The organism is Frigoribacterium sp. CFBP 13712 (assembly GCF_014842255.1).
Taxonomy (GTDB): Bacteria; Actinomycetota; Actinomycetes; order Actinomycetales; family Microbacteriaceae; genus Frigoribacterium.
Genome location: NZ_JACYVH010000001.1, coordinates 115,343 through 576,715, shown reverse-complemented (window position 1 = coordinate 576,715; position 461,373 = coordinate 115,343). Strand labels below are relative to the sequence as shown.

Genomic DNA, 461,373 nt, shown 5'->3' with positions numbered 1-461,373 from the left:
CGCGAGCACGAGCAGCCCCGCGCCCGTGACGGCGGTCGGGGCGCCGCCGAGCAGCTCGAAGGCCACCACCCCCGACACGACCGCGGCGACGACGAGGCCGAGCCCGACGACGTCGAGACGGGCGCGCGGGGCACGAGGCACGGCCGGGATCACGCGCCACGCGGCGACCAGCAGCGCCGCCCCGACGGGCACGTTCACGAGGAACACCCACTGCCAGCCGAGGTGCTCGGTGAGCAGGCCGCCGACGAGCGGCGCGATGACCGGTGCCACCAGGGCGGGCCAGGTGAGGTACGCGATGGCGCGGATCAGCTCCGACTTCTCGGTGCTGCGCAGCACGATCAGGCGCCCGATCGGCACCATCATGCTGCCGGCGAGACCCTGGACGGCACGCGAGGCCGTCAGCGAGACGAGGTCGCCGCTGAGCGCGCAGGCGAGCGAGGCGACCGTGAACAGCACGATCGCGGCCAGGAACACCCGACGTGCGCCCCACCGCTCGGCGAGCCAGGCCCCGAGCGGGATGAACGCCGCCACCGCGACGAGATAGCTCGTCACCGCGATCCCCACCTCGGCGGGCACGACCTCGAAGTCGCGGGCGATGGAGGCGGTCGCCGTCGACAGGATCGTGGCGTCGAGGTTCTCCATGAAGAACGCCGCGGCCACCACCAGCGCCACCGGTCGCGACCACGACCCGGGTGCGGACTCCGCGTCGAGCCGGCCGGGCCCCGCGGGATCCCGAGGAGGCGCGGGTGGCGTCACTGCGCGAACGCCCCGACCACGGGCTGGAACTTCATGCGGGTCTCGGCGACCTCGCGATCCGGCACGGAGTCGGCGACGATGCCGGCCCCGGCGAAGGCCCGGACGGTGCCGTCGGGGGAGACCTGGGCGCAGCGGAGAGCGATGGCCCACTCGCCGTCGCCGTCGGCGCCGACCCAGCCGACCGGGCCGGCGTAGCGACCGCGGTCGAACGGTTCGAGCTCTCGGATCAGAGCCAGCGCCTCCTGGGTGGGGGTGCCGGCGACGGCGGCCGTGGGGTGGAGGGACGCGATCAGGTCGAGAGAGCTCGACCCGTCGGTGAGGCGGCCTCGCACGTCGCTCGCGAGGTGCCACAGATTCGGGAGCTTGAGGGTGAACGGCTGCTCGGCCGTGACGATGCCGTCGGCATGCCGACCCAGCGAGAGCAGGAGACTGCGGAGCGCGTACGAGTGCTCGTCCAGGTCCTTCGGCGAGGTCGCCAGAGCGTGGGCCGCGCGCTCGTCGCTGGCCGCGTCGACGCCCCGGGCAGCGCTGCCGGCCAGCACGCGCGCCGTCACCTCGCCTCGCTCGGTGCGGACGAGCGTCTCGGGGCTCGCGCCGATCAGCCCGTCGACCGCGAAGGTGTAGCAGTCGGGGTAGGCCGTCAGCAGGGTCGCCGCGACGAGGCGCAGATCGGCCTCGGCGGGGATCCGCCCGACGAGGTCGCGGGCCAGCACGACCTTGCTGACGTCGCGGTGCTCGATCGCCTCGACGGCGCGGGCGACGGCGTCGGCGTAACCCGCGGCCGACAGGTCGCCGTCGGTCAGTCGCAGTCGGACGGAGGCGCCCACCGGCATGGCCGCGGGCGTCGCGGCACCGTCGACCCTCGTGATCCAGGCGACGCCGTCGCGACGACCCAGCACGATCCGAGGCACGATCAGGACGCTCGTGTCGGTCGACTCGTCGTCGAAGGCGAACGAGCCGAAGGCGATCAGACCACTGCCGGCGACGCCGACCTCGTCAACGACGGTGGCCCGGGCGGCGACCTCGCGCCAGGCGTCGGCCGCGTCGGTCATGCGGGTCGGACCGGTGAACTCGAGCCGGAGGGCCTCGCCGATGCCGGCCATCCCGGCACCGCCCCGGACGAAGATCAGGGGGTCGCGTCGATCGACGACGTCGAGGAGGGGGCTGATGTGGTCGATCCGCGTGCTGCGCACGGACAACGACGGGGCTCGGAACGACGGGAGGTCCACCGCGACAGACTACTCGCGGAGCGTGCTTCACACTCGGGCTATGCACCGGAGGTGCCGGTAGGATCGCTCCTCGTGACCAAGGCCGACATGAACAAGCAACCCGCAGAGGTCGCGTCGATGTTCGACGGCGTCGCCGCGAACTACGACCGCACCAACGACGTGCTGTCGGCCGGCAACGCCGTCCTCTGGCGCGTGGCCACCGTGAAGGCCATCGGGGCGGGCCCCGCCGACAGGGTCCTCGACATAGCAGCGGGCACGGGCACCAGCTCCGCGGCCATCGCCAAGCGCGGTGCCGAGGTCGTCGCCCTCGACTTCAGCCACGGCATGGTCGAGGTGGGGCGGAAGCGCCACCCCGAGATCGAGTTCATCGAGGGCGACGCCGAGAAGCTGCCCTTCGACGATGCCACGTTCGACGCCGTCACCATCTCGTTCGGCCTCCGCAACGTCAACCGCCCCCAGGTGGCGCTCGCCGAGATGAACCGGGTCCTCAAGCCCGGCGGTCGTCTCGTCGTCTGCGAGTTCTCGACACCGCCCTTCGGTCTGCTGCGCGCCGCCTACCGCGCCTACCTCCGCTTCGGCATGCCGTTCATCGCGCGCTTCGCCAGCAGCAACGGCCCGGCCTACACCTACCTCGCCGATTCGATCGCCCAGTGGCCCGACCAGCAGGTGCTCAGCCAGTGGCTGCGCGGTGCGGGATTCAGCCGCGTCGCCTACCGCAACCTGTCGTTCGGCATCGTCGCGCTGCACCGCGGTCGCAAGCCGTCCGCTCCGTCGACCCGCGCCTCCTCGAAGAAGCGGGCGACCTCGTGAGCGCGGGTGGGCCGACGACCCACCGCAACAGCCTCGGCACCTCGCTCGGGCTCGGCGAGAAGCTCTTCGCGACACCGGCCGAGCGGCGCTTCGTCGCGGCCGTCGACAGCGGGCTCGAGCTCGTCGAAGAGGGCCTGCTCCGCGAGATCGCCTTCGCCGACGAGATCGCCGACGCGACCACCCGCTACCTGCTCGCCGCGGGCGGCAAGCGGGTGCGTCCGACCCTGACCCTCCTCATCGCCCAGCTGGGCGACGGCGCGACGCCGGGCATCGTCGCCTCGGCCCAGGCCACCGAGATCACTCATCTCGCGTCGCTGTACCACGACGACGTCATGGACGAGGCGCAGATGCGCCGCGGGGTGCCGAGCGCGCAGGCCGTATGGGGCAACAACGTCGCCATCCTCAGCGGAGACCTGCTCTTCGCCCGGGCCAGCACCATCGTCTCCGGTCTCGGCCAGGAGGCGATCCTGCTGCAGGCCGAGACGTTCGAGCGGCTCTGCCTCGGTCAGCTGCACGAGACGATCGGGCCGCGCGAAGGCGACGATCCGATCGCCCACTACATCGACGTGCTCGCCGACAAGACCGGCTCGCTCATCTCGACGGCGGCCCGCGCCGGCGTCATGTTCAGCGGCGCACCGCGCGAGTACCTCGCGCCCGTCGCCGAGTTCGGCGAGAAGATCGGCATCGCCTTCCAGCTGATCGACGACGTCATCGACCTCTCCGACCAGCCCGCCGAGACGGGCAAGAAGGCCGGCACCGACCTGCGCGCCGGTGTCGTCACGCTCCCCGTGCTCTATCTGCGCGAGCTCGCCCGCACCGACCTCGAGGCCTCGGCGCTGCTCTCCGAGATCGACCGCATCGTCGAGGCGACCCACGGCGACGTCGACGGGGCCGAGATCGACGAGTCCGCGCGCAACGCCGCCGAGACCACCCTCGACGACGAGTTCGCCGACGTGGTCCGGCGTCTGCGCGAGCACGACGTCACCGAGCGCACCCGCCTCGAGGCCCACCGGTGGGCGCGCGAGGCGCTCGACGCCCTCGCCCCGCTGCCCTCCGGCCCGGTGAAGAAGGCCCTGACCCGCTTCGCCGATCGAGTGGTCGAGCGGTCCGCCTGACCGGCACCGCCCCTCCTCGTCCCCGAATCACGCATCACCGTCAACCCGCTCGCATCGCCGAGCCCCTCAGCGAGAGAGAGAACACCGTGACCACCTTGCGACTGGCCATCGTCGGAGCCGGACCAGCCGGCATCTACGCAGCCGACATCCTGCTCAAGGCGCCCAAGGGCTTCGACGTCCAGATCGACCTGTTCGAGCAGCTGCCCGCGCCCTACGGCCTCGTCCGGTACGGGGTCGCACCCGACCACCCGCGCATCAAGGGCATCGTCAACGCCCTGCGCGACGTGCTCGACAGCGGCGACATCCGCGTCTTCGGCAACGTGCGCTACGGCGTCGACATCACCCTCGACGACCTGAAGAAGCACTACAACGCCGTCGTCTTCTCGACCGGTGCGATCCGCGACGCCGATCTCGACGTGCCCGGCATCGAGCTCGAGGGCAGCTACGGCGCCGCCGACTTCGTCAGCTGGTTCGACGGTCACCCCGACGTGCCCCGCACCTGGCCGCTCGACGCCTCCTCCGTCGCGGTCGTGGGCGTCGGCAACGTCGCGCTCGACGTCTCGCGCATCCTCGCGAAGCACGCCGACGACCTCCTGCCGACGGAGATCCCCGACAACGTCTACGAGGTGCTCAAGGCCTCGCCCGTCACCGACGTGCACGTCTTCGGGCGGCGCGGCCCTGCGCAGGTCAAGTTCACGCCGCTCGAGCTGCGCGAGCTCGGCGAGCTCCGCGACGTCGACATGATCGTCTACGACGAGGACTTCGACCACGACGAGGCGTCGAAGACGGCCATCGCGACCAACAAGCAGGTCTTCGTGATGGACAAGGTGCTGAACCAGTGGCGTCAGCGCGAGGTCGGCGAGGCCTCGCGTCGTCTGCACCTGCACTTCTACGCCAAGCCCGTCGAGATCGTCGGCGACGAGCAGGGGCGCGTCTCGGCGTTCCGCTACGAGCGGACCCGGCCCGACGGCCAGGGTGGCGTCGAGGGCACCGGCGAGGTGCGCGACGTCCCCGTGCAGGCGGTCTACCGGGCCGTGGGCTACTTCGGCTCGCCGCTCGACGGCATCCCGTTCGACGAGCGCCGCGGCGTCATCCCGAACCATGAGGGCCAGGTGATGGACGACGACAACCAGATCGTCCCCGGCGTCTACGCCACCGGCTGGATCAAGCGCGGCCCCGTCGGCCTCATCGGTCACACGAAGAGCGACGCGATGGAGACCGTCTCGCACGTCATCAACGACCAGGCCAGCTGGTGGCAGCCCGCCGAGACCGACCCCGAGGCCGTCCCCGCGCTGCTCGCCGAGCGCGGCGTCGCCTACACCGACCTCGAGGGCTGGCACCGCCTCGACGAGCACGAGCAGGCGCTCGGGGCCGCCCACGAGCACGAGCGGGTCCGCGTCAAGGTCGTCCCCCGCGACGAGATGGTGCGCGTCTCGCGCGCCGAGGCCGGGCAGACCGCCTGACCCCCGCCTCCTGAGTCCGGACGTCCGGGCCGCCCTGCGACCGTGCTGGCCGTGGGCGGCCCGTGGTGCGTCCGGCGGGACCACCGTCGGAGGGTGTCGCTAGGCTGTCCGGCATGGCAGATAGTTCTTTCGACGTGGTCAGCAAGGTCGACAAGATGGAGGTCGACAACGCCCTCCATCAGGCGCAGAAGGAGATCGAGCAGCGCTACGACTTCAAGGGCGTGGGCGCGTCCGTCGATTACAGCGGCGAGAAGCTGCTGCTGAAGGCGAACACCGAAGAGCGGGTCAAGGCCGTGCTCGACGTGCTCGAGTCGAAGTTCATCAAGCGCAGCATCAGCCTCAAGCACCTCGACGCGGGCGAGCCGTTCGCCAGCGGCAAGGAGTACCGCATCGAGGCCGCGCTCAAAGAGGGCATCGAGCAGGACCAGGCGAAGAAGATCGGCAAGATCATCCGCGACGAGGCGCCGAAGAGCGTCAAGAGCCAGATCCAGGGCGACGAGCTGCGCGTGCAGTCGAAGAGCCGCGACGATCTGCAGGCCACCATGGCTCTGCTGAAGAAGGCCGACCTCGAGGTCGATCTGCAGTTCGTCAACTTCAGGTAGTCGATGGAGATACCCACGTGGGTGGCCCCCACCCTCGCCGTGATCGGCATCGTCGTCGACATCGCCATCCGCGTCTTCGCGATCGTCTACGTGCCGATCAACCGGAGGCCGCAGACGGCCACCGCGTGGCTCCTCGCGATCTTCCTGATCCCGTACGTCGGGTTCGTCCTCTTCCTCCTCATCGGCAGCAGGCGTCTGCCGCGGCGTCGCCGTGAGAAGCAGGCGGAGATCAACAAGTACATCGTCGAGACCACCGAGGGCATCGAGCGGGTCAAGCGAGACCACCCCTGGCCCGCCTGGCTCGACACCATCGTCGAGCTGAACCGCACGCTCGGCGCGATGCCCCTCGTCGGCGGCAACACGGCCGAGCTGCACTCCGACTACCAGGCCTCGATCGACGCGATGGTGGCCGCCGTCGACGACGCCCAGCGCTGGGTGCACGCCGAGTTCTACATCACGAGTCTGGACGCGACGACCGAGCCGTTCTTCGTCGCCCTCGAGAACGCTCGGCGTCGCGGTGTCACCGTGCGGCTGCTGATGGATCACATCGCCAGTCGCGGGTACCCGGGCTACCGCAAGACGCGTCGACGCCTCGACCGCATCGGGGTCGAGTGGCGACTGATGCTGCCCGTGCAGCCGTTCAAGGGCAGGTACCAGCGGCCCGATCTCCGCAACCACCGCAAGCTGCTCGTGATCGACGGCACGGTCGCCTTCACCGGCTCGCAGAACATGATCGAGCGCGGCTACCAGCGGCGGAAGAACCGCCGTCGCGGCCTCACCTGGAAAGACTTCATGGTGCGGTTCGACGGGCCGATCGTCGCCGGCATCAACGCCCTCTTCGTCACCGACTGGTACAGCGAGACCGACGAGCTGCTGCTGCGTGAGACCGACCCGGTGCACGTCGCCGACTCGGTCGAGACGATCGACTGCCAGGTCGTGCCGAGCGGCCCCGGCTTCGAGGGCGAGAACAACCTGCGGCTGTTCAACTCGCTGCTCTACAGCGCGCAAGACCGCATCATCCTCACGAGCCCGTACTTCGTGCCCGACGAGTCGATGCTCTACGCGGTCACGACGGCTGCGCAGCGCGGGCTCGACGTGCAGCTCTTCGTCAGCGAGATCGGCGACCAGCCGGTCGTCTACCACGCGCAGCGCTCGTACTACGAGGCGCTGCTGCGTGCCGGGGTGCGAATCTTCCTCTACCGCTCGCCGACGGTGCTGCACGCGAAGCACGTCACGATCGACGACGAGGTGGCGGTGGTCGGCTCGAGCAACATGGACATGCGCTCGTTCAGTCTCAACCTCGAGATCTCGGTCATGATCCGAGGGAGGCGCTTCGTGCGCCAGCTGCGCGAGGTCGAGCAGGAGTACCGCGAGGCGAGCCACGAGCTCCTCCTCGACGAATGGCTGGCCCGGCCGTTCCGGTCGAAGGTGCTCGACAACGTCGCCCGTCTCACCTCCGCCGTGCAGTAGCCCACGCCCCCGCGCCGGCGCGGGGGAGCGGCGGGTGGTCCACGGGAGGGTCGAAAGGCTGTATATTTGTCTGGCGCCTCCGGTCGGTGAACACACGGGCTGGGTGTGCATGGCAAGTTACCCAAGCGGCCAAAGGGATCTGACTGTAAATCAGACTGCTCAGCATTCGGGGGTTCGAATCCCTCACTTGCCACACACGGAACACCGAGCAACACCTCGAACGGACTCGATCACTCGAGTCCGTTCGTGTTTCACGACTCGACCCCCCTCAGGAGGCACCGTGCCCGAGAATCCCGAGCGCGACATGCCCGACTCCGAGCGGCCAGGGCTCGGGGAGTCCGGGTTCGACGGTCGGGCCGTGTCCGCGCTCCTCGACGTGGCCCGCTCGGTCGCCACCGACGCCGCGGCGCTCGCCGCCCGACGCCGCTCCGAGGGTGTCGAGGTCGCCGCGACGAAGAGCAGCCTCGTCGACGTGGTCACGCACACCGACCGCGAGGTCGAGGAGTTCATCCGTGCGCGGCTCGCGCGCGAGCGCCCGGGTGACGGGTTCTTCGGCGAGGAGGGCGAGCCCGACGACTCCCGCACCGGGCTGACCTGGGTGGTGGACCCGATCGACGGCACGGTGAACTTCCTCTACGGGATCCCGCAGTGGGCGGTCAGCGTCGCGGTCGTCGAGCACGGCCCCGATCCGAGCTCGTGGCGTGCCCTCGCCGCCTGCGTCGTGAATCCGCTCGCCGGTGAGACCTTCGAGGCGTCGAGTGGAGGAGGCGCGTGGTCGTCGGGTCGTCGCCTCACGGTCTCGACCCCCGCCTCCTTGTCCCAGTCGCTCGTGGGGACCGGCTTCTCGTACGACGCCGACAGGCGGGTCGAGCAGGCCGCCGTGCTCGGCCGGTTCATCGGGAGCGTCCGCGACATCCGTCGCATGGGGGCGGCATCGCTCGATCTCTGCGCGGTCGCCGACGGACGTCTCGACGCCTACGCCGAACGAGGATTGAAGCCGTGGGATCACGCGGCGGGCGCGCTCGTCGCGGCCGAGGCGGGGGCCGTCGTGGGCGGCGAGGGCGACGCCCCGGCCGATGAGCGGCTGACGGTCGCGGCGGCGCCCAGCATCTCCGACGCGTTCCGCGACGCCCTCGCCGACGCCGGTTTCTGATCGTCGGACACCGGGCGCGGCTAGCCATTCGTTCACCGTTCGGCTACCCTGGACTGGTTCGTTACTTTTCCGTGACATGTTCTACGGGGTAGCGGCCGAGAAGAAGAGGGAGCACCCGCCTCTCCGTCCCGACAACCCCGAGGATCCATCAGACGTGTCGAAATACCAGAACATCTCCGAGCCCGCCGGCGACGGAACCCCGTCGCTTCGAGCAGAGAACGATCTTCTGGTCACCGTCTCGGACGCCCCGACGGCGAGCATCACCATCCCGACCTTCGCGACGCGCCGTGAGCTCCGCGAGGCCGAGCGTGCCGCCGCGGCCCTCGCCGCACCGACCATCGCCGACGAGTCCGAGACGGCCCGCCTCGCATCGTCCGCGGCCGCCGTCGGCGTCGAACGGGGCACCGCCGCTGCAACCGGCATCTCGTCGCCCGTCGTCGCAGCGCCTGACGTCGCACCCGTCGTTCTCGAGGGCGAGTCGGCGTCCATCGTCACGAACGACGCCGCCACCGTCCCGGCCCCCGACTCGCGTCGGGCCCGTCGCGCTGCCGAGGCCGCAGCCGCCGCCTCGGCTCGCAAGCGCTCGCCTCGCACCGTCTCGTCCACCGCAGCGACTCCCGCCGTCGGCGCGGCAGCCACCGGGCGTCGCACCGGCCCCGCCCGCAGCTCCGGCAGCGCAGCAGGTCGCAGCGGCGCCGCCCGCAGCACCGCAGCGCGCAGCACGTCCTCGAGCCGCGCCTCCTCGGCCCGCACCTCGGCAGCATCCGCGACCACCGCCTCCCGCGGCTCGTCGTTCTCGCGCACCTCGCAGCGCGTGACCGTCGTCGGCGCCATGCTGTTCGCGAGCGCGATGCTCGTGGCGACCTCGGTGCCGGCCAACGCCTTCTTCGTCGACACCCCCGAGCTGACCGCGGCCAAGAAGGCCGCAGGTGCTCAGAGCTTCGTCGCCGCCGGCGCCGCCCCCGAGGCCAGCGTCTCGCGCGACGGCTACTCGGTCAGCACGATCGTGGTCAACGAGTACGCCTCGACCAGCTCGAGCACGTTCACGAACGATGTCGCCGGCACCGTCCAGTGGCCCTTCCAGACCGGTGTGCCGATCAGCAGCGGCTTCGGCGCGCGTCAGGTCAGCAACTGCAGCTTCTGCTCCACCTTCCACCAGGGTCTCGACTTCATCCCGGGTGCGGGCTCGCCGATCCAGGCGATCGCCGACGGCACCGTCAGCGCCGTCACCGGTCCGTCGGGCGCCTTCGGCAACCACGTCGAGATCGAGCACGTGGTCGACGGCCAGAAGGTCACGTCGACGTACTCGCACATGCAGTCCGGCTCGGTCGAGGTCTCGGTCGGAGACACGGTCACCGTCGGTCAGATCATCGGCGCCGTCGGCAGCACCGGCAACAGCACCGGCGCCCACCTGCACTTCGAGATCCACCTCAACGGCGTGCCCGTCGACCCGTACCCCTGGCTGACCGCCAACACGAACTGATCCGACCGGCACGAGCCGAAGCAGGTCGGTAGGTCGGCACGAGCCGACCCAGGCCGGTCGAGCGGCGCGGCGAGGAACGGCACCACGAGAAGACCCCCGGGCAGTCCGCCCGGGGGTCTCGTCGTTCAGCGCGTCAGGTTCACACGTCGGTCTCGCGCAGCCACACCGCGGCGTTCGGCGGCAGGGCCGGTCCGTCGAGGCTCATCGTCGACAGCAGCACGTCGCCGAGGGGCAGCTCGACGGCCACCTCGCCCAGGTTGGCGAGAACCGTCACGCCCGCGCTGCGGAACGCCACGACCTCGTCGGAGTAGTCGTCGAGCCAGACGAGGTCCGACGTGCCGAGGCCGATCTCCGAGCGCAGCCGGAGCGCCAGGCGGTACAGCTCGAGGGTCGAGCCCGTCACGCCGGTCTGCTCGTCGCGGGCGTAGGTCGACCAGTCGCTCGGCTGGGGCAACCAGGAGGCGCCGGTCGAGTTGAACCCGAAGGCCGGCGCCGCGGACTCCCAGGGCAGCGGCACGCGGCATCCGTCTCGCCCGTATCGTTCTCCGCCCGTGCGGAACCAGGTCGGATCCTGTCGGCTCTCGTCGGGGAGGTCGATGGCCTCGGGGAGGCCCAGCTCCTCACCCTGGTAGAGGTACGCGCTGCCCGGCAGGGCCAGCATGACGGCCGTCGCGGCCCGGGCCCTGGCGAGACCGAGCTCGGGGATCGGGAGCCCGGCGCTGCGCGGGCCGATGCCGTGGCCCTGGGGGTTCTCGGCGGTGAGGGCGAGGCGACTCGCGTGCCGGACGACGTCGTGGTTGCTCAGCACCCAGGTGCTCGGGGCCCCCACGCTCGAGAACACCTCGATCGAGGAGTCGACGACGCGCCGGATCTCGCTCGCCGACCAGCCGGTCTCGAGATACGAGAAGTTGAAGGCCTGGTGCATCTCGTCGGGGCGGACCCACTCGGCCAGTCGCGAGAGAGGCTCGACCCAGGCCTCGGCCACGAGCACGCGATCGCCCTCGTACTCGTCGAGCACCTTCCGCCACGAGCGGTAGATCTCGTGCACGCCGTCCTGACCCCAGTAGGGCGGGGGATCGGACTCGCCCTGACCGCCGCCCATGCTGCCCGAGTCGGCGGGGGGCGTGTAGTCGGGCAGGCCCTCGGCCTTGATCATGCCGTGGGCGACATCGACCCGGAATCCGTCGACGCCGCGGTCGAGCCAGAAGCGCAGCACGTCGACGAACTGCTCGCGCACCCAGGGGTCGGTCCAGTCGAGGTCGGGTTGCGACGAGTCGAAGAGGTGGAGGTACCACTGACCGGCCGTGCCGTCGGCCTCGGTGATCCGCGTCCAGGCCGGCCCGCCGAAGATCGACTCCCAGTTGTTCGGGGGGAGCTCGCCGTCGACGCCGCGGCCGTCGCGGAACAGGTAGTGCCCTCGCTCGACCGAGCCCGGCTCGGCCGCCAGCGCCGCCTGGAACCAGGCGTGCTCGGACGAGGTGTGGTTGGGCACGACGTCGACGATCACCCGGAGGCCGAGGTCGGTGGCGCGTGCGCGCAGGGCGTCGAAGTCGGCGAGCGTGCCGAACAGGGGGTCGACGTCGCGGTAGTCGGCCACGTCGTAACCGGCGTCGCGCTGGGGCGACCGGTAGAACGGCGACAGCCAGACGGCGTCGACCCCGAGGTCGGCGAGGTCGCCGAGTCGCGAGGTGATGCCGGGCAGATCGCCGACGCCGTCGCCGTCGGAGTCGGCGAACGATCGGGGGTAGACCTGGTAGATGACGGCGGAGCGCCACCATTCGCCGCCCTTCTCGGACGAGGCGGCGGGGGCCTCGTCGAGTGCGGTCGGCGTGTCGGTCTCGGAGTCTGCGGGGGCGTCGAGTGTGTCGCCCGTGGGCTCTGCTGAGGACATGAGGCCACGATACGGCAGGGCCTCCACCCGCCATCCGCTAGCGTGCAATCACCACCCGACCACGATTGGCGCCGACCGTGACCCCTCAGAGTGTCCCTCCGACCGTCGAGCCGTCGCCCGCGGCCTCGCAGCCCGACGAGACGCCCTTCCCGCTCGCCCTCGGTACGAACGTCTTCGGCTGGACGGTGGGCGCACCCACCGCGTTCGAGGTCCTCGACGTGTTCGTCGGAGACGGCGGACGCATCATCGACACGGCCGACGTCTACTCCGCCTGGCTGCCCGGCAACGTCGGCGGCGAGTCCGAGACGATCATCGGGCGGTGGATCGCCCGACCCGGCAACCGCGAGCGGGTCGTGCTGAGCACCAAGTGCGGCCAGCATCCCGAGGCTCCGGGTCTGACGCGCACGAGCATCCGGATGGCCGTCGACGCCTCGCTCCGTCGTCTGCGCACCGACTACATCGACTACTACTTCACCCACTTCGACGACGACGAGACCCCCCTCGACGAGACCGTCGGCGCCCTCAGCGAGCTCGTCGACGAGGGCAAGATCCGCCACCCCGCCGCGTCGAACTACACCGGCGCGCGCCTCCGCCAGGCGCTCGCGATCGCCGATCGGGACGGCCTGCATCCGTTCGCGGCGGTCCAGGCCGCCTACAACCTCGTCCGCCGGGCGGACTACGAGAGCGACGTCCAGCCGCTCGTCGACCACTTCGGTCTCGCCGTCCTCCCGCACTCCTCGTTGGCCAGCGGGTTCCTCACCGGCAAGTACCGCGGCGACGCCGGTCGAGGCGACTCGCCGAGGGGCAATCGCGCGCTCAGCTACGTGACCCCCCAGAACCTCGCCATCGTGGAGGTTCTGGCCGACATCGCCGAGCGGCAGCGGGTCGTGCCCGGCGCCGTCGCCATCGCGTGGCTGGCCACGCGGCAGAACGTCATCGGAGCCCTGGCGAGCGCCCGGACGACGATCCAGCTCGAAGGTCTGCTCGACGCGGCCCACGTGGAGTTCTCCGACCACGACCTCGAGACGCTCGAGGCCGCGTCGACGCCGATCCCCTCGACCTGAGACCGGTTCCCGGGTCAGAGCCCGACGACGACCTTCGCGTCGGAGTCCCATCGCCGCATCGACACGAGACGGCTGGTGGAGACCCGCCCGGCGTCCGTCGCCTCCTCCGCCTCCTCCGCCTCGGAGAGGACCTCGATGGCCCGCGCGAGCTGGTCGGGGGACAGCCGCGAGGCGAGCGTGAGGTGAGGCATCCAGCGACCGGGGGCGGCGTGGTCGACCGGCGCCGCGCCTCCTACGCTCTCGTGCACGTCGCGGTGCAGATCGAGCAGGTCGGCGGTCGGCACGAGGGCCCGGGCGAGCACCAGCCCCCGCGGGGGTCGGCCGAAGACGATCAGGCCGGCGAACGCGACCGGCAGGGGCAGTGCCGATGCGATGCGCCGGAGGCGCGGGTCGGCCCGGTCGTCGAACCCGGCCGCCACCGAGACGGAGACGTGCGGTGCGTTGGTCGCCCCCGAGTGGTGCGCGAGCGAGGGCAGACCGGCGTCGGCCAGCACCTGCCACGAGTCGCGGACGGCGCGGTCGGTCGTCTCGTTGAGGAGCAGTTCGATGCTGTGCACCCTCCGAGTCTGCTCCGTCGCCGCACCCGCAGTCGCACTCGTGCGAGGTGGCATCAGCACCCCTCCGGCTCTGCTAACATTGCCTGGTGCCAATCGGCCGCGAGCAGTTCGCGACCTGGTGGTCACGCCCCGATAGCTCAGTGGTAGAGCACTTCCATGGTAAGGAAGGGGTCGTCAGTTCAAACCTGACTCGGGGCTCCGGCTGTCACCATCCCGTCGCTGAGCGATCCGACGGGGTTCACAGCCTGCGGCGGGGTAGCTCAGTTGGTTAGAGCACACGGCTCATAATCGTGGTGTCGCGGGTTCGAGTCCCGCCCTCGCTACCGCAAGGCCCTCTTCGGAGGGCCTTCTCCCATCATGCGGTGTCGACCCGCCCGGCCTTCACCGGTCGTGTGCCAGCGGCGGCGGCATAGCATGACGTATGTCCGCTCTCGCCGACCCCGTCAGCATCCGCAGCATCGGCACCGCCGTTCCCGACACCGTCATCCGTCAAGACCACATCCGCGACGTCTTCCGCTCGCAACCCGGGTTGAGCCGGCTGGCGACCCGGCTGGTGGGCTCCGTCTTCGACGCCGCCGCCATCGACACGCGGCACACGGTCATCGACGAGCTCGGCGTGGCCGTGCCCGACGCGACCGCGACCGCGACCGCGCCCGACGCGACCGCGACCGCGCCCGACGTGACCGCGACCGGTCCCGACGCGGCCGCGACCGCGACCGACGCGATAGACGCCGAAGGCACCGCGACCCCGCCCGTCTTCCTCGACCCCGAGACCGGCCTGATCCTCGACCCCGGCACCGGGGCCCGCAACGACGTCTACGTCGAGCGCAGCCCGGCCCTCTTCGAGGCGGCCGCGCGCGATGCGCTCGATCGCGCCGACGGGATCACCGCCGCCGACGTCACGCACGTCGTCACGGTCTCGTGCACCGGGTTCTTCGCCCCGGGGCCGGACTACCTGCTCGTCCGGGCGCTCGGGCTCGCGCCGTCGACCCGGCGGCTGCACGTCGGCTTCATGGGCTGCTACGGGGCGTTCCCCGCGATCCGCTCGGCCCGTGACACCTGCCTGGCCGACCCCGACGCCGTCGTGCTGGTCGTCTGCGCCGAGCTCTGCACGCTGCACCTCCGCAGCTCGTCCGACCCCGACGCGATCGTCGCGTCGTCCGTCTTCGCCGACGGAGCCGCCGCCGTGATCGTGACGGCCCGACCCGCACCGGCCGGCAGCCGGGTGCTCGACGTCGAGGCCCTCGAGACGGTGCTGACGCCGGTCGGCGAGGGCGACATGGCCTGGAGCATCGGCGACAGCGGCTTCGACATGGTGCTGAGCAGCTACGTCCCGCACATCGTCGAGGAGCACGTCGACGAGGCCCTCGCCGCACTCTGGGTCGACGGCCTGAGTGCCGCCGACGTCGATCTCTGGGCCGTGCATCCCGGCGGCCGCAGCATCGTCGACCGGGTGCAGAGCCGACTCGGCCTCGACGACGCCCAGATCGCGGCGTCGCGCCGGGTGCTGCGCGACTCGGGCAACATGTCGAGCGCGACGGTGCTCTTCGTGCTGCGCGAAGCCCTCGAGAGCGGAGGAGGCGCGTGGTCGTCCACCGCGCCTCCTCGGCCCCAGAGGATCGTCGCGATGGCGTTCGGACCCGGGCTGACGGTCGAGACGGGTTCGTTCCGCAGCCGGGTCGCGTCGTGAGCCGAGCGGCGGAGGCGGTCCGGAACGACCGGCGCGTCGACTTGAGCCGCCGGGACGTCGGGCTCGTCGAGCTGATGGACGACCCCGCGTGCGACCTCGACCGCCTCGAGCGCACGTACGCGGCGTTCCCGCTCGTCAACGGCGTCGTCGCGGGGTGGGGGCGGGTCTACCGCGAGCTGCTGCGTCCCCTGCTGTCGGCGGAGCGGACGCTGCGGGTGCTCGATGTCGGCTCGGGCGGCGGAGACGTCGCACGGTGGCTGGTCCGACGCGCCCGACGCGACGGTCTGCGGCTGCAGGTCGTGGCGGTCGACCCCGACGAGCGGGCCCACGCATGGGCGTCCCGTCGACCCGAGCCCGGCGTCGAGTACCGCTGCGTGTCGAGCGGCGAGCTCGTGGCTGCGGGCGAGACGTTCGACGTGGTGATCTCCAATCACGTGCTGCATCACCTCGACGACGAGGCTCGCGAGTCCGTGCTCGCCGACAGCGAGCGCCTGGCCGAACGGCTCGTCGTGCACAGCGACATCCGGCGGGCCCGCCTCGCGTACCTGGGCTACTGGCTCGGCAGCCTGGTGCTCGACCGCCGGTCGTTCGTCCGGATCGACGGCCTGCGATCGATCCGGCGGAGCTTCCGGGTCGACGAGCTGCGCGCCGTGGCCCCTCCCGGGTGGCGGGTCGTCGGGCGCGAGCCGTTCCGCCTGTGGCTCCTGCACGAGACGCCCGCCCCGGGCCGAGGAGGCGCGGTGTCGGAGTCGACGGCGGCCGGGGCCCCGCAGGCGGTTCGCCTCCCGGGAGGAGGCCGCGCATGATGCGGATGCACGACGTCGTCGTGGTGGGCGGCGGCTCGGTGGGGGTCTTCGCCGCGCTGCTGCTGGCCCGGCAGGGGGTCGACGTGGCGGTCTGGGAGCGCCGCACCGCGCCTCCTGAGCTGTCTCGGGCGATCGGCATACATCCGCCGTCGCTCCGGGCGTTCGAGGCCGTCGATCTGGCGGACGAGATCGTCGCCGGCGCGGTCCGCATCACCGATGCCGAGGCGCGGGGTTCGGGCCGCACCCTCGGCCGGCTGGGTTTCGGGAAGGCCGACAGCCGGTACCCGTTCGTCGCGGCGAGACCGCAGTCCGAGACCGAGCGGCTGCTGAGGGCCCGGCTCGAATCGGCGGCGCCGGGGTCGCTCCGGCGCGGCGTCGAGCTGCGATCGCTCGAGCAGAGCTCCGAGCACGTCGTGCTGCACGGGGTCGGCCCCGACGGTCCGGTCGAGATCGCGGCTCGATTCGTGCTGGCGGCCGACGGCGCCCGCAGCACCGTCCGGCGCCTCCTGGGCATCTCCGCCCCCGTCGTCGAGCGCGGCGACCACTACGCGATGGCGGACGTCCGAGACGACACGGGCGACGGCGATCGGGCCGTCGTCTCGGTCGAGCGCGCCGGGGTCGTCGAGTCGTTCCCGCTGCCGGGAGGCGTGCGCCGGTTCGTCGTCGCCACGGACGCTCCGGCCGAGAACGTGACGGCCGAGACCGTCGTGCGACTCGTGACGGAGCGGACCGGTCTCCCGCTCGACGCGGCGACCAGCACGATGACCAGCGCGTTCTCGGTGCGGACCCGGCTGGCGACCTCGACCGTGGCCGGGCGCGTCGTCCTGCTCGGCGACGCGGCCCATCAGATCAGCCCGATCGGCGGTCAGGGGATGAACCTCGGCTGGCTCGACGCGCAGGCGGTCGTCCCGGTGGTCCGACAGGCCCTCCGTCGGGCCGGTGGGCGTCGCCTCGACCCTCAGGCGTTCGCCCGATACGAGGAGGCGCGGGGTCGGTCGGCCCGGCGTGCAGCCCGTCAGGCGCAGCTGAACACCGTGCTCGGCCGCCCGTGCGGACCGGTCGCCTCGGCGGTCCGTCAGAACGGGCTCCGTGTCGCCCTCGCTCTGCCGACCGCGAGGCTGCTGGCCGCCACCTACTCGATGCGGTTCGCCTGACCCGGGGATCCGTCGACGTCGGGTCGGCCGTGACTCCGTGGCGCCTGTGTCAGCCGGCGGTGAGAGCCGCGCCGCTCGTGGCGAGCTGGGCGACGAGCACGAGCGCCGCGAGCATGATCAGTCGGAACAGCAGTCGCGACGAGCGCCCTCGCACGACCGCGATCGCACCGACGACGGCCAGGGCGACGACGACCGCGGCCCCGGCCACCGCGAAGATCCCGGACTGCCGCTCGGCCGTGCCGCCGGTCGTGAGCTGACCGACGACCGCGAGACCCGCCGCCGTGCCGAGCGCGCAGAACGCCACGAGCCCCGCGCGGAGCCGACCCAGTCGGTGCGGCAACCCCACGACGCCGGTGCGGGCGTCGTCGCCGAGATCGGGCAGGACGTTCGTGAAGTGGATGGCGACGCCGAACACGGCACCGACGCCGAGGGCCCAGGCGGCAGGCGGTGTCGGCGGCGCCGCGGCGAGTGTGACGACCGCGGGCAGTACGCCGAAGCTGACGACGAAGGGGACGACCGATGCCACGGTGGACTTGAGCCCGGCGTTGTAGGCGAGACCGGAGGCGACCAGGACGGCGTGGGCCACGCCCGTGCCGACGCCGAGGGTGAAGGGCAGCACGAACCCGACGACGGCGCACGCCACGGCGACTGTCGTGACCGCACGAGCGGAGACGAGCCCCTGGGCGATCGGCTTGTCGAGCCGCCCGACGGCACGATCGCGCTCGGCGTCGAGGAGGTCGTTCGACAGCCCGATCGTCAGTTGGCCGGCCAGCACCGCGAGGGCGACGACGGCGAGTCTGACGGGCGGGAGACCGACGGCGATGCCGAGCACGACGGTCAGCACGGTGACCATCAGGGTCGGCCCGGGGTGCGACGAGCGCCAGACGGCGCCGAGGAGCGTCACCTGCCGGCTCCCGTCGCTGTGGGCAGTAAGCGGACGAGACGGAAAAGCGTGCCCGGACCGTGGAAGGCCCGGGCACGTGATCCGGTGCCCACCGGCCGCGGGAGCGAGCGGATCAGAACCAGCTCCAGACCGAGAGAGGACACCTGCGCCGAGTTACCATCCCAGACGTGGGTCGAGCATACGTCGACCCGGTCGCCGTGAACAGACCCGGACCGCGCCGACTCAGGCGCCGCGCCCCGTCTTCTGCTGCAGACGGTCGATGTGCTCGCTCGCCTCGGCCTTCGTCATGTCGGCGGGCAGCTCTTCTCCGGCCTCGCGGGCGAGGGTGTCGAGGTAGCTCTTCTGCGGGCCGGTGATCGGCTCGTCGCCCGTGACCCACTGCTCGGGGTCTTTCGAGGCGGTGTTCGAGGCGTCGGGGCGCTCGCCGCCCAGGGTCTCGCCGGCGGGGGCGCCGCCGCTCGGGGCCTGACCGCCGAGGGTCTCGCCGCCGGGGGTCGTCGTGGTGCTGTCGGCCGTGGTCTCGTCGCCCTCGGGCGCAGCGGGATCGACGGGGGTGATGTCGGGATCGATGTTGGAGTCGCTCATGACGCGACCGTACGCCGTGCCACCGACACCGGCCCGCTCGCGTACCCCGCTCGCTAGACTCGTCGGCGTGTCTGTGAATCCCGAGTTGTCAGGGCGGGTCTTCCCGCCGGCGCCGCCGTACCTGGTGGGCCGAGAGAAAGTGCGCGAATTCGCCCGGGCCACCGGCTCGACGAGTCCGCTGTCGCTCGACGTCGAGGCCGCCCGCGCCGCCGGTCACGCCGACGTCGTGGCACCGCCCACCTTCGCCGTCGTCGTCCAAGAGGCCACGCTGGCCCAGCTGCTCGCCGAGCCCGACGCGGGCATCGACTTCTCGCGGGTGGTGCACGGCGAGCAGAGCTTCTCGCTCTCCCGGCCGATCGTCGCCGGCGACGAGCTGACGGCGACCCTCACGGTCACCGGCGTGAAGACGCTGGGTGGCAACTCGATGGTCACCGCGTCGTCCGACATGGTCGACGCCGACGGCGCTCACGTCGTCACCGCCGTGTCGACGCTCGTCGTCCGCCCCGAAGACGACGGGTCCGACTCGTGAGCGGGCTCGCGGTCGGCCAGGTCGTCGCCGACAAGAGGTACCTCGTCACCCGCGACACCCTGGTGCGGTACGCCGGGGCGTCGGGTGACTTCAACCCGATCCACTACCGCGACGACGTCGCCGCGTCGGTCGGGCTGCCGGGCGTGCTCGCCCACGGCATGCTCACCATGGGCACCGCCGTCCAACCCGTCGTCGAGTGGCTCGAGGGCTCGGGCGACGACGCCGGGGTGCTCGGCTGGGTCAGCGGGTACCAGGTGCGCTTCACGCGACCCGTCGTCGTCGACCCGGTCGTCGGCGCCGAGATCGCCGTCACCGCGATCATCGCCCGCCTCGACGAGGCGGAGGGCACCGCGCGCGTCGACCTCACCGTGACCTACGCCGACAAGACCGTCCTGGGCAAGGCCCAGGTCGTGGTGACGCTGGCGTGACGACCCTCGCCGAGCTCACCACGATGCAGGTGGGCGGCACGCCCGCTCGCCTGGTCGAGGCCACCACCACCGACGAGCTCCTCGCCGCCGTGCGAGACGCGTCGGCCGACGGCGAGCCGTGGTTCGTGCTCGGCGGTGGGTCGAACACCGTCGCCTCCGACCAGCCGTTCGACGGCACGATCGTCCGTGTCGCGACGCGGGGCGTCGACCGGGTGGCCTCCGACGACGGCCTCGTGCACCTCCGCGTGGCCGCCGGCGAACCGTGGGACGATCTCGTCGCCGCCACCGTCGACCAGGGGCTGTCGGGTCTCGAGGCCCTGAGCGGCATCCCCGGCTCGACCGGGGCGTCGCCGATCCAGAACATCGGCGCCTACGGCCAGGAGGTCGCATCGACCCTGGTCGCCGTCGACTTCCTCGACGACGGATCCGGCGAGTTCGTGCGCATCCCGGCCGCCAATCTCGAGCTCGGCTACCGCACGAGCGTCTTCAAGAAGGGGCGACGCGGTGTCGTCACCGCCGTCGAGTTCGCCCTCGTCGATGAGGGCGGCGTCAGCGAGCAGGTCGCCTACCCGCAGCTCGCCAAGGCCCTCGGGGTCGAGCTCGGCGCCCGGGTGTCCGTCGCCGACGTACGGGCCAGCGTCCTGGCGCTGCGTGCCGCCAAGGGCATGGTGCTCGACGCGACCGACCGCGACACCGCCTCGAGCGGCTCCTTCTTCACGAACCCGATCGTCTCGCGGGCCGTCGCGGCCGAGCTGCCTGCCGACGCTCCGCGATGGCGACTCGAACCCGACGCCGAGCCCCGCGTCGTTCCCCTCGGTGAAGAGCCGGCCGCGCCGCCGCCGGCACGCACGGGGGCGGTCAAGCTCAGCGCCGCCTGGCTGATCGAGAACGCCGGCATCGGTCGCGGCTTCCGCCTCCCGGGCTCCGGAGCCGCCATCTCGTCGAAGCACACGCTGGCGATCACGAACCGGGGCGCGGCGACGGGCGACGAGGTCGTCGAGCTCGCACGGTTCGTCCAGCAGCGGGTGACGGCCGAGTTCGGAGTCGTGCTGCACCCCGAGCCCGTGCTCCTCGGCCTCGCGATCTAGCCCCGCCGGTCGCTCGGCAGGTAGCCCCGCTCGATCGCCAGGGTCACGGCGCGGGTGCGATCGCCGACGCCGAGCTTGCCGAAGACGTGCACCAGGTGCGTCTTGACGGTGGGCTCGCCGATGAACAGCCGTCGGGCGATCTCGGGGTTCGAGCAGCCCGCCGCGACCAGGGTCAGCACCTCGGTCTCGCGGGGGCTGAGCGGGTTGTCGTCTCGGGCGCCCGGGGTGGGCCCTCGGCGGGCCGAACCCACGAGACGCGCGGCCAGCGCCGGCGCCAGGGCGACCTGACCCGCGACGACGGCACGCAGCCCGGCGAGCAGCTCGTCCTCCGGAGACGCCTTCAGCAGATAGCCGCTCGCACCCGCCTCGATCGCCGAGAGCAGGTGGTCGTCGGTCTCGTAGGTGGTCAGCACGACCACGCGCGTGGTCGGTCTCGCCGCCAGCACGGCCTCCGTCGCGGCGACGCCGTCGAGGCCCGGCATGCGGAGGTCCATGACGACCAGATCGGGCTGCAGAGCGGCGGCGAGGGCCACGGCCTCGAGCCCGTCGCTCGCCTGTCCGACGACGTCGAAGTCGTCGGTCGCCCCCAGCAGGGCCGCGACGCCCTGGCGGACGATCGGATGGTCGTCGGCGACCAGCGTCCGGAACACCGTCACGACGGGACCTCCCCGGCGAAGGCGGGCCGAGCGTCGACCGCCGGGGGCGACGCCGGGGCGGCCGCGGCCCCCTCGACCGGCAGCCCGCACGTGATGGTCGTGCCCGAGGGGCTGCTGGCGATCGAGAACGATCCGCCGGCGAGTGCGATGCGCTCGCGCAGACCGGGCAGCCCGAAGCCGGTGGAGGGCGACTCGGGGTCGAAGCCGCGCCCGTCGTCGGCGACGCTCAGCTCCGCCGTGCCGCGCCGGGCGGAGAGCACGACCCGAGCCGTGGGCGACGCACTGTGCTTGCGGATGTTGGCCAGCGCCTCCTGCACGACCCTGATCAGCACGACCTGCAGGTCGCGCGGCAGGTCGACCGCCTCGACCCGCACCGAGACGTCGACGCCGCTCTCGCGGCGGAATCTCTCGGCGACGCGTTCGACGGCTGCGGCGACGTCGTGACCGGTCAGTCCCGAGGAGGCGGTGGCCGCGACGAGCGTGCGCGCCTCGGTGAGCGCCTCCCGCGCCGCCGACTCGATCGTGGTCAGCCGGTCGAGCGCCCCGTCGACATCGCCCTCGGCGAGCGTGCGACGCGTGCGCTGAGTCAGCATGACGACGCCGGTGAGACTCTGCGCGATGGTGTCGTGGATCTCGCGGGCGAGCCGCTCGCGCTCCGTGCTGCCGCCGATGTCGCGGTTGCGCGCCGCCAGCTCGGCCTGGGCCTCGCGCAGCTCGTCGAGCAGGCGGCCGCGCTCGATCCCGACCCGGGCGATGGTGGTGATCCAGAGGCCGAGCGCGATGCTGAAGACGAGCGAGAGGGCCTCGCTGGTCACCACGGTCGCCAGCGTCTCGGGCGACCAGCCGAGACTGATCACGAAGCCGGTCGAGATCGCCAGGCAGAGTGCGACGTTCGCCGTGATCGCCGAACGGATCGTCGGCATGAGGGTCCACAGGGTCGGCATGAGGAACGCCTGCACGGCGGCGAACCCGGGCGTGGTGGCGACGGCCGCTCCGCCGACCGCGACGACGGCCGAGGCCGCGACGACCGCCGATCGCGACAGCAGCCCGTCGTCGCGGCGGATCACCGGGCGGACGACGGCGACCCAGACGACCACGAGCCCCGCCACGACCGCGAGGGACGCCCCCGTCGGCCGGTCCGACGACGAGCCGAGCACGGCCAGGACGACCACGGTGAGACCCAGGCCCGCGTCCCACCACCGCATCGAGATCGCGGTGCCCGCCGGGGCGGCCTGCTCGGCGTCGCTGCGGCCTCTGTCCATGCCCGTCACGCTAGCGCCCGCCACGCCGGCCCGGTCACCCCGGCACCCGTCACGTGTCCTTCCTGATCCAGCGGAAGGTCAGCACCGAGGCCGCGGCGCCGGCCACGAGCCAGACGGCCAGCCAGAGCGCGACCCCCGGGAGGTCCCACGAGCCGCCGGCCTCGGCCGCCGCGAACGTGTCGGGCAGGAACACGCTGCGCATGCCCTGGGCCAGCCATTTCAGCGGGAACACCGACGCCACGCTCTGCAGCCACTCGGGCAGCTGGGTGAAGGGCAGGTACACGCCCGAGATGAACTGCAGCACGAGGGTGATCGGCACGATCACCGCCGTGGCGCTCTTGCCGCTGCGGGGCACCCGCGACAGAGCGATGCCGACGAGCGCCGACGTGGCGATGCCCAGCAGGTACACCCAGGCGAAGGTCGCCCACGACGAGGCGTCGGCGGGCAGCGGCACACCGAACAGCAGGCGGGCGACGAGCACGAGCAGGGCGACCTGCAGCAGGCTCGTGACGAGCACCTGGCCCAGCTTGCCGACGAAGTACGAGGCGACCGGCAGAGGCGTGCCCGCGAGGCGCTTGAGGGTGCCGTCGCCGCGTTCGAGAGCGATGTCGACCGCGAGATTCTGCACGCCCGACAGCAGGATGCCCGCCGCGATCATGCCGGGCAGGTAGAACGCCGCGGCGCCGACCTCGCTGCCGTCGGCCCGGGTGCCGAACGACCCCGACGCGCTGAAGGCCGTCGAGAAGATCGCCAGCATCACGATCGGGAACAGGAACGTGAAGAACACGGTGTCGCCGGCTCGGAAGTAGGCGCGCACCTCGTAGCGCGTGCGGCTCGCGCCGAGCGCGAGGGTCCTCACGACGTCACCCCCGCCGAGGAGGCGCGGTGTCCGTCGGTCGCGCCCCGCGCCTCCTCGACGCCCCCGGCCTCCTGCTCCGCTCGCGCCACCAGGTCGAGATAGACGTCCTCCAACGACGGCCGGATCACCTCGAGCGACCGCGGCTCGCCGCCGTCGGCGTGCAGACGGGCGACCAGAGCGCCCGGCTCGGTCGTGCGGACCTCGTGCCGTCCGTCGGCGTCGAGCCAGCTCACCCGGGGCGTGCGCGCCTCCTCGTCGCCGAGCTCGTCCGGTCGCCCGAGGGCGACCAGCCGGCCGCCGGTCACCACGGCGACCCGGTCGCTCAGCTGGGCCGCCTCGTCGAGGTAGTGGGTCGTCAGGACGATGCTCGTGCCGTCGGAGGACAGCGAGCGGATGAGCTGCCAGAACTGACGCCGGGCCTCGGGGTCGAAACCGGTGGTCGGCTCGTCGAGGAACAGCAGCTCGGGTCGGCCGACGACCCCGAGGGCGACGTCGACGCGTCGACGCTGCCCGCCCGACAGCGAGCGGATGCGGGCGTCGGCCTTGTGCTCCAACCCGACGGCCACGAGCACCTCGTCGACGTCGCGGGGCCGGGGGTAGAAGCCCGCGAAGTGCGCGATCTGCTCGCGGACGGTCGCGGTGCCCTGGTCGCCCGAGCTCTGGAGCACGATGCCGAGCCGGGCCTTCCAGTCGAGCCCCCCGTGGCGCGGGTCGACGCCGAGTACCGAGACGTCGCCGCCGGTGCGGTCCCGGTAGCCCTCGAGGATCTCGATGGTGGTCGATTTGCCGGCGCCGTTCGGGCCGAGCAGCCCGAGGGTCTCGCCCGGTTCGACGTCGAACGAGACGCCCTGCAGGGCCCTGGTCGCGCCGTAGCTCTTCGTGAGGTCGCGCACACGCACGACGGGTTCTGAGGTCATGTCACCAGAGTGCGCCGTCGACGACCGGCGTACCAGGGTGGATCGGACGACGAGGGGTCGTCCGATCGGACGACCCCTCGTCGCTCGGCGCCGTGCTAGGCGAAGAGGCGCTGCAGGCGTCGGACGCCCTCGAGCAGCTCGTCGTCGCCGAGCGCGTACGACAGCCGCAGGTAGCCGCTCGGCCCGAACGCCTCGCCGGGCACCACGGCGACGTCGGCCTGCTCGAGGATGAGGTCCGCGAGCTCGAGCGAGGTGGTGGGCGTGACGCCGTTCCACTCGCGGCCGAGCAGACCGGTGACGTCGGGATAGACGTAGAAGGCGCCCTCGGGGGTCGGGGTGACGACACCCTCGATGGCGTTCAGCTCGCGCACGATCGTCGCGCGACGGGCGTCGAAGGAGGCGCGCATCGCCTCGACCGCGCTCTGCGAGCCGGTCAGTGCGGCGATCGCGGCGCGCTGAGACACGTTCGACACGTTCGAGGTCAGGTGCGACTGCAGATTCGCGGCACCGGCGATCACGTCGGTCGGGCCGATCATCCAGCCCACCCGCCAGCCGGTCATGGCATAGGTCTTCGCGACGCCGTTGACGAGGATCGTCTGGTCGGCCAGCTCGGGGACGGCCTGCGTGATCGAGGTCGCGACGACCCCGTCGTAGGTGAGGTTCTGGTAGATCTCGTCGGTGACGACCCAGACGCCGTGCTCGAGGGCCCAGCGGCCGACGGCCTCGACCTCGGCGGGGGAGTAGACGGCCCCCGTGGGGTTCGACGGCGAGCAGAACAGCAGCACCTTGGTCTGCTCGGTGCGGGCGGCCTCGAGCTGGTCGACGGTCACCTTGTAACCCTGGTCGGCCCCCGCGAAGACCTCGACCGGCACCCCGCCGGCGAGGGCGATGGCCTCGGGGTAGGTCGTCCAGTACGGGGCCGGCAGCAGGACCTCGTCGCCGTCGTCGAGAAGCGCCTGGAACGCCTGGTAGACGGCCTGCTTGCCGCCGTTGGTGACGATCACCTGCGAGGTCGTGACCGTCGTGCCGCTGTCGCGGAGCGTCTTGGCGACGATGGCCTCGCGCAGCTCGGGCAGACCGGCGGCCGCCGAGTACCGGTGGTTGCGGGGGTCGCGAACCGCCGCCGCCGCCGCCTCGACGATGTGGTCGGGGGTGGCGAAGTCGGGCTCGCCCGGGCCGTAGCTGATGATCGGACGCCCTGCGGCGACGAGGGACTTCGCCTTGGCGTCGACCTTCAGGGTCGCGGACTCGGCGATGGAGGCGATGCGGGACGAGAGGCGGCGCGCTGGCGTGGTCACGCCCGCCAGCCTAGCCCGCGGCCTCGGCTTTACACCGGCCCGGGCGGTCGCCTACACTTGTCGAGGCGGTCGATGATCGCCAAGCTTTTGCGCGCCTCACGGCGTCGCTCATCGCCGTTGTTCAGGTGGTGGGGGCTTGGCATCGACACCGAAGGGCGGTGGCTCAATTGGTAGAGCAGCGGTCTCCAAAACCGCAGGTTGCAGGTTCGAGTCCTGTCCGCCCTGCAGCCCGGTCGGGCCGTCGCGACTGATCCAGCAGGTTTCAGCGCGACGGTCCGAATCACGGACACAGGCCTGCGGGCCGAGCTCGGAAGGTACCCACAGTGGCGAGAAAAGACGTTGACGTTCCCAGCGAGGACGTCGTCGACAAGGCGAAGAAAGACACCGCGGCACGTCGCGGTCCCTTCGCCCGGATCGCCCTGTTCATCCGGCAGGTGATCAACGAGCTCAAGAAGGTCGTCACCCCGACCCGCAAAGAGCTGTTCAGCTACACGGGCGTCGTGCTCGTCTTCGTCGTCATCATGATGGCGCTGGTCAGCGGTCTCGACACGGTGTTCGGCATCGTCGTCGGCTACGTCTTCGGCAACGGCCCCACCGGCAGCTGAGTCCGGCGTCGCTCCTGACGCCACACGCGATCCGGCCCCGCCCGACGGCCAGCCGATCCGAACCCCACGAACGGAAGTAGAACCCTTTGCCTGACAACGAGCGCGACGACATCGATCTCGCCACCGCTGCGGAGCAGTCCTCCGAGGTCGAAGAGGCCCAAGAGGGCGGCACGCTGGCCGCCGACGAGGACTCCGTCGAGCCCGCCGAGAGCGAGGCCATCACGGTCGTCGACGACGGCGAGGCCGGCACCGACAGCACCGACGACCTCGATGGTCTGCTCGACACGCTGGCCGAGGCCCGCGACCCCGAGGCCGACGCCATCGTCGACGACGCTCTCGACATCGACGACGCCGCCGAGGCGGAGGCCGCCGTCGAGGCGACCGACGATGAGGCCGAGACCGAGGCCGAAGACGCCGCGGTCGAGTCCGACACCGTGGTCACCGCCGACGCCGACGTCGAGATCGACCCCTCGTCCGACGACGTGGTCGTCGCCGAGGCCGAGCAGTCCGTCCAGGACGCCGACGCGCAGGCCGCGTTCGGCGACGAGGTGCTCGACGGCGACGACGTCGCCACCGACGACGAGGCCGAGCCCGTCGAGGTCGACCCCTATGAGGAGTTCCGCTCCGAGCTGCGCGGCAAGCCCGGCAAGTGGTACGTCATCCACAGCTACGCCGGCTTCGAGCGCCGCGTGAAGCAGAACATCGAGAACCGCATGGTCTCCATGACCATGGAGGACTACATCTACCAGGTCGAGGTCCCCATGGAGGACGTCGTCGAGATCAAGAACGGGCAGCGCAAGCTGGTCACCCGTGTGCGGATCCCCGGCTACGTGCTGGTGCGCATCGATCTCAACGAAGACAGCTGGTCGGTCGTCCGCCACACACCCGGTGTCACCGGCTTCGTGGGCAACGCCCACAACCCGACGCCGCTGCGCTTCGAGGAGGCCTTCAACATGCTGAAGAGCCTCGTGCAGATCGACACGACCCCGGCACCCGTCAAGGGCGGCGCCAAGGGCGGCAAGCAGGCCCAGCGCGTCATCCCCGCCGAGGTCGATTTCGAGATCGGCGAGACGATCACGATCAAAGAGGGGTCGTTCGCCGGTCTTCCCGGTACGATCAACGAGATCAAACCCGAGAGCGGCAAGCTCACGGTGCTCGTCTCGCTCTTCGAGCGTGAGACACCGGTCGAGCTGAGCTTCGACCAGGTCACCAAGCTCTAACACCTCCGTGACGTGGTGCGCCTCCGGGCGGACCACCCCACGCCGACAGATCACCGGAGTCCGCCAGCGGGCCACCGGGAGAGCGGACTGCGACCGCAGCCGGCTCGACACCCACAAGAAGGAAAAGAAGAATGGCACCGAAAAAGAAGGTCACGGGTCTGATCAAGCTTCAGATCAACGCCGGCGCCGCGAACCCCGCCCCGCCCATCGGCCCGGCCCTGGGTCAGCACGGCGTGAACATCATGGAGTTCTGCAAGGCATACAACGCCGCGACCGAGTCGCAGCGCGGCAACGTCGTCCCGGTCGAGATCACCGTGTACGAAGACCGTTCGTTCACGTTCATCCTGAAGACCCCGCCCGCGGCGGAGCTCATCAAGAAGGCGGCCGGCGTCGCCAAGGGATCCGGCACCCCGCACACCGACAAGGTCGGCAAGCTGACCATGGACCAGGTCCGCGAGATCGCCACCACCAAGCAGGCCGACCTGAACGCCAACGACATCGACGCCGCGGCGAAGATCATCGCCGGCACCGCCCGTTCCATGGGCATCACGGTGGACGCGTAAGCACTCGCCCCCGGGCACCCCACCACCCCAGACATCCGTGGGAGAGCCGGCCAGGCTCGTAACCACACTCTCGAAATCAGGAGATTTCCGCATGGCTCAGAAGTCCAAGGCGTACCGCGCCGCTGCCGAGAAGATCGAGGCAGGCAAGTTCTACAGCACCAGCGAGGCCGTCGCCGTCGCTCGCGAGACCGGTTCGAAGAAGTTCGACTCGACCGTCGAGGTCGCGCTCAAGCTCGGCGTCGACCCCCGCAAGGCGGACCAGATGGTCCGTGGCACGGTCATCCTGCCGCACGGCACGGGTAAGACCGCCCGCGTCATCGTCTTCGCGACCGGTGCGGCAGCCGAGGCGGCTCTCGCCGCCGGCGCCGACGAGGTCGGTGGCGACGAGCTCATCGAGAAGGTCGCCGGCGGTTACACGTCGTTCGACTCCGCGGTCTCGACCCCCGAGCTCATGGGCAAGGTCGGTCGTCTCGGTAAGGTCCTCGGCCCGCGCGGTCTGATGCCCAACCCGAAGACCGGCACCGTGACGCCGAACGTGGCCCAGGCCGTGAACGACATCAAGGGCGGAAAGATCGAGTTCCGTGTCGACAAGCACTCCAACGTGCACTTCGTCATCGGCAAGGCCGGCTTCTCGGAAGAGCAGCTGAACACCAACCTCGACGCCGCGCTCGACGAGGTCGTCCGCCTCAAGCCGTCGTCCTCGAAGGGCCGTTACATCACCAAGGGCACGCTGTCGACCACCTTCGGTCCCGGCATCCCCCTCGACATCAACGTCTTCTAGGCTTCAGCCTCGATCACACCGATCGTCACGACAGGCCGTCCCGCTCTCGAGCGGGGCGGCCTTCGTCGTCCCCTGGCACGATGGCCGGGTGACCGTCTCCATCCGCCTCGCCGCCGCTCCCGACGTCCGACCGCTCGCGCACGTCGCAGCCGTCACGTTCCCTCTCGCCTGCCCTCCCGGCACGCCCCTCGTCGAGATCGCCCGGTTCGTCACCACGACCCTCAGCGCCGAGCGGTTCGCCGAGTACCTGGACGACCCCGCGCGGACCCTCCTCGTCGCCGTCGACGAGGAGATCGACGATGTCGTCGGTTACGCGATGCTGATCGAGGGCGAGCCGTCCGACGCCGACGTCGCGTCAGCCGTGACGGCCCGGCCCACGGTCGAGCTGAGCAAGTTCTACGTGATGCCCGACCGGCACGGGCAGGGCGTGGCGGCGCGCATGATGGCCGCGGTCTTCGAGGCCGCCGCCACCGATGGCGCCGAGTCCGTCTGGCTCGGCGTCAACGGCGAGAACGCGCGCGCTCAGGCGTTCTACGCCGGGCGGGGCTTCGAGACCGTGGGTGCGAGGCGCTTCGTCGTGGGCGGTCGCGAGCACGACGACCTCGTGCTCGAGTGCGCCGTCTGACACACGGCCGGCAGCAGGGTCACTCGTCGCCGACGCGCAGCACCAGCTTGCCGCGGGTGTGCCCCTGGGCGAGCCTCCGCTGGGCGTCCGCCGCGTCAGCGAGGTCGTAGACGTCGTCGATGTACACCCGGACGTCGCCCGAGTCGAGGAGGCGCGTGACGACGGCCAGGGTCGCCGCGTCGGGGGTCACCGCGAAGCCCGTCGAGCGGACGCCCGCCTCGGTCGCCAGCTCGGCGACGGCGGGCCAGGTCGACGGCGACGCGTGCACGAGCAGCCCGCCGGGTCGGAGAACCGGGAGCGATCGTCTGGCGACGTCGACGTCGTCGAGGAGGTCGACCACGACGTCGATGTCCCGCACCGTGCGGTCGAACTCCGAGACGGAGTAGTCGACGACCTCGGCCGCTCCGAGTTCGCGGAGCCAGCCCGAGTTCCGACTCGAACCCGTCGCCACGACGTGCGCCCCGAAGTACGAGGCGAACTGCACGGCGAAGTGCCCGACCCCGCCCGCGCCCGCGTGGACGAGGATGCGCTGGCCGTCGTGGGCCTTGGCGAGGTCGACGACGAGGCCCCAGGCGGTCAGGGCCGCGAGCGGCACACCCGCCGCCTCGACATGCGAGAGCGCGGGGGGTTTGCGGGTGACCGACTGCGCGGGCACGCTGACGTAGGGGGCGTAGCTGCCGCCTCCTCGGGGGAACGCGGTCATGCCGTAGACGGCGTCGCCGACCCGGAGGGGATGGGCCGCGTACGGCGTCTCGACGACGACCCCGCTGAAGTCGCGCCCGGGTACGACGGGGAACGCGGTGGGGGCGACGCCGTCCCCGAGACCCTCGCGCGCCTCCTCGTCGCAGCGGTTGACCCCGGCCGCCACGACCTCGATCAGCACCTCGCTGCCGATCCGTCGGGGCCGGGGGACGTCTCGGGCGATGATCCGATCGGCACCGCCCGTCTCGTCGATCACCATCGCGCGCATCGTCGTCGCCATCGTCGTCGTCATCGCTCTCCCTCGGACCCCTGGGCGCGGTGCACGTCAGGTGCACGGCCGGCCTTCGCGGGTCCTCCCCAGTAAAGGGCGACCGTGAGTCGGACGTGTTTCGACGGTGTCACTGCTCGGAGAAGTCTCGACGGGGCGAGCGGAGCAGCAACGCGCGGCCCGGCCGCGGAGTCAGCGCAGCGGGTCGTACGGCGGGGGCTCGTACGCGCGGCGACCGAGCGCGAAGGGGTCGACGGGCGCCTGCCGCGCGAGGGTGTCGAGCACGTGGTCGGCGAGCGTGACGAGGCGGTGGATCTCGTCGTCGTCGCGGTCGACCCAGCGGCTGAGGGGCACCTCGTCGACGGGCACGAAGTCGAGGTGCTGCTCCCAGACGACGAGGGTGCGCTCGGCGCCGAGCACGTACTGCTGCCAGAACACCTGACGCAGGTACGTGCGCGGGATGCTCGTCCACGCCTTCTTGGTCGTCTTGATCTCGCAGAGCTCGACCCGGCCGTCGGGCCGGACGGCGACACCGTCGGGGGTCGCGAGGTGACGGCGCTGGTCGGCGGCGTGGAACAGCTTCGAGCTGGGCTCGATGCCGTGCTCGCGCAGCACCCAGCGGGCGATCTCGGGCTCGCGCGCACGACCGTGATCGGTGTAGGCGTTGCCGCCGAAGCCGTTGCCGTACATCTTGTCGAGCACGACCGCCTGCACGGCCTTCGCGCTCGACAGGCGGGCCACGTCCGTGGCCGTGATGCCCTGGCTGCGGGCCCGGAGCCAGGCGATGCGGTCGGTCGAGTCGGCCAGCACGCGGGTCTCGTGGGCGGGGAGGCGGAGTCGCCGAGGAGGCGCGGGCTCGGTCTCGTCGTCGTCCCACAGGGAGAGCATGGGCTGGACGACGGTCATGCCTCCATTGTCGCTCGTCGAGGCGGCTCGATCGAACCGGCGGAGACCGTGTCGGCCGGAGTCGGCCGGAGTCGGGGCGTGTCGCTCGGAGCGGGCGCCTGCCTCGTGCGGTCAGACCGCGGCGGCGAGCTCGTCGATGGCGGCGGGGGAGAGGGCGTGGTGGATCGCGAGCATGCTCGCCCCGATCATCGCCGCCCGGTCGCCCGATCGGGACTGCACGATGCTGAGGTGCTCGGTGGCGAGGGGCATCGACCGCGTGTACACGATCTCGCGCACCCCGGCGATGAGGTGCTCGCCCGCCTGGGCCACCGAGCCGCCGATGGCGATGACCGACGGGTTGATGACGTTGACGCAGGCGGTCAGGACCTCGCCGAGATCGCGACCGGCCTGCCGGACGGCCTGGATCGCCTCGATGTCGCCGCGACGGACGAGATCGATGACCTCGCGACCGCCGGCCACGTCGCGGCCCGAGGCGCGCAGCGCGCGGGCGATGGCGGGCCCCGAGGCGACGGCCTCGAGGCAGCCCACGTTGCCGCAGTGGCAGGCGATGCCCGCGCCGCGGGGGATCTGCACGTGCCCGATGTCACCGGCGATCCCCTGCGCGCCGCGCTGCAGGCGACCGCCCGAGATGATGCCCGAGCCGATGCCGGTGGCGACCTTGACGAAGAGGAAGTGGTCGGTGTCGGGGAACGCGTGACCGCGCTCGCCGAGGGCCATGATGTTGACGTCGTTGTCGACGAGCACGGGCACGTCGAGGTGACGCCGCATCCAGCCGGGCACGTCGAAGCCGTCCCAGCCGGGCATGATCGGCGGGTTCACGGGGCGGCCCGTGCCGAACTGGACGGGGCCGGGCAGGCCGATGCCCACGCCGATCAGGTCGTCCCGACTGCGGCTGAAGCCCGAGAGGAGCGTGTCGGCCGCGGTGAGGAGGGCCGTCAACCCCGCCACCGGGCCGTCGGCGATGTCGATCTCGGTGCGCAGCACGGCGAGCTCGTCGCCCATCAGATCCGTCAGGGCGACGTTCAGATGCCCCGCCCCGAAGTCGGCGCCGAGCACCACCCTGGCCGACGGGACGAGGGCGACCCGCGACGGCGGGCGACCCCCCGTGGAGACCGCGTCGGCGAAGGGGCCGACGAGACCGAGCTCGATGAGCGCGTCGAGTCGCAGGCCGATCGTCGAGCGGGCCAGCCCCGTCATGGTCGCGAGCTCGGCGCGAGTCCGCGGCCGACCGTCGCGGAGCAGCTGGAAGAGCTCGCTCGCGCCGGCGCTCCCCAGCGCCGACGACCGGGTCGTGTCGGACATGTGAGCAGTAAAGCACAGGCGGAGATGACGATCGAGACAAGCTCGTCGATTCACGACGACTTTTGCTTGCGCGTCGACAGAAGCGGTCCTATGGTGAGTCTCGATCACCGGCGATCGACTCCCGAACGGGGGTGGTTCCGTCGGTGCCGCCACCACTCGAAGAGGAGTCCATCAGGTGACATCACCGATCTCGGTCCAGCTCTACACCGTCAGGGACGCCATCGCGGCGGACCTGCCCGGCACCCTCCAGCGCCTCGCCGACATCGGCTACACGCAGGTCGAGCCGTGGGGGTTCGTCGAACGGGTCGACGAGTACGCGGAAGCCCTCCCGGCCGCCGGCCTCACCGCGCCGAGCGCCCACGCCAAGCTCGTCGGACAGGACCTCCAGCCGATCTTCGAGGCTGCGGTGCGCCTGGGCGTCTCGACGGTCATCGACCCGCACATCGACGAGACGCGCTGGATCACCCGCGAAGACGTCGAGGCCGTCGCTGCCGAGCTGGGCGAGGTCGCCGAGGCGGCGCGTGCGCACGGTCTCACCGTGGGGTATCACAACCACGCGTTCGAGCTCGAGAACCTCATCGACGGCACCCCGGCCCTCGAGGTCTTCGCGGCGGCGCTGCCCGCCGACGTCGTGCTCGAGATCGACACCTACTGGGTGGAGGTCGGGGGCGTGGACGCTGCCGAGCTGCTCGCCCGCCTGGGCGACCGCGTGCGGTTCCTGCACATCAAGGACGGTCCGAAGACGAAGGACGACACCGAGCAGGTCGCCGTCGGCCGGGGCACGATGCCCGTCCGCGACATCCTGCGCGCCGCACCGCAGGCGCTCGCCGTCGTCGAGCTCGACGACCACAACGGCGACGTCTTCACGGCGCTCGAGCAGAGCCACTCGTTCCTGGACGGGGTGCGCGCATGACCGACACGACCACGGCCTCCGCGACCACCGCCTCCTCGGGGGCCCCCTTCGCCGCGGCGAAGACCGGGCCCGTCGGAGTCGGCGTCATCGGCGCCGGCGTCATCAGCGACCAGTACCTCGGCAACCTGACGCGGTTCCCCGATCTGAAGGTGCTGTTCATCGCCGACATCGACGAGGCGCGCGCCGCGGCGCAGGCCGAGAAGTGGGGCGTCCCGGCCAGCGGATCGGTCGACGACCTGCTCGCCGTCGACGACGTCGAGATCGTCGTCAACCTGACCATCCCGGCCGCTCACGTGGAGGTGGCCCTCAAGGCCGTCGCCGCCGGCAAGCACGTCTGGGGCGAGAAGCCCTACGCGCTCGACCGCGAGAGCGGGGCGCGACTGCTCGCCGCGGCGAAGGACGCCGGCGTGCGGGTGGCCGTGGCCCCCGACACGTTCCTCGGCGCCGGGCTCCAGACGGGTCTCCGCGTCGTCCGCCGCGGCGACATCGGCACGCCTCTCACCGGGCTGGCGCTGTTCCAGGTGCCCGGCCCCGAGTCGTGGCACCCGAGCCCCGAGTTCCTGTTCGCCTACGGCGCCGGGCCGATGTTCGACGTCGGGCCGTACTACCTCACGACGCTCGTGCAGGTCTTCGGCCCGGTCGCGAAGGTCACGGCGACGTCGTCGAAGGCGCGCGACACCCGCACGATCGGCTCGGGACCCAAGGCGGGGACGGTGTTCCCCGTCGAGGTGCCGACGCACATCAGCGCGCTGCTCGAGTTCGAGAGCGGCGCGAGCGCGCAGGCGGTCTTCAGCTTCGACTCGAAGCTGGCCCGTGCGGGCTTCGTCGAGATCGCCGGCACCGAGGGCACGGCCGTGTTCCCCGACCCGAACGAGTTCGAGGGCGACACGCTCGTGCACACCGGCGCCGACGAGCCGACGGTCGTGCCGTCGAGCGGATCGACCTTCACCCGCGGCACCGGCGTCGCCGAGCTGGCGCAGGCCATCCGCGGCGGTCGGCGCGAGCGGGTGCCCGGCGAGCTCGCGTTCCACGTGCTCGACGTCATGGTCTCGCTCGCCGAGTCGGCCGATCGCCACGAGGGCGTCGTCGTCGACTCGACCCTCGAACCGACACCCGAGCTGCCGGAGGACTGGGACCCTTCGGTCGCGACCCTCGGCTGAACCGCCACCGACGCCCGGCCCCGGGCGCCCCTCGACGACGAGACCGGCACCCGGGGCCCCGGGCCGCAGCACCCCCGCCCCACCCCACAGACCGCACCACCGACGCACAGCACCAGAGACACAGCACCAGAGACACAGCACCAGAGACACAGCACCACCAGCACCTTCCCTACTCGAAGAAGAGAAATCTCGAAGATGAGACACCAGGAGAAGTCATGACGAACAAGACCCGTTGGATCGCAGCACTGGCCGTAGGAGTCGTGGCCGCAGGGTCGATGACCGCCTGCTCCGCCTCAGGCGGCGACGGCGACAGCAAGACGATCACGTACTGGGCCAGCAACCAGGCCCCCACGGTCGAGAAGGACGCGGAGATCCTCCAGGAGTCCATCGACCGCTACACGGAGGAGACCGGGGTCGAGGTCGAGCTCGAGGTCATCCCGTGGTCCGACCTCTACAACCGCATCCTCACCGCCGTGTCGAGCGGCGAGGGCCCCGACGTGCTGAACATCGGCAACACGTGGGCGGTGTCGCTGCAGTCGAGCGGCGCGTTCGTCCCGTGGGAGGGCGACCCGCTCGAGGCCGTCGGCGGGCAGGACCGCTTCGTGCAGTCCAGCTTCGCGACCGGTGGCGCCGAGGGGCAGGCTCCGACGTCGGTGCCGCTCTACGGTCTCTCGTACTCGCTGTACTACAACACGGCCATGTTCGAGGCGGCCGGCATCACCGACCCGCCCGCCACGTGGGACGAGTTCGTCGAGGACGCCAAGAAGCTGACGATCGACACCGACGGCGACGGCGAGATCGACCAGTGGGGCGTGACCATGGCGGGCTCGAGCATCTCGAACAACTCGCACCAGGCGTTCGTCCGGGGTCTGCAGAACGGCGGGGCCCTCTACGACGACAGCGGCGAGCCCGACTTCGCGAACGACGGCGTCGTCGCGGGCGTCAAGCAGTGGGTCGACCTCATGGCCGTCGACAAGGTCGTCTCGCCCTCCGACGCCGAGAGCGTCAACGGCTCCGACATGGCGGCGACCTTCGCCGACGGTCAGGCCGCGATGTTCTTCGACCAGGCGCCCGACGCGAACCTCGCCGCCCGTGACTTCACGGACTACGCCGCCGCACCGGTGCCGATGGAGAGCGCCGACGCGACAGGCCTGCTCGGCACGCAGAGCCACGTCGCCGGCATCAACGTCAGCGTCTTCGACAACTCGGACAACAAGGATGCGGCGATCGACTTCGTCAAGCACCTCACGAGCGACGAGGAGCAGGTCTACCTGAACCAGTCGTTCAGCTCGCTGCCCGTCGTCACCAGCGCGTACGACGACCCGGCGTTCCAGTCGGAGACCATCAAGCTGAAGCAGGTCACGCTCGCCGACCACGCCCAGCCGATGCCCCTCTTCCCCTCGGAGGGACAGATGGAGACCCTGGTCGGCACCGCCGTCAAGGGACTCCTCGCCACCGCTGCCCAGGGCGGTTCCGTCAGCGAGGACGACGTGAAGTCGGCCCTCGAGGACGCGAACAGCCAGATGAGCTCGGGTCAGTAGCCCGTCCCACCGCTGCAGGTCGGGGCGGCCGGTCGATCGACGACCGGCCGCCCCGGCCGAGGCCCCGAGAGGACCCTCATGACCGTCAACGTCCTGCCCCCCGCGACGTCCGAGAAGGACACGCCGCCCGATCCGCATCAGCTGGCTCCGATCGAGCCCGCGAAACGCAAGAGGCACCGCTCACCCCTGGCGTACCTCCTGGTCACGCCGGCCGCCCTGGCCGAACTGCTCGTCCACATCGTCCCGATGGTGCTCGGCATCTGGATCGCCTTCATCACCCTCAACCAGCTGAGCATCGCGAACTGGGTCAACGCCCCCTTCGTGGGGCTGCAGAACTTCGTCACCGCGCTCGACCCGAGCTCGCCGATCGCCACGCAGCTCTACGGAGCGCTCGGACGGACGCTGCTCTTCACCGTGATCGTCGTCGCGATCGCCTGGAGCATGGGCATGCTCGGAGCGGTGCTGCTGACCAGCTCGTTCAAGGGCCGCGGCGTGCTCCGCACGCTCTTCCTGGTGCCCTACGCGCTGCCCTCGTACGTCGGCACGATCGCCTGGGCGTTCATGTTCAACCAGCGCGACGGCGCCATCAACCGGTTCCTGGTCGACGACCTCGGGATCCTGCAGGACCGCCCCTTCTGGCTGCTCGGCGGCAACTCGTTCTGGGCCATCGTCATCGTCACCGCGTGGCAGTTCTGGCCGTTCGCGTTCCTGATGCTGCTGGCCGCGCTGCAGAACATCCCGGGCGACGTCTACGAGGCCGCCAGCCTCGACGGCGCGAGCCTCTGGAAGCAGTTCACGCAGATCACGCTGCCGATGGTCAAGCCCGCGAACGCGGTGCTGCTGCTGATCATGAGCCTCTGGATCTTCAACCAGTTCAACGTGCCGTACGTGCTCTTCGGCCCGGCGTCGCCCGAGCAGGCGACGTTGATCTCGCCGCTGATCTACCAGCAGTCGTTCAACAACTGGAACTTCGGTCTCGGCGGTGCCATGAGCGTCATGCTCCTGGTGGTCCTGCTGATCGCCTCGGCGTTCTACATCCGCATGGTGCTCCCGAAGGGACAGAACGACAATGATTGAGACCCGCGGCTTCAAGATCTTCCGCTTCTTCGGGCTGGCCTTCCTGTCGCTGGTCGTGGTCATCCCGCTCTACGTGGTGCTCACGACCTCGATCAAGCCGCTCGCCGACGTGCAGGGGCTGTTCACCTGGATCCCCTCGCGGGTGACGCTCGAGCCGTACGTGCAGATCTGGCAGACGGTGCCCCTGGCGACGTACTTCAAGAACAGCCTGATCGTCACGGTGTCGGCGACGATCCTGTCGGTGTCGATGGCCGTGCTGGCCGCCTACGCCCTGGCCCGCATGAGGTTCCGCGGCCAGCGCAGCTTCAGCCTGGTCGTCCTGTCGACGCAGATGTTCCCCGGCATCCTGTTCCTCCTGCCGCTGTTCCTCATCTTCGTGCAGATCCAGCGCACGGTCGGGGTGCAGCTGACGGGCAGCTACCTCGGGCTGATCATCACGTACATGACCTTCTCGCTGCCGTTCTCGATCTGGATGCTGACGGGGTACTTCGCGTCCATCCCGAAAGAGCTGGAGGAGGCCTCGATGATCGACGGCACGGGTCGCCTCGGCGCCCTGTTCCGTGTGATCATCCCGGTCGCGAAGCCCGGCATCATCGCCGTCGCCGTGTACGCCTTCATCACCGCCTGGGGCGAGGTGCTCTTCGCCTCGGTGCTGACCAGCAAGGACACCCGCACCCTGTCGATCGGACTCCGGGCCTACGCGTCGCAGCAGGACGTCTACTGGAACCAGCTCATGGCCGCCTCGGTCGTGGTGTCGCTGCCGGTTCTCATAGGCTTCATGCTCGTGCAGAGACACTTGATCACCGGGCTCTCGTCGGGGGCCGTGAAGTGACCCCTCCGGGCGAGGTCGCGGCGGTCGGTCTCGCCCTCCAGGGGGAGACCGCCGGAGGCGCGGCTCCGGTCGAACCGCTCCGTGTCGGCATCGTGGGCGGGGGCTTCATGGCCCGCGTCCACGCCGGCGCGGCACGGGCGGCCGGTGCCCAAGTGGTCGCCCTCGCCTCGTCCAGCGCCTCGAGCGCCGGCCGCGCGGCCGGCGTTCTCGGCGTGGACACCGCGCACGAGACGGTCGACGACCTCGTGCGCGACCCGCGGGTCGACGTGGTCCACGTCTGCTCGCCGAACGCGACGCACGCCCCGGTGGCGCTCGCCGCGCTCGCGGCGGGCAAGCACGTCATCTGCGAGAAGCCGTTGGCGACCTCGGCCGCCGAGGCGACGGCTCTGGTCGAGGCCGCCGCCGCGGGCGGACTCGTCGGCGCCGTCCCGTTCGTCTACCGCTACCACCCGATGGTGCGCGAGGCCAGGGCCCGGGTCGCGGCGGGCGAGGCCGGTCGGGTGCTCAGCGTGCGGGGCTCGTACCTCCAGGACTGGCTGCTCGACAGCGGCGACGTCGACTGGCGGGTCGACTCGGCGGCCGGCGGGCCGTCGCGTGCGTTCGCCGACATCGGCAGCCACCTGGTCGATCTGCTCGAGTTCGTGATCGGCGATCGGCTGGCGCGGCTGACGTCGACCACCAACCGCGCGCACGACAGCCGGGGCGGCACCCGCGTCGACACGGAGGACGAGGCCGCGGTGGTCTTCGAGACCCTCGGCGGTGCGATAGGGACCCTCTTCGTGTCGCAGGTCGCCCCGGGTCGGAAGAACCGCCTCCTGCTCGACGTGTCGGGCACCGCCGAGAGCCTCGAGTTCTCGCAGGAGGAGCCCGAGACCCTCTGGGTCGGCCGCCGCTCGGGCGCACGCCTGGTGCCGCGCGACGCGTCGATCCTCTCGCCCGACGCCGCACGGCTCTCGACCGTGCCGGCCGGCCACCCGATGGGGTACGTCGACGCCTTCGCGGCGTTCGTCCGCGACGCCCACGACGCCGTCCGCGGCGGCGCGCCCGAGGGGCTGCCCACCTTCGCCGACGGCCTGCGGGCCGCACGGGTCACCGAGGCCGTGCTCGACTCGGCGGCCGGCCGCACCTGGGTCGACGTGCCCTGAGCAGGGCGACCGCACCCGCGCCGAGACCGACGACCGCCCCGAACGAGAAGGACCCATGACCGAGAGCTCCCGCCCCGTCACCCTGTTCACCGGCCAGTGGGCCGACCTGCCCTTCGAGGAGGTCGCCGCGCTCGCGGCCGGCTGGGGGTACGACGGGCTCGAGATCGCCGCATCGGGCGACCACCTCGACCTCGAGCGAGCGGACGTCGACGACGCGTACCTGCGGTCGCGGCTGGAGGTGCTCGACCGTCACGGGCTGAAGGTCTGGGCGATCTCGAACCACCTCACCGGGCAGGCCGTGTGCGACGATCCGATCGACTTCCGACACCAGGCCATCGTCCGCCCCTCGACCTGGGGCGACGGCGACCCCGAGGGCGTGCGGCAGCGCGCCGCCGAAGACATGAAGCGCGCCGCGCGCGTCGCCCGCAAGATGGGGGTCGACACCGTCGTCGGCTTCACCGGCTCGAAGATCTGGCCCTACGTGGCGATGTTCCCCCCGGTGCCCGCCTCGGTGATCGACGCCGGCTACCAGGACTTCGCCGACCGCTGGAACCCCATCCTCGACGTCTTCGACGCCGAGGGGGTCCGGTTCGCGCACGAGGTGCACCCCAGCGAGATCGCCTACGACCACTGGACGAGCGTCCGCACCCTCGAGGCCATCGAGCACCGTCAGGCGTTCGGCTTCAACTGGGACCCTTCGCACATGCTCTGGCAGGGCGTCGACACCGTGGGCTTCATCACCGACTTCGCCGACCGGATCTACCACGTCGACTGCAAGGACACCCGGATCAAGCCGCCGTCGGGTCGATCGGGCGTGCTCGGCTCGCACCTGCCCTGGGGCGACCCCCGGCGCGGCTGGGACTTCGTCTCCACCGGTCACGGCGACATGAACTGGGAGGACGCCTTCCGCGCCCTCGACTCCATCGGCTACGACGGCCCCATCTCGATCGAGTGGGAGGACGCGGGCATGGACCGCCTGCACGGCGCTCCCGAGGCGCTCGCGCACATCCGCTCGCTCCTCTGGAAGCGGCCCACCGCCTCCTTCGACTCCGCCTTCTCGAACCAGTAGCCCGAGAGACCCCGACATGCCCCGCACCCTGCTCCCCGGCCAGCGCTGCCGTGTGCTGATCGTCGACCCCGCGACGGGGGAGACCGAGACCGTCTTCGAGAGCCGCACCCTGCTGGTCGAGGCACCCAACTGGAGCCCGGACGGCCGCTGGCTGGTCGTCAACGGCGACGGTCTGCTCTGGCGCCTGCCGGTCGACGCCCGCGCCGTCGACGAGACCGCGCTCGAGGCCGTGCCGATGGGCGACGTGCCCGAGATCAACAACGACCACGTGATCGCGCCCGACGGGTCGGTCGTCTTCGTCAGCGCCCGTGACGGGCACGTCTACGAGATCCCGTGGGAGGGCGTGCCCGCGGGGGAGTCGGCCCGCCGCGTCACGCGTCCGCACCCCGAGGGGCGCAACCACAAGAACTACCTGCACGGGGTCTCGCCCGACGGCGGCACGCTCAGCGTGATCGTGGGCGCCCTGCCGGCGCCGGTCGCCGACCCCGGAGCCGAGGAGGCGCGGGTCGGCTGGCGCACGAACGTCGCCCTGGTCGCGGTGTCCGACGGCGCGGCCACCCCGGTCACGGACGACGAGCACCCCGACGACGGGGCCGAGTTCGCTCCCGACGGCGCCCGGCTGTGGTTCAACTCGGAGCGCGCCTCCGGGGGAGTCGCCGGTCACGCTCAGCTGTTCCGCACGGGTCTCGACGGCGCGGGGGCGGTGCAGGTGACGCACGACGAGCGGGTGAACTGGTTCCCGCACGTGTCGCCTGACGGCCGGACGCTGCTCTACGTCTCGTTCGAGCCGGGGACGCTCGGTCACCCCGAGAACCGCGACGTCGTGCTGCGCGCCCTCCCCCTCGGCGGCGGCGACGGCCTGCCCGAGCCGGGGGCGACGCCGCACGACGTCCTCGCGCTGTTCGGCGGCCAGGGCACGGTCAACGTGCCCGGCTGGTCGCCCGACTCGTCCCGGTTCGCCTGCGCCGACTACCCCCTCGCCTGAGTGGAGTCACGGCTCGTCCATCGGCGCTGCACAGTCGGCTCATAGGAATCTCCCGATACTGGAGAGCGTGACCACGACGCCCCCCGCCACCGCAGCCGCCCCGAGACTCACCCGGGCCGACGGATCGCCTCTCCGAGTCCTCGTCGTCGACGACGAGAACAGCCTCACCGACCTGCTCTCGATGGCGCTCCGGTACGAGGGCTGGGACGTCAAGGCCGCCTCCGACGGGCAGAGCGCGCTGACGCTCGCCCGCGAGTTCAAGCCCGACGCGATGGTGCTCGACTGGATGCTGCCCGACATCGACGGTCTCCAGGTGCTCGGCCGCCTCCGTCAGGGCGGCGACGACACCCCGATCCTGTTCCTCACCGCGAAGGACGCCGTCGAGGACCGCGTGCAGGGGCTCACCGCCGGGGGCGACGACTACGTCACCAAGCCGTTCTCCCTCGAGGAGGTCGTGGCTCGACTCCGCGGGCTGATCCGTCGTTCGGCGTCCGCCCTCAGTGAGAGCGCCGACTCGCGCATCACGGTGGGCGACCTCGTGCTCGACGAGGAGAGCTACGAGGTGCACCGAGGCGATCGCGAGATCGAGCTGACGGCGACCGAGTTCGAGCTGCTCCGGTTCCTGATGCGGAACCCGCGTCGGGTGCTGAGCAAGGCGCAGATCCTCGACCGGGTCTGGAGCTACGACTTCGGCGGCAAGTCGAGCGTCGTCGAGATCTACATCTCGTACCTCCGCAAGAAGATCGACGCCGGCGAGGAGGCGATGATCCACACCGTGCGCGGCGTGGGTTACGTGATCAAGCCCGTCTCGTGAGTCGGCCCCTGCCCTCTCCGACCGGGTCGCGCCTCCGGAATTCCTGGCGGAGCCTGGGGCGGAGCATGCCCGGTGTCGCCGGCCCCCTCACCCTCCGGCAGCGTCTGATCCTCAGCATCGTGGCGCTCGTCGTGCTGCTGACCGTGGTGATCGGCTCGCTCAGCGTGCTCGTGCTGCGCGTGTCGCTGATGGACCAGCTCGACGGCGAGCTCGCCGGGGCCACCACGCGGGCGGCTTCTCAGGGCGGCGCGTCCGAACCCTCCCTCTCGCCCGACGGCGACGAGCTCAACGGACCGCGTCAGGCTCCCGGCACGGTGACCGCCGTGGTCGTCGACGGAGTGGTGCGGGCCGCCTACCGCATCACCGACGGGGGCGACCTCGAGACCGTCGACCTCGGAGGATCCGGCGACTCGCTGGCCGCCGTCGTCGAGAGCCCCGTCGACGGCGACGGGCGGACGCCGGCGATGACGGTCGACCTCGGCGGCGATCTCGGGTCGTACCGGGTCGAGGCCCTGCGGGGCACCCTGCTGTCGAGCTCGACGCCGGCCTATCTCGTCGTCGGTCTGCCCACCAGCAGCGTCGACCGCACCATCACCGTCATGGTCGTCGCCATCGCCGCCGTGACGATCGTCGGTCTCGCGGTCGCGATCGCCATCGCGTTCGCCGTGGTCCGATCGGCGCTGCGGCCGCTGCAGCGGATGTCCGACACGGCCCTCCGGGTCGCCGAGCTGCCGCTGGACCGCGGCGAGGTGGCGCTCGCCGAGCGCGTCGACGAGCAGGACACCGACACCCGCACCGAGGTCGGTCGCGTCGGCGCGTCGTTGAACCGCATGCTCGGCCACGTCGCCGGAGCGCTGGAGGCGCGGCAGCAGTCCGAGAACAAGGTGCGGCAGTTCGTCGCCGACGCCTCGCACGAGCTCCGCACCCCGCTCGCGTCCGTGCGCGGCTACGCCGAGCTCACCCGTCGCATGAACACCGATCTGCCCGACGACGTCGTCTACGCCATGGGGCGGATCGAGTCCGAGGCGCTGCGGATGACCTCGCTCGTGGAGGACCTCCTGCTGCTGGCCCGACTCGACGAGGGGCGCGACCTCGTGCTCGCCGACGTCGACCTGACCCGCATCGTGCTCGACGCCGTGAACGACGCGCACGTGGCCGGACCGTCGCACGACGTCGACGTCGACGTGCCCGACGAACCCGTGGTCGTCTCGGGCGACGGCATGCGGCTGCACCAGATCGTCGCCAACCTGCTGACGAACGCCCGCACCCACACGCCCGACGGCACCCGCGTGCACGTGACGCTCTCGGTCGAGCCGGGCGCCGCCGTCGTCCGGGTCGCCGACGAGGGCCCGGGCATCGACCCCGGGGTGCTGCCCGTGCTGTTCGAGCGGTTCGCCCGGGCCGACAGCTCGCGGTCGCGCAAAGCCGGCTCGACCGGTCTCGGCCTGGCGATCGTGCAGGCCGTGGTGCAGGCGCACGGCGGTCGGGTCGACGTCGACAGCTCGCCGGCCGGGGCCGCCTTCACCATCCGACTGCCGTTCCCCGCGACGGCCGCCGCTCGGCCCGACGCGAGCTGACGCCGGCGCAGGAGGCGCGACTTGCGTGATCGCGCCTCCTGCGTCTACTCTGTTCACAGCCCAAGACCGCCGGTCGTGTTCGCCTGCTCGCAGACGGATGCCGAAGGTTCTCGAGAGAGAGCGACCAGCGCAGGTGTGTGAAGTCGTTCCTCTTCTCGAAGAGATCCAGCTCCGTGCGCTTGCGCCGGAGCTTTTTTCTTTGTGCTGAACACCTCAGACCCGAGATCAGTCCTCTGATCTCAGACCTGAGGCGTGCAGCGTTCGAGGCCGGGGGGCTACCGGCACACCCACGTTTTAGGAGAGCCATGGCGAACAAGGAAGCATCGGTCGCCGAGCTCACGGAGAACTTCCGTGACTCGACCGCCGTTCTGCTCACCGAGTACCGCGGTCTCACTGTTGCCGAGCTGAAAGAGCTCCGCAAGTCCATCAGTGCAGACGCGACGTACGCCGTGGTGAAGAACACGCTCAGCAAGATCGCGGCGAACAACGCCGGAATCAGCTCGTTCGACGACGAACTCGTCGGACCTTCTGCGATCGCCTTCGTGCACGGAGACCCTGTCGCCGTCGCCAAGAGCCTGCGTGACTTCGCCAAGGCACACCCCGCTCTGATCGTGAAGAACGGTTACTTCGACGGTAACCCGCTCACGGCAGACGAGGTCAAGCAGCTCGCCGATCTCGAATCCCGAGAGGTGCTGCTGGGCAAACTGGCCGGCGCCTTCAAGGCTTCGCTGTTCGGTGCTGCCTACCTGTTCCAGGCACCGCTGTCGCAGGCCGTTCGCACGGTCGAGGCGCTGCGTGCCAAGCAGGAAAGCGACAGCTGAACAGCTGTCGTACCAACCCACACTTTAGAAAACCCATAAGGAGAACACCATGGCGAAGCTCACGCAGGACGAACTGATCGAGGCCTTCAAGGAGCTCACGCTCATCGAGCTCAGCGACTTCGTGAAGAAGTTCGAAGAGGTCTTCGAGGTCACCGCTGCTGCCCCCGTGGCCGCCGCCGGTGCCGCCGGCCCCGCCGCCGCCGCTGAAGAGGTCGAAGAGCAGAGCGCCTTCGACGTCGTGCTCGAGGCTGCTGGCGACAAGAAGATCCAGGTCATCAAGGAGGTCCGTGCGCTCACGAGCCTCGGTCTCGGCGAGGCCAAGGCCGTCGTCGACGGTGCCCCCAGCACCGTCCTCGAGGGTGCTTCGAAGGAAGCCGCCGAGAAGGCCAAGGGCCAGCTCGAGGCTGCCGGCGCCACCGTCACCCTCAAGTAATTCCGCTTCACCGCTTCACCGCTTCACACGAAAGGCGTCACCCTCCGGGGTGGCGCCTTTCGCCGTCGCGCCCCNGTCAGCGCTGACCCGCCGCCGATGACGGCGACCCGCCGAACCGGACCGTGCCCTCGGAAAACGCACGCGAGCACCGAGTGACAGGAACCCGCCGAACCGGATCGTGCCCTCGAAAAGCGCACGCGAGCACCGAGTGACGGCGACCCTCCGAACCGGAACGGGCCGTCAGGAGGCGCGGGCGAGCACCGAGTGCCGGCGACCGTACCCGAGGTACACCGCCGCGCCGACGAGCATCCAGACGCCGAACGCGAGCCAGGTGATCCAGCCGAGCGTCACCATCAGCAGCACGCAGAAGGCGCAGCCGAGCACCGGGACGACGGGGTAGAGCGGCACGCGGAAGGTCCGGTCGAGCTCGGGCCGGTTGCGGCGCAGCCAGATCACCGAGACGTTGACGAGGGCGAAGGCGAACAGGGTGCCGATGCTCGTGGCGTCGGCGAGGGCGCCGAGGGGCACCAGCGCCGCCGCGAGGGCGACCGCGCCGCCGACGATCAGCGTGCCGGCGACGGGCGTCTGCGTGCGGGGCGAGATGCGACCGAGCACCCTCGGCACGAGTCCGTCGCGCGACATCGACACGAAGATGCGGGTCTGGCCGTAGAGCACGGTGAGGACGACGCTCGCGATGGCCAGCACGGCGGCGACGGCGAACACGAACGCGACCCACGGCTGACCGGTGATCTCGGCCACGATCGCGACGAGCGACGCCTCGCCGTCGGTGAAGGTCTCCCACGGGCGGGCGCCGATGGCGGCCACCGCGACGAGGATGTACAGCACGGTGATGATCACGATCGAGGCGATGATCGCCCGCGGGAGGTCCCTCTTCGGGTCGCGCGCCTCCTCGCCGGCCGTCGACGCCGCGTCGAAGCCGATGTACGAGAAGAACAACCGCGACGCCGCGGCCGAGACGCCTGCGGCGCCCATCGGGGCGAGGGGTTCGAAGTTGCCCGCGCTGAAGGCCGTGAAGGCGACCGCCACGAAGAACACCAGCAGCCCGATCTTGACGACCACGAGCACGGTGTTGACCCAGGCCCCCTCGCGGGCGCCCGGCACGAGCACGAGCATCGCGACGATGACGAGCAGGGCCGCGGGCAGGTTGACGACCCCGCCGGCGCCCGGGGGCTCGGCGATCGCGTCGGGGAGTGCGAGGCCGAACACGCCGAGGGCCTCGTTCACGTACTGACCGGCGCCGACCGCCACCGCGGCGACCGACACGGCGTACTCGAGCACGAGGCACCAGCCGCAGACCCAGGCGAGGCCCTCGCCGAGCGTCGCGTAGGCGTAGCTGTAGCTCGACCCCGAGACGGGCACGCTGCCGGCCATCTCGGCGTACGACAGCGCCGACAGCAGGGCCGCGACGCCCGCGAGCACGAAGGCGATCCAGACGGCGGGCCCGGCGAGGGGCACGGCCGTGCCGAGCACGACGAGGATCCCGGTGCCGAGCGTCGCCCCGATGCTGATCGCGGTCAGGTGCCACACGCCGAGCGACCTCCGGAGACGCGTACGACCTGCGGAGTCCGTGGCCGCCGCGGCGCTCGCGTCGCTCTCGGCGGCGAACGCCTCGAGGGGCTTGCGCTGCCGCAGCTGGGCGGCGAGCGAGAGGCGGGCGGAGGGCGAGGCGGTGTCTCTGGGCACCGCGAGAGGCTACCAGGCACCCGCAGCGCCCTCGGCGTCGCATCACGCCCTCCGCGCCCTCCGAGGGGGAAGGTCAGTCGTCGATGTGCAGACCGAGCTCGCGGACCCTCGTCATCGCCTCGCGACGGGACGACGCCTGGAGCTTCCGGTAGATGCTCCGCACATGGCTCTTGACGGTGTTGACCGAGATGAACAGCTGACTGCCGATCTGGCCGAGCGTCTGCCCGGTGGCCAGGTGGCGCACGATCACGAGCTCGCGGTCGCTGAGGGGCTCGTCGAGGCGAGGTGTCGCGTCGACCGACGAGCCGAGGAGGCGCTCCAGGCTCGCCCGGATCGGCTGCGACTGCTCGCGGTGCGAGGCCCGCTCGAGCAGGTGCCGCAGCACGTCGTCCCCGAGGGTCGAGAACATCCACACCGACTCGTTGCGCCCGGCGGCCAGGAGCGACCGGTCGAACGCGATGTCGGCCCGGGCCGTCTCGCCGAGGGCCAGGTGCGCGGCGGCGACGATGGCGTGCACGTGCGGCATCGTGCGGTCGCTGTGGAGGTCGCCGAGCACCAGACAGGGCTCGAGGGCGTCGAGCGCGGCCTCCGGTTCGCCGGCCGCGAGGTGCACGAGCGCGAGCACGCGGGCCGGGCACTGGATGTGTCTCGGGGTCGGGACGAGCGGGGCCGCGAGACGCCGCGCCTCCTGCGGTTGACCGAGGCAGCGCATCGTCTCCGACCGCAGCGACGCGATGGCGGCCGGCAGCGTCGACGTGCCGGTGAAGGCGTCGACCAGCCGGGTGATCCGGGCCAGCAGGTCCAGCACCTCGATGTAGCGGCGCTCGACGAGGCAGGCGTGGGCCTCGGCGAACCAGCCGTGCGCCTCCCAGTCGCTGCCGCGGGTGGCGAGCCGGACGGACTCGACGGGGGCGGCGACGCCGGGCTCACCGCGTTCGAGCGCGAGCTGCAGCCGGGTGATCTGCGCGAGCGCGGCGAAGACGCTCGACATCAGCTCTGTGCCCTCGGCCAGCGCCTCGGCCGCCTCGAGGTGCTCGTCGGCGAGGCGGAAGTCGCCCAGCAGCATCGCGACGTACGCCAGGGCCGAGAGGCACTCGACGCGCGCGGCGAGGCTCAGGTGCTCGACGGCGAGGCCGCCGGCGAGGCCGAGGGCGAACTGGGCCTGGTCGTACTCGCCGTAGTGGACGCGGATCAGTCCGAGCTGCAGCGAGAACGAGGCGCTGAGCGAGATGCGCGTGCTGATGGACTCGGTCGTGTCGTTCTCGATCAGGGTGCGAGCCACCTCGAGGTGCTCGTGGGCGACGACGAGGTTGCCGAGCGACCGCAGCGCGGCGGCGAGATGGATGTGGTAGCCGGCCCGCACCTCCAGCGACATCGTCGGATCGGCGTCGATGGCCTTGGCGACCCCTCGGAACCAGGGCAGCGCGGCGCTGCGCGAGCGCGAGCCGACGGAGCGGTGGCTGGCGGCGAGGGCCAGCAGGATGCGCGGGCGGCCCCGCCACTCGTCTTCGGGCGTCGAACGGATGGCTTCGCGCAGTCGGGCCCCCTGCAGGGGCGCGATGCTCGTCCAGGCGCGTTCGATCGCGTCGAGGGCAGCCCGGTGGTCGGCGGGCTGCATCTCGGCGCTCGGGTAGTCGGCGGCCGTATCGTCAGGCGTGTTCACGGGTCCTAACCTCTGCCGTATCGGGGTTCCTCGGTCGGGTACGAGGACTACGGCGTCGGGATGGTGGTCGTCCATCCGTCGCGCTCATACTAAGGTGACATCTCCGCTCCATCGATCAATTGGTCGTAAGCGCCCTGAAATGGGGGCCGAACGTGTACCCCGATGGTCTTCGGCGTACCGTTGGCGGATGAGCAGGATGGACTCCGTCGCCTCGGGCGGCGGGATGCGCGGCGGCGGGACGCGCCCCGGTCGCGTCTCGAGCGGCGACGCCCGGGCGCAGAAGGCGGCCAACGCCGAGGCCCCCCGGGTGCCGCATCTGCTGCGACGCATCCGCGGGCTGTTCGGGCCGCACAAGCGGGCTCTGGTCGTCACCGTCGTGCTCGTGTTCATCGGGGCCGCGATCAGCGTGCTGCCGCCCTTGCTCACGAAGCAGGCCTTCGACCGCGGGCTGTTCCCGAGCGGTGGCCCGGACGTGCCGGTGCTGCTCGAGCTCGTCGGGGCGATGATCGGACTCTGGGTGCTGTCGGCGGGCATCGGCGTCTGGCAGACCTTCCTGACCGCGACGGTCGGCAACAAGGTGATGGGGGCGCTGCGGATCCGGCTGTTCGGTCACCTGCAGAACATGGAGCTGGCGTTCTTCACCCGCACCAAGACCGGTGTCATCCAGTCGCGGCTGCAGAACGACGTCGGCGGAGTCGCGAACGTCCTCAGCAACACGATCTCGAGCGTGCTCGGCAACACCGTCACCGTCATCGCGGCCTTCGTCTCGATGCTCGTGCTCAGCTGGCAGATGACCGTCGTGACGGTGATCCTGCTCCCTCTGCTGGTGGTCGCCCAGCGCCGGGTCGGCCAGGTGCGGGCGCGCATCGCCACGCAGACGCAGGAGTCGCTGAGCGACATGACCGCCATCACGCAGGAGGCGCTCAGCGTCAGCGGGATCCTGCTGGCGAAGAGCTTCAACCAGCAGAGGGCCGAGATCGAGCGCTACTCGGCCGAGAACCGGACCCAGATCGGTCTGCAGGTGCGCCAGCAGATGAGCGGGCAGTGGTTCTTCGCGGTCGTGCAGATCTTCCTGTCGGTGATCCCCGCGGTCATCTACCTCGTGGCGGCCTGGCTGATCCTCCGCGACGTGCCGGTGACGGCGGGCACGATCGTCGCCTTCACGACGGTGCAGGCGCGGTTGACGTTCCCCCTCATGGGGCTGCTGCGGGTCGCCCTCGACCTGCAGACGTCCGGCGCGCTCTTCGCGCGCATCTTCGAGTACCTCGACCTGCACCCGGCGATCGACGACGACCCCTCGGCGCGCACCGTCGACGAGTCGCGTCTCGGCCGGGTCGAGTTCGACGACGTGTCGTTCTCGTACCCCGACGCCGAGCCCGGCCAGCGGACCCTCGACGGGGTCTCGTTCGACATCGCGCCGGGTCAGTTCGCCGCGTTCGTCGGACCGAGCGGGGCCGGCAAGACGACGGTGTCGTATCTGATCCCGCGGTTCTACGAGGTCTCCGGAGGCGCGGTGCGGTTCGCCGGGACGGACGTCCGCGAGCTGCGCCAGGAGTCCCTCGTCGAGCACATCGGCATCGTCAGCCAGGAGACGTACCTCTTCCACGCGACCATCGCCGACAACCTCCGGTACGCCCGGCCCGACGCCACCGACGAGCAGATCGTCGACGCGGCCCGGCGGGCGAACATCCACGACACCGTGGCGTCGTTCCCCGAGGGCTACGACACGGTCGTCGGCGAGCGCGGCTATCGGCTGTCGGGCGGCGAGAAGCAGCGCATCGCAATCGCCCGGGTGCTCTTGAAGGACCCTGCGGTGCTCGTGCTCGACGAGGCCACCAGCGCGCTCGACACGGTCTCGGAGCGCGTCGTGCAGGAGGCGCTCGACACCGCCGCCCGCGGCCGCACCACGATCGCCATCGCGCATCGGCTCTCGACCGTGCGGGCCGCCGACGTGATCTTCGTCGTCGACGCCGGGCGCGTGGTCGAGCGGGGCACGCACGACGAACTGGTCGCCCTGGGCGGCGTGTACGCGGAGCTCTACGGGCAGCAGGTCACGACCGGCTGAGCTCTGCGGCGGCCCCGTCGCGGAGCGCCCCTCGGCTGGGCGCCGGCCTACTCGCGTTCGGCGAGCATGTCCTCCATCGCGTCGATCTCGCTCTCCTGGCTCTGCACCATGCCGGTGGCGAAGACCCGCACCTGACGGTTCTCACTGCGGGCGAGCACGGCGTCGGCCATCTCGACCCCGCCGCGGTGGTGGGCGATCATCAGGGTCAGGAACATGCGCTCGGCCTCGACGCCGCTGGCCGCCTCGAGCGCGGCGAGCTGCTCGTCGGTGGCGAGCCCCGGCATCGGACCGCCGGGTTCGTGGGTGGCGACCGGCGTGGCCGAGCCGCCCGCGCCTCCGGACGGGGTGTGCTCGTGGTCGCCGTACGAACCGTCGAGGGTCGGCCGCGACATCCAGGTCATGGTCGGTTCGGAGGGGGCCTGCGGCACCCCCCAGAGCTCGAGCCAGGCGAACATCTGCCCGGCCTGCTGCGACTGCGTCAGCGCCATGTCGTAGGCCATCGAGCGGGTCGCCGGGTCGTCGGTGCGGTCGCGGACGATCATGGCCATCCGCACGGCCTGCTCGTGGTGCACCTGCATGTCGCGCGAGAAGCCCGCTTCGACGCTCTCGGTGCCGGGCGTGACCGGGTTCGGCGAGCTGAGCCGACCGACGGCGATGCCGATCAGCAGCACGAGGGCGATGCTGAGGGCCGCGGCGACCACGAACCGGATGCGGCGACCCCGGGAGGCACGGGTCGGGTCGACGACGCCGGCCCCGGTACCGCCACGGTCGGCGTCGGTCACGCGATCTTGCCTGCTCCGTCGACACCGCCGGTGCAGGGGGCGCCGGGCTCGGGGGCGTCGCCGGACTTCCAGTACTTGGTGACGAAGTCGGAGACGGCCTCCTCGTCGTCGGTCACGTTGGCGAACGGCAGCTGCGCGCCCCACGCGGAGACGTACATGGGGGAGTCGAGGCCCTCGTAGGGCGAGACGACGGCGTAGGTGCTGGGGGCGAAGTCGCGGAGCTCCTCGATCTCGGCCTCGCTCACCTGAGCGGGGTCGTAGGTGAACCAGACGGCGCCGTGCTCGAGGTCGTGGACGGCGTTCTCGTTGGGCACCGGCTCGGTGTAGACGCCGCAGTTCAGCCAGATCTGGTTGTGGTCGCCGCCCGCCGGAGGGGTCTGGGCGTAGTCGACCGGGCCGGTGACGTGGTTCGCGGTGAGGTCGGAGAAGGTCTGGGCCCCCTCGACGACGATGTCGCGCGGGTTCTCGCGCGGCTGCCCGCTGGTGACGACGAAGGCGACGACGATGCCGATCACGGCCAGACCGGCGACGGAGCCGGTCACGATGCCGATCAGGCGGTTGCGCTTCGCCCTCTCCTGCTGCTTCTTGAGCGCGGCGACCTTCTCCTGACGCCGCGCGTCGCGCTGCTGCTTGACCGAGGGCTTGTCGTTGTTGCCGTTGGCCATGTGAGGTCCTGTCGTGAGAAGGGGCCGATGTGACATCGGCGTAGCCGTCCCATTCTCGGACACCCGACGCTGAAAGGAAGGTCACAGCGTGCAGTGTCTGCACCGTCCGTGCGTCCGACACCCGTCGCCCGAGACCCGGCGGGTCTCGCCCCGTAACAGTCGCAGGGCGCCTCGATAGACTCGACGCCTGGTCGCCACCGGCGCGACCCGAGCCCGTCACCTCGAATCCGCACCCCACGACGGAGGCGGAGAACCGGAGCCTTCGTGAAGTACGCCGAGACCGTCCTCGACCTGGTGGGCGACACCCCGCTCGTCAAGCTCAACAAGGTGACCGAGGGCATCACGGCGACCGTGCTGGTCAAGGTCGAGTACCTGAACCCCGGCGGCTCGTCGAAGGACCGCATCGCCACCCGCATCATCGACGCCGCCGAGCGCGAGGGTCTGCTGAAGCCCGGCGGCACCATCGTCGAGCCCACGAGCGGGAACACGGGCGTCGGGCTCGCCCTCGTCGCGCAGCAGCGGGGCTACCGCTGCGTCTTCGTGCTGCCCGACAAGGTCGGCGAAGACAAGCGGAACGTGCTCAAGGCCTACGGCGCCGAGATCGTCGTCACCCCGACCGCCGTCGAGCCCACCAGCCCCGAGTCGTACTACAGCGTCTCCGACCGCCTCGCCCGGGAGATCCCCGGGGCCTTCAAGCCGAACCAGTACGCCAACCCGAACGGCCCGCTCAGCCACTACGAGACGACCGGGCCCGAGATCTGGCGCGACACCGACGGGCGCATCACGCACTTCGTCGCCGGCGTCGGCACCGGCGGCACCATCAGCGGCACCGGGCGCTACCTCAAGGAGATCTCAGGAGGCGCGGTGCAGATCGTCGGGGCCGATCCCGAGGGCAGCGTCTACAGCGGCGGCACCGGGCGTCCCTACCTGCTCGAGGGCGTCGGCGAGGACTTCTGGCCGAGCGCGTACGATCCGAGCGTCGTCGACCGCATCATCGCCGCCTCCGACGCACGGTCGTTCGAGCTGACCCGGCGCCTCGCCCGCGAGGAGGGGCTGCTCGTCGGCGGTTCGTCCGGGTTGGCCGTGGCCGCAGCCCTCGACGTCGCCCGCGAGCTCGGACCGGACGACGTCGTCGTCGTGCTGCTGCCCGACAGCGGCCGCGGCTACCTGGGCAAGATCTTCAACGACGCGTGGATGCGCTCGTACGGCTTCTCGGACAGCACCGACGAGCGCACGGTGCGCGACCTGCTCGCGTCGAAGACCGGTTCGCTGCCCGAGCTGGTCCACGCCCACCCGAGCGACACCGTCCACGACGTGATCGGCATCATGACCACCTACGGCGTCTCGCAGATGCCGGTGCTCTCGGCCGAGCCCCCCGTCGTGATCGGCGAGGTGGTGGGCGCGATCGAAGGGAAGTCCCTGCTCGAGGCGCTCTTCGCCGGGGGAGCGACGATGGGCGACGCCCTCGCGCCGTTCGTCGGCGAGCCCCTGCCGCTGATCGGCATCAACGAGTCGGTCACCGCCGCGCGCACCGCCCTCGAGTCGACCGACGCGCTGCTCGTCACCGACGACGGCAAGCCGGTGGGCGTCATCACCCGCCACGACGTGCTCGCCTTCGTCTCCGCCTGATCCAGGCACCTCCGCATCGCAGTCCCCTTCGAAAGGACACCCGCATGACCCACGGCTTCTCCACCCGCGCCATCCACAGCGGTCAGGACTTCGACCCCACCACCGGTGCCGTCGTCCCGCCCATCTACCAGTCGTCGACGTTCGTGCAAGACGGCATCGGCGGGTTCCGGGGCGGGTACGAGTACGCCCGGTCGGCCAACCCGACCCGCGACTCGCTGCAGACCCTGCTCGCCGACCTCGAGGGCGGCAGCCACGCGTTCAGCTTCGCCTCGGGTCTCGCGGCTGAGGACGCGCTGCTGCGGTCCGTCCTGCGCCCCGGTTCGCGCATCGTCATGGGCAACGACGTCTACGGCGGCACCCACCGCCTGGTGAACCGGCTGCACGTGCCGTGGGGTGTCGTGCTCGAGACCGTCGAGATGACCGACCTCGACGCCGTGCGCGCCGCGGTGCGCCCCGGCGAGACCGCCGTGCTCTGGGTCGAGACCCCCAGCAACCCGCTGATGAAGATCAGCGACGTCACGGCGCTCGCCGAGATCGGCCACGCGGCGGGCGCCCTCGTCGTCGTCGACAACACCTTCGCGTCGCCCTACCTGCAGCAGCCCCTGTCGCTCGGGGCCGACGCCGTCGTGCACTCGACGACGAAGTACATCGGCGGTCACTCCGACGTCGTCGGGGGAGCGGTCGTCGTCGACGACGAGGCGCTCGCCGACAAGATCGGTTTCCTGCAGTTCGGCGCGGGCGCGGTGTCGGCTCCGATGGAGGCCTGGCTGACCGTCCGCGGCATCAAGACCCTCGGAGTCCGCGTCGACCGTCACTCGTCGAACGCCGCGACCATCGCGGACGCGCTCGAGGGGCACGCCGCCGTCGACCGCGTCTACTACCCGGGTCTCGCCTCGCACCCCGGGCACGACATCGCGGCACGCCAGATGAGGGCCTTCGGCGGCATGATCTCCGTCTCGCTGGCCGCCGGGCCGTCCGTCGCACGTCGCTTCGCCGAGTCGACCGAGCTCTTCCAGCTGGCGGAGTCCCTCGGCGGCGTCGAGTCGCTGATCGGCTACCCGACCGAGATGACGCACGCGTCGGTGCGCGGCACCGAGCTCGAGGTCCCCGAGACCGTCGTCCGTCTCTCGGTCGGCATCGAGGACGTCGACGACCTGCTCGCCGACGTGCTGCAGGCGCTCGACCGGGCCACGTCCGACTAGTCGACCTGCGCCTCCTCGACTCCGCGCTTCCTCCTCCTCCGTCTCTCCGTCGAAGAGTCGCGACATGCCGCGCCGTTCTCCCGCGCCACGGCGAGTCGTGACTCCTCGACGCGGAGGGGCGGAGAGCGAGGGAGGCGCGGCCTAGGGTGGGGGGATGTCCGACGTCGCACTGAGCACCCGCCCCGAGGGGGTCCTCAGCCGGCGGTATCTGCTGGCGACGCTCGGCATGTGCGCGCTGATCGGAATCGCCGCGTTCGAGTCGCTCGCCGTCACGACGATCATGCCGATCGTCAGCGCCGACCTCGACGGCGAGAGCCTGTACTCGCTCAGCTTCGCGGCACCGCTCGCGACCGGTCTGGTCGGCATGGTGGTCGCCGGCAACTGGGCCGACCGGAGCGGCCCCCGTGTCGTCGTCATCGCGTCGATGCTGCTCTTCGCGGTCGGTCTGCTCGTCGTGGGCGCGGCCCCCGACATGACGGTCTTCCTGTTCGGGCGACTCGTGCAGGGGCTCGGGTCGGGCGCGGTGATCGTCGGCCTCTACGTCATGGTCGCGCGGCTCTACCCGCCGGCTCTGCACCCGTCGATCTTCGCGGGGTTCGCCGCCGCCTGGGTCGTCCCGGCGCTCGTGGGCCCGCTGATCGCCGGTCTCGTCGCCGAGAGCCTCAGCTGGCACTGGGTCTTCGTCGGGGCGGTCGTGCTGGCCGTGCCCGCCTTCGTGATGATCCTGCCGAGCCTCCGACGGGTCCCGCCGCCCGACCGCGCCGACGGCGGGGGCGCCGTGCCCTGGAGTCCGCGACGGATCCTCTGGGCGGCGGGCGCCGCACTCGGGGTCCTGGCGCTGAACCTCGTCGACGAGTTCGAGCCGGCCGTCGCGGTGGCCGTGGTCGTCGCCGCCGTGGCCGCCCTCGCGATCGCCCTGCGTCCGCTGCTGCCACCCGGCACCCTGCGTGCTCGCGCCGGTCTCCCGACCCTGGTGCTCCTCCGCGGTCTCGTCGGGGCGGCGTTCCTCGCCAGCGAGGTCTACATCCCCTACCTCCTCCAGGATCGCTACGGCTTCAGCTCGTCCGCGTCGGGCACCGCTCTGACGGCGGGGGCGCTCGGCTGGGCCCTCGCGAGCTGGAGTCAGGGGCGCCTCGGCGAGCGGGTCCCGCAGCGGACGGGCATCCGCATCGGCATCGTGCTCGTGCTCGGCGGACTCGTGGTCGCCACGCTCACCCCGCTCCTCGGTCTCGCGCCGGGTGCGCTCATCGCCACCTGGACCCTCGCCGGGTTCGGCATGGGCTTCATGTACCCGCGGTTCTCGGTGCTGACGCTGGCGCTGTCGACCGGGTCCGACCGGGGCTTCAACAGCTCCGCCCTGACGATCTCCGACTCGGCGGGCTCGGCCGTGGCGCTCGCCGTGGCCGGCGGCGCTTTCGGCCTGCTCGGCGGGGCGTCGAGCCCGTACGCGTTCGCCGCCTGCTTCGCGATCGGCTCGACCGTGGCGCTGCTGGCGCTGGTGCTCAGCGGGCGCGCGGTGCCTCGACGGACGTGAACCGCGCCTCCTGCCGTCGTCGTCCCGTGGTCGAGACGCGGCCCGCAGAACTGCATAATGGTCTGCAGACAGCGATGTGTACGGTCACACCGCTCGTGACAGAGCGACGGAGCCACGGTGAAGCCTGACATCGACAAGGTGCGTGCTCCCAACATCCGCGACGTCGCCGCTCTGGCCGGCGTCTCGTATCAGACCGTCTCCCGAGTCCTCAACGACAGTCCGAGCATCCGGCCGGCGACACGGCAGCGCGTCCTCGACGTGATCGAACAGGTCGGCTACCGCCCTAACCAGGCGGCCCGGGCCCTCGTGACCAGCCGTTCGCGCGCGATCGGCGTGCTCACCCTGCAGAACGTCCACTTCGGCCCGCAGACGATGGTCAACGCGATCGAGGCGGAGGCGAGGGCGGCCGGCTACCGGCTGAGCATCGCCAGCACGACGCGAGCCGACGACGACGTCCGCGCGAGCCTCGACCTGCTGACCAGTCAGGCGGTCGAGGCGATCATCGTCATCGCTCCGCAGCGCAAGTTCTTCGACGTCATCGACGAGCTCGACCTCGACGTGCCGATCGTCGCCCTCGACTCGACGCAGCGCAACCGGGCGCACAGTCTGTCGGTCGACCAGTTCGCCGGCGCCCGCCTGGCCACCCGGCACCTCATCGACCTCGGTCACCGCCACATCGTCCACGTCGCCGGCCCGCAGGACTGGATCGAGGCGGACGAGCGCATGCAGGGGTTCCTGTTCGAGATGGGCGAGGCGGAGCTCTCGATCGAGCCGCCCATCCTCGGCGACCTGACGGCGGACTTCGGCTACCTCGCCGGCAAGGAGCTGCTGCGCCGCCGCGACTTCACGGCCGTGTTCGCGGCGAACGACCTGATGGCCGTCGGGCTGCTGCACGCCTTCCGCGAGGCGGACGTGGACGTCCCCCGCGAGGTCAGCGTCGTCGGCTTCGACGACGCGCCCACGGCGGCGCACCTGTGGCCCCCGCTCACGACCGTCCGGCAGGACTTCGACCTGATCGGGCGTCGCGCGGTCGAGCTCGTCATCGGCGAACTCGAGGGGCACGAGGTGATCGACCGCACCCTGCTGGCCGCCGAGCTGATCGTCCGCGCCTCGACCGACCGGCCGTGGTTCCTGTGACGCGAGGGGCGCGGGGAGCGTCGTCGCGCCTCCTCGGCGGCCTCTCCGCGGCCCGACCGTCGACCGGCTCGGCACCGCTTCATAACAGATCGGCCACGGCGTTTGACACGGGGCTTTCTCAGGATTAGCTTTGCTCCAGTCGCGGTGTGAACGGTCACATTCAGTCACCGCAACGATCCGGAGCCTCTGGTGCGGATCGCCGCCCGACGCCGAACAGACAGTGCCCGCCACGCCCTCAGGGAGCGGCGGACCGACAGAGAAGTCGAAACGTGGAGGTCAGCGTGCCCGGTGCACACATCACGACGAGCGGAACCCGCGGGGGTGGCGCGCGTGGCTGAGTCCCCGATCATCCTCGAGATGCGCGGCATCACGAAGGAGTTCCCCGGCGTCAAGGCCCTCGACGCCGTGTCGATGCAGGTCCGGGCCGGCGAGGTCCACGCGATCTGCGGCGAGAACGGCGCTGGCAAGTCGACCCTGATGAAGGTCCTCTCGGGCGTCTACCCGTACGGCACCTACACCGGCGACATCGTCTACCAGGGCGACGAGATGCGCTTCCGCGACATCAAGTCGAGCGAGTCGGCCGGCATCGTGATCATCCATCAGGAGCTGGCGCTGATCCCCGAGCTCTCGATCACCGAGAACATCTTCCTCGGCAACGAGCCCACGCGCTTCGGCGCCATCGACTGGTCGACCGCCAAGCTGCGCGCCATCGACCTGCTCGCCCGGGTCGGCCTGAAGGACGAACCTGACACCGCCATCAAGAACCTCGGCGTCGGCAAGCAGCAGCTCGTCGAGATCGCCAAGGCGCTGAACAAGAACGTCAAGCTGCTCATCCTCGACGAGCCGACGGCCGCGCTGAACGAGGCGGACTCCCAGCACCTGCTCGACCTCATCCGCGGGCTCAAGGGCCGCGGCATCGCGTCGATCATGATCAGCCACAAGCTCAACGAGATCGAGGCCATCGCCGACTCGATCACGATCATCCGAGACGGCAAGACGATCGAGACCCTCGACGTCAAGGCCGACGGCGTCAACGAGGACCGCATCATCCGCGGCATGGTCGGCCGCAACCTGGCGAGCCGGTTCCCCGACCGCACCCCCAAGATCGGCGACGTGCTCTTCGAGGTCAAGGACTGGTGGGTGCGTCACCCGCAGACCGCCGAGCGCTTCGTCTGCAAGGGGTCGAACATCACGGTGCGTCGCGGCGAGATCGTCGGTCTCGCCGGGCTGATGGGCGCCGGTCGCACCGAGCTCGCGATGAGCGTCTTCGGACGCTCGTACGGGCAGTTCGTCTCGGGCATGATCGTGAAAGACGGTCGCGAGATCGAGATCAAGAACGTGCGCGACGCGATCGACAACGGGCTCGCCTACGTCTCCGAAGACCGCAAGGTGCTCGGGCTCAACCTGCTCGACGACATCAAGCGCTCGACGGTGTCGGCGAAGCTGTCGAAGATCTCGCGGGGCTCGGTCGTCGACCGGTACCAGGAGCACACGATCGCGGAGGACTACCGCAAGAGCCTCCGCGTGAAGACGCCGACCGTCGACGAGGGCGTCGCGAAGCTCTCGGGCGGCAACCAGCAGAAGGTCGTGCTGGCGAAGTGGATGTTCACCGACCCCGACATCCTCATCCTCGACGAACCGACCCGCGGCATCGACGTGGGCGCGAAGTTCGAGATCTACAACATCATCAACCAGCTCGCGGCCCAGGGTAAGGGCGTCATCGTGATCTCGTCCGAGCTGCCCGAGCTGCTCGGTCTCTCGGATCGGATCTACACGATCTTCGAGGGCACCGTCACGAACGAGATCGACGCGTCCGAGGCCGACGCCGAGACGCTGATGAGAACAATGACGTCCAAGAAGAAGGAGAACGCCGCATGAGTGGCATCAAAGACCTGAAGAAGGTGTTCGGCGGCAACCAGTCGAACGCCCGCCAGTTCGGGATGATCGCGACCCTGGTGGTCGCCATCCTGATCTTCCAGGTCCTCACGGGCGGACTCACCCTCGACCCGCCCAACCTGATCGCCCTGGTCAGCCAGTACTCGTACATCCTGATCCTCGCGATCGGCATGGTCATGGTCATCGTCGCCGGCCACATCGACCTCTCGGTCGGCTCGGTCGCCGCGTTCGTCGGAATCATGGTCGCGACCTCGATGACCACCTGGAACTTCCCGTGGCCCGTCGCCATCGTCTTCGGCCTGGTGGTCGGCGCGGCGATCGGCGCCTGGCAGGGCTTCTGGGTCGCCTACGTCGGGGTGCCCGCGTTCATCGTGACGCTGGCGGGCATGCTGCTCTTCCGCGGTGCGAACCAGTTCGTCGGCAACGCGGTCACGCTGCCCGTCCCCGAGGGCTACACGGTCATCGGCGCCGGTTACCTGCCCGAGTTCGGCCCGAACACCGGGTACAACAACGCGACCCTGCTGCTCGGTCTCGTCCTCGCAGCCGTCGTCGTCTGGCGCGAGTTCCGCCTGCGTCGCAAGCAGCAGGCCATGGGCTCCGACATGGCGCCGATGTGGGTCAGCCTCGTCAAGGTCGCCGTGCTCGTCGCGATCATCCTGTACGCGGCCACGCTCTTCGGCGGCGGCCGGGTCGGAACGTCCTTCCCGATCTCGGGCATCATCCTCGGCGTGCTCGTGCTGGTCTACGGCTTCATCACCCAGAACACGATCTTCGGTCGTCACATCTACGCGGTCGGCGGCAACTCGCACGCCGCCGAGCTGTCGGGCGTCAACGCCCGCCGGGTGAACTTCCTGGTCATGATGAACATGTCGGTGCTCGCCGCCGTGGCGGGCATGATCTACGTCGCCCGTGCCGGGGCCTCCGGCCCGCAGGACGGCCTGAACTGGGAGCTCGACGCCATCGCGTCGGTCTTCATCGGCGGCGCCGCCGTCGCCGGCGGGATCGGCACCGTGACCGGATCGATCGTCGGTGGCTTCGTCATCGCCGTGCTGAACAACGGTCTCCAGCTGCTCGGCGTCGGCTCCGACAAGGTGCAGATGATCAAGGGCCTCGTGCTGCTGATCGCCGTGGCCGTCGACGTCTACAACAAGAGCCAGGGCCGCCCGTCCATCACGGGCTTCCTGACCCGGGGGCTGAACCGCGACAAGAACGGCGTCGCGGCACCGGCCGCCACCCAGTCCGCGGCCGGCACGCAGAACGGCGTCGGACCCTCGACGGACTCCGCGAGCCCCGTCCTCACCCCCAACGGCGACGTGACCGACGTGCAGCGTCCGAACTCGACGACCCCCAACTAGACCCGCTTCCCAGCGCGACCGTCCATCGACGGCCGGTCGCGCCTCCCTCGGACCGCCGCTCGGCGGCCCACCCGCACCACCTCACTCACGAGAAAGAGACACAGCATGCGCAAAATCGCGCTGGCGACCATGGCGGTCGCCGCAGCAACGACGCTGATCCTGAGCGGCTGCTCGAACTCCGCCCGCACCGACGCCGGTTCCGGCGACGCCGCCTCCGGCTTCGAGCAGGGCTCGATCGTCGGCGTCGCCCTGCCTGCCAAGACCAGTGAGAACTGGGTCCTGGCCGGCGACCTCTTCAACGAGGACCTCGAGGCGGCGGGCTTCGAGCCCGACGTGCAGTACGCAGCGGCCAGCGGCACCGTGGCGAACCAGCAGGAGCAGATCCAGTCGATGGTCACCAAGGGTGCGAAGGTCATCGTCATCGGCGCGGCCGACGGCGGTCAGCTCGGCACGCAGGTCAAGGCGGCGCACGACGCCGGCGCGATCGTGATCGCCTACGACCGTCTGATCCTCAACACCGAAGACGTCGACTACTACGTCGCGTACGACAACTTCAAGGTCGGCGAGCTCCAGGGCCAGGCCCTGCTCGACGGCATGGCCGCCAAGAAGGCCGAGGGCCCGTACAACATCGAGCTGTTCTCCGGCTCGTCCGACGACGCCAACTCGGCCGTGTTCTTCGACGGCGCCATGAGCGTGCTGCAGCCGGCCATCGACGACGGCACCGTCGTCGTCGGCTCGGGTCAGACCGAGATCAAGCAGACCGCGACCGACGGCTGGAAGGCCGAGAACGCCCAGCGCCGCATGGACTCGCTGCTGACCAGCACCTACACCGACACCGAGCTCGACGGCGTGCTGAGCCCGAACGACACCCTCGCCCGCGCCATCATCACCTCGGTGAAGCAGGCCGGCAAGGACGTCCCCGTCGTCACCGGTCAGGACTCCGAGGTCGAGTCCGTCAAGTCGATCATGGCCGGCGAGCAGTACTCGACGATCAACAAGGACACCCGCAACCTGGTCAAGCAGGCCGTCGCCATGGTCACCTCGGTCTCCGAGGGCGACACCGCCGAGACGAACGACGACGAGTCGTACGACAACGGCTCGAAGGTCGTCCCCGCGTACCTCCTGCCCCCGCAGATCGTCACCAAGGACAACGCCGCCGAGGCCTACGCCAACGACCCCACGCTGGGCCCGTTGACCAAGTAGTCGCAGCACCGCACCACCGCACCACCGCACCACCGCACCACCGCACCACCCGAGAGCCGATCGTCCGTCAGGGCGGTCGGCTCTCGCCGTACCCGGACTCGCTATCGTGATCGGATGCACGAGGAGGCGCGGGTCGGCACGGTCACGAGCGTGACGGTCGAGCTGCTGCTCGCGTCGCCCCGCTCCCGCTACGTCGGGCGACCGTCCGACGGACCCGAGCCGGCGACCGGGGTCGAGACGCACGACCGGCTCGAGCTGCGGGCCGGCCTCGGCGTGGTCGGCGACCGCTACTTCGCGAGACCCGCCCATCGGGCGGCGTCGGTGACCGTGTTCGCGGCGGAGTCCCTCGAGACCGTCGCGCGCCTCCTCGGCTCCGGGCCCTTGGACGCCGCGGCGACACGGCGGAACATCGTGCTGCGCGGCGTCGACGTCGATGCGCTGACCGGTCTCACGTTCTCGCTCGACTCGGGGGATGGGCCGGTGCTGCTGCGGGCGAACCGCCCCGCCAACCCCTGCGCATGGATGGACGTCGTGCTGGCGCCGGGGGCGTTCCGGGCCCTGCGCGGTCGGGGCGGCATCCGCTGCGAGCCTCTGACGAGCGGGGCGCTGCGTCTCGGGCCGGCGACGCTCGCCGTGCTGGGGGAAGGCGACGGGGCGGTCAGTGCCACCAGGCCGGGATCATCGACGTGATGGTGTCGAGCAGCGTCCGGCGGCTCGTGCGGCGGCCGCCGAGCCACGCCTCGATGGCGCCGACGAGGGCGTGCGCGAAGAAGCCCGAGGCGATGTGCGGCGCGATGCCGTCGGGCGCCGTGCCCGCGGGCAGTGCCTCGATGTGGGCGAGCGACGTCGTGGCGAAGTGCTCGGCGAGGGTCTGGTGGATCGACGCGTCGAGCCGGTCGGGCAGTGCGAGACGGTACACGTCGCGGTAGCGCACGACGTGGTCGACGACCCTCTCGACGGCGAGCCTCGTCACGGCCTCGGGGTCGGCGCCCGGCCGCGCGCGCAGCTCGGCGTCGTCGCGGCGGATGGCGTCGAGCTCGGGGGTCAGCACGGAGGCGAGAAGACTGCCCGGCGAGGTGGCGTGGCTGTAGAAGGTGGCCCGGTTGATGCCTGCGGCCCGGGTCACGTCGGCGACGGTGATGCCCGAGACGGGCTGGTTCGACGCGAGCTCGACGATCGCCGTGTGCAGCGATCGGGTCGTCTGGACGATTCGGGCGTCGACCATGGGGGCCTCCTGTGGCGCGGTGCGGGGCCCGGCCGCGCCGGACTGACCCGAGCCTAGACCTTGGCGTCCTCCCGGCGGACCCGGTGGCGGGCGCCGTGGCGGCACCGCTCGCGCATCGTCCCGCCCCGGGGTCGTCGCGGTACGCTTGTGAGCGACGGCGTCCGTGGATCGGCATCGACCGTCACCCTCCCGTGATCTCCCGCCCCTGCCGTCGCGCGGTGCGCTCGAAACGATTCGATGCACCGTGGCGCGGCCGGGCACCGGGCTCGCCCGCCCCTCCTCGTCCTCATGTTTCGGAGCCCCGTGACCACCGTCGTCCACCCCGGTGACTCGCTCACCCGCCGTCAGCGCCTCGTCTACGTCATCGTGCTCGGCGCGCTGACCGCCCTCGGTCCGTTCACGATCGACCTGTACCTGCCGGCCTTCCCGCAGCTGCGCGAGGAGTTCGCGGTCGACAGCGGCGTGATCCAGCTGACCCTCACGGCGACCACCATCGGCTTCGGAGTCGGTCAGCTGCTGGTCGGCCCGTGGAGCGACAAGGTCGGTCGCCGCCTGCCCCTGATCGTCGCGACGGCCGTGCACATCCTCGCGAGCATCGGGGTCGCCGCGGCCCCGTCGATCGAGCTGCTCGGGCTGTTCCGCGTGCTGCAGGGCATGGGGGCCGCGGCCGGCGGGGTCGTGGCGATGGCCACCGTCCGCGACCTGTTCGGCGGACTGCCGCTCATCAGGATGCTGTCGCGTCTCGCGCTGGTCAACGGGCTCGCCCCGATCGTCGCCCCCGTGCTCGGATCGCAGCTGCTGCGGTTCACCAGCTGGCGCGGCATCTTCGTGTTCCTCGTGGCGTACGGCGCGTTCGTCATCATCGCCGCGATCTTCCTCATCGTCGAGACGCTGCCGCCGGCCCGCCGGCTCGAGGCCGGGCACACGACGCTGGGGCAGCGGTACAAGGCGCTGTTCAGCGATCGCATCTTCGTGGGGGTGGCCCTGATCGGGGCGATGACGTTCTCGGGGCTGTTCTCGTATCTGTCGGCCTCGTCGTTCCTCTTCCAGAACGTCTACGGGCTCGACCCGCAGCAGTACGGCTATCTCTTCGCGGTCAACTCGCTCGGCATCGTCGCCGGGGTGCAGATCAGCTCGCGGCTCGCCCGCCGCGTCGGGCCGCAGTGGATCCTCGCCTGCTCGACGATCGTGCTGCTGGTGTCGGCCACCGCCATCGTCGTGCTCGACTCGGCGGGGGCCGGGCTCGTCGGGATCCTCGTGCCGCTCTGGTTCTTCATCGCGGCCTGCGGGTTCTCGTTCCCGCAGGTCCAGGTGCTCGGTCTGGCCAACCACGGCAAGGAGGCGGGCACGGCGGCGTCGCTGCTCGGCGCCTTGAACTTCGGCCTGGCCGGTCTCATCTCGCCGGTGGTCGGGTTCCTCGGGATCGGCTCGGCGGTGCCGATGGGCAGCGTGATGATCGCGACGTCGTGCGTCGCCATCGCGAGCCTCTGGCTGCTGGTGCGGCCGCGGACGGTGCCGGCGCTCGGCCACTGACCCCCGCGGTGCGGGTGCCTCCTCGGCCACCGACCCCCGCGGTGCGGGTACCTTCTGGGGATGCGCACCGACCCCCTGGCCCCGAGACCCGCGTCACCGTCCGAAGAACGTGTGGCCCGGCGCGTCCAGCGACGCTGGTGGGTCTTCAGCGCGTTGGGCGCCATCGGCGTCGTGCTGCTGCTCGGAGTCGTCATCACGGCTCGCTCGGGCGCCATCGCGATCGACGAGGAGTTCATGGGCGAGCTCGTCGAGCACCGCCACCCGTTCTGGGACGTCCCCTCGCTCGTCTTCAACGTGATCGGCGCCGGGGTGATCGGCGTCTTCGTCGTGCCCCTGGGCGTCATGGCCGTGCTGCTGCTGCGTCGACGCCCCTGGGCGGCCGTCTACTGGATCGCGGCGTGCGCGCTCAGCGCCGGCGTCGTGCAGATCGTCAAGCACGCCTTCGGTCGGGCGCGGCCGGCCGAGATCATGGTCGTCAGCGACTACGGCTCGTTCCCCTCGGGGCACACCGCGAACGCCGCGACGCTCGCCGTCGTGCTCGGCGTGGTCCTCCGCCGCGTGTGGGTCTGGGTGGCCGGCGTGCTGTACACGATCGCGATGCTGCTGAGCCGCACGTACCTCGGCGCGCACTGGCTGACCGACACCATCGGCGGGCTGCTGATCGGGGCGGGGGTGGCAGTCGTCCTCTGGGCGCCCGTCGCGCACCGGCTGCTCGACGAGCAGGAGCGCGTGCGGGGGCTGGGCTGGGTCTGGCAGCACCGCGCCTGAGCCCGTTCCGGGCGGGTCCGGCCGAGGCGGGCGTGCAGGTGCGACCGCAGTGGACGCACTCGCCCGGACTCCGCGCCTCCGCGTGCCTAGGCTGACGCCATGACGGACGCACTCGAGCAGGCCAGGGCGGAGGCCGCCGCCGCGGTCGCCGCCGCCGAGAAGGCGAAGCAGGACGCGGAGGCGGCGCTCGCGCGGGCGGAACGGCTGGCGGCCGACGCCGAGGCCCGGGCGGCCGAGGAGGCGCGGGTCGAGCCGCCTGCGGACGCGACGGCCGACGGGACGGCCCCGACGACGGCCTCGACCGGGCCCCTGTCCCCGTCGGCGGTCGACGCCGTCCGTGCCGGGTACGCCTTCGACGGCCCCGCGCTCGAGCTCGGCGCCCTGGTGAACGGCGACGCCCTGCCCGACGTGCCCGTGCGCATCCCGCTCGGCATGCTCGCCCGGCACGGACTCGTCGCCGGGGCGACCGGCACCGGCAAGACGAAGACGCTGCAGGTGATGGCCGAGCAGCTCTCGGCCGCGGGCGTGCCGGTCTTCGCCGCCGACGTCAAGGGCGACCTCTCGGGGATCGCGACCCCGGGCGAGCCCTCCGAGAAGCTCTCGGCGCGCACCCGGGGCATCGGTCAGGACTGGTCGCCCGAGGGCACGCCGACCGAGTACTTCGCGCTCGGCGGCATCGGCACGGGCGTCCCCGTCCGTGCCACGGTCAGCGGGTTCGGCTCGCTGCTGCTCGGCAAGGTGCTCGGCCTCAACGACACGCAGGAGTCCAGCCTCGGGCTCGTCTTCCACTACGCCGACCAGGAGGGGCTGCCGCTGCTCGACCTCGCCGATCTGCGGGCGGTGCTCACCTGGTTGACCAGCGACGAGGGCGAGGGAGAGCTCGAGGGCCTCGGCGGTCTGAGCAAGCAGACCGTCGGGGTCATCCTCCGCGAGCTGATCACGTTCGCCGACCGCGGGGCCGACGCGTTCTTCGGCGAGCCCGAGATCGACACGGCGGAGTTCCTGCGGACGACCGCCGACGGCCGAGGCGTGGTGAGCCTGCTCGAGCTGCCCGGGGTGCACGACCGGCCGGCCCTGTTCTCGACCTTCCTGATGTGGCTGCTGGCCGACCTCTACAACGACCTGCCCGAGGTCGGCGACCTCGACGTGCCCAAGCTCGTCTTCTTCTTCGACGAGGCCCACCTGCTCTTCGCCGACGCGTCGAAGGACTTCACGGCGCAGATCGTCCAGACCGTCCGGCTGATCCGGTCGAAGGGCGTCGGCATCGTCTTCGTCACCCAGACCCCGAAGGACGTCCCCGCCGACGTGCTCGCCCAGCTCGGCTCGCGGGTGCAGCACCAGCTGCGCGCGTTCACGCCCGACGACGCGAAGGCCCTCCGCGCCACGGTCTCGACCTACCCGACGAGCGAGTACGACCTCGCCGAGGTGCTGACGACCCTGGCCACCGGGGAGGCGGTGGTCACCGTGATGAACGAGCGCGGGGCACCCAGCCCGGTCGCCTGGACCCGCCTCCGGGCGCCGCGCGGATCGATGTCGCCCACACCGGCCGACACGATGCGGGCGTCGGTGGCGGCCTCGCCGCTGCAGCCGGTCTACGGCGCCGGGATCGACCGCGACTCGGCCCGCGAGATGCTGGCCCGCCGGCTCGAGGCCGCCGCGCTCGACGCCCGCGAACGCACCGACGCCGCGGCTCGTCAGACGACGATCGACGCCCAGCTGAAGGAGGCCGCCGCGCGCGAGCGCTCCGACGCGAAGGCCGCGGCCTCCGCCGAACGGGAGCGGAAGGCGGCCCAGGCCGAGTACGAACGTCAGCAGAAGGAGTTCGAGCGGGCCGAGCGCGCGGCGGCCGGGCGACGGGCGGGGCGCGGATCGGCGACCCGCACCTCCTCGGGGACCCGGTCGTCGTCGCGGGAGGGCGGCGGGGGAGTGCTCGGCGACGTGCTGGGATCGAGCGCCGGGAGGGCCATCGTGCGCGAGGTCGTCAAGGGGATATTCGGCACCCTGCGCCGCCGCTGAGCACAGGTGGCGCGGCGGTGCGTCAGGCGAGAGTGCCGTAGACGAGCACGAGCGCACCCGAGGCCAGCGCGAAGAGGCCGACGATCACCGGCACGGTGAGCCCGGGGCGGCCCTCGTACCAGTAGCGGGCGTGCGGGTACCGCCGGAAGAACTGGCGGAGCGACATCGGCTTGTCGATGAGGGTGGAGGCGACGTCGAGCGCGTCGCGCACGGCGACGATCGCCTCGTCGGGCCAGTAGTGGCCGCGCATGCGGAACAGCCGGACCCCGACGGCGTCGAAGGCCACCAGCTGCAGCACCGTGTCGGTGCTGTTGGGGAGGTAGGTGCTGACCACCACGACCTCGGAGACCCGATCGCGGCGGACCCGCACCGAGCCGGGGAGCCATCCGCGCTTGACGAAGTGCTCGGCGTCGAGGGCGGCGAACGACAGGCGGTAGCGCCGGTAGGCGGCGAGACCGAGGGCGATCACGACGACGCCGAGAGCCACGACCACCGGCCAGAGACCGGACGGCCAGGTGAGCCAGAGGAGGGCGGCCCCGACGGGGACGATCGCCGCGAGGCCCGTGAGCGTGGCGCTGACGGCCACCGAGCGTCGAGGCTCGACGAACAGGGCGTAGTCGTCTCTCGCGACGATCGGCATCAACTCACCCCTCGGTCGACGACGCCGTTCCGTGCGACCGCGAGGGCCTCACAGCGACTTCTGCCCGCCCCCAAGCGGGCGTCGTCGGAATCTCGATCATAGAGGGAGATGCCCGGCCGTACCGACCGATCCGTGCGGATCCGAGCCGATCACCGCCGATCGGCAGGAGGCGGTCAGCGGTCGCGCAGCTTCTCCAGCTCGCGTCGCTCGCGTTTCGTCGGTCGACCGGCGCCGCGATCGCGCACGGCGACCGTGGCGACCTCCTCGCGAGGGGGCGGCGGGGGAGTCAGATCGTCGAGCGCCAGGGCCGCGACCGGCGCGCCGACCCGCTTCACGAGGCACTGGCGCACGACGAGGATGCGCTCGAACCCGCCGAGACGCACTCGCACCTCGTCGCCCGGTCGCACCGTCTGGGCGGCCTTGACGCGTTCGCCGCCCACCCGGACGTGACCGGCGCGGCAGGCCGCCGTCGCCGCGGATCGCGTCTTGACGATGCGGACGGCCCACAGCCACGCGTCGACGCGGCACGAGGCGAGGGAGTCCATGCGTCGATGCTACGTCGGCGCGGGCGTGCGGGCGTGCGGGCGCCCCGGGCGACGGCTCGCGGGCGTCGCAGCCGCCCCGTCGTCACGGAGTCGGGCGCGCATCCGGTAGAGTGATCGAGGTCGCGCGCCGGTATCCGCCGCGCCTCCTGGAGGATTCGCCTAGTGGCCTATGGCGCACGCTTGGAAAGCGTGTTGGGTGCAAGCCCTCAGGGGTTCGAATCCCCTATCCTCCGCCGCACGACCACGAGAGCCCCCGGCATCCGTCTCAGGATGCCGGGGGTTCTCGTCGTCGCCCCGACGAGGAGGCGCGCTACGGTTGTCGCACGAGCGTCACCGATCCGGGGGGAACACCATGACCGACGAGCAGCCGCAGCCGTACCAGCCGAAGCCCTACGAGCCGCAGCCCGACCAGCCGCCGGCCTATCAGGCCCCTCAGCCCGGTGAGCACGAGTCGGCGATGCAGGGTCCGCCGCCGCTCTGGGCCCCCTACTACGACGCCCCGCTCACCGCGGCCGTGTCGCGGTTCTTCCGCAAGTTCTTCGACTACTCGGGTCGGGCCAGTCGCAGCGAGTACTGGTGGTTCGCGCTCGTCCAGGGTGTCGTGTCGTTCGTCCTCATCATGATCACCGGTCTCGTCGCCTCGATCGGCAGCACGGTCGACGCCTCGGGCCAGGCGGTCTCCGACCCGCCGCTGGCGATCTTCGTCCCGCTCGTCATCCTCAACTTCGTGCTGTGGCTGGTGCTGCTCGTCGGCACGCTCTCGCTGACCGCACGGCGGCTGCACGACGTCGGGCTCAGCGGCTTCTTCCAGTTCCTGTACCTCGTGCCGTTCGGCTCGATCGCCGTCTTCGTCATGACGCTGCTCGCGCCGAAGCCCGAGGGTGCCCGGTTCGACAAGCCCCGCGACTGATGCCGCGCCGGAGGCCCTCCGTCGCCCTCGCAGCTCAGGAGGCGCGGGTCAGCTGAGCGCGCGGGTCATGTAGCGCAGATCGAGCCAGCGGCCGAACTTCGTGCCCACCTCGCGCAGCACGCCGGCGTCGACGAAGCCGAGTGAGCGGTGCAGCCCGACCGACGCCTCGTTCTCGGCCTCGATCAGGGCGACCATGACGTGCAGGTCGTCTGCGGTCGCCTCGATGATGAGCGTCTCGAGCAGGCTGCGCCCGATGCCCGACCCCTGATGGCCCGGGCGGACGTACACGCTGTTCTCGCAGGTGTGCCGGTAGCCCTCCTTCGCGTGGAACGGGCCGTAGCTGCCGTAGCCCACGACGAGGTCGCCGTCGACGGCGACGAGCGCGGCGCGGCCCGCCTCGGAGTGGTTCGTCAGCCACTCGCGTCGCCCCTCGAGGGTCGGGGGCTCGTCCGTCCAGATGGCGGTCGAGTTCGCCACGGCGTCCGCGTGGATCTCGAGCACGCCGGGCAGGTCGGATTCGGTCGCAGGTCGTATCTCCATGGCGAGAGCCTAGGGGTGCGGCCGGCGGGCGTTCACCCCCGTTCACCGCGGCCTCCGAGCCGACCGCCCTAGTGTGGTCGTCGTGTCGACTCGCATCTACATCACGTCCGCAGAAGGCCACACCGGCAAGTCCACCATCGCGCTGGGGGTGCTCGACACCCTCAGTCACGAGCTGGGTCGCGTGGGGGTGTTCCGACCGGTCGCGCGGTCGACGGCCGAGCGCGACTACGTGCTCGAACTGCTGCTCGCGCACGACGGGGTCGACCTCGACTACGACGAGTGCGTCGGCGTCACCTACGACGACGTGCACGCCGACCCCGATGCCGCGCTCGCGACCATCGTCAGCCGGTTCGCCGCCGTCGAGCGCCAGTGCGATGCCGTCGTCGTGATCGGCTCCGACTACACCGACGTCGGCAGCCCGACCGAGCTGTCGTTCAACGCCCGGGTGGCCGCGAACCTCGGTGCGCCGGTGCTGCTCGTGCTCGGCGGGCGCAGCTCCGACGGGGGCACCGCTCGCAACGGCGCCGAGATGCGTCAGGTCGCGGAGGTCACGACGGCCGAGCTGCGCAGCGAGCACGCGAGTCTGCTCGGGGTCGTGGCGAACCGCGTCGGGCCCGATCGCCTCGACGAGGTCGTGGCGGGCGTGGGCGAGGCCCTTGCGGGTACGCCGTCCGCCGACGTGCCCGTCTGGGCCCTGCCGGAGGACCGCCTCCTCGTGGCCCCGACCGTCCGCGCCGTCCTCGCCGCGACGGGCGCGACGATGATCCGCGGCGACGAGGCCCTTCTCGACCGTGAGGCGGTCGGCGTCGTCGTGGCCGCCATGTCGATGGAGAACGTGCTGCCGCGGCTCACCGAGGGCGCCATCGTCGTCGTGCCCGGCGACCGGTCCGACGTGCTCGTCGCGACGGTGCTCGCCCACGCCTCCGAGACGTTCCCCTCGCTCGCCGGCATCGTGCTGAACGGCGGATTCGAGATGGCCCCGCAGGTCGACCGGCTCATCGCCGGTCTCGACAGCCCCCTCCCCATCGCCCACAACGACATGGGCACCTACGACACCGCGCTCGCGATCACGCAGACCCGAGGCCGGCTCGCGGCCGACTCGTCGGGCAAGTACGACCTCGCGCTCGCCCTCTTCGAGAAGCACGTCGACGGGGCGCAGCTGCTGCGCCTCCTGCAGGTCAGCCCCTCGGGCGTGGTCACGCCGCTGATGTTCGAGTACCAGCTGCTCGAGCGGGCGCGCGGCGCCGCGAAGCACATCGTCATGCCCGAGGGCGACGACGACCGCATCCTCCGCGCCGCGTCGACGCTGCTGCAGCGGGGTGTGGCGCGGATCACGCTGCTCGGCGACGAGACGGCCATCAGGGCGCGCGGTGCCGAGCTGGGGCTCGACCTCGCCGACGCCCGGGTGCTCGATCCCTTCGACCCGAGCCTGCAGGTGCGCTTCGCCGCCGAGTACGCCAAGCTGCGCGCCCACAAGGGCATCTCCGCCTCGATGGCGATGGACACCGTCACCGACGTCTCGTACTTCGGCACGATGATGGTCAAGCTCGGACTCGCCGACGGGATGGTCTCGGGCGCGAAGCACACCACGGCTCACACGATCCGACCCGCGTTCGAGGTCATCAAGACCCTGCCCGACGTGGGCGTCGTCTCGAGCGTGTTCCTCATGGCGCTCGCCGACCGGGTGCTGGTCTACGGCGACTGCGCCGTCATCCCCGACCCCACGGCGGAGCAGCTGGCCGACATCGCCATCTCGTCGGCGCAGACCGCCGAGCAGTTCGGCATCGAACCGCGGGTCGCGATGCTCAGCTACAGCACCGGCGACAGCGGCTCCGGCGCCGACGTCGAGAAGGTGCGGGCGGCCACGGCGCTCGTGCGCGAACGCCGACCCGACCTGCTGGTCGAGGGGCCCATCCAGTACGACGCGGCCGCCGATCCGACCGTCGCGGCGGCGAAGATGCCCGACTCCGAGGTGGCGGGCCGCGCGACGGTGTTCATCTTCCCCGACCTGAACACCGGCAACAACACCTACAAGGCGGTGCAGCGCAGCGCCGGGGCCGTCGCCATCGGGCCGATCCTGCAGGGCCTCCGCAAGCCGATCAACGACCTCTCCCGCGGCGCGCTGGTCGGCGACATCGTCAACACCGTCGCCATCACGGCCATCCAGGCCGGGACGCAGAGCGCCCAGGCCGCAGCCCCCACCCCCGCATCCACCCCCGAAGGGAACCCCTCGTGAGCGCAGTCCTCGTCGTCAACTCCGGTTCGTCGTCGTTCAAGTACCAGCTGATCGAGCTCGACGGCGAGCGGACCCTCGCGAGCGGTCTCGTCGAGCGGATCGGCGACAGCGTCGGGTCGACGAGGCACCGCAACGAGGTCACGGGCGACGAGACGCGCAACGACTCGCAGCCGATCGCCGACCACGCCGCGGGCTTCGCCGCGATGCTCAGCGCGTTCGAGGCCGACGGGCCGTCGTTCGACGAGTACCCGCCGGTGGTCGTCGGGCACCGCGTCGTCCACGGCGGCGAGGAGTTCGACCGGGCGACCATCGTGACCGACGACGTCGAGAAGGCGATCGATCGGCTCTCCACCCTCGCGCCCCTCCACAACCCCGCCAACCTGCAGGGCATCCGGGCGGCGAAGAAGGCCTTCGCCGACGTACCGCACGTCGCCATCTTCGACACCGCGTTCCACCAGACGCTGGCCCCCGCGGCGTACACCTACGCCATCGACGCCGACCTGGCCAAGCGACACCACGTGCGCCGGTTCGGGTTCCACGGCACGTCGCACAAGTACGTCAGCGAGAAGACGGCCGAGTTCCTCGGGCGGCCCCTCGCCGAGCTGAAGACCATCGTGCTGCACCTCGGCAACGGGGCGTCGGCGGCCGCCATCGACGGCGGGCGCTCGATCGACACGAGCATGGGCATGACCCCGCTCGAGGGTCTCGTGATGGGCACGCGTTCGGGCGACATCGACCCCGCCGCCGTCTTCCACCTGCACCGCGAGGCCGGCCTCGACGTCGCCGAGCTCGACACGCTGCTCAACAAGAGGTCCGGGCTGCTGGGTCTCACCGGCAGCGGCGACATGCGCGACGTGCAAGACAGCGCCTCTCGCGGCGACGCCGTGGCCGAGGCCGCGCTCGCCGTGTACCGCCACCGCCTGCGGCACTACATCGGCGCGTACGTCGCCCAGCTGGGCGGGCTCGACGCGGTGGTCTTCACCGCCGGAGTGGGCGAGAACAACGCTCTGCTGCGCCGACGCACCCTGGCGGGGCTCGAGTTCTTCGGCATCCACGTCGACGACGACCGCAACGAGCTGGCGTCCCGCGAGGCGCGCCTCATCTCGCCCGACGGGTCGGCCGTGAAGGTGCTCGTCGTGCCGACGAACGAGGAGCTCGAGATCGCACGGCAGTCCGCGGCGCTCGTCTGAACCATCTGAGACGCGAGAGGGCCCCGGGAGCGCGAGCTGCGCCTCCGGGGCCCTTCGTGGTCTCCCCGACGACCGAGGAGGCGCGGGTCAGTACTTGATGGTCGCCAGAGCGTCCGAGACGGTCGCGTCACCCGAGACGACCTCGAACTGGGTCTTCACGGCCGTGCCCTCGATCAGCGCCGTGGCGATGATCTCCGCCACGTCGGCACGGGGGATGGTGCCGCGGTCGACGGTGGTGCCCACGGTGACGAGACCGGTGCCGGCGTCGTCGGTGAGACCGCCGGGGCGGACGATCGTCCAGTCGAGGTCGCGACCGCGGAGGTCCGCGTCGGCCTCGCTCTTGGCGCGCATGTACACCTGGTACACGTCGTCGTCGTTCTCGGCGGGCAGTTCGGCGCGGGCCGGGTCGAAGTCGTCGGTGCCGATGGCCGAGACCATGACGTAGCGACCGACTCCGGCCTTCTCGGCGGCGTCGGCCAGCAGCACGGCGCCGTCGCGATCGATGGTGAGCTTGCGCTCGGCACCGCTGCCGCCCCCGCCACCGGCGGCGAACACGACGGCGTCGGCCCCGTCGAGGTGGCCGGCGAGCGTGTCGACGTCGGTCTTCTCCAGATCGAGCACGAGCGCACGGGCGCCGGCTGTCTCGAGGTCGGCGGTGTGGTCTGCGTTGCGGACGATGCCCACGGGGTCGTGCCCGGCGTCGGCGAGTCGGCGTTCGAGGAGCAGGGCAATCTTGCCGTGTCCTCCGGCGATGACGATTCTCATGCCACCAGGCAACACCCCGGGTCGCGGCGGGCACTCAGATGCCGCTAAACTTCTCGAGGCTCCTCACGTGGCGCCATCCAGGCCAACTCCCCCAGGGCAGAAATGCAGCAAGGGTAACCGGGCTCTGGCGGGTGCGTGAGGGGTCTTTTCTCGTCTCGGGGCGCCGTCCGTCGAGGTCCCCCCTGTTCGCGGGGTGCGGATCGGCGGCTCCTCCGCATAGGATGACGGCACGTCGACGCCAACCACGTCGACCACGCGCCGCTCACCACGACGCGATCCGGCCCCTCACCAAGGCCGGTTGTCCCGCCCCTCACCACGGCGGAACGAGATCGATCGACCCGAGAGGACCGCGACCGTGACGTCGCACAGGATCAGAAACGCCTCGTCGACCCCTACCCCGGGCGACCTCGCGCCGACCATCGTCGTCGGCTCACCGTCTCCGCTCTCGGGCGGGTCCGACTCGTCCACCCGTGGGGGAGCGCGCCGCAGCAGGCGGAGAGACAGTCGTCGCCCCGTGGCGCCGCGCATCGCCCTCGGCCTCGTGGTCGTGCTGCTCGTCGGCCACCTGGGTGCGACGCTGCTGTGGTCGTCGGCCGCGAACCCGGTCCGGGCGGCCGTCGGGGAGGAGACCCTGCGCGGGTACATGCTGCCGTTCTTCCAGCAGAGCTGGTCCGTCTTCGCCCCCGATCCGGTCTCGAGCGACATCTCGCTCGACGTCCGCGCCGTCCCGACCGGCGAGAGCGCGGCCACCGAGTGGTTCACGATCACCGATCGCGACATCGCCAACGGGGTGACGCACCACCTCGTGCCGTCGCGCACCTACCTGACCAACTTCTCGCTGGCCCGCGGGTACTTCCGGGCCTATCAGGCGCTCGGCGACGAGGCCGGCCCCGCGGTGGGGCAGACCCTCACCGACGGCGACTGGCGGCAGGAGCTCGTCGACGACCTCGCCGCGACGTCCTCCGCCGGCGACGGCGCCGTCCGGTCGTACGTCGATTACGAGGACGCCCTGAACCGCATCGCATCCGCGGTGGCCACGGCCCAGTGGGGCGAGGTCGACGACGTCCAGGTCCGGGTCCGCATCACTCCCGTCACCCCGTTCGAGCAGCGCGCCGACCCCGCCCCGAACCCCGAGTTCCGTTTCGTGACGGGCGGATGGCGCTCGCCGCTGCCCGACTCGACGCTCGACCAGGGCGCCATCGACGTGCTGTACGGCCCCGGGGGTCGGTCGTGAGCGCCGTGGTGGACGTCGCCCGCGCCTCCTGGGCCCGGCTCGCCGGGCGTCTCGAGTGGTGGTTCCTCGACGGCCGGAAGGCGCTCTACGGCGTCGCCGCAGCGCGGATCGTCACCGGTCTGGGCATCCTCCTCTTCGTGCTCGCGAACGCGAGCACGGCGTCGTACACCTGGGGAGGCGCGTCAGGCTGGTCCGAGCCGCTCAACCGGTCGTCGACCTGGGGGTTCCCGTTCGTGATCTTCGACGCGGCGCAGGTGGGCGGCCCGGCGTTCTGGATCGGCTACGTCGCGCTGGGGCTGTCGGCCCTCGCGCTCCTCCTCGGCTGGCACGCCCGCGTCGCCGCGATCGCGACGCTCTGGCTGTACGCCAGCCTCGCGGCCTCGAACGTGCTCGCCGTCGACCAGACGGACAACGCCGTCCGGCTGTTCCTCTTCTACTTCTGCTTCACCGACCTCTCGCGCGTCTGGTCGCTCGACGCGCGTCGGAGGAGCCGGCAGGAGGCGCGGGGTCGTGCCGCGGTCGCCTCGCGTCCCCGATGGGTCGCCCGGGCCCGTGAGGAGGCGGGCTGGGTGTCGACGCTGCTGCACAACGGGGCTCTCGTGGCCGTTGCGGGTCAGCTCTTCGTCGTCTACGTCGTGGCGGGCTTGTCGAAGGTGCAGGGCGAGCTCTGGCGAGACGGCACGGCGATCTACTACCCGCTGCACGTCGACCGATTCGCGCCGTGGCCGGCTCTCAGCGGTCTGCTGACCGCCAGCGGCGTGCTCGTCGCGTTCGCGACCTGGTTCGCCGTCGCGGTGCAGCTGTTCTTCCCGTTCCTGCTGCTACGGCGCTGGACCAGGGTCGTCGGCCTGCTCGGCGTGACCGGCATGCACATCGGGATCGGCCTCTTCATGGGCCTGCCGTTGTTCTCGCTCGCGATGCTCGCGGCGGACATGATCTTCATCCGGACGGTCACCTTCCAGCGCGCCGCGGTGTTCGTCGCGGAACGCGCCCGGACCGCCCGGGCCAGGATCTCGAGATCGAGGGGAGGGATCGGCGAGCTGCCCGAAGGCGCGCCGAGCGATCGGACGTCGCCCGCCGTCACCTAGCGGCACGACCACGAGACACCACCACCTGCACCACAGCACACCCTCGGCCAACCACCGGGGGAGTCGGATCAGCCGGCGGGCCCGAGGCCCGCCAGAAAGAGGCACCCGTGCGACAACTCACTCACCGCGGCCCCCTGGGCACGCTAGGACTCTGGGGGGCGGCCGTCGCCGTGGGGACGCTCGTCGTCACCGCGACGGTGGTTCCCGCCCAGGCGGCACCACCGGACGTCTCCGAGGCGGAAGGGCTCTTCCTCAGCGGGAGCGGCATCGTCGACGTCGACGAGATCGCCGAGCTCGGGGGCGCCTACTCGTCGTACTCGGGCACGACGTCCGCCCCGGTCGTCGACCCGCTCGACCTGACCGCGCTCCAGACGCTCCGCATCCAGGGCGGCGTGCAGCTGCTCGGCGACAACGGCATCCTCGACCTGGGCGCCGTGTCCCAGTACGGCTCGGCGACACCGAGCGGATCGGTGGCGGCCTCGGGGCTCATCACCGAGGGCGGTCTCGTGCAGGCCGGTGACGGCACGCCGGCCCAGCAGGCGTCCCTCGACCTCACCGGGTTCCTGACCCAGGCCCAGATCGCCGGTCTCGCCGACGAGCTCGCGCTCGAGATCGGCGCGATCTCGTCTCGCGCCGAGGCCACCCGCACGAGCACCGGATACACCGTCGACAGCGAGTACCAGGTCGACGGAGCGACGATCGCCCTGCACAGCCCGGCGGTGGAGGCGCTCACCGGCGATCTGACGACCACCATCGACGACCTGAACGACTCGGCCAACGGCGCGACCGCAGATCTCCCCGACACGATCGAGACGGGTGTCCTCGCACCCGTCCGCGGTGCGCTGTCGGTGCTGGGGAGCACCCTCACCCTGGCCGACACGCAGGCCGCCGTCACGGCGAGCGTCGATCTGCCCGCCGCGACCGCTCCCGTCCTCTCGGCGCCGTTGACCAGCGGACCCGTCACCGTCGACCTGTCGACCGGTGAGGTCACGGTCGACGTCGCCGAGCTGCAGTCGCTGAACGACCTGCCGGCGAACACGGAGCTGCTCACGGGAGCCGCCGTCGAGGCGGAGCTCCAGACGGCGCTGTCGACCATCTTCGACACGACCCTGCCCGACTCGCTGAGCACCGCCATCACCGGGGCGATCGACACGACTCGGGTCCAGGCGGTCGTCACGACGACTCCGACCGTGTCGGTGACCCCGCTGTTCGGGGCCGCCACCACGGCGCCCCTCGCCACGCTCACCATCAGGGTCGACACGACGCTCGGCGCCCTGCTCGGGACGGACCCGACCCGGCCGGTCGCGACGTCGACGCTGACGCCGCTGCCGAACTCGGATCCCGCGGTCGAGCTGCTCCTGGTGCCGCTCCGGGCCCTCCTGAACGGCGTCGTGCTCACAGCCGTCTCCGACGCCGTCGAGGTCGCGCTGCCCGGCATAACGCGGCCGGTGCTCGCGCCCGCGCTCGACGGGACCGCGCTCGACGCGGTGGGGGATGTCCTCTCCGCGGCGACGAGCGGAGTCGGCGACGTCCTCAGTCCCGTGCTCGACGTCGTGAACAGCCTCGTCTCGGTGACGGTGAACTCGCAGACCGGTCCCGGTTTCCGCGACCCGGACGGCACCGACACCGGTGCCTCGACCGTCCGTGCACTGCGTCTGGCGATCCTGCCCGACGGTGCGGGCTCCGGCGCGGTGGTCGACCTGGCCAGCGCCACGGTCAATGCGCAGGCGCTCGACGCCCTGACGATCAACACCCCCGACGCCGGTGACGAGTTCGTCGTCCTCGGCCCGGCCACGCAGACCGCGGTGACGGTGGGCGGTCTGTCCGCACCGGACGCCGTGATCGCCGTGACGATCGGCTCCGCGATCGCTCGGACGACGGCCACCGCCACGGGAACGTGGAGCGTCGTGGTCCCGGGCGTCGCCGTCGGACCGGACCAGACCGTCTCGGCCACCCAGACCGTCGGCACCGGGGCTCCTTCGGCCGCCGTCACCACCGTGATCGACGTGCGGCTCGCCGCACCGGTCGTCATCACGAGCCCCGACGGCTCGGCACCCGTCGTCGTGGCCACGTCCACGAGCACGACGAACGTCACCGTCACCGGGACGGCGGAGCCCGGCGCGACCGTGCGGGTCTCGCTCGGAGCAGGGGCCCCTCAGGCCGCGGTGAACACGGACGGACGGTGGACGACGACCTTCACCGGCGTCGGCGTCGGGACGTACGACATCACGCCCGAGCAGTCGCTCGATGGGACGGTGTTCGTCGAAGGCGAAGCGGTCACGATCGAGGTCGAGACCGCCGACGTCGGCACCGACGTCCTCGGCACCGATGCGACCGGTACCGTCGCGACGGACAGCGCCGGCACGGACGCCGTCGGGACGATCGCCACGGACAGCGCGGGGACCGATGTGATCGGAACCATCGCGACGGACACCGCTGGTGCGGACGTGATCGGCACGGTCGCGACGGACAGCGCGGGGACGGATGTGATCGGCACCATCGCGACGGACAGCGCCGGCACGGACATCGTCGGCACGGTCGCGACGGATTCGGCCGGATCGGACATCGTCGGCACGGCGACCGACTCGATCGGCAGCGACATCGCCGGTACGGCGACGGATTCGACGGGCACCGACGTGCTCGGCACGGATGTCGTGGGCACCGACGTGACGGGCACGGACGTGCTCGGTACGGCGGTCGACACGCTCGGCACGGACTCGGTGGCCACGATCGGCACCGACGTCGTGGCGTCGATCGGCACCGACGTGGTCGGCACGGTCGCGACGGACACCGCCGGCACGGACGTGATCGGCACCATCGCGACGGACAGCGCGGGGACGGATGTCATCGGCACCATCGCGACGGACAGTGCGGGTTCCGACGTGATCGGCACGGTCGCGACGGACAGCGCCGGCACGGACGTCGTCGGCACCATCGCGACGGATTCGGCCGGATCGGACATCGTCGGCACGGCGACCGATTCGATCGGTACGGACATCGCCGGCACGGCGACGGATTCGACGGGCACCGACGTGCTCGGCACCGATGTCGTGGGCACCGACGTGACGGGCACGGACGTGCTCGGGACGGCGGTCGACACGCTCGGCACGGACTCGGTGGCCACGATCGGCACCGACGTGGTGGCCTCGGTCGGCACCGACGTGATCGGCACGGTCGCGACGGACACCGCCGGGACGGATGTGATCGGCACGGTCGCGACGGACACCGCCGGGACGGACGTCGTCGGCACCATCGCGACGGACAGCGCGGGCACGGACGTGGTCGGCACCATCGCGACGGACTCGGCCGGGTCGGACATCGTCGGGACGGCGACCGACTCGATCGGCACCGACGTGATCGGCACCGCCACGGACACGGCGGGGACGGACGTGCTCGGCACCGATGTGCTGGGTACTGATGTCATCGGCACGGACGTGCTCGGTACGGCGGTCGACACGCTCGGCACGGACGCGGTGGCCACGATCGGCACCGACGTGGTCGGCACGGTCGCGACGGACACCGCCGGGACGGACGTGATCGGCACGGTCGCGACGGACAGTGCGGGTTCCGACGTGATCGGCACCATCGCGACGGACAGCGCCGGAACGGACGTCGTCGGCACCATCGCGACGGACAGCGCCGGAACGGACGTCGTCGGCACCATCGCGACGGACAGCGCAGGTACGGACGTCGTCGGCACCATCGCGACGGACTCGGCCGGATCGGACATCGTCGGGACGGCGACCGACTCGATCGGCACCGACGTGATCGGCACCGCCACGGACACGGCGGGGACGGACGTGCTCGGCACCGATGTGCTGGGTACTGACGTCATCGGCACGGACGTGCTCGGTACGGCCGTCGACACGCTCGGCACGGATGTGCTGGCGACCGACGTGACCGGCACGCTCGGCACCGACGTCGTGGCCTCGGTCGGCACCGACGTGGTCGGCACGGTCGCGACGGACACCGCCGGCACGGACGTGGTCGGCACGGTCGCGACGGACAGCGCGGGAACGGACGTCGTCGGCACGGTCGCGACGGACAGTGCGGGAACGGACGTCGTGGGCACGGTCGCGACGGACAGTGCGGGCACCGACGTCATCGGCACCATCGCGACGGACAGCGCCGGCACGGACATCGTCGGCACCATCGCGACGGACTCGGCCGGATCGGACATCGTCGGGACGGCGACCGACTCGATCGGCACCGACGTGATCGGCACCGCCACGGACACGGCGGGGACGGACGTGCTCGGCACCGATGTGCTGGGGACTGACGTCATCGGCACGGACGTGCTCGGTACGGCCGTCGACACGCTCGGCACGGATGTGCTGGCGACCGACGTGACCGGCACGCTCGGCACCGACGTCGTGGCCTCGGTCGGCACCGACGTGGTCGGCACGGTCGCGACGGACACCGCCGGCACGGACGTGGTCGGCACGGTCGCGACGGACAGCGCCGGCACGGACGTCGTCGGCACCATCGCGACCGACAGCGCCGGAACGGATGTGGTCGGCACGGTCGGCACGGACGTGGTGGCCTCGGTCGGCACCGACGTGGTCGGCACGGTCGCGACGGACACCGCGGGCACCGACGTCGTCGGCACGGCGACCGACACGGCCGGCACCGACACCGCCGGTACCGACACGGCCGGCACCGACACCGCCGGTACCGACACCACTGGCACCGACTCCGCCGGCACGGACACCGCCGGCACCGGCACCACGCCCGACGCGCTCTCTGGCGACCACTCCTCCACGGTCCAGATCAAGCGCATCGTCCGCGGCACCGGAGTCGTCCAGACCGTCTACGGCACCGACTTCGTCCCCGGTGAGACGGTGAGCGCGGTCGTCCGATCGACGCCGATCCCCCTCGGTTCGCAGGTCGCCGACGAGAACGGGACGGTCACGTTCCGGTTCGCCGTCGGCGCCGACTTCGAGCTGGGACTGCACCGCGTCGAACTGACCGGCAGCGACTCATCGCTGGTCGAGCCGGAGAACGACAGCACGCAGTTCGTGGTCGTCGACGCGGCCGTCGGAGCGGGTGCGGTCGGAACAGAAGGAGGCGCGGGCATCGTCGTCGGGGCGGGCGGACGCCCGAGCACCGGAGGCAGCACCCTCGCCTACACGGGACTGGACGCCCTGCCCTGGGCGGCCACCGGCACGGGCATCCTCGTGCTCGGCCTCGGGATGCTGCTGGCCTCCCGTCGCCGCAGCAGGATCGGGACGACGATGCGCTAGAGCCGGGGTCGGTGACGACGGGGGACTCACCCACCTCGTCGTCGTCGCCCATCGAGAGAGGGCCTCGTCCGCAGTCGCGGGCGAGGCCCTCTCGCGAGTAGTCCGCTGTCGGTGGCCCCGGCTACTCTGGTCCCGTGGTCACCGCCTTGTATCGCCGTTACCGGCCAGAGAACTTCTCCGAGCTCATCGGGCAGACGCAGGTGACCGATCCTCTGCGCACGGCCCTCCGCACCAACCGCGTCAACCACGCCTATCTCTTCAGCGGTCCCCGCGGGTGCGGCAAGACCACGTCGGCCCGCATCCTCGCCCGCTGCCTCAACTGCGCCGAGGGGCCCACCGACACCCCGTGCGGCGTCTGCCCGTCCTGCGTCGAGCTGGCCCGAGACGGCGGCGGCTCGCTCGACGTCATCGAGATCGACGCGGCCAGTCACAACGGCGTCGACGACGCCCGAGACATCCGAGACCGCGCCATCTTCGCGCCGGCTCGCGACCGCTTCAAGATCTTCATCCTCGACGAGGCCCACATGGTCACGCCGCAGGGCTTCAACGCCCTGCTCAAGGTGGTCGAAGAGCCGCCGGAGCACGTCAAGTTCATCTTCGCGACCACCGAGCCCGACAAGGTCATCGGCACGATCAGGTCGCGCACGCACCACTACCCCTTCCGTCTCGTCCCCCCGGCGCAGATGCTCGACTACGTGCAGCAGCTCAGCGCGACCGAGAAGGTCGACGCCGCACCCGGCGTGCTGCCCCTCGTGGTCCGCGCCGGCGGCGGCTCCGTCCGCGACACCCTGTCGCTGCTCGACCAGCTCATGGCGGGCAGCGAAGACAGCGGTATCGAATACGAACGTGCCGTGGCCCTCCTCGGCTACACGCACGCCTCCCTCCTCGACGAGGTCGTCGAGGCCCTGGGCGCGCACGACGGCGCCGCAGCCTTCGCGGCCGTCGACCGGGTCGTGCAGACCGGGCAAGACCCCCGTCGCTTCGTCGAAGACCTCCTCGAGAGACTGCGCGACCTCATCGTCGTCGGCGCGACGGCCGACGGGGCCTCCGCCGTGCTCCGCGGCATCACCGCAGACGAGCTCGACCGCCTGCTGCATCAGGCCCGGTCCTTCGGCGCCGCCGAGCTCTCCCGCTCCGCCGACGTCGTCAACCGCGCCCTCACCGACATGACGGGGGCGACGTCGCCGCGTCTGCACCTCGAGCTCATGATCGCCCGGGTGCTCGTCCCCGAGGCCGACGAGACCGAACGCGGGGCACTGGCCAGGGTCGAGCGCCTCGAGCGTCGCGTCGGCGTCGAGGGCGTCGAGGCGTCGGTCGCGGGTGCGCCTCCCACCGCTCGCACCTCGTCGCCCGCCGCCGCCGCACGCACCGAGTCCCGTGCGACTCAGCCCTCCGCGGCGGCTCGCACGCCGGCACCCGCGGTCGAGTCGACCCCGGTCGCCGGGCCGGTACCCGGTGCCGTCGCCGCCACGGCTTCGGCCGCCTGGGGTGCCAAGACCCCAGACCCGAGTCCAGACACACAGCCGGCGCAGGCGGCACAGCCCAGGCAGGCAGAACAGACGACACCGTCGGCTCCGGCCGCGCCGACGGCGGCCCACTCGGCAGCGTGGGCACAGACGCCGCCCGTGGTCGACGGCGTCCCCGCCGACCCCGCCGAACGCGCATCGTCGACGGCCCCGGTCACACTGCAGCAGATGCGCGACAGCTGGCCCGAGATCGTCGAGGTCGTCGAGAAGGCCAAGCGCACCGCATGGATGGTCGTCGTCACCGCGACGGTGCAGGCCTACGCCGACGACGTCCTCACCCTGACCTTTCCGAGCGCCAGCGACGTCGAGAACTTCAAGAAGCCGCAAGGCGCGGGCGAAGGCGTCAGCGAGCACCTCCGACGCGCCATCCAGAGCGTCCTCGGCGTGACCGTCAAGTACATCGCGCGGGTCGAGGGTGCGCCGTCACGCCCAGCCCCGGCCCCGGCGCCGACGGAGACCCCGGCGACGTCGAACCCCGTGTCGCCGGCCGACGCACCGGCGCCCTCGGCCGCCGAGCCGTCCGCCGCCGAGCCCCCTGCAGACGAACCCGCGGTCACGGAGCCCCCGGCGCCGAGCCGAGCGCCCGCAGCGCCGGCGCCCGCGGCCGCACGACCGGCAGCCCGTCAGGCCGCCTCGCCCGTCACCGGGTGGGACGTCGCGGCGATCCCGCAGACGGCGCCGCCCGAACCCGACGAGCCCGAGCACATCACCGAAGAACCCGACGGCGGAGCCCCGCGGATCGACGCCGATCCGGCACCCGTCGCGGCACCACCCGCGACCGGTCGTCCGTCGGATGGTCCGACGTCGTCGTCGGCATCGAGCAGGGTCTCGACGTCCGGTGCGGGCGCACCGAGCGAACCGTCACGGTCCGGCGCCTCCGCGCCCGAGCGCCGGGCGGCCGCCGGCGACCCCCGACGGGGCATCCCCGCCAACTCGAGGTACGGCGAGGCCGTCGTCCGTGAGATCCTCAACGCCCAGTTCATCGAAGAAGAGACGATCGCTCCCCGCGTCACGCCTCAGAGAAGCGAGTAGTCGTGTACGAGGGCATCGTCCAAGAGCTCATCGACGAGTTCGGCAGACTGCCGGGCATCGGTCCGAAGTCGGCGCAGCGCATCGCCTTCCACATCCTCCAGAGCGAGAACTTCGACACCACCCGGCTCTCCGAGCTGCTCGTCGACGTCAAGACCAAGGTGCGCTTCTGCGAGATCTGCGGCAACGTCACCGAACAGGAGACCTGCGGCATCTGCCGCGACCCCCGACGCTCGCCGGCCACCATCTGCGTGGTCGAAGAGGCCAAAGACGTCCAGGCGATCGAGAGGACGCGCGAGTTCCGTGGGCTGTACCACGTGCTCGGCGGGGCCATCAGCCCCATCGACGGCATCGGACCGGACGATCTGCGCATCCGGCAGCTCGTCCAGCGTCTCGCCGACGACACCGTCCAGGAGGTCATCATCGCCACCGACCCGAACCTCGAAGGAGAGGCCACCGCCACGTACCTGTCGCGAATGCTCTCGCCGTTCGGTCTCCGGGTGACCCGACTCGCGTCCGGCCTGCCGGTGGGCGGCGACCTCGAGTACGCCGACGAGGTCACCCTCGGCCGGGCCTTCGAAGGGCGCCGGCTCGTCACCGAGTGAGGCCCGATCAGAGTCGTGCGCGACGCGCCCGCACGAAGCTGTACAGACCGAAGGCGATGAGTCCGAACGCCACGGCAGTCAGCACGATCGTCCCGAACGGCAGCTCGGCGAGGGCCTTCAGGGCACCGTCGAGACCGGACGCCTCGTCGGGATCCGCCTGCACGGCAGCCACCCCGAAGAGGACGCCGACGACGACGAGCGCGATCCCCTTGGCGACGTAGCCCACGATGCCGAGGGCGATCGTGACCCGACCCGACGGGCCCGACGGCACGACGAGGTCCTCCCGGAACTTCTGCCGGATCCCCTTCACGACCATGTACCCGCCGATGCCGACCACGATCAGGGCCACCACGACGAGCAGCACGACGCCGCCCGGAGTCGCCAGCAGTCGGGCGCTCAGCGACTCCGTCTGATCCGAGCTGTCGCTCGATCCGCCCCGGGCGAACGTGAACGCCGTGAAGCCGACCGCGAGGTAGGCGACGCCCTTGCCACCCTCCTTGACCCGAGCGGCCCAGTCCTCCTTGTCCGTCCCCCGGACGAGAGCGGCCTCCAGGACCTGGAAGAGACCGAGAGCCCACAGCCCGACGACGATCACCCAGAGCAGGGCCATGCCCGCCGGGCGCGATGCGAGCTCCCCGAGCGCGCCTCCCTGGTCGGCCTCGCCACCGCCCCCGAAGGCGATCCGCAGGGCGATCACCCCGATGAGGATGTGCAGCACGCCGTTCATGCCGAAGCCGACCCTCGCGAGGGTCTTCAGGGGGCGGCTGTTCTGCACCCTGCTGGTGGTCTGGCGGGCTTCTGCTGAGGCGTCGGGCATGCGTCAACCGTAGGGGAGCGGAGGTCGGCCCGCCCGGTCCGTTCCGACCCCGGGTCCACCGTGCGTCACACGCCCGCGGCACCGAATAGAATCGGCGGACGCAGGCGCGACGTCGATGCGACGCGCCGTTCCCTCTTCTGGAGTCACCGTGAGCTTGATCGTGCAGAAATTCGGCGGGTCGTCCGTCGCCGACGCCGAGAGCATCAAGCGCGTCGCGAAACGCATCGTCGAGACCCGCAAGGCCGGCAACGACGTCGTCGTGGCGGTCAGCGCGATGGGCGACACGACCGACGAGCTGCTCGACCTGGCCAACGAGGTCAGCCCGATCCCCGGGGGGCGCGAACTCGACATGCTGCTCACCGCGGGCGAGCGCATCAGCATGGCGCTGCTCGCCATGGCGATCCGCAGCCTCGGCGTCGAGGCGCGCTCGTACACGGGCAGCCAGGCCGGCATGATCACCGACGCCCAGCACGGCAAGGCCCGCATCGTCGACGTGACCCCGAAGCGGATCCGCGACGCCCTCGACGCCGGCTACATCGCCATCGTGGCCGGGTTCCAGGGCTTCAACCGCAGCACGGGCGACATCACCACCCTCGGCCGCGGCGGGTCCGACACCACCGCGGTGGCGCTGGCCGCCGCGCTCGACGCCGACGTCTGCGAGATCTACACCGACGTCGACGGCATCTTCACGGCCGACCCCCGTGTCGTGCCCAAGGCGCGCAAGCTCGACCGGGTCACGAGCGAGGAGATGCTCGAACTCGCCGCGGCGGGGTCGAAGGTGCTCTACATCCGTGCCGTCGAGTACGCCAGGCGCCACGGCGTCACCCTGCACGTCCGCTCGTCGTTCAACAACAACGAGGGAACCCTGGTCGTCAACCCGAAAGAGGGAGAGAACGTGGAAGAGCCCATCATCAGCGGTGTCGCCGGTGACCTCAGCGAGGGCAAGATCACCGTCGTCGGAGTCCCCGACGTGCCCGGCAAGGCGGCGCAGATCTTCCGCACCGTCGCCAAGACCGGTGCGAACATCGACATGATCGTGCAGAACATCTCGGCCGCCTCGACGAGTCGCACCGATATCTCCTTCACGCTCCCGAAGTCCGAGGGCGCCGTCGTGCTCCAGGCGCTCGAGTCCGAGCGCGCCGAGAGCGGCTTCGAGTCGCTGCAGTACGACGATCAGATCGGCAAGCTCGCCCTCGTCGGCGCCGGCATGCGCACCAACGCCGGTGTCTCGGCGCAGCTGTTCACCGCGCTGTTCGAGGCGGGCATCAACATCGAGATGATCTCGACCAGCGAGATCCGCATCTCGGTGGTCACCCGGGCCGACACCCTCAACGACGCCCTCCGCGTCGTGCACACGGCGTTCGGACTCGACGGCGACGTCGAGGCCGTGGTCCACGCCGGCACCGGCCGCTGACGCGACCAGCAGAACACCGAGGAGGCGCGGCGCGGCCCGCACCGCGCCTCCTGCCCCGTGAACACCCACCGCACCACCGAGACACCCCAGGAGAAGACGATGGCTGAAGGTCTGCGCGTCGGCGTGGTCGGCGCGACCGGTCAGGTCGGCAAGGTCATGCGACGACTGCTCGACGAGCGCGACTTCCCGCTCGCCGAGATCCGGTTCTTCGCGACGGCGCGCTCCGCCGGCACCACACTGCCGTTCCGCGGTGCCGACATCGTCGTCGAGGACATCGAGACCGCCGACCCGACCGGTCTCGACATCGCCCTCTTCTCGGCCGGCGCCACCGGCTCGCGGGCGCACGCACCGCGTTTCGCCGCGGCCGGCGCCCTGGTCATCGACAACTCGAGCGCCTGGCGGATGGACCCCGAGGTGCCGCTCGTCGTCAGCGAGGTCAACCCGCACGCGATCGGCCAGGCCGTCAAGGGCATCGTCGCGAACCCGAACTGCACCACCATGGCCGCCATGCCCGTGCTCAAGGTGCTCGACACCGAGGCCGGTCTCGAGCGACTGATCGTCAGCACCTACCAGGCGGTCTCGGGCAGTGGGCTCAAGGGCGCCGACGAGCTCCTCGGTCAGGCGCGGGCCGCTCTCGAGCAGGACGCCGCGGGGCTCGTGCACGACGGCTCGGCCGTGACGATGCCCGCCCCCGAGGTGTACGTCCGACCGATCGCCTTCGACGTGATCCCCCTCGCGGGCAGCATCGTCGACGACGGTCTCGACGAGACCGACGAGGAGAAGAAGCTGCGCAACGAGAGTCGCAAGATCCTCGAGCGACCCGATCTGCGAGTCAGCGGCACCTGCGTGCGCGTGCCCGTCCTGACCGGGCACTCGCTGTCGATCAACGCCGAGTTCTCGTCCGCGCTGACCGCCGCCCGCGCCAAGGAGCTGCTCGCCGACGCGCCCGGGGTCGTGCTGACCGACGTCCCGACGCCGCTCGAGGCGGCCGGCACCGACCCGAGCTACGTCGGGCGGATCCGTCAGGACGAGGGCGTGCCCGGCGACCGCGGGCTGGCGCTCTTCATCAGCAACGACAACCTCCGGAAGGGCGCGGCGCTCAACGCGGTTCAGATCGCCGAGATCGTCGCGGCCGAGCGCACCACCTCCGTCGGAGTCTGACCGGGCGGGTCGCTGTCTCGACATCGAGACACCCCGCCCGGGCGCCCGGCGGGCCCGCGAGGCCCGGGGCCTAGACTGGCGCTCGTGAACGATGCGAAGAAGCCCGTCGACGTAGCCCTCATCGGTGGTGGCGTCATGAGCGCCACCCTCGGCGCCATGATCAAGCAGCTCGAGCCCGACTGGTCCATCCAGATCATCGAGGCACTCGACGACGTCGCCCTCGAATCGAGCAACCCCTGGAACAACGCGGGCACCGGGCACTCCGCCCTGTGCGAGCTGAACTACACGCCCGAGCGGGCCGACGGGTCCATCGAGACCAGCAGCGCCGTCAAGGTCAACGAGCAGTTCCAGGTCTCGCGGCAGTTCTGGTCGTTCCTCGTCGCCGAGGGCGCCCTGCCCGAGCCCGAGGCGTTCATCAACTCGAGTCCGCACATGAGCTTCGTCTGGGGCGAGAAGAACGTCGAGTACCTCCGCAAGCGCTTCGAGGCTCTCCGCGACCACCCGCTGTTCCAGGGGCTCGAGTTCAGCACCGATCGCGAGCGCATCGCCGAATGGGCGCCGCTGCTCGCCTCCGGGCGGCCACTCGGCCAGCCGATCGCGGCGACCCGGATCGCCGCGGGGACGGACGTCGACTTCGGGAGCCTCACGCGCCTCCTCGTCTCCGACCTGCAGTCCTCCGGTGCCCGGCTCCGCCTGGGGCACCGGGTGACCGGTCTGAAGCGCCGCGCCGGCGGCGGGTGGACGATCTCGGTCCGCCCGAAGTCGGGTGCCGCGTTCGAGATCGAGGCGGCGTTCGTCTTCGTCGGAGCCGGCGGGGGAGCCCTCAACCTCCTGCAGAAGTCGGGCATCCGCGAGATCGAGGGGTTCGGCGGGTTCCCGGTCAGCGGGGAGTTCCTGCGCACGGACGACCCGGCGATCGTGGCCAGGCACCAGGCGAAGGTCTACGGCAAGGCCGCCGTGGGCTCGCCGCCGATGTCCGTCCCGCACCTCGACACCCGGGTCGTCGACGGGCAGGCCAGCCTCATGTTCGGCCCGTACGCCGGGTTCAGCCCCAAGTTCCTGAAGAGCGGGTCGTGGTTCGATCTCTTCGCCTCGATCCGGCCGCACAATCTCTACCCGATGATCCGTGCCGGGCTCGCGAACCTCTCGCTGGTGAAGTACCTGGTCGGTCAGCTGGCCGCGAGCAAGAGCACGAAGTTCGAGGCGCTCCGCGAGTTCGTGCCCGACGCCGACCCGAAGGACTGGTACCGCATCACCGCCGGTCAGCGCGTCCAGGTCATCAAGAGGGATGCGAAGAAGGGTGGGGTGCTCCAGTTCGGCACCGAGGTCGTCTCGGCGGCCGACGGCTCGATCGCAGGGCTGCTCGGCGCCTCGCCCGGGGCCTCGACGGCCGTGCCCATCATGCTCGACGTCCTCGAACGCTGCTTCCCGTCGCGGATGTCGGCGTGGCAGCCGACCCTCCGTCGCATGGTGCCCACCTACGGCACGCCGCTCGCGACCGACGAGGCGAAGGCGGCGGCGACCCTGGGCGCCACCGCCGAGGCGTTGAACATCCACGCCTGATCGGGTCGACGGGGTCGGCTTGACTCCTGTTCGAACATGTGTTCGACTGAGCGCATGCGGTGGAGCGGTCAGGGTGTCGACGTCGAGAGAGACGACGCGTCGCCGCCGCTCGTGCGACTGTCGTCGGTCGTCCGTTCGCTCACGACGCCCGAGTTCGACGGCATCACGTTCCACGAGATCCTGGCGAAGAGCGCGCTGAACCGGGTGCCGGGCGGCGATTCGACTCTGCCCTTCGGCTGGACGATCAACCCCTACCGCGGGTGCAGTCACGCCTGCGTCTACTGCTTCGCCCGACCGACGCACGAGTACCTCGATCTCGACGGCGGCGACGACTTCGACCGCCAGATCGTGGTGAAGGTCAACGTCGCCGAGGTGCTGTCCAGAGAGCTCAGGCGGCCGTCGTGGCAGCACGCCCCCGTCGCCCTGGGCACGAACACCGATCCGTACCAGCGAGCCGAGGGTCGGTACCGCCTGATGCCCGGCATCATCGCGGCCCTGGCCGAGTCGGGCACGCCGTTCAGCATCCTGACGAAGGGCACGCTCCTGCGTCGCGACCTCCCGTTGCTGGCCGAGGCGGCGCAGCAGGTGCCCGTCGACATCTCGATGTCCATCGCGATCTACGACGACGAGCTCCAGCAGTCCCTCGAACCCGGCACCCCCACGACGGCCGCGCGCCTCACCACCGTCCGCGCGGCACGCGACCTCGGCCTCGACGTGTCGGTCTTCATGATGCCCGTGCTGCCGCATCTGACCGACGGCGTCGACCATCTGCGCGCAGCTCTGTCGGCGGTCCGCGACTCGGGGGCCACCAGCGTCATGTACAGCGCCCTCCACCTGAAGCCCGGTGTCAAAGAGTGGTTCTTCGCCTGGCTCGGCCGCGAGCATCCCGAGGTGCTCGACCGCTACACCGACCTCTACTCGCGGGGCACCTATGCGCCGACGGGGTACCGCAAGTGGCTGGCCGCACGGCTGCGGCCCCTGCTGGCCGAGTACGGCCTCGAACGCGGGCGCACCGACCCGTCGACCGGGTCGACCCGCTCCCGCGTGCACGACGCCCTGGGCGACCGGGCGGAGGCGATCGCGGGGTCGCGCGCCCTCCTCGCGGCCGAGCTGCCGGGCGGAGCTCGCACCGCGCATCCTCGGCTGTTCTGACATCCGTGCCCGGTCGGGGCACAAAACAGGCGTGTTCCGGGCGATACCCGGGGACACCCCTCGATAACGGGGTACAGAAGAAGTCCATGTTCAGGCATACTTCTTCAGTCAGCCCGTCGACGAGAAGGAGGCCGCATGCTGCTCGGCCTCCCGGCTCACCTGGCTCCGCAGAGCACCGGTCGCGCAGTCGCCCGAGCCTGTTACGTCATGGCCTGCGTGGTGCTCGCCAGCGCGTCGCTCGTGCTCGTCATCAGTCAGGCGACCGGCCCCGGGTACATCCTCTGGCCCGCCCTGGTCGCGATCTGCACCCTCGTCGCGATGAGCGTCGTCCTCCAGCGTCGACGCACGGCGTCGGCCATGGCCGCCTTCCTCGCCATCGGCTCGGCGGCGACGTACTGGTACGCCGTCACGATCCTGGCCCAGATACCGGCCGTGCGGACGTCCGACGCCTTCTCGCTCTCGCTGCCCAAGATCGCCCTCATCCTGGTGGCGGGCAGCGGCCGCCAGCCGCGGCTCGGTCTCGTCTGGGCCACGATCGCGGTCGTCCTCGGCGAGGTGGCGACCCTGGCCGCCACGTGGCAGACGGGTGAGACCTCGCAGTTCGACGTCGCGACGGCCCTGACCTATCTGCTGGTCGTCGTCACCGTCGGCTGGGGTGTGATCGCCCGAGACCGTGCCCGGCGCGCGCAGCCCAGTCTGCACCGGGCCGCTCTCGACCAGCAGCTGCAGGGCATCCGCCACGACATCGAGCAGCAGGCCGCCGCCCTGCTGCACGACACCGTCCTGAGTCATCTCGCGGCCGTCGCCTCCGCCCCTCCCGGGCCGCTCGCTCCGCGGATCGCGAAATCGATGTCCGCCGACATCGAGACGCTCGTCGGGCAGGAGTGGCTGGCCGGTCGGGCGTCCGACGGCATGCCCCGGGACTGGCACCGGAGCGAGCTCGCCCTCGCCGTCGAGTCCGCCCGCGAGGCCGGGCTCGAGATCGGCGTGACCGGCGACGTGACCGCCGTGGCCCGGCTGAGCGTCGATCAGGCGCAGGCCCTCGGGCTCGCCGTCGCGCAGTGCCTGGCGAACGTCGAGAAGCACAGCGGGACGACCCGGGCCGAGGTCGTGGTTTACGGCGACGCGGACGACGTCTCCGTCATGGTGATCGACGACGGTGTCGGCTTCGACGTCGAGGGCACCGGCGCCGACCGTCTCGGGCTCAAGAACTCCGTGCAGGCGCGGATGGAGCGGGTCGGCGGCGAGGTGCAGATCTGGTCGTCCGTGGGCAGTGGCACGAGCGTCGTCATCCGGGTGCCGATAGGCACGTCCGCCGCCACCGGTGCCGTGTCGGCAACCGACGCGCGCGGTCATGCCGGTGACGGCCCGGTCGATGGCGGCCCGGTCGACGGCGCTCCCGGCGCCGGGCGGACCACAGGCGGAGGGGCGGCGTGAGCCGCCGGGAGCGGACGCCGCAGCAGGTCGACCCGCTCGGTGCGCTCAGCGCCGGCCCCCTCACCGTCATCGCGGGGCTGGCCGCCGTCCTCTACGCCGTCGTGGTGACGGTCGTCGTCCGTGCCGACGTCGCCTCGTGGCCCGCAGCCATCGCCGCGCTCGGCGCTCTGGCGGCGGCCGCGACGGTGCTGGTGCTCGGGTCCCGGCCCGCGCGTGCGCCGTTCCGGAGACCTCACGTCGTGGTGATGGTCGTGCTGCTCGCGGCGGTGGTCGTGCTCTCGGTCGTCTCGACGGCGGGCCACAACGAGATGGTCCGAGACGACTGGACGTCCGTCTCGGTCGGCGTGCTGATCCTCGGCCTGGCGCCGTACCGGCCCGGACGCGAGATCGGGATCGCGGGCCTGATCCTGGCGTCGGTGATCGGCGTCGTGGTGGTCGTCGAGAGCCCCTCGTTCGCCGCGGGTCTCCCGGCGGTCCTCTACGTCGTCGTGGCGGTGACGCCCGTGCTCGCGCTCACGTCGGCCGGGGCGACGTTCTCGGCCACCTTCGTGACGCTGGTCGACCACTGGGTCGAGCGCGCCTCCTCGTATCGTCGGGCTGGCACCGCCGATCTGCGGGCCGGCATCGCCCGGTCGGTGCAGCAGGACCGCGTGACCATCCTCAACCGCGACGTCGTGCCGTTCTTCACGGGGTTGATCGAGGCCGGCGAGGTGACCGCTGACGACAGCCGGCGCGCTCGCGCCATCGCCGAGACGCTGCGCGGGACGATGGTGGCCGAAGCGGACCGCAGCTGGCTCGAGCAGCTCCTCACGGCGCCGGCGGTCGCGGTGGGGGGAGTCATCGACGACCCCGAGCACCTGGCCGGCGAGATGGCCGACGACCACCGGACCGCCCTCCGCGCCCTCCTCGTGGCGTTCGCCGACACCGGTGTCGTCGACGCGTCCGATGTGCGCATCGCGGTGCGAGCCGAGGAGGCGCGGGTCGACATCCGTCTGACCGTCGCCACCCGGGCGCCCGACCTCGCCGTCCGCAACCGGCTCGCCCCCTACTTCGCCGTCGTCCGCGTCGTCTACGACGACCTCGTGGTCGATCTGAGCCCTGCCCTCCTGACACTAAGGTTTTCTTATGACCAGCACTGAGTCGAGCGACCGCTCGTCGCACCGCCCCGGCTACTCGCGACCCGCGGCGGCCCCGTCGTGGAACACCGTCGGCCCCGCGGGCGGCGACCCGTCGACGTGGCGGGTCCGCCTCGCGATCCTCGACGACCACGAGGTGCTGCTCGACAGCCTCTCGAGCTGGATCAACGTCAACGCATTCGACTTCGACCTCGTGCTGACGGCGCACACGTGGCTGCAGCTGGTCCACAGCGACAACTTCCCCACCGATCTCGTCTTCCTCGACTTCCAGCTGAAAGAGCCCGTGTCGATCGAGGCCCGGGTGCGCACCTGCCGTGCCGCGGGTGCGAAGGTCATCGTGCTGTCGAGTCTCGACACCCGCGAGTCGCGTGAGCGCGCGCTCGAGGCAGGGGCCTCGGCGTTCCTCTCGAAGTCGTTGCCGATGCGCGAGGTGATGGACGCCGCTCGGCAGGTCATGGGCGTCGCCCGCGACGCCTCGCCGCAGCGCGACTGGCGGCCGCTGCCCGTCGGGGCCACGAACCAGAGTCGACCGAAGCTCAGCGCCGGCGAGTCCGAGGCGTTCCGCCTCTACGTGTCGGGGTTCAGCACGAACGAGGTCGCGCAGCAGATGAACGTCCAGTACGAGACGGCGAAGACCTATCTGCGCCGGGTCCGCGAGAAGTACGCGAAGGCGAACCGACCGGCGAGCAAGAAGTCCGAGCTGATCCGACGCGCCGCCGAAGACGGCTACCTGCAGTAGTGGCGAAGCTCTACTTCCGCTACGGGGCGATGAACAGCGGCAAGAGCACCGCCCTGCTGCAGGCCGCGTACAACTACGAAGAGCGCGGGCAGCGGGTCGTGCTCGCCAAACCGCGCGTCGACACCAAGGGCGACGATCAGATCGTCTCGCGACTCGGGGTCAGCCGCACGGCGGACGTCGCGTTCGCGCCCGGCGACGACGTCCTCGACGTCTTCTGCGCCGAGCGGGCGCGGGTCCGCGAGGCGACCGGCAGCGACATCGCCTGTCTGCTGGTCGACGAGGTCCAGTTCCTGGAGCCGGCTCAGGTCGACGACCTGCTCCGCATCGCCATCCTCGAGGGCGTGCCGGTGCTGGCCTATGGCATCCGGACGGACTTCCGCACGACGGCGTTCCCGGGCAGTCGTCGTCTGCTCGAGGTGGCGCACTCGCTCGAAGAGCTGAAGACCATCTGCCGGTGCGGTCGCAAGGCGGTCTTCAACGCCCGGACGATCGACGGACGCTTCGTCTTCGACGGCGACCAGGTGGCCATCGACGGCCACGAGGTCACCTACGAGTCGCTCTGCGGCGCGTGCTACCTCGCCGAGAGCGGCGGTCGACTGAGCGCCTGAGCGGCTCTGAGCGGCTCAGAGCGGCTCTCAGCGGCGCAGAGGGCGGCGGGTGAGGCGACGCCACCATCGGGCTGCGCCCCAGCGTGTCACCTTGGCCATGGCCTCGGTCACGATGTCGCCGTTCATCTTCGAGACACCCGCCTCGCGTTCACGGAAGACGATGGGCACCTCGGCGATGGGGTGACCGGCGTCGATGGTGCGGAGGGTCATGTCCACCTGGAAGAAGTAGCCCCGTGACTCGACCTCTTCGAGCCGCATGCCGGCCAGCACGGGAGTGCTGTACGCCCGGAATCCCGCCGTGGCGTCGTGGACCCGGATTCCGAGCGCGATGCGCGAGTAGAGGTTGCCGCCGCGGCTCAGGAGCTCGCGACGCAGCGGCCAGTTGACGACCGACCCGCCCTTGATCCATCGTGAGCCGATGACGAGCCCGGGGGCCGGCAGCCGTCGCAGCGCGTCGAGCATCTCCGGCAGGGTCTCGGCGGGGTGGCTTCCGTCGGCGTCGAACTCGACGAGGACGTCGTACCCGCGGGCCATGCCCCAACCGAACGCCTCGATGTAGGCGGCCCCGAGGCCGTCCTTCGACCGACGGTGGAGGACGTGCACGTTGCCGTCGGACGCGGCGATGCCGTCGGCGATGTCGCCCGTCCCGTCGGGGCTGGCATCGTCGGCGATCAGGATGTGCGCAGCGGGCACCGCCTCGCGCAGCTTCGCGACCGCGCGACCGATGTTCTCGGCCTCGTCGTACGTCGGGATGATGACCAGGACGGCGGGAGCGGCCCCGGTTCCGTCGGCGGCGGTCATCGTCGACCTGCCGTCGACACGACCGCCGTAGGCGACGTGGGGGAGATCACGTCCGCCAGCTCGGCGCTCTTCGGGAACACCCACTTGTTCATGGCCCAGTAGCGGAACACCATGGCGATGAGCGTGCCGATGATCGGGCCGCTGATGAAGTCCGCCACCTCCTGCGTGGCGAACGACACGTTGGGGACCTCGAGACCGAGGCCGTAGCGGGAGAGGTAGAGCGGGGCCGAGTTGAGGCCGACGCCGATGACGCTGACGACGACGAACAGCAGCATCTCGTGCGCGGTGTGGCGGTCGCCGCGGTCGTCGAACGACCACTTCTTGTTCATCCAGTACGACACGACGGTCGCGACGATGATGCCCAGTGCGAGGGCCGTCACGGGGTGCTGGGGGATGACGAAGAGCTTCAGGCCGTAGTTGATCACCATGGTGATGACGAACCCGATGCCGCCGACCACGAGGAATCGAAGGGCTGAGGGGTTGGCTCGGGCCAACCGGATCACTGCATTCACCGGATCACCCTAGCGCCCGTCGTCGGCGAGATCGTCGAGCGGCACGGCACGGCACGGCACGTGGCCGGGTCGACGGCCCGCGCCACTGGGGAGACGAGAAGACGCCCGCCTCTCTGTCGTGACAGAGCGGCGGGCGTCTTCGAGGTGGAACTGATCACATCGTCGGGGTAGCGGGATTCGAACCCACGACCTCCTCGTCCCGAACGAGGCGCGCTACCAAGCTGCGCCACACCCCGATATGACTGGCCGCGATGTTCTGCGACCGGAGCAACCTGACCATGGTAGCAAACGAATCGCGTGGGTCATGACCGACGATGCCGTCGACACCGGCGGCCCGCATGTCAGGCCGTGAGGGTGACGACGACAGCCTCCGGACGGCAGTCGAACCGGACGGGGGCGTAGATAGAGGTCCCGAGACCGGCGGAGATCTCGAGGTGAGCCGTCCGTCGTGCGTGGCTCCACGTGCTGAGGCCGCTGACCTTGCTGCGGGGGATGTCGCAATTCGTGACGAGCGCACCGTAGCCGGGCACACGGACCTGGCCGCCGTGGGTGTGCCCGCCGAAGACGACGTCGGCCCCGTTGGTGACGAACGAGTTCAGCACCCGCTGATAGGGCGCATGGGTCAGCGCGATGCTCACCGGCTCGGGCCCGCCGCGGTCGTCCTGCCAGCCGACGTTCTCTCGCAGATCGTCCAGGGCGCCAGGGAGGCGATCGAGACGATCCCACCCTCGGTGCGCGTCGTTGACGCCGAAGAACTCGAGTCTCGACCCACGGACCTCGATCGCTCTGGCCGTGTTGTTGAGGTCGAGCCAGCCGAGACCGGTGAAGAACGACTCCATGCGGGCGATGTCGAGCGGCGTGGGGGTGCGGTGGGCCTTGCTGGGTCCGCCGAAGTACGCGAGGGGGTTCTTCGGTGTGGGGGCGAAGTAGTCGTTCGACCCGTGGACGAAGACGCCCGCGACGTCCCGGAACGGCTCGAGCGTGTACTCGAGGGCCTCGTGGGCGTCCACATGCCCGATGTTGTCGCCTGTGTTGACGATGAGATCGGGCTCGTAGACCGAGAGACCCCGCACCCACTCCTGCTTCTCGGTCTGCCAGGGCGCGAGGTGGAGATCGCTGAGGTGCAGGATCGTGAGACTGCGCGAACCGGCCTCGAGGATGGGCAGCACCTCGTGCCGCACCGTGAACCGGTTGCGTTCGACGAGCGAACCCCAGGCGAAGGCGCCCAGGCCGACGGCCGCGCCCACCATCGCGGTCGCGGCCGTCGTCCGTGCAGGACTCAGTGGACTCATGTGCAGTTCCCGGGGTCCTTGCCCTCGGCATCGCCGTAGAGCTGCAGACGCACCGGGCCGGTCCGGTCGACGGTGGAGCCGGCGGCCGGGTCGGAGGCGACCACCTGGCAGACGTTGTCGGCCGAGCCCTTCACGTACCCGGCCACCGAGACGTTGGCCGCCTCGAAGCCCGTGCCCGCGAGCGCGGACACCGCGTCGTCGAACGAGTCGCCGACCACGTCGGGGACCGTGACCGCGTTGCCGCCGTCGCTCGTGTAGACCGTCACGGAGGTGCCGGACGAGACGCGCGAACCGGCGCTCGGGCTGGTCGTCGTCACGGTGCCCAGGGGCTGTTCGGACTTCTGGCGACCACCGTCGACGTACGAGAGTCCGAGAGCCCGCAGGCTGGTGGCGGCCTCCTCGGCCGTCTTCCCCGTCACGTCGGGGACGCTGAGGGAGGAGGTGCCGCGGACGACCGAGGGATCCGCCACCGGGAACGCGGTGCCTGGGTAGACGGTGTTGTTGACCGTCTGCACGTCACGGAAGAAACCGGCACGCGCGTTGGCGTAGGTCGTCCCGGTCGCAGGCGAGTAGGCCGACCGGAGACTGACCTTGCCCTTGACGTTGCCCATCCACACGGCCGTGGCGAGCTTGCTCGTCGAGCCGATCAACCAGATCTGGTCCTTCTCGGTCGTGGTGCCCGTCTTGCCGATCTCGGGGTAGCCGTCGTAGGGGAGTCCTCCGACGCCGGTGCCGCCGTTCGACCAGAGCTGCGACATGCCCTGGATGGTGGCCGCGGCGATCTCGGGGTCGAGCGCCTGGTTGCACTCCTGCGGCTGACCGCCGATCTTCTGGCCGTCGGCGTCGACGATCTGGTCGACGATGATCGGCTTGCAGTACTTGCCGCCGGCGGCGATGCCGGCGTAGGCGGCCGCCATCGTGAGCGGAGCGATCTCGTTCGTCCCGAGGAACGACGAGGGGTTCTGGTACTGGAGCTCCGTGCCATCGGCACGGTGCACACCGAGCGAGGTGGCCACGTCCCGGATGTCGCGCAGGTCGAGCTTCTGGGCCATCGCGGCGTACGCGGTGTTGATCGACAGCGCGGTGGCGCGCTGTGCGGTCACGTAGCCCGGATTGCGCCCGTCGTCGTTCTTCGGTGCGAACCCCTGCGGGAAGTCCGAGCTGACAGTGCTGAGCGATTCTCCCCCGAAGGTCATGGGGGTGAACGGACGCGGCCTGCCGTTGACCGACTCGCTCAGGCCGTGGCCGTTCTGCAGCCAGTCGATGAGCGTGAACGGCTTGTAGGTCGAACCGGTCTGGAACCCGCCCGAGCCGCCGTACGGCTTGTCGGTGCTGTAGTTGATGGCCGTGACGTTCGGGTCGGTCACCTCGGGGTCCTCGTTGAGGTTGCGGTTCTGGGCCATGACGATGACCCGACCGGTGCCGGCCTCGACCGAGTTGACGGCGCTGCCGAGGATGAGCGCGGACTCGGTCGGAGGTGCGTAGCGGTCGATCTGGGCGCGGGCGCTCGCGGTCAGGTCGAGATTGATGGTCGTGTAGACCTTGTAGCCGCCGGTGCTCCAGTTGGCCTCGCGCTCTTCCGCGTCGGCACCGAGGGAGGGGATGTCCTTGATGCTCTTCTTGACGTAGTCGCAGAACTGCTGCGCACCTGCTGCGGTGACCGCGGTGCAGCCCTGCGACGGGGTGGTCAGCTTGACGTAATCGGCGGGGTTCGCCACGACCGCTGCGTCGTAGGTCTCCTGATCGATGTACTTCTCGCCGAGCATGCTGGCGAGGATGACGTTGCGGCGATCGACGTTGCCCTGGTAGTTGTCGGGCGTGCCGAGGTTGCGCTTCTCGGGGTACTGCACCATGGCGATGAGGCTGGCCGCCTCGGTCGCCGTCAGGTCGGACGCCGCCTTGTTGTAGTAGTGCTGCGAGGCCGCCTGGACGCCGTACGCCTGGTCGCCGAAGTACGCGATGTTCAGGTACGCGAGGAGGATGTCGTCCTTGCTGTACTTCTTCTCGAGCCCGATGGCGAACTTCATCTCCTGCAGCTTGCGGTCGATGCTGACCTCTTTGGCCTCCTTGATGGCCTTGGCCTGCTCGTCGCCGGTGAGACCCTGCGCCTCGGCCAGGCGGATGTTCCGCACCAGCTGCATCGTCAGGGTCGAGCCGCCACCGCTCTCTCCGAGCCCGCCGGCGAGTGAGCCGACTCCGGCTCGGACCAACGACGTCAGGTCGACACCGCCGTGCTCGTAGAAGCGGCGGTCCTCACCGGCGACGACGGCGTTCTTGAGATTGGGGGAGACCTCTTCCCACTTCAGAGCGACGCGGTTCTGCGCGTAGAGCGTCGCGAAGGGGACGTCTTGACCGTTCTGCTTGCCGTACAGCACGTTGCGCTGCTGCAGCTTTCCGATCTCGATGTACTCGGGGATCGACTCGAAGACGCCGATGGAGCTGGATGCGGTCATGCCGGCGACGGCGATGGCGGGTGTCACACCGATGGTGACGAGCAGACCGGCCAGGACGCTGAAGCCGACGAAGCCGAAGAGCGCGCCGACGACGGACGTCGGCTTCGATTTTGGGTCAGACATAAGATCAGGGTAAGTGACAACCCGGAAAACCAAGCTGAACGGAACGACAAATGGTCCTTTGGGAGTACATGACGACGCCGCTGATGGTGCACAACAGCACCGCGATCCTGAACAACTGGGGGAGTGACGGCTGGGAGCTCGTGCAGGTGACGCAGGGGCCCGAGGGCGGCCCGGTCGCCTGGTTCAAGCGTCAGAAGCAGGACGACTGATGGCCGACGTCGCCGCCCGTCTGGCCGAGTTGGGGCTCGCTCTCCCCGCGGTCGCGACGCCCGCAGGCGCCTACGTCCCCGCCGTGCGCACCGGCTCGTACGTCTACACGGCGGGTCAGCTGCCCTTCGTCGACGGCGCTCTGCCCGCGACGGGCAAGGTCGGTGAGGGCGATGGTCTGGTCGACCCCGCCGCGGCCACGGAGTACGCGGCCACGTCGGCACTGAACGCCCTCGCGGCGGCCGCCTCCGTGCTCGATTCGCTCGACGACGTCGTGCGCGTCGTCAAGGTGACGGGCTTCGTCGCCTCCGACCCGGCGTTCAGCGGTCAGCCCGGTGTGATCAACGGCGCGTCCGAGCTCCTCGGCCGGGTGTTCGGCGACGCGGGCATCCACGCCCGCAGCGCGGTCGGCGTGGCCGTCCTCCCTCTCGACTCGCCCGTCGAGGTCGAGATCGTCCTCGAGGTCCGCCCCCTGGCCTGACCCTGCGGCTCAGCGCATCTCGGCGGTGATGACCCCCATCACCGCCGAGTCCGCGAGCGTCGTGGTGTCGCCGACCTCGCGTCCTTCGGCGACGTCGCGCAGGAGTCGTCGCATGATCTTGCCCGAGCGGGTCTTCGGCAGTTCGTCGACCAGCACGATCGTGCGCGGGCGGGCGATGGCGCCGATGCGGTCGGCGACGTGCGCTCGCAACCGGGCCACCGCCTCCTCGGGGGTCACGCTCCGCCTCTTCTTGTCGCGGAGAACTACGAACGCGACGACGGCCTGACCCGTGGTCTCGTCGGCGGCTCCGACGACGGCGGATTCGGCGACGAGCGGATTCGACACCAGCGCCGACTCGATCTCGGCGGTCGACAGGCGATGCCCCGAGACGTTCATGACATCGTCGACGCGGCCGAGCAGCCAGATGTCGCCGTCGTCGTCGCGTCGGGCGCCGTCTCCGGCGAAGTAGCGGTCGCCGAAGCGGCCCCAGTAGGTCTCGACGTACCGGTCGCGGTCGCCCCAGATGCCGCGGAGCATCGACGGCCAGGGCTCCGTGACCACGAGGAGGCCGCTCTCGCCGTCCGCCACCGGCACGCCCTGGTCGTCGACGACGTCGACGACGATGCCGGGCACGGGGGTCTGGGCGGCGCCGGGCTTCGTCGTCGTCACTCCGGGCAGGGGCGAGATCATCATCGCGCCCGTCTCGGTCTGCCACCAGGTGTCGACGATGGGCGTCGTCCCCGACCCGATCACCTCGCGGTACCAGAGCCACGCCTCGGGGTTGATGGGCTCGCCGACGGATCCGAGGAGGCGCAGCGACGTCAGATCGCGAGCCTGTGGGATCTCGCGCCCCGCCTTCATGAACCCGCGGATGGCCGTGGGCGCCGTGTAGAGGATGGTCACCCCGTACTTCTCGACGAGATCCCACCAGCGCCCGGGGCCGGGGGAGTCGGGTGTGCCCTCGTAGAGCACCTGGGTCGCCCCGTTGGCGAGCGGCCCGTAGACGACGTAGCTGTGCCCGGTGATCCAGCCCACGTCGGCGGTGCACCAGTAGACGTCGGTCTCGGGGCGGAGGTCGAACACGTTCCTGTGCGTGTAGGCGACCTGGGTCAGGTAACCGCCCGACGTGTGGAGGATGCCCTTCGGTCTGCCCGTCGTGCCGCTGGTGTAGAGGATGAACAGCGGATGCTCCGCCTCGAACATCTCGGCGGTGTGCTCCGCTTCGACGCCCTCGAGGGCCTCGTGCCACCAGAGGTCACGCCCCTCCACCCAGTCGACGGCGTTCTCGCCCCGCCTGATCACCAGCACGTTCTCGACCGTCGACCGCCCGCCGAGCGCCAGTGCCGCGTCGACCGCTGGTTTGAGGGGCGAGACGCTGCCCTTCCGCCACCCGCCGTCGGCGGTGATCACCAGCGTGGCCTCGGCGTCGTCGATCCGTGCGCGGAGGCTCTCGGCGCTGAAGCCGCCGAACACGACCGAGTGCACCGCGCCCAACCGGGCGACCGCGAGCATGGCGACCACCGCCTCCGGGATCTGCGGCAGGTAGACGACCACCCGGTCGCCCGGCCCGACGCCCAGCGACGACAGCAGGTTGGCGGCCCGCTTCACGTCGGCCGTCAGCTCGGCGTAGGTGACCGCGCGTGCGTCACCGGGCTCGCCTTCCCAGAGGAGGGCGACGCGCTCACCGTGGCCGGCCTCGACGTGCCGGTCGAGGCAGTTGTAGGCGACGTTCAGCGTGCCGTCGGCGAACCACCGTGCGAACGGGGGATCGGACCAGTCGAGGGTCTCGGTCGGTCGGCGACCCCACGTCACGCACGCGTCGGCCTGCTCGGCCCAGAAGGCCGACCGGTCCGCGTGCGCGCGATCGGCCAGATCGCGGGTGGCGACGGCGTTCGAGGCGAACACCGGGTCGGGGGCGAACGTGGACGCCTCTCTCGGAGGGGTCGGGGTTCCGTCGGCCATGTCGGACCTTTCGCGTCGTTGCGGGAGGCGCGGGCTGACCCGCACAGGAAGCGAGACTACCCCCGGGGTCTTTCCGGGTAGGCCTGTCCGATCACGGAAGATCGACGTGTCGCGCGTGGCGAGGCGGGCCCATCCTGGGGTACAGTTAACGCAGTCGGATTCAGTTCCGACTCGCAATGCGTTGATTCCCCCCAATCGCGTGTTGCGGTGGCGGCGCCGGTTCCCCCCAATCGGCGCCGCCCCTCTTCGTTTAACCCGGAGATCACCCTCCGCGGGTGAGGGCGATCACCCCTCCACATCGTCGGCATGGCGTCGTCGTCCCCAGGCGATGCACCGAACCGTCTGCTCCGGTGGCGTGTCCTCTAGCGTCCGGCTATGACTCCGATCCAGACCTCGACCACCCTCTCGGCCGCCCCTGCCGCCCCCTCGCCGCGTCCCGTCGATCACCCGTCGGTCACCCGCGGAGTCGACCTGGGGCGCTTCGTCCCCGCGGCGTCGCGCGGCCGTCTCGATCATCGGGGTACAACGGGCGTGAACGGGGTACAGAGCCTGCCCGGCTCGTCTCGCGGGGCTCCCTTCGGCCCGTTGCGCGAGATCATCGACGAGCCGGGCGTGACCGACGTCTTCGTGAACGGCGGAGGGGGCACCTGGGTGGATCGCGGCCACGGCCTCCTGCCCGACGGTCGCATCCACCTGTCCGACGACATCGCACGGCATCTCGCGGTACGACTCGTGGCGGCGGGCGGTCGACACGTCGACGAGGCCAGCCCCTGCGTCGACGTGCGCCTCGACGCCGGCATCAGGGTCCATGTCGTCCTGCCGCCCGTGTCGACGGCGGGCACCCTCCTCTCCATCCGCCTGCCGCGCCGGACGCCCCTCACGCTCGACGGGCTCTCCGCGCAGGGGTTCTTCGACGACGTCGACGAGAGCGAGGTCAGGAGGTGCGTGGGCCGGCGCGCGAACATCCTCATCACAGGGGCGGGCGGGGCGGGGAAGACCACTTTCCTGTCGAGTCTCCTCGCCGAAGCGGATCCGACCGATCGGATCGTGACCATCGAGGACGTGGCCGAGCTCCGGATCGATCATCCGCACGTCGTCTCGCTCGAGACGCGTCAGCCCAACCTCGAGGGCGTCGGTGGAGTCGATCTCGCCCGTCTGCTGCGCGAGGCGCTGCGCATGCGCCCGGACCGACTCGTGGTGGGGGAGTGCCGCGGAGTGGAGGTGCGCGATCTGCTGTCGGCCCTGAACACCGGGCACGACGGAGGTGCCGGCACTCTGCACGCGAACGGTCTGGCCGACGTCCCCGCCCGTCTCGAGGCGCTGGGCGCGGTCGCCGGGCTCAGCCCCGCGGCGCTGGCGCGACAGGCCGTCAGCGCGTTCGACGCCGTGTTCCATCTGGAGCGGACCGCCGAGGGTCGGCGTCTCGCCCAGATCGGGCACCTCGTGCTCGATGCGGACGGCGCCTTGACGGCTCGGGCGGGGCTCGCTCGTCGTGCCGCCTGAGCGGCGGCGCCGTCTCGTCACCGTCACCCCCGCCTCGACGGTCGTCGAGCGCGTCGCCGTGCTGCTGTCCGCCGGCGTCGTCCCGGCCTCGGCCTGGCGGCATGTCGCCGAGTCGGAGCCTCCGGGGCCCGTCCGCGAGGTGACGTTCGCCGTCGCGACCGAGGCCGTGACCGGCATGCCGATCTCGGAGGCGCTCGCGGCGGTTCTGGGCGGACGACCCTTCGCACGCGCGCCCGACGGCCCGCGTCACGAGCTCGACTGGAGGCAGGTCGCCTGTGCGTGGTTCGTCGCGGAGCGCAGCGGTGCGCCCCTGGCCGACTGCCTGCGGACGTTCGTGGCGGGCCTTCGCGCAGCCGAGGCGGCGCGGCGCGACGTCGAGGTGGCCTTGAGCGGGCCTCGCTCGACGGGGCGCATCGTGCTGGCGCTGCCGCCGGTGGGTCTGCTGTTCTCCATGGGCATGGGCTTCGACACGGCGGGCGTGCTGGTCGGCACGCCCGTCGGCTGGGGCTGCCTCGCGGTCGGCGCGGGCCTCGTGGCCCTCGCTCGGGCCTGGAACGCACGACTCGTCCGCGGTGCCACGCCCGAGGGGCCCGTCCCCGGTCTGCGCCTGGAACTGCTGGCCGTCGCGGTCTCGGGCGGTGCGTCGTGGGACTCGGGGCTCGCGCTCGTGCGGTCCGCCCTCGAGCTGCTCCCGTCGGCTGATGCGGACGGGTCCGGGGTCGCAGTGGAGGACGACGCCGAGCGCGATTGCCTCGAGGTGCTCGATCTCTCGCGCCGGGCCGGTGCCCCCGCCGGTGAGCTGCTCCGGGCGACCGCCCGTGAACGGCGACTCCGCAGTGCCGCGGACTCCCAGTCGGCCGCCGCACGACTCGGGTCGACCCTCATGCTGCCGCTCGGCCTCTGCGTCCTGCCGGCGTTCCTGGTCGTCGCCGTCGTGCCGCTCGTCGTCTCGCTCGTCTCCTCCACAACGGCGAGCTGGTGAGACCGATCCCCAGCGTCGCCGGTGCCGACGCCGGTCGGTCGCGGCGACGCCGGAGACTCGGACCACGCCACACCGAGTGGTCCTGCAGAGAGTAAGGAACCCCATGACACCGCATCCCGCCCTCGACACCCGGAACACGACCGTCCTCACCGGCCGGGACGGCAGTCGCCGCGCCGGCCCGCTCCGTCGCCTGCTCGCGGCCGACGACGGCGCGGCGACCGCCGAATACGCGATCGTCATCATGGCCGCGGTGGGGTTCGCCGGTCTCCTGGTCGTCATCATGCGTTCGGACGAGGTGCGGGGCACCCTGTCCGATCTCGTCCGGTCCGCCCTGACGGTGGGCTGACATGGCCTGCGTCGCACCGGGGCGCAGCCGGTTCCCGTCCGACGTCGGCAGCGTCACGGCCGAGTTCGCCGTGGTGGTGCCAGCGCTCCTGTCCGTCGTCGGTCTCGCCCTCGTGGGCGCCGGCGCGGGGATGCAGGCCATCCGCCTGTCGGACGCCGCGGCTGTGGTCGCGCGGCAGACGGCCCGAGGCGGCAGCGACGCCGTGCCGGCGACGCTCGCGGCTCTCGCACCGGGCGCGAGCGTCTCCACGTCGTCGGAGGGCGATCTGGTCTGCATCCGGCTCACGCGGGTGGTGGCACTCGGGCCCGTCGAGGGTCTCGAGCTGACCGGTCGGAGCTGCGCCCCGAGGGCCGGCGGATGACCTCGACACCGCACCCGCGCCTCCTGCCCGGCGACGACGGGGGATCGGCGTCCGTCGTCGCCGTGGGACTGCTGCTGATGATCGTCGCGCTGGTGCTCGCCGTGACGGGCACGGCGCGGGTCCTGGTCGAGCGCAGTCGGGTGGCAGGGGCCGCCGACGCCTCGGCCCTGGCGGGCGCCGACGTGGCCTCAGGGTTGACGGCCGGGGTCGTCTGCGATGCCGCGAGCCGGGCGGCCGAGGCCAACCGGGCCGCCCTCGTGGCCTGCGAGACGGACGGATCCATCGTCACCGTCAGGGTGTCGAGCACACTCGGTCTCCTGCCCGTGGCGGCGTCCGCGACGGCGGGTCCGCCACCCGCCGAGGCGGTCGGGTCACCGGCGACGCCGTGAGCGAGTCGCGCGTGCGGTGTGTGTATGGTGTGCCTGTCGGCAGCCACCACGTCACCCTCGCCGGAGGGGACGTCGTCCCCGACGGCCTCGCCGATCGGTCTCGATCGGCCGTCTACGTTCCACAATCCAAGGAGTCCCGTGCCAGGCACGAAGAAACTGGTCATCGTCGAGTCGCCCGCGAAGGCCAAGACGATCGCCCAGTACCTCGGCAGCGGATACGAGGTCCTCGCATCCGTCGGCCACATCCGCGACCTCATCGAGCCGAAGAACCTGCCGCCCGAGCTGAAGAAGGGCTCGCTGGGCAAGTTCTCCGTCGACGTCGAGAACGGCTTCGAGCCCTACTACGTCGTGTCCGACGCCAAGAAGAAGACCGTCTCCGATCTGAAACGCGCCTTGAAGACGGCCGACGAGCTCTACCTCGCGACTGATGAGGACCGCGAGGGCGAGGCCATCGCGTGGCACCTGCTGCAGGAGCTCAAGCCCAAGGTCCCCGTCAAGCGGATGGTCTTCCACGAGATCACGAAGGACGCCATCCAGAAGGCGCAGGAGAACACCCGTGAGCTCGACACGGCGCTCGTCGACGCCCAGGAGACCCGCCGCATCCTCGACCGTCTCTACGGGTTCGAGGTGTCGCCCGTCCTCTGGCGGAAGGTCGGCCCCGGTCTCTCCGCCGGTCGCGTCCAGTCGGCTGCGACACGACTCGTGGTCGATCGCGAACGAGAGCGTCTCGCCTTCGTCTCCGCCACCTACTGGGACCTCACCGCGACCTTCGAGCCCTCGACCGAGTCGGTCCCGTTCTCGTCGAAGCTGGTGCGGATCAACGGCTCACGCGTCGCGAGCGGTCGCGACTACGACGACCGCGGGCAGCTGAAGAACGAGTCCGTCTCACTCGACGAGTCGACCGCGCTCGCCCTCTCACGGGCCCTCGAGTCCGCCGGCGTCACGATCGAGGTCACCTCCGTCGAGTCGAAGCCCTACACGCGTCGTCCGGCAGCGCCGTTCACGACGTCGACCCTGCAGCAGGAGGCGGCGCGGAAACTGCGTTTCTCGGCTCGTCAGACCATGAGCGTCGCGCAGTCGCTCTACGAGAACGGCCACATCACCTACATGCGCACCGACTCGCCGTCGCTCTCGCAGCAGGCGATCGATGCGGCCCGCAACCAGGCGTCGAAGCTCTACGGTGCCGAGACCGTTCCGGCCAAACCCCGCCTCTACACGGGCAAGAGCAAGAACGCCCAGGAGGCGCACGAGGCGATTCGCCCGTCGGGCGACACCTTCCGCACGCCGTCCGAGATGTCGACCACCCTCCGCGGCAACGACTGGAAGCTCTACGACCTCATCTGGAAGCGCACGGTCGCCTCGCAGATGGCCGATGCCAAGGGATCCACGGCGTCCGTCGTCGTGGCGGCCACGACCCCCGATGCGGTCGAGGGGATCACCCCGCGCAGCGGCGCGGGCACCCTGGCGGAGTTCACCGCATCGGGAACCGTCATCACGTTCCGCGGGTTCCTCAACGCGTATGAAGAGGGACGCGACGAGGACCGCCACGGCTCGGCCGAGCCGGCCGACGCCAAGCTCCCGCCCCTGACGGTCGGGCAGAACCTCGCCCTCGACGCGGTCGAGGCCAAGGGCCACGACACGAGCGCTCCTCCCCGCTACACGGAGGCGAGCCTCGTCAAGACGCTCGAAGAGCTGGGCATCGGTCGCCCGTCGACCTACGCCGCGATCATGTCGACCATCGTCGACCGCGGTTACGTGACCCCTCGGGGCACGGCGCTCGTGCCGAACTGGATCGCCTTCTCGGTCGTGAGACTGCTCGAGGACTACTTCGGCGACCTCGTCCAGTACGACTTCACCGCGAGCATGGAAGACGACCTGGACCTGATCGCCGGGGGCGGCGCCGATCGGGTCGACTGGCTCAACGGCTTCTACTTCGGCAACGAGCAGCACCGTGGTCTCCGCAAGGTGGTGGACAACCTCGGCGACATCGACGCACGGGACATCAACTCCATACCGCTCGGCGAGGGGCTCACCCTCCGCATCGGACGGTACGGCCCCTACCTCGAGGCGCCGGGCTCGGACCCCGAGACTCCGCGTCGGGTGAACGTGCCGGAGGACCTCGCTCCCGACGAGTTGACCGCGGCGAAGGCTCGTGAGCTGATCGACGCGCCCGTCATCGGCGATCGCGTGCTCGGCGTCAATCCCGAGAGCGGCAAGGAGGTCATCGCGAAAGACGGCCGTTTCGGCCCCTACTTGACCGAGCGGACTCCCGAGGAGGTCGATGCGGATCCCGCCACCGGCGAGGTCGTCGAGGCCCCCGCGCCCGCTGCGACGGAAGGCACCGGGGCGAAGCCGAAGAAGGCGCCGGCGAAGAAGGCCGCTCCGAAGGAGCGGACCTCGTCGCTGTTCAAGAGCATGGACGTCGACACCGTCGATCTCGAGACCGCCCTCCGGCTTCTCGACCTGCCCCGTGTCGTGGGTGTCGACCCCGAGAGCGGCGAGGAGATCCAGGCGCAGAACGGCCGCTACGGCCCGTACCTGAAGAAGGGCGCCGACACGCGGTCGCTCACCAGCGAGGATCAGATCTTCGACATCGACCTGGCCGGTGCGATCGAGCTCTACGCTCAGCCGAAGTACGGTGCCAAGCGCGCCAGCAGCGCCCTGAAGGAGTTCGAGGCCGATCCGGTCAGCGGCAAGCCCATCAAGGTCAAAGACGGTCGCTTCGGGCCCTATGTCACCGACGGCGAGACCAATGCGACCATCCCCCGCGGTGAGACCGTCGAGGAGGTCGACTTCGAGCGCGCTGTGCAGCTGATCGCCGACAAACGCGCCAAGGGGCCTGCGAAGAAGCCGGCGGCCAAGAAGCCCGCTGCCAAGAAGCCGGCTGCCAAGAAGCCGGCCGCGAAGAAGCCCGCGGCCGCCACCAAGGCGACCACGACCAAGGCCGCCACGACCAAGGCGACCGCGACCAAGGCCGCTGCTGCGAAGAAGCCCTCTGCGGCGAAGCCCGCTGCGGCGAAGCCCGCTGCGGCCGAGAAGCCGGCAGCTGCGAAGAAGCCCGAGTAGTGGCGGGCCTCTTCATCACGCTCGAGGGCGGCGACGGATCGGGGAAGACCACGCAGGCCGGTCTGCTCGAGGCCTGGCTCGTCGAGAGCGGCAGGTCCGTCGTGCGGACGCGCGAGCCCGGGGGGACCGACCTCGGGCTCGAGCTCCGCGAGATCGTCCTGCATCGTCGCGGTCACATCGCCCCGCGTGCCGAGGCCCTGCTGTACGCCGCCGATAGGGCGCACCACGTCGAGACGCTGGTCCGGCCCGCCCTCGACCGGGGCGACGTCGTCTTGCAAGACCGGTACATCGACTCATCGGTGGCCTACCAGGGTGCCGGCCGGGTCCTCGGCGGAGACGAGATCCGATCGCTGTCCGAATGGGCGGTCGACGGGTTGGCCCCCGACCTCACCGTCCTGCTCGACCTCGACGAGGCCGAGGGGCGACGTCGGCTCGACAGCGCCCGCACCGAATACGACCGGCTCGAGTCCGAGAAGTCCGACTTCCACGCGCGCGTCCGTGCCGCGTACCTGGCTGTGGCCGAGTCCGAACCCGAGCGGTTCGTGGTCGTCGACGCGTCTCTGCCGCAGGCGGAGATCGCGTCGCTCATCCGCGACCGAGTCGCCGGCCTCCTGGAGTGACCGTGTCGACACCGTCGTTCTGGGACGGCCTGACCGGTCAGGCCGACGCCATCGAGTCGCTGCGTGCGGCGGCCTCGACCGAACCGGGCAACTCGTCGATGACCCACTCCTGGCTGATCACGGGCCCGCCCGGCTCGGGGCGGTCGAATCTCGCCTACGCGTTCGCTGCGGCGCTCCTGGCCCGCAGCGACGAGGATGCCGAGGCGACCATCCGTCAGGTCGGGGCCCGCTCGCACCCGGACCTCGCGGTGCTGAGCACCGAGCGCATCATCATCACCATCGACGAGGTCCGCACCCTGGTCGCGGCTTCCCAGTTCTCCCCGTCGGTGGGGCGCTACCGGGTGGTCGTCATCGAGGACGCCGACCGCATGACCGAGCGCACGTCGAACCTCCTGCTGAAGGCGCTGGAGGAGCCGCCGCCTCGCACGGTCTGGATCCTCTGCGTGCCCAGCGAGGCCGATCTCATCCCGACCATCCGGTCGAGGGTCCGTGGCGTGCGGTTGCGCGTCCCCTCGGTGGCCGACGTCGCGGCCCTCATCGAGCGTCGCGACGGAGTCGATCACGAGACGGCCGTCGTCGCGGCCCGCGAGGCTCAGAGTCACATCGGCATGGCGCACCGACTCGCCACCAACCCGGAGGCGCGCGACCGTCGCCGACGGACGCTCGAGACCGCGCTCGCCATCCGCTCTGTGTCCGACGCCGTGCAGGCGGCGGCGACGCTGCTCGCGGTGGCCGGCGACGACGCCAAGGCCATCACGACCGAACGCGACGCCGACGAGCGGGCCAGTGCGCTGCGTTCCCTCGGGGTCGAGCCGGGCGGGACGGTGCCTCCGGCGCTCCGCAGTCAGCTGCGGGCGCTCGACGACGACCAGAAGCGCCGTGCCACGCGCAGCCTCCGCGACGGCATCGACCGCATCATGGTCGACCTGCTCTCGCTCTACCGCGACGTCCTGCTCCTGCACCTCGGCGTCGGTGACGACCCCGTCAACCAGAGCATGCGCGGGCGTCTCGACGAGGCGACCCGCGCCTCCTCGCCGGCCAGCACCCTCGCCGTGATGGACGCGATCGCGGTCGCCCGCCGTCGCATCGAGTCGAACGTGTCGCCTGTCCTCGCACTCGAGGCCATGCTCGTCGCCATCAGCAGACACGCGGTCAGGTGAGGCAAGATGGCCGGATGAGCGACCCGACCGCCGCCCCTGGCCTCCGCGAGCGAAAGCGCCTGGCCACGCGGCGGGCGATCCAGGTCGCGGTGCTCGATCTCATCAACGAGCACGGCCTCGACGCCGTCACGGTCGACATGATCAGCCGACGCGCCGACGTGTCGCCCCGCACGTTCTTCAACTACTTCACCTCCAAGGAGGAGGCCGTGGTCGGAGATCCGCCGCAGCTCTCCGACGGGGCCGAGCTCGAGGCGTTCGTCTCCGATCACGACGGGTCGCTCCTCGACGGTCTGGTGCACCTCCTCGACCACGCCGCGACGACGGCGACCGGCGACCGAGAGCTCGTGCAGCGGCGCCGCGCCGTGCTGCGCGCGTACCCCGAGCTGTTCGCACGGCGGATGGCGTCGGTCCGCGTGTTCGAAGAACGGGTGACCGAGGTCGTCGCCCAGCGGCTCGCAGCCGACGCCGGCCTGGCGTCCACCATCGACGGCTCCGACGGGGTCGACGGTGCGGCGGCCGTAGCGAGCCGCGCCCACCTCGTCGCGCTCGTGGTCATCGCCACGCTGCGGCATGCCTGGGCCGAATGGATCGAAGACGACGACGTCGAGCACCTCGGCGACTACCGGTTCAGCCTCCGCGCCCGGATGGACGACAGCTTCGCCGACCTGCGGCGCCTCGTGTCACGCGAACTCTGAGAATCCGGTACAGTATCTATTCGTGCCGACAGGCACTGGTTGTCGGCCATGGCCGGTATCCGCCGCTTTAGCTCAGTCGGTAGAGCGTCTCACTCGTAATGAGAAGGTCTGGGGTTCGATTCCCCAAAGCGGCTCCGCAGAAGCCCCGGTCGTCACCGACCGGGGCTTCCGTCGTCTGAGCCCGTGACGAGCGTCGTCGTCAATGCTCCGCCGGTCGCGTGTTCCGATCGGTCGGGCGAGGCACCGATCCGAGTCCGATCCGCATGAGCCAGCTGTTGACCGCCGGCACCGCCATCACCCGGGTGATCGCTCCCGCGACCGCTGTGGTGGTCGCGGCGAACCCGACGAGCCACCCGTAGAGCGCCGACGACACGGGCAGCCCCAATGCCTCGATGACCAGCGGCAGGACCAGGGCGAAGCTCAGGAAGACGGGTATGCCCACCGCGACGATGGTCCGCAGCACGCGCTGGGTCGTGAACCAGATGGCATGCACGGAGGGCGGCTGCGCCTCGGAGTCGGTCGCCGTCCGCTCGTCGGCCGGGGTCATGATCCGTCCTCCGGCGGCCTCCGAGTCGTGGCCATCCGGAAGACCTTCTGGCGGACGTCGCCCACGGCGACCTTGATCTTGACAACTGCGTCGACGATCACCACCTGGCGGCGTTCGACGCGTCCGACCGCGCTCTTCGTCGTGGTGACCGCGTCCAGGACGGCGGCGAGCTGCTTCTTCTCTTCTGGTGTCATGTCGACCTCCTCGGGATCGATGGGGTTGAGGGAGGCGGGATATCCGCCCGTGAAATGCCAGGATTCGGGCGTCGGTCGGAAGTCCCTTCCCGTATGGCGGATGCCTCGGAGGCGTCCGCGTGCGACGACCCACGCGTGGGCCGCCTCGTCGTCCTCGAGCGCCCGGTTCCGCCCGTCGGGCAGTGTGATGCCGAAGTCGAGGCCGGCGCCCTGCGCCTGGTCGTGCGACGACGTGTAGGGCACCGCCGCGAGCGGGGCCCAGGGGCCGCCGTCGACGAACGCCTCCCATGCGGCCCGCTTGATCTCCTGGTCGCGTCGTGAGCGGAGCCCCTCGTTCACCGACAGGATGCCGCCGTCCGCGAAGACGCCTGCGGACTCGGCGATGAGCGAATTGACCTGCGCTGCGACGGTCTCGTCCGTCACGTACTGGACGACACCCCGGAGCGAGCCGTAGCTCGAGGGGCCGACGGGGTGGAGGGTCACGGCTCCTCCCCGGAGAGGGAGGGGAGGCCCCTGCCGAAGCGGAGGCCTCCCTCGTCGTCGTCCGTCAGGCGCCGACCTTGGTCCGGATCGCTCCGACACCCGACTTCACGGCCTCGAGGTTGCTCGAGACGGTGTACTGGATGTTCGGGGTGGGGGAGTCCGCGTTCAGCGCGAGGCTGATGTTGCGGTAGCGGTCGAAGTCGTTGATCGACACGCTGCCCGAATCGGGGATGCTGTGCAGCGCGAGCACGCGACCCATCTCCGATGTCGTGACCTCGATGCCGTCCGAGAGCGCCAGGCCGACGAGGGCCAGATCGGCGGTCGACACGAGCCGGCTGCGTCCGTTCGAGATGAGGAACTTGCTGCCGGGAGCCCAGCGGCTCGTGGTTCCCTGAGTGATGATGTAGAGCTTGTCCATGTCTTCTTCTTTCGTATCTGTCGGAGGTGCGGTGATGGGCTCGTAGGCCCGGATGTAGTCGAAGTGCCACGGCTCCCGGGAGGGGAAGCCGTTGCCGGTCGGTGACCAGCCGAAGGTGGGCGCGTTGGCGTCCATCCAGGCCTTCTGAGGTGTGCCGTAACTGGCTACGCCGGCGCCGAAGTCGCAGGCGGTCGCCCACCCGTGATTCGACGTTCCGGGTTCTGCTGCGTAGTTGAAGCCCGGCTGACCGTTGAGCCAGCCGTCGTAGAGGTACTTCTGACGCTCGTAGCTCCGGTAGCCCTCGGTGATGACGAGGTCTGCCCCGAACTGAGCCTGGAATGCACTGTTCAGTGCGGTGTACTGCCTGGCGGCGTCGCTTCGCAGATAGCCGGAACCGGTGAGGGTCGCCGGCACGGGTACGAGTGCCGAGGCGGGTATCTGGCCATTCGTGTGGCCTCCCCATTCAGGAATGTGAATCTCCGTTTCTTCTCTTTCTTCGGCTCAGCGGTCGCTGAGCCGCTCCCCGTGTGGGGAAGCAGGTGCTCGGTTGTCGTGGCGAGCGTGCACGGGACTCAGCGGTGGCGGAGTCCGAGTGGTGCCGACCCGACCTGATGGCGGGTGGCGAGCAGTCGTTCGACGACGAAGAGCCGGTCGAGCGGTGCCGAGGGGAAGAGCAGCTTGGTCCGGGCCATGAAGCCGTTGGACGGCGGACCGCCTGCTGCGACCCGGGCGAGGGTCGTCCGGTCGACGCCGATCATCCGGGCCAGCTCGGCGTCGGACTCGATCTGGTGAGTCCTTCGCAGCTCGTGCAGAGCGACGACGTCCAGAACCAGACGGTCGACCCTGGTCGGTGTTGCATGTGCGGATGGTTTGTTCATACGAGGAACACTACGGCGCATCTCCACGTGTGCAACAGCGTCCCGTGGGCGGAACGCGGCGTGTCGCGACAGGATGCCCACAGGACTGCTGCTCCGTATATGGAAATGTGTTGCACGTATGCAGCGAGACCTGTAGCGTCTCCTCGTGATCACCCAGACCTGGTCGGCCTTCCTCACTGCGATCGCCGGCCCCGAAGCCGGAGTACCCAACCAATCCGAGATCGCCCGTGTCGCGGGCGTCTCGACGGCCACCGTGAGTCGATGGGTCTCGGGCGAGGTGCAGCCCAAGGCGGAACAGGTCATCGGAGTGGCACGGGCCTACGGGGTCAGCCCCTTCCTGGCCCTCGTCGCCGCCGGCTACCTCCGGCCAGGCGACATCGAGGGCACGCTGAGCGTTCCGCGAGCCCTGCAGATCACGGACTTCACCGATCTCGAGATCGCCCGCGAGATGCTCCGCAGGGTCAGCTCGGCGGCGGACGCCTCCGCGACCTCCGCGCCCCCGGTCGATCACCCTGCGTGGGCCGTTGTCAGTGGCTCCAGTCAAGATGACATCGAGTCGCTGCCGAGTGCGGCCAAGAGCGACGCCCACGAAGTCGAGGAGGACGACCACACACCGTGACTCAGTACGTACCGCGGGAGCACGCGGCGGATCTGGGGGTCCCGATCATCGAGTACCCGCTTCGAGCGGACTTCGGCAGGTACGTACCCCAGCTCGGCGCCATCCTCATCAAGCCCCGGATGCGAGGCGCGCTCGAGCGGTCCGTCCTCGCGCACGAGCTCGTCCACGCCGAGCGAGACGAGTACGAGACGGGCGTCCCGCTCATCGACCTGCGGATGGAGCGCAATGCCGACAGGGTCGCCTCCCTCCGACTCATCGACGAGGACGAGCTGCTCGATCTGATGAGGTGGTCGTCCGACCCGGGGCGTTGGGCGGTCGAGCTGGCCGTCACGGCCGACCTGCTGGAGGCGCGCATCGCGCAGCTGAGGGTGTCGGAGTCCGACCGGGCGGCTGGTAGACAGGTGTCATGACGATTCGATGGGGAATACTCGGCGCGGGCGGCATCGCCCAGGCCTTCACCTCCGACCTGCTGGGGGCCGGCCTGGCCGTCTCGGCCGTCGGTTCGCGCGACCAGGCCAAGGCGGACGAGTTCGCCGGCCGGTTCGGCATCGACCACGCGCACGGCAGCTACGAAGACCTCGTGGCCGACCCGACCGTCGACGCCGTCTACGTCGCGACTCCGCACGTCTTCCACGCCGAGCAGGCCCTGCTCGCGATCGCCGCCGGCAAGCACGTGCTCGTCGAGAAGGCCTTCACCGTCAACGCCGCCGAGGCGCAGACGGTCCTCGACGCCGCGTCCGCCGCCGGCGTGGTCGCGATGGAGGCGATGTGGACCCGCTACCTCCCGCAGAGCGCGCGACTGCGGGCGATCGTGCGATCCGGCACCATCGGCGAGGTGCGCCTCCTGACGGCCGTGCACCTGCAGTCCCTGCCGACCGACCCGCGCCACCGCCTCAACGACCCGGCGCTCGGCGGCGGCGCGCTGCTCGACCTCGGCGTCTACCCGGTGTCGTTCGCCCACGATCTGCTCGGCGCCCCGACCGACATCGCGACCGTCGGGGTCCTCAGCGACCAGGGCGTCGACGCCCGCCATTCGGTGACCCTCGGCTATGCGAGCGGCGCTTCGGCGCAGCTGTACTCGGCGCTCGACTCGACGGGGCACAACGTCGCCGTCGTGCACGGCACGGCCGGTCGCGTCGAGATCGACGCGACCTGGTACACCCCCGTCGGCTTCACCGTGTACGACAGCGACGACGCCGTCATCGAGCGCTTCGACTCCGACGAGGGGTCCCTCCGCGGCATGCACCACCAGGCCATCGAACTCGAGCGCGTCGTCTCGGCGGGCGAGACCGAGAGCCCCCTGCTCACGGCCGAGGGCATCGTCGACGTCATGCGCACCATGGACGAGATGCGGAAGCAGATCGGGGTCCGCTATCCCGGCGAGTAACAGGCACGGGTAGGAGGCGCGGCGACGGTTTCGTACACTGGCTGCGATGGACGACCACGCACCCCGAGAACGTCCGCGTGACCGACGCGGCGGTCCGCGGAGAACCCTCGCGCGCCTCCTCGACGAGCACCCCCGAGGGGTGCGCGTGACCGCGGTCGTGACCGCGATCGCCCTGCTGGCGGGGGGAGCGGTCGCGGCCGGGGCCATCACGACGCCGGGCGAGCCGACCGTCTCGACCTCGTCGCCGACCGACTCGCCCCGTGCGACACCTGAGCCCACCGCGGACGACACCCCGACGGCGGCACCCGACGTGGCCCCGACGACCCCGACGCCGACCGCGACTCCGACGGCGGCCCCGGTGCGCTCCTGCTCGGTCGCCGCCGCGGCCGCCGACCCCCGCCTCGCGCAGTTCGAGGGCACCGTCGTCGACGCCGCGACCGGCGAGGTGCTGTTCGACCGAGACGGATCGACGCCCGCCCGCACGGGCAGCGTCCTCAAGACCCTGACGAGCGCGGTCGCCCTCGCGGTGCTCGGGCCCGACCATCGTCTGACCACCAGGGTGACGGGCGACGTCGGCAGCGGCGCGATCGCCCTCGTCGGCGGTGGCGACGCCACGCTCAGCGCCGTCCCCTCCGGCGGCAGCGTGTACGCCGGGGCGCCGACGCTCGCCGACCTCGCCGCGCAGGTGAAGACCCGGCTGGGCGACGCCCCCGTCTCGCGGATCACTCTCGACGCCACCTACTGGAGTCAGGCCGACGAGTGGGACCCCTCCTGGAAGCGCTCCGAGCAGACCATCGGCTACCACTCCGAGGTGACGGCGCTGATGGTCGACGGCGACCGGGCCGACCCCGCCGCGCAGACCAGCCCGCGCAGCACCGACCCCGTCGCTCGCGCCGGCGACGCCTTCCGGGCCGCGCTGGTCTCCGCGGGGGTCGCGGGGGCCGACACCGCGGCGATGTCGCAGGGCGCCTCGAGCAGCGCCACCGTGCTGGGCGAGGTCGCGTCGCAGCCCGTCTCCACCCTGATCTCGCAGCTGCTGCCCACCTCCGACAACACGCTCGCCGAGATGCTCGCACGGACCTCGTCGCGGGCGTCGGGCGCCGACGGGTCGTCCGCCTCGCTGACGCCCCTCTACCGTTCGGTGCTGTCGTCGACGTACGGGCTCGACACCTCGACCACGACGATCATCGACGGATCGGGGCTGAGCGAGAACGACGCGGTCCCCTCGACGGTCGTGGCGAGGCTGATGATCGCCGTGGCCGACCGCCGCGACGGCCTCGGCGTCGTCTACGACTCGCTGCCGATCTCGGGGCGCACGGGCACCCTCGCGAGTCGCTTCACCGGCGACAACGCGGTCGCGGCCGGCTCCGTGCACGCGAAGACGGGCTGGATCGACACGGCCTACACGCTGGCGGGCAGCATCGACTCCGCCGACGGCACCCGACTCGCCTTCGCGTTCTACGCGATCGGCGACGTGCGCGACGACGCCCGCGCCGCACTCGACACGCTGACGGCGGCCGTGTACCGCTGCGGCGCCGATCTGTCAGGAGAATGAGCGCATGGTCAGAGCACTCCTCGTCATCGACGTCCAGAACGACTTCACCGAAGGAGGCGCGCTCGGCGTGGCAGGCGGCACCCGCGTCGCCGAGGGGGTCGCCGAGCACCTGGCGCTCGCGGCAGGCGACTACGCCCTCGTGCTGGCCAGCCGCGACTGGCACGAGGCCGAGAGCGACAACGGCGGGCACTTCTCCGAGCAGCCCGACTACGTCGACTCGTGGCCGGTGCACTGCGTCCGCGGCACGACCGGCGCCGACTACCATCCGGCGCTCGACGCGTCGTCGATCGACGTGCATCTCACGAAGGGCACGGGCAGCCCGTCGTATTCGGCGTTCGAGGGCGTGACGGCCGACGGCGAGAGCGCCGCCGAGGTGCTCCGGGCTCGGGGCGTCGACTCGCTCGACGTCGTCGGGCTGGCCACCGACCACTGCGTGCGGGCGTCGGTGCTCGACGCCGTGGCCGCCGGGCTCGCCGTCCGGGTCGTGACCGATCTCGTCGCCGGTGTCGCCCCCGTCTCGAGCGAAGCCGCACTGGCCGAGATGTCGGAGGCGGGCGCGACGCTCGTCACCCGCTCCGATCTCGGGGTCGAGTCGTGAGCGGGGCGCCGATCCGGGTCGGCATCGTCGGTTTCGGGCTCGCCGGGCGGGTGTTCCACGGCGCCCTCCTCGCCGCCGACCCCGACTACGACGTGGCGGCCGTCGTCACGCGAGACGCCGATCGCGCGGCCGACGCTGCGCATCGGCACCCCGCCGCAGCGGTCGTGGCCTCCAGCGCGGACCTCGCGGGCATGGGGCTCGACCTCGTCGTCGTCGCGACCCCGAACGCGACGCACGCCGACGTGGCCGCCGAGGCGCTCCGTGCCGGGTCGGCCGTCGTGGTCGACAAGCCGGTGGCGACCTCCGCCGCCGAGGCTCGCGCGCTGATCGCGCAGGCCGAGAGCTCCGACCGACTGCTCACCGTCTACCAGAACCGCCGATGGGACGGCGACTACCTGACGGCGTCGCGGCTGATCGCCGACGGGGCGCTCGGCGACGTGCACACCTTCGAGTCCCGCTTCGAGCCGTGGAAGACCGCGAACCGCGCGGGCTGGAAGTCCTCCGCCACGGTCGCCGACGGCGGCGGCATCCTCTTCGACCTCGGCCCGCATCTCGTCGACCAGGCGCTGCGGCTCTTCGGCCCGGTCTCCGACGTGCACGCCGAGATCGCGACGCGTCGGCCCACCGCGACGGCCGACGACGACGTCCTGCTGTCGCTGCGCCACGAGAGCGGCGTCCGTTCGCGTCTCTGGATGAGTCACGTCGCCGCGCAGCCCGGCCCGCGCCTCCGGGTGCTCGGATCGGAGGGCGCCTACGTCGTCTCGGGTCTCGACCCGCAGGAGGCGCAGCTCGCGGACGGTCTGTCGCCCGCGGACGACGCCTACGGACTCGTCGACCCGGCACGGCACGGCACGATCGGCATCGGAGACGACGCCCGGGTGGTGCCCACCGAGCGGGGCCGCTACCCGCTGTTCTACGGCCGCCTCGCCGCAGCGCTGCGGGGCGAGGCCGAGGTGCCCGTCGACCCGCGAGACGCGGTCGCAGCGCTCGAGGTCATCGAGGAGGCACGGCGCGGCACCCGCTGACCCTCGAGCCCCAGCGGCCCCAGCGGCCCCGGCTCGCCGCTAGACGAGCAGCTGGTGCTTCGCGAGGTCGCGGTAGAGCGGCGTGCTGACCACCAGCTCGGAGTGCGTGCCGACCCCGACGACCCGCCCGCCGTCGACGACGACGATCTGGTCGCTGTCGACGACGGTCGACAGTCGGTGGGCGATGACGATCAGCGTGCGGTCCTCCGCCACGGCGTCGATCGCGCCACGCAGACGCTGCTCGTTGACGCCGTCGAGGCTCGACGTCGACTCGTCGAGCAGGAGGATGGGCGGGGCGGAGAGCAGGGTGCGGGCGATCGCGAGACGCTGGCGCTCGCCGCCCGAGAGCATGACGCCGTCTTCGCCGACCTGCGCGTCGAGGCCCTCGTCGCCGCGATCGAGCACCGCGGTGAGGTTCACGGCCTCGAGCACCCGTCGGCAGTCGTCGTCGGTGGCGCCCGGCGAGCCGAGGGTCAGGTTGTCGCGGATGGTGCCGGCGAGCACGGGGGCGTCCTGTTCGACGTACCCGATGCGCGAGCGCAGCTCGTCGCGGTCGAGGGCGCGCAGGTCGACCCCGTCGATCCGAACGACTCCCGCCGTCGGGTCGTAGAAGCGCTCGATGAGCGCCAGCATGGTGCTCTTGCCCGCGCCCGACGGCCCGACCAGAGCGGTGCGCCCGCCGGCGGGGACGGAGAAGCTGACCCCGCGGAGCACAGTGAGGTCGTCGTCCGGCACGACGCCGTCGACCCCGCCGGCCGCTGCGTCCGGTGCCGCGGGGTAGCGGAAGTGCACGTCGTCGAAGGTCACGGCGTCGGTGGTCTCGACGCGGGCGACACCGGCGAGGTCGGCGGCCGTGCGGCGGTCATCGTGGTCCTCCGACGGGAGGTCGAGGATCTCCTGGATGCGACCGAGGGCGCCCAGCGCCTGGTTCACGCTGAGGACGGCGCCGAGCGCCTGGCCGAGCGGCATGATCATCAGGAAGAGGAAGAGCACGAACGACACCAGCGACGCGATCTCGATGGCGCCGCTGGCGACACGGAAGCCCCCGACTCCGAGCACGACCAGGAACGAGGCCTGCAGCGCGATCGACGAGATGGGCACGACGAGCGCCGAGATCCGGGCGACCTGCAGCCCCCGCTCGTAGGCCCCGACGGCGTCGAGCTCGACCGCGGCGACCTCGCGCTCGGTGGCCCCCGACGCCCGGATGGTGCGGACCGAGCTGATGGCCCGTTCGACGGCCGCCGTGAGGTCTCCGACCTTCTCCTGCGCCTGTCGGCTCGCGACCCGGATGCGCCCCGAGAGCAGCACGACGACGAGCACCGAGACGGCGACGACCAGCACGGTGAGTCCGAGCAGCACGGGGTCGATCAGGAACATGCCGACCAGGGCGCCGATGAAGGTGAGGCTGCCGCCGATCGCCTCGACGAGGCCCTGCGTCAGGACGGCGCGCAGCAGCGTGGTGTCCGAACCGACCCGCGAGACGAGGTCGCCCGTGCGGCGGGAGTCGAACTCGCTGACCGGCAGTCGCAGCATGCGCCCGACGAGGCGGCGCCGGCTGGAGAGCACGACGCCCTCGCCGGTGCGCTGCAGCAGGTAGTGCTGGAACCCGCTCAGCAGACCGGCCACGACCACGAGGCCCACGAGGGCCCAGACGAGCGAGCCCAGGGCCCCGCCCTGCTCGACGACGGCGATCACCCGTTGTACGAGCAGCGGCTGACCGAGCGAGGCCGCGGCGCCCAGCACGCTGAGCACGATGATCACCGTCATGACCTTCTTGTGCTCGAAGAGGTACGGCAGCAGCTGACGGAACGTGGCACGGGGCCCCTCGGGAGGGCGACGGCGTCCGAGACCGCGGCGCGCCCTCGGGGGGTCGACCCGCGCCTCCTCGGCAGGGGTCGTCGGGGTGCGCGCGCTCGTGTCGGAGCTCATGGTGCCTCTCGTGCCTGGAGGCCGCGCGGCGCGCGGCGGGTGACCGGGGCGGCCGACGGACCGCCTGAGACGACCGTACTTCGTCGGCGGCCCCGGCACCTGTCAGTCGACGGCCTCGTAGTCGACGTCGCGGGTCTCGCGGCTGAGGATCAACGCGACGAGCGTCAGAGCGGCCATCGACGAGAGGTAGAGCCCGACGAGCCAGGTGCTGCCGCCTGCAGCCGTCCAGAGCCACACGGCGATGAACGGGGCCACGGCCGCGCCGAGGATGCTCGCGACGTTGTAGCTGATCGCCGAGCCGGTGTACCGGACGCTGGTCGGGAACAGCTCGGGCAGCACCGCGCCCATGGGGCCGAAGGTGAGCCCCATCAGCACGAAGCCGATGATCAGCAGTGCCTGCGCGCCGAGCACGCCGCCGGCGAACAGCGGGGCGAACAGGAACCCGAACACCAGGATGCCGGCCGTGACGCAGATGAGCATCGCCCGTCGTCCGTACCTCTCGGCGAGCGGCCCGGAGACGAGGGTGAAGACGCCGAAGAAGACGACCCCGAGGATGAGCATCCACAGGAACTGCGTGCGGGGGATGCCGAGACCCGCCGGGTCGCCGGCGGCATCGGCCGTGCCGAAGGTCAGGGTGAAGGTCGTCATCAGGTAGAACAGCGTGTACGTGGCCAGCATGATGAACGTGCCGAGGATCAGCGGGCGCCAGCTCGTCGTGAAGACGCGGGCCAGGGGCAGCTTCGCGACCGAACCCGAGTCGACGACCTTCTGGAACGCCGGGGTCTCGATCAGCTTGAAGCGGACGTAGAGCCCGATGATCACCAGCAGGGCGCTCGCCAGGAACGGCAGCCGCCAGCCCCAGGCCATGAACTGCTCTTCGGTCAGGGTGGTGTTCAGCAGCACGAACAGCAGGTTGGCGATGATGAAGCCGATCGGCGCGCCCAGCTGGGGGAACGTGCCGTAGATCGCCCGTCGGTTCTTCGGGGCGTTCTCGGTCGCCAGCAGCGCCGCGCCGCTCCACTCGCCGCCGAGGCCGAGACCCTGGCAGAAGCGCAGCACGACGAGGCACGCGGGGCCCGCGACGGCCCAGCCGGGCGTCGTGCCGGCGGGGATGCAGCCGATCAGCACCGTCGCGATGCCCATCGTGAGGAGGGAGGCGACGAGGGTGCCCTTGCGGCCGATGCGGTCGCCGAAGTGGCCGAACACGATCGAGCCGACGGGTCGGGCGATGAAGGCGACGCCGAAGACGGCGAACGAGGCGAGGCGCGCGACGGCGGGGTCGTCGTTCGCGAAGAAGACGGTCGGGAAGACGAGGACGGCGGCCGTCGCGTAGACGTAGAAGTCGTAGAACTCGATGGACGTGCCGACGAGGCTCGCGATGATGACGCGCGAGCGCTTGTTGGCAGGAGGTGCGGGCTGCGTCGACGAGGCGACGGCTGATGACGACATGGGGGGACTCCGGAGCGGCGGGGAGGACGATGCCGGCGACGACGGCGGAGCGGGGCCGGGTGGGGCACTCAACGGCTCGGTCGTGGACGTGCGTCGGCCGGGGATCAGCAGGGGCGCACGACGCCGGTGGGGTGTGGCCGCTCGTGACAGCCGTCGTTCAGTTTAGCGCCTTCGTGAGTGGTGCTCAGCCGTCGGTGGGGAGGTGCCCGGGCAGCTGGTGGCCCATGCGGTCGCGTTTCGTGTCGAGGTAGCCCTCGTTGAACGTGCCGACGCCGACCACGAGGGGCACGAGCTCGGAGACGGCGATGCCGTGCTCGACGAGCTGGCGGCTCTTCTCCGGGTTGTTGCTGAGCAGCCGGATCTCGTGGATGCCGAGGTCGCGCAGCACATCCGCCGCCGCGCCGTACTGCCGGGAGTCGGCCGGCAGCCCGAGGGCGAGGTTCGCGTCGAGGGTGTCGAGACCGTCTTCCTGCAGCCGGTAGGCGCGGAGCTTGTCGATCAGACCGATGCCGCGGCCCTCGTGGCCCCGCAGATAGACGACCACGCCGCCGTGCTCGTGGATCGTGTCGAGGGCGGCGTCGAGCTGCGGACCGCACTCGCACTTCAGCGACCCGAAGGCCTCGCCGGTCAGGCACTCGGAGTGCACCCGCACGAGCGCACCGTCGCCGGGAGCACGACCGTCGGGGCCGGTCGCGACGACGGCGACGTGATCGGCCCCCGTGACGAGGTCGCGGTACGCGCGGAAGGCGAACGTGCCGTGCCGGGTCGGCACGGTGGTCTCGACCTCGAAGGTGATCTGGGGCGAGGCGGCGGGCGAGGCGGTCATGGTGTTCTCCGGGGCTGGGCACGGGCGACGATCAGGACGTCGTCGCCGAGGGGGGTCACGCGGGTCGTCACGAGACGGACCTGACCGTCGATGCTCGCCACACCGAGATCGCCGAGGGCCGTGCGCGGTCCGCCGAGGAGCGTCGGGGCGAGGTAGACGAGGTAGTCGTCGACGAGGCCTCGTCGCACGAACTCGCTGGCGACGGTCGGGCCGCCCTCGACGAACACGCTGCGGACGCCGCGCCCGTAGAGGTCGGCGAGCACGGCCTCGAGGTCTCGGCTGCCGGTCTCGACGAGAGCCCTCGGGTGTCTCCGGAGTTCGGCGTCGGCCGGGACGGGCCGGTGGCCGACCACGACGGGCAGCGGCTGGTCGGCGAGCAGCTCGCCGCCGTCGCCGCGCGCGGTGAGCCCGGGGTCGTCGGCCAGGACGGTGCCGGTGCCGACGAGGATGGCGTCGTGCGCGGCCCGCTGCTCGTGCACGTGCTGTCGGGCGGCCGTGCCCGTGATCCACCGGCTGGTGCCGTCGGCCGCGGCGGCGCGTCCGTCGAGACTGGAGGCCCACTTGAGGGTGACGAACGGGCGACCCGCACGGGTCGCCACGAGCCAGGGGCGGATGGTCTCCTCGGCGTCGTCGCGGAGGACGCCCGCCACGACCTCGACCCCGGCCCGCCGGAGGCGCTCGGCACCACCCGAGGACGACTCGCCGGGATCGGAGACGGCGTAGACGACCCTCGACACCCCGGCGCCGATCAGGGCCTCGCTGCAGGGGCCCGTCCGGCCGGTGTGATCGCAGGGCTCGAGACTGACGACGGCCGTGAGGCCGACGGCGGACTCGCCCGGCGCGAGCCTCGAGAGCGCGTCGACCTCGGCGTGCGGTGTCCCGGCGCCGCGGTGCCATCCCTCGGCCGCCACCGTCAGGTCGGGGCGGAGGAGGACGCACCCGACCTGGGGGTTGGGGCCGAGGGACGTGCCACGGAGAGCCAGCTCGAGCGCTCGCCGCATGGCGGCGTCGTACGCGCTCGAGGGGGTGGTCATGGTCTCTCCGGTTCGGTCTCGCCGATCGGTTCGTCGAGGCCACGGATGTCAACCGCAGGGTCGCGCGAGTATTCCGAGGGGGAGACGCCGACGGGCCACCCGGGCTTCACCGACCGGTCGTCGCTCGAACGGAGTCGAGCCGTCCGGCAGAGCGGATGGGAGCCGTCGCGTGCCGGATGCAGACCCGGGGCGTCGCCGGTGTACCGGAACCCCGTCGATCGGGCTACGCCGGCGCTGCCGTCGTTGTCGACGAACCCCTCCCAGTAGAGCTCGTCGACCCCGCCGTGAGCGAACGCCCAGTCGGCCACGAGAGCGACCGCGGCCGTCATGAGACCTCGACCCCGATGGGCGGGTGACGTCCAGAAGCCGATGTCGTCGTCCGCGAAGCGCAGGCTGATCATGCCGACGAGCAGCGACGACCCGGGAGACCGGAGCCCCCAGGTGAACTCGCGCCCGGTCGACCAGCCGTGATCGACGATCCGTCGGAGGAAGAACTCGGCGTCGGACTCGTCGTAGGGCACGGGGACGGTCGTGAACCTCTGCAGCTCGGGGTCGCGGCACGCGTCGACGATGGCGGCGACGTCCGCCCGCTCGGGCACCGCCAGACGCACGGCGTCGGACTCGAGGACGAAGGGCTGCACGATCAGGCCTTGCGGAGGAAGCCGATGCGGTCGTACACCGTGTCGAGGGTGGACTGGGCGAGCTCGTTCGCGCGATCGGCGTTGCCGGCCAGCACGCGGTCGAGCTCGGCGGGGTCGTCGAGCAGCTCGAGCGCGCGCGCCCGGATCGGCGCGAACGTCTCGACGACCACCTCGGCGACGTCCTTCTTGAGGTCGCCGTAGCCGCGGCCGGTGTAGTCGTGCTCGAGATCGGCGATGGCGCGCCCGGTGAACGCCGACTGGATGGTCAGCAGGTTCGACACCCCGGGCTTGGCGCCCCGATCGAAGCGGATCTCGCGCTCCGTGTCGGTGACGGCCGACTTGATCTTCTTCGCCGTGCGCGACGGCTCGTCGAGCATCCAGACCACACCCGACTCGGTGGCCGCCGACTTGCTCATCTTCGATTCGGGGTTCTGCAGGTCGTAGACCCGCGCCGACTCCTTCTGGATGGTGGCCTCGGGCACCACGAACGTCGTGCCGAACCGGGAGTTGAAGCGGGTGGCGAGGTCTCGTGTCAGCTCGACGTGCTGACGCTGGTCGTCGCCGACGGGCACCACCTCGGCGCCGTAGAGCAGGATGTCGGCCGCCATGAGCGTGGGGTAGGCGAACAGGCCGAGCGAGGCCGAGTCGGCGCCCTGCTTGGCCGCCTTGTCTTTGAACTGCGTCATGCGGCTGGCCTCGCCGAAGCCGGTGAGGGTGTTCAGCACCCAGGCGAGCTGCGCGTGCGCCGGCACGTGCGACTGGATGAAGAGCGTCGACAGCGACGGGTCGATGCCCGCTGCGATGTACTGGGCGGCCGTCCGCCGGGTGGACTCGCGGAGCGTCGCGGGATCCTGGGCGACGGTGATGGCGTGCTGGTCGACGACGCAGAAGAGGGCGTCGTGGGTCGACTGCTGCTCGCGCCACTGCAGCAGGGCCCCGACGTAGTTGCCGATGTGCAGCGAATCGGCGGAGGGCTGCATGCCGGAGAAGAGCCGGGGGCGGCCGGCGCCGCGAGGGGGCTCGACCGTCTCGGAGGCGGCGGATGCGGGGGAGGGGGTGGTGCCGGTCATGACGTCCTCAGGGGGTCGGAGAGATCAGATGTCGTAGTCGACGACGACGGGTGCGTGGTCGGACCAGCGCTCGGCGTACGACGGCGCTCGATCGATGGTGTGGTTCTCGGCCTTGGCCGCGAGAGCGGGCGTCGCCAGGTGGTAGTCGATGCGCCAACCGGTGTCGTTGTCGAAGGCCTGGCCGCGCCACGACCACCACGAGTACGGCCCCTCGACCTCGCCCGCGAGCCGGCGCCCGACGTCGACCCAGCCGAGTCCGCTGCCGCCGGTGCCGTCCACCGTCTCGATCTCGGTCCCGGCCTCGCCGAGGAACCGGTCGAAGTACGAGCGCTCGCGCGGGAGGAAGCCGGCCCGCTTGACGTTGCCCTTCCAGTTCTTGATGTCGAGCTCGCGATGACCGACGTTCAGGTCGCCCGTCACGACCGCGAGCCCGTTGTGCGCCGCCAGCTGCGGCAGCCGGGCGGTCATCGCGTCGAGGAATCTCCACTTCTCGTCCTGCTTGGGGGTGTCGACCTCGCCCGAGTGCACGTAGGTGCTGACGACCGTGACGATCGTGCCGGCGACGTCGTAATCGGCCTCGATCCACCGCCCGGCGCTGTCGAAGTCGTCGTCGCCGAGCTCGACGCGGTGCACGGAGGCCGCCCCGCGGGAGGCGATGGCCACACCCGCGCGGCCCTTCGCCGTCGCGGGGTGGTGGACGACGTTCCACTCGGGGCCGAGCAGGCCCTCGAGGTCGTCGGTCGAGGCGCGCACCTCTTGGAGCGTGAGGATGTCGACGTCGCGCTCGGCGAGCCAGTCGCCCATGCCTCTGCGGTACGCGGCCCGGATGCCGTTGACGTTGACGGAGGCGAGGCGGAGACGTGTTCCCATGCGCAGAACACTACCGGCGGCCACCGTCGCCGTCGCCGCGCGGTCGGGAGGGACGGGGCAGGCGGGAGACGAGGCCCCGCACGGCCGCGACGGCACGCCGGGAGCGGGTGGCGACCCGCGCCTCCTGGGCCAGCCGCTCCTCCTCGAGCAGGCGCAGGCGCTCGGCCTCCTGGTGCGGGTCGGCGAGCACCCCGATGTCGTCCATGCCGACCGCGATCCAGGCCGCGGCGAGCAGCAGCACCTGGCAGAGCAGATCGATGACGATCAGCAGACCGATGACCGCCGCGAACGACGCCAGGAGGGGGTTGGCGCCCGTCGCGCGGAGCAGGGTCCCGCCGACGACCGTCAGACCGACGAAGCCCGCGGCGCCGAGGGCGGACCCCACGAGGAGGCGCGGGCCGGGGATGTGCAGACCCGCCAGCACCCGGAACAGCGCGGCGAGCACGAGAGCGTCGAAGACGAAGACGAGCAGGAGCGCCGTGACACGGAGCAGCAGGACGGACGCGGCCGACGTGGTCGACAGATCGAGCAGGTGCAGGGCCCAGCGCACCGCCGTGGTGCTGAGCAGCGAGACCGTGGCCGAGACGACCACGGCGGCGCCGAAGGCGAGGGCGAGGGCCAGGTCGCGCAGCACCAGCCGGAGGAACGGGGTGGCCGGCGACGGCGCACGGAAGATCGTGCGGACGGAGTCGCGCATCCCGCCGAAGAGGGTGATGGCGGAGAAGAGCAGACCCACGAACGCGATCGCGCCGGTCCAGCCGAAGACGGTGGCGTCGAGGAGGGCGTCGGGGTCGACCACGCCCGCCCCCGAGTCGTCCTGGATCAGGCCGGGGACGGCCGAGCGGATGAAGACGACCAGCTGGTCGCGGAGGGCCTCGTCGCCCGAGACGACGAAGCCCGCGACGGAGAAGCCCACCCAGAGGCCCGCGAACAGGGCGAAGAGGGCCTGGTACGTGAGACCGGCGGCGAGCAGCGGGCCCTTCGCTCCGACGTAGCGGCCGACCACCCGCACGGGCCGCGCCGTCGTGACGCGGCCGACCCTCGACCGGGCGTCGGCGTCGTCTCCGGCCACGGGGTCGTCGATCGACCGCTCGTCGTCCGGTCGTCGTCGCATCGCACCAGGGTAGGGGTGCGCGACGCTCGCGTCCGGACCACGCACCCGTGCGCCTCGCGTACGATGGCACGCGACCGCGCGGCACAGGGTCACCGCCCGTGCCCGGCATCCGAACTCACCGAAACGAAGAGGTCTCACAGTGGCACTACAGGGCGTTGGCGTCGGACGCGGAGTGGCCGTCGGCCCGATCCTCCGGATGCCGGATCCGCTGCCCGAGCCGAGCAGCGACAAGCGGACCGCCGAGGCGGACGCCGAGTTCGCCGACGTCACCCGGGCGCTCCGCTCGGTCGCCGCCGATCTGTCGGCACGGGGAGAGAAGGCCGGCGGCGAGGCGAAGGACGTCCTCGACGCCCAGGCGCTCATGGCCGAAGACCCCACGCTCTCCGACGACGTCCAGCAGCGCATCGCCGACGGCGCGACGGGCGAACGGGCCGTATTCGAGGCCTTCGCGGCCTTCCAGGAGATGCTCGTCGGCATGGGCGGCTACATGGCCGAGCGCGCCACCGACCTCGGCGACGTCGCCCAGCGCGTCATCGCATCCCTCCGCGGAGTCGCGGCGCCCGGCGTCCCCGAGAGCGACACCCCCTTCGTGCTCGTCGCGCCCGACCTCGCGCCCGCCGACACCGCCCTCCTCGACCTCGACAAGGTGCTCGCACTGATCACCCGCGACGGCGGACCGACCTCGCACACGGCCATCCTGGCCCGCTCGAAGTCGATCCCCGCCATCGTCGGCGTCACCGGAGCCCTCGACCTCGTCGACGGCACCGTGGTGGTCGCCGACGCGGCCACGGGCGTCGTGACCGTCGACCCCGCAGCCGACGAGATCGCCGCGGCGGAGCAGCGCATCGCCGACCGCCGCGCCGCGGCAGCCGCCCCGCTGACGGACGGCGCCCTCGCCGACGGCCACGCCGTGCCCCTGCTGGCCAACCTCGGCTCGCCCGACGAGGCCGCCGGCGCCGTCGAGCTCGGGGCCGAGGGCGTCGGCCTGTTCCGCACCGAGTTCCTCTTCCTCGGGTCGTCCACCGCCCCGACCGTCGAGAGCCAGACCGCCAGCTACACGGCGCTGCTCGAGGCGTTCCCCGGCAAGAAGGTCGTCGTCCGCGCGCTCGACGCCGGTGCCGACAAGCCGCTGAGCTTCTTGAACGACGCCCACGAGGAGAACCCCGCCCTCGGGCTCCGGGGGCTCCGCGCCCTCCGCGTGAAGGAGCAGATCCTCCGCGATCAGCTCACCGCGCTCGCCGAGGCCCAGGCGGCCACGACGGCCGACCTCTGGGTCATGGCGCCGATGGTGAGCGACGCCGAGGAGACCGAGTACTTCGTCTCCCTCGGTCGCGAGCTCGGACTCAAGACCGTCGGGGTCATGGCCGAGGTGCCCTCGCTCGCGGTGCTGGCCGACCAGGTGCTCCGCACCGCCGACTTCGTCAGCATCGGGACCAACGACCTGACGCAGTACACGCTCGCAGCCGACCGCATGCTCGGCTCGGTCGCGTCGTATCAGGACCCGTGGCACCCCGCCGTGCTCCGCCTGGTCCGGGCTCTCGGCGACGCCGGGGCGACCGCGGGCAAGCCCGTGGGCATCTGCGGCGAGGCGGCGGCCGACCCGCTGCTCGCCGTCGTGCTCGTCGGACTGGGGGCCACGACGCTGTCGATGACCCCGGCCGCCCTGGCCGACGTCCGCCTCGAGCTGTCGAAGTACACGATCGAGCAGGCGAGCGCCCTTGCGGCGGCTGCGATCGATGCGACGACGGCGCCGGGAGCGCGCGAGGCCGCCGAGGCGGTCGCCGCAGGCCTGTAGTCGATCGGGCCGGTCGGGCCGGGGTCCGATCGGCTCACGGCCCGTCCGGCTGCCGTCCGACCCGATCGGCTCACGGCTCGTCCGGTTGCCGTCCGACGGACTGCGCACCGCCCCGCCGCGAACTCACCGGCCGCGTGCCGAGGTCGTCCGCTCAGCTGCCTGCGACGGCGGGTGCCCACGTCGGGCGGTACTTCGCGCTCCGGGGGAAGCGCTCGAGGTCGGCCGCGTAGTCGGCGTCGGTCGGCACCTCGCCGGCCGGACCCGGCTCGAACGGGGACGCCGGGTTGTCGTAGACGCGACGGTCGAGGGTGAAGCGCGCCGTGAACGACCCGTCGCTGGTCAGCGTCAGGGCGAAGGAGAACCATGCGCCCTTCTCGGGGTCGGCCATCACCTCGCGGAGGCGCGAGCCCGCGGCGGCGACGTCGGGGATGCTCAGGCCCTGCTTCGCGCCGCCGGCGGCGTCGAGCGCGTCGACCCACACGCGCGACGTCGAGCCGACCTCGAGCAGGAACAACGTCGCCTCCGCCCAGTCGTGACCGGCGAGCGACTCGGCGAATGTCGCGGCGATGTCGTTCTGCAACTGCTGCTGGCGGGTGACGTCCATGGGTCGCGGCCTCTCGTTCGGGGTCGTGGTCGGCGCCGACGCGGGAGTCGACGACGTCCCGTGAGGAGCTCTCACCAGCTTAGGTGCCCACCGTCGCCGCGAGGCCCCTCGCACGGGGGACTTCCCGTCCGCTGCATGGACGCCGCCTGCGAGTCCGGGTCCGAACGGACCCGACCGGCGCCCGCGGAGCACACTGGATGGGTGGGCACCCCTATTCGACATCCGCTCGTCGACGCCGTCACGGCGCGCGTCGTCCGAGTCGACGGTCGGGGCCGGGTCCTCCGCCTCAGCCCTCCCATGGCCGATCTGCTCCGGCGTCGCAGGCACCGACGGCGGGTCGTGCTCGTATCGAGCGAGCGCTCCCGTCTGACGGTCGGTCTCCGGTCGGCCCTCGTCGAGGCGGGTGCCGCCTGGGTCGTCCACGACGACCGAGGAGATCTGCGGGACGGCCTGACCGGTCGTCCGTACGACGCCGTCGACGACGCCGGCATCCCCGTGGAGGAGCTCGGCGTCGAGAAGGTGGAGTTCCCCGAGATCGGTCCGGCCGTCGACACGAGGGTGCAGCTGACGATCGATCTCACCGTCCTCCACCTCCCCGCCCACGACATGAGCCTGGGAGGCGCGCTCGAGACCATCTCGCAGGCTGTGTCCGGTTCGCTCCCCGTCTCGTGGGGCGTCACCGAGCCCATGCTGTCCGCCTGGGATCGATGGGCTCTCACCCAGCACGCCCGCCATGCCGCGCCGGAGCCCCTCCGCATGCTCGTCGAGGGCCCGCATCTGTCGGCCACCGTCACCGCCCGGGTCACCGAGCACGGGACGGAGGAGACGATGTCGATCACGGTCGACGTCGTCCACCCCGCCGACGGAGAATCCCTCGACGCGGGCATCGACCGGCTGACCGGCGCCCTCGCCGACATCGCCCGGGACAGCCTGCCGACCTTCGCCCTCGTGGTCGCACGGGAGGGCGAGGTGGATCGCTGCGTCTGCGCCGTCACCTACCCGCCGCCCAACCCGGTCGCACTGCTCATCGGAGCGCCGTCCGTCAAGCGTCTCGGGCTCGACCTGACCGCGTTGCCGACCGGCGAGACGGTCCGGGTCGTAGGCCGCCCGAGCCTGCCGGCCTTCGTGGTGCCGCTCGGTGACGCCAGCACGCCCGGGTGGGACGCACTGCATCAGACCCTCGAGGCCGTGGGGCCGGAGCGTCTCGCCACCCTGGTCTCGCCGCCCCTCCTGCAGGCGTGGGAGGAGGACCTCGACGAGTTCGACTTCCTCGACGAGAGCAGGGTGCAGGGCGACGCGAGCGGTTCCGAAGCTGGCGACATGGAGGAGGGGCGTGACGACAGTGCCTCGTGAGATCACCATCCTGAGTCCTCAGGCTCCCGACGGGCTCGATCTCGCGAGCGCCGCGCACGCGGTCGACGAGTCGTACGGGGTCCGCCCCATCGACGGCGCGACCGCCCATCAGGTCTTCGCCCGCGGAGGCCGCGCTCTGCTGACCGTCTACGGCGCCCAGGAGCTGAACACGTCGGGTGAGATCGAGCGCCTGCTGACCGATCCGCCGGAGGTGCGCCTCCCGGTGTTCTGGGTCGATGCCATCGCGCCGCTCGGTGAGGACGGCGAAGCCGGTGTGTCGGTCGCGCTCCGGCTGGCTCTCGCTCTGGACGCCGTCTGCATCGTCGAAGACGACTGAACGGCCCCGCACCGTGCGCCCGCCGACCGACGGCGCTTCTCGGATGCACGAGAGGCGCCGGGCTCGACAGCCCGGCGCCTCTCTTCCGCGTGTCTTCCGCGACTAGGCGCGACCTCGCAGCACGGCCTGCTTGACCTCGGCGATGGCCTGGGTCACCTGGATGCCGCGGGGGCACGCCTCGGTGCAGTTGAAGGTCGTGCGGCACCGCCACACGCCCTCCTTGTCGTTGAGGATGTCGAGGCGGACCTGAGCGCCCTCGTCGCGGGAGTCGAAGATGAACCGGTGCGCGTTCACGATCGCGGCCGGGCCGAAGTACTGCCCGTCCGTCCAGAAGACGGGGCAGCTCGACGTGCAGGCGGCGCAGAGGATGCACTTGGTGGTGTCGTCGAACCGCGCACGCTGGGTGGCGCTCTGGATGCGCTCCTTCTCGGGCTTCGACGAGGCCATCAGGAACGGCTGGATCTCGCGGTACGACTGGAAGAACGGCTCCATGTCGACGACGAGGTCCTTCTCGAGGGGCAGGCCCTTGATGGCCTCGACGTAGATCGGCTGCGTCACGTCGAGGTCTTTGATCAGGGTCTTGCAGGCGAGACGGTTGCGGCCGTTGATCCGCATGGCGTCCGAGCCGCAGATGCCGTGGGCGCACGATCGGCGGAAGGTCAGCGAGCCGTCCTGCTCCCACTTGATCTGGTGCAGGGCGTCGAGCACCCGGTCGGTCGGCAGCACCTCGACGTCGAAGTCCTGCCAGCGCGGCTCGGAGTCGACCTCGGGGTCGAAGCGTCGGATGATGAGCGTGGCGGTGAACGTCGGGATCGCGTCGGCCCCTGCGGGGGAGTTCTCGAGGACTGCGGTGCTCATGTCAGTACTTCCGTTCCATCGGCTGGTAGTTCGTGATCACGACGGGCTTCGTGTCGAGGCGGATGTGGTCGCCGGCGAGCGACGAGTGGGGGTCGCCCGTCAGATAGGCCATGGTGTGCACGAGCCAGTTCTCGTCGTCGCGCGTCGGGTAGTCCTCTCGGAAGTGCCCGCCGCGGCTCTCCTGTCGCGACCGGGCCGAGTAGACGACGACCTCGGCGAGGTCGAGCAGGAACCCGAGCTCGATCGCCTCGAGCAGGTCCGTGTTGAACCGCTTGCCCTTGTCTTGCACGCTGATGTTCTTGAACCGCTCACGCAGATCGGCGATGACGTGGGTCACCTCGTCGAGGGTCTCTTCGGTGCGGAACACCTGGGCGTTGCGGTCCATGCTGTCTTGCAGCTCTTTCCGCAGCGTGGCGATGCGCTCGGTGCCGGTCGCGGCGCGGACGTCGGCGACGAGCCCGCGGACGAAGCCCGCCGGGTCGTCGGGGAGCGGCACGAACGGCGCGTCCTTCACGAACTCGACGGCGTTGTTCCCGGCGCGCTTGCCGAAGACGTTGATGTCGAGCAGGGAGTTGGTGCCGAGTCGGTTCGAGCCGTGGACGCTGACGCAGGCGCATTCGCCCGCGGCGTAGAGACCGGGCACGACGGTGGTGTTGTCGCGCAGCACCTCCGCCTTGACGTTGGTGGGGATGCCGCCCATCGCGTAGTGCGCCGTGGGCAGCACGGGCACGGGCTCGGTGTACGGCTCGACACCGAGGTAGGTGCGGGCGAACTCGGTGATGTCGGGCAGCTTCGCATCGATCACCGCGGGGTCGAGGTGGGTGATGTCGAGGTAGACGTAGTCCTTGTGCGGGCCGCCGCCGCGTCCTTCGCGGATCTCGGTGGCCATGCACCGGGCGACGATGTCGCGCGGTGCGAGGTCTTTGATCGTCGGTGCGTAGCGCTCCATGAAGCGCTCGCCCTCGCTGTTGCGGAGGATGGCGCCCTCGCCTCGGGCCGCCTCGCTGAGCAGGATGCCGAGCCCGGCGAGACCGGTCGGGTGGAACTGGAAGAACTCCATGTCCTCCAGGGGGAGGCCCTTGCGCCAGATGATGCCGACGCCGTCGCCGGTGAGAGTGTGGGCGTTCGACGTCGTCTTGTAGATCTTGCCGAAGCCGCCGGTCGCGAAGATGACGGCCTTGCCCTGGAACACGTGCAGGTCACCCGTCGCCAGCTCGTAGGCGATGACGCCGGCGGGGCGCTCCTCGCCGTCGATCTCGCCCATGATCAGGTCGAGCACGTAGAACTCGTTGAAGAAGTTGATGCCGTGCTTGACGCAGTTCTGGTACAGCGTCTGGAGGATCATGTGACCCGTGCGGTCGGCGGCGTAGCAGGCCCGACGGACGGGATTCTTGCCGTGCTCGGCCGTGTGGCCGCCGAAACGACGCTGGTCGATCTTGCCCTCGGGGGTCCGGTTGAAGGGCAGACCCATGTTCTCGAGGTCGAGGACGGCGTCGATGGCCTCCTTCGCCAGGATCTCCGCGGCGTCCTGGTCGACGAGGTAGTCGCCGCCCTTGACGGTGTCGAAGGTGTGCCACTCCCAGTTGTCGTCCTCGACGTTGGCGAGGGCCGCGGCCATTCCGCCCTGAGCGGCGCCCGTGTGCGACCGCGTCGGGTAGAGCTTCGAGATGACGGCGGTGCTGGCGTTCGGACCCGCCTCGATGGCCGCTCGCATCCCCGCGCCTCCTGCTCCGACGATGACGATGTCGTGCTGGTGGTAGTGGATGCCGTCGACGACGGTGCTCTCAGGAGCGGGAGAAGGTGTGGTCACGGTGCTTTCCGTCGGTATGTGGTGCGGGCGTGGGGCTGAGGAGGCGCGGGTCGGGCCGGTCGCCTACGAGCAGATCGAGGGCAGCAGGTCGGCGGGGGCGCCGGCCGGGCACGGATCGAACGTGTAGATGACGAGGGTGCCGAGGGTCAGCAGCACCACGGCCGAGACGAGCAAGGCGCCGAGCAGCACCTTGCGGACGGCGGGTTTCGACACGTAGTCGTTGACGATCGTCCGCATGCCGTTCGAGCCGTGGATCAGGGCCAGCCAGAGCAGGAGGGTGTCGTAGACCTGCCAGAACGGCGACGCCCACTTGCCGGCGACGAAGGCGAAGTCGATGGCCTTGATGCCGCCCTCCGCCGCCAGCAGGTTGATGAAGAGGTGGCCGAAGATGAGGACGACGAGGACGACGCCGCTCGCCCGCATGTAGATCCAGCCCCACTTCTCGAGGTTGCTGCTGCGCGAGGCGGGTCGGGCCGAGCGGGGGGCCTCGATGGTTTCGGTGGTCATCGTGCTACTCCGAGAAGACGTTCATGAGGTGGCGGGGGGCGAAGCCCGCGAAGAGGACGACGGCCACGCCGATGACGATCCAGAAGAGGAGTCGCTGGTGCTTGGTGCCGGGTCCCCAGAAGTCGATGAGGATGATGCGGAGGCCGTTGAGCGCGTGGAACAGGATCGCCGCCACGAGCGCCGTCTCGCCGAGCCCCATGATCGGGTTCTTGTACGTGCCGATGACGGCGTTGTACGCCTCGGGGCTGATCCGCACGAGGGCCGTGTCGAGGATGTGCACCAGCAGGAAGAAGTAGATGCTGACACCGGTGATGCGGTGAAGGACCCACGACCACATGCCCTCGCGACCACGGTAGAGCGTGCCCGCCAGCCGGTTCTTGCCGCGTGGCGCGCCGATCTCGGGTGCTCCCCGTCGGCCTGCCGGTGGGGGCAGGGTCTCCGTCGACTGCTCGGCCATGAGCGGCCCTCCTCGCGGACTGGGGCGGGTCGGGCTGTCATCGGGAGAGGACAGCCGTGTCCGCCGTGTGTGTTCTCAGAACGCCCTCAGTCTATGTTCGAGGCCCGTCGCGGCGCCGCCAAGGCCCGCCTAACTAGTTCGATGTCGAGACACCGCGATCACGGTCGGGAGCGGCGCGTCGGAGGGCCGCGGGCAGGGGCGTGTGCACCGATCGGCGGGCGTCGGCGTAGTGCTCCAGCAGCTCGTCGCCGAGGCGCTCCCAGGTGCGGCCGACGACAGCGCGCCTCCCCGCCTCGCCGAATCGGGCGCGCAGCTCGGGCTCCTCGACGAGGCGGCGCACGGCTCGGCGGAGCGAGTGGTCGTGTCGGGGGTCGACGAGGTAGCCGTCCACACCGTGCCGCACCAGGTCGAGGGGCCCGCCCGCGGCCGGTGCGACGACCGGCAGTCCGCTGGCGTGCGCCTCCTGCACCGTCTGACCGAAGGTCTCGGTCGTGCCCGTGTGCACGAAGACGTCGAGCGCGGCGTAGGCCGTGGCGAGCTCGGAGCCGTGCAGCGGTCCCGTGAAGACCGGGTCGAGGTGGCGGAGGCGACGGCGCAGCCCGGGGAGGCTCGGGCCTCCGCCGATGACGGCCAGACGCATTCCGTCGACGCCGCGCAGGGCGGCGAGCCGGTCGAGCTCCTTCTCGGCCGCGAGGCGCCCGACGTAGCCGACGACGACCTCGTCGGGGCGGGCCAGCCCGGCCCGGAACGCCGCGGCCTCGGGCGAGTGCCGGTTGTTGGGGTGGTACCGGACCGAGTCGACGCCTCGTCCCCAGGTCGCCAGGCGGCGGACGCCCACGGCCTCGAGGTCTCGCCGGGAGGCGGTCGACGGCACGAGGGTCAGCGTCGCCTGCTCGTGGATCCGTCGGACGAGACGCCAGGCCAAGGAGGCGGCGGTCGCCCCGAGCCCGGAGGTCGAGGCGTACCGCGCCACGTCGGTCTGGAAGACGGCGACGCTGGGGACGCCGAGACGCGCTGCCGCGGAGATGGCCTGGGCCCCGAGGAGGAACGGCGACGCAGCGTGCACCACGTCGGGTGCGAAGGCCGCGATGGCGCCGGCGACGAGGGGGTTGGGCAGCCCCACCGGGAACTGCCGGTAGGCCACCGACGGCACCCGGTGGACGGGGAACCCGGCGTACGAGTCGTGCCCGCGACCGGCGGGGGCGATGATCAGGGCCTCGTGACCCCGGGCGGCGAGATGGTCGAGCACGCGGAGCACGCTGGTCGTGACCCCGTTCACGGTCGGGAGGAAGCTCTCGGTCACGACGACGACTCTCAAACGGTGCTCCTCGGCTCGCGGTGAGCCCAGGCTGACGCCGCGACGTGTCGTCCTCGTCTCGACGCCGTGGCCGACGGATGGCGGCTGCGTGAACGCCCGGGTGAGCGGACGGGTGGCCGCGTCGTCCACCGGCGGCCGACGGCGCGGCCCGGCGCGGTGCCCTCAGTAGGGTGGGGGGATGACGACCCAGAGCAGCCTCGACCGGTTCTACAGCATCATTCCGGCCGGCGGGATCGGCTCACGGCTCTGGCCCCTGAGCCGCGCCGACGCGCCGAAGTTCCTGCACGACCTCACCGGCAGCGGCTCGACCCTGCTGCGCGGCACCTGGGACCGCCTCGCGCCGCTCAACGGCGAGCAGCGCATCATGGTCGTCACCGGCCGGGCGCACCGCGCCGCGGTCGAGCGCCAGCTGCCCGACCTCGAAGACCACAACGTCGTGCTCGAGAGCGAGCCGAAAGACAGCACGGCCGCCATCGGACTCGCGGCCGCCATCCTCCGACGCCGCGAGCCCGACGTGATCGTCGGCTCGTTCGCCGCCGATCACGTGATCGCCGACACCCGCGGCTTCGCGCGCGCCGTCCGCGAGGCCATCGTCGTCGCCGACGACGGGTACATCGCCACGATCGGCATCACGCCGACCGAGCCGGCCATCGGCTTCGGCTACATCCACGTCGGCGGGCCGCTCGCCGTCGAGGGCGCGCCGTCCGCGCGCATGGTCGAGTCGTTCGTCGAGAAGCCCGACCTCGAGACCGCCGAGGCGTACGTCGCCGGGGGCGACTACCTCTGGAACGGGGGCATGTTCATCGCACGCGCCGACCGCCTCCTCGAGCAGCTCGGTCAGACGGATCCCGCTCTGCTCGCCGGCATCGAAGAGCTCGCCGAGGCCTGGGACACCCCGCGGCGCGGCGCCGTCGTCGACGCCGTCTGGCCCGCCCTCGAGAAGATCGCGATCGACTACACGGTGGCCGAGCCCGCCGCGGCGGCCGGGCGGCTGGCGGTCGTGCCCGGCGACTTCGACTGGGACGACGTGGGCGACTTCGCCTCGATCGCCAAGCTGCACTCCGGCGGGCGCAAGAGCGACCTGGCGATCCTGGGCGAGAACGCCCGGGTGCTCGCCGACGCGTCGAGCGGCATCGTCGTCGCCGGCAGCGATCGGCTGATCTCGCTGATCGGCGTGAACGACATCATCGTCGTCGACACCCCCGACGCCCTGCTCGTCACGACGACGGCCAACGCCCAGCGGGTCAAGTCCGTCGTCGACGCCCTGAAGCTCAGCGGTCGCAGCGACGTCCTCTGACCCATCGCGGCGTCGCTTCGTTTCGTCTTCGTTTCGCGCCGGTCCCGCTTGTGTAACGGGACGGCATCACTCCACCGGGACGGCCGTGAGCGCTCGTCGCAATGAGTAACCTGACAGCCATACGTGCCCGGCTCAGCTGCCGGGCTGCATCTTGGAGGACAACTTGACTACAACTGCGCGCAAGGCCGTGCTCAGCGGTATCGCCCTGTTCGGCACCGCGGCGATCCTGGCCGGCTGTGCCTCGGCTCCCGAAGAGTCCGAGGGCGGCTCGTCGAACGGCGCCTCGAGCGACTTCGTCCCCTGCATGGTGTCCGACGCCGGCGGGTTCGACGACAAGTCGTTCAACCAGCTCGGCTTCGAGGGCCTGACCGAAGCCGCGGAGGAGATCGGTGCGACCCCGAAGACCGTCGAGTCCGCCGACGAGACCGTCTACGACGCCAACCTCACCAACCTCGCCTCGCAGGGCTGCAACCTGATCGTCACGGTCGGCTTCGCGCTCTCCGACGCGACCGGCACGGCGGCGGCGGCGAACCCCGACATCGACTACGCGACGATCGACGACGCGGCGAACGACGCCGAGAACGTCCGTCCCATCACCTTCAACACCTCGGAGGCGGCGTTCCTCGCGGGCTACGCGGCGGCCAGCTTCACGAAGACCGGCACCGTCGGCACCTTCGGCGGCATGCAGTTCCCGACCGTCACCATCTTCATGGACGGCTTCGCGGACGGCGTCGAGTACTACAACGAGCAGAAGGACGCCGACGTCAAGACGGTCGGCTGGGACGTCGCGAGCCAGACCGGCACCTTCACGGGCGGGTTCGAGGCCGGCACGGTCGCGAAGCAGAGCGCCCAGACGCTGATCGAGCAGGGCGCCGATGTGATCCTGCCCGTCGGCGGACCGATCTACCAGAGCGCCGCCGAGGCGATCCGCGATTCGGGCGACGAGATCGTGCTGATCGGCGCCGACAGCGACACCTACGAGACGGACAGCGCCAACAGCGACCTGTTCCTGACCTCCGTGCTCAAGGGCATCAAGCAGGCGACCGACGACGTCACCAGCCAGGCCGCCTCCGGCGACTTCACGAACGAGCCCTACGTCGGCACGCTCGAGAACGACGGCGTCGGCATCGCGCCGTTCCACGACTACGAGGACCAGGTCGACTCCGGCCTGCAGGACGAGCTGGACGACATCGAGGCCGGCATCATCGACGGTTCGATCGAGGTCGAGTCGCCTTCCGCCCTCACCGAGTAACGACGCACCACCCGTCATCGATTAGCATCGACTGACCCAGGGCCGGGAGCGACGGTCACCCCGTCGCTCCCGGCCCTCGCAACGCCTCCGGCCGCACGCCGACCCGACGTGCACCGGCGCCCTACCCATCACCCGACCCGAGGTAGACACCTGAGATGAAGCTCGAACTGCGGGGCATCACGAAGCGCTTCGGCGCACTCACCGCCAACGACCACATCAGCCTGACGGTCGAGCCGGGTGAGATCCACTGCCTGCTCGGCGAGAACGGCGCCGGCAAGTCGACTCTGATGAACGTCCTCTACGGCCTGTACCAGGCCGACGAGGGCGACATCCTCCTGGACGACGTCGTCCAGGACTTCGCAGGCCCCGGCGACGCGATGGCCGCGGGCATCGGCATGGTCCACCAGCACTTCATGCTCGTCCCCGTGTTCACCGTGGCCGAGAACGTCATGCTCGGCCACGAGCAGACGAAGGCCGGCGGTCTGCTCGACCTGGCAGCCGCCCGGGCGAAGGTCCGCGAGATCAGCAGCCGCTTCGGCTTCGACGTCGACCCCGACGCCCTCGTCGAGGAGCTGCCCGTCGGCGTGCAGCAGCGGGTCGAGATCATCAAGGCCCTGTCGCGCGACGCCAAGGTGCTCGTCTTCGACGAGCCGACCGCAGTGCTCACCCCGCAGGAGACCGACGAGCTCATGGTCATCATGCGTCAGCTGCGCGACGCGGGCACGGCCATCGTCTTCATCACCCACAAGCTGCGCGAGGTCCGCGAGGTCGCGACCCGCATCACGGTCATCCGTCTCGGCCAGGTCGTCGGCGAGGCCGAACCGAGCGCCTCGAACGCCGAGCTGGCCTCGCTCATGGTCGGTCGCGCCGTCGAGCTGACCGTGCAGAAGTCCCCGGCCGAGCCCGGCGACGCGGCTCTCGTGGTCGAGAACCTCCGTGTCGTCGACCCCATCGGGCAGGTCGTCGTCGACGACGTCTCGTTCGAGGTCCGCCGCGGCGAGATCCTCGCGATCGCCGGCGTGCAGGGCAACGGCCAGACCGAGCTGACCGAGGCCATCCTCGGTCTGCAGCCCCGTGTCGAGGGCCGCGTGTCGCTCGACGGCAACGACATCACGGGGCGCAGCGTCCGCCAGGTGCTCGACGCCGGCGTCGGCTTCGTCCCGGAGGATCGCAACCAGGACGGACTCGTCGGCGAGTTCACCGTCGCCGAGAACCTCATGCTCGACCGCTCGCAGTCCGGTCCGTTCGTGAAGCGCGGCTCGCTGAAGCTCGCGCAGCTCGCCGCCTTCGCGGTCGAGAAGGTGCGCGAGTTCGACATCCGCACCCAGGGCATCGCGACTCCCGCGGGTCGCCTCTCGGGCGGCAACCAGCAGAAGGTCGTCCTGGCACGCGAGCTCAGCCGCGATCTGCGACTGTTCGTCGCCGCGCAGCCCACCCGGGGGATCGACGTCGGTTCGATCGAGTTCGTCCACAAGCGCATCGTCGAGACGCGCGATCGCGGCGTCCCCGTGATCGTCGTCTCGACCGAGCTCGACGAGGTCGCCGCTCTGGCCGACCGCATCGCGGTGATGTACCGCGGAACGATCGTCGGCATCGTGCCGGCGAACACGCCCCGCGAGGTGCTGGGGCTCATGATGGCCGGCGAGATGCCGCACGGAACGGAGCAGGCAGCGTGAGCGACGCCACCACCACGACGTCGGGCACGACGCCCCCGAGCACGCCTGGCGCCACGCCCGGTGCCGGCGCCGAGGGCGGCGACTCGCGCGGGTCGCGCCTCCTGAGGGAGCTCACGACCGGCAACGCCGCGATCTCGGTGCTCGCCGTCGTGCTCGCCCTGATCGTCTCGGGTCTCCTGATCGGCTTCACCGATCAGGACGTCCAGAGCACGATGGGCTACTTCTTCTCGCGCCCGACGGACTTCCTCCAGGCCTTCGGGTCGGCGGTCGGCGGGTCGTACTCGTCGCTGTTCCAGGGTGCGGTGTACAACTTCCGGGTCGACGGCTTCGCCAACGGGATCCGGCCGCTGACCGAGACCCTGAACTACGCCGTGCCCCTGATCGCCGCCGGGCTCGGGGTCGCCGTCGCGTTCCGGGTCGGGCTGTTCAACATCGGCGCCCGCGGTCAGATGCTGATGGCGTCCGCCGCGGCCGGCTGGGTGGGCTTCTCGTTCCACCTCCCGCTCGCTCTGCACCTGCCCCTGGCCCTGGCGGCGGGCATCGCCGCCGGTGCGCTGTGGGGCGGCATCGTCGGTCTCCTCAAGGCCCGCACCGGCGCCCACGAGGTGATCCTGACGATCATGCTGAACTACATCGCCTTCTACCTGCTGGCGTTCATGCTCCGCACGCAGGGTCTGCTCCAGGCCCCCGGCAGCAACAACCCGAAGTCGCCCGCGACCCTCGAGACGGCGATCCTGCCCGATCTGTTCGGTCCGAGCTACGGGCTGAACTGGGGCTTCATCCTGGTGATCGCGATCACCGCCGCCGTCTGGTGGCTGATCAACCGGTCGACGCTCGGCTTCCGGTTCCGGGCGGTGGGCGAGAACCCGCACGCGGCCCGCACCGCCGGCATGAACGTCAAGAACATCTACCTCTACGCGATGCTCATCTCGGGTGCGCTGGCCGGTGTCGCCGGGTCGACGCAGGTGCTCGGCACGCTCACCTCGGGCTTCACGTCGGGCATCGACGCCGGGATCGGCTTCGACGCCATCACCGTCGCGCTCCTCGGTCGTTCGCGCCCCTGGGGCGTCTTCGCGGCCGGCATCCTGTTCGGCGCCCTCAAAGCGGGCGGCTACTCGATGCAGGCGGCCAACGGCGTGCCGATCGACATCGTGCTCGTCGTGCAGTCCCTCATCGTGCTGTTCGTGGCGGCCCCGCCGCTCGTCCGCAGCATCTTCCGTCTGCCGGCCCCGGGCGCCCGTCCCGTGCGCAAGGCCTCGACCAAGGAGGCGGTGGTCACCAAGTGAGCACCCTCAGTCCCGACACCGCGGCACCCGCCGCCGCGTCGCCCGATCTGGCCCGTGCGGTGAGCCGCAGCTACAAGGCCCCCATCGCGTTCGCCATCTTCACGGTGATCGCCTTCGTCCTCTTCGTCGGCTTCGGACGCGACGGTTCGAGCACTTTCCGACTCGCCACGGCGCGCGACTTCTTCGCCCTGCCCGACGCGGTTCTGCCCTCGGCCGCCACGGGTCTCGTGCTCTCGATCGTGCTCGCGCTCCTCACGGCGGCGTCGGTCGCCCTGGTCGTCCGGGCGCAGCGCGTGCCGATCTGGCTGGTCGCCGTCTTCGGCGTGCTCTTCCTGGTCGCCTTCCTCACCTGGACGAGCGCCGGCGCGACGATCCCCGTGCCCGGCCTGCTGCTCGGCGCACTGGCGCTCAGCACCCCGCTCATCTTCGGAGCCCTCGGCGGAGTCATCTCCGAGCGGGTGGGCGTCGTGAACGTCGCCATCGAGGGCCAGCTGCTGGCCGGCGCCTTCGTGTCGGCCCTCGTCGCCTCGGCGACCGGATCGGCGTACGTCGGTCTCGTCGGCGCCATGGTCGCCGGCGTGCTCGTCTCGATGGTGCTGGCCGTCTTCAGCATCCGCTACATCGTCGATCAGGTCATCGTCGGCGTCGTGCTGAACGTCCTGGTGACGGGTCTGACCAGCTTCCTGTACTCGCAGGTGCTGGCGCGCTCCGAGTCGCTGAGCCGCGGCGTGCGGTTCCCGCAGCTGGACATCCCGGTGCTCAGCCAGATCCCGATCGTCGGGCCGGTGTTCTTCCGCCAGACGATCATCGTGTACCTGATGTACATCGCCATCGCGCTGGTGTTCTACGGTCTGTTCCGCACCCGCTGGGGTCTCCGCCTCCGCTCGGTCGGCGAGCACCCGCAGGCCGCCGACACCGTCGGCATCAAGGTCAACGCGACGCGGTTCTGGAACGTCTCGCTGGCAGGGGCCATCGCGGGGCTCGGCGGCGCGTACTTCACGCTCGGCTCGCTGGGCAACTTCCAGAAGGAGATGACGGCGGGCGCCGGCTTCATCGCGCTGGCCGCGGTCATCTTCGGTCGCTGGGATCCGATCCGGGCCACTCTCGCCGCCCTCCTCTTCGGCTTCGCGAGCAATCTGCAGAACGTGCTCGGCGCCATCGGCTCGCCGGTCCCGAGCGAGTTCATGCTGATGCTGCCGTACATCGTGACCATCTTCGCCGTCGCCGGTCTCGTGGGGCAGTCCAGGGGTCCGGCGGCGTCCGGCAAGCCCTACATCAAGTCGTGAGCGTCGTCGAGAGCACCGACTGGGCCGCGCTCCGCGACGCCGCCCGTTCGGCGATGGCCAAGGCGTACGTCCCGTACTCGAAGTTCCCGGTGGGTGCGGCCGCGCTGACCACCGACGGGCGACTCGTGTCGGGGTGCAACGTCGAGAACGCCTCGTACGGCATCACGCTCTGCGCCGAGTGCTCGCTGGTCAGCGATCTGATCATGTCGGGCGGCGGGCGCCTCGTGGCCTTCGCCTGCGTCGACGGGAACGGCGACGTGCTCATGCCGTGCGGCAGATGCCGTCAGCTGCTCTACGAGCACTCCGACGCCTCGATGGTGCTCGACACCGTCTCGGGCTTCAAGACCATCGACGAGGTCATCCCCGACGCGTTCGGGCCCCGCCAGCTCGACGAGTTCAGGGACTCGCGACCGTAACCAGACCGCGCGGGGCGACCCGCGCCTCCTCGGTGCCCTGCTCCTCCCGTCGTTCTGACATCATTCCGGAGGCGCGCCACCGGATCCGGGGAGCCGCCAGCACCGAAGGAGAATCATGGCCAGCATCGTCGAACCGTTCGACACCGTCGACCTCATCCGCGTCAAGCGCGGGTCGGGCGAGCTCAGCACCGCCCAGATCGACTGGCTGATCGACGCGTACACCCGGGGCTACGTCGGCGACGAGCAGATGGCCGCGATGACGATGGCGATCTTCCTGAACGGGATGGAGCGCCGCGAGATCCGCGACATGACCCTCGCCATGATCCGCAGCGGCGAGACCATGGACTTCGCGGGTCTGGGCAAGACCACCGTCGACAAGCACTCGACCGGGGGAGTGGGCGACAAGATCACGCTGCCGCTCGCTCCGCTCGTGGCCTCGTTCGGCGTCGCCGTGCCGCAGCTCTCGGGTCGCGGTCTCGGTCACACGGGTGGCACCCTGGACAAGCTCGAGTCGATCCCCGGCTGGCAGGCGTCGATCTCGAACGACCGGATGCGCGAGATCATGGCCGACAGCGGCGCGGTCGTCTGCGCGGCCGGTTCGGGGCTCGCGCCCGCCGACGGAAAGCTCTACGCCCTGCGCGACATCACGGGCACGGTCGAGGCCATCCCGCTGATCGCGTCGTCGATCATGAGCAAGAAGATCGCCGAGGGCACCGCGGCGCTCGTGCTCGACGTGAAGTTCGGCTCGGGAGCGTTCATCCAGGACATCGACCAGTCGCGTCTGCTCGCCCGCACCATGGTCGACCTCGGGACGGACGCCGGCGTGGCCACGACCGCGCTGCTCACCGACATGAACGTCCCGCTCGGTCTCACCATCGGGAACGCGCTCGAGGTGCGCGAATCGGTCGAGACCCTCGCCGGCGGGGGACCCGCCGACATCCGCGAGCTGACGGTCGCCCTCGCTCGCGAGATGCTCGCGTCGGCGGGTCTCCCCGACGCCGACGTCGAGGCCGCCCTCGACGACGGGCGCGCCATGGACGCCTGGAACCGCATGATCCGAGCACAGGGCGGCGACCCCGACGCCGACCTGCCGACCGCCCGCGAGACCCAGGTCGTGACCGCCGAGCGCTCCGGGTTCCTCACCGAGCAGCACGCCCTGCCGTTCGGCATCGCGGCCTGGCGGCTCGGTGCGGGGCGGGCGCGCAAGCAGGACCCGGTGCAGGCCGCGGCCGGCATCGAGCTGCACGCCAAGCCCGGCGACGCCGTCGTGGCGGGGCAGCCGCTCTTCACCCTGCACACCGACGAGCCGGAGCGGTTCGACCGCGCCCTCGAGGCCGTCCAGGGCGGCTGGGCGATCGGCGACGAGGCGCCGGCTGCGCGCCGCATCGTCGCGGAGCGCATCGCGTAGCAGGCGGCGTCCAGATCCGCGGTCGCGGGCGCGAGTAGATTGAGCCGTATGAGCGCACCGGACAAGGACTACCGCATGCCCGACGGGGGGCCGAGGCTCGCCTCGTTGCCGAAGGTGTCGTTGCACGACCACCTCGACGGCGGCCTCCGCCCCGAGACCGTCGTCGAGCTGGCCGCCGAGGCGGGTCTCGATCTGCCGGTGCAGGGCGGGGCGCAGGCTCTCGGACGCTGGTTCGTCGAGTCGGCGTCGGCCGGCAACCTGCCCGACTACCTCGCCACGTTCGACGTGACCGTCGGGGTCATGCAGACCGCCGCCGCGCTCGAGCGCGTGGCCCGCGAGTTCGTGCTCGACCTCGGGGCCGACGGCGTCGTCCACGCCGAGATCCGCTGGGCGCCCGAGCAGCACCTCCGCGGTGGTCTCTCCCTCGACGACGCCGTCGCCGCCGTCCAGTCGGGGATCGACGATGCGGTCGACGAACTCGCCGACGGCGGGCACGAGCTGTCGGTCGGTCAGATCCTGACCGCCCTGCGGCACGGCGACCGCTCGCTCGAGATCGCCACGCTGGCGGTCCGTCACCGCGAGACGGGGGTCGTCGGCTTCGACATCGCCGGGCCCGAAGAGGGGCACCCGGCCGGGGCGCATCGAGCCGCGTTCGACCTCCTGGCCCGTGAGTTCTTCCCCGTCACCGTGCACGCCGGCGAGGCCGACGGCCTCGACAGCATCCGCGGGGCCCTCCTCGACGGCCGGGCGCTGCGTCTCGGTCACGGGGTCCGCCTCGCAGAGGACATCCGGGTCGTCCGCAACCGCGGCGACCAGACGACCGTCGAGCTGGGGCCGATCGCGGCGTGGGTCCGCGACCGCGAGATCGCGCTCGAGCTGTCGCCGCAGTCGAACCTCCAGACCGGGGCGATCTCGGCCTGGGGCGCCGACCTCGACGACCACCCGTTCGATCTGCTCTACCAGCTGGGCTACCGGGTGACGGTCAACACCGACAACCGCCTCATGAGCGGCACGAGCCTCAGTCGCGAGCTCGCCCTGCTGACGCAGGCGTTCGACTATTCGCTGTCCGACCTGCAGGCGTTCCAGCTGAACGCCGCCGCGGCGTCGTTCCTGCCGTTGGAGGACCGCGACGACCTCGCCGACCGCATCGTGCGCGGCTTCGAGGCGGTCTGACGTGGCGCTCCCACCGCTGCCCGACAGCGCCATCGTCATCGCGACCCGGGTCGACGACTGGCGTGAGGCCGTCCACGTCGCCGGAGCGGCGCTCGTCGCCTCGGGCGCGGCCCTCGAGGGTTACGGCGACGAGATGGAGCGGATGATCGACGAGCACGGCCCGTACGTCGTCATCGCTCCGGGGCTCGCCCTGGCCCACGCGCGACCGGGTGACAGCGTCGTCCGCGACGGCCTCGCCGTCGTCACCCTCGCCGAGCCGGTGCCCTTCGGGCATCCGCACAACGACCCCGTCTCGGTCGTGCTGGGTCTCGCTCTGCCGACCGTCGGCGCTCACCTCGAGTCCGTCGCCGATCTCGCGAACGTCTTCAACGACGAGACGGTGATCCCCGCTCTGGCCGCGGCCACGACCGCGGACGAGATCAGACGCCTGATGGGCGTCCCGGCCTGAGCGCCGGCCCCTACCCCCGCTGCACCGAGACGGAAGCCATGTCATGAAGATCGTCACCATCTGCGGGGCCGGCATCGGCAGCAGCGGAATCCTCAAGGTCAACGCCGAGCGCGTGCTCGCCCGTCTCGACATCGAGGCCGACGTGGTGGCCGCCGACATCGGCTCCATCTCGACGGTCGCCGACGACGCGCAGGTCATCCTGACCTCGGCCGAGTTCGTGGAGGCGATCGGCAGCACGTTCGCCGACGTGATCGTCATCCAGAACCACTTCGACCAGCAGGAGCTCACCGAGAAGCTGCAGAAGTCGCTCGGCTGAGCGACGGGGCTGCGCGCCCCTGACCCTCAGGCCAGGAGCGCGCGCATCCCCGCCTCCAGGTCGGCGACCGCAGCCTCGGCGGCTGCGCGTCGGGAGATCGCATCGCCGTCGGTGCTCGAGGCGTCGATGTAGACCTTGAGCTTCGGCTCGGTGCCGCTCGGGCGCACGATGACCCTCGAGCCGTCGGTCAGCCAGTACCGCAGGATGTCGCCGGCGGGGAACGCGCCGAACCCGTCGCGGAAGTCGTCGACGCGGTCGACGCGTCGTGAGCCGATCGTCGACGGCGGTGACTGCCGGAGGCGCGACGTGAGGGCGCCGATCGTCGCGAGGTCGTCGACGCGGAGGGAGACCTGCGCCGAGGCGTAGGCCCCGAACCGCTCGTCGAACGCGACGAGGTGCTCGGCCAGGCTGGAGCCCGCCGTGTGCAGCTCGGTGGCGAGGGCGAGCAGGTCGACGGCTGCCGAGATGCCGTCCTTGTCGCGCACGACCTCGGGGTCGACGAGGTAGCCGAGCGCCTCCTCGTAGCCGTAGAGGAGCCCGCCGACCCGCGACACCCACTTGAAGCCGGTGAGGGTGTCGACGTAGTCGAGGTCGTAGACCCGGGCGATCTCGCGGAGCGCCGGCGACGAGACGATGCTCGCCGCGAGCGTGCCGTCGGCGTCGGCGCGCCGCGCGCGTTCCGCAGCTCGCCAGCCGAGGATCGCTCCGACCTCGTTGCCGCTCAGTCGACGCCAGCCGCCCTCGGACGGCACGGCGACGGCGAGACGGTCGGCGTCGGGGTCGTTCGCGATGATCAGGTCGGCGCCGACCCGGTCGGCCGTGGCGAAGGAGAGGTCCATCGCGCCGGGCTCCTCCGGGTTGGGGAACGCGACCGTGGGGAACGCCGCGTCGGGGGCGCTCTGCTCGCTGACGGGGATCGGCTCGGCGAACCCGGCGGTCGCGAACACCCGGCGCGCGACCTCCCATCCGACGCCGTGCAGGGCCGTGTAGACCACCCTCGGCTGGCGGCCCGTCGACGAGGTGCCGGCGACGGCGGCAGTCCGTCGGACGTACTCCATGACGAGGTCGTCACCCGCCGCGCTGTAGTCGTCGGATCGGGCGATGTCGGCGACCGACGATCGCGCGGCCTCGTCGATGCGGGCGGCGATCTCGCCGTCGACGGGCGACACGATCTGCGATCCGTCGTCGACGCCGCCGAGGTAGACCTTGTAGCCGTTGTCCTGCGGCGGGTTGTGACTCGCCGTGACCATCACGCCGGCGCTGACGTCGAGCTGACGGACGGCGAAGGCGAGCACGGGGGTGGGGAGCGCCCGCGGGAGGATCGTGGCGCGGACGCCCGCCGCGGCCATGATCTCGGCGGTGTCGCGGGCGAACACGTCGGAGTTCTTGCGCCCGTCGTAGCCGATGACGATCGACGGCTCGCTCTCGCGCCCGGTCAGGAACGCCGCGAAACCGGCGGCGGCCTGGGCGACGAGCACGCGGTTCATGCGCTGCGGACCGGCCCCGAGGGCCCCGCGCAGCCCGGCCGTGCCGAACTGGAGGCGCCCGGTGAAGCGGTCGCCGAGGTCGTCGGCCGCGTCGGCGTCGCCGTCGCGGGCCCGCGTGATCAGGGCGTCGAGCTCGTCGCGGGTCTCGACGTCGGGGTCCTGGTCGCGCCAGGCGACGGCGAGGGCGAGCAGTGCGTCGCCGCCGGTCTGCGCGGTACGGCTCACAGCGCGGCCACGATGCGGGCGAGGAGGTCGCTGATCACGGGCTCGGCCTCGCGGCCGGCCTCGAGCACCTCCTGATGGCTGAGCGGCGTGGTCTGGATGCCCGCCGCGAGGTTGGTGATGAGCGACATGCCGAGGATCTCCATGCCGGCCTGACGGGCCGCGATCGCCTCGAGCGCCGTCGACATGCCGACGATGTGACCGCCGATGGCCTTGGCCATCTGCACCTCTGCGGGGGTCTCGTAGTGCGGCCCGCGGAACTGCGTGTACACGCCCTCGTCGAGCGTGGGGTCGATCGACCGGGCGACGTCGCGCAGCCGCTTCGAGTAGAGATCGGTCAGATCGATGAACGTCGCGCCCTCGAGGGGCGAGTCGGCCGTGAGGTTGATGTGATCGCTGATCAGGACGGGAGTGCCGGGCTTCCAGGTCTCGCGGATGCCGCCGGCGCCGTTCGTGAGGATCATCGTGGTGGCCCCCGTCGCTGCGGCGGTGCGGACGCTGTGCACCACCCGGCGGACGCCGTGGTTCTCGTAGTAGTGCGTGCGGGCGCCGATCACGAGAGCGTGCTTGCCCGACGGCAGCAGGATGCTGCGGATCGAACCCGTGTGACCCACGACCGCGGACGCGCTGAAGCCGGTGATCTCGGTGGCGGGGACCTCGGCGACGGTCTCGCCGATCAGGTCGGCGGCCTTGGCCCAGCCGCTGCCCAGGGTCAGGGCGATGTCGTGGTGGGCGACGCCGGTCTTGTCGGCGATCTCGGCGGCGGCGGTGCGGGCGACCTCGAAGGGGTCTGCGGCGCGGTCGTCGAGCGGGTGCATGGTGGTCTCGGACATGCCCACCACTCTAGAGTCTGCGGCCGTCCCGACCTGCTCGACCCGCGCCTCCTCGGCGCTCCTCCCCGAGTCGGGATGGGCTGCACCGGATCGGGGGGAGGAGGGCGCCGGGGGCGATCAGTCGATGCTGAGCAGCACGTGACCCGACGAGACGGTCTGGCCGACCGTGGCGTCGATGCCCGAGACGACGCCGTCGCGGTGTGCGGCGACGGGCTGCTCCATCTTCATGGCCTCGAGCACGAGCACGAGGTCGCCCTTGACGACCTGCTGACCCTCGGTCACGGCGAGCTTCACGACGGTGGCCTGCATCGGCGACGTGACGGACGAGCCGGTCGCCGTCACGACACCCGAGCGGGAGGCCCCGCGGCGCTTCGGGGCGACCGAAGGAGGCGCGGTGCGGGCACCGAGACCGGCCGGCAGCGAGACCTCGACCCGCTTGCCACCCACCTCGACGACGACGGTCGTGCGCTCGTCGTCGGGTCGGGGGGCCTCGGCCTCGCCGCTCCAGGCGGGGATGGTGTTGTCGAACTCGGTCTCGATCCAGCGGGTGTAGATCGAGAACGGGGCGCCGTCGGCCGGCGCGAAGGCCGGGTCGTCGACGATGGCACGGTGGAACGGGAGGACGGTGGGGAGCCCGGCGACCTCGAACTCGGCCAGGGCCCGGCGCGAACGCTCGAGCGCGACCTCACGCGTGGGGCCGGTGACGATCAGCTTGGCGAGCAGCGAGTCGAACGAGCCGCTGATCTCGTCGCCGGCCTGAACGCCGCTGTCGACGCGCACGCCCGGCCCGCCCGGGGCCTTGAAGACGTGGACCGGGCCGGGGGCGGGCATGAAGCCGCGACCGGCGTCCTCGCCGTTCACCCGGAACTCGAACGAGTGCCCGCGGGCGATGGGGTCGTCGTAGTCGAGCACGCCGCCCTCGGCCAGACGGAACTGCTCGCGGACGAGGTCGATGCCGGTGACCTCCTCGGAGACGGGGTGCTCGACCTGCAGGCGCGTGTTCACCTCGAGGAACGACACCGTGCCGTCCTTGCCGATGAGGAACTCGCAGGTGCCGGCGCCGACGTAGCCCACCTCGCGGAGGATGGCCTTCGAGGACTCGTACAGCGCGGCGGTCTGCTCGTCCGTCAGGAACGGCGCGGGGGCCTCCTCGACGAGCTTCTGGTGCCGACGCTGCAGCGAGCAGTCGCGCGTCGAGACGACGACGACGTTGCCGTGCTCGTCGGCGAGGCACTGGGTCTCGACGTGTCGCGGCTGGTCGAGGTACTTCTCGACGAAGCACTCGCCCCGGCCGAACGCCGCGACGGCCTCGCGGGTCGCCGAGTCGAACATCTCGGGGACCTCGTCGCGGGTCCGGGCGACCTTGAGGCCGCGACCGCCGCCGCCGAAGGCCGCCTTGATGGCGACGGGGAGTCCGTGCTGGTCGACGAACGCGAGCACCTCGTCGGCACCCGAGACGGGGTTGAGCGTGCCGGGGGCGAGGGGTGCGCCCACGCGCTCGGCGATGTGCCTCGCGGAGACCTTGTCGCCGAGCTGCTCGATGGCCTCGGGCGACGGCCCGATCCAGACGAGGCCGGCCGCCTGGACGGCGCGGGCGAAGTCGGCGTTCTCTGCCAGGAAGCCGTAGCCGGGGTGCACGGCGTCGGCGCCCGAACGACGGGCCACCGAGAGGATCTTCTCGATGACGAGGTAGGTCTCGGCGCTCGTCGAGCCGTCGAGCGCGTAGGCCTCGTCGGCGAGGCGGGCGTGCTGGGCGTCGCGATCCTGGTCGGCGTAGACGGCGACGGAGCCGATGCCGCTGTCACGCGCGGCCCGGATCACCCGGACGGCGATCTCTCCACGGTTGGCGATGAGGACCTTGCTGATACGCGGCATAGTCCCTCAGCCTATTGGGCACCTCTCACCGGTCTTTGGCTGACGTGCACAAAAAGGCGCCGGAGGCGCGTGACGAGTCCTACAAGAGACCTGCGGTCGACGAGTTCCAGAGCTCGTGCCACGGCACGCCGAACCCGCGCACCATGGCTCGGAGCTCCGGCAGCGACAGGCCGACGACGGCACTCGGCGTCCCGTCGATGCGGGTGATGAAGGCGGCCGCTCGCCCGTCGATGGTGAAGGCCCCGGCCACCTCGAGGGGCTCGCCCGTGGCGACGTAGGCGGCGAGCTCGTCGGGGTCGAGATCGTCGGCGAAGGTGAGCGTCGCGCTCGCGACCCGACCCGCGCCTCCTTCGGGGTGCTCGCGGCTCCGACGGGGCGCCCCGCCCCGATGGTCGATCAGCCAGTGACCCGACCAGAGGGTGCCGTGACCGATCTCGGCCATCCGCCGCCAGCGCTCGAGGGCGATCTCGGGCTCGTGGGGCTTGCCGTGCACCTCGCCGTCGAACTCGAAGGCGGAGTCGCCGCCGAGGACGAGCCCGTCGAGGGGGAGGCCGTCGCGCCGGGTGTCGAGCACCGCCTCGGCCTTCGCCCTCGCCAGCAGCGCCACCGTCTCGGCCGCGGTCAGCGCCCGACCCGCGGCCGCTTCGGCGACGGCGACCGCCGCCTCCTCGTCGACCCCGGGGCTGATCAGGACGGGTTCGACGCCAGCCGACCGGAGCAGCGACAGACGGGCCGGGGAGGTGCTCGCCAGGAAGAGGGGAACGGTCATGTCGACCAGCCTGTCAGACTCGTCGTATGGGAGACATGCAGGGCCGAGAGGTCGAACTGGACGTGACGGGCATCGCACACGGGGGGATCTCGGTGGCGCGACTGGACGGCCGCGTCGTCTTCGTCTCGGACACGCTGCCGGGCGAGCGGGTCGTGGCGCGCATCACGGAAGACCGCAAGAAGTCGTTCTGGCGTGCCGAGACCGTGTCGGTCGTCGAGGCGAGCGAGCACCGCAGGCCTCACGTCTGGTCGGCCGCCGCGGTCGAGGTCGACCCCTCGGCGCGGGCCGGCGGCGCCGAGTTCGGACACATCGACCTGGCCCATCAGCGCGAGCTCAAGAGGCAGGTTCTCCGCGATGCGCTGACCCGCACCGGCGGTCTCGACGCCGAGCGGTCCGACGTCGAGGTCGCGGCCCTGCCGGGTGACGACGAGCGCGGCGGCACCGGCTGGCGCACGCGCGTGCGACTGCACGTCGACGCCGACGGACGCACGGGGCCGTACGCGGCACGGTCGCACACGGTCGTGCAGGTCGACGACCTCCCGCTCGCGACTCCCGAGCTCGTCGAGGCGGCGCCGCTCGGCGACGTCTTCCCGGGTGAGGCCCACATCGACGTGCTGGCCCCGAGCGTCGGCGGCGCCCGTCTCGTCATCGGCGACCAGTCGCGCACCACGATCTACGAGACGGTCGGCGACCGCGAGTTCCGACTCGACGACCGGGGCTTCTGGCAGGTGCACCGCGAGGCCGCCACGACGCTGACGGAGGCCGTCCAGCAGTCGATCCGACCCGACCTGTTCGACCCGAAGGCCGCGAACCTCGACCTCTACGGCGGCGTCGGCCTGCTCGCCGCGGCCGTCGGCGACGCCTTCGGCGCGGGGACCCGCATCACCAGCGTGGAGAGCGACGAACGCGCCACCGAGCACGCGTCCGAGAACCTCGCCGACTGGCTCGGCGCCTCGGCGGTGACCGGGCGGGTCGAGCGCTGGATCCGCCAGACCGCCGCCCAGGCGGGATCCCTCGACCGTGGTCGCTACGCCGCCTCGACCGTGGTGCTCGACCCGCCGCGGTCGGGCGCCGGTCGAGACGTCGTCACGGAGATCGCCGGGCTCGCACCGGCCCAGATCGTGTACGTCGCGTGCGACCCGGTCGCCCTGGCCCGCGACATCGCCCTGTTCCGCGACCTCGGGTACGACGTCGACGCGCTCGCCGCGTACGACCTCTTCCCCAACACCCACCACGTCGAGACGGTCGCGCGGCTCGTCCGGGCCTGACCCGTCGACGCGGACCCCGAGCCCCGGACCCCGAGCCCCGACCGATATGCCGATACGATGGGGCCCGTGCACGCCCGGGGTTTCCAGGGGCCCGGACGCACGCCGAGCGAAGGAACACCGTGTCTGAGACATCGACTGATCCGAACAAGCCCGCCCCGACGACCGCGCCCGTGCGCGTCGCGATCGTCGACGATCACGAGTCGGTGCGGTTGGGCATCCAGGCGGCGTGCCAGAACGAGGGCTTCGAGGTCGTGCTGACGGCCGCCGGCGTGCAGGAGCTCGTCGAGAACCTCTCGGGCCGTGAGGTCGACGTCGTCGTGCTCGATCTGTCGCTCGGCGACGGCTCGACCGTGACGGAGAACGTCAAGCGCGTCCAGGCGACCGGCTCGGCCGTCCTGGTGCACAGCATCGCCGACCGCGTCGCGTCCGTCCGCGAGGCGCTCGCCGCCGGCGCGGCCGGCGTGATCCCGAAGTCGTCCGCCACGAAGACGGTCATGGCCGCGGTCGCGACGGTGGCCCGCGGCGACGTGCTGAACAACCTCGAGTGGGCGAGCGCGATCGACGCCGACCGCGACTTCGCCAAGGCGCAGCTCGGACGGCGCGAGCGCGAGATCCTGCACCTCTACGCCTCGGGGCTGCCGCTCAAGCTCGCCGCGCAGCAGCTCGGCATCGGGTACTCGACCGCGCGCGAGTACCTCGACCGCATCCGCGTCAAGTACGTCGAGGTGGGTCGTCCCGCTCCGACCAAGGTCGACCTCCTGCGCCGTGCCGTCGAGGACGGAATCCTCCCCGGGCTCGACGCGGACGGCGGGGATGGTCGCTGACCAGGCCTCCGTGGGGCCGACGGCGCCACCGCGTCCGTCACGGAACCCGATCAGTCGGGCGCTCCTCGAGAAGGTCGTGGGCAGGGTCGTCGGGGCCGGCGGCATCGTCTTCGGCGTGCAGACCATCCCGTCGATGGTCGACCAGATCGGGTCCATGCAAGAGGCGTGGGCGTGGTTCATCGGCATCTCGATCTTCGGCGGGTTCGTCGCCGTCGCCGTCGCGAGCATCGTCGTCCGCGGTGCCGAGACCGCTGCGGCCTTCGTCGCCATCTCCTATCTGATCGCGCTGATCACCTGGCCGCTGGCGGTGAACGACCCCAGCGCGGTGCAGACGTCGGTGCCGTGGCTCTGGTACCTCTGCACCGTCGCGACGGCTGCGGCCGCGTACGCGTTCACGGCGTGGATCGCGGTCGGGTACCTGTTCGTCGCCCCGCTGGTCTACGGGCTCATCCGTCTGACCCCCTCAGGAGGCGCGGTGTCGCTGGCGCACGCCGCCCTCGACTCGATCTACGCCGTGCTGCTCGGTGGCGCCGTGCTCATCCTGGTCGTGATCCTGCGGCAGGCGGCCGCCAACGTCGATGCGGCGCAGGCTCTCGCCGTCGCGCGCTACTCGAACGCCATCCGCGAGCACGCCACGGAGCTCGAGCGGGTGCAGGTGGACGCGATCGTGCACGACAGCGTCCTCACGACGTTCATCCAGGCCGCGCGGGCCTACTCGCCCGACGAGCGCGTCCTGGCGACCAACATGGCTCGGAACGCCGTGGCGCACCTCGCCTCCGCTGCGGCCGCGACGCCGTTCGACGAATCGACGACGACCCTCGAGTCCCTGCGTGAGCGGCTCGCCGTCGTGAGCTCCGAGATGGGGGTGTCGGTCGATCTCAAGGCCGGCGACCTCGAGGAGTGCAGCATCCCGTCCGCGGCGGCCGAAGCCCTGTACAGCGCCGCCGTGCAGGCCCTCGTCAACAGCTCGCAGCACGCCGGCCACGGGGTCGAGGTCCGACGATGGGTCGGCATCGACGCGGGTCCGGACGGCGGGGCGCTCATCGAGGTCGGCGACACCGGGCACGGCTTCGATCCCGCCGTCGTCCCCGGGGAGCGCCTCGGCGTCCGGGTCTCCATCGTCGAGCGCCTGCGGAACGCCGGCGGACGTGCCTGCATCGACTCGCGGCCGGGCGACGGCACGGTCGTCCGTCTGCTGTGGCCGAGCGGCGACATCACCCCGCCGATGCCGGGGCGGCTCTCGTGAGGGTCTCCGTGCCGCGGTGGCTCATCGTGCTGCTCGCCGCCGTCTTCTCCTGCTACCACCTCGTGCTGGCCTCGGTCTCGCTCGACCGCTTCGACGATCCCTGGCCCGTCGTGGCCTGCATGGTCGCGTACGCGGCGGCGACCGTCGCGGCGCTCTGGCCGGGCAGGGGGCCGGCGATGCCCGTCTGGATCGCGGCCTTCGCGCTGGCGGTCAGCATCGTCATCCCGTTGCAGATCACGTCGCAGCTCGACTCGGCGGGGAGGAACGGCTACGCCACCTGGTACGTGGCCGCGATCGGCACCTTGATGGTCATCGTCGCCACGCGTCGCCGGCAGGCGTTCGCCTGGCTCGGGGTGGGCTTCATGGCGCTGCACGGTGCTGCCTGGAGCGGAGCCGACACCCTCGCCGATCTCGGCGTGATCGGCAGCGTGACCTGGGTCGCGTTCGCCACCGCCATGTCGTCGTCGTTGACGAGGGCGAGTCGCGAGACGCGCGAGTTCATCCTCGCCGAGCACGAGGCGGCCGACTGGCAGGCGGCGCAAGAGGCCCATGTCAACGAGCGTCAGTACCGTCTGCTGCAGACCGGACGGACGGCCCGTCCGATGCTGCTCGCCATCGTGTCTCAGGACGGCGATCTGAGCGCCGAGCAGCGGCGCGAGTGCTTGAACCTCGAGGGCGCCATCCGAGACGAGATCCGCGGTCGACGTCTGCTCGACGACGACGTGCGGCGCGAGGTGATGGCGGCTCGTCGGCGCGGGGCGGTCGTGAGCCTGCTCGACGAGGGCGGCCTCGATGACGTCGACGGTGCGGATCTGGCGCGCATCCATCGGACTCTGGCCGATGCGCTGCACGGTTCGGTCGCCGATCGCATCGTCATCAGGACGGTGCCGGGCGGGGGCGACCACGCCGTGACCGTGGTCGGGCTCGGATCGCCGGATCCGAGTTCGAGCGCCCTGGGGCGCGGCTTCTCGAGCACGTCGGACGACGACGAGGGCGACGACGACGAGGTCCAGCTCTGGCTGCAGATCCCGAGGACCCTCTCGGCCTGAACGCCCGAAAAGAAGAAGGGCCGGACGATGTCCGGCCCTTCTGGAAGATTTCGGATCAGGGCGGCAACCCGAATGCCGCCCTGACCCGCCCCCGATTGAGAACCCGCTTACCCTAGTTGATTCTCAAACGGTGGTGCGACTCGAAGAGTTACACCTAGCAAGAACAATGATGCCCGTCGTCGCACCGAGTGCAAAGTCGACATTTAGGGGGACAACCAGGGGACGATAACCTCGTCTACCCCTGTTCGGGTGGCCGGAACGGTGCCGATGTGCCGGGTTGTCGACCGGAGCCGCACGATCGCGCGGGGGACAACGGCGCCGAGGAGGCGCGGGTCGGGTCGATCAGCCCGAGAACGAGCGCCAGTGGCCCGGTCCGACGGTCAACGGCCCTCGGGGGCGACGTCTCGACCGCGTCCACGCCGATTCGGGCTGCGGCACGAGGAGGGTGGCCTGCTCCGCGGCCGCCGCGGCCTCGCCGGCCGCCAGGACGGCCGTGATGGCCGCGAGCTCGTCGTCGGTGGGACGCCCCGAGACGATGGTCAGCATGACGGGCAGGGCGGGCGCGGGATCGGCGAGGACCTCCCGCGGGTCTCCGTCGACCGGGAGCGCGGCGTGCCGTCCGCTCACAGGGGGATGTTCCCGTGCTTCTTCGCGGGCTGTGCGGCCCGCTTCGTGCGGAGGGCCCGCAGGGCCTTGATGACGGCGACGCGGGTGGCGGACGGCTCGATGACCCCGTCGAGCTCGCCGCGCTCGGCTGCGAGGAACGGACTCGCGACGTTGTAGGTGTACTCCTTCGCCAGGCGGCTGCGCACGGCCGCGACGTCCTCGCCCGCGGCCTCCGCGGCCTTGATCTCGTTGCGGTAGAGGATGTTCACGGCGCCCTGGCCGCCCATCACGGCGATCTCGGCCGTCGGCCAGGCGAGGTTGATGTCGGCGCCCAGCTGCTTCGAACCCATCACGATGTAGGCCCCGCCGTACGCCTTGCGGGTGATCACGGTCACCAGGGGCACCGTCGCCTCGGCGTAGGCGTAGAGCAGCTTCGCCCCGCGGCGGATCACGCCGGTCCACTCCTGATCGGTGCCCGGCAGGTAGCCGGGGACGTCGACCAGCGTGAGGATGGGGATGCCGAAGGCGTCGCAGAACCGCACGAAGCGGCTGGCCTTCTCGCCGGCCTCGATGTTGAGGGTGCCGGCCATCGCCGAGGGCTGGTTCGCGATGATGCCGACCGAGCGACCCTCGACGCGGCCGAAGCCGATCACGATGTTCGGCGCGAACAGCGGCTGGACCTCGAGGAACTCGCCGTCGTCGACGACGTGCTCGATGACGGTCATCACGTCGTAGGGCTGGTTCGGGCTGTCGGGGATGATCGTGTCGAGCGCACGGTCGTGGTCGGTGGTCTCGAGTTCGACGGCCCGGTCGAAGACCTGCGGTTCGGACAGGTTGTTGTCGGGCAGGTACGACAGCAGCGAGCGCGCGTAGTCGAGCGCGTCGTCCTCGTCGCTGGCGAGGTAGTGCGACACCCCGCTGATCTTGTTGTGCGTCAGCGCGCCGCCGAGCTCCTCGAAGCCGACGTCCTCTCCGGTGACCGTCTTGATGACGTCGGGGCCGGTGACGAACATGTGGCTCGTCTTGTCGACCATGATGACGAAGTCGGTCAACGCGGGGGAGTACACCGCGCCTCCGGCGGCCGGGCCCATGATCAGCGAGATCTGCGGGATGACACCCGACGCGGCCGTGTTCAGACGGAAGATCTCGCCGTACTTGCCGAGGGCGACGACCCCCTCCTGGATGCGGGCGCCGCCCGAGTCGAGGATGCCGAGGATCGGGACGCCGGTCTTCAGAGCGAGCTCCATCACCTTGATGATCTTCTCGCCGGCGACCTCGCCGAGGGACCCGCCGAAGATGGTGAAGTCCTGGCTGTAGACGGCCACCTGACGACCGTGGATCGTGCCGGTGCCGGTCACCACGGCGTCACCGTAGGGGCGCTTCGCCTCCATGCCGAAGGCGTGCGTGCGGTGGCGGACGAACTCGTCGAGCTCGACGAAGGAGCCGGGGTCGAGCAGCTGGTCGATGCGCTCGCGAGCGGTCTTCTTGCCCTTGGCGTGCTGCTTGGCGACGGCCGCCTCGCCGCTGGCCGTCACGGCCTCGTGGTACCTCGCCCGGAGGTCGGCCAGCTTGCCCGCGGTGGTGTGCAGGTCGGGCTCGGTGCCGGCGGTGGTCTCGGGGGAGGGCGTCGTGTCGGAGGTCACCCGCCTCACTCTACTGACCACGTCGTCCGACACCGTTGGAGGTTTCCACGCGTGGGGAGCATCGTCCGTGGTGGGTTCCGTGAACACCCGGGGCCGTCCGGCCTAGGCTGACGCGATGACCTTCCCACTCAGCTCGGCACGGAGCCCGTTCTTCGAGCATGTCGGGACGACGGGTTCCACCAACGCCGACCTGGTCGCCCGAACGGACTCCCGTCACGGCGGCGTGGTGGCCACCCTGCGTCAGACCGCGGGCCGTGGGCGACTCGACCGCTCGTGGTCGGCACCGCCCGACGAGACCCTCGCGGCGAGCGTGCTGCTCGACGCGAAGGGGCTCGACGGGTCGTCCCTCGGCTGGCTGCCGTTGCTGGCCGGGGTGGCGATGCGCGCCTCCCTCGCCTCCCTGGTGGCGCCCGGTCGGGGCGAGGTCGGTCTCAAGTGGCCCAACGACGTGCAGGTGGACGGCCGGAAGATCTGCGGTGTGCTGGCCGAGGCCCGACCGGACGGCGCAGTCGTGATCGGCGTGGGCGTCAACCTCACCGTGCCGGCGGAACGCCTGCCGACTCCGACCTCCACCTCTCTGTCGCTGCACGGGGTCGACGGCGCCGCCTCCGACCTCGCCGATCGGGTGCTGGCCGCGTTCCTCGACGAGACCCTCGGTCTCTTCGGCACCCTCGTCGAGCACGGGGGCGACGCGATGGCGTCCGGACTCCACGCCCGCGCCTCGACGGACTGCTCGACCCTGCGGCGCGACGTCCGCGTCGAGCTGCCCGACGGGACGGATCTGCACGGCGTCGCCGTCGCGATCGACCCGACCGGACGCCTGGTGGTCCGACCCCGCACAGGGGCCGATGCGGCGGTGTCCAGCGGCGACGTCACCCATCTGCGCTATGAATGACCCCATGAGCACCGCCGACCAGCAGGCCCCCGAGGCCGTCGTCGCGCGCCTCCGGCCGCACTCCCGCGTCATGTTCTGGCCGTCGGTCGCGCTCGTCGCGGTGTGCGCCGCGACGGGGTACCTCGGCGGGCGCTTCGACGCCGACTGGCAGAACACGCTGGTCTTCGCCGCCGCCGGGGTGCTCATCGTGCTGGTCTGGCTCGTCCCCCTGCTGGTGTGGCTCGGTCGGCACTACGTCATCACGACGCGTCGGATCATCCTGCGGCGGGGACTGCTCGTCCGGACCCGCCAGGAGCTCCTCCACAGCCGCGGCTACGATTTGACGGTCAGGAAGAACGGCGTGCAGAGTCTGTTCCGCAGCGGCGATGTCCTGATCAACAGCGGTCTCGATCGGCCCGTCGTGCTGTGGGACGTGCCGGGGGCCGACCTCGTGCAGTCCACTCTTCACGACATGATGGAATCGAACACGAACTTCGTCGCACAGCGGCGGCAGCACGACCAATCGGCCCCGGTGGACGGGGCGCCCCTCTGGAACGGCGACTAGACCCGTTCCGACCCTCGAACGACAAAAGGTGTCTCCATGCGTATTTCTGTGATCGGTTGCGGCTACCTCGGCGCCGTGCACGCGGCCTGCATGGCCGAGCTCGGGCACGAGGTCGTCGGCATCGACGTCGACGAGCGCAAGGTCGCCGAGCTGTCGGCGGGGCGCGCCCCCTTCTTCGAGCCGGGCCTCCCCGAGGTCCTCGGCCGGGCGCTCGACTCGGGTCGGCTCCGATTCTCGACGGATCTCGCCGACGCCGCTGGCGCCGAGGTCCACTTCGTCGCCGTCGGCACACCGCAGACGAAGGGCAGCCACGCGGCCGACCTCACCTACGTCGACGCGGCCGTCGAGGGGCTCCTCCCGTACCTGTCCGACGGCGACCTCGTCGTGGGCAAGTCGACCGTCCCGGTCGGGACGGCGAGTCGCCTCTCCGAGCTGGTGCGCGCCTCCTCGGGGGCCGATCTGGCCTGGAACCCCGAGTTCCTCCGCGAGGGCTTCGCCGTCAAAGACACCCTCACCCCCGATCGCTTCGTCTACGGCGTCGCACGAGGCGAGACCGGCGAGCGGGCCGCCGCCCAGCTCGACGCCGTCTACGCGACCGCGCTCGCGGCCGAGACGCCGCGTCTGGTCACCGACTACGCCACGGCCGAGCTCGTCAAGGTCTCGGCCAACGCGTTCCTCGCCACGAAGATCTCGTTCATCAACGCCATGGCCGAGGTCGCCGAGGCGACCGGCGCCGACGTCACCCAGCTCGCCGACGCCATCGGCTACGACGCGCGCATCGGTCGCAAGTTCCTCAACGCCGGCATCGGCTTCGGCGGTGGCTGCCTCCCGAAGGACATCCGGGCGTTCCAGGCCCGAGCCGACGAGCTCGGTCTCGACTCGCTCGCCTTCCTGGCCGACGTCGACGCCATCAACCTCCGTCGTCGCGATCGCGTCGTCGCGCTCGCCGGCGAGCTCGTCGGCGACCTCGCCGGGGCGCGCGTCGCGGTGCTGGGACTGGCCTTCAAGCCGAACAGCGACGACGTCCGCGATTCGCCCGCGCTCGACGTGGCGCGCCGCCTCCGGGCGAGCGGCGCGATCGTCACCGCGTTCGATCCCGAGGCGAACGCCACGGCCGGTCGCGTGGCGCCCGAGCTCGAGTACGCGACGGACGTCGAGTCGGCGCTCCGCGACGCCGACGTCGTCCTCGTCCTCACCGAGTGGACCGAGTTCCGTGAGCTCGACCCGGCCGTCGTCGCCGGACTCGTGTCGCACGCTCGCGTCGTCGACGGCCGCAACACGCTCGACTCCGTCGCCTGGCGTGCGGCCGGCTTCGACTACAGGGGACTCGGCCGCCCCTGAGCCTCGATCCCGGTCCGCGCGGGGTGGAACACCCAGAGCTTGTAGAGCGTGAACCGGAAGACCGAGCCCAGGGCGAGGCCGACGACGTTGCTCGAGACGTTGTCGGCCGCTGCCGATCGGAATCCCAGCACGTAGTGGGACACCCCGAGGCAGGCCAGCCCGATCAGGAGGCCTCCGAGCGCCACGCCGAAGAACTCCACGGCCTCGCGGAGGGCGCGGCTGCGTCGCGTCGTGCGGAACGTCCAGTACCGGTTGCCCAGCCAGACGACGACGATCGCGATGACTCCCGAGGCGACCTTGGCGAGGAGCGGCCCGGCCGCGATGCGCTCCGGGTCGAAGACCGTCGCCCGGAAGACGTTGAACAGACCCAGGTCGACGACGACCCCGAGGGCGCCGACGGTGCCGTAGCGGACGAGCTGCAGGGCGAGCCGGCGCATGCGCCTCCTCGGGGTATCGGCCAAGATGGGGAGGGCTCGACGAGCCCGGAAGATTCTACCGCGCCCCTCTCGGACCGGCCCCGCGCCGGGTCCGGGACGGACGCCCGCATCGAGGAGACACCATGGCCTACCGGATCGGCGTGATCGGAGGCGGGCAGCTGGCCCGCATGATGGTCCCCCCGGCCATCCATCTCGGACTCGACATCCGCGTCCTGGCCGAGACGGAGGGCAGCTCGGCGCGCCTCGCCGCGACGCAGGTGGGTGACTACCACGAGGTCGAGACGGTCCTCGCCTTCGCCCGCGACGTCGATGCGGTGACCTTCGACCACGAGCACGTCCCGCAGGACGTCCTCCGGGCGCTCGTCGACGCCGGCGTCGACGTCCACCCGTCGCCCGAGGCGCTGGCCGTCGCGCAGGACAAGATCGTCATGCGCCGTCGGCTCAGCGAGCTGGGTCTGCCCGTGCCCGACTGGGCGGCCGTGCGCGACGCCGAGGCGCTCGGCCGGTTCCTCGCGGAGCACGGCGGCAGCGCGGTCGTCAAGACTGCCCGCGGCGGCTACGACGGCAAGGGCGTGCGGGTCGTCCGCGAGGCCGACGGTGCTGACGACTGGTTCGCCGACCTGGCCGACGGAGAGGCACTGCTCGTGGAGGAGCTGGTCGACTTCCGCCGCGAGCTCGCTCAGTCGGTGGCCCGCCGCCCGAGCGGTCAGATCGTCGCCTGGCCCCTCGTCGAGAGCGTGCAGAGCGACGGCGTCTGCGCGGAGGTCATCGCGCCGGCGCCGAAGAGCGCGGGTCGTCTGGCGGAGGCCGCGGAGGCCATCGCGCGCACGGTTGCCGAGCGGCTCGGGGTGACGGGCGTGCTGGCCGTCGAGCTGTTCGAGACCGACGACGACCGCCTGCTGATCAACGAGCTGGCGATGCGCCCGCACAACACGGGGCACTGGACGATCGACGGATCGACGACGAGTCAGTTCGAGCAGCACCTCCGTGCCGTCCTCGACCTCCCTCTGGGCGACACGAGACCGCATGACGCCTGGAGCGTCATGGTGAACGTGCTCGGAGGGCCCGAGGCGGGCACCCTGGCCGAGCGGCTCCCCGCGCTCATGGCGGATCACCCGTCGGTCAAGGTGCACGACTACGGCAAGGACCCGCGCCCCGGTCGGAAGGTCGGGCACGTGACGGCGACCGGCGACGACCTCGACGAGGCGACCTACCGGGCGCGCGCCGGTGCGGCGTTCTTCGAGGGCTGACGCTATCCTCTAGCTCGTGTCCGACCCGAACCGCGCCTCCTTCGCCCCCTCCGTCGCGAACGATCCCGGCACGCCGCCGCGGGTCGCGATCGTCATGGGGTCCGACAGCGACTGGCCGACGATGCGGAGCGCGTCCGAGATCCTCTCCGAGTTCGGCATCGCGCACGAGGTCGAGGTCGTCTCGGCGCACCGCACGCCCGACAAGATGATCCGGTTCGGGCGCGAGGCCGCCGGGCGCGGTCTCGGCGTCATCATCGCGGGTGCAGGAGGCGCGGCGCACCTCCCGGGGATGCTCGCCTCGGTCACCACCCTGCCCGTCGTCGGCGTGCCCGTCGCCCTGGCGAAGCTCGACGGTCTCGACTCCCTGCTGTCGATCGTGCAGATGCCGGCCGGCATCCCGGTCGCGACGGTCTCCATCGGCGGGGCGGCCAACGCCGGCCTCCTCGCCGCGCGCATCCTCGGGGTCTCCGACCCGGGCCTCGCCGCCCGGCTGACGGACTACGCGACCAGCCTCGGCGAGCTCGTCGAGGAGAAGAACACGGCCCTGCAGCGGTCGCTGTGAGCACGGCTCTGCCGGTCCGCAACCCCGACCTCGGGTCGGAGCCGTTCATGACCCGGCGGGCCTGGGTGCTGGTCGTGCTGAACGTGCTCGTGCCGGGCTCCGCCCAGGTCCTGGCCGGCAACCGGCGACTGGGTCGGATCGGGCTCGCCTCGACCCTCGTCTTCTGGGCCGTGCTGGTCGTCGTGCTGCTCTCGGCGCTGTTCTTCCGCCGCCCCCTGATCGAGATGGCGACGAGCGTCGTGGCCCTGACCATCGTGCAGGTCTACCTGGTCTACTTCGCGGTGCTGTGGGTCGTGCTGACCCTCGACACCCTCAGACTCCTCCGCATCGTCCGCACGAATCCGACGTCGCGCGGCTTCCTGGCGGGCGTGATGGCCCTGCTGCTCTTCGTCACCGTCGGCCCGGCCGCCTGGGGCGCCTATCTCTCGGGTGTGCAGCACGGGCTGCTCAACGACCTCTTCACCTCTCAGGCCCAGGCGGCCGACCCCGTCGACGGCCGGTACAACATCCTGCTGCTCGGCGGCGATGCGGGGGCCGATCGCACGGGGCTGCGTCCGGACAGCATCTCGGTCGCGAGCATCGACGCCGAGACCGGGGCGGCCACGCTCATCGGGATCCCCCGCAATCTGTACAACTCGCCCTTCTCCGAGGGATCGCCGCTCTGGGGCGTCTACCCGGACGGGTACTCCTGCGGTGACGACTGCCTGATCAGCTACCTCTACACCTACGGTGAAGAGCACCCCGAGCTCTATCCCGATGCCGAACAGAACGGCTCGAACGCCGGGGTCGAGGCTATGCGCGACGCCGTGTCCGGCGTCACCGGTCTGACCCTGCAGTACTACGTGCTGATCGACATGGAGGGCTTCGCGCAGTTGATCGACGCTCTCGGCGGCATCGAGGTCGACAACACCGAGGGTCGTCTCCCGATCAACGGCGGCGTCGACGCGGCCGGTGAGCCCATCAACGTCGACGGGTGGATCGAGCCCGGCCGACAGACCCTCGACGGCTACCACGCCCTCTGGTACGCCCGAGCGCGGCACGGATCGGACGACTACCACCGGATGGTCAGACAGCGTGAGGTGCAGCAGGCCCTGCTGACCCAGTTCCAGCCGACGACCGTCCTGGCGAAGTTCCAGGCGGTCGCGAGCGCGGGCGTGCAGACCGTCGACACCGACATCCCTCGGGGAGCGCTGAGCGCGTTCGTCGAGCTGGCGCTGAAGACGAAGGGGCAGAAGATCGGCGACCTCGAGATCGTGCCTCCGACCTACGACAACGTCTACCCCGACTACACGATCATCCGCGCCGACGTCGCCGCCGCGACCGCGTCCGCCGCGGGCTGACCGGCCTCGCGCTGCTCGCTCGCGGGCGGACGGGCCTCGCGCTGCTCGCTCGTGGCCTGACGGGCCTCCGCCCGTCCGGACTCGACCCCGTCGGCCGAGCCCCGACGGATCGGATCGACGGGTCTAGAGGTCGGCGTGCAGCTGCCAGACCTTGTCCGCCGAGTCCGACCAGCTGAAGGCGTGCGAGCGGTCGATGCCGACCACTCCCAGCCGCGTGCTGAGCTCGACGTCGTTGACGATCTGGTACATGGCCTGAGCGAGGCGCTCGGGGTAGTGCTCGGGGTCGTCTCGCGCCACGACGGCCGCGGCGTCGGCCGCGACCTCGACGAGGGCCGGAGTGTCCGAGATGATCGTCGGGGTGCCCAGGCTCAGGGCTTCGACCACCGGCAGGCCGAAGCCCTCGGCGAGGCTCGGGAAGACGAAGACCGTCGCGCGCTGCAGCAGCACGGCCAACTGCTGGTCGCTGACGAAGCCGAGCGACCGCACCCGGTCCTCCGGCAGGTTCTCGCGGGCGACGATGTCCGCGATGCTGACGTCGCCCCAACCGGCCGGCCCCACGATGAGGAGCGGGATGTCGGGGGCGTCAGGGTGTCCCATGGCCTGGATGAGGGGCTCGATGCCCTTCCGTGGTTCGAGCGTGCCGATGCTGAGGGCGTAGGCCTCGGGCAGACCCAGTTCGTCGGCGACGGCGTTTGCATCGGCGGGCACGGTGAGGTCCCGGCTGACGGCGCCGCCGATTACGCGGAGGCGATCGCCGAAGTCGAAGCGCTCGGAGAGCTCGTCGGCCACCGCATGGGTCGGGACGACGACGGCGTCGGCGAACCGGTGCGCGCGCCGGGCCATCGCCTTGTGCCAGCGGACACCGCGAGGGGTGAGCGTGTGCGGGTGGGTCCACGGGACCGTGTCGTGGATGGTCGCGACGGTCTGCGTCGCGGGCTCGAGCGCACGGTCGTGCCGGAACAGCGGTGCGAGCAGGCTCGTCGAGTGCACCATGCCCCGCCCGGGGAGCCCGGCGAGTCCGGTCTGCCAGGCGAGCGAGAGCTCCCGCCGACCGAGCGGCGCCTTGGCCAGCCCGGAGAGACCGGGGATCAGATCGGTGAGCCGGTCGTACTCCGCCTGCGGGTGGGCCGCCACGACGCCTTCGACGTCGCACCCTCGCGGGGCGTTCGCGATGAGACTGCGCGTGAGCTCTACGGTGTAGCGGCCGATGCCGCCGGGAACGGGTGCGAGGACCTGGTCAACGACCACTCGGAGTGTCGTCATCGGACGAGAAGACCCCCTTCGCGGCGGCGTCGTGGAGTGCTTCGTCCCACGGACGCAGCGAAGCGAGGCCGGCAGCGGTCCACGCGTCGTGGCCGAGGACGCTGAACGCCGGGCGGGGGGCGGGGCGGACGAAGCTCGAGCTGTCGGTCGCCTTCACGCGGTCGGCATCCAGACCGGCGGTCTCGAAGACCGCACGGGCGAAGTCGAACCAGCTCGCGCGACCGCCGTTCGTGCCGTGGTAGACACCGGCCGGTGCGTCGGAGTCGACGAGTCGGACGATCTGCTCGGCGAGGTCGAGAGTCCAGGTCGGCTGACCGATCTGGTCGTCGACGACGCTCACCGTGTCGTGGGTGGATGCCAGACGGAGCATGGTCTTCGCGAAGTTCGGACCGTGCTGCCCGTAGAGCCAGGCCGTCCGGACGATGTAGGTGCCGTCGGGGTTGGCCTCACGGGCCAGGCGCTCGCCCTCGGCCTTGGTGCGGCCGTAGGCACTGACCGGAGCCAGGGGAGTGGACTCCGCGTAGGGCTCCGTGGCGGTGCCGTCGAAGACGTAGTCGGTCGAGACCTGGACGAGTCTCGCCCCCGAGGAGGCGGTGGCCTCGCCGAGCAGACCGGCTGCGGTCCCGTTGACGGCTCGGGCCGCCTCCTCGTCGGTCTCCGCCGCATCGACCGCCGTGTAGGCCGCGGCGTTGATCACGACGTCGTGCCCGGCCACCGCGGAGAAGACCGCGTCGCGGTCCGTGACGTCGAGGTCGGCGCGACCGAGCACGGTCACCTCGCGGCCGAAGAGAGCCTCGAGGAGGTCGGACCCGAGCATGCCGCGGGCGCCGGTGACGAGGTAACGGAGGTTCTGCGGAGTGCTCATCAGAGGGCCGCGCGCTCTTTCAGGGGCTCCCACCACTGACGGTTGTCGCGGTACCACTGCACGACCTCCGCGAGTCCGTCGGCGAACGGGACGCGAGGCTCGTAGCCGAGTTCGTCGCGGATCTTGGAGATGTCGACGGAGTACCGGAGGTCGTGGCCGAGGCGGTCCGCGACGCGGTCGACGTAGGACCAGTCCTTGCCGGTGGACTCGAGCAGCATCTCGGTCAGCTCGCGGTTGGTGAGCTCGGTGCCACCGCCGATGTTGTAGATCTCGCCCGCGCGGCCGTCGACGAGCACCATGGCGATCCCGCGCGTGTGGTCGTCGACGTGCAGCCAGTCGCGGATGTTGTTGCCCTCGCCGTAGAGGGGGACGTGCTTGTCGTCGATGAGGTTCGTGACGAAGAGGGGGATGACCTTCTCGGGGAAGTGGAACGGGCCGTAGTTGTTGCTGCAGCGCGTGATCGAGACGTTGAGGCCGTGGGTGCGGTGGTAGCTGCGGGCCAGGAGGTCGCTGCCCGCCTTCGAGGCGGAGTACGGCGAATTGGGCTCGAGCGGGCGGTCTTCTGCCCACGACCCCTCGGCGATCGAGCCGTACACCTCGTCGGTCGAGACGTGGACGAAGCGCTTCAGGTCGTTGCGCAGGGCGGCGTCGAGGAGCTGCTGGGTGCCCAGGACGTTCGTCTCGACGAAGATCGACGCGTCGCGGACGGAACGGTCGACGTGCGACTCCGCAGCGAAGTGGACGACGGCGTCCACCCCGGGGAAGAGCGTGTCGAGGAGTGCGCCGTCGCGGATGTCGCCCTTGACGAAGGAGTACCGGGGCGAGTCGGCCACGGAGGCGAGATTGGCCTCGTTGCCCGAGTAGGTGAGGGCGTCGAGGACGACGACCTCGGCGCCTTCGAGACCCGGGTAGGCGTCTTCGAGAGTGCGGCGGACGAAGTTGGAGCCGATGAAGCCGGCTCCGCCGGTGACGAGGATTTTCACACTGATTCCTTGGTGTTGAGGCGCGGACGTGTCGGTCGATGCTACCGGAGGCCGCTCGTGTCCCCCTTTCTGCCGATGCCCGATAGGGGGGTGGACGATCCACTTCCCGCATGAGAGGTTTGACCAATGGTCTGCTCTCCAGACGACCCCACGCGGTCTGCTTCCTCTCTCGGGCGCCGACGGGTGCTGGCCTACGCCGCGGCCGCGACGACCCTCGGCACGGCGGCCGTGCTCGCCGGCGAGTCGGACCGCGCATCGGCGGCGGTCAGTCTGGGCGAGACCTCCGGCTCCGTCGAGACCGTCGCGGACGCCCAGGCGCTCGCGGCGCTGTCGGCCTGGGGCGGGCACTCGAACGGCAAGATCCCCGCCGGTGCGCTGACCCGGGTCGTCTCCGACGTCGCCGGGTCGGGGTTCCTCCGCGACGACGCCGCCCGGCAGTACCTCAGGATGAGCCTCGCCTTCGCCCAGGCCATCGGCACATCCCTGCTCATCACCGAGGGATACCGCAGCTTCGCGCGTCAGACCGACTACTGGAACAAGTACCAGAACGGAACGGGCAACCTGGCGGCCTACCCCGGCACGTCGAACCACGGCTGGGGGATCGCCTGCGACTTCGGTGCGGGTGTTCAGACGGCCGGGTCCGCGGCGAAGCGGTGGATGGACGCCAACTCGATGTCGTACGGCTGGAAGCCCACGGGCAACGCCTTCTCCCAGCCCGAGCCGTGGCACTTCGACTACGTGGCCACCTACGCGGCGACCACCGGTGGCGGTGCGATGACGCCTGCCGACGCCGGGATGATGATCCTCCGAGCCGTCGAGCCGCTCACCGAGGTCGCGTCGATCTACACCGCCGTCGTCGGCGTCCGGAGCCTCCGGCACGTCCCCGTCATCACCCGGATCAACGCCCTGCGCGTCGCAGGCGTCCCCTACTTCGAGGTCACGCGCAAGGCCTTCTACGAGATCACCAACGGTCTCTCCATACCCCGCAAGGCCATCCGGGTCGACGCCGACTACTGGCGCCCCTGACGGCGGTCCCCTCCCCGGGGACCCGTTCCGCACCGAATCCCCGAGCCCAGAAAGATCACCACATGCTGCTCCTCCGATGCACCGACTCGCTCTCCGGCGTGGGCAGGGGGTACACCTGCGTGGTCGACACCCGTTCGCTCCGGCACATCGCCTCCGCTTCTCAGATGAACAACCTCGTCGCCGTCGGCATCCCCGCCCGCAACCTCAACGCCGTGGCCTTCTACGAAGTGCTGAACGGCCTCGGTATCCCGCGGGCCGCGGTCAAGAAGAACGCCGACTGGACGCGCGGCTGAGTCGAGGGCTCGTCCTCCCCGCCTCGGCGGAGGCCCTTGCTAGGCTCGCCGGGTGCAGATTCGCGAACTGAAGATCCCAGACAGCTACGAGATCACACCGAAGCAGTTCGGTGACGACCGGGGAGTCTTCCTCGAGTGGTACCGGTTCGACCGGTTGTCCGAGGCCGTCGGGCACTCCATCGACCTCCGGCAGGCCAACACCTCGGTCTCGAAGCGGGGTGTGGTCCGCGGCATCCACTTCGCCGATGTGCCGGTCGGTCAGGCCAAGTACGTCACGGCGACCCACGGCGCCGTCCTCGACTTCGTCATAGACATCCGGGTCGGATCGCCGACCTTCGGCGAATGGGACTCCGTCCTCCTCGACGGCGTGGACCGCCGGGCCATCTACCTGGCCGAGGGCCTCGGGCACGCCTTCGTCGCTCTGACGGACGACGCGACGGTCAGCTATCTGGTGACCGACACCTTCAACGCCGCCCGCGAGCACGGCATCAACCCGCTCGACGAGCGCATCGGTCTGGTCTTCCCCGACGAGGCGGGCGAACCCCTCCTGTCGCCGAAGGACACCGACGCTCCTGGTCTCGACGAGGCCGCCGCGCAGGGTCTGCTCCCCACCTACGACGCTATGCGCGAGTTCTACGCCACCCTCGATTCGAAGGAGAACCGGTCATGAAGGGCATCATCCTCGCCGGCGGGTCCGGCACCCGCCTCTGGCCCATCACCAAGGGCATCTCGAAGCAGCTCATGCCCATCTACGACAAGCCGATGGTCTACTACCCCCTGTCGACGCTGATGATGGCGGGCATCAACGAGGTGCTCGTGATCACGACCCCCGAGTACAACGATCAGTTCCGTGCGCTCCTCGGAGACGGTTCGCACCTCGGCATGCGCATCGAGTACGCCGTGCAGCCGTCGCCCGACGGTCTCGCCCAGGCGTTCATCATCGGTGAGGAGTTCATCGGCGACGACAGCGTCGCCCTCGTCCTCGGCGACAACATCTTCCACGGGGTGGGTCTCGGCTCGAGCCTCTCGAAGAACGCCACGGTCGACGGAGCCACCATCTTCGCTTACCACGTGGCCGATCCGACCGCATACGGAGTCGTCGCCTTCGACGACTCGTTCCGTGCGACGTCCATCGAGGAGAAGCCCGTCGCGCCGAAGAGCAACTACGCCGTCCCCGGTCTGTACTTCTACGACAACAGCGTCGTCGCCATCGCGAAGACCATCGAGCCCAGCGCTCGCGGTGAGCTCGAGATCAGCACGGTCAACGAGCGCTACCTCCGTGAGGGGCGCCTCCAGGTGCAGGTCCTCGATCGCGGCACCGCCTGGCTCGACACCGGCACCTTCGGCTCGATGATGCAGGCCTCCGAGTACGTCCGGGTCATCGAAGACCGTCAGGGCCACAAGATCGGCTGCATCGAGGAGATCGCCTGGCGGAACGGCTGGATCTCCGACGACGATCTCCGCGAGCTCGCATCGCCCTTGGCCAAGAGCGGCTACGGGGTCTACCTGAGCAACCTGCTGGGCTGAGCACCGCCGTGGGGTCGATCGTGCGACCGAAGGTCGCCCTGGTCGTCCACGGCGCGGACGGCAGGCACCCCGGGTCGGCGTTCGTTCGTGTGGTCCTGCGGGCACGCTGGGCCGGACGTCTCGGCCTGGCGGACTTCAGCTTCGTCACGCCTGAGGCGCTGGCGGCGGGGCGGCACCTCGACGGGGTCGACGCCGTGATCGTCCAGCGCGACGCCCTGCTGGACAGCGTGCTCGCCACCGCCGCGGTCGGCGAGATCTCCCGACGCGGGATCCGGATGGTGCATGACGTCGACGACGACTTCTGGTCGGACGAGTCCCGAGCGCGCCTCCTCGGTCAGGACTACGCGCCTGCGCGACTGGCGGCCTTCGACATCGCTTCGACGGCGGCCGACATCACGCTGACGAGCACGGCGGTGCTCGCCACGAGGCGGCCGGACTCCACGGGAGCCGTCGTCGTCGTCCGGAACGCACTCGACCCCGAGCTCTGGTTCGGCGGGGTGCCGGCCGACCCGGGCGGGCATCCCCGGGGCGAGTCGGCGGTGACGGCCCTCGACCGGGACGACGTGCGCGGATCGTGGTACCTGTACTCGGGCAGTCACACGCACGGCGACGATCTCGAGCTCCTCCGTCGCGTGCCGTCGGCGCAGCGCCGTCTCGAGGTCGTGGGCGTCACCCCGGAGAGCGCCTCGTGGTACTCGCTCTCGCATCTCGCATCGACCCCGATGCCGTATCCCGAGTACGTGCGTCTTCTCCGTGCGTCCTCCGCACGATGGAGCGTGGGCCTGGCTCCGCTCGTCTCGAACGGTTTCAACCGTGGGAAGAGCGACCTGAAGTTCCTCGAGTACTCGGCGCTCGGCATCCCCACCATCGCATCGCAGGGCACCGCGTACGACGAGGCGGGCCCGCACGGAGCGGTCCTGGTCGGCAACGACCCCGACGAGTGGCGCGAGGCCGCCGATGCTCTGTCCGACGACCCGCACGGACGCCGACGTCACGCCCATCAGTCCCGCAGCCACGTCGAGGAGGAGCGGGTCTTCAGGGCCGACGACGGATGGTGGGAGGCGGTCGTCGGCCTGGGCGGTCGACCGTCGTCGTGAGGCGGCTCGGTCTCGGACCGCCGCTCACGCCTGGACGGGGCGTCCCGTCTTGGGTCGCGCCGAGCGGTTCCGTCGGCGTCGAGGGCTGGTCTTCAGCGACAGGAAGGCGCCCGACGGGCGGACCGTCACACGAGCCGCCTGCTCGCTGTTGTCCGCGCCGAGGGTCAACGGGAGGTCCAGGACACCGGGGACGTCGAGCCGGGCGAAGACGTCGTAGTTGCCGGGACGGGTGATGACGGCCCGGGGCACGGGGACGCCGTCGGCCTGCCCGGGTGACGACTGCACCACGTTCTCGACCAGCGTGCTGCGGTTGAGGAAGACCGTCGAGACGGCCGGGGTCGATTCGTACGCGGCCTCCGGAACGATGAGGAACTTGCCCCGTCGTTCTTGCACCAGCGAGAAACGACCGGTCTCGCCGAGGCGCACCACCGCCCGGGCCGCCTCGACCGAGTGCGCCAGTGCCGCGGTCAGGGAGCCCGCCCAGGGCCAGAAGTCGGCGTGCAGCACGTACGGACGCAGACGGTCCGCGAAGCGACCCGTGATGGCGGCGAGCTCGGCGAACTCCGCGTCGTCCGCCGAATCGACGACGGCGATCAGGTGACGCAGCAGGTGCGCCTCGTAGATGGTCGTGACGAGTCGTTCGGGGGCCGAGCTGCGGACGATCTGCTGTGCCAGGTCGAAGCCTCGCTGGAGGTCGTCCGCCCCGATCCGCCGGCCCTTGAGGTAGGTGCCCCCGGGCACGTCGGGGAGCATCGACGCGAGGTCGGATCGATCGGCCGACAGGAGCTGGTAGATGCGTCGCTGCTTCGGCTCGAGGCCGGCGACGACCTCGGGACGCGCGCCCAGTACGGCGGCGAGCGGGCCGGCGAGCGTCTCGCCCGATGTCGCGCTGCGGGTCAGCGTCCCCTCGGTGAGCGCGCGCATGGTGGGTGTCCACCAGGTGTGGCGGAGGAGGCGATCCAGTTCGGGCTTGGGGACGTCGCCCGCCCGGCCTGCGACCTCGGCGATCTCGGCCGCCAGCTCGACGACGTCCTGCTCGTCGGTGCCGAGTCCGGTGGCGGTGCCGGCTTCGGCTGCTGGGCGGTGAGTGTTCTCGGGTTGCACCTTGTCCTGCCTTCCATCCGCCACGACGGCGACGACGACGATCTTACGGCAAGGGTGCAGGCCGACCTCGGGGGATGCCCCAGTAGGCTCGAACAATGAGAGAAACGCCAGATTCGGGCCTCGGTCACCTCACGAACCGCCTCCGCTCGGTGGCCAGGAACCCCCGATCGGTGCTCGCCGCCGTGGCACGGCGTCTCGATCCGCCGACCGTTCAGGCCCCCTCGCTGGTGGCGACACGGGTGCGTGACATCACTCGCTCAGGGCCCGGTCGACCGGGCGTGACCGTGGTCCTCACCGTCCGGCACGACCAGGGCGCCTTCGTGCCCCACCGCCTCGCCGAGCTCGACGCCGCCCTGCCGCAGATCTCCGCGGAGCACGAGGTGATCGTCGCGGCCTATCAGGGTGCGGGCCTCCCGGCGGCGACCGCTCTGCCGACGGCGGCGCCCGCGCGCGCCTCCCTAGCCGACCTCCACGACGATTGGACCTCGGCCTTCGCCGCCGGTGCGAGCAGGGCCGCCTTCTCGCGTGTGCTCGTGCTCGACGCGGCCGTCGAGATCGACTCGTCGGTCATCGTCCGACTGGTCGGGCTGCATGACGGCGGCGTCACGACCCCCGTCGTGCGGGGGACCGACGACGTCGTCCTGTCGGCCGGGGCGTTCCGTCCGCATCGCTCGCTGGCCCCCGCGGACCTCCTCGAGGGGCATCCCTACGAAGACGCGGAGATCATGGGGGCGGCCGAGGTCTTCGGCGCCGCGCAGCCGGTCTTCGTCACCGACCTCGTCGATCTGCCCGAGCGACTGCCCGAGACATCGGACGAGGTCCTCGCGATCACCGCCCTGACCCGCGACGCGGGGCTGTCCGGCGGCCGAGGCGTGACGTCGACGCCCGTCGGTCGTGTGTACCGGGTGTCCGGTGCCGCGCCCCGCAGGCTCGACGCGCCCGCGGCCGAGCTCGTCGCGGCATGGAGCGACATCCCCGCGGACTCGTCGGCCCTGGGTCAGGCGGGGCTCTCCCTCGATGCCGTCGCGGGCGCCCGGGTGCCGGTCCGTCATCTCGTCAGGCCGGCCCGCCCGGTCGTCGGGGGCGGTCGAGTCGATCCGGCCTTCGACGGCGTCGACGGTCTCCCGCGTCTCCGCTGGTCGATCAAGATCGCGGCCCACCCCGGTGCGCGGGGCGACGACTGGGGAGACCTCTTCTTCGCACGCGACCTCGCCAACGCCCTCCGTCGTCTGGGCCAGCGGGTGGTCATCGATCACCGGCAGGCGCACAGCCGCCCCTGGTCCGAGCACCTGGACGACGTCAGCCTGACGCTCCGCGGGCTGGACGTCACCACGCCCTCGTCGGCCCGGACGAACATCCTCTGGGTCATCAGCCACCCCGAACTCGTCTCACGAGACGAGCTGTCGCTGTTCGATCTGAGGTACTCGGCCGGCGCCGCCTGGGCTGAGAGGACGACCGCATCGACGGGTCTGCCCGTCGAGACGCTGCTGCAGGCCACGGATCCGAACCGGTTCGCGGCCGGGGCGCAGGCATCCGACGTCGCGTCCGACGTCCTGTTCATCGGCAAGACGCGTCTCGTCTTCCGCCCCATCGTGCGAGACGCCCTCCAGGCCGGCGCGGACCTCACCCTCTACGGCGAGGGGTGGGCGGAGTTCGTCGACGCCGACTCGGTGGCGGGGGAGTTCGTCTCGAACGACGACCTGCCGGGTCACTACCGGGGTGCCCGCATCGTGCTGAACGACCACTGGGCCGACATGCGGGACTTCGGCTTCTTCTCGAACCGGCTGTTCGACGCGGCCAGCGCGGGGGCGCGCATCGTGTCGGACGACATCGCCGGCATCACGGACGTCTTCGGTCCGTCCGTGCAGGCGTACTCGAGCCCGGACGACCTCCGCAGACTCCTGAGCGACGATCAGGCATGGGCCCCCGACTCGGAGATCCAGGCGAACGCCCGCCGAATCGGTGCCGAGCACTCCTTCGACGCCCGAGCACGGCGCCTCATGACGGACGTCGTGCGTCACCGATCCTGATCGTCCCGCCGACGGCCCGGCCATCGGGCGGACCCTGAAGGAGGTGCGCGGCACCTCCTTCAGGGCCTACCGACGGCGGAGCCGGTTCAGCTGCTCGGCGGCCTTGACGATGCGGCGGTTGCGGAATCCCTCGAGCTCGCGATCGCGACGGTCGATCTCGGCGACGAGCTGACGGCGCTCTTCGGCCCACATCTCCTCGGCGAGCTCGAGGACCGCGGCACCGTCGGCCTCGACGAGCATGTACGTCTGCGCCAGCTCACGCTGCTCGGCGACGAACTCGGCCTCCATGAGGCTCTCGGGCGCCGTAGCCAGCTCGTGACGAGGGGCGGGGAGGAGCTCGAGTGATCGGGCGAGGGAGTCGTCGAACCGGAAGGGGCCGTGGTCGGCGCCCGGCAGCAGGTCGGCGGGATCAGGTTGGCGGAGCAGGTAGATCGGCAGGAGTCGGTCCTGCTGGAGCCGTGCGTAGTCGCGCATGCCGTGGTGACGAGGGCTCGGCTTCAGTCTCGGGTTGTCGCGGTACGCGCGACCCGCGATCTCGACCTTGTGCTCGAACTGGCGCCACGAGCGCCACGGCAGGTGCAGCACCTCGAGCTCGAGACCGGCCGGCGGCTGGCCGGCCGAGGGGATCGACACGTGGTGGTTGCCCTGCTTGACGATGACACCCGCGTCTCCGACGTGGATCGCGTTCGGGGTCGGCTGGGCGTGGACTCCGCCGAGGCGCAGCTGCTCTTCGGAGCGGCCGTCGCGCCAGACGAGACGGCCGACGCCCGAGCCCGACCACGCCGGAGGGCCGACGAGGTTGACCACCGGAGCGGTGAAGGCCCCGAGCGAGGTCGGCATCTCACGGAAGACGTCGCGCAGCGTCTTCGAGGGGTCGACGGGACGCAGGAACTCGTCGGCGTCGGCGTTGATGACCCAGTCCGCCCCGAACTCCGTGTGGGCGCGGCGTGCCATGTTGGTGACCAGCTGACCCTGCTGCTTCTTCTGGACCGGTTCGTGGAACAGCCGGATGCGCCCCGCGGCCGCGTACTCCTCGAGGATCTCCGTCGTGCCGTCGGCCGACCCGTTGTCGGTGACGAGGATCTCGTCGACGCCCTGGGCGAGGTGGAACTCGAGCATCGTCTCGATGATGTCCGCCTCGTCGCGCACCATCATGGTCAAAGCCAGCGTCACGTCGGCGCTCCCGGTTCTCGTGGTCTTGTCGTCGGCGGTCATCAGGCGACGGGGCCTCTGCGGCTCGAGACGATCTCGATGGCCTTGTCGAGCATCACCGTGACGTCGTCGGCGACCGAGCCCGTCCGGGTCAGCACGGACTGCGTCGCGGGGACCGCTGCGGTCCGGCTGACGTCGCCGTCCGCCACGACGAGGTCGTAGGAGTGCGCTTCGTCGGGGGAGATCCGGACGGGGTCGCCGACCGTCCAGAGGAAGCTCGTCGCGCCGGGCTGCGGCGAGACGGCGACCGAGCCCTGGATGGTCACGGTCGCATCGTCGAGGTAGTCCGAGGTGCGGTAATGCGTGCCGCGCTGGTCGACGACGACCTCCTGTCCGTGCTGCTGCAGGACGCTGCGGATCTCGTCGACGAGCGGGTCGGTGGACTCGACTCCCCAGGTGGTCTCGTCGAACACGCTGTCGACCTTGATGGCCCAGCGGAGGCTCGGACGGCCAGCCGACGGCCCGTCGGGGACCATGCGGGGCGGGCGCACCACGACGGGGTGGCTGGTCCGCAGCAGGCGGAAGGCCTGGGGGGTGCCGGCGGTGGTGTGCAGCGCCTGGAGACCGGCGGCGGTGTAGCGGGGGAGGTCCGATGCGGGATAGCGCCCACGCCACCGCAGGTCGAACAGACCGCGGTTCAGCACGCTGGAGTTCATCCGGCCGACGCTCTTGGACTCGTGGTGGAAGACGGTCGACTCGAGGACCGTCTCGAAGTGGGCGTCGTCGCGGAGCAGGTTGCCGCGCAGGCACAGGTCGACGTCCTCGAGACCGTTCTGGAACTCCGGATCGAACCCGCGCAGCTGGACCACGTCCGACGCGCGCATCATCAGCGCTGCGGCCGTGACGGCGGAGAACCGTCGCACCCCGGCGGCGTACGCGTCGCTGCGCGGGTGGCTCGCCAGGAAGTGCCACGGCATGATCCGCTCGCCGTTGAAGAAGGTGCCGGCGGTCTGCACGGTGCCATCGGGATAGAGGAGGAGCGGCTGCACGCCGACGACATCGGGCGCCTCGCTGAGTCGATCGCGCAGCGCAGCCAACGACCCGGGTGCGACCACGGTGTCGTTGTTGAGGAAGATCGCGAACTCGCCCGAGCTCTGCGCGAAGGCCAGGTTGGAGCCCGTCGAGAAGTTGTGGTTGCGGGGCGAGCGGACGACGCGCACCCGGTCTTCGTCCTCGTAGAGGGCCGTCAGGATCGACGACACGGAGCGACGCGAGCCGTTGTCGACGATGACCACCTCGACGTCGCCGTCGGGCGACGAGTCGAGCACCGCGGCGACCGCGCGGCGGGTCATCGACCAGTCCTCGTAGGTGGGCATGCAGACGGAGATGCGCCCGGCGACCCGCTTCGGGAGTCCGACCTCGAGGGCTTCCCAGTCGATCAGATGCTTGCTGACGACGACCTTCTCCCAGACCCGGGGGTCTGCGGTGGAACGCGGCCTCACCGGTCGCTCGGGGAAGGTGTGTCGGACACCGCGCCCGGCGCGCACGCCGCGGCCCGACGAGAGCAGGCGGATGAGGAGATCGAAGTCCTCCGCGCCTCCCAGGTCGGTGTCCATGCCGCCGATCTCGGCGACGAGCTCGGCCTCGACGACGACGGCGGCCAGAGAGGTGTCGATGCCGCGTTCGCGGAGGGCGACGGGACCGAGGTCGTTGGCACTCCAGGCGACGAGATCGGAGTTGTGCTCGGAGACGCCGGCCGAGAACCAGGCGAACGACGTTCCGCTGCAGCGGGTGACCCCGTCTAGCAGCACACTCGGAGCCCAGCGGGACCCCGCGACCAGGAAGGCGACGGGGCCCGAGGCCACCTGCGCCAGGGCGGCCGCGAGGATGCGGCTCGGGTCGCCGTCGGCGGCCACGAACGTGAAGCGGTCGACGGCGAGACCCGACCCGGCGACGACGTCGCGGGCGGAGTCGACGTCGCCGACGACCACGGCCTTCCAGTCGCCGTGCGTCTGGGCCGCGAGGTCGCTCAGACGCTCGGTCAGGTCGGAGGCCTCGAGGGAGGTCGGGATGACGACCGTCACGGCGCGCGGACCGGCGATGGCCGGATCGGTGGCGGTCGAGCGCTTGGCGCCGACCGGTGCGAGCCAGGCGCGCTCTTCGGCGAAACGGCGCGCGTTCTCGACGACGGCGGCGCGGATCGCGGCGGTGGAGTCGTCGGTCTGGAGCGACCGGAGCTGCGACAGCGGCCCCTCCGCCCCGACGGGGAAGCGGTCGTCGACGGGCCCGCAGGAGGTGCCCGCCGCATCGTCGAGGAGGTACGCGACGCCGAGCTTCTCCGCCGGCGTCGACAGCCCAGCCAGCAGCCATTCGGGCTCGAAGAGGGGGTTGAGAGAGAAGTCCTCACCGCGTGTCCGGCTCATCAGATGACGCGCCGCCGCCTCGTCGGACGAGAACGTCTGCCCCGTCTGGATCTCGTAGTAGCGGCGATCCACGACGCCGGCCCGGGCGATGCGTCTCGCCCAGAGCTCGCGCCGGACGGGGGCCGCCTTGGGCGTCTGAGCGAGACTCCGCAGACCGGCGGTGGCACGGTCTCGAAGAGCGGGTAGGGGGCTCGTGCGTTCGTTGATGATTGCTCCGTCTGTGAATGTCGAGGGCCGCGACGTCGACTCGATCTTACCCAGGGGTCGTCGTGCAGCCCGTCGGGTCAGGGGGCCCCGTGTCTCGCGAGCAGCGCCGCCCGCACACGCAGGCCGACGTGGACCACGAGCCGGAGCGGGGCGGCGAGAGGACCGGGATAGAGGGTGTCGACGAACCGCCCGGCCGAGACGTGATGCGCCTTGACCATGGCCGCCCGCCGACCCGACGTCGAGTGCGCGCCGACGTGGACGATCGAGGCCGACGGGACGAAGCGCCTGAGCCAGCCCGCCCGGTGGAGCCGGAGCGAGAGGTCGACGTCTTCGAAGTACATGAAGTAGCCCTCGTCGAAGCCCGAGACGTCGACGTACGCCTCGCGGCGGACGAGCAGGCACGCGCCGCTCAGCCAGTCGACGTCGCGCGAGCCGCCCTCGACCCCCGCCATCAGGTAGGCGGTGCTCCAGGGGTTGTTCTTCCAGATGCGGGCGAAGAGCGCGTGGCCTGTTCCCGAGACGATCGAGGGGAACCGTCGGGCCGACGGGTAGGGCACGCCCGCCTCGTCGGTGATCGCCGGGCCGAGCGCGCCGATGCGGGCGTCCCGCATGCCCTCCTCGACGAGTGCGTCCACCGAGCCGGGTGCCAGCTCGGTGTCCGGGTTCGCGATCAGGATCCAGTCGACGTCGGCGTCGAGATCCCGGGCAGCGGCGTTGATGGCGCTGCCGTAGCCGACGTTCTCGTCGAGCTCGAGCAACGAGAGGTCGGGGTCGGCGAGGGCCGCGGCGCGGGGGGCGCCGTCGGACGAGCCGTTGTCGACGACGACGACCGTGTACGCCCGCGTCGTGGCCGCGGGCACGGAGGCCAGGAACTTCTCGAGATGCCCGCCCGAGTCGTAGGTGACCGTGACGATGAGGATGCGTCCGTCGGGGCTCATCGGTGTCCTCTCGTCGCCGCACCCGTCCAGGCGCGCTCGTGGGCTTCGGCGCAGGACGCCCAGTCGAAGGTCTCGGCACGCTCTCGGGCACGAGGGCGCAGGTCGTCGCTCGCGGGGGACAGGGCCGTGACGAGTGTAGCGGCGAGCGACGCGTCGTCGACGTCGCTGTACAGGACGCAGTCGCCGCCCACCTCGGGCAGCGACAGGCGCGTCGTGGTCACGACCACCGCGGCGCACGACATCGCCTCGAGCACCGGCAGACCGAAGCCCTCGCCGAGGCTGGGGTAGGCCACGCAGTCGGCGTCGCCGAGGAACGCGGCGAGGGCTTCGAGGGGCAGGTAGCCGAGGAGGCGCACGTCGAGATCGTCCGCCGCGTCGCGTACCGCGTCGTCGACCGTGGCATCCCACCCCGGTGCGCCCGCCAGCAGCAGGGCGGGCGCGCTCAGACCGGCGGCCCGGCGCTCTCGGGCGACCCGTCTCGCCGCGCGGATCAGCGCCGCCGTGTTCTTGCGGGGCTCGAGTGTCCCGAGGAAGGCGATCCAGGTCGCAGGGAGGTCGGGCACGGCGTCTGCCAGGGCCTGGCGGTCGGCGGCGGTGGGGGGATGGAAGATCCCCCCGTCGACTCCGAGAGGAGCGACGACGACACGGCGGAGCGGGCGCCCCAGGGCCTCGCGCACCCCCTCGGCGGTGGCCCGACTGGGTGTCACGACCGTGTCGGCGAGACGCGCCGTCAGTCGTGTCCATGCTCGGAAGAACCGCGCCTTCGACGGGATGTGCCACTCGGGTGAGCTGAAGAACGTCGCGTCGTGCAATGTGACGACGCGGGCCCGACGTGTGGCCAGAGGCATCGTGTAGTGCGGCGAGTGGATGACGTCGGCGCCCAGTCTGTCGGCCAGGCGGGGGAGGCCCGTCTGCTCCCAGACGAAGCGACCGAGGGTCGACGATGTGAGGGCGGGTGCCGCGACGATGCGCGCACCCGGGGCCGCACGGAGCAGCTCGGCCTCCGCACCGGGGCTGACGACGACGATCAGCTCGACGACGCCCCGCGAGGCGACCTCACGGACGAGCGAGACGATGTAGCGGCCGACGCCGCCGAGCGAATCGGGCATCGACGTCGCATCGAGGAGGACCCTCGGTGTGCTGGTCGAGTGCCGAGAGGCGTTCGAGTATGATGACGTGTCGATCTTTCGAGTCTAGACCAGGAGCATCGGCGACGAGTCTCTGTCGCCACCTGGCAGAAAGCTGTTGCATGACGTACTTCCGAGAACTCTGGGCGTCCCGGGAACTCCTGCTGAATCTCACCATGAGAGAGATCACGGGACGATACAAGCGCACTGTTCTCGGACAGCTCTGGTCGCTTCTCAACCCGCTCGCCTCCATGCTCGTCTACACGATCGTCTTCGGCATCATCTTCCGAAGCGACCCGGGCCCCGGTGATCCCAGCGGACTCGACGTCTTCGCGCTCTGGCTGCTCTGCGGGCTGCTGCCCTTCCAGTTCTTCCAGAACGCGGTGAACGGCGGCATGGGCGCCATCTGGGCCAACACGGCTCTCGTGAAGAAGGTCTACTTCCCGCGGACGAACCTCGTGCTCGCCGCCTCGTTCTCGGCGGCGTTCAACTGGTCGATCGAGATGCTGATCCTCGCCGCGGCCGTCCTGGTGGCCGGCGCCTTCGTGCTGCCGTTCCTGCCCCTCGTCGTCGTCTTCATGGTGCTGCTGGTGATCATGTCGACGGGCATCGGGCTCATCCTCGCCGTGGTCAACGTCTACTTCCAGGACATGCAGCACATCATCGGCATCGCGCTCCGACTGCTGATGTACCTGAGCCCCGTCGTCTACCCGGTGAGCTACGTCGCCGACCGGTCCGCCAACTTCGGGCCGATCGTCGGCGACATCACGCTGCTGCAGATCTACGAGCTGAACCCGCTCGAACGCTTCATCAGCGTCTTCCGGCAGCTGCTGTACGACAACCGTCTGCCCGACATGAGCGACACGCTCTGGTGCCTCGCCTGGACCATCGTGTTCGCGGTCGTGGGAATCCTGGTCTTCAAGGCCAACGAGAAGAAGCTGGCGGAAATGCTGTGACCGAACCCGCAGTGGTCGTCGACCACGTCTCGAAGAAGTTCCGCCTGTTCAAAGAGAGCAACCGCTCGCTCAAGTCCGTCGCCATGCGGGGTCGTTCCGTCCATGAGGACTTCTGGGCAGTGCGCGACGTCAGCTTCACCGTCCCCCAGGGGTCGACCTTCGGCTTGATCGGTCGCAACGGCTCGGGCAAGTCCACGCTGCTCAAGACCCTGGCGAAGATCCTCTACCCCGACCGCGGCACGATCTCCTCGACGGGGCGTCTCGCCGCGATGCTCGAGGTCGGCAGCGGCTTCCACCCCGAGCTGTCGGGGCGCGAGAACATCTACCTCAACGGGTCGATCCTCGGGCTGAGCCGCAAGCAGATCTCCGCACGGCTCGACGAGATCATCGATTTCTCCGAGGTGGGCGACTTCATCGACCAGCCGGTCAAGAACTACTCGTCGGGCATGTACGTCCGGCTCGGGTTCTCGATCGCGATCACCGTCCGTCCCGACATCCTCGTCGTCGACGAGGTGCTCGCGGTCGGCGACTCGGCCTTCCAGCGCAAGAGCGCGAAGAAGTTCGAAGAGCTCCGCGACGGTGGTCGCACGGTCATCCTCGTCACCCACTCGATGGCCAACATCCGCAACATGTGCGACCACGTCGCCTGGCTCGACCGCGGCAAGCTCGTCAGGGTCGGCGAGGCCAAGCCCGTCTCCGCCGAGTACGAGGAGTTCATGCGCTCGCAGTGATGCTCCGGCGTCTCCGTCAGCGTGTGATCAGCGCGCGGATCTCGGCGGAGGTCAGCGTCGTCGTACGACGCAGTCGTCGGCGCGTCGCCAGATCGCGGGGGAGCGCCCGTAGCGCGCCGAGCGTGCCTCGAGCGACCGGCCCCAGCGTGCGCCGTCCCGCAGGGTTCGTCGCGAGACGGGCCATCCTCACCAGGGCGGACGCCCAGGCTGCGGAGGCCACCCGGGCCGGAGCGTGGCGGGTGGCGACGACCAGCCGGTTGCGCGTGTTGTAGAACGTGAAGACGGGGCTGTCGAGCCCGCTGCTGAAGGCGTGTCGATGCGTCACGACCGCGTCATGGGCGTAGCCGACGTCGTATCCGTGTCGTCGCAGGCGCCAGCTCAACTCGGTGTCCTCGTAATACAGGAACAGCGTGGGGTCGAAGTTCCCGACCTCGTCGAGAGCACTCCGACGGAGGGCGGCGGCGCCGCCGCAGAAGCCGAACACCTCAGGAGGTGCAGGAGGCGCGTCGTCCCTCTCGAGGTAGCCCCGGTCGCGCCCGTTGCCGGTGGGCCCGACCTCGGAGCCCGTGGAGTTGACGAGCGGCACGCCGCGGTCGTCCTCGCTTCCGGCGAGCACGATGTGCCCGGTCACGGCGCCGCGCCGCGGACCGCCGCGGTCGAGGGCGTCGACGATCCGCTCGATGAAGTCGGGGTCGACCGTGGCGTCGTTGTTCACGAGGACGATCGCCTCGCCGGTCGTGGAGTCGATCCCGAGCGCCACGCCGCCCGCGAAGCCGAGATTGACCTGCGAACGCACGATCGCCGCCGTCGGAGCGACAGCGCGGGCGAGCACCACGGAGTCGTCGACCGAGCCGTTGTCGACGACCGTGATCGTCACGGCGCGGCTCGAGCGGTCGGCCGAGACCAGCAGGGACCGGAGGCAGTCGCCCAGGACGGCCGAGCCGTTCCAGTTCACGACGACGACATCGACGGAGATCATGCGTCGCCTTTCACCGAACTTATGGGTCGCGACCCGACGACGGTCGAGGTTATGATCGCTGCACAACACATGACGTCTGGACCAGCATCCGGCCCGAGAATATCAGAGCGATCAGGCGCTCGGACCTCAGGGGCACTCCCGCGCTGGGTCCGGCGGCGTCGACCGATCAGGGGATACGCCTATGTTCACCGATTCCAGGCGGGCACGACCGCGACGAGCGCTGACCAGGGTCGTGGCGGTCGTCGCGGCGTCGATGCTGCTGGCGACGGTCGCCGTCGTGGCCGACGGGACGACGGCCCCTCGGGCGGAGGCCGCCACGGGCTCGGACTTCAACCCCGGCTTCATCATCAGCGATCAGAACTTCTACGATGCGTCGTCGATGACCGGCGATCAGGTGCAGACCTTCCTCCAGGCACGGGGCAGCGCGTCGTGCACGGGGGCCACCTGTCTGAAGCACGTCAGGGTCGATTCGCAGAACCGTGTGGCCGACAACGTGTGCCGTGCCTACACGGGTGGCAGGTCCGTGCGGTTCGCGGACGTCCTCTCGCGGGTCGCCGCGGCATGCGGCATCAACCCCAAGGTGCTCCTGGTGACCCTCGAGAAGGAGCAGTCGCTCATCACGACGTCGAGGTCGCCGAGCCGGTCGACCCTCGACCGGGCGCTCGGCTACGGCTGCCCCGACACGGCCGCGTGCGACCCCGCCTTCGCGGGTCTCGACCGGCAGATCTACTCGGCTGCGCGTCAGTTCAAGAACTACTCCGTGGCCTCGGACTTCTTCACGTGGTTCCCCGTCGGGGGCACGGTGTCGGTCTCGTACCAGGCCAACGCCCCCTCCTGCGGCAGCTCCCGGGTGACGATCCAGAACAAGGCGACAGCGGCTCTTTACTACTACACGCCCTATCAGCCCAACGCGGCGGCTCTGAAGAACCTGTACGGCACGGGCGACTCGTGCTCCGCCTACGGCAACCGCAACTTCTGGCGACTCTTCAGCGACTGGTTCGGCAGCCCCATCGGCAGGGTCGACCCGCGCGGCGCCCTCGACGCGGCCTCCCTCGACGGGCTCGGGGTGGCTCGAGTGTCCGGCTGGGCGGCCGACCCGGACACCGCTGCGCCGATCTCCGTCCACCTGTACGTCGACGGGCGGGCGACGACGAGCGTCCGCGCCGATCGCAATCGACCGGACATCGCCCGCGCCTACCCCGAGTGGGGTGCCCGACACGGGTACGCCGCCACGCTCACGGGGCTCTCCGCGGGCACCCACCAGGTGTGCGCCTACGGGATCAACGTGTCGGTCGGGAAGAACAGTCTCCTCGGCTGCCGCTCCGTCACGACGCCGACGCAGCCGCGGGGCAGCGTCGACTCGGTGCGCGCGACGGGCCCCGGCACCGTCTCGTTGGCCGGCTGGGCGATCGACCCGAACACGACGGCGCCCATCCGCGTCCACGCCTACGTCGACGGTCGGGCGGTGACGTCGGTCCCGGCGAACGGCGCGCGCGCGGACATCGTGTCCTCGGTCCCCGGCTACGGGGCCGCACACGGCTACTCGACCACGCTGACGGGCCTGAAGCCCGGTGATCGTCGCGTCTGCGTCTACGGGATCAACGTCGGTCGGGGCAGCAACGCCCTCCTCGGCTGCAAGACGGTCAGCGTGCCGTCGGGCTCTCCCGTCGGCCGGCTCGACTCGACCACGAGTCCGCAGAAGGGCGTCGTGAAGGCATCCGGGTGGGCGCTCGACCCCGACACGGCCTCCTCCATCACCGTGCATCTCTACATCGACGGCAAGCCGGTCCTCGCGACACCCGCCACTGGTTCGCGCCCCGACGTCGCCGGCGCCTACCCGGGCTACGGGGCAGCTCACGGCTACTCGGCGAGCATCTCCGGCGTCGCGCCCGGCACGCGCCAGGTGTGCGCCTACGGGATCAACGTGGGCGTCGGGAAGAACATCGCCATCGGCTCGTGCAAGACCGTGGTCGTCTCGTGAGGAGACCACGACTGGTGGCTGCCATCGCAGGAGGCGCGGTGATCGTCGTCGCCGCAGGAGTCGCCCTGTACGTGCTGCGTCCGACCACGGACGATGCGGCGGGGCCTGTGCCCACGTCGGAGGCACCCAGCCCGACGGCGACGGCGACGGCGACACCCGCACCGTCGCGCACGGCGACGGCTCCGGCTCCGTCGGCTTCGGCTCCGCAGCCGGAGACGCCTCCTGCGCAGTCCGACGACGATGCGACGTCGCCGGGTTCCGCGCCCGTGGTCCCCGAACCCCAGGCGGCGCCCTCGGCCCGTCCGACCGCCGCGCCCGACGACTCGGTGGACGATCAGGATCTCACCACCGTCACGGTGACCGTGCCGACGGCCCGATGGGACGCTGCGACCGAGACGCTGACCGCGGCGGGGATCGTCGACGGCGTCGTCGAGACCGGAGGGGTGTGCACCCTCGAGGCCAGATCGGGTGGTGAGGTCGTGCGGGCGACGTCGACGGCTCGAGGCGATGCGACGGCGACGTACTGCGGTTCGGTCTCGGTCAGCACCGCGGACCGCGCGGCCGGAGACTGGTCGGTGACGATGTCGTACCGCTCGTCCACGTCGACCGGCACGTCGGCGGTCGTCCCGGTCGGCGTCCGTCGATCCTGACCGGAAACCGGACGGGCCTGCCCGCCCCCGAGGGGCTGGCGGGCCCGTCGTCTTCTCAGCGGGGCTTGATCAGACGGCGTCGCACCCGGGTGTAGACCGCGTTGACGCCGCCGTGGCGGAGGTAGAACAGCGCCCGCTCGGCGTCGTGCGCGAGACCGTGACGACGAGGCGGTCGCACGGTGATCAGGCTGCGAGCCGATCGCCGGCCAGGGCCGGGGGCCCCCGGCATGGGCGCGCTCGATCGCGGCGTCTTGTCGGCGGCACGTACGGGCTGACGGCAGAACTCGAGGAGGGGCGCGAGAGCGTTCTCCCACACGAACTGCTTCCGCACGGCGGCGATCTCGCGCTTGGCCGACGCTCTCGCCTCGTCGTCGTAGAGCATCGACTCGAGAGCGGCCGACAGGGCGTCGACGTCGAGCTCGGGGACGGCGACGCCGAGCCCGCTGCTCTCCACGAGGTCGCCGAAGCTGTCGCCGCGCGTGCTGACGATGGGCAGACCCGTCCAGAGGTAGTCCAGGATCCGCGTGCGGAACGAGAAGGTGGTCTCGACGTGCGTGAAGTGCGTCGAGACCCCGGCGTCCGCTTCGAGCAGGTAGTTCTGGCGGTCCTCGTAGTCGACCCACGAGTCGTTCAGGAAGACGTTCTTGTCGAGCACGCCCAGCTGGCGGGCGAGATCTCGGGTCTCGGCGACGATGGCCATCTCGGGGACGTCGGGGTTGGGATGCTTCGTCCCCATGAAGAACAGCCGGACGTCGTCGCGTCGCGTCGCGAGATCGGCGACCGCTCGCACCAGGGTCTTCGGGTCGAACCAGTTGTAGAGACCACCGGCCCAGACGACGATCTTGTCGTCCTCGCCGATGCCGGGGACGACGCCCCGGAGAGCGCGTCGCGTGTGCACGGGCTCGCTGTCGGGCAGACCGAACGGCGCGATGGCGAGCAGCGAGTTGAGCGACTCGTCACGGCTGTAGTTGTGGGCGTTGATGCGGCCCATGGCGGCCATCTGCCCGAGCCAGAAGAGCCTCTGGCGCTCGGACGCGCAGAGGAAGAAGTCGCCGAGGCCGATCTGCTTGTTCAGCGAGTCGGCGGCACCCAGGATCTGGTCGTCCCACTCGTCGAGGTCCTTCTCCCGTCCCTGTTCGAGCTGCTCGAGGTGCATCGGGTCGTAGATGTCGACGACGAGCACCTTCTGCGTGCTCTCGAGCACCTCGAACTGCTGGAGCGCGTAGCCCTGGACGACGATGACGTCCGCCCAGTCCTCGTGACGGGCCATGGCGGCCGGGAAGTGCGGCGACACGACCTCGATGTCGAAGGGAGCCTCCATCGTCTCGGCCGTGGTGAGGCTGACGACGCGGACGTCGTGCTCCTTCGAGAGCAGCAGAGCCATGTTCCAGACCCGGATCGCCGGCCCGGCCATCTTCTTGCCGAAGGAGTCGCCGGTGACGATGAGGATGCGTCGTCGGTTCGAGGCCGTGGCGGAGGGGTCGTCCGTCGACGCCTCGAGGGAGGACGGTCGCCCGGCCATGACGGCGAACGCGTCGACCACGGCGTCGTAGCCGTCGAGGTAGCGGGGCATGTCGGCCAGCGGGGTGTCGGTGACCCCGAACAGTCGCGAGAGCTCGCGGTCGGTTCGACGTCGACCGGCCTGCAGCTCACGGCGGGTCTCGGTCAGCGAGGGGAGGTCGTCGACGAAGGCGTCGATGGCGAAGGCGCCGGCGGCACTCGTCTTGGGGATGGACATGTCGGGATCGCTGTCGTCGCCGGGCACCCGCAGGTCGAGCACGCCGGAGTCGACTCCGCCCCGGGCGAGAGAGCGACGGATGATGAGCGACATCGCGGCCGGGAGGGCCCTGTTGAGCGACTCCTCGTCGAGGTTCTTGTAGATCGTGTAGAGGGCGTTGCGCTCGAGCAGGTACATCTCTCGGAAGTCGCCGTAGTCCTTCATCGAGGCGTGGTGCTTGTGGTACGCCAAGGACGCCGGCTGGTAGCGGACGCGCCACCCCAGCAGGTTCAGCCGCCAGCCGAGGTCGACGTCGTCGTAGAACATGAAGAGGCGCTCGTCGAAGCCGCCCACCTGCTCGAAGACCTCGGCCCGGACGAACAGGGCGGCACCGGTGCCGAAGAGGATGTCTCGGGCCTCGTCGTGGCTGCCGTCGTCGGGCTCGAGGTAGTGCGGCTTGTGACCCATGCCGAACCACGAGACGGCGGAGTCGACGAAGTCGATCTTCCGGCCCTCCCAGTCGAGCACCTTCGAGGCCACCGCGGCGATGTCCCGACCCTGGTGGAAGGTCTGCACGGCCGCGCGGACCCAGGCCGCGTCGGGGCGCGCGTCGTTGTTCAGGAAGGCGACGAACTCGCCGCTCGACTTCGCCACGCCGAGGTTGCTCCCGCCCGTGAACCCGAGGTTCTTCTTGGACTTGACGAGCATGATGTCGCGGTGCGCCTCGCGGATGCGGGCCGCGCTGTCGTCGCCCGAGCCGTTCTCGACGACGATGATCTCGAGGCGCTCCTTCGGCCAGTCGACCTTCTTGAGCTCGGAGATGCAGGCGATGGTGTCGTCCGCACCGCGGAAGTTCACGAGGACGACGGAGACGACTCCGGGGCGGCGTTCAGTCACGAAGGGCCTTTCACAGGGGGCGGAACGGCGAGTCTAGCAACCGGCCGACACGCCGGATGGGGCTCGGTGCCCCGGCAGCATGCCACGATGGATGCTCATCTGCTCGGTCGCCCAGGGGGAATCCATGTCGTCAACTGCTCCTCCGGCGATGGTCGCCGACGATGGCACCTCGGCCGGTCCGGTCGCGCGCAGGATCGCGGGGATCGCCGTGCCCCTGCTGCTCGTCGTCGTCGGCACGGTGGTGTCGTGGCTGCGTCTCCCTCCCGCGGCGCGCTCCACCCTCTGGGCCGAGGACGGTCGCAACTTCATCGGGGACCGCATCGCGGACGGCCCGATCGCCGGCCTGCTGACCGTCTACGAGGGGTACTTCCACGTCGTGCCGCGGATCATCGCCGATCTCGTGGTCTCGCTGCTGCCGGTCGACCGGTACGCCGTCGCGATGTCGGCCGCCTCCTGCGTCGTGGTCGGTCTCGTGACCGCCCTCGTCTACGTCACCTCGCGCTCGGTCGTGCCCGGGGTCGTGGCCCGGGTCGTCGTCGCGTCCATCACCTTCCTGGTGCCGAGCGCCTCGATCGAGGTGCTCGGCAACACCGCGAACCTGCACTGGTACTTCATCTGGGCCGCACCGTGGATGCTCCTGTCCCAACCGCGGACGAGACGGAGCGGCGTCCTGCTCGGCGTCGTGATGCTCGCGGCCGGCCTGACCGAGATCCAGCTGATCCTCTTCGTGCCGCTCGTGCTGCTGGCCTGGCGCCGACCGTTCGCACGCCCGATGTGCGTCGCGCTCGTCTTGAGCGTCGGTGCCCAGGTCGCCGCGACCCTGCTGTCTCCTCGAACCGAGAACACCAACGCGATCAGCGGCCTCGACTCGATCGCCATCGGGTATCTGCTCAACGCGGTGGGCGGAACGATCGCGGCGACGACGGACGGCGTGAAGAACCTGGTCGCGGACGCAGGACTCCTGCCGCTCGTCCTCACTCTGCTCGTGGCGGTCGCCGCCGCCGTCTACCTCGTGGTCCGCGGAGATCTGCGCGAGCGCGTCTTCGCCGTGACAGCGGCCGCCGCCTCCGCAGGGATCTGGGTGGCCGCGGTGACGCTGAACCCCCAAGAGCAGTTCGAGTACGCGCAGACGATCGACGAAGGGCTCCCGACGTTCGTCCTGCTGCGCTACGCGGTCGTCCCCTCGATGTTCCTCCTGGCGGTGACGGTGGTGGCCGCGTCACGACTCTGGCGCGAGCGTGGCCCCGTCCGTCTCATCGCCCCGCTGCTGGCGGTGCTCGTCGTCGCCGTCCAGTTGAGCGGCGTCGTCACGACGGAGAACCGCCGACACAAAGGCCCCATCTGGTCGGTGCAGGTGGACCAGGCCGAGACGGCCTGCCTCTCGATCGATCCGTCCGCCGTCGAGACCATCCGGACGGCGCCGGAGCGGCGTTCGCCCCCCAGTCCCTGGAACGTCATGATCGAATGCGACGATCTCCTCGGCGGCCGCGTGGAGTGACCCGCGCTCGAGCAGACCGGGTCGTCAGTTCGGCAGGCGGGAGCGCCACGACCGCTTGCGGGCGGCGACGGTGGCCACCGTCACGAAGAGCATCAGCGAGCCCTCGAACAGCACGTAGCTCTCCGCCAGGGCCGTGACCCCGATCAGCACGAGCACGAGGGCCGGCCAGACGTAGGCGACGATCGGGTGGCCGGAGGCGGTGGTCCAGCTCCGGACGAACGCGAGGGTCCCGGCGACGACGAAGAGCAGGACGCCGGCGAGGCCGAGCTGCAGCCCCATGTCGTAGAAGGCGTTCAGGCCCGTCGCGTGCGGGCGGCCGCTCGGCGAGATGATGGTCGAGAACGGGAAGATCTCGCCGGGCCACTGCCCCACGAAGCCCCACCCCGTCACGTCGTGGACGCTCGTCAGCTCGCGGATCCGCGCCCAGAGGGCCGTGCGGACCGACAGGTCGGCCGTGGCGTCGACGGAGTCGAGGAGGCGCGAACGGCCCGCGTAGGCGAGTGTCCCGCCGATCACGACGAGCGTCGCCAGCGCTCCCTGCAGCAGAGGACGACGCCGTTCGGGCGCCCGACGCAGCGCGTTGAGCGCCAGCCCGGCCACCACGAGAGCGAGCACCGCCACGGCCGTGACCGGCGAGCGGGCGAGCAGCAGGGTCGTCATGGCGACCAGCCCGGAGGCGACCGCCTGCGGACGGGGCACCGACCGGGTGAGGAACTCGACGGCGAAGGTGATGAGGGCCAGTGCGGCGAGGTAGCCGATGTAGTTGCGCGTGCCGGCGATGCCCTGGATGGGCCCGCCGTAGGCCAGGTTGCCCTGGATGCCGAGGAAGGGGATGGGCTGGTCGATGAGCAGCCCGCTGAACACCTCGAGAGCCAGCGAGGTCACCAGCACGATCCGCAGTGCGTCGCCGACGGCGCGCACCACCTGGACGAGATCCCGTCCGAGCGCGAGGTAGATGCCGAGGGCGCCGAACGCGGCCGCGTACGCCGCGCCTCCTACGGTCACCCAGGTGTACTCGCTCCAGAACACGCTGAGGCCCATGAACCCGAACAGGGCGATGAGCGACACGGGCAGGATGCCGCGCCACTCGATGTGGTGCCGCTGGCCGAAGAGCGAGACGCCGGCCAGGACGACCAGGGCCGCCAGGATCGCCACGGAGCCCGGCCAGCCCATCAGCGTGCGGACCGACTCGGTCGTGAAGGCGTAGAGCACGATGGCGACCGCGAGGGCCTGGCTGAAGTGACCGCCCGCCGAGAACCCGATCCAGGCCGACACGTAGCGGCGGATCGGGTCGCGCTCGTCTCGGGTCTGCCTCACGCGACCATTGTGGCAGGGCGGCCTCTGGGCGCCGTCGTCACGGACGGAGGGCGTCGGTGGGCTCGGCGACCCGGTCGTGGTCGCTCCAGCCGTGGGCGTCGCGCCGGGTCGCGACCACGACCACGACCAGCAGCGCGAAACCCCACTCGACGATCAGGCGTGACTCGGCGATGCCGTGCACGAGCAGCGCGACGACGAGCAGCAGCGGCAGCAGGTCGAGCGTCGCCCACGGGGCCTCGCGCCCGACGCCGAGGACACGGCGGTCGGTGGCCCACCACCACGAGCGCGCCAGCACGCCGAGGCACACGAGGCCGAAGAGCACGAGCCCGATCCAGCCGAGCTGGAACCAGACGTCGAGGTAGGCGTCGTGCGCCTGCAGGTAGACGACGCCGTTCCGCTCGGCGAGGTCGGTGAACGGGGCGGCCCAGGGAACCCAGTAGCCGACCCAGCCCCAGCCGACGACCGGGTGCTGCGCGCCCAGGTCGAGCACCGCGGCCCAGATGTCGGTGCGGCCGGTGAGGTCGCTGCTGCGACCCAGCGCGCCGAGCAGAGGCGTGCGGGCGAGCACGGCGACGACGGCCACGACCACGACGGCGGCCATGGCGGCCAGGTACAGACGCGGACGCCGAGGAGGCGCCGTGCGGCGGACCAGCAGCACGAGCGCCAGCACGGCCACCACGGCGAGGCCGCTCGCCGCGGTGGTCGCCGATCGCGTGAGCAGCAGGGCGGCGATCGCGAGGGCGACCCCGATCGTGCCCGCACGCGAGCTGATGGTGCGGGCAGACCACTGCGACGCGGTGACGACGAGCGCCAGGAGGGCCAGGATGCCCAGGATGTTGCTGTTGCCCTGCAGCCCCTGGATGCGACCGCCCTCGAGCAGCACGTCGCGCGACCAGAAGAAGGCGTCGGGCACCCCGCCGGTGCAGTCGAGGTAGACGGGGCAGACGGGGCGTCGGACGAGGGTCGCGACGATCAGCTCGAAGAGCAGCGACAGACCGACGTGGATGCGGAGGGCCCGACCGAGCGCCGCGACGATGAGCGGCCAGGGGAGCGACCAGGCGACCGCCAGGGCGCCGAGCATGGTGGCCAGGGTCGCGACGATGCCGAGCGCCGACGCGCCGGGGTACTGCGACCAGGTGATCGAGACGACCGCCCAGATCGTGAAGAGCACGAGCAGTCGGGGGAGTCGCCGGGGGTCGGGCCGGTTGCGGGCGACGACGACCGCGGAGGCGACGACCATCGCCCCGCAGGCGACGCCCCAGCCCCAGAAGGAGGTGCCGTTGCGGAGCACGTCGCCGCCGAACAGGACGAGGAACGCCAGCGTCGCGAAGACCGTGCCCTGTCGACGCGGTGCCAGGACCGCGGGCGGGGAGGTGGTCGTCGACGTCATGGGCACCAGGCTAGACGACGGGCCGCCCCGGCCGGGGCGGCCCGTCGTGGACCTGTGGAGGAGCGGGGTCAGACGAAGGCCGCCTGGCCGGTGATCGCCCGACCGACGATCAGCGTGTTCATCTCGCGCGTGCCCTCGTAGCTGTAGAGGGCCTCGGCGTCCGCGAAGAACCGGGCGACGTCGTAGTCGAGCACGATGCCGTTGCCCCCGAGCACCTCCCGCGCGTAACCGACGGTCTCGCGCATCCTCGCCGTCGTGAACGCCTTGGCGAGGGACGCGTGCTCGTCGCGCTGGACCCCCTCGTCGAGCATCTGCGAGCAGCGCGCCACCAGGGCGATCGAGGCGGTGATGTTGCCGATGCTCTTGACCAGCAGATCCTGGACGAGCTGGTGCTTGGCGATCGGCTTGCCGAACTGGACGCGCTCGTTGGCGTAGGCGAGCGCCGCCTCGTAGGCGCCGATCGAGTTGCCGACGGCGGCCCAGGCCACGTCGGCGCGGGTGAGGCGGAGGACGGCAGCGGTGTCGCGGAACGACGTCGCCTGCTGGAGGCGCAGGCGGTCGGGGACGCGCACGTCGGTGAGCGTGATGTCGGCGTTCTGGACGATGCGGAGGCTCTGCTTGTCCTCGATCTTGGTGGCCGAGTAACCCGGGGTCGAGGTCGGGACGATGAAGCCCTTCACCTGGCCGTCCTCCGCGCTCTTCGCCCAGATGATCGTGATGTCGCTGAAGGTCGCGTTGCCGATCCAGCGCTTCGAGCCGTTCAGGACCCAGTCGTCGCCGTCGCGGGTGGCCACGGTGCGCAGGCCCTGAGCCGAGTCGCTGCCCGAGAGGGGCTCGGTCAGCCCGAACGCGCCCACGACCTCGCCGCTGGCCATCTTCGGCAGCCACTCGGCACGTTGCTCAGGGGATCCGCCGACGCTGATCGATCCCATGGCCAACCCGTTCTGCACCCCGCAGAAGGTCGCGACGGAGGCGTCGACCCGGGCGAGCTCGAGGGCGACCCAGCCGCGGAACACGGCGGAGTTCTCGAACGGCCGGGTCTCGTCCCACGGCATGCCGAACAGGCCGAGACCCGCCAGGCCCTTGACGACCTCGTGCGGGAAGGTGGCGTCGGCCCAGTGCCGGTTGATGATCGGCTTGACCTCGGTCTCGAGATACGAGCGCAGCTCGGACAGCACGCCCTTCTCGCGATCCGAGAGCTGGTCTTCGAATCCGAAGAAGTCGCTGGCCAGCGTGCTGAACGAGGTGAGGGTCGTCGATGACATCCGTGCTCCATTGCTCTGTGTCGGGGCCCTGCGCGGCCTGGCCGCCGGGACCCGGCGAGCCTAGGCACGCCGCCCGCGCGCGGCAACGGACTTGGTAGTTTTGGCCAACGTCTCCCGGTTGAGGCCCCGATGTCTTTGTAGAGGGGCCCTAAGCCCTCCACTCGACAAGCAGGTAGAGCATGTTCCTGGCCATCACCAACACGCCCCGCGACTACGCATGGGGCTCGACGACCGCGATCTCGACGCTGCTCGGGCGCCGACCGTCCGGGCGACCCGAGGCGGAGCTGTGGCTGGGGGCCCACGCCGGCTCGCCGAGCGTCGTCGTCAACCCGGCCGTCGTGGGCGGGGCCGACACGCTGGCCGACTGGTTCGCCGCCGAGCCGGATCGCGCCCTCGGCCGTGGCCGGTCCGAGCTGCCGTTCCTCTTGAAGGTCCTCGCCGCCGATTCCCCGTTGTCGATCCAGGCGCACCCGACCCCCGAGCAGGCGAGGGCCGGCTTCGCCGCCGAGAACGAGGCGGGCGTGCCCCTCGACTCGCCGTCGCGCAACTACAAGGACCCGTTCCCGAAGCCCGAGATCATCGTCGCTCTCAGCGACGCGTTCGAGGCGCTCTGCGGCTTCCGGACCCTGGCCGAGACCGTCGCCGACGTCGATGCCCTCGACGGCGGCACCGGCCGGCTGTCGACGCTCCGCGGCATGATCGAGACGTCGCTCGAGACGACTCTGACGCGGCTGTTCGACGGCTCCGACGACTCTGCTCGGATCGTCGCGGACGTCTCCGAGCTCGCGCAGGGCGTGGCCGACCCGTCGCCCTCGATCGCGACCGTCGCCGACCTCTCCGGTCGCTACCCCGGCGATCCCGGCGTCGTCGTCTCGCTGCTGCTCAACCACGTGACCCTCTCCCGTGGCGAGGCGCTCTTCCTCCCGGCGGGCAACGTGCACGCGTACCTCGGGGGTCTCGGGGTCGAGCTGATGGCGCCGTCCGACAACGTCCTCCGCGGCGGCCTCACCCCGAAGCACGTCGACGTCCCCGAGCTGCTCGAGGTGCTCGACTTCGACCCGCTGCCGGTCCCGTACCTCCGTCCGGTCGAGACCGCGCGCGGGGTCGAGCGGTTCGACCCGACGGGCGTCGGCTTCGCCCTCCTCCGGGTGGACGCCGGAGGCGCGGGCGCGGTCGTGCAGATCGGCGGACCGAGCATCATGCTCGTCACCGAGGGCGAGGTGCAGGTGAAGGGTCAGGACGGCAGCATCCGCCTCGCGACCGGCGAGTCCGCGTTCGTCACACCCGACGAGGTCCGGCTGGCCGTCACCGGCGGAGGGACCCTCTACGTGGCGACCCCCGCCTGAGCCGTCGACCCGCGCCTCCTCGGTGCGAGCGAGCCGCCGCGGCGGCGCCCCCGTCGCTGACTAGAGTTGCCCCATGTCTTGGTTGGTCACCGGCGGCGCCGGCTACATCGGATCCCATGTCGTCCGCGAGTTCCGGTCGGCGGGGATCGACGCGGTCGTGCTCGACGACCTCTCGTCGGGCATCGAGTCGTTCGTGCCCGAGGGGGTGCCGTTCGTCCGGGGGTCGATCCTCGATGGCGACCTCGTCTCCGAGACGATCGCCCGCCACGGCGTCACCGGCGTCGTCCACGTCGCGGGCTACAAGTACGCCGGTGTGTCCGTCCAGCGTCCGCTGCACACCTACGACCAGAACGTGACGGGCACGCAGCGCCTGCTCGAGGCGATGACCGGGAACGGCGTCGATCGCATCGTGTTCTCGTCGAGCGCCGCCGTCTACGGCACCCCGCCCACCGAGCTCGTCACGGAGGACACCCCCAAGGCCCCCGCCTCGCCGTACGGCGAGAGCAAGCTGATCGGCGAGTGGCTGCTGCGCGACCAGGCGGTGGCGACCGGACTCCGTCACACGAGCCTCCGCTACTTCAACGTGGTCGGCTCCGGACACCCCGAGCTGTACGACGCCAGCCCGCACAATCTCTTCCCCCTCGTGTTCGACGCGCTCGCCGCGGGTCGCACGCCGCGCATCAACGGCGACGACTACGCCACGCCCGACGGCACCTGCGTGCGCGATTACGTGCACGTCGCCGACCTCGCCGTGTCGCACGTGGCCGCCGCTCGACGCCTCGACGCGGGCGAGCCGGTCGAGCCCGCCTACAACCTCGGTTCGGGAGGCGGGGTGTCGGTCCGGGAGATCATGGACGCCATGCGCGAGGGCACCGGCATCGACTTCACGCCCGAGGTCGCCCCTCGGCGCGCAGGCGATCCGGATCGCATCGTCGCCGACGGCGCACTCGCGGCCCGCGACCTCGACTGGACGATGCGACACAGTCTGCTCGACATGGTCTCGAGCGCCTGGGCCGCCGCCCCGCGCGCCTGAGCCGGCGCGACGAGCCGAACCGTACCCCGACACGCCGGGGCCCGCTTGACCCTCGATGAGGGGTTCAGGGTTTATTGGGCCCTGACTTGACGTGGCCGAATTACACCGGTGTAATTGACCCCATCGCAGCCGTTCAGGGGGCGACGACGACGAGGGGAGATGTGCTGTGACGATGAACGACACCCGTGTCGGAGTACCCGACGACTGGCACGTCGACCCGGTCCTGCTCGGCGTCCCCGGCGTGCGCAAGAACCAGGTCGACGACGAAGAGAACCAGCTCGCCTGGCAGGCCGACTCGCTCTGCGCGCAGACCGATCCCGAGGCGTTCTTCCCCGAGAAGGGCGGAAGCACCCGCGACGCCAAGAAGATCTGCGCCTCGTGCGACGTCAAGGCCCAGTGCCTCGAGTACGCCCTCCAGAACGACGAGCGCTTCGGCATCTGGGGTGGTCTGTCGGAGCGCGAACGGCGGAAGCTCCGCAAGCAGGCCTGACCCGCGCCTCCTCGACATCACGGCGTGCTCCCCGAACGGGCGGCACGCCGTCGTCGTACCCGGTCATGGGTGGTTCACAGGTGCGCCGGGACCGGCGCGCCGGTCGACGGAGGTGCGAGGCTCGACCTAGGCTGCACAGGTCATGCAGCCGAGAGTCACAGCGATCCTCGTCGCCCCCGGTGGGGCGACCTACCTCGACCGAACCCTCGAGGGTCTGTCGCGTCAGACGCGACCGCCCGAGGCCCTCGTGGTCGTCGACACCGGTGGACCGGACTCGGCGGCGGGCCGCCTGTCATTGAGCGGCGCCGCCCAGCTGACCAGCGTCCCCGCGGCCCGGACGTTCGGCGAGGCCCTCGCTCACGGTGTCCGCGTGTCGGGCCCGACGTCGGACGCCCCGCACGACTCCCACGACGAATGGCTGTGGTTCCTCGGGCACGACAACGCGCCGGAGCACGACGCGCTCGAGCGTCTGATGGCGACGGTCGAGGTGGCTCCCTCCGTCGCGGTCGCCGGTCCGAAGCTGATGCGCTGGGACGAGCCGGGCACGATCGCCGAGTTCGGCGAGACCATGACGCGCTACGGGGCGTCGATGCCGCTCGTCGAGAACGAGCTCGATCAGGGGCAGCACGACTTCCACGACGACGTCCTCGGCGTCGCCGCGGGCGGCATGCTCGTGCGGCGGAGCGTCTGGGACGCTCTCGGCGGGTTCGACCCGGGTCTGCCGCACGTCGACGCGTCGCTCGACTTCTCGGTGCGCGCCAGACTCGCCGGGCACCGGGTGGTCGCCGTCCCCGCCGCGCACGTCAGCAGCGCGGGCAATCCGGAGGACTTCGGGCAGTCGCACGGCGGGCAGGCTCGTCGGGCCCGGCTGCGTCGGGCGGCGCAGCTCCACCGACGCCTCGTCTACGCACCTCTCGCCGCACTGCCCCTGCACTGGCTCAGCCTCGTCCCGTTGGCCGTCGTCCGCAGCGTCTGGCACCTCCTCACCAAGAACCCCGGTGCGGTCCTCGGCGAGTTCTCGACCGCTCTGCGCGTGGCCTTCGGGGGAGGGCGCGTGCCCGCCGCACGCCGGGCGCTGCACCGGACCAGGACGGTGTCGTGGTCGGCCGTCGAACCCCTGCGGGCCAGCTACAACCAGGTGCGCGAGCGTCGGGTGAACGAGCGCGACGCCCTGGTCGCCCGGGGCGAGGACTCCGCCGACCCGAGGGCCAGCTTCATCGGATCGGGCGGACTGTGGGTCGTCGTCGCCACGGCCGTCGTCAGCGTGGTCGCGTTCCTCCGGCTGGTGCGCGAGCCCGCGATGACCGGCGGCGGACTCCTGCCGCTGAGCACCACCGTCGGAGAGCTCTGGAAGTCCGTCGGCTGGGGCTGGCGCGAGATCGGCGCCGGCTTCGTCGGCCCGTCCGACCCGTTCGCCCTCGTCGTGGCGCTCCTCGGGACGGCCACCTTCTGGTCTCCGTCGACGTCGGTGCTCGCCGTCTACCTCGTCGCTGCGCCCGTCTCCGCGATCGGCACCTTCTTCGTCGCCCGGCGCATCACGACGCGTTCGTGGGTCCCCGCCGTCGCGGCCGCGCTCTACGCCGTGTCGTCGCCCCTGTTCTCGTCACTCCAGACCGGGCACCTCGGAGCGGTCGTCGCGCACATGGCGCTGCCGTTCTTCATCTGGGCGCTCATCGGAGCGGCGCGCTCGTGGGCCTCGGGGGCGGCCGCGTCGCTGCTCTTCGCGCTCGTCGCGGCCGGTGCACCCGTCCTCCTGCCGGCGCTGCTCCTCCTCTGGATCGGATCGCTCGCCACCCGGCCGAGGGGGATCCACCGCATGCTGGCGATCCCCCTGCCGGCCGTGGTGCTGTTCGCCCCGCTGGCGATCGTCCAGACGATGCGCGGCACGTGGTGGGCCCTCCTCGCCGACCCCGGAGTCCCCACCCGGACGGATCCCGCGTCGCCCCTCCAGCTCCTGCTCGGCTCTCCCGAGACCGGTCTGAACGGATGGACCGCCCTCCTCGGTGGGTCGGGCGTCCAGGGCGGGACGCTCGCGATCATCGTGGCAGTGGGTCTCGTGCCCCTCGCGCTCCTCGCGCTCGCCTCGCCCTTCGTCGGCTCGCGCACCCGTGCCGTGCCCGCGCTCGTCATCGCCCTGGCCGGCTACCTCACGGCCGTGGTGGCGACGCAGCTGTCGATCATCGGCGTCGGCAGCGAGAGCACGACGATCTGGGCCGGAGGCGCGCTCAGCCTCTACCTGCTCGGTCTGATCGGCGCGGCCTCGGTCACGCTCGATCGACTGCCCCGGATCGCGCCGGCGTCGGGTGTCGTCGTGGCGGTGTTCGCGGTCGCCGCGGCCGTGCCCGTGGTGATCGGCTCGCTCTCGGGCGCGGCGGACATCCGCTCGAGCACCGGTCGGATCCTGTCCGCCTACGTGACGGCGGAGGCCGAGGCGTCACCGGAGATCGGAACCCTGGTGCTGACGCCGCAGCCCGACGGCTCGCTGGCGGTCTCGCTCGAGCACGGGCAGGGGTCGACCCTCGACGACCAGTCGTCCCTCGACTCGACGGCGCAGAGTCTCACCTCGACCACCGACGACCTCACCGTCCTCGCCGGCAACCTGGTGAGCCGGAGCGGATTCGACCCCTCCGACGACCTCGCGCGCCAGGGCATCGGCTTCGTGCTGCTGACCGAGGGCGCGGACGACCCGGACTCCTCGGCTCTGGCCCAGCGATCGAGCGAGGCCCTCGACGCCGACGCGGCGTTCCTGCCGGTCGGCGACACCAGCAACGGTCTGCTCTGGCGCTACATCGACTCGACCGACCAGCGCGAGCCGCACCCCGACGGCGGTCCGCTCGGCGTGATCGTCCTGGTCACCTGGGCCCTCGTGCTCGGCTCGGCCCTCCTGCTGGCGCTTCCGACGACTCCGCGTCGTCGCCGCAGCCGTGCCGGGACGCCCGAAGCCGAGCAGCCCGCCACCACCTTCGACGAGGAGAGAGATGACTGAGCGATCCGTCGCCTCGACCACCGGACGCATCATCGTGGGGGTGGTGGGGATCGCCGTCGGCGTGGCCGTCGTGACCGCCGCGACCGTCCTGCCCCTGCCGAGTCTCGAGGCGACTCCGGCCGGTCAGGTCGTCACGCCCGTGCCCCTCGACCCGCAGCGGGTCTGCGGCGGCAGCGTGCTCAGGCTCTCCGACGCCGAGGGGCAGCAGGCGACGACCGCGAGCGCCGTCGACAGTGCGCAGGTCGTGACGTCCTCGAGCGCCGACGACGAATCGACGACGACGCTCGCCGGCGCGGACGGCAGCAGCTCCGACCCTCTGCTCGTGACCGCGCCTCTGGCAGGAGACGACCTCCCCCTCGTCGCGGCGGCGCAGAGCCAGGCGGTCGCCTCCGACGATCTCGTCGGATTCGCCAGTGCCCCGTGCACCGAGCCGAGCAGCTCGACGTGGCTGGTCGGCGGGTCGACCGAGACCGGTCGCGTCTCGCTGATCACCCTAGTCAACCCGAGCGACGTCAACTCCACGATCGACCTCGAGATCTCCGCCGAGAACGGCCCCGTCCAGGGCCCCGGCATCGAGGGCATCGTGGTGGGCCCGCGCAGTCAGCGGGTCATCCCGCTCTCCGGCTTCTCGACGGGACTCCTCTCCCCGGTCGTGCACGTCACCAGCCGCGGCGGCCAGATCGTCGCGTCGATGCAGGAGTCGATCGTCCGGACGCTCGATCCGGGCGGGGTGGACATCATCAGCGGGGCGGCGGGCCCCAGCACGACCTCGGTCGTCCCCGGGATCATCGTCCGCGGGGGCGAGACCCTCGAGGCGGCGTTGGCGGACCCGGCCGCCGGCGATCTGCAGAGCGCCCTGCGTCTCTTCGCGCCGGGCGATTCGGCGGCGCTGGTATCCGTGCGCATCGCCTCGGACGACGGCACCGGCACGTCCTTCGACACGCGAGTCGAGTCCGGTCTCGTGACGGACGTGCCGATCGACGGCCTCGCGGACGGCCGTTACACGGCGACCATCACGTCGGACGTCCCGGTCGTGAGCGCCGTCCGCACCTCGGCGCTGTCCGCCGACGGCGCCGTCGACGTGTCATGGGCGGCCTCGGCGCCGGCCCTGTCCGGCAGCACCCTCCTGTCGGTGCCGGAGGGCGAGGGCGCGGGTCTCACCCTGGCGAACCCGACGGACGACGCCGTCTCGGCGACGGTGAGCGTCGACGGCGAGGATCGGGTCGTGGAGGTGCCGGCGACCGGCAGCGCGACCCTCGCGGTGTCAGCGGGGCAGTCGGTTCTGCTGACGGGCGCCGACGGGCTCCGTGCGGGCATGAGCTTCTCAGCGGACGGAGCGGTCGCGGCGTGGCCCGTCGTCTCGCCGCTGCCTGCGTCGTCGCCGGTCACCGTCTACCCCTGAGGTCGACGCGGGGCGGGGTCGCTCACTGGTCGCGCCAGCGGTCCGGCGCGAGCTCCCACGGGTCCTTGCCGAGCAGTTCGGCCACGGCGCGGAACACGTGGCCTTCGACGAGCACCCGGTGGTCCCAGTCGCCGTCGGGCGAGGACCGGTGCTCGTGCGCGGGCGCGAGTCGTTCGATCGGCAGACGGTAGAGGAGGACCCGGCGGGCCTGGCGGTCGACGAGCCAGCGCTCGACGCGGGTCCGATCGGGCTCGGCCGGAAGACCGGCCACCTCGAAGGTCACGCCCTCGAGCTCGTCGGGCCAGAGCTCGCGCAGGTAGTCGGCGGTCGAGGCGACGATGTCGTCGAACAGGTCCACCCGCGTGCGGAGGAACGGCAGATGCGGACCGGCCGCCGACGAACGGAGCCCCCGTCCGTGACGGTCGCGGTGACGCGAGCGATCGGTGACGCGGACGTGATGTGGCCTGGCCATCCCGTCATGCTAGCCCGCGGCGCGGACCTGCCCCCGGCGGTACGCACTAGTCTCGTGTCCGATGAACGCGCGTCCCTGCAGCAAGGTCACCTGCCACCGCGAGGCGGCGGCGACCCTGACATACGTGTACTCCGACCAGATGGTGGTCGTCGGCCCGCTGAGCGGCGTCGTCGAACCCCACGGATACGACCTCTGCGAGCGACACGCATCGACGTTGTCGGTTCCGCAGGGGTGGGAGGTCCTGCGCCGGGTAGTTTTGGGGAATGACATCTGAGAGCCCCGACCTCACCGCCTTCGTGAAGACCTACGACGTCAGGGGGCTCGTCGGCAGCCAGCTGACCGACGAGGTCGTCGAGGCCTTCGGTGCGGCCTTCGCCGACGAGATCGAGGCCGCCGGCTCCGAGCTCGTCGTCGGCCACGACATGCGCGACTCCTCGCCCGCCTTCGCCGCCGCCTTCGCCCGGGGGGCTCGCGCCCGTGGCGCGGACGTCGTCGCGCTCGGGCTCTGCTCGACCGACGAGTCGTACTTCGCCTCGGGTTCGCTGTCGGCTCCGGCCGCGATGTTCACGGCCAGCCACAACCCGGCCAGCTACAACGGCATCAAGATGAGCCGTGCGGGTGCCCAGGGCATCAGTCTCGACACCGGGCTGGCGTCGATCCGCGACCGCGCCTCCTCGTATCTCGACGGCGGCATCGAGGCCGTCGCCGAGCCGGGCGGGATCCGCGAGTACGACGCGCTGGGCGACTACGCCGCGTACCTCCGTCGACTCGTCGACCTGTCGACCATCCGGCCGATCAAGGTCGTCGTCGACGCGGGCAACGGCATGGGCGGGCTGACCGTCCCGGCCGTGCTCGGCACCGCCGCGGGGCTCGCCGAGCTGCCGATCGAGATCGTGCCGATGTACTTCGAGCTCGACGGCACGTTCCCCAACCACGAGGCGAACCCGCTCGAGCCCGCGAACCTCGTCGACCTGCAGAAGGCCGTCGTCGAGCACGGCGCCGACCTGGGGCTCGCCTTCGACGGCGACGCCGACCGCTGCTTCGTCGTCGACGAGAACGGCGACGCGGTCACCCCGTCGGCTGTGGCGGCCATCGTCGCGGTGCGCGAGATCGCGCGCGTACGGGCCCTCGAGCCCGACGCCGACATCGCCGTCATCCACAACCTCATCACCTCGCGGGCCGTGCCCGAGGCCATCGAGGCAGCGGGCGCGACGCCGGTCCGCACCCGGGTGGGGCATTCGCTGATCAAAGACGAGATGCGCGAGACCGGCGCGATCTTCGGCGGCGAGCACTCGGCGCACTACTACTTCCGCGACTTCTGGGGTGCCGACAACGGCATGCTCGCCGCCATGCACGTGCTGGCCGAGTTCGGTTCGCAGGGCGAGCCGCTGTCGACGCTCACGGACCGCTACACGCCGTACTCGGCGAGCGGCGAGATCAACTCGACGGTCACCGACGTGCCCGCCGCCTACGCGCGCATCGTCGACGCCTACGCGGGGGTCGGCGACTTCGACGAGCTCGACGGTCTCACGGTGAACGGCGCGTCCGACGAGGGCGGCTTCTGGTGGTTCAACGTGCGCCCCTCGAACACCGAGCCGTTGCTGCGTCTCAACGCCGAGGCGGCCACCGAGCCCGAGATGATCCGCGTCCGCGACGACGTGCTGCGCCTCATCCGCGGTTAGTCTGTACCCCCAGGGGGTATCCGCCGGTCGGGTGCGGCGGGCCCGCCGGCCCGCTCGCCCCACCCGGTGATCGATGGACGAGGAGGCGCGGTGACGGACCACGAGACCGCCAGCCCGGCACAGCACGTCGGCTACAGCGGCGACAAGGAGCAGATCCTCAAGCGCCTGCGTCGCGCCGAGGGGCAGGTCAGGGGCATCCAGCGGATGGTCGACGACGACACCTACTGCATCGACGTGCTGACCCAGGTCAGCGCGGCGACCAAGGCGCTCGAGACGGTCGCCCTGCAGCTCCTCGACGACCATCTCGCGCACTGCGTGGCCGAGGCGGCCCGAGAGGGCGGCGAGATCGCCGATCAGCGCATCCGCGAGGCCTCGGCGGCCATCGCGCGTCTCGTCCGCTCGTAGGTCAGCGCCGGGGGAACCCGGGGACGGTGCCGGTCAGGGCCGGTTCGAGACGGGCCAGCGTCGCGGCCTCGCGGGCGAGGGCGGTCGACTCACGTTCGCGGCGGAGCACCGCGACTGCGGTCAACCAGAGCTGGGGATCCACGTCGGGCACCGGCGAGACGTGGGCCCGGACCTCGTCGGCGAGCTCGGCGGCCACCCGGAGCCGACTCGACGGGATGAGGCGCGAGCCCTGCTGCACGAACGCGGCGACCCGTCGGGCCGTGCCCTCGGGCAGCCGGGCGACGTCGGCGATCGAGGCCCAGCCGGCGAGCTCGGGCGGCATCACGGCGATGACGCGGCTGTCTCTGGCCAGTCTCTCGTTGCGGCTGTACGTGCCCGCCATCAGATCGCCGAGACGTCGGGACGAGCCGTTGAGCAGGCCGACCACGACCGCGAGCCCCCCGGTCGTGAGGACGATCTCGAGCAGCCCGACGAGCGACCGGGTGAGGGCGTGCCGGAAGCCGATCGCGCCTCCGTCGACTCGGACGATCCGGGCGCCGACGACCAGGCGCCCGAGCGAGCGACCGTGCGACACCGTCTCGACGACGGCGGGGACGATGATGAGGCCGAAAGCGACGGAGCCGATAACGAAGGCCTGCGAGAGCGCGTCGTCGAGCACGCCCGCCTCGTTCAGCAGCCCCACCAGGACGATCAGCCCGACGACCGAGGTCGCGTACACGAGGTAGTCGATGATCACGCCCGCACCCCGCAGGACGATGCTCGTGGGGCGGAGGTCGAGGGCCACGGCCTCGCCGGTCACGAGCTCGTCGCCGCCCGCCGTGAACGTCTCGACCTGGTCGGCGCGCAGGGCCACCGGGGAGGCGCGTGGTGGCGTGCGGCGAGGCATGCCTAGTATCTAATCAGAATGGACATCGACGCCTACGCCGCAGCCCACGGTCACGACTGGGCCGAGCTCGACCGTCTGGCGCGCCGTCGGCGACTCACGGGCGACGAGGCGGACCGGCTCGTCGCGCTGTACCAGTCCGGTGCCGGCGAGCTGTCTGCGCTCACGACGGCCACCGGCGACTCGCCGGCCGCCGACCGGCTGTCGATGACCCTGTCGCATGCCCGGCTGCGATTCACCGGCGCGGGTCGGAACGTCCTCCGGCAGCTGCCGACCTTCTTCTGGGCGCAGCTGCCCGCGGCCCTCTACCGGGTCCGCTGGGCGTCGATCGCGGTGGCGCTGGCGACCGCGATCGTGGCGACCGTGTTCGCCGTCTGGGCGGCGCAGAACCCGGCCGTCCTGGCGTCGTTCGGGTCGGAGGAGTTCCGGCGCCAGTTCGCCGAGCAGGACTTCGTGCAGTACTACTCCGAGAGCGCCTCCACCTCGTTCACGGGGCAGGTGTGGACGAACAACGCCTACATCGCCGCCCAGTGCGTGGCCTTCGGCATCACCGGCGTCTGGGTGCCCTACGTCGTGTTCGGCAACGCCGTGAACCTGGGGGTCTCGGCCGGCATCATGGCCGATCAGGGTCGGCTCGACTACTTCTTCCTGTACATCGCCCCCCACGGCCAGCTCGAGCTCTACAGCATCTTCGTCGCCGCCGCGGCCGGGCTCATGATCTTCTGGTCCTGGGTCGCCCCGGGCGCCCGCACCAGGGGTCAGGCGCTGGCCGAAGACGGTCGGGCCCTCATCACGATCGCCGTCGGGCTGGTGCTCGCCCTGCTCGTGTCCGGGGTCATCGAGGGGTTCGTGACCCGTCAGGCCTGGCCCTGGCCGGTGAAGATCGGCATCGGGACGATCGCCCTGCTGGCGTTCCTGGCCTACCAGTGGGTGCTGGGCGGTCGTGCCCACCGGGCGGGCGAGACCGGCGACCTCGACGAGTTCGAGGCCGGCGCGACCCGCCTCGTCTCGGCCTAGAGCCGCCCCGCGGCCTTCAGGGCGAGGTACCGGTCGGCCAGAGCGGGCGGCAGGTCGGCCGGGGCGGCCATCACGACGTCGGCGCCCGACTGGAGCAGAGCCGTCCGGACTCTCGCGCCGTCGAGGCGGGCGCGCTCGGCGGCGGCCGCGTGGTAGACGGCGTCGCGGGAGCTCCGATCGACGCTCAGCGCCTCGAGCGCGGGATCGGCCACGGAGGCCACCACGACGAGGTGCTGCCGGGTCAGCTGGGGGAGGGCGGCGAGCAGCGCCCGCGCGGAGCCGGGGCTGTCGACCGTCGTCGCGATCACGACGAGCGCGCGCTGCGTGGTGACCGATCGCACGATGCCGGGCAGGGCGGCCCAGTCGGTCTCGACCAGTTCGGGGTCGAGGGGGGCCATGGCGGTCACCATGGACGACAGCAGGGCGGGCCCGGTGGTGCCCTGCACCCTGGCCCGGACCCGGCGGTCCACGACCACGAGATCGACCCGGTCGCCCGCTCGGGAGGCCAGGGCGCCGAGCAGCAGCGCCGACTCGAACGCGGTGTCCAGGCGGGGCTCGTCGTCGATCCGGGCGGCGGAGGTGCGGCCGCTGTCGACGATCACGACGACCCGACGGTCGCGCTCGGGTCGCCAGGTGCGGACGACGGCCTCGTCGCGCCGGGCCGTCGCGCGCCAGTCGATCGACCGCACGTCGTCGCCGCGCACGTACTCGCGGAGACTGTCGAACTCGGTGCCCTGCCCGCGGATCATCACGCTCGTGCGACCGTCGAGCTCGCGGAGACGGGCCAGCCTCGACGGCAGGTGCTTGCGCGACGAGAAGCGCGGCAGCACCTGCACCGAGCCGGGCACGGCGTGAGTCGCCTGGCGGCCCGCGAGCCGGAGGGGGCCGACGGTGCGGAGGGTCACGGAGTCGGCGAGCCGCTCGCCGCGGCGGAACGGGGTCAGCGTCGTCGTGAACGTCGTGGCCGCCCCCGGTCGGAGGTGGAGACGACGTCGGGTCGGCGAGGCGCCCGCCGACGGCTGCCAGGCGTCGCGCAGCTGCCCGCGGATAGTTCGACGTCCGTCGTTCGAGATCGTCAGGCGGGCCGTCGTGCTCTCGCCCAGCCGGATCGGCCCGGGTAGCCCCCGATGGAGGCCCAGGGCTCGCGCGGACCCCGCGAGGGCGACGTCGAGCCCGGTCAGGGCGCCGACGACGACGAGCCAGACGACGAGCGCCCAGGGGCTCTCCGTCGCGATGACGGGAACGACCCCGAGGGCGACGAGCGCGACGAACCATCCGGTGACGGCCATGGCTAGATCGGCACCCTGACCTGCTGGAGGACCGATCGGACGACGCTGTCGGCGTCGACGCCCTCCAGCTCGGCCTCGGGGCGCAGCTTCAGCCGGTGCCTGAGCACCGGCAGCGCCATGGCCTGCACGTGGTCGGGGGTGATGCGGTCGAACCCCGTCAGCCAGGCCCAGGCCTTCGCCGCCGCGAGCAGTGCGGTCGAGCCGCGCGGGCTCACGCCGACGACGACCGACGGGCTCTCACGGGTCGCGCGGGCCAGGTCGACGATGTAGGCGAGCACGTCGGGGGAGGCTCCGACCCGGCCGACCTCGGCCTGGGCCCGCGCGAGGTCGTCGGGGCCGAGGACGGGCGTGACCCCCGCCGCCCGCAGGTCGCGGGGCGAGAAGCCCGCCGCGTGTCGACCGAGCACCTCGACCTCGGCGTCGCGCGGGGGCAGATCGAGGGTCAGCTTCATCAGGAAGCGGTCGAGCTGCGCCTCGGGCAGCGTGTACGTGCCCTCGTATTCGATCGGGTTCATCGTCGCCGCCACGATGAAGGGGGTCGGGAGGGGACGGCTGACCCCGTCGACCGAGACCTGGCGCTCCTCCATCGCCTCCAGCAGTGCGGACTGGGTCTTCGGCGGCGTCCGGTTGATCTCGTCCGCCAGGAGCACGTTCGTGAAGACGGGCCCCGGTCGGAACTCGAACTCGCCGGCCTTCGCGTCGTAGACGAGCGAGCCCGTGATGTCGCCGGGCATCAGATCGGGGGTGAACTGCACGCGCGAGGTGTCGAGCGACATCGAGTGGCCGAGGGCGCGCACGAGCAGGGTCTTCGCGACGCCGGGCACGCCCTCGAGCAGCACGTGCCCCTGGGCGAGCAGCGTGACGATGAGACCGGTCACGGCGCCGTCCTGGGCGACGACGGCCTTGCCGACTTCGACGCGGACTCGCGAGAAGGTCTGCTGGAGGTCTGAGGTCATGTCGTGCTCTTCTCCGGGTGGTGGTGGTCGTCTGCGGATGGGGGAGGCGCGGGGGGAAGCCGAGGAGGCGCGGCGCCGGTCACGAGGGAGCCACCGCCGCCCGCACGGCCCGCTCCAGATCGAGGAGCGCGTCGCTGAGCGAGAGCAGCTCGCGGTCGTCGGCCGGGTCAGCGTCGAGGAGGACGTGGCGGAGCGCCGCCGGCGGGGCCGAGACCAGCGGTGCGACCCGGTCGACGATCTCGTCGACCGACGCGCCGGCGGCCAGCCCGGTGAGGCGTGAGAGGCGACCCAGCGTCCCGATGCGCAGCTGGTCGAGGGCGTGCCGTCGGTCGCCGGATCTCTCGTACAGCCGTGCCCGCCCCTCGGTGGTCTCGGCGGCCTTCACCGTGACCGGCAGCCGCTCGACGACGAGGGGGCCGAGGCGGCGGCCCCGCCAGACCATGGCGGCGACGCCGGTCAGCAGCAGGACGACGAGCGCCGGGGTGACCCACGACGGGGTGAGCGTGGCGAGCGTGCCCTCGCCCTCGGGCAGATCGGTCGCACTCGGCAGGTACCAGACGAGCTCGGGCGAGCCGCCGAGCAGCGCGAGGGCGTAGGCGGCGTTGTCGTCCGAGCCGACCTCCTCGTTGGTGAGCGCCGTGGTCGCGCCGACGACCGTGACCGTCGAGTCGGGCCCGGCGAGCTCGACGAGGCCGAGGCCGGCATCGGTCGGGAGGCACGCGGCCGTGTCGGAGTCGCGGGAGCCGGAGTCGTCGATCGCGTAGGCGACCCCGCCGGCGTCGACCCGGTCGACGCGCGACAGGATCTCGACGTCGCAACGGGGCGCCACGACGTCGTCGTCGGACGGACCGGCCTCCGTCACCCCGGGCGCGATGGAGTCGAGCGCGGTCTGCGAGGGGGCGAGCAGCACGAGCGGGGCCCCGGTGCCGGCGAGTCGGGCCCACTGCGAGTCGGTGACGAATCCGTCGGCGTCGTCGACGACGATCGCGGTGCGTGTCGGGTCGGTCGATCTCGACAGGGTGTCGGCGAGCGACGTCGTCACCGTCACGCCGACGCCCTCGTCCCGGAGCACCTCGACGACGGCCTTCGCCCCGGCCGGAGCGGCGTTCTCGGGCCCGAGCGGTCGTCCGCCCGTGCCGCCGCCGACCCCGAGCAGGGTGACGACGATCGCACCCGCGAGCCCCACCGCCGCCAGGGCGATCCAGACCCGCGCCGAACGCAGTCGGGCCCCGAGCGTGGGGGTGACGACGCTCATGCGTCCGCCCGTACCGTGTCGCGGCCGGCAGACCGTGCAGGGGGCTGCTCGCTCGACAGGATCCGGTCGAGCTCGGCGACGGCCCGGTAGTCGTCTTCGGAGCCGGTGCGACCCAGATAGCGGACCTCGTCGAAGGCCCGGGCCGCGGCCCTGGAGGCCCGCTCGTGCTCGGGGAACACCGCCGAGGCGCGCGCACCCACGCCGTTCGCCGTGGTGCCGGGGGACGTCTCGATCAGCCCTCGATCGACGAGTGCGCGCGTCAGACCGCGGAACGCCTCGGCGATCGCGGTCGCGTGATCGCCTCGGGCGGCGGCCGCCCGGGCCGCGCGGCGCAGGGTGTCGGCGTCGCGCTCGTCGTCGACGCCGAACACGGAACCCGAAGAGGCCGACCGGCGGTCGAGCCGGGGTCTGCCGTAGACGACGAAGACCACGACCACGACGCCCACCAGGACGATCAGGGCGACGAGGAGCCCGGCCGCCGGTGCGCCGTCGACCCCGCCGAACCGGATGCCCTCGATCCAGTCCCAGACGGACTGCGCCGCGCGGTCGAGCCAGGTCGGTCGGGCGGCGACGTAGTCGGCGCCGGTCAGTTCGCGGAGCAGCGCGCGTCGGGCGTCGTCCGGCTCGGGCAGCAGCGGGGCGGCGGCCGACACCGTCGTCGTGATCACCGAGGGGACGCCCCCGCGTGGTCGTGCGCGTCGCTCGGAGTGCGGAACGGGTCGAGGCCGGTCGGGTCGGAGGCGTGCTCGTCCATGCTCCGTGCCAGCTCGAGATCGAGGCCCTCGAGACGCATGCGGCGGTCGACGTAGACGAGACCGACCGAAGCGGCCTGGACGACCGAGCCGATCGCCGTCACCACGGAGGTCACGAGGATGGTCAGCAGGTAGCCGATGCCCGTGACGACGAGCGAGGTCGGGTCGAGGGTGTCGCCCGTGGGCGCGAGGGTGCCGCCGAGCAGGGCGAACAGGATCGAGAACGGGGTCGCGACCACCTGCGCGGCGACCTGGATCATGACGAAGACGAGAGCGACGATGCCGAAGGTCCGCCAGAAGTCGCCGCGCACGAGCGACCACGATCGGGCCACGGCGGTGCGCAGCGTGGTGCGCTCGAGCATCAGCGTGCTCGGCACGAGGCACAGCCGCACCGTGAGCCAGACACCGAGGGCCGTGGCTCCGAGCCCCGCGAGCAGACCGGCGCCGATGCCGATTCCGATGCTGGGGCCCGTCCCGATGACGACGCCGAGGGTGACGATCGCGGCGACGACCGCCAGGGCGACGATCGTCGCCAGGGCGACGAGGGCCGACCAGCCGATCAGGGCGCCGATGCGCCCCCTGGCCAGGGCGAGCAGACCGCCCAGCCGGAGACGCTCGCCCCGGATCTGCCGCGAGGTCTCGAGCACGAAGAGCCCCTGGAGGACCGAGCTCACGACGAGCGACAGGGCAGCCGGGACGAGCGCCGAGAGCAGGATGAGGGCGATGGCGCCCGAGGTCACCGTCTCGAGGTCGGAGGGACGGGCCGATTCGATCCGGTCGAAGGCGGCGAACGTGGCGGCGCCGACGGCCCCCGCCGTGACGATCGCGACGACGACCTGGGCGAGCAGCGCCGTGCCGAACGTCGTCCGGGGGTTGCGTCGGAAGACCTGGAACGACGCCCCGAGGATCTCGCCGAAGGTGAGCGGGCGCAGCGGCACGAGACCGGGCTTGGCCGGAGGGGTCCAGCCCGCCTGCGGGGGGAGCGGTGCGGATTCGGGGGCGACGCGTTCGCCCCAGCGAGGGCCGTCGTCGGCGCCGCCGGGGGCCGCCCAGTCGTTCGGATCGGTCATTCGTCCCCCCGGGTCGTCCACCGCCGAGGTCGTCCTCGCGTCTCCCGCCATGTTTCCATAGCGGAGGCGAGGGTGCCAGCCGATGCGCGCCTCCTGCAGTAATCTGATCCGACGTGCCGCCTTCCGAGCGGCCCATCCCGAAGACGGAGACCATGACCCCGCGCATCCTCGTGGTCGACGACGACCCCGCTCTGGCCGAGATGATCGGCATCGTCCTCCGGGCCGACGAGTTCGAGCCCCACTTCTGCAGCGACGGCAGCGCGGCGCTCGACGCCTTCCACAACTCGAGCCCGGACCTCGTGCTGCTCGACCTGATGCTGCCGGGCATGGACGGCCTCGAGGTCTGCCGCGCGATCCGCGCCGAGAGCGGCGTCCCGATCATCATGCTGACCGCCAAGGGCGACACGGTCGACGTGGTCAAGGGCCTCGAGAGCGGCGCCGACGACTACGTGGTCAAGCCGTTCAACCCGAAAGAGCTCGTCGCCCGCATCCGCACCCGCCTGCGCCCGGCGACCGAGCCCACCAACGACGTCCTCACCGTCGGCGACCTGCGTGTCGACGTCGCCGCCCACGAGGTGCGACGCGGCGAGACGGCGATCCCGTTGACGCCGCTCGAGTTCGAGCTGCTGCTCGCACTCGCGTCGAAGCCCCAGCAGGTGTTCACGCGCGAGATGCTGCTCGAGCAGGTCTGGGGCTACCACTACAAGGCCGACACGCGTCTGGTGAACGTCCACGTTCAGCGCCTCCGGGCCAAGGTCGAGCACGATCCCGACAACCCGCGCATCGTCACGACCGTGCGCGGCGTGGGGTACCGGGCCGGTTCGAGCACGTGACGGCGTGCACGGGTCGCGGTCGCCCGTGAGCTCCACGAGCTCGGCGGGCTCACCCGGCGCGACGGGCCCCCGGGTCCCCGTGGGCGCAGCCGGGCGATGACGTCGCCGCGCCTGGCCCTCCCCGGGGCGACGGTCCGACGGCTCGCCGTCGTGGGTCGCCGGCTCAGCCACGTCTGGCGCTCGTCGCTCGAGCTCCGCACCGTCGCCCTCACCGTGGTGCTCGCGGGGGTGGGCGCGTCGATCATCGCGGCGTCGATCTCGGTCAGCATCGGCGCGAACCTGTTCGATCAGCGTCGCGACCAGGTGCAGTCCGAGTCGCTGCGGGCGACCCTGCTGGCGCAGAGCATCTTCGACTCGGCGACGGCCACCGAAGACGCCGACCAGGTCGAGCTCGACTCGTTGCAGAACGAGGCCCAGAGCGCGATCCTCGGCTCGACGTCGAGCCCGGGCGGCACCCGCATCGCCATCCTCCGCACGCCGGGTCAGACCACCGCCCGCACCATCCAGAACATCGCCAGCCCCGACTTCCCTGCCGACGTCATCACATCCGACCTCCGTCGCCAGGTGGCCGCCGACACCGGGTCGCTGGCCCTGCAGTCGGTGTCGCTGGCGTCGACCTCAGGAGGCGCGGCGCCGGGCATCGCCGTCGGTTCGACCCTGCAGGTGCCCACCGCGGGCCAGTACGAGCTCTACCTCGTGTACGACCTCGGCGACGCCGAGGCCACCCTCGCCCTGATGCAGAGGACCCTCGCCATCGGCTCGATCGCCCTCGTCGCGCTGATCGCCCTCATCACGTACGCCGTCGTCCGGCTCGTCGTCGCACCCGTGCGGGTGGCGGCCGAGACGAGCCAGAAGATCGCCGCCGGTCATCTCGAGGAGCGCATCCCCGAGAAGGGCGAGGACGTCGTGGCGACGCTCGGGCGGTCGTTCAACGGCATGGCCGACGCCATGCAGAGGCAGATCTCGCAGCTCGCCGAACTGTCGAGGGTGCAGCAGCGCTTCGTCAGCGACGTGTCGCACGAGCTGCGGACTCCGCTCACCACCATCCGTCTCGCCGGCGACGTGCTCTACGACCAGCGCGAGGGCTTCAGCCCGTCGGCCGCGCGCACCACCGAGCTGCTGCACACCCAGGTGGACCGCTTCGAACTGCTCCTCGCCGACCTCCTCGAGATCTCCCGGTTCGACGCGGGCGCCGTCGAGCTCGAGCTCGAGCGCATCACCCTCGTGCGACTCGTCGAGGACGGCGTCGCCGAGTACGAGCCCCTGGCGGCCGAGACGGGCAGCGAGATCGAGATCGTCGCCCGGGGCGGCTACTTCGAGACGGAGGTCGACGCCCGTCGCGTCCGCCGCATCTTCCGCAACCTGCTCGGCAACGCGATCGAGCACGGTGAGGGGCGCCCGATCACCGTCGAGGTCGACTCCGACCCGGACTCCGTCGCGATCGCCGTCCACGACCACGGGGTGGGCATGACCGAGGCCGACGCCGAGCGCGTCTTCGACCGCTTCTGGCGGGCCGACCCGTCACGCCGTCGGACGATCGGGGGCACGGGTCTCGGGCTGGCGATCAGCCTGGAGGACGCCGTGCTGCACGGCGGGCGCATCGACGTGTGGTCGAGACCCGGCGAGGGCAGCCGCTTCGTCATGACGCTGCCCCGCGTCGTCGGGCGGCCGGTCGCCTCGTGGCCCCTGCCCATCCGCCCGGAAGGACTCTCATGACCGGTCGGATCTCCCGACGCCCCGCGGCCCTCGCCGTGGCCGCCTCGGTCGTCGCCGTGCTCGTCGGCTGCGCGGGGATCCCCGACAGCGGCTCCGTGCAGCAGGGCGAGCCCATCACGAGCGACGTGGTCGACAGCGACGTCGTCTACACGCCGAACGGCCCCTCCGTCGGCAGCTCGCAGGAGCAGCTCCTCAACGGCTTCCTCGCCGCGGGCACGGGGCCGCAGAACGACTACGCCGTCGCGCGGCAGTTCCTCTCGACGGGGTTCGCCGACGGTTGGGACCCTCGGGCGAGCGTCACCGTCCGCCCGGGGACGGGCACCACGACCCGGGTCTCGGACACCGAGCTCGACTACACGTTCGTCGACTCGGCGACGGTCGACGACGACGGGCGCTACGCCCCCGCGACGTCGTCCGTCCCGACGACCCTCGGCTACCGGTTCGTGCAGGAGGACGGCCAGTGGCGCATCAGCGACGCGCCCGACGGGATCGTGCTCACCCCGGCGACCTTCCAGTCGGTCTTCCGCGCCCATTCGGTCTACTTCTACGACCCGACCTTCACCTACCTGGTCCCCGACGAACGGTGGTTCCTGGCGCGCTCCTCGACGGGCACGCGCATCGCCAGCGCGCTGCTCTCCGGTCCGTCGCCGTGGCTGCAGGGCGCCGTCGTCTCGGCGTTCCCCGACGGCACGAGGCTGTCGCTCACCGCCATCACCGTGGAGGACGGCACGGCACGGGTCGACCTCACGGCCGACGCCCTCGGGGCCGCGGCGGACGCCCGGGCCCGCATGCAGGCGCAGCTGCTGGCGAGCTTCTCCAGCGTCGCGGCGATCACCAGGGTCGAGCTGAGCGTCGAGTCGACGGTGCTCGAGGTGCCCGACCTGGGCTCCGACTCGCCCCTCAGAGATCCGACCGTCGACGCGCGACCCCTCGTCGTCGCCGACGGGATCCTCGGCTTCGCGTCGCGGAGCTCGGTGAGCGAGCTCGACGGGCTGTCGTCCGCCGTGGCCGATCTCGGCGCGACGTCCGTCGAGCTGTCCGGAGACCAGTCCTCCGCCGCCGTCGCGACCCCGGAGGGGGCAGTGCTCGCGAGGGCCGACGGCAGCACGCGCCTCCTCGACGCGCGCCCCGGTCTCGTGCCGCCGACCCTCGACGACCGGGGCTTCGTCTGGAGCGTCCCCGAGAGCGACCCCGAGGGTCTCCGCGCCATCGGCGCCGACGGCGTGTCGCACCGGGTCGTCTCGTCGCTGCCGGGCGGCGCCGACGTGGTCGCCCTCCGCGTCTCGCGCGACGGCACCCGCGTCCTCGCCCTCCTCGACGACGACGGCGACGCGCGGATCCTCGTCGCCGCCGTCGTCCGAGACGCGGACGGCATCCCCACGGCCCTCGGCGAGGCGCTCGAGCTGGCGGCCCCCACGGGGGTGCCCGTCGATGCGACCTGGGCCGATCAGTCGTCGGTCGCCGTCCTCACCCGAGCGGGCGACGAACCGCAGGTCACCGTCTCCGAGGTCGGCGGACCGGCCACCTCGCGGGGCAGGCCGCCCGGCGACCCCGACACGATCGTCGGCGGCAACGGTCTGGCCCGTCTGCAGGTCCGCACCTCCGACGGGACCGTTCTCGAGCCCCGCGGCAGCAGCTGGCAGGACAGCGGCGTCCGAGCCGATCTGCTCGGCACCCAGCGCTGATCCCGACCCGGCGCCTCTCCTCCCCGGCGGGCCGAGGTCCGCGCCTGCTGTGGACGACTCCCGTCGCGGCGCGGACCCCGCCGGCGGGCCGGGCACGCTGGGGGCATGACGACTCGAACCGCCCTCCGCGAGGCCCTGTCCGTCGTGTCCCCGGTGGCCTGCGCGGGGTGCGCTGCGCCCGACGTCGAACTCTGCACCGACTGCCGCGTGCGACTGGAGCCGGCGGTCCGATCGCGCACCCTCGTCACCGGGCTCCGGGTGGTGTCGGGACTCGACTACGAGTTCGAGGTGCGCCGCGCGGTCATCGCCTTCAAGCAGCAGGGCAGGCTCCGGCTCGCGCGATGGCTGGCCCCCGCTCTGCGGGCGGCGCTCGCCGAGGCCTGCCCGCCGGGTGCGCCGCCGCTGCTCATCGCCGTGCCCGCCTCGAGGGCGGGCCTCCGGAGGCGCGGGTTCGATCCCGTGGGTCTGCTCGCCCGCGAGGCGGGGCTGGTCCTCGCACCGCGCCTCCTGAAGTCCGTCGTCGGTGCGGGCGGTTCGCAGAAGCACCGCGACCGGGTGCAGCGGCACCGCGATCGATTGGGCAGCCTCCGGGCTGCCGCCGATCTGACAGGACGTCGAGTGCTGCTCGTGGACGACGTCGTCACGACCGGATCGACGCTGCTCGAGGCGGAACGTGCGCTCGTGACGAACGGGGCGACCGTCGTCGGGGCCGCCTGTCTGGCGTCCACGCCGCTCACCGGGAGACGGCTGTGACCGATCGACAGAGGGCATTCGAATCCGCTGGAGAACGGGCGACTCGGTGGACACGGGGTGACGGGCGGGGGCCGTCACGGTTACGGTGGGGCAAACGGCGTGAAAGAACACTCGCCTGGCTGACAGGCGGCACGTCTTAGCCAAAGGAGGTCGTCATGGAAATTTCCGTCACGGGTCGAAACGTCGGGATCACCGATCGTTTCCGCGACTACGCCACTGACAAGGCCGACAAGGTGGCGCAACTCGCCACCAAAGCCCTGGCACTCGAGATCAAGGTCTCGAGGCACCACGAGAAGTCGAGCGGTCAGGCGGGAGACGACCGCGTCGAGCTCACCCTCATCGGACCGGGTCCGCTCGTGCGCGCCGAGTCGACGGCCGGCGACAAGTACGTCGCGTTCGACCTCGCCATCGCGCGTCTGCTCGAACGGGTCCGCCGGGCCAAAGACCGCAAGAAGGTGCACCGGGGCCAGCACCGACCCACGTCGCTGCACGAGGCGGCGACGTCCGACTTCAGCACGCACGGTGTGACGCCGGCCGCCGCCGAGACCCTCGACGCCGTCCGCACGGGCGCCGTCGCGGTCGTCACCGACGACGACGCGGCGACCGCGGCCGCCGAGGCGGAGGAGGACTACTGCCCCGTCGTCATCCGCTCGAAGGTGTTCGCCTCGACGCCCATGACGGTCGACGACGCGCTCTACTACATGGAGCTCGTCGGGCACGACTTCTATCTCTTCATCGACTCCGAGACCGATCGGCCGAGCGTGGTCTACCGCCGGAAGGGCTGGGACTACGGCGTCATCGGCCTCGACCAGTCGGCCCCCGAGCTGCAGGAGGTCGCCACGGCGCTCCGGGCGGGTCTGGCCGGCTGACCCGACCCACGGGGGCCCGTGAAGCGGGCCCCGACGCGGCCGCGGCTCTGCGGAGACGACGAGGCTCTCGCCTTGCCGGCTCCCAGGGCCGCGGCCGCTAGTCTTGTTACCATTCTGTGCTCGTCCGTCCGCGGGTCGAGCCGATCCCGGCGAGGCCCTCGGGCCCGCCTCACGGGGTGCGCGGGTCTCTTCGCGTGCTCGACCGAAACACAGGGAGTAACCGGTGGCCAACGTTCTCGAGAAGGTCCTTCGCGTCGGCGAGGGCCGTACCCTCCGCAGGCTCAAGGCGTACGCCAAAGCCGTCAACGAACTCGAAGACGACTTCACCACGCTCACCGACGACGAGTTGAAGAACGAGACCGTCGAGCTGCGCGAGCGCTACGCGGGCGGCGAGTCGCTCGACGATCTGCTCCCCGAGGCGTTCGCCGCCGTCCGCGAGGCCTCGAAGCGGACGCTGGGCCTCCGGCACTTCGACGTCCAGCTGATGGGCGGCGCCGCCCTGCACCTGGGCAACATCGCCGAGATGAAGACCGGTGAGGGCAAGACCCTCGTCGCGACGACCGCGGCCTACCTGAACGCGATCGCCTCGCGCGGCGTGCACGTGATCACCGTCAACGACTTCCTCGCCAGCTACCAGTCCGAGCTGATGGGCCGGGTGTTCCGTGCGCTCGGCATGACCACGGGCTGCATCCTCGCCGGTCAGACCCCGGCGCAGCGTCGCGAGCAGTACGCGGCCGACATCACGTACGGCACGAACAACGAGTTCGGCTTCGACTACCTGCGCGACAACATGGCGTGGCAGTCGCAGGACATGGTCCAGCGCGGCCACTTCTTCGCCGTGGTCGACGAGGTCGACTCCATCCTCATCGACGAGGCCCGGACGCCGCTCATCATCTCCGGTCCGGCCAGCGGCGAGGCGAACCGCTGGTTCGCCGAGTTCGCGACCATCGCCCGCCGCCTCGTGTCGGGTGTCGACTTCGAGGTGGACGAGAAGAAGCGCACCGTCGGCGTGCTCGAGCCCGGCATCGAGAAGGTCGAGGACTACCTCGGCATCGACAACCTGTACGAGTCGGCCAACACGCCGCTCATCTCGTTCCTCAACAACGCGATCAAGGCCGACGCGCTGTTCAAGCGCGACAAGGACTACGTCGTCATCAACGGCGAGGTCCTGATCGTCGACGAGCACACCGGTCGCATCCTGAGCGGGCGCCGCTACAACGAGGGCATCCACCAGGCGATCGAGGCGAAGGAGGGGGTCGAGGTCAAGGCCGAGAACCAGACGCTCGCCACGGTCACCCTGCAGAACTACTTCCGCCTCTACAAGAAGCTCTCCGGCATGACGGGCACGGCCGAGACCGAGGCCGCCGAGTTCATGAGCACCTACAAGCTCGGCGTCGTCCCCATCCCGACGAACCGTCCGATGCAGCGCATCGACCAGACCGACCTCGTCTACAAGAACGAGACGGCGAAGTTCGACCAGGTCGTCGAAGACATCGTCGAGCGTCACGCGAAGAACCAGCCCGTGCTGGTCGGCACGACGAGCGTCGAGAAGAGCGAGTACCTCTCTCGTCTCCTCGCCAAGAAGGGCGTCAAGCACGAGGTCCTGAACGCCAAGAACCACGCCCGCGAAGCCGCTATCGTCGCCCAGGCGGGGCGGGCCGGGGCCGTCACCGTGGCCACCAACATGGCCGGTCGCGGTACCGACATCATGCTCGGTGGCAACGCTGAGTTCCTCGCGGTGGCGGAGATGAACGCCAAGGGTCTCAGCCCGGTCGACACCCCCGACGAGTACGAGGCCGCATGGGACGCCGTCTTCGCGTCGCACAAAGAGGCCGTGGCCGAAGAGGCCGCGAAGGTCATCGAGGCCGGCGGGCTGTACGTCCTCGGGACGGAGCGCCACGAGTCCCGCCGCATCGACAACCAGCTGCGCGGGCGCAGCGGACGTCAGGGCGACCCGGGAGAGAGCCGCTTCTACCTGTCGCTGACCGACGACCTCATGCGTCTGTTCAACTCGGGCGCCGCCGAGTCGCTGATGGGCCGGGGCAATGTGCCCGACGACCTCGCCATCGAGAACAAGATCGTCGGACGCGCCATCCGGTCGGCGCAGTCGCAGGTGGAGTCGCGCAACGCCGAGATCCGCAAGAACGTCCTCAAATACGACGACGTCCTCAACCGTCAGCGCGAGGCCATCTACGGCGACCGCCGGCACATCCTCGAGGGAGACGACCTCCAGGACCGTGCCTCGAAGTTCCTGGACGACGTGGTCAACGAGGTCATCGACCAGCACACCGGCGAGGGCAGCCCCGACGACTGGGACCTCGACGCGCTGTGGACGGAGCTCCGCACGCTGTACCCGATCTCGATCACGATCGACGAGGTCATCACGGAGGCCGGCTCGAAGGGCAAGGCCACCCGTGACTTCCTCGGCCAGGAGATCCTCTCCGACGCCAAGGTGGCGTACAAGACCCGTGAGGAGTCGCTCGGCGAGGCGGCGATGCGCGAACTGGAGCGTCGTGTCGTCCTGTCGGTCATCGACCGCAGATGGCGCGACCACCTGTACGAGATGGACTACCTGAAAGACGGCATCGGTCTGCGTGCCATGGCGCAGCGCGACCCGCTGGTCGAGTACCAGCGCGAGGGCTACGCGCTCTTCCAGAGCATGATGGGCCAGATCCGCGAGGAGTCCGTGGGCTTCCTGTTCAACCTCGAGGTCGAGGTGCAGGGGCAGGTCGACTCCGAGAAGGCCCCCGTCATCGCCGCGAAGGGTCTCGGCAACGAGCAGGCCCCGCCCGCGCTCGAGTACTCGGCCCCGAACATCGACGGCGAGGTCGAGGTGCGCGACCAGAAGGGTCGTCTCGAGAAGGCGGCGACGGCGCGGGCCCAGCGACAGCAGGACACCGCCGAGCGCACGACCGCCCCCGAGGTCGCCGCGGCACGCGCCGCGAGCGGTCCGGCGCCGGCCGCGGCGGGCAAGGGCGCCTTCGGTCAGAAGACCGGTGGCGACGAGCCCGCGCCCGTGAACCGGGCCGAGCGCCGCGCCGCAGGCAAGAAGGCCTCCGACTAGACGTCAGGTCGAGCAGCAGAAGGAGGCGCACCCGCTCAGGCGGGTGCGCCTCCTTCTCTCGTCCGCTCTGGCGGATGTCGCTCTGTCGCTCAGAGGATGTGCAGGGCGCTGGCGCGCCAACGACCTCGGACGGTCTCGAGTCGCACGGCGACGCCACGGCTGCGGCCGCGACCGTGGACGACGACGACCGCCTCGACGATGCCGGGGGAGGGCTCGGCGATGTGGACGCGCCCGAATCGCAGGATCGGTCGATGTCTGCGGACGCCGTGGGCCAGTCGGGCCTGCGTCGAGACCCTTACCCGGTTGCGCAGCGTGGCGAAGACGTCGGCGGTGACCCATCGCGCCAGCTGGTCGATGTCGCGGGCGCCCGCCATGACCTCCAGCACCGATCTGGCCAGCGCCTCGACGGCGGCTTCGGCGGTGATGGGTCGGACATTCGACGACAGGGAGTCTGGCGACACTGCGGCGAGTGCCCCGCACCCCTCGACGGCGCTGAGATGGCGCACGGGTGCGATCGTCGCCGTCGGCGTGTCGCCGCCCCCGGACTCGGGCTCGACGCGGGGCGGAGGGGTGGCTGGTGAGGAACGTGGCATGGTGCTCGAACTTTCGTGAAAGCGGCTCGGACGAACACAACATATGACATTCGGTATTGATTTGCTAGGGACAGGCCGATCTGTGGAGAACTCGTGTCGCACCGATTTTCCGTGATCGCGGCTCGACTTAGACTGGGGCGGTGTCGACGCTCAGTGATCTCGTACTCGCCCAGGGCCGCTCCAGCGAAGCGGACATCGAGTGGCTGCACCTGCTCGTCGGCGACTGGCAGCTGCTGGCCGACCTGGCGTTCGCCGACATGGTCCTGTGGGTGCCGACCCAGACCGGCAGTTTCGTGGCCGTCGCCCACGCGCGGCCGTCGAGCAGTGCGACGCTCTTCTACCGCGACTTCGTGGGGCAGGAGGTCCGGCCCGAGTGGCGGGTGCAGATCGACTCGGCCTTCTCGTCGACCCGCATCGTCGACTCGGCGGCCCCCGACTGGTACGAGGAGACCCCGACCCGAGTCCGGGCCGTCCCCGTGCTGCGTCGTCTCGGCGCCAGCCGCCCCGACGTGACCGAGGCTCCGATCGCCGTCATCACACGGCATACGAACCTCAGCGAGGCCCGCACCCCGAGTCGTCAAGAGCTCACCTTCAATCAGTGCGCCAACGACCTCTTCGCCATGATCGCCGCGGGCGACTTCCCCGATCTCGGTGCGCCCACCGGGCCTCGTCGGGGCGCCCCCCGCGCCTCCGACGGGCTGCTCCGGCTCGACGTCGACGGCACGGTCACCTTCGCGAGTCCCAACGGCCTGTCGGCCTTCAACCGGATGGGCTTCGACGGCGAGCTCGAGGGCGAGTCGTTGGCGGAGGTCACCACGAACCTGCTGCAGGGCAAGCTCGTCATCGACGAGTCGCTGCCTCTGGTCGTCACCGGGCGCGCCCCGTGGCGGACGGACATCGAGGCGCGCGGCGTGACGGTCTCGCTGAGGGCCATCCCGCTGCGCGACCGTGGTGACCGGATGGGCGCGATCGTCCTCTGCCGCGACGTCACGGAGCTGCGGCACCAGGAGCGCGAGCTCATCACCAAAGACGCGACGATCCGTGAGATCCACCACCGTGTGAAGAACAACCTGCAGACGGTGGCGTCGCTGCTCCGCATCCAGGCCCGACGGACGCACACCGATGTCGCCCGCGAGGCTCTGACCCAGGCCATGCGCCGGGTGGCCTCCATCGCCGTGGTGCATGACACGCTGTCCGAGGGGCTGAGCCAGAACGTCGACTTCGACACCGTCTTCGATCGCGTCCTGATGCTCATCGCCGAGGTCGCCTCGAGTCACAACACGACGGTCCGGCCCGCGCTGGTGGGCAGTTTCGGTGCGCTGCCGAGCGAGTACGCCACCCCGCTGGCGCTGGCGCTGACCGAGCTCGTCACGAACGCCGTCGAGCACGGTCTCGACGGTCGCGACGGCGAGGTGCAGATCGTCGCCGAACGCGACGACGAGCAGTTGACCGTCAAGGTGCGCGACAACGGCGTGGGTCTCCCCGAGGGCAAGGTCGGCTCCGGGCTCGGCACCCAGATCGTCCGCACTCTCATCCAGGGCGAGCTCGGGGGCACCATCGACTGGCACACGCTCGTCGGCAGCGGCACCGAGGTCACCATCGAGATCCCGTTCCGCTGGCTCACGCAGCCCTGAGCGGCTGTCAGCGCCTTCTGCGACGACGAAGAGAGGCCGGCTCCCCATGGGGGAGCCGGCCTCTCTTCGCCGTCCGGATGGCCGAGGCCACCCGACGACGGGTTCGTCTAGCTGGCGCGGCGGGCGCGGGCGGCGCGGCGCTTGAGCGCGCGGCGCTCGTCTTCGCTGAGGCCGCCCCAGACGCCGGAGTCCTGGCTGGTCTCGAGCGCGTACTGCAGGCACGTCTCGGTGACGGTGCACCGGCCGCAGACGGTCTTCGCCTTGTCGATCTGGTCGACGGCGGGGCCGGTGTTGCCCACGGGGAAGAACAGCTCCGGGTCTGCGGTCAGGCAGGCGGCCTTGTCACGCCAATCCATCGATGGGTACTCCTTTAAATGCTGAACCGGCGCAACGAAGCACCGGTTCCGGATGGGGGAAAGAGAAAGAATTCGGGAGGCGCGCACGGCCGTGTGCACGTCACTTCGACCTCGAATATGGTCGCATACTGGTACGGCCAAATCAAGGATTTTGTGGAGGGCGACGCATGAGCGGAGCGGCTGAGAACGACCCGGCGACGCCGACAGATCCGTCTGCCGACCGGCGGCGCCCCGCCCTGCTGTGGCTGCTGATCGTGCTCCTCGTCGGCGAGCTCGCCGTCGTGGCGTCCGCCGCCGGCTACCTGCTCGTCGAACTCGTCGTCGAGACGCCGTCGTCGTACGCGTCGGCCGTCGCCGTGCTCGTGCTGACCCTGATGGCGACCGCCTGGATCGGCTCCATCGTGGTCGGCGCCTTCCGTGGTCGAGCCTGGATCCGCGGTGCGGCCATCGTGTGGCAGGTGCTGCAGATCGCGGTCGGCGTCGGCAGCCTGCAGGGCACGTTCGCCAACCCGACCATCGGCCTCTGGCTCATCGTGCCGGCCGTGCTCGTCGTCGTGCTGCTGCTCACCCCGTCGGTGGTCGCGGCCACGTCCCGCCGCGACGACGTGCCGCCCCGCACCTACTGACCGGACGGTGCAGGAGGCGCGGGGCGGCGACAGGGGGGGGTCAGTCGAGCGCGAGCTTCTTCCGCAGCGACGCCACGTGCCCCGTCGCCTTCACGTTGTAGAGCGGCAGCACGACGGCACCCTCACCGTCGACGACGAACGTCGAGCGGATGGTGCCGGTGACGATGCGTCCGTAGCTGTTCTTCTCGCCGTAGGCGCCGTACGCCTCGTGCACCGCGAGGCCGGGGTCGCTCAGCAGCGGGAAGTTCAAGCCCTGCTCGTCCTTGAATCGACGGAGCGCCTCCGGGGCGTCCTTCGACACGCCGAGCACCTGGTAGCCGGCCGACTTCAGCGAATTGATGTTGTCGCGGAAGTCGCACGCCTCGGTCGTGCAGCCGGGCGTCGATGCCGCCGGGTAGAAGTACACGATGACGTTCTGCCCCGCGAAGTCCGACAGCGAGACAGGCGAACCGCTCTCGTCGTCCAGGGTGAAGGTCGGCGCCGGGGCGCCCTTCTCGAGTCTCGTGGCCATGATGCTCCGATCTGAGGGCGCGCGAGGCGCCCGGGTGTTCAAGTGGGGTCAGAACTCATGCTAATGTTGGTCCTCGTTGCGGGGCATACCGCGGCGCGCACCTCTAGCTCAATTGGCAGAGCAACTGACTCTTAATCAGTGGGTTCTCGGTTCAAGTCCGAGGGGGTGCACGAAAAATGGGTCCCCCGTGTTCATCAGTCGATGAAGCGGGGGATTTTTCGTCGTGCCGGTCTGGTCGGCTCCGCCGACGTGCGGCCTGGGGCCGCGCGGGGTGGGGGTGCTTTGCCGCCAGGTGCGTGTTGCTCGGGGGCGACGTCGCTTCGCTCGTCGCGGTGCGGCTTCGCTTCGCTGGCCGCGGGGTGGGGGCGGGGCGACGTCGCTTCGCTCGTCGCGGGGGCTGGGGGCGCGGGAGCGGGACGGAGGAGGGCGGAGTCCGTCCCGCTCGCGGCGGGGGAGTGGGGCTACGCGCGGTCGTCGCCCGGGCGGGGATGCTGCGCCGCGGCGTCGCGGCCCGTGACGGGATACGGGCCGGTCATGCCCTCGCGGAGGCGTGCTGCGGCGAGGATGCGATCGCGCTGCAGGTGCCAGCCGAGCATCAGCAGCGGGATGATCACCACGAGCGACATCACCGTCAACGAGCCGATCGGCCAGTCGATCGCCATCAGCACGACCACGGCGAGCAGGAACGCCAACGTCAGGTAGCTCGTGACCGGGGCGCCCGGCAGGCGGAACGAGGGCTCCTTCGCCTTGCCCTCCTTCGCCCAACGGCGGAGGCGCATCTGGCAGAGGATGATCGTGCCCCATGCGGTCAAGATGCCGAGCGACGCGATGTTCAGCACGATCTCGAACGCGGCGCTCGCGCCGACGATCGCGTTCAGACCGACGCCGAGCAGCGTGATCGACGCCGTCAGCAGGATCCCGCCGAACGGCACCCCGCCCTTCGACATCTTCGTCGTGAACTTCGGGGCCGAACCGTTCATCCCCATCGAGTGGAGCACGCGGCCCGTCGAGTACAGCCCGGCGTTCAGGCTCGACAGCGCGGCCGTCACGACCACGAAATTCATGATCGACCCGGCGATGCGACCCACCTCGGGGCTGCCGATGCTGCTGAAGAACGTCACGAACGGGCTCTCGCCCTCGGCGTACGCGGTGTAGGGCAGCAGCAGCGACAGGAGCACCAGCGAGCCGACGTAGAAGACCGCGATCCGGATGATCACCGTGTTGATCGCCCGCGGCACCACCTTCTCCGGGTTCTCGGTCTCGCCCGACGCCGTTCCGACCAGCTCGATCGCGGCGTACGCGAAGACGACGCCCTGAACGACGAGCACCGCCGGCAGCAGACCGCTCGGCAGGATCCCGCTCGCGGCGACCACCGACCAGCCGGTGTCGACGGCCGCGCCGTCGTGCGTCACCGGGAACGCCGCGGCGAGCCAGACGACCCCGACCACCAGGAAGATCACGAGCGCGGCGACCTTGACGATCGCGAACCAGAACTCCATCTCGCCGAACACCTTCACGGCCAGCAGGTTCACCGACAACACGACGGCCAGGGCCACGAGGGCCAGCAGCCACTCCGGGGCGGCCGTGAAGGCCTTCCAGTACTGCAGGTACAGGGCCACCGCGGTGACGTCGACGATCGCCGTCATCGCCCAGTTCAGGAAGTACATCCAGCCCGCCGCGTAGGCGAACTTCTCGCCGTAGAACTCGCGGGCGTACGAGACGAAGGATCCCGAGGAGGGGCGGTGCAGCACCAGCTCGCCCAGCGCGCGCAGGATGAAGAACGCGAACACGCCGCAGATGGCGAACACGATCGCGAGAGAGGGCCCCGCCGTGGCGAGTCGACCGCCGGCGCCGAGGAACAACCCCGTGCCGATGGCGCCGCCGATGGCGATCATCTGCAGCTGCCGGGGCTTCAGACCGTGCTGGAACCCCTCCTGCTCGTGGCTGAAGTCCTGGGGGACGGTGTCCGGGTGCGCGGCCGAGCCGCGGTCTCCGTCTGATGCGCTCATGCCGAGAGGGTAGGCCCGAGTCTGCAGTTCGCGCACATCGACAGGTCGGCATGTCGGGGGACCCGCGCTCTGCGGACGGCGACCCTCGGAGGTGCGGAGCGTGTAACGAAACGGCCACGATGTCGATGCCCATGAACACGGCGATCGGAGGGGATCGGGGTACACGTCCGGTCCCTCCGGAGGGGGGTGCGGATTGGGATGAGCGACACATGTTCGCTACGGTCATCGAGGCCCGCTCCGGTGGGCCCGTCATCATCAGGACGCGATGATCGGCGGTCCGGCAGTCTCGGATCCCGGTCGCCGTACGGTCTGGTGGCGCCGGTGCCGGTCCCATGACCGCACCAGCGGGGTACAGGTTCGCATCTCGGATCACGATGCTTGAGCCGGACCATCCCGCATGCGCCGTCGACCCGTCCGCCCGACCAGAACGCCGCCGACGGCGCGCCTGCCCGAGCGGAAGGTGCGCCCCGGCGTGCCCGCGGAGAGCCCATGACAACGACACCACCCGCCGTGCGTGCGAAGAACCTCTACAAGGTCTTCGGACGCCGCCCCCGAGAAGCGGTCACCCGCCTCGAGTCCGGCGCCAGCCGCGCCGACGCCTCGGCCTTCGGCACGGCAGCCGTCATCGACGCGTCGTTCGACGTGCAGCCCGGCGAGATCTTCGTCGTCATGGGGCTGTCGGGCAGCGGCAAGTCGACGCTCATCCGCATGCTGAACGGCCTGCTCGAGCCGACCTCGGGCTCCGTGGAGGTGTCGGGGTCGAACATCTCCGACGTCCCCGCGAAGGAGCTGCGCGCCGTCCGACGGAAGCACGTCTCGATGGTGTTCCAGCACTTCGCGCTCCTCCCGCACCGCACCGTGATCGACAACGTCGCCTACGGCCTCGAGGTGCAGGGAGTCGCCAAGGCGAAGCGCCTGGCCAAGGCCCGCGAGGTGACCGAGATCGTCGGTCTCGCCGGCTGGGAGGACAAGCTCCCGAGCGAGCTCTCCGGCGGCATGCAGCAGCGAGTGGGCCTGGCCCGTGCGCTCGCAGCCGAGACCGACATCCTGCTGATGGACGAGGCGTTCAGCGCCCTCGACCCGCTGATCCGCCGCGAGATGCAGGAGCAGCTGCTCGAGCTGCAGGCGAAGCTCGGCAAGACCATCGTCTTCATCACGCACGACCTGAACGAGGCCATGTTCCTCGGCGACCGCATCGCGGTCATGCGAGACGGCCGCATCGTCCAGATCGGCAGCCCCGAGGACATCCTCACCGATCCGGCCAACGACTACGTCGCCCAGTTCGTGCAGGACGTCGACCGGGCACGGGTCCTCACCGCGTCGAGCGTCATGGAGCCGGCCAGGGCCGTCGTGCAGCTGACCGCCGGCCCCCGGGGCGCGCTCCGCACCCTCCGCGATCTGCAGACGGCGGCCCTGTTCGTCCTCGGCCGCGACCGCAAGCTCCTCGGCTGGGTCCGCGACCGCCACGTCATGCGTCAGGTGAAGACGAACGACACCGACCTCGAGGCGATCGTGAACACCGAGTTCGCCAAGGTCGGCCCCGACGCCGCCCTCGTCGACCTCTTCGAACTCGCCGTCGAGAGTCCGCTGCCCATCGCCGTGGTCGACGACCGCGATCGACTGATCGGCGTCATCCCGCGGGTCACGCTGCTCGCCGCCCTCGGCAACGTCGACACGACGACCTCGCCCATCCCCGTGCTCGAACCCGTCACGCGGTTCTCCGAGAGCGAGCTCGACGCCACCCTCGCGACGGAGGAGACCCCCGTCGCGGTCACCGAAGGAGCCACCCGATGAACGACATCCTCCGCATCCCCTTCGGCAGCTGGGTGTCGTCGGTCGTCGACTGGATCACCGACAACCTCGGCGGCTTCTTCGACGTCGTGCGCGCCGTCTTCCTCTTCTTCTACGAGTGGATGGAGTACATCCTCAGCGCGCCTCCGTTCTGGGCCGTCGTGATCGTCGTCGCGGCTCTGGCGTTCTTCGCCCGCGGCTGGAAGTTCGCCGTCGGCTCGGCCGTCGGCCTGCTGCTGATCAGCTCGGTCAACCAGTGGGAGAACGCCATGGCGACCCTCGCCCTGGTGCTCGTCGCCGGTGCCATCGCGATCGCGATCAGCATCCCCCTCGGCGTGCTCGCGGCCAAGTCGACGATCGCGTCGCAGATCATCCGCCCCGTCCTCGACTTCATGCAGACGACCCCGGCGTTCGTGTACCTCATCCCGGCTCTGCTGCTGTTCCGGGTCGGCGTCGTGCCGGGCATCGTGGCCACCATCGTGTTCGCCATGGCACCCGGCGTGCGACTGACCGAGCTGGGCATCCGCGGGGTGGACACCGAGGTGGTCGAGGCCGGCCAGGCGTTCGGCTCGTCGCCGTGGCGGATCCTGCGACAGATCCAGCTGCCCCTCGCGAAGCCGAGCATCATGGCCGGCGTCAACCAGGTCATCATGCTGTCGCTCTCGATGGTCGTCATCGCGGGCATGGTCGGGGCCGGCGGACTCGGCGGCGACATCGTCGCGAGCCTCAACCGCATCGACGTCGCCCTGGGGGCCGAGGCCGGCGTCTCGGTCGTCATCCTCGCGATCATCCTCGACCGCATGACCGCGGCCCTCGGCGCCGACCGTCGTCGTCGCCCGTCGCGCTCCCCGCGCGCCGTCGGCAGCGCTTCCGCCGCCTCCGGCGGTGGCGAGACCGAGGTCGACGCCACCCCGCTCCCCGACGCACCGGCGCCCGAGCGCGCCACCGCGTCGGTCTAGAACCCCGGCGGGTCGGCCGGCGTCATCGGCCGACCCGCACCTCCTGCACCACCCGAAAGGATCACATGCACAAGCGCACCACCATCGCAGCCTCGGTCGCCCTGGGCACCTCCGCAGTCCTCGGCCTCGCCGCCTGCTCGCCCCCCGGCAGTTCGTCGTCGACCGAGACCCTCGAGAACGGCGACCAGAGCGTCGTCGACATCGCCGTCTTCAACGGCTGGGACGAGGGCATCGCCGCATCCTGGCTGTGGAAGTCCGTGCTCGAAGAGCAGGGCTACACGGTCAACCTCGAGATGGCCGACGTCGCACCGGTCTACCAGGGCCTCACGACCGACGACTACGACGTCGTCCTCGACACCTGGCTGCCCGTCACGCACAAGGAGTACATCGACAAGTTCGGCGACGACCTCACCGACCTCGGCGCCTGGAACGACGGCGCCAAGCTGGCCATCGCGGTCAACGCCGACGCCCCGATCGACTCGATCGACGAGCTGAACGAGAACGCCGACCTCTTCGGCGGCACCATCGTCGGCATCGAGCCGGCCGCAGGTCTGACCTCTGCCGTCGAGAACGCGACGATCCCCGAGTACGGCATCGACGACCTGACCCTGCAGACCTCGTCGACGGCCGCCATGCTCACCGAGCTGAAGAGCGCCACCGACGCGGGCGAGAACATCGCCGTCACGCTGTGGAGCCCGCACTGGGCCTACGACGCGTTCCCGATCAAGGACCTCGAAGACCCCAAGGGCACCCTGGGCGACGCCGAGGGGATCCACTCGTTCGGCGGCAAGAGCTTCACGGACAGCCACCCGCAGTTCGCCGAGTGGCTCGAGGGCTTCGAGATGGACAACGACCGTCTGTCGTCGCTCGAGAACGCCATGTTCAACAGCGGTGTCGACGGCAGCGACTACACCGAGGTCGTCGACGCCTGGATCGACGACAACCAGGAGTACGTCGACGGCCTGACCAGCTGATCCGACCGCATCACCTGTGCGAGGGCCCCGGGCGACGACATCGCCCGGGGCCCTCGTCGTGCGCCGCCCCGGCGGACACCGGGATCACGCAGCCCGGCCGGGGGTTACGCACAGCGAACCGTCAGGGCCTTGCCGAGGAGGCGCGACTACCGTCTGTCTCGTCGCGATCGCAGCATGCGTCAGCACCATCACCCCGGACATCCCGGGGATCAGCACGAGAGGCACCACCCGTGAGCATCACCAGCATCGACGCCGTCCGCCGCAACGCCCGGGTCAGCACCCGGTCGATCGCCGCAGACCTCGTGCAGGTGTCGACGCCCGACCGCGTGCTCGGCCACATCCGCGTCGAGAACGGCTCGCACGTCGCGCTGCGGGGTGCGAACCCGCACTGGGGCGACGAGGTGGGCCGCTACGCCACGCAGGGCATGGCGCTCGAGGCTCTGCGCCTGCGGAAGCGCTCCGTCTGAGGCGCCAGGCGCTGAGGCGCTGAGGCGTCCGCCCTACGGGCCGATCGTCGCGAAGAACGACCGCAGCTCGCGGTCGATCCGGCTGCGCGCCTCCTCGTCCGACAGGGTCGCCGTGCCGTCGCCCGACTGCTCGCCGTAGTCGCCGAACTGCGCGTGGTTCGAGCCCTCGATCTGCACCATCGTGGCGTCGTCGGGCAGCTGCGCACGGTAGCGCTCGATGTCCTCCGGCGTGCTCAGGCCGTCCTCGCTGCCGCCGAGGCTGACCACGGGCAGCTCGGAGTCGTCCGAGAGGTCGTTGGTCGCGCAGTACGACCCGAGCAGCACGAGACCGTCGACCCGGGGGTCGCTCTCGGCGTAGCCGCAGGCCCGGACCCCGCCGAGCGAGTGCCCGCCGACGGCCCAGTGCGAGATCTCGGGGGCGACCGCGGTGAAGTCGCTGAGGGCCCGCCAGTCGAAGATCGCGAAGCCGAGCACGGGACGCACGATCACGACCGTCACACCGGTGCGGACGACGCCCGAGAGCACCTGCTCGTAGGCCTGCGGGTCGACCCGCGCGCCGGCGACGAAGACGAGGCCCTGGTCGCGGGGACGCGTCTCGGCCGGTCGCATGACCACGGTGTCGGGTCGATCGGTGACGGTCACCGCCGGGTCGGCCGCGACGGCGGCGATCGAGGAGGCGGTGGCCGACATGGGCAGTTTGGCCCAGGTGAAGAAGCCGGTCGCGCCCAGGACGACGACGGCGAAGAGCACCGACGCCACGATCTTGACGAGGCGTCGCGAGCGTGACCCCCGATGGAATGCGGGGACGCGGTCGGCGGGCTCGTCACGGGTGTCGGCGCGTTGTCTCACGCCTGACATTCTGGCCGCTTCCTGGTCGCGCCGCTCGCCGGCGTCGACCAAGCTGGTGCGATGCCATGGATCGAACTCGCCGTCGCGGTGCTCGTCGCCGTCGTCCTCACCTTCGTCGTCTCCGCCCTCGTGGCCTGGGTCTTCTCGCTCGTCGCCCGCCGGAAGGACTGGGCCAAGGCATTCGTGACGCGGATGCGCCGCCCCTTCCGCTGGTCGCTGCTGGTGGTGCTGCTCACGATCGCGCTCTCGACGACGCTCCCGCGCCTCCTCGGGGCCGACTACCCGGGGCAGGAGGCCGTCTCGCAGCTGTTCCGCTGCACGGTGATCGTGGTCGTCGCGTGGTTCGTCGGCGCCCTCGCCCTGTTCTTCGAGGACCTGGGTCTGTCGCGGTACCGGGTCGACACGCCCGACAACCGGGTCGCGCGGCGGGTGCGGACCCAGGTGCTGATCCTCCGCCGGCTGACGGTCGCCCTGATCGTGATCGTCGCGGCCGGTGCCCTCCTGCTGGGGTTCCCGGGGGTCGAGGCCGTCGGAGCGAGCGTGCTGGCGAGCGCCGGGCTCGTCTCGGTGGTCGCCGGTCTCGCGGCGCAGTCCACCCTCGCGAACGTGTTCGCGGGGATCCAGCTCGCGTTCAGCGACGCCATCCGCATCGACGACGTCGTGGTGGTCGAGGGACAGTGGGGCCTGATCGAGGAGATCACGCTGTCGTACGTCGTGGTGCACATCTGGGACGACCGACGGCTCGTGCTCCCGTCGACGTACTTCACGACCACCCCGTTCGAGAACTGGACGCGACGCAACAGCGAGCTGCTCGGCGCCGTCGAGTTCGACCTCGACTGGCGCGTGCAGCCCGGCGACATGCGCGACGAGCTCGACCGGGTGCTGGCCGGCACCGACCTCTGGGACGGCCGGGTGAAGGTGCTGCAGGTCACCGATGCGACGGGCGGCTACGTGCGGGTGCGGGTGCTCGTCACCGCGAAGGACGCCCCGACCCTGTTCGACCTCCGCTGCCTGGTGCGCGAGGACCTCATCGCCTGGCTGCACGCCTCGAGCCCCGTGTCGATCCCGCGCGCGCGGGTGCAGATGGTCGGCGACGAGCCGACCGCCCCCGCGCGGCCGCAGCGGTCGACGTCCGAGGCCGGCGGCCTCTTCAGCGGCGAGAACGCGGACACCGAACGCACCGCGCTGTTCACATCGGCGATCCCGGTCCAGCACCCGGACGACGACGGCCACGGCCGACCCGACGGGCGCCCGGTCGGACGACCCGACAGCTGACCCCACGAGGACGACGAAGGAGGCGCGCCCCGGTCACCCGAGGCGCGCCTCCTTCTCGAATCGATCGCTCGGATCGGTCCGCTCGACCTAGTCGTCGTTCGCGGCGTCGACCACGTTGCCGATGGCGATGGCCGTCGTCGCGGCCCAGGCGACCGCCGTGAGGAGCAGTCGCCAGTCGCGGGGACCGGCGGTGATGCTCTTCAGCAGGCTGAAGCCCGAGAAGGTCGCACTGAGGATGGCTCCGTTGAAAAGGAATTTGCGCAAGGTTCGCTCCCGTGTTCGTTGTGATCACGCTATCCGGTGCGGCCCGTCGTGTCCGGCGGTTGTAGGTTGAGCTGTCCGACGCCCGGTTCGGACGGATCGCCGGTCCCGTCCCCTCCGAAGGAGTCCCCGTGCGCACTGCCGTGCTCGGCGCCGTGTTCCTCGCCCTGGGTCTCGTGGCGTTCCTGGCGGGCGTCCTCACCGGCGCCGAGCTGGTCGCCCTCGTCGAGCGGGTCGCACCCGTGCTGGGGTTCGTCGTCGCGCTGACCGTCGTCGCCGAACTCGCCGCCGAGGCGGGGCTCTTCTCCTGGCTGGCGCGCACCTGCTCGCGGCTCGCCGGCGGGCGTGTCGTCGTGCTGTGGCTGTACGTCGTCGTCCTCGCCGTGGCATGCACGGTGTTCCTGTCGCTCGACACGACGGCCGTGCTGCTGACGCCCGTCGTCGTCCTCGTGGCGCGTCACGTCGGTCTGCCGGCGATGCCGTTCGCCCTGACGACGGTGTGGCTGGCCAACTGCGCGTCGATGCTCCTGCCCGTGTCGAACCTCACCAACCTGCTGGCGCTCGGGCAGCTCGGCTCACCCGCCCCCCTGACCTTCGCGGCGCTCGTGGCACCCGCGGCGGCCGTCGGAGTCGTCGTACCGGTGGCGGCGATCGGCCTGCGGTACCGCCGCCAGCTGACCGGGCGGTTCGCGCCTCCCGAATCGGAGGAGCCGGCCGACCGGGTGCTGTTCCGCGTGGCGGCGATCGTGACCGCCCTGCTCGTGCCGGCGCTGGTGTCGGGGATCGAGGTCTGGATCCCCGCCGCCGGCGCGGCGCTCGTGCTCGTCGTCGCGTTCGCCGTCCGCCGTCGCGCGGTGCTCCGACCGGGCATCGTCCCGTGGAGTACGATCCTCTTCGCGGGCGGGCTGTTCGTGGTCGTCGAGGCCGCGCATTCGCTGGGGCTGGCCGACCTGCTGGGGTCGGTCGTCGGGGGAGGGGACTCGCTGCCCGATCTGCTGCGGCTCGCCGGCGGGAGCGCCGCCGCCGCGAACGTCGCCAACAACCTGCCGGCCTACCTGGCGCTCGAACCCGTGGCCGGGTCTCCGCTCCGTCTCGTGGCGGTGCTCATCGGCGTCAACATCGGCTGCCTCGTCACGCCGTGGGCGTCGCTCGCCACGCTGCTCTGGCACTCGCGGCTCTCGTCGATGGGCGTCGAGGTGTCCTGGGGTCGCTTCATGCTGGCCGGCCTCGGGATCGCCGTCGTCGCGGTGCCGCTCGCCGTCGTGGCGACCGTGCTCGTGCTCTGACCCGACGCGGGCGACGGCGCGGGGGCCGCGGATCCGAGGTGCCGACGCGCGAAGGCGACGGTCCGCCGCAGCTGCTCGACCCGCGCCTCCTCGGCTCGGCCGCCGGTGTCGGCGTGCACCTCGGCGACGATCGAGCCCGACCATCCCGATCGGGCCAGATGCGTGAGCACCTCGGCGACCGGCTGGGTGCCCTCGCCCGGCACGAGATGCGCGTCGTGCAGTCCGCCCGGGCGCTGCGAGACGCGGCCGTCGGTCAGATGGACGTGCCGGAGGCGCGACCCCAGCGCCAGCGCGAGGTCGAGTGCGTCGCGCCCGGCCACCGCGGCGTGCGAGAAGTCGAGGGTCGCCGCGTCGACGTCGATGCCCGCGGGGTCGTGGCCGGGTCGGTGCACGTCGATCCCCAGCGGCCCGATGCGCAGCGGGAACATGTTCTCGACCGCGAGGGTCACCCCGGTCGCCCCCGCGATCTCGCGGACGATCTCGACGAACCCGGCCGAGTACCGCCGCTGCCAGAGGAACGGGGGATGCACGACGACCGTCGAGGCCCCCAGCTCTGCGGCCAGCTCGGCCGAGCGGAGCAGCTTGTCGCGCTGATCGCGACCGAACGCGAAGTGGGCGATCGGCAGCACCGGGGCGTGCACCGAGAGCACCGGCAGACCCCATCGGGCCGAGGAGGCGCGGAGCAGGTCGGCGCGACGGGTGCCGCGATCCGCGGTCACCATCACCTCGACGCCGTCGAAGCCGGTGAGCCGGGCGAGCCGGAAGGCTTCGTCGGTCGACATCGGGAAGACGCAGGACGTGCTCATTCCGACCGTGATCACGCGGCAAGGCTACGACCGACGCGCCCGGGCCCCGGGGCGGGCCGGGTGAACAGTTCGCGAACGACCGGTCACAGCCAGTCGCGGCGTCTGAACTGCCACCAGAGCACGCCGCCGATGGCGACGATGAGCACGCACGAGGTGATGAACCCGGTCGTCGACTGGAACCCCGGGTACGGCACGTTCTGGCCGTAGAAGCCGGTGATGGCCGTCGGCACCGCGATGATGGCGGCCCAGCTCGTCACCTTCTTCATGATCAGGTTCATCCGGTTCGACTGCAGGTTGAGGTTCGTGTCGAGGATCGTCGAGACCAGGTCGCGCAGCGAGTCGTTCTGCTCGGAGACCCGCAGCACATGGTCGTAGACGTCCTGGAAGTACGGCTGCATCTCGGCGTCCACCTCCTTCAGATCGCGACGCAGCAGCGTGTTCAGCACCTCGCGCATCGGCGACGACACCCGGCGGAGCTGCACCAGGCTCTTGCGCAGGGCGAACGAGCGCTTCTGGACGTCGAGGGTCCGCGGCTTCGGGTCGAAGAGATCGTCGGCGATCCCCTCGATCTCGTCGTCGAGCGCGTCGGTCGCGTCGAAGTGCCGGTCGACGACGCTGTCGAGCAGACCCCAGAGCAGGTAGGTCACGCCGTGCGTCGTGAGGTCGACGTTGTCGTCGTAGGTCCGCTCGAGCCGCGACACGTCGAACTCGGGGTGGTGGATCGTGACGAGCGCTCGGGCCGTGACGAACGCCTTGACCTCGCTCGTGCTGAGCACACCGGAGTCCCGGTCGAAGTCCACGTCGTACAGCGCGGTGAAGAGATGGCCGTCGTACCGGTCGATCTTCGGACGCTGTCCGTCGTGCAGGGCGTCCTCGACCGCCAGCTCGTGCAGGCCCAGTTCGTCTTCGAGCTCCGCGAGATCGGCCGGGGAGGGGTCGGTGAAGTCGACCCAGACGATGCAGTCGGCGTCCTCGAGGTGGTCGCTCACCTCCGCGAGCGGGAACCCGTGCGCGATGAGCTCGCCGCCGCGGTAGGCCCTCGTGACGGTCGCGGTGCTGCTGCTGCTGGTGCGGGCGGGTCGCGTGTCGGTCATGAGGCGAATGCTATTCCCGTGGGCTCGGACACCGAGAGGAACCCCGGCGCCCCCACGACCCCCGCTGATAATCTGGCCGTCCCGCGTCCGTGCGGGTGATCCGACAGGAGCTGACCCACCTCATGCCCGACTCTTCCGAACGTTACGGCTTCGTCGTCGTCTCCAACCGCCTCCCCGTCGACCGGGTGATCGCCGACGACGGCAGCGCCTCGTGGCAGCACTCGCCCGGCGGCCTGGTCACGGCCCTCGAGCCGGTCATGAAGGCCAACGACGGCGCCTGGGTCGGCTGGGCCGGTCAGCCGGACCTCGAGTTCGAGCCGTTCGACGACCAGGGCATCTCGATCGTCCCGGTGCCGCTCAGCGCCGAAGAGGTGCAGCGGTACTACGAGGGGTTCAGCAACGACACCCTGTGGCCGCTCTACCACGACGTCATCGCCGCCCCGACCTACCACCGCGTCTGGTGGGAGGCCTACGTGCAGGTCAACCAGCGCTTCGCCGATCGCGCCGCCGAGATCACGGAGGAGGGCGGCACCATCTGGGTCCAGGACTACCAGCTGCAGCTCGTGCCGCGGATGCTCCGCGAGGCCCGCCCCGACCTCACCATCGGCTTCTTCAACCACATCCCGTTCCCGCCGCTCGGCATCTTCTCGCAGCTGCCGTGGCGCAAGCAGATCCTCGAGGGGCTGCTCGGCGCCGACGTGATCGGGTTCCAGCGCGCCGACGACGCGTCGAACTTCTCTCGCGCCGTCCGGCATCTGCTCGGCTACGGCACCACCCGCCCGTACGTCGAGGTGCCCGTCGACGACGAGTCGGCTCCCGTGTCGAAGCGCGGCAAGAAGGTCCGCCGGGTGCTCGCGAAGCACTTCCCGATCTCGATCGACGCCGCCAGCTACGAGGAGCTCGCCGCGCGGCCCGACATCCAGGCCAGGGCGCGAGAGATCCGCGAGGGGCTCGGCAACCCCAAGACCGTGATGCTCGGGGTCGACCGACTCGACTACACGAAGGGCATCCGGCACCGCATGAAGGCGTTCGGCGAGCTGCTCGCCGACGGCCGCCTCAGCGTCGAGGACGCCACGCTGGTGCAGGTCGCGAGCCCGAGCCGCGAGCGGGTCGAGACCTACAAGCAGCTGCGCGACGAGATCGAGCTGACCGTCGGCCGCGTCAACGGCGACTACGCCACGATGAGCCACACCGCCATCAGCTACCACCACCACGGCTATCCGCGCGAAGAGATGGTCGCCCTCTACCTAGCGGCCGACGTCATGCTCGTCACGGCCCTCCGGGACGGCATGAACCTCGTCGCGAAAGAGTACGTCGCCGTCCGCCGCGACAACGACGGCGTGCTCGTGCTCAGCGAGTTCGCCGGCGCCGCCGACGAGCTCAAGACCGCGCTGCTGATCAACCCGCACGACATCGGCGGGTTGAAGAACACCATCATGCGGGCGATCGAGATGCCGCGCCGCGACCGCACGACCCGCATGCGGGCCCTGCGTCGCCGGGTGCTCGACAACGACGTGGCCAAGTGGTCGGCGTCGTTCCTGCAGGCGCTCGAGAACGTGCGCCCCGGCCAGCAGATCACCCCGGCGGACGCCGGGGCGACTAATACGACCGAAGAGAGCACCGCCGAATGACCTCCGAAGACCCCCGCGCCCTGTCCGACGCGCTCGGTCGTCTCGCGACGACCCCGCGCCTCCTCGTCGCCCTCGACTTCGACGGCACGCTCGCGCCCGAGGTCGACGCGCCCCTCGAGGCCAGGGCGCTGCCCGAGGCGCTCGCCGCGATCTCACGACTCGCGGCGGCCGAGTCGACCACGGTGGCCCTCGTCTCGGGGCGCGACCTCGCCTCGTTGAGCGCGATCAGCGAGACGCCCGACGAGGTGCTGCTGGTGGGCTCGCACGGCATCGAGCTGCGGATGGACGGCCACGAGACCTCGCTCACCCCCGACGAGGTCGCGGCGCGCGCCCGCCTCTCGGACGCCGTGCACGCGGCGGCCGCGGGGCACGAGGGCGTCTTCGTGGAAGAGAAGCCCGCCGGTCTCGCCCTCCACACGCGCCTCGCCGACGACGAGACCACCGAGACGGTCCTGGCGGAGGCGCGGCGCACGGTCGGCGCGCTCGACGGCATCCATGCGCGGACGGGCAAGAACGTGCTAGAGTACGCCGTCCGCTCGACGGGCAAGAACGACGGCATCGATCGGCTGCGCGACATCGTGGGCGCGACCGGGGTGCTCTACGCCGGCGACGACGTCACCGACGAGGACGGCTTCGCGGCCCTCGGCGATGGCGATCTGGCCGTCAAGGTCGGACCGGGGGAGTCGCGAGCGGGGCACCGGGTGGCCGACCCGCAGGCCGTCGCGCGACTGCTGGCCGAGCTGGCGGATCTCCGGGCGCACCTCGGGCACTCCTGAGGCCTCCGGGGTCGGCCCGGGTCGGCCCCGGGGCGAACGCGACCGGGCGTTCCCAGGTGCCTGCAAGGTAGTCTGGACTCTCCGCCCGACTCCCCGCGCCCGTTCATCCCGATCGGTAGACGAGGTCGCCAGCCGACGGAGGTCGTCGTGATCGTAGCCCTGACAGCCTTCGCGGTGGCCGCCGTGGTCGTCGCGGCCATCGGTCGCCGTCTCGGCACGTCGCTGTTCCTGTGGGCCTCGCTCGTCCCGTTCGCGGTCTTCGTCTTCACGGCCCTGCAGGGGCCCGCGGTCCTGTCGGGGGACGTCCCCGAAGAGACCGTGCCGTGGATCCCGCAGCTGGCGATCTCGCTCACCCTGCGGATGGACGTCCTGGCCTGGGTCCTCGCCCTGGTCGTGACCGGCATCGGCGGGCTCGTGCTCGTCTACTGCGCCCGCTACTTCCACAGCGACGAGGCAGGGCTCGCGCGATTCGCGGCCGTCCTGGTCGCGTTCGCCGGGGCCATGTACGGCCTCGTCACGAGCGACGACGTCTTCGTGCTCTTCGTCTTCTGGGAGGCCACGAGCGTCTTCTCGTACCTGCTGATCGGGCACTACACGTCGAAGCAGGCCAGCCGCGGCGCCGCTCTGCAGGCCCTGATCGTCACCACCGCGGGCGGCCTCGCCATGCTGGTGGGTCTCGTCATCCTCGCCGTGCAGGGCGGCACGAGCTCCCTCTCCGCGCTCGTCGCCGAGCCCCCGTCGGGCACGGCCGTCACGGTGGCCGTCGTGCTGGTGCTCGTCGGCGCCCTGTCGAAATCCGCCCTCGTGCCGTTCCACTTCTGGCTGCCGGCCGCCATGGCCGCCCCGACACCGGTCAGCGCGTACCTGCACGCCGCCGCCATGGTCAAGGCGGGCATCTACCTCGTCGCCCGACTGGCGCCCGGCTACCACGACTCGCCCGGCTGGCAGGAGATCATCGTCACCGTCGGCGTGGTGACGATGGTGCTCGGCGGCTATCGCGCTCTGCGGCAGCACGACCTGAAGCTCGTCCTCGCGTACGGCACGGTCAGCCAGCTCGGGTTCCTCACGATCGTCGTCGGCTACGGCACCCGCGACGCCGCCCTCGCCGGCTTGGCGCTGCTCGTCGCCCACGCGCTGTTCAAGTCGACGCTCTTCCTCGTCGTGGGCGTCATCGATCACCGCACGGGCACCCGGGATCTCCGCAAGCTCAGCGGTCTCGGTCGTCAGACGCCGGTGCTCCTGGTCGTGACGGTGCTCGCGCTCGCCTCCATGGCGGGCGTCCCGCCGACCTTCGGATTCGTCGCGAAGGAGGCCGTGCTGACCGCCCTGCTGCACGACGCCGAGTCCGGTGCCGTCTGGGGCGTCATCGCCCTGGTGGGCGTCGTGGTCGGATCGATCCTCACCACGGCCTACAGCCTGCGGTTCCTCTGGGGGGCCTTCGCCCGCAAGAAGGGCGTCGAACCGGTCGACTTCGTCCGCGAGCACATCGACTTCCTGTTCGCCCCCGTCGTCCTCGCCGTCGCGGGTCTCGTGCTCGGTCTCCTCTCGCACCCCGTCGACCCGGTGTTCGCCCGCTACGCCGACACCCTCCCGGCGGGCGGCGGCGACCACGAGCCGTACTACCTGGCGCTGTGGCACGGTCTCGAGCCCGCGCTGGGGCTGACCGCCATCTCGCTGGCGGTCGGCGCCCTGATGTTCTGGCAGCGCGACCGGGTGTCCGCGTTCCAGAAGGCGGTCTCGTTCCTGCCCCGCGCCTCCGACGGGTACGTCCGCATCATGGCGGGCATCGACCGCACGGCCTCGCGCACGACCGCGACGACCCAGCGCGGTTCGCTGCCGTTCTACCTGGCGACGATCCTCGTGGTGTTCATCGCCTCGTCCATCGTGACGCTGTCGCTGAACCGCACCTGGCCGAGCACGGCCGTGCTCTTCGACTATCCCGCTCAGCTCGCGATAGGCGTCCTGATGATCGTCGGTGCGATCGCCGCGGCGCTGTCGAACAAGCGCTTCCAGGCCGTGGTGCTCGTCGGGGTGACGGGTTACGGCATGGCCGCCCTGTTCGCCCTCCATGGGGCGCCCGACCTCGCCCTGACGCAGGCGCTCATCGAGACGATCACCCTCATCGCCTTCGTGCTGGTGCTGCGGCGCCTGCCCGCCCGTCTCGGCGACCGCAACGGCCGGACGCACCGGGTCGCGCGCGCCGTCATCGGCGTGGCCGTCGGCTCCGTCATGGCGGCCATCGCCGTGGTCGCGCTCGGCGCCCGGCCCGGTGCGACGATCTCGGGGGCGTTCCCGTCGCTCGCCGTCGACGGCGGTCACGGCAAGAACGTCGTGAACGTCACCCTCGTCGACATCCGCGGCTGGGACACCATGGGCGAGATCGCCGTGCTCATCGTCGCGGCCACGGGTGTCGCCAGCCTGGTCTTCATCACCTCGCGAGCCGACATCCTGCCGCGACCCGCACGTCGCACACGGGCGCAGCGCTTCCTCGCCCGTGTCCGCCCCCTGCGCGAGCCGGCACCCGTCGTGCCCGACGGCGGATCGACCGTGCAGATCGGCGACAGCACGGAGGGCGACCGTCGCGCCTGGCTCCTCGCCGGTCGCAAGCTGGCGCCGCAGAACAGGTCGATCCTGCTCGAAGTCGTCGTCCGACTCATCTTCCACGCCATCATCGTGGTCTCGATCTACCTGCTCTTCGCGGGGCACAACACGCCGGGCGGCGGTTTCGCCGGCGGGCTGGTCGCGGGCTTCGCGTTCGTCGCCCGCTACCTCGCCGGTGGTCGGTACGAGCTCGGTGCGGCCGCACCGCTCGACGCCGGCAAGCTGCTCGGCGCGGGTCTGCTCACGGTCAGCGCGACGGCGCTCGTCCCCCTCTTCTTCGGGGCCGACGCGCTCACGTCCACCTGGGTCGAAGGCGAGGTCCCGCTGCTCGGTCACCTCGAGTTCGTCACCTCGACCTTCTTCGACATCGGCGTGTACCTCGTCGTCGTCGGGCTCGTGCTCGACGTCCTCCGCAGCCTCGGCGCCGAGGTCGATCGACAAGAAGAGGAAGACGACACCGGTTCGCCGGTGCCGCAGCCCGACGACGCCGGCGAGACGCTCCCCGTCTCGGTCTCCGGCCCGACCTCGACCGACGGAGGCCGCGCATGAGCGTCTCGCTCGTCCTGATCGTCGTCATGGCGGCGCTCTACGCCTGCGGCGTCTACCTGCTGCTGGAGCGCAGCATGACCCGGGTGCTGCTCGGATTCCTGCTCGTCGGCAACGCGACGAACATCCTGATCCTCATCATGTCGGGTCGCCGCGGGGCTGCTCCCATCGTCGACGGCCAGGCCGCGCCGGTCGACTTCGCCGATCCGCTGCCGCAGGCGTTCGTGCTGACGGCGATCGTCATCACCTTCGGCATCTCGGCCTTCATGCTCGCGCTCATCTACCGGTCGTGGCGCCTGGCCCAGGTCGACACGGTGGTCGACGACGTCGAGGACCTCGAGATCGGGCGCCGCGGCGTCCCCGCCGAAGAGGAGGACTCGCAGAGCGACGGCGACGACGTGGCCGGCGGAGACACCGAGTTCGGTGATCGCGCCGAGGCGGCGGTGCCGACCGAGGCGCTCCGCCGGACGGCGCCCGGCGACACAGCCGGGCGCCGCGCCGACCCGGCCGGTTCCAGCCGCACCGGCCGCAGCCGCACCGACCGCACCGACCAGCCCGACGAGAGCGAGAACGCATGAGCTTCCTCGTCCCCCTCGTCGTCCTCGTCCCGCTCCTGGGCGCGGCCGCCGCATTGATCACGGGTCGCCGCCCGCGGCTCCAGTCGATCCTCTCGATCGTCGCCCTCGGCATCGTGGTGGTCATCAGCCTCGTGCTGCTCGTGGTCGTCGACACGCAGGGCGCCATCGCCGTGCAGGTCGGCGGCTGGGAGGCCCCGTACGGCATCACCCTCGTGGTCGACCGCCTCGCCGCCCTGATGCTCAGCATCTCGTCGATCGTGCTGCTGGCCGTGTTCGTCTTCTCGGTCGGGCAGGGGCAGGCCGACGGCGACGGCGAGGCTCCGGTCTCGATCTACAACCCCACGTACCTCATCCTCGCGACGGGGGTCTTCAACGCCTTCATCGCGGGCGACCTCTTCAACCTCTACGTCGGCTTCGAGATCCTGCTGGTGGCCAGCTACGTGCTGATCACCCTCGGCGGCACCGAGCAGCGCATCCGCGCCGGCGTGGTCTACATCGTCGTCAGCCTCGTCTCGTCGGTGCTCTTCCTCGCGTCGATCGCGATGATCTACGGCGCGCTCGGCACGGTGAACATCGCCGACATCGCCCAGCGGATGGACACCATCCCGGCCGACGTGCAGACGATCATCCACGTCATGCTGCTGACCGCGTTCGGTATCAAGGCCGCGATCTTCCCGCTGTCGTTCTGGCTGCCCGACTCGTATCCGACGGCGCCCGCGCCGGTGACGGCGGTGTTCGCGGGTCTGCTGACGAAGGTCGGCGTCTATGCGATCATCCGCACCGAGACCGTGCTCTTCGTCGAGAGCAACGTCAACGTCTACCTGCTGATCATCGCGCTGCTGACGATGGTGGTCGGCATCCTCGGCGCGGTCGCGCAGGCCGACATCAAGCGGCTGCTCTCGTTCACGCTGGTCAGTCACATCGGCTACATGATCTTCGGCATCGCCCTCGGCACGGTCGAGGGGCTGGCGGCCACCATCTACTACGTGGTGCACCACATCACCGTTCAGACGACGCTCTTCCTCGGGGCGGGGCTGATCGAGCGCCGAGGAGGCACGGCCTCCATCACGAGACTGGGCGGGCTCCTCAAGGCGGCCCCGATCATCGCGGTGCTGTTCTTCATCCCGGCGCTCAATCTCGGCGGCATCCCGCCGTTCTCGGGCTTCATCGGCAAGGTGGCGCTCTTCGAGGCCGGCGCGCGACTGGACGATCCGCTCGTCTACGTGCTGATCGGCGCCGGCGCCCTCACCTCGCTGCTGACCCTCTACGCGCTCATGAGGGCCTGGAACCTCGCATTCTGGCGTCCGAAGGCCGACGTCGACGACCACGAGTCGCCGTTCACCGAGCACCTCGAGGAGGCGCCGGGTCGCGTGGCCGTGCAGCAGAAGCGCACCAACCCCCGCACGATGGTCGGCGCGACGGCCGGGATGGTCCTCGTGTCGCTCGTGCTCACCTTCGCAGCCGGGCCGCTCTACGGCGTGGCCGAGCGGGCGGCAGGTCGCGTGTACGGGTCGAACGAGTACGTGCAGCTCGTCTTCCCCTCCGGAGAGGGCGAGACCCGGGGCGACGACTCGTCGCCGGCACCGACACCCGCCGGGGGACCGGTCGACGAGGGGAGCACGCCATGACCGGTCGCCCGTCACGCCGCGAGGTGGGTCGCAGCCTCGCCCGTCAGATGCCGTTGCTGATCGGCCTCGTCGTGCTGTGGATGTGCCTGTGGAGCCAGTTCACGGTGCTCGCCTTCGTCACGGGTGTCGCGGTGGCCCTCCTGGTCACCCGGGTGTTCTTCCTGCCCCCGGTCGAGCTGAGCGGCCGGTTCAACATCTGGTACGCGCTCGTGTTCCTGGCGCACTTCGTCGTCGATCTCGTGCGCGCGTCGGTGCAGGTGGCCTGGCAGGCCGTGGGCCCCCGGGGGGTCCACTCGAACGCCATCGTCGCCGTCCAGCTGCACACGCGGTCGGACTTCATCATGACGCTGGTGGCCGAGGCCATCTCGCTCGTCCCCGGTTCGCTCGTCGTCGAGGCCGATCGTGAGCGGTCGATCCTCTACCTGCACGCTCTCGGCGTCTCCGACGCCGACGAGGTCGAGGCGGTCCGGTCGGGCGTGCTGGTCGTCGAGAAGAGGATCGCCCGCGTGCTGGGCAGCACCGACGATCTCCGGCGGATCGCCGACGGCACGCCGGCCGCCGCCGAGGTGCACGACCCGGTGTCCCCGTCCTCGTCCTCCGAAGGGGGTCCCTCATGATCGTCGTCGAATACGTCGTGGGCGCGCTGTTCGCCTTCGCCGGTCTCGCCTCGGTGATCCGCATCGTCCGGGGTCCGTCGATCCTGGACCGCATGATCGCCTCCGACATGCTGCTGACGACGCTCATCTGCGTGCTCGCGGCCGACATGGTCTTCTCGGGGCACACCCGCACGATCCCCGTGATCATCGTGCTCGCGCTGTCGGCGGTGTTCGGATCGATCACGGTGGCCCGGTACGTCTCCAGGCAGGACCCGTCATGATCCCCCAGCCCGTCTACGACATCGCGTCGTCCGTCCTGCTCATCGCCGGTGCGCTGCTCTCGCTCGCCGCGGGCATCGGTCTGCTCCGGTTCCCCGACGCGCTCTCGCGGATGCACGCCGCGACCAAGCCGCAGATCTTCGGGCTCATCCTCGTGCTCGCCGCCATCGCGCTCGACCAGCACACCGTCGGCACCATCGCGTCCCTCCTCGTGGTGCTCGTGTTCCAGATGCTGACGGCGCCCATCTCGGCTCACATGATCGGGCGCGCCGGCTACCGGAACGGCGACCTCCGGCGCGATCAGCTCGTCGTCGACGAGCTCGACGAGGCCGTGGCCCGTGCGGCGGGCGAGCTCGCCGAGACGGTCGAGAGCGACGACGCCGACATCGACGTCACCGACCTCCCGGTCGGATCCGCCGACGCCCTGGCCGTCGAGATGGACCGCGTCGAGGGCGTGGGCGACCACTCCACGGCCGACGGCGACGGTCCCGTCGAACGCGACTCGGAGGGCCTGCCGCGGCAGGCCGGCGACGACCGACGAGGCGGTTCCGACGGGCTCTGACCGCCCCCGGCCCGGGTGGACGGAGCACACGTCGTCACGCCCTAAACTCGACCCATGCCAGAGAAGGACACCCCGGTAGGGATCGACATCAAACCGCGGAGCCGAGTCGTCACCGACGGCGTCGAAGCCACGACCTCCCGGGGCATGCTCCGTGCCGTCGGGATGGGCGACGCCGACTGGGACAAACCCCAGATCGGCATCGCCAGCAGCTGGAACGAGATCACCCCCTGCAACCTGTCGCTCGATCGTCTCGCGCAGGGTGCCAAGGAGGGCGTGCACTCGGGCGGCGGCTACCCGTTGCAGTTCGGCACGGTGTCCGTCTCGGACGGCATCTCTATGGGGCACGAGGGCATGCACTTCTCGCTCGTGTCGCGCGAGGTCATCGCGGACAGCGTCGAGGTCGTCATGAACGCCGAGCGCCTCGACGGCTCGGTCCTCCTCGCCGGCTGCGACAAGTCGCTGCCGGGCATGCTGATGGCCGCCGCGCGCCTCGACCTGGCCAGCGTGTTCCTCTACGCGGGCAGCGTCGCCCCCGGCTGGGTCAAGCTCAGCGACGGCACCGAGAAGAACGTGACGATCATCGACTCGTTCGAGGCCGTCGGCGCCTACAAGGCCGGCACGATCGGCGAAGAGGACCTCAAGGCCATCGAGTGCGCGATCGTCCCGGGCGAAGGCGCCTGCGGCGGCATGTACACCGCCAACACCATGGCGAGCGTCGCCGAGGCCCTCGGCATGAGCCTCCCCGGCTCCGCCGCCCCGCCCTCGGCCGACCGTCGTCGCGACTACTTCGCCCACCGCTCGGGCGAGGCGGTCGTCGAGATGCTCCGGCTCGGCATCACGACGCGCGACATCCTCACGAAGAAGGCCTTCGAGAACGCCATCGCGGTCGCCATGGCCTTCGGCGGCTCGACGAACGTCGTGCTGCACCTGCTCGCCATCGCCTACGAGGCCGAGGTCGACCTCACCATCGACGACTTCAACCGCATCGGCGACAAGGTGCCGCACATCGGCGACCTCAAGCCCTTCGGCAAGTACGTCATGAACGACGTCGACCGGATGGGCGGTGTGCCCGTCGTCATGAAGGCCCTGCTCGACGCCGGGCTGCTGCACGGCGACTGCCTCACGGTCACCGGCAAGACGGTCGCCGAGAACCTCGAGGCGATCAAGCCGAAGCCCCTCGACGGCGAGGTGCTCCGCACCCTCGACAACCCGATCCACGCGACCGGCGGGCTGACGGTGCTGAGCGGCACCTTCGCCCCCGAGGGCGCCGTCGTCAAGACCGCCGGCTTCGACGCCGAGGTCTTCCAGGGCCCGGCCAAGGTCTTCGAGCGCGAGCGCGGGGCCATGGACGCCCTGACGGAGGGCCGCATCGAGGCCGGCGACGTCGTCGTCATCCGGTACGAGGGCCCCAAGGGCGGGCCGGGCATGCGCGAGATGCTCGCCATCACGGCCGCCATCAAGGGCGCAGGGCTCGGAAAAGATGTACTACTCTTGACGGACGGACGATTCTCAGGCGGCACAACCGGCCTGTGCATCGGCCACATAGCACCCGAAGCGGTCGACGCAGGTCCGATCGCCTTCGTGCGCGATGGTGATCTGATTCGGGTCGATATCGCCGCTCGCTCGATCGACCTACTCGTCGATCCGGCTGAGCTCGTCTCCCGCCGCGACGGCTGGGAGCCCCTCCCGCCGCGATACACCCGCGGTGTCCTCGCCAAGTACGCACGCCAGGTCCGCTCCGCAGCGGAAGGCGCCGTCACCTACTAGGCCGCGCCTCCCGGGCGGTCCTCGGTGGGGGTCGGCCCACCGAGACCGCCGGCACGGCGGCCAGGGCTCGACCGTCAGCGGCGACACCCCGTCATCACCGTCACATCATCACGAAGAGGAACCCGGCTCCGATGCCTCCAGAAGCGACGCCCCTCCCCGGCGGCACGACCCGTGCCTCCGGCCGCGGCACCAGTCCCGACGCGACCACCGCGCCTCCCGTCCTGACCGGCTCGGGCGCGATCCTCAAGTCGCTCGAGTACCTCGGCGTGACCGACGTCTTCGGTCTGCCGGGCGGCGCGATCATCCCGTTCTACGACGAGCTGATGGCCTCGACGGCGATCCGTCACATCCTGGTCCGGCACGAGCAGGGCGCCGGTCACGCCGCCGAGGGCTACGCGGCCTCGTCTGGTCGGGTCGGCGTCGCCATCGCCACCTCCGGCCCCGGCGCCACCAACCTCGTCACGGCCATCGCCGACGCCTACATGGACTCCGTGCCGCTGCTGGCCATCACCGGTCAGGTGTTCTCGACCCTGATGGGCACGGACGCCTTCCAGGAGGCCGACATCGTCGGCATCACCATGCCGATCACGAAGCACTCGTTCCTCGTGACGAAGCCCGAAGACGTCCCCGCCACCCTCGCGGCGGCCTACCAGATCGCCAGCACGGGTCGACCCGGCCCGGTGCTCGTCGACATCACCAAAGACGCCCAGCAGAACAGCGCGCCCTTCATCTGGCCGCCCGTCGTCGACCTGCCCGGCTACCGTCCGGTGACCAAGGCGCACGGCAAGCAGATCACGGCAGCCGCCCAGATGATCGCCGACGCGAAGCAGCCCGTCTTCTACGTCGGCGGCGGAGTCATCCGCGCCGGCGCGTCCGCCGAGCTCAAGACCCTGGTCGAGGCCACCGGCGCCCCCGTGGTGACGACCCTGATGGCCCGTGGCGCGTTCCCCGACTCGCACCAGCAGCACCTCGGCATGCCGGGCATGCACGGCACCGTCCCGGCCGTGCTCGGTCTTCAAGAGAGCGATCTGATCATCGCGCTCGGCGCCCGCTTCGACGACCGCGTCACGGGAAAGGCCGATCTCTTCGCGCCGAACGCCAAGGTCGTCCACGTCGACATCGACCCCGCCGAGATCTCGAAGATCCGCATCGCCGACGTCCCCATCGTGGGCGACGCGAAGGTCGTCATCCCCGACCTCACGAGCGCCTTCCTCGAGGTCACCGGCGGCACCCGCCCCGACATCTCGGCCTGGTGGGAGCACCTCGACGGGCTGCGCGAGCAGTTCCCCCTCGGCTACACCGAACCCGACGACGGCCTCCTCTCGCCCCAGGGCGTCATCCAGCGGATCGGCGAGCTCTCGGGCCCCGAGGCGGTCTACGCGTCGGGCGTCGGTCAGCACCAGATGTGGTCGGCGCAGTTCATCCAGTACGAGCGTCCGAACGCCTGGCTCAACTCCGGAGGCGCGGGGACGATGGGCTACTCCGTCCCGGCCGCCATGGGAGCCAAGGTCGCGCAGCCCGATCGCGTGGTCTGGGCCATCGACGGCGACGGCTGCTTCCAGATGACCAATCAGGAGCTCGCGACCTGCGTCATCAACGACATCCCGATCAAGGTCGCGATCATCAACAACTCGTCGCTCGGAATGGTGCGGCAGTGGCAGACCCTGTTCTACGAGGGCCGCCACTCGTTCACCGACCTGAACACGGGGCACGAGACGCGAATGGTGCCCGACTTCGTGAAGCTCGCCGACGCGTACGGGGCCCTGGGCATCCGCGTGCGTCGTGAAGACGAGGTGGACGCCGCCATCAAGCTGGCGCTCGAGACGAACGACCGCCCGGTCGTCATCGACTTCGTCGTCAGCCGCGACGCCATGGTGTGGCCGATGGTGCCCCAGGGCGTCTCGAACTCCGAGATCCAGCACGCCCGGGCCCTCGCTCCCGAGTGGGACGACGAGGCGCCCGGCACGAGCGCCTCCGACACCACGCGCGACGGCGACATGACAGGAGAGCACGCATGAGCCACGTCCTGAGCCTCCTGGTCGAAGACAAGCCGGGCCTGCTGACGCGGGTCGCCGGCCTCTTCGCCCGCCGTGGCTTCAACATCGAGAGCCTCGCCGTCGGCAAGAGCGAGCTCGAGGGCTTCAGCCGCATCACGGTCGTCGTCGACGTGGAGGAGCTCCCGCTCGAGCAGGTCACGAAGCAGCTGAACAAGCTCGTCAACGTGATCAAGATCGTCGAGCTCGACTACTCGCAGTCGGTGCAGCGCGAGCACATGCTGATCAAGGTGCGGGTCGACAACACGACCCGATCGCAGGTGCTCGAGGCCGTGACGCTCTTCCGCGCCTCGGTCGTCGACGTCTCGACCGACGCTCTCGTCATCGAGGTGACCGGCGACACGGGCAAGACCAACGCCCTGCTCCGCGTGCTCGAGCCCTACGGCGTGAAGGAGATCTCGCAGTCGGGGCTGCTGGCCATCGGCCGCGGCGCGAAGTCGATCACCGACCGCGTCTTCAAGAACTAGACCGGCGGGGCGCGGTCGACCCGCGCCTCCTCGGCCCCCATCAACCGACATCCACCGACACCCGTCGACAACCGAGGAGTATCACCACTGTGACTGAAATCGTCTACGACAACGACGCCGATCTGTCGATCATCCAGGGCAAGAAGGTCGCCGTCATCGGCTACGGATCGCAGGGTCACGCGCACGCGCTCAACCTGCGCGACTCGGGCGTCGAGGTCGTCGTCGGCCTGAAGGAGGGCTCGAAGAGCCGCGCCAAGGCCGAAGAGGCCGGGTTCACCGTGCAGACGCCCGCCGAGGCCTCGGCCTGGGGCGACGTCATCGTCATCCTCGCGCCCGACCAGGTGCAGCGCCACGTCTACGCCGACGACATCGCCCCGAACCTCGCCGACGGCAAGGCGCTCGTCTTCGGCCACGGCTTCAACATCCGCTTCGGCTACATCGAGGCGCCCGCGGGCGTCGACGTCGTGCTCGTCGCACCCAAGGGCCCGGGCCACACGGTCCGCCGCGAGTTCGAGGCCGGCCGCGGCGTCCCCGTGATCGTCGCCGTCGAGCAGGACTCCTCGGGCTCCGCCTGGGACCTCGCCTGGTCGTACTCGAAGGGCATCGGCGGTCTGCGTGCCGGCGGCATCAAGACCACCTTCACCGAAGAGACCGAGACCGACCTCTTCGGCGAGCAGGCCGTGCTCTGCGGCGGCACCTCGCAGCTGATCCAGTACGGCTTCGAGACCCTCACCGAGGCCGGCTACCAGCCGCAGATCGCCTACTTCGAGGTGCTGCACGAGCTCAAGCTGATCGTCGACCTCATCTGGGAGGGCGGCCTGGCCAAGCAGCGCTGGAGCGTCTCCGACACGGCCGAGTACGGCGACTACGTCTCGGGCCCGCGCGTCATCACCCCCGACGTGAAGGACAACATGAAGGCCGTGCTCGCCGACATCCAGTCCGGCGCGTTCGCCAAGCGGTTCATCGACGACCAGGACGCCGGCGCCCCCGAGTTCAAGGAGCTGCGCAAGAAGGGCGAGGAGCACCCCATCGAGGCCACCGGCCAGGAGCTCCGCGCGCTCTTCGCCTGGAAGCAGCAGGACGCCGACTACGTCGACGGCAGCGCCGCCCGCTAGTCGCCCGTCTCGTCACCGAGTCACCCCACGAGGGCCTCGCACCGCCCGGTGCGGGGCCCTCGCGGCGTCCGCCCGGTCGGCCTCGCCGTGGCATGATCTAAGGCATGGCAGATCGCAAGACAGCAGTCCACTTCGGCGCCGGCAACATCGGCCGCGGCTTCGTGGCCCAGTTCCTCCATGCGAGCGGATACGAGGTCGTGTTCGCCGACGTGAACGACGACCTCATCGGCTCGTTGCAGTCGCAGTCGTCGTTCGAGGTGCACGAGGTCGGCGAAGACAGCCGCACCACCGTCGTCGACGGCTACCGGGCGATCAACAGCCGCTCCGACGAGGAGGCGCTGGTCGCCGAGATCGCGGCCGCCGACATCGTCACGACCGCGGTGGGCGCGCGCATCCTGCCGTTCGTCGCCCCGGTCATCGCGAAGGGCCTCGCCGCCCGAGACGCCGACCGCCCGGCCCTCGCGGTCATCGCCTGCGAGAACGCCATCAACGCGACCGACTCGCTGGCCGCCGCCGTGCGCGAGCACGACCCCGCCGAGAACGCCGTCTTCGCCAACTGCGCCATCGACCGCATCGTCCCCGAGCAGGCCGGCGGCACGCTCGACGTCACCATCGAGTCGTTCTTCGAGTGGGTCGTCGAGAGCACGCCGTTCGGCGCCGACCGACCCGAGATCGAGGGCGTCACCTGGGTCGACGACCTCGAGCCGTTCATCGAGCGCAAGCTCTTCACCGTCAACACCGCCCACGCCGCGGCGGCGTACCACGGGTTCCGTCGCGGTCTCACGAGCATCCGCGAGGCCCTCGACGACGCCGAGGTCATGGCCGAGGTGCGGGGCGTGCTCGCCGAGACCAAGTCCCTCCTCGTCGCCAAGCACGGGCTCGAGGCCGACGCGCAGCAGGCCTACATCGAGAAGAACCTGGTGCGCATCGCGAACCCGCACCTTCCCGACACGACCGAGCGGGTGGGGCGCAACCCGCTCCGCAAGCTCAGCCGGCACGAGCGGTTCGTGGGTCCCGCGGCCCAGCTCGCCGAGCGCGGGCTGCCCTCCGAGGCGCTCGTCCGCGCCGTCGGTGCCGCCCTCGACTTCTCCGTGGCCGACGACGTCGAGAGCGTCGAGCTGCAGGCGCTGCTCGTCTCGGGTCTCGGCGTCGACGAGCTGACGACGACGCTCACGGGGGTCCTCGCCGACCACCCGCTCTTCCCGGCTCTGCGCGACGCGGTGGCCGCCAAGACGTCGGCATGACGCCGAGCGGCCCCGGCGCACTCGACCACGGAGACGACGACGCGCTGAGCTGGGGCGACGAGCTCGACGCCAGCCACATCGACGGGCCCTCTCGCGACGCCTCGACGATCGGATCCGAGGGCGACCTCGACGACGATCCGGACGCCGTCCGGCCGATGAGCTCGGCGTCGCTGATCGCCCACGGGGTGCTCGGCGGGGTCTTCCTGCTCTGCTCCGTCGGCTGGGTCGCGCTCGTCGGGCGCTTCGGGTACACCTTCGCCACCCCCGTCGCGACGGGCCTGTGGCGGTTCGGCGTGCTCCTGGCGGTGGCGGCGCCGGCGCTCTGGTTCGTCTCGTCGATCGTGCTCGTGCCCGCCACGGCCACGCGCCGACGCATCCTCGCCATGATCGTCGGCGCCCTGGTCGTCGCCCCCTGGCCCCTCCTGATCGGCGCGGGCGCATGAGCCGGGCCTCCGCCGGGGCGACGGTCGGCACCCGACGCGACCGCGCCTCCTCGGTGGTGTTCGTCGCCCTCGTCGTGCTGTTCGGTCTGCTGTTCGCCTACGACCTGTTCGAGGCCGTCACGAACCTGGTCTCCGTGCCGGGGCAGGCGCGATACGCCAACAACGACTTCTACGCCGAGAACGGGCTCGACGGTCTCGTGGCGTCGCCGCCGTGGTTCGCCCTGATCGCGAACGTGGCGCTGCCGCCCGCGGCCTTCGTCGCCGCGCTCGTCGTGGTCCGCCGTCGGCCGCTGCCCGTCGTGGCGCTGGTCCTGCTCGCTGGTCTCGCGGCGGTGGCCGCCCTCAGCCTGACGATCACGGCGTACGTCCAGAGCGTCTGACGCCGCCGGGCCGACCCGGGGCGTCACACGTCGGCGGAGTCGATAGAGTGACGACAGCCGCGCCCACGGCGCGTCGCGGCCGTCCCCCCGACTCTCTCTTTAAGGACATCGTCTCCGTGGCAAAGCCCGTCGTGTTGATCGCAGAAGAACTCTCACCCGCAACCGTCGAGGCCCTCGGCCCCGACTTCGACGTGCGATCGGTCGACGGCACCGATCGTCCGGCCCTCCTCACGGCGCTGGCCGACGCCGATGCGGTGCTCGTCCGATCGGCCACCCAGGTCGACGCCGAGGCCATCGCCGCGGCGCCGAACCTCAAGGTCGTCGCCCGTGCCGGGGTCGGCCTCGACAACGTCGACATCAAGGCGGCCACGACCGCCGGTGTGATGGTCGTCAACGCCCCCACGTCGAACATCATCTCGGCGGCCGAGCTGACGGTCGGGCACATCCTGAGTCTCGCCCGGCACATCCCCGCCGCTCACGCGGCCCTCGCCCAGGGTCAGTGGAAGCGCTCGAAGTACACCGGGGTCGAGCTGTTCGAGAAGACCGTCGGCATCGTCGGTCTGGGTCGGATCGGCGCCCTGATCACGGCCCGTCTGCAGGCGTTCGGCGTGAACGTCGTCGCCTACGACCCCTACGTCACCCCGGCGCGAGCCCAGCAGCTCGGGGTCACGCTGCTCTCGCTCGACGATCTGCTGGCCACGGCCGACTTCGTCACGATCCACATGCCGAAGACCCCCGAGACCACCGGCATGATCGGTCTCGAGCAGATGAAGGCGATGAAGAAGAGCGCGTTCGTCGTGAACGTCGCGCGCGGCGGTCTCATCGACGAGGACGCCCTGTACGAGGCGCTCACGACGGGCGAGATCGCCGGTGCGGGCCTCGACGTGTTCGTGTCCGAGCCCCCCGTCGACCAGAAGCTGCTCGGTCTCGAGAACGTCGTGGTCACGCCGCACCTCGGCGCGTCGACGTCCGAGGCGCAGGAGAAGGCCGGCGTCTCGGTCGCGCGGTCGGTGCGTCAGGCACTGGGCGGCGAGCTCGTCCCCGACGCCGTCAACGTCGCCGGGGGAGTCATCGACCCCTACGTCCGACCGGGCATCGGCCTCGTCGAGAAGATCGGGCAGGTCTTCTCCGGCCTCGCCGACAGCCCCCTCACGAGCGTCGACGTCGAGGTGCGCGGCGACCTCGTCGAGTACGACGTCAGCGTTCTCAAGCTCGCCGCGCTCAAGGGCATCTTCACCAACATCGTCAGCGAGTCGGTCAGCTACGTGAACGCGCCGCTGCTCGCCGAGCAGCGCGGCATCACGGTCCGTCTGCTCACCGACCCGGCGAGCGACGAGTACCGCAACGTCATCACCCTGCGCGGCTCGCTCAGCGACGGCTCGCAGATCTCGGTGTCGGGCACGCTGACCGGCACGAAGCAGGTCGAGAAGATCGTCGAGATCAACGGCTACGACGTCGAGGTGCCGCTCGCGAAGCACCACCTCGTCATGGTCTACGGCGACCGCCCCGGCATCGTGGCGGTCTACGGGCGCGAGTTCGGCGAGGCGGGCATCAACATCGCCGGCATGCAGATCGCGCGTCGCAGCGCCGGCGGCCAGGCGCTCAGCGTGCTGACCATCGACAGCCCCGCGCCCGACGAGCTCGTCGAGAAGGTCCGCGTCACGATCGACGCCGAGCTGCTGCGCGAGATCGACATCACGCTCTAGTCCGACCACACCCCCCTGACCGCCCGCCCCCGTATCCGGGGGCGGGCGGTCCGTCGTCCGGCGGTGGAGCGGCTGAGACCTCGCCGAGGAGGCGCGGCGTCAGATCTCGAGGGATTCGTGATCCGCCAGCAGCACGGCCCGCCCGCCTGCCGCTTCGGCGCTCGACCGGAGCCGGTCGAAGTGCATGGCGAGCCCGGCGTCGCTGAGGGTGCGTTCGTGCGTGGGGAACACGGTGGTCGCTCCGACGGCGGTGACGTAGTCCATGGCCTCCGAGATCTTCAACCACGGGGCGCCCACGGGCGCGGCGAGTATCTCGACGGGAACGGGCGGGACGGTGAACGCGTCGCCGGGGTAGAAGAGCCGACCGTCGACGAGCACGCCCACGTTGTCGATGACGGGGATCGACTCGTGGATGACGGCGTGACGCGAACCGTGGAACGCGAGGTCGAACGGGCCGACCTCGATCGTGTCGCCGTCCGCGACGACGTGGACGTCGAAGTCGGCCGCCGCGGAGGCGACGCCGGCCGGACCGTAGATCGTCATGCCGGGGTTCGTCGCGAGCAGGTGGGCGAGCTGGTCGGGCGTCCAGTGGTCGGGGTGCTCGTGCGTCACGACGACGGCGTCGACGTCGGCCACGTCGATCATCGGCGAGCCGAACGACCCGGGGTCGACGACCAGGCGCCGCCCCTCGATCTCGATGATCAGGCAGGCGTGTTCGAGTTTGGTGAGGCGCATGGGCGCGACTCTACGCGCGGATCCAGGCGGCGCCGTCGAGTCATCCCGAGGGCGTGGGGTCGAGGAGGCGCCCGGTCCAGTCGCGCAGAGCGGTGACGGCCCGGCGCGACAGGATCGCCTCCGGCATCATGCTCGTGGACCCGTGGAACGCCCCCGGCCACACGTGCAGCTCCGCCTGCACTCCCGCCGCCCAGAGCGCGCCGGCGTACGCGACGGTCTCGTCGCGGAACACCTCGGTGCTGCCGCAGTCGACGTAGGCCGGCGGCAGGCCGGTCAGGTCGTTCGCGCGGCCGGGGGCGGCGTAGATCGACACGTCGTCACCTCCGCGACGGTCGCCGAGGTAGGCGTCCCAGCCGAACCGGGTCATCTCGCGGTCGGCGACACCCACCCCGTCGAACTGCCGGGCGGAGAGCGTCGCGTCACGGTCGTCGAGCATGGGGCTGACGAGCACCTGCCCGACGACGGCCGGCCCCCGCCGATCCCGGGCGAGCAGCGCCGTGCCCGCCGCCAGCCCGGCTCCGGCGCTCTGGCCGACCAGGACGATCCGCTCGGCGTCGACGCCGAGCTCATCGGCGTGCTCGGCGACCCAGACCAGGCCGGCGTAGCAGTCCTCTACCGGGTACGGGTCGGGATGCTCCGGGGCGAGACGGTAGTCGGGGCTGATCAGGACGACGTCGTGCACCAACAGCCAGTCGTCGTACGAGTCGAGATTGCCGAGGTGGTGGCCGAACATCATCCCGCCGCCGTGGATGGCGTAGGCGCAGGCCGCCGTCCCGGTGCGGCCGATGCGTTGGACGACCGCGAGGGCGATCGGCTCGCCGAGGTGCCCGGGAACGGTGAAGCTGCGCCTCTCGAGACCGCGGGCCCGCAGCCCTTCGTCGAGCTGCGCCTCCTTCATGTCCAGCTGTCGCATCTGCGGCAGCATCGCGGTCTCGAGGCGGAAGCGGCCGCGGGCTTCCATCGCCTCCAGGAAGGGCGCGAACTCGGGGTCGAACGGCGGGCGGGGCAGGGCTGTTTTGTCAGACACGAGAGGACTCCTGGGCGGTGGGGGTGAGAGCGGACGAGGGGGTGGGTGCAGTGGTGCCGAGGGCGGGGTCGGCGGCCCGGGCCCGGACCATCCCGATCGCGACGAGCACGGCGGCGACCGCGGCGAGACCGAGCCCGGCGACGGTGAGGGCGTTCTCGAAGGACGCGAGCCGCGAGGCCGTCCACGGGGCGGTCGTGATGCTGCCGGTGACGAACGCGGCGACGATCGTGCCCGCGGCGGCGACGGCGGCTCCTCCGGCGAGCTCGCTCGAGGTGTCGACGAGGGCCGCGCCGACCGAGGTGCGGTCGGCCGGGAGGCCCGTGAGCACGGAGACTCCGGCCACGACGCCGACGACGCGCATGCCGACGGCGACGAGCACGAGCGCGACGAGCACCCAGACGTACCCCTGACGACTCAGGGCGCCGAAGACCGCGAGGCCCGAGACGACAGCGGCGGCGCTGACCCCGGCGGCCCGGCTCAGGCCGACCCGCTGCACGAAGGGCCCGACGAGGCGGCCCCCGGCCAGGAGCACGACGACCTGCGGCAGCGTGCCGACGGCAGCGAGGGCCGGCGGCCAGCCCCAGGCGAACTGCAGCTGCAGCGTGACGAGGTACGACAGTCCGGCGACGGCGAGGCCCGACGCGGCCTTGAACGCCAGGCCGCTCGACACCAGGGGGCGGGCGAGCAGGTGCAGATCCACCACCGGGCCACGCCGCAACCCCGCCGCGTCGTCGCGAGCGACGCCGACGAGGATGCCGATGAACGCGAGCGCGGCGATCGGCACGTCGGCCAGCAGCAGCACCTGCCATGGGGCGACGGCGAGCACGAACCCGCCGACGGTCGGGCCGACGGCGAGGCCCACCAGCCCCGCGGTCGAGATCACCGTGAGAGCCCGGACGCGGAGGCCCTCGTCGTCGAACAGCCGGAACGCCAGCGCCATCGACCCGGGGGTGGTCATCGCCGCGGCGATGCCCGTCAGCACCCGGACGGCGATCAGCTGCTCGGTGGTCGTGACCGCCACGGTGGCGAGGCTCGCCACGGCCAGCAGCGCGAGGCCCGCGAGCATGATACGGCGGCGCCCCACCCGGTCGGCGACGGCGCCGAAGAGGAGCATGAGCCCGCCGAAGGCGACCGCGTAGGCGCCGGACACCCACTGCAGCCCCGTCGTCGACGAGCCCAGCTCACGGCCGATCGTCGGCAGGGCGACGTTCAGCACCGAGGTGTCGAGCATCTCGAAGAGGAACACCGCGGAGAGCCCGGCCAGGGCGATCCACGAGTCGGAGAGCCGGGGAGGCGCGTCGCCGGCAGGCAGCCGACCGCGGGTGGGAGAGGGACTGGGGGACACGGGGGCGCACTCCTTCTGGGAAGAAGTGGCGACTCGTTCGATGCCGCGTGCGGGTGCGCCGCAGAGCGCGACGCCTTTTACCTCAGTGCTGTGCACGATACACCGGCTGCTGCAGAAGGAGAACTCCCGCTGCTCTGGCGCAGTACGGCAGAGCCTGCGACTCGGCTCCGAACCGCGCAACCGGGCCGATTTGTGCGGCGCTCGACAGCTGTGGCATACTCGACGAGTTGCAAATACGGCCCCATCGTATAGCGGCCTAGTACGTCGCCCTCTCACGGCGGTAACACGGGTTCGAATCCCGTTGGGGTCACCACCACGAAACCCGCTCAGCTCAGGCTGAGCGGGTTTCGTCGTCTCCCGGCACTTGGCGCCGGTCGAGGTCGAGGCCCAGCCTCACCGGCCGCTCGACACGTCACGGCGTGGCGACGACGTTCCGGGTAGTCCCCTCGAGCAGACGGGCCACCCCGTCCACGTCGACCTCGACGAAGCGCCCGGCCCAGGTGCCGATCTGCAGCTGACCCGCGAACGACCACAGCGTCTCGCCGGTCGCGAGGTCGAACCCGACGAGGGTCGAGCGCCCGCCCGAGCTGCCGAAGGCGAGGGCGTACCCGACGGTGCGCGATGCGGCGACGAGCACGGCGCCGTCGGGGAGGGCGATGGTCGCGCGTGCGGCCCCGGTCTCGCCGTCGAGGGCGACGACCGACTGCGGGCCGGCGCCGGGCGCGGTGACGGTGGCGTACACCGTGTCGTCGGTCTGACCGGGCAGCCCGTCGGCGCTCGAGGCCCCGTCCGCCGGTCTTGACCACCGCACCTCCCCGGTGGTCCAGTCGACGCAGCTGAGCTGGTCGTCGCTCAGATCGGTGACGGTGAGGCACGTCCGCGACGTCGAGTACGAGCCCGACGCCTCCGGGGTGGAGGTCCACAGCGGCCGTCCGTCGAGGTCGACGGCGGCGAAGCCCCGGTCGACGCCGCGGACGGGCCCCACGATCGAGTCCGGGCGGGCGACGTAGCCGCCGAGCGCGGCGAGATCCCCCCGCCACGGGGTCTCGCGACCGTCGAGACCGACCTGCACCGTGCCTCCCGGGCGGGCGACCACGAGGCGGTCCGGCAGGGCGAGGGCCTGGCCCTCGAGACTCCCGGGGCCGGCCCAGAGCACGAGGTCGAGATCGCGGACGTCGCGCAGCTGGAATGCATACGTCGCGCCCTCCGCCGTCTGCCCGCCGGTCATCACCGTGCGGCCCGCCGTCTGGAACTGCTCCGAGTCGACCGTCGTCACCGGGGCCGTCTGCTGCCTCGGCTCACCGGTGGTCGCGTCGAGGGTGACGAGGACCGTCTGGCCGTCCGCCCGGGCCCGCACCACGACGATGCGGGCGTCGTCGACGACCGTGGCCGACGCGAGCTCCACCGGGCCCCGCAGCCCGAGCGCCAGGATGTCGTCGGCCACGTCGTGGACCCACAGCACGCGCCCGAGGTCGGTGTCGAACGACGCCAGTCGAGTGCCCACGCCCGCCGTGGCCCCGCCGCAGTCGCCGTCGTTGGCGAAGCCGTAGGTCCACGCGCCGGCCGCGCGCAGCAGCACCCGACGATCGTCGATCGGCTCGTCCCGGAACCGCAGGCACTCCGCCGGCGTCCCGGGCGCGAGCGCGGCACCGAGGTCGACCGACCAGCCGGTGGCCGTCGGCGCCTCCCGCAGGTCGTCGACCGCGACGCCGCGCCATGGCCGGTCCGCCCCGTACCGCGGCTGCCCGGGCACGAGCGCGACGATCACGACGACGGTGACGATCACGCCGACGAGGTAGGCAGTGGCGATGCGGCGGGCCGAGGAGGCGCGGTGCCAGCCCGAACGGACGCGACGGCCCCGTCGACGGGAGGTCCGTCGGGTGCCGGCCCGCGCCTCCTCGGCCTGTCGGTCGGATGGCCGGGTCACGAGGTCGCCCCGATCCGCTGACCGCCGCCGAGTCGTCGCGCCACGCCCACGCCGTCGACCTCGACGAGCGCTCCGCCCCAGAACGAGACGCTGCCCGCCGAACGGAGGGTCCAGAGCGGGCGTCCCGAGGCGGCGTCGTGGGCGGCCACGGCCCTGCTCTGCGGCGACGCGCCCTTCGCCAGGTAGACGACGGTGCGCGAAGCCGCAACGACCGTCTCGAGATCGCCCGCGGGGACGTCGAACACCGACCGCCCGGTGGGGCCGTCGAGGGCCGTGAGTCGGGGTCGACCGTCGCGGCGGGCGATGCCGTAGACGTCGTCGGAGACCTGCCCGGGCACTCCGCGCGCCGTCGCGGCCGCACCGTCGACGGACCAGCGCGTCGTGCCGTCTGCGGGCCGCAGGCACGTCGTCGTGTCGTCGTCGGACGTCACGAGCAGGCAGCCGGGCGTCGACGCGATCGAGCGGGCGTCGAGGGGGCGCGCCCATCGGGCGGCGCCGTCGGGGTCGAGGGCCGAGACGACGCGGCCGCCGGGACCGGAGCGCACGGCGAACAGGTCGTCGTCGCCCGGCCCCGGTGAGCCGACCGCGACCAGATCGGGGTCCGACCGGTACGGCGTCATCTCGCCGGTGCGCCCGTCGATCCTGACCGTGCGCCCCTCGATGCGCACGATGAGGGCGCCGGGCACCAGCAGGGGAGCGGCGCCCCGATCCGCGGATCCGCGCCAGACCGGCACGGTCAGCGCGGCGGCGTCGACGAGGGCGTACGCGTCGGGGTCGCCGACCGCGGCCGCCGCCGAGCGCAGCTGGAGGCGACCGAGCGTGGCCACGCTGATGCTCGGCAGGTCGCGGCGCTCGCGGGCCGTCTCGAGATGCCGTCCGTCGTCGAGGGCAAGCGCCGCCTGCACGAGCCCGCGCTCGGACTGCGTCTGCACGAGCACGCGGCCCGCCGCCGGCACCACCTGGGCCGACGGGATGCTCGTGGGGTCGGCGTCGGGGACGTCGTCGACGAGGTCGTGCACCCAGACCGCGGCTCCGGTGCGGACGTCGACGAGGGCGACGCGGCTCGTGTCGTGGGCGAACGCCGCGGTGCGGCACTCGGCGGCCTGCGCGAGGTCGTCGGCGCGGAGGTCCACGTCGGCCTCGAGGTCGAGGTCGATCGAGGTGGTGACGGCGACCAGACCGGACTCGGCGGCCGACGGCCAGAGATGCACGCAGTGCGCGGGCGCCTCGGGGGCCAGCAGCGCCGCGAGGTCGAGCGACCAGAGGGTCTCGCCGGGGGCCGAGCGGAGGTCGTCGACGACGAGTCCGCGCCACGGCGGCTCCGTGCCGTAGTCGGGGTCGGCCGCCCACCCCGCGACCAGCACGATCGCCGTCGCCACGAGCAGCGCCAGGTAGCCCCCGAGGAGGCGCGGCGCACGTCGACCGCGGACGGCGCGCAGTCGTCGCCACGGGTCTCGCGCGGGGCCGGGCAGGGGGTCGGGCACGGGCGGATCGACCTCCTCGTCGAGCGGCGCCGCCGGTGCGTCCGACGACTGCCGTCATGGTATTCGGAGCCGTCCGCGTCGGTGCTCGCCCGGTCGGCGGGAATGGGCGGACCGGCCCCGCGCGTTGCCCCCTCGACCGAGGACTCGCGCACGACCCTGGCGTAGACTTCGACGATCATCCGAGCAGCAGACATCGAGAGAGGCGGGCCCGTGGGTAGAACGCTGGCCGAGAAAGTATGGGACGACCATGTGGTCGTCAAGGGCGAAGACGGCGCCCCCGACCTTCTCTACATCGATCTCCACCTCGTCCACGAGGTCACGAGCCCGCAGGCCTTCGACGGCCTCCGTCAGGCCGGGCGGCCGCTGCGTCGCACCGATCTGACGATCGCGACCGAAGACCACAACACGCCCACGCTGGCGATCGACCGGCCGATCGCCGATCTGACCAGCCGCACGCAGATCGAGACCCTTCGTCGCAACACGGCCGAGTTCGGCGTGCGCCTGCACCCCCTCGGCGACGCCGAGCAGGGCATCGTCCACGTCGTCGGCCCGCAGCTGGGGCTCACGATGCCCGGCATCACCGTGGTCTGCGGCGACTCGCACACTTCGACCCACGGGGCCTTCGGGGCCATGGCGTTCGGCATCGGCACCAGCGAGGTCGAGCACGTGATGGCGACGCAGACCCTGCCTCTCAAGCCGTTCAAGACGATGGCGGTCACGGTCGAGGGCACCCTCCGGCCCGGTGTCACCGCGAAGGACATCATCCTGGCCGTCATCGCCCAGATCGGCACCGGCGGCGGGCAGGGCTACGTGCTCGAGTACCGCGGCAGCGCGATCCGCTCCCTCTCGATGGAGGGGCGCATGACGATCTGCAACATGTCGATCGAGGCCGGTGCCCGGGCCGGCATGGTCGCCCCAGACGAGACCACCTACGACTACCTCCGCGGTCGTCAGCACGCCCCCGAGGGCTCCGACTGGGACGACGCGGTCGCCTACTGGCAGACCCTGCCGACCGACGACGACGCCGTGTTCGACGCCGAGATCTTCCTCGACGCCGACGAGCTCGAGCCGTTCGTCACCTGGGGCACGAACCCGGGTCAGGGCGTCTCGCTCAGCGAGTCCGTGCCCGACCCCGAGGCGATCGTCGACCCGAACGAGCGCGCCGCCGCGTCGCGTGCCCTCGAGTACATGGCGCTCGAGGCCGGCACGGCCATGAAAGACATCGCGGTCGACGCCGTCTTCATGGGCTCGTGCACGAACAGCCGGATCGAAGACCTCCGCGCCTTCGCGTCGATCATCCGGGGTCGCACGAAGGCCGAGGGCGTCCGCGTGATGGTCGTGCCCGGCTCCGCACGGGTGCGCCTCGAGGCCGAGGCCGAGGGTCTCGACAAGGTGTTCACCGACTTCGGCGCCGAATGGCGCTTCGCCGGCTGCTCGATGTGCCTCGGCATGAACCCCGACCAGCTCGCACCGGGCGAACGCTGCGCGTCGACCTCGAACCGCAACTTCGAGGGCCGTCAGGGCAAGGGCGGTCGCACCCACCTCGTCTCGCCCCTCGTCGCGGCGGCGACCGCCGTCCGCGGCACGCTGTCGTCCCCCTGGGATCTCACCTCCGACACCCCGATCGGCGACGCCCTCGCCGAGCGCCTGACCGGCACCCCCTCAGGAGGCGCGCTCTGATGGAGAAGTTCACCACCGTCACCGGGGTGGCGGCGCCGCTGAAGCGGTCGAACGTCGACACCGACCAGATCATCCCGGCCGAGTTCCTCAAGCGGGTCACGAAGACGGGTTTCGAAGACGCCCTGTTCTTCTCCGCCCGCCAGGACCCGGACTTCGTCCTCAACCGACCCGAGTACCAGGGCGCCCGCGTCCTGATCGCCGGGCCGGACTTCGGCACGGGGTCGAGCCGCGAGCACGCCGTCTGGGCACTCCGCGACTTCGGCTTCGACGTCGTCTTGAGCGCCCGGTTCGGTGACATCTTCCGCGGCAACTCGGGCAAGCAGGGTCTCCTCGCCGCCATGGTCGCCGAAGACGACATCGAGCGCCTGTGGGCCGCCGTCGAGGCCGCCCCCGGTGTCGAGATCACCGTCGACCTCGAGTCGCAACGCGCCACGATCGGCGACCTGTCGGTCCCGTTCGAAGTCGATGCTTACACTAAGTGGCGACTCCTCGAAGGCCTCGACGACATCGGCCTGACCCTCCGCGACGAAGCGGCCATCACAGAATTCGAAACCCGCCGCGCCGCATGGCGCCCGAAGACATTGCCGGTGAAGTAAGTGAACTCGCTCATCCAAGACGCAGCAGCAGCAGGGGCCCGTGTGGGGCTCAAGTCCGACGAGATCGTGATCCGCGGCGGCAAGCCGCTGATCGGTCGCATCGAGGTGCGCGGCGCCAAGAACCTCGCCACCAAGGCGATGGTCGCGTCGCTGCTGGGCGACACCCCGAGCATCCTGCGCGACGTGCCCGACATCAGCGACGTCAACGTCGTCCGCGGTCTGCTGTCGGTGCACGGCGTCCGCATCACCGACCCGGCCCGCGGCGAGATGATCCTCGACCCGTCGAACGTCGAGTCGGCCCACTTCGCCGAGATCGACGCGCACGCCGGCTCCAGCCGCATCCCGATCCTTTTCTGCGGCCCGCTGCTGCACCGCCTCGGCGAGGCGTTCATCCCCGACCTCGGCGGCTGCCGCATCGGCGACCGCCCCATCGACTTCCACCTCGACGCCCTCCGTGCGTTCGGAGCCGTCGTCGACAAGTCGTACAACGGCATCCACCTGACCGCCCCGAACGGTCTCGCGGGCGCCAACATCGAGCTGCCCTACCCGAGCGTCGGCGCCACCGAGCAGGTGCTGCTGACCGCCGTGCTCGCCACGGGTGTCACCGAGCTGCGCAACGCGGCCATCGAACCCGAGATCATGGATCTCATCGCGATCCTCCAGAAGATGGGCGCCATCGTCTCGGTCGAGCCGAACCGCGTCATCTTCATCGAGGGCGTCGAGAAGCTCCGCGGCTACACGCACCGGGCCATCAACGACCGCAACGAGGCCGCGAGCTGGGCCGCGGCCGCTCTCGCCACCAAGGGCGACATCTTCGTCGAGGGCGCCGACCAGAAAGACCTGATGACGTTCCTCAACGTCTTCCGCAAGGTCGGCGGCGACTTCGACGTGCACGAAGACGGCATCCGGTTCTTCCACCCGGGCGGCGAGCTCAAGCCCGTCGTCGTCGAGACCGACGTGCACCCCGGCTTCATGACCGACTGGCAGCAGCCGCTGATCGTGGCCCTCACGCAGGCGCAGGGCACTTCGATCGTCCACGAGACCGTCTACGAGAACCGCTTCCAGTTCACCGAGGCCCTCAACGACATGGGTGCCGACATCACGGTGCACAAAGAGGGTCTGCCCGGTCACGACCGTCGCGTGGCGCGTCGCGAGTTCGAGCAGGCGGCGGTCATCAACGGCCCGACCGCGCTGCACGGCGCCGACATCCGCGTCCCCGACCTGCGCGGCGGCTTCAGCCACCTCATCGCGGCCCTGACGGCCGAGGGCGAGTCGAAGATCAGCAACGTCGGCATCATCAGCCGCGGGTACGAGCACTTCATCGCGAAGCTCCGCAAGCTGGGCGCCGACTTCGACTTCAAGGGCTGATCGGAGCGTGGCACCCCCCGGTGACCCGGACGCCCCCGTCGTCCCGGTCGCGACGCGTGGGCGCCGCATGGACAAGGGCGCGATCTTCCGGGCCCTGGCCATCCCTGCGGCGCCGTTGTTCGATCTGATGGCGAAGATCGAGGTCGTCGACGGGCAGAAGCTGCCCGCCTCCGGCTCGTTCGTGCTGACGCCCAATCACATCACCAACATCGATCCCGTCGTGGTCGGGCGCGTGATGTACGGGCTCGGGCGTCTGCCGAGGTTCATGGCGAAGGCGTCGCTCTTCCGCGTGCCCGTCTTCGGCCGGCTGATGCACGCGATGGGGCACATCCCCGTCGAGCGCGCCGGTCGCACCCACGACAGCGATCCGCTGGCCGCGGCGCGTCGGCTCACCTCGGTGGGCGGCGGGGTCATCGTCTACCCCGAGGGCACGCTCACCCGCGATCCCGACCTCTGGCCCATGAAGGGCAAGAGCGGGGCCGTCCGGTTGGCCCTCGCCGCCGGTGTGCCTCTCGTGCCCGTCGCCCATTGGGGCAGTCAGGAGCTCATGGGGCGTTACTCGTCGAAGCTCCGTCCGTTCCCCCGGAAGCGGATCCGCGTGATCGTCGGCGATCCCATCGATCTCTCGGCCTACCGCGACCGGCCCCTCGACCAGGCCTCCATGACCGAGGCGACCGCCCTCGTCATGGCGGCGATCACCGGACTCCTCGAGCGCCTCCGAGACGAGCAGGCACCCGTCGAGCGCTGGAACCCCGCCAAGAACGACCAGAAGGAGACCGGCCGCTTTGAGTAGTCCTGCGTCGCGCGAAGGCGCGATCGAATCACTCGGCGAGGGCGCCGTCACCACCGAGGCGATCTCGATCGTCATGCGGGACTCCGTGCCGCGTCGAGTCGCGGTGCTCGGCTCGGGCAGCTGGGGCACGACGTTCGCCAAGGTCCTCGCCGAGGGCGGCGCCGACGTCACGCTCTGGGCCCGTCGCCCCGAGGTCGCCCGCGAGATCACCGAGAGCAAGCGCAACACCGACTACCTGCCGGGCATCAACCTCCCGCGCACCCTGGTGGCCTCGTCGAGCGTCGAGACCGCGCTGGCGGGTGCCGAGCAGGTCTACCTGTCGGTGCCCAGTCAGACCCTCCGCGACAACCTCTCGGCGATCCGCTCGCTCGTGCCGCGCGGCGTGCCCGTGGTCAGCCTGATGAAGGGCGTCGAGAAGGCCACCGGCCTCCGCATGAGCGAGGTCATCGAGAGCGAGCTCGACATCGACAGGTCGCTCATCGCCGTGGCCTCGGGCCCGAACCTCGCGCTCGAGATCGCGAAGCGGCAGCCGACCGCTGCGGTCGTGTCGTCGCACAGCCTCGAGACGGCGACGCTCGTCGCCGCGACCGCCACCAACCCGTACTTCCGCTCGTTCGTCAACACCGACGTCATCGGCACCGAGTTCGGGGGCGTGCTGAAGAACCTCATCGCGGTCGCCATCGGCATCGTCGACGGCGTCGGCTACGGCGAGAACACCAAGGCGTCGATCATCACGCGCGGTCTGGCCGAGATGACGGCGTTCGCGGTGTCGTTCGGGGCCAAGGCCGAGACGCTCGCCGGTCTCGCCGGGCTCGGCGACCTCATCGCGACGTGCGAGTCGCCCCTGTCGCGCAACAACACCGCGGGGCGCCTCCTCGGTCAGGGGTACGCCTTCGGCGACGTCGTGCGGCAGATGAACCAGACCGCCGAGGGTCTCGCGTCGGTCGCGCCGATCCTCGAGCTGGCCCGCGGTCGCGGCGTCGACATGCCCATCGTGCAGCAGGTCGCCGAAGTGCTCGCCGGTACGCTTGACCCGCGGAACATCGCTCCGCACCTCACCGAGACCAGCGAGCCCCAGGGCGAGTGACCGGGGGTCGACGGCGCGCGCCGGTGCGACGCCGCCCCGAGTCGCCTGCCCGCCGACCACCCCGAGAGTGACCCCGATGAGCATCGATCAGGCCAGCCCCGCTCCCACCCCCCTCGCGGGCGCCAAGCAGACGGTCGTCGTGCTGTTCGGCGGCCGGTCGAGCGAGCACGCGATCAGCTGCGCCACCGCCGGGGGAGTCCTCTCGGCCATCGACCGCAGTCGCTACGACGTCATCCCGGTCGGCATCACCCGCGACGGCGCCTTCACCCTGCAGGCGGACGACGCGTCGAGCTTCTCGCTGACCGGCGAGACGCTGCCCGCCGTCGTCGACAACGGCACGAGGGTGCACTGGCCCGAGTCCGCCGCGACTCGCGAGCTCTCGGTCGTCGAGCCGGACGGCTCGGTCCGCCTGCTCGGGGCCGTCGACGTCGTCTTCCCCATCCTGCACGGTCGCTTCGGAGAAGACGGCACCGTCCAGGGGCTCCTCGAACTCGTCGGCCTCCCGTACGTCGGGGCGGGTCTGCTGGCGTCGTCCGTCGGGATGGACAAGCACTTCACGAAGACCGTGCTGCAAGAGGCCGGCATCGCGGTGGCCCCGTGGCGGACCGTCCGCCGTCGCACCTGGCTGAGCGACCCCGACCAGGTGATCGCCGACGTCGCGCCCCTGGGGTTCCCCGTCTTCGTCAAGCCGGCCCGCGCGGGGTCGAGCGTCGGCGTCTCGCGGGTCGACTCCGAGGCGGAGTTCGCAGCCGCGATGGAGATCGGGCTCGCCGAAGACGGCAAGGTGCTCGTCGAGGCCGCCGTCTCGGGGCGTGAGATCGAATGCGCCGTGCTCGGCGGGCGCGACGGCGGGTCGCCCCGCACCTCCGTCGGCGGTGAGATCGTGCTCGGCAGCGACACCTTCTACGACTTCGAGTCGAAGTACCTGGGTGCGCCCGGCGCCGATCTCGTCTGCCCGGCCGACCTCACGGACGACCAGCTGGCCGAGATGCAGCGACTCGCCGCGCTCGCGTTCGAGTCCGTCGACGGCACCGGGCTGTCGCGGGTCGACTTCTTCCTCACCGACAACGGCTGGGTGATCAACGAGATCAACACCATGCCCGGCTTCACGCCGATCTCGATGTTCCCGGCCTGCTGGCTGGCCAGCGGACTCAGCTACCCCGAGCTCATCACCGAGCTGATCGAGCTCGGGCTGCAGACCGAGCGCTGACCGGCCAGGGCCTCCTGCGGAAGTCGACCCGCGCCTCCTCGGGGGAGGGGCGGCCGAGGAGGCGCGGGTCGGCTCAGGAGGACGGGGTCGCCTCGGTGCCGGGCAGGTCGTCGACGCCGACGCAGCCGCGACCGTCGTTCGGCAGGTAGCCGACCGCGTCGGCCAGGTCGAAGAGCGCGGTGCTGCCCGCCTCGGCGGAGACGATCACCTGGACGGCGGGCGTGCGACCGTAGGTCGTGAAGACGAAGGTGTCGGGGTCGTCGGCATCTTGATCGGCGAGCCAGTCGACGCCGCTGACGGGGTAGCACGGCAGATCGGAGACGGCGGGGGCCTCGACGCCGCAGCGCAGGAGGACCTGCGTCGGCGTGCCCCAGGCGCCGGTGGCCTGCGCGTCGGTCTCGCGGCGCTCGAAGGGGGAGTTGTCGGGGCCGACCGTCTCGGGGAGGTGCACGGTCACCTGCGCGCAGGCCGCGTCGTTCGCATCGGCCGCCGCCGTCATCGGCACGGCCGCCGTGCAGCCGGCGAGCGCCGGGGCGATCACGGCGCCGGCGGCGAGCAGACGGAGGAGGCGGCGACGAGGTCGCCTGGTCGGGCTGGGCACGGCAACCAGGCTACCGTCGTCACATGGAACGCCCCGCCACGTCGGTCGACGTCGAACCACCCGCCACGGTGCAGGGGGTGGGCGAGCTCGCCACCCTCGCGCGCATCCTGCCCCGACTGCCCCGCGGGGCCCGCACCGATCTGGGGCCGGGCGACGACGCGGCGGTGGTCTCGGCACCCGACGGGCGATTCGTGGTGACGACCGATCTGATGGTGCACGGCCCCGACTTCCGTCTCGCCTGGTCGACCCCGTACGACCTCGGCTGGAAGGCCGCCGCCTCGAACCTGGCCGACGTGGCCGCCATGGGGGCGGTGCCGACCGCTCTCGTGGTGGCCCTCGCGGTGCCGGGCGACACCCCGGTGTCCGATCTGGAGGCCCTCGCCGACGGGCTGCGCGACGCCTGCGCCGTGATGGCCCCGGGCTGCGGCGTCGTCGGCGGTGATCTGTCCGTCTCGGCGACGATGACGATCGCCGTCACGGCCTTCGGCGATCTCGAGGGGCGGCCGCCGGTCACCCGCGACGGCGCCCGCGAGGGGGACGTCGTCGCCGTGTCGGGCGCGCTCGGCCGGTCGGCCCGCGGGCTCGAGCTGCTCTTCCGTCTCGGCGTCGACCACGACGGGGTCCCCGACCGTGCCGCCGCGACGGCTCTGCGCGAGCGCGACCCCGACGTGGGCTGGCAGCTCGCCCCCACGCCGCCGATCGTCGACGGGCCGATCGCGGCCCGGGCCGGTGCGACGGCGATGCTCGACCTCTCGGATGGTCTGGCCCTCGACGCGGGTCGGGTCGCGCGGGCGAGCGGTCTGGTGGTCGACCTCGACTCGTCGGCGCTGGGCGGCGATCCCGCGGCGGCCCTCGCCGGGGGAGAGGACCATTCGCTGCTCGCGACGTTCCCGCCGGGTGCGGCGCTGCCGGGCGGGTTCCGGGCGATCGGCGTCATGCGCGCCGTCGGGTCCGGTGAGCCGCGGGTCGTCGTCGACGGCGGCGACGCCGGCCCGGAGGGCGGCTGGGACCCGTATCGCCTGTGGTCGGGCGAACGGGGCTGACGACGGGTCGCGCGAGCGGGGACTGACGGCGGTTCAGTCGCGGAGGGCGAACCAGACCGTCGTGTCGCCGTACTGCTTCTTCACGTCGAGGGTGAGCCCCGCGGGCCAGCTCGGCTCGCCGTCGCGGCTGGCGCGTTCGACGACGACCAGCGCCTGGGCGTCGAGCAGGGGCAGCAGCGCTGCGAGGTCGGCCGCGAGCTCGTCCTTCGACAGCTCGTAGGGCGGGTCGAAGAAGACCAGGTCGACGAGCCCGCCCGAGCCCGTGAGGTACGACCGCACGGTCTGCGCCACGATGTCGACGCGCGGGGGTGCGCCGCGCGGGGGCTTGGGGGCCCGTGCCAGCACGGCGTCGGCGTTCCGCCGCAGCACCTTCGCCGCCGCCGGGGCCTTCTCGACCAGGGTGACCGAGGCCGCGCCGCGCGATGCCGCCTCGAGGCCGAGGCCCCCGGTGCCCGCGTAGAGGTCGAGAACGCGTCGACCGCGGATCTCGTCGCGGGCGTCGAGCGACGAGAAGAGCGCCTCACGGACTCGGTCGCTGGTCGGCCGGGTGCCGACCTTGGGGACGACGAGCGTCAGGTTGTCGGCGAAGCCGGAGATGATGCGGGACATGAGGTCAACCATGCCAGGCCGCGGTGGCCCGCCCGTCTCGTTGGCCCGCCTCCGGGTCTGCGTCGGTCCGCCTCCGGGTCTGCGTCGGTCCCGCCTCCCGGTCTCCGGGGGCGGCGCCGCTTCGAGCATCCCGACAACGCGTCCGCGCCCGGCCCGGTCGTGCTTCGTCGATGAGGCACAACGGACTTGGCAGGGCGTCGCGCTTTCGGAAGCATCTCGCAGCATGACCAGCGTTGATCGTACTGTCCGGCCCTCGTTCACCAAGTCCCTGTTCGCGGGGCGGATCGCCTCCGAGCTGGTGCTGCCGTTCCCGCACATGTCGGCGGCCGAGAAGGCGCGGGTCGAGACGGTGTCGGCGTCGGCGCGCGAGGTGCTGGCCGGCTACGACCCGCTGAAGGCCGAGCGCGAGGGCTGGATCGGCGACGACCTGGTCCGCGAGCTGGGCGAGCGCGGTCTGATGGGGCTCTTCGTGTCGGAGGAGTACGGCGGTCTCGGTCTCGGTCAGAGCGCCTACTGCCGCGTCTACGAGGAGTTCGGCCGGGTCGACGGCACCCTCGCCACCGTCATGGGCGTGCACCAGTCGATCGGCACCAAGCCGCTGCACCTCTACGGCACCGACGATCAGAAGGCCCGCTGGCTGCCCGACCTGGCGAGCGGCCGGAAGCTCGCGGCCTTCGTGCTCACCGAGCCCAACGTGGGCAGCGACGCCTACGCGCTCGAGACCCGGGCCGAGCGGCAGAGCGACGGCAGCTGGCTGCTGAACGGCGAGAAGCGCTGGATCGGCAACGGCGACAAGGACGTCCTGACGGTCTTCGCGCAGAGCGACCTCGGGCACGTCGCGCTGATCGTCGAGAAGGGCATGGACGGGCTGAGCACCGGCCCGCGGTTCGAGACGCACGGCCTGAAGGCCAACCACCTGCAGCGGGTGCGCTTCAACGACGTCCGGGTGCCCGCCGAGAACCTGCTCGGCGAACCCGGCGACGGCTTCCGCATCGCGGTGAACACGCTCAACAACGGTCGCATGTCGATGGGCACGGCGATCGCGGGCGGCATGAAGAGGTTCCTCCAGCTGAGTCTCGAGCACACGGAGGCGCGTCACCAGTTCGGCAGACCGCTCGCGGACTTCGAGATGGTCGGCGACAAGCTCGCCTGGATGACGCAGCAGATCTACGGCATCGAGTCGATGTCCTATCTGACCACCGGTCTCGTCGACCGCGGCGACACCGACTTCGCGCTCGAGTCGGCGATGACGAAGGTCGCCGCGAGCGACACGGGCTGGTACGCGCTCAACCGGGCCGTGCAGCTGCACGGCGGGGAGGCGTACATGGAGGGGCACCCGCTGTCGAAGGCGCTGCGCGACTTCCGCATCTTCCCGATCTTCGAGGGGGCCAACGACGTCCTGCGCGCCTTCGTCGCCCTGAACGGCCTCAAGACGCTCAGCGAGGAGCTGCCCGACGTCGCGTCGCTCAGCATCGGCGCCCCCGGTCGCGCGCTGGGCGTGCTGGCGCCGTACGTCGCGGGTCGCGTGCAGCGTCGGCTCCGACCCGATCGCCCGGTCGGAGTGCACCCCGAGCTCGCCAAGCAGGCAGCGGAGCTCGGCGACCAGGTGTCGCGGCTGCGCGAGCGCACCGAGGGGGCGCTCCGCAAGCACGGCAGGAAGGTGCAGGAGAGACAGCTCGTGCAGAAGCGCCTCGCCGACGCCGCGAGCGGCATCTACGCGCAGACGGCCGTGCTGTCGCGGGCGTCGACGGCCCTGCAGGAGGCGCGGGTCGACTCCGACGCCGAACGTCGCCTCGCCGTCGGGTTCTGCAAGCAGTCGGCACGCGGGGTGTCACGGCAGCTGCGGGCCCTCGAGGTGAACGACGACCGGCACGCGACCGAGCTCGCGGCGTCGACCCGCGCCTCCGGCGGGTACGACTTCACCCTCTGAGGCCGCCCGCCCGTGGCGCGCGTGAGCCCGGGCACCGGTGTCGGAGGCGGGCAGTAGCGTGGGGTCGTGCCCGACTCACCCCTCGACGCCTCCCTCGCCGGTGCCCTGGGCGGCCGCACGGCCACGGCCCTGCAGAAGGCCTTCGGCCTCCGCACCGTCGGCGATCTGCTGACGCACTTCCCGAGGCGGTACGCCCGGCGGGGTGAGCTGACGGCGCTCGATCAGCTGCCGCTCGGCGAATCGGTCACGATCGTGGCCCAGGTGCTCGACGTGCGCGAGCGCACGATGCGCGCTCGCCGCGGGTCGATCCTCGAGGTCCGCATCGGCGACGGCCAGGGCATCCTGACCCTCACCTTCTTCAACCAGGCGTGGCGCGCGAAAGACCTCGTGCCGGGCGCCCGGGGCATCTTCGCCGGCAAGGTGGGCGACTACCGCGGGCTGCGGCAGCTGGCGCACCCCGACTACGAGCTCTTCGACGCCTCGCACGAGGCGGTCGCGGGCGTGGGCGACGCCGAGGCGCAGAAGTGGGCGAAGCAGCCGATCCCGATCTACCCCGCGAGCGCCTCCGTGGCGTCGTGGCAGGTGCAGAAGTCGGTCGAGGTGCTGCTCGACTCGCTGCCGCCGATCGACGACGCCGTGCCGGCCGCGGTCCGTGCCGAGCTCGATCTGATGCCCCTGGCCGAGGCGTACGAGCGCATCCACCGACCCGAGACCGACCGTGACCACCTCACGGCCCGCGACAGCCTGCGCTTCGACGAGGCGTTCGTGCTGCAGAGCGCTCTGCTGCAGCAGCGCGCCCTCGTCCGCCGGTCGGCGGCGACACCCCGTCGTGCCCTCGCGGGGGGCATGCTCGACCTGTTCGACGCGGCCCTGCCCTTCGAGCGCACGGGCGATCAGCGTCTCGTCGGCGACGAGATCACCCGCGACCTCGAGGCCGAGGTCCCCATGAACCGGCTCGTCCAGGGCGAGGTCGGCTCGGGCAAGACGCTCGTCGCGCTGCGGGCGATGCTCGCGGTCGCCGAGAGCGGGGGGCAGTCGGCGCTGCTCGCCCCGACCGAGGTGCTGGCCGCACAGCACCTCCGCTCGATCACGGCGACCCTCGGCCCCGACCTGTCCGCCCGGCTGCGGCCGACCCTGCTCACGGGGCAGATGACCACGGCCCAGCGCAAGAAGGCGCTCCTCTCGATCGTCAGCGGTCAGGCGCACATCGTCGTCGGCACGCACGCGTTGATCAGCGAGACGGTCGGGTTCTTCGACCTCGGGCTCGTCGTCGTCGACGAGCAGCACCGCTTCGGCGTCGATCAGCGGGAGGCGCTCCGCAAGAAGGGCGCCACCCCGCCGCACGTGCTGGTGCTGACGGCGACGCCCATTCCCCGCACCGTCGCGATGACGGTGTTCGGCGACCTCGACATCTCGACCATCGCCGAGCTGCCGAAGGGGCGTCAGCCGATCGAGTCGTTCGTCGTGCCGCTCGCCGAGCACCCGGGCTGGGTCGACCGCGTCTGGCAGCGCTCCGCGGAGGAGATCGCGGCGGGGCGCCAGGTCTTCGTGGTCTGCCCTGCCATCGACGCCGTCACGACGGAGCCCGGCGACGACGCGGGGCCCGGCGACGACACGGGGCCGGGCGGCGACTCCGAGCCCGGCGGCGGCGCTCGATCGGCGGGCGCCGACGGGCAGAACGGGGGCGACCAGCCGCCTGCGCCCCCGCCCCGGGCGAGCGTCGAGGGCATCGTCGCGCTGACGGCCTCGCTGCCGGTGCTCGACGGTCTCGTCATCGAGCCGCTGCACGGTCGCATGTCGTCCGACGAGAAGGACGACGTCATGCGCCGGTTCGCCGCCGGCGACATCGACATGATCATCGCGACGACGGTGATCGAGGTCGGTGTCGACGTGCCCAACGCCTCGACCATGGTCGTGCTCGACGCCGACCGGTTCGGCGTCTCGCAGCTGCACCAGCTGCGGGGGCGCGTCGGTCGAGGCGGTCACGCGGGTCTGTGCCTGCTCGTGACGTCCGCGCCGGCCGACTCCGTCGCCCGCGAGAGGGTCGACGCCGTGGCGTCGACCCTCGACGGCTTCGAGCTAGCCCAGGTCGACCTCGACCTGCGCCGCGAGGGCGACGTGCTCGGCAACCTGCAGTCCGGCGGCCGGTCGTCGCTCCGACTGCTGAGGGTCGCCCGCGACGGCGACCTGATCGGCCTCGCGCGAGAGCACGCGGCCGAGGTGCTCGACGACGACCCGCGCCTGGCCGACCACCCCGCCCTGGCCGCGGCCATCGCGAGACGGCTCGACGATCGCGGACGCGAGGCGATGGGCAAGAACTGACATCTCCGCCTGCGCTCCCGACGTCCGGTGGATGCTCGGCCAACCTCCCGGGCCGGGCCGCTACTGTGTCCGCATGAGCAGGATCGCCGTCGTCCCCGGGTCGTTCGACCCCGTCACCCTCGGCCACATCGACGTGATCGCCCGGGCCGCCAACATCTTCGACCAGGTGCATGTGCTCGTGGTGCACAACCCCGACAAGTCGGCTCTGCTCCCGCTCACCCAGCGGGTCTCGCTGCTCACGGCCGCTCTGCGTGAGGCCGGGCTGCCCGAGACCGTCAGCGTGCACAGCTGGAGCATGGGTCTGCTCGTCGACTACTGCACCGACGTCGGCGCCAGCGTGCTGGTGAAGGGCATCCGCTCGCAGGTCGACGTCGCCTACGAGACGCCGATGGCGATCATGAACCGCAGCCTCGCCGGCGTCGAGACCGTCTTCCTCCTGCCCGACCCCGCCCACGCGCACGTCTCGAGCTCGCTCGTCCGGCAGGTCGCGGGGCTCGGCGGCGACGTGTCGCCGTACGTGCCGAGGGTCGTCGCGGAGTACCTCGAGACCACCTGAGACGCACCGGGTGATCGCGACGACCGCCTCCTCGAGGGGGTCCGTTCCGAACACCGTGTGACGCTCCTCCCGCCGAACCGCTCGATCACTCCTCAGAAAGCGATCCGATGACAACGACCAGCCGTCCCGCCGACCGGCCGAGCGCCTCCGCCGACGAGGGCCTCATGCCGCTGGTCGAGGTGCAGCGACGCGCTCGGGGGATCCTCGAGGCCATCGGCACCGTCATCGACGGCAAGGACGGCGCCATCGGCACGGCCCTGACCGTGCTGCTCGCCGAGGGGCACCTCCTGATCGAGGACGTCCCGGGGGTCGGCAAGACCCAGTTGGCGCGCGCGCTCGCCAAGGCCGTGGACGCCACCGTCACGCGCATCCAGTTCACCCCCGACCTGCTGCCCAGCGACATCACCGGCGTCTCGGTCTTCGACCGGCCCTCCGGGGGGTTCGAGTTCAAGCCCGGCCCGGTCTTCGCCAACGTCGTCATCGGCGACGAGATCAACCGCGCGTCCCCGAAGACGCAGTCCGCCCTGCTCGAGAGCCTCGAGGAGCGCCAGGTGACGGTCGACGGCATCACGCACCCCCTGCCCGATCCGTTCCTCGTCGTCGCGACGCAGAACCCGGTCGAGATGGAGGGCACGTACTCGCTTCCCGAGGCGCAGCGCGACCGGTTCATGGCGCGCATCTCGCTCGGCTACCCCGACGCCGAGAGCGAGCTCCGCATGGTGCAGCAGCGTGAACGGGTCAGCCCGCTCGACGTCTTGAAGCCCCTCGTGTCGCTGACCGACCTCCGCCGCATGATCGCCGCCGTCCGCGCCGTCTACACGGCCGAGGCCGTCGAGCGCTACGCCGTCGCCGTCGTCCAGGCCACGCGCGTGCACCCCGACGTCCGACTCGGCGCGAGCCCGCGGGCCACCCTGCAGCTGATGCGCGCGTCGAAGTCGTGGGCGGCGCTCAACGGTCGCGAGTTCGTCGTGCCCGACGACATCGACGCCATGAGCGGGCCGGTGCTCGGTCACCGCATCATCCTCGCCGGGCGAGCCGGTGCCGGGGCGGTCTCGGCCGCCTACGACGTCGTGGCGGACGTCGTCGCGGCGACTCCCGTCCCCCTCGGCGACGCGCGCTGACCGTGACCGATCGGGTCGCGGCGCCGCCGACGCCGCACGGCGACGTGCCGGCGCGGCCGGGCGTGCGTGCGCAGACGGGCATCACCCGCGGGGGAGCGCCCCGGCCGACCCTGCGCGGCGGCGCGGTCGTCGGCGTCGGCGTCGCCCTCGTCGCGACGGGAGCCGTCGTCCCGTCTCCGGCGCTCGTCTTCGCCGGCACGACCCTGGTCGTCCTGGTGGTGGCCGTGCTCGTCTCGCTGCTGTTCCGACGCCCCCTGATCACGGTCGCCCGGCGCTTCTCGCCCGATCGCGGCATGGCCGGCTGGTCCGTCGACGAGACCGTGACCCTGACCGCCCCCGGCGGCGCGGGGGGCCGCATCGGCCTCCGCGACGACGTCGGCTGGCGCCGCACCAGGGCATCCGAGGCGGTGGGGATCACGCTCGTGCCGGGCCGCGCCTCCTCGGCCGTGTTCCGTCACGAGGGCCTGCCGCGCGGGCGACACCGCGTCGGGCCTCTGCACGTCGATCTGATCGAGTCGTTCGGCGTCGCCCGGCGTCGGGTCGTCGCCCCCGGCAGTACCGAGCTGCTCGTCGTGCCCGAGGTCCACGACCTGGGGCTCGGTGCCGAGTCCCGCGCCCTCGGGGACGGCGCCCGCCGTCAGCGGGAGCACAGCCTGGCCGGTGGAGACGACGACCCCGTCACCCGCGAGTACCGACGCGGAGATCCCATGCGGCGCGTCCACTGGAAGGCCTCGGCCCGTCATGACGAGCTCATGGTGCGGCAGGAGGAGCAGCACGGCCTGCCGAGCGCCCGCCTCGTGCTCTCGACGGGGGTCGACGGCTGGTCCGACGCCCGGACGGGCTCCGACGGGTCGGCCGTCAGCGACGCCTTCGAGTGGGCCGTCTCGGTCGTCGCGACCCTGGGTGTCGAGTTCGGGCGCAGCGGCTCCGTGGCCCAGGCGACGACTCCCGAGGGCGACGTCGTCGCCCGCAACGACCCCGACTCGACCGCCGCGTACCTCGAGTCGCTCGCGGACCTCCGGCTGGGCGACGCCGGCCACCGCTCGGCCGCGCCCGCCGCGCCGCGTGAGCCCGTCGTCGCCGTCGTGTCGGGTCTCCGGCCGCGAGAGCTCGAGTCGCTCGGGCGCTCGCGGGGCGTCGGCTCGTCCGCCGTCGCACTCGTCGTCTCGCCGCCCCTCGGCTTCAGCGAGACGACCGCATCGCGGGGCGGCGTCACCGGTGCGGAGACCCTCGGCCCCGATCGGGTGGCGGCCGCCCTCCGCGACGCCGGCTGGCGCGTGGTGGAGGTCTCGTCCGGCGATCCCGTCGCCGACGTCGTGCTCGGGGCGAGGCCGCTCGATGACTGACGCCCCGCTCCGGCGCCCGGTGGTGCGCGTCGCCGCCGCCTCGTGGCTGCCCACCCTCTTCGCCTGGCTCGTGTTCGTCGCGTCGCTGGCGAGCCTCCATCCGCTGTTCGTCGGGACGGGCTGGTGGTTCGCCGCCGCATTCGTCTCCGCCGTGGTGCTCGGCGTCTCGCTGGCCGTCCGGGGCCTCCGGGCGCCGGCCTGGGTCGGCTGGATCGTGGGCGCCGTCGCGGGCTCGGCCGTGACCTGCGCCTTCGTCTCGGGCGGCACGGCCGTCCTCGGCGTGATCCCCACGTCGGCGACGCTGCAGCGGATGCGCGACCTCGCCGATCAGGCCGAGGCGGCCATCGTCGGCGAGGCGGCGCCCCTCGACGTCACCGACGGCGTGCTCGCGACGGTGCTCGTGTCGGTCCTGGCGGCGGCCGTGCTGATCGACCTCGTCTCGTCCGTCGGGCAGCTGCCCGCGTTCACGGGGGTGGTGCCGGTCGTCGTCCTCGCCGTGCCGGCGTTCGTGCCAGGGGTCGAGACGAGCTGGCCGTTCGTCGTGGCGACCGTGCTGCTCTTCCTCGTGCTCCTGGCGCTGGCCACGGGCCGGCACCCCACGCGCGGCGGTCTCGTCGGGGGTCTGGCCGCGCTCGGCGTCGCCGGCCTGCTGACGGCCACCGTGCCCCTCGGCGGCCTCGCGCCCCTCGCCGGCACGGGCGGCTCCGGTCTCGGGCTGGCCACCGGCGTCAATCCGATCATCGACCTGGGCGACGACCTGCGTCGCGGCGCCCCGGTCACGGTGCTGACCTACCGGTCCTCCGACGCCGACGGCGAGTACCTGAAGCTCGTCGACCTCGTCGACTTCTCGGGTCGCTCGTGGAGCCCCGCCGAGGGCGAGTCCGACCCGGAGGCGACCCTCGACCGGCTCCCGGCCGCTCCCGGCGTCGCCGAGGCCACCGACCGCCGGGCCGTGACCACCGAGATCGACGTCGGCTCGCTCCGCAGCCCCTACCTGCCGGTGCCGGTGCCGGCCACCCGGATCGAGGGCCTCGGCGACGAGTGGGAGGTCGTGGACGAGTCGGGGGTGACCGTCCGCAGCACGACGACCGGCACGCAGGGCCTCGACTACACGGTCGAGAGCGCTCCGGTCGACCCCACCCGCGACCAGGTCGTCGCGTCGTCGGCCGGCGACGACACCGCGATGGCCGACTACCTCTCGATCGACGGGGTGCCCCAGAGCGTGATCGCGCTGGCCTCCGAGGTGACGGCCGACGCCCCCAACGACTTCGACGCCGCCGTGGCCCTCCAGGACTTCTTCCGAGACGGCGACTTCACCTACTCCGAGGAGACCCCCGTCGATCAGGGCTACGACGGCAGCGGTCTCGAGGCCGTGCAGACCTTCCTCGAGGTCCGCAGCGGATACTGCGTGCACTTCGCCTCGTCGATGGCCGTCATGGCGCGGACGCTCGGCATCCCCTCGCGGGTCGCGGTCGGGTTCCTGCCCGGCGAGTCGACGGGCTTCGGGGCCGAGGCCGAGCGTCGCGTGAGCAGCGACGACCTGCACACCTGGCCCGAGCTGTACTTCGAGGGGCTCGGCTGGGTGCCCTTCGAGCCGACCGTGGGCCTGGGCAGCCCGCAGGCGTACCTCCAGCCCACGGGTGTCGAGCCGAGCGCCGCGCCGACGGCCGACGACGCCGCGACCCCCACGCCCTCCGCCGACGACGCGCCGGCCCAGACCCCCTCCGCGACGCCGTCCGCCGACGCGTCCGATCCGACCGCCGCGGGCTCCGCCTCGGGCACGGGCGGCCCCGGCCTCGGCTCGGCCGGTCTGATCGCCCTCGTGCTGCTCGCGGTCGTGCTGATCGTGCCCTCGGTGCTCCGTGCCGGGCGCCGCCGACGTCGATGGGTCACCCCGCCGCCCGACGTCGCGCTCGCCGTCTGGAACGAGGTCGTCGACACGGCCGCCGATCTGGGGCTGCACGTCCCATCGGGGGCGACGCCCACCGCGGCCGCGGCGCTCCTCCGCACGAGACTCTCGTCACGACCGGAGACCGAGGAGGCGCGGGTCGCCCTCGACCGCCTGGTCGCCGCCCTGCAGAGCGAGCGGTACGGCGGGGTCGCCGCCCCCGACGGCACGAGGGCGGACGCCCGGCTCGTGGTCGACGGCCTCCGTTCGGCGTCGAGTGCGCGTGACCGCCTCGCCGCGCGGTTCGCGCCGCGATCGCTGTTCGCGACCTCCCCTGCGAAGACCGGGTCGACGGCGTAAACTCGTCTCCCGTGCCTCATTTCAACCTGACCCCCTACACGCTCCCGGTGTACGACCTCATGCACCGCCCGGGCGAGATGCGCGAGCGCACGCTCGACGTCGTGGTCCCCGAGCGGCTCGGCGAGGGCCAGATCTCGGTCGCGGCGGGCGATCCGCTCCGCCTCGACGTGCGGCTCGAGGGTCTGCACGACGGCATCCTGGTCTCGACGCACGTGTCGGGCACGGCGACCGGCGAGTGCAGCCGATGCCTGAAACCGCTCTCCGAGCCGGTGGAAGTCGATTTCGCCGAGCTTTTCGCGTACGCTGTCGACGAAGCTTTTGACTATCAGGTTCACGACGACCACGTGGATCTTGAACCTGTGGTCAGAGACGCAGTGGTTCTGTCACTGCCCTTCCAGCCGGTCTGTCGGCCGGATTGTCCTGGACTCGACCCCGCCACGGGTGAACGGATCGAAGACATCCACGACTACCAGCCCGAAGAGGACATCGACCCCCGCTGGTCGGCACTCACCGGGTTCCAGGCTGAATCGGCACCTGCCGAGGGCTCGCCCGACACCGACTCGCGTCGGTAGGGGTGGCCGGCGGCCTCCCCGGGCCGCATCACACCACCGCGTCACCCACCAGTCAGACCAGGCCCCCTGCGGGGGAGCCGCAAGAGAGAAGAGATGCTCATGGCCGTTCCGAAGCGGAAGCAGTCACGCTCGAACACGCACGCCCGTCGCTCGCAGTGGAAGGCGACGCCGGTCCAGCTCGTCAAGACCATCGAGAACGGCAAGGTCACCTACAGCCTCCCGCACCGCGCGAAGGTCGTCGAGGACAGCGCCGGCACAGCCCTGTACATGGAGTACAAGGGCCGCAAGGTCGCCGACGTCTGAGCACTCCCGTCGTGATCACGTCTCCCTCGGCGGTGTCGAGATGACGTCGACTTCTGATCAGCCCGAGTCGCGCCTCCGCGCCGACCGGGCTGATCTGCTGTCACGCCTCGACATCGACATCCGACCCGAACTGCTCGATCTCGCGCTGACCCACCGCTCGTACGCGTACGAGAACGGCGGCATCGCCAACAACGAGCGTCTCGAGTTCCTCGGTGACTCCATCCTCGGGCAGGCCGTCACGGTCATGCTCTTCACGGCGAACCCCGATCTCGACGAGGGCGACCTCGCCAAGCGACGCGCCAGTCTCGTCAGCACGGTGGCGCTGGCCGAGGCCGCCCGGGTCATCGGTCTCGGCGACCACCTCCGACTCGGTCGGGGAGAAGAGCTGACCGGCGGGCGCGACAAGCCCTCGATCCTCGCCGACACGGTCGAGGCGATCATCGGCGCGACCTATCTCGACGCCGGCGGAGACACGGCGACCGCTCTCGTCCTCCGCTTGATCGCACCTCTGCTCGACGATCCCGACCGCTTCGGCGCCGCGATGGATCCGAAGACGAGTCTGCAAGAGCTCGCGGCCTCGCTCGGGCGCGGCATGCCGACCTATCACGTCAGCGACAGCGGCCCGGATCACGACAAGAGGTTCCACGCCAGCGTCCGCCTGGGCGGCGACGACGTCGCGACCGGCATCGGCAGCAGCAAGAAGCAGGCCGAGATGTCCGCGGCCCTCGAGGCGTGGACGCGACTCAGCACACCGGTCGACGGTCTCTGAGCGGTGCCCGAGCTCCCCGAGGTCGAGGTCGTCCGCGCCGGGCTGCAGCCCGTCGTCGCGGGCGCCGTCGTGACCGGTGTCGACGTGCTCGACCACCGGTCGCTCAAGCGTCATCGCGGTCCGTCCGACGACTTCGTCGACCGGCTCGTGGGCGGCACGATCGACGCGGCGGTCCGTCGCGGCAAGTTCCTCTGGTTCCCCTTCGAGCCCGCGGCGCCGCACAAGCAGCCCCTCGCCCTCGTCGCCCACCTCGGCATGAGCGGTCAGGTGCTGCTCCGCAGTCGCGACGCCGAGCCCGACCGCCTGATGCGCATCCGGCTCGACGTCGAGAGCCCCGCGCACGGGCCGGTCCGGCTCGCCTTCGTCGACCAGCGCATCTTCGGCTCGATGGCTCTCGACGACACGGTGCCCACCCTCGACGGGCGACCTGCGGGGTTCTCCGGAGCGCGCCTCCTCGGCTCTCCGGCCCCCGCAGGCGGCGCCACCTCCGACGGCGAGTCCGCAGCCGACGAGACCGCCGCAGCCTGGGTCCGACGGGTGCCGCAGCAGGTCTCGCACATCGCCCGAGACCCTCTCGACCCCGCGTTCGACGAGAACCGGGTGCTGACGCGGCTGCTCGCGCGGCGCACCGGCGTCAAGCGGGCGCTGCTCGATCAGGGGCTGCTCAGCGGCGTCGGCAACATCTACGCCGACGAGAGCCTCTGGGCGGCTCGGGTGCACCCCGATCAGCCCACCGAGTCGTTCGCGCGGGCCCGCGCACGGGTGCTGCTCGCCGAGGTCCGCGTCGTGCTGCTCAAAGCGCTCGGCGAGGGCGGCACGAGCTTCGACGCCCAGTACGTCAACGTGAACGGCCAGTCCGGCTACTTCAGTCACAGCCTCAACGCGTACGGGCAGCAGGGCAGGCCGTGCCCCCGGTGCGGAGCCGAGATCGTGCGCGAGGCCTTCATGAACCGCTCGTCGCACTTCTGCCCGAGGTGCCAGCGCGTCCGCTGACCCATCCGCACCTATTCTTGAGCGACGGTCACCCCGCAGACAGGACCCGAGGAGGCGCGGCGCATGTACCTGAAGAGCCTCACCCTCAAGGGCTTCAAGTCGTTCGCCTCGCCCACGACGTTCGCGTTCGAGCCGGGGGTCACCTGCGTGGTCGGCCCGAACGGATCGGGCAAGAGCAACGTCGTCGACGCTCTCGCCTGGGTGATGGGCGAGCAGGGTGTCAAGAACCTCCGCGGCGGCAAGATGGAGGACGTCATCTTCGCGGGCACGTCGACCCGGGGCCCCCTCGGCCGGGCGCAGGTCGTGCTGACGATCGACAACAGCGACGGCGCGCTGCCGATCGACTACACCGAGGTCACGATCAGTCGCACGCTGTTCCGCAACGGCGGCAGCGAGTACGCGATCAACGGCGAGGGCTGTCGGCTGCTCGACGTGCAGGAGCTGCTGAGCGACTCCGGTCTGGGGCGCGAGATGCACGTCATCGTCGGTCAGGGGCAGCTCGACGCGGTGCTGCGGGCGACTCCGGAGGAGCGGCGCGGCTTCATCGAAGAGGCGGCGGGCATCCTGAAGCACCGCCGCCGCAAGGAGAAGACCCTCCGCAAGCTCGACGCCATGCAGGCGAACCTGACGCGGTTGAGCGACCTGGCGGGCGAGATCAGGCGGCAGCTGAAGCCGCTCGGGCGCCAGGCCGAGATCGCCCGCGAGGCGCAGACGATCGCCGCCGTGGTGCGCGACGCCCGGGCGCGACTCCTCGCCGACGAGGTCGTCGGGCTGAAGCGGTCCCTCGACGCCCGGTCGAGCAGCGAGGCCGAGCAGAGGGCCGAACGCGAGCTGCTCGCCGGCCGTCTCGGCGAGATCGCCGCAGACGAGCAGCGCCTCGAGCAGTCGATGGCGGGCGACGACGTCGACCGGGCGCGACGGGTCGCGTTCGAGCTCGAGTCCGTGCACGAGCGCCTCCGCAGCCTGTCGAGCCTCGCCCGCCAGCGCCTGCAGCTGCTCGCCCAGCAGGCCGAGCAGCCCGTCGCCGTGACCACGGTGTCGGCGGGCATGGTCGCCGACGCCCGAGACGAGGCCGAGCGCCTGCAGGGCGACGTCGCGGCCGCCGCCGAGGCCGTCGAGGAGGCCCGCGGCGGGCTGGCCTCCGCCCGTCGGGCGCTCGACGCCCTCGACGACGAGATCTCCGCCCAGAGCGCTCTCGTCTCGAAGCACGATCTCGAGGCCGGGCGCCTCCGCACGGCGCTCGACCTGGCCCGGTCGCGACTCGCGGCGGTGCGGGGGGAGCGCCTCCGGCACGAGACGGCCCTGCAGTCCGCCGAGACCCGCCGTGACGCCGCGCACGCCGAGCTCGAGGCCCTCGACCACGAGGCGCCCGAGGGCGACGGGGTCGACCACGTCGCGGCCCAGGCGGCCGCCGAGAGCGAGGCGGCGGCCCTGGGCGAGCGCGTCGACGAGCTCCGCGACCGCCTGCACGCGGCCGAGCGCGAGCGCGACGCCCTGGCCGCCCGGCGCGGGGCCCTGTCGTTGGCGCTCGACCGCGCCGACGGGTCGAGCGCGCTCCTGGCGGCCGGGCGACCGGGCGTGCGTGGCCGGGTGGCCGATCACGTGCAGGTGCGCCCCGGGTTCGAGGCGGCCGTCGCCGCGGCCCTCGGCAGCGTGGTCGACTCCGTCCTGGCCGACGACTCGGCGTCGGCCTTCGACGCCATCGAGCACGCGACCGTCGGCGAGCTCGGCCGGGTCGAGGTCGTCGTCGCCGAGCCCGAACGCCGTCTGACCCTGCTCGACGTGGCCCTGCCGCCCGGGGCCGTGAGCGCCGTCTCGGTCGTCACCGCGCCTCCTGGTGTCCTCGGTCTGCTGGCGAGCACCGTCGTCGCCGACGACCTCGACGTCGCCCGGGCGACCCGAGCGGCCCTCGCCGCGCACCCCGTGCCGGTGACCGTCATCACGCGGTCGGGCGAGGTGCTCACCGACTACGTGCTGCGGGGCGGTTCGGGCGCCGAGCGTTCCCGGCTCGAGCTGGTCGCCGAGCGCGACGCCGCGGCCGAGCGGCTCACCGCCGTCGAGGCGACGCTCGCCGACCTCGCGCCCGACCATGACGAGGCGAGGCGCCGACTCGTCGAGGCGCGCGCACTGGCCGCAGCGTCGGCTGCGCAGGCGAAGGCGCAGGAGGCGCGGGTCGTCGACCACGAGCAGCGCCTCGGTCGTCTGCGCGCCCGGGTCGACGCCGCCGAGGCCGAGGTCGAGCGCCTGCGGTCGGCACTGGTCGTCGCGAGCAGGTCCGCCGACGAGGCGGCCGTGATCGTCGACGAGGCGGCCGCCGCCGACGAGGTGCACCGCGCGAGGCCCCGACCGCTGCTCGACGTGTCGGCCCGCCAGGGTCTCCTCGACGAGGTCGAGGCCGCCCGTGCCGCCGAGCTCGAACGACGCGTCGTGCTCGAGACGGTGCGCGAGCGCGTGCGGGCCGAGGCCGCCCGCGCGGTCACGCTGCAGCGGCAGCTCGACGAGCAGCGCGAGGCGGCCGAACGGCAGGCGCGCCGCACGGTGATCCGTCAGCGGCAGATGGCGTCGACCTCGTCGGTGCTCACCGCGCTGCCGCCGACCATCGACGCCGTGGCCCGGTCGCTCGACGAGGCGCGTCGCGAGCTGGCCGAGGCCGAACGCGCCCGCGCCGGCCGCAACGACGAGCTCGCCGCCCTGCGCCGTGACGCCCGGTCGGTCCGAGAGCGTCTCGACGCCGTCACCGAGAGCGTGCACGGCCTCGAGATGGAGCTGCACAAGAAGCGCCTGCACCTGTCGGGGCTGCTCGACCGGGCCGCCTCGGGGCTCGGTCTCGTCGAGGACGTCCTGATCGCCGAGTACGGCCCCGACGTGCCCGTGCCGGCCGAGGCGGCTCGCGCCGACGAGGCGCCCGCCGACGCGGCGCCCTCGGACGCGGCGCCCTCGGAGGGCGGCGTCGACGACGGGCCCGGGTCCGAGGGCAGCCCGTTCGACCGTGCCGAGCAGGAGGCGCGGCTGGCGAAGGCCGAGAAGAAGCTCGCCCGACTCGGTCGCGTCAACCCCCTGGCCCTCGAGGAGTTCGCGGCGCTCGAGCAGCGGCACGCGTTCCTGTCCGAGCAGCTGACCGATCTCACCCGCACCCGCGCCGATCTCCTCACGATCATCGACGACATCGACTCGACGATGCAGACGATCTTCGGCAGCGCCTTCGCCGACACGCAGGCGGCCTTCGACCGGGTGTTCCCGATCCTGTTCCCGGGAGGCACGGGGTCGCTGCAGCTCACCGACCCCGACGACCTCCTCGCGACGGGCATCGAGGTGACCGTGCGACCCGCCGGCAAGAAGATCGAGCGTCTGTCGCTGCTCTCGGGCGGCGAGCGGTCGCTGGCCGCTGTCGCCCTGCTGATCGCCATCTTCAAGGCCCGACCGAGCCCGTTCTACATCATGGACGAGGTCGAGGCGGCCCTCGACGACGCGAACCTCGGCCGTCTGCTCGCCATCTTCGAGGACCTCCGCGAGAACAGCCAGCTCATCGTCATCACGCACCAGAAGCGCACGATGGAGATCGCGGACGCCCTCTACGGCGTCTCGATGCGGCAGGACGGCGTCAGCGCCGTCGTCGGTCAGCGCGTCGTGGCGGAGCTCTCGGCCGGCTCGTGACGGTCCGGTGGCTGCCCGCATCGACATGACGCATCCGGGGCGCTCCGGGCCTCAGGCGGCCCCCGACGGGTCGCATCGACGAGCCGAGGAGGCGCGACCGACCTGATCGCGCCTCCTCGGCTCGTGCTCTCGACTCGGCGTCGTCAGTCGATGTCGGTGTCGACGACCCCGCCGTTGATGCTCAGCACGTGCCAGGCGGTGCCATCCCACTCGACCGTGTTCGCGGCCGCGTTCTCGATGTGCCCGACCTCGCGGCCGAGGATCTCGGACAGCACGAAGCGGATGATCGTCCCGTGGCAGACGACGACGATGTGGGCGTCGTCGCCGTCGAGCGGGAGGCGCGTGTCGCGGATCGTCTCGAGGGCGCCGATGCCGCGGCGGGCGACCGACTCGCGGGGCTCGATGTCGGGGTAGTCGGCGTTGGGCTCGTCGGGGATGGGCGACTCGGGGGTGCGGCCCTCGTGAGACGCGTAGTCGCGTTCGATCAGCTCGTCGTACGCGTCGCCGAGCTCGATGCCCAGCTCGGAGGCGATGATGCGAGCGGTCTCTCGAGCACGACCGAGCGGCGACGACACGATGGCGCTCCACTCGACGCCGGCGAGCAGCCGCGCCGCCTCGTGCGCCTGCCCTCGTCCGGTCTCGTTCAGCGGGATGTCCGACGAACCCTGCAGCTTGTCGTTGAGGTTCCAGTCGGTCTGACCGTGGCGGATGAGTTCGAGGCGCATGGGGGAGTTCCGTTCCTGTGGATCCGTGTCGTGCGGCCGCGAGGCGCGACCGCACGACGGGTGGGGCTAGTGGTCGTCGTCGGTGCTGCTCGCGACGCCGGGGCGGTCGGCCGAGGCCGCCGCCGTGCGGGCGTCACGTCGCGTCTTCGCGAGGCTCAGCACCGTGGCGACGGCGATCGTCAGCAGGATGAAGCCGAGCGAGAACCAGATGGGGATCTCGGGGATCCAGTCGATCGGCTCGCCGCCGTTGATGAACGGCACCTCGTTGACGTGCAGGGCGTGGAACAGCAGCTTGACGCCGATGAACGCGAGGATGACCGCGAGCCCCTGAGCGAGGTAGACGAGGCGCTCGAGCAGACCCGAGATCAGGAAGTACAGCTGACGGAGCCCCAGCAGCGAGAAGGCGTTCGCCGTGAAGACGATGTACGCCTCTTGTGTCAGACCGAAGATGGCCGGGATGGAGTCGAGCGCGAAGAGCACGTCGGTCAGGCCGATGGCGACCATCACCAGGAAGAGCGGGGTGAAGAGACGCTTGCCGTCGACCTTCGTGGTCAGCTTCTGACCGTCGTAGTCCTTCGAGGTGGGGATGATGCGGCGGAGCGTGCGGATCAGCTTGCTGTCGGCCTCGTCCTTGTCGTCGTGACCGCCGCGCACCTGGCTGTAGGCGAGCCAGAAGAGCAGCAGACCGAACAGGTAGAAGACCCACGAGAAGTTCTCGATGATGACGACGCCGGCGGCGATGAAGAGACCTCGCGAGAGCAGGGCGATCGCGATGCCGACGAGCAGGACCTTCTGCTGGTAGATCCGCGGCACGGCGAAGCTCGTCATGATGATCAGGAAGACGAAGAGGTTGTCGACCGAGAGGGCCTTCTCGGTGACGTAGCCGGCGAAGTACTCGCCGCCGAAGGTCCAGTTCGAGAAGACGCCGACGCCGACGCCGAACAGGATCGCGATGCCGATGTAGACACCCGACCAGATGGCCGACTCCTTGATGGTCGGCTCGTGGGGGGTCCGCACGTGACTGAAGAAGTCGAAGAAGAGCAGGCCGATGATGCCGGCGATGGTGATCGCCCAGGTGATGAAATGGACGTCCATGTTCGTACCTCCAGTACGCAGCGGGTACCGAAGGTCTCCTCCACTCGCGGGGCGTCCTCTCGAACGCTTGCGAACCGGTGCACCGGGTCGAGATCGGTCTCTTCCGTATTGACGACGCCACCGCGCGGGAGTACTCCCCTTCAACTCGCCGAGCTTACAGCCTCTGCACGGTCTGCACGTCCGCCGATGGCCGAATAAGCTGGCGCACATGGCTTCCCCCTGGTCCCTCTCCGGTGCACTCCGTGGCATGTTCGCGAAGAAGACGATCGACGAGACCACCTGGGACGACCTCGAGGAGGCCCTGATCGGGGCCGACTTCGGCCCCGACGTCACCGAGCAGGTCGTCGACGACCTCCGCGCGAAGGTGCAGCGCTACAGCACGACCGATCCGGCCGACCTGAAGCGCATGCTCCGCGAGGTGCTCGAAGAGCGTCTGTCGAAGCTCGACTCCACCCTCAAGCTGAGCAACCGACCGGCGGTCGTGCTGATGGTCGGGGTGAACGGGGTCGGCAAGACGACGACGATCGGCAAGTTCGCGAAGTTCCTCCGCAACTACGACCGGTCGGTGGTCGTCGGGGCGGCCGACACCTTCCGTGCGGCGGCCGTCGAGCAGGTCGCGACCTGGGCCGACCGGGCCGGGGCGCGCATCGTGCGCCCGCAGCAGCCCGGCCAGGACCCTGCCTCGGTGGCCTACCAGACGGTCGAGCTGGCCATGCGCGAGGGCATCGAGATCGTGCTGATCGACACCGCGGGGCGACTGCAGACGAAGTCCGGCCTGATGGACGAGCTTGGCAAGATCAAGCGCGTCGTCGAGAAGCAGACCGAGATCGCCGAGGTGCTGCTCGTGCTCGACGCGACGACCGGCCAGAACGGTCTCGCGCAGGCTCAGGCGTTCATCGAGCACGCGGGGGTGACCGGTCTCGTGCTGACGAAGCTCGACGGCTCGGCCCGCGGCGGGTTCGTCCTGGCCGTGCAAGAGCAGACCGGCATCCCCATCAAGCTGGTCGGTCAGGGCGAGGGCATCGGCGATCTGACCGGCTTCACCCCGCACGTCTTCGTCCAGAACCTCATCGCGTAGTCGCGGCCCGCCCCGCCCGGGCAGGGCGACTCGATCGCAGGAGGCGCGGCGTCGGTTAAGCTGTCGTCACCATGGCCACATTTGGAACGCTCTCCGACCGCCTCGCGGACACCTTCAAGAACCTCCGCAACAAGGGCAAGCTCAGCCCTGCCGACGTCGACAGCACCGTCCGGGAGATCCGGCGCGCACTGCTCGACGCCGACGTCGCCTTCGAGGTCGTCAAGGCGTTCACGACGACGGTGCGCGAGCGCGCCCTGGGCGACGAGGTCAGCAAGGCGCTGAACCCCGCCCAGCAGGTCGTGCAGATCGTCAACGAAGAGCTGGTCGAGATCCTCGGCGGCAAGCAGCGTCGTCTCGAGTTCGCGAAGAACCCGCCCACCGTGATCATGCTCGCCGGTCTCCAGGGCGCGGGCAAGACGACCCTCGCCGGCAAGCTGGCGAAGTGGCTCGCCAAAGACGGTCACACGCCGCTGCTCGTCGCGGCCGACCTCCAGCGACCCAACGCGGTGCAGCAGCTGCAGGTGGTCGGCGAGCAGGCCGGCGCCGCCGTCTTCGCCCCCGAGCCGGGCAACGGCGTGGGCGACCCCGTGAAGGTCGCCAAGCAGGCCATCAAGTTCGCGCGCGACAAGGTCTACGACACGGTCATCGTCGACACCGCCGGTCGACTCGGCGTCGACGCCGACATGATGAAGCAGGCCGCGAACATCCGGAAGGCCGTCGACCCCGACGAGGTGCTCTTCGTCATCGACGCGATGATCGGTCAAGACGCCGTGGCGACGGCGAAGGCCTTCCAGGAGGGGGTCGACTTCACCGGCGTCGTGCTGTCGAAGCTCGACGGCGACGCGCGCGGCGGTGCGGCGCTGAGCGTCGCGTCCGTCACCGGTCGGCCTATCATGTTCGCCTCGACCGGCGAGTCGCTCGACGACTTCGAGCCGTTCCACCCCGACCGCATGGCCAGCCGCATCCTCGACCTCGGCGACATCCTCTCGCTCATCGAGCAGGCTCAGCAGGCGTTCGACGAAGACGAGGCGATGGCGGTCGCGCAGAAGATCGCGACCGACTCGTTCACCCTCGACGACTTCCTCAAGCAGATGCAGCAGCTGCGCAAGATGGGGTCGATCAAGGGCATGCTCGGCATGCTGCCGGGTGCCAAGGGCATGCGCGAGCAGCTCGAGAACTTCGACGAGCGCGAGATCGTCCGCACCGAGGCGATCATCCAGTCGATGACCCCTCAAGAGCGGCAGCTCCCGAAGCTGCTGAACGGTTCGCGTCGTCTGCGCATCGCCAAGGGCTGCGGCATGACCGTGACCGACGTCAACCAGCTCGTGCAGCGCTTCGAGCAGGCGTCGAAGATGATGAAGACCGTGGCCAAGGGCGGCGTGCCCCAGGTCCCCGGCATGGGGCCGATCCCCGGCGCCTCGTACGCCGGCAAGCGGCCGGCGGCGAAGAAGAAGGGCTCGAAGGCGGGCAACCCGGCCAAGCGCGCCGCTCAGAACGCCGCTCTGGCCACCGGCAAGCCCGCGGCCTCGCCCGGTGCGGCCGGCTCGGGCTTCGGGCTCGGCGGCGGCAAGGGCGACAAGGCGCCGACCCCCGAAGAGCTCGCATCGCTGCAGAAGATGCTCGGCCGCAGCTAGCCCGGCTGCAGCCAGCCCGATCGCAGCCGGCTCGGCCGCAGCCGGCTCGGTCGCAGCCGGCTCGGTCGACCGTGTGCGATCGCACCGGGGGAGTCGCGGCAGGGGTCACGTCCTCGGCGACCGGCACCGCGCCTCCTCGGCTCAGACCCGCGGGGTGACGCCCTCACGGAGCTCGCGCACCAACGACGACACGACCGGGCGGAGGTCGCCGCCGTGGCGGGCCGACACCGACAGCTGGCGCTGGTAGCTCGCACCGTGCTCGACGATCGTGTCGAGCGACCGCAGCTCGGCCAGGCAGCCGAGCCGTTCGGCCGTGGGCTCGAGCCGCACGACGAGGTCGCGGAGGTCGTCTGTGACGAGCCGCTCGTCGCCGTCCGAGTTCTGGATGACGATGGCGTCCATCCCGTACCGGGCCGCCCGCCACTTGTTCTCACGGACGAACCACGGCTGCATCTGCGGCGGTTCGTCGCCGTCGTCGAGCGACTGCGACATGTCGTCGACGAGGCACTGGACGAGCGCCGCGACCGCGCCGACCTCCTCGAAGGTGGCGATGCCGTCGAAGACCCGCGTCTCGAGGGTGCCCCACTTCGGTGACGGCCGGATGTCCCAGCGGAGCTCGCTGTGGTGGTCGATGACGCCGGTGTGCGTCATGTCGGCGACCATCTCCTCGTAGTTCGCCCAGGCGCCGAACTGCGGGGGCAGCCCGGCGGTCGGCAGCTGCTGGAACATGAGGGCGCGGTTCGAGGCGTACCCGGTCTCCTCGCCGACCCAGAACGGGCTCGACGCCGTCAGCGCCTGGAAGTGCGGGAGATACGTCAGGAGGCCGTTCAGGATCGGCAGGGCCTTGTCGCGGGAGTCGATGCCGACGTGGACGTGCACCCCCCAGATCATCATCTGGCGTCCCCACCAGCGGGTCCGGTCGATGAGGGTCGCGTAGCGCTCGTTGCCGGGCGTGACCTCCTGGTCGGAGTAGCGGCCGAAGGGGTGCGTCCCGGCGCACAGCAGGTCGGCGCCCAGGGTCTCGGCGGGGCGGTGGACGGCGTCGATGGTGGACCGGAGGTCGTCGACCGCGTCGGGCACCCGGTGGTGGACCCCGCTCACGACCTCGACGGTGTTGGTCAGCAGCTCGTGGGTCAATCGCACGGGGCCGCCGTCGTTCAGGTTCTCGAGGTCGGCGAGGATCGCGGGCGCGTGCGGGGCCAGATCGCCGGTCTCGCGGTCGACGAGGGCGAGCTCCCATTCGATGCCGAGCGTCGACCGCTCCGAGGTCGTGAAGTCGATCCGCATGCTCGAGGCCCTCCGTCGGTCCGCCGCGGGCGTCCGGTGTCGCGCGCGGCGTCCATCCTGCCAGCCGAGCCGGTCGGGAGACCGCAGGAGGCGCTCCGCCGTCACGCAGGGACGCGCCGTGAAACCCGATCACCGAGAATTGGTGGATCGCGTCGTTCTTCTGCAACAATGGTGGGTCGAGTCTCCGTCCGCCCGACCCTCTAATCAGGCGGCCGATCAGACCCCATCAGAGCTTTCGAGCCGAGTGTGCCCCCACGCTCACGGCTAGCAACTCGCCCACATCACATCACACAGGAGAATTGTGGCTGTCAAGATCCGTCTCAAGCGTATGGGCAAGATCCGTGCCCCCTACTACCGCATCGTCGTCGCCGACTCGCGCACCAAGCGCGACGGTCGCGTGATCGAGGAGATCGGCAAGTACCACCCCACCGAAGAGCCCTCGTTCATCGAGGTCGAGTCGGACCGCGCGCAGTACTGGCTCGGCGTCGGCGCGCAGCCGACCGAGCAGGTCGCCGCGCTGCTGAAGCTCACGGGCGACTGGGGCAAGTTCCAGGGCGACGCCGACGCCGTCAGCACCGTCAAGACCAAGGCTCCGAAAGAGGCCTTCGTCGCCGACGAGAAGAAGAAGCCGGTCCTCGTCCCCAAGTCGGAGAAGCCCGCCAAGGCCGAGGCTCCGGCCGAGGCCCCTGCCGACGACGCCGAGACCACCGAGGCGTAGTCAGTGCTCGCACCTGCACTCGAACACCTCGTCCGGGGGATCGTCGATCACCCGGGCGAGGTGCAGGTCGTGGCCTCGACCTCGCCTCGCGGCGAGGTGCTCGAGGTGCACGTGCATCCCGACGACCTCGGTCGCGTGATCGGTCGCGCCGGTCGAACCGCGAAGGCTCTGCGCACGCTCGTCACGGCTCTGGCCGACGGCAAGCGCGTCCGGGTGGACGTCGTCGACGGTGACGTCTGAGCCGTGAGCACCGAAGAGACCACCCAGCTGAGGGTCGGGCGACTGACCAAGCCGCACGGCTTGAAGGGCGCCCTCAAGCTCGAGCTGTTCACCGACACCCCTGAGACGCGATTCGTGCCGGGTGCCGAGTTCACCCTCCAGGTCCCCGAGACCAGCGAATGGCACGGCAAGACCCTGACCCTCGCCGAACTGCGCTGGTACAACGGCCACCCCGTCGGGTTCTTCGAGGGTGTCGCCGACCGCACCGGCGCCGAGTCGCTGGTCAAGGCGATCCTCTGGGTCGACCAGGATCTCGCCCAGCTCCCCGAAGAAGACGATGCCTGGTACCACCACCAGCTGATCGGTCTCCGGGTCGAGCGCGACGGCGTCCAGGTCGGCACCGTGGCCCGCATCGACCACCTCCCCGCCCAAGACCTCCTGGCCGTCGCCACTCCGACGGGCGAGGTGCTCGTGCCGTTCGTCTCCGCTCTGGTGCCGTCGGTCGACATCGACGCCGGGGTCGTCGTCGTGACGCCTCCTGCGGGGCTCTTCGAAGAACTCGTCGACACCGACGGCGACACGCAGCCGACCGACGAGGTCTGACCGTGCGCATCGACATCGTGTCGATCTTCCCCGAGTTCTTCGGGGTGCTCGACATCTCGTTGCTCGGCAAGGCCCGTCAGCAGAAGCTGCTCGACGTGTCGGTGCACGATCTGCGCGATTTCGCGCACGATCGGCACCGCACCGTCGACGACACCCCCTACGGCGGGGGCGCCGGGATGGTCATGCGTCCCGAGCCCTGGGGCGAGGCGCTCGACCACGTCTTCGGCGACGACTCCGCTCCCGAGACGACGACCATGATCGTCCCCTCCCCGGCGGGCACCCCGTTCACGCAGGCGGTGGCGAGAGAGCTGGCGCTCGAGCAGCACCTCGTCTTCACGTGCGGTCGCTACGAGGGCATCGACCAGCGGGTCGTCGACCACGCGGCGACCCGCGTCACCGTCCGCGAGATCAGTCTCGGCGACTACGTGCTGAACGGCGGCGAGGTCGCCGTCGTCGCGATGATCGAGGCCATCGGCCGTCTCGTCCCGGGCATGGTCGGCAACCCCGCCAGCCTGACGGAGGAGAGCCACGAGAACGGACTCCTCGAGTACCCCAGCTACACGAAGCCGTCGTCGTGGCGGGGTCTCGACGTGCCTCCGGTGCTCCTCAGCGGCAACCACGGGGCGATCGCCTCCTGGCGGCATGAGCAGCAGATCGAGCGGACCCGACGGGTCCGCCCCGATCTGATCGACTGACGCACGTCGGAGCGACTCGCGGGCGTCCATCCGCCGACGCGATGCAGGAGTTGCCCACCCTGCTTCCGTACTCTGTCTGCATGACGGCACGCCGCGTCCTCTTCCGCCTCCTCTGGCCTCTGGTGTTCGCCCTGCCCCTCTGGGTCATGTTCGGTCGCGCCTTCTTCGGCGTGCCTCTCGGGCTCCAGTTCGTCGGCCAGGTCTTCCTGGTGCCCCTGCTCTTCGTGGGTCAGGTGGTCGCCGCTGGTCTCGTCGTGGCCCGGCGCAGCGTGCGGACCGGCCGTGCCGTCTCGTGGCTCGACGCCGGTCTGCTCGGCACCGCCTGGGTCGCACAGCTCGCGCTGGGGTTCTTCCTGGTCGACAGCTCGGCAGGGTCGCGGGCCGCGTCGGCGTTCACCGCGGTGGCGGGCAGCGGTCTCGATCTGTCGACCGCGCTCTTCGCTCTCTCGGCCGTCGTCACGATCGCGTCGGTGATCGGTCTCGTGGCATCTGGGGTGTGGCAGCTCCTGCGCGAGACCGGTGAGCGGGTGGCCGCGTCGATGGCCGACCTCGACCGCGTCGCCGGTCTCGGGGTCGCGCAGGCCGGGGCGGCCGGTAATCGCCCGTCGGCCACCAGCGGGATGCGCGGTCCGGCCCGCGGCGACGGCCCGGTGATCCGCATCGAACCCCGGGGCGAAGGCGACGCTCGCCGCTCCGACGCATGACCCGGCGGTAGCGGCTGGGCTTCGGCCTGTGGCACACTTGATCTTTGTGCCTGCGCACGACTCTGCCACAGGGGAGTCTGCCATCTCAGCGCACATCCTCTTCATCACGAATCGGTGGTCTCCCACCACGAACGGCAGTCGACCTGTGGCGGTTGCAGAGAGCGAACGACTATGCACATCCTCGACGCGGTTGACTCCGCCAGCCTCCGTACGGACGTCCCCGACTTCCGTGCCGGCGACACCGTCAAGGTGCACGTGAACATCATCGAAGGCACGCGCTCGCGTGTCCAGGTCTTCCAGGGTGTCGTCATCGGCAAGCAGAACGAGGGCGTCCGCGAGACCTTCACGGTCCGCAAGGTCAGCTTCCAGGTCGGTGTCGAGCGCACGTTCCCCGTCCACTCGCCGGTCATCGACCACATCGAGATCGTCAGCCGTGGCGACGTCCGCCGCGCCAAGCTCTACTACCTGCGCGAGCTGCGCGGCAAGAAGGCCAAGATCAAGGAGAAGCGCGACCGCTGATCGCCTCCTAGATCCCTCCCGAGCTCCCCGCCGTATACGATGGCGGGGAGCTCGGGCGGTTAAATGACAAACAAGACATCTTCACATCGGCACCGTCTGCGACCCACGCGAGACGACGACCGCCCTCGGGGCTTCGGCGTGTTCCTCCGCGACATCCTCGTGATCTTCCTCGCGGCGCTGCTGATCTCGTTCCTGGTCAAGACGTTCCTGATCCGCTCGTTCTACATCCCCTCCGGGTCGATGGAGAACACGCTGCAGATCGACGATCGCATCATCGTCAACGAGCTCGTCCCCGACGTCGTCGACGTCCAGCGCGGCGACGTCGTGGTGTTCACCGATCCGGGTGGCTGGCTCGACGGCACCGCCCCGGTCACGACGGGTTCGGGCAATCCGGTCGCCGACGGTCTCGCGTGGTTCCTCACCCAGGTCGGTCTCGGCACGCGAGACAGCAACGACCACCTGATCAAGCGGGTCATCGGGCTGCCGGGCGACACCGTCGCCTGCTGCAACGACTTCGGCCAGATGACCGTCAACGGCGTCCCGCTCACCGAGCCGTACGTCCTCCTCCCGCCCGGCGAGACGCGGGTATCGGGCGACGACTTCTCGGTGACGGTGCCGGCCGACTCGCTCTGGGTGATGGGCGACAACCGCTACAACTCGAAAGACAGCCGCTACAACGGCTCGACGCCGAGCGAGGGCTTCGTCCCGATGAGCGACGTCGTGGGGCGGGCCTTCGTCGTCAGCTGGCCGTACACCCGCTGGCAGTGGCTCGACGACCACCCCGAGGTGTTCCGCGGCATCGAGCGCGAGGGCGAGGGCGACTGATGGTCGTCGTCGATCCGACCCTCGACGTCGAGCGCGAGCTGCACGCCGCCGGCGCGGAGTGGGTCATCGGCTGCGACGAGGTGGGTCGGGGCGCGATCGCGGGGCCGGTGGCCGTCGGCCTGGGCGCCGTGCCCGTCGGGTGCATCGAGATGCCGACCGGCCTCCGCGACTCGAAGCTGCTCTCAGAGAAGCGCCGCGAAGCGCTCTACCCCGTGGCGACGGCCTGGGTGTCGCATCACGCGGTCGGGTTCGCCGAGGCCCACGAGGTCGACGAGATCGGCATCGTCGCCGCACTCGGCCTGGCGGGCCGGCGTGCCCTCACGGCCCTGCATCACCAGGGGGTGGGCATCATGCGCTCCGTGGTCGTCCTCGACGGCAACCACGACTACCTCTCGCCGCAGCTGGCGACCCCGCCGCGCATCACCACGCGCGTCAAGGCCGATCGGGACTGCGCTTCCGTGGCCGCCGCGTCGGTCATCGCGAAGGTCGAACGCGACCGCCTGATGATCGAGGCCGACGTCCAGCACCCCGGTTACGGCTGGTCGGGCAACAAGGGGTACGGGTCGTCTTCGCACTTCGGCGCGCTGGCCGAGCTGGGGCCGTCGCCCCTGCATCGCCTGACCTGGCTGCACTGACGCTCGGGCGTCCGTCGTGCCCGACACCCTCTCGCGCTCCGCGTAGGATGTCTTCTCGATGGACGAAGACGAGTTCGAAGACTACGACCGCGAGGTCGAGCTCGCGCTGTACCGCGAGTACCGCGACGTGGTGTCGCAGTTCCGCTACGTCGTCGAGACGGAGCGACGGTTCTACCTGGCGAACGAGGTCGAACTCGTCCGCCGCGACACCGAGCACGACTTCTACTTCGAGCTGAGCATGACCGACGTCTGGGTATGGGACGTCTACCGGTCCGATCGCTTCGTGAAGTCGGTGCGTGTGCTGACCTTCAAAGACGTCAACGTCGAAGAGCTGACGGCCCGCGATCTCGAGCTGCCGAAAGAGCTCGCGCTCGACGAGTGAGACCCGTCAGCTGATCCCTCCCCGGTCGGTCGGGGCGCGCATCGCTCCACACTCCGCTCCGCACGGCGCCTGAGCCGAGCCGGCCTCCGCGACGCTTCTCGTCGAGGAGGCCGATATGGCGAAGAAGGATGATCTGGGGCGGCGCGGCGAAGACGTGGCCGCCGAGTGGGTCGAGGCGCAGGGCATGCGCGTCGTCGACAAGAACTGGCGGTGCCGCGAGGGCGAGATCGATCTCGTGGCCCTCGACGGCGACGACGTGGTGGTGATCGAGGTGAAGACCCGGTCGGGCACGGGCTACGGCCACGCCCTCGAGTCGGTCACGGCGTCGAAGCTGGCACGGCTCCGGCGGTTGGCCGCGGCGTGGACGCGAGCGAATCCCGGGCGGGGCCGCGGCCTGCGGATCGACGTCGTCGGCATCACGATCGAGAGGTGCCAGGGCCACGAGCGCATCGACCACGTGCGTGGGGCGGGCGCATGAGCATCGGTCGCACGCGGGCGGTCTCGCTGCTGGGGCTCGAGGGCGCTCTGGTCGAGGTCGAGGCAGACATGGGGCAGGGGCTGCCGGCCTTCATGATCATCGGGTTGCCCGACACGTCGCTCGGCGAGGCGCGCGACCGGGTGCGGGCCGCCGCCACGAACACGGGCTGCGCTCTGCCGACCCGCAAGCTGACGGTCAACCTCTCGCCGGCGTCGCTGCCCAAACAGGGCTCGTCGTTCGATCTGGCGATCGCGATGGCGGCCCTCGCTGCGGCCGACCTCGTCTCGGCGGTGTCGGTCGGGCGCATCGTCCATCTCGGTGAGCTCGGTCTCGACGGCAGACTCCGACCCGTCGACGGCGTCCTGCCGGCGGTGCTGGCGGCGCGTCGGGCAGGGGCCGAGACGGTCATGGTGCCGAGCGACAACGCCGCCGAGGCCGGGCTCGTCCCGGGGATCCGCATCGTCCCGGCGGCGAGTCTCCGCGAGGCGGCCATCTGGCACGGCGCCGATCTGACCCCCGAGCCGGTGGAGGCGATCGTGCGACCGCGTCCGATCGGACTCGCGTCGGCCGTCGACGGCCCGCGACCCGACCTCGCCGACGTCGTCGGCAACTCCGACGCGGTGCAGGCGCTGATCGTGGCGGCGGCCGGTGGGCACCACCTCCTGATGGTGGGTCCGCCGGGGGCGGGCAAGACGATGCTGGCGGCGCGGCTGCCCGGCATCCTGCCCGATCTCGACCTCGACGCCGCGCTCGAGGTCGGCAGTGTGCGGTCGCTGGCCGGACGGCCCGTCGACGGCGCGCTCGACCGTCGTCCGCCCTTCGAGAGCCCGCATCACACCTGCAGCGCGGCGTCCCTCATCGGGGGCGGCAGCGGCATCATCCGCCCAGGCGCCGCCTCCCGTGCGACACGGGGCGTGCTGTTCCTCGACGAGGCACCCGAATTCTCGCGGACGGTGCTCGACTGCCTGCGTCAACCGCTCGAGTCCGGCGAGGCGGTGATCCACCGTGCTCGAGCCGTCGCGCGGTTCCCCGCGCGGTTCCAGCTGGTCGCGGCGGCCAATCCCTGCCCGTGCGGGCAGTACGGAGCACGAGACGGCCGCTGCGAGTGCTCGCCGCATCACCGTCGCAGGTATCTGGCGAAGCTGTCCGGTCCTCTCGTGGATCGCATCGATCTCCAGCTGAGGGTCGCCCGGATCGGCTCGGCGGCCTTCCGACTGTCCGAGCAGTCCGTCCGACCGTCGACGGCCGAAGCGAGGCGACGAGTCGAGGAGGCGCGGGCGCGGACGGCCGACCGTCTCGCGTCGACCCCGTGGCGGCTGAACTCCGAGGTGCCCGGCGTCTGGCTGCGCGAGCGCGACAACCGCCTGCCGGTCGCCGTGAGTCTGCCCGCCGACCACGCCCTCGAGACCGGGGCGCTCACCATGCGCGGCTACGACCGGGTGCTCCGCGTGTCGTGGACCCTCGCCGACCTCGACGGCGTCGACCGGCCCGAACGGTCGCACGTGCTGGGCGCCCTCGCGCTCCGGAGATCGTCGTGAACGAGCTGCTGACGGCCTCGAGCTCGGATCTCGCCGCCGTCGTGGGGCCTCTCCGCCGTGACGGCGCACGGGCGGTGGAGGCCTTCGCCCTCGGCGCATGGTCGGCAGTCGTCGAGCCGGGCGATGCCGTGGGAGGTCTCGCTCGGCGCGTCCTCGGGGCGGCCGTCGCCCTGCGTGTCGTCCTCGAGTCGGTCGACCGACGCGTCTCCGAAGGCGATCCGTCCTTGCTCGGGCAGGCGCTTCGGCAGGCCGGAGTCGACCCGGAGGAGATCTCCGATCGGCGGATCGCCCGGGCGCTGTCGCGGTGGGAACCGCGCACCGACGACGTCCGCATCCGGTCGTCGTTCCGGGCGGCGACGGCCATCGGGCTACGACTCGTCGTCCCCGGCGACGACGAATGGCCCGTGGTGCTCGACGATCTGGGCGACCATGCGCCGGCCGCGCTCTGGCTCCGAGGCTCGGCCGACCTGCCGACCGTGGCGTCGACGATCGCCGTCGTGGGGTGTCGGGCGTCGACCGCCTACGGCGAGCAGGTCGCGGCCGATCTCAGCAGCGCGCTCTGCGACCGGGGCTTCACGATCGTCTCCGGTGGCGCGTACGGCATCGACGGGATGGCGCACCGCGCGGCGCTGGTGTCGGAGGGGCCCACCGTCGCCGTCATGGCCGGGGGAGTGGACCGCTTCTATCCGAGCGGCCACGACACGCTGTTGAGGTCGGTGGTCGAGAAGGGGCTCCTCGTCTCCGAGTCGCCCTGCGGCAGCACGCCGAGCAAATGGCGGTTCCTGCAGCGGAACAGGCTGATCGCGACGCTGTCGGCCGTGTCCGTCGTGGTCGAGGCCGGTCGGCGGTCTGGTGCGCTGAACACCGCCGCACACGCCCAGGCCATCGGACGGCCGGTGGGGGCCGTGCCCGGTCCGATCACCTCGCCGTCGTCGGTGGGGTGCCACGCGCTGATCCGCTCGGGGCTCGGCGCCTGCATCACCTCCGTCGACGACGTCCTCGAGCTCGTGCCCGGGCGCGCCGTTCCGACGGGCGCCGCCCCCGGTCCACGCGAGCACCCCGAGCGACTCCGCGTCCGTGACGCCTTGAGCACCCGCGTCGATCGCAGCACCGACGAGGTCGCGGTCGCGAGCGGCTTGTCGACGGATCGCGCACGCGAGGTCCTCGCCGAGCTCGAGCTCGACGGTCTCGTGGAGCGCGAGGCGGGAGGGTGGCGGCGACGGCGCCCGGGGTGAGCGAGGGCTGGGCGCAGGGTCGCCGCTCTCGACCGGGTGACTACTCTGGCGTGATGATCGACGTCGAGGCCTTCGTGGAGCACCTGCGGCACGGCCGCGGGCTCAGCGAGCACACGATCAGGTCGTATCGCTCCGATCTCGCCGACCTCGTCGCCTTCGCCGCCGTCCACCTCGGTCGCGACCCGCGCGTCGCCGATCTCGACCTCGATCTGCTCCGGGAGTGGCTCTATCGGGCGACCCGCTCCGGTCTGGCACGGGCGACGCTCGCCCGTCGATCGGCCACCGCCCGCGCCTTCACCCGCTGGTTGGAGGAGACCGGCCGCACGGCCGTCGACGTGGGGGTCCGGCTCCGGGCGCCGAAGGCCGAGAGCCGCCTGCCTCGGGTGCTCACCGAGCCCCAGATCGACGGCGTCCTGCGCTCGCTCGAGCTCCGCGCCGACACCGACGACCCCGGTGCCCGCCGCGACCTCGCGGTCGTCGAGCTGCTCTACGGGTCGGGTCTCCGGGTCTCCGAGCTCGTCGGCGCCGACCTCGCCGACGTCGACCTCGGTCGGCTCATGGTGCGGGTGACGGGCAAGGGGGCGAAGCAGCGCGTGGTGCCCTTCGGGGTGCCAGCGGCCGAGGCGCTCGGTCGGTACCTCGATCGGGCACGGCCCTCGCTCGTCGCGGCCGGCGGCGAGCCGGGCACGACCGCGTTCTTCGTCGGAGCGGAGGGGGGCCGCCTCGGCACGCGAGCCGTCCACCGACTGGTCGCGCGCCTCCTCGGCGACATCCCGGGTGCCGGCCCCGCCGGTCCGCACGCGCTGCGGCACACGGCGGCGACGCATCTGCTCGACGGGGGCGCCGACCTCCGGGCCGTGCAGGAGCTGCTCGGCCACGCCAGTCTCGGCACGACCCAGATCTACACGCACGTCTCGACGGAACGGCTCCGCGAGAGCTACCGCTCGGCGCACCCCCGGGCCTGACCGCCGGGCGCGCCTCACCCCACGGGGCGGGTCGGCAGCAGCACCGACGGGCGTCCGCCGCCGAGCAGCAGCAGCGGGGAGACGTACTCGCCGTCGCGACGGGCGCCGAGGTGCACGGCGTCGACGTCGGGGGAGTGGCCGGCGACGACGAGACCGACGACGTCGCCGCCGGTGACGGCGTCGCCGGCGGTCAGCTCCGTCGTGACCGGCTCGAAGCTGCTCAGCAGACCGTCGGAGTGCGTGATGGAGAGGACCGGCCGGTCGACCACCGTGCCCGCGAAGCGCACGACGCCGTCGTCGGGTGCCAGCACGGGTTCGCCGACGGCGGCCCCGATGTCGATGCCGCGGTGACCGGGTGACCACGCGTGCTCGGGTGCGACGAACGGGCGGACGACCGGGTGCGGTGGCGCCACCGGCCACGACCAGAGCACCGACCCGACGGTCACGACGGGTGCGCCGCCCACCGGGTCGCCCGCCGCGCCCGCCGTCCCGTCCGCACCCCCGGCCATCACGACGAGCAGCACCAGCAGCGACGCGCCCCCGAGCCTCGGACGCCACCCGACGACCAGGGACCCGACCCCGGCCCCCATCGAGGAGGCGCGGGCACGGTGACGAGACGAGGCACGGTCGACGAGGCGCATCCGCAAATTCTGCCGAGCGTGCACCTCGCTCCGCCGAGGCGTATCGTTCATCGGTGCACGGACACCCGGTGCACGACGTTGTGGAGGAGTCGAGGCGCGCCCTCCTCCTCCGAGCAAGAAGGAGAACCGTGTCGAACTCGGCAGCAGATCCAGCGGAAGCCAAGAAGCTGAACAGGCGGGTGACGGCGCTCGCGGTGGCCGCGGCCGTCGGAGGCTTCCTCTTCGGATTCGACTCGTCCGTCATCAACGGCGCGGTGTCGTCGATCACCGACGAGTTCGGTCTGACCGAGTTCGCGTCAGGCTTCGCCGTCGCCTCGGCCCTGATCGGCTGCGCGATCGGCGCCTACGTCGCCGGTCGTCTCGCCGACAAGATGGGCCGCATCAAGGTCATGCTGATCGGCGCCGCGCTGTTCCTCGTCAGCTCGATCGGCGCGGCTGCCGCCTTCGCCGTCTGGGACCTCGTTCTCTGGCGCGTCATCGGCGGACTCGGCATCGGCATCGCCTCGGTCATCGCACCGGCCTACATCAGCGAGGTCTCGCCCAAGGCCATCCGCGGGCGACTCGCGTCGTTCCAGCAGCTGGCCATCACGCTCGGCATCTTCGTCGCCCTCCTCTCCGACCAGCTGTTCGCGGTCACCGCGGGCGGCGCGTCCGAGCCGTCGCTCTTCGGTCTCGCCGCCTGGCGCTGGATGTTCCTCGTCGGCGTCGTGCCGTCGGTCGTCTACGGCGTGCTGGCATGGCGTCTGCCCGAGTCGCCCCGTTACCTCGCGGGCGAAGGCCGGGAGGGCGAGGCCCGCAAGGTGCTCGAGAGCATCGTCCCGACCGAGACGGTCGACACGAGCCTGAAGGAGATCACCGATTCGATCAAGACCGAGGCGGACCTCGACACGAAGTCGTCCATCCGGGGCAAGCGCTTCGGCCTGCAGCCGATCGTCTGGGTCGGCATCATCCTCGCCGTCCTGCAGCAGTTCGTCGGCATCAACGTGATCTTCTACTACTCGACCACCCTCTGGCAGGCCGTCGGATTCCAGGAGGAGGACTCCTTCCTCATCTCCACGATCACCGCCGTCGTCAACGTGGCCGTGACCTTCGTGGCCATCGGCCTGGTCGACAAGGTCGGTCGTCGCCCGCTGCTGCTCACCGGCTCCGTCGGGATGTTCCTGAGCCTCGCCGTCACCGCGCTCGCATTCAGCCAGGCGACGACCACCGCCTCCGGCGACCCGTCGCTGCCGGGTGCCTGGGGCCCTGTCGCGCTCGTCGCGGCGAACCTCTTCGTGGTCTCGTTCGGTGCGACCTGGGGTCCGCTGATGTGGGTCCTCCTCGGCGAGATGTTCCCCAACAGCATCCGTGCCACAGCGCTCGGCGTCGGCAGCATGGCGAACTGGATCGCCAACTTCATCGTCACGGTGTCGTTCCCGAGCCTCGCCGCCCTCAGCCTCACGCTGTCGTACGGCATCTTCGCCTTCTTCGCCCTCGTCTCGTTCTTCTTCGTCTTCGCGAAGATCCCCGAGACCAAGGGCCGTTCCCTTGAAGAGATGGGCGTCTCGGCGCTCGACGGATCCATCGACGCCAAGCGCTCCAGGGCCTGACGTCCGACACGCCCCAGAACGCCCCGACCGGCTGCCGGTCGGGGCGTTCTCGCGTGGTGCTAACATGATCGATGCAGCCTGCTCAGCAGGCTGACTTCGCGTGCCCAGTGCGTCTTCGGACGCACCGATCGCGAGCCGGTCCGTCCGGTTCCGTTCGTCACCGGCCTCCATCTCCATTCGGTCCGACCGCATCCCAGGGTGCGAGCGGCGGAGGTGCGCCCGGGCACCAGGCAGCGACGACCGACCGGTCGTCCGACAACCGACAATCCGGTGCACCAGCGTGTGCGCCCAGAAACAGGAGAACGACCATGGCCGTCGTCACCATCCGCCAGCTGCTCGACAGCGGCGTCCACTTCGGACACCAGACCCGCCGCTGGAACCCGAAGGTGAAGCGATTCATCCTCGCCGAGCGCTCCGGCATCCACATCATCGACCTGCAGCAGTCGCTCGGCTACATCGACAGCGCGTACGACTTCGTCAAGGAGACCGTCGCCCACGGCGGCACCATCCTCTTCGTCGGCACCAAGAAGCAGGCTCAGGGTTCCATCGCCGAGCAGGCCAACCGTGTCGGCCAGCCCTTCGTGAACCAGCGCTGGCTGGGTGGTCTGCTGACCAACTTCCAGACCGTGTCGAAGCGCCTCGCCCGCATGAAGGAGCTCGAGGACATCGACTTCGACGACACCACCCAGGGCTTCACCAAGAAAGAGCTCCTGATCAAGAAGCGCGAGCTCGACAAGCTGCACAAGACGCTCGGTGGTATCCGCAACCTCACCAAGACGCCGTCGGCGCTCTGGATCGTCGACACCAAGAAAGAGCACCTCGCGATCGACGAGGCCAAGAAGCTCGGCATCCCGGTCATCGGCATCCTCGACACCAACTGCGACCCCGACGAGATCAACTTCCCGATCCCCGGCAACGACGACGCGATCCGCTCCGTCGGTCTGCTGACGCGCATCGTCGCCGACGCCGCCGCCGAGGGCCTCGTCCAGCGTCACCAGAAGCCCGAAGACGCCGACCAGCCCGTCGAGCCCCTCGCCGAGTGGGAGGCCGAGCTGCTCGCCCAGGGCGAGGCCAAGGCCGCCGACGCCGCGACCGAGGCGCCCGCCGCCGAGCCGCTCCCCACGGAGGAGAACGACGCCGACGCTCAGGTCGCCGCGAAGCCCCTGGGCGAGCCGGTCGCCGAGCCCGTCGCCGAGGCGACCGTCGAGACCGCTGCGGAGCCGGCCGACGCCGACGCCGCGGCCGACTCGAAGTAACGCACCTCCTCACTCCGACTCCACGAAAGGAAGTCAGACATGGCAAACTTCACCGCCGCTGACGTCAAGACCCTCCGTGACCGCCTCGGTGCGGGCATGATGGACAGCAAGAACGCTCTCGTCGAGGCCGACGGCGACATCGAGAAGGCCGTCGAGATCCTCCGCGTCAAGGGACTGAAGGGCGTCGCCAAGCGCGAGGGCCGTCAGACCACCGCGGGTCTCGTGGCCGCCAAGGCCTCCGCCGGCTACGCCACGATCATCGAGCTCGCCAGCGAGACCGACTTCGTCGCGAAGAACGAGAAGTTCATCGCCCTGGCCGACTCCGTGCTCGAGGCCGTCTCGGCCGCGGGTGCGGCGACCGCCGCAGAGGGCAACGCGGCCGCCATCGGCGGCCAGACCGTCGAGGCGTTCGTCAACGACGAGGCGGCTCTCATGGGCGAGAAGGTCGAGCTCCGCTCGGTCGCTCGCGTCGAGGGCTCCGAGTTCGCGATCTACCTGCACAAGACCTCCAAGGACCTGCCCCCGCAGGTCGGCGTGGTCGTGGGCTACACCGGTTCGGATGCTGAGACCGCCCGCTCGATCGCCCAGCACGTCGCCTTCGCTGCGCCGACGTACCTGTCGCGCGACGAGGTCCCCGCCGACGACGTCGCGAAAGAGCGCGCCATCGTCGAAGAGACCGCGAAGAACGAGGGCAAGCCCGAGGCAGCCCTGCCGAAGATCATCGAGGGTCGCCTGACCGGCTTCTTCAAGGAGATCGCACTGCTCGACCAGGCCTACGCGAAGGACAGCAAGCTGTCGGTCGCCAAGGTCGTCGAGCAGGCCGGCATCGAGATCCAGGGCTTCTCCCGGATCAAGGTCGGCGCCTAGCCACATACGCGATGGGGTCTGAGACGGTCATACGTCTCAGGCCCCATTTCCGTGTCCGCCGCCGATCCCGGTCCGGCGGACAGCGTCCAGCGCCGAGTCGCTAACCTGGCTACGGCCATGAACGAAGGAGACCCCACATGACATCAGACATCACCGGACGCCGACGGGTCCTCCTCAAACTCTCCGGCGAGGCCTTCGGCGGCGGCCAGCTGGGCGTCAACCCCGACGTGGTGGGCGCCATCGCCCGAGAGATCGCCGACGCCGCCCAGGACGTCGAGATCGCCGTGGTGGTCGGCGGCGGCAACTTCTTCCGTGGCGCCGAGCTGAGCCAGCGGGGCATGGACCGCGGCCGGGCCGACTACATGGGCATGCTGGGCACCGTGATGAACGCCCTCGCCCTGCAGGACTTCCTCGAGCAGGCGGGCGCGGCGACGCGCGTGCAGTCCGCCATCTCGATGACCCAGGTAGCCGAGCCGTACATCCCGCGTCGCGCCGAGCGCCACCTCGAGAAGGGCCGGGTCGTCATCTTCGGCGCCGGTGCGGGTCTGCCCTACTTCTCGACCGACACCGTCTCGGCCCAACGCGCCCTCGAGATCGGCGCCGACGAGGTGCTCGTCGCCAAGAACGGGGTCGACGGCGTCTACTCGGCCGACCCCCGCCACGACCCCTCGGCGGTCAAGCTCGAGACGCTGACCTACCAGGAGGCGCTGGTCAAGGGGCTCAAGGTCGTCGACTCGACCGCCTTCAGCCTCTGCATGGACAACGGCATGCCCATGCACGTGTTCGGCATGGAGGGCGGCGGCAACATCGCCCGGGCCATCCGTGGCGAGCGCATCGGAACCCTCGTCAGCAACTGACGACTAAGCTCGACAACGAATCAAGGGAGCATTGTGGCGATCAACGACGTACAGAACGAGACGCGCGAGAAGATGGAGCGGGCACTCGAGTCCGCCAAGACCGACTTCGGTCAGGTCCGCACCGGGCGCATCAACCCGGCGCTCTTCCAGAAGATCCCCGTCGACTACTACGGCACCCCGACCCCTCTGGCGCAGCTGGCATCCCTCCAGGTGCCGGAGGCGCGGACGATGATCGTGACCCCGTACGACAAGACGGCGCTCAAGGAGATCGAGAAGGCGATCGCGACCTTCCCGAACCTCGGCGCGAGCCCGACCAACGACGGCACGCTCGTCCGCGTCACGATCCCCGAGCTGACGCAGGAGCGCCGCAAGGAGTTCGTCAAGATCGTGCGCAGCAAGGGCGAGGACGCCAAGGTGCAGATCCGCAACATCCGACGCAAGTCGAAGGACGACCTCGACGCCCTCAAGTCCGAGGTCGGCGACGACGAGGTCGCTCGTGCCGAGAAAGACCTCGAGGCTCTGACCAAGGGGTACATCGACTCGATCGACGAGGCGTTGAAGAAGAAGGAAGCCGAGCTGCTCGAGGTCTAGATGAGCGACGCTCCTGACGGCCCTCGTCCTGACGATTCGGGGCCGACCCCCAAGACCACCCTCGGTAGCCGTCGGGCCGACTTCGACGCCAGGGCGCAGGCCGCTCGTCACGACCTCGAGAACCAGCTCCGCACGCGCCGCGCCGCGCTCGGTGCCCGCAACGAGAAGCTGACCGCCCGCACGGGGCGCAACCTCCCCGCGGCCATCGGCGTCGGCGTCGGTCTCGGCGGCGCCGTGCTCGTCAGCCTGATCTTCGAGCCGGCGTTCTTCATGATCGTGGCGGCGGCCCTCATCGGCTCGCTGTGCTTCGAGCTCGCGAGCGCACTCCGCTTCGCGGGTCGCGACGTACCGCGACTGCCGAGCGTCCTCGCCGGTGTCGCCATCGTCCCCGCCGCCTTCTACTTCGGTGCACAGGGGCAGTGGCTGGCTCTGGTGGGCGGCATCCTCGTGGTGTCGGCGTGGCGGCTCGTCGAACTGGTGCGTCCTTCACACCGGACCACCGCCTCCTCGGTGGCCCGCGACATCGGCGCCGGCGCGTTCGTGCAGATCTACTGCGCGTTCCTGGGCAGCTTCATGGCGCTGATGGCCGCTCAGCCGAACGGCGCCAACTGGACTCTCGCCGCGCTGATCATCGTGATCGCCGTCGACACGGGGGCCTACGCGACGGGCCTGTCGTTCGGCAAGCACCCGATGGCTCCGCGGATCAGCCCGAAGAAGACCTGGGAGGGCTTCGCCGGGTCGGTCGCCGCGAGTCTCATCGCGGCGGTCCTGCTGTCGTGGCTGATGCTCGACGAGGCCTGGTGGTTCGGTCTCATCCTCGGTGGCGTGATCATCGTGACGGCGACCATCGGCGATCTCTCCGAGTCGCTCATCAAGCGCGACCTGGGGATCAAAGACATCTCGACCTGGCTGCCGGGCCACGGCGGATTCCTCGACAGGCTCGACAGCACGCTGCCCTCGGCGGCCGCGGCTTACGCCCTGTACCTCATCGTCACCTGACGCACGGGGCATCCGCTCAGGCGGCCCCAGGGCGCCGGTGCGGCATGATGGTCTGGTGAAGACGACATTCCCGATGGCTCAGCACGGTCGACTCGGCTACGACGTGACCGAGGTCGAGTCGTTCCTGGAGAAGGCCCGCGCGGCGTACTCGGGCGCGGCGCCCACGCGCGCCACGCGGTCCACGTCGATCGACTCCGAGCAGATCCGTCGCACGGCCTTCACGATGGCCAAGGGCGGCTACTCCACGTCGCACGTCGATGCGGCCCTCGAACGCCTGGAAGACGCCTTCGCGAGTCGCGAGCGCGAACGATCGCTCGCCGGCGAGGGCGACGCCGCCTGGTTCGCGGGTGCGCGTTCGGCGGCGGAGGAGATCGTGGCGCGTCTCGATCGGCCGACGGGCCACCGGTTCGACCGGGTCGGCATCGTCACGCAGGGCTACCACCCCGCCGACGTCGACCGCTTCGTCCGCAGGCTGAAGGGGTACTTCGGCGACGGCGAGGCCCTGAGCATCGACGACGTCCGCGCCGTGGTCTTCCGTGCGAAGCGGGGCGGGTACCGAGAGGTCCAGGTCGACGTGCTGCTCGACGCCGTCGTCGACGTGATGCTCGCCGTCCGCTGAATCCACCCGTCGAACCTCCCTGTGCGCAGGCCTGCGCACGACGATCCGTCTTCCCCGTGCCCGCCGAGGGGATCGCCTCCCGCTGAGACACGCACGACGTCGTCCTGGCCAGTTCCCGGGACTTCGGTTATTCTTAGTCCACTTATGGGTAGGCACGCTGCAACTCCGACGACCGGCATCACTCCTCGAGAGCACCCGGCGCTCGTCGCGAGACCCATCGCGGCACGCCGTATGGTCCCCGCGTCGAGTCTGGCCGTGGCCGCTCCGACCCCTGCGCCTCGGCGCCGTCGGGGGCGGTACATCCTCCCGGCATGCGGCTTCGTCGCGTCGTTCGCATTCGTCTCGGCTTCGCTCGTGAACCCGATCTCCGGTGCCGAGGCGACCACCCGCGTCGTCGGCGGCGCCAGCGTGCTGGTCGCGCCCGGGCAGTCGTACTCCGTCATCGGCGCGTCGGCCTCCACGGCCGATCGAGACGGCTACGACGTCACCCTGCCGCCCCCTCCGCCCCCGCCCGAGCCCGAGCCGGTCGTGACCGAAGAGGCTGACGACTCCGTCGCCGCCGACGCCTCCACCGCGTCGACGTCGAAGTCCGCGAGTCCGGCTCCGGCCCCCGCTGCCGGTACCCCCGATCCCGGCAGCGCGAAGGCCATCGCCGCCGGCATGGTGTCCGCCCGTGGTTGGGGCACCGGCGAGTACGACTGCCTCGTCTCGTTGTGGAACAAAGAGTCGGGCTGGAACGTCTACGCCTCCAACGGCTCCAGCGGCGCCTACGGCATCCCGCAGTCGCTGCCCGGCAGCAAGATGGCGACGGCCGGCGCCGACTGGCAGACGAACCCCGCGACGCAGATCACCTGGGGTCTCAACTACATCTCGGGCGTCTACGGATCGCCCTGCGGCGCCTGGTCGCACTCGCAGGCCGTCAACTGGTACTGATCCCGTCCCCGTGCACCGGACGGGTCGTCCGGGGCACCAGGGCGGCACCGGCAGCGGCTCAGCCGCCGGAACCCGCAGCCGGACTCTGACGATGTCGACGGCGCCGCCGCGATACGGTGGTGGTCATGCCCCGAAGCAATCGACCGCGACGCCCTCGCGACACACGTCGACCTGACGAGCCCGCGAACGACATCACCAGGGCGATCCGGGGCGGCGCGGTGGTCGAGACCCGACACGGCAGGTCGTTCACCGTCCAGTCCATCGGTGCGTCGTCGTCCGTCAAAGAGTACGTCTGCCCCGGCTGCTCGCTGATCGTCGCCCCCGGCACGGCGCACGTCGTCGTCTGGCGTGCCGACGGGCTCTTCGGCGACGCCGACGACCTGGCGTCCCGTCGTCATTGGCACACCCACTGCTGGAGGATCTCGTGACCGACCCGACCCGTTCGACCGACGCGCCCGACCCGACCGGGTCCGTCGAGGTGCGGGGCGGCGTCCTGCTGCCCGCGCGCCGTCGCGACGTCGAACTCCGCACCGACGACGGTCTCCGCCTCGTCGGCGAGCTGTCCGTCCCCACCGACCGCCCACCGGTCGGCACGCTGATCGCCCTGCATCCGCTGCCGACGGCGGGCGGGTTCATGGACTCGCACGTGATCCGCAAGGCCGCCGCGCGCCTCCCCGCCCTGGCCGACCTCGCGGTGCTGCGCTTCAACTTCCGTGGCGTGTCATCGCCGAGGGGGCGGTCCGAGGGCGAGTTCGGCGAGGGGATCGCCGAGGCCGCCGATCTCGCGGCCGCAGTCGCGTTCGTGCACGACGAGGGTCTGCCCACGCCGTGGCTGGTCGGCTGGTCGTTCGGCACCGAGGTCGCCCTGAAGCACGGGCGCGGCGTCGAGACGGCGGGTCTGCTGCTGCTGTCACCGCCCCTCCATCGCACCACCGACGCCGAGCTCGCCGCCTGGAACGACGTCGCGACCCCGATCGTCGCCGTCGTGCCCGAGTTCGACGACTACCTCCGACCCGAGGAGGCGCGGCGCCGCTTCGCCGTCGTGCCCCGCGCCGAGGTCGTCGCCGTCGAGGGCGGCAAGCACCTCTGGGTCGGCGAGAAGCAGACCACACGCGTGCTGTCGGAGATCGTGCAACGGGTCGCCCCGCAGGCGCTGCCGCTGCCCGCCACCTGGCCCTGAGCCGCTGCCCGAGCGGACGTGACCGCAGAGCGCGTGCGACCGCACGGCGCCTGGAGCGGCAGTGGCAGCGGCAGCGGCTTCGCCAGGGTCAGAGCGTGTTCTGCCGGGGCACGAGCACCTCGCGGATGATCAGCAGCACCGACGCGGCGAAGGGGATCGCGATCAGGGCCCCGAGGACTCCGAGCAGCGTGCCGCCGACGAGCGCCGCGATGACCACGATCACCCCGGGCACCCTGACGGCCCGGCGCATGATGCGCGGGCTGAGCAGGTACGCCTCGATCTGCATGTAGACGAGGTAGTAGACGGCGGCGGTGATCCACGTCGAGGGCGACTCGGGCAGCAGGGCGACCTGGGCCAGCACGATGATCGCCGAGCCGCTGATGGTGCCGACCAGGGGGATGACCGACCCCACGAAGGCGATGGCCGCGAAGACCGCGGGCTGCTCGGCGCCGATGATGCTCAGGAAGATGAAGCTCAAGATGCCGTTGATCGCGGCGAGGGTGAACTGGCCGATCACGTAGCGACCGACGGAGTCGCCGATCTGCTCGGCGATGACGATGAACTTCGGGCGCTTCGAAGCCGGCACGAGCTGGTAGACCGCGCGCTTGACGCTGTTGATCGACGACGTGAAGTACAGCGTGAGGATCAGGACGACGATGGTCGCGAAGAGCCCGTTGCCGATCGCGACGCCGACCGCCAGGACCCCGCCGCCGATCGTGACCACGTTGTCGGGGTCGCCGAGGAACGCCACGACCGAGTCGAGGCCCTGCTGCACGTCGAAGACGTTCTGGGGCACCAGCTCTTGCAGGTTGTCGACGAACTGCTGCGTCGTGACGCTCTGCAGGTAGGTCACGAGGTTCGTGATCAGCGCCGTGGCCTGACTGACGATCACCGGGACGATGGCGAAGACGACGCCGACGACGGCGCCCAGCAGGGCGACCATGACGAGGGTGATCGCGAGGGTCCGAGGGACGCGCCGCTTCTCGAGCCACGACACGATCGGGTCGAGACCGAGGGCGATGAACAGCGCGGCGCCCACGTACGTGATGATCGTGGACAGCTCGCTGACGGCACCGCCGATCACCAGGGCGACGAGCACGCCGAGCCCGGCCAGGAGGCCCAGCCGGAACGGATTGTGGATCTTCACGCGGGCTTACTCCTCTTGGGCGGCGGAGTCGTTCAGCACGGGACCGCCGCGTGACTACTCTGGCGCAACCTTCGCGGCTTCGCTCAACATGGCGCGGAGGTTCTCGAGGTACGAGGCGACCGCGTCGCGCTCCTCCCGCAACTCCGAGAGCCGGCGCTCGGCGTCGGAGACGAGGTCGCGGGCCCTGTTCTCGGCCTCCGTCACGATGTCGCGACTGCGCACCTCGGCGTTGGTCAGCACCTCGTGAGCCGTCGAGTCGGCCTCGCTGCGCACCGTCTTGGCGTGGTCGTGAGACGAGCGCTCGAGCTCGTCGGCCTCGCGTCGCACGTCGACGGCGCGCTGCCGGGCCTCGTCGAGCTGCGCGTGAGCGTCGTCCAGGTAGTTCTGCGTCTCGGCGACGGCCGCCTGGTGTCGGGCGACGAGGTCGCGCTCGAGCTCGTCGAGTCGGGTCGTCCGTTCGAGCGCGAGAGCCGTCCGGGCCTCGTCCGTCTCGCGGGCGACGAGCGCCTCGGCGCGGTCGCGTTCGGCGGCGAGCCGGGCGCGGGTCGTCTCCGCTTCGTTCTCGAGTCGTGCGCGCTGCGCCTCCTCGTCGTCGAACAGCCGCGCCTGGCTCTCGGCCACCTCGGCGTCGAGGTCGGCACGGGCGTTCGCCGTCTCGGCCTCGACCTGCGCCCGGTGCTCGGCGGCGTCGCGCTCGAGGCGTTCGGCCTGCTGCTGGACGTCGCGGGCCAGGCGCTCACGGGTCTCGACGGTGGTGCGCTCGATCTCGTCGCGGGTCGTGGTGCGGTCGAGCTCGATCTCGTCGCGGGCGGCTCGGGCCTCGCGCTCGAGCTCCGCACGGGCGGTCTCGATCTCGAGCTGGAGCCCGGCTCGCATCTCGAGGGCCTCGGTCGCCAAGGAGGCGCGGGTCGTCTCGACCTCGCGGCTCAGGTCGTCGCGGCCGGCGTCCACCTCGCGCTCGAGCGCCGCGCGCGTCTCGGAGACGTGGCGGGCCAGCTCGGCACGCTGCTCGGCGATGTCCCGGTCGAGGTCGGCGCGACGGTTCGCGACGTCGTCGTCGAGGTCGGCGCGAGCGCCCGTGATCTCGCGCTCGAGATCGGCGCGACGGGTGGTCACCTCGACCTCGAGCTCGGCGCGGGTGGTCTCGTCGAGGCGGGCGAGCTCGGCACGGAGCGTGTCGCCCTCGCGGTCGAGGTCGGCGCGCTGGCGTTCGCTGTCGCTGATGAAGAGGGCGCGGGTCTCGGCCGTGGTGCGGGCCAGCTCGGCGGCGTCGGCACGGGCCTCGGCGACCTCGCGGCCGACGACGTCGCGCTGCTCGGCGACGTCCCGTTCGGCATCGGCGCGGAGGGCGGCGGCCTCGTGGCGGGCGGTCGAGACGTTCTCGGCGGCCTCGGTCGCCGCGGCGCCGCGCATGGCGGACGAGTCGCGCTGCGCCTCCTGGAGGAGCGAGCGGGCCTCGTTGCGAGCTCGGGCGACCATGCGGTCGGCGTCGGCACGGGACTCGTCGATCTGGGCGGCGGCGCGACCCCTGGCGTCGCCCAGCACGGCGTCGGCGCGCTCGGTGGCGTCGGCGACGAGTCGTTCGGCCTCGGTCGTCGACGAGCGTCGCAGCTCTTCGGCGTCGATGTCGGCCTGGCTGACGAGGCGGGTGGCCTGCTGCTCGGCGAGGCGGAGGGTCTGCTCGAGCTTGCTGCCGAGACCGGCGTAGGTCGGGGTGCCGGCCTCGTCGAGCTCGGACTGCAGCTCGTCGAGGCGACTCTGCAGACGCTTGAGGTCGTCGACCGTCTCGGCGCGGTCGGTGTTCGACTTGATCAGCTCGCGCCGCAGGTCGCCCAACGCGCGGTCGACCTCTTCTTTGCGGTACCCGCGGAGTTCCGTCCCGAATTCCGATTCGTCAGCGGCCACGGTGTCTCCTCTTGCTCGGCGGCGGGAACGAGATCGCTCGGCCCGGACCCGACGATTTTAGCGGGCGAGGGAGTGGTCGCCACCCGGCCTGAGAGGACTTCTCGTCGGTCACGCGCCTCCCAGGTCTTTTCGGATACGCTGAGCCGTCTTAAAATCTGCTGCCGCGCCCGGCCATCCGGCCAGGCCCGCGCCGGCGTGGCCGTCCCGAGCGGTTCGTCGCGACCCGACCGGGATGGTGGCACGGAGGGAGAGAAACGTGCGTTTCATCGTCGCAGTGTTCGTCGTCGTCCTGGCGGCGCTCATGGTGGCCCTGGGCTTCGCTCAGCGGACCGTCTTCGCGCCACCTCCCAGCGTCTCGTCGACGGTCTCGACCTCCGACTCCGAGGCCCGCATCACCGTCGTGCCCTCCGAGGCGCTGCACGGTCACGACGGCCGCCAGACGGTGAGCATCTCGGGTGCCGACACGGCCTTCGCCGCCACGGGCCGCACCTCCGACGTCCTCGGCTGGGTCGGCGACTCGGCCTACAACGAGGTGTCGTTCGACGAGACGAGCGGCGAACTCGTCAGCACGGTGGTCGACGGCGACACCGCCGACGTCCCGAGCCCCGCCGACTCCGACCTCTGGAACGCCGAGTACGCCGGGGCCGACCCGACCTTCTCCCTCGACGCCCCCGACGACGTCTCCCTCGTCGTCGTGTCCGACGGCGCCGCGCCGGCACCCGACACGATCCGGGTGACCTGGCCGCTCTCGACGGCGACGCCCATGGCCGGTCCGCTGATCGCCGGTGGTCTCCTCGTGCTGCTGATCGGCGTGCTGCTCTACATCTGGGCGATCGCCCACCACCGCCGCAACCGCGGTCCGCGCCGGCGCTCCGGTCAGGGCAAGCCCCTCCGTCCGACCCGTCGGACGCGGCGCGAACCGTCGAGCATCGGCGACGGCGGCGCGGGCGACCGTCGAGCGATCCGTCGTTCCGTGGCGATCGTGCCGGTCGTGCTGGTGGGGGCGTTGGCGCTCTCCGGCTGCACCCCCGACTACTGGCCGAGCGCCGTCGGGGGCACCGGGTCGGGTCCGTCCGCGACGCCCACCCCGACGAGCACCGGGGCCGCGTCCGACGACGAGCAGGACGACCTGCAGCCCCCGGTCGTCAGCGTGGCGCAGGCCGAGCGCATCGTGCAGCGCATCTCCGCCGTGGCCTCGCAGGCCGACGGGACCCTCGACGCCGAGCTCGCCGCCACCCGCTTCACCGGGCCGGCCCTGGCCCAGCGCGAGGCCAACTACGCCCTGCGCGACAAAGACGCGGCCGCCGCCGAGCCCATCGCCATCCCCGAGGGCGACGTCACCCTGACCCTGCCCCAGCAGGCCGACACCTGGCCCCGCAGCGTCTTCGCCATCGTCCAGTCCGACGACACGGCCGTGGCGCCCATCGCGCTCACCCTCGTGCAAGAGGAGGCGCGGGCCAACTACCAGGTCGAGTACCTGACCAGCCTCGAGGCCGGGGCCACGCCTCCCACGGTCGCGCCCGCCAGCATCGGCGCCGCCCGGCTCTCGCCCGACGTCAAGCTCCTGACCCTGCAGCCGGACCAGCTCGCCACCGCCTACGGCGACATCCTCGCCAACGGCGACGAGAGCGAGTACGCGCCGCTCTTCGAGCCGGAGGGCGACACCCTGCGCGAGAAGATCGGCAAGCCCTACAAAGACGCCAAACGTGAGGCCCTGCCCGAGACCGCGTCGATCGACTTCGCTTCGAACCCCGACGACGACCCGGCCGTCGCGTTCGCGACGAACGACGCCGGTGCCATCGTGTCCGTCGCCCTGAACGAGGTCGAGACCGTCAAGCCCACAGCCGAGGGGGCCGAGGTCAACCCGGCCGGTGCGGTCAAGACCCTCACCGGCATCGAGAAGACGACGAAGGGCATCGAGGCGACCTACGGCGTCGAGCTGCTCTTCTCGGTGCCCGCCGTGGGCAGCGACCAGAAGATCGTCCTCCTCGGATTCAGCCAGGCCCTCATCAGCGCTAAGGAGCTGCCATGACCAACGTCCCCCCTCTGCCCGCCGGTCTCCGCGGAGCCGTCGACCTGTCGTCGCTCGTCGAGCGGCCCTCCGCGGGCGGTGCCGGCCGACCGGCGCCCGCGACCGGGGGAGCACCCGGCACCCCCGACGGCGGGGCCGCTGCCACCGTGGGCGTCCCGTCGCTCGTGATCGACGCGACCGACGAGACCTTCGCGCAGTTCCTCGAGCTGAGCAACACGGTGCCCGTCATCGTCGACCTCTGGGCCGAGTGGTGCGGGCCGTGCAAGCAGCTCTCGCCGGTGCTCGACAAGCTGGTGACCGAGTACGCCGGTCGTCTCGTGCTCGCCAAGGTCGACGTCGATGCGAACCCCCAGCTGACCCAGGCGTTCCAGGCGCAGTCCATCCCCGCGGTCGCCGCGGTGGTCGGCGGTCGACCCGTGCAGCTGTTCGTCGGGGCCCTCCCCGAGGCGCAGGTGCGCGACGCGTTCGAGCAGGTGCTCGAGCTCGCCGCTCAGAACGGCGTGACCGGCCGGGCGGTCGTCGACGGCGCCCCCGACGTGGAGGGCGAGGCGCCCGAGCCCGAGCCCGAGCCGCTGCCCCCGCACCACCAGGACGCCTACGACGCCATCGACCGCGGCGACTACGACGCGGCGATCGCGGCCTACAAGACGGCCATCGCGCAAGACCCCCGCGACCAGCTGGCCGTCGCCGGTCTCGCGCAGGTGTCGCTGATCGCCCGTCTGCAGGGGGTCACTCTGGCCGAGGTCCGCGAGGCGGCGGCGGCCGACCCGGCGGATCTCGACGCGCAGCTCGCCGTGGCCGACCTCGACGTGAGCGGCGGACATGTCGACGACGCGTTCGACCGGGTGCTCACCGTGTTCCCGACGCAGGACGCCGCGGGGCGTGATCGCGCCCGCGCGCGCCTCCTCGAGTACTTCGAGATCATCGGGGCCGACGACGCCCGGGTCGTCGCCGCACGCCGTCGTCTGACGATGCTGCTCTACTGAGCCGACCCCCAGACGCAACGCCCCCGACGCCGACCCGGGCGCCGGCGCCCTGCGAACGACGAAGGCCCCCGTCCGAGAACCGGACGGGGGCCTTCCGCTGTCGCGAGCGGCTCCTAGGAGGCGCGGGTCGTCACGACCCCGCCGCCTCGGGACTCAGGGGCGGCGCTTGAGCCAGAGCACCCCGAGCGGCGGCAGCAGGACGTCCGCCGAGGCGGGTCGCCCGGCCCAGGGGCTGTCCGTCGCCACGACCGAGCCGTAGTTGCCGACCCCCGAGCCGCCGAACTCGACGGCGTCGGTGTTGAGCACCTCGTGCCAGGTGCCGGCCTCGGGGAACCCGAAGCGCATCTGCACGGGCTGACCCGACCAGTTGGCGAGCACGGCCACGCTCTCGCCGTCGCCCGACTTCCGCATGAAGGCGACGACGCTCTGCTGCGCCGCGCCTCCGTCGATCCACTCGAAGCCCTCGGTGTCGAAGTCGTGCGCCCAGAGCGCCTTCTCGGCGCGGTACACGCTGTTCAGCTTCGAGACGAGGTCGAAGATCTGCTGGTGCTCGTGGCGGTCGAGCACCGACCAGTCGAGACCGGCCTCCTGGCTCCACTCGGTGGGCTGGCCGTACTCGGAGCCCATGAAGAGCAGCTGCTTGCCGGGGTGGCCCCACATGTACGCGAGGTAGGCGCGCAGGTTGGCGCGCTTCTGCCAGTCGTCGCCGGGCATCTTCTCGATGAGCGAGCCCTTGCCGTAGACGACCTCGTCGTGCGAGATCGGCAGCATGAAGTTCTCGCTCCAGGCGTAGTGGAACGAGAAGGTGATCTCGCCGTGGTGGTACGAGCGGTGGATCGGGTCCTTCTCGACGTAGTCGAGGGTGTCGTGCATCCAGCCCATGTTCCACTTCAGACCGAAGCCGAGGCCGCCCTCGCTGGTCGGACGCGAGACGCCGGGCCAGCTGGTGCTCTCCTCCGCGATCATCACGATGCCGGGGTGGCGCTTGTAGGCGGTGGCGTTCGCCTCCTGCAGGAACGAGATCGCCTCGGTGGCCTCGCGGCCGCCGTGCTCGTTGGGCAGCCACTCGCCGTCGTTGCGGCTGTAGTCGAGGTACAGCATCGAGGCGACGGCGTCGACGCGCAGTCCGTCGATGTGGAACTCCTCGAGCCAGTACAGGGCGTTCGCGACCAGGAAGTTGCGCACCTGCGAGTCGCCGAAGTTGAAGACGAGGGTGCCCCAGTCGGGCTGCTCGCCGCGACGCGGGTCGGAGTGCTCGTAGACGGCGCGCCCGTCGAAGTTGCCGAGGGCCCATTCGTCTTTCGGGAAGTGCCCGGGCACCCAGTCCATGATCACGCCGATGCCCGCCTGGTGCAGGCGGTCGATCAGGTAGCGCAGGTCGTCGGGCGAGCCGTAGGTGCTCTGCGCCGCGTAGTAACCGGTCACCTGGTAGCCCCACGAGCCGCCGAACGGGTGCTGCGCGAGCGGCATGAACTCGACGTGCGTGAAGCCGAGGGCCGTGACGTAGTCGACCAGCGGGTCGGCCAGCTCGCGGTAGCCGAGCCCCGGGCGCCACGAGCCGACGTGCATCTCGTAGACGCTCATCGGGCCGGCGTGCTGGTCGCTCGCGGCGCGCTTCTCGAGCCACGCGTCGTCCGACCAGGTGTGCTCCGAGCGGGTGATGAGGGAGGCGGTGGCCGGGGGGACCTCCGACCGGCGCGCCATCGGGTCGGCGCGTTCGACCCAGACGCCGTCGGGCGTGAGGATCTCGTACTTGTACGCGCCCTCGGTCACACCGGGCACGAAGATCTCCCACACGCCGTTGCCGTCGAGGCGACGCAGAGCGTGCAGCGCGCCGTACCAGCCGTTGAGCTCGCCGATCACACGGACGGCGTGCGCGTGCGGGGCCCAGACGGCGAACGAGGTGCCGGTGACGCCGTCGTGCTCGCGGACGTGCGAGCCGAGCACGTTCCAGAGCTGCTCGTGGCGGCCCTCGCCGAACAGGTAGAGGTCGAGCTCGGAGACCGTGGGGGAGAAGCGGTACGGATCGTCGGCGACCCAGGGCGCGCCTCCTTCGTAGCTCGCCTCGATCTCGTAGCCGCCGAGCGGCGCGTCGGCGACGCCCTGCCAGAGTCCGTGGCCCACGTGCTCGAGGGTCACGACCTCCGAGGAGGCGCCGGTCACCGTGACCGTGGCGGCCAGCGGTCGGACTACGCGAACGACGGTCACCCCGTCGCGGGTGTGCTCGCCGAGCAGCGCGTGCGGGTGGCCGTGACGACCCTCCGCGGCGGCCGCGACCTCGGCGTCGTCGAGGTCGGGTGCGGTCGGCGCCACGGTGGGCTGCTCGACGGGCTCCTGCGCGGCGGGCTCCTGCGCGGCGGGCGTCTGCTGCGACGGCGTCTGCTCGACGGTCAGGTCGACCGGGACGTCGGCGGGCGTCGGGTCCTCCGCGGGCGCGGGGGTGAAGGGGGAGGTCATCTCGGGTGCTCCTACGGTGCGCGGTTGAGGTCGACGGTCAAGACGTGCACGGGCTCGACGAAGGCGTCGAGGCGGACGTAGTTGTCGTCGCCCCACGTCCACGACTGGCCGGTGATCAGGTCTCGGACCGTGTACGTGCCGCCGGGGGTCAGGCCGAACTTCGTCACGTCGAGGTGCACGGTGGTCTCGCGGGCCGAGTGCGGGTCGACGTTGGCGACGACGATCACGGCGTCGGCGCGACCGCTTCGGGTGTGGGCCCGCGACAGGTACTTCGAGTAGACGAGCACGGCGTCGTCGTCGCTCGAGTGGACCTCGAGGTTGCGCAGCTGACGCAGCGCGGGGTGCGACGCGCGGATGCGGTTCAGCTGGGTGAGGTACGGCGCGATCGAGGCGCCGGCCGCCTCGGCGGCGGCCCAGTCACGCGGCTTGAACTCGTACTTCTCGTTGTCGATGTTCTCTTCGCTGCCGGGGCGCGCGACGTCCTCGATCAGCTCGTAGCCCGAGTAGACGCCCCAGGTCGGCGACGCCGTCGCGGCGATCGCCGCACGGATCTTGTACGCCGACGGGCCGCCGTACTGCAGGTACGGGGTGAGGATGTCGTGGGTGTTGACGAAGAGGTTGGGTCGGAGCCAACCGCTCGTCTCCTTCGACAGCTCGGTGAGGTACTCCTCGAGCTCCCACTTCTCGTTGCGCCAGGTGAAGTACGTGTACGACTGGTGGAATCCGACCTGGGCGAGCGCCTGCATCATGGCGGGCTTGGTGAACGCCTCCGACAGGAACACCACCTCGGGGTTCGTGCCGCGGATCTCGTGCAGCAGCCACTCCCAGAAGCGGACCGGCTTCGTGTGCGGGTTGTCGACGCGGAAGATGGTCACGCCGAGGTCGATCCAGTAGCGGACGATGCGGAGCACCTCGCGGCTGAGACCGTCGTAGTCGTTGTCGAAGTTCAGGGGGTAGATGTCCTGGTACTTCTTCGGCGGGTTCTCGGCGTACGCGATCGTGCCGTCGGGCAGGGTCGTGAACCACTCGGGGTGCTCGGCGACCCAGGGGTGGTCGGGCGAGCACTGCAGCGCGAGGTCGAGGGCCAGCTCGAGGCCGCTGTTCTTCGCGGCCTCGACGAACCATCGGAAGTCGGCGACCGTGCCGAGCTCGGGGTGGATGGCGTCGTGCCCGCCGTCGGGCGAGCCGATGGCGTAGGGCGATCCCGGGTCGTCGGGCCCGGCCGTCAGGGTGTTGTTCGGCCCCTTGCGGAACGTGGTGCCGATGGGGTGCACGGGCGGGATGTACACGACGTCGAAGCCCATGCGGCTGATAGCGGGCAGGCGGCGGGCCGCCGTGCGGAACGTGCCGCTCTTCCAGCTGCCGTCCTCCTGCTTCTTCGCACCCTCGCTGCGGGGGAAGAACTCGTACCAGCTGCCGAGCCCGGCCCGGCTCCGCTCGACGCGCAGGGTCTCGGTGCCGCTGCGGGTGCGGAGGCTGGCGAGCGGCTTGCTCGCGAAGACGGCGGCCAGGCGCGGGTCGGTGGCGACCCGGAGGCGCGCGCCGGCCGAGAGGGAGGGGTTGCCGAGGGCCGTGGCCGCGTCGCGGACGAGGACCGTCTCGGGGTAGTCGTCGATCGCCGCGGTCAGCAGCTCGCTGCCCAGCGCGAAGGTGACGTCGACGTCGATCTCGGCGGGGATCTTGATCTCGGCCGTGTGCAGCCAGGTGGCCCAGTCGTCGGTGTAGGCCTCGACCTGCCAGGTCCAGTCGCCTTCGATCTCCAGCTGGACCTCGGTCGTCCAGCGGTCGGTGCCGGGGATGCCCGCGGTGAGCGGGTGCCTCGTCGTCGCACCGTTCGGATCGACCAGGAGGAGGTCGGCACCGATCAGATCGTGGCCTTCGCGGAACACGGTGGCGCCGAACGGCACCACCTCGCCCGAGAAGGCCTTCGTCGGGAACACCCGGTCAGGGGTGGTCGGGGTCAGTGCCGTGACGGGGATCCGTCCGACCTTGGGCTCGTATGCAGTCGACACGCCAGCGACGCTACCCGGTATGAGCCGGGGTCGGCCCTGGTGATGGGCGGCGTCCCTCGAGATCACCTGAAGAGGACCTTTCGGGGTACAGAATCATGTCCGCACCGGTGGGGACAGACCGCCGCGTTCGTTTTGCCCCCCGTTCTGGGTCAGTGCATATGCATAAATCGCCGTGTCCGCACTTTGGGGGACCGCTAGTGTCGTACGAGTCAGCACGGCCTGCCCGCCCGGTCATCCCACCGAGAGCCCGGCGCCGCCGACACAGACTCCGGTCGTCACCGACCGGTTCCCCCTCTCACCCGCCCCGCTGGGCGCGTCCTCCCGACGGACGCCGCCCGCGGTGCTCGTCGCGCCCTCCCGAGGGCTGATCGGATCGTCATGAACAAGCTCGTCAAAGGCTCCATCGCCGCTGCCGCCGGTATCGCCCTCCTCCTCGGCGGCGCGGGCACCTTCGCGCTGTGGAACGCCAACACCGAGGTCGCCGCGGCGAGCGTCACCTCGGGCACGCTGGCGCTGACGCCGAGCGGGACGGGCACCTGGACGGACATCACGAACGGCCGGAACGCCGCGATCTCCGACGTGTCGCAGTTCAAGATCGTCCCCGGCAACAAGCTCCGCTTCACGCAGACCATGAAGATCGACGCGTCGGGCAACGACCTCGTCGCCGACCTCACCTACTCGGCCGCCTCCATCACCGGTTCGCTCAAGAACGTCGCCGTGACCACCATGGGCGTCTCGAGCGCCGCCGGCTCGTCGGCCCTGCCCGCCGGCGTCACCGCCGACACCGCGACCGCCGGCAGCTTCGTCGTCCGCCCCGTCGCGGCCGGGAGCACCACCGCCGTCGTCACCTTCGTCGTCGAGCTGCCGCAGGCCACCGACGGCGCCGCGAGCATGAACGGCACCCTCGACCTCAGCAAGCTGACCTTCACGCTCAAGCAGCGCGCCATCGCCTGATCCCATACGATCACGACCACCACCGAGACGGGAGCCGCGCGATGAGCCGACACGGGACGACGCAGCGTCGTCACCGCGCCGAGCCCGTCCGCGGCGCCCGCGGCCTCGGTGGTCTCGTGCGTCCGCTGTGGTCCGCGACCGGGATCGTCGTGATCGGACTGCTGGCGATCGTCGCGACCGCCGGCGGCACCTACGCCCTCTTCGGCACCTCGGCCACCACGTCGGCGTCGGTCGTGACCTCCGGCTCGGCCGGGGTCGCGGTGACCAGCGTGTCGGCCCTCGACGTCGCGAAGCTCGGCCCCGGGCGCTCGGTCTCGGGCACCTTCATCGCCAGGAACACCGGCACCGTCCCCCTCGCCCTGCGTCTCACGGGCACCGCGCCGACGTCGACCGACGCCGCGGTGGTCGGCGAGCTGCGTGCCACCGCCGCCGTGCTGCGGAGCGGCACCGCGTGCACGAACACGACGGCCGGCACCACGGCCCGTGCGGCGAGCCTCGACACGGGCTCGTCCTGGACGACGCTGCCCGCCGGTCAGTCCCTCACGGGGTGCCTCGTCCTCACCCTCGACTCCGACGCTCCCGCCACCGTCCAGTCGAAGAGCGCCCCCGTCGGCTTCGTGCTGGCCGGCACGCAGGTCGCTCCGTGACCGGCCGTCGTGCTCAGCGCCGCCGTCGGCCCGTCGCGGCCGGTCGGCGTCTCGCGCTCGCCGTCGTGGCCGGCGTCGTCATCGGCTCGACCCTCGCCGCCGGGGGCGCCGCCGTCGCCCTCTGGACGACGAGCGCGCCGGTCTCCACGAAAGCGGCGACGGGGGCCGTGGCGCTCAGCACGACCGACCCGACCTCGCTGCAGCGCGACTACACGGCGTCGGTGCCGGCGATCACGGGAACCTGGTCGTTCACGAACACCGGCTCCGTCGACGCCGACTACTCGACCACGGGGTCGCTCGCCTCCGGCAGCTCCGCCGACCTCGCCGCCTCCGTCTCCGTCGTCGCCTGGCCCGTGCCCCGCGGCTCGACCGCGGGCGCCTCGTGCACGGCGTCCGCCGCGGTCGGGTCGGGGTCGGTCTCGGGGACCTGGTCCGCGCCTCCTCGTCTGACGGGCTCGCTCGCCGCCGGCGCCTCGGCCGCCTGGTGCATCCGCTCGTCCACGTCGACGACCTCGCCCCTCGGTCGCGTCACCCCGGTGCTGCGGGCGACCCTCGCCACCGGTTCGTGGACCGCCTCCCCGCAGCAGCGGAGCTTCGTGCAGAACAACACGGTCGCGCCCCGCAAGACGGCGACCTGCTCGACCACCGACATCTACTACGCCCGCCTGCACTTCGACCCGTCCGATCGCCCTCTCGAGACGACGTACGGCTCGTTCGTCGGCTCGACCCGGGTCGGCACGGCGACCGAGACCGGGCACTACCCCGAGTTCGGCTTCACCCGCGAGACGCTGCCGAAGGACCCGTACGGCGACGGGCCGATCACCGTCGACATCCGCGTCGTCGTGAACGGTGCGCCGGGGGCGATCGCGGCCACCGGCGTGGTCGTGGGCGGTTACGACCCGAACGGCCTGAGGAACATCCAGTGCCCGTGATCGGGCGGCCCGCGCTCCGCAGGGCGACGGTCGGGGCGGCACTGCTGGTGTCGCTCGCCGTCGCGGGAGCCGTCGCGCTGCCGGGTCTCGCCGCGGCACGCGCCGCCGGGGCGGCATCCGCCTCGAGCACGGCCTCCGCGCCGCGGCTGATGGTGAGCGACGACGGGCGGCTCTGGCAGGCCCGTCTCGACTCCGGGCTGTTCGCCGACGGCCTGCCGCTCGTGCCCGGCGGCTCGACCTCGGGCACCTTCTGGGTCAAGAACACGACCTCGGAGCCGGCCATGCTCGGGGCCCGCATCGTCGGGATCACCTCCTCGACGACCGAGTTCGCCCAGGACGTGTCCGTGACGGCGTGGGCCTCGGGGCTCGACGACGGCGATGCGCTCGGCGGCGAGACGTTCGGCGGCGAGGCGGAGCCGGACGGCGTCGCGCTCGACGGCTCGCCGTCCGTGCTGCCGCTGGTCGAGGAGGCGCCTGTAGCCGATGCCGCGCCCGTCGCGCAGGCCGTGCCGCTCGTCACCCTCGACTCCCCGTCGTGCTCGGTGGTCATGCCCTCGACCCTGCTGCCGGCCGGTGAGGAGGCGCCGATCACCGTGGCCCTGCGGCTCGCGGCGGACGCATCCGAGGCATCGGCGGCGCAGTCCGTCGGAGTCACCGTGCTCGTCACGCTCACCGGTCAGGGCGGCGAGACGCTGGATCCGTGCGTCTCGACCGGCGGTTCGGAGACCGGATCGGGCGGCGGGCCGGCCGGCGACCGGGTGGACGACCAGGAGGCGCGCTCCGCTGCGACCGGCGGCTCGACGTCAGCCGGATCCGCATCGTCGGGCTCCGTGACGAGTGCCGCACGGCCGGCGACCGGGGCGGTCTCGATCGAGGCCGCCTCCGGCGGAGAGGGCGTCGACGGCGGTGCGTCGGCGGACGACGGCTCGGATGCCGTCGTGGGAGCGATCCCGTTCGTCAGCGTCCCGCTGCCGGGGGAGTGGCTGCCGATCGCCGTGGGCGTGCTGGCCCTGCTCGGCGGCGGGTACGTCGCCCTCGGGCGGCGGCGCCGCGACCGCGGCGACGCGGACGACGCCGGCGACCGGGCCGACTCGGGCGAGCACCCCGTCGAGGCGCCGAGCCTGCTCGTCGGAGGGCCCCGCATGACCGACCGGAGGCGTCTGTGACCGCGCGCCGCGCCTCCTCGGCGGAACGGGGGCTGCTGCACAGCATCGGCGTCGGGCTCAGCGCGGGGCTGCTGCTGGTGGTCGTCGCGCTCGCGGTGCTGCTCGTCATCGTGCCCAAGGCGACCGGTTCGACGCCTCTGACCGTGCTGACGAGCTCGATGGAGCCGAGCCTCCCACCGGGGACGCTGCTCGTCGTCCGCCCGACGTCCACCGAGGATGTGCGGGTCGGCGATGTCATGACGTACCAGATCGAGTCCGGTCGGCCCGAGGTGATCAGCCACCGGGTGATCGAGATCGTGTCGGCGTCGGACGGCACCACGTCGTTCGTGACGAAGGGCGACAACAACTCCGCCGCCGACGAGAAGGCCGTGCTGCCCGTCCAGGTGCGCGGCACCCTCTGGTACAGCGTCCCGTGGCTCGGCTTCGTGAACCAGGCCGTCAACGGTCAGGCGCGGGCCTGGATCGTGCCCCTGCTGGCGGTCGCCCTCTTCGGCTACGCCGGGTACATGATCACCTCGGGTCTCGTGGCGCATCGCGCGGAGCGGCGGCGCGGGCGCGGTCGCGGGCGACGGTCGGCCGGCCGGTCCGAGGACGCGTCCGAGGGTGCGTCCGAGGGGCGGTCCGCAGGGTCCTCCGAGGGTCGATCCGAGAGCTGATCCGACGGTCGATCGATGGTCGATTCGGGGTCGTGCCACCGGTCGTCCGAGCTGTCTCGGGGTGACCCCCGGATTGGGGTGCGGGTACGCGACCGGACGCGCTTGTCGGCCGTTTGGGGGACCGCTACAGTCGGGGACGACGACGCGGCCTGCCCGCCCGGGGCGACATCCGCCCCGAGAGCCCGGCGCCCGTCGATCGGCGGTGTCGCACTGCTGACACCCCGCCGGATGCATCGACGGCCCGGACCCGAGGCCGTCGCGTGCGACGACGAACACGACGAGCGACGGCGCGCGCCCGGACCCGGCCCGAACCGGTCCGGTCGCCGCCGGTGCCCGTGGGTGCGGTGCTCCCGACCCGGCTCAGGCGATCGCTGCGAAGGCTGCCGCGACGGCCGCCACGGCGACGAGGTTCAGGGCGACGGTCGCGACGAACACGCGCCGGAACGCGGGCTTGCCCGTCTTGTGCCGCAGCAGCTGCTGTGCGACGACGGCGGCCGGCCAGCCGCCGAGCAGACCGCAGAGCAGCAGGCTCCGCTCGGGGATCCGTCGGAGCCCGAGCCGTGCGGCCCGTTTGTCGACGGCGTAGGCGACGGCGGTCGCGAGGTTCAGCAGTGCGACGGCCCCGACGACGGCGAGCCGACCCGCCAGCACGGGCGGATCGAGCGACCACACGCCGGCTGTCCCGGCCTGCGACCCGGTGGACCATCCGCCGGCGATCGGCGACAGGGCGACGACGGTCAGTGCGAGCGCGACGACGACGGCCCCGGCGACGGCGAGACGACCCCGCGAGGAGGGGCGCGCGGGTCGGGCGCGCGGCGCCGACCAGGTCGTGCCCGCGGGAGCCACCCTGACCGCCTCGGGCCCGCGGTCGCCGTGGCGGTCGACCGCGTACGAGTACCGCTCGCCGACGCGCGGTCGCGCCGATCCGCCGCTGAAGGCCGTGATGTGGACGAAGACCCGGCCGCGGCCCGCGTCCGGGGTGAGGAACCCGAAGCCGCGGTCGTCGTTCCAGCTCGTCAGCGTGCCCTCGATGCGACGTTCCGACACGGCCGTCGCCCTAGCCGACGCGGTACACGACGACCGTCGGGCCCGAGATCGACACCGTCTCGCCCGGTCGGCCGGCGTCGGGCAGTCGACGGTCGTCGCTCGACCAGAGGGGCTCGTAGCCCTCGACGCCGTCGACGGTCGGCAGGGTCACCTCGATGATCGTCTCGGCACCGTGCACGATGACGAGCACGCTGTTCGGCGCCTCGTGCTCCGGGGTCGAGGTGGCCAGGTACTGGAGCGTGCGCACCGCCGCGTCGTTCCACTCGCCGGGCTGCATCTCGGCGCCCGAGGCCGAATGCCAGGACATCTGGGTGGCGCTCAGGGTGCAGGCTCCGTCGACGCCGAACCGGACGGGCCGCAGCGCGGGGTTCTCGGCCCGCAGCCGGGCGAGCGCGGCGACGTCGTCGCGGAGCGCGACCTGCCACGGTTCGTCCGACCAGTCGACCCAGGTCAGCTCGCTGTCGATGCAGTAGCCGTTGTTGTTGCCGTGCTGGGTGCGTCCGCGCTCGTCGCCCGCCGTCAGCATCGGGATGCCCGCCGAGACGAAGAGCGTCGCGAGCAGGTTCCGCATCGAACGCCGGCGGGCGTCCGAGATCCAGGGGTTGTCGCTGTGGCCCTCGATGCCGTGGTTGAACGACCTGTTGTCGTCGGTGCCGTCGCGGTTGCCCTCTCCGTTGGTCAGGTTGTGCTTCGCGTCGTACGACACGAGGTCGAGCAGCGTGAATCCGTCGTGCGCCGTGACGAAGCCGACCCCGGCGAGCGGCCCCCGCTCGTGGGCGAAGATGTTGCTCGAGCCGCTGAGCTTCGAGGCGAAGCTGCCGAGACCCGACGGCGGCAGGCCGTTCGCCCGCGCGGCCGCGACGTCGGTCAGCCAGAACTCGCGGGTGCGGTTGCGGAACCGGTCGTTCCACTCGATCCAGCCGTGGGGGAACGCGCCCGTCTGCCAGCCGCCCATCCCGACGTCCCACGGCTCGGCGATCATCTTCACGCCCTCGAGCGCCGGGTCGGAGACGATCGCCGCGAGGAGGGGGTGCTCGGGATCGAAGACGTGGTCGGCGCCGCGGCCGAGGGTCGCCGCCAGGTCGAAGCGGAAGCCGTCGATCTGCACCTCGTTCGCCCAGTAGCGCAGCGAGTCGAGCACCAGACGCGATGCGGCCGGGGTGCTCGTGTCGATCGAGTTGCCGCAGCCGGTGACGTCGACGGATCGGCCGTCGGCGTCGTGCCGGTAGTAACCGGACCCGTCGAGCCCGCGGAGGCTCGTGATCGGCCCGTCGTCCGCCCCCTCCTCGGCCGTGTGGTTGTAGACGACGTCGAGGTAGACCTCGATGCCCGCCTCGTGCAGCAGTCGCACCATGCCCTTGAACTCGCGGAGGACGGCGGAGGCGCCGGCCAGCTGGGCGTCGCGGCTCGCGTACGCCGTGTGGGGAGCGAAGTACGAGAGCGTGTTGTAGCCCCAGTAGTTCTCGATTCCCTGGGCGACGAGACGCTGCTCGTCGACGTGCTGGTGCACCGGGAGCAGCTGCACCGCCGTGACGCCGAGCGACTTCAGGTACTCGATCGTCGGCTCGGCCGCGAGCCCCGCGTAGCTGCCGCGCAGCTCTTCGGGGACGAACGGCGCCAGGCGGGTCAGCCCCCGCACGTGCGCCTCGTAGACGACCACCCGGTCGAGCGGCGTGCGCGGCTTGGCGACGCCGCCCCAGTCGAACGACTCGTCGACGACGGCCGACTGCCAGCCGCCGCGCCCCGTGCGGCCGAGCCCGCGGGCGTACGGGTCGAGCAGCTCGAGCGACGGGTCGAAGGCGTGGCCGCCGCCCGAGGGGCCGTCGGCGTGGAGCCAGTATCGGCGGCCGGGCGTGAGAGAGGGGTCGGTCGCGCTCCACACGTCACCGTCGCCTCGGGTCAGCGGCACGACGCGGTCGTGCGGCGCGTCGTCGATCACGAGGTCGATGCGGGTGGCCGAAGCGGACCACACCCGGAGGGTCGGCCCCTCGGGGCCCTGGGTCAGGCCGAGGTCGCGCAGGGGGTCGATGTCGGACACGGCACTTACAGTAGATGACGGGTCGGCACCGGCTCGACCCGCGCCTCCTGCCTGCGCCCTCCCGCGCCGGCCCTCGCCCGCCCTCGATGCTCGAAGAACCGACATGACCGTCTACCTCGACCACGCCGCCACCACGCCGATGCACCCGGCCGCCATCGCGGCGTACACCGAGGCCCTCGGCGCGGTCGGCAACCCCTCGTCGATCCACAGCGCGGGCCAGAACGCCAAGCGCGTGCTCGAAGAGGCCCGCGAGCGCGTCGCGGCGACCCTCGGCTGCGAACCCATCGAGGTCGTCTTCACCTCGGGCGGCACCGAGTCGGTCAACCTCGCCGTCAAGGGCCTCTGGTGGGCGCGGCAGTCCGATCGACCCCGCCCGCGCCTCCTCGTCGCCGCCGGCGAGCACCATGCCACGGTCGACACCGTCGAATGGCTCGAGCGCTACGAGGGCGCCGTCGTCACGTGGATCCCGCTCGACGCCGTCGGCCGGGTGCGCCTCGACGCGCTCGCCGAGGCGCTCGACGCCCACGACGACGTGGCGCTCGTCAGCCTGCTCTGGGCCAACAACGAGGTCGGCACGATGCAGCCGGTGTCCGAGGTGGTGGCGCTCGCCGGGGCGCACGGGGTGCCGGTGCACTCCGACGCGGTGGCCGCGTACGGGCAGGTGCCGATCGACTTCGGCGCGTCGGGGCTCGCCGCACTCAGCGTCAGCGCCCACAAGATCGGCGGCCCGATCGGCATCGGCGCGCTCGTGCTGTCACGGGCGGCGACGGTCGTCCCGTTGATCCACGGCGGCGGGCAGCAGCGGCAGGTGCGTTCGGGCACCCAGGACGCCCCGGCGGCCGTGGCCTTCGCCGTCGCGGCCGAACAGCCGCATGTCGACTACGCGCCGCTGCGCGACCGGCTGATCGACGGGGTGCGCGCGGCGGTGCCGGGGGCGGTGCTGCGCGGCGATCCCGCCGACCGTCTGCCCGGCAACGCGCACTTCACGTTCGAGGGGTGCGAGGGCGACTCGCTGCTGTTCCTGCTCGACGCCGCAGGGGTGAGCGTGTCGACCGGGTCGGCGTGCCAGGCGGGGATCCCCGAGCCGTCGCACGTGCTGCTGGCGATGGGGTTGAGCGACGACGAGGCGCGCGGCGCCCTGCGCATGACCGTGGGGCACACGTCGACCGCGGCCGACGTCGACGCTCTGCTCGCGGCGCTGCCGGACGCGGTCGCGCGGGCCGGACGCGCCGGCTACGCCGACCGCGCGCCCGCCCTCGGCGCGCGGTAGCGCTGCGCTGCGCTGCGCTGCGCTCCGCGCTTGCTCCATCGAAATGACGCGAAGCGGGCCTCTCACGGCTCGAAGGGCGCGTTTCGCGTCACTTCGACGTGGTGTGCGGGGTGCGCGTTCTGGCGTCGCCGCGCCCCGTTCATCGAGGTGACGCGAAACGGGCCTTCTGCGGTGCGGAGGGCGCGTTTCGAGTCACATGGACGTAGCGCGCGGGGTACGCGCAGTGCTGCATCGCCGCGCCCCGTTCATCGAGGTGACGCGAAGGGGGCCTTCTGCGAAGCGGAGGGCGCGTTTCGAGTCACATGGATGTAGCGCGAGGGGTGCACGCAGTGCCGCATCGCCGCGGGTTCCGTCGAGGTGCCGCGAAGCGGGCCTTCTGCGGTGCGGAGGGCGCGTTTCGGGTCACCTCGACGTGGTGTGCGGGGTGCGCGGTGCCACATCGCCGCGCCCCGTTCATCGATGTGACGCGAAGCGGGCCTTCTGCAGCTCGGAGGGCGCGTTTCGGGTCACCTCGACGTGGGGCGGGGGCCCGCACCCGTCCTCCACAGGGGGCGCGATGCTCGAGCCATCCACAGCACCGGGCCCCACCCCCCGAGACGCCGCGGGGCGGGAGCGAGCATGGCCCCATGCACCCACGTCCTCTGCCTCCGCCGCTGGCCCGGGGCCCGTTCTCGACGGCGACGGCGCTGTCGCACGGCGTCGCGCCCCACCGCCTCCGGGCCCACGATCTCCGCTCGCCCTTCCACGGTGTCCGGTCGCCGTCGCAGGCCGAGGGGCTGGTCGGCCGGTGTCGCGAGTTCACACCCCTGCTGCGCCTCGACGAGTACTTCGCCCACGAAACGGCGCTCGCGCTCGCAGGGCTGCCGACTCCCCGCCGTTCCGAGCCCGGGCCTCTGCACATCGGCACGACTCGATCCCGCCAGCGTCGTCGGGCCGGTGTCGTCGGCCACCGCCTCGTCCCCGCCACGCTCCACGACATCGGCGGTCTCCCGGTGGCCGACCCGGTCGACGCGCTCGTGCAGGCGGCGAACGACATGGGCCTCGACGACCTGGTCCGTCTCGGAGACGCGATGGCCGGGTCGTGGTCGAACCACGCGTTCGCGCGTGAGCTCCCCGTCACGACTCTGCAGGCGGCGGCGTCGGTGCGGGGTCGCCCTGGCATCCGGCGGCTCAGGGAGGCGCTCGAGCTCGTGCGGCCGGGGGTCGACTCGCCGCAGGAGACGGACCTCCGGCTGCTGATCGTGCGGGCGGGGCTGCCCGAGCCCGAGGTCAACGTCAAGCGGTACGCGGCGGACGGGTCGTATCTCGGCAAGCCCGATCTCAGCTACGGGTGGTGCCGACTCGCACTCGAGTACCAGGGCGATCACCATCGCACCGATCTGGAGACATGGCGCTACGACCTGGCCCGCCGCGAGCGCTTCGAGGACGAGGGCTGGCGCGTCGTGCTGGTCAGTCGTGACGACCTGTACGGCGCGGCCGCGGCCGTCCTCACGGCCCGGATCCGTCGATACCTCGCTCGCTGCGAATCGAGGTGACCCGTCGGAACCCCTGCGGGGCGTCGGATGGCCCGGTTGGGTCACTTCGATGGTGGTGTGGTGCCGGGGAGGTGCGGGGCAGCGCGAAGGCGGGGAGGTGCGGTGCGGGGAGGCGCGGTGCGGTGCCGGGCGGAGCGGTGCGGCGCGTATTGCGGCTACCTCGCTTGCTGCGAACCGAGGTGACCCGTCGGGACCCCCGCGGGGCGTCGGATGGCCCGGTCGGGTCACTTCGGTGCTCGGGTGGCTCGCCGCTGAGCGCGCGCGGCGCGCGGCGCGCGCGGCGCGCGGCGCGGCGGGCGCACGCGCAGGGCGGGCAGACTGGGGCGATGCAGCTCTATTCGGCGTCGACGGCGGTCCGTGCGCGTCAGATCACCTCCGACGTCGTGGCGCTCGCGCTCCTGGTCGCGGCGGTCGTGGCCGGTCTCACGGCGGCGGCGTTCGTCCGGACGTTCGCCGAGCTGGGGCGTCGGGTCGAAGACGCGGGACTGGGGTTCCAGCAGTCGATGGGCGACGCGGCCGAGTCGATCTCGGGTCTGCCGCTCGTGGGCGAGGCCGCGGGGCGCCCGTTCATCGGTGCGAGCGACGCGGCGTCGACGCTGGTGGCTGCGGGTCGGGACCAGCAGGAGGCGGTGGGCGCCGCCTCCCTCGTGGTCGGCCTCCTGGTCGCGGGTCTGCCCGTCGTGGTGATCCTGCTGACGTGGCTGAGGCGACGGATCGCGTTCGTGCGCCGCGCCTCCTCGGTGTCGGCCCTGCTGCGCAGCCCCGGGGGCGACGACCTGCTCGCCCTGCGGGCGCTGTCGACGCTCGACGCGCGCGAACTCGCGGCCATGACCCCGGACCCGGTCGCCGCCTGGCGGGCCGGCGACGCCGACACGGTGAGGCGACTGGCCGACCTGGCCCTGCGAGACGCGGGTGTCGGCCGCGCCCGGTAAGCTCGGTCACCATGATCGCACTGGATTTCTCTGAGCAGATTGCCGCCCTCCGGGCCACGTTCGAAGACATCCGCGCGGTGATCGGGCAAGACCGTCTGGTGGCCGAGATCGCCGAGCTCAGCGAGCAGGCGTCCGCCCCCGACCTGTGGGACGACACGGAGAACGCGCAGAAGGTCACGAGCGCGCTCAGCCACCGCCAGGCCGAGCTGGAGAAGCTCGAGACGACCGAGCAGCGCCTCGACGACCTCGGGGTGCTGGTCGAGATGGCCAACGACGGCGACGATCAAGAGAGCGCCGACGAGGCGCAGGTCGAGCTCAAGGCCCTGCAGAAGATGATGGACACCCTCGAGGTGCAGACCCTGCTCGACGGCGAGTACGACCCGCGGCCCGCCGTCATCACGATCCGCGCCGGCGCCGGCGGGGTCGACGCCGCCGACTTCGCCGAGATGCTGCTGCGCATGTACCTCCGCTACGCCGAGAAGCACGGCATGTCGGCGACCGTGATGGACACCAGCTACGCCGAAGAGGCCGGCATCAAGAGCGCCACCTTCGAGATCGACGCGCCCTACGCCTTCGGCACCCTCAGCGTCGAGGCGGGCACGCACCGGCTCGTCCGCATGAGCCCGTTCGGGGCCGCGGGCAAGCGTCAGACCAGCTTCGCCGCGGTCGAGGTCATCCCTCTGATGGAGGAGACCGAGTCGATCGAGATCCCCGAGAACGACATCCGCGTCGACGTCTTCCGGTCGTCCGGGCCCGGTGGTCAGTCCGTCAACACGACCGACTCGGCCGTCCGTCTGACGCACATCCCCACGGGCACGGTCGTCTCGATGCAGAACGAGAAGAGCCAGATCCAGAACCGGGCCGCCGCCATGCGCGTGCTGCAGTCGCGACTCTTGCTCCTCCAGAAGGAGGCGGAGAACGCGAAGAAGAAAGAGCTCGCCGGCAACATCACCGCCAGCTGGGGCGATCAGATCCGCAGCTACGTGCTCGCGCCGTACCAGATGGTCAAAGACCTGCGCAGCGAGCACGAGGTCAACAACCCGTCGAACGTCTTCGACGGCGACCTCGACGGCTTCATCTCGGCGGGCATCCGCTGGCGCAAGCGCGACGACTCCTGACGCACGCTCCTGAGCCGCCGCCGCTGCCCGCCGACCGGCACCGCGCCTCCTCGGCATCCCAGGGGATTCATAGCCCCCAGGCGTGCGCGTCGCTGCGGTGATCACCGGGGCTGGCGCTTAGGGTAGCCACCGTCATGATTCGGTTTGATGAAGTCACCAAGGTCTACGTCGGCAATCCCCGACCGGCGCTCAACGCGGTCACCCTCGAGATCCTCAAGGGCGAGTTCGTGTTCCTGGTCGGGGCCAGCGGCTCCGGCAAGTCGAGCTTCCTCCGGCTCGTGCTGAAGGAGGAGAAGCCGTCGGCGGGGCAGATCCACGTGCTCGGGCAGCGTCTCAGCACGCTCTCGAGCCGCAAGGTGCCGTACTTCCGTCGCAACATCGGCGTGGTCTTCCAGGACTTCCGGCTGCTGCCGCAGAAGAACGTGTTCGACAACGTCGCGTTCAGCCTGCAGGTGATCGGCAAGAGCAAGGGCTTCATCCAGGAGGCCGTCCCCGACGTGCTGAAGATGGTCGGTCTGGTCGGCAAGCAGCACCGTCTGCCCCACGAGCTCTCGGGTGGCGAGCAGCAGCGCGTCGCCATCGCCCGCGCGATCGTCAACAAGCCCGCCGTCCTCCTCGCCGACGAGCCGACCGGTAACCTCGACCCCTCGACCAGCGCCGGCATCATGACGCTGCTCGAGCGGATCAACTCCGGCGGCACCACCGTCATCATGGCCACCCACGACGCCGGCATCGTCGACCAGATGCAGCGCCGCGTCATCGAGCTCAGCGCCGGCAACATCCTGCGCGACGAGCGCGAGGGCGGCTACCAGACGCAGGCGGTGCCCATTCAAGCCATCGGGGTCGAAGACCTGAGCCTGAGAGGGGCCGACGAATGAGACTCGGACTCGTCCTCAGCGAAGTCGGCAGCGGCCTGCGGCGCAACGTCTCGATGGTCGTCGCCGTCGTGCTCGTGACCTTCATCTCGCTGACCTTCGTCGGCACCGCGGCACTGCTGCAGATGCAGATCAATCAGATGAAGGGCTACTGGTACGACAAGGCCCAGGTGGCCGTGTATCTCTGCACCGACACCGACACGACCGGCAACTGCACGGGCGCGAAGGCCACGCAAGACCAGATCGACGCGGTGCAGGCGCAGCTCGACTCCGAGGTGCTGCAGCCGTTCGTCGACCGTTCGTACTTCGAGACGCAGCAAGACGCCTACGACCGCTTCACGACGCAGTTCGCCGACAGCCCCGCGACCGAGTTCGTGCAGCCGTCGTACCTGAACGAGACCTTCTGGGTCAACCTGAAGGACCCGACCCAGTCGGACGTCCTCACCGAGAGCCTCTCGAGTCTCGCCGGGGTGCAGAGCGTCGTCGACCAGCGGGCCTACCTCGACCCGATCTTCTCGGTGCTGAACGCCGCCAGCTACACGGCCATCGGCATCGCCGTGCTGATGCTGATCGCGGCCGTCCTGCTGATCGCGACGACCATCCGGTTGAGCGCCTTCAGCAGGCGGCGCGAGCTCGGCATCATGCGGCTCGTGGGTGCGTCGAACACGTTCATCCAGACGCCGTTCATCCTCGAGGGGGTGATCGCCGCGCTGATCGGATCCCTGCTCGCGGGCGGTGCGATCGTCGCGATCGTCAACTTCTTCGTGAAGGGCTATCTGGCGGTGAACTTCGTGGGCACCCCGTTCGTCGGCCTGCGCGACACCGCACTGGTCGTCCCGCTTGTCATCCTGGTCGGCATCGTGCTCGCGGCCCTCTCGGCCAACATCGCCATCCGCCGGTACCTCAAGGTCTGATCCGCTAGCGGATCCCCAGAAGCAGATGCCTGCAGGAGGCGCGGTGCCGGTCCGACCGGCACCGCCCCTCCTGCCGTCGCAACCGCAGGTATACTGACAGGCTGCCTGCTAACGGCAGAACCATCTTCCGAACGACCAGGAGGCACCTGTGGCGAAAGAACGCGGCGAGAAGGTCGTGGCCACCAACCGCCGCGCGCGCCACGACTACACCATCGAAGACACCTACGAGGCCGGCATCGTGCTGAGCGGCACTGAGGTGAAGTCGCTCCGTCAGGGTAGGGCGTCGCTGGTCGACGGCTACGCGTTCGTCGACGCGAACGAGGCCTGGCTCGACGCGGTGCACATCCCCGAGTACACCGAGGGCACCTGGAACAATCACGCGCCGCGGCGCAAGCGCAAGCTGCTGCTGCACCGCCAGGAGATCGACAAGATCGGCCAGAAGACCAAGGAGGGCGGCTTCACGATCGTGCCGCTCAAGATCTACTTCAGCGACGGCCGGGCCAAGGTCGAGATCGCCGTGGCCAAGGGAAAGCGCGAGTACGACAAGCGGCAGACGCTGCGCGAGCGCACGGCGACGCGTGAGGCGCAGGCCGCGATCTCGGCGCGCAAGCACCTGGGGGAGTAGCCGAGGAGGCACGGCGTGCCTTACACTGGAAGGCCGCAGAACACCGCGGTCGGCTCCATTGCGACAACTCCACAGAGTGTGACAACGGCCCCTCATGGGGATGATCGGTTTCGACATCGCCTGTGTGCGAACGAGAAGCGGGCCGAGGATCCAGGGTTATCTCGTAAACGATCTCTGGAAAACAATAAGTGCCAATAACAAGCGCACTGACTTCGCTCTCGCTGCGTAAGCAGTAGAGCCACATGGAGTCCGTCAGTCTGGTGACCGCCTTCTAACCAGAGCCTGACGTCATCTAGAGGGCTTGCTGCGTGACTACGCCTGAGGGTCACGCGGGACTTGCACTCGGGCTGGGCCCGTCGACCTAGAAGCCAGTAGCAAAGGTCGGGGCCGAGCAGAACGTCTCATCTGGCTACGCCCGTAGAATGCGTGCAATCTCAGCGATGGACGGGGGTTCAATTCCCCCCATCTCCACCATCGGCCGCTGTCACACTCCGTCGGATCACGAACGCCCCGCCTGACTCAGGCGGGGCGTTCGTCGTCTCGTCGAGAGCTATTCGGGTGACATCTGCAAAGTATGCGTGCCCCGGCTCTCAACTCGCCTGCGCCAAGTCGAGCTGCCACCATGCCCCGTCTTCAGGCGCCAGGATGAGCGACGACGGGTGCAGCGGAGGCACCGAGGCATGCGAGATCTTGGGGTGCACGGGGCGGTCGTCGGTCTCGCCGTCACCCACCAGCTCTTCGTGCAGCTTCTCGCCCTCGCGAAGGCCCGTGTAGACGATCTGGACGTCGCGGCCCGACAACGCGATCATGCGCTGAGCGATGTCGAGGATGCGCACGGGCTCGCCCATGTCGAGGATGAGCACCTCGGCAGGCGACCCGATGCCGCCGGCCTGAACCACCAGGTTGCACGCCTCGGGGATGGTCATGAAGAACCGCGTCACGTCGGGATGGGTGATGGTGAGAGGGCCGCCCGCCTCGATGAGCGACGAGAAGACGGGCAGCATCGACCCGCGGCTGCCGAGCACGTTGCCGAACCGGACCGACAGGTAGCGGGCACCGGTCTCGTCGGCCGCCGAGGCGGTGAGGCGCTCGGCCAGACGCTTCGAGCGGCCGAGGGCGCTGGTCGGGTTCGCCGCCTTGTCGGTCGAGATGTTGACGAACGTCGTCACGCCGACCGACCGACTCGCGTCGAGCACATTGCGGGTGCCGAGAACGTTTGTCTTCCAGGCCTCGTCGGGGTACTGCTCGAGCATCGGCAGGTGCTTGAGGGCGGCGGCGTGGAAGACGACGTCGGGGCGACGGTCGGCGAAGATGCGGTGCAGGCTCGCAGCGTCGCGGATGTCGGCCAGCACGACCTCCTTCGTGTCGAGCAGGCCGTTGCCCGAGATGGACAGCTGCGCCTGCTGCAGCCCGGTCTCGTCGCGGTCGAGCATGATCAGCTCGGCCGGCGCGTAGCGGGCGATCTGCCGGCAGAGCTCGCTGCCGATCGAGCCGCCCGCCCCGGTGACGAGCACCCGGGAGCCCGACAGGTAGCCCGCGATCGACTCGACGTCGGTGTCGACCGGGTGCCGACCGATGATGTCCTCGATGGCGATGTCCCGGACGTCACGGAGGCGCGACCGACCGTCGAGGACGTCGGCGAGGGGCGGCAGCACCAGCACCCGCAGGCCCGCGGTCGCCGCCAGATCGGTGACCTCCTGCAGCAGGGAGGCGTCGGCCCGGGCGATGCCGACGATGAGCGCCTCGGCGCCGGAGTCCGCCGCGGCCCGGATGAGATCGCTCCGCGTGCCGAGCACGCGGACGCCCTCGATGCGCAGACCCGCCCGCGTCGGATCGTCGTCGATGAGGCCGACGGGCACGTACGCCGAGTCGGGATCGGTCAGCATACGGCGGACGAGGTGGTTCGCGAGTCGCCCGGCGCCGAAGATCAGGGTGCGCTGCGCGTCGTCGCGCGGTCGGCTGCGACGTTCGATCAGGAGGCGCGCGAGGTACCGCAGGGACCCCATCAGCACGAACGCCACGGGCGTGGCGATGACGGCGGTGCTGCGGGCCAGGTGGATCTCGGTGCCGACGAGCAGCACGGGGATGCCGACGACGAGACCCGTGAGGACGACGGTGCCCGCGACCGCACGGACCTCGAGCGCACTGCCCGACACGAAGCGCCGACGGTAGACGCCGGTGGCGAAGCCGGCGGCGGCGTGGGCCAGCACGGCCACGGCGACGGCGACGGCGGTCGAACCCCAGGCGATCTGGTGCGCCGCGAAGTCGTAGCGCACGAGCACGGCGAAGACGAGCGCCACGGCCCAGGCGCTGGCATCGGCCGCCATCAGCAGCGACGTGCGCCGGGCCGGCGACCGCATGAACCTGGCCGCTGCCGCGTCGGCGGCAGCGGGGGAGACCCGTCGGGTCGGGCGGCGGCGGTCGTCGTTGCGTGATTCCACGGGAGTCCTTGTCTCGATCGGGGTCGGCGCCGGGCGCGGCATCGAGCGCCAGAGGGAGGCCGTGCCGTCAGCACCCTGATCGACCTCCTGCCACGACGCTGACTGCGATTCTCTCACATTCAACATGTGAAACATAAGGTGACATGCGAAGGGCGGTATCGGAAGGCGACGGGTGATCTTGCTGATGAGCGGCTGCGAAACGCGACCCGCGCCTCCTCGGCGTCCTAGCGTGTGACCACGGGCACGATCCCGTGCCCCGAGTGATCAAGGAGGATCACCATGGCAACGAATCACGCGGTCGCTTACAAGGGTCCGGGCCAGGTCGAGGTCATCGACGTCGACTACCCCACCTTCGAGCTGAAGGACGGACCGGGCGTCAACCCGGCGAACATCGGGCGCAAGGTCAACCACGGGGCGATCCTCCGCACCGTGGCCACGAACATCTGCGGCTCCGACCAGCACATGGTGCGCGGCCGCACCACCGCCCCCACCGACCTCGTGCTGGGCCACGAGATCACGGGCGAGGTCGTCGAGGTCGGCCCCGACGTCGAGTTCATCAAGGTCGGCGACATCGTCTCCGTCCCGTTCAACATCGCGTGCGGCCGCTGTCGCAACTGCAAGGAGCGCAAGACGGGCATCTGCCTGAACGTCAACCCCGACCGCCCCGGCAGCGCCTACGGCTACGTCGACATGGGCGGCTGGGTGGGCGGCCAGGCCGAGTACGTGCTCGTGCCCTACGCCGACTGGAACCTGCTGAAGTTCCCCGACCGCGACCAGGCCCTCGAGAAAGTGCTCGACCTGGCGATGCTCTCCGACATCTTCCCGACCGGGTTCCACGGCGCCGTGACGGCCGGGGTCGAGGTCGGCTCGACCGTCTACGTCGCCGGTGCGGGCCCCGTCGGTCTGGCCGCCGCGACCAGTGCGCTGCTGCTCGGCGCGAGCGTCGTCATCGTCGGCGACATGAACGCCGACCGCCTCGCCCAGGCCCGGAGCTTCGGCTGCGAGACCGTCGACCTGACCAAGGGCGAGCCCGGCGAGCAGATCGATCAGATCCTCGGCGAGCCGCTGGTCGACTGCGCGATCGACGCCGTCGGCTTCGAGGCCAAGGGGCACGGCGGCGGCTCGGGCGAGGAGGCGCCGGCCACCGTGCTCAACTCGCTGATGGACATCACGGCGGCGGGCGGGGCCATGGGCATCCCCGGGCTGTACGTCACCGGCGACCCGGGCGGGATCGACGCGGCCGCGCAGAAGGGCTCGCTGTCGCTGAGCCTCGGCACGGGCTGGGCGAAGTCGCTCTCGTTCACCACGGGTCAGTGCCCGGTGATGAAGTACAACCGCGGTCTGATGATGGCGATCCTCCACGACCGCACGAGCATCGCCAAGAACGTCCACGCCGAGGCGATCAGCCTCACGGACGCCCCGCGCGGCTACGAGATGTTCGACAAGGGAGCGGCGACGAAGTACGTGCTGAACCCGAACGACTACATCAAGGCCTGACGAGGAGGCGCGGGTCGGCCCGAGAGGGTCGGCCCGCCGCCCCTGCCGGTCGGCCCGTCGCCTCGGGGCGGGTGTATGACGGAACCACCCCATGACGAAGCCACGCGAAGCCCCGAGCCCCGAGCGTCAGAAGTGGCAGGCGTTCGCCGTGTGCGTCGCGGTCGCGGCCCTCACCATCCTCGACCTGTCGAAGGTCAACGTCGGGCTGCCGAGCATCGAGGCGTCGCTCGGCGCCGGCCCGACCGCGCTGCAGCTGATCGTCGCCGGCTACGCGCTCGCCTTCGGGCTCTCGCTCGTCCCCTCCGGTCGTCTCGGCGACCTCAAGTCGCGCCGCCTGATGTTCGTCGTCGGCCTGACCGCGTTCACCGTCGCGAGTCTGCTCTGCGCCCTCGCCCCGTCGATCGAGCTGCTGGTCGCCGCGCGCATCCTCCAGGGCGTCGCCGCGGGCATCCAGATGCCGCAGGTGCTCGGGCTGATCCAGCAGCTCTTCCAGGGGAAGGAACGTGCGCGAGCCTTCGGCTTCTTCGGCGCCATCATCGGCGTCAGCACCGCCTTCGGCCCCACCCTCGGCGGTCTGCTCATCGCGATCGGCGGCCCGGAGGACGGCTGGCGGCTGCTCTTCTGGATGAACATCCCGCTCGGTCTCGCCGCGATCGTCTTCGCGCTGCGTCTGCTGCCGAAGGCGTCGACGGCTCCGAGCGGTCACAACGAGCTCGACCTCTTCGGCATCGTGCTGCTCGGTCTGACGATCTTCACCCTGATGCTGCCGTTCGTGCTGACGACGGGGCAGGGCGACGACCCCCTGCGCTGGCTGTTCCTGATCGGCTTCGTCGTCTTCGGCGCTGCGTTCATCCGGTGGGAGCAGCGCTACAAGGCGAGCGGCAGGTCGCCCGTCGTGCACTTCAGCCTGTTCTCGCTCGCGTCGTACCGCAACGGCACCCTGATCGCGACGGTCTACTTCTGCGCGCTGCCCGCGACGTTCCTGCTGACGACGCTCTACCTGCAGCAGGGGCTCGGGCTCGAACCCGTCTACGCCGGCATGGTCACCATCCCGTTCGCTCTGACCAGCGCCGTGGCCGCGTTCTACGGCGGACGGCTCGTCGAGCGGTACGGGCGCAGCCTCGTCGTGCTCGGGCTGCTGCTCGTCGCCGTCGGCTTCGTCGCGCTGCTGCTCGCCGCGATCCTCACCCCGCCCGAGATCACGCCCTACGCGATGGGCGTCGGGATGCTGCTCGCGGGTACCGGCGGCGGTTTCGTGATCTCGCCGAACCAGACGCTGACCCTGGCGGAGGTGCCCGTCGAGATGGGTGGCGTGGCGGGCTCGATGGGCCAGGTCGGTCAGCGGGCCGGCACGGCCATCGGCACGGCGGCCGCGGTGTCGACGTTCTACTCGGTGATCGCCGGAGCCGGGGGAGCGGACGGCGCGGGCCTCGTCGAGTACCACGAGGCGTATCGCAACGGCTTCTTCGTCGTGCTGGCGCTCATCTCGGTCGCCCTCGTGCTCGGTCTGCTCGACCTCCGCGGGCGCAAGACCGGCAAGGTGACGAGCTACTCGTCCGACTGAGCGGTCACGTCGGTCGAGTCGGCCACGTCGCCCGTTTCGCCGGGCCGTTCGGCCCCGTCGCTCGGCCGTTCGGCGACGATCGCGAGCACCTCGTCGTGCAGCAGGCCGTTCGTGACGATCGCCGTGCCGTGCCAGGGGCCGTCACGTCCGTCGGCGCTCGTGAACCGCCCGCCCGCCTCCTCGACGATGGGCACGAGCGCCGCCATGTCGTAGGGCTGCAGGTCGAACTCGCCGGCCATGTCGAGTGCGCCCTCGGCGAGCAGCATGTACGACCAGAAGTCGCCGTAGGCGCGGGTGCGCCAGACCCGGCCGGTCAGGTCGAGCAGCTGGGGCAGACGCCCGGCGTCGATCCAGTACTCGAGCCCGTTGAAGCTGATCGACGCGTCGGCGAGGTCGGCGACGCCCGAGACGCGCAGCGGCCCTTCGTGCTCGGTCGAGAAGGCGCCGCCGCCCTGCGTGGCCCACCACCGGCGGGCGAGCATCGGGGCGCTGACGACGCCGACCACGGGCACGCCGTCGACCACGAGCGAGATGAGCGACGCCCACACCGGCACCCCGCGGAGGAAGTTCGCGGTGCCGTCGATCGGATCGACGACCCACTGCCGGTGCGACGGGGCATCGTGCCCGTACTCCTCGCCGTAGAAGGTGTCACCGGGGCGGGCGGACGCGACGCGCTCGCGGATCGCCCGCTCGACCGCCTGATCGGCGTCCGTCACGTGACTGCGGTCGGGCTTCAGCGACACGTGCAGGTCGGCCGACCGGTACCGCTCGGTGCTGATCGAGTCGGCCAGATCGGCCAGCTCGAGCGCGAGCGCCAGATCGTCGGCCCAGGGGGAGGAGGCGGGGGTGGGGTCGGTCACGCTGCCAGCGTACCCAGCGGGGCGGTGCCGACCCGCGCCTCCTCGGCTCCCTCTCGACTCAGGGGGTCAGCCGCGTTCGTCGTCGCGGGCGTCGTCGGCGGCGGCCGCCTGGTCGCGCGCGGTGACGCCGCCCTTCGACGCGAGCAGCGACTGCAGCGAGGCGAGACGCTCGCGACCGACGTCGCCGAGCTCGCCCGCCTCGACCCGGTCGACGATCTCCCAGTCGTGGGCCTCGGCGAGCGGGATGCCGTCGGCGGGTTCGCCGGCGGCGGGGATGGCGTGCGCGGCGAACGACCGCAGGATGTTCTCGGGGTCGACGTGACCGAGGCCGAACGAGCGCACGCCGGGGGTGTCGACGATCCAGCCGCCGGTCGGCACCTTGAACGACACCGTCGACGACGACGTGTGACGCCCGCGGCCCGTGACCGCGTTGACGACGCCGACCTCTCGCTGCGACCCCGTGAGGGCGTTGACGAGCGTCGACTTGCCGACCCCCGAGTGCCCGACGGTGACGGTGACGTGCCCGTCGAGGATCTCGCGCAGCTCGTCGAGGACGGCCGACGGTCCGCCGTCGGGCCCCGCATCGAAGGCCGAGGAGGTGCTGGTCACGATCCGCAGATCGAGGCACGAGAAGTGCGCGGCGAACGGCGCAGGGTCGGCCAGGTCGGTCTTGGTGATGCAGAGGATGGGCTCGACGCCCGCGTCGAACGCGGCGACCAGGTAGCGGTCGACGAGACGGGGGCGGGGTTCGGGGTCGGCGGCCGCGACGACGATCAGCATCTGGTCGGCGTTCGCCACGATCACGCGCTCGACGGCGTCGCTGTCGTCGGCGCTGCGTCGCAGCAGCGTCGTGCGCTCGCGCACCCGGACGATGCGGGCCAGAGAGCCCTCCGCACCGGACGTGTCGCCGACCACGTCGACGCGGTCGCCGGTGACGACCGACTTCTTGCCCAGCTCGCGGGCGCGTGCCGTCGTGATCTCACGCTCGTCGGGCGTGCCGGCGTCCATCAGCACGCCGTAGCGGCCGCGGTCGACCGTCCACACGACGCCCTCATCGGCGTTCGCGTAGGCCGGGCGCTGCTTCGTGCGCGGCTTGTTGCCCTTCGGGTTCGGGCGCACCCGCACCGAGCTCTCGTCGTACTGGGCGTAGTCGCCCTCGTCGGCGTCGTCGCCGTCCGTCCACCAGCTCATGCCGCGTGCCTCACAGGAATCCGAGCAGGTCGATGTCGGCCGGGCGCGCAGGCGACCGCCGACCGAGGAGGTCGTCCCAGAGCTCGACGAACTGGGGCAGCGTCTTCGACGTCACGCCGACGTCGTCGATCTCGACGCCGTCGACCGCGAGACCGATGATCGCGCCGGCTGTGGCCATGCGGTGGTCTTCGTAGCTGCGCCACTGGCCCGCGTGCAGCGGCGACGGCTCGAGGTGCAGACCGTCGTCCAGTTCTTCGACCGACCCGCCGAGCGCCGTGATCTCGGCCGCGAGGGCCGCGAGGCGATCCGTCTCGTGCCCACGGAGGTGACCGATGCCCGTGATCGTGCTGGGCCCGGACGCGAGGGCGGCCAGGGCGACGAGCGCGGGCGCCAGCTCGCCGCCGCGCGAGAGGTCGACGTCGACGCCGGGCAGCGAGCCCCCGCCGATCAGGCCGACGCCGCCGTCGACGGTGAGCGTGTCGCCGTCGAGGGTGACGGTCGCGCCCCAGAGGGGCAGCAGCTCGATCAGGTCGGCGCCCACCTGCGTGGTCTCGGTGGGCCAGTGACGGATCGACACGGTGCCCCCGGCGACCAGGGCCGCGACCAGGAACGGCGCGGCGTTCGACAGGTCGGGTTCGATCGTGACGTCGCGGCCCGAGATCGGGCCGGGTGCGACCCGCCAGACCCCGGGTTCGGGCGACTCGACCTCGACGCCGCGTCGGGCCAGGGTCTCGATGGTCATCTCGATGTGCGGCAGGCTCGGCAGCCGCTCGCCGGTGTGCCGGAGGCTCAGGCCGCGGCTGAAGCGCGGTGCCGAGAGCAGCAGGCCCGAGACGAACTGGCTCGAGGCGGAGGCGTCGATCTCGACCTCGCCGCCCTCGACCTCGCCGGTGCCGTACAGGCTGAAGGGCAGGGCGCCGCGACCGTCGTCGGACACGTCGACGCCCAGGGCGCGCAGCGAGTCGACGGTGGTCGTCATGGGGCGGCGTCGTGCGCTGGCGTCGCCGTCGAATGAGACGGGACCCAGGGCGAGTGCGGCGACCGGGGGCAGGAACCTCATGACCGTGCCGGCGAGCCCGCAGTCGACGCTCGTGCCGCCGGTGAGCTCGGACGGGGTGATCAGGTAGTCGGGGCCGAACGGCTCGTCGTTCGCGACCTCGTCGATGCCCACACCGAGACCCCGCAGGGCCTGCACCATGAGATCGGTGTCGCGCGAGTGCAGCGGCAGCCGCAGCGTGGAGGGCTCGGAGGCGAGCGCCGACAGCACGAGCTCGCGGTTGGTCAGCGACTTCGACCCCGGCAGCGACAAGGAGGCGCGGAGCGGCCCGGTCGCCCGGGGCGCGACCCAGCGACCGTCGTCCACCTCGGGGGCGCGGCCCTCGTCGTAGGGACTGAACTCGGGGCCGGAATACCTGAAGACCTGCATCGGTTCACCACCGTAATGCAACGAACAGCGGGAGGACCTGTGCCGACAGCACTTGCACCGAGAGAGATCACCGTGGCCGAACTAGAATCGGCCGTGATGATCACCCTCGAGGGCGACGAGCCCACTTCAGAGCCCACCGGCGCGACGACACGGCCCGCCGTGACGAGCGAGTCGACCGGCGAGACGGCTCCGGCCGCCGAGACCGTCGACGCCGTCGTCGAGGCGGTCGACGAGGCCTCCGTCGGCGAACCCGACCTGCGGGCGCTCTTCGAAGAGCAGGCTCTGCCGTTCATGGATCAGCTCTACGCGGCGGGCATGCGGATGACCCGCAACCCGGCCGACGCCGCCGACCTCGTCCAGGAGACCTTCGTCAAGGCCTTCGCCGCGTTCTCGCAGTTCACGCAGGGCACCAACCTCAAGGCCTGGCTGTACCGCATCCAGACCAACACGTTCATCAACACCTACCGCAAGAAGCAGCGCGACCCCTACCAGGGCACGATCGACGAGCTCGAAGACTGGCAGATGGGCGGCGCCGAATCGGCGACCCGCGCCTCCGGCAGCACCCGCTCGGCCGAGGCCGAGGCGATCGACCACCTGCCCGACAGCGCCGTGAAGGACGCCCTGCAGAAGGTCCCCGAGGACTTCCGCATGGCCGTCTACTTCGCCGACGTCGAGGGGTTCTCGTATCAGGAGATCGCCGACATCATGAAGACCCCCGTGGGCACGGTCATGAGCCGTCTCCACCGCGGTCGCCGTCTGCTCCGCGAGCTGCTGGCCGACTACGCGCGCGGTCGCGGTATCGAGGTGCCGGTGGGCACGACATCGAAGGGCAGCAAGAAATGACCGACTGCGGTTGCGACAAGGCCAAGGCCGAACTCGAAGAATATCTGCACGACGAGCTGTGCCGCGAAGACGCGGCCGACATCCGTGAGCACATGGCGACCTGCGGCGACTGCGCGGGCGAGCACGAGGTCGGGGTCGTCCTGACCGAGGCCGTGCAGCGGGCCTGCCGCGAGACGGCGCCCGAAGACCTGCGCGGGGCGGTGCTCGCGCGACTGCGCGAGCTGCAGTCGGCTCACCGCTAGAACCCGCGGGCGCCGAGGAGGCACGGGTCGGCCGGCCTCCTCCACCGCCGGTCGTCACGGGCGGCGGGCCTGCGCTAGCGTCGGTGCATGACCGCACCGGTGCAGCCCCTCGGTACTCCGACCGCTCGTGACCTCGACGACCTCGTGTCGTTGATCCGCCTCCTCGGCTACACCCTCGACTCCGACGTCCTGTCGGCCCGGCTCGGGCGCCTGTCGATCGACGGCGGTCACGAGACCTGGGTCGTGCGCGACGCCGACGACCGCATCACCGCCGTCGCCGGCGGGCGCATCGTCTGGGCCTACAACGACGACTCACCCACGGCCGAGCTGCTGCTGCTGGTGGTCTCCGAGGTCGGACGTCGCGACGGACTCGGCTCGCACCTCCTCGGGCACGTCGAGACCTGGGCCCACGGGCACGGCGCCCGCGTCGTCAACGCCGTCGGCGCCGCCGCGACCGACACCGCCAGCCGGTTCTACCGCAAGCGCGGGTACCACGAGGCCGGCGTCCGCTACTCGAAGCTCATCTGATCGCGCGGCGCTCGCCCGCCGCCGCGCTCGCGAGCCGGCACGAGTCGGCCAGCGGAAGAGGATGTCCGCCGGAGGCATGACGGTGACGAGCGCGTGCAGGGCGACCCCGACGCCGAACGACAGGCCGATGCCGAGCACCGTCCAGCTGAGGCTCGTGGCCCCCACGTGCTCGGTGACGGCCACGGCCATCGCCAACCCGACGAAGTGCGAGAGGTAGTAGACGACGCTGCGACGGCCGACGACGGCGAGCAGTCTCGACACCCGACGGTGCTGGAGGGCCTGAGCCGCCCGCACGATGGCGATCATCCCGACGGCGACCGCGGGCGCCATGCTGGGCAGGTAGTGCACCTCGGCGGTGCCCCGCGCGACGGCGATGGCGACGCAGGCGGCGGCCGCGACGGCGCTGACGACGACGGCCTGCGGCGTCCTCGCGACGGCGACCAGGCGGCTCGGCAGGCGGGTGAGGGCGACGCCGCCCATGAAGAAGGCCAGGAGGGCGAAGAAGCGGTCGATCTCGGGGTCGGTGCCGACGCGGGGCGTGACGAGGGCGATCGACCAGGCCCCGACGGCCACGATCGTCGGCGGCAGGCGCCTCGTGAGCAGGGCGATGGCGGAGAAGACCAGCAGATACGCCAGGAACCACACACCCGCCGGCGCGGCCAGTCGCGTGCTGAGCAGTGACTCGACCGGTGAGCTCAGCACTGCCGAGCCGTTCGCCGCGACGACCTGGATGCCCCAGGACATCAGCGACCAGACGACGAGGGGCCACGCCACCCCGGCCAGACGTCGCGTGACGAAGCGCCATGGCCCGTGGCGCAGCGATGCGGGGACGAAAAGGCCGCTCAACACCATCAGCAGGGGCATGCGGAAGGGCGCCATCGCGTCGTTCAGCCACACCAGCGGAGCCGGAACGAGATGCGCGTTCTGCTGCAGGACGACGTAGTGGAACAGGACGACCAGCACGATGCAGGCTCCCCGCACGGTGTCCGTCCACGTCTCACGCGTCGTGGTGCCGGGATCGCGTCGAGCAGCCTGATGAAACGTCATGTATGCAAAATATCATAGACATATGAGTTTGTGGTGGTGACAGAGAGGCGGGGCGACAGAGAGACGGGGCGCAGCATCGTGCGATGCTGCGCCCCGTCGTCGAGCGATGAACCGTGCCTACAGCGTGAGCGCCTTCTCGATCAGCTCGGTCTGCTGGCGGGCGCTGGCCTTGGTCGACCCGGCAGCCGGAGACGCGGACGCCGGGCGCGAAGCCACCGTGATGCGGCGGTCGAGGTGCTTCTGCAGCTCGAGCACGACGAACGGCCAGGCGCCCTGGTTCTCGGGCTCCTCTTGCGCCCAGAACAGCTCGGCCTCGGGGTACTGCGCCAGCACCTCGCGGATGCGGTCGAGGGCCAGAGGGTAGAGCTGCTCGAGTCGGACGAGCGCGACGTCGTTCTGCACGCCCCGCTTGTCGAGCTCGGCGGCGAGGTCGTAGTGGATCTTGCCGCTGTGCAGCACGACGCGCTTCGTCGTCGACGGGTCGGAGACGCGGGTGCAGTCGAGCACGGGCTCGAAGCGACCGGTCGTGAAGTCGTCGACGCCGCTGGTCGCACCGCGCAGTCGCAGCATGGCCTTCGGCGTGAAGACCACCAGCGGCCGGCGGGGGCGGGCGTAGGCCTGACGGCGCAGCAGGTGGAAGTACGACGCGGGGGTCGACGGCCGGGCGATCGTCATGTTGTCTTCGGCGCACAGCTGGAGGAAGCGCTCCATACGGGCCGACGAGTGGTCGGGGCCCTGGCCCTCGTAGCCGTGGGGCAGCAGGAGGACGACGCTCGAGCGCTGCCCCCACTTCTGCTCGGCGCTCGAGATGAACTCGTCGACGACCGTCTGGGCGCCGTTCGCGAAGTCGCCGAACTGCGCCTCCCACATGACGAGGGCGTCGGCGCGCTCGACCGAGTAGCCGTATTCGAAGGCCATCGCCGCGTACTCGCTGAGCAGCGAGTCGTAGATCCAGAGCTTGGCCTGATCGTCGGAGATGTACTGCAGGGGCAGCCACTCCTGGCCGTTCTCGCGGTCGTGCAGCACGGAGTGGCGCTGCACGAAGGTGCCGCGTCGGCTGTCTTGACCGGCGAGACGCACCGGCGTGCCCTCCGTGACGATCGAGCCCATCGCGAGCAGCTCGCCGAAGGCCCAGTCGATGTTGCCGTTGCGGCTCATGTCGACGCGCTTCTTCAGCAGCTGCTGGAGCTTCGGGTGCACGACGAAGCCCTCGGGCGGGTTGTCGTGCGCGTCGCCGATGCGGTGCAGCAGCTCGAGGGAGATCGCCGTCGACTCGGGCTCGCCGGCGCTGTCGTCGCGCTGGGTCGCCGGGCGCTCGAGATCGGCGACGTCGTGCGCGTCGCCGGTGATGACGGGGATCGACCCGGTCTGGGCGGCGTGCGTCTCGGCGAAGGCCCGCTCGAGTCGATCCTGGAAGTCGCGGTGGGCGCCGTCGTACTCGTCTCGCGTGATGTCGCCTCGGCCGACGAGGGCCTCGGTGTACAGTGTCCGGACGCTGCGCTTCTCCTCGATGAGGTTGTACATCAGCGGCTGGGTCATAGAGGGGTCGTCGCCCTCGTTGTGGCCCCGGCGGCGGTAGCAGACGAGGTCGATCACGACGTCGCGCTTGAACTGCTGGCGGTAGGCGAAGGCGAGCTCGGCCACCCGCGCCACGGCTTCGGGATCGTCGCCGTTCACGTGGAAGACGGGAGCCTGGATGGTCTTCGCCACGTCGGTCGAGTAGACCGACGACCGCGACTCGGACGGCGGGGTCGTGAAGCCCACCTGGTTGTTGATCACCAGGTGGATCGTGCCGCCGACGCGGTAGCCGCGCAGCTGCGACATCTGCAGCGTCTCGACGACGACGCCCTGCCCGGCCATGGCGGCGTCGCCGTGGATCAGGATGGGCAGCGTGCCGAAGACCCCGGAGGCGCCGCGGTCCTGTTTGGCGCGGACGATGCCCTCGAGCACGCCGTCGCCGGCCTCGAGGTGCGAGGGGTTCGCGGCGATGTAGACCGGGATGGTCTCGCCCGTCGCGCTCGTGAACTCGCCCTCGGTGCCGAGGTGGTACTTGACGTCGCCGGAGCCCTGGACGGTCTTCGGGTCCTGGGTGCCCTCGAACTCACGGAAGATCTGACCGTAGGTCTTGCCGGCGATGTTGGTGAGGACGTTGAGACGACCGCGGTGGGCCATTCCGATGGCGACCTCGTCGAGGCTCTCGCGAGCGGCCTGCTGCAGCACCGTGTCGAGCAGGGAGATGGTCGACTCGCCGCCCTCGAGGCTGAAGCGCTTCTGCCCGACGTACTTCGTCTGCAGGAACGTCTCGAACGCCTCGGCCTCGTTGAGCTTGGCGAGGATGCGCATCTGCTCGTCGTGCGACGGCTTCACGTAGGGGACCTCGACGTGGTCCTGGACCCACTTGCGCTGCGCGGGGTCCTGGATGTGCATGTACTCGATGCCGATCGTGCGGCAGTACGAGTCGCGGAGGATGCCGAGGATGTCGCGGAGCAGGAGGTTCGTCGTGCCGCCGAGACCGCCGGTGACGAACTCGCGGTCGAGATCCCAGAAGGTGAGTCCGTGGCTCTCGATCGCGAGGTCGGGGTGCGTGCGCTGGCGGTACTCGAGCGGGTCGATGTCGGCCATCAGGTGACCTCTGACCCGGTAGCTGTTGATCAGCTCCTGCACGCGCGCCGTCTTGTTGATGCGCTCGGCGATGTTGACGTTGATGTCGGGGTTCCAGCGGATCGGCTCGTAGGGGATCCGCAGCGCCGCGAAGATGTCCTCGTAGAAGCCGCGCTGACCGATGAGCAGCTCGTGGACCTTCTTGAGGAACTCGCCGGAGCCGGCCCCCTGGATGACGCGGTGGTCGTACGTGCTCGTCAGGGTGATGGTCTTGCCGATGCCGAGCTCGACCAGGGTCTTCGACGCCGACCCCTGGAACTCGGCCGGGTAGTCGAGCGCCCCGGCGCCGATGATCGACCCGGCGCCCTTCATCAGGCGCGGCACGCTGTGGACGGTGCCGATGCCGCCCGGGTTGGTCAGCGAGATCGTGTTGCCCTGGAAGTCGGCGGCGGCGAGCTTGTTGTCGCGAGCCCGCTTGACGACGTCCTCGTAGGCCTGGAGGAACTCGCCGAAGTGCATCTCGTCGGCCTGCTTGATGCCGGGCACGAGCAGCGCCCTCGTGCCGTCGGGCTTCGGGATGTCGATCGCGAGACCGACGTTGATGTGCGGGGGAGTGACGATCGAGGGCTTGCCATCGACCTCGTCGTAGAAGACGTTCTGGCTCGGGAACTCTTTCAGGGCCTGGACGAGGGCCCAGCCGATGAGGTGCGTGAACGAGATCTTGCCGCCGCGCGCCCGCTTGAGGTGGTTGTTGATGACGATCCGGTTGTCGATCATCAGCTTCGCCGGGATCGTCCGAACGCTGGTCGCGGTCGGGACGGAGAGGCTCGCGTCCATGTTCGTCGCCAGCGACTTGGCCATGCCCCGCAGCGGTGCGACCGTGTTCACGGGCTCGGGCGTCGGCTGCTCGGCGGTGGACTCGGCCCGTGCCGGCTCTTTCTTCTTCTTCGGAGCCTCGGCCGGGATCGGCTTCTTCGCGGGCTCGACGGAGGTCGTGCGGGCTGCTACCGACTTCTTGGCCGGAGCGCCGCCGCTCGGGGCCTGGTCGGGGGCGGGGGCCAGGGCCGCCGCCGGGGTGGCGGCGTCCGTCTGCGGGGGAGCGGTGGTCGGCGTCGACTCGGACGAGGTCTCGGACGGGCTGTACGCCTCGAGCACGGGCCACCACGATTCGTCGACCGAGTTCTTGTCGACCACCCACTGCTCGTAGAGCTCGTCGACCAACCACTCGTTGGCCCCGAACTCGGCCGCCGCGCCGTCGTCCGTCGTTCCCGTCACGTGGCTAGTCACTGCCGATCGCCCACTCTCCGTTGATTGTTGATCAGGTGGGGCCCCGAGGGGCCCGCCTCGACCCAGCTTAAACGCTTACCGCGCTCCGGGGGTCTCGGACTCACAGGGATTAACGTTGTCCGCATGAGGTTCTACGAGACGACGCCGACCCACGACCTGACCTACTCCGACGTGTTCCTGGTGCCCAGCCGGTCGTCGGTGACGAGTCGCCTCGACGTGTCGCTCGCCCCCGGCGACGGCACCGGCGCCACCATCCCGGTCGTCTCGGCGAACATGAACTCGGTCACCGGGCCCCGCCTGGCGGCGACGCTCGCCCGGCGCGGAGGTCTCGGGGTCCTCCCTCAGGACATGCCCCTCCAGCAGCTCGACGCCGCCATCCGCTGGGTCAAGAGCCAACCGGTCGAGTACGACACCCCCTACACGCTCGACGCCGGCCAGACGGTCGACGCCGCGCTGTCGACCGTCCCCGCCGTCGAGGGCCACGGCATCGTCCTGCACGACGCGGACGGCGCCTACCTCGGCTGCATCGCCGCCTCCCGCCTCGCGACGGCCCCCCGCGACGCCGTGCTCGGCGACCTCCTCCACGGCGCGCTGACCTCGCTCGACGCCGACGACGTCGAGGGCCCCCGCGCGGCGTTCGACCGCCTCGTCGCCGCCGACCTCGACTTCGCCCCGGTGCTCCGGCACGGCCGCGTCGTCGGAACCGTCAGCCGGAAGAGCGCCCTCCGCTCGACCCTCTACCAGCCCGCGCTCGACGCCGGTGGGCGGCTCCGCGTCGCGGCGGCCGTCGGCATCAACGGCGACGTGGCCGAGAAGGCCAAGGCGCTCGCCGCGGCCGGCGTCGACGTGCTCGTCATCGACACCGCGCACGGCGACCAGGACGGCATGGTCAAGGCCATCGCTGCCGTCTCGGCGCTCGGGCTCGGCCTCCCCATCGTGGCCGGCAACGTGGTCACCGAGCAGGCCGTCCATCACCTGGTCGGCGCCGGGGCGACCATCGTCAAGGTGGGCGTCGGTCCCGGCGCGATGTGCACCACCCGCATGATGACCGCGGTCGGGCGGCCCCAGTTCTCGGCGGTGCTCGAGACGGCGGCCGCCGCGAAGGCCCTCGGAGCCCACGTCTGGGCCGACGGCGGCGTCCGCTACCCCCGCGACGTCGCGCTGGCGCTCGCCGCCGGAGCAGCCTCGGTGATGATCGGCTCGTGGTTCGCCGGCACGATCGAGGCCCCCGGCGATCTGGCGAGCGACGAGCGCGGCCTCTACAAGGAGAGCTGGGGCATGGCCTCGACCAAGGCGGTGCAGGGTCGCTTCGAACGACTCGACCCCTACGAGCTGGCTCGCAAGACCCTGTTCGCCGAGGGGATCTCGTCGTCGAAGATCTACCTCGACCCGCTACGCCCCGGGGTTGAGGACCTCCTCGACATGATCACGTCGGGCGTCCGCAGCTCGTTCACCTACGCCGGGGCCCGTTCGGTGCCCGAGTTCGCGGAACGCGCCCTCGTCGGCGTGCAGTCCGCCGCAGGCTACGAGGAGGGGAAGGCCCTGCCGGTCGGCTGGTGAGAAGAGGCCCCGAGGGGCGCGCGAGTGCCGTAAGCTCTTCCGTCTATGGACGACCCTCCGTCTCCGACGCCGATCGCGTCGACGACCCCCCTCCCGCACCGTTCCGAGCGAGGTGACCGTTCGTCGTGAACGAGTGGATCCTCCTCGGCTTCGGCCTCCTCCTCACCATCGGCACCGGGCTGTTCGTCGCGAGCGAGTTCTCGCTCGTCAACCTCGACCGGTCCGAGCTCGAATCCCGACAGGGCAAGGGCGAGAAGGGGCTCACGACCACCATCGGGGCCCTGCGCATCACCTCGACGCACCTGTCGAGCGCGCAGCTCGGCATCACGCTGACGACGCTGCTCACCGGTTACACGATGGAGCCGGCGATCTCGCGACTGATCTCGCCTCCGCTTGTGGGCGCGGGCATCCCCGAGGCCGCCGTGACGATCGCGGCGCCGATCGTGTCGATCGTGGTCGCGACCCTGCTCTCGATGATCATCGGCGAGCTCGTGCCCAAGAACTTCGCCCTGGCCCTCCCTCTCAAGACGGCGAAGCTCGTCATGCCGTTCCAGGTCGGGTTCACCACGGTGTTCAAGCCCGCCGTCGCGCTGCTCAACAACACCGCGAACGGCATCCTCCGCGCGATCGGCGTCGAACCCAAGGAGGAGCTCTCCGGTGCACGGACGGCCGAAGAGCTCTCGTCGCTCGTGCGTCGATCGGCGACCGAGGGCAGCCTCGAGGCCGACACCGCGACGCTGCTCTCTCGCACGCTGGCCTTCAGCGACCACACCGCCTCCGACGTGATGACCCCGCGACCCCGGCTGTCGTCCGTCTCGCGCACCGACAGCGCCGAGACGGTGCTGCAGCTGGCCCGACGGACGGGCTACTCGAGGTTCCCGGTGACCGACGACGGCATCGACGACGTCGTGGGTCTCGTGCACGTCAAGCAGGCCGTGTCTGTCCCTCGTGAGCGTCGCGCCGACGTGCCCGTCTCGGCCCTGCAGACCGACGCCGTGCGAGTGCCCGAGACCATGACCCTCGACAACCTGCTGACCGAGGTCAGGGGCAGGGGCTACCAGATGGCGGTCGTCGTCGACGAGTACGGCGGCACCGCCGGGGTCGTCACCCTCGAGGACCTCATCGAAGAACTGGTCGGCGAGGTGTCGGACGAGCACGACCGAAGCCGCGTCGACGTCGTCCGATCACGGAACTGGCTGACCTTCCCGGGTCTGCTCCGCCCCGACGAGCTGCTCGAGCGCGCCTCCGTCAAGGTGCCGGAGGACGGCCCGTACGAGACCGTCGGAGGATGGCTGATGAGCGAGCTCGGACACCTGCCCTCGGCGGGCGACGTCGTCGAGACCGAGGCCGGCGCGTTCCGCGTCGAGCGGCTCGACGGGCGTCGGATCGATCGGATCCGCTTCACGCCCGCCACGGACGACGACCCGGCCGACGGGTCGGGTGCGGTGCCGGTCGACCCGACCCGCGCCTCCTCGGCCACCGCTGCGGCGACCCCTCGCGGGTCGTCCGCCGACCGGAAGGCCGTCCGATGAGCGGCGACTGGTTGGGCATCGTCTGGCTCGTGCTGCTGCTGATGGGCAACGCGTTCTTCGTCGGGGCCGAGTTCGCCGTCATCTCGGCCAGACGGTCGCAGATCGAGCCCCTGGCCGAGGCTGGCAGCCGCGCCGCGCGCACGACCCTCTGGGCGATGGAGCATGCAACGATGATGCTCGCGACGACGCAGCTGGGCATCACCATCTGCTCGCTGCTCATCTTGAACGTGTCCGAGCCGTCGATCCACCACCTCCTGGAGGGGCCGCTCGGTCTGACCGGATTGAGCCCCGAGCTCGTGAGCGTCGTGGGCTTCGTCATCACACTGGTGCTCGTGTCGTTCCTGCACGTGGTGTTCGGCGAGATGGTGCCGAAGAACATCTCGTTCTCGCTGCCCGACCGCGCAGCGCTGATGCTCGCGCCGCCGCTCGTCGCCATCGCGCGCGTGCTGCACGTGGTCGTCGTCTCGCTGAACTGGTCGGCGAACACGGTGCTGCGGGCGTTCAAGGTCGAACCGAAAGACGAAGCCGCCAGCGCCTTCACCGTCGACGAGGTCGCCAACATCGTCGCGCAGTCCCGCCGCGAGGGCACCCTGACCGACGCCAGCGGCACCGTCCAGGCGGCGTTCGAGTTCACCGAGAAGAAGGTCTCCGACGTGGCCGTGCCCATGCCGGGCCTCGTCACCCTGCCCGAAGACGCGACGCCGTCGGACGTCGAGCGGGCCGTCGCGCAGAACGGCTTCTCGCGCTACGTGCTGGTCGACGACCAGGGCGACCCGACGGGCTACCTGCACCTCAAAGACGTGCTCGACCTCGACGACGACGAGTTCGGCGACCCCGTGCCGCCGAAGCGGATCAGACAACTCATCTCGATCTACCGGGGCACCGACCTCGAGGACGCCCTGGCGACCATGCGCCGCAGCGGCGTGCACGTCGCGCGCTCGTTCGACGAGTACGGCACGACCGAGGGGGTGCTCTTCCTGGAGGACATCCTGGAGGAGCTCATCGGCGAGGTTCAGGACGCCACGCGACGCGGTCGCTGACCGCGCCGCGGCGTCCATGTGACGCGAAAGGGGCCCTCGGCATGGCCGAGGGCCCCTTCTGCGTCACCTCGATGGGCGGGGTTGCTGGCGGCGGCGTCGAGGTGACGCGAAAGGGGCTCTCGGGGTGAGCGAAGGCCCCTTCTGCGTCACCTCGATGGGCGCAGGTTGGGGACCAGCGTCGAGGTGACGCAAAAGGGGCCCTCGGGGTGACTGAGGGCCCTGTTCGCGTCACTTCGATGAACCGCGGGCCGCGGCCGCGGCTGGCGCGGCGGGTCAGCGCGCGCGGAAGGGTGCGCGCTGGTACTGCGCCGGCACGTAGTCGAGCTCGACCCCGAGCTCGGCGGCGGCCCGCAACGGGAAGTGCGGGTCGCGGAGGAACTCGCGCGCCATCAGCACCACGTCGGCCCGACCGCTCGCGACGATCTCGTCGGCCTGCTCGGCCCCGACGATGAGGCCGACCGCGCCGGTCTCGACCTCGGCCCGCGTCCGGACGTGCTCGGCGAAGCGCACCTGGTAGCCGAGGCCGACCGGGATGCTGACCCCGGCGACCAGGCCGCCGGTCGAGATGTCGAACAGGTCGGCACCCGCCTCGCGCGACCACGCGGCCACGGTCGCGGTGTCGTCCTCGTCCCAGCCGCCCTCGGCCCAGTCCGTGGCGCTGAAGCGCACGAGCAGCGGGTAGTCGTCGCCGACCTCGGCGCGCACGGCCCGGACGACCTCGAGCAGGAGGCGCGCCCGGTTCTCGAGGGAGCCCCCGTACTCGTCGGTGCGCTCGTTGCTGAGCGGCGAGAGGAACTGGTGCAGCAGGTAGCCGTGGGCGGCGTGCAGCTCGATCAGCTCGAAGCCGGCGTCGACCGAGCGGCGAGCGGCGACACGGAACGCCTCGACCAGACCGCCGACCTCGGCGGTGGTCAGGGCCACGGGCTCGTCGTAGCCCTCGAAGGCGACGGCGGACGGTGCGACCGTCTGCCAGCCGCCCCGGTCGGCCGCCACGGTGCCCTGCTCGGCGCTCCACGGGCGGAACGTCGACGCCTTGCGACCGGCGTGCGCCAGCTGGACGCCGGGCACGGATCCCTGCGACCGGATGAACGCCGTGATCGGGCGGAACGCCTCGAGCTGCTCGTCGTTCCACAGACCGAGATCCTGGGGCGAGATGCGGCCCTCGGGGGTGACCGACGTGGCCTCCGCGATCACCGCACCCGCGCCTCCTCGGGCCAGCGCACCCAGGTGCACGAGGTGCCAGTCGGTCGGGACGCCGTCTTCGCGCTCGGCCGAGTACTGGCACATGGGCGCCACCCAGAGCCGGTTGCGGAAGCTCTGACCGCGCAGCGTGATCGGATCGAAGAGTCCGAGGGGGCGGTCGCCGACCTCGTCGCCGTTCTGCACGGTCTTCTGCGCGGGGGTCTGCGGGGTGGTCGTGGGTGTCGCTGCCGTCTGAGTCACGAGTGGGGTCATCGCCTTTCGATGGTGGATCGTCGTCGGGGTGCAACGGTACGCGGGGGCGGGATGTTCCCTCGGGCGCGGTGCAGCGGGGAAGGGCGCGGCTGACCTCGGGTCGCGAGCGGACTCGCGGCGACCGACGCGCGGCGACCGACGCGCGGCGACCGATGCGCGGCGACTAGCGTCGACGGCATGACCGACTTCGTGCCGTGGACCCCCGCCGACGCCGCCGACTGGATCGCCGTGCCCGCGGCAGACGACGACAAGTACAGCCGCGGTGTGCTCGGCGTCGTCACCGGCTCGAGCGCGTACCCCGGCGCCGCCGTGCTGGGCGTCGAGGCGGCGCTGCACACGGGGCTCGGCATGCTCCGCTACCTGGGCCCGGCGCGCGCGTCGGACTTCGTGCTCCATCGCCGACCCGAGGCCGTCACCAGCCCGGGGCGGGTCCAGGCCTGGCTGCTCGGCTCGGGTGTCGACCCCGACCACCTCGACGACGAGACCCGCGAGGGGTTCGCGACCGGCGCCTCCTCGGGGCTGCCGCTCGTGCTCGACGCCGGTGCCCTCTCGCTGCGCGACGAGGCCATCGGGCCCATGGTGCTGACACCGCACTTCAGAGAGCTGGCGCGGGCGTCGGGTCGCGAGGTCGCCGACGTGGCCGCCGACCCGGGCGACGCGGCGAGGCGCGCGGCGGGGGAGTGGGGCTGCACCGTGCTGGTCAAGGGGCACCGGACCCACGTGGCCTCGCCCGGGGGCACGCTGCTGGTCGCCGAGAGCGCGCCGACGTGGCTGGCGACGGCCGGTGCGGGCGACGCGCTCGGCGGAGTGCTGGGCGCCCTCGTCGCGACGCACGCCGACGAGATCGCCTCCGACGACGAGGCCCTCGCGCGGTTGGCCGCCACGGCGGCGGTCGTCCACGGTCTGGCGGCGGAGCGGGCGAGCGGCGGCGGACCGATCACCGTGCTGGGCCTGATCGACGAACTGCCCGCCACGATCGCGTCGATCGTGGCGGGCAGAGGGCGCGAAGCCTAGGAGGCGGGGGTCGCCGCCACGAGGAACTCGACGGTGCCCTGGTCTTCGACCTCGACGAAGCCGAGGCTCGGCGCGGTCACGCCGTAGTCGGAGAACGTGACGGGGATCGAGCCGCTGACCTGGACGCCGTCGCCGGAGAGCGCGGCCTGGAGCGGCACCTCCACGGTCTGCGTGACGCCGTGCATCGTCAGCTCGCCGGTGGCCTGGACCGTCGCGACCTGGCCGTCGGACGGCACCGCGGCGTCGATCGGGTCGGTCAGGGTGAAGGTGGCGGTCGGGTAGGTGCCGACCTCCATCGCGTCGTCACGGAAGTACCCGTCGCGGTTGCCGCTGTCGGTGGCGATGCTCGCCACGTCGACGGTGATGTCGGCCGCCGTGACGGTGGTGCCGTCGACGGTCACGGTGCCCGAGACCTGATCGGTGGTGCCGACCACGGTGACGTCGGTGCCGTTCAGCACCTCGTCGACGCGGTAGCCGGCCGAGCTGCCGTCGCCCACCGACCAGTCGCCGGTGAGCTGGCTCTGATCGACCGTGCTGGCGCCGGGGGTGAGTGACACGGTGGGCGCGGCGTCGGGCTCGCCGACGATGACGTCGCGGTAGAAGGCGGGGCCGGCGACGGCCGCCGTGACTCCGACGCCGACGACGAGGACCGCCGCCACTCCGATGATGATTCCGGTCTTCTTCTTCATGGTTCGTGTCTCCTGGGTCGGCTCGGGTTGGGCGTGACCACGCCGCGGGGTCGGCTCGGATGCCATGGGCCGGAACGGCTTGGTGGAGATGATGGCGGGTGAGTCTATGGGGTGGCTGGAATCAGCTGGGAGTCACCCGTCAGGCTGTGAAGCGGGTGAGGAACTCTCTCGCCCGCGCGGTTCGCGGCGCCGTGAAGACCTGCTCGGGCGGGCCCTGCTCGGCGACGCGACCGGCGTCGAGGAACACGACCCGGTCGGCGACGTCGCGCGCGAAGGCCATCTCGTGAGTCGCCATGACGATGGTCGTGCCGACCTCTTTCAGGGTGCGGACCAGATCGAGCACCTCGCCGACCAGCTCGGGGTCGAGAGCGCTCGTGATCTCGTCGAGCAGCAGCAGGGTCGGACGCGGGGCGAGGGCCCGGGCGATCGCGACGCGCTGCTGCTGGCCGCCCGAGAGACGGTCGGGGTAGGCGCCCGCCTTGTCGCCGAGACCGACGCGTTCGAGCAGCTCGCGGGCCCGTGCGTGGGCCTCGGCCTTCGGGCGACGCAGCACATGCCGACTGGCCAGCGACACGTTCTCGAGCACGGTGAGGTGCGGGAACAGGTTGAAGTGCTGGAAGACCACGCCGATCCGCGCGCGCACCGCGTCGGCCTTGACCCGGGGGTCGCTGATGTCGTCGCCGCCGAGCACGATGCGACCGTCGTCGATCGGCTCGAGGAGGTTGATCGTGCGAAGCAGCGTCGACTTGCCCGAGCCGCTCGCCCCGATCAGCGCGACGACCTCGTCTCGGGCGACCTCGAGGTCGATGCCGTCGAGCACCGTCGTGGCGCCGAACGACTTGCGGACGCCCTCGAGACGGAGGACGACCTCGGGGCCGGGGCCGGCGTCGCCTGTGATGCGTGACCCGGTCATACGACGCTCCCTGCCTGTTCGCGACGACGGAGGCGCGCCGACAGCCAGTCCGTCAGCCACAGTGTCGGCAGGGCCAGCACGACGAACAGCAGCCCTGCGAGCACGTACGGCGTGAAGTTCGCCGCGGTCGCCGTCTCGATCTGGGCCGCGCGCACCGCGTCGACCGCCCCGAGCACGGAGATCAGCCCGACGTCCTTCTGCATCGAGACGAAGTCGTTCATGAGCGCCGGCGTCACCTTGCGGATCGCCTGGGGGAAGACCACCAGACGGAGGGTCTTCGCATGACCGAGACCGAGCGACCGCGCGGCCAGCCGCTGCGAGGGGTGCACGGCGTCGATGCCGGCCCGCACCACCTCGGAGACGTAGGCCGAGTAGGTGAGGATGAGCGCGATCGTGCCCCAGAACTCGGCCGGGAGGCGCGGGATGCCGAGCCCGAGACCCGGCAGACCGAAGCCCACGAGGTACAGGACGATGATGAGCGGCAGCCCGCGGAACAGGTCGGTGTAGCCCCGGACGAGCGCGCGGACGGGGAAGAACACGGGGCCCCGGAGGGTGCGGAGGGCGGACAGCAGCGTCGCGAGCAGCGCCACGCCGATCGCCGCCACCACGAGCACCCTGATGTTCAGCCAGAGGCCCTCGACCACGCGAGGCCAGGCGGCGATCAGGGTGGGGCCGTCGAAGAAGCTGAATTTCACGCGCTCCCAGCCCGGGGTGCTGGTGACCGCCCACCAGGCGAGGGCCGCGAAGACGATCGTGCTGACGACGGCGACGAGCACCGAGCGGACCGACTGGCGACGGCGATAGGCCCGTCGCCCCAGTTCGAGATCGCTGATCGGGGCGGACCCCGGGGCGATCGCGGTGGGCGCTACGAGAGGTCCGAGACGTCGTAGTCGGCGAGCCACTGCTGCTGCAGCTCGGCCAGCGTGCCGTCGTCGCGCAGATCGTCGACGGCCTGCGTGACCTCGTCGGTGAGGGCGCTGTCGAGCGGCAGGACGATGCCGAGCTGGTCGCTGGCGCCGTCGACCGCGGCCAGCTGACCGAGGACGATACCGCCCTCGACGAAGTAGGTCGCCGTCGGGACGTCGAGCACGATCGCATCGACCTGCCCCGACTCGAGGGCGGCCTTGGCGTCGTCGTTCGAGTTGTAGGCCTGCACGCCGCCGTCGGGTTCGATGACCGACTCGGCCGCGGTGAAGCTCGTCGTGCCGCTCTGCGCCCCGATGTCGAGCCCCGTCAGGTCGGCGACGCTGGTGGCGCCCTCGGCGGCCGAGCCCGGCAGTGTCACGACGGCCTGGCGGGTCTCGTAGTAGGGCGACGAGAAGTCGACCGCCCTGGCCCGCTGATCGGTGATCGAGAACTGCTGCAGGTTGAGGTCGAAGGTCTTCGGGCCGGGGGCGATGGACTCGTCGAAGGTGGCGCGCACCCAGACGACGTCGTCGCGGTCGTAGCCGAGACGATCGGCGACGGCGTACGCGAGCGCGGACTCGTAGCCGTCGCCGGTGGTCGGGTCGTCGTCTTCGACCCAGGGGGAGTAGGCGGGCTCGCCGGTGGCGATCGTCAGCTTGCCCTCGGTGACGGCACCGACGCCGTCCGAGCCCTCGGAGTCGGACGTGGGCGCGCAGGCGGCCAGGACGCCGATCGAGAGGAGGGCGGCGGCGACGGACGCGACGAGTCGCGACGGTGTACGGGTCATGACCCCGAGGATAACGGTGACCGACGACACCGCCGAGCTGTGCGGCGTCGTGTGACGCGCGGCGGCTAGCCTGACCGGATGACCGTCGCCGCGCCTCCTGAGATCCCCGGCGCGCGGACGACGACGGGGCGGATCGTCTCGACGCTGGCACAGCGGCGGGTGGTCCTCTGGGCGGCCTTCGCGGTCGTGCACCTCGTGGTCGCCTGGGTCGCGCTGGCCGGTCCCGACCAGTCGCTCGGCGACGTCCGCACCGTCTACCGGTCGTGGATGGACGACTTCGTCTCGGGCGGCGACCGGGTCGGCATCGACGTCGCCTGGGTGTACCCGCTGCTGGCGGCCGTGCCGATGCTCGTCGCGCGACTCGGCGGCTCGACCGACTACGCCACCGTGTGGCTGCTGGTCGTGATCGCCCTCGACGCGATCGCCTTCGCCGTCCTGCTGCGCCGGGCGACGCGGACGACGGGGACGACGCGGACGACGCGGGCGACGACGACCGCCGCCTGGTGGTGGCTGCTCTTCGTGATCGCGCTCGGCCCGATCGCCTTCGGGCGCATCGACGCCGTCACCGTGGCCCTCGCCCTGATCGGTCTGCTGCTGGTGGCCGAGCGCCCCGTGGCGGCCTCGGTCGTGCTGACGTTCGCCGCGTGGGTGAAGGTCTGGCCGGCCGCCCTGGTCGCCGCCGCCGTGCTGGCCTCCCGTCGCGGTATCTCGATCGTCGTCGCCGCGGCCGCGACGACGGTCGTGGTGGTCGCCGTCTCGCTGGCGCTCGGCAGCGGCTCCACCGTGCTCGGCTTCGTCGGTCAGCAGGCGGGCCGCGGGCTGCAGATCGAATCGCCCGCGGCGACCCCCTGGCTGTGGCGCGCTGCGGCGGGGGTGGCCGGCACGGGCGTGTACTACGACCAGCAGATCCTCACCTTCCAGGTGCAGGGCGACGGGGTCGGTCTCGCGGCCAGGGCCGCCACGCTCGTCATGGCGCTGGTGGTGGGCGCCGTGGTGCTGCTCGGTCTGCGGGCGCGACTGGCGAGGGTCGCCGCGCCGCACCTCCTCGGTCCGCTCGCTCTCGCGCTGACGACGGTGCTGATCGTGACCAACAAGGTCGGTTCGCCGCAGTTCGTGTCGTGGTTGGCCGTGCCCGTCGTCGTGGGGCTCGTGACGTCGCGGGCCGGCGGGCCGTCGTTCCGACTCGCGGCGGGGCTGGCGGTCGGCATCGCCGCCCTGACCCAGCTGATCTACCCGTGGTTCTACGACGACCTGCTGCGGGTCGAGCCGTGGATGCTCGTCGTCATCACGCTGCGGAACCTCGGCGAGATCGCCCTGCTCGTCGTCGCGTGCGTCATGCTGTGGCGTCTCGGGGGAGTGCGCCGCGGCCCGGCCGCTGACAGGATGAGCGCATGATCGTCGCCTTCTCGCTCTCGCCCAGCGGCGGTGCCCCCGCCGGAGACCTCGACCCCGACGCCCACGGCGACTCCGTGCACGCCGCGGTGGCCGCCGCCGTGCGGGTCGTGCGGGATTCCGGGCTGCCGAACCGCACCTCCTCGATGTTCACTGAGATCGAGGGCGACTGGGACGAGGTCATGGCCGTCGTCAAGGAAGCCGCGGAGGCGGTGGGCGCGTTCGGCAGTCGGGTCTCGCTGGAGCTGAAGGCCGACATCCGCCCCGGGCGGACCGGCGAGCTCGACGGCAAGGTCGAGCGCCTCGAGCGGGCCCTCGAGGCCTGAACGACGCCTCGCAGTCGGCCCCGTGACGCGTCAGCGCGCGGGACGGCCTCGGAAGTCGGCCAGCGCCTCGGGCGTGTGCCGCTCGAGGTGGTCGAGCAGCTTCCGGTAGTTGTCGTCGCGCCGGTTGGCGATGAAGAGGCGTTTGCGGCGGGCGTCGCGGGCGTCGATGCCCGACCCGTCGATGGCGCCCGGGCTGAGCAGAGGGCGGTACGACGCGATGTCGCTCACCAGGACCCAGCGTGCCGGACGGAACCAGGACTGCACGAGGAGCCCTTCGTCGTGGACGTCGAGGCGCGTGCGCCGGATGCCGCGCCAGAGGAGGACCTCCATGGCCCCGAGGGCGCACAGTGCCCCGGCGATGGCCGAGCCCTCGGCGACGTCGGGCTCGTCGGTGAAGGGGACCTGCAGCGCCAGCACGAGACCGAAGAAGAACGAGGCCAGACCGACGACGGCGAACATGACCGACACGAGGCGCGGGGGGTGCGTGGTGAACAGCGGGGGGGAGTCTGGTGCCGCCGCTCGACGCGACCGGCTGAGGAGTGAGGCGGCGAGCGGCACGCCCACGGCGGCCAGGACCGAGACGGCGGTCACCACGAGCCCGAGGACGGTCCAGTCGATCATCCGGCGATGATACCGACCACTCTGTGGAGAGGATCGCGACAGAAGGCGCCTCTGCCCGTACAGTTGGCATGTTCGAGCCCCGGGGGCGCGTCTTGCGCGGGGGCGGACGCCGGGATCCGTGACGAGTCGTTCGTTGGACACGGCGTCGAGACGACGTATCACCAGGGGGAACGAGAATCGTGGCGAATCCGACCGGCAACGAAGAAGTGACGTTCGACGACGCGACAGCGGACGCTCTCGTCACCGAGGCCAACGCATCGGCCGAGGCGATCGAGGGGCAGGTGGCTTCGCGCCGGTCGTATCGGACCACGGCCGAGCAGGACTTCCTCGGGCGCTTCTCGGAGATCTTCGGCGCGAACCAGGACACCGCGAAGGCGGACGGCGACAAGATCGTCGCCGCGCTCCGCGACATCGCGAGCTGGGTCGGCACGATGAAGGAGTCGGCGCAGAAGGAGAACGCCCGTCGCAAGCGCGCCCGCGAGTGGACGGAGCGCCAGGAGAACCGGTCGGACATCGAGAAGTGGTGGGACGGCATCGTCGGCGGAGAGGACATGCCGACCGAACCGGCCGAGAAGGAGCCGACCTTCCCGGCGTCCACCGTCGCCACCGGTTCCCGGGAGACGCCCCTGCCCGCATCAGGAGGCGGCGCTGCAGGGGGCGGCGCTGCCGGAGGCGCCTCGTCGGCACGACCCGAGAACCTCCGGTCGTTCGCCACGGGCTCGTCGCAGCTCGACACCGAGCTGACGGGCCGGCCGGCCGCGCTGCGGGGCAAGCTCTCGGACTTCGCGTCGCGGTGCAAGTGGGGCGAGATCGAGGCGAGCGGACTCGTCACGGGATTCGAGAAGTGGCTCGAGGCCAACGGCCAGGACGTCGCGTGGGCCAACACCGTGGCCGACGCGTTCGCGGCCGCCGGAGGAGAGGGCGACGTCTCGACCGTGTCCGACTCGGCGCTCGCCGCCGCCCTCCAGGCGGCGGGGGTCTCGGCCGACCGGACCGCCCTGACGATCGATCCGCCACGGGCCTTCGGCGAGCAGCCGACCACGGGCTTCACGATGGACCCCGTCAACACGACCACCGGCAACTTCCTCGAACCCGAGCACGACCTGGGCTTCGGGGGAGCCTCGGCGTCACTCGCCATGACGCGCATGTACAACTCGCTCGACGACCGCGTCGGTCTCTTCGGCCCCGGCTGGTCGTCGGTGCTCGAGACGAGGCTGCTGATCGACGACGAGGGAGCGTCGTTCGTCGGGGCGGACGGACGCCAGATCCGGTTCCCCCGTCAGGACACCGGCTGGGGCCGCGGCATCGGCGAGAACCGCTGGCTGACCGAAGAGGACGGCCTCCTCGTCGTCAGCGACAACGAGGGCGTGCGCGTCGACTTCACGCCGTCGGGTCGCTGGGTCGGGCAGCGAGGGAGGCGCGGCACGGCCGTCCGGGTCGAGTACGACGGCGACGTGGTCACCCGGCTCGTCCACGAGCGGGGGCGCTCGATCGAGATCGAGCACCTCGACGGCCGAGTCGTGGTCGTGCGCGGATCGGACGGCCGGCGGGTCGAGTACGAGTACGACCAGGGCCGGAGGCTCGTCGGCGTCACCACGCCAGGGGGGACCCGCCGATACGGCTGGAACGACGAGGGGCTCGTCTCGACGGTCACGAGCGCGGCGGGCGTGATCGAGGTCGACAACACGTACGACGAGCACGGACGCGTCGTGCTGCAGGTCAGCCCCCATGGCCGCCGGGTCCGTTTCGCCTACCTCCCCGGTCGGGTGACGGTCGTCTCCGACGAGGACGGCAGCCGGTCGAACACCTGGCTGGCGGACGCCAAGGGCCGTCTCGTCGGCGTCGTCGACAGCGACGACCGGCGGCAGTCGATGAGCTACGACGCCCACGGGAACCTCGTCTCCGCCACGCAGCGCGACGGGGCGATCACCGTGCACGCCTACGACGACCGCGGTCGTCGGACGCGCACGGTGACTCCGGCGGGAGCCGACATCACCTACGGCTACGACGACCTCGATCGCGTGACGACCGTCGTGACCGAGTCGGGCGGGGTCGTCGCCTTCGAGTACGACGGCGACGACCGGAACCCCTCGGCGATCATCGACCCCGCCGGCGGGCGAACCGAGTCGACGTGGCGGGACGGCCGCCTCGTCCGCGTCGTCGACGCGACGGGCGTGCCGCTCGAACTCGAGCACGACCGCTTCGGGGACATCGTCGCGGCTCGGAACGCGGACGGCGGCGTCGTGCGTCTGGAACGGGACGCCACGGGTCACGTGGTGGCCTCCACGACCCCGTCCGGAGCTCGGACCGAGTACCGCTACGACGGCTCGGACGAGCTCGTCTCGCGGCGCGATCCCGACGGCGCGCTGTGGCGCTTCGAGCGCGGCCCGGCGGGTCGACTCGAGGCGGTCGTCGATCCCCGTGGTGCGGTGACGCGGTACGGCTACGGTCCGGCCGGCGATCTGGTCTCGGAGACCGATCCTCTCGGGCGCACGACCACCCGCACGATGGACGACCAAGGCGACGTCTCGCGCCTCGAGCTGCCCGACGGAGCCGCCTGGGCCTTCGAGCACGACGCCCTCTCCCGCCTGCGGGTCGTCACGGATCCGACGGGCGCGCGCTGGGATCGCGAGTACGGGGTCACCGGGGACCTCCGGTCGATCACGGACCCGACGGGTGTGCGGCGCCTGGCGGAACGCGACGAGACGACCGGACTCTCGTCCCTCCGAGACGCCTTCACGACGACGACCGTGCGGACGGACGAGTTCGGGCGGCCCGTCGAGATGACGTCCGACGAACGCGGGCACGAGCTCGTCACCTACGACGCCTGCGGTCGTCCCGTCGAGCTCGTCGACGGGGAAGGCGGACTCACGCGTCTCGAACGCGATCCGGCCGGCCGGGTCGTCGCCGTCACGACGGCGACCGGGGCGCGATCGACGTACGAGTACGACGCCTGCGGACGGGCCGCCGTCGCGACCGACGCCTCCGGCGCGCGGACCAGCCTCTCGTACGACGCCGACTCGCGCGTGTCCACGCGCACGTCGCCGACGGGCGAGGTGGAGCGATTCGAGTACGACCCCGTGGGTCGTCTCGTGAGTCGCACGATCCCGGGCGCCGGGACGGCACGGTACCGCTGGGACTCCGTGGGTCGTCTCGTCGGCAGCCACGACCTCAGGTTCGGACGGAGGAGCTTCCGATACGACGACGCGGGGCAGCTGATCGCCGTCGTGAACGGCCTCGGCGGCGTGACCTCGTACGACTACGACGAGCGCGGTCGCCCCGTGACGATCACCGACCCGGTCGGCGGCGTGACCCGGCGGGCCTACGATGCCGCGGATCGCGTGGCGGCCGTGACCGACCCTCTCGGACGGACGACGAGGTACTCGTACGACGCCGCGGGGCGTCTCGTGGCACGGACGGACCCCGACGGGCACCTCCTCGAGAACGGGTACGACCGCGCGGGCCGGCAGAGCAGCGTGAGCGTCGACGGCGCGGTGGTGCTCGAGATCTCCCGCGACCCCTTCGATCGAGCGGTCGTCGTGAGCGATCACAGCAGGGGTGAGGGGCGTTCGATCGAGCACGAGCTGCGGCACGACCGACGTGGACTGCTCGTCCGTCGATCGCGGGGTGCCGAGTCCATGACATGGGAGCGCGACGCCGACGGCGCCGTCGTCACCCGTACCGGCCCCACGGGTTCGCGGACGGAGTATCGACGTGATGCGAACGGTCGGGTCGTGGGGGTGGCGCTCGACGGTGCGCACCTCGGCGGCGTCTCGTACGACCGGGCGGGCCGCGTCGTCGAATCGATCGCGAGCGACCTCGTGCAGACGTGGTCGTACGAGGGCGGCGTCGTGGTGGAGCACACCGCGACCCGGGCGAGCGGAGTCGACCGGACCCGCGTCGAGCACGACGCGGATGGGCGCATCTCGGCGGTGGAGCAGGGCGGCGGTCGGGTCGAGTACCGCTACGACGACGCCGCGCAGCTCGTGGGCGCGCAGGCGAGGGGAGGCGCCGGGCGCACCTGGCGGTACGACGTGGCCGGCCGGCTCGTCGTCGAGACCGCCGACGGGGTCGAGACCCGACGGGAGTACGACGCGGCAGCCCAGCTGGTCGCCACCGAGACGCTCGGCGTCCGTGTGGAGTACGTGCACGACGGCCTCGGGCGGCGGATCCGCCGCACCGAGCCGGACGGCACGACGCGGCAGTACGCCTGGTCGGACCTCGGGCGTCTCGGCGGCATCGTCGACCGCGACCGCGACGGCGCGGAGATCGGACGGATCGACGTCTGGGTCGACGGCCTGGGTGAGCTCGCCGAGGCAGGAGGAACGTCGATCTGGTGGGACTCCGCCGCAGCCGTGCCGGCGCTGGCCTGCCTCGGGCCAGCACCCGTGCTCGCACTCCCCGGCGGGGTCACGGCGATCGACGACGCGGTCCTGTCCAGCGGGTGGCGCGCGGCGCGCGCCACGGACGTCGACGACCCGTGGGAGGCGCTGGCCGCCGTGTCGAGTCCCGGTTCGGGTCTCGGACTGCCCGACGGCATCGGCCTCACGGCAGGCGGCGGTCTCACGATCGGCGGCCTCGACTGGCTCGGCGCCCGCGTCTACGACCCCTCGGCACGGGGCTTCCTGTCGACGGACCCGATCGTGGCGACGCTCGGCGCAGGATGGGCGGCCAACCCCTACTCGTACGCCGGCAACGACCCGCTGCAGGCGCTCGACCCGCTGGGCCTCAAGCCCGCCACCGACGCCGACCTCAAGGCCTACAACGATGCGAACCAGGGGTTGCTCGTCGATGCCTGGGACGAGGTCAAGTCGCACAAGGAGGCGATCCTCGCCGGAGCCATGATCGCGGGGAGCATCGCCCTGATGTTCGTGCCCGGTGTCAACATCCTCGCGCTGGCTGCAGGCGGTGCCCTCATGGCGGGCGGGTTCAGCATCATCCAGCAGGGCCCGGACAGCGGGAACGTCGACTACAAGCAGGTCGGTCTGCAGATGCTGATCGGAGGCGCCGCGGGTGCCGCCGGCGGAGCCGCTGCGATCGCGGCGTCGAAGGCCGCTCCGGCGGTGACCCAGGCCGTGGCGCCGGTCGTCCAGCGGATCGCGTCTCCGATCGGCCAGCGCGTCGCGACGGCCGCCGTGGGTCGGGCCGGCCAGGGCGCCGTCGCCGCCGGTGTCGAGGGGGCCACGAGCAACGTGCTCGACTACGGCCTGGACCCGAAGCAGGACCACTCGTTCGCGGGCTACGTCGGCCAGGGAGTGAACGGCTTCGTCGCCGGGTCGGCCACGAGCGGGATCTCGAGCATGATCCCCGCTCCTTCGTCGACGAACATCCTGTCCGAAGCCCTGCCGTCGCTGAGCCCGCGGTGGAACGCGGCGGGCGAAGGGCTGCTCGACATGGGCCAAGATGGCTTGGTGGGCGGGACGTCGGGGCTCGCGCAGTACGCGCTGGATCCCGACCCCGAGACGACTGCCGGGCAGGCGTTCTCGAACGGCTTCTTCTCGGGAGCCGAGGGACCGAGCCTTCCGCGACACTGACCGGCCGCATCACGAGCCGTCTGACGAGAGAGATGAATGACCATGTCGAATTCGCACCGTTCCGCGGCAGCACCACCGAGAAAGCGTTCGGTGCGTCGCGCGCGGCTCATCCTGGTCGGCGGGCTCGCAGTTTTCGTGGTGCTCGTCGGTACGTTCGGCGTCGGACCTCATGTCCTCGAGTCGTACGACTCCTCTCACCGAGAAGAACTCACCTGCAGGGTCGACTCGGTGGACGCCCTGTCGGGGCGGAGCTCGAGCCGGACCGGGATCGGCGGTGCCTCCGCGCTCGTGAGGGTGCAGACCGACTCCTGCGGCGTCCTCGACATCCGCGACGGGGTCACTCCCGAGAACGTCGACGGCATAGCGGCCGAGCTGACCGAGGGCGAGACCTACGTGTTCTCGGTCGGCGCCGGCTCGCTGCAAATCGAGGGCCTGCTCGGATTCTTCAAGCAGGAGCCGCCCATCTACGACTTCCGCCCCGCTGCGTGACGACGGCGCCCTCGGGGCTGTCACCGCGCCTCCTGAGGTCGTAAGCTCGTCGGTGGTCTCGCGCTCATCGAATCGATTCGGTGACGCCCCGACCGGCCGGAGGCGCGGGTCGCCTCCGACGCCCCACCCGGCCCGTTCGACGGAGAGCCCCGGGCCACCGCCGCCCGACACCTCCCACCCCAGCGAAGGCAGCCGCCCGTGAACACCCTCTCCACCCGTCGCAAGACGTTCGCCCTGATCGCCCTGGCCCTCGGCGGCTTCGGCATCGGCTCGACCGAGTTCGTGGCCATGGGGCTGCTGCCCAACATCGCGCAGGATCTGCTGCCGGGGCTGTACGCGCAGTCGTCCGACGAGGGCATCGCCCGCGCCGGCTGGCTGGTCAGCGCCTACGCGCTCGGCGTCGTCGTCGGGGCACCCACCATCGCCGCGATGTCGTCGCATCTGCCGAAGAAGAAGCTGCTGATGGGCCTGCTCGGGCTGTTCGTGCTCGGCACCGTGCTCTCGGCCGTGCTGCCCTCGTTCGGCTGGGTGCTCGGCGCCCGGTTCTTCGCCGGTCTGCCGCACGGCGCCTACTTCGGCATCGCCTCGATCGTCGCCGCGACCATCATGGGGCCCGGCAACCGCGGCAAGGGCGTCGCGCTCGTCCTCAGCGGGCTGACGATCGCCAACGTGATCGGCGTCCCCACGATCACCGCCCTCGGCCAGGCGCAGGGCTGGCGCGTCGCCTACCTCGCGGTCGCCGCGATCTTCGCACTCACCTTCGTCGCGGTCGCCCTCGCCGTGCCGCACCTCGAGGGCGACTCGTCCGCCTCGATGAGGCGCGAGTTCAGCGCGTTCCGCAAACCCCAGGTCTGGCTCGTGATGGGTATCGGCGCGATCGGCTTCGGCGGGTTCTTCGCGGTCTACAGCTACATCGCCAACGCCGTCACCGAGGGTGCGGGCGTCGACGAGGGCGTCGTGCCGTGGGTGCTCGTCGGCGTCGGGGTCGGCATGACCATCGGCAACGTCATCGGCGGATGGGCCGCCGACAAGAACCTCAAGGCGGCCCTGACCGTCGGGTTCGTCGGGCTCATCGCCGCCCTCGTCGCCTACGCGCTGCTCGTCGACGGCATCGTCGGCATCTTCGCGACGACGTTCCTGCTCGGGCTCGTCAGCTCGATGATCGGCCCGTCGGTGCAGTCGCGCCTCATGGAGGTCGCCGGCGAGAGCCAGGTGATCGGCGCCGCCCTGAATCACTCGTCGATGAACCTCGGCAACAGCGCCGGCGCCTACCTCGGCGGGGCCGTCATCGCCGCGGGCTTCGGCTTCGCCGCCCCGGGCTGGGTCGGAGTCGCCCTGGCCCTCGCCGGCGTCGTGCTCACGGTCGTGAGCTTCCGCCTGCAGAAGAGCGGCGACGCCCGTCAGGCGGCGCTCTGCGCGGCGGCCGCCGAGGCGGACCACAAGGAGGACACCGACAGCGGCTCCATCTTCATCGTGCAGAACTGACGGAGGCGCGGGTCGGCGCGAGAGCCGACCCGCGCCTCCGGCAGGGAGACGCTAGAAGCTGGTCTGCGTCGGCAGATCGGTCTGCAGCAGGATGCCGTCTTGGATGGCCCGCTTGCGGAGCGCCACCTTGGTGCCCACGTCGTAGCCGGCGACGCGGTACTTCTCGCGGATCCGCTTGAGGTAGCTCTTCGCCGTCTCTTCGCTGATGCCGAGCTGGTACGCCACGGCCTTGACCGGCTCGCCGCCGCCGTAGAGGGCCATGACTCGTCGCTCTTGAGCGCTGAGCTTCGGCACGCCCCCGACCTCGGCCGCGTTCAGGGCCAGGTCGAGCTCGGCCGAGATGTACGACTCGCCCTGCGACGCCGAGCGGATGGCCTCGACGATCATCTCGGCGTCCTCGCTCTTCACGAGGTAGCCGAGCGCGCCCGCGGCGAGTGCCTCGCGCACGACGTTCGGCTCGGAGTACGTGCTCATCAGCACGGTCTTGACGCCGGTGGTCTTCAGCGTGTTGATCTTGAGCGAGATCGGGATGCTGTCTTTCAGATCGAGGTCGAGCAGCACGACGTCGACGGGGAACTCGGGGTGCGTCAGCAGCTCGGGCCACGAGGCCACGGCGGCGACGACGGAGATGTCGCCGGCCGCCCCGCGGATCCACTCGCTGAGCGCGCCGAGCAGCATCTTGTGGTCGTCGACCAGGGCCAGGCGGATGCGATCGTCGGTGTTCGTCACGGGGTCCTTCTTTCTGGGGAGCTTGACCATCATGCTAGATGCCGGGGGAGGAGCGGTGCCGGCGACGCGGAGCGGCCACGCCGATCACAGTTCGGCCGGGTTGTCGACCAGGCACGAGACCTGCAGCCGCACGCTCTGCTCGTGGGTCGAGACGGTGTACTCGCCCACGCGCTCGAGTGCGCTCCAGGTGGCCGGCGTGACCCGGTTCCGGCGGATGCCGGTCGTGGCGACCACCACGGGGATCTCGACGCTGCGCCCGGCGAGCGAATGCGCGGTCGCGGTGACGGGCCCGAGGGTCAGCGTGATCGTCGTGCCGGGGGTGCGGCTCTTCGAGTCGCCGAGCAGCAGCCAGACGGCCTGCAGCAGACCGTCGCGCTGCGGCGGAGCGAGGAGGCCCGCGAGGGACGACGGGTCGGCGAGCGTGACCGATCGGCCCAGGTACTCGGACTCGGTGACGGCGTGGTGCAGCCAGGTCTCGCGCCGACCCTCGATGAGGTGCAGGCGCAGCTCGGTCGCGAGCGACGCGGCCTGCGACGCGACCTTGGGGGCCAGCGGCAACGGCACGTCGCCGCCCGCCACGCCGTCGAGCAGCTTCTCGGCGGCGAGGTCGAGTCGGGCGAGCTCGTCGCTCGCGAGCATGCCGACCGCGAAGCGCGGCTGCGAGACGTTGCTCTGCACCAGCACGCGATCGAGCTCGACCTGCACCATGCGGCGGAACCTCTGCAGCACGAGCGTCGCGACGGCGCTCGGCAGCACGGCGAGCGAGATCATGGCGATCTGCTGGGGCCCGGTGTCGGCGGTGATCGGGGTCGTCGCGAGGGTCATCGCGACGAAGGCGGCGAAGAGCAGGGTCGTGGCGACGACGATCTCGCGGGCGGGTCGCAGCGTGACGATCGGGAGGAGGCCGAAGCCGACGGCGACGCTGACCGTCGCGTAGGCGCCGACGTCACGCAGCGGGGCGATGGCCACGAAGTCGAGCGCGACGACCAGGGCGAGCACCACGGCGATGGCGGCGAACAGGCGACCCGTCAGTCGTTGGCCGCGGATGGTGACGAGCGCGGTCGTGACGACGAAGACCGCGATGTAGAGGAGCCATGCGGTGAGGACGGGGGCCACCGACGGGTAGTCGTCGAGGTGGCTGAAGAAGAAGATGAGGCCGTAGACGGCCTGCAGACCGGCGAGGACGGCGGCGCCGATGCCGAGATGGCCCGTGCCGAGGGTCGCCCCCGCGGCCCGGGCCTGACGCAGCGAGCGGGCCCCGGTCGAGCTGATCGGCAGTCCACGGGCGGCGCGACGCCCGCGGGTGACGCCGAGGGTGTTCTCGTCGACGTTCATCGCGGGGCCTCCAGGACGACGGTGGTGCCCGCGCCGGGCGACGAGAACAGGCGGGCGCTGCCGCCGACCTCGCGCAGGCGCCCGACGACGGACTCCTGAAGCCGAGTCGCTCCTCGCTGACCCCGGCGAGGTCGAAGCCGACGCCGGCGTCGGTGACCATGGCCCGGACCATGCTCTCGTCGTGGATGATCGTGACGTGCGCCTCCGTCACGCCGGCGTGCCGGCGGACGTTCTCGAGGCACTCGGCGAGGGCGAGCAGGAACGCGTCGAGCACGTGGCTCGGCAGCAGCACCTGACCCGTGCCGTGCCAGCTGACCTCGAGGCCCATGCGGCCGAAGCGCTGCTTGACCGACTCGAGGGTCTGACCCAGAGGGTCCTCCTCGACGGTCTCGAGCGAGTACTCGCCCGACGCCTGCGGCTGCGGCGTGCCGCCGAGCCGGAGGTGCCTCAGCAGCCGCGCGTCTTCGGCGGCCTGCGCCTGCAGCGCCTGGGGCGTCACCCCGACCCCCGAGTGCGCCAGCAGCGTCAGCGTCGCCAGCACCGTGTCGTGCAGCAGTCGCGCCCCCTGTCGGCGCTGCGCCTCGGTCTCGCTGGCCTGACGCTCGGCACGGTGCGCGTTGCCGATGCTGTAGATCCGCCGCGCGGCGAGCGGCACGCTGCGGCCCAGCCAGACGCCGGTCACGAAGACGAGCACCCAGCCGAGCACGACCGCCGCGACCGGGTACGTGAGGAAGGATCCGGTGGCCGAGGCCACCAGTGCGACGGCGACGACGAAGGCCACGGCGGCGACCGCGACGCGGACCCGGCTCGACGAGAGGACGACGCAGAACGACGCCGTCGCCCCGCCGACGAGCGGGATGACGGCGGTCGCGAGGGCGGGGTCGGTCGGGTCGCCCGACGGCAGCAGGGCGACGAGGCTCACGGCGATGCCGGAGACGAGCCCGATCAGCACCCAGCGCGGGGCCGCCGACCGGCCGACCATCCAGAGGGACGCGATCAGGAGAGCGGCGAGCGGCACGATCGCGGCGAGGTGGAGGGGCTCGGTGACGCCGGGGATGGCCAGGGCGACCAGCGAGACGACCGCGCACGGGATGCCGAGGGCCCGGGCGGTGCTGCCGAGCAACCGGTCTCGCTCCTGCGCGAAGATGTCCATGCGGATCCCAGGTGTGCATCGGGTGTCGTTCTTCCTGTCGGTTGACAGCAGACCCCATGCTTCCACACAGGACCCCCCGCCGGGGGGCGTACGCGCCGTTCAGCCGACGAGCAGTCGTCTCAGGTGACCGCCGACGGCCTCGTTCTCGATGAGGAACCCGTCGTGGCCGAACTCGCTCACGATGACCGCGGGCTCGTGCCCGTCGATGCCGTTCGCGAGATGGCGGGCGATGATGCGCTGGTCGGACACCGGGAACAGCCTGTCGCTGTCGATCCCGAGCACGAGCGTGCGGGCGGTGACGCGGTCGAGGGCGGCGGCGACCCCGCCCCGACCTCGGCCGACGTCGTGCGAGTTCATGGCGCCCAGCAGGCCCGCGTAGCTGCCGGCGTCGAACCGGCGCGTGAACTTGTTGCCGTGGAAGTCGAGGTAGCTCTCGACCTGGAACCGGCCCGGGCCGCCGAGGGGCGAGATCTCGCTCTGCCAGCTGCGGCCGAACCGGGCGTTGAGCTCGTCGGGCGAGCGGTAGTTGAGCAGGGCCATGCGCCGAGCGAGGGCGAGACCCCGATAGGGCCCCTCGCCGTCGGGCGCGTCGTAGAAGTCGCCGTCGTGCCACGCGGCGTCCATGCGGATCGCCTCGTACTGCACCGTGTTGAGCGCGATCTGGTCGGCGCTGACGACCGGCGGGGCGGCGAGAACCGCCAGCCGATCGACCCGGTCGGGGTGCGACACGCCCCACTCGAGGGCGTGCATGCCGCCCATCGAGCCGCCGACGACGGCCGCCCAGCGTCCGATGCCGAGACGGTCGGCGAACGCCGCCTGCGCCTCGACCTGGTCGCGGATGGTCAGATGCGGGAACCTCGAACCCCACTCGACCGCGTCGGGTGCGAACGACGACGGCCCGGTGCTGCCCTGGCAGCCCCCGAGCATGTTCGGGGCGACGACGTGCCAGCGGTCGGTGTCGATCGCGAGACCGGGGCCGACCACGCCGTTCCACCAGCCCGCGGTCGGATGCCCCGGACCGGCGGCACCGCGCACGTGGCTGTCGCCGGTGAGGGCGTGCAGCAGCAGGATCGCGTTGCCGCGGTCGGCGTCGAGCTCGCCCCAGGTCTCGTAGGCGATCCGGGGGCGGGGGAGCACCGAGCCGCTCTCGAGCCCGAGATCGCCGAGGGTGACGAAGCGCCGGTCGCCGGGGTCGTCGCCGTCGCGCCACGCGCCGGTGACCGGCGGCCGCCCCAGCATCGCCAGGCGGGTCCGCTCGCTGACGACGCTCGACGGGACGGTGTCCTCGGGTGTGCTCTGCCAGTCCATCGATCCCATCCTGGTGGACCCGAGGAGGCGCGGTGCGATTGTTACCGCACCGCGCCTCCTGCAGGGTCCGGGTCAGCTGCTGCGGAGCGACTCGCGGGTGACCGCCCGGGCCGCGGCGAAGCCCGCCTCGAGGTCGGCCTTGAGGTCGTCGATGTTCTCGAGTCCGACCGAGAGACGCACGAGACCCGGGGTGACGCCCGTGGTCAGCTGCTGCTCGGGGGTCAGCTGCGAGTGGGTCGTCGAGGCGGGGTGGATGACGAGACTGCGGACGTCGCCGATGTTCGCCAGGTGACTGAAGAGGCTCAGCCCGTCGACGAGCGCGCGGCCGGCGTCGACGCCGCCCTTGAGCTCGAACGAGAGCACGGCCCCGACGCCGCGGGGGGCGTACTTGTTGGCCGCGGCGTACCACGGGCTCGTCGGCAGGCCGGCGTAGTAGACGGCCGCGACGTCGGAGCGGGAGTCGAGCCACTCCGCGATCTCCTGTGCGTTCTGCACGTGGCGCTCGATGCGGAGGCTGAGGGTCTCGATGCCCTGGATGAGCGAGAACGCCGTGTCGGGGCTGTTCGAGGCGCCCAGGTCGCGCAGCAGCTGCACCCGCGCCTTGATGATGTACGCGAGGGGGTCGCCGACGGCCTGCGTGTAGACGGCGCCGTGGTACGACGGGTCGGGCTGCGTCAGCCCGGGGAACCTCTCGGCGTTCTCCGACCACGCGAACGCGCCGCCGTCGACGATGAAGCCGCCGATGACGGTGCCGTGCCCGCCGAGGAACTTCGTCGCCGAGTGCACGACGATGTCGGCGCCGTGCTCGAGGGGGCGGATCAGGTAGGGGGTCGCGATGGTGTTGTCGACGATCAGCGGGACGCCCTCGGCGTGGGCGACGCCCGACACCGTCTCGATGTCGAGGATGTTGATCTTCGGATTGCCGATCGTCTCGGCGAAGAACAGCTTCGTGTTCGGGCGGACGGCGCGGCGCCACTCGTCGGGGTCGTCCTGGTTCTCGACGAACGTCGTCTCGATGCCGAGCTTCGCGAGCGTGTACTTGAAGAGGTTGTAGGTGCCGCCGTAGATCGACGACGACGAGACGATGTGGTCGCCCGCCTGCGCGATGTTCAGCACGGCGAAGGTCGACGCGGCCTGACCCGAGGCGACGAGCAGAGCGCCCGTGCCGCCCTCGAGCGCCGCGATGCGCTGCTCGACCACGTCGTGCGTGGGGTTCATGATGCGCGAGTAGATGTTGCCGTTCTCGGCGAGGGCGAAGAGGTCCTGTGCGTGCTGGGCGTCGCGGAACACGTACGACGTCGTCTTGTAGATGGGCGTCGCGCGGGCGTGCGTCGTCGGGTCGGGCTGCGCCCCCGCGTGGATCTGCTGCGTCTCGAACTTCCAGGTGGACGTGTCGTCGCTCATGCTGTGCTCCTGCGGTCGGGGTCTGCGGCGGCCGATCGGCCGGACTGCGGTGCTGCAACGCTACGCAGGGCGCGCTGGGGCTGTCCACGCGGGCGGACACGCGACGTAACCCGGCGCGCTAGCGTCGACGGATGCCGGGTCGACCGGCGGAGCGTCGGCCGCGGCCGACCCGACGACGAGGAGCAGTGGATGACGAAGCGTGTCGTGGTGACGGGGGCCAGTTCGGGGATCGGGGCGGCGACGGTCCGGCTGTTCCGGCGACGCGGCTGGGACGTGATCGCCGTCGCCCGACGCGAGGAGCGCCTCCTCGACCTCGCCGCCGAGACCGGGGCGACCGCATTCAGAGCGGATGTCACCGTGGACGCCGACGTGGCCGCGCTGCGCGAGCACGTCGAGTCGACCGGTCCGCTGCATGCGCTGGTCAACAACGCCGGAGGCGCGTTCGGGCTCGACAGCGTCGAGTCGGGATCGATCGACGACTGGCAGCGGATGTTCGACGTGAACGTGCTCGGGACGAAGCGGATGGTCTCGGCGCTGCTGCCGGCCCTCCGCCGGGGCGCCGACGCCGAGCGGGCGGGCGGCGCCGGGGGCGGCGCCGACATCGTGACCGTGACCTCGATCGCCGGTCACGTCGCCTACGAGAACGGCGGCGGCTACAACGCCTCGAAGTTCGCCGAGCACGCCCTGGTGGCGGTGCTGCGCCTCGAGCTCGCCGGAGAGCCGATCCGCGTGATCGAGATCGCACCGGGCATGGTGCACACCGAGGAGTTCTCGGTCAATCGGTTCGGCGGCGATCAGGGCCGGGCCGACGCCGTCTACACCGACGTCGAGGGGCCGCTCGTCGCCGACGACGTCGCCGAGGCGATCGTGCACTCGGTGGAGCTGCCGGCGCACGTCAACCTCGACCTCGTCACGCTGAAGCCGGTGGCCCAGGCCGCCCCGCACAAGGTCGTGAAGGGCCCGCTGCAGACACGGTGACACGCCGACGGCGGTCGTCGAGGGTGATCGAGACGGGTGATTCGCGGACGATACGACGGATCACCCCTCGGTCTTCCGAGCAGGCTCGAGGCGTTCGCAGCAGGGTCCCGACCGCCCTCGGAGGGGGCTCGGCGACCCCCGGACGGGGGGCGCGCGAGCGACTCCCATGCCCCGTCAGTCGGGTCCGCTCATCTCTAACTGAGTACCACTCAGTCGGATTCGGGGGACAAGCCGTGTCCCCCCGATGTGCCCCGGCCGGGTCGACGATCGGCGCGGAAGCGATGGCATCCGGCCGCGCCGCACAGGGCGCAGTCGCTGCCGCGGCGGTAGTGCTCGTGCGCCTCGCGGGCGTGCCCGCAGACGCAGAGCGTGCTGTCTTCGTCGACTTTCCGCGCCATGGGGCTCCTCCGAGCATCGGTCCGATGTGCCGTCGTGCGACGGCGCCTCGGCGTGCCCTCGACTGTACCCACGACACCCGGGCCAGGGGCGTCGACTCTCGTCGCCGACCGCCCGAGCGGGGGACAGCGGGCGGACGGGCCGTCGGTCGAGGGTGCGACGAGCGCCGTCCGGGTGAGGCGGCGGCCCGGGCACGACCGACGGAGGCCGACGGGCGACACGACGCGATCCCGGGTACTTGCGCTGCCTCGGATCGAGCGTAGGTTTGGTCTCACCCGACGGCGACGTCGTTCAGCCCGAAACTGATCGACCGAGCCCAGCTCTCCTGGCGTGAACCCGAAACTCCGCCCGTGCAGAGCTCCTCTCGCAACACCCCTTTGCCAGTTCGCTTACCCCTGCAAGGACCCCATGAACCAGGTGTTCCCCACGCCCGAAAACGGCGCCGCTCCCCGTATCTCCATCGTCGTCCCGGCACGGAACGAGGCCCGCAACCTCGAGATCGTCCTGCCGATGCTCCCGCTCGTGCACGAGGTGATCCTCGTCGACGGCAACTCGGTCGACGACACCATCGCCACGGCGCAGCGCGTCATGCCCGACATCAAGGTCGTCCGTCAGACCCGCAAGGGCAAGGGCAACGCGCTGGCCTGCGGCTTCGAGTCCGCGACCGGCGACATCATCGTCATGTTCGACGCCGACGGCTCGGCCGACCCGGCCGAGATCCCCCGCTTCGTCGAGGCGCTCACCTCGGGCGCCGACGTCGCCAAGGGCAGCCGCTTCGTCCACGGCGGCGGCAGCGAGGACATCACGCGCTTCCGTGCGCTCGGCAACTGGGGCCTCAACGCCCTGACCAACCTGCTGCTCGGCACCAAGTACACCGACCTCTGCTACGGCTACAACGCCTTCTGGGCCCGCATCGTCCCGAGCCTCGACCTGCTGCCGGCCGACCTCGCACCGCGCGCCGACGGTCAGATGCACAACGGCGACGGCTTCGAGATCGAGACCATCCTCAACTGCCGCATCGCCGCCCTCGGCTACGACATCGTCGAGGTCCCGAGCGTCGAGAAGCTCCGCATCCACGGCGTCAGCAACCTCAACGCGATCTCCGACGGATTCCGCGTGCTGCGCGTCATCCTGGAGGAGCGTCGTCGTCGCCCCTCGGCGGCCGCGCGTCTCCGCCGGTCGATCCGCGAGGCCGCCCTCACGTCGGCCGAGGCCACGAACGAGCCGGCGCCCGTCTTCGCCGTCGTCGACGGCGCCCGTCTGGACGCTCGACTCGGAGCCCGCCAGGACGTCGCGTGACCCAGCAGCCGACGACGGTCTCCGTCATCGTCTGCGCCTACACCGAAGACCGATGGGACGACCTGGTCGCCTCGGTGGAGTCCGTCCGCGGGCTCCCCGAGGCGCCCGAGGTGCTGCTGGTCGTCGATCACAACGACGGCCTGCTCGCCCGATCGCGCGATCGATGGAGTGACGTCGTCGTGGCCGCCAACGAGTCCCGGCAGGGGCTCTCCGGCGCCCGCAACACGGGGGTGGCCCTGGCCTCGGGCGACATCGTCGCGTTCCTCGACGACGACGCCTCGGCCGAGCCCTCGTGGCTGACGCACCTGCTCGGCCCGTTCGCCGACCCCCGCGTGGCCGGCGTCGGCGGGCACGCGACTCCCGTCTGGCCCGAGGGCGGCAACACGCTCTACCCGGCCGAGCTGCTCTGGATCGTCGGCTGCAGCCACCGTGGTCTGCCGACCCGGCTCTCGGACGTGCGGAACGTCATCGGCTGCTCGATGGCCTTCCGCCGCGACGCCGTCCTGTCGGTCGGCGGCTTCAACCTCGACACCGGGCGCGTCGGCACCATCCCCCTCGGGGGAGAGGAGACCGATCTCTGCATCCGGATCCGGCAGGCCGACCCGTCGGCGCGCATCGTCCTCGAACCGCGGGCCGACGTGCGTCACCACGTGACCGCCGGTCGCGTGACCTGGGCGTACCTCCGTCGCCGCTCCTTCTACGAGGGGGTGTCGAAGGCGGCGCTCAGCCGTCAGCTGGGCGCGTCCGACTCGCTCTCGAGCGAGTCCGCCTACCTGCGTCGCGACATCCCGCGCGCCGCGCTGCGCGAGCTCCGATCGGTCGGCCGAGGAGGCGCGGGTCGTCTGGCCGCGCTCGTCACCGCGGTCGTCGCCACCGTCGCCGGCTACGCCCTCGGCAGCCTGCGCCGCGCCTCCCTGGCTCCCGTCGATCCCTCGGCCGGCCAGGTCCTCCCCGCTCGCGGATCGGCCCGTCCGGCGTCCGTCGGACCGACGGACGGCGCCCCGTGACCGATCTCCAGCTCGTCCGGCCGATGGCCGGCTCCGCCGCGCCCTCCTGGGGCGGTGCGCTCTGGGTCGGCGAGGTCGACGTCGACGAGCTGACCCGTCCCGGTGTCGGCGACGTCGTGCTGGCGGCCCCCGAGGGGCACCGGGCCGCCCGGCTGCTCGTCCGTCGCGGTCGCGCAGTGCTGGGCTTCGTCGAGGCCCCCGTGGTCGACGGGCGGGTGCCGCTCGAGCTGCTCCGCTCCGAGGTGGCCGCGCTGGCGACGGTCGTCGTGCCCGTCGAGCCGATCCACCTGCCCTCGGTCACGGTCGTGCTGTGCACCCGCGACCGTCCGGGTCATCTCCGCGGCGCCCTCCGCAGCGTGCTCGAACTGGACTACCCCGAGTTCGACGTGGTGGTCGTCGACAACGCCGCCGCGACCACGGAGACCCGCGACCTCGTCCGCACCGAGTTCGACGACCCGCGCGTGCGCTACACGGCCGAGCCCGTCGCAGGCCTGTCGAGCGCGCGCAACGCCGGTCTCGCGGCCGCCACAGGCGAGATCGTCGCCTTCACCGACGACGACGTGATCGTCGACGGGCAGTGGCTGCACGGCCTCGCGTCGGGCTTCGCCCAGGGAGAGGACGTCGCCTGCGTGTCCGGGCTCGTGCCGAGCGGCGAACTGCGCACGCCCGTCCAGCGCTTCTTCGACGACCGGGTGTCGTGGTCGCAGAACACCACCACGCGCGTCTTCCGTCTCGACGAGCCGCCGGTCGACCTGCCGCTGTTCCCGTTCTCGGTCGGCGCGTTCGGCACCGGCGCCAACTTCGCCCTCCGTCGCCCGGTCGCCCTGCTGCTCGGCGGCTTCGACACCGCGTTCGGCGTCGGCACGCCGACAGGCGGAGGAGAGGACCTCGACGTCTTCACCCGCGTGCTGCTCGCCGGGCACGCCCTCGTCGTCGAGCCGTCGGCGCTCGTCTGGCACCGGCACCGCTCCGACCTAGGGGCCCTGCGCGTGCAGGCGACGGGATACGGCACCGGGCTCGGCGCCTGGCTGACGAAGATCGCCCTCGACCCCGTGACCCTGCGGCTAGCGCTCCGCCGCGCCCCCGGGGCGATCCGGGTGCTGGCCGCGAAGCGCCGTGTCGAGGGGGCGCCCGCCGACGTCGACGGACCCTCGCGCGCCTCCTCGGCTCCGGTCGACGCCGACCTGACCCGCGAGATCGCCCGCACCGCCCGGCAGGAGCTGCTCTCCGTCGCGCTGGGGCCGATCCTGTACCTGCGTCAGCGGCGTCGTGGAGCCGGGCTGATGGGCCGTCGCAGCGCGGGCACCGGGCCGCGACGCACGACCGGCGCCGACCCCTCGGTCGCACGGCGGTCCGCATGACCGCCGTGACGAACGGCGCAGGGGGCTCCGTGCCGGCCTCGGTCGCCGACGTGCGCGTGCCCATCTCGGCCGTCGACCGACTCGGAGCCGGCGGATACATCGTCTCGGTCTTCGGCCCGATGACGCTGCCGTCGCGCGACGCGATCGCCGACGCCCTCTGGCGCATCGCCGCCGTCGGCCCCGACGCCCGGCTCGGACTCGTCGCGCTCGACGACCGCACCTGGGGCTTCGGCCTCGAGTCGCTCCGTGAACGATGCGACCTGATGGTCGTCGAAGCGCCCGAGTTCGCGAGCGGAGACGCGGGCGTCGCGCTCGAGCGGCTGATCGGCCGGCTCGAGCCCGGGCCGCCCGTGCGCATCCTGCTGGCCGGCGACCGCCTCCTGATGATCCTCGACCACGGCGTCGTCGACGCGCGCTTCACGACCCGCCTGCCCCTCGCCCTGATCGAGGTCGCGACGGGTGGGGACATCCCGGCGTGGCTGACGGCCGAGAACGCCCGGAGACCGCTCTGGTCGGCGTTCGTCGAGACCTTCGCCAAGCACCCCGCCCGCGTCGCGACGCTCCTGCGGGTGCGCCGCGTCGAGACCCCCGTCGTGCCGCAGCGGGTGCCCGTCGAACGCCCGCTGATCGGCTGGACCGGCTCGACCGCCGTCGTCGTGGCGAACGGGACCCGCGAGACGTTCAAGGGGCTGCACGCCTGGCTGCGTCGGCGCGACGAGCCGGTGGCCTTCGGCGCGGGCGTCATCGTCGCGCTGCGGGCCGCCCTCGCCGCCGAGGGGCTGCGTCTCGGGCCGGACAGCGAGATGGTCTACGACGTCCGCGGGTACCTGCCCACCGGGGTCGAGGCCACGGGCAGCTTCGTCACGGGGATCCCCGTGACGGGCGGCGACGATCTCGTCGCGGTCGACCAGAGCCTGGCGCAGACAGCGGCGTCGGGGCGGCCTCTCGCCGCGCTGATGGCCGGTGCCGTCAAGGAGGCGCTGCGCCCGGCGCGTCGCCGTGCGCCCGGAGCCACGCCGGCCAGGGCGAGGGCCAGGGTCGTCGTGAGCAACCTCGGGGTCAACCGCTCGCTGCAGTCCCTCCCGTGGGTGCGTGACGGGCGGGTCGTCGACACCGCGTCGGCCGTGCACCCCATCGCGCCCGAGACGGTCGCGGTGCAGCTCGTCGTGCTCGACGGACGGCTGCACGTGGCGGTGTCGTACAACGACACCTCGTTCGACCGCGACGCCGTGCGCCGCGCGGTGCAGGCGTTCGTCGACGACCCGGTGGGTCTGCTCGACGGGGTCGTCTCCCGCTAGTCGCCCTCGGGGCGGAGCAGCGCGGCGATGTCCTCGTCGACGAGCGTGCGGATGCGCTCGTCGCGCCCCTCGTCGTAGTCGGGCAGAGGCGAGGCGGCCCAGCCGAGGCGGTCGACGACCGTGCTGCCGACGTCGTCCCAGGCCCGGGCCCTCGCAGCCGCGACGAGCGACGCCACGAAGTCGTCGTCGGCGGCGCTCTGGGCTATGCGCGCCGCCAGCTCCTTGTGGGTGGCCTCGCGGAGGCGCAGCGCGTCGATGTCGTCGACCCGGTAGTCGAACTGGTGCCGCGACCGGCCGTACGACCGGTGCGTCCGCCGTCGGAGCGTCTTCAGCCGCGCGACCCCCTCGCGCTGCTCGGCCTCGAGCCGCGCCAGCTCGTCCCGGGCCGCCGTCGTCGCGACGTCGTCGTCGAACGGCAGATGCTCCTGCAGCGCCCTGACGATGACGGTGTTCGCGACGGCCACGACCGCGGCGGCGCGGACGATCAGGAACCCGTCGTCGACGGCGCGCTCGAGCGGGGTCGGGTCCGCTCGGCGGACGGGAAGGCCTGGCAGGTCGGGGAGCACCGGTGTCGGATCCTCTCGGGTCCCCTCCGACCCTACCCACGCGGCCCGCCGCACGTAGGGTGAGGCGATGACCGCCCGCGACCCCGATCCCGTCTCCGACGTCGCCCCCGAGCTCTCCCGTCGGCCGTTCATCCGGCAGCACTGGGGCGGGCTCGCCTTCGCGCACTGGAGGGTCGAGCCCGACCGGGTCGCCCCGCTGCTGCCGCACGGCACGCGGCCCGACGTCTTCGACGGGTCGACCTGGGTCGGTCTGATCCCGTTCGAGCTGTCGCGGAGCGCGTTCGGGCCCTTTCCGCCGGTGCCGGTGCTGGGGACGTTCCTCGAGACCAACGTGCGGCTCTACTCGGTCGACGAGCAGGGGCGGCGCGGTGTCGTCTTCCGCACGCTCGAGGCGGAGCGGCTGCTGCCGGTGCTCGCCGCGAACGCGGGGCTGGGGCTGCCGTACCGCTGGGCCTCGATGACCCGCAGGAGGCGCGGGGGAGTCGTCGAGTACGCCTCGCGCAGGCACGGACCCGGCCCGCGACCGGCCACGCGCCTCCACGTCCGTCCGACCGACGAGGTCGTCGTCGGCGACCCCCTGGCCGACTTCCTCACGGCGCGCTGGGGCATGCACGTCGAGCGGGGCGGGACGACCCGGTTCTGGCCGAACGAGCACGGCGCGTGGCCGCTGCGGCGGGCCGAGCTGGTCGACCTCGACGACGAGCTGGTCGCCGACTCCGGTCTGCCCGGGGTCGCCGATCGGGAGCCCGACTCGCTGCTCTGGTCGGACGGCGTCGACACCGTCTTCGCGCCTCCCGGGGGTCGCTGGGTCGGGCCCTGACCCGGCGGTCTTCGCGGTCCGCGCGCGGGCGCACTACGGTTGCTGGCATGGTTTCCTCACCCGACGACTCGACCGACACCGCCGCAGCACCACCCGAGGCGCCGCCGGCGACGGGTGACACGGCGGGCGGGTCGACGGGCGCCCCCGAGCGCGAGGTGCTCGGCTGGCTCGAATTCGGCGAGGCGGCGCGGCATCTGGCGAGCGACGTGGTCGCGGCCGACTTCACCCCCGACGTGATCGTGGCCGTGGCCCGCGGCGGGCTGGTGCTGGCCGGCGCCATCTCGTACGCCCTCGACACGAAGATGTGCGGCTCGATCAACGTCGAGTTCTACACGGGCATCGATGAGCGCCTGCCCGAGCCCGTGCTGCTGCCCCCGACCCTCGACGCCCCGTCGCTCGAGGGCAAGCGCGTGCTGATCGTCGACGACGTCTCCGACTCGGGTCGCACGCTCGTGCTCGTCCGCGACCTGCTCGCCGCCGTCGCCGCCGACGTCCGCACCGTCTGCCTCTACAGCAAGCCGCGCACCCTGCTCGAACCGGACTTCGTCTGGAAGCGCACGTCCCGCTGGATCACCTTCCCGTGGAGCGCCCTCCCGCCGGTCACCCGCGACAGCGGCACGGTGGTCGAGGCGTGAGCATCCACCTGGTGGGCGGCGGCTGGTCGCCCGACTCGCCCGACCTCTACGACCTCTTCGTCGCCGAGGCGGCCGTCCGCGGCGGCGCCGTCGGGCGCGCCGTGCCGCGCATCGCCCTGCTCGTCGTCGTCGCCGACGACTCGCCCTCGGCCGAGTTCCGCACCGGCTACCCCGCGATGATCGCGTCTCAGGGGCGCTGCGAGGTCGTGACGAGCGTGATCGAGGCCGGCGAGTCGTTCGACACCCGGGTGCTGAGCGACGTCGACGGTCTGATCGTCGCCGGCGGGCTCACCCCGGCGTACCTCGAGGCCGTGATCCCGCTCGTCGACCAGGTGCGCCTCCTGGTCGCGGACGGGCTGCCGTACCTGGGCTTCTCGGCCGGCGCGATGATCGCCGCCGACCGGGCGCTGCTCGGCGGCTGGCTGATCGGCGACGTGCCGGTCTGCCCCGAAGACGCGGCGGAGGACCTCGACGAGGTCACCCTGAGCGGCGGCCTCGGTCTCGTCGACATCGCCGTCGACGTGCACGCCGCCCAGTGGGGCACCCTCACCCGGCTGATCGCCGCGACCGAGGCCGGGCTGGTCTCGGGCGGCGTCGCGATCGACGAGAACACCGCGCTCGTCGTCGGCGACGGGGCCCTGACGGTGCTCGGCACGGGCAGCGTGTGGCGGGTCGAGCCGCAGGTCGACGAGGGCGGCGAGATCGTCGGCGTCTCGGTCGGCACCCTGGGCCCGGCGTGACCGACGCCCCCGGTGGCGCGTCGCCCGAGTCGGCGGCCTCGGCCGAGTCGCCCGCCTCGCCCGAGTCGCCCGCCTCGCCCGCCTCGCCCGAGTCGGCCGCGCGCCGGCCCCTCGCCGAGCAGATCGACGCCGGCTGGGCGGAGGCGCTCGAGCCAGTGGCCGACCGCATCGCCGACATGGGCGAGTACCTCCGTGCCGAGGTCCGCGCCGGTCGCGGCTACCTGCCCGCGGGCGAGCACGTGCTCCGGGCGTTCAGGGCGCCGCTCGAGAGCGTGCGCGTGCTCATCGTCGGTCAAGACCCTTACCCGACGCCGGGGCACCCCGTCGGGCTCTCGTTCTCGGTCGACCCCCGGGTCCGCCCGATCCCGCGGAGCCTGGCGAACATCTACCGCGAGCTGAACGACGACCTCGGCGTGCCCCCGGTCGCGCACGGCGACCTCACGTCGTGGTCCGAGAACGGCGTGATGCTGCTCAACCGCGTGCTGACCGTCCGCCCCGGCGAGACCGCGTCTCATCGCGGCAAGGGCTGGGAGCCGGTCACGCAGCGGGCGATCGAGGCCCTCGCGGCCCGGGGCGGCCCTCTCGTCGCCATCCTCTGGGGGCGCGACGCCGCGGCCCTGAAGCCGATGCTCGGCGACGTCCCGACCATCGAGTCGGCCCACCCGAGCCCGCTCTCCGCCTCACGGGGGTTCTTCGGCTCGAAGCCGTTCAGCCGGGCGAACGCGTCGCTCATCGAGCAGGGCGGCGACCCCGTCGACTGGGCGCTGCCGCCCGCCTGAGCCGCGCCGCGCCTCCTGGGCTTCAGGCACCCCGGCCCTGGGGTGAGCGGGCGTCTCCGGCGAATGCGGGCGTGGAGACTCGCCCGTCGGCGTAGCACTGGCCCGTGTGCGCAGGCGTAGGAGCGTCCGCCTGGGCTGCGCCGCGCCGCTCCTCCTGGGGTGCCGGGCGGCGTAGCCGCGGCCCGGGCGGGCGTGTTCGTCATGGGCGGGCGTGGAAACTCGCCCTTCGGCGTCGCACTGGCCCGTCTGCGCAGGCATACGAGCCTCCGTCTGAGCTGCGCCGCGCCTCCTGAGGTGCGCCGCGCCGCCTGAGGTGCGCCGCGCCTCCTGAGCCGCGCCGCTCCTCCTGAGTGCCGGGCGGCGTAGCCGCGGGCGGAGCGGGCGTCTCCGGCGCATGCGGGCGTGAAGACTCGCCCGTCGGGGTCGCACTCGCCCGCCTGCGCAGGCGAAAGAGCGGCCGCCCGCATGGCAGAGTGGCACCGTGCTCGAAGAGGAATACCAGCCCCGTCGTCGCCTGCCCCGCGCCCTGCAGGCGCCGGCGCCCGTCGAGCCCGCGTTCCGGTTCGAGGTGCGTGCCGCCGCCCCCGCCGATCTGCCCTACGTGCGCGAGATCTACAACCACTACGTCGCGAACTCGTCGGTCACCTTCGACGAGGACGCCATGACGCTGGCCGAGTGGCGGCGCAAGTTCTCGTTCGTCACGTCGCTCGGCATGCCGTTCCTCGTGGCGGTCAACCCGAGGGGCGAGGTGCTCGGCTACGCGCTGGCCTCGCCCTGGGGCGGCAAGGCCGCCTACCGCTACACCGTCGAGACCTCGATCTACCTGCGGGCCGCGTCGACGGGCAAGGGGCTCGGTGCGGGGCTGCTCGAGGCGCTCGTCGAGGCGTGCCGCGACGCCGGGATCCGCGAGATGGTCGCCGTGATCGCCGACAAGAACGCCGAGGCGTCGGTGGCCCTGCACGCCCGGCTCGGCTTCGTCGAGGTCGGGCGCATGGGCCGGGTCGGCTTCAAGTTCGGGCGGTGGCTCGGCACCATCACGATGCAGAAGTCGCTGAAGAAGCGACGCGGTCGACTCGGGCGCTGAGCACGGGCACGGGCACGGGCGCTGCCCGGCACGAGCTCGGCACGGCACGAGCTCGGCCCGGCACGAGCTCGGCCCGGCACGAGCTCGGGCGGGCCGACCGGGGGAGTCGAGGAGGCGCGGCCAGGCCTAGGCTCGACGGATGCCCGAACTCCACGACCTCACCGCCCACGAGCAGTGGAACCAGCTGCGGCACGGCAGGGTGACGCCGCGCGAGCTGACCGACCACTACCTCGAGCGGATCGAGCGCCTCGACGGCGGCGGCACCGGTGAGCCCGCAGGCGGCGGCCGCCCCGGCATCGGCGCCTTCACGACGGTCACGGCCGACGCCGCCCGTGCCCGCGCCGACCGGCTGACCCGGGAGGGGCCGACGGCCGCGCCGCTCTGGGGACTCCCGTTCGCCGACAAGGACCTCACCGACCGGGCCGGGGTGCCCACCCGGTCGGGCTCGCGCCTGGCCGACGGCAGGGTGCCGACGACGTCGTCGGAGATCGTCGACGTGCTCGACGAGGCGGGCGGCATCAGCCTCGGCAAGACGGCCACCCCCGAGTACGGGCTCACGGCCTACACCGAGACGCTGATCGGGCCCCCGACCCGCAACCCCTGGCGGCCCGAGACCGGCGCGGGCGGTTCGAGCGGCGGGGCCGCGGCGGCCGTCGCGGCGGGTCTGCTGCCCTTCGCCCCGGGGTCCGACGGCGGCGGCAGCATCCGCATCCCGGCGGCGGCGACCGGTCTCGTCGGTCTCAAGCCCTCGCGGGGGCGCGTGCCGTCGCAGTCGGGGCTGTCCAGTCTCGGCGGACTGGCCGTCGGCGGGCCTCTCGCCCGGACGGTCGCCGACGCCGCCATGCTGCTCGACGCCATGGTCTCGCCCGACGGCCGCCCGCCGCGGCACGGGCAGGCGCTGCACGCTCCGACGTCGCCCGACGGGGCCTACCTCGGCACCGCGCTGCGCGGCGAGGGACGCTTCCAGGTGGCGGTGATGACGACCAGCCCGTGGGACGGCGCGTTCGACGTCTGGGTCGACCCGCGCCTCCTCGGCGTCGTCCGGCACACGGCCGATCTGCTCGCCGACCTCGGGCACGGCGTCGACGAGACCACGATGCCGGGCTCGGACTACCCGACGCTGTTCCGCACCCTGTGGCAGGCCGGGGCCGCGGGCATCCCCGCCGAGACCGAGGCCGAGCTGGCGAGGCTCGAGCCGATCACCCGCTGGCTGGTCGAGCAGGGGCGGCGGGTGACCGCGCGCGAGCTGGCCGCGACCCTCGTCGGGCTGACCGCCTTCGAGCGCACGGTGATCGAGAGCTTCGCGCCGTACGACGCCGTGCTGACGCCGACGCTCGCCCTGCTGCCGCGCCCGATCGGCTGGTACGACGACGTCGACGCCGAGCGCAACTTCGAGCAGCAGTGCCTCTACTCGCCGTTCACGTCGTTCGTCAACGTCGCGGGGCTGCCGGCCATCACCCTGCCCGTGGGCGAGATCGACGGGCAGCCGGCGGGTGTGCAGCTGATCGGCCGTCCGGGTCGCGAGGACGTCCTGTTCGCCCTCGGTGCGCAGCTCGAACGGCGTCTGCGGTGGCAGCGTCGGCACCCGCCCGAGTGGTGAGCGGCGCCGCTCAGTCGAGCGTCGGCACCGACGCCATGAGGCCGCGCGTGTAGTCGTGCCGCGGGTTCCGCAGCACGTCGTCGACCGCCCCCTGCTCGACGATGCGCCCGTCGTGCAGCACGGCGACCCGGTCCGCGAGGTGCTGCACCAGTCCGATGTCGTGCGACACGGTGAGCAGCGAGAGCCCGAGGTCGTCGCGGAGCTCGCGCAGCAGGGCGAGGATCTGCGCCCGCACGGTGACGTCGAGGGCGCTCATCGGCTCGTCGCCGACGAGCAGCCGGGGGCGGTGCACCACGGCCCTGGCCACGGCGACGCGCTGCCGCTGCCCTCCGCTCAGCTCGTGCGGGTAGCCGTCGCCGTGCTCACGGGTGAGTCCGACCCGTCCGAGCATCTCGTCGACCAGCGCCCGGTGGTCGCCGTCGATCGACAGCGCCCGCAGCGGCTCGGCCACCGTGTCGCGGATCCGCATGCGGGGGTCGAGCGAGCTGTACGGGTCCTGCAGCACGACGCCCGTGTCGCGGCGGAACCAGCGGAGCGCCGCCGCCCGACCCGGTCGCACCGGGCGCCCGTCGAACGTGACGGACCCCGCGGTGGGCGCGTCGAGCGCGAGCAGCAGCTTGACGAGCGTGCTCTTGCCGCTGCCCGACTCGCCGATCAGCGCGACGCTCTCGCCGGCGGCGACGTCGAGGTCGGCGTCGATCAGGGCGTGCCGCACGGCGCCCGGCTGGAACGGCGAGGGTCGCGGCAGCCGGTAGGTGCGGGTCAGACCGCGGCCGCTCAGCAGGGGAGCCGAGGAGGCGCGGGTCGGGTCGTCGACGGTCACGTCGTCCTCCAGGTGGTCGCCTCAGACGCCGCCACGAGCCCGCGGGTCACGGGGTGGGCGGGCCGGGTCAGCAGCTCGCGCACGGGGCCCTGCTCGACGAGGCGGCCGGCCGACAGCACCGCCGCGTGGTCGACGACGCGGCGCAGCACGGCCAGATCATGGGTGACGAACAGCAGCGAGGTGCCGCGTTCGTCGACGAGGCGGCGGAACAGGTGGAGCACCTCGGCCTGCGTCGAGACGTCGAGCGCCGTGGTCGGCTCGTCGGCCAGCAGGAGGCGCGGGCGGGCGATCAGGGCCGTCGCGATCACGACGCGCTGGCGCTGACCCCCCGACAGCTGGTGCGGGTAGCGGTCGACGATGCCGGCCGGGTCGGGCAGACCCACCTCGGCCGCGGCCTCGATCGCCCGGGCGCGGGCGTCGCGGCGCCCGATGCCCTCGTGCAGACGGAGCGGCTCGGCGATCTGGCTGCCGATGGTGCGGATCGGGTCGAGCGAGGTGCGCGGATCCTGGAACACGACGCCGATCTCCGCGCCCCGCAGCGGCGCGTGGTCCCGGTCGGACAGGCCGACCAGCTCGCGGTCGTCGAGTCGGATGCTGCCGCGGACGGTCGCGGCGTCGGGCAGCAGCCCGAGCACGGCGAGCAGGGTCATCGACTTGCCCGATCCGGACTCGCCGATCAGGCCGAGGCGCTCGCCGTCGCCGATCGACAGCGACACGCCCTCGATCACGGGTCGGCCGCCGAGGTCGACGTGCAGGTCGTCGATGGAGAGGCTCACGAGACGACCCCCGGTCGGTCGGCGGGCGTCGCCGCACGCGGACGGAGGCGCGGGTCGGCGGCGTCGCGGAGGGCGTCGCCGAGCAGGTTGAAGGCGAGCACGGTCAGGGTGATCGCGGCGCCCGGCCAGACGATGCTCCACGGGTGCACCCCGATGAACTTCTGCAGATCGCTGAGGAGGCGCCCCCACGACGCGGTCTCGGCGGACGCGCCGTAGCCGAGGAACGACAGCCCCGCCTCGGCCAGGATCGAGGTCGCCATGGCGAGCGAGAGCTGCACGGCGAAGAGCGGGGCGACGTTCGGCAGCACGTGCCGGGTGACGACGCCCAGGGCGCCGACGCCCGCGGCTCGGGCGGCGAGCACGTAGTCCTCCCGCCCCACGCGTCGGATCTCGGCGCGCGAGACGCGGGCGATGTTCACGCCGTAGCCCGTGCCCGCGGCGATGACCACGACGCCGAGCGATCCGCCGAAGGCCGCCGCGAGGGCCATCGCGATGAGGATGGTGGGGAACGCGACGAGCACGTCGATCAGCACCGCGACGGAGTCCCTCGCCCACCGCGGGGTCAGCGAGCCGAGCACGGCGAGGAGCACCCCGACGACGAGGGCGGTCGCGCCGGAGGCCAGGGCGACGAGCGCGGTCGTCGTCGACGCGCGGGCGACGTAGCTGAAGACGTCGCGACCGACGGAGTCCGTGCCGAAGAGGTGCTCGGTCGAGGGCGGAGCCCAGGCCGCGTACGGGTCGGTCGCGAACGGATCGAGCGGGGTCCAGAACGGACTCGCGACCGCCGCGACGGCGACGAGCGCGAGCCAGCCGACGGCGAACGCGCCCGTCGGCGAGCCGACCACGGCGCGCAGCCACGACCCGCGCCTCATTCGCCGCGCTCCCGTGATCGGGGGTCGACGCTGCGGTGCACGACGTCGACGACGAAGCCGACGGCGAGGACGATCGCGGTCAGGGTCATCAGCTCGCCCTGCACCTTGGTCAGATCGCGGCGGCCGACGTCGGCGACGAGCATGCGACCGACGCCGGGCAGGCTGAAGAGCTGCTCGACGAGCACGGCGCCGACCACGAGGCCGGCCACCTGGATGCCGAGCACGCTCACGACGCTCAGCATGACGTTCGGCAGTCCGTGGCGCACGAGGGCCCGGTCGCGGGTCATGCCCTTGGCCGCGGCGGCGCGGACGTAGTCGGCGTCGAGCGCCCCGAGCGCGGCGGACCGGGTGAAGCGCAGCAGCACGGCGCCCTCGACGAGGCCGATGGTCACGGCGGGCAGCACGAGTGATCGCAGAGCCGCCGCGGGGTCCGACCACCCGTCGATCGGGAACCCCTGCGTGGGCAGCCAGCGCAGGGTGACGGCGACCAGCGCGATCAGGAGCATGCCCGCCCAGACCGCCGGCACGGCGGCCAGCACCTGGGCGCCGACCGACACGGCGGTGCCGAGCGGGCGACGCCGGCGGAGCGCGGCGAGCACGCCTAGCGGCACCCCGATCAGCAGCCCGATCACGAGCGACAGCCCGGCGAGCGGCAGCGTGACGGCCAGCTTGTCGGCGATCTCGTCGCCGACCGGGGTGCCCGTCACGAGCGATCGGCCGAGGTCGAGTCGCAGCAGCCCGCCGGCCCAGTCCAGGTACTGAGAGACGATCGACCGGTCGAGGCCGAGCTCGGTGCGGAGCGCGGCGACCTGGGCGGGCGAGCCGGTCGTCCCGGCGATGACCTGGGCCACGTCACCCGGCAGGAGGCGCAGGGTGGCGAAGATCAGGACGCTCGCGACGACCAGCCCCAGCGCGAAGAGGACCAGTCGACCCGCCGTGAATCGGATCACTCCGTCGCGGCCAGGTCGGACAGGTCGAGACGGGTGGTCGTCGACGAGGTCGGGAACCCGGTGACGCCGTCGCGCACGGCGGTGAGGGTCGTCGACGTGTACAGCCACTCGGCGGGTGCGTCGGCGGAGACGATCTCGGCGGCCTCGGCGAGGGCGGCGTCGGCGTCGGCCGGGTCGGTCGCGGCGAGAGAGGCCGCGTAGAGCTCCTGGACGGCGGGGGAGTCGTAGCCGAAGTAGTAGTCGGGGTCGGCCCAGTTGCCGAAGTCGTGGGTCTCGGCGTGGTTGACCATGCTCAGCTGGAAGTCACGGGGCGAGCCGTCGGACGGGGCGACGAAGACGTCGGTCAGCCAGGTCGAGAAGTCGACCTGGTCGACCGTCAGCGTGATGCCGACGGCCTTCAGCTGGGTGGTCAGGACGTCGCCGATGGCGGCGGGGTAGACGTTCGCGTACTCGAGGGTCAGATCGAGGTCGGACAGCCCCGCCTCGTCGAGCAGCGCGCGGGCGGCGTCGGGGTCGTACGCGTCGACGTCCGTGAGGTCGCGGTACCCGGGGTCGAGCTCGGGGATCGGTCCGCCCTGGTCGACCGCCGACCCGCCGGTCGCCGCGATCAGCGCGTCGTTGTCGACCGCGAGTCGGATGGCCTTGCGCACGCGGGGGTCGGTGAACGGCTCGACGGCGTTGTTGAAGGCGAGCGTGTACTTGTCCGTCGTCTTCCCCTCGTCGACCGTGAGGCCGTCGATCCCGTCGAGCTGGCTGCGGAGGGTGGCGTCCACCGCGGTCTGCACGTCGATCTCACCCGAGATCGAGGCGTTGATCCGGGCGGAGGGGTCGGGGATGTACCGGAAGTCGACGCCGCCCACCCCGGCGGGCGTGCCCCAGTAGTCGTCGTTGCGGCTGAGACGGAGGTTGTCGCCCTGGGTCCAGCTCTCGAGCGTGAACGGGCCCGTCCCGTTCGCCGTCGTCGACAGGTCGTTGTCGGCGGCCTGCTCGAGCACGAGACCGGCACGACCGGTGAGGGAGAACAGGAGCGCCGAGTCGGGGCGCGACAGCGTGAGGACGATCGTCGAGGGGTCGGGGGAGGCGATCGATTCGACGGCGTCCAGGTCGCCGTGGTTCGCGAGGGTGTCGTCGTCGGCGACCTGCTGCAGCGACCAGACGACGTCGTCCGCGGTGAGCGCGGCCCCGTCGTGGAAGGTCACTCCCTCGGCGAGGGTGAAGGTGTAGGTCAGTCCGTCGTCGCTCACCTCGTGCGAGGAGGCGAGGACGTCGACGATCTCGTTGTCCTGCGTGCGGCCGACGAGACCCTGGTAGACGTTGTCGATCAGCACCTGGTCGAGGGCGATGCCCGCGGTCCGCCGGATGTCGAGGTCGGTCGGCTCGAGGACGAGACCGACGGTCACCGTGGCGTCCGGATCGGGTGCGCCCGACCGGTCGGAGTCGGTGGACGACGAGCAGCCGGCGGTGACGAGCACGAGAGCGGTGACGGCGGCGAGGAGGGGCAGGGTGCGCACGCGGAGGGGCCTTCCGGGGGAGGGCCGGGGCGTCGATGCCCCGGCGAAGGATGCCGAGGTGGTCTCGGCTCTGCTGCGGGGGATCTCCGGTCGCTGGCGGAACGGTCGTCACGATCCGCCACCGTGGTGCTGTCGGACACGGCGCGGCCCCTCGCCGCGGGTCGCTGACGGACTCGCGGACGCGTCAGAACCTACCACCAGGGTGTGAATCAGGTGGACGCGTCGCGAGATAGGTGAGGCTTACCTATACTGATTCCGACATGTTCCTCGAATACAGCGACCCGCCCCTGCAGCACGACGCCACGCGTGTGCTGTTCGCTGGCGACGCCACCTCGATCGACCACCTCCGCGGCATGCTGGCGGCCCTGCCGCTCTGCGCCAGGGGGCAGGTCTTCGTCGAGGTCGACGACAGCAGCCAGATCGTGCCGCTCGCCTCGCCGGGCCGGGTGTCCGTCACCTGGCTCGCCCGTGATCGCCGGTCGGGTGCGCCCGGCTCCGGCCGGTCGTGCGACCGCGGCGAGGCGCTCGAACGCGCCGTCCGGGCCTGGCTCGCCGAGATGTACGTCGACACCGAGTCGCTCGTCGGGGGCGAGCACGTGATCTGGATCGCCGGGCCTCCGTCGTTCGCCTACGACCTGCGCCACGATCTGCACCGCGTGTTCCACGCGGTCGACGGGGCCGTCGCGCTCTGATCTCCTCCCGGTGGGCCTGTCGCCGCTCAGGTAAGGCATGCCATACTTAGGGTGTGCTTACTTCTTCGCTCGACGCCTCGCCCGTGACCGTCGAAGGCGATGTCGTCGAACCCGAGGCCGCCTCCAAGCCGGCGCACCGTCCCTACCGGGCTCGCATCGTGCGTCGGGTCCGGCTCTCGCCGTCGTTCGTCCGGCTGACCTTCGCGGGGCCCGATCTCGTCGACTTCGGCGCCGACGGTCTCGATCAGCGCATCAAGGTCGTCCTCCCGCTCGAGGCCACCGGGTTCGACACCTTCCCGTCGGGCGACTGGTGGGGCGGGTGGCGGGCGCTGCCCGACCACGAGCGCAACCCGTTCCGCACGTACACGGCCCGTGCCGTCCGCCCCGCGCTGGGCGAGGTCGACGTCGACTTCGTCGTGCACGCCGACGGCGGCCCTGCGGCCGCCTGGCTGGCCGAGGTCTCGGTCGGCGACGATGCGATGCTCGTGGGGCCCGACGCCACCAGCGGCGTGACCGGCAGCGGGGTCGAGTGGAACCCGCGGGGCGCCTCCTCGGTCCTGATCGCCGGCGACGAGACGGCCGTCCCGGCGGTGTCGTCCATCGTCGAGAGTCTCCCCTCCGACGCACGCGGCTGCGTGTTCCTCGAGGTGCCGACCGCCGACGACGCTCTCACGCTCGTGGCCCCGGCCGGGGTGAGCGTCCACTGGCTGCCCCGATCGACGTCGGGTGCCGAGCACGGCGCCCTGCTGATCGACGCCGTCCGCGGCTGGACGAAGCGCTACGTCGCCGCCTGGCACCACGGGGTCGAGGTCGACGAGGTCGACGTCGACCACGACATCCTGTGGGATGTCCCTCAGGGCGCGGCGCTCCCCGGGCAGGCCCTCGAAGGCGAGCTCTACGCCTGGCTCGCGGGCGAGGCCGCGGCCATCAAGACCCTCCGCCGGTTCCTCGTCGCCGAGGTCGGCATCGACCGGCGCCAGGTCGCCTTCATGGGCTACTGGCGACTCGGCCGAGCCGAACTCTGACCGCTCCTCAGACCGCCGACGGCAGTCCGACGATCTCCGAGCTGCGGTCCCACAGGGCGGCGGCGAGCGAGTCGTCCTTCGCCTGGGGCACGACCAGCCCGTTCGGCTTGAGCTGGTCGAAGTAGGTGCCGCTCGGCACGCCGACCGTGCTGGGGCCCGCCAGCTGGATCAGGGGCAGTGCGCCGGCCGCGGCCGAGATGCCGTAGTGACCGTTCGTCAGCACGTTGGCCATCCGCCACATCGGCGAGTCCGCGCCGAAGTTGGTCTTGACGATGCCGGGGTGGAACGAGAACGCCTCGAGACCGGTGCGCTTCGCCAGCTCGCGGATGAACAGGATCGTCTCGATCTTGCTCGTGCCGTACTGCCGCCAGCCGCCGAGCCACGGGCGCTTCGCCCAGTCCAGGTCGTCGAGGCGGACACGACCGAACAGGTTCGCGACGCTCGCCGTCGAGATCACCCTGGCCTGACTCTCGATGAGTCGGGGCAGCAGCAGGCGGGTCAGCAGGAACGGCGCGAGGTGGTTCGACTGGAGGATCCGCTCGTGCCCGTCGGCCGTCAGACCCCGCGGGTTGACGAGGCCGCCGGCGTTGTTGGCGAGCACGTCGATGCGAGGGTACCTCTCGAGGAGGCGCTCCGACAGCGAGCGGACGTCGTCCAGTCGGTCGAAGTCGGCCACGAAGGCCGTGCCGCCCACCTCGTCGGCGACTGCGCGCGTGCGCTCGGGGTTGCGACCGACGATCGCGAGATCCGCGCCGCCCTTCGCCAGGGCCTTCGCGGCCTCGCGGCCCAGACCGCTGCTCGCTCCGGTGATGATCACGGTGCGGGTCATCGGTAACCGCCTTCCTCGAGGCCGGCCTCGATCTCGAACCTGTTCGTCAGCGGGTCGCTGCCGGCCAGGAAGTACATCAGTGGCATCAGCATGCCGTATCGACGCCACTGCGTGACGTGCACGGCCTCGTGGCGGAGCACCCGCGGGCCGTCGTTGTGCCGGGTCAGGTAGACCCGGCCGACGCAGGTGCCGCCGCGACGGAAGGCCCACCGGGGCAGGCCCCGGCAGACGATCAGGTCGCCGACCACCCGGATGCGACCCGTGCTGAGGGGCACGCCGACGGCGAGCCCCACCAGGGTCGCGAACGAGCAGCCCAGCCGCGACACGGGGGAGTCGAGCAGGATGCCCGTCACGGACGCCCGTAGACGTCGAGCAGCCGGAGCCACACCTCGCTCACGGTCGGGTACGACGGCACGGCGTGCCACAGGCGGTCGATCGGCACCTCGCCGACGACCGCGATCGTCGCGGCGTGCAGCAGATCGCTGACGTCCGGGCCGACGAACGTGGCGCCGACGACCACCTTGCGGCTCTCGTCGACGACGAGCCGGGCCCGGCCCTTGTACGAGTCGGAGTGCAGGGCGGAACCGGCGACCGAGGCGAGGTCGTAGTCGACGACGCGGACGTCGAGCCCGCGCCGGCCTGCGGCCTCGACGGTCAGGCCCACGCTGGCGACCTCGGGGTCGGTGAAGGTGACCTGCGGCACGGCGGCGTCGTCGGCCGTCGCGACGTGGGTGCCCCACGGCGCGGTGGAGAGCTCGGTGCCCTGCGCGCGGGCGGCGATGACCTCTCCGGCCGCGCGGGCCTGGTACTTGCCCTGGTGGGTGAGGAGCGCGCGGTGGTTGACGTCGCCGACCCCGTACAGCCAGTCGGTGCCGTGCACCAGGAGGGTGTCGTCGACCTGCAGCCAGTCGCCCGGCTCGATGCCGACGTTCTCGAGACCGAGGTCCGAGGTGCGGGGCACGCGCCCGGTCGCGACGAGCACCTCGTCGGCGACGATGGTGCTCCCGTCGTCGAGGGTGACCTCGACGGTGTCGTGCTCGGTGCGGACGACCGACGTCGGCGAGACCCCCAGGCGGAGGTCGACTCCGAGCTCGCGCAGACCGTCGCCCACGAGCTCGCCGGCGAAGGGCTCCTGGCCGCCGAGCAGGCCGCTGCGGGCGATGAGCGAGACGGTCGCGCCGAGCCCCTGGTAGGCCGTGGCCATCTCGGTCGCCACGACGCCGCCGCCGATCACGACGAGGCTCTGCGGGATGCTCTTCGCGCTGGTCGCCTCGCGGCTCGTCCACGGGCGCGCCTCGGCGAGCCCCGGGATGTCGGGCAGCAGGGCGGTCGAGCCGGTGGCGGCGACGACGGCGTGGGTCGCGGTGTGGACGACGCCGTCGACCGTGACCTCCTTGACGCCGGTGATGGTCGCGTGACCGCGGATGAGGTCGATGCCGGCCCCCGACACCCAGTCGGCCTGGCCCGAGTCGTCCCAGCCGCTGGTGAAGGAGTCGCGACGGCGGAGGACGGCGGCGACGTCGACGTCGCCGGTCACGGCCTGGGCCGCCCCGTCGACGGCCCGGGCCGCACGCACGACGGCGGTGGAGCGCAGCAGCGCCTTCGACGGCATGCACGCCCAGTAGGAGCACTCGCCGCCGACGAGCTCCCCTTCGACGAGGGCCACCGTCAGCCCCTTGCGCTTGGCGTAGTCCGCCACGTTCTCGCCGACTGCGCCGGCGCCGATCACGATGAGGTCATATGTCGTCATGCCCTGACCGTAGTCCTCGCCCCCGAGCATCCGTCCGGCCGTGCCCTGGCCGTTCCGCGCGGCGATCCTGAACGCCGGATGTGCGTTCGGTCGATGTGGACGCGGTGCTCGATACCGTGCAATCACCACGCGCTGACGCGCCAAGCAGAGGAGGTCTTCATGGGACTCGACGACAAGATCAAGAACGCCGCTCAGGACATCGCGGGCAAGGCGAAGGAGGCGGTCGGCGACCACAAGGGCGACGACAGCCTCAAGGCCGAGGGTCAGAAGGACCAGACCGCCGCGAGTGCCAAGAAGACCGGCGAAGACGTGAAAGACGTCTTCAAGTAAGACGCGTCATCACGCCCGGAGCCCGCTTCCCTCGGGGGGCGGGCTTCGTCGTGCGCCCGGCCCGTCGGTCGTGCGCGTCAGTCGTGCGCGCCGGTCGTGTGCGCCGGTCGTGCGCGCGCGTCGCGCCGGTCAGGAGCCGGAGAAGCGCGCCTCGCGGCGCTCCGTGAACGCGGCGAGCCCCTCGCGGGCGTCGTCACTGGTCAGCAGCCGCACCAGTTCGGGTTGCAGGCGCGCCTCGGCCGCGGCCTCGCCCTCGCGCAGCGCGAGTCGCGCGTTCGCCAGAGTCGCCTGCACCGCGAGCGGCGCCTGCGAGGCGATCCGCTCGGCCAGGGCGAGGGCCCGATCGAAGGCGGCCCCCTCGGCGACGACCTCCTGGACGAGCCCGATGCGCCGCGCCTCCTCGGCGTCGAGGAGATCGCCCGTCAGCAGATACCGCATCGCATCGCCCCAGCCGACCCGGCGGGGGAGTCGCGTCGTGGCGCCGCCGAAGGGCAGGATCGCGCGGCTCACCTCGATCTGGCCGAAGCGCGTCGACGAGTCGGCCACGACGATGTCGCTCGCCAGCGCCAGTTCGACCCCCAGGGTCAGGCAGGTGCCCTGCACGGCCATGACGACGGGCTTCGTCAGCGCGGTGCCGTCGACCTGCCACGGGTGCAGACCGCCCTCGGGGACGATGTCCAGCCCGGCGTCCGTCACGGCGGGCATGACGTCGCCGAGGTCGAGGCCGGCGGTAAAGTGGTCGCCGTGGGCGAACACGAGACCGACGCGCAGCTCGGGATCGCGGTCGAGGCGGCCGTAGGCGAGCGAGAGCTCGCGCAGCATCCGCAGGTCGGCCGCGTTGCGCTTCTCGGGTCGGTCGAGCCCGATGAGGAGCACGTGGCCGCGTCGTTCGACGCTGACCCGGGGGCGGTCGGCGGCGCCGGTGCCGCCCGTCGCGTCGGCGCCGCTCATCGCGAGAGGGCCCCGACGATGCGCAGGATGGTGCCCATGTCGTCCGATGCGCTGGCCGCGTCGACGGGTGCGAACGAGCAGAGCCCCGCGCCGACCAGGGTGAAGCGCGACTTCAGGGCCGTGATGGTGGCGATCAGGGTCGCGAGGTCGATGCCGAAGGGCTGCGGGGCGAGCAGGCCGTCGAGCGTGCCCGGGTCGAGCACGTCGAGGTCGACGTGCAGATACACCTCGGTGGCGCCGGTCTCGGCGACCGCGGCGACGACGTCGTCGGGCGACAGGTCGAGCGACGAGATGGTCGTCACGCGCCGGCTCTCGACGTAGCGGTCTTCGGCGTCGTCGAAGGTGCGCGCGCCGGCGAGCACGATGCGGCTCGGGTCGAGGGGCGTCTCGGCCGGGTCGAGGGTGGGGAGGTCGTCGGCGACGTCGCCGACCAGGGCACGGAGGACCATCCCGCTGAAGGCGCCGCTCTCGCTGCTGCGGGGGCTGTGCAGGTCGGGGTGGGCGTCGAACCAGACGACCGCCGTCGAGGGGGTGAGCGCATGCCGCACGGCGCCGAGCTCGATGCCGCAGTCGCCGCCGACGACCAGCGCGGGCGAGTCCGCCGTCGCGAGCTCCTGCTGCAGCGCGTCGGCGACGGTCAGCACCGACGAGAGCCGGTGCACGGGGGTGCCGAGGGAGTCGCCGGCGCCGACGGGGACCTCGACGAGCGTCGTGGCGGACGCGGGCAGATCGCCGAGCACCGCGTAGGCGCCCTCGGCGAGCCGCATGGCCCTCGAGGACGGAGAACCCTGCCACTGCGGAACCACGACGAACCTCACGCGCGTCAGTCTGGCACAGCGCGGGGGCGCCGTGGTGGATGATCCGGTGCGCTGTGGAGGCGGCGACGCCGTGCCCCGAGGAGGCGCGGGTCAGCGGGCGAGGGCGGCCTCCCGGGTCTCCCAGGGCCGGCTCGCCCGAGCCACCAGACGTTCGAGCGGACCGCGTCCGACGAACCGGCGCCACAGGGTCGCGTAGACGAGGGTGCCGATCACGGCCGCGACGAGCCAGCCGAGGGGGAGCCCGTACGACCCGCCGGTCGACCGGTACGCGGTGAAGAGCGGCGCCGTGATGAGCAGATGCAGGGTGTAGACGGTCAGCGGCTGCGCGCCCGTCGCGGCGAGCGGGGCGAGGAGCGCACGGACGACGCGGGTCGCGCCTCCGTCGGGACGGGCCGCGCCGGTGATCACGAGCAGCAGCCCGACGACGGCGAGGGCGACGCCGCCCGAGCCGACGATCTCGGCCGGCATGCCCTCGTGATCGGCGGGGTCGAGAGCCGCGACGGTGGCGGCCCCCGGCAGGAATCGCGCGCCGTAGCCGACGACGGCGGCGACGACGCCGACGACGATCAGCAGTCGCGCCGTCTTCGGCCGGGCCAGGTCGCTGCGGGCGGCGACGAGTCCCGCGATGAGGAACGGCAGCCACACGAGAGCGGGGTAGGCCCCCACGAGCAGGGCGTCCGCCGCGAGACCGGGGAGGCCCGACAGGGTGGTGTCGCCGACCGTGTCGACCGGCACGAGGGTCGCCGCGAACGGGGCCGCGACGGTGACGACCGCGGCGAGGGGGACGAGGAGGCGCCGAGGCAGCCAGAGGACGCCCAGCAGCAGGAGGAACATCACGCCGTAGTAGGGGAGGATCACGAGCACGTAGACGTTCCAGGCCTGCAGCACGAGTCCGAGCACGATGAGCAGCGCGGCCCGGATGGCGATCGAGGCGGAGACCCTCGCCCGCCGGCCGGGCGGCGTCGCGCGGGCCCCGCCGGAGACGAGACCGAGCGAGATCCCGGCGAGGGTGGCGAACAGGATCGCCGAACGGCCGTCGAAGACGCGCTCGTCGAGCAGCTCCCGCGGCCACATGTGCGCGGCGAACATGCCGAGCACCGCGACACCGCGGGCGACGTCGATCCCGACGAGTCGACCGGACGACGCTGCGGGCGCCGACCCGTGCGACCCGCTCTGGGGGCGCGACGCACCCGCGGTGCCGACGGTCATGCTCCGAGCTTGAGCGCGGCCAGGCGCGCCTCGATCTCGGTCTGCTCGTCGAGGTCCTCGAGGCCCTCGAACTGCGCGTCGAGACTGGAGGCCGCGAGCTCCTGCTGGCCGAGCACCTTCGCCTCCTCGCGTCGCACCTTGTCCTCGAAGCGGCTGATCTCGCTCGTCGGGTCCATCAGGTCGATGCTCTTGACGGCGTCGGCGACCCGCGACTGCGCCTCGGCCGACTTCGCCCGCGCGTTCAGCTCGTCGCGCTTGCTGCTCAGCTGGTCGAGCTTGCCGCGCATCTGGGTCAGACCCGTCTTGAGCTTGTCGACGACCTGCGTCTGCGAGGCGATGGTCGGTTCGGCGTCCTTCGCCTCCTTCTCGGCCGACAGCTGCTTGCCGAGGGCGACCTTCGCCAGGGCGTCGAACTTGTCGGCGTCGACCGTGTTGCCACCGGCGCGCAGCTCGTCGGCCTTGCCGCTCGCAGCGCGCGCCTTGCGCTCCCAGTCGGCGGCGGCGGCGACGTCCTCGGCATGGTCCTGCTCGATGAGACGCAGGTTGCCGATGGTCTGAGCGACGGCGCTCTCGGCCTCCGAGATGCTGCTCGTGTAGTCGCGGACCAGCTGATCGAGCATGAGGCCCGGGTCCTCCGCCTGGTCGAGCAGGCTGTTGATGTTCGCCCTCGTCAGCTGGGCGATGCGACCGAAGATTGACTGCTTCGACATGGGGTGGTCCTTTCGAGTGGGTGGTCGTGGGTCGTGAGTCGTGTCTGGTTCGAAGAGTCCGGGTCAGAACCGGCCGCCGCCGGAGCGCCTGCCGCCACCGCCGCCGAAGCCGCCGCCACCGCCTCCGCCTCCGCCTCCGCCGAAGCCGCCGCTGCGGCCGCCGAAGCCCCCGCCGCCGCCGAAGCCGCGGCCCCCGCCGCCCCCGCCGCTGAAGAGGCCGCCGATGATCAGTCCGGTGACGATGCCGCCGAGATCCGCTCCACCCGACCCGCGGCCCCCGCCGAAGCCGCCACCCCCGCCGAACGGCGAACCCTGCTGGTACGACGAGACGTCTGACGCGGCCTCGCTCGAGGCCGCCTCGGCGGCCTGGTTGGCCAGGTGGGCCTCGCCGAGGGCGGCGTCGCGGTCGACGGTGGCGAGCGAGACGGCGGTGGCCAGGTGCCGCTCGGCCTCCGACAGGCGCGTCCGGGCGCCGGGCCCCACGGCACCGCGGCGGGTCTCGATGAAGTCGCGGGCGGCGCTGATCCGACTGCGCCCGGACAGCAGGGCCTGATCGAGCGCCGCCTGGGCCCGACGCCGAGCGGTCTCGGCGTCGCGGACGGCCGCGAGGGCCGCATCGACCCGGGTGTCGGCGTCGTCGAGCCGGGCGAGCACGGCCAAGGGGTCGGCGGGGTTCTCCGCGGCGAAGCGGAGGGCGGCGTCGACCGTCGTGACCGTCGCCGCGAGGTCCACCCCGCGGGGAGCGGCCGAGGGCTCGAGGGCACGGGCCGTGTCGAGATCGGTGCGGAGCTCGGCGGTCAGCTCGCCGATCCGGCTCTGAGCCGTCGCCAGCGAGTCTCCCGCACGATCGACGGCGTCGGCGAGCTGGTCGACCTGCCCGAGCGCCTGCCGTCCGGCTCGGATCCGGGCGACGGCCTGGCCGGTCTCGCCCGCCGAGAGATGGGTGCGGGCGGCCTCGGCGCACTCGTCGACGAACTCGAGCAGACGCTCGGCCTGATCGACGTTGCCGGTGATGGTGGCCACCGCTGTGGGGCAGTAGGTGCGCGACAACGCGGCGAGCGTCGCACGCGTCTCGCCCAGCCGGGACCGGCGCTCGTCGCGTGCTCCGGTCAACGCGGCGGCGTCGGCGGGCGCGTCGTCCTCGGCACGTCGCATCTCGTCGAAGGCGTCGGACTGCGCGTCGAGCGCCGTGCCGGCCGACTCGCAGAGCTCGACGATGCGCAGCGTCCACTCGCGACGCTGCTCGGGGCTGTCGGGGACGTGGTCGTCCAGTCGCTGACGGAGCTCGAAGGCCTCCCGCGCACTCGATCGGGCCGATTCGAGGGCCTCGGCGAACGGCCGGGCCGCCTGGTCGCCGAACTGGGCGGCGGCGAAGCCGACCTCCTGGGCCCCGGCGGTGATCTCGTCGTCGAGGGCGACGAGCAGGCCCGCCGCCCGCCGCTCGATGTCGTCCTGCTCGGCACGGGCCGCGGCGAGGGTGCGGTTGCGCCGGCGGCGGCGGGCGATCGCGACGGCGACGACCACGGCGATCACGACGAGGGCCAGCACCCCCAGGGTCCAGAGCAGCCACGTCGCGTCGCCGCCCCCGGACGAGCCGTCGTCGCCGCCCGACCCCGACCCGTCCGTCCCGATGGCGTCGGCGAGCGAGGTCGCCGCCCCGGCCCAGTCGCCGTCGCGCAGCTCGGGCACGAGCACGTCGGTCTCGAGGGCGGACTGGTCCGCGGCGGTGATCGACGAGCCGTCGGCGACCGAGAGGTCGTACAGGCGGTCGTCGATCGCCACGGAGAGCAGCACGTCGTTGACGCCCAGCTGATTCTGCTCGGCCGTCGCCCGACCCCAGGCGGCGCGGTCGGAGGGCGACGTGAACGAGTCGACGTACACGACGAAGAGGTTCGTGCCGTTCTCGGCCGCGAGCGAGTCGAGCGACTGCTCGACCCGCTGCTCGTCGGCGTCGGTCAGCACGTCGGCCTGGTCGACGACGTACGCGCCGGCGAGATCCACCGGCGCCACCGCCTGCGCGGCCGTGGCGCCGACGAGCGTCCCTCCGAGCGCCAGAGCACCCGCCAGAGCGATGCCCGTCATGATCCGACCACTCCGTGCGACGACGCCCACGACTCTCCCCTCGATGATGGGGCCGAGTCTAGTGACGGGCACCGACACGTCGCCCGGGCGACGGCCGGGGGCGGTCACGCCGTGTCGAGTGCGCGCCGCGCCGAGATCACTCGACGAAGAGCAGGGCGACCGAGGCGACGGCGCACACGGCGCCGACCGAGAGCAGCACGCCCCCGGCCAGACGGAACGCGTGTCCGTCCTCATGCGGGGTGTCCGTTCGCACCGAGGAGGGGCGGCGAGGGTCGTAATGGACCGTCAACTCGGTCTCCACGGGCGTCTCGATGGCGTAGTCGGCGAACTGGGTCTCGTGCAGGTCGCCCCACGAGTCCATCCAGCGCGCCGTCGCGACCCGCGCGTAGTCCGGAGCGGGGATGACGACGGCGACGGTCTTCTCGTACCGACGGGCCCGGCGTCTCGAGACCGCGGCGGCGATCGAGAACGGCGTCCCCGCGATGAACCCCAGCCAGCCGAACATCTCGACGACCGACGAGATCACGGGCAGGGCGTCGGACATGCCACGATCGTAGTGCCGCACCGCGGCGCAGGCCCCCGAGGCCCCCGTCCGTCCGTGAGGAACCCCCGCCGTGAGTCGATCCCCCCTCGACGTCGTCCCCGCCCCGATCCTGGCGGTCGGGGCCATCGTCTCGGTGCAGTTCGGCGCCGCCCTCGCGCGGACCCACTTCGACGCCGTCGGTCCTCTCGGCGCGGCGGCCCTCCGCCTCGCCTTCGGCGCCGTCATCCTGCTCGCCGTCTTCCGCCCCCGCGTCCGCGGCTGGGACGCCCGCACGTGGCTGGGCGTCGTCCTGCTCGGTCTCGCGCTCGCCGGCATGAACTCGCTCATCTACCTCGCCATCGACGTCGTCCCGCTCGGCGTCGCCGTCACGCTCGAGTTCCTCGGCCCGCTCGTCGTGGCCCTCGTGCAGACGCGACGCTGGCTCGACGCCGGCTGGGCGGTGCTCGCCCTCGGCGGGGTCGTGGTGCTCGGCTCCGATTCGAGCGGCGCGATCCACGCGCTGGGCGTCGTGCTCGCGCTCGGCGCCGGGGCCTTCTGGGCGGGCTACATCGTCGCCAACGCGAACCTCGGGCGCCGTGCCGACTCGCTCTCCGGGCTGGCCGTCTCGATGCTGGTCGCCGCCGTCGTGGTGGTGCCGTTCGGCGCGGCCGACGCGACCGCCGCCGTGATGGCTGACCCGCGCCTCCTCGGCGTCTTCCTCGTCGTGGCTGTCGCGACGTCGGCCGTCCCCTACGCGCTCGAGATGGTCGCGCTGCGGCGACTGCCCACCCGGGTCTTCGGCGTGCTGTCGAGTCTCGGGCCCGCGATGGCCGCGCTGGCCGGGCTGGTCGTGCTCGGTCAGGGGCTCGGCGCCCGCGAGCTGATCGCCCTGTCTCTGGTGACGGCGGCGAGCGTCGGGGTCACCGTCACGGCGCGTCGACGGGTGGTCGTGGTGGCCGAGCCGCCACCCGCATGACGTTCTCCGGATGATCTGTACCCCACTCACGGGGTACGGGCGTACTCTCGCCTCATCGGACCAGAGTCGGTCCGAGGTGAGCGAGGAGGAACACCATGGGAGCCGTTCTCGAGAAGACGTCCCGGGCAGAGGTCGTGCCCCTGGGCGACGGGTATCACCGTGTGTCCACACCCACCGCCGGCGTGATCGGCTTCGTGCACGAGTCCGAGGGTCGCTTCGAGGTCCTGCGGGGTCGGGTCCGCACGGCGACCCGTGCCGAGGGCGTGTACCGCACGCTCGACGTCGCGGTCATCGCGCTCACCTACTCCTGATCCGCACGTCGGCGGCGCCCACCGGCACCGCGTCCGAACCACGGCCCCGCCTCGGCGGGGCCGTTCGTCTCTGAGAGGGGTCCGTCATGGCGGTGATCGGCTACGCCCGCATCTCGGACGACGACCCGGCCCCCGACCGGCAGCAGGCGGTGCTCGAGGCGGCGGCGTGCGAGCGCATCTACATCGACCGGGCCACGGGGCGTCGCGAGCGCCAGCCCTATCTGGTCGACGCGCTGGCCTCGCTCCGTGACGGCGACGTCTTCGTCGTCACGCGGCTCGACCGGCTGGGCGGCTCGGTGGCGGCGCTGCTCGATCTCGTGGCGGGGCTCGACGACCGCGGTGTCGCCTTCCGATCGCTCGACGACGGCATCGACGAGATCGGCCCCTGGGGTCGGTTCTTCTTCCGTACGGCGTCGGCGCTGGCCGGTCACGAGCGGTCGCTCGACGCCGAGGCGGGTCTGGCGGCGACGAGGCGCCGTCGGGAGGCGCGCGAGGCGATGTCCCGCAGCCGTCAGACCCTGAGCAGTCGCCGGCTGCGGATCGCCCGGGTGCTGCTCGCCGACGACATGCCGATGCGCGACGTCGCCCGTCATCTCGATGTGCCCGAGCGCGTGCTCCGGCGCGGACTCGACGATCACGAGGCGGATCAGTAGAAGACCGTGCGGTTCTGTGGTGCCCCCAGAAGGATTCGAACCTTCGCCCCTGCCTCCGGAGGGCAGTGCTCTATCCCCTGAGCTATGGGGGCCCGGGACGTCGTCCAGGTTAGCAGCCATTCCGTGCGCCTCCCGACGCCGCTCCCGGTCGCGCCGCATCCCCGGGGAGCACGCTGGTGCCATGAGCACCGACGAGTCCGCCCCGATCCTCCGCGACCGGCTGCGCCAGGCGAAGCCTCCCCACCCCGACGTCCCGGCCCTCGACCCCGGGGCCGCGCCGGACGACCCCCGCGAGCTCGTGGTCGAGTGGCTCGTCGACGCCGTCGAGGCCGGTGTCTCGCAGCCGCAGGCGATGACGCTCGCGACGGTCGACGCCGACGGCGCGCCGGCGTCCCGCGTGGTGCTGCTGAAGGACGTCGACAGCGCCTTCTGGTTCGCGTCGTCGTCGCTCAGCCCGAAGGGGCGGCAGATCGAGGCGGAGCCCCGCGTCGCCCTCTCGTTCTTCTGGTCCGAGCGGGGTCGGCAGATCCGGGTGGGCGGCCGCGCCGTCGCCGGGCCGCGCGAGGTGAGCGAGTCCGACTTCACCTCGCGGCACCCCGCCTCGAGGGCCGGCGCCATCGCCCTCCCGCAGAGCAGCGTGATCGACGATCCCGAGGAGGCGCGGCGCGCGCTCGACGCCGCCCGTGCGCGCATCGACGAGAATCCCGAGTTCGCCCCCGACGACTGGACGGCCTACCGGGTCGAACCCGAGTCCGTCGAGTTCTGGCAGGCCACGAGCGGCCGCGATCAGGTGCGTCTGCGGTACGACCGCGACGGCGACGGCTGGACCCGCGCCTCCTTGTGGCCCTGATCCGGCCGGGTTCGAGGGCGTAACGCGGCGACACGGAGCTCGCACCCCGGCCGGGCGGCGACGACGATGGGTGCATGCCCTCCGAGCCCCTCCGCCTCGCCGTCGTCGAGGTGACCCGCCACCGCCCGCACGCTCCGCGCTACGACGCGTACGTGCAGACGATGGTGGCCCGGGCGCTCGGCGACGCGGCCCGCGGCGGGTGGGTCGCCGAGCGGCTCGCCGCCCGCGATCTCGGGGCGGACGCCCTCCTCCGCGAGACGTCGCGGGCCGACGCCGTCGTCGTCCTCGGCGGGGAGGACGTCTCGCCCCATCTCTACGGCGCGCAGGGCGGCTACCCCGGCGAGGGGCCGCACGACGTCGTCGCCGACGAGGCGCAGATCGCCCTCGTGCGGCGGTCCCTCGAGACGCTGACGCCGGTGCTCGGCATCTGCCGAGGCCACCAGATCGTCTCCGTCGCCCTCGGCGGCACGCTCGTCCAGCACCTGCACGACGAGAGCGGACTGCACCGCACCGGGGGAGTCCCCGCCGATCTGTCGATGACCGACCACTCCGTCGCGATCGAGTCGACGAGTCGGCTCGCGGGCGTCCTGGGCACGACCGCCGTCGTCCGCAGCTCGCATCACCAGGCGATCGGTCGGCCCGGCGACGGTCTGGTGGTCGTGGCACGAGCGGCCGACGGCGCCGTCGAGGCCGTCGAGCACGAGCGCGCGCCGATCACCGGGGTCCAGTGGCACCCGGAGGACCCGGGCGCCGATCGGGCCCAGCTGCCTGCATTGCTCGCACGGCTGCGGCACGAGGCCCTGGCGAACCGCACGTCCGTCCGGGCCGCCTGAGCCGCCCCGCCCGACGCGCGGCCCCGAGTCGCGGAGGCGGTCCAAGCCGAGGAGCCGAGGAGGCGCGGGTCAGCCGGTCGCGCCGCTCGCCTCGAGCGCCGCCACCACCTGCGCGGCCATCGGCTCGGCCGAGCCCGGCTCGACGAACGCGGTCGACTCGAGCACGACGTCGTAGGGGAGGGGGAACAGCTCCGCGCGGCCGACGCCCCGCTCGATGTCGAAGTAGCCCTCGACGCCGTAGGTCGGCACGGAGTTGCTCGAGGCGACGAGGTCGTTCGCCAACGAGGTGAGCCCGGCGTCGTCGTACTGCGCGACCCCGAGGGTGATGGTCTCGTTCGCGGCGTCCGTCCAGGCGCAGAGGGTGCCGTCGGCCGCGGCGATGCGTCCGAGCGGGGGTGTCGTGGCGCTGTCGGCTGCGTCGGCGTCGTCGGCGGCGGGCTCCGGCGCCTCCGCGGCGGTGAGCCCCGGGTAGAGCGCGGACAGGGAGGCGGGGTCGACGAGACTCGCGCAGTCCAGATCGACCGGCGTGCTCACCAGCGTCGGGGGCGTGGCGGTCGGGGACTCCTCGGGTGCCGGGTCGGCGGACGCGGCGGCGGACGACTCGGAGGTCGGGGCCCCCGTCGGCGGGGCCGCCGAGGTGCAGGCCGCGAGCGGCAGGGCGGCTGCTCCGACGACGGCGGTGAGGGCCAGGCCCCGCAGGAAGCGGTGATGGGTCGACGTCATGACCACCATCCTCTCCGACGCAGGCTATGGATGCCATCGGACGCCGTGGGGCACGGCCGGGCGACGCCGTGTGCCGTCGGATGCCGTCCGATGCCGGACGGCGCCCGGCTCCCCGTCCGTCGTCTGACGGTAAGATCGTCGCTCGTGACTCCCGCCGAACTCTCCTCGTCCCTCCTCGCCGTCGTCTCGGGTGTCCTCGAGCGTCGCGGCCTCGCCGACGAGGTCGAGGTGACCCCGGCCGACGTCGTGCTCGAGCGCCCGCGCAATCTCGACCACGGCGACTGGACGAGCAACGTCGCCATGAAGTTCGCCAAGCGCGTCGGGATGAACCCCCGTGAGCTGGCGACCGAGATCGCCGGAGAGCTCGCCGAGGTCGACGGTGTCGCCGACATCGACGTCGCCGGCCCGGGCTTCGTCAACATCCGTCTCGACGCCGCGGCCGCGGGTGCTCTCGCCAAGGTCATCGTCGAGCAGGGCGAGTCGTTCGGCCGGGGTGACTACTACGAGGGCGTCACCATCGACCTCGAGTTCGTCTCCGCCAACCCGACCGGCCCGATCCACCTCGGCGGGGTGCGCTGGGCGGCAGTCGGCGACAGCCTCGCCCGCGTCTTCCAGGCCCAGGGGGCGCTCGTCACCCGCGAGTACTACTTCAACGACCACGGCGGTCAGATCGACCGGTTCGCCCGCAGCCTCCTGGCCAGCGCACTCGGCGAGCCCACCCCCGAAGACGGCTACGGCGGTCTCTACATCGGCGACATCGCCGCCCGCGTCATGGCCACCCACGACGGCGACGTCCGCGAGCTCCCGCGCGCCGAGGCCCAGGAGGTCTTCCGCTCGGTCGGCGTCGACTTCATGTTCGCCGACATCAAGAAGTCCCTGCACGACTTCGGCGTCGACTTCGACGTCTACTTCCACGAGAACTCCCTGCACGAGTCGAAGGCCGTCGAGCGGGCGGTCGCGCGCCTCCGCGAGCTCGGTCACATCTACGAGGCCGAGGGCGCCACCTGGCTGAAGACCAGCGACTTCGGCGACGACCGCGACCGCGTCGTCATCAAGACCGACGGCGAGGCGGCCTACATCGCCGGCGACCTGGCCTACTACCTCGACAAGCGCGAGCGGGGCTTCGAGCGCAACCTGATCATGCTGGGCGCCGACCACCACGGCTACGTGGGTCGCATGATGGCGATGTGCGCCGCCTTCGGCGACGAGCCGGGCGTCAACCTCGAGATCCTCATCGGGCAGATGGTCAACCTGCTCCGCGACGGCGAGCCCCTCCGCATGTCGAAGCGCAACGGCACCGTCGTCACGATGGAGGACCTCGTCGACGCCGTCGGGGTCGACGCCGGTCGCTACTCGCTCGTCCGCAGCCCGGTCAACAGCTCGATCGACATCGACCTCGATCTGCTGACCCGACGCAGCAACGACAACCCGGTCTTCTACGTCCAGTACGCCCACGCCCGCACCCGTGCGGTGGCCCGCAACGCCGAGGCCGCCGGCGTCACCCGCGAGGCCTTCGACGCGTCGCTCCTCTCGCACCCGACCGAGGCCGCCCTGCTCGGCGCGCTCGCCGAACTGCCCCGCGTGGTCCGTCAGGCCGCCGAGCTCCGCGAGCCGCACCGCGTCGCGCGCTACGTCGAAGAGCTGGCGGGCACGTACCACCGCTGGTACGACTCGTGCCGGGTGACGCCGCTCGGCGACGAAGAGGTCACCGATCTGCACCGCACCCGGCTCTGGCTCAACGAGGCCGCCGGTCAGGTCATCCGCAACGGCCTCGGGCTGCTCGGCGTCTCCGCTCCGGACCGCATGTGACCGCCTCCGACGGTGCGGGCGCAGCGCGACCGGGGCGTCGCCGCGGTCGCGTCGTCGTGATCGTCGCCCTCGTGCTGGCGGTGCTCGTCGGGCTCGTCGTCGTGGCCGACGTCGTCACCCGCGACGTCATCGAAGACCGCGCCTCGGCCGAGATCGAGACGACCTCGGGCATCGCGGGCGTCGAGGTCGACATCCACGGCACGTCGATGCTCTGGCAGCTCGTGCGGGGCAGCCTCGACTCCGTGACGCTGTCGTCGGGCTCCGAGTCCGAGCCCCTCCGATTCCGGGTCGACGTCGTCGACGTCCCGACCGATCTCGTCGGAGCGACCGGCGCGGCGACGGGCACGGTCTCGGCCGACGCCGCGACGGTCAACCGTCTCGACGGCATCCGCGATTCAGGAGGCGCGGTGACGTTCGGCGACCGCGAGGTCACGTACACGAAGAGCTTCGCCGTGCCGATCATCGGGGACGTGCCCGTCGACGTCTCCGCCTCCGCCGCCGTCGCCGACGAGGGGCGGGCGATCGCGTTCACGCCGACCGCGGCCTCGCTGCCCGACACGTCGCTCCGACTCGACCTCTCGAGGTTCCTCGGCGACTTCGCCACCACGGTGTGCGTGGCCGAGTACCTGCCGACCGGTGCCGCGATCACGGCGGTCGACGTCGCACCCGGTCGTGCGTCGATCGACCTGTCGAGCCCCGGTCTCGACCTGTCCGAGCCGGTGCTCGACGACGAGGCCACCTGCTCGTGATCGACCGAGCCAGCCTCGCGCCGCCCCCGCGGTCGGTAGGCTCTGACCACATCCCGCCGTCCCCGAACACCGAGGTGCCCGTGTCGTCGAATCCCCTCGCCCCCGCCTGGCTCCAGGTCCCGGCCGAGCCCAACGCCCTCGACGCGTCCGTCTGGTCGCGCACGGCGGCCCGCGACGAGTCCTCGGGCGAGATCGCCCTCGGCGGCGTGACCGTCGGCGAGCTCGCCGCCCGCTACGGCACCCCCCTCTACGTCGTCGACGAGGCCGACGCCCGAGGCCGTGCAGCCGAGGCCGTCGAGTCGTTCGGTCGTGAGTTCGGGCGGATCGGCACCACGGTGTCGGTGTACTACGCGGCGAAGGCCTTCCTGTCGGTGGAGATCGCCCGCTGGGTCGCCGCGGCGGGCATGCGCGTCGACATCTGCACCGGCGGCGAGTTCGCCGTCGCCCGAGCGGCCGGGGTCGACCCGTCGCTGATGGGATTCCACGGCAACAACAAGTCGCTCGGCGAGATCGACCGCACGGTCGCGGCGGGCATCGGCGTCATCGTGCTCGACAACGCCGACGAGGTCGTCCGCGTGGCCGACGCCGCCGATCGCCACGGGGTGGTGCAGGCCGTCCGGCTGCGCGTCAACTCCGGCGTGCATGCGTCGACGCACGAGTACCTCGCGACGGCGAGGGAGGACCAGAAGTTCGGTGTGCCCCTCGCCGACGCCCCCGAGGTCGTCGCCGCCGTCCGAGAGCGCGCGTCGCTGAGGTTCCTCGGTCTGCACTCGCACATCGGCTCGCAGATCTTCGGCAGCGACGGCTTCGCCGAGGCCGCGTCGCGCCTGCTCGGCGTCCACGCCGACCTGCTGCGCGACGGCGACGTGCCCGAGCTGAACCTCGGCGGGGGGTTCGGCATCGCCTACACGAGCGCCGACGACGCCCGTCCTCTCACCGAGCTGGCCGCGGCCCTGGCCGACATCGTCGACGAGGAGTGCCGCCGACTCGGCATCCCCGTCCCGGTGATGGCCGTCGAGCCGGGTCGCTCGATCATCGGGCCGTCGGGCACGACCCTGTACGAGGTCGGCACCGTCAAGGACGTCCTCGTCACCGCGGACGACGGCTCCGGTCAGGCCGTGCGGCGCTACGTAAGCGTCGACGGGGGGATGAGCGACAACGCCCGGACGGCCCTCTACGCGGCCGACTACTCCGTCGCGATCGCGAACCGCGCCTCCTCGGCCGACCCGGTGCTCGTCCGAGTGGCCGGCAAGCACTGCGAGAGCGGCGACCTCGTCGTCCTCGCCGACTACCTGCCGGGCGACGTCGCCCCCGGTGACCTGGTGGGCGTGCCCGCGACGGGCGCCTACTGCTGGAGTCTCGCGAGCAACTACAACCACGTCGGGCGACCGCCCGTGGTGGCCGTCGTCGACGGGGAGTCGCGGGTCATCGTCCGCGGCGAGACCGAGGCCGACCTCCTCGCCCGAGACGCCGGTCTCTCCTGAGACGTCCGTCGGGCCTCTCCGCCGACGCCACCGCACCTCCCGCACCGAACCGGGCCCGCCGATGCGGGCCCACCCATGAGAACGGAACGCCATGATCGAATACCGCAACGTGAGGGTCGCCCTGCTGGGAGCCGGCTCGGTGGGGTCCCAGGTGGCCCGGTTGCTCCTCGAGCAGGCGGACGACCTCGCCGGGCGCGCGGGTGCGGGGCTCGAGCTCGTCGGCATCGGCGTGCGCGACGTCGACGCCCGCCGCGACGTCGATCTGCCGCGGGAGCTGCTGACCACCGACATCGACTCGCTGATCCTCGGCGCCGACATCGTCGTCGAGCTCATGGGGGGCATCGAGCCGGCGCGGACCCACATCCTCAAGGCGCTCGGCTCGGGCGCCGACGTCGTGACGGGCAACAAGGCGCTGCTGGCGAGTCACGGCCCGGAGCTCTTCGAGGCGGCCGAGCAGGTCGGCGCGCAGCTGTACTACGAGGCGGCCGTGGCGGGTGCCATCCCGATCATCCGACCCCTCCGCGACAGCCTGGCCGGCGACCGGATCGTGCGGATCATGGGCATCGTCAACGGCACGACGAACTTCATCCTCGACCGCATGGACACCGACGGCGACACGCTCGAGGCCGCTCTCGCCACGGCCACCGAGCTCGGCTACGCGGAGGCGGACCCCACCGCCGACATCGAGGGCTACGACGCGGCGCAGAAGGCCGCCATCCTCGCCAGCCTCGCGTTCCACACGACGGTGCCGCTCGATGCCGTGCACCGCGAGGGCATCACGCGCGTCACCCACGAGCAGGTCGTCGCCGCGCGCAAGGCCGGCTACGTCGTGAAGATCCTGGCGATCTGCGAGCGTCTCGTCGACACCGACGGGGTCGAGGGCGTCAGCGCGCGCGTCTATCCCGCGCTCGTGCCGCTCGGGCACCCGCTCGCCGCGGTGCACGGCGCGAAGAACGCCGTCTTCGTCGAGGCCGAGGCCGCCGGAGACCTCATGTTCTACGGTGCGGGCGCCGGCGGCGTCGAGACGGCGTCGGCCGTGCTGGGCGACCTCGTGTCGGCCGCTCGCCGCCACGTCATCGGCGGCCCGGGCGTCGCCGAGTCCACCCACGCGAACCTCCGGGTGCTGCCCATCGGCCACGTGACCACGCGCTACCAGATCACACTCGACGTGGCCGACCAGCCCGGTGTGCTCGCCGAGGTCGCCGGCGTGCTCAGTCAGCACGGGGTCAGCGTCCACAGCGTGGAGCAGACCGGGGGCGTCCGGCCGGAGGCGGCACCCGGCGACGACGACACCCCGGCCACCGCTACTCTGATCATCGGCACGCACCGTGCGCTCGAGTCCTCTCTCGCCGCGACGGTCGAGGCCTTGGAGGAATCACCGGTCGTGAACACCGTCACGAGCGTCCTGAGAGTCGAAGGAGCCTGATGGCCCACCAGTGGCAGGGTGTCCTGCGCGAATACGCCGACCGTCTCGACATCAGCGAGTCCACCCCGATCGTGACCCTGGGCGAGGGCGGCACTCCGCTCATCCCGGCCCCCGCGCTCTCGCACCGCACGGGCGCGAAGGTCTACGTCAAGTACGAGGGCATGAACCCCACGGGCTCGTTCAAAGACCGCGGCATGACCATGGCCATCTCCAAGGCGGTCGAGCACGGTGCCAAGGCGGTCATCTGCGCCTCGACCGGCAACACGTCGGCGTCGGCCGCCGCCTACGCGGCGCACGCCGGCATCACGGCGGCCGTGCTGGTGCCCGAGGGCAAGATCGCCATGGGCAAGCTCAGCCAGGCCGTCGCGCACGACGGTCAGCTGCTGCAGATCCAGGGCAACTTCGACGACTGCCTCGACATCGCCCGCGATCTCGCCGAGAACTACCCCGTCCACCTGGTGAACTCGGTCAACAACGACCGCATCGAAGGCCAGAAGACCGCGGCCTTCGAGGTCGTCGACGTGCTGGGCGACGCACCCGACTTCCACTTCATCCCCGTCGGCAACGCCGGCAACTACACCGCGTACACGCGCGGCTACCGTGAAGACCTCGAGGCGGGTCGCGCCACGCGTCTGCCGCGCATGTTCGGCTTCCAAGCCGCGGGCTCCGCGCCGATCGTCGCCGGCGAGGTCGTCAGGTCGCCCGAGACGATCGCGAGCGCGATCCGCATCGGCAACCCCGCCTCCTGGCAGCTGGCGCTCGAGGCGCGCGACCTCACGAACGGCTGGTTCGGGGCGATCACCGACGAGGGCATCCTCGCGGCCCAGAAGATCCTCAGCGCCGAGGTCGGCGTCTTCGTCGAGCCCGCCTCGGCTATCAGCGTCGCCGGTCTGCTCGAGCGCGCCGACGCCGGGGTCGTCCCCGCGGGGTCGACGGTCGTACTGACGGTCACGGGCCACGGCCTCAAAGACCCGCAGTGGGCCCTCCGTCGCGCCGACGGGTCGACCGTCGAGCCGACGGTCGTCGCGAGCGACACGGCACGCGTGGCCGAGGTGCTCGGGCTCGTCCCGGCCTCTGCATGAGCCCCGCCCCGGCCGAGAGGTCGGTCCTCGTCAGGGTGCCGGCGACGTCGGCCAACCTCGGCCCCGGCTTCGACACCCTCGGGCTGGCGCTGTCGCTCTACGACGAGCTCGTCGTCACGACGACCGCCGGTAGCGGAGTCGACGTCAGGGTGACCGGAGTGGGCGCGGGGGAGGTCCCGACCGACGCCTCGCACCTGGTCGTCCGCGCGATCGCGGCGACCTACGCGTCCGTCGGGCGCGACCTGCCGGGTCTCCGACTCGACGCCCGCAACGTCATCCCGCACGGCCGGGGGCTCGGATCGTCCGCCGCCGCGATCGTCGCCGGCATCATGGCGGCGAAGGGCCTCCTCGAGGGCGAGGTCGAGTTCTCGTCGTCCGACCTCCTCGCGTTGGCGGCCGAGCTCGAGGGGCATCCCGACAACGTCGCGCCCGCCCTCTTCGGCGGTCTCACGATCGCGTGGACGACGTCGACGGGGCCCGCTCACAAGCGACTCCTGGTGCATCGAGGCGTCTCGCCGGTCGTGTTCGTGCCCGAGACGACGCTCTCGACGAAGCTCGCGCGCAGTCTGCAGCCCGCCTCGGTGCCCCACGAGGACGCCACCTTCAACGTCTCCCGGTCGGCCCTGCTCGTCGCGGCCCTCGTGCAGAGCCCGGAGCTCCTGCACGCCGCCACCGAAGACCGTCTCCACCAGAGCTACCGGGCGAGCGCCATGCCCGAGACCGACGCCCTCATCCGTCTCCTCCGCGACGCGGGGCTGGCGGCCGTCGTGTCCGGCGCCGGGCCGTCCCTCCTCGTGCTCGGCAGCGACCCGGCCCAGCGCCTGTTCGCCAGTGATCTGGTGGCCGAGCACGGCGTGTCCGAGTGGCGCGCGTTGATGCTGGCCGTCGATCTCAAAGGTGCTACAGTCGTAGCGCACCCGGTAGAAAACTCAGATTTCCTGGGCATCTAGCACCGTTCGAACCTCCTCCCATCGACCTCGGGTCGATGCGATCCGATTCGGGCCGCATGGGGTTCCACGTCTTCGAGTCCCCGGGTCGCAACCATCCCGTAGTGCACATCTAGCAGTGTCCGCCTGCCGATCCGGCAGTCGTGCACCGCACCTCCGAGATCCTCTCCTGCAGCGATTCTGCGCAGGCGAGAGGCAGCGGGGTGTGAGCAGCTCTGCCCCGCCGTTCCGAGCGGGGGAGCGAAAGGAAACCATCCAGTGACCGACGTCAGCAACTCCGCGTCCATCGACCGCACCACCGAGCTCGGCGCCATGCGCCTGCCCCAGCTGCAGGCACTCGCCTCGTCGCTCGGCATCAGCGGTCTCTCCAAGCTCCGCAAGGGCGACCTCGTGGCCGCCATCGCCGCGACCGAGGCCAGCGCCTCGACCGGCACCGTCGAGGCCCCCGCCGTCAGCGAGACCGAGATCCCCGCGGCCGCCGAGAGCATCGACACCGTCGACCCCACGACCGAGGCGGCTCAGCCGACCCTCGACGTGGCACCCGCCGCCGAGGCGCCCGCCGTCGAGGCTCCGTCGTCCGTCGCCGTCGAGGCTCCGGCCGCTCAGGCACCCGCCGCCAAGCGTCGCGGTTCGCGTCGTGCGTCGTCAGCCGCCGGCGCCCCCGCTCAGCGCGGGGCCGTCGACCACGTGAACGCCACCGAGACCGGCACCGAGCCGATCGTCGAGAGCACCGAGGCTCCCGTCGAGACCGCCCCCGCCGTCTCGGGCGCCGACCAGGCATCGTCCGCGACCGCAGCCGCGGCGACCACCGCCGAGTCGAGCGCGGCGCCCGCCGTCGCAGCCGACGAGACCCCCGCCGAGCGCCCCACGCGCAGCCGCCGCGGCTCGCGTCGCGCGACCGACGCCAGCGTGGCCGCCGCGCAGGCCCCCCAGCAGGACGACGCAGCGCAGGCTCCCGGCAGCGCCCCCGAGGCCGGCACCGCCGCGCAGGGCGTCACGGACGGCGCCGAGCAGCAGAGCGGTGCCGAGCAGCAGGGCTCCGACGAGCAGGGCGGCGACCAGCAGAACGGTCAGCAGGGCGGCGGGCGTCGCAGCCGCAACCGCAACCGCGGCGACCGGAAGAACGGCCAGAACGGCCAGCAGAACGGTCAGAACGCTCAGGGTGGTCAGCAGAACGGCCAGAACGGCCAGGCCGACGCCCCTCGCGTCGACGAGCAGCCCAAGCAGAACGGCGCCGACAAGAACGACGGTGCACGGGGCGACCAGCAGTCCGCGGGCGCTCAGGGCAACGGGCCCCAGGGCAACGGCCAGCAGAACGACGAGGGCGGCCGTCAGGGCCGTGGTCGTCAGCGTGATCGCAAGCGCGGTCGCGGCGCCACGCAGAACGACGAGTTCGAGCCCGAGATCACCGAGGACGACGTCCTGATCCCCGTCGCGGGCATCCTCGACGTCCTCGAGAACTACGCGTTCGTCCGCACGACGGGCTACCTGCCCGGCGCCAGCGACGTCTACGTGTCGCTCGGTCAGGTCAAGAAGTACTTCCTCCGCAAGGGCGACGCGGTCGTCGGCGCCATCCGCCAGCCCCGTGAGGGCGAGCAGGGTCAGGGCCGTCAGAAGTACAACGCCATCGTGCGCATCGACTCGATCAACGGCCAGCCCGTCGAGGAGGCCGCCAAGCGCGTCGAGTTCAACAAGCTGACGCCGCTCTACCCGCAGGAGCGCCTCCGTCTCGAGACCGAGCCGCAGAAGCTGTCGACGCGCATCATCGACCTCGTCGCGCCCATCGGCAAGGGTCAGCGCGGTCTGATCGTCTCGCCGCCCAAGGCCGGCAAGACGCTCGTGCTGCAGGCGATCGCCAACTCGATCGCGAAGAACAACCCCGAGGTCCACCTCATGGTCGTGCTCGTCGACGAGCGCCCCGAAGAGGTCACCGACATGCAGCGGACGGTCAAGGGCGAGGTCATCGCGTCGACGTTCGACCGACCCGCCGAAGACCACACGACGGTCGCCGAGCTGGCCATCGAGCGTGCCAAGCGCCTCGTCGAGCTGGGTCACGACGTGGTCGTGCTCCTCGACTCGATCACGCGTCTGGGTCGTGCCTACAACCTGTCGGCACCGGCCTCGGGTCGCGTTCTCTCGGGCGGCGTCGACTCGTCGGCCCTCTACCCGCCGAAGCGCTTCTTCGGTGCCGCTCGCAACATCGAGAACGGCGGCTCGCTCACCATCCTCGCGACCGCGCTCGTCGAGACCGGTTCCAAGATGGACGAGGTGATCTTCGAGGAGTTCAAGGGCACCGGCAACATGGAGCTCCGCCTGTCGCGTCACCTGGCCGACAAGCGCATCTTCCCGGCCGTCGACGTCAACGCGTCCGGCACGCGCCGTGAAGAGATGCTCCTCAGCCCCGACGAGGTCAAGATCACCTGGCGTCTGCGCCGGGCCCTCGCCGGTCTCGACCAGCAGAAGGCCCTCGAGATCGTGCTCGGCAACCTCCGCGAGACGCAGAGCAACGTCGAGTTCCTCGTGCAGGTCCAGAAGTCGGTCCCGGCGAACGGCCACGACAACGGCCACAAGGAGCACTAACAGTGTTCGAGTCGGTGGCGGTGCTGCTGGCCGAGCACGACGCTCTGCAGACCCAGCTCAGTGATCCCGCCGTCCACGCCGATGCGGCGCGGGCCAAGAAGATCAACCGGCGCTACGCCGAGCTCAGTCGGATCGTGGCGGCGCACACGGCCTGGCAGCAGGCCGGCGACGACCTCGAGGCGGCGCGCGAGCTCGCCAAAGAGGACGCCGCCTTCGCGGACGAGGTGCCGGCCCTCGAGCAGGGGCTCGACGAGGCTCAAGAGCGCTTGAGGCGCCTCCTGATCCCGCGCGACCCCGACGACGGTCGCGACGTGATCATGGAGATTAAGGGCGGCGAAGGAGGCGCGGAGAGCGCTCTGTTCGCCGCCGACCTCCTGCGCATGTACCTGCACTTCGCCGAATCGCGCGGGTGGAAGACCGAGATGATCCAGAGCGACGACTCCGACCTGGGCGGCTACAAGAACGTGCAGATCGCGATCAAGTCGAACGCGAGCGACCCCTCGCAGGGCGTGTGGGCGCACCTGAAGTACGAAGGCGGCGTGCACCGCGTCCAGCGCGTGCCGGCCACCGAGTCTCAGGGCCGCATCCACACGTCGACCACGGGTGTCCTCGTGTTCCCTGAGGTCGATGCGCCCGAAGAGGTCGACATCAACCAGAACGACCTCAAGATCGACGTGTACCGCTCGAGCGGCCCCGGCGGGCAGTCGGTCAACACGACCGACTCCGCCGTCCGCATCACGCACCTGCCGACGGGCATCGTCGTGGCGATGCAGAACGAGAAGAGCCAGCTGCAGAACCGCGAGGCCGGCATGCGCGTCCTCCGGGCCCGCATCCTGGCGCGCCAGCAGGAGGAGCAGGCGGCGATCGCCTCCGACGCCCGCAAGAGCCAGATCCGGGGGATGGACCGCTCCGAGCGGATCCGCACCTACAACTTCCCCGAGAACCGCATCGCCGATCACCGCACCGGGTACAAGGCCTACAACCTCGACGCCGTCATGGACGGCGCTCTCGGGGCGGTCGTCGACTCGTGCATCCAGGCCGACGAGGAGGCCCGACTGGCCGAGATCGGCGACACCGCGTCGTGAGCGACACCATCTCGGGCGCCTTCGCGACCGTGAGCACCGTCGACGCGGCCCTGGCGGCCGCCGAGACGGTCCTCACGGCGGCGGGTGTCCCGAGCCCCGCCGTCGACGCCGAGCTGCTCGTCGCGCACGTCACGGATCTGGGTCGCGGGGTCGTCCGGGCCAAGGCGGTGACACGCGCGCCCCTGGCGGAGGGCGACGTCGACGCACTCGCCGCGCTCGTCGTGCGCCGCGCCTCCCGCGAGCCCCTGCAGCACATCACGGGCACCGCCGCGTTCCGGGGGATGACCCTCGCGGTCGGGCCCGGCGTGTTCGTTCCGCGCCCCGAGACGGAGGGCGTCGCGCAGATCGCCGTCGACGCGCTGCGCGCGGTCGCGTCCCCCCAGCCGATCGCCGTCGATCTCGGCACGGGCAGCGGGGCGCTCGCTCTCGCGCTCGCCACCGAGGTGCCGCACTCCCTCGTCTCGGCGGTGGAGCTGTCGCCCGAGGCAGCCGTCTGGACCCGCCGCAACATCACCTCCGTCGGCGCCGAGAACGTGCGCCTCGTGGAGGGCGACCTCGCCGACGCGCTGCCCGAGCTCGACGGCTCGGTCGACGTCGTGGTCTCCAACCCGCCGTACGTGCCGATCGGCATGATCCCGCGCGACCCCGAGGTGCGGCTGCACGACCCGGCGCTCGCGCTCTTCGGGGGCGACGACGGGCTCGTCGTGGTCCGGTCGCTCTCGCTCACGGCACGTCGTCTGCTGCGACCCGGGGGAGTCCTCGTGATCGAGCACGGCGAACTCCAAGGAGGCGCGATCCGGGCGATCCTGCAGGCCGACGGATGGCGCGGGGCCACCACCACGACCGACCTCACGGGGCGCGACCGCGCGACCACGGCGGTGCGCTGAGCGGGCTCTGCGGTCCGTCGCACTACTATCGACAGGTCATGGCCTCTCTCTACGACTGCTCCGTCGACTCCGAACTGCTCGCCGGCATGCGCTTCGCGCGCGCCGCCATCGGGCGCGGTGAGCTCGTCGTCCTGCCCACCGACACGGTCTACGGCGTCGGCGCCGACGCGTTCGACCCCGCCGCGGTCCAGCGCCTGCTCGACGCGAAGGGTCGCGGGCGTCAGTCGCCGCCGCCCGTGCTGATCAAGGGGCTCGACACGCTCGCGGCCCTCACCGAGTCCGTCCCCGACGTCGTGCGGCCGCTGCTCGACGAGTTCTGGCCCGGGCCGCTGACGGTCATCTTCCGCGCGCAGCCCTCCCTCACCTGGGATCTCGGCGAGACCCGAGGCACCGTCGCCCTGCGCATGCCGAGTCACCCGCTGGCCCTCGAGCTGCTCGAAGAGACCGGCCCGCTGGCCGTCTCGAGCGCGAACCTCACGGGTCGGCCCGCGGCGACGACGGCGGCCGACGCCCGCGACATGCTCGGCGACTCGGTCTCCGTCTACCTCGACGCCGCCACCGTCGGATCGGACTACGAGCGGCGCCCGGGGGCGAACACCGGCTCGACGATCGTCGATGCGACCGCCGCCGAAGACGGCGTCCTCCGGATCGTCCGGCACGGCGTGCTCGCCGACACCGAGATCACGCGCGTCGTCGGAGTCGACGCGATCGCGTGAGGTACTACCTGCTCGCGATGGCCATCGCGGCGGCGGTCAGCTTCGTCATGTCGGTGGTGGCCTGGCGGGTCGGCCTCAAGTACAAGATCTATCCCACCATCCGCGAACGCGACGTCCACAAGACGCCGACCCCTCGACTCGGCGGCGTCGCGATGTACGCCGGCGTGGTCGTGGCGCTGCTCTCCGCCTGGCTGATCTTCCCGCTCATCTCCGGTGTCGACTACTTCCGCCTCGTGTTCGCCGACGCCGGTCCACCGCTGGCGATCATCGCGGCGGCGACGATCATCGTCGTCATCGGCGTGGTCGACGACCTCTACGACCTCGACTGGATGACGAAGCTCGCCGGGCAGATCATCGCAGCGGGGGTCCTGGCCTGGCAGGGCGTCCAGCTGGTCTCGCTTCCCCTCGGCGGCAGCCTGGCCATCGGCTCGCCCTACATGTCGCTCATCCTCACCATCCTCGCGGTGGTGCTCGTGATGAACGCCGTCAACTTCATCGACGGCCTCGACGGTCTGGTCGCGGGGGTGGCCATCGTCGCCAACGGAGTGTTCTTCGTCTACAGCTTCGTCATCTCGATCACGATCGGTCAGACCGAGTACTTCAACCTGGCGGCGCTGATCTCCGCCGTGCTGATCGGCGCCTGCCTCGGCTTCCTGCCGCTGAACTGGCACCCGGCCCGACTCTTCATGGGCGATGCGGGCGCCCTGCTGACGGGGCTCCTCATGGCGACGAGCGCCATCTCGGTGACGGGTCAGATCGACCCGGCGCAGATCTCACGGACGGCGCTCCTGCCGGCCTTCATCCCGATCCTGCTCCCGTTCGCCATCCTCATCGTGCCGCTGCTCGACTTCGGGCTCGCGGTCCTCCGCCGGGTGAGCGCCGGCAAGTCTCCCTTCAGCGCCGATCGGAAGCATCTGCACCACCGCCTCCTCGACATGGGCCACTCGCATTTCCAGGCCGTCCTGATCTTCTACGCCTGGACGGTCGTCGTCGCCGTCGGCTGCCTGATGTTCCTCTTCGTCAAGCCCACGTACTTCGTCATCGTGTTCCTCTGCGTCGGGCTCGTGGCCTGCACCGCCGCGACGCTCGCACCGCTCAGCCGACGCAAGCGCGTCGAGATGGCCGTCCAGACGACTCCGCGTGATGACCTCGAGGTCAGCGAATCCGGTCGCTTCGACCCGCTCGATGAAGCGGCCTCCGCGCTCGACCCCGCCGATACCGACACGGCCGCACAGGCCGCCGTCCCGGAACTCTCACCCCCGAAGGAACGACCATGAACGACGCCCGATCGATCTTCGTGCAGGTGCTGCGCTACACGGCCGTGCTGGCCCTCGTCATCGCCGTCGTCGGAGGAGGCGCGGGTTACCTCGCCGCCGGCACCGACGGCCTGTACAGCGCCCTGCTCGGAACAGCCCTCGCCGTGCTCTTCGCGGGCATCACGGCCGCCAGCATGCTCGTGGCGATCCGCTTCGAGCTCGCCGCCTTCTTCGGCATCGTGATGGGCGCGTGGCTCCTCAAGCTCGTCATCTTCATCGTCCTCCTCGTGCTCGTGCGCGATCAGCCGTTCGTGGACGACGTGGTGCTGTTCCTGTCGCTCGTGGTCTCGATCATCGGGACGCTCGCGATCGACGCCCTGGTGGTCGTGAGGGGGCGTCTGTCGCACGTGAGCGACGCGTCGCTGCCCCCGGCGCCACGCGACTGACAGCAGACCCTTGCAGACCTGCCAGCGAACACTGCAGCGGGTGAAATAAGCTCAGCCGATTCGTCTCTGCGGTCCATACCTTGGTAGGGTTATCTCCGTTCCCCGGCCGCGATTCTCTGCGGGTTATCGGATGACAAACCCACCAATCGTCGCGACACTTCAGGGTGCTCGCCCCGACACAGGAGATAGCGCTGATAGCGAACGCTGTGAACCTGCTCTCCGCCGCCGATGCCGGCCACGGAGACGGGGGATTCCACGCCCCGACTCTTGACGAGTTCTTCCCGCCCGCCATCTTCTTCGAGGGCACGCCCTTCGAACTGAACCGCATCATGCTGGTCCGCCTCTTCGCGATCGCCGTCATGCTGCTGCTGTTCTGGCTGGCTCTCCGCAAGGGCCGGCTCATCCCGTCCCGTGGGCAGAGCATCGCCGAACTGGGCCTCGACTTCGTCCGCATCCAGATCGTCGAGGAGATCCTCGGCGAACGACTCGGTCGCAAGTACCTGCCGATCCTGGCCGCGATGTTCTTCGGCATCTTCGCCATGAACATCACCGGCATCATCCCGGGGCTCAACATCGCCGGCACGTCCGTCGTCGCCATGCCGCTGCTGCTGGCCGTCGTCGCGTACATCATGTTCATCTACGCCGGCATCCGCGAGGCGGGTACGGGCACGTTCTTCCGCAACGCGCTCTTCCCGCCCGGTGTCCCGTGGCCGATGTACATCCTGCTGACGCCGATCGAGTTCATCAACATCTTCATCGTGCGTCCGATCTCGCTCGCCCTCCGACTCCTGTTGAACATGATGGTCGGACACCTCCTGCTGGTGCTCTGCTTCGCGGCGACGCACTTCTTCTTCTTCAGCATGAGCGGCGGGTTCATGGCCTTCGGCGCCCTGACCCTCATCGGCGGCTTCGTGATGACCATCGTCGAGATGGCCGTCGCGATCCTGCAGGCCTACGTCTTCACACTCCTCGCCTCGGTCTACATCCAACAGGCTGCGGCGAAAGAACACTAAGAACGACGACGGCGTCCGTCGACCGACGGACACCGCCCAACCGGAAGGAAACACAAGTGGACACCACCACGATCCTCGCTGAGATCAACGGCAACATCGCGACCGTCGGCTACGGCCTCGCTGCGATCGGCCCCGGTATCGGTATCGGCATCGTCGCGGGCAAGACCGTCGAAGCCATGGCTCGTCAGCCCGAGCTCGCCGGCCGCCTCCAGGTCACCATGTTCCTGGGTATCGCATTCACCGAGCTGCTGGGCTTCATCGGCCTCGCCGCCGGCTTCATCTTCTCCTGATCAGTTAGGACGACACACCGATGATCGAGACGATCCTCGCGGCCGAAGGCGGCGCGCCCGAAGGGGCTGCCATCTTCTTCCCCGCCGATTACGACATCCTCTGGTCCCTCGTCGTCTTCGTGGTCATCGCTGCGTTCTTCGGGATCTTCGCGATCCCCAGGTTCCGCAAGATCCTCGACGAGCGCGCCGAGAAGATCGAGGGTGGCATCAAGCACGCCGAGGCCGCTCAGGCCGAGGCCGCCGTGGCCCTCGACGAGTACAAGAAGCAGCTCGCGGACGCTCGGGCCGAGGCTGCGCGCATCCGTGAGGCGGCGCGTGCCGAGGGCAACGAGATCCTCGCCGAGATCAAGCAGCAGGCTCAGGCCGACGCCGATCGCATCACAGCATCTGCACACGCCCAGATCGAGGCCGAGCGCCAGGCCGCCGTGGCCTCCCTCCGGGCCGAGGTCGGATCGCTCGCGATCGACCTCGCGTCGGGTGTCATCGGCGAGTCGCTCAACGACGACGCCAAGGCGTCGGCAGTCGTCGACCGCTTCCTGGCCGACCTCGAAGCCGACCAGAACGCTAAGGCGGGCAGCTGACGATGGGTTCCATGTCCCGAGAGGCCCTCGGGTCGGCACGGTCCGTCCTCTCCGATCTGGGTGGGGCGGCCGACCTGGCCACCGGCGAGCAGCTGCTCGACGCTGGCCGGGTCATCGGCGGCTCGGTGCAGCTGCAGGCCTACTTCGCCGATCCGTCGACAGACGTCGTCGTCAAGAAGCAGCTCGTGGACCGGCTCTTCGGCTCGTTCTCCGAGGCGGCACGGGCCCTGCTCGTGTCGGTCGTCGGCAGCCGGTGGTCGTCGTCCCGCGATCTGCTCGCCGGCATCGAAGAACTCGGGTTCCGGGTGATCGCACTCAGCGCCCCCGGCGACAGCGGCATCGAGAACGAGCTCTTCGCGTTCGACGCCGTCGTCCGATCCGACGCTCAGCTCGAGCTGGCCATCGGAACCAAGCTCAGCGACGCGTCGTCGAAGGCGGGCCTCGTCCAGCGTCTGCTGGGCGACAAGGCGAGTCCTCAGACGCTCGCCATCGTGTCGCACCTCGTGCGCCAGCCTCGCGGTCGGCGCATCGGCGAGCTGCTCCGCACGGCCGCCGACATCGTCGCCGACCAGTCCGACCAGCTCGTGGCCACCGTGACGAGTGCGACCCGGCTCGACTCGTCGCATGTCGCTCGTCTCGAGGCGGGGCTCGCGCGCCAGTTCGGGCGTAATCTCCGCATCAACCAGGTCATCGACCCGGCCATCATCGGCGGTCTGCGTGTGCAGGTCGGCGACGAGGTCATCGACGGGACCGTCGCTACGAAGCTGAGTCTCCTCCGACTCCAGCTCGCCGGTTAGACGCGACCTCCCCCACACAGACTCGAGGCCTCCTGAAGCCTCGCTACGAATAGGAATCACAATGGCAGACATCAAGATCAGCCCCGATGAGATTCGCGACGCGCTGAAGGACTTCGTCTCGTCGTACGACCCGTCGAAGGCCTCCACCACGGAGGTCGGCCACGTCACGGACGCCGCCGACGGCATCGCGCACGTCGAGGGTCTCCCGGGCGTCATGGCGAACGAGCTCATCCGCTTCGCGGACGGCACCCAGGGCCTTGCCCAGAACCTCGACGAAGACGAGATCGGCGCGATCGTCCTCGGCGAGTTCTCCGGCATCGAAGAGGGCATGGAGGTCACCCGCACGGGAGAGGTCCTCTCGGTCCCCGTCGGTGACGGTTACCTCGGCCGCGTCGTCGACCCGCTCGGCGCCCCGATCGACGGACTCGGCGACATCGCGACCGAGGGTCGTCGTGCTCTCGAGCTCCAGGCTCCCGGCGTCATGCAGCGCAAGTCGGTCCACGAGCCCATGCAGACCGGCATCAAGGCCATCGACGCCATGATCCCCGTCGGCCGCGGCCAGCGTCAGCTGATCATCGGCGACCGCCAGACCGGCAAGACCGCCATCGCCATCGACACCATCATCAACCAGAAGGCGAACTGGGAGTCCGGCGACGAGACCAAGCAGGTGCGCTGCATCTACGTGGCCATCGGTCAGAAGGGCTCGACGATCGCCTCCGTCAAGGGTGCGCTCGAAGAGGCCGGCGCCATGGAGTACACGACCATCGTCGCCGCTCCCGCCTCCGACCCCGCCGGCTTCAAGTACCTCGCGCCCTACACGGGCTCGGCCATCGGCCAGCACTGGATGTACAGCGGCAAGCACGTCCTCATCATCTTCGATGACCTGTCGAAGCAGGCCGAGGCGTACCGCGCCGTGTCGCTCCTGCTGCGTCGTCCGCCGGGCCGCGAGGCGTACCCCGGCGACGTCTTCTACCTGCACTCGCGTCTGCTCGAGCGTTGCGCGAAGCTCTCCGACGAGCTGGGTGCCGGTTCGATGACGGGTCTGCCCATCATCGAGACCAAGGCGAACGACGTGTCGGCGTACATCCCGACCAACGTGATCTCGATCACCGACGGTCAGATCTTCCTGCAGTCCGACCTGTTCAACGCGAACCAGCGCCCCGCCGTCGACGTCGGCATCTCGGTGTCGCGTGTCGGTGGTGACGCTCAGGTCAAGTCGATCAAGAAGGTCTCGGGCACGCTGAAGCTCGAACTGGCGCAGTACCGGTCGCTCGAGGCGTTCGCGATGTTCGCATCCGACCTCGACGCTGCCAGCCGTCGCCAGCTCGCCCGTGGTGCGCGTCTGACCGAGCTGCTCAAGCAGCCGCAGTACTCGCCCTACCCCGTCGAAGAGCAGGTCGTCTCGATCTGGGCCGGTACCAACGGCAAGCTCGACGAGGTCCCCGTCCCCGACATCCTCCGGTTCGAGCGCGAGCTGCTCGACTACATGGGTCGCAACACCGACGTGCTGAGCAAGCTGCGCGACACGAACGTGCTGAGCGACGACATCGTCTCGGCCCTCGACTCGGGCATCGACTCGTTCAAGCAGGAGTTCCAGACGGGTGAGGGCAAGCCCCTCGCCTCCGTCGGGCGCGAAGAGTTCACGGCCACCGACGCCGACGACGTCAACCAGGAGAAGATCGTCAAGACGAAGCGCTGACGCGCTCTTCGACGATCACGACTGACGAGACAACAGGAGAACAATGGGAGCCCAACTCAGGGTCTACCGACAGAGGATCCGCTCGGCGCAGACGACCAAGAAGGTCACGCGCGCCATGGAGCTCATCTCCGCGTCGCGCATCCAGAAGGCGCAGGCGCGGATGAAGTCCTCGGGTCCGTATTCGCGGGCCATCACGCGGGCGGTGTCGGCCGTGGCGACGTTCTCGGACGTCGATCACATCCTCACCACCGAGCCCGCGACGATCGAGCGCGCTGCGATCGTCGTCTTCACGTCCGACCGTGGTCTCAACGGCGCGTTCAGCTCGAACACGCTGAAGGAGAGCGAGCAGCTCGCCGAGCTGCTGCGCAGCCAGGGCAAGGACGTCGTCTTCTACATCGTCGGTCGGAAGGCTCAGAACTACTTCGCCTTCCGCAAGCGCGATGCGGAGCAGATCTGGACGGGCAACACCGACCAGCCCGAGTTCGCGACGGCGAAGGAGATCGGCGACGCGGTCGTCGGCAAGTTCCTCACCGAGGCGGCCGAGGGCGGCGTCGACGAGATCCACATCGTCTACAACCGCTTCGTGAACATGGTCAGCCAGGTCCCCGAGGTCGTCCGGCTCCTTCCCCTGGAGGTCGTGGAGGGCATCGAAGAGCCTGCTGACGACGAGGTGCTCCCGCTCTACGACTTCGAGCCGGATCCGACGGAGGTGCTGGACGCGCTTCTGCCCGTCTACATCGAGAGCCGCATCTTCAACGCCATGCTCCAGTCCGCGGCTTCCGAGCACGCGGCCCGTCAGAAGGCCATGAAGGCGGCGAGCGACAACGCCGACACCCTCATCCGCGACTTCACCCGTCTGGCGAACAACGCCCGACAGGCCGAGATCACGCAGCAGATCTCCGAGATCGTGGGCGGCGCCGACGCCCTCAGCTCGGCCAAGTAGATCTGCACCCCAGTTTCATCATCCGAAGAGAGAGAAGCCATGACTGACACCGCAACCGCGCCGGTCGCGACCGAGTCGGCTCCCGGCGTCGGGCGAATCGCCCGGGTCACGGGCCCCGTCGTCGACATCGAGTTCCCGCACGACGCCATCCCGGGCGTCTACAACGCGCTCAAGACCACGATCACCATCGGCGACACGACCAGCGAGCTGACGCTCGAGGTCGCGCAGCACCTCGGTGACGACCTCGTCCGCGCCATCGCGCTGAAGCCCACCGACGGCCTCGTCCGTGGCCAGGACGTCACCGACACGGGCGGCCCCATCTCCGTTCCCGTCGGCGACGTCACCAAGGGCAAGGTCTTCAGCGTCACGGGCGACATCCTGAACCTCGAGGGCGACGAGCAGATCGAGATCACGGAGCGCTGGCCGATCCACCGCAAGCCCCCGGCCTTCGACCAGCTCGAGTCGAAGACGCAGCTCTTCGAGACCGGCATCAAGTCCATCGACCTCCTGACACCGTACGTCCAGGGTGGGAAGATCGGCCTCTTCGGTGGGGCCGGCGTCGGCAAGACCGTCCTCATCCAGGAGATGATCCAGCGCGTCGCGCAGGACCACGGTGGAGTCTCCGTGTTCGCCGGTGTCGGTGAGCGGACCCGCGAGGGCAACGACCTCATCGCCGAGATGGAAGAAGCGGGTGTCTTCGACAAGACGGCCCTCGTCTTCGGCCAGATGGACGAGCCGCCGGGAACGCGCCTCCGTGTCGCCCTGTCGGCGCTGACGATGGCGGAGTACTTCCGCGACGTGCAGAAGCAGGACGTCCTGCTCTTCATCGACAACATCTTCCGCTTCACGCAGGCCGGCTCCGAGGTGTCGACCCTCCTCGGTCGCATGCCCTCCGCCGTGGGCTACCAGCCGAACCTCGCCGACGAGATGGGCGTCCTCCAGGAGCGCATCACCTCGACCCGTGGCCACTCGATCACGTCCCTGCAGGCCATCTACGTGCCTGCGGACGACTACACCGACCCGGCCCCGGCGACGACCTTCGCGCACCTCGACGCCACGACCGAGCTCTCCCGTGAGATCGCATCGCAGGGTCTGTACCCCGCGATCGACCCGCTGACCTCGACCAGCCGCATCCTCGACCCCCGCTACCTGGGCGATGCGCACTACAACACGGCCATCCGCGTGAAGGCGATCCTCCAGAAGAACAAGGAGCTCCAGGAGATCATCGCGATCCTCGGTGTCGACGAGCTCTCCGAAGAGGACAAGATCACCGTCTCGCGCGCCCGTCGCATCCAGCAGTTCCTCTCGCAGAACACGTACATGGCGAAGAAGTTCACGGGTGTCGAAGGCTCCACCGTGCCTCTGAAAGAGACCATCGAGTCGTTCACGGCGATCGCCGACGGCGAGTTCGACCACGTGGCGACCCAGGCGTTCTTCAACGTCGGCTCGATCTCCGACGTCGAAGAGAAGTGGGCTCAGATCCAGAAGGAGAACGGCTGATCGTGGCTGCTCTCTCAGTGAGCGTCGTCTCGGCCGACCACGAAGTGTGGTCGGGCGAGGCGTCGTCGATCGTCGCTCGCACCGCCGAGGGTGAGATCGGGATCCTCCCGGGTCACGAGCCCATCCTCGCCATCCTGGCCACAGGTCAGGTGCGCGTCCGGTTGTCCGACGGCACGACCGTCGAGGCCACCGCCGACGACGGGTTCCTGTCCGTCGAGAACGACACGGTCACCGTCGTCGCGCGCAACGCGCAGCTCGTCTGACCCGTTCGTCCTCCGCTACACCGTGTTGTTCCTGCTGCCCCCGTCCGAGACGAAACTCGACGGGGGCAGCAGTGCGTCCAGGCTCGAACTCGACGGCCTCGCCTACCCCGGCCTGACCGGCGTGCGTCGTGACGTGATCGGGCGCCTGTCGCTGTTGGCATCCGACGACGTCGCGGCCCTCTCCGCTCTCAAACTCGGCCCCCGGCAGCTTCACGAAGTCGTCCGCGATCGCGAGATCGAGACCTCTCCGACCATGCGCGCACTGAGCCGATACACGGGTGTGCTGTTCGACCCTCTCGATGCTGCGCACCTGTCTCCGGCCGCCTGGCAATGGGCCCACCGCCACATCCTCGTGCACTCGGCGCTCTTCGGACCGGTGCGTGCCACCGATCTCATCCCCGCGTACCGGCTGTCGCACGACTCCCGACTGCCCGGTGCGTCGCTCCGATCGACCTGGCGCCGACCCGTCTCGGAGGTGCTCGACGACGCCGGCGAATTCGTCGTCGACCTGCGCTCCGAGGGGTACGTCGGGCTCGGGCCCGCGGGCGACCGATCCACCTACATCCGGGTCGTCTCCGACGCAGGCGGTCGTCGGCGGGCGCTGAACCACTTCAACAAGAAGTCGAAGGGGCTTCTCATGGCGGCGCTCCTCGCCGATCGACCGACGCTCGAGACCGCCGTCGACTTCTTCGACTGGTGCCAAGATAACGAGATCGTCGTCGAACCCGGCCACGAGACCCTGCTCGTCGCCGAGACGCTGCTCGAGCGGGAGTCCGTTCAGGTGACCGGCACCGGGCCCTCCCGATAGACGATCCCCTCATGACGGAGCAGCCACTGCTTCGTCTCGACTCCGCTCCCCACCGTGTATCCCGTGACGCCGCCGGTGCGCCCGAGGACGCGATGGCAGGGGATCAGCAGGGGCAGGGGGTTCGCCGCGACGGCCCCGCCGACGGCGCGACCGGCCTGCGGGCTGCCGATCACACCGCCCAGGCGGCCGTAGGTCGTCGTCTCGCCCCACGTGACGTCCGTCAGCGCCGACCATATCGAGCGCTGGAACATCGTGCCGGTCATCCGCAACGGCAGATCGAACCGCCGACGGTGACCGGTGAAGTAGTCGCCGAGCTGACGTCGGGCAGCATGCAGCAGAGCGTCCGGTCGTTCGTCGAGATGATCGTGGGGGAGCGGCCCCGTTCCGGCGACGACGACGCGTTCGACGGCGAAGTGCCGGGTGACGATCTCGATGCGGCCGATGGGGCTGTCCAGTCGGACGAAGCCGACGTCGTCCTCCACGCGGTCGTCGTCCGGTGGGAGTGGAGGCACGAGGACGAGGTCAGGCATGGCGTCACCGTAGGAGGCGCACAGGGGGGCGGGGCGGGACGCGGGCGGGGGGTGTGGACGGATCGCGTCGATCGGCGTCGGTGGAGGAGACGACCCGGGGCGCGACCGGCGCTAGCGTGTCTGACGAGGCGACCCGCGCCTCCTCGGCTTCCCGACGGAAGGACGACCGCGTGCGATCCGACGATCCCGATCGGGGCGAGCGCCTCGACGACACCGTGCTGTCCCGGCTCGACGACACGGTGCTCCGACGCACCGACCGTCGAGGGTCCGCGGCGGTCGGTGCCGAGACGCGGGCGCCGGCGCCACGCCGCCTGTCGGGCGTCGTGATCGGGGACAGCGTCTTCCGGCTGGACGGACCCGTGATCGTGGGCCGCCGCCCCACGGCTCCCCGGGTGGTGCGCGGAGCCGCACCCCGGCTGGTGTCCGTCCCGTCTCCGACGCACGAGGTGTCGGGCAGTCACGTGGAGTTCCGGCAGGACGGCGACGTGGTGGTGGTCACCGATCTGCGGTCGACCAACGGCACGATCGTGAGGTCGCCGGCGCGGCTTCCGGTGAGACTTCGGCAAGGCGAGTCGACCGTGGCGGTTCCAGGCACGATAGTTGACCTAGGCGACGGGAACTCCCTCGAGATCGTCGCCCCTCTCAGATCAACCGCTCAGGAAGAACCCCACACGTGACAGAGCTCGGCCGCCCGACGACCGCCCACACCGTGACCGTCGGCGACGACTCGGTCGTCCTCGACTGGGCCGGTGCGACCGACGTGGGGCGCAGGCGGGCCCACAACGAAGACAGTCTTCTCGCGGAGTCGCCGTTCTTCGTCGTCGCGGACGGCATGGGCGGGCACAGCGCCGGCGACGTGGCGAGCGACGCCGTCGTGCGCCGCATGCTCGAGGTGTCCGAGGGCGCGACGGCCTCGACCGACGACGTCGAGGAGGCGCTGCGCCGTGCGACGGCGGACATCGCTGTCGCGGCGGAGGAGACCGAGCTCGGCGTCGGGACGACCGCGACGGGCGCCGTGCTGACGCACGGCGACGAGGGCTTCGAGTTCACCGTCTTCAACGTTGGCGACTCGCGCGTGTACCTCCTGCACGAGGGGCGGCTCCACCAGGTCACCGTCGACCACTCCGTGGTCCAGGAGATGGTGAACGCCGGTCTGCTCAAGGCGGAGGACGCCGAGGGCCACCCCGACAGCAACGTCATCACCCGCGCCGTCGGGTTCGACACCGACCAGGAGCCGGACTACTGGCGGGTGCCCGCCCGACCCGGCCTGCGCCTCCTCGCCTGCTCGGACGGGTTGACGAAGGAGCTGTCCGGTCAGCGCATCGAGGAGATCCTGGTCGACGTGAGCGATTCGCTCGCGGCGGCCGGCGCACTCGTCGATGCCGCCGTCGAGGCCGGTGGGCGCGACAACGTCACAGCGGTGGTCATCGACGTCCGTGCCGCGAGCGAGGCCGTCGGCGCGACCGACGAGTGACCCGGGTCGCGGTCCACCGCGTCGAGGTTCATCGATCCCTCCCCAGAAGTGGGGGAGGGCGCGGCACCCCACGGAGTCGCCGCTCGTGGCGAGAGGCCCGGTGGCGACACCTACAATCGATCGCGCCGACCCGACGTCGGCCCACCTGACCGAACGACCGACCTTCGAGGAGGCCGACGTGGCGCGACGACTGCCGTCCCAGCCCCCTGTGCTGCCCGGTTTCACGCCGGTGCGGGTGCTCGGCTCGGGCGGCTTCGCCGACGTGTTCCTGTACGAGCAGAACATGCCGCGTCGTCAGGTCGCGGTGAAGGTCATGCTCAGCGCGGTCGTCGACGACCGCGTGCGTCAGATGTTCCAGGCCGAGGCCAACCTCATGGCGCAGCTCAGCGCGCATCCGTCGATCCTCACCGTCCATCAGGCGAGCGTGTCCGCCGACGGTCGGCCCTACCTCGTGATGGAGCTCTGCTCCTCCTCACTCAGCGATCGCTACCGAAAAGACCGCATCCCGGTGGCGGACGTCCTCCGCATCGGCGTCAAGATCGGCAGCGCCGTCGAGACCGCGCATCGACAGGGTGTGCTGCATCGCGACCTCAAACCGTCCAACATCCTGACCACCGCCTACGGGCATCCCGTCCTGTCCGACTTCGGCATCGCCGCGTCGCTCGGCGAGAGCGAGCCGAACGACGTCGTCGGCATGTCCATCCCCTGGTCGGCACCCGAGGTCCTCCTGGACGAGACGGGCGGCACCATCGAGTCCGAGGTCTGGTCGCTCGGGGCGACCGTCTACTCGCTCCTGGCCGGACGCAGCCCCTTCGAGATCCTCGGCGGGGAGAAGAACACCGCGTCCGATCTGATCGCGCGGATCGACAAGGCCCGCCTCGCGCCCACCGGTCGGACGGACGTGCCGGCGAGCCTCGAGCGCGTCCTCGCGACGGCGATGTCGAGACGCCCCCAGCAGAGGCCGTCGAGCGTGCTCGAGCTGATCCGGGAGCTGCAGCGGATCGAGAGCGAGATCGGCGTCGCGCAGACCCCGATCGAGGTCGCCGTCGACGACTGGGCGCTCGCCACCGTGGCGGACCTCGAAGACCGGACGCGCCTCCGGGGGGCCGCCCCGGCGGTGTCGGCGAGTCGTCGCCGCCGACGACGGCGCGTGACCGAGGCTCAGGCCCGGGCGGTCCACGGTGGCGACACGGTCGGGGATCGCGCCGTCTCCCGAGGGGTCGCGACGAGGACGGGCCGCGAGGGGCGCAGCAGGACGAGGGGCGCGATGGTGGGGCTGCTGGTGGCCGTCGCGGTCGGCGTCATCGCTCTGGGGGCGGCCGCCACGCTGGTGCTGGTGCGATCCGACCCGGACAGTATCCCGCGGGTGGTCGACGTCGAGGCGGAACGGGACGGCGAGACCGTGACCTTCCGCTGGGACGATCCGGGCCTGCGGGCCGGCGACCTGTACGTCATCGAGACCGACACCGCCGGGAGGGCCGACACCAGCCAGCAGGCGGGCGCGAGCTTCGTCGTCGGCGACGCGGCCGACCGTTCCGAGGTCTGCGTGACGGTGAGCGTCAATCGCGCCGGCCGCACGGGCCAGCCGAGCGCGGAGACGTGCGCGTCGGGGGAGGGCGGATGAGTCGTCTCGGCGCCTGGATGCGATCGCATCGATCGGCGGTGGCCACGGGTGTCAGCGGGCTCGTCATCGTGGGACTCGTTGCGGGCGTGGCCCTCGTCGGGCCGGGGTACGAGCAGCAGCGCCTCGACCTGGACGACGGCACCGTCTGGGTGGCGAACGGCTCGCGGACGGCGATCGGCCGCGCCAACCCCGACGTGGGGGAGCTGAACTCCGCCGTCCGGAGTCAGGGTTCGGATCTCTCGGTCGTGCAGACTCCGACCGCCGTCGTGCTCGTCGACCGTACGAGCGCGACGGCGGGGATCGTGGACCCCGCGACCGCCACGGCGGATGTCAGCGTGCCGCTGCCGCCCGAGAGCCCCGAGGTGCTGCTCGTCGGCGATCGCGCCGTCGTCCTGTCGGGGGGCACGGGCGAGGTCTGGTCGACGCCGGCGGCCGAGCTCGACTCGTTCACGAGCGACGCCGCCGCCGACTTGAGCCTCGGGGGCGACCTGGTGGCCGGCACCTCACCCGAGGGAGGGATCGTCGTGTTCTCGGCCGAGAGCGGGATGGTCTCTCTGGTCGACTCCGGCCAGGGGCTCGACGTGACGTCGACGCAGGCCGTCGAGACGACCGGCGAGGGGCCTTATCAGGTGGCGGCCGCCGGCTCCCACTGGGCGCTGCTCGACACGGTGTCGGGCGAGCTGACCGTCGACGGACGCACGGTGGAGGTGCCGGGCGGCGGAGATGGAGTCTCCGCCCTGCAGACCGGCGGCGCCGCCGACGACGCGTTCGTCGTCGCCACGCCGAGCGGTCTCTCGTCCGTGCCGTTCGCCGCCGACCGCGTCGACGAGCTCGTCTCGGGTCGAGACGGGACGCCGGCACGACCGGTGGTCGTCGACGGATGTCTCCGGGCAGCCTGGTCGGACGGGACGGAGTGGAGCGACTGCTCGTCGTCACGCGGCGGTCTCACCGCACTCGAGGGGGTGCCCGCCGACGCGGGTCTCGTCTACGACGTGAACGGACGCCGGGTCGTCTTGAACGATCCGGTCACCGGTCGCAGCTGGGCGGTGCAGTCGGGCGGCCGACTCATCGACAACTGGGACGACCTGCTCGATCGCGACGAGATGCGACAGGACGACGAGGACGACGTCGGCGACGACACGCTCGAGCTCGACCCCGACCAGAAGGCGCCGGTCGCCGCCGACGACGACTTCGGAGCCCGCGCCGGTCGCGCCACGAGCCTCCCCGTGCTGCTCGACGACTACGACCCGAACGGCGATCCGCTGTCGATCGACACGGTCGAGGGCGTCGACGACGCGGCCGGACGGGTCGACATCGTCGACGACAGGCAGCATCTGCTCCTCACCCTCGACGACGCCGCGAGCGGCGTGCTCGTCTTCGACTACACGATCTCGGACGGGAGGGGCGGACGGGACACGGCGACGGTCACCGTGACGGTCCGGTCGCCCGACGAGAACGGTCCGCCCGAACAGCGTCGATCGTCGGAGGCGGTGGTCGCGTCGTCGGGTCGGGTCACCACGCCGGTGCTGGGCGACTGGGTGGACCCCGACGGCGATGCCTTCTATCTGACGTCCGCCTCGGGCGAGGGCGGTGTCTCGTCCGCACCGGACGGCGACGTCGTCTACCAGGACAGCGGCGCCGGGGCGACGACCACGGACGTCGCGCTCACGGTGTCCGACGGGCGCGCCGAGGCCAACGGCGTGCTGCGCATCACCGTCGCGGCGGCGGGGGACACCCCGCTGACGACCGACTCCTTCTCGGTCCAGGCCTACGCGGGTCGGCAGACGACGATCAGGCCCCTGGCCTACGCCGAGGGAGGCACGGGCCCGGTCTCGCTGAACAGCGTCCCGGCACAGGAGGGCGCGGAGATCGCTCCGAGCTACGACGCGGGGACGCTGCTCTTCACGAGCGACGAGGTCCGGACCCACAACCTGGAGTACACGGTCACCGACGGCGACCAGACCGCGAGCGGGACCATCCGCGTGGAGGTGCTCTCGCCGCCCGACGTCAACAGCGCACCCGTGACGACGCCCAAGACGGTGTTCGTCGAGACGCTCAGCAGCGAGACCGTCGATGCGGCCGGGACCGATCGTGATCCCGCCGGGAACGTCCTCCTCGTGACCTCGGTCTCGCAGGCGCCCGAGTCGACCGGGCTCCGGGTCGAGACGATCGACCAGCGCTACGTCCGGGTGACGCTGACCAGACCCCTCGACGACGGTCCCGTCGAGCTGTCGTACACCGTGACGAACGGGCTCGCCTCCGCGGTGGGGAGCATCACCGTCGTGGAGATCCCCCGCCGCTCGCAGACCCAGCCGCCGGTCGCCACCGACGATCAGGCGACTGTCCGTGCGGGAGACGTCATCGACATCGACGTCCTCGCGAACGACGAGCAGCCGAACGGAGACGAGGTCTCGCTCGGGCACGACCTCCGTCGCCCGGTGCCGGAGGGTGGCGGTCTGCTGTTCGCCTCGGGTGACCGACTGCGCTACCTGGCCCCCGAGACGCCGGGCATCGTGTCGGCCGTCTACACGGCGGTCGGCGAGGACGGCCAGACCGCCGACGCCCAGGTCACCATCACGGTCCGGGAGTCCGATGCGGCGACCAACGCGCCGCCCGTGCCGGAGACCGTCACCGCACGCGTCGTCGCGGGCGAGACGGTCCGCATCACCGTCCCGCTCGACGGCATCGACGCCGACGGAGACAGCGTGCAGCTCGTCGGGATCGGCAGCAACCCCGACAAGGGGGCCGTGTCGATGTCCGGTCCCGATCGTCTCGACTACGAGGCGGGCCCGTACGCGGCGGGCACCGACACGTTCGAGTACTCGGTCGTGGACGGTCTCGGGGCGCGAGCCACCGGCGTGGTGCGCGTCGGAGTGTCGGCCAGGGCGGACGGCTCCCGGGCCCCCGTCGCCGTGGAGGACGACGTCACGATGCGACCGGGCGGTTCGATCACCGTCCGGGTGCTCGACAACGACTCCGACCCCGACGGCGGAGATCTCTCGGTCACGGGCGTCGAGTCGAGTGATGAGACGGTCGATGCCGTGGTGGTCGACGACGAACTCGTCACGGTCACGCCGCCGTCGACGCCCGGCAGCTACGGCGTGGTGTACGAGGTCGAGAACGCGCGCGGGGGGTCGAGCTCGAGCTTCGTCACCGTGACCGTCGATCCCGACGCTCCGCCGAACCCCCCGCTCGCCGACGACACCGTGCTCGACCTGCGCGACATCCGCGGTCGGGTGTCGGTCGACGTCGACGTCCTCGCGAACGTCTTCTCCGCCGACGTCCCGACCTCGCGGCTGGGCCTCGGCGTCGAGACCGGCTACGACGGGACGGCCGAGGTGACGGATGCCAGGCGCCTCCGGATCACGGTGACCGACGCGAGTCAGATCGTCCCGTTCTGGGTGTCGCACCCAGCAGACCCCGATGTCAGATCGCTCGCCTTCGTGCGGGTCCCCGGCTTCGACGACGCCCTGCCTCAGCTCGACCGCTCCGCCCCCTCGCTCTCCGTCGTGAGCGAGAGCACCCTCCGGATCGATCTCGAGGACCACGTCATCGCGGCCGGAGACCGAGGCGTCCGGCTGACCGACGCGGGGTCCGTCCGGGCGACGCACGCGAACGGCGACGACCTCGTGGTCGACGACACGACCCTGAGCTTCACCTCGGCCGATCTGTTCTTCGGGGTCGCCTCCGTCTCCTTCGAGGTCACGGACGGCCGCGCGGCCGACGACCCCGAGGGTCGGACAGCGACCCTCGTGCTGCCCATCACGGTGACGCCGCGCGAGAACCAGCCGCCGGTGTTCACCGGGACGTCCCTCGACCTCGAACCGGGGGAGTCGCGTTCGATCGACCTCTCGAGGGTGACGACGTACCCGTACCCCGACGACGTCGGCGAGCTCCGGTACGAGCTGGGACGGGCGTCCGGGCCGGGGTTCTCCTTCGAGCTCACGGGACGCGAGCTGACGGTCACCGCCGCCGCGTCGACGGTCGAGGGCACCACGCGCACCCTGCCCGTATCGGTCTCCGACTCCGCGGCCGTCGGACGAGGAGGCGCGGTGCGGCTGTCCGTCGTCGGCTCGACCCGGCCGCTGGTCGCCCCGGCCGCCGACTCGGTCGTGGTGGCTCGTGGCGGGGCCGCCACGGTCGACGTGCTCGCGAACGACGAGAGCCGGAACCCCTTCCCTGGGCAGCCCCTGCGCGTCGGCGGGATCCGCGGTCTGGGCGGCGCCTCGCTGCCGGCCGGCGTCGCCGTGACGCCGAGCGACGACGGGCGGACGTTGGCGGTGCGCGTCGCCGCGACGGCCTCGCCGATCGACGCCAACATCCAGTACCAGGTGGTGGACGCGACCGGTGATCCCTCGCGTGCCGTCTGGGGCAATGTCACGGTCTCCGTCCAGGACGTCCCCGACACCCCGGTGGCACCCGTCCGTGTCGGGGACTCCTCGGGCGGCCGGCTGACGCTCTCGTACGCTGCGCCGGCGTCGAACAACTCCCCTCTGACCGGCTTCCGTCTCACGGGCGTCGGATCGGCCGGCTCGGTCTACACGAGGGACTGCGGCGTGTCGACGGTCTGCACCCTCACCGACCTCGATCCCGAGCAGACCTTCCGGTTCTCCGTCGTCGCCGCCAACGCCGTGGGCGCCTCGGAGCTCAGCGCCTCGAGCGACCCGTACCGTGCCGACTTCGTACCCGCGGCTCCCGGTGACGTGCAGGTGTCGCCGTCGACGACGGCGCCCGGGGTCCTCGACGTCCGATGGGCCGCCGTGCCGCGACCGGCCGGAGGGACCGCCGTGACGGGCTACACGGTCGAGATCACGGGCGACGGGGCGCCGGGCCCGCAGTCGACGACCTCGACGTCGGCGTCCATCCCCGGCCTCGTGCCGGGAGCCCGCTACGACGTACGGGTCTTCGCGACCAACAGGGCGCAGGTCGCCGACGCGTCCGACTGGTCGCGGAGCAGCGCGGTGCGGGCCGCCGCCGTCGGCGTCCCCGGCGCCTTCGCCGTCCGGGCCGGCGCCACGACGAACCAGGTGTCGATCTCCTGGACCGTGCCGGGCGCGGCCGGAGGGTCGGCTCCCCGCTTCGACGTCTACCGGTCGACGTCCGCGACGACGGTCACCGGGTGCTCGGCGACCGGCACCCGAGTGGCGCAGGGCCTCTCGTCGACCACCTACAGCGAGTCGCCCGACCGGGACGCGACCTACGTCTACACGGTCGTCGCGTCGAACGGGATCTTCTGCTCGAGCGCCGGCGCGACTGCGGAGAGCGTGACGCCGCCGGGTCGTGCCGAGGGATCGGTGGCCGTCGAGTACCGCGGCCCGGGGGGTCTGTTCAAGGCGCGCGTCCAGGGGCTGTCCGCACCGGGAGCCGTCGACTCCTACCGGTACCGGCTCGGTTCCGGCGAGTGGCGTCCCGTGCCCGCCGACGGCTTCATCACCGACGACAACGGGAACGGCGTGCCCCTCAGCGTCACCCTGCAGGCCTGCCGCACGGGTCAGACCCGCGACGAGTGCGGTCCCGCCTCGGCCGCGACGAGCGCGACCCCGGTCGACACGAGGGCCGTCGTGTCCTCCTGCACGGTCGGCGCGCCCCTGGGAGCGTCGGAGCCCCGCAACGTCGGCACGCCCGTGACGTCCGTCGTCGTGACGTTCGCCGGGCCGGGCTTCCCCGGGGGAGTCTCGAGCGACCCCGAGGGGATCGCCTACGGTTACAGCAGCGTGGTCCCGGACGGCGCGACCTCCGTGTCGGTCAAGGCGACCGTCGACGGTCACACCGACCCCGAGTCGGCGACCGCGCTCTGCGATCCCGCGCCCGGGCCCGCGTCGACCGACCCGACCGACCCCACCCCCTGACGAGAGAGCGAACGATCGCATGAGCATGACCCCCGAGCAGGCCGCCTGGTTCTCCGACGTCTTCGGTCGCCTGGTGGCCGGCGTCGACCAGGTGCTGCTCGGCAAGTCGTTCGTGGTCAGGCTGTCGTTCACGGCGATGCTGAGCGAGGGGCACCTCCTCCTCGAGGACTTCCCCGGAACGGGCAAGACGTCCCTCGCCCGCGCGATCGCGCAGAGCGTGCAGGGCACGAGCAGCCGGGTCCAGTTCACGCCCGATCTGCTGCCGGGTGACATCACCGGGGTCAGCGTCTACGACCAGGGGCGCAGGGAGTTCGAGTTCCATCGGGGTCCGATCTTCGCGAACGTGGTGCTGGCCGACGAGATCAACCGGGCGAGCCCGAAGACGCAGGCGGCCCTGCTCGAGGTCATGGAGGAGGGGCGGGTCACCGTCGACGGCGTCAGTCACGACGTCGGGCGCCCCTTCATGGTCATCGCGACGCAGAACCCCATCGAGCAGGCGGGAACGTACCGGCTCCCCGAAGCGCAGCTGGACCGCTTCGTCATGAAGACCTCCATCGGGTACCCGGATCACGCGGCGACGGTGCGGATCCTCGCGGGATCGGCGACCCGGGTCCACGAGGGGTCGATCCCACCCGTCGTCCGGGCCGACGTCGTCACCGAGATGGCGCTCCTGGCCCGCACCGTGCATGTCGAGCCGAGCATCAACGACTACGTCGCCCGGCTGGTCGAGGCGACCCGGGCGGCCGACGAGGTCCGGCTCGGGGTCAGCGTCCGCGGCGCACTCGCCCTGGTGCGCTGCGCCAAGACCTACGCGGCGTCCCAGGGGCGCCACTACGTCGTGCCGGACGACGTCAAGGCCCTCGCCGAACCCGTCCTCGCGCACCGCATCGTCCTCGACCCCGAGGCCGAGTTCGACGGCGTCACCCCGTCGAGCGTGATCGGCCAGCTGCTCCTCGAGACGCCCCCGCCGGCCGAGCGGAACACCGTGTGAGCGCCACCCCGACCCGAACGAGCCGTCGCGGGCGAGGCGACGCGGGCGTCGACCATCGACTCCCCGGGGCGACCGCCGGCGTCACCGAGGCACGCACGCGCATCGTGGGCGGACGCGTCGGTCCCGGCGCCGGTGCCGTGCGCGCGGCGGCCGAGGCGGCCCAGGCCGTCCGCCGCGCCCTGTCGGGGGCCGGACGCGCCGTGTCGACGCTCGTGACCCCGCTCGGCTGGTCCGTGCTCTGCGTCGTCCCGCTCGGTCTCGTCGCCGGCTACGCCCTCGGGTGGACCGAACTGCTCGCCATCGCCGTGGCCGCCCTCGTCATGCTCGTCCTCGCGGCCCTCTCGCTCCTCGGCCGCACCGCCTTCGAGGTCGCGGTCGTGCTCCCCGACGACCGTGTGTCCGTGGGCCAGCCGCTGACGGGCGAGCTGCGGGTGGCGAACCCCACGCGGCGTCGCGTCGTCGGAGCGACCGTCGAGATCCCGGTGGCCGACGGACTCGTCGAGCTGCACCTCCCCGGGCTCCGCGCCGGCGGGTCCGTCCACGAGCCGTTCAGCGTCCCGACGTCGCGCCGCGGTCTCGTCCGGGTCGGTCCGGCGCGCACGGTGCGGGGCGACGCCGTCGGGCTCGTGCGTCGCGAGATCGAGTGGACCGACGCCGCCGAGGTCTTCGTGCACCCGACCACCGTCGGCATCCCGAGCACCAGCACGGGGTTCGTCCGCGACCTCGAGGGCAGCCCCACCCGCGATCTCGCGCCCGACGACCTCTCGTTCCACGCGATCCGCGAGTACCAGCCCGGCGACGAGCGTCGTCACATCCACTGGCGGTCGACGGCGAAGACCGGCACGTTCATGGTCCGCCAGTTCGAGCAGAGCCGCCGGTCGCACCTCGTCATCGCCTTGAGCCTCGCCCTCGACGACTTCGCCGACCCCGAGGAGTTCGAGCTCGCGGTCAGCGCCGCGGGGTCCCTCGGCGTCCGGGCCATCCGCGACGCGCGCGACGTCAGCGTCGTCGTCGGCGAGCGCACCCCCGACTCCGCCCGACGACGCGCCCTCGCCGTGCGGACGCTCGACACGGTCACCCGGGGCCGGCTGCTCGACGGTCTCGCCGTCGTCGAGGCGTCCGAGTCGGCTCCGACGATCGCCGACGTCGCCCGGGCGGCGGGCGGTCAGGCGACCGGCGTCTCGGTCGCCTTCCTGGTCGTGGGGTCGACGACGACGCTCGCCGCACTGCGGTCCGCCGCCGTGCGGTTCCCGCTGGGCGTCGAGGTCGTCGCGATCGTCTGCGATGCGGAGGCGGTCCCGGGGGTGCGGCGGCTGACGGATCTCACGGTGCTGACGATCGGCTACCTCGACGACCTGCGGCAGTCCCTGGCCAGGGCGGCGGCCTCGTGAGCGTCGACCCGGCGGGCCGCGGACCGGCAGCCGGACGACGGGCGGGAGCAGCGCCACGACGGCCCCGCGCCTCCTTCGTCGCCGCCGTCGCCGGGCTCCACGCCCTGTCGATGCTCGTCGCGACGTCCACTCTGTGGCCGGTGTACCAGAGCTCCGCATTCGTCGTGCTCGTCGTGGTGACCATCGCGGTCGGAACAGCCGTCGCGGTCGGCGGGGCCGTGCTGCGCGCGTCCAGCCTCCTCGTCCTGATCGCGACGGTCGTCGTCTTCCTGCTGCTCGGCGTGCCGCTGGCCGTGCCGTCCCAGACGGTCCGGGGCGTCGTCCCCACGGTGGCCGGTCTCGTCGACCTCGTCGGCGGCACGGCGCTGGGGTGGAAGCGGCTCGTGACGATCGGACTGCCGGTCGGCAGCTACGAGGCCCTCCTCGTCCCCGCCTTCGTGCTCGTCCTGCTCGCGACCGTGATCGGGCTGAGCGTCGCCCTCCGGTCGCGGCGGGGCGAGCTCGCCGTCGTCGCCCCGATCGTCGTCTATCTGGTCGGCATCGTGCTCGGACCGAGAGACGCCTGGCTTCCCCTCGGCACCGGGCTCGCCCTCCTGGCCTCGTGCGTGGGGTGGTCCCTCTGGTGGCGCCTCCACAGACGTCGGGTCGCTCTGGCAGCGCTCGCAGGAGGCGCGGAGGCGGTCCGCGCGTCGGGTCACCGGACCGTCGCCGTGCGCGCCGTCGCCGGCTCGATCGTCACGCTGCTCGTCGCCGGCGTGGTCGCCTCGGCGGTCGTCGTCGCCGCGCCGCCCTCGTCGCCCCGGACGGTCGCCCGGACGGTCGTCGACCCGCCCTTCGATCCGCGGAGTCTCGTCAGCCCCCTGACCCGTCTGCGGGTCTACGAGCAGCAGCCCGCCGTCGACCAGACCCTCCTGACCGTCCGCGGCCTCGGTGCCGGGCAGCTGCTCCGTCTCGCGACGCTCGACACCTACGACGGCGTCGCGTACACGGTCGGCAGCTCCGAGGTGTCGAGCGAGTCCGGATCGTTCGATCGGATCCCCTCGACGGTCGACCAGTCGGGTGTCGAAGGCCGGCGGGTCGAGCTCTCCGTCGAGGTCGGCTCGTACCGGGGGGTCTGGCTGCCGACGGTCGGTCGTCTCGAATCGATCGAGTTCGGCGGCGACGACGCCGCGACGCGGCCGACCGGACTCTTCTACAACGACGTCAGCGGGGCGGCCGTCGTCGACGGCGGACTCGACGCCGGAGACACCTACCGTCTCGACGCGGTGCTGCCGACGGGGCCGGACGTCGACCGGCTGGCCGACCTGACGCCCGGCTCGGCGAGCGTGCCGGAGCCCGTCGCCGTCCCGGACGAGCTGACCGACGCGCTCGCCGCCGACGTCCGAGGCGTCGACGGCCCGGGTGCCCGGCTCCAGGCCGCTCTGTCGGCACTCCGTGACGACGGATACATCTCGCACGGCGTCTCCGACGACGAGCCGCCGAGCCGTTCGGGTCACGGCTCCGAGCGTCTGGCGCAGCTCTTCACCGACCCGGTCATGATCGGCGACGCCGAGCAGTACTCGGCCGCGGCCGCTCTGATGGCCGGCGAGCTGGGGTTCCCCGCGCGCGTCGTGATGGGATTCGCGCCCGACGTCGGTGAGGCGACCGACGGCTCGGTGTCCGTGACAGGAGCCGATGTCACCGCGTGGATCGAGGTCGACACGCGGGAACACGGCTGGGTCGCGCTCGATCCCGTCCCCCTCGATCGCCCGATCCCCGACGAGCGGGTCCTCGATCCGAACCGACTGCAGCGCCCGGAGTCGGTGGTGCAGCCGCCCCTCCGGGAACCGCAGCTGCGCGACGAGCAGGCCCCACCGCAATCCGACCAGGAGACGCCGGAGGCGCCACCGGCCTGGCTGGCTATCGTCCGGCTGGTCGTCCCCATCGTCGGCGTCGTCGCTCTCGTCCTGGGACTGCTCGCCTCGCCGTTCCTCGCGATCGTCGCGGCCAAAGCACGTCGGCGTCGTCTTCGTCGTCGGCATCCGGACCCCGCGGTCCGGATCGCCGGCGGGTGGCGTGAGTTCCACGACGCCGCTCTCGATCACGGAGTCGAGATCCCCGCCTCGGCCACCCGGAGCGAGGCGGCTGAGATCGTCGGGGGCTCGCGTCCGACCGTGCTCGCACGGGTCGCCGATCGTGCGACCTTCGCTCCGGCCGAACCGGCGGCGGAGGACGCCGATCGCGTCTGGGTCGCCGTCTTCGAGATGAGGAGGGCCTTCGACGCCCGGGCGACGAGATGGCGGCGGGTGGTGGCAGCGGTCTCGTCTCGTTCACTCCGCGGATACCATGGCCGGAAACGTCCCGAACGCTAGCTAGAGGTCTCTTCCGCATGCAGTGCCCCACCTGTGCCAGTCCGTTGCCCGTCGGCGCGATGATCTGCGGCGAGTGCGGCCGTACGCTCTCCGGTGTCGACACCTCGGGTCCCGCCGGGCCTCCTGTCGCCGACCCGGCGGACTCCCGCCCTCCTGCCTGGCGGCTGCAGTCGCCTGCGCGTCCGGCCGCTACGGATCGTCCCTGGTGGGTCCACGACACGACGGCGGATGCCCTCGACGAGGCCCAGTCGGTCTCCGACGACCTCGCTCCCTCGACGTCGGACCCGGTGCCGGCCTGGCGTGACGGCTCTCCGGAGGCTTCCGCCGACCGTGAGGCGGAGCAAGCGGCGGCGAGTGCCGCAGCGGCCGCGGAGGACGCCGCCGCCGCGAGAGCGTCGGAGGAGTCGCGACAGGCAGGCGGTCCGAGCGCCGTCGGCGGCGGTGCCGCTCCGGTGACGCCCCGGCCGGCGCCTCTTCGCGAGCCGTCGCCTCGTGGCGACGACGCCTCACGTCCGCCGACGGCCCCGCTCTGGACGGCGTCGTTGACCCCGGTGTCCTCTCAGACGGATGTCCCGGTCGTCGACGGAGGTGGTACCGGTGGTGCCGTGGCCTCGTCGCCCGAGGAGTCGTCCGACGCGGACTCCACCACGAGCGACCCCGCGGACGCACCGGAGATCGAAGCGACGGGGATCGGGGGAGCGGCGCCGGAGTCCGCCCCCGTGTCCGCCGATGCCGGCAGGAGCGGAACGACCGGCGACGTCGCGGACGTCGCGTCCGACGACGCCCCGTCCGAAGCCCGTCCGACCGGCATGACCGCCGCTGATGCCGCGGACGACACCCCGGCCGCCGCCGACCCGGCTGACGACCGGTCCGTCGACGCCGGCTCGCCCGTCGCGAGCGCCCCCGGCCTCGGTTCCATCGGTGCGCATTCCGCCGACGCCCGCCCGGTGACGGACGACGTCGTCCCCGGGCCGGGGGACACCGTCCGTGTCGAGCCGATCGCCGATTCCACCCTCAGCCCGCGGGACTCCGGCGCCGCACCCGTGCCCCTCGTCGAGCCGGGCACCGCTTCCGCTGCGGAGCGCTGCACGGAATGCGGCGCCGAGATCCACGAGGACGACATCTTCTGCGGCGTCTGCGGCGCCGTGGTGGCCTCCGTCGCGTTGTCGTTCACGGGGCCGATCGTCCCGCTCTCGCGACGGAGTCCGCTCGACGGCGACGATCGCCCCGCCGAGGTCGTCGTCGCCCCTGACATGCGGTCCGCCCTGGTCGACGGCCCGTCCCGGGCCGACCAGCCGGAGCAGCGGTCGGAGCCGCAGCAGCGGTTCGAGCCGGAGCAGCAGCAGTCCGAGCCGGAGACGGACCACGCGCGTCCGTCCACGCAGCATCTGCCGCCGGTACCCGAACCCGCCTGGGGTCCCCGACGGCCCGCCGCGCCGACAGCGGCCGACGACGAGGACGTCGACGAGACCCGCCTGGTCCGTCGCGGACCGACCGGATCGCCCTTCGTGCTGCAGTTCAGCACCGGCGAGAGCTTCACCGTCGACGGTTCGGGGCTCGTCGGGCGGGCTCCCACCCCGCAGCCCGGGGAGTCCTTCGATCAGCTCGTGCGCATCGTCGATCCGGGCCGGTCGGTCTCGAAGACGCACCTCGAATTCGGTCAGGACGACGGGCACCTCTGGCTCAGCGACCGCTGGTCGGGCAACGGCACCATCGTCCGTCCGCACGGCGAACCCGCCCGCAGGCTGGAGCCCGGCACCCGGGTGCGGGTGAGCCGGGGGAGTCGCGTCGACATCGGCGAGCAGTTCTTCGTCGTCGGCTGACCCCTCCCCGGCGCCGACCCCTCCCCGGCGGCGCCGACCCCGCGGTTCTCCACAAGCGCTCTCCGACAGCGCCCGCGGAGGCGGGGCCGCGTGGTCTCGTGAGGTGTGAGCCTCGCCGAACCCCTGCCTCCTCGACGGACGATCGTGCTTCCCGCCGTGCCACCGCGGCCCCGGGCCAGGCGTCCGCCGGTGCACGCGGCGGGCGTCGCGATCGTCGCCTCGATCGTCGTCGGCGTGAGCGGCTCGGTGCCGGTGACCGCGGTCTCCGCATCGGCCGTCGCCGTCGTCGCAGCGGTCGTCGGCGTCTGGTCGGTCGTCGAACTCGTCGGCGCCCCGGCTCGGATCCGACACGGGCGGCGCCGCTTCGAGGAGGCGATCGCCTCCGTCGAGCGGACGATCCGCGAGCTGCACAGGCTCGAGCTGGCCGAACTGCATCAGAGGTTCCCCGGCAGCGCCGCCGTGGCTCGGGCCGGTCGTGACGTGATCGACGCGACCTCCGGTGCCGGGGCGACCCGCGCCTCCGGGGCGACGCCGTACCTCGTCCTGGGCCGGGGCGCCGTCGAGAGCTCCCTGCGGACGACGACGCCGCCCGAACCGCGAGTCCCGGTTCGACGCGTCGGGTCAGCCGACGATCCGGCGGCTCTGGCCGACATCCGACGACTCGTCGACGAGGCGGCCACGCTCGCCGACGGTCCGCTCTGCGTCGAGGCGCGCGGCTCCGTCGGGATCGTCGGGCCGATCGTCCTGGCGCGGGCGGCGGCCCAGGGGTATCTCCTGCAGGCCCGCCGACTGGGCGCGGCCTCGCTCGAGGTGCGTCATGGTCGGACGAGCGCCGACGTCGGACGGGTCGACGTGCTCGTCGTGATCGGGGCCGATGCCAGGGCGCAGGTCGTCAGGCGCGACGGCCGACCCTGCCGGGTGGCGGTCGATCTCGACCTCGTATCGATCCGCGACCCCGTCGACGGGTGGCGGGGAGCGGGCTCGTGCTGACCCTCAGGCCCGTCCGCCGACGAGTGCGTCCGAGAGGCGGATGCGACCGACGTCGCGGCCGGCGCCGAGCACGCGCTCGCTCGTCGCCTCCACGACGGATCCGGCGGCGTCCGCATCGACGGCGCCCTGGCCGACGAGCAGATGCAGGGCCACCATCGTCGCGGCCCGCAGATTGCCGTCGAGGATCTTCACGGCCGTGCCGATGCCGTCGAGGGTGCCCATCACCAGGACGCCCTCCGCTCCGAGCTTAGCGAAGAGCCCGAGCTCGTCGATGGCCACGGTGTTCGCCCGGCCCGGTCCGTCGAGGGCCCAGGCATCGGCGAGCACGGCCTCGACCAGGAGGCGCGCGTCGGGATCCGCGTCGGAGGGCGTCGACCCGGTGCCGGTCGCGACCCCCGCCGAGCCGGCCACGACCGCCACGGCACGCGCGAGCCCGGCGATCGTGGTCGCGAACACGGGTGCGCCGCAGCCGTCGACGCCGGCGTGGTCGACGACCTCGCCGGTGAACTCCGAGACGGTCTCGCGTGTCGCGCGCTGCAGCGGGTGGTCCAGATCGGTGTAGGTGGTCGGGTCCCAGCCGTTCTCGGCGCAGGCCAGCAGGAACGCCGCGTGCTTGCCCGAGCAGTTCATGGCCATCCGCCGTGCCCCGTCGGCACGGCGTGCGCTCGCGCGGTCGCCCGGCCAGTCGGGCGGGCAGAGCAGGTCGTCCTCCGAGCTGCCCGAGCGTGCGAGCAGCTCGGCGACCACGGCGAGGTGCTCGGCCGTGCCCGCGTGGCTCGCGGTGGAGAGGACGGCCTGGGGGCCGGCGAGGGCCACGCCGGACCGCATGACGGTCAGGGCCTGCAGCGGCTTGAGGCACGAACGCGGGTAGATCGACGCACCGACGTCGCCGACCTCCCTCAGCACCGATCCCGCGGCGTCGACCACGATGCCCGCCCCGAGGTGACGACTCTCGTCGAGACCCGATCGCGTCAGGACGGCCAGCTCGACGCTGCCGTCGACCGTGAGGGGTCTGCGGGTGGACGACGATGGGGCGAGGAGGCGCGGGTCGGTCATGATGGGGAGTGTACCGAGACCGTCGGCACCGACCGAGGAGGACCCATGCTCGACCACGACTACGCCGTCGACCTGCGCTGGACGGGAGCCCGGGACGTCGGGACGGTCTCGTACCGGTCGTACGGGCGCGACAACACCCTGAGCGCCGACGGCAAGCTGCACGACATCGCCGCGTCCGCCGACCGGACGTTCCACGGCGACGCCGACCGCTGGAACCCCGAGGAGATGCTGCTCGGCGCGCTCGCGCAGTGCCACCTGCTCAGCTACCTCCACGTCGCCGCCACCGACGGGGTCGTCGTCGTGGCCTACGAGGACGCCGCCGTCGGTCGCATGACCCAGACCGCCGACGGCGGGGGCCGCTTCACCTCGGTCACGCTCCGCCCCGTGGTCACGGTCGCCGAGGCGGGAATGGCCGACCGCGCCCTGGCCCTGCACGCCGACGCCGCTCGCAAGTGCTTCATCGCTTCGTCCGTCGCGTTCCCGGTCGACCACGAGCCGCGCATCGTCGTCGCCTCGCAGCCCTAGCCGCGCACCCCTGGCCGCGCGGCTCCAGCCGCGCAGTCGCGCAGTCGCGCAGCCGCGCACCCGCGCAGCCGCGCACCCGCACAACCGCCCACAGCCGCGAACGGCTCCCAGGCGCCCCGTCGGGAGCGTGCGGCACAATGGTCGTCGTCGCGGCGCCGTCACCGGCACCGTCCGATCCCCGCCCACAGACCGAGAGATCCCCATGCGCCGTCCCCTCGCCCTCCTCGCCGTTCCCGCCCTCGTGTTCGCGCTCGCCGCCTGCGGCGGCACCGACGCCGGTGAGGAGTCCAGCGCCGGCGGCGCGGCGACGCCCAGCGCGTCGGCCACCTCCGAGGCCCCGCTGCGCGCCACGGGCGAGCCGCAGGACCCGACGCCCGGGTTCCCGACGGTCGAGCTCGCCGACGACGGCGCGCCCACCGTGACCGTCCCCGAGACCGACCCGCCGACCGACCTGCAGGTCGAGGTGCTGAAGAAGGGCGACGGCCCCGTCGTCGAGGACGGCGCCACGGTCACCGTCCAGTACGAGGGCGTCGTCTGGCAGACCGGCGAGACCTTCGACTCGAGCTGGCAGCGCGGCGAGCCCGCCACGTTCGGCACGGGTCAGGTCATCACCGGCTTCGCCGAGGGCATGGTCGGTCAGACCGTCGGCTCGCAGACCATCGTCTCGATCCCGCCGGCCGACGGCTACGGCGACAACGTGCCCCAGGGTGCCGCCTTCACGGCCACCGACACCCTGGTGTTCGTGATCGACATCCTCGCCGTCTCCTGACCCGGCGCGACCCCGTCCCCGGCTACCGCTCGTGACCGACCCCGCCCGCGCCTCCTCGGCCCACCCGTCCGCTCCGCGGAGGTCGAGACGCGCGGCGGCCTGGGCGGTGCCCGTCGTCGCCCTGCTGCTGGCGGGCTGCACGACCGATGCCGAGCCCGCGCCGACCGACCAGCCCTCGGCGTCGGCGGCCCCCACCACCTGCCTCGAGTCCGGCCCCGAGTCCGACTCGATCGAGGTCGGCGGCGTCTTCGGCGAGAAGCCGACCGTCGAGCTGCCGTCGCCGGTGACGGCCGAACGCAGTCAGCAGACCGTCGTCGTGCCCGGCGACGGGCCGACCACCGAGGTCGGCGACGTGGTGCGGGTGGCCATCACGGTCTTCGATGCGCAGTCGGGCGCCGAGCTGAGCACGGCGGGTTACACGGGCGGGTCGGGCGAGCAGCTCACGATCAGCGGCGACTTCTACGTGCCCGGCATCGAGGGGGCCCTCTCGTGCGCGCAGGCCGGCTCCCGCACGGTCACCGTCGCGTCGGCGGCCGACATGCAGCCCGGCTCGCCGGGCACGGACGCACCGAACCCCGCGGCGATCATCGTCGTCGACACGTTCTCGATCGTCCCGACCCGTGCGACGGGTGAGGCGCGGCCTGCCGAGCAGGGCTTCCCCGACGTCGCCCTGGCCGACGACGGTCGCCCCACGGTGACGATCCCCGACGCCGACCCGCCGATCGACCTCCGCATCGAGGTGCTGAAGAAGGGCGACGGAGAGGTCGTCCCCGATCCGGCGAACGTCACCGTGCAGTACCAGGGCGTCAACTGGCGGACGGGCGAGGTCTTCGACGAGAGCTGGGGCCGCGGCACCGTCGCGACGTTCTCGACCGACCAGGTGGTGACGGGCTTCGCCGAGGCGATGATCGGCCAGACCGTAGGGTCGCAGGTCGTCGTCATCGTGCCGCCCGCCGACGGCTACGGCGAGGAGGGCGAACCGGGCTCCGGCATCGAGCCGACCGACACCCTCGTGTTCGTCATCGACATCCTCGCCGTCGCCTGAGCACCAGCCCGATCGGCCGGCACCCCCGACCCGCAGCACCCCCGACGCCCCGACGCCCCGACCCGCCGAGCCCGGGCGCCTCGGGCCTAGGGTGGCCTCATGCGACGCATCACCATCCTCGGCTCCACCGGTTCGATCGGCGTCCAGGCGCTCGACGTGATCGAGAAGAACCCGCAGCTGTTCGACGTGGTCGGTCTCTCTGCCGGCACCAACCGGGCCCTCGTCGCCGAGCAGGCCGCCCGCTTCGGCGTCGAGCACGTCGCCCTCGGCACCGACGAGTCGGTCGCGCTGGTCCGCGACGTCGAGGCCGACGTCGTGCTGAACGGCATCACGGGCTCCGTCGGCCTCGCGCCGACCCTGGCCGCGCTCGACTCGGGGGCGACGCTCGCCCTGGCGAACAAGGAGAGCCTGATCGTCGGGGGAGACCTCGTCCGCGAGCGGGCCCGACCGGGCCAGATCGTGCCGGTCGACTCCGAGCACTCGGCGATCGCGCAGGCCCTGCGCTCCGGTGCGTCGTCCGAGGTCAGACGCCTGGTGCTGACGGCGTCGGGCGGGCCCTTCCGGGGTCGCTCGCGGGCGTCGCTCGCCGACGTCACGCCGGCCGAGGCCCTGGCCCACCCCACCTGGGACATGGGTCTGGTCGTCACGACCAACTCGTCGACGATGGTGAACAAGGGTCTCGAGGTGATCGAGGCGCACCTCCTCTTCGACGTCGACTACGACGACATCGACGTCACCGTGCACCCGCAGTCGATCGTGCACTCGATGGTCGAGTTCGTCGACGGCTCGACGATCGCCCAGGCGTCGCCGCCCGACATGCGACTCCCGATCTCGCTCGGGCTGGCGTGGCCCGACCGCGTCGCGGGGGTGGGTCGACCCCTCGACTGGACCACCGCCTCCTCGTGGACCTTCGAACCCCTCGACGCCGAGGCGTTCCCCGCCGTCGAGCTCGCGAAGCAGGTGGGTCGGGCGGGCGCGACGTTCCCGGCGGTCTTCAACGCCGCGAACGAGCAGGCCGTGCTGGCGTTCCACGAGGGTCGTGTGGGGTACCTCGGCATCCTCGACACCGTCCGCGAGGTGGTCGACCGGCACGACGCGGGCCCCAGCACCCTCGAGGGCGTGCTCGAGGCCGAGCGCTGGGCGCGCGCCGAGGCGGACGCGCTGCTCGCCGGCTAGCCTCCGCCCGTCCTGCGGGGCGAGGCAGGGCGAGGGGAGGCGGGGCGAGGCGGAGCCGAGGAGGCGCGGCGCGAGTTCCCAGCATCGCCAGGGCGGTCCCGTGGTCGCTTCCCGGCTCGGCACGGCTACCCTTGCCCGGTGCTCACCGTTCTGCTCTTCATCGTCGGCGTCCTGATCATGGTCGTCGGCCTCGCCGTGTCGATCGCCCTGCACGAGGTCGGTCACCTCGTCCCGGCGAAGCGGTTCGGCGTGAAGGTCGGGCAGTACATGATCGGCTTCGGTCCGACCCTCTTCTCGCGCACGAGGGGCGAGACGCAGTACGGCGTCAAGGCCCTGCCGCTCGGCGGCTACATCTCGATGTCGGGGATGTTCCCGCCGGCGAAGAACGGCGAGGCCGGTCGGGCAGCCAGCACCGGGTTCTTCCAGACGCTCGTCCAGGACGCCCGGACGGCCAGCGCCGAGACCATCGACGAGGGCGACGAAGAGCGCACGTTCTACCGGCTGCCCGTCTACAAGCGGGTCATCATCATGCTCGGCGGGCCGACCATGAACCTGCTCATCGCGGTCGTGCTGTTCGGCGTCGTCCTCTGCGGGTTCGGGGTGGCGCGCGAGAGCACGACCGTGGGTCTCGTCAACGAGTGCGTCCTCCCCGCGGGCTCGACGGCGACCTCGTGCCCCGCCGACGCCACACCGGCGCCCGCGTTCGCGGCCGGCCTCCGCAACGGCGACCGCATCGTGTCGATCGACGGCGAGACCATGAGCGACGGCGACCAGATCGCCGCCGTGCTGCGCGACTCCGCCGACACGACCCTCGACGTGGTCGTCGACCGCGACGGATCCGAGCAGACGCTCGAGGTGACCCCGACCCTCTCCGAGCGGTACGTCGTCGACGAGAGCACCGGTCAGTACGAGGAGGCCGCCGACGGCACCCCGGTGACGCGCGAGGTCGGCTTCGTCGGCATCGGGTTCGCGACCGAGACCGCGCGGCAGCCCGTGACCGCCGTGCTGCCCGCCGTGTGGAACAACGTCACGCACGTCGTCGACCTGATCATCCACCTGCCGCAGCGACTCGTCGGCGTCGCCGAGGCGGCCTTCGGCGGCGGGGAGCGCGACGCCAACGGGCCGGTCAGCGTCGTCGGCGTGGGGCGGATGGCCGGCGAGATCGTCAGCCTCGACTCGGTGCCGATCGTCGACCGGGCCGCCTACGTGGTCAACCTGCTCGCGAGTCTGAACGTGGCGCTCTTCGTCTTCAACCTCATCCCGCTGATGCCGCTCGACGGCGGTCACATCGCCGGCGCGCTCGTCGAGGCCGTCCGCCGGGGCTTCGCGAAGCTCTTCCGCCGACCCGACCCCGGGCCCGTCGACACGGCCAAGGTGATCCCGTTGACCTTCGCCGTCGTGATCCTCCTCGGGGGCATGAGCGTGCTGCTCATCTACGCGGACATCGTGAACCCGATCGATCTGTTCGGCTGACGGTCACTCGGCGCCCAGCGCCGAGGTTTACGATTGGGCTCGTGCCAGCAGTCAATCTCGGAATGCCGAAGGTCCCCGAAGTCCTCGCCCCGCGCCGCAAGACGCGGCAGATCAAGGTGGGCAAGGTCCTCGTGGGCGGTGACGCCCCGGTCAGCGTGCAGTCGATGACCACCACGCCGACGCCCAACATCAACGCCACGTTGCAGCAGATCGCCGAGCTCACGGCGAGCGGCTGCGACATCGTCCGTGTCGCCGTGCCCAGTCGCGACGACGCCGAGGCCCTTCCGATCATCGCGAAGAAGAGCCAGATCCCGGTCATCGCCGACATCCACTTCCAGCCGAACTACGTGTACCAGGCGATCGACGCCGGCTGCGCGGCGGTCCGGGTGAACCCGGGCAACATCCGCAAGTTCGACGACCAGGTCGGCAAGATCGCGGCGGCGGCGAAGGCGGCCGGCGTCTCGATCCGGATCGGCGTCAACGCGGGGTCGCTCGAGCCGAGCATCCTCCAGAAGTACGGCAAGGCGACCCCCGAGGCGCTCGTCGAGTCCGCCGTCTGGGAGGCCTCGCTCTTCGAAGAGCACGACTTCCACGACTTCAAGATCTCGGTCAAGCACAACGACCCGATCGTCATGGTCAAGGCCTACCGTCAGCTCGCCGAGCGCGGCGACTGGCCGCTGCACCTCGGTGTGACCGAGGCGGGCCCCGAGTTCCAGGGCACGATCAAGTCCGCCACGGCGTTCGGCATCCTGCTGGGCGAGGGCATCGGCGACACCATCCGCGTCAGCCTCAGCGCGCCGCCCGCGCAAGAGGTCAAGGTCGGTCTGCAGATCCTCCAGTCGCTCAACCTGCGCGAGCGCAAGCTCGAGATCGTCAGCTGCCCCAGCTGCGGTCGCGCCCAGGTCGACGTCTACAAGCTGGCCAACGACGTCACCGACGGCCTCGAGGGCATGACCGTACCCCTGCGTGTCGCCGTCATGGGCTGCGTCGTGAACGGCCCGGGCGAGGCCCGCGAGGCCGACCTCGGCGTCGCCTCCGGCAATGGCAAGGGCCAGATCTTCGTCAAGGGCGAGGTCATCAAGACCGTCCCCGAGTCCGAGATCGTCCAGACCCTGATCGACGAGGCGAACCGTCTCGCAGCCGAGATGCCCCCGGGCGAGACCGGGTCACCGCAGGTGCTGACCGTCTAGACACGAGCCACGGGTGCCAGGCGCCCCTGCCGAGGAGGCGCGGTGCAGGTCGACCTGCACCGCGCCTCCTCGGCGTCCCGGCCCGGCGACGCCACCGATCGCCGTCGCATGTGTCGCCGTGTGACCCCCGCGTGGGCGGGTGCGGTCGTGGTGCGTCATCATGGATGTGCCTCGACGGTCCGCACAGCAGCCGGCCTCGGGGCTTCCCTGTGCCATCGAGAGGATCCCCATGACCGACGCCACCCCCCTGATCGACGCCCCGAAGAAGGGCCCGGGCCGCCTCATCGCGATCATCGTCGTCGTCGTGCTCGTGCTGGCCGCCGTCGGCATCGGCTTCGCCGTCTCGCGGGGCGGATCGGGCGACGAGACCGTGCGCATCGGCGTCGTCGGCAAGAGCGACCCGTACTGGCAGACGTTCGTCGACGCGGCCGCCGACGAGGGCATCGACGTCGAGCTCGTCGACTTCGGCAGCTACGAGCAGCCGAACCCCGCGCTGACCGAGGGCGAGGTCGACCTCAACCAGTTCCAGCACATCGTGTACCTGGCGCAGTACGACGTCGCGGCCGATGCGGACCTCGTGCCGATCGGCTCGACGGCCATCTACCCGCTGCCGCTGTACTCCGAGCAGTACACCGACGTCAGCGACTTCCAGAAGGGCGACACCATCGCCGTCCCGGACGACGCCAGCAACCTGGCGCGGTCGCTGCTCGTGCTCCAGTCGAACGGCCTGATCGAGCTGAAGGGCGGCGGCGACGCCTTCTCGGGCATCAACGACATCGACACCGAGGCCTCGACCGTCCAGGTCACGCCGGTCGCCGCCGACCTGGCCGCCACGTCGCTCCCGGACTTCGACGGGGCGATCATCAACAACGAGTACGCCACGAAGGCCGGTCTCTCGTCGGAGGACGTCATCGCGCAGGACGACCCCAACGACCCGGCAGCGCTGCCCTACGTCAACGTCTTCGCCGCCCGTGAGGCCGACGAGGACGACGAGACCTACAAGAAGCTCGTCGAGATCTATCAGGACACCCAGTCGGTCACCGACGGCGTCGTCGAGAACTCGGGCGGCACCGCCGTGACCGTCAAGGTGCCGGTCGCCGACCTCCGGTCGTCGCTCGACGACACGCGAGAGCTCGTCGAGCAGAACGGCTGACGCCGCCCTCGACCCCGTCCGACCCGTGTGCCGTTCCGGTGCGCGGGTCGGCTCCGTTCCCCCCGTGACGAGGAGACCCATGCCCGCCATCACCCTGACCGACGTCGTCAAGACGTATCCGCCCCGAGAGAAGGGCGCGGCTCCGCTGACGGCGGTCGACGGCGTCAGTCTCGAGATCGCCGACGGCGAGATCTTCGGCATCATCGGGTACTCGGGGGCGGGCAAGAGCACGCTCGTGCGACTGATCAACGCCCTGGAGCCCACCACGAGCGGGCGGATCGAGATCGACGGGTCGCCGATCACCGGTCTGTCCGAGCGGCAGCTCCGGGTGAAGCGGGCCGGCATCGGCATGATCTTCCAGCAGTTCAACCTCTTCTCGTCGAAGACGGTCTGGGGCAACGTCGAGTTCCCGTTGAAGGCGGCGGGCGTGCCGAAGGCCGAGCACCAGCGGCGGATCAGCGATCTGCTGCACTTCGTCGGGCTGGCCGACAAGGCACACGCCCGCCCCGATCAGCTCTCGGGCGGGCAGAAGCAGCGCGTCGGCATCGCCCGGGCACTGGCGACGTCGCCGGGCATCCTGCTCGCCGACGAGGCGACCAGCGCCCTCGACCCCGAGACCACCCAGGAGGTGCTGGGGCTGCTGCGACGCGTCAACGCCGAGCTCGGCATCACCATCGTGGTGATCACCCACGAGATGGACGTCATCAAGTCGATCGCCGATCGGGTCGCGGTCATGGACCGGGGCCGCGTCGTCGAGATCGGCGAGACCTTCGACGTGTTCTCGTCGCCGCGCGAGACGTCGACGAGGCGGTTCGTGTCGACGGTGGTGGCGGGCGCCCCCGCCGGAGACGAGCTCTCGGCGCTGCGCGCCCGGCACCCCGGTCGACTCGTGACCGTGCGGGTCTCCGAGGGCGGGGTCGACCAGGGGCACGTCTTCGGCGTGCTCGCGCGGCACTCCGTCGCGTTCGAGATCGTCTACGGCGGCATCGACGAGATCGCCGGTCGCACGTTCGGCACGCTGACGCTCGCCCTGTCGGGGGCGCCCTCGTCGGTCGACGACGCCCTCGCCGACCTCGGACCGGCCGCGACCGAGCTCGCGACCCCGGAAGGACGCTGACATGGACTCCCTGATCGAACTCCAGCCCCTGCTCTGGCAGGCCGCCTACGAGACCGTCTACATCGTCGCGCTGACCCTGCTCTTCGGCGGCATCGGCGGACTCGTGCTGGGTCTCGCCCTCTATCTGACGCGCGGGGGAGCGCTGTTCGCGAACCGGGTCGTCTTCGGCGTGCTCAACGTGGTGGTCAACGTCTTCCGTCCCATCCCGTTCATCATCTTCCTGGCCGCCGCGCAGCCGCTGGCCCGGGTGGCCGTCGGCAGCGGGGTCGGCAACGCGGCGATCATCTTCACCCTGTCGCTCGCGGCGTCGTTCGCGATCTCCCGCATCGTCGAGCAGAACCTGCTGACGGTGCAGCCCGGTGTGATCGAGGCCGCCCGGGCCGCCGGAGCCGGACCGTTCCGCATCATCCGGAGCATCATCCTGCCCGAGGCGCTCGGGCCGCTGGTGCTCGGCTACACGTTCATCTTCGTCGCGCTGGTCGACATGTCCGCGGTCGCGGGCTACGTCGGCGGCGGCGGACTCGGAGCCTTCGCCCTGCTCTACGGCTACCGCCAGTTCGACCCGGTGGTCACCTGGGCGGCCGTCCTCCTGATCATCGTGCTCGTGCAGCTGGTGCAGTTCCTCGGGAACACCCTCGCCCGCAAGGCGCTGCGCCGCTGACCCGGCGGGTGTCGGAGGCGTCCCGTGGCGGTCGTCCGCGACCGGTGATCCACCCGGCGGGCATGTCGGCGGCCTGGTTTACAGTGGGCGGGTGACGGACACGACGACGCCCCCGCCTCCTGCTCCCGCCCGGGGTCCGATCGCTCCGGCCGAGCTCGAGCGGGCCCGGGACGTCGTGGGGGCCGTCTCGAAGGCGTTCTCCCGCAAGGTCGTCGGGCAGACGTCGCTCCGCGACACCTTGCTCATCGCCCTGCTCACGGGCGGGCATGTGCTGCTCGAGAGCGTCCCGGGTCTCGCCAAGACGACCGCCGCGCAGACCCTGGCGCAGTCCGTCGCCGCGAGCTTCACGCGTATCCAGTGCACACCCGATCTGCTGCCCAGCGACATCACGGGCACGCAGATCTACGACGCCCAGCAGTCCACCTTCGTCACGCGCCTGGGGCCCGTCCACTCGAACTTCGTCCTCCTCGACGAGATCAACCGCTCGAGCGCCAAGACCCAGAGCGCCATGCTCGAGGCCATGCAAGAGCGGCAGACGAGCATCGGCGGCGTCGTGCACCGGCTGCCGCATCCGTTCCTGGTGCTGGCCACCCAGAACCCCATCGAGCAGGAGGGCACGTACCAGCTGCCCGAGGCCCAGCTCGACCGGTTCCTCCTCAAAGAGGTGCTCGACTACCCGTCACCGGCCGAAGAGGCCGAGATCATCCGTCGCATCGAGGCGGGCGTCTACGACGAGGCGACACCCGAGCCGC

Annotated in this window: 409 protein-coding genes, 10 tRNA genes, 2 other RNA genes and 3 pseudogenes (2 of these 424 only partly in view); 289 read left to right on the top strand and 135 right to left on the bottom strand. The window is 71.3% G+C overall.

What is annotated here, in order from left to right; genetic code table 11:
• A protein-coding gene (locus IFT51_RS02640) for an MFS transporter (protein ID WP_371740651.1) crosses the window boundary here: on the bottom strand, positions 1-756 show its 5' portion. Its footprint begins 696 nt before the window's first position; only the first 756 of its 1,452 coding nucleotides appear in the window; the start codon lies at positions 754-756; its stop codon lies off the left edge, out of view.
• A complete protein-coding gene (locus IFT51_RS02635; protein ID WP_192058804.1) occupies positions 753-1,985 on the bottom strand; it encodes an isochorismate synthase in 1,233 nt (410 codons plus the stop codon). Before IFT51_RS02635 ends, IFT51_RS02640 begins: the two co-directional genes overlap by 4 nt.
• 72 nt (positions 1,986-2,057) lie before the next feature.
• Here IFT51_RS02635 and ubiE point away from each other — a divergent pair, with 72 nt between their 5' ends.
• From ubiE to IFT51_RS15490, 8 genes are all read left to right on the top strand, one after another.
• A complete protein-coding gene (ubiE, locus tag IFT51_RS02630) occupies positions 2,058-2,795 on the top strand; it encodes a bifunctional demethylmenaquinone methyltransferase/2-methoxy-6-polyprenyl-1,4-benzoquinol methylase UbiE (protein WP_243215408.1) in 738 nt (245 codons plus the stop codon).
• Entirely contained in the window at positions 2,792-3,910 is a 1,119-nt protein-coding gene (locus IFT51_RS02625; protein WP_192058802.1) for a polyprenyl synthetase family protein, read from the top strand. The genes ubiE and IFT51_RS02625 overlap by 4 nt, the downstream gene beginning before the upstream one ends.
• A gap of 86 nt (positions 3,911-3,996) precedes the next feature.
• Positions 3,997-5,373: an FAD-dependent oxidoreductase gene (locus IFT51_RS02620; protein WP_192058800.1), complete on the top strand. Its 1,377-nt coding sequence runs from the start codon at positions 3,997-3,999 to the stop codon at positions 5,371-5,373.
• Between the two features lie 113 nt (positions 5,374-5,486).
• Positions 5,487-5,975, top strand: coding sequence for a YajQ family cyclic di-GMP-binding protein (locus IFT51_RS02615; RefSeq protein ID WP_192058798.1), 489 nt, complete (start codon positions 5,487-5,489; stop codon positions 5,973-5,975).
• A gap of 3 nt (positions 5,976-5,978) precedes the next feature.
• Entirely contained in the window at positions 5,979-7,445 is a 1,467-nt protein-coding gene (cls, locus tag IFT51_RS02610; RefSeq protein WP_192058796.1) for a cardiolipin synthase, read from the top strand.
• A gap of 111 nt (positions 7,446-7,556) precedes the next feature.
• Positions 7,557-7,638: transfer RNA gene (locus IFT51_RS02605), tRNA-Tyr, on the top strand.
• A 111-nt stretch (positions 7,639-7,749) separates the two neighbouring features.
• Entirely contained in the window at positions 7,750-8,598 is an 849-nt protein-coding gene (locus IFT51_RS02600) for an inositol monophosphatase family protein (protein ID WP_192059280.1), read from the top strand.
• Between the two features lie 154 nt (positions 8,599-8,752).
• Entirely contained in the window at positions 8,753-10,081 is a 1,329-nt protein-coding gene (locus IFT51_RS15490) for a M23 family metallopeptidase (protein WP_192058794.1), read from the top strand.
• A gap of 139 nt (positions 10,082-10,220) precedes the next feature.
• Here the strand turns inward: IFT51_RS15490 and IFT51_RS02590 are convergent, their stop codons facing one another.
• A complete protein-coding gene (locus IFT51_RS02590; RefSeq protein ID WP_192058791.1) occupies positions 10,221-11,972 on the bottom strand; it encodes a glycoside hydrolase family 13 protein in 1,752 nt (583 codons plus the stop codon).
• A gap of 77 nt (positions 11,973-12,049) precedes the next feature.
• On the opposite strand from IFT51_RS02590, the gene IFT51_RS02585 reads away from it, so the two are divergent.
• Entirely contained in the window at positions 12,050-13,036 is a 987-nt protein-coding gene (locus IFT51_RS02585; RefSeq protein WP_192058789.1) for an aldo/keto reductase, read from the top strand.
• A 14-nt stretch (positions 13,037-13,050) separates the two neighbouring features.
• Here IFT51_RS02585 and IFT51_RS02580 read toward each other — a convergent pair whose 3' ends face one another.
• The gene (locus IFT51_RS02580) at positions 13,051-13,593 is read right to left on the bottom strand and encodes a 2'-5' RNA ligase family protein (RefSeq protein ID WP_192058788.1); all 543 of its coding nucleotides are present in this window, start codon (positions 13,591-13,593) and stop codon (positions 13,051-13,053) included.
• A gap of 126 nt (positions 13,594-13,719) precedes the next feature.
• Between IFT51_RS02580 and IFT51_RS02575 the strand changes: the two genes are divergently transcribed.
• From IFT51_RS02575 to IFT51_RS02555, 5 genes are all read left to right on the top strand, one after another.
• A tRNA-Thr gene (locus tag IFT51_RS02575) sits at positions 13,720-13,791 on the top strand.
• A 51-nt stretch (positions 13,792-13,842) separates the two neighbouring features.
• Positions 13,843-13,916 (top strand) — tRNA-Met (locus IFT51_RS02570).
• Between the two features lie 98 nt (positions 13,917-14,014).
• The gene (locus IFT51_RS02565; protein ID WP_192058786.1) at positions 14,015-15,283 is read left to right on the top strand and encodes a type III polyketide synthase; all 1,269 of its coding nucleotides are present in this window, start codon (positions 14,015-14,017) and stop codon (positions 15,281-15,283) included.
• Between the two features lie 41 nt (positions 15,284-15,324).
• Positions 15,325-16,089 carry a class I SAM-dependent methyltransferase gene (locus IFT51_RS02560; protein ID WP_244636779.1) on the top strand — a complete coding sequence of 255 codons (765 nt, stop codon included), beginning with the start codon at positions 15,325-15,327 and terminating at the stop codon, positions 16,087-16,089.
• Entirely contained in the window at positions 16,086-17,243 is a 1,158-nt protein-coding gene (locus tag IFT51_RS02555; protein WP_243214584.1) for an NAD(P)/FAD-dependent oxidoreductase, read from the top strand. The genes IFT51_RS02560 and IFT51_RS02555 overlap by 4 nt, the downstream gene beginning before the upstream one ends.
• Positions 17,244-17,292: 49 nt before the next feature.
• Here the strand turns inward: IFT51_RS02555 and IFT51_RS02550 are convergent, their stop codons facing one another.
• Both IFT51_RS02550 and IFT51_RS02545 read right to left on the bottom strand, forming a co-directional pair.
• The gene (locus IFT51_RS02550; protein WP_371740650.1) at positions 17,293-18,147 is read right to left on the bottom strand and encodes a UbiA family prenyltransferase; all 855 of its coding nucleotides are present in this window, start codon (positions 18,145-18,147) and stop codon (positions 17,293-17,295) included.
• A 222-nt stretch (positions 18,148-18,369) separates the two neighbouring features.
• Positions 18,370-18,579: a DUF3072 domain-containing protein gene (locus IFT51_RS02545; protein ID WP_192059271.1), complete on the bottom strand. Its 210-nt coding sequence runs from the start codon at positions 18,577-18,579 to the stop codon at positions 18,370-18,372.
• A 220-nt stretch (positions 18,580-18,799) separates the two neighbouring features.
• Between IFT51_RS02545 and IFT51_RS02540 the strand changes: the two genes are divergently transcribed.
• The 3 genes from IFT51_RS02540 to IFT51_RS02530 are packed head-to-tail and all read left to right on the top strand — an operon-like array spanning position 18,800 to position 20,777.
• On the top strand, positions 18,800-19,261 hold the full coding sequence (locus tag IFT51_RS02540) for a MaoC family dehydratase N-terminal domain-containing protein (RefSeq protein ID WP_192058784.1): 462 nt from the start codon (positions 18,800-18,802) through the stop codon (positions 19,259-19,261).
• Positions 19,258-19,689 (top strand): MaoC/PaaZ C-terminal domain-containing protein, encoded by a 432-nt coding sequence (locus IFT51_RS02535; protein ID WP_192058783.1) that lies wholly within the window; start codon positions 19,258-19,260, stop codon positions 19,687-19,689. The genes IFT51_RS02540 and IFT51_RS02535 overlap by 4 nt, the downstream gene beginning before the upstream one ends.
• Entirely contained in the window at positions 19,686-20,777 is a 1,092-nt protein-coding gene (locus tag IFT51_RS02530; RefSeq protein WP_371740649.1) for a UDP-N-acetylmuramate dehydrogenase, read from the top strand. The genes IFT51_RS02535 and IFT51_RS02530 overlap by 4 nt, the downstream gene beginning before the upstream one ends.
• Here the strand turns inward: IFT51_RS02530 and IFT51_RS02525 are convergent.
• From IFT51_RS02525 to IFT51_RS02505, 5 genes are all read right to left on the bottom strand, one after another.
• Positions 20,774-21,427 (bottom strand): response regulator, encoded by a 654-nt coding sequence (locus tag IFT51_RS02525; protein ID WP_192059268.1) that lies wholly within the window; start codon positions 21,425-21,427, stop codon positions 20,774-20,776. The two genes, IFT51_RS02530 and IFT51_RS02525, sit on opposite strands and share 4 nt — an antisense overlap.
• A 2-nt stretch (positions 21,428-21,429) precedes the next feature.
• Positions 21,430-22,695, bottom strand: coding sequence for a sensor histidine kinase (locus tag IFT51_RS02520; protein WP_192058782.1), 1,266 nt, complete (start codon positions 22,693-22,695; stop codon positions 21,430-21,432).
• A gap of 49 nt (positions 22,696-22,744) precedes the next feature.
• Positions 22,745-23,554 carry an ABC transporter permease gene (locus tag IFT51_RS02515; RefSeq protein WP_192058780.1) on the bottom strand — a complete coding sequence of 270 codons (810 nt, stop codon included), beginning with the start codon at positions 23,552-23,554 and terminating at the stop codon, positions 22,745-22,747.
• Entirely contained in the window at positions 23,551-24,471 is a 921-nt protein-coding gene (locus IFT51_RS02510; RefSeq protein WP_192058778.1) for an ABC transporter ATP-binding protein, read from the bottom strand. Before IFT51_RS02510 ends, IFT51_RS02515 begins: the two co-directional genes overlap by 4 nt.
• 95 nt (positions 24,472-24,566) lie before the next feature.
• Positions 24,567-25,769 carry a pyridoxal phosphate-dependent aminotransferase gene (locus IFT51_RS02505; RefSeq protein WP_192058775.1) on the bottom strand — a complete coding sequence of 401 codons (1,203 nt, stop codon included), beginning with the start codon at positions 25,767-25,769 and terminating at the stop codon, positions 24,567-24,569.
• Between the two features lie 152 nt (positions 25,770-25,921).
• On the opposite strand from IFT51_RS02505, the gene IFT51_RS02500 reads away from it, so the two are divergent.
• The 6 genes from IFT51_RS02500 (at position 25,922) to IFT51_RS02475 (ending at position 29,563) form a co-directional block, all read left to right on the top strand.
• Positions 25,922-25,994 (top strand) — tRNA-Trp (locus tag IFT51_RS02500).
• A 98-nt stretch (positions 25,995-26,092) separates the two neighbouring features.
• Positions 26,093-26,374, top strand: a complete 282-nt coding sequence (gene secE, locus IFT51_RS02495) for a preprotein translocase subunit SecE (RefSeq protein WP_055795792.1) — start codon at positions 26,093-26,095, stop codon at positions 26,372-26,374.
• Positions 26,375-26,460: 86 nt separating this feature from the next.
• Positions 26,461-27,594, top strand: coding sequence for a transcription termination/antitermination protein NusG (gene nusG, locus IFT51_RS02490; RefSeq protein WP_192058773.1), 1,134 nt, complete (start codon positions 26,461-26,463; stop codon positions 27,592-27,594).
• Between the two features lie 131 nt (positions 27,595-27,725).
• Positions 27,726-28,157 carry a 50S ribosomal protein L11 gene (rplK, locus tag IFT51_RS02485; protein ID WP_055795796.1) on the top strand — a complete coding sequence of 144 codons (432 nt, stop codon included), beginning with the start codon at positions 27,726-27,728 and terminating at the stop codon, positions 28,155-28,157.
• A gap of 91 nt (positions 28,158-28,248) precedes the next feature.
• A complete protein-coding gene (gene rplA, locus IFT51_RS02480) occupies positions 28,249-28,938 on the top strand; it encodes a 50S ribosomal protein L1 (protein ID WP_055795799.1) in 690 nt (229 codons plus the stop codon).
• An 88-nt stretch (positions 28,939-29,026) separates the two neighbouring features.
• Positions 29,027-29,563, top strand: coding sequence for a GNAT family N-acetyltransferase (locus IFT51_RS02475; protein WP_192058771.1), 537 nt, complete (start codon positions 29,027-29,029; stop codon positions 29,561-29,563).
• A 19-nt stretch (positions 29,564-29,582) separates the two neighbouring features.
• On the opposite strand, the gene IFT51_RS02470 is transcribed toward IFT51_RS02475, so the two are convergent.
• The 3 genes from IFT51_RS02470 to IFT51_RS02460 form a co-directional block, all read right to left on the bottom strand.
• Positions 29,583-30,557 (bottom strand): NADP-dependent oxidoreductase, encoded by a 975-nt coding sequence (locus IFT51_RS02470; protein WP_244636777.1) that lies wholly within the window; start codon positions 30,555-30,557, stop codon positions 29,583-29,585.
• Between the two features lie 168 nt (positions 30,558-30,725).
• Entirely contained in the window at positions 30,726-31,439 is a 714-nt protein-coding gene (locus IFT51_RS02465; RefSeq protein WP_243214574.1) for a YqaJ viral recombinase family protein, read from the bottom strand.
• Between the two features lie 111 nt (positions 31,440-31,550).
• Positions 31,551-32,741, bottom strand: coding sequence for an ROK family transcriptional regulator (locus IFT51_RS02460; RefSeq protein ID WP_192058768.1), 1,191 nt, complete (start codon positions 32,739-32,741; stop codon positions 31,551-31,553).
• Between the two features lie 175 nt (positions 32,742-32,916).
• Between IFT51_RS02460 and IFT51_RS02455 the strand changes: the two genes are divergently transcribed.
• From IFT51_RS02455 to rplL, 12 genes are all read left to right on the top strand, one after another.
• A complete protein-coding gene (locus IFT51_RS02455; RefSeq protein WP_192058766.1) occupies positions 32,917-33,654 on the top strand; it encodes a sugar phosphate isomerase/epimerase in 738 nt (245 codons plus the stop codon).
• Positions 33,651-34,814 (top strand): Gfo/Idh/MocA family protein, encoded by a 1,164-nt coding sequence (locus IFT51_RS02450; protein WP_192058764.1) that lies wholly within the window; start codon positions 33,651-33,653, stop codon positions 34,812-34,814. The genes IFT51_RS02455 and IFT51_RS02450 overlap by 4 nt, the downstream gene beginning before the upstream one ends.
• Before the next feature lie 215 nt (positions 34,815-35,029).
• Entirely contained in the window at positions 35,030-36,355 is a 1,326-nt protein-coding gene (locus IFT51_RS02445) for a sugar ABC transporter substrate-binding protein (RefSeq protein ID WP_192058762.1), read from the top strand.
• 78 nt (positions 36,356-36,433) lie between these two features.
• Positions 36,434-37,432, top strand: a complete 999-nt coding sequence (locus IFT51_RS02440; RefSeq protein WP_192058760.1) for a carbohydrate ABC transporter permease — start codon at positions 36,434-36,436, stop codon at positions 37,430-37,432.
• Positions 37,425-38,264, top strand: coding sequence for a carbohydrate ABC transporter permease (locus IFT51_RS02435; RefSeq protein WP_192058758.1), 840 nt, complete (start codon positions 37,425-37,427; stop codon positions 38,262-38,264). Before IFT51_RS02440 ends, IFT51_RS02435 begins: the two co-directional genes overlap by 8 nt.
• Positions 38,261-39,409 (top strand): Gfo/Idh/MocA family protein, encoded by a 1,149-nt coding sequence (locus IFT51_RS02430; RefSeq protein ID WP_371740648.1) that lies wholly within the window; start codon positions 38,261-38,263, stop codon positions 39,407-39,409. Before IFT51_RS02435 ends, IFT51_RS02430 begins: the two co-directional genes overlap by 4 nt.
• A gap of 55 nt (positions 39,410-39,464) precedes the next feature.
• On the top strand, positions 39,465-40,478 hold the full coding sequence (locus IFT51_RS02425; RefSeq protein ID WP_192058756.1) for a sugar phosphate isomerase/epimerase: 1,014 nt from the start codon (positions 39,465-39,467) through the stop codon (positions 40,476-40,478).
• Between the two features lie 16 nt (positions 40,479-40,494).
• Positions 40,495-41,463, top strand: a complete 969-nt coding sequence (locus tag IFT51_RS02420) for a PD40 domain-containing protein (RefSeq protein WP_192058754.1) — start codon at positions 40,495-40,497, stop codon at positions 41,461-41,463.
• A 55-nt stretch (positions 41,464-41,518) separates the two neighbouring features.
• Complete coding sequence (locus tag IFT51_RS02415) at positions 41,519-42,277, top strand: response regulator (RefSeq protein WP_192059260.1); 759 nt, start codon at positions 41,519-41,521, stop codon at positions 42,275-42,277.
• A 65-nt stretch (positions 42,278-42,342) separates the two neighbouring features.
• A complete protein-coding gene (locus IFT51_RS02410) occupies positions 42,343-43,854 on the top strand; it encodes a cell wall metabolism sensor histidine kinase WalK (protein WP_197981659.1) in 1,512 nt (503 codons plus the stop codon).
• A gap of 305 nt (positions 43,855-44,159) precedes the next feature.
• Positions 44,160-44,675 (top strand): 50S ribosomal protein L10, encoded by a 516-nt coding sequence (gene rplJ, locus IFT51_RS02405; RefSeq protein ID WP_192058752.1) that lies wholly within the window; start codon positions 44,160-44,162, stop codon positions 44,673-44,675.
• A gap of 49 nt (positions 44,676-44,724) precedes the next feature.
• Complete coding sequence (gene rplL / locus IFT51_RS02400) at positions 44,725-45,108, top strand: 50S ribosomal protein L7/L12 (RefSeq protein WP_192058750.1); 384 nt, start codon at positions 44,725-44,727, stop codon at positions 45,106-45,108.
• A 240-nt stretch (positions 45,109-45,348) separates the two neighbouring features.
• Here rplL and IFT51_RS02395 read toward each other — a convergent pair whose 3' ends face one another.
• Positions 45,349-46,812, bottom strand: a complete 1,464-nt coding sequence (locus tag IFT51_RS02395; protein ID WP_192058748.1) for an amino acid permease — start codon at positions 46,810-46,812, stop codon at positions 45,349-45,351.
• Positions 46,813-46,885: 73 nt separating this feature from the next.
• On the bottom strand, positions 46,886-48,475 hold the full coding sequence (locus IFT51_RS15485) for a LuxR C-terminal-related transcriptional regulator (protein WP_192058746.1): 1,590 nt from the start codon (positions 48,473-48,475) through the stop codon (positions 46,886-46,888).
• Between the two features lie 196 nt (positions 48,476-48,671).
• Here IFT51_RS15485 and IFT51_RS02385 point away from each other — a divergent pair, with 196 nt between their 5' ends.
• Positions 48,672-50,540 carry an ABC transporter ATP-binding protein gene (locus IFT51_RS02385; RefSeq protein ID WP_192059256.1) on the top strand — a complete coding sequence of 623 codons (1,869 nt, stop codon included), beginning with the start codon at positions 48,672-48,674 and terminating at the stop codon, positions 50,538-50,540.
• 47 nt (positions 50,541-50,587) lie between these two features.
• Here the strand turns inward: IFT51_RS02385 and IFT51_RS02380 are convergent, their stop codons facing one another.
• Both IFT51_RS02380 and IFT51_RS02375 read right to left on the bottom strand, forming a co-directional pair.
• Complete coding sequence (locus IFT51_RS02380) at positions 50,588-51,322, bottom strand: DUF305 domain-containing protein (RefSeq protein WP_192058744.1); 735 nt, start codon at positions 51,320-51,322, stop codon at positions 50,588-50,590.
• Positions 51,319-51,987 carry a DUF3105 domain-containing protein gene (locus IFT51_RS02375; RefSeq protein WP_192058741.1) on the bottom strand — a complete coding sequence of 223 codons (669 nt, stop codon included), beginning with the start codon at positions 51,985-51,987 and terminating at the stop codon, positions 51,319-51,321. The genes IFT51_RS02380 and IFT51_RS02375 overlap by 4 nt, the downstream gene beginning before the upstream one ends.
• 264 nt (positions 51,988-52,251) lie before the next feature.
• Between IFT51_RS02375 and IFT51_RS02370 the strand changes: the two genes are divergently transcribed.
• From IFT51_RS02370 to IFT51_RS02335, 8 genes are all read left to right on the top strand, one after another.
• Complete coding sequence (locus IFT51_RS02370) at positions 52,252-53,616, top strand: cystathionine beta-synthase (RefSeq protein ID WP_192058739.1); 1,365 nt, start codon at positions 52,252-52,254, stop codon at positions 53,614-53,616.
• 44 nt (positions 53,617-53,660) lie between these two features.
• Positions 53,661-54,818, top strand: coding sequence for a cystathionine gamma-synthase (locus IFT51_RS02365; protein ID WP_192058737.1), 1,158 nt, complete (start codon positions 53,661-53,663; stop codon positions 54,816-54,818).
• Positions 54,819-54,972: 154 nt separating this feature from the next.
• Complete coding sequence (locus IFT51_RS02360; protein ID WP_192058735.1) at positions 54,973-56,352, top strand: MFS transporter; 1,380 nt, start codon at positions 54,973-54,975, stop codon at positions 56,350-56,352.
• Between the two features lie 117 nt (positions 56,353-56,469).
• On the top strand, positions 56,470-57,489 hold the full coding sequence (locus tag IFT51_RS02355) for a LacI family DNA-binding transcriptional regulator (RefSeq protein WP_192058732.1): 1,020 nt from the start codon (positions 56,470-56,472) through the stop codon (positions 57,487-57,489).
• 357 nt (positions 57,490-57,846) lie between these two features.
• Entirely contained in the window at positions 57,847-59,367 is a 1,521-nt protein-coding gene (gene mmsA / locus IFT51_RS02350; protein ID WP_192059254.1) for a multiple monosaccharide ABC transporter ATP-binding protein, read from the top strand.
• Between the two features lie 5 nt (positions 59,368-59,372).
• On the top strand, positions 59,373-60,740 hold the full coding sequence (mmsB, locus tag IFT51_RS02345) for a multiple monosaccharide ABC transporter permease (protein WP_243214811.1): 1,368 nt from the start codon (positions 59,373-59,375) through the stop codon (positions 60,738-60,740).
• Between the two features lie 105 nt (positions 60,741-60,845).
• A complete protein-coding gene (locus tag IFT51_RS02340) occupies positions 60,846-61,943 on the top strand; it encodes a sugar-binding protein (protein WP_192058728.1) in 1,098 nt (365 codons plus the stop codon).
• 114 nt (positions 61,944-62,057) lie between these two features.
• Entirely contained in the window at positions 62,058-62,633 is a 576-nt protein-coding gene (locus IFT51_RS02335) for an MOSC domain-containing protein (protein WP_192058725.1), read from the top strand.
• Here the strand turns inward: IFT51_RS02335 and IFT51_RS02330 are convergent.
• Positions 62,602-63,168, bottom strand: a complete 567-nt coding sequence (locus IFT51_RS02330; RefSeq protein ID WP_192058723.1) for a TetR/AcrR family transcriptional regulator — start codon at positions 63,166-63,168, stop codon at positions 62,602-62,604. The two genes, IFT51_RS02335 and IFT51_RS02330, sit on opposite strands and share 32 nt — an antisense overlap.
• 288 nt (positions 63,169-63,456) lie before the next feature.
• On the opposite strand from IFT51_RS02330, the gene IFT51_RS02325 reads away from it, so the two are divergent.
• The 3 genes from IFT51_RS02325 (at position 63,457) to IFT51_RS02315 (ending at position 67,485) form a co-directional block, all read left to right on the top strand.
• Positions 63,457-64,701 (top strand): multidrug effflux MFS transporter, encoded by a 1,245-nt coding sequence (locus tag IFT51_RS02325; RefSeq protein ID WP_192058721.1) that lies wholly within the window; start codon positions 63,457-63,459, stop codon positions 64,699-64,701.
• Positions 64,702-64,761: 60 nt separating this feature from the next.
• Entirely contained in the window at positions 64,762-65,469 is a 708-nt protein-coding gene (locus IFT51_RS02320; RefSeq protein WP_192058719.1) for a phosphatase PAP2 family protein, read from the top strand.
• A 99-nt stretch (positions 65,470-65,568) separates the two neighbouring features.
• A complete protein-coding gene (locus IFT51_RS02315) occupies positions 65,569-67,485 on the top strand; it encodes a helicase HerA-like domain-containing protein (RefSeq protein WP_192058717.1) in 1,917 nt (638 codons plus the stop codon).
• 22 nt (positions 67,486-67,507) lie between these two features.
• On the opposite strand, the gene IFT51_RS02310 is transcribed toward IFT51_RS02315, so the two are convergent.
• Together IFT51_RS02310 and IFT51_RS02305 are read right to left on the bottom strand one after the other, a co-directional pair.
• Positions 67,508-68,125, bottom strand: coding sequence for a hypothetical protein (locus tag IFT51_RS02310; RefSeq protein WP_192058715.1), 618 nt, complete (start codon positions 68,123-68,125; stop codon positions 67,508-67,510).
• 173 nt (positions 68,126-68,298) lie between these two features.
• Positions 68,299-68,670 carry an RNA-binding S4 domain-containing protein gene (locus IFT51_RS02305; protein ID WP_192058713.1) on the bottom strand — a complete coding sequence of 124 codons (372 nt, stop codon included), beginning with the start codon at positions 68,668-68,670 and terminating at the stop codon, positions 68,299-68,301.
• 148 nt (positions 68,671-68,818) lie between these two features.
• Here IFT51_RS02305 and IFT51_RS02300 point away from each other — a divergent pair.
• Both IFT51_RS02300 and IFT51_RS02295 read left to right on the top strand, forming a co-directional pair.
• Positions 68,819-68,903 (top strand) — tRNA-Ser (locus IFT51_RS02300).
• A gap of 119 nt (positions 68,904-69,022) precedes the next feature.
• Positions 69,023-69,580 carry a DUF805 domain-containing protein gene (locus tag IFT51_RS02295; RefSeq protein WP_244636775.1) on the top strand — a complete coding sequence of 186 codons (558 nt, stop codon included), beginning with the start codon at positions 69,023-69,025 and terminating at the stop codon, positions 69,578-69,580.
• 48 nt (positions 69,581-69,628) lie between these two features.
• Here the strand turns inward: IFT51_RS02295 and IFT51_RS02290 are convergent, their stop codons facing one another.
• A complete protein-coding gene (locus tag IFT51_RS02290; protein WP_192058711.1) occupies positions 69,629-70,120 on the bottom strand; it encodes a GNAT family N-acetyltransferase in 492 nt (163 codons plus the stop codon).
• Positions 70,121-70,202: 82 nt separating this feature from the next.
• Here IFT51_RS02290 and pta point away from each other — a divergent pair, with 82 nt between their 5' ends.
• Both pta and IFT51_RS02280 read left to right on the top strand, forming a co-directional pair.
• Positions 70,203-72,356 carry a phosphate acetyltransferase gene (gene pta, locus IFT51_RS02285; protein WP_192058709.1) on the top strand — a complete coding sequence of 718 codons (2,154 nt, stop codon included), beginning with the start codon at positions 70,203-70,205 and terminating at the stop codon, positions 72,354-72,356.
• The gene (locus IFT51_RS02280) at positions 72,353-73,546 is read left to right on the top strand and encodes an acetate/propionate family kinase (protein WP_192058707.1); all 1,194 of its coding nucleotides are present in this window, start codon (positions 72,353-72,355) and stop codon (positions 73,544-73,546) included. Before pta ends, IFT51_RS02280 begins: the two co-directional genes overlap by 4 nt.
• Positions 73,547-73,633: 87 nt before the next feature.
• Here IFT51_RS02280 and IFT51_RS02275 read toward each other — a convergent pair whose 3' ends face one another.
• Positions 73,634-74,311 (bottom strand): SDR family oxidoreductase, encoded by a 678-nt coding sequence (locus tag IFT51_RS02275; RefSeq protein WP_192058705.1) that lies wholly within the window; start codon positions 74,309-74,311, stop codon positions 73,634-73,636.
• A gap of 54 nt (positions 74,312-74,365) precedes the next feature.
• On the opposite strand from IFT51_RS02275, the gene ffs reads away from it, so the two are divergent.
• The 6 genes from ffs (at position 74,366) to recR (ending at position 85,036) form a co-directional block, all read left to right on the top strand.
• An RNA gene (gene ffs, locus IFT51_RS02270) (signal recognition particle sRNA small type) lies at positions 74,366-74,462 on the top strand.
• A 363-nt stretch (positions 74,463-74,825) separates the two neighbouring features.
• Positions 74,826-75,545, top strand: coding sequence for a DUF5819 family protein (locus IFT51_RS15280; protein WP_192058703.1), 720 nt, complete (start codon positions 74,826-74,828; stop codon positions 75,543-75,545).
• Positions 75,542-76,633, top strand: a complete 1,092-nt coding sequence (locus IFT51_RS02260; protein ID WP_192058701.1) for an HTTM domain-containing protein — start codon at positions 75,542-75,544, stop codon at positions 76,631-76,633. The genes IFT51_RS15280 and IFT51_RS02260 overlap by 4 nt, the downstream gene beginning before the upstream one ends.
• A gap of 107 nt (positions 76,634-76,740) precedes the next feature.
• Positions 76,741-81,876, top strand: a complete 5,136-nt coding sequence (locus IFT51_RS02255) for a choice-of-anchor G family protein (RefSeq protein WP_192058699.1) — start codon at positions 76,741-76,743, stop codon at positions 81,874-81,876.
• A gap of 134 nt (positions 81,877-82,010) precedes the next feature.
• On the top strand, positions 82,011-84,434 hold the full coding sequence (locus IFT51_RS02250; RefSeq protein WP_192058697.1) for a DNA polymerase III subunit gamma and tau: 2,424 nt from the start codon (positions 82,011-82,013) through the stop codon (positions 84,432-84,434).
• 2 nt (positions 84,435-84,436) lie between these two features.
• Positions 84,437-85,036: a recombination mediator RecR gene (gene recR / locus IFT51_RS02245; RefSeq protein ID WP_192058695.1), complete on the top strand. Its 600-nt coding sequence runs from the start codon at positions 84,437-84,439 to the stop codon at positions 85,034-85,036.
• Between the two features lie 7 nt (positions 85,037-85,043).
• On the opposite strand, the gene IFT51_RS02240 is transcribed toward recR, so the two are convergent.
• The gene (locus IFT51_RS02240) at positions 85,044-85,853 is read right to left on the bottom strand and encodes a DUF1206 domain-containing protein (RefSeq protein ID WP_192058693.1); all 810 of its coding nucleotides are present in this window, start codon (positions 85,851-85,853) and stop codon (positions 85,044-85,046) included.
• Between the two features lie 148 nt (positions 85,854-86,001).
• Between IFT51_RS02240 and IFT51_RS02235 the strand changes: the two genes are divergently transcribed.
• The 8 genes from IFT51_RS02235 (at position 86,002) to IFT51_RS02200 (ending at position 95,063) form a co-directional block, all read left to right on the top strand.
• Complete coding sequence (locus IFT51_RS02235; protein WP_192058691.1) at positions 86,002-87,267, top strand: aspartate kinase; 1,266 nt, start codon at positions 86,002-86,004, stop codon at positions 87,265-87,267.
• A 99-nt stretch (positions 87,268-87,366) separates the two neighbouring features.
• On the top strand, positions 87,367-88,428 hold the full coding sequence (locus IFT51_RS02230; RefSeq protein ID WP_192058688.1) for an aspartate-semialdehyde dehydrogenase: 1,062 nt from the start codon (positions 87,367-87,369) through the stop codon (positions 88,426-88,428).
• Between the two features lie 135 nt (positions 88,429-88,563).
• Positions 88,564-89,991, top strand: coding sequence for a malate:quinone oxidoreductase (locus IFT51_RS02225; protein ID WP_244636885.1), 1,428 nt, complete (start codon positions 88,564-88,566; stop codon positions 89,989-89,991).
• A gap of 54 nt (positions 89,992-90,045) precedes the next feature.
• On the top strand, positions 90,046-91,143 hold the full coding sequence (locus IFT51_RS02220) for an Rv2578c family radical SAM protein (protein WP_192059249.1): 1,098 nt from the start codon (positions 90,046-90,048) through the stop codon (positions 91,141-91,143).
• A 135-nt stretch (positions 91,144-91,278) separates the two neighbouring features.
• Complete coding sequence (locus IFT51_RS02215; protein WP_192058684.1) at positions 91,279-92,580, top strand: sensor histidine kinase; 1,302 nt, start codon at positions 91,279-91,281, stop codon at positions 92,578-92,580.
• Positions 92,577-93,719 carry a hypothetical protein gene (locus IFT51_RS02210; RefSeq protein WP_192058682.1) on the top strand — a complete coding sequence of 381 codons (1,143 nt, stop codon included), beginning with the start codon at positions 92,577-92,579 and terminating at the stop codon, positions 93,717-93,719. The genes IFT51_RS02215 and IFT51_RS02210 overlap by 4 nt, the downstream gene beginning before the upstream one ends.
• The gene (locus tag IFT51_RS02205; protein ID WP_192058680.1) at positions 93,706-94,455 is read left to right on the top strand and encodes a response regulator; all 750 of its coding nucleotides are present in this window, start codon (positions 93,706-93,708) and stop codon (positions 94,453-94,455) included. The genes IFT51_RS02210 and IFT51_RS02205 overlap by 14 nt, the downstream gene beginning before the upstream one ends.
• Positions 94,455-95,063 (top strand): thymidine kinase, encoded by a 609-nt coding sequence (locus tag IFT51_RS02200; protein ID WP_192058678.1) that lies wholly within the window; start codon positions 94,455-94,457, stop codon positions 95,061-95,063. Before IFT51_RS02205 ends, IFT51_RS02200 begins: the two co-directional genes overlap by 1 nt.
• 27 nt (positions 95,064-95,090) lie before the next feature.
• On the opposite strand, the gene IFT51_RS02195 is transcribed toward IFT51_RS02200, so the two are convergent.
• The 5 genes from IFT51_RS02195 to IFT51_RS02175 form a co-directional block, all read right to left on the bottom strand.
• The gene (locus tag IFT51_RS02195) at positions 95,091-95,864 is read right to left on the bottom strand and encodes a polyprenol monophosphomannose synthase (RefSeq protein WP_192058676.1); all 774 of its coding nucleotides are present in this window, start codon (positions 95,862-95,864) and stop codon (positions 95,091-95,093) included.
• Positions 95,861-96,376: a GtrA family protein gene (locus tag IFT51_RS02190; protein ID WP_192058674.1), complete on the bottom strand. Its 516-nt coding sequence runs from the start codon at positions 96,374-96,376 to the stop codon at positions 95,861-95,863. Before IFT51_RS02190 ends, IFT51_RS02195 begins: the two co-directional genes overlap by 4 nt.
• Positions 96,377-96,538: 162 nt before the next feature.
• Positions 96,539-96,612, bottom strand: a tRNA-Pro gene (locus IFT51_RS02185).
• Between the two features lie 105 nt (positions 96,613-96,717).
• Positions 96,718-97,668 (bottom strand): metallophosphoesterase, encoded by a 951-nt coding sequence (locus IFT51_RS02180; RefSeq protein ID WP_192058672.1) that lies wholly within the window; start codon positions 97,666-97,668, stop codon positions 96,718-96,720.
• Positions 97,665-100,244, bottom strand: a complete 2,580-nt coding sequence (locus tag IFT51_RS02175) for a transglycosylase domain-containing protein (RefSeq protein ID WP_192058670.1) — start codon at positions 100,242-100,244, stop codon at positions 97,665-97,667. The genes IFT51_RS02180 and IFT51_RS02175 overlap by 4 nt, the downstream gene beginning before the upstream one ends.
• 50 nt (positions 100,245-100,294) lie before the next feature.
• Here IFT51_RS02175 and IFT51_RS02170 point away from each other — a divergent pair, with 50 nt between their 5' ends.
• Together IFT51_RS02170 and IFT51_RS02165 are read left to right on the top strand one after the other, a co-directional pair.
• Positions 100,295-100,453, top strand: coding sequence for a hypothetical protein (locus IFT51_RS02170; RefSeq protein ID WP_192058668.1), 159 nt, complete (start codon positions 100,295-100,297; stop codon positions 100,451-100,453).
• Positions 100,453-100,932: a RidA family protein gene (locus IFT51_RS02165; protein ID WP_192058666.1), complete on the top strand. Its 480-nt coding sequence runs from the start codon at positions 100,453-100,455 to the stop codon at positions 100,930-100,932. The genes IFT51_RS02170 and IFT51_RS02165 overlap by 1 nt, the downstream gene beginning before the upstream one ends.
• Positions 100,933-100,941: 9 nt before the next feature.
• Here the strand turns inward: IFT51_RS02165 and acs are convergent, their stop codons facing one another.
• Positions 100,942-102,894: an acetate--CoA ligase gene (acs, locus tag IFT51_RS02160; RefSeq protein WP_192058664.1), complete on the bottom strand. Its 1,953-nt coding sequence runs from the start codon at positions 102,892-102,894 to the stop codon at positions 100,942-100,944.
• A gap of 375 nt (positions 102,895-103,269) precedes the next feature.
• Between acs and IFT51_RS02155 the strand changes: the two genes are divergently transcribed.
• The 10 genes from IFT51_RS02155 to IFT51_RS02110 all read left to right on the top strand — a co-directional run bounded on the left by IFT51_RS02155 (position 103,270) and on the right by IFT51_RS02110 (position 112,150).
• Positions 103,270-104,397, top strand: coding sequence for a TadA family conjugal transfer-associated ATPase (locus IFT51_RS02155; protein WP_192058662.1), 1,128 nt, complete (start codon positions 103,270-103,272; stop codon positions 104,395-104,397).
• Positions 104,387-105,379, top strand: coding sequence for a type II secretion system F family protein (locus IFT51_RS02150; RefSeq protein ID WP_192058660.1), 993 nt, complete (start codon positions 104,387-104,389; stop codon positions 105,377-105,379). The genes IFT51_RS02155 and IFT51_RS02150 overlap by 11 nt, the downstream gene beginning before the upstream one ends.
• Before the next feature lie 103 nt (positions 105,380-105,482).
• The gene (locus IFT51_RS02145) at positions 105,483-105,725 is read left to right on the top strand and encodes a DUF4244 domain-containing protein (protein WP_192058658.1); all 243 of its coding nucleotides are present in this window, start codon (positions 105,483-105,485) and stop codon (positions 105,723-105,725) included.
• A 1-nt stretch (position 105,726) separates the two neighbouring features.
• Positions 105,727-106,086 (top strand): TadE family type IV pilus minor pilin, encoded by a 360-nt coding sequence (locus IFT51_RS02140; protein ID WP_192058656.1) that lies wholly within the window; start codon positions 105,727-105,729, stop codon positions 106,084-106,086.
• Entirely contained in the window at positions 106,083-106,475 is a 393-nt protein-coding gene (locus IFT51_RS02135; protein ID WP_192058654.1) for an Rv3654c family TadE-like protein, read from the top strand. The genes IFT51_RS02140 and IFT51_RS02135 overlap by 4 nt, the downstream gene beginning before the upstream one ends.
• 138 nt (positions 106,476-106,613) lie before the next feature.
• Positions 106,614-109,541 carry a type I DNA topoisomerase gene (gene topA / locus IFT51_RS02130; RefSeq protein WP_192058652.1) on the top strand — a complete coding sequence of 976 codons (2,928 nt, stop codon included), beginning with the start codon at positions 106,614-106,616 and terminating at the stop codon, positions 109,539-109,541.
• Entirely contained in the window at positions 109,541-110,161 is a 621-nt protein-coding gene (gene tmk / locus IFT51_RS02125) for a dTMP kinase (RefSeq protein ID WP_192058650.1), read from the top strand. Before topA ends, tmk begins: the two co-directional genes overlap by 1 nt.
• On the top strand, positions 110,158-111,321 hold the full coding sequence (locus IFT51_RS02120) for a DNA polymerase III subunit delta' (protein ID WP_371740647.1): 1,164 nt from the start codon (positions 110,158-110,160) through the stop codon (positions 111,319-111,321). The genes tmk and IFT51_RS02120 overlap by 4 nt, the downstream gene beginning before the upstream one ends.
• A 14-nt stretch (positions 111,322-111,335) precedes the next feature.
• Positions 111,336-112,016: a TetR/AcrR family transcriptional regulator gene (locus IFT51_RS02115; protein ID WP_192058647.1), complete on the top strand. Its 681-nt coding sequence runs from the start codon at positions 111,336-111,338 to the stop codon at positions 112,014-112,016.
• Positions 112,017-112,077: 61 nt separating this feature from the next.
• Positions 112,078-112,150 (top strand) — tRNA-Thr (locus IFT51_RS02110).
• Positions 112,151-112,215: 65 nt separating this feature from the next.
• On the opposite strand, the gene IFT51_RS02105 is transcribed toward IFT51_RS02110, so the two are convergent.
• From IFT51_RS02105 to IFT51_RS02090, 4 genes are all read right to left on the bottom strand, one after another.
• Entirely contained in the window at positions 112,216-112,563 is a 348-nt protein-coding gene (locus IFT51_RS02105) for a hypothetical protein (protein ID WP_192058646.1), read from the bottom strand.
• The gene (locus tag IFT51_RS02100; RefSeq protein ID WP_192058643.1) at positions 112,560-113,240 is read right to left on the bottom strand and encodes a hypothetical protein; all 681 of its coding nucleotides are present in this window, start codon (positions 113,238-113,240) and stop codon (positions 112,560-112,562) included. The genes IFT51_RS02105 and IFT51_RS02100 overlap by 4 nt, the downstream gene beginning before the upstream one ends.
• 64 nt (positions 113,241-113,304) lie before the next feature.
• Complete coding sequence (locus IFT51_RS02095; protein WP_192058642.1) at positions 113,305-114,072, bottom strand: M15 family metallopeptidase; 768 nt, start codon at positions 114,070-114,072, stop codon at positions 113,305-113,307.
• A gap of 158 nt (positions 114,073-114,230) precedes the next feature.
• The gene (locus IFT51_RS02090; RefSeq protein ID WP_192058640.1) at positions 114,231-114,536 is read right to left on the bottom strand and encodes a hypothetical protein; all 306 of its coding nucleotides are present in this window, start codon (positions 114,534-114,536) and stop codon (positions 114,231-114,233) included.
• 145 nt (positions 114,537-114,681) lie between these two features.
• Here IFT51_RS02090 and IFT51_RS02085 point away from each other — a divergent pair, with 145 nt between their 5' ends.
• Genes IFT51_RS02085 through IFT51_RS02060 form a run of 6 tightly spaced genes read left to right on the top strand, consistent with a single transcriptional unit; the run spans position 114,682 to position 119,720 of the window.
• The gene (locus tag IFT51_RS02085) at positions 114,682-115,155 is read left to right on the top strand and encodes a helix-turn-helix transcriptional regulator (RefSeq protein WP_192058638.1); all 474 of its coding nucleotides are present in this window, start codon (positions 114,682-114,684) and stop codon (positions 115,153-115,155) included.
• Positions 115,152-115,565: an ImmA/IrrE family metallo-endopeptidase gene (locus IFT51_RS02080; RefSeq protein ID WP_192058635.1), complete on the top strand. Its 414-nt coding sequence runs from the start codon at positions 115,152-115,154 to the stop codon at positions 115,563-115,565. The genes IFT51_RS02085 and IFT51_RS02080 overlap by 4 nt, the downstream gene beginning before the upstream one ends.
• A complete protein-coding gene (locus IFT51_RS02075; RefSeq protein WP_192058633.1) occupies positions 115,562-116,542 on the top strand; it encodes a Gfo/Idh/MocA family protein in 981 nt (326 codons plus the stop codon). The genes IFT51_RS02080 and IFT51_RS02075 overlap by 4 nt, the downstream gene beginning before the upstream one ends.
• Positions 116,543-116,588: 46 nt before the next feature.
• Positions 116,589-118,097 (top strand): D-alanyl-D-alanine carboxypeptidase/D-alanyl-D-alanine-endopeptidase, encoded by a 1,509-nt coding sequence (dacB, locus tag IFT51_RS02070; protein ID WP_192058630.1) that lies wholly within the window; start codon positions 116,589-116,591, stop codon positions 118,095-118,097.
• A 4-nt stretch (positions 118,098-118,101) separates the two neighbouring features.
• A complete protein-coding gene (locus tag IFT51_RS02065; RefSeq protein WP_192058628.1) occupies positions 118,102-118,695 on the top strand; it encodes an isochorismatase family protein in 594 nt (197 codons plus the stop codon).
• Positions 118,692-119,720, top strand: coding sequence for a Gfo/Idh/MocA family oxidoreductase (locus tag IFT51_RS02060; RefSeq protein WP_192058625.1), 1,029 nt, complete (start codon positions 118,692-118,694; stop codon positions 119,718-119,720). The genes IFT51_RS02065 and IFT51_RS02060 overlap by 4 nt, the downstream gene beginning before the upstream one ends.
• 39 nt (positions 119,721-119,759) lie before the next feature.
• On the opposite strand, the gene IFT51_RS02055 is transcribed toward IFT51_RS02060, so the two are convergent.
• From IFT51_RS02055 to IFT51_RS02020, 8 genes and pseudogenes are all read right to left on the bottom strand, one after another.
• Positions 119,760-121,649, bottom strand: a complete 1,890-nt coding sequence (locus IFT51_RS02055; RefSeq protein WP_192058623.1) for an ABC transporter ATP-binding protein — start codon at positions 121,647-121,649, stop codon at positions 119,760-119,762.
• A gap of 102 nt (positions 121,650-121,751) precedes the next feature.
• Positions 121,752-123,098: an MFS transporter gene (locus tag IFT51_RS02050; RefSeq protein WP_192058621.1), complete on the bottom strand. Its 1,347-nt coding sequence runs from the start codon at positions 123,096-123,098 to the stop codon at positions 121,752-121,754.
• A 184-nt stretch (positions 123,099-123,282) separates the two neighbouring features.
• A pseudogene (gene ribA, locus IFT51_RS02045) lies at positions 123,283-123,945 on the bottom strand (GTP cyclohydrolase II); the annotation flags it as partial.
• The gene (gene ribD / locus IFT51_RS02040) at positions 123,921-124,958 is read right to left on the bottom strand and encodes a bifunctional diaminohydroxyphosphoribosylaminopyrimidine deaminase/5-amino-6-(5-phosphoribosylamino)uracil reductase RibD (RefSeq protein ID WP_192058617.1); all 1,038 of its coding nucleotides are present in this window, start codon (positions 124,956-124,958) and stop codon (positions 123,921-123,923) included. The pseudogene ribA and the gene ribD, both read right to left, overlap by 25 nt.
• Complete coding sequence (locus IFT51_RS02035) at positions 124,955-125,599, bottom strand: GNAT family N-acetyltransferase (protein WP_192058615.1); 645 nt, start codon at positions 125,597-125,599, stop codon at positions 124,955-124,957. Before IFT51_RS02035 ends, ribD begins: the two co-directional genes overlap by 4 nt.
• Before the next feature lie 2 nt (positions 125,600-125,601).
• Positions 125,602-126,669 (bottom strand): tryptophan--tRNA ligase, encoded by a 1,068-nt coding sequence (gene trpS, locus IFT51_RS02030; RefSeq protein ID WP_192058613.1) that lies wholly within the window; start codon positions 126,667-126,669, stop codon positions 125,602-125,604.
• 24 nt (positions 126,670-126,693) lie between these two features.
• A complete protein-coding gene (locus IFT51_RS02025) occupies positions 126,694-127,539 on the bottom strand; it encodes an exodeoxyribonuclease III (RefSeq protein WP_192058611.1) in 846 nt (281 codons plus the stop codon).
• 10 nt (positions 127,540-127,549) lie between these two features.
• Positions 127,550-128,653, bottom strand: coding sequence for a YihY/virulence factor BrkB family protein (locus IFT51_RS02020; RefSeq protein WP_192058609.1), 1,104 nt, complete (start codon positions 128,651-128,653; stop codon positions 127,550-127,552).
• Between the two features lie 139 nt (positions 128,654-128,792).
• Between IFT51_RS02020 and ptsP the strand changes: the two genes are divergently transcribed.
• Complete coding sequence (gene ptsP, locus IFT51_RS02015; RefSeq protein ID WP_192058606.1) at positions 128,793-130,448, top strand: phosphoenolpyruvate--protein phosphotransferase; 1,656 nt, start codon at positions 128,793-128,795, stop codon at positions 130,446-130,448.
• 151 nt (positions 130,449-130,599) lie between these two features.
• On the opposite strand, the gene IFT51_RS02010 is transcribed toward ptsP, so the two are convergent.
• Positions 130,600-131,052 (bottom strand): hypothetical protein, encoded by a 453-nt coding sequence (locus IFT51_RS02010; RefSeq protein ID WP_192058604.1) that lies wholly within the window; start codon positions 131,050-131,052, stop codon positions 130,600-130,602.
• Between the two features lie 201 nt (positions 131,053-131,253).
• Between IFT51_RS02010 and IFT51_RS02005 the strand changes: the two genes are divergently transcribed.
• Positions 131,254-132,405 (top strand): DUF6177 family protein, encoded by a 1,152-nt coding sequence (locus tag IFT51_RS02005; RefSeq protein ID WP_192058602.1) that lies wholly within the window; start codon positions 131,254-131,256, stop codon positions 132,403-132,405.
• Positions 132,386-132,742, top strand: coding sequence for a hypothetical protein (locus IFT51_RS02000; protein WP_192058600.1), 357 nt, complete (start codon positions 132,386-132,388; stop codon positions 132,740-132,742). Before IFT51_RS02005 ends, IFT51_RS02000 begins: the two co-directional genes overlap by 20 nt.
• Positions 132,743-132,844: 102 nt before the next feature.
• Here the strand turns inward: IFT51_RS02000 and IFT51_RS01995 are convergent, their stop codons facing one another.
• The 5 genes from IFT51_RS01995 to IFT51_RS01975 all read right to left on the bottom strand — a co-directional run bounded on the left by IFT51_RS01995 (position 132,845) and on the right by IFT51_RS01975 (position 137,692).
• Complete coding sequence (locus IFT51_RS01995) at positions 132,845-133,600, bottom strand: succinate dehydrogenase iron-sulfur subunit (RefSeq protein WP_192058597.1); 756 nt, start codon at positions 133,598-133,600, stop codon at positions 132,845-132,847.
• A gap of 1 nt (position 133,601) precedes the next feature.
• Positions 133,602-135,410 (bottom strand): succinate dehydrogenase flavoprotein subunit, encoded by a 1,809-nt coding sequence (sdhA, locus tag IFT51_RS01990; protein ID WP_192058595.1) that lies wholly within the window; start codon positions 135,408-135,410, stop codon positions 133,602-133,604.
• 63 nt (positions 135,411-135,473) lie between these two features.
• Positions 135,474-135,917 (bottom strand): succinate dehydrogenase, hydrophobic membrane anchor protein, encoded by a 444-nt coding sequence (gene sdhD, locus IFT51_RS01985; RefSeq protein WP_192058593.1) that lies wholly within the window; start codon positions 135,915-135,917, stop codon positions 135,474-135,476.
• 4 nt (positions 135,918-135,921) lie between these two features.
• A complete protein-coding gene (sdhC, locus tag IFT51_RS01980) occupies positions 135,922-136,374 on the bottom strand; it encodes a succinate dehydrogenase, cytochrome b556 subunit (RefSeq protein WP_192058591.1) in 453 nt (150 codons plus the stop codon).
• Positions 136,375-136,507: 133 nt separating this feature from the next.
• On the bottom strand, positions 136,508-137,692 hold the full coding sequence (locus tag IFT51_RS01975; RefSeq protein WP_192058589.1) for a glycosyltransferase family 1 protein: 1,185 nt from the start codon (positions 137,690-137,692) through the stop codon (positions 136,508-136,510).
• Positions 137,693-137,870: 178 nt separating this feature from the next.
• Here IFT51_RS01975 and IFT51_RS01970 point away from each other — a divergent pair, with 178 nt between their 5' ends.
• The 10 genes from IFT51_RS01970 to IFT51_RS01925 all read left to right on the top strand — a co-directional run bounded on the left by IFT51_RS01970 (position 137,871) and on the right by IFT51_RS01925 (position 148,250).
• A complete protein-coding gene (locus IFT51_RS01970; protein WP_192058587.1) occupies positions 137,871-138,989 on the top strand; it encodes a mannose-1-phosphate guanylyltransferase in 1,119 nt (372 codons plus the stop codon).
• A 163-nt stretch (positions 138,990-139,152) separates the two neighbouring features.
• A complete protein-coding gene (locus tag IFT51_RS01965) occupies positions 139,153-140,241 on the top strand; it encodes a BMP family protein (RefSeq protein WP_192058586.1) in 1,089 nt (362 codons plus the stop codon).
• A gap of 155 nt (positions 140,242-140,396) precedes the next feature.
• A complete protein-coding gene (locus IFT51_RS01960) occupies positions 140,397-141,917 on the top strand; it encodes an ABC transporter ATP-binding protein (RefSeq protein ID WP_192058584.1) in 1,521 nt (506 codons plus the stop codon).
• Positions 141,914-143,203, top strand: coding sequence for an ABC transporter permease (locus IFT51_RS14965; protein ID WP_192058582.1), 1,290 nt, complete (start codon positions 141,914-141,916; stop codon positions 143,201-143,203). Before IFT51_RS01960 ends, IFT51_RS14965 begins: the two co-directional genes overlap by 4 nt.
• The gene (locus IFT51_RS01950; RefSeq protein ID WP_192058579.1) at positions 143,200-144,489 is read left to right on the top strand and encodes an ABC transporter permease; all 1,290 of its coding nucleotides are present in this window, start codon (positions 143,200-143,202) and stop codon (positions 144,487-144,489) included. The genes IFT51_RS14965 and IFT51_RS01950 overlap by 4 nt, the downstream gene beginning before the upstream one ends.
• Positions 144,486-144,905: a cytidine deaminase gene (locus IFT51_RS01945; RefSeq protein ID WP_308196149.1), complete on the top strand. Its 420-nt coding sequence runs from the start codon at positions 144,486-144,488 to the stop codon at positions 144,903-144,905. The genes IFT51_RS01950 and IFT51_RS01945 overlap by 4 nt, the downstream gene beginning before the upstream one ends.
• A gap of 115 nt (positions 144,906-145,020) precedes the next feature.
• Entirely contained in the window at positions 145,021-146,313 is a 1,293-nt protein-coding gene (locus IFT51_RS01940) for a thymidine phosphorylase (protein WP_192058577.1), read from the top strand.
• 48 nt (positions 146,314-146,361) lie between these two features.
• Positions 146,362-147,486: an adenosine deaminase gene (locus IFT51_RS01935; protein ID WP_192058575.1), complete on the top strand. Its 1,125-nt coding sequence runs from the start codon at positions 146,362-146,364 to the stop codon at positions 147,484-147,486.
• Between the two features lies 1 nt (position 147,487).
• Positions 147,488-147,934 carry a PTS sugar transporter subunit IIA gene (locus IFT51_RS01930; RefSeq protein WP_192058573.1) on the top strand — a complete coding sequence of 149 codons (447 nt, stop codon included), beginning with the start codon at positions 147,488-147,490 and terminating at the stop codon, positions 147,932-147,934.
• A 43-nt stretch (positions 147,935-147,977) separates the two neighbouring features.
• On the top strand, positions 147,978-148,250 hold the full coding sequence (locus tag IFT51_RS01925) for a PTS sugar transporter subunit IIB (protein WP_192058570.1): 273 nt from the start codon (positions 147,978-147,980) through the stop codon (positions 148,248-148,250).
• Between the two features lie 26 nt (positions 148,251-148,276).
• Here IFT51_RS01925 and IFT51_RS01920 read toward each other — a convergent pair whose 3' ends face one another.
• The 4 genes from IFT51_RS01920 to IFT51_RS01905 form a co-directional block, all read right to left on the bottom strand.
• Complete coding sequence (locus IFT51_RS01920) at positions 148,277-149,962, bottom strand: phospho-sugar mutase (RefSeq protein ID WP_192058568.1); 1,686 nt, start codon at positions 149,960-149,962, stop codon at positions 148,277-148,279.
• Complete coding sequence (locus IFT51_RS01915) at positions 149,959-150,792, bottom strand: purine-nucleoside phosphorylase (RefSeq protein WP_192058566.1); 834 nt, start codon at positions 150,790-150,792, stop codon at positions 149,959-149,961. The genes IFT51_RS01920 and IFT51_RS01915 overlap by 4 nt, the downstream gene beginning before the upstream one ends.
• 117 nt (positions 150,793-150,909) lie before the next feature.
• Positions 150,910-152,667: a biotin carboxylase N-terminal domain-containing protein gene (locus IFT51_RS01910; RefSeq protein ID WP_192058564.1), complete on the bottom strand. Its 1,758-nt coding sequence runs from the start codon at positions 152,665-152,667 to the stop codon at positions 150,910-150,912.
• Positions 152,668-152,746: 79 nt separating this feature from the next.
• Positions 152,747-153,436, bottom strand: coding sequence for a nucleoside triphosphate pyrophosphatase (locus IFT51_RS01905; RefSeq protein ID WP_192058562.1), 690 nt, complete (start codon positions 153,434-153,436; stop codon positions 152,747-152,749).
• Between the two features lie 26 nt (positions 153,437-153,462).
• Here IFT51_RS01905 and IFT51_RS01900 point away from each other — a divergent pair, with 26 nt between their 5' ends.
• From IFT51_RS01900 to IFT51_RS01885, 4 genes are all read left to right on the top strand, one after another.
• Complete coding sequence (locus IFT51_RS01900; protein WP_192058560.1) at positions 153,463-154,704, top strand: class I SAM-dependent RNA methyltransferase; 1,242 nt, start codon at positions 153,463-153,465, stop codon at positions 154,702-154,704.
• A gap of 119 nt (positions 154,705-154,823) precedes the next feature.
• Complete coding sequence (locus IFT51_RS01895; protein ID WP_192058558.1) at positions 154,824-155,528, top strand: response regulator transcription factor; 705 nt, start codon at positions 154,824-154,826, stop codon at positions 155,526-155,528.
• The gene (locus IFT51_RS01890; protein WP_192058556.1) at positions 155,518-156,774 is read left to right on the top strand and encodes an ATP-binding protein; all 1,257 of its coding nucleotides are present in this window, start codon (positions 155,518-155,520) and stop codon (positions 156,772-156,774) included. Before IFT51_RS01895 ends, IFT51_RS01890 begins: the two co-directional genes overlap by 11 nt.
• Positions 156,775-156,782: 8 nt before the next feature.
• Entirely contained in the window at positions 156,783-157,823 is a 1,041-nt protein-coding gene (locus tag IFT51_RS01885; protein WP_243213607.1) for a hypothetical protein, read from the top strand.
• Between the two features lie 342 nt (positions 157,824-158,165).
• On the opposite strand, the gene IFT51_RS01880 is transcribed toward IFT51_RS01885, so the two are convergent.
• Both IFT51_RS01880 and IFT51_RS01875 read right to left on the bottom strand, forming a co-directional pair.
• The gene (locus IFT51_RS01880) at positions 158,166-158,450 is read right to left on the bottom strand and encodes an acyl-CoA carboxylase subunit epsilon (protein ID WP_371740646.1); all 285 of its coding nucleotides are present in this window, start codon (positions 158,448-158,450) and stop codon (positions 158,166-158,168) included.
• Positions 158,447-160,072 carry an acyl-CoA carboxylase subunit beta gene (locus tag IFT51_RS01875; protein ID WP_192058550.1) on the bottom strand — a complete coding sequence of 542 codons (1,626 nt, stop codon included), beginning with the start codon at positions 160,070-160,072 and terminating at the stop codon, positions 158,447-158,449. The genes IFT51_RS01880 and IFT51_RS01875 overlap by 4 nt, the downstream gene beginning before the upstream one ends.
• Positions 160,073-160,187: 115 nt before the next feature.
• On the opposite strand from IFT51_RS01875, the gene IFT51_RS01870 reads away from it, so the two are divergent.
• Genes IFT51_RS01870 through IFT51_RS01860 form a run of 3 tightly spaced genes read left to right on the top strand, consistent with a single transcriptional unit; the run spans position 160,188 to position 162,852 of the window.
• Positions 160,188-160,967, top strand: coding sequence for a biotin--[acetyl-CoA-carboxylase] ligase (locus tag IFT51_RS01870; RefSeq protein WP_192058548.1), 780 nt, complete (start codon positions 160,188-160,190; stop codon positions 160,965-160,967).
• 4 nt (positions 160,968-160,971) lie between these two features.
• Complete coding sequence (locus IFT51_RS01865) at positions 160,972-161,511, top strand: PH domain-containing protein (protein WP_192058545.1); 540 nt, start codon at positions 160,972-160,974, stop codon at positions 161,509-161,511.
• A 36-nt stretch (positions 161,512-161,547) separates the two neighbouring features.
• The gene (locus IFT51_RS01860) at positions 161,548-162,852 is read left to right on the top strand and encodes a UDP-glucose/GDP-mannose dehydrogenase family protein (RefSeq protein WP_192058543.1); all 1,305 of its coding nucleotides are present in this window, start codon (positions 161,548-161,550) and stop codon (positions 162,850-162,852) included.
• Here IFT51_RS01860 and IFT51_RS01855 read toward each other — a convergent pair.
• Positions 162,828-163,289, bottom strand: a complete 462-nt coding sequence (locus IFT51_RS01855; protein ID WP_192058540.1) for a GtrA family protein — start codon at positions 163,287-163,289, stop codon at positions 162,828-162,830. The two genes, IFT51_RS01860 and IFT51_RS01855, sit on opposite strands and share 25 nt — an antisense overlap.
• Positions 163,290-163,411: 122 nt before the next feature.
• Between IFT51_RS01855 and IFT51_RS01850 the strand changes: the two genes are divergently transcribed.
• Genes IFT51_RS01850 through IFT51_RS01840 form a run of 3 tightly spaced genes read left to right on the top strand, consistent with a single transcriptional unit; the run spans position 163,412 to position 166,441 of the window.
• Positions 163,412-164,539, top strand: coding sequence for a 5-(carboxyamino)imidazole ribonucleotide synthase (locus tag IFT51_RS01850; RefSeq protein WP_192058538.1), 1,128 nt, complete (start codon positions 163,412-163,414; stop codon positions 164,537-164,539).
• Positions 164,540-164,555: 16 nt separating this feature from the next.
• Positions 164,556-165,101 carry a 5-(carboxyamino)imidazole ribonucleotide mutase gene (purE, locus tag IFT51_RS01845; protein WP_320476889.1) on the top strand — a complete coding sequence of 182 codons (546 nt, stop codon included), beginning with the start codon at positions 164,556-164,558 and terminating at the stop codon, positions 165,099-165,101.
• Positions 165,098-166,441 (top strand): LCP family protein, encoded by a 1,344-nt coding sequence (locus IFT51_RS01840; protein ID WP_371740645.1) that lies wholly within the window; start codon positions 165,098-165,100, stop codon positions 166,439-166,441. The genes purE and IFT51_RS01840 overlap by 4 nt, the downstream gene beginning before the upstream one ends.
• A gap of 123 nt (positions 166,442-166,564) precedes the next feature.
• Here IFT51_RS01840 and IFT51_RS01835 read toward each other — a convergent pair whose 3' ends face one another.
• Genes IFT51_RS01835 through rfbB form a run of 3 tightly spaced genes read right to left on the bottom strand, consistent with a single transcriptional unit; the run spans position 166,565 to position 169,552 of the window.
• Positions 166,565-167,704 (bottom strand): glycosyltransferase family 1 protein, encoded by a 1,140-nt coding sequence (locus tag IFT51_RS01835; RefSeq protein WP_192058536.1) that lies wholly within the window; start codon positions 167,702-167,704, stop codon positions 166,565-166,567.
• Positions 167,679-168,569: a dTDP-4-dehydrorhamnose reductase gene (rfbD, locus tag IFT51_RS01830; RefSeq protein WP_192058533.1), complete on the bottom strand. Its 891-nt coding sequence runs from the start codon at positions 168,567-168,569 to the stop codon at positions 167,679-167,681. Before rfbD ends, IFT51_RS01835 begins: the two co-directional genes overlap by 26 nt.
• Positions 168,569-169,552, bottom strand: a complete 984-nt coding sequence (gene rfbB / locus IFT51_RS01825) for a dTDP-glucose 4,6-dehydratase (protein ID WP_192058531.1) — start codon at positions 169,550-169,552, stop codon at positions 168,569-168,571. Before rfbB ends, rfbD begins: the two co-directional genes overlap by 1 nt.
• A gap of 126 nt (positions 169,553-169,678) precedes the next feature.
• Here rfbB and IFT51_RS01820 point away from each other — a divergent pair, with 126 nt between their 5' ends.
• From IFT51_RS01820 to IFT51_RS15480, 5 genes are all read left to right on the top strand, one after another.
• Positions 169,679-170,578: a D-alanyl-D-alanine carboxypeptidase family protein gene (locus IFT51_RS01820; protein WP_192058529.1), complete on the top strand. Its 900-nt coding sequence runs from the start codon at positions 169,679-169,681 to the stop codon at positions 170,576-170,578.
• Between the two features lie 62 nt (positions 170,579-170,640).
• Positions 170,641-170,871, top strand: coding sequence for a hypothetical protein (locus IFT51_RS01815; protein WP_192058527.1), 231 nt, complete (start codon positions 170,641-170,643; stop codon positions 170,869-170,871).
• Positions 170,872-170,923: 52 nt separating this feature from the next.
• Positions 170,924-171,541 (top strand): dTDP-4-dehydrorhamnose 3,5-epimerase family protein, encoded by a 618-nt coding sequence (locus IFT51_RS01810; RefSeq protein ID WP_192058525.1) that lies wholly within the window; start codon positions 170,924-170,926, stop codon positions 171,539-171,541.
• Positions 171,538-172,398, top strand: a complete 861-nt coding sequence (rfbA, locus tag IFT51_RS01805; protein WP_192058523.1) for a glucose-1-phosphate thymidylyltransferase RfbA — start codon at positions 171,538-171,540, stop codon at positions 172,396-172,398. The genes IFT51_RS01810 and rfbA overlap by 4 nt, the downstream gene beginning before the upstream one ends.
• Positions 172,399-172,418: 20 nt before the next feature.
• Positions 172,419-173,495: a glycosyltransferase gene (locus tag IFT51_RS15480; RefSeq protein WP_192058521.1), complete on the top strand. Its 1,077-nt coding sequence runs from the start codon at positions 172,419-172,421 to the stop codon at positions 173,493-173,495.
• Positions 173,496-173,519: 24 nt separating this feature from the next.
• Here the strand turns inward: IFT51_RS15480 and IFT51_RS01795 are convergent, their stop codons facing one another.
• Positions 173,520-174,599, bottom strand: a complete 1,080-nt coding sequence (locus IFT51_RS01795; RefSeq protein ID WP_192058519.1) for a hypothetical protein — start codon at positions 174,597-174,599, stop codon at positions 173,520-173,522.
• Between the two features lie 95 nt (positions 174,600-174,694).
• On the opposite strand from IFT51_RS01795, the gene IFT51_RS01790 reads away from it, so the two are divergent.
• Positions 174,695-176,629 carry a glycosyltransferase gene (locus IFT51_RS01790; RefSeq protein ID WP_192058517.1) on the top strand — a complete coding sequence of 645 codons (1,935 nt, stop codon included), beginning with the start codon at positions 174,695-174,697 and terminating at the stop codon, positions 176,627-176,629.
• Between the two features lie 66 nt (positions 176,630-176,695).
• Here IFT51_RS01790 and IFT51_RS01785 read toward each other — a convergent pair whose 3' ends face one another.
• From IFT51_RS01785 to IFT51_RS01770, 4 genes are all read right to left on the bottom strand, one after another.
• Complete coding sequence (locus IFT51_RS01785; RefSeq protein ID WP_192058515.1) at positions 176,696-177,844, bottom strand: glycosyltransferase family 2 protein; 1,149 nt, start codon at positions 177,842-177,844, stop codon at positions 176,696-176,698.
• Complete coding sequence (locus IFT51_RS15475; RefSeq protein ID WP_192058512.1) at positions 177,844-180,276, bottom strand: glycosyltransferase; 2,433 nt, start codon at positions 180,274-180,276, stop codon at positions 177,844-177,846. Before IFT51_RS15475 ends, IFT51_RS01785 begins: the two co-directional genes overlap by 1 nt.
• Positions 180,277-180,488: 212 nt before the next feature.
• On the bottom strand, positions 180,489-181,349 hold the full coding sequence (locus tag IFT51_RS01775) for a glycosyltransferase family 2 protein (protein WP_192058510.1): 861 nt from the start codon (positions 181,347-181,349) through the stop codon (positions 180,489-180,491).
• Complete coding sequence (locus IFT51_RS01770; RefSeq protein ID WP_192058508.1) at positions 181,346-182,458, bottom strand: glycosyltransferase family 1 protein; 1,113 nt, start codon at positions 182,456-182,458, stop codon at positions 181,346-181,348. The genes IFT51_RS01775 and IFT51_RS01770 overlap by 4 nt, the downstream gene beginning before the upstream one ends.
• A 140-nt stretch (positions 182,459-182,598) precedes the next feature.
• Between IFT51_RS01770 and IFT51_RS01765 the strand changes: the two genes are divergently transcribed.
• Together IFT51_RS01765 and IFT51_RS01760 are read left to right on the top strand one after the other, a co-directional pair.
• Positions 182,599-183,432, top strand: coding sequence for an ABC transporter permease (locus IFT51_RS01765; protein ID WP_192058505.1), 834 nt, complete (start codon positions 182,599-182,601; stop codon positions 183,430-183,432).
• Positions 183,429-184,163, top strand: a complete 735-nt coding sequence (locus IFT51_RS01760; RefSeq protein WP_243213575.1) for an ABC transporter ATP-binding protein — start codon at positions 183,429-183,431, stop codon at positions 184,161-184,163. Before IFT51_RS01765 ends, IFT51_RS01760 begins: the two co-directional genes overlap by 4 nt.
• A 16-nt stretch (positions 184,164-184,179) precedes the next feature.
• Here IFT51_RS01760 and IFT51_RS01755 read toward each other — a convergent pair whose 3' ends face one another.
• Positions 184,180-185,142: a glycosyltransferase family 2 protein gene (locus IFT51_RS01755; protein ID WP_192058503.1), complete on the bottom strand. Its 963-nt coding sequence runs from the start codon at positions 185,140-185,142 to the stop codon at positions 184,180-184,182.
• 181 nt (positions 185,143-185,323) lie between these two features.
• Between IFT51_RS01755 and IFT51_RS01750 the strand changes: the two genes are divergently transcribed.
• On the top strand, positions 185,324-187,123 hold the full coding sequence (locus IFT51_RS01750) for a hypothetical protein (RefSeq protein WP_192058501.1): 1,800 nt from the start codon (positions 185,324-185,326) through the stop codon (positions 187,121-187,123).
• 14 nt (positions 187,124-187,137) lie between these two features.
• Positions 187,138-187,773: a hypothetical protein gene (locus IFT51_RS01745; RefSeq protein ID WP_192058498.1), complete on the top strand. Its 636-nt coding sequence runs from the start codon at positions 187,138-187,140 to the stop codon at positions 187,771-187,773.
• A 55-nt stretch (positions 187,774-187,828) separates the two neighbouring features.
• Here the strand turns inward: IFT51_RS01745 and IFT51_RS15470 are convergent, their stop codons facing one another.
• On the bottom strand, positions 187,829-190,387 hold the full coding sequence (locus tag IFT51_RS15470; RefSeq protein ID WP_192058496.1) for a glycosyltransferase: 2,559 nt from the start codon (positions 190,385-190,387) through the stop codon (positions 187,829-187,831).
• 124 nt (positions 190,388-190,511) lie between these two features.
• On the opposite strand from IFT51_RS15470, the gene IFT51_RS01735 reads away from it, so the two are divergent.
• Positions 190,512-191,885 carry a hypothetical protein gene (locus tag IFT51_RS01735; RefSeq protein WP_192058495.1) on the top strand — a complete coding sequence of 458 codons (1,374 nt, stop codon included), beginning with the start codon at positions 190,512-190,514 and terminating at the stop codon, positions 191,883-191,885.
• 24 nt (positions 191,886-191,909) lie between these two features.
• Here the strand turns inward: IFT51_RS01735 and IFT51_RS01730 are convergent, their stop codons facing one another.
• The 3 genes from IFT51_RS01730 to IFT51_RS01720 all read right to left on the bottom strand — a co-directional run bounded on the left by IFT51_RS01730 (position 191,910) and on the right by IFT51_RS01720 (position 195,857).
• Positions 191,910-193,202, bottom strand: coding sequence for an exopolysaccharide production protein (locus IFT51_RS01730; protein WP_192058493.1), 1,293 nt, complete (start codon positions 193,200-193,202; stop codon positions 191,910-191,912).
• A 37-nt stretch (positions 193,203-193,239) separates the two neighbouring features.
• A complete protein-coding gene (locus IFT51_RS01725; RefSeq protein ID WP_192058491.1) occupies positions 193,240-194,592 on the bottom strand; it encodes an O-antigen ligase in 1,353 nt (450 codons plus the stop codon).
• A gap of 68 nt (positions 194,593-194,660) precedes the next feature.
• Complete coding sequence (locus IFT51_RS01720) at positions 194,661-195,857, bottom strand: acyl-CoA dehydrogenase family protein (protein ID WP_192058489.1); 1,197 nt, start codon at positions 195,855-195,857, stop codon at positions 194,661-194,663.
• A 179-nt stretch (positions 195,858-196,036) separates the two neighbouring features.
• On the opposite strand from IFT51_RS01720, the gene manA reads away from it, so the two are divergent.
• From manA to IFT51_RS01695, 5 genes are all read left to right on the top strand, one after another.
• Entirely contained in the window at positions 196,037-197,203 is a 1,167-nt protein-coding gene (gene manA / locus IFT51_RS01715; RefSeq protein ID WP_192058487.1) for a mannose-6-phosphate isomerase, class I, read from the top strand.
• Positions 197,204-197,276: 73 nt separating this feature from the next.
• Positions 197,277-198,236: a UDP-glucose 4-epimerase GalE gene (gene galE, locus IFT51_RS01710; RefSeq protein WP_192058485.1), complete on the top strand. Its 960-nt coding sequence runs from the start codon at positions 197,277-197,279 to the stop codon at positions 198,234-198,236.
• Positions 198,237-198,408: 172 nt separating this feature from the next.
• The gene (locus tag IFT51_RS01705; protein ID WP_192058482.1) at positions 198,409-198,726 is read left to right on the top strand and encodes a WhiB family transcriptional regulator; all 318 of its coding nucleotides are present in this window, start codon (positions 198,409-198,411) and stop codon (positions 198,724-198,726) included.
• Positions 198,727-198,868: 142 nt separating this feature from the next.
• Entirely contained in the window at positions 198,869-201,712 is a 2,844-nt protein-coding gene (locus IFT51_RS01700; protein WP_192058480.1) for a glycosyltransferase family 2 protein, read from the top strand.
• Positions 201,705-203,114: a DUF5719 family protein gene (locus tag IFT51_RS01695; RefSeq protein WP_192058477.1), complete on the top strand. Its 1,410-nt coding sequence runs from the start codon at positions 201,705-201,707 to the stop codon at positions 203,112-203,114. The genes IFT51_RS01700 and IFT51_RS01695 overlap by 8 nt, the downstream gene beginning before the upstream one ends.
• A gap of 22 nt (positions 203,115-203,136) precedes the next feature.
• On the opposite strand, the gene IFT51_RS01690 is transcribed toward IFT51_RS01695, so the two are convergent.
• Positions 203,137-203,586: a metallopeptidase family protein gene (locus IFT51_RS01690; RefSeq protein ID WP_192058474.1), complete on the bottom strand. Its 450-nt coding sequence runs from the start codon at positions 203,584-203,586 to the stop codon at positions 203,137-203,139.
• Between the two features lie 61 nt (positions 203,587-203,647).
• Between IFT51_RS01690 and IFT51_RS01685 the strand changes: the two genes are divergently transcribed.
• The 3 genes from IFT51_RS01685 (at position 203,648) to IFT51_RS01675 (ending at position 205,673) form a co-directional block, all read left to right on the top strand.
• Positions 203,648-203,860 (top strand): DUF3499 family protein, encoded by a 213-nt coding sequence (locus IFT51_RS01685; RefSeq protein WP_192058472.1) that lies wholly within the window; start codon positions 203,648-203,650, stop codon positions 203,858-203,860.
• Positions 203,850-205,268 (top strand): phosphomannomutase/phosphoglucomutase, encoded by a 1,419-nt coding sequence (locus IFT51_RS01680; protein ID WP_192058470.1) that lies wholly within the window; start codon positions 203,850-203,852, stop codon positions 205,266-205,268. The genes IFT51_RS01685 and IFT51_RS01680 overlap by 11 nt, the downstream gene beginning before the upstream one ends.
• A gap of 153 nt (positions 205,269-205,421) precedes the next feature.
• Positions 205,422-205,673, top strand: coding sequence for a metal-sensitive transcriptional regulator (locus IFT51_RS01675; RefSeq protein WP_371740668.1), 252 nt, complete (start codon positions 205,422-205,424; stop codon positions 205,671-205,673).
• A gap of 1 nt (position 205,674) precedes the next feature.
• Here the strand turns inward: IFT51_RS01675 and IFT51_RS01670 are convergent, their stop codons facing one another.
• The gene (locus tag IFT51_RS01670; RefSeq protein ID WP_192058465.1) at positions 205,675-206,559 is read right to left on the bottom strand and encodes an RDD family protein; all 885 of its coding nucleotides are present in this window, start codon (positions 206,557-206,559) and stop codon (positions 205,675-205,677) included.
• Positions 206,560-206,577: 18 nt separating this feature from the next.
• Between IFT51_RS01670 and IFT51_RS01665 the strand changes: the two genes are divergently transcribed.
• A complete protein-coding gene (locus IFT51_RS01665; protein WP_192058462.1) occupies positions 206,578-207,573 on the top strand; it encodes a stage II sporulation protein M in 996 nt (331 codons plus the stop codon).
• On the opposite strand, the gene IFT51_RS01660 is transcribed toward IFT51_RS01665, so the two are convergent.
• The 5 genes from IFT51_RS01660 to IFT51_RS01640 form a co-directional block, all read right to left on the bottom strand.
• Positions 207,570-208,862, bottom strand: coding sequence for a DUF58 domain-containing protein (locus tag IFT51_RS01660; RefSeq protein WP_192058460.1), 1,293 nt, complete (start codon positions 208,860-208,862; stop codon positions 207,570-207,572). The genes IFT51_RS01665 and IFT51_RS01660 overlap by 4 nt on opposite strands.
• A 2-nt stretch (positions 208,863-208,864) precedes the next feature.
• Complete coding sequence (locus tag IFT51_RS01655) at positions 208,865-209,818, bottom strand: MoxR family ATPase (protein WP_192058458.1); 954 nt, start codon at positions 209,816-209,818, stop codon at positions 208,865-208,867.
• A gap of 79 nt (positions 209,819-209,897) precedes the next feature.
• A complete protein-coding gene (locus IFT51_RS01650) occupies positions 209,898-211,073 on the bottom strand; it encodes a DUF4350 domain-containing protein (protein WP_192058455.1) in 1,176 nt (391 codons plus the stop codon).
• The gene (locus tag IFT51_RS15465; protein WP_192058453.1) at positions 211,070-211,741 is read right to left on the bottom strand and encodes a DUF4129 domain-containing protein; all 672 of its coding nucleotides are present in this window, start codon (positions 211,739-211,741) and stop codon (positions 211,070-211,072) included. The genes IFT51_RS01650 and IFT51_RS15465 overlap by 4 nt, the downstream gene beginning before the upstream one ends.
• Positions 211,738-212,895, bottom strand: coding sequence for a glycerophosphoryl diester phosphodiesterase membrane domain-containing protein (locus IFT51_RS01640; protein ID WP_192058451.1), 1,158 nt, complete (start codon positions 212,893-212,895; stop codon positions 211,738-211,740). Before IFT51_RS01640 ends, IFT51_RS15465 begins: the two co-directional genes overlap by 4 nt.
• 152 nt (positions 212,896-213,047) lie before the next feature.
• Here IFT51_RS01640 and mtrA point away from each other — a divergent pair, with 152 nt between their 5' ends.
• The 6 genes from mtrA (at position 213,048) to secA (ending at position 221,815) form a co-directional block, all read left to right on the top strand.
• Entirely contained in the window at positions 213,048-213,728 is a 681-nt protein-coding gene (mtrA, locus tag IFT51_RS01635; RefSeq protein WP_192058449.1) for an MtrAB system response regulator MtrA, read from the top strand.
• A gap of 96 nt (positions 213,729-213,824) precedes the next feature.
• A complete protein-coding gene (gene mtrB, locus IFT51_RS01630; RefSeq protein ID WP_192058447.1) occupies positions 213,825-215,444 on the top strand; it encodes an MtrAB system histidine kinase MtrB in 1,620 nt (539 codons plus the stop codon).
• A complete protein-coding gene (locus IFT51_RS01625; RefSeq protein ID WP_192058445.1) occupies positions 215,441-217,129 on the top strand; it encodes an LpqB family beta-propeller domain-containing protein in 1,689 nt (562 codons plus the stop codon). Before mtrB ends, IFT51_RS01625 begins: the two co-directional genes overlap by 4 nt.
• A 105-nt stretch (positions 217,130-217,234) precedes the next feature.
• On the top strand, positions 217,235-217,882 hold the full coding sequence (locus IFT51_RS01620) for a ComF family protein (protein ID WP_192058443.1): 648 nt from the start codon (positions 217,235-217,237) through the stop codon (positions 217,880-217,882).
• A gap of 155 nt (positions 217,883-218,037) precedes the next feature.
• On the top strand, positions 218,038-218,751 hold the full coding sequence (gene hpf / locus IFT51_RS01615) for a ribosome hibernation-promoting factor, HPF/YfiA family (RefSeq protein ID WP_192058441.1): 714 nt from the start codon (positions 218,038-218,040) through the stop codon (positions 218,749-218,751).
• Between the two features lie 223 nt (positions 218,752-218,974).
• Complete coding sequence (gene secA / locus IFT51_RS01610) at positions 218,975-221,815, top strand: preprotein translocase subunit SecA (RefSeq protein WP_192058439.1); 2,841 nt, start codon at positions 218,975-218,977, stop codon at positions 221,813-221,815.
• Between the two features lie 89 nt (positions 221,816-221,904).
• Here the strand turns inward: secA and IFT51_RS01605 are convergent, their stop codons facing one another.
• Complete coding sequence (locus tag IFT51_RS01605; protein ID WP_206758084.1) at positions 221,905-222,276, bottom strand: Rv3235 family protein; 372 nt, start codon at positions 222,274-222,276, stop codon at positions 221,905-221,907.
• A gap of 272 nt (positions 222,277-222,548) precedes the next feature.
• On the opposite strand from IFT51_RS01605, the gene IFT51_RS01600 reads away from it, so the two are divergent.
• The gene (locus tag IFT51_RS01600; RefSeq protein WP_192058435.1) at positions 222,549-224,042 is read left to right on the top strand and encodes a sensor histidine kinase; all 1,494 of its coding nucleotides are present in this window, start codon (positions 222,549-222,551) and stop codon (positions 224,040-224,042) included.
• A 107-nt stretch (positions 224,043-224,149) separates the two neighbouring features.
• On the opposite strand, the gene IFT51_RS01595 is transcribed toward IFT51_RS01600, so the two are convergent.
• Positions 224,150-224,398, bottom strand: coding sequence for a WhiB family transcriptional regulator (locus IFT51_RS01595; protein WP_055796236.1), 249 nt, complete (start codon positions 224,396-224,398; stop codon positions 224,150-224,152).
• Positions 224,399-224,565: 167 nt separating this feature from the next.
• On the opposite strand from IFT51_RS01595, the gene IFT51_RS01590 reads away from it, so the two are divergent.
• Positions 224,566-225,024, top strand: coding sequence for a hypothetical protein (locus IFT51_RS01590; protein ID WP_192058433.1), 459 nt, complete (start codon positions 224,566-224,568; stop codon positions 225,022-225,024).
• A gap of 40 nt (positions 225,025-225,064) precedes the next feature.
• Here IFT51_RS01590 and bcp read toward each other — a convergent pair whose 3' ends face one another.
• Positions 225,065-225,535, bottom strand: a complete 471-nt coding sequence (gene bcp, locus IFT51_RS01585) for a thioredoxin-dependent thiol peroxidase (RefSeq protein ID WP_192058431.1) — start codon at positions 225,533-225,535, stop codon at positions 225,065-225,067.
• Positions 225,536-225,632: 97 nt separating this feature from the next.
• Between bcp and IFT51_RS01580 the strand changes: the two genes are divergently transcribed.
• Positions 225,633-225,705 (top strand) — tRNA-Lys (locus IFT51_RS01580).
• 291 nt (positions 225,706-225,996) lie between these two features.
• Here the strand turns inward: IFT51_RS01580 and IFT51_RS01575 are convergent.
• Complete coding sequence (locus IFT51_RS01575) at positions 225,997-227,544, bottom strand: amino acid permease (RefSeq protein ID WP_192058428.1); 1,548 nt, start codon at positions 227,542-227,544, stop codon at positions 225,997-225,999.
• 489 nt (positions 227,545-228,033) lie between these two features.
• On the opposite strand from IFT51_RS01575, the gene IFT51_RS01570 reads away from it, so the two are divergent.
• The 4 genes from IFT51_RS01570 to IFT51_RS01555 all read left to right on the top strand — a co-directional run bounded on the left by IFT51_RS01570 (position 228,034) and on the right by IFT51_RS01555 (position 231,735).
• On the top strand, positions 228,034-229,338 hold the full coding sequence (locus IFT51_RS01570) for a glycine betaine/L-proline ABC transporter ATP-binding protein (protein ID WP_192058426.1): 1,305 nt from the start codon (positions 228,034-228,036) through the stop codon (positions 229,336-229,338).
• The gene (locus IFT51_RS01565; protein ID WP_192058424.1) at positions 229,335-230,294 is read left to right on the top strand and encodes a proline/glycine betaine ABC transporter permease; all 960 of its coding nucleotides are present in this window, start codon (positions 229,335-229,337) and stop codon (positions 230,292-230,294) included. The genes IFT51_RS01570 and IFT51_RS01565 overlap by 4 nt, the downstream gene beginning before the upstream one ends.
• A gap of 65 nt (positions 230,295-230,359) precedes the next feature.
• Entirely contained in the window at positions 230,360-231,268 is a 909-nt protein-coding gene (locus tag IFT51_RS01560) for a glycine betaine ABC transporter substrate-binding protein (RefSeq protein WP_192058422.1), read from the top strand.
• A gap of 230 nt (positions 231,269-231,498) precedes the next feature.
• Entirely contained in the window at positions 231,499-231,735 is a 237-nt protein-coding gene (locus IFT51_RS01555) for a hypothetical protein (protein WP_192058420.1), read from the top strand.
• 33 nt (positions 231,736-231,768) lie between these two features.
• On the opposite strand, the gene IFT51_RS01550 is transcribed toward IFT51_RS01555, so the two are convergent.
• Complete coding sequence (locus IFT51_RS01550; RefSeq protein ID WP_371740644.1) at positions 231,769-232,584, bottom strand: alpha/beta hydrolase; 816 nt, start codon at positions 232,582-232,584, stop codon at positions 231,769-231,771.
• Positions 232,585-232,644: 60 nt separating this feature from the next.
• Here IFT51_RS01550 and IFT51_RS01545 point away from each other — a divergent pair, with 60 nt between their 5' ends.
• Positions 232,645-233,859, top strand: coding sequence for a mechanosensitive ion channel family protein (locus IFT51_RS01545; protein ID WP_192058416.1), 1,215 nt, complete (start codon positions 232,645-232,647; stop codon positions 233,857-233,859).
• An 87-nt stretch (positions 233,860-233,946) separates the two neighbouring features.
• Here the strand turns inward: IFT51_RS01545 and IFT51_RS01540 are convergent, their stop codons facing one another.
• Entirely contained in the window at positions 233,947-234,123 is a 177-nt protein-coding gene (locus IFT51_RS01540) for a hypothetical protein (RefSeq protein ID WP_192058414.1), read from the bottom strand.
• Positions 234,124-234,251: 128 nt separating this feature from the next.
• Between IFT51_RS01540 and IFT51_RS01535 the strand changes: the two genes are divergently transcribed.
• On the top strand, positions 234,252-235,406 hold the full coding sequence (locus tag IFT51_RS01535; RefSeq protein WP_192058412.1) for an SLC13 family permease: 1,155 nt from the start codon (positions 234,252-234,254) through the stop codon (positions 235,404-235,406).
• A gap of 83 nt (positions 235,407-235,489) precedes the next feature.
• Here the strand turns inward: IFT51_RS01535 and IFT51_RS14935 are convergent.
• Positions 235,490-236,188 (bottom strand): annotated as a pseudogene (locus tag IFT51_RS14935) (sugar phosphate isomerase/epimerase family protein); the annotation flags it as partial.
• A 107-nt stretch (positions 236,189-236,295) separates the two neighbouring features.
• Positions 236,296-237,306: a magnesium transporter CorA family protein gene (locus tag IFT51_RS01530; RefSeq protein WP_192058410.1), complete on the bottom strand. Its 1,011-nt coding sequence runs from the start codon at positions 237,304-237,306 to the stop codon at positions 236,296-236,298.
• Positions 237,307-237,428: 122 nt separating this feature from the next.
• On the opposite strand from IFT51_RS01530, the gene otsA reads away from it, so the two are divergent.
• The 16 genes from otsA to serA all read left to right on the top strand — a co-directional run bounded on the left by otsA (position 237,429) and on the right by serA (position 255,679).
• Positions 237,429-238,937, top strand: coding sequence for an alpha,alpha-trehalose-phosphate synthase (UDP-forming) (gene otsA, locus IFT51_RS01525; protein WP_192058408.1), 1,509 nt, complete (start codon positions 237,429-237,431; stop codon positions 238,935-238,937).
• Complete coding sequence (otsB, locus tag IFT51_RS01520) at positions 238,934-239,713, top strand: trehalose-phosphatase (RefSeq protein WP_192058406.1); 780 nt, start codon at positions 238,934-238,936, stop codon at positions 239,711-239,713. Before otsA ends, otsB begins: the two co-directional genes overlap by 4 nt.
• 147 nt (positions 239,714-239,860) lie before the next feature.
• Positions 239,861-242,863, top strand: coding sequence for a Na+/H+ antiporter subunit A (locus tag IFT51_RS01515; protein ID WP_192058404.1), 3,003 nt, complete (start codon positions 239,861-239,863; stop codon positions 242,861-242,863).
• Complete coding sequence (locus IFT51_RS01510; RefSeq protein ID WP_192058402.1) at positions 242,860-243,438, top strand: Na(+)/H(+) antiporter subunit C; 579 nt, start codon at positions 242,860-242,862, stop codon at positions 243,436-243,438. Before IFT51_RS01515 ends, IFT51_RS01510 begins: the two co-directional genes overlap by 4 nt.
• On the top strand, positions 243,435-245,066 hold the full coding sequence (locus IFT51_RS01505) for a Na+/H+ antiporter subunit D (protein ID WP_192058400.1): 1,632 nt from the start codon (positions 243,435-243,437) through the stop codon (positions 245,064-245,066). The genes IFT51_RS01510 and IFT51_RS01505 overlap by 4 nt, the downstream gene beginning before the upstream one ends.
• Entirely contained in the window at positions 245,063-245,683 is a 621-nt protein-coding gene (locus IFT51_RS01500; RefSeq protein ID WP_192058398.1) for a Na+/H+ antiporter subunit E, read from the top strand. The genes IFT51_RS01505 and IFT51_RS01500 overlap by 4 nt, the downstream gene beginning before the upstream one ends.
• Positions 245,680-245,943 (top strand): monovalent cation/H+ antiporter complex subunit F, encoded by a 264-nt coding sequence (locus IFT51_RS01495; protein WP_192058396.1) that lies wholly within the window; start codon positions 245,680-245,682, stop codon positions 245,941-245,943. Before IFT51_RS01500 ends, IFT51_RS01495 begins: the two co-directional genes overlap by 4 nt.
• On the top strand, positions 245,940-246,503 hold the full coding sequence (gene mnhG, locus IFT51_RS01490) for a monovalent cation/H(+) antiporter subunit G (RefSeq protein WP_192058394.1): 564 nt from the start codon (positions 245,940-245,942) through the stop codon (positions 246,501-246,503). Before IFT51_RS01495 ends, mnhG begins: the two co-directional genes overlap by 4 nt.
• Before the next feature lie 54 nt (positions 246,504-246,557).
• On the top strand, positions 246,558-248,270 hold the full coding sequence (gene ilvD / locus IFT51_RS01485; RefSeq protein WP_192058392.1) for a dihydroxy-acid dehydratase: 1,713 nt from the start codon (positions 246,558-246,560) through the stop codon (positions 248,268-248,270).
• 131 nt (positions 248,271-248,401) lie between these two features.
• Positions 248,402-250,288: an acetolactate synthase large subunit gene (locus IFT51_RS01480; protein WP_192058390.1), complete on the top strand. Its 1,887-nt coding sequence runs from the start codon at positions 248,402-248,404 to the stop codon at positions 250,286-250,288.
• Positions 250,285-250,791, top strand: a complete 507-nt coding sequence (gene ilvN / locus IFT51_RS01475; protein WP_192058388.1) for an acetolactate synthase small subunit — start codon at positions 250,285-250,287, stop codon at positions 250,789-250,791. The genes IFT51_RS01480 and ilvN overlap by 4 nt, the downstream gene beginning before the upstream one ends.
• Positions 250,792-250,880: 89 nt before the next feature.
• A complete protein-coding gene (ilvC, locus tag IFT51_RS01470) occupies positions 250,881-251,906 on the top strand; it encodes a ketol-acid reductoisomerase (RefSeq protein ID WP_192058385.1) in 1,026 nt (341 codons plus the stop codon).
• 104 nt (positions 251,907-252,010) lie between these two features.
• Positions 252,011-253,150 (top strand): mannitol-1-phosphate 5-dehydrogenase, encoded by a 1,140-nt coding sequence (locus IFT51_RS01465; RefSeq protein ID WP_192058383.1) that lies wholly within the window; start codon positions 252,011-252,013, stop codon positions 253,148-253,150.
• A complete protein-coding gene (locus IFT51_RS01460) occupies positions 253,147-253,593 on the top strand; it encodes a hypothetical protein (protein ID WP_192058381.1) in 447 nt (148 codons plus the stop codon). The genes IFT51_RS01465 and IFT51_RS01460 overlap by 4 nt, the downstream gene beginning before the upstream one ends.
• Positions 253,590-253,973 carry a hypothetical protein gene (locus IFT51_RS01455; RefSeq protein ID WP_192058379.1) on the top strand — a complete coding sequence of 128 codons (384 nt, stop codon included), beginning with the start codon at positions 253,590-253,592 and terminating at the stop codon, positions 253,971-253,973. Before IFT51_RS01460 ends, IFT51_RS01455 begins: the two co-directional genes overlap by 4 nt.
• Before the next feature lie 116 nt (positions 253,974-254,089).
• The gene (gene serA, locus IFT51_RS01450) at positions 254,090-255,679 is read left to right on the top strand and encodes a phosphoglycerate dehydrogenase (RefSeq protein WP_192058377.1); all 1,590 of its coding nucleotides are present in this window, start codon (positions 254,090-254,092) and stop codon (positions 255,677-255,679) included.
• Between the two features lie 99 nt (positions 255,680-255,778).
• Here the strand turns inward: serA and IFT51_RS01445 are convergent, their stop codons facing one another.
• Genes IFT51_RS01445 through IFT51_RS01435 form a run of 3 tightly spaced genes read right to left on the bottom strand, consistent with a single transcriptional unit; the run spans position 255,779 to position 258,786 of the window.
• Positions 255,779-256,414, bottom strand: coding sequence for an MBL fold metallo-hydrolase (locus tag IFT51_RS01445; RefSeq protein WP_192058375.1), 636 nt, complete (start codon positions 256,412-256,414; stop codon positions 255,779-255,781).
• 40 nt (positions 256,415-256,454) lie between these two features.
• Positions 256,455-257,441, bottom strand: coding sequence for an alpha/beta hydrolase fold domain-containing protein (locus IFT51_RS01440; protein ID WP_192058373.1), 987 nt, complete (start codon positions 257,439-257,441; stop codon positions 256,455-256,457).
• A complete protein-coding gene (locus IFT51_RS01435) occupies positions 257,434-258,786 on the bottom strand; it encodes an MFS transporter (protein ID WP_371740643.1) in 1,353 nt (450 codons plus the stop codon). Before IFT51_RS01435 ends, IFT51_RS01440 begins: the two co-directional genes overlap by 8 nt.
• 237 nt (positions 258,787-259,023) lie before the next feature.
• On the opposite strand from IFT51_RS01435, the gene IFT51_RS01430 reads away from it, so the two are divergent.
• A tRNA-Glu gene (locus tag IFT51_RS01430) sits at positions 259,024-259,099 on the top strand.
• 99 nt (positions 259,100-259,198) lie between these two features.
• Here IFT51_RS01430 and IFT51_RS01425 read toward each other — a convergent pair.
• A complete protein-coding gene (locus IFT51_RS01425) occupies positions 259,199-260,713 on the bottom strand; it encodes a PQQ-binding-like beta-propeller repeat protein (RefSeq protein WP_192058371.1) in 1,515 nt (504 codons plus the stop codon).
• A complete protein-coding gene (locus IFT51_RS15460; protein WP_192058369.1) occupies positions 260,710-262,197 on the bottom strand; it encodes a PQQ-binding-like beta-propeller repeat protein in 1,488 nt (495 codons plus the stop codon). Before IFT51_RS15460 ends, IFT51_RS01425 begins: the two co-directional genes overlap by 4 nt.
• A gap of 210 nt (positions 262,198-262,407) precedes the next feature.
• On the opposite strand from IFT51_RS15460, the gene leuC reads away from it, so the two are divergent.
• The 6 genes from leuC (at position 262,408) to IFT51_RS01390 (ending at position 268,931) form a co-directional block, all read left to right on the top strand.
• Complete coding sequence (leuC, locus tag IFT51_RS01415) at positions 262,408-263,877, top strand: 3-isopropylmalate dehydratase large subunit (RefSeq protein ID WP_192058367.1); 1,470 nt, start codon at positions 262,408-262,410, stop codon at positions 263,875-263,877.
• Positions 263,877-264,473, top strand: coding sequence for a 3-isopropylmalate dehydratase small subunit (gene leuD, locus IFT51_RS01410; protein ID WP_192058365.1), 597 nt, complete (start codon positions 263,877-263,879; stop codon positions 264,471-264,473). The genes leuC and leuD overlap by 1 nt, the downstream gene beginning before the upstream one ends.
• Positions 264,474-265,841 carry a UDP-N-acetylglucosamine 1-carboxyvinyltransferase gene (gene murA / locus IFT51_RS01405; RefSeq protein WP_192058363.1) on the top strand — a complete coding sequence of 456 codons (1,368 nt, stop codon included), beginning with the start codon at positions 264,474-264,476 and terminating at the stop codon, positions 265,839-265,841.
• Between the two features lie 7 nt (positions 265,842-265,848).
• Positions 265,849-266,634, top strand: a complete 786-nt coding sequence (locus IFT51_RS01400) for a lysophospholipid acyltransferase family protein (protein WP_371740642.1) — start codon at positions 265,849-265,851, stop codon at positions 266,632-266,634.
• Positions 266,635-266,707: 73 nt separating this feature from the next.
• Positions 266,708-267,721 (top strand): NAD(P)H-dependent glycerol-3-phosphate dehydrogenase, encoded by a 1,014-nt coding sequence (locus tag IFT51_RS01395; RefSeq protein ID WP_192059231.1) that lies wholly within the window; start codon positions 266,708-266,710, stop codon positions 267,719-267,721.
• A 76-nt stretch (positions 267,722-267,797) separates the two neighbouring features.
• Positions 267,798-268,931 carry a D-alanine--D-alanine ligase family protein gene (locus IFT51_RS01390; RefSeq protein ID WP_192058362.1) on the top strand — a complete coding sequence of 378 codons (1,134 nt, stop codon included), beginning with the start codon at positions 267,798-267,800 and terminating at the stop codon, positions 268,929-268,931.
• A gap of 73 nt (positions 268,932-269,004) precedes the next feature.
• Here the strand turns inward: IFT51_RS01390 and IFT51_RS01385 are convergent, their stop codons facing one another.
• Entirely contained in the window at positions 269,005-269,532 is a 528-nt protein-coding gene (locus IFT51_RS01385; RefSeq protein ID WP_243215511.1) for a DUF3515 family protein, read from the bottom strand.
• A gap of 23 nt (positions 269,533-269,555) precedes the next feature.
• Between IFT51_RS01385 and thiL the strand changes: the two genes are divergently transcribed.
• Positions 269,556-270,575 (top strand): thiamine-phosphate kinase, encoded by a 1,020-nt coding sequence (gene thiL / locus IFT51_RS01380; protein WP_192058360.1) that lies wholly within the window; start codon positions 269,556-269,558, stop codon positions 270,573-270,575.
• Positions 270,576-270,608: 33 nt separating this feature from the next.
• On the opposite strand, the gene rsmD is transcribed toward thiL, so the two are convergent.
• Positions 270,609-271,184: a 16S rRNA (guanine(966)-N(2))-methyltransferase RsmD gene (rsmD, locus tag IFT51_RS01375; RefSeq protein ID WP_192058358.1), complete on the bottom strand. Its 576-nt coding sequence runs from the start codon at positions 271,182-271,184 to the stop codon at positions 270,609-270,611.
• Positions 271,185-271,407: 223 nt separating this feature from the next.
• Here rsmD and IFT51_RS01370 point away from each other — a divergent pair, with 223 nt between their 5' ends.
• The 11 genes from IFT51_RS01370 to smc all read left to right on the top strand — a co-directional run bounded on the left by IFT51_RS01370 (position 271,408) and on the right by smc (position 286,998).
• Positions 271,408-273,114: an acyl-CoA dehydrogenase family protein gene (locus IFT51_RS01370; RefSeq protein WP_192058356.1), complete on the top strand. Its 1,707-nt coding sequence runs from the start codon at positions 271,408-271,410 to the stop codon at positions 273,112-273,114.
• 66 nt (positions 273,115-273,180) lie between these two features.
• Positions 273,181-275,436: a DEAD/DEAH box helicase gene (locus tag IFT51_RS01365; RefSeq protein WP_192058354.1), complete on the top strand. Its 2,256-nt coding sequence runs from the start codon at positions 273,181-273,183 to the stop codon at positions 275,434-275,436.
• Positions 275,437-275,509: 73 nt separating this feature from the next.
• Positions 275,510-275,992 (top strand): pantetheine-phosphate adenylyltransferase, encoded by a 483-nt coding sequence (gene coaD, locus IFT51_RS01360; protein WP_192058352.1) that lies wholly within the window; start codon positions 275,510-275,512, stop codon positions 275,990-275,992.
• Positions 275,993-276,099: 107 nt separating this feature from the next.
• Positions 276,100-277,113: an AAA family ATPase gene (locus IFT51_RS01355; protein WP_371740641.1), complete on the top strand. Its 1,014-nt coding sequence runs from the start codon at positions 276,100-276,102 to the stop codon at positions 277,111-277,113.
• 2 nt (positions 277,114-277,115) lie between these two features.
• Complete coding sequence (locus tag IFT51_RS15275; RefSeq protein WP_192058350.1) at positions 277,116-278,459, top strand: DUF58 domain-containing protein; 1,344 nt, start codon at positions 277,116-277,118, stop codon at positions 278,457-278,459.
• Positions 278,452-280,707 (top strand): DUF3488 and transglutaminase-like domain-containing protein, encoded by a 2,256-nt coding sequence (locus IFT51_RS01345; RefSeq protein WP_192058348.1) that lies wholly within the window; start codon positions 278,452-278,454, stop codon positions 280,705-280,707. Before IFT51_RS15275 ends, IFT51_RS01345 begins: the two co-directional genes overlap by 8 nt.
• 11 nt (positions 280,708-280,718) lie before the next feature.
• Entirely contained in the window at positions 280,719-281,279 is a 561-nt protein-coding gene (locus IFT51_RS01340; protein WP_308196261.1) for a DUF177 domain-containing protein, read from the top strand.
• A 99-nt stretch (positions 281,280-281,378) separates the two neighbouring features.
• On the top strand, positions 281,379-281,582 hold the full coding sequence (gene rpmF, locus IFT51_RS01335) for a 50S ribosomal protein L32 (RefSeq protein ID WP_043593937.1): 204 nt from the start codon (positions 281,379-281,381) through the stop codon (positions 281,580-281,582).
• 40 nt (positions 281,583-281,622) lie between these two features.
• A complete protein-coding gene (gene rnc / locus IFT51_RS01330) occupies positions 281,623-282,351 on the top strand; it encodes a ribonuclease III (protein WP_192058346.1) in 729 nt (242 codons plus the stop codon).
• Positions 282,352-282,354: 3 nt separating this feature from the next.
• Positions 282,355-283,344 (top strand): DNA-formamidopyrimidine glycosylase family protein, encoded by a 990-nt coding sequence (locus tag IFT51_RS01325; RefSeq protein ID WP_192058344.1) that lies wholly within the window; start codon positions 282,355-282,357, stop codon positions 283,342-283,344.
• Between the two features lie 63 nt (positions 283,345-283,407).
• Complete coding sequence (gene smc, locus IFT51_RS01320; RefSeq protein WP_192058342.1) at positions 283,408-286,998, top strand: chromosome segregation protein SMC; 3,591 nt, start codon at positions 283,408-283,410, stop codon at positions 286,996-286,998.
• A gap of 143 nt (positions 286,999-287,141) precedes the next feature.
• On the opposite strand, the gene IFT51_RS01315 is transcribed toward smc, so the two are convergent.
• Positions 287,142-287,723 (bottom strand): histidine phosphatase family protein, encoded by a 582-nt coding sequence (locus tag IFT51_RS01315; RefSeq protein ID WP_192058340.1) that lies wholly within the window; start codon positions 287,721-287,723, stop codon positions 287,142-287,144.
• Positions 287,724-287,789: 66 nt separating this feature from the next.
• Positions 287,790-288,818, bottom strand: a complete 1,029-nt coding sequence (locus IFT51_RS01310) for a TerC family protein (protein WP_192058338.1) — start codon at positions 288,816-288,818, stop codon at positions 287,790-287,792.
• 208 nt (positions 288,819-289,026) lie between these two features.
• Here IFT51_RS01310 and ftsY point away from each other — a divergent pair, with 208 nt between their 5' ends.
• Both ftsY and ffh read left to right on the top strand, forming a co-directional pair.
• A complete protein-coding gene (ftsY, locus tag IFT51_RS01305) occupies positions 289,027-289,896 on the top strand; it encodes a signal recognition particle-docking protein FtsY (RefSeq protein ID WP_055796393.1) in 870 nt (289 codons plus the stop codon).
• 71 nt (positions 289,897-289,967) lie between these two features.
• A complete protein-coding gene (ffh, locus tag IFT51_RS01300) occupies positions 289,968-291,530 on the top strand; it encodes a signal recognition particle protein (protein ID WP_192058336.1) in 1,563 nt (520 codons plus the stop codon).
• A gap of 141 nt (positions 291,531-291,671) precedes the next feature.
• Here the strand turns inward: ffh and IFT51_RS01295 are convergent, their stop codons facing one another.
• Positions 291,672-292,817, bottom strand: coding sequence for a glutamate--cysteine ligase (locus IFT51_RS01295; protein ID WP_192058334.1), 1,146 nt, complete (start codon positions 292,815-292,817; stop codon positions 291,672-291,674).
• 301 nt (positions 292,818-293,118) lie between these two features.
• On the opposite strand from IFT51_RS01295, the gene rpsP reads away from it, so the two are divergent.
• The 13 genes from rpsP (at position 293,119) to IFT51_RS01230 (ending at position 302,333) form a co-directional block, all read left to right on the top strand.
• A complete protein-coding gene (gene rpsP, locus IFT51_RS01290) occupies positions 293,119-293,535 on the top strand; it encodes a 30S ribosomal protein S16 (protein WP_192058332.1) in 417 nt (138 codons plus the stop codon).
• Between the two features lie 3 nt (positions 293,536-293,538).
• Positions 293,539-293,775 (top strand): RNA-binding protein, encoded by a 237-nt coding sequence (locus IFT51_RS01285; RefSeq protein WP_192058329.1) that lies wholly within the window; start codon positions 293,539-293,541, stop codon positions 293,773-293,775.
• A 3-nt stretch (positions 293,776-293,778) separates the two neighbouring features.
• Positions 293,779-294,357: a ribosome maturation factor RimM gene (rimM, locus tag IFT51_RS01280; protein ID WP_192058327.1), complete on the top strand. Its 579-nt coding sequence runs from the start codon at positions 293,779-293,781 to the stop codon at positions 294,355-294,357.
• A gap of 2 nt (positions 294,358-294,359) precedes the next feature.
• A complete protein-coding gene (trmD, locus tag IFT51_RS01275) occupies positions 294,360-295,052 on the top strand; it encodes a tRNA (guanosine(37)-N1)-methyltransferase TrmD (RefSeq protein ID WP_192058325.1) in 693 nt (230 codons plus the stop codon).
• An 80-nt stretch (positions 295,053-295,132) separates the two neighbouring features.
• Positions 295,133-295,756 (top strand): hypothetical protein, encoded by a 624-nt coding sequence (locus tag IFT51_RS01270; protein ID WP_192058323.1) that lies wholly within the window; start codon positions 295,133-295,135, stop codon positions 295,754-295,756.
• 171 nt (positions 295,757-295,927) lie between these two features.
• Positions 295,928-296,275: a 50S ribosomal protein L19 gene (gene rplS, locus IFT51_RS01265; protein WP_192058321.1), complete on the top strand. Its 348-nt coding sequence runs from the start codon at positions 295,928-295,930 to the stop codon at positions 296,273-296,275.
• Between the two features lie 63 nt (positions 296,276-296,338).
• A complete protein-coding gene (gene lepB / locus IFT51_RS01260; protein ID WP_192058318.1) occupies positions 296,339-297,100 on the top strand; it encodes a signal peptidase I in 762 nt (253 codons plus the stop codon).
• Positions 297,100-297,735: a ribonuclease HII gene (locus IFT51_RS01255; protein ID WP_192058317.1), complete on the top strand. Its 636-nt coding sequence runs from the start codon at positions 297,100-297,102 to the stop codon at positions 297,733-297,735. Before lepB ends, IFT51_RS01255 begins: the two co-directional genes overlap by 1 nt.
• A gap of 58 nt (positions 297,736-297,793) precedes the next feature.
• The gene (locus IFT51_RS01250) at positions 297,794-298,117 is read left to right on the top strand and encodes a DUF2469 family protein (RefSeq protein ID WP_055796429.1); all 324 of its coding nucleotides are present in this window, start codon (positions 297,794-297,796) and stop codon (positions 298,115-298,117) included.
• Between the two features lie 115 nt (positions 298,118-298,232).
• On the top strand, positions 298,233-298,595 hold the full coding sequence (locus IFT51_RS01245) for a YraN family protein (RefSeq protein ID WP_192058314.1): 363 nt from the start codon (positions 298,233-298,235) through the stop codon (positions 298,593-298,595).
• Positions 298,592-300,133 (top strand): YifB family Mg chelatase-like AAA ATPase, encoded by a 1,542-nt coding sequence (locus tag IFT51_RS01240; protein WP_192058312.1) that lies wholly within the window; start codon positions 298,592-298,594, stop codon positions 300,131-300,133. Before IFT51_RS01245 ends, IFT51_RS01240 begins: the two co-directional genes overlap by 4 nt.
• Positions 300,130-301,368 (top strand): DNA-processing protein DprA, encoded by a 1,239-nt coding sequence (gene dprA / locus IFT51_RS01235; protein WP_192058311.1) that lies wholly within the window; start codon positions 300,130-300,132, stop codon positions 301,366-301,368. The genes IFT51_RS01240 and dprA overlap by 4 nt, the downstream gene beginning before the upstream one ends.
• A gap of 53 nt (positions 301,369-301,421) precedes the next feature.
• Positions 301,422-302,333, top strand: a complete 912-nt coding sequence (locus IFT51_RS01230) for a tyrosine recombinase XerC (protein ID WP_192058310.1) — start codon at positions 301,422-301,424, stop codon at positions 302,331-302,333.
• A 14-nt stretch (positions 302,334-302,347) separates the two neighbouring features.
• On the opposite strand, the gene IFT51_RS01225 is transcribed toward IFT51_RS01230, so the two are convergent.
• Positions 302,348-302,974, bottom strand: coding sequence for a M23 family metallopeptidase (locus IFT51_RS01225; RefSeq protein WP_244636761.1), 627 nt, complete (start codon positions 302,972-302,974; stop codon positions 302,348-302,350).
• Between the two features lie 128 nt (positions 302,975-303,102).
• Between IFT51_RS01225 and IFT51_RS01220 the strand changes: the two genes are divergently transcribed.
• The 10 genes from IFT51_RS01220 to IFT51_RS01175 all read left to right on the top strand — a co-directional run bounded on the left by IFT51_RS01220 (position 303,103) and on the right by IFT51_RS01175 (position 311,865).
• Entirely contained in the window at positions 303,103-304,563 is a 1,461-nt protein-coding gene (locus IFT51_RS01220) for a sugar porter family MFS transporter (RefSeq protein WP_192058308.1), read from the top strand.
• 308 nt (positions 304,564-304,871) lie between these two features.
• Complete coding sequence (gene rpsB / locus IFT51_RS01215) at positions 304,872-305,819, top strand: 30S ribosomal protein S2 (RefSeq protein ID WP_192058306.1); 948 nt, start codon at positions 304,872-304,874, stop codon at positions 305,817-305,819.
• 39 nt (positions 305,820-305,858) lie between these two features.
• Complete coding sequence (gene tsf / locus IFT51_RS01210) at positions 305,859-306,686, top strand: translation elongation factor Ts (protein ID WP_192058304.1); 828 nt, start codon at positions 305,859-305,861, stop codon at positions 306,684-306,686.
• Positions 306,687-306,823: 137 nt separating this feature from the next.
• Positions 306,824-307,543: a UMP kinase gene (pyrH, locus tag IFT51_RS01205; RefSeq protein ID WP_192058301.1), complete on the top strand. Its 720-nt coding sequence runs from the start codon at positions 306,824-306,826 to the stop codon at positions 307,541-307,543.
• A gap of 72 nt (positions 307,544-307,615) precedes the next feature.
• A complete protein-coding gene (frr, locus tag IFT51_RS01200) occupies positions 307,616-308,134 on the top strand; it encodes a ribosome recycling factor (RefSeq protein ID WP_197981716.1) in 519 nt (172 codons plus the stop codon).
• Positions 308,135-309,133, top strand: a complete 999-nt coding sequence (locus IFT51_RS01195; RefSeq protein WP_192058297.1) for a phosphatidate cytidylyltransferase — start codon at positions 308,135-308,137, stop codon at positions 309,131-309,133. It abuts the gene before it with no gap.
• 55 nt (positions 309,134-309,188) lie between these two features.
• Positions 309,189-309,752: a DivIVA domain-containing protein gene (locus tag IFT51_RS01190; protein ID WP_243214611.1), complete on the top strand. Its 564-nt coding sequence runs from the start codon at positions 309,189-309,191 to the stop codon at positions 309,750-309,752.
• A gap of 255 nt (positions 309,753-310,007) precedes the next feature.
• Complete coding sequence (locus tag IFT51_RS14920; protein ID WP_320478158.1) at positions 310,008-310,685, top strand: lytic transglycosylase domain-containing protein; 678 nt, start codon at positions 310,008-310,010, stop codon at positions 310,683-310,685.
• 125 nt (positions 310,686-310,810) lie between these two features.
• Complete coding sequence (locus IFT51_RS01180) at positions 310,811-311,113, top strand: hypothetical protein (RefSeq protein ID WP_192058295.1); 303 nt, start codon at positions 310,811-310,813, stop codon at positions 311,111-311,113.
• Positions 311,110-311,865, top strand: coding sequence for an alpha/beta family hydrolase (locus tag IFT51_RS01175; protein ID WP_192058293.1), 756 nt, complete (start codon positions 311,110-311,112; stop codon positions 311,863-311,865). The genes IFT51_RS01180 and IFT51_RS01175 overlap by 4 nt, the downstream gene beginning before the upstream one ends.
• Before the next feature lie 88 nt (positions 311,866-311,953).
• Here IFT51_RS01175 and IFT51_RS01170 read toward each other — a convergent pair whose 3' ends face one another.
• On the bottom strand, positions 311,954-313,012 hold the full coding sequence (locus IFT51_RS01170; RefSeq protein ID WP_192058291.1) for an AI-2E family transporter: 1,059 nt from the start codon (positions 313,010-313,012) through the stop codon (positions 311,954-311,956).
• Between the two features lie 54 nt (positions 313,013-313,066).
• Positions 313,067-314,917: a DivIVA domain-containing protein gene (locus IFT51_RS15410; RefSeq protein ID WP_192058289.1), complete on the bottom strand. Its 1,851-nt coding sequence runs from the start codon at positions 314,915-314,917 to the stop codon at positions 313,067-313,069.
• Positions 314,918-315,173: 256 nt separating this feature from the next.
• Here IFT51_RS15410 and IFT51_RS01160 point away from each other — a divergent pair, with 256 nt between their 5' ends.
• Positions 315,174-316,949 (top strand): hypothetical protein, encoded by a 1,776-nt coding sequence (locus tag IFT51_RS01160; RefSeq protein ID WP_192058288.1) that lies wholly within the window; start codon positions 315,174-315,176, stop codon positions 316,947-316,949.
• Positions 316,946-317,935: a tetratricopeptide repeat protein gene (locus IFT51_RS01155; RefSeq protein WP_192058286.1), complete on the top strand. Its 990-nt coding sequence runs from the start codon at positions 316,946-316,948 to the stop codon at positions 317,933-317,935. Before IFT51_RS01160 ends, IFT51_RS01155 begins: the two co-directional genes overlap by 4 nt.
• Positions 317,936-318,088: 153 nt before the next feature.
• Here IFT51_RS01155 and glgB read toward each other — a convergent pair whose 3' ends face one another.
• Positions 318,089-320,392 carry a 1,4-alpha-glucan branching protein GlgB gene (gene glgB / locus IFT51_RS01150; RefSeq protein WP_192058284.1) on the bottom strand — a complete coding sequence of 768 codons (2,304 nt, stop codon included), beginning with the start codon at positions 320,390-320,392 and terminating at the stop codon, positions 318,089-318,091.
• Positions 320,393-320,403: 11 nt separating this feature from the next.
• Positions 320,404-322,404, bottom strand: a complete 2,001-nt coding sequence (locus tag IFT51_RS01145) for a maltotransferase domain-containing protein (RefSeq protein ID WP_192058282.1) — start codon at positions 322,402-322,404, stop codon at positions 320,404-320,406.
• Between the two features lie 378 nt (positions 322,405-322,782).
• On the opposite strand from IFT51_RS01145, the gene IFT51_RS01140 reads away from it, so the two are divergent.
• From IFT51_RS01140 to IFT51_RS01120, 5 genes are read left to right on the top strand one after another with little or no spacing between them, the layout of a single operon-like run.
• Positions 322,783-323,358: an alternate-type signal peptide domain-containing protein gene (locus tag IFT51_RS01140; protein WP_192058280.1), complete on the top strand. Its 576-nt coding sequence runs from the start codon at positions 322,783-322,785 to the stop codon at positions 323,356-323,358.
• Between the two features lie 41 nt (positions 323,359-323,399).
• Positions 323,400-324,005: a TasA family protein gene (locus IFT51_RS01135; protein WP_192058278.1), complete on the top strand. Its 606-nt coding sequence runs from the start codon at positions 323,400-323,402 to the stop codon at positions 324,003-324,005.
• Positions 324,002-324,937, top strand: coding sequence for a hypothetical protein (locus IFT51_RS01130; RefSeq protein ID WP_192058276.1), 936 nt, complete (start codon positions 324,002-324,004; stop codon positions 324,935-324,937). Before IFT51_RS01135 ends, IFT51_RS01130 begins: the two co-directional genes overlap by 4 nt.
• Positions 324,928-326,103, top strand: a complete 1,176-nt coding sequence (locus IFT51_RS01125) for a hypothetical protein (protein ID WP_206758083.1) — start codon at positions 324,928-324,930, stop codon at positions 326,101-326,103. The genes IFT51_RS01130 and IFT51_RS01125 overlap by 10 nt, the downstream gene beginning before the upstream one ends.
• Positions 326,100-326,759, top strand: a complete 660-nt coding sequence (locus tag IFT51_RS01120) for a signal peptidase I (RefSeq protein WP_320479064.1) — start codon at positions 326,100-326,102, stop codon at positions 326,757-326,759. Before IFT51_RS01125 ends, IFT51_RS01120 begins: the two co-directional genes overlap by 4 nt.
• 360 nt (positions 326,760-327,119) lie before the next feature.
• Here IFT51_RS01120 and IFT51_RS01115 read toward each other — a convergent pair whose 3' ends face one another.
• Positions 327,120-327,806 carry a DUF1294 domain-containing protein gene (locus IFT51_RS01115; RefSeq protein WP_192058272.1) on the bottom strand — a complete coding sequence of 229 codons (687 nt, stop codon included), beginning with the start codon at positions 327,804-327,806 and terminating at the stop codon, positions 327,120-327,122.
• A gap of 10 nt (positions 327,807-327,816) precedes the next feature.
• On the bottom strand, positions 327,817-329,844 hold the full coding sequence (gene glgX, locus IFT51_RS01110; RefSeq protein ID WP_371740640.1) for a glycogen debranching protein GlgX: 2,028 nt from the start codon (positions 329,842-329,844) through the stop codon (positions 327,817-327,819).
• A 103-nt stretch (positions 329,845-329,947) separates the two neighbouring features.
• On the opposite strand from glgX, the gene IFT51_RS01105 reads away from it, so the two are divergent.
• The 8 genes from IFT51_RS01105 (at position 329,948) to ssrA (ending at position 337,587) form a co-directional block, all read left to right on the top strand.
• Entirely contained in the window at positions 329,948-331,114 is a 1,167-nt protein-coding gene (locus tag IFT51_RS01105; RefSeq protein WP_192058268.1) for a cysteine desulfurase family protein, read from the top strand.
• Positions 331,115-331,740: 626 nt separating this feature from the next.
• Positions 331,741-332,649: a hypothetical protein gene (locus tag IFT51_RS01100; protein WP_192058266.1), complete on the top strand. Its 909-nt coding sequence runs from the start codon at positions 331,741-331,743 to the stop codon at positions 332,647-332,649.
• Between the two features lie 326 nt (positions 332,650-332,975).
• Positions 332,976-333,581 (top strand): hypothetical protein, encoded by a 606-nt coding sequence (locus tag IFT51_RS01095; RefSeq protein ID WP_192058264.1) that lies wholly within the window; start codon positions 332,976-332,978, stop codon positions 333,579-333,581.
• A gap of 11 nt (positions 333,582-333,592) precedes the next feature.
• The gene (gene prfB / locus IFT51_RS01090; RefSeq protein ID WP_192058261.1) at positions 333,593-334,699 is read left to right on the top strand and encodes a peptide chain release factor 2; all 1,107 of its coding nucleotides are present in this window, start codon (positions 333,593-333,595) and stop codon (positions 334,697-334,699) included.
• A 134-nt stretch (positions 334,700-334,833) separates the two neighbouring features.
• Positions 334,834-335,577 carry a cell division ATP-binding protein FtsE gene (ftsE, locus tag IFT51_RS01085; RefSeq protein ID WP_192058259.1) on the top strand — a complete coding sequence of 248 codons (744 nt, stop codon included), beginning with the start codon at positions 334,834-334,836 and terminating at the stop codon, positions 335,575-335,577.
• A complete protein-coding gene (gene ftsX / locus IFT51_RS01080; RefSeq protein WP_192058257.1) occupies positions 335,574-336,488 on the top strand; it encodes a permease-like cell division protein FtsX in 915 nt (304 codons plus the stop codon). Before ftsE ends, ftsX begins: the two co-directional genes overlap by 4 nt.
• A 148-nt stretch (positions 336,489-336,636) precedes the next feature.
• Positions 336,637-337,113 carry an SsrA-binding protein SmpB gene (gene smpB, locus IFT51_RS01075; protein WP_192058255.1) on the top strand — a complete coding sequence of 159 codons (477 nt, stop codon included), beginning with the start codon at positions 336,637-336,639 and terminating at the stop codon, positions 337,111-337,113.
• Positions 337,114-337,209: 96 nt separating this feature from the next.
• Positions 337,210-337,587: a transfer-messenger RNA gene (ssrA, locus tag IFT51_RS01070) on the top strand.
• 116 nt (positions 337,588-337,703) lie between these two features.
• On the opposite strand, the gene IFT51_RS01065 is transcribed toward ssrA, so the two are convergent.
• Positions 337,704-339,554, bottom strand: a complete 1,851-nt coding sequence (locus tag IFT51_RS01065) for a polysaccharide biosynthesis protein (protein ID WP_371740639.1) — start codon at positions 339,552-339,554, stop codon at positions 337,704-337,706.
• Positions 339,555-339,833: 279 nt separating this feature from the next.
• Here IFT51_RS01065 and fdhA point away from each other — a divergent pair, with 279 nt between their 5' ends.
• Together fdhA and IFT51_RS01055 are read left to right on the top strand one after the other, a co-directional pair.
• Positions 339,834-341,051: a formaldehyde dehydrogenase, glutathione-independent gene (gene fdhA / locus IFT51_RS01060; RefSeq protein ID WP_192058253.1), complete on the top strand. Its 1,218-nt coding sequence runs from the start codon at positions 339,834-339,836 to the stop codon at positions 341,049-341,051.
• A gap of 91 nt (positions 341,052-341,142) precedes the next feature.
• Entirely contained in the window at positions 341,143-342,615 is a 1,473-nt protein-coding gene (locus tag IFT51_RS01055) for an MFS transporter (protein WP_192058251.1), read from the top strand.
• Here IFT51_RS01055 and IFT51_RS01050 read toward each other — a convergent pair.
• The 3 genes from IFT51_RS01050 to aroA form a co-directional block, all read right to left on the bottom strand.
• A complete protein-coding gene (locus IFT51_RS01050) occupies positions 342,600-343,475 on the bottom strand; it encodes an inositol monophosphatase family protein (protein ID WP_192058249.1) in 876 nt (291 codons plus the stop codon). The genes IFT51_RS01055 and IFT51_RS01050 overlap by 16 nt on opposite strands.
• Positions 343,476-343,541: 66 nt before the next feature.
• Positions 343,542-344,666, bottom strand: a complete 1,125-nt coding sequence (gene rsgA, locus IFT51_RS01045; protein ID WP_192058247.1) for a ribosome small subunit-dependent GTPase A — start codon at positions 344,664-344,666, stop codon at positions 343,542-343,544.
• A 10-nt stretch (positions 344,667-344,676) separates the two neighbouring features.
• Positions 344,677-346,092: a 3-phosphoshikimate 1-carboxyvinyltransferase gene (gene aroA / locus IFT51_RS01040; RefSeq protein ID WP_192058245.1), complete on the bottom strand. Its 1,416-nt coding sequence runs from the start codon at positions 346,090-346,092 to the stop codon at positions 344,677-344,679.
• 72 nt (positions 346,093-346,164) lie between these two features.
• Between aroA and IFT51_RS01035 the strand changes: the two genes are divergently transcribed.
• The 3 genes from IFT51_RS01035 (at position 346,165) to IFT51_RS14910 (ending at position 347,705) form a co-directional block, all read left to right on the top strand.
• On the top strand, positions 346,165-346,935 hold the full coding sequence (locus IFT51_RS01035) for a sigma-70 family RNA polymerase sigma factor (protein WP_371740638.1): 771 nt from the start codon (positions 346,165-346,167) through the stop codon (positions 346,933-346,935).
• Complete coding sequence (locus IFT51_RS01030; RefSeq protein ID WP_192058243.1) at positions 346,932-347,177, top strand: zf-HC2 domain-containing protein; 246 nt, start codon at positions 346,932-346,934, stop codon at positions 347,175-347,177. The genes IFT51_RS01035 and IFT51_RS01030 overlap by 4 nt, the downstream gene beginning before the upstream one ends.
• An 87-nt stretch (positions 347,178-347,264) precedes the next feature.
• Positions 347,265-347,705 (top strand): GNAT family N-acetyltransferase, encoded by a 441-nt coding sequence (locus IFT51_RS14910; protein WP_243215100.1) that lies wholly within the window; start codon positions 347,265-347,267, stop codon positions 347,703-347,705.
• Positions 347,706-347,813: 108 nt separating this feature from the next.
• Here the strand turns inward: IFT51_RS14910 and IFT51_RS01025 are convergent.
• Together IFT51_RS01025 and IFT51_RS01020 are read right to left on the bottom strand one after the other, a co-directional pair.
• Positions 347,814-348,752, bottom strand: a pseudogene (locus tag IFT51_RS01025) (acyltransferase family protein); the annotation flags it as partial.
• 117 nt (positions 348,753-348,869) lie between these two features.
• Complete coding sequence (locus tag IFT51_RS01020; protein ID WP_192058239.1) at positions 348,870-352,640, bottom strand: multifunctional oxoglutarate decarboxylase/oxoglutarate dehydrogenase thiamine pyrophosphate-binding subunit/dihydrolipoyllysine-residue succinyltransferase subunit; 3,771 nt, start codon at positions 352,638-352,640, stop codon at positions 348,870-348,872.
• A 123-nt stretch (positions 352,641-352,763) separates the two neighbouring features.
• Here IFT51_RS01020 and IFT51_RS01015 point away from each other — a divergent pair, with 123 nt between their 5' ends.
• The 3 genes from IFT51_RS01015 to IFT51_RS01005 all read left to right on the top strand — a co-directional run bounded on the left by IFT51_RS01015 (position 352,764) and on the right by IFT51_RS01005 (position 356,772).
• Positions 352,764-354,200 (top strand): GuaB1 family IMP dehydrogenase-related protein, encoded by a 1,437-nt coding sequence (locus IFT51_RS01015; protein WP_192058237.1) that lies wholly within the window; start codon positions 352,764-352,766, stop codon positions 354,198-354,200.
• Positions 354,201-354,325: 125 nt separating this feature from the next.
• Entirely contained in the window at positions 354,326-355,732 is a 1,407-nt protein-coding gene (locus tag IFT51_RS01010) for a CNNM domain-containing protein (protein WP_192058235.1), read from the top strand.
• A complete protein-coding gene (locus IFT51_RS01005; protein ID WP_192058233.1) occupies positions 355,729-356,772 on the top strand; it encodes a hemolysin family protein in 1,044 nt (347 codons plus the stop codon). The genes IFT51_RS01010 and IFT51_RS01005 overlap by 4 nt, the downstream gene beginning before the upstream one ends.
• Positions 356,773-357,045: 273 nt before the next feature.
• On the opposite strand, the gene IFT51_RS01000 is transcribed toward IFT51_RS01005, so the two are convergent.
• A complete protein-coding gene (locus IFT51_RS01000; protein ID WP_371740667.1) occupies positions 357,046-358,158 on the bottom strand; it encodes an NADH:flavin oxidoreductase/NADH oxidase in 1,113 nt (370 codons plus the stop codon).
• A 246-nt stretch (positions 358,159-358,404) separates the two neighbouring features.
• On the opposite strand from IFT51_RS01000, the gene IFT51_RS00995 reads away from it, so the two are divergent.
• Entirely contained in the window at positions 358,405-359,241 is an 837-nt protein-coding gene (locus IFT51_RS00995; protein ID WP_192058229.1) for an ADP/ATP-dependent (S)-NAD(P)H-hydrate dehydratase, read from the top strand.
• Here the strand turns inward: IFT51_RS00995 and IFT51_RS00990 are convergent.
• The 4 genes from IFT51_RS00990 to IFT51_RS14900 form a co-directional block, all read right to left on the bottom strand.
• Positions 359,238-359,930, bottom strand: coding sequence for a YceI family protein (locus IFT51_RS00990; protein ID WP_192058227.1), 693 nt, complete (start codon positions 359,928-359,930; stop codon positions 359,238-359,240). The genes IFT51_RS00995 and IFT51_RS00990 overlap by 4 nt on opposite strands.
• A gap of 139 nt (positions 359,931-360,069) precedes the next feature.
• Positions 360,070-360,843, bottom strand: coding sequence for an amino acid ABC transporter ATP-binding protein (locus IFT51_RS00985; protein WP_192058225.1), 774 nt, complete (start codon positions 360,841-360,843; stop codon positions 360,070-360,072).
• Positions 360,840-361,619 (bottom strand): amino acid ABC transporter permease, encoded by a 780-nt coding sequence (locus tag IFT51_RS14905; RefSeq protein WP_243214259.1) that lies wholly within the window; start codon positions 361,617-361,619, stop codon positions 360,840-360,842. Before IFT51_RS14905 ends, IFT51_RS00985 begins: the two co-directional genes overlap by 4 nt.
• Positions 361,620-361,708: 89 nt before the next feature.
• A complete protein-coding gene (locus tag IFT51_RS14900) occupies positions 361,709-362,536 on the bottom strand; it encodes an ABC transporter substrate-binding protein (protein WP_192058221.1) in 828 nt (275 codons plus the stop codon).
• A gap of 78 nt (positions 362,537-362,614) precedes the next feature.
• Here IFT51_RS14900 and IFT51_RS00970 point away from each other — a divergent pair, with 78 nt between their 5' ends.
• Together IFT51_RS00970 and IFT51_RS00965 are read left to right on the top strand one after the other, a co-directional pair.
• Positions 362,615-363,931: a glycosyltransferase 87 family protein gene (locus IFT51_RS00970; protein ID WP_192058219.1), complete on the top strand. Its 1,317-nt coding sequence runs from the start codon at positions 362,615-362,617 to the stop codon at positions 363,929-363,931.
• Positions 363,928-364,254, top strand: a complete 327-nt coding sequence (locus tag IFT51_RS00965) for a thiamine-binding protein (RefSeq protein ID WP_192058217.1) — start codon at positions 363,928-363,930, stop codon at positions 364,252-364,254. Before IFT51_RS00970 ends, IFT51_RS00965 begins: the two co-directional genes overlap by 4 nt.
• 30 nt (positions 364,255-364,284) lie before the next feature.
• Here the strand turns inward: IFT51_RS00965 and IFT51_RS00960 are convergent, their stop codons facing one another.
• Positions 364,285-364,875 carry a hypothetical protein gene (locus tag IFT51_RS00960; RefSeq protein ID WP_192058215.1) on the bottom strand — a complete coding sequence of 197 codons (591 nt, stop codon included), beginning with the start codon at positions 364,873-364,875 and terminating at the stop codon, positions 364,285-364,287.
• A 179-nt stretch (positions 364,876-365,054) separates the two neighbouring features.
• Here IFT51_RS00960 and IFT51_RS00955 point away from each other — a divergent pair, with 179 nt between their 5' ends.
• The 3 genes from IFT51_RS00955 (at position 365,055) to IFT51_RS00945 (ending at position 372,383) form a co-directional block, all read left to right on the top strand.
• Complete coding sequence (locus IFT51_RS00955; protein ID WP_192058213.1) at positions 365,055-370,409, top strand: DUF6531 domain-containing protein; 5,355 nt, start codon at positions 365,055-365,057, stop codon at positions 370,407-370,409.
• A gap of 90 nt (positions 370,410-370,499) precedes the next feature.
• The gene (locus IFT51_RS00950) at positions 370,500-370,898 is read left to right on the top strand and encodes a hypothetical protein (RefSeq protein WP_192058211.1); all 399 of its coding nucleotides are present in this window, start codon (positions 370,500-370,502) and stop codon (positions 370,896-370,898) included.
• Positions 370,899-371,096: 198 nt separating this feature from the next.
• Complete coding sequence (locus IFT51_RS00945) at positions 371,097-372,383, top strand: MFS transporter (RefSeq protein WP_192058209.1); 1,287 nt, start codon at positions 371,097-371,099, stop codon at positions 372,381-372,383.
• A gap of 51 nt (positions 372,384-372,434) precedes the next feature.
• On the opposite strand, the gene IFT51_RS00940 is transcribed toward IFT51_RS00945, so the two are convergent.
• From IFT51_RS00940 to IFT51_RS00920, 4 genes are all read right to left on the bottom strand, one after another.
• Positions 372,435-373,112, bottom strand: a complete 678-nt coding sequence (locus tag IFT51_RS00940; protein WP_308196197.1) for a response regulator transcription factor — start codon at positions 373,110-373,112, stop codon at positions 372,435-372,437.
• 946 nt (positions 373,113-374,058) lie between these two features.
• The gene (locus IFT51_RS00930) at positions 374,059-375,600 is read right to left on the bottom strand and encodes a sensor histidine kinase (protein WP_244636760.1); all 1,542 of its coding nucleotides are present in this window, start codon (positions 375,598-375,600) and stop codon (positions 374,059-374,061) included.
• Positions 375,601-375,699: 99 nt separating this feature from the next.
• The gene (locus IFT51_RS00925; protein ID WP_192058204.1) at positions 375,700-376,908 is read right to left on the bottom strand and encodes a homoserine O-acetyltransferase; all 1,209 of its coding nucleotides are present in this window, start codon (positions 376,906-376,908) and stop codon (positions 375,700-375,702) included.
• A gap of 72 nt (positions 376,909-376,980) precedes the next feature.
• Entirely contained in the window at positions 376,981-378,312 is a 1,332-nt protein-coding gene (locus IFT51_RS00920; RefSeq protein WP_192058202.1) for a bifunctional o-acetylhomoserine/o-acetylserine sulfhydrylase, read from the bottom strand.
• Between the two features lie 189 nt (positions 378,313-378,501).
• Between IFT51_RS00920 and IFT51_RS00915 the strand changes: the two genes are divergently transcribed.
• From IFT51_RS00915 to IFT51_RS00895, 5 genes are all read left to right on the top strand, one after another.
• Positions 378,502-379,290 carry an SDR family oxidoreductase gene (locus IFT51_RS00915; protein WP_192058200.1) on the top strand — a complete coding sequence of 263 codons (789 nt, stop codon included), beginning with the start codon at positions 378,502-378,504 and terminating at the stop codon, positions 379,288-379,290.
• A gap of 804 nt (positions 379,291-380,094) precedes the next feature.
• A complete protein-coding gene (locus IFT51_RS00910) occupies positions 380,095-380,985 on the top strand; it encodes a glycosyltransferase family 2 protein (RefSeq protein ID WP_192058198.1) in 891 nt (296 codons plus the stop codon).
• Positions 380,982-381,992 (top strand): glycosyltransferase, encoded by a 1,011-nt coding sequence (locus IFT51_RS00905; protein WP_192058196.1) that lies wholly within the window; start codon positions 380,982-380,984, stop codon positions 381,990-381,992. Before IFT51_RS00910 ends, IFT51_RS00905 begins: the two co-directional genes overlap by 4 nt.
• On the top strand, positions 381,989-383,353 hold the full coding sequence (locus tag IFT51_RS00900; protein ID WP_371740636.1) for a glycosyltransferase family 2 protein: 1,365 nt from the start codon (positions 381,989-381,991) through the stop codon (positions 383,351-383,353). The genes IFT51_RS00905 and IFT51_RS00900 overlap by 4 nt, the downstream gene beginning before the upstream one ends.
• Positions 383,350-384,651, top strand: a complete 1,302-nt coding sequence (locus IFT51_RS00895; RefSeq protein WP_192058195.1) for a hypothetical protein — start codon at positions 383,350-383,352, stop codon at positions 384,649-384,651. Before IFT51_RS00900 ends, IFT51_RS00895 begins: the two co-directional genes overlap by 4 nt.
• Here IFT51_RS00895 and IFT51_RS00890 read toward each other — a convergent pair.
• Positions 384,648-385,217, bottom strand: a complete 570-nt coding sequence (locus IFT51_RS00890) for a hypothetical protein (RefSeq protein WP_192058193.1) — start codon at positions 385,215-385,217, stop codon at positions 384,648-384,650. The genes IFT51_RS00895 and IFT51_RS00890 overlap by 4 nt on opposite strands.
• A gap of 67 nt (positions 385,218-385,284) precedes the next feature.
• On the opposite strand from IFT51_RS00890, the gene IFT51_RS00885 reads away from it, so the two are divergent.
• The 6 genes from IFT51_RS00885 (at position 385,285) to IFT51_RS00860 (ending at position 390,875) form a co-directional block, all read left to right on the top strand.
• The gene (locus IFT51_RS00885) at positions 385,285-386,037 is read left to right on the top strand and encodes a YqjF family protein (RefSeq protein WP_192058191.1); all 753 of its coding nucleotides are present in this window, start codon (positions 385,285-385,287) and stop codon (positions 386,035-386,037) included.
• Positions 386,038-386,084: 47 nt separating this feature from the next.
• Positions 386,085-386,672 carry a phosphoribosyltransferase gene (locus IFT51_RS00880; RefSeq protein ID WP_192058189.1) on the top strand — a complete coding sequence of 196 codons (588 nt, stop codon included), beginning with the start codon at positions 386,085-386,087 and terminating at the stop codon, positions 386,670-386,672.
• Positions 386,669-387,412 (top strand): Type 1 glutamine amidotransferase-like domain-containing protein, encoded by a 744-nt coding sequence (locus tag IFT51_RS00875; protein ID WP_371740635.1) that lies wholly within the window; start codon positions 386,669-386,671, stop codon positions 387,410-387,412. The genes IFT51_RS00880 and IFT51_RS00875 overlap by 4 nt, the downstream gene beginning before the upstream one ends.
• Entirely contained in the window at positions 387,409-388,191 is a 783-nt protein-coding gene (locus IFT51_RS00870) for a uracil-DNA glycosylase (RefSeq protein ID WP_192058187.1), read from the top strand. The genes IFT51_RS00875 and IFT51_RS00870 overlap by 4 nt, the downstream gene beginning before the upstream one ends.
• A 481-nt stretch (positions 388,192-388,672) precedes the next feature.
• Positions 388,673-389,275, top strand: a complete 603-nt coding sequence (locus IFT51_RS00865) for a GNAT family N-acetyltransferase (RefSeq protein ID WP_192058185.1) — start codon at positions 388,673-388,675, stop codon at positions 389,273-389,275.
• A gap of 139 nt (positions 389,276-389,414) precedes the next feature.
• A complete protein-coding gene (locus IFT51_RS00860) occupies positions 389,415-390,875 on the top strand; it encodes an amidase (RefSeq protein ID WP_192058183.1) in 1,461 nt (486 codons plus the stop codon).
• Positions 390,876-390,885: 10 nt separating this feature from the next.
• Here the strand turns inward: IFT51_RS00860 and IFT51_RS00855 are convergent, their stop codons facing one another.
• Genes IFT51_RS00855 through IFT51_RS00835 form a run of 5 tightly spaced genes read right to left on the bottom strand, consistent with a single transcriptional unit; the run spans position 390,886 to position 395,807 of the window.
• On the bottom strand, positions 390,886-391,698 hold the full coding sequence (locus tag IFT51_RS00855) for an ABC transporter ATP-binding protein (RefSeq protein ID WP_371740634.1): 813 nt from the start codon (positions 391,696-391,698) through the stop codon (positions 390,886-390,888).
• The gene (locus IFT51_RS00850; RefSeq protein ID WP_192058181.1) at positions 391,695-392,474 is read right to left on the bottom strand and encodes an ATP-binding cassette domain-containing protein; all 780 of its coding nucleotides are present in this window, start codon (positions 392,472-392,474) and stop codon (positions 391,695-391,697) included. Before IFT51_RS00850 ends, IFT51_RS00855 begins: the two co-directional genes overlap by 4 nt.
• Positions 392,471-393,346, bottom strand: coding sequence for an ABC transporter permease (locus tag IFT51_RS00845; protein ID WP_192058179.1), 876 nt, complete (start codon positions 393,344-393,346; stop codon positions 392,471-392,473). Before IFT51_RS00845 ends, IFT51_RS00850 begins: the two co-directional genes overlap by 4 nt.
• The gene (locus IFT51_RS00840; RefSeq protein WP_192058177.1) at positions 393,343-394,296 is read right to left on the bottom strand and encodes an ABC transporter permease subunit; all 954 of its coding nucleotides are present in this window, start codon (positions 394,294-394,296) and stop codon (positions 393,343-393,345) included. The genes IFT51_RS00845 and IFT51_RS00840 overlap by 4 nt, the downstream gene beginning before the upstream one ends.
• Positions 394,293-395,807 carry an ABC transporter substrate-binding protein gene (locus tag IFT51_RS00835; protein ID WP_192058175.1) on the bottom strand — a complete coding sequence of 505 codons (1,515 nt, stop codon included), beginning with the start codon at positions 395,805-395,807 and terminating at the stop codon, positions 394,293-394,295. The genes IFT51_RS00840 and IFT51_RS00835 overlap by 4 nt, the downstream gene beginning before the upstream one ends.
• A gap of 260 nt (positions 395,808-396,067) precedes the next feature.
• On the opposite strand from IFT51_RS00835, the gene IFT51_RS00830 reads away from it, so the two are divergent.
• Together IFT51_RS00830 and IFT51_RS00825 are read left to right on the top strand one after the other, a co-directional pair.
• Complete coding sequence (locus IFT51_RS00830) at positions 396,068-396,499, top strand: SIP domain-containing protein (RefSeq protein ID WP_192058173.1); 432 nt, start codon at positions 396,068-396,070, stop codon at positions 396,497-396,499.
• Positions 396,500-396,552: 53 nt separating this feature from the next.
• Positions 396,553-397,524 (top strand): siderophore-interacting protein, encoded by a 972-nt coding sequence (locus tag IFT51_RS00825; protein ID WP_320478220.1) that lies wholly within the window; start codon positions 396,553-396,555, stop codon positions 397,522-397,524.
• A 7-nt stretch (positions 397,525-397,531) separates the two neighbouring features.
• Here the strand turns inward: IFT51_RS00825 and IFT51_RS00820 are convergent, their stop codons facing one another.
• The 3 genes from IFT51_RS00820 to IFT51_RS00810 are packed head-to-tail and all read right to left on the bottom strand — an operon-like array spanning position 397,532 to position 400,103.
• The gene (locus IFT51_RS00820) at positions 397,532-398,353 is read right to left on the bottom strand and encodes an SDR family NAD(P)-dependent oxidoreductase (RefSeq protein ID WP_192058171.1); all 822 of its coding nucleotides are present in this window, start codon (positions 398,351-398,353) and stop codon (positions 397,532-397,534) included.
• The gene (locus IFT51_RS00815; RefSeq protein ID WP_192058169.1) at positions 398,350-398,739 is read right to left on the bottom strand and encodes a Fe-S oxidoreductase; all 390 of its coding nucleotides are present in this window, start codon (positions 398,737-398,739) and stop codon (positions 398,350-398,352) included. The genes IFT51_RS00820 and IFT51_RS00815 overlap by 4 nt, the downstream gene beginning before the upstream one ends.
• Positions 398,703-400,103 (bottom strand): NAD(P)/FAD-dependent oxidoreductase, encoded by a 1,401-nt coding sequence (locus IFT51_RS00810; protein WP_192058167.1) that lies wholly within the window; start codon positions 400,101-400,103, stop codon positions 398,703-398,705. Before IFT51_RS00810 ends, IFT51_RS00815 begins: the two co-directional genes overlap by 37 nt.
• Positions 400,104-400,262: 159 nt before the next feature.
• Here IFT51_RS00810 and IFT51_RS00805 point away from each other — a divergent pair, with 159 nt between their 5' ends.
• Entirely contained in the window at positions 400,263-400,433 is a 171-nt protein-coding gene (locus IFT51_RS00805; RefSeq protein WP_192058164.1) for a CsbD family protein, read from the top strand.
• A 129-nt stretch (positions 400,434-400,562) separates the two neighbouring features.
• Here IFT51_RS00805 and IFT51_RS00800 read toward each other — a convergent pair whose 3' ends face one another.
• From IFT51_RS00800 to IFT51_RS00775, 6 genes are all read right to left on the bottom strand, one after another.
• Entirely contained in the window at positions 400,563-401,384 is an 822-nt protein-coding gene (locus IFT51_RS00800; RefSeq protein WP_192058162.1) for a crotonase/enoyl-CoA hydratase family protein, read from the bottom strand.
• Entirely contained in the window at positions 401,381-402,202 is an 822-nt protein-coding gene (locus tag IFT51_RS00795; RefSeq protein WP_371740633.1) for an arginase family protein, read from the bottom strand. The genes IFT51_RS00800 and IFT51_RS00795 overlap by 4 nt, the downstream gene beginning before the upstream one ends.
• A gap of 90 nt (positions 402,203-402,292) precedes the next feature.
• Positions 402,293-403,411 carry a DUF418 domain-containing protein gene (locus IFT51_RS00790; protein WP_192058161.1) on the bottom strand — a complete coding sequence of 373 codons (1,119 nt, stop codon included), beginning with the start codon at positions 403,409-403,411 and terminating at the stop codon, positions 402,293-402,295.
• The gene (locus IFT51_RS00785; RefSeq protein WP_192058159.1) at positions 403,408-404,121 is read right to left on the bottom strand and encodes a PspA/IM30 family protein; all 714 of its coding nucleotides are present in this window, start codon (positions 404,119-404,121) and stop codon (positions 403,408-403,410) included. The genes IFT51_RS00790 and IFT51_RS00785 overlap by 4 nt, the downstream gene beginning before the upstream one ends.
• Before the next feature lie 63 nt (positions 404,122-404,184).
• Positions 404,185-406,233 (bottom strand): TPM domain-containing protein, encoded by a 2,049-nt coding sequence (locus IFT51_RS15405; protein WP_192058157.1) that lies wholly within the window; start codon positions 406,231-406,233, stop codon positions 404,185-404,187.
• A 106-nt stretch (positions 406,234-406,339) separates the two neighbouring features.
• Positions 406,340-406,747, bottom strand: coding sequence for a hypothetical protein (locus IFT51_RS00775; protein ID WP_192058155.1), 408 nt, complete (start codon positions 406,745-406,747; stop codon positions 406,340-406,342).
• Positions 406,748-406,817: 70 nt separating this feature from the next.
• Between IFT51_RS00775 and IFT51_RS00770 the strand changes: the two genes are divergently transcribed.
• The 3 genes from IFT51_RS00770 to IFT51_RS00760 all read left to right on the top strand — a co-directional run bounded on the left by IFT51_RS00770 (position 406,818) and on the right by IFT51_RS00760 (position 408,666).
• Entirely contained in the window at positions 406,818-407,702 is an 885-nt protein-coding gene (locus IFT51_RS00770; RefSeq protein WP_192058153.1) for an EamA family transporter, read from the top strand.
• A 95-nt stretch (positions 407,703-407,797) separates the two neighbouring features.
• Positions 407,798-408,013, top strand: a complete 216-nt coding sequence (locus IFT51_RS00765) for a hypothetical protein (RefSeq protein ID WP_192058151.1) — start codon at positions 407,798-407,800, stop codon at positions 408,011-408,013.
• 86 nt (positions 408,014-408,099) lie between these two features.
• A complete protein-coding gene (locus IFT51_RS00760) occupies positions 408,100-408,666 on the top strand; it encodes a recombinase family protein (RefSeq protein ID WP_192058148.1) in 567 nt (188 codons plus the stop codon).
• Between the two features lie 17 nt (positions 408,667-408,683).
• Here the strand turns inward: IFT51_RS00760 and IFT51_RS00755 are convergent.
• Positions 408,684-408,758: transfer RNA gene (locus tag IFT51_RS00755), tRNA-Arg, on the bottom strand.
• A gap of 89 nt (positions 408,759-408,847) precedes the next feature.
• On the opposite strand from IFT51_RS00755, the gene IFT51_RS00750 reads away from it, so the two are divergent.
• Entirely contained in the window at positions 408,848-409,516 is a 669-nt protein-coding gene (locus IFT51_RS00750; RefSeq protein WP_192058145.1) for a pyridoxal 5'-phosphate synthase, read from the top strand.
• Between the two features lie 74 nt (positions 409,517-409,590).
• Positions 409,591-410,349 (top strand): gamma-glutamyl-gamma-aminobutyrate hydrolase family protein, encoded by a 759-nt coding sequence (locus tag IFT51_RS00745; protein WP_192058143.1) that lies wholly within the window; start codon positions 409,591-409,593, stop codon positions 410,347-410,349.
• Positions 410,350-410,418: 69 nt separating this feature from the next.
• Here the strand turns inward: IFT51_RS00745 and IFT51_RS15270 are convergent, their stop codons facing one another.
• Positions 410,419-411,072 (bottom strand): hypothetical protein, encoded by a 654-nt coding sequence (locus IFT51_RS15270; RefSeq protein WP_192058141.1) that lies wholly within the window; start codon positions 411,070-411,072, stop codon positions 410,419-410,421.
• Positions 411,073-411,216: 144 nt separating this feature from the next.
• Here IFT51_RS15270 and argS point away from each other — a divergent pair, with 144 nt between their 5' ends.
• The 21 genes from argS to IFT51_RS00635 all read left to right on the top strand — a co-directional run bounded on the left by argS (position 411,217) and on the right by IFT51_RS00635 (position 433,433).
• Positions 411,217-412,881 carry an arginine--tRNA ligase gene (gene argS / locus IFT51_RS00735; protein ID WP_192058139.1) on the top strand — a complete coding sequence of 555 codons (1,665 nt, stop codon included), beginning with the start codon at positions 411,217-411,219 and terminating at the stop codon, positions 412,879-412,881.
• Positions 412,878-413,630: a DUF2993 domain-containing protein gene (locus IFT51_RS00730; protein ID WP_192058137.1), complete on the top strand. Its 753-nt coding sequence runs from the start codon at positions 412,878-412,880 to the stop codon at positions 413,628-413,630. Before argS ends, IFT51_RS00730 begins: the two co-directional genes overlap by 4 nt.
• A gap of 80 nt (positions 413,631-413,710) precedes the next feature.
• Complete coding sequence (gene lysA, locus IFT51_RS00725; RefSeq protein WP_192058135.1) at positions 413,711-415,114, top strand: diaminopimelate decarboxylase; 1,404 nt, start codon at positions 413,711-413,713, stop codon at positions 415,112-415,114.
• 91 nt (positions 415,115-415,205) lie between these two features.
• A complete protein-coding gene (locus IFT51_RS00720) occupies positions 415,206-416,540 on the top strand; it encodes a homoserine dehydrogenase (protein ID WP_192058133.1) in 1,335 nt (444 codons plus the stop codon).
• A complete protein-coding gene (gene thrC / locus IFT51_RS00715; RefSeq protein ID WP_192058130.1) occupies positions 416,540-417,622 on the top strand; it encodes a threonine synthase in 1,083 nt (360 codons plus the stop codon). The genes IFT51_RS00720 and thrC overlap by 1 nt, the downstream gene beginning before the upstream one ends.
• Positions 417,619-418,572: a homoserine kinase gene (thrB, locus tag IFT51_RS00710; RefSeq protein ID WP_192058128.1), complete on the top strand. Its 954-nt coding sequence runs from the start codon at positions 417,619-417,621 to the stop codon at positions 418,570-418,572. The genes thrC and thrB overlap by 4 nt, the downstream gene beginning before the upstream one ends.
• A 255-nt stretch (positions 418,573-418,827) precedes the next feature.
• The gene (gene rho / locus IFT51_RS00705; protein ID WP_192058126.1) at positions 418,828-421,149 is read left to right on the top strand and encodes a transcription termination factor Rho; all 2,322 of its coding nucleotides are present in this window, start codon (positions 418,828-418,830) and stop codon (positions 421,147-421,149) included.
• Between the two features lie 2 nt (positions 421,150-421,151).
• Positions 421,152-422,234: a peptide chain release factor 1 gene (prfA, locus tag IFT51_RS00700; protein WP_192058124.1), complete on the top strand. Its 1,083-nt coding sequence runs from the start codon at positions 421,152-421,154 to the stop codon at positions 422,232-422,234.
• Positions 422,231-423,121 carry a peptide chain release factor N(5)-glutamine methyltransferase gene (gene prmC, locus IFT51_RS00695; RefSeq protein ID WP_371740632.1) on the top strand — a complete coding sequence of 297 codons (891 nt, stop codon included), beginning with the start codon at positions 422,231-422,233 and terminating at the stop codon, positions 423,119-423,121. The genes prfA and prmC overlap by 4 nt, the downstream gene beginning before the upstream one ends.
• A gap of 38 nt (positions 423,122-423,159) precedes the next feature.
• On the top strand, positions 423,160-423,837 hold the full coding sequence (locus tag IFT51_RS00690) for an L-threonylcarbamoyladenylate synthase (RefSeq protein ID WP_192058122.1): 678 nt from the start codon (positions 423,160-423,162) through the stop codon (positions 423,835-423,837).
• On the top strand, positions 423,834-425,114 hold the full coding sequence (locus tag IFT51_RS00685; protein WP_243215125.1) for an MraY family glycosyltransferase: 1,281 nt from the start codon (positions 423,834-423,836) through the stop codon (positions 425,112-425,114). Before IFT51_RS00690 ends, IFT51_RS00685 begins: the two co-directional genes overlap by 4 nt.
• Positions 425,111-425,539, top strand: coding sequence for a hypothetical protein (locus IFT51_RS00680; RefSeq protein ID WP_192058120.1), 429 nt, complete (start codon positions 425,111-425,113; stop codon positions 425,537-425,539). The genes IFT51_RS00685 and IFT51_RS00680 overlap by 4 nt, the downstream gene beginning before the upstream one ends.
• 206 nt (positions 425,540-425,745) lie before the next feature.
• Complete coding sequence (gene atpB, locus IFT51_RS00675) at positions 425,746-426,552, top strand: F0F1 ATP synthase subunit A (RefSeq protein WP_192058118.1); 807 nt, start codon at positions 425,746-425,748, stop codon at positions 426,550-426,552.
• Positions 426,553-426,608: 56 nt separating this feature from the next.
• Complete coding sequence (gene atpE, locus IFT51_RS00670) at positions 426,609-426,842, top strand: ATP synthase F0 subunit C (RefSeq protein ID WP_043594505.1); 234 nt, start codon at positions 426,609-426,611, stop codon at positions 426,840-426,842.
• Between the two features lie 20 nt (positions 426,843-426,862).
• Positions 426,863-427,423, top strand: a complete 561-nt coding sequence (locus IFT51_RS00665; RefSeq protein ID WP_192058115.1) for a F0F1 ATP synthase subunit B — start codon at positions 426,863-426,865, stop codon at positions 427,421-427,423.
• A 2-nt stretch (positions 427,424-427,425) separates the two neighbouring features.
• A complete protein-coding gene (locus tag IFT51_RS00660) occupies positions 427,426-428,220 on the top strand; it encodes a F0F1 ATP synthase subunit delta (protein WP_192058113.1) in 795 nt (264 codons plus the stop codon).
• A gap of 61 nt (positions 428,221-428,281) precedes the next feature.
• The gene (atpA, locus tag IFT51_RS00655) at positions 428,282-429,919 is read left to right on the top strand and encodes a F0F1 ATP synthase subunit alpha (protein WP_192058112.1); all 1,638 of its coding nucleotides are present in this window, start codon (positions 428,282-428,284) and stop codon (positions 429,917-429,919) included.
• Positions 429,920-429,962: 43 nt separating this feature from the next.
• On the top strand, positions 429,963-430,862 hold the full coding sequence (locus IFT51_RS00650) for a F0F1 ATP synthase subunit gamma (RefSeq protein WP_192058110.1): 900 nt from the start codon (positions 429,963-429,965) through the stop codon (positions 430,860-430,862).
• A 39-nt stretch (positions 430,863-430,901) separates the two neighbouring features.
• Positions 430,902-432,362 carry a F0F1 ATP synthase subunit beta gene (atpD, locus tag IFT51_RS00645; RefSeq protein WP_192058108.1) on the top strand — a complete coding sequence of 487 codons (1,461 nt, stop codon included), beginning with the start codon at positions 430,902-430,904 and terminating at the stop codon, positions 432,360-432,362.
• Positions 432,363-432,364: 2 nt separating this feature from the next.
• Entirely contained in the window at positions 432,365-432,625 is a 261-nt protein-coding gene (locus IFT51_RS00640; RefSeq protein WP_192058106.1) for a F0F1 ATP synthase subunit epsilon, read from the top strand.
• 22 nt (positions 432,626-432,647) lie between these two features.
• Positions 432,648-433,433, top strand: a complete 786-nt coding sequence (locus tag IFT51_RS00635) for a peroxide stress protein YaaA (protein WP_192058105.1) — start codon at positions 432,648-432,650, stop codon at positions 433,431-433,433.
• Here IFT51_RS00635 and IFT51_RS00630 read toward each other — a convergent pair.
• A complete protein-coding gene (locus tag IFT51_RS00630) occupies positions 433,403-433,963 on the bottom strand; it encodes a methylated-DNA--[protein]-cysteine S-methyltransferase (RefSeq protein WP_192058103.1) in 561 nt (186 codons plus the stop codon). The genes IFT51_RS00635 and IFT51_RS00630 overlap by 31 nt on opposite strands.
• A 170-nt stretch (positions 433,964-434,133) precedes the next feature.
• Here IFT51_RS00630 and IFT51_RS14885 point away from each other — a divergent pair, with 170 nt between their 5' ends.
• The 9 genes from IFT51_RS14885 to IFT51_RS00585 all read left to right on the top strand — a co-directional run bounded on the left by IFT51_RS14885 (position 434,134) and on the right by IFT51_RS00585 (position 450,456).
• Entirely contained in the window at positions 434,134-434,640 is a 507-nt protein-coding gene (locus IFT51_RS14885; RefSeq protein WP_371740631.1) for an FHA domain-containing protein, read from the top strand.
• Positions 434,637-435,437 (top strand): protein phosphatase 2C domain-containing protein, encoded by an 801-nt coding sequence (locus IFT51_RS00620; RefSeq protein WP_192058099.1) that lies wholly within the window; start codon positions 434,637-434,639, stop codon positions 435,435-435,437. The genes IFT51_RS14885 and IFT51_RS00620 overlap by 4 nt, the downstream gene beginning before the upstream one ends.
• A gap of 100 nt (positions 435,438-435,537) precedes the next feature.
• Positions 435,538-437,061, top strand: a complete 1,524-nt coding sequence (locus IFT51_RS00615; protein ID WP_320479953.1) for a serine/threonine-protein kinase — start codon at positions 435,538-435,540, stop codon at positions 437,059-437,061.
• Positions 437,058-442,910, top strand: a complete 5,853-nt coding sequence (locus IFT51_RS00610) for an Ig-like domain-containing protein (protein ID WP_192058095.1) — start codon at positions 437,058-437,060, stop codon at positions 442,908-442,910. The genes IFT51_RS00615 and IFT51_RS00610 overlap by 4 nt, the downstream gene beginning before the upstream one ends.
• A 19-nt stretch (positions 442,911-442,929) precedes the next feature.
• A complete protein-coding gene (locus IFT51_RS00605; protein WP_192058093.1) occupies positions 442,930-443,901 on the top strand; it encodes a MoxR family ATPase in 972 nt (323 codons plus the stop codon).
• Entirely contained in the window at positions 443,898-445,292 is a 1,395-nt protein-coding gene (locus IFT51_RS00600) for a DUF58 domain-containing protein (RefSeq protein WP_192058091.1), read from the top strand. The genes IFT51_RS00605 and IFT51_RS00600 overlap by 4 nt, the downstream gene beginning before the upstream one ends.
• Entirely contained in the window at positions 445,289-447,643 is a 2,355-nt protein-coding gene (locus IFT51_RS00595; protein ID WP_192058089.1) for a transglutaminase domain-containing protein, read from the top strand. The genes IFT51_RS00600 and IFT51_RS00595 overlap by 4 nt, the downstream gene beginning before the upstream one ends.
• Before the next feature lie 605 nt (positions 447,644-448,248).
• Positions 448,249-449,466, top strand: coding sequence for an FHA domain-containing protein (locus IFT51_RS15455; RefSeq protein WP_371740630.1), 1,218 nt, complete (start codon positions 448,249-448,251; stop codon positions 449,464-449,466).
• Positions 449,467-449,655: 189 nt separating this feature from the next.
• Entirely contained in the window at positions 449,656-450,456 is an 801-nt protein-coding gene (locus tag IFT51_RS00585) for a hypothetical protein (protein WP_206758082.1), read from the top strand.
• Positions 450,457-450,459: 3 nt separating this feature from the next.
• Here IFT51_RS00585 and IFT51_RS00580 read toward each other — a convergent pair whose 3' ends face one another.
• On the bottom strand, positions 450,460-451,512 hold the full coding sequence (locus IFT51_RS00580) for an asparaginase (RefSeq protein ID WP_192058084.1): 1,053 nt from the start codon (positions 451,510-451,512) through the stop codon (positions 450,460-450,462).
• Between the two features lie 45 nt (positions 451,513-451,557).
• Here IFT51_RS00580 and IFT51_RS00575 point away from each other — a divergent pair, with 45 nt between their 5' ends.
• From IFT51_RS00575 to IFT51_RS00530, 10 genes are all read left to right on the top strand, one after another.
• On the top strand, positions 451,558-452,037 hold the full coding sequence (locus IFT51_RS00575) for an OsmC family protein (protein WP_192058082.1): 480 nt from the start codon (positions 451,558-451,560) through the stop codon (positions 452,035-452,037).
• A 202-nt stretch (positions 452,038-452,239) separates the two neighbouring features.
• A complete protein-coding gene (locus IFT51_RS00570) occupies positions 452,240-452,806 on the top strand; it encodes an FKBP-type peptidyl-prolyl cis-trans isomerase (RefSeq protein ID WP_192058080.1) in 567 nt (188 codons plus the stop codon).
• Between the two features lie 31 nt (positions 452,807-452,837).
• Positions 452,838-453,851, top strand: coding sequence for an FKBP-type peptidyl-prolyl cis-trans isomerase (locus IFT51_RS15450; protein WP_192058078.1), 1,014 nt, complete (start codon positions 452,838-452,840; stop codon positions 453,849-453,851).
• 99 nt (positions 453,852-453,950) lie between these two features.
• Positions 453,951-455,027, top strand: coding sequence for a 1-deoxy-D-xylulose-5-phosphate reductoisomerase (dxr, locus tag IFT51_RS00560; protein WP_192058076.1), 1,077 nt, complete (start codon positions 453,951-453,953; stop codon positions 455,025-455,027).
• A 138-nt stretch (positions 455,028-455,165) separates the two neighbouring features.
• Positions 455,166-456,500 carry an RIP metalloprotease gene (locus IFT51_RS00555; protein ID WP_371740629.1) on the top strand — a complete coding sequence of 445 codons (1,335 nt, stop codon included), beginning with the start codon at positions 455,166-455,168 and terminating at the stop codon, positions 456,498-456,500.
• A 41-nt stretch (positions 456,501-456,541) separates the two neighbouring features.
• Positions 456,542-457,690, top strand: a complete 1,149-nt coding sequence (gene ispG, locus IFT51_RS00550; protein WP_182501110.1) for a flavodoxin-dependent (E)-4-hydroxy-3-methylbut-2-enyl-diphosphate synthase — start codon at positions 456,542-456,544, stop codon at positions 457,688-457,690.
• Between the two features lie 229 nt (positions 457,691-457,919).
• Positions 457,920-458,843, top strand: coding sequence for a MetQ/NlpA family ABC transporter substrate-binding protein (locus IFT51_RS00545; protein WP_192058073.1), 924 nt, complete (start codon positions 457,920-457,922; stop codon positions 458,841-458,843).
• A 79-nt stretch (positions 458,844-458,922) separates the two neighbouring features.
• Positions 458,923-459,960 carry a methionine ABC transporter ATP-binding protein gene (locus tag IFT51_RS00540; protein ID WP_192058072.1) on the top strand — a complete coding sequence of 346 codons (1,038 nt, stop codon included), beginning with the start codon at positions 458,923-458,925 and terminating at the stop codon, positions 459,958-459,960.
• 1 nt (position 459,961) lies between these two features.
• Positions 459,962-460,621: a methionine ABC transporter permease gene (locus IFT51_RS00535; RefSeq protein ID WP_192058070.1), complete on the top strand. Its 660-nt coding sequence runs from the start codon at positions 459,962-459,964 to the stop codon at positions 460,619-460,621.
• 91 nt (positions 460,622-460,712) lie between these two features.
• Positions 460,713-461,373, top strand: the 5' portion of a protein-coding gene (locus tag IFT51_RS00530; protein WP_192058068.1) for a MoxR family ATPase. 371 nt of this gene lie beyond the right edge of the window; 661 of the gene's 1,032 nt are visible here — the first part of the coding sequence; it begins with the start codon at positions 460,713-460,715; the stop codon falls past the right edge of the window.

Excerpts from the sequence above, each read along its gene's own strand:
- IFT51_RS00915 (WP_192058200.1), top strand. The coding sequence starts at position 378,502 with ATGACGAAGCGTGTCGTGGTGACGGGGGCCAGTTCGGGGATCGGGGCG.
- IFT51_RS01095 (WP_192058264.1), top strand. The coding sequence starts at position 332,976 with ATGCAGCTCTATTCGGCGTCGACGGCGGTCCGTGCGCGTCAGATCACC.
- IFT51_RS01835 (WP_192058536.1), bottom strand. The coding sequence starts at position 167,704 with ATGACGACACTCCGAGTGGTCGTTGACCAGGTCCTCGCACCCGTTCCC.
- IFT51_RS00965 (WP_192058217.1), top strand. The coding sequence starts at position 363,928 with ATGATCGTCGCCTTCTCGCTCTCGCCCAGCGGCGGTGCCCCCGCCGGA.
- IFT51_RS02465 (WP_243214574.1), bottom strand. The coding sequence starts at position 31,439 with ATGACCGTCGTCCAGCCCATGCTCTCCCTGTGGGACGACGACGAGACC.
- IFT51_RS02420 (WP_192058754.1), top strand. The coding sequence starts at position 40,495 with ATGCCCCGCACCCTGCTCCCCGGCCAGCGCTGCCGTGTGCTGATCGTC.
- IFT51_RS01310 (WP_192058338.1), bottom strand. The coding sequence starts at position 288,818 with ATGGACGTCCATTTCATCACCTGGGCGATCACCATCGCCGGCATCATC.
- IFT51_RS02555 (WP_243214584.1), top strand. The coding sequence starts at position 16,086 with ATGATGCGGATGCACGACGTCGTCGTGGTGGGCGGCGGCTCGGTGGGG.
- IFT51_RS01790 (WP_192058517.1), top strand. The coding sequence starts at position 174,695 with ATGAGAGAAACGCCAGATTCGGGCCTCGGTCACCTCACGAACCGCCTC.
- IFT51_RS00860 (WP_192058183.1), top strand. The coding sequence starts at position 389,415 with ATGCCCGAACTCCACGACCTCACCGCCCACGAGCAGTGGAACCAGCTG.
- IFT51_RS00575 (WP_192058082.1), top strand. The coding sequence starts at position 451,558 with ATGCTCGACCACGACTACGCCGTCGACCTGCGCTGGACGGGAGCCCGG.
- IFT51_RS00930 (WP_244636760.1), bottom strand. The coding sequence starts at position 375,600 with ATGGACATCTTCGCGCAGGAGCGAGACCGGTTGCTCGGCAGCACCGCC.
- IFT51_RS02320 (WP_192058719.1), top strand. The coding sequence starts at position 64,762 with ATGCGCACCGACCCCCTGGCCCCGAGACCCGCGTCACCGTCCGAAGAA.
- IFT51_RS02135 (WP_192058654.1), top strand. The coding sequence starts at position 106,083 with ATGACCTCGACACCGCACCCGCGCCTCCTGCCCGGCGACGACGGGGGA.
- IFT51_RS01705 (WP_192058482.1), top strand. The coding sequence starts at position 198,409 with ATGAACGACACCCGTGTCGGAGTACCCGACGACTGGCACGTCGACCCG.
- IFT51_RS14910 (WP_243215100.1), top strand. The coding sequence starts at position 347,265 with ATGACCGCACCGGTGCAGCCCCTCGGTACTCCGACCGCTCGTGACCTC.
- IFT51_RS01545 (WP_192058416.1), top strand. The coding sequence starts at position 232,645 with ATGCCATGGATCGAACTCGCCGTCGCGGTGCTCGTCGCCGTCGTCCTC.
- lepB (WP_192058318.1), top strand. The coding sequence starts at position 296,339 with ATGACAAACAAGACATCTTCACATCGGCACCGTCTGCGACCCACGCGA.
- IFT51_RS01640 (WP_192058451.1), bottom strand. The coding sequence starts at position 212,895 with ATGACCGATCCGAACGACTGGGCGGCCCCCGGCGGCGCCGACGACGGC.
- IFT51_RS01925 (WP_192058570.1), top strand. The coding sequence starts at position 147,978 with ATGAAGATCGTCACCATCTGCGGGGCCGGCATCGGCAGCAGCGGAATC.
- IFT51_RS02180 (WP_192058672.1), bottom strand. The coding sequence starts at position 97,668 with ATGAGTCCACTGAGTCCTGCACGGACGACGGCCGCGACCGCGATGGTG.
- ilvD (WP_192058392.1), top strand. The coding sequence starts at position 246,558 with ATGCCAGAGAAGGACACCCCGGTAGGGATCGACATCAAACCGCGGAGC.
- IFT51_RS02600 (WP_192059280.1), top strand. The coding sequence starts at position 7,750 with ATGCCCGACTCCGAGCGGCCAGGGCTCGGGGAGTCCGGGTTCGACGGT.
- atpA (WP_192058112.1), top strand. The coding sequence starts at position 428,282 with ATGGCAGACATCAAGATCAGCCCCGATGAGATTCGCGACGCGCTGAAG.
- IFT51_RS01940 (WP_192058577.1), top strand. The coding sequence starts at position 145,021 with ATGGCCAGCATCGTCGAACCGTTCGACACCGTCGACCTCATCCGCGTC.
- rplS (WP_192058321.1), top strand. The coding sequence starts at position 295,928 with ATGCACATCCTCGACGCGGTTGACTCCGCCAGCCTCCGTACGGACGTC.
- IFT51_RS02275 (WP_192058705.1), bottom strand. The coding sequence starts at position 74,311 with ATGAGAATCGTCATCGCCGGAGGACACGGCAAGATTGCCCTGCTCCTC.
- IFT51_RS00910 (WP_192058198.1), top strand. The coding sequence starts at position 380,095 with ATGAACCAGGTGTTCCCCACGCCCGAAAACGGCGCCGCTCCCCGTATC.
- thiL (WP_192058360.1), top strand. The coding sequence starts at position 269,556 with ATGGAACGCCCCGCCACGTCGGTCGACGTCGAACCACCCGCCACGGTG.
- IFT51_RS01005 (WP_192058233.1), top strand. The coding sequence starts at position 355,729 with ATGAGCGGCGACTGGTTGGGCATCGTCTGGCTCGTGCTGCTGCTGATG.
- IFT51_RS01690 (WP_192058474.1), bottom strand. The coding sequence starts at position 203,586 with ATGGCCAGGCCACATCACGTCCGCGTCACCGATCGCTCGCGTCACCGC.
- IFT51_RS01250 (WP_055796429.1), top strand. The coding sequence starts at position 297,794 with ATGGACGAAGACGAGTTCGAAGACTACGACCGCGAGGTCGAGCTCGCG.
- cls (WP_192058796.1), top strand. The coding sequence starts at position 5,979 with ATGGAGATACCCACGTGGGTGGCCCCCACCCTCGCCGTGATCGGCATC.
- IFT51_RS01015 (WP_192058237.1), top strand. The coding sequence starts at position 352,764 with ATGAGGTTCTACGAGACGACGCCGACCCACGACCTGACCTACTCCGAC.
- IFT51_RS00880 (WP_192058189.1), top strand. The coding sequence starts at position 386,085 with ATGGTTTCCTCACCCGACGACTCGACCGACACCGCCGCAGCACCACCC.
- rplK (WP_055795796.1), top strand. The coding sequence starts at position 27,726 with ATGGCACCGAAAAAGAAGGTCACGGGTCTGATCAAGCTTCAGATCAAC.
- IFT51_RS02220 (WP_192059249.1), top strand. The coding sequence starts at position 90,046 with ATGCGGTGGAGCGGTCAGGGTGTCGACGTCGAGAGAGACGACGCGTCG.
- IFT51_RS02290 (WP_192058711.1), bottom strand. The coding sequence starts at position 70,120 with ATGGAGATACGACCTGCGACCGAATCCGACCTGCCCGGCGTGCTCGAG.
- ftsX (WP_192058257.1), top strand. The coding sequence starts at position 335,574 with ATGAGACTCGGACTCGTCCTCAGCGAAGTCGGCAGCGGCCTGCGGCGC.
- IFT51_RS02615 (WP_192058798.1), top strand. The coding sequence starts at position 5,487 with ATGGCAGATAGTTCTTTCGACGTGGTCAGCAAGGTCGACAAGATGGAG.
- IFT51_RS01995 (WP_192058597.1), bottom strand. The coding sequence starts at position 133,600 with ATGAGCACCGCAGTCCTCGAGAACTCCCCCGCAGGGGCCGACGCGATC.
- IFT51_RS00805 (WP_192058164.1), top strand. The coding sequence starts at position 400,263 with ATGGGACTCGACGACAAGATCAAGAACGCCGCTCAGGACATCGCGGGC.
- IFT51_RS01155 (WP_192058286.1), top strand. The coding sequence starts at position 316,946 with ATGACCAACGTCCCCCCTCTGCCCGCCGGTCTCCGCGGAGCCGTCGAC.
- IFT51_RS02340 (WP_192058728.1), top strand. The coding sequence starts at position 60,846 with ATGCGCAAAATCGCGCTGGCGACCATGGCGGTCGCCGCAGCAACGACG.
- IFT51_RS00920 (WP_192058202.1), bottom strand. The coding sequence starts at position 378,312 with ATGAGCGACGACACGTCCACCTGGAAGTTCGAGACGCAGCAGATCCAC.
- IFT51_RS14900 (WP_192058221.1), bottom strand. The coding sequence starts at position 362,536 with ATGACCCGTACACCGTCGCGACTCGTCGCGTCCGTCGCCGCCGCCCTC.
- IFT51_RS01390 (WP_192058362.1), top strand. The coding sequence starts at position 267,798 with ATGAGCATCGATCAGGCCAGCCCCGCTCCCACCCCCCTCGCGGGCGCC.
- IFT51_RS02590 (WP_192058791.1), bottom strand. The coding sequence starts at position 11,972 with ATGTCCTCAGCAGAGCCCACGGGCGACACACTCGACGCCCCCGCAGAC.
- IFT51_RS01560 (WP_192058422.1), top strand. The coding sequence starts at position 230,360 with ATGCACAAGCGCACCACCATCGCAGCCTCGGTCGCCCTGGGCACCTCC.
- IFT51_RS01240 (WP_192058312.1), top strand. The coding sequence starts at position 298,592 with ATGAGCATCGGTCGCACGCGGGCGGTCTCGCTGCTGGGGCTCGAGGGC.
- thrB (WP_192058128.1), top strand. The coding sequence starts at position 417,619 with ATGAGCCCCGCCCCGGCCGAGAGGTCGGTCCTCGTCAGGGTGCCGGCG.
- IFT51_RS01180 (WP_192058295.1), top strand. The coding sequence starts at position 310,811 with ATGCCCCGAAGCAATCGACCGCGACGCCCTCGCGACACACGTCGACCT.
- IFT51_RS02090 (WP_192058640.1), bottom strand. The coding sequence starts at position 114,536 with ATGAACAAACCATCCGCACATGCAACACCGACCAGGGTCGACCGTCTG.
- pyrH (WP_192058301.1), top strand. The coding sequence starts at position 306,824 with ATGACATCAGACATCACCGGACGCCGACGGGTCCTCCTCAAACTCTCC.
- IFT51_RS02050 (WP_192058621.1), bottom strand. The coding sequence starts at position 123,098 with ATGTCGTCATCAGCCGTCGCCTCGTCGACGCAGCCCGCACCTCCTGCC.
- IFT51_RS01670 (WP_192058465.1), bottom strand. The coding sequence starts at position 206,559 with ATGCCTCGCCGCACGCCACCACGCGCCTCCCCGGTGGCCCTGCGCGCC.
- IFT51_RS02230 (WP_192058688.1), top strand. The coding sequence starts at position 87,367 with ATGGCTGAAGGTCTGCGCGTCGGCGTGGTCGGCGCGACCGGTCAGGTC.
- IFT51_RS01755 (WP_192058503.1), bottom strand. The coding sequence starts at position 185,142 with ATGATCTCCGTCGATGTCGTCGTCGTGAACTGGAACGGCTCGGCCGTC.
- IFT51_RS01225 (WP_244636761.1), bottom strand. The coding sequence starts at position 302,974 with ATGCGCCTCGTCGACCGTGCCTCGTCTCGTCACCGTGCCCGCGCCTCC.
- otsB (WP_192058406.1), top strand. The coding sequence starts at position 238,934 with ATGACCTCCGAAGACCCCCGCGCCCTGTCCGACGCGCTCGGTCGTCTC.
- IFT51_RS01620 (WP_192058443.1), top strand. The coding sequence starts at position 217,235 with ATGACGACTCGAACCGCCCTCCGCGAGGCCCTGTCCGTCGTGTCCCCG.
- ftsE (WP_192058259.1), top strand. The coding sequence starts at position 334,834 with ATGATTCGGTTTGATGAAGTCACCAAGGTCTACGTCGGCAATCCCCGA.
- IFT51_RS01370 (WP_192058356.1), top strand. The coding sequence starts at position 271,408 with ATGACCAGCGTTGATCGTACTGTCCGGCCCTCGTTCACCAAGTCCCTG.
- IFT51_RS00830 (WP_192058173.1), top strand. The coding sequence starts at position 396,068 with ATGTTCCTCGAATACAGCGACCCGCCCCTGCAGCACGACGCCACGCGT.
- IFT51_RS00605 (WP_192058093.1), top strand. The coding sequence starts at position 442,930 with ATGAGCATGACCCCCGAGCAGGCCGCCTGGTTCTCCGACGTCTTCGGT.
- IFT51_RS01480 (WP_192058390.1), top strand. The coding sequence starts at position 248,402 with ATGCCTCCAGAAGCGACGCCCCTCCCCGGCGGCACGACCCGTGCCTCC.
- IFT51_RS01855 (WP_192058540.1), bottom strand. The coding sequence starts at position 163,289 with ATGCGCCGGCTCGCCCTGCAGCTCGTCCGCTACGGCACCGTCGGCGCC.
- IFT51_RS01770 (WP_192058508.1), bottom strand. The coding sequence starts at position 182,458 with ATGCCCGATTCGCTCGGCGGCGTCGGCCGCTACATCGTCTCGCTCGTC.
- leuD (WP_192058365.1), top strand. The coding sequence starts at position 263,877 with ATGGAGAAGTTCACCACCGTCACCGGGGTGGCGGCGCCGCTGAAGCGG.
- ftsY (WP_055796393.1), top strand. The coding sequence starts at position 289,027 with ATGGCTTCCCCCTGGTCCCTCTCCGGTGCACTCCGTGGCATGTTCGCG.
- IFT51_RS01660 (WP_192058460.1), bottom strand. The coding sequence starts at position 208,862 with ATGGCCGTCACCGGATGGTTCGTCGCGCTCGTCGCCCTCGGGGTCGTT.
- IFT51_RS02510 (WP_192058778.1), bottom strand. The coding sequence starts at position 24,471 with ATGACCTCAGAACCCGTCGTGCGTGTGCGCGACCTCACGAAGAGCTAC.
- rplA (WP_055795799.1), top strand. The coding sequence starts at position 28,249 with ATGGCTCAGAAGTCCAAGGCGTACCGCGCCGCTGCCGAGAAGATCGAG.
- IFT51_RS01460 (WP_192058381.1), top strand. The coding sequence starts at position 253,147 with ATGACGCCGAGCGGCCCCGGCGCACTCGACCACGGAGACGACGACGCG.
- dacB (WP_192058630.1), top strand. The coding sequence starts at position 116,589 with ATGGACGACCACGCACCCCGAGAACGTCCGCGTGACCGACGCGGCGGT.
- IFT51_RS01245 (WP_192058314.1), top strand. The coding sequence starts at position 298,233 with ATGGCGAAGAAGGATGATCTGGGGCGGCGCGGCGAAGACGTGGCCGCC.
- IFT51_RS00790 (WP_192058161.1), bottom strand. The coding sequence starts at position 403,411 with ATGACCGTCGGCACCGCGGGTGCGTCGCGCCCCCAGAGCGGGTCGCAC.
- IFT51_RS00960 (WP_192058215.1), bottom strand. The coding sequence starts at position 364,875 with ATGATCGACTGGACCGTCCTCGGGCTCGTGGTGACCGCCGTCTCGGTC.
- IFT51_RS01565 (WP_192058424.1), top strand. The coding sequence starts at position 229,335 with ATGAACGACATCCTCCGCATCCCCTTCGGCAGCTGGGTGTCGTCGGTC.
- IFT51_RS01860 (WP_192058543.1), top strand. The coding sequence starts at position 161,548 with ATGCGTATTTCTGTGATCGGTTGCGGCTACCTCGGCGCCGTGCACGCG.
- ribD (WP_192058617.1), bottom strand. The coding sequence starts at position 124,958 with ATGACCACCCCCTCGAGCGCGTACGACGCCGCCATGCGGCGAGCGCTC.
- IFT51_RS01765 (WP_192058505.1), top strand. The coding sequence starts at position 182,599 with ATGACGTACTTCCGAGAACTCTGGGCGTCCCGGGAACTCCTGCTGAAT.
- bcp (WP_192058431.1), bottom strand. The coding sequence starts at position 225,535 with ATGGCCACGAGACTCGAGAAGGGCGCCCCGGCGCCGACCTTCACCCTG.
- IFT51_RS01030 (WP_192058243.1), top strand. The coding sequence starts at position 346,932 with ATGACCGACTGCGGTTGCGACAAGGCCAAGGCCGAACTCGAAGAATAT.
- IFT51_RS01700 (WP_192058480.1), top strand. The coding sequence starts at position 198,869 with ATGCAGCCGAGAGTCACAGCGATCCTCGTCGCCCCCGGTGGGGCGACC.
- IFT51_RS02315 (WP_192058717.1), top strand. The coding sequence starts at position 65,569 with ATGACGGACGCACTCGAGCAGGCCAGGGCGGAGGCCGCCGCCGCGGTC.
- IFT51_RS01935 (WP_192058575.1), top strand. The coding sequence starts at position 146,362 with ATGAGCGCACCGGACAAGGACTACCGCATGCCCGACGGGGGGCCGAGG.
- IFT51_RS01230 (WP_192058310.1), top strand. The coding sequence starts at position 301,422 with ATGATCGACGTCGAGGCCTTCGTGGAGCACCTGCGGCACGGCCGCGGG.
- IFT51_RS01495 (WP_192058396.1), top strand. The coding sequence starts at position 245,680 with ATGATCGTCGTCGAATACGTCGTGGGCGCGCTGTTCGCCTTCGCCGGT.
- IFT51_RS00785 (WP_192058159.1), bottom strand. The coding sequence starts at position 404,121 with ATGTCGAAGCAGTCAATCTTCGGTCGCATCGCCCAGCTGACGAGGGCG.
- IFT51_RS02105 (WP_192058646.1), bottom strand. The coding sequence starts at position 112,563 with ATGACCCCGGCCGACGAGCGGACGGCGACCGACTCCGAGGCGCAGCCG.
- IFT51_RS01295 (WP_192058334.1), bottom strand. The coding sequence starts at position 292,817 with ATGCGGATCGACTTCACGACCTCGGAGCGGTCGACGCTCGGCATCGAA.
- IFT51_RS00895 (WP_192058195.1), top strand. The coding sequence starts at position 383,350 with ATGACCGCCGTGACGAACGGCGCAGGGGGCTCCGTGCCGGCCTCGGTC.
- IFT51_RS01820 (WP_192058529.1), top strand. The coding sequence starts at position 169,679 with ATGGTCTGCTCTCCAGACGACCCCACGCGGTCTGCTTCCTCTCTCGGG.
- IFT51_RS00690 (WP_192058122.1), top strand. The coding sequence starts at position 423,160 with ATGGCCTCTCTCTACGACTGCTCCGTCGACTCCGAACTGCTCGCCGGC.
- hpf (WP_192058441.1), top strand. The coding sequence starts at position 218,038 with ATGGAAATTTCCGTCACGGGTCGAAACGTCGGGATCACCGATCGTTTC.
- IFT51_RS01915 (WP_192058566.1), bottom strand. The coding sequence starts at position 150,792 with ATGTCCGAGACCACCATGCACCCGCTCGACGACCGCGCCGCAGACCCC.
- IFT51_RS02445 (WP_192058762.1), top strand. The coding sequence starts at position 35,030 with ATGACGAACAAGACCCGTTGGATCGCAGCACTGGCCGTAGGAGTCGTG.
- IFT51_RS00765 (WP_192058151.1), top strand. The coding sequence starts at position 407,798 with ATGGGAGCCGTTCTCGAGAAGACGTCCCGGGCAGAGGTCGTGCCCCTG.
- IFT51_RS01105 (WP_192058268.1), top strand. The coding sequence starts at position 329,948 with ATGACCGTCTACCTCGACCACGCCGCCACCACGCCGATGCACCCGGCC.
- IFT51_RS02075 (WP_192058633.1), top strand. The coding sequence starts at position 115,562 with ATGACGATTCGATGGGGAATACTCGGCGCGGGCGGCATCGCCCAGGCC.
- IFT51_RS02335 (WP_192058725.1), top strand. The coding sequence starts at position 62,058 with ATGCACGAGGAGGCGCGGGTCGGCACGGTCACGAGCGTGACGGTCGAG.
- rfbA (WP_192058523.1), top strand. The coding sequence starts at position 171,538 with ATGAAGGGCATCATCCTCGCCGGCGGGTCCGGCACCCGCCTCTGGCCC.
- IFT51_RS00750 (WP_192058145.1), top strand. The coding sequence starts at position 408,848 with ATGAGCACCGACGAGTCCGCCCCGATCCTCCGCGACCGGCTGCGCCAG.
- ilvN (WP_192058388.1), top strand. The coding sequence starts at position 250,285 with ATGAGCCACGTCCTGAGCCTCCTGGTCGAAGACAAGCCGGGCCTGCTG.
- rplL (WP_192058750.1), top strand. The coding sequence starts at position 44,725 with ATGGCGAAGCTCACGCAGGACGAACTGATCGAGGCCTTCAAGGAGCTC.
- IFT51_RS01970 (WP_192058587.1), top strand. The coding sequence starts at position 137,871 with ATGACGACCCAGAGCAGCCTCGACCGGTTCTACAGCATCATTCCGGCC.
- IFT51_RS00925 (WP_192058204.1), bottom strand. The coding sequence starts at position 376,908 with ATGGACTGGCAGAGCACACCCGAGGACACCGTCCCGTCGAGCGTCGTC.
- IFT51_RS00630 (WP_192058103.1), bottom strand. The coding sequence starts at position 433,963 with ATGCCTGACCTCGTCCTCGTGCCTCCACTCCCACCGGACGACGACCGC.
- mtrB (WP_192058447.1), top strand. The coding sequence starts at position 213,825 with ATGACGTCGCCGCGCCTGGCCCTCCCCGGGGCGACGGTCCGACGGCTC.
- IFT51_RS02175 (WP_192058670.1), bottom strand. The coding sequence starts at position 100,244 with ATGTCTGACCCAAAATCGAAGCCGACGTCCGTCGTCGGCGCGCTCTTC.
- sdhD (WP_192058593.1), bottom strand. The coding sequence starts at position 135,917 with ATGACCACCGAAACCATCGAGGCCCCCCGCTCGGCCCGACCCGCCTCG.
- IFT51_RS02170 (WP_192058668.1), top strand. The coding sequence starts at position 100,295 with ATGGTCCTTTGGGAGTACATGACGACGCCGCTGATGGTGCACAACAGC.
- IFT51_RS02140 (WP_192058656.1), top strand. The coding sequence starts at position 105,727 with ATGGCCTGCGTCGCACCGGGGCGCAGCCGGTTCCCGTCCGACGTCGGC.
- trpS (WP_192058613.1), bottom strand. The coding sequence starts at position 126,669 with ATGACCGGCACCACCCCCTCCCCCGCATCCGCCGCCTCCGAGACGGTC.
- IFT51_RS02365 (WP_192058737.1), top strand. The coding sequence starts at position 53,661 with ATGACCCACGGCTTCTCCACCCGCGCCATCCACAGCGGTCAGGACTTC.
- IFT51_RS00775 (WP_192058155.1), bottom strand. The coding sequence starts at position 406,747 with ATGTCCGACGCCCTGCCCGTGATCTCGTCGGTCGTCGAGATGTTCGGC.
- IFT51_RS00540 (WP_192058072.1), top strand. The coding sequence starts at position 458,923 with ATGCCCGCCATCACCCTGACCGACGTCGTCAAGACGTATCCGCCCCGA.
- aroA (WP_192058245.1), bottom strand. The coding sequence starts at position 346,092 with ATGCAGGTCTTCAGGTATTCCGGCCCCGAGTTCAGTCCCTACGACGAG.
- IFT51_RS02410 (WP_197981659.1), top strand. The coding sequence starts at position 42,343 with ATGCCCGGTGTCGCCGGCCCCCTCACCCTCCGGCAGCGTCTGATCCTC.
- rnc (WP_192058346.1), top strand. The coding sequence starts at position 281,623 with ATGACGTCGACTTCTGATCAGCCCGAGTCGCGCCTCCGCGCCGACCGG.
- IFT51_RS02440 (WP_192058760.1), top strand. The coding sequence starts at position 36,434 with ATGACCGTCAACGTCCTGCCCCCCGCGACGTCCGAGAAGGACACGCCG.
- IFT51_RS01815 (WP_192058527.1), top strand. The coding sequence starts at position 170,641 with ATGCTGCTCCTCCGATGCACCGACTCGCTCTCCGGCGTGGGCAGGGGG.
- IFT51_RS00545 (WP_192058073.1), top strand. The coding sequence starts at position 457,920 with ATGACCGACGCCACCCCCCTGATCGACGCCCCGAAGAAGGGCCCGGGC.
- IFT51_RS00885 (WP_192058191.1), top strand. The coding sequence starts at position 385,285 with ATGACCGCCCGCGACCCCGATCCCGTCTCCGACGTCGCCCCCGAGCTC.
- IFT51_RS00570 (WP_192058080.1), top strand. The coding sequence starts at position 452,240 with ATGCGCCGTCCCCTCGCCCTCCTCGCCGTTCCCGCCCTCGTGTTCGCG.
- prfB (WP_192058261.1), top strand. The coding sequence starts at position 333,593 with ATGATCGCACTGGATTTCTCTGAGCAGATTGCCGCCCTCCGGGCCACG.
- IFT51_RS02295 (WP_244636775.1), top strand. The coding sequence starts at position 69,023 with ATGACCGACGAGCAGCCGCAGCCGTACCAGCCGAAGCCCTACGAGCCG.
- IFT51_RS01345 (WP_192058348.1), top strand. The coding sequence starts at position 278,452 with ATGACTGACGCCCCGCTCCGGCGCCCGGTGGTGCGCGTCGCCGCCGCC.
- IFT51_RS00650 (WP_192058110.1), top strand. The coding sequence starts at position 429,963 with ATGGGAGCCCAACTCAGGGTCTACCGACAGAGGATCCGCTCGGCGCAG.
- IFT51_RS02375 (WP_192058741.1), bottom strand. The coding sequence starts at position 51,987 with ATGGCCAACGGCAACAACGACAAGCCCTCGGTCAAGCAGCAGCGCGAC.
- IFT51_RS01695 (WP_192058477.1), top strand. The coding sequence starts at position 201,705 with ATGACTGAGCGATCCGTCGCCTCGACCACCGGACGCATCATCGTGGGG.
- atpD (WP_192058108.1), top strand. The coding sequence starts at position 430,902 with ATGACTGACACCGCAACCGCGCCGGTCGCGACCGAGTCGGCTCCCGGC.
- IFT51_RS02020 (WP_192058609.1), bottom strand. The coding sequence starts at position 128,653 with ATGCGACGACGACCGGACGACGAGCGGTCGATCGACGACCCCGTGGCC.
- IFT51_RS02325 (WP_192058721.1), top strand. The coding sequence starts at position 63,457 with ATGTTTCGGAGCCCCGTGACCACCGTCGTCCACCCCGGTGACTCGCTC.
- rfbD (WP_192058533.1), bottom strand. The coding sequence starts at position 168,569 with ATGAGCACTCCGCAGAACCTCCGTTACCTCGTCACCGGCGCCCGCGGC.
- IFT51_RS01735 (WP_192058495.1), top strand. The coding sequence starts at position 190,512 with ATGTCGTCAACTGCTCCTCCGGCGATGGTCGCCGACGATGGCACCTCG.
- IFT51_RS02425 (WP_192058756.1), top strand. The coding sequence starts at position 39,465 with ATGACCGAGAGCTCCCGCCCCGTCACCCTGTTCACCGGCCAGTGGGCC.
- IFT51_RS02195 (WP_192058676.1), bottom strand. The coding sequence starts at position 95,864 with ATGACCGCCGCCGACGGAACCGGGGCCGCTCCCGCCGTCCTGGTCATC.
- IFT51_RS02360 (WP_192058735.1), top strand. The coding sequence starts at position 54,973 with ATGTCCGACGTCGCACTGAGCACCCGCCCCGAGGGGGTCCTCAGCCGG.
- IFT51_RS01725 (WP_192058491.1), bottom strand. The coding sequence starts at position 194,592 with ATGACGTCGACGACCACCTCCCCGCCCGCGGTCCTGGCACCGCGTCGA.
- IFT51_RS01720 (WP_192058489.1), bottom strand. The coding sequence starts at position 195,857 with ATGTCATCGACGACCCTCACCTCGTTCAGCACGCTGGCCAGCGACTTC.
- IFT51_RS01850 (WP_192058538.1), top strand. The coding sequence starts at position 163,412 with ATGGCCTACCGGATCGGCGTGATCGGAGGCGGGCAGCTGGCCCGCATG.
- IFT51_RS01140 (WP_192058280.1), top strand. The coding sequence starts at position 322,783 with ATGAACAAGCTCGTCAAAGGCTCCATCGCCGCTGCCGCCGGTATCGCC.
- rpsB (WP_192058306.1), top strand. The coding sequence starts at position 304,872 with ATGGCCGTCGTCACCATCCGCCAGCTGCTCGACAGCGGCGTCCACTTC.
- IFT51_RS01270 (WP_192058323.1), top strand. The coding sequence starts at position 295,133 with ATGACGGCACGCCGCGTCCTCTTCCGCCTCCTCTGGCCTCTGGTGTTC.
- acs (WP_192058664.1), bottom strand. The coding sequence starts at position 102,894 with ATGGCCGACGGAACCCCGACCCCTCCGAGAGAGGCGTCCACGTTCGCC.
- IFT51_RS00820 (WP_192058171.1), bottom strand. The coding sequence starts at position 398,353 with ATGACCCGCACCGTGATCATCACCGGAGCGAGCAGCGGTCTGGGCCGC.
- galE (WP_192058485.1), top strand. The coding sequence starts at position 197,277 with ATGTCTTGGTTGGTCACCGGCGGCGCCGGCTACATCGGATCCCATGTC.
- otsA (WP_192058408.1), top strand. The coding sequence starts at position 237,429 with ATGCCCGACTCTTCCGAACGTTACGGCTTCGTCGTCGTCTCCAACCGC.
- IFT51_RS02225 (WP_244636885.1), top strand. The coding sequence starts at position 88,564 with ATGAGCGCCACCCTCGGCGCCATGATCAAGCAGCTCGAGCCCGACTGG.
- IFT51_RS01750 (WP_192058501.1), top strand. The coding sequence starts at position 185,324 with ATGTTCACCGATTCCAGGCGGGCACGACCGCGACGAGCGCTGACCAGG.
- IFT51_RS00720 (WP_192058133.1), top strand. The coding sequence starts at position 415,206 with ATGATCGAATACCGCAACGTGAGGGTCGCCCTGCTGGGAGCCGGCTCG.
- IFT51_RS02435 (WP_192058758.1), top strand. The coding sequence starts at position 37,425 with ATGATTGAGACCCGCGGCTTCAAGATCTTCCGCTTCTTCGGGCTGGCC.
- IFT51_RS01910 (WP_192058564.1), bottom strand. The coding sequence starts at position 152,667 with ATGCCGCGTATCAGCAAGGTCCTCATCGCCAACCGTGGAGAGATCGCC.
- IFT51_RS01570 (WP_192058426.1), top strand. The coding sequence starts at position 228,034 with ATGACAACGACACCACCCGCCGTGCGTGCGAAGAACCTCTACAAGGTC.
- IFT51_RS00760 (WP_192058148.1), top strand. The coding sequence starts at position 408,100 with ATGGCGGTGATCGGCTACGCCCGCATCTCGGACGACGACCCGGCCCCC.
- IFT51_RS00680 (WP_192058120.1), top strand. The coding sequence starts at position 425,111 with ATGAACGACGCCCGATCGATCTTCGTGCAGGTGCTGCGCTACACGGCC.
- IFT51_RS01680 (WP_192058470.1), top strand. The coding sequence starts at position 203,850 with ATGACATCTGAGAGCCCCGACCTCACCGCCTTCGTGAAGACCTACGAC.
- IFT51_RS01100 (WP_192058266.1), top strand. The coding sequence starts at position 331,741 with ATGCACCCACGTCCTCTGCCTCCGCCGCTGGCCCGGGGCCCGTTCTCG.
- IFT51_RS01625 (WP_192058445.1), top strand. The coding sequence starts at position 215,441 with ATGACCGGTCGGATCTCCCGACGCCCCGCGGCCCTCGCCGTGGCCGCC.
- IFT51_RS00985 (WP_192058225.1), bottom strand. The coding sequence starts at position 360,843 with ATGACCGGGTCACGCATCACAGGCGACGCCGGCCCCGGCCCCGAGGTC.
- IFT51_RS01665 (WP_192058462.1), top strand. The coding sequence starts at position 206,578 with ATGGACATCGACGCCTACGCCGCAGCCCACGGTCACGACTGGGCCGAG.
- manA (WP_192058487.1), top strand. The coding sequence starts at position 196,037 with ATGTTCCTGGCCATCACCAACACGCCCCGCGACTACGCATGGGGCTCG.
- IFT51_RS02010 (WP_192058604.1), bottom strand. The coding sequence starts at position 131,052 with ATGGACGTCACCCGCCAGCAGCAGTTGCAGAACGACATCGCCGCGACA.
- rsgA (WP_192058247.1), bottom strand. The coding sequence starts at position 344,666 with ATGAGCTGGTGGACGGACGGCGACGACGCCGACGAGGGCGACTACGCC.
- IFT51_RS01455 (WP_192058379.1), top strand. The coding sequence starts at position 253,590 with ATGAGCCGGGCCTCCGCCGGGGCGACGGTCGGCACCCGACGCGACCGC.
- IFT51_RS02215 (WP_192058684.1), top strand. The coding sequence starts at position 91,279 with ATGCTGCTCGGCCTCCCGGCTCACCTGGCTCCGCAGAGCACCGGTCGC.
- IFT51_RS02055 (WP_192058623.1), bottom strand. The coding sequence starts at position 121,649 with ATGAGCTCCGACACGAGCGCGCGCACCCCGACGACCCCTGCCGAGGAG.
- ffh (WP_192058336.1), top strand. The coding sequence starts at position 289,968 with ATGGCCACATTTGGAACGCTCTCCGACCGCCTCGCGGACACCTTCAAG.
- IFT51_RS02310 (WP_192058715.1), bottom strand. The coding sequence starts at position 68,125 with ATGCCGATCGTCGCGAGAGACGACTACGCCCTGTTCGTCGAGCCTCGA.
- IFT51_RS01775 (WP_192058510.1), bottom strand. The coding sequence starts at position 181,349 with ATGAGCCCCGACGGACGCATCCTCATCGTCACGGTCACCTACGACTCG.
- IFT51_RS01900 (WP_192058560.1), top strand. The coding sequence starts at position 153,463 with ATGGGAGACATGCAGGGCCGAGAGGTCGAACTGGACGTGACGGGCATC.
- IFT51_RS00535 (WP_192058070.1), top strand. The coding sequence starts at position 459,962 with ATGGACTCCCTGATCGAACTCCAGCCCCTGCTCTGGCAGGCCGCCTAC.
- IFT51_RS01905 (WP_192058562.1), bottom strand. The coding sequence starts at position 153,436 with ATGACCGTTCCCCTCTTCCTGGCGAGCACCTCCCCGGCCCGTCTGTCG.
- IFT51_RS02165 (WP_192058666.1), top strand. The coding sequence starts at position 100,453 with ATGGCCGACGTCGCCGCCCGTCTGGCCGAGTTGGGGCTCGCTCTCCCC.
- IFT51_RS02460 (WP_192058768.1), bottom strand. The coding sequence starts at position 32,741 with ATGTCCGACACGACCCGGTCGTCGGCGCTGGGGAGCGCCGGCGCGAGC.
- dxr (WP_192058076.1), top strand. The coding sequence starts at position 453,951 with ATGCGACGCATCACCATCCTCGGCTCCACCGGTTCGATCGGCGTCCAG.
- IFT51_RS01445 (WP_192058375.1), bottom strand. The coding sequence starts at position 256,414 with ATGCGCCTCACCAAACTCGAACACGCCTGCCTGATCATCGAGATCGAG.
- IFT51_RS00660 (WP_192058113.1), top strand. The coding sequence starts at position 427,426 with ATGGGTTCCATGTCCCGAGAGGCCCTCGGGTCGGCACGGTCCGTCCTC.
- IFT51_RS02115 (WP_192058647.1), top strand. The coding sequence starts at position 111,336 with ATGAGCGACCCGACCGCCGCCCCTGGCCTCCGCGAGCGAAAGCGCCTG.
- IFT51_RS00745 (WP_192058143.1), top strand. The coding sequence starts at position 409,591 with ATGCCCTCCGAGCCCCTCCGCCTCGCCGTCGTCGAGGTGACCCGCCAC.
- IFT51_RS01685 (WP_192058472.1), top strand. The coding sequence starts at position 203,648 with ATGAACGCGCGTCCCTGCAGCAAGGTCACCTGCCACCGCGAGGCGGCG.
- IFT51_RS00845 (WP_192058179.1), bottom strand. The coding sequence starts at position 393,346 with ATGAGGCGCGGGTCGTGGCTGCGCGCCGTGGTCGGCTCGCCGACGGGC.
- IFT51_RS02155 (WP_192058662.1), top strand. The coding sequence starts at position 103,270 with ATGACTCCGATCCAGACCTCGACCACCCTCTCGGCCGCCCCTGCCGCC.
- IFT51_RS15270 (WP_192058141.1), bottom strand. The coding sequence starts at position 411,072 with ATGACGTCGACCCATCACCGCTTCCTGCGGGGCCTGGCCCTCACCGCC.
- glgB (WP_192058284.1), bottom strand. The coding sequence starts at position 320,392 with ATGACCTCCCCCTTCACCCCCGCGCCCGCGGAGGACCCGACGCCCGCC.
- IFT51_RS01055 (WP_192058251.1), top strand. The coding sequence starts at position 341,143 with ATGACGAAGCCACGCGAAGCCCCGAGCCCCGAGCGTCAGAAGTGGCAG.
- IFT51_RS01510 (WP_192058402.1), top strand. The coding sequence starts at position 242,860 with ATGAGCGTCTCGCTCGTCCTGATCGTCGTCATGGCGGCGCTCTACGCC.
- IFT51_RS01255 (WP_192058317.1), top strand. The coding sequence starts at position 297,100 with ATGGTCGTCGTCGATCCGACCCTCGACGTCGAGCGCGAGCTGCACGCC.
- rplJ (WP_192058752.1), top strand. The coding sequence starts at position 44,160 with ATGGCGAACAAGGAAGCATCGGTCGCCGAGCTCACGGAGAACTTCCGT.
- IFT51_RS02385 (WP_192059256.1), top strand. The coding sequence starts at position 48,672 with ATGGACTCCGTCGCCTCGGGCGGCGGGATGCGCGGCGGCGGGACGCGC.
- tsf (WP_192058304.1), top strand. The coding sequence starts at position 305,859 with ATGGCAAACTTCACCGCCGCTGACGTCAAGACCCTCCGTGACCGCCTC.
- IFT51_RS01530 (WP_192058410.1), bottom strand. The coding sequence starts at position 237,306 with ATGACCGACACGCGACCCGCCCGCACCAGCAGCAGCAGCACCGCGACC.
- fdhA (WP_192058253.1), top strand. The coding sequence starts at position 339,834 with ATGGCAACGAATCACGCGGTCGCTTACAAGGGTCCGGGCCAGGTCGAG.
- IFT51_RS02305 (WP_192058713.1), bottom strand. The coding sequence starts at position 68,670 with ATGGACTCCCTCGCCTCGTGCCGCGTCGACGCGTGGCTGTGGGCCGTC.
- IFT51_RS01590 (WP_192058433.1), top strand. The coding sequence starts at position 224,566 with ATGAGCGGAGCGGCTGAGAACGACCCGGCGACGCCGACAGATCCGTCT.
- smc (WP_192058342.1), top strand. The coding sequence starts at position 283,408 with ATGTACCTGAAGAGCCTCACCCTCAAGGGCTTCAAGTCGTTCGCCTCG.
- IFT51_RS01655 (WP_192058458.1), bottom strand. The coding sequence starts at position 209,818 with ATGACCTCAGACCTCCAGCAGACCTTCTCGCGAGTCCGCGTCGAAGTC.
- IFT51_RS01575 (WP_192058428.1), bottom strand. The coding sequence starts at position 227,544 with ATGAGCGCATCAGACGGAGACCGCGGCTCGGCCGCGCACCCGGACACC.
- IFT51_RS02065 (WP_192058628.1), top strand. The coding sequence starts at position 118,102 with ATGGTCAGAGCACTCCTCGTCATCGACGTCCAGAACGACTTCACCGAA.
- IFT51_RS00580 (WP_192058084.1), bottom strand. The coding sequence starts at position 451,512 with ATGACCGACCCGCGCCTCCTCGCCCCATCGTCGTCCACCCGCAGACCC.
- IFT51_RS00610 (WP_192058095.1), top strand. The coding sequence starts at position 437,058 with ATGAGTCGTCTCGGCGCCTGGATGCGATCGCATCGATCGGCGGTGGCC.
- IFT51_RS01195 (WP_192058297.1), top strand. The coding sequence starts at position 308,135 with ATGAGCGACGCTCCTGACGGCCCTCGTCCTGACGATTCGGGGCCGACC.
- thrC (WP_192058130.1), top strand. The coding sequence starts at position 416,540 with ATGGCCCACCAGTGGCAGGGTGTCCTGCGCGAATACGCCGACCGTCTC.
- IFT51_RS01785 (WP_192058515.1), bottom strand. The coding sequence starts at position 177,844 with ATGACCGCCGACGACAAGACCACGAGAACCGGGAGCGCCGACGTGACG.
- IFT51_RS01135 (WP_192058278.1), top strand. The coding sequence starts at position 323,400 with ATGAGCCGACACGGGACGACGCAGCGTCGTCACCGCGCCGAGCCCGTC.
- IFT51_RS01315 (WP_192058340.1), bottom strand. The coding sequence starts at position 287,723 with ATGCGCCTCGAACTCATCCGCCACGGTCAGACCGACTGGAACCTCAAC.
- IFT51_RS02145 (WP_192058658.1), top strand. The coding sequence starts at position 105,483 with ATGACACCGCATCCCGCCCTCGACACCCGGAACACGACCGTCCTCACC.
- IFT51_RS01395 (WP_192059231.1), top strand. The coding sequence starts at position 266,708 with ATGCGGGACTCCGTGCCGCGTCGAGTCGCGGTGCTCGGCTCGGGCAGC.
- IFT51_RS02470 (WP_244636777.1), bottom strand. The coding sequence starts at position 30,557 with ATGACGACGACGATGGCGACGACGATGCGCGCGATGGTGATCGACGAG.
- IFT51_RS02330 (WP_192058723.1), bottom strand. The coding sequence starts at position 63,168 with ATGGTCGACGCCCGAATCGTCCAGACGACCCGATCGCTGCACACGGCG.
- IFT51_RS02450 (WP_192058764.1), top strand. The coding sequence starts at position 33,651 with ATGACCGACACGACCACGGCCTCCGCGACCACCGCCTCCTCGGGGGCC.
- IFT51_RS02565 (WP_192058786.1), top strand. The coding sequence starts at position 14,015 with ATGTCCGCTCTCGCCGACCCCGTCAGCATCCGCAGCATCGGCACCGCC.
- IFT51_RS00995 (WP_192058229.1), top strand. The coding sequence starts at position 358,405 with ATGACCGACTTCGTGCCGTGGACCCCCGCCGACGCCGCCGACTGGATC.
- mtrA (WP_192058449.1), top strand. The coding sequence starts at position 213,048 with ATGACCCCGCGCATCCTCGTGGTCGACGACGACCCCGCTCTGGCCGAG.
- IFT51_RS02520 (WP_192058782.1), bottom strand. The coding sequence starts at position 22,695 with ATGGACAGAGGCCGCAGCGACGCCGAGCAGGCCGCCCCGGCGGGCACC.
- rpmF (WP_043593937.1), top strand. The coding sequence starts at position 281,379 with ATGGCCGTTCCGAAGCGGAAGCAGTCACGCTCGAACACGCACGCCCGT.
- IFT51_RS02025 (WP_192058611.1), bottom strand. The coding sequence starts at position 127,539 with ATGGGAACACGTCTCCGCCTCGCCTCCGTCAACGTCAACGGCATCCGG.
- IFT51_RS01355 (WP_371740641.1), top strand. The coding sequence starts at position 276,100 with ATGACAACGACCAGCCGTCCCGCCGACCGGCCGAGCGCCTCCGCCGAC.
- IFT51_RS02240 (WP_192058693.1), bottom strand. The coding sequence starts at position 85,853 with ATGCCCGACGCCTCAGCAGAAGCCCGCCAGACCACCAGCAGGGTGCAG.
- IFT51_RS00800 (WP_192058162.1), bottom strand. The coding sequence starts at position 401,384 with ATGAGCGGCGCCGACGCGACGGGCGGCACCGGCGCCGCCGACCGCCCC.
- frr (WP_197981716.1), top strand. The coding sequence starts at position 307,616 with ATGGAGCGGGCACTCGAGTCCGCCAAGACCGACTTCGGTCAGGTCCGC.
- IFT51_RS00665 (WP_192058115.1), top strand. The coding sequence starts at position 426,863 with ATGATCGAGACGATCCTCGCGGCCGAAGGCGGCGCGCCCGAAGGGGCT.
- IFT51_RS00990 (WP_192058227.1), bottom strand. The coding sequence starts at position 359,930 with ATGAAGAAGAAGACCGGAATCATCATCGGAGTGGCGGCGGTCCTCGTC.
- IFT51_RS01865 (WP_192058545.1), top strand. The coding sequence starts at position 160,972 with ATGAGCACCGCCGACCAGCAGGCCCCCGAGGCCGTCGTCGCGCGCCTC.
- IFT51_RS01960 (WP_192058584.1), top strand. The coding sequence starts at position 140,397 with ATGAAGCTCGAACTGCGGGGCATCACGAAGCGCTTCGGCGCACTCACC.
- IFT51_RS01465 (WP_192058383.1), top strand. The coding sequence starts at position 252,011 with ATGGCAGATCGCAAGACAGCAGTCCACTTCGGCGCCGGCAACATCGGC.
- mnhG (WP_192058394.1), top strand. The coding sequence starts at position 245,940 with ATGATCCCCCAGCCCGTCTACGACATCGCGTCGTCCGTCCTGCTCATC.
- IFT51_RS01500 (WP_192058398.1), top strand. The coding sequence starts at position 245,063 with ATGACCGGTCGCCCGTCACGCCGCGAGGTGGGTCGCAGCCTCGCCCGT.
- IFT51_RS01505 (WP_192058400.1), top strand. The coding sequence starts at position 243,435 with ATGAGCTTCCTCGTCCCCCTCGTCGTCCTCGTCCCGCTCCTGGGCGCG.
- IFT51_RS01870 (WP_192058548.1), top strand. The coding sequence starts at position 160,188 with ATGACCTTCCCACTCAGCTCGGCACGGAGCCCGTTCTTCGAGCATGTC.
- IFT51_RS01595 (WP_055796236.1), bottom strand. The coding sequence starts at position 224,398 with ATGGATTGGCGTGACAAGGCCGCCTGCCTGACCGCAGACCCGGAGCTG.
- IFT51_RS02205 (WP_192058680.1), top strand. The coding sequence starts at position 93,706 with ATGACCAGCACTGAGTCGAGCGACCGCTCGTCGCACCGCCCCGGCTAC.
- IFT51_RS01650 (WP_192058455.1), bottom strand. The coding sequence starts at position 211,073 with ATGAGCGTCGTCACCCCCACGCTCGGGGCCCGACTGCGTTCGGCGCGG.
- sdhC (WP_192058591.1), bottom strand. The coding sequence starts at position 136,374 with ATGGCCGAGCAGTCGACGGAGACCCTGCCCCCACCGGCAGGCCGACGG.
- IFT51_RS00970 (WP_192058219.1), top strand. The coding sequence starts at position 362,615 with ATGACCGTCGCCGCGCCTCCTGAGATCCCCGGCGCGCGGACGACGACG.
- IFT51_RS01890 (WP_192058556.1), top strand. The coding sequence starts at position 155,518 with ATGGTCGCTGACCAGGCCTCCGTGGGGCCGACGGCGCCACCGCGTCCG.
- mmsA (WP_192059254.1), top strand. The coding sequence starts at position 57,847 with ATGCGCGGCATCACGAAGGAGTTCCCCGGCGTCAAGGCCCTCGACGCC.
- IFT51_RS00810 (WP_192058167.1), bottom strand. The coding sequence starts at position 400,103 with ATGACGACATATGACCTCATCGTGATCGGCGCCGGCGCAGTCGGCGAG.
- coaD (WP_192058352.1), top strand. The coding sequence starts at position 275,510 with ATGAGCAGGATCGCCGTCGTCCCCGGGTCGTTCGACCCCGTCACCCTC.
- rsmD (WP_192058358.1), bottom strand. The coding sequence starts at position 271,184 with ATGTCCCGCATCATCTCCGGCTTCGCCGACAACCTGACGCTCGTCGTC.